Below are 461,373 nucleotides of genomic sequence, written 5' to 3'. Positions count from 1 at the left end.
GCAGCTCAGTCATCGTCCACTCCCCGGGCGACGAGGGCGTCGCCCATCGCATCCGCGGTGCGGAGCGCACGCACCAGAACGGGTGTGGCCAGTGCCGTCATCGACCACTGCAATCCCCGCGCCTTCCTGGCCTGCGCCACCTCCTGCACGATCCCGGTGAGCAGCGGGATACACCGGATCGCCAGCGCGAGGAGGAGCCCGATCCGGTCCGGGTCGACCCCGATCCTCCGCAGCGGCCCGAGCGCGCGCGACACCGTGTCGAGCATGTCGGTGACCCGGGTGGTGAGCGTGACCAACGCCGCCAGTGCCACCGAGATCAGCAGCACCCCGCACACGACGACCGCCCGCGCGGGCGACGTGATCCACACCTGGAACACCGTGATGATCAACAACATCCACACCACCGGGCGCAGTTGCGCCACGGCGACCCGCCACGGAATGGCGGCCACCACGAACAGCAGTCCCACGACCACGATGACGACGCCGACCTCGAGTGGGGTGCGCACGAACACGGTGGCCGCGACGATCGACAGAATCAGCAGCAGCAGTTTGAGGCCGGCGGGCATCCGGTGCAGTAGCGAGTCGCCCGGACGGTACAGCCCGATCATTCGACCAACTGCCGGTACGCGGGGACGGCGTCGTCCGGGCTGCCGTCGAACGCCACGAGACCGTCGTCGATGACGATGACCCGTTCGAAGCTCTCCAGCAACGCCAGTTGGTGGGTCACGACGATCACCTGCTGATCCATCGAATCGAGCGCCTCGGAGACGACGCGCGCGTTCCGCAGGTCCAGCAGCGTGGTCGGCTCGTCGGCGATGACCACCTCGGGCCTGCGGATGAGGACGGCGCCGATGGCCAGCAACTGCTTCTGGCCGCCGGACAGCAGGTGCGCAGGATGCTCGGCGTGCTTGTCGAGCCGGAACCGCACCAGGATCTCCTCGACGCGGGCCGCGATCTCCTCTTTGCTCAGACCGGACCGCCGCAGCGAGAACGCCAGATCCTCGGACACGGTGGGCATGACGATCTGGGTGTCGGGGTCGGTGAACACGAACCCCACCTTGCGCCGCACGTGCGCACCCTTTTTCGCGGCGTCGACGCCGTCGACCGTGACGGTGCCGGACGTGGGTTTCAGCAACCCGTTGATCATCCGCGCCAGCGTCGACTTGCCGGAACCGTTGGACCCGATGATCCCGACGCGACGCTCCGAGAAACGCAGGTCGACGCCGCGCAGCACCTGACGCTCACCGAACGCGTGACTCACCGAGTCGAAGACGATCTCACTCACGACACGCGCTCCACGAGCATCGCGATACCCTGGCCGCCGCCGATGGCGCACGCCGCGAGCCCGAGCGCGGGACCGTCCTCACGGAGCATCTGACTTGCCAAGCGCACCAGCAGGATCGCGCCCGACGCCCCCCACGGGTGCCCCATCGCGATGGCGCCGCCCTGCGGGCAGACCACGGATTCGTCCAGCCCGAGTTCATCCGACACCGCCAGCACCACCGACGCGAACGCCTCGGTGATCTCGACGACGCCCAGATCCGCCACGTCGTGTCCGGTTCGCTTCAGGAGTTTGCGGATCGCGGGCACCGGGCCGAGTCCGGGCAACGCGGGGTCCGATCCCGCGACCGCGGAGCCGAGCACCCGCAGCGCAGGCTGTCCGGCGGCCAGCGTCTCGGTGGTCACGGCCAGCACCGCGGCGCCGTCGGAGACGCCGCACGAGTTCCCGGCGGTGGCCGTTCCGCCGGCACCGAAACTGGGGCGCAACCGCGCGAGCCGGGCCTCCGTCAGGCCTGCGCGAATGCGCTGGTCCTTCGTGATGTCGCCGATCGGCACGATCTCCGACGAGAAATCGGCGGCCGCCGCGAGGGTGTGCGACCGCGCCGCGTACGCGTCCTGCCGTTCCCGGCTGATGCCGCGGGCCCGCGCGAGATCGTCGGCGGCCACGCCCATGTCGGGATCGGGAAAGCCGTGCGGCGCAAAGGGAGCACGGGTGTAGCGCACCGGGTCGGCGCCGGCGACCGGCGGCCAGAACCGCCACGGCGCGGTGCTCGCCGATTCGACGCCACCCGCCAGGATCAGCTCGTCGGCGCCGCTGCGGACGCGCAGCGCGGCCTGCATCACCGCGTCGAGACCCGAGCCGCACTGACGATCGACGGTCACCCCGGGCACCTCCACGCCCATCCCCGCCCGCAGTGCGGCGACCCGCGCCGGGTCACCGCCCGGTCCGAGGCAGTTGCCGAGCACGACGTCGTCGACCTCGGCGTCGAGGCCCGAGCCGCGCAGCGCGTCCAGGACCTCACGCAACACCGGGGCGGCCAGATCGGTGGTGGTCAAATCGGCGAACCCGTGCCCGGCATTGCCGATCGGCGTCCGACGCGGCGCCACCAGTACAGGGACAGAGCTCATGCCAGCCAGTCTCTCACTCGGCCTCGGGCGACCTTGCCACTGGCGGTCCGGGGCATCGCCTCGATCGGCACCCAGCGCCGGGGCATGGCTTCCTTCGTCAGCACCCGGCGGGCGCGCGAGCGGACGTCGCCGATCTCCGCGGTGCCGTCGAGCTGCACCACGGCGATGACGGTCTCGCCGAGCACCGAGTGCGGCGATCCGACGACGGCGGCCGCGTCGATGCCGTCGAGGGTCTCGAGGATGCGCTCGACGTCCTCGGCGACCACCGTGGTGCCGCCGACGTTGATCGCGGATTCGCCCCTGCCGCGCACGGTCAGCTCACCGTTGTGCCCGAGTTCCGCCAGGTCACCGACGCCGAACCAGTCCGGTGTCCCGATCACGCAGTACGGCGACCGGACGTACAGCAACCCGTCGCGGATGTCGGCGTCGACACCGTCCAGCAGCCGCAGCGGTTCGGGGACCCGGCGCGCCGCGACGAGGGAGAGTTCGGCGGCGCCGTAGTACTCGACGATCTCGATCCCGTCCGCCACCGCGCGGGCGCCGTCATCCAGGGCGGTGCCGGCGACGACCGCGGTCCGCAGCTTCGGGGCCTTCCCCACCACGTCACGCAGAACGGCGGGGACGGCGTGCACCACCGTCGCCTCCGACGGGTCGTCGGTGACGCACGCGCCGCGCCACAGCGCGTGCACTGCGCCGAACAGGTGCATCGTGGCGTGCAACGGCCCGGTGATCAGCACTCGGTCCGTGGCCTCGATCCCGGTGATCGCGGTGAACGCGGGGAAGCTGTCGAACCAGGACGCCGCGGTGCGCGCGAGCGGACGGGGCCTGCCGGTGGAACCCGACGTGGCCACCAGCAGGAACGCCGACGGCGGAATCGCCGGGCGGTCGGGACGGGCGTCGGGGTTCTCGACGATCACCGCGGTCCCCTGCCGCGCGGCGGCGCAGACGCAGATCAACGCGTCGGCAACCGGCAACTCCGACGCGTCGTAGGCGGACGCGGCGGAGCCGTGCTCGGCGATCCACCGGTCGATGGCACGGTCGAGCTGGGCGTAGGTGTACGTGCGGCCGTCGACGTCGAGTGCAGGCTGATCGCCGGCGCCGCCGAGTACGGCAATCACGTACGGATGAGGCCGGGGTACGCGCGGTGCACACTCTTGGCGACGACGGTGGCGACGACGACCTTCAGCGCGTCGCCGGGGATGAACGCGAAGTTGGTGGTGACGGCGGCGCCGACACCGAGGTCGGTGCGCAGCAGCAGGCCGATGGTGCCGAACAGGTAGATGATCACGATCCCGCCGAGGGCGTTGATCAGCAGGCCGAGAGCGATCGGGTACTTCGGCAGGATCCGGGCAGTGAGGAGGCCGATGACCAGCGTCGCGGGAAGCCACCCGATGAGGTATCCGGCGCTGGGACCGGCGAGCGCCGTCAGTCCGGTGCGGCCACCGGACAGCAGCGGGAGTCCGATCAGGGTCAGGGCGAGGAAGACCGCGACGGCGGCGGTGCCCTTGCGCGCCCCGAGCACGGCGCCCGCGAGGATCACCCCGAGGGTCTGCAGCGTGATCGGCACCCCGCTGAAGCCGACCGTGATGGCGCCGGGCAGACCCAGCGCGGCGATCAGTGCGGCGAACACCGCAATCTGCGCCATGTCCCGCGCTGAGATACCGAGCCTCGACACCCGAGCACTCCCGACTTCTGTCATGACGACTCCTCTTGCTTCAAACTTGAACGACGTTCAAGGTAGCAGGCCGGCGCCGCCGACGTTGCGGCAGACTCCGGCACCCCGTCCGCGGTGGGCGACGTGCGGGCCCCGGCCCGCGCTGCGCCGATCCCCGCCGCGACGACGAAACAGATCCCGGCGACCGCCGCGTGGTCCGGAACCTGATGCAACACGACGAGTCCGATGATCAACGCGAACGCCGGTTCGAGACTCATCAGCGTCCCGAACGCCGCCGTGTTCAACCGGCGCAGGGCGAGCATCTCCAGCGTGAACGGCACTACCGGCAGCAGTACGGGTGTAGCGCACCGGGTCGGCGCCGGCGACCGGCGGCCAGAACCGCCACGGCGCGGTGCTCGCCGATTCGACGCCACCCGCCAGGATCAGCTCGTCGGCGCCGCTGCGGACGCGCAGCGCGGCCTGCATCACCGCGTCGAGACCCGAGCCGCACTGACGATCGACGGTCACCCCGGGCACCTCCACGCCCATCCCCGCCCGCAGTGCGGCGACCCGCGCCGGGTCACCGCCCGGTCCGAGGCAGTTGCCGAGCACGACGTCGTCGACCTCGGCGTCGAGGCCCGAGCCGCGCAGCGCGTCCAGGACCTCACGCAACACCGGGGCGGCCAGATCGGTGGTGGTCAAATCGGCGAACCCGTGCCCGGCATTGCCGATCGGCGTCCGACGCGGCGCCACCAGTACAGGGACAGAGCTCATGCCAGCCAGTCTCTCACTCGGCCTCGGGCGACCTTGCCACTGGCGGTCCGGGGCATCGCCTCGATCGGCACCCAGCGCCGGGGCATGGCTTCCTTCGTCAGCACCCGGCGGGCGCGCGAGCGGACGTCGCCGATCTCCGCGGTGCCGTCGAGCTGCACCACGGCGATGACGGTCTCGCCGAGCACCGAGTGCGGCGATCCGACGACGGCGGCCGCGTCGATGCCGTCGAGGGTCTCGAGGATGCGCTCGACGTCCTCGGCGACCACCGTGGTGCCGCCGACGTTGATCGCGGATTCGCCCCTGCCGCGCACGGTCAGCTCACCGTTGTGCCCGAGTTCCGCCAGGTCACCGACGCCGAACCAGTCCGGTGTCCCGATCACGCAGTACGGCGACCGGACGTACAGCAACCCGTCGCGGATGTCGGCGTCGACACCGTCCAGCAGCCGCAGCGGTTCGGGGACCCGGCGCGCCGCGACGAGGGAGAGTTCGGCGGCGCCGTAGTACTCGACGATCTCGATCCCGTCCGCCACCGCGCGGGCGCCGTCATCCAGGGCGGTGCCGGCGACGACCGCGGTCCGCAGCTTCGGGGCCTTCCCCACCACGTCACGCAGAACGGCGGGGACGGCGTGCACCACCGTCGCCTCCGACGGGTCGTCGGTGACGCACGCGCCGCGCCACAGCGCGTGCACTGCGCCGAACAGGTGCATCGTGGCGTGCAACGGCCCGGTGATCAGCACTCGGTCCGTGGCCTCGATCCCGGTGATCGCGGTGAACGCGGGGAAGCTGTCGAACCAGGACGCCGCGGTGCGCGCGAGCGGACGGGGCCTGCCGGTGGAACCCGACGTGGCCACCAGCAGGAACGCCGACGGCGGAATCGCCGGGCGGTCGGGACGGGCGTCGGGGTTCTCGACGATCACCGCGGTCCCCTGCCGCGCGGCGGCGCAGACGCAGATCAACGCGTCGGCAACCGGCAACTCCGACGCGTCGTAGGCGGACGCGGCGGAGCCGTGCTCGGCGATCCACCGGTCGATGGCACGGTCGAGCTGGGCGTAGGTGTACGTGCGGCCGTCGACGTCGAGTGCAGGCTGATCGCCGGCGCCGCCGAGTACGGCAATCACGTACGGATGAGGCCGGGGTACGCGCGGTGCACACTCTTGGCGACGACGGTGGCGACGACGACCTTCAGCGCGTCGCCGGGGATGAACGCGAAGTTGGTGGTGACGGCGGCGCCGACACCGAGGTCGGTGCGCAGCAGCAGGCCGATGGTGCCGAACAGGTAGATGATCACGATCCCGCCGAGGGCGTTGATCAGCAGGCCGAGAGCGATCGGGTACTTCGGCAGGATCCGGGCAGTGAGGAGGCCGATGACCAGCGTCGCGGGAAGCCACCCGATGAGGTATCCGGCGCTGGGACCGGCGAGCGCCGTCAGTCCGGTGCGGCCACCGGACAGCAGCGGGAGTCCGATCAGGGTCAGGGCGAGGAAGACCGCGACGGCGGCGGTGCCCTTGCGCGCCCCGAGCACGGCGCCCGCGAGGATCACCCCGAGGGTCTGCAGCGTGATCGGCACCCCGCTGAAGCCGACCGTGATGGCGCCGGGCAGACCCAGCGCGGCGATCAGTGCGGCGAACACCGCAATCTGCGCCATGTCCCGCGCTGAGATACCGAGCCTCGACACCCGAGCACTCCCGACTTCTGTCATGACGACTCCTCTTGCTTCAAACTTGAACGACGTTCAAGGTAGCAGGCCGGCGCCGCCGACGTTGCGGCAGACTCCGGCACCCCGTCCGCGGTGGGCGACGTGCGGGCCCCGGCCCGCGCTGCGCCGATCCCCGCCGCGACGACGAAACAGATCCCGGCGACCGCCGCGTGGTCCGGAACCTGATGCAACACGACGAGTCCGATGATCAACGCGAACGCCGGTTCGAGACTCATCAGCGTCCCGAACGCCGCCGTGTTCAACCGGCGCAGGGCGAGCATCTCCAGCGTGAACGGCACTACCGGCAGCAGTATCGCCAATCCCAGCCCGATGATCAACAGGTCCGGCGTCATCTTCGCGAGCATCGACGGTCCGCCCACGACGGTCGCGACCAGTCCGGCGACCGGCATGGACACCGCGAGACCGTTGATGCCGGCCACCTCGTCCCCGACCCTCTGGGTGAGCACGATGTAGAGCGCCCAGCACGCGGCCGCGCCCAGGGCGAACAGGATGCCGACCGGATCGACGCCGCCGACCCAGGGTTGCGTCAGCAGCAGCACCCCCACGGCCGCCAGCGCCGGCCACTTCAGGCGGCCCCGCCCGTGCACCACCGCGACGCCGAGGGGTCCCAGAAACTCGAGCGCACTCGCGGTCCCCAGTGGGATCCGGTCCACCGCGGCCATGAACAGCAGGGTGACCGCCGCCGTGACCACGCCGAGCAGGATGCACGCGACGAGGGACGAACGAGTGAACGCCTTCGGGCGGGGACGCACGACCACGGCGAGCAGCACCCCGGCCCAGGCCAGGCGCAACCAGGCGGCACCCTCGGCACCGACGCGTTCGGAGACGCCGACGGAGATCGCGAGTCCGGTCTGTACGCACAGCATCGAGGTCAGCGCCATCGTCGCGCCGACGGAGGTCGGGTTCCTGGTCATGCCTGCAATTGAAGGACACCCCGACCGTTCACGTCCACGTGACTTTCATGGACAAACCGTTCGGATATCGCGAACAATGTGGGGGTGGATACCCGACGCCTGCACCTCCTGCTCGAACTCTCCCGCCTGGGCTCGATGCGCGCGGTCGCCGAGACCCACCGGCTGACCACCTCGACCGTCTCCCAGCAGATCGCCGCGCTGGCGAAGGAGACGGGTGCGCAGCTGATCGAACCGACCGGCCGACGGGTGCGGCTCACCCCGGCCGGCCGCCGGCTCGCCGATCACGCCGTCACGATTCTGGCGGCCGTCGACGCCGCCCGCCTCGACCTCGACCCCCACGCCGAACCGGTCGGCACCCTGCGCGTCGGCGGTTTCGCGACCGGCATCCGGGTGTCGCTGCTGCCCGTCGTCGCCGAACTGGCGCAGACCCACACGCAGGTGGACGTGGTGATCAGCGAATACGAGCCGGTCGAGGCGTTCGCGCTGCTCGCCGACGACGAACTCGATCTCGCCCTGACCTACGACTACAACCTGGCGCCGGCCTCACCCGGTGCTGCGCTCGAGGCGGTTCCGCTGTGGTCGACGCCGTGGGGTCTCGGCGTTCCCGCACCCGCCGCCGACGAGGACGCGGATGTCGCGGCGTATGCCGATTCGCCGTGGATCGTGAACTCCCGCAACACCGCCGACGAGGACGCCGTCCGCACGCTGGCCTCGCTCGCGGGTTTCACGCCGCGGATCGCCCATCAGATCGACAGCCTCGACCTCGTCGAGGACCTCATCACCGCGGGCTACGGCGTGGGCCTGCTTCCCGCCGACCGCCCCACCCGCAGCGAGGTCACGGTGCTCCCGCTCGCCGACCCGAAGGTCGTGCTGACGGCGTACGCCGTGACCCGCCGTGGCAGGTCCACCTGGCCGCCGCTACGGCTGGTCCTCGACCGCCTGGCCGCGCAGCGGACAGAACTCCCCACCCGCTCGGCGACGGGTGGGGAGTCGGGAGTCCTAGCGTGACGCGACGGCGGACGCGGCGTCCTTCAGCGTGCGGGCCGCGACCTGCAAGCCTTCGAGCTGTCCGAGTTCGACATCCTCGTGCTCGATGTTGACGGCCATGTCGGGGTCGACGCGCTGCAGCGCCGCGAGGAAGCGTGACCAGAAGTCGACGTCGTGTCCGCGGCCGACGGCGACGAAGTCCCACGCCGAGTCCTCGGGCCACTTGTTGACCACGTGCTTGCCGCCGAGCCCGGTGGGGTTCTGGTCGGCGGGGATCCGGGTGAACCGGTCGTCGAGGACGCCGTAGATCTTGCAGTTCTCGTTGATCCGGGTGTCCTTCGCGGCCGCGTGGAAGACGAGGTCACCGAGCCAGTCGACCGCGGCGACCGGGTCGATGCCCTGCCAGAACAGGTGCGACGGGTCCATCTCGGCACCGACGTTGGTCGCACCGGTCTTCTCGACCAGACGCTTCAGCGTCGGCGGGTTGAACACCAGGTTCTGCGGATGCATCTCGATCGCGACCTTGACCCCGTTCTCCCGGGCGAGCGCGTCGATCTCCTTCCAGAACGGCACCGCGACCTGATCCCACTGGTAGTCGAGGGAGTCGAGATAGCCGCTGTCCCAGGTGTTCACGTGCCATGCCGGCCACTGGCCGCCCGCGTGCGCGGCGGGCAGCCCCGACATGGTGACCACCCGGTCGACGCCGAGCAGGCCGGCAACCTTGATGGCGTTGCGCAGGTCCTCGGCGTCCTCGACGCCGACCTCGGGGTCGGCGTGCAGGGGGTTGCCGTTGCAGTTCAGGCCGGCGATGGCGACGCCGGTCTCGTCGAACACCTTCAGATAGTCCTGCGGCGACACCTCGCCGGAGAGGAGTTCCTTGACGGGCAGGTGCGGGGTGGGCAGGAATCCGCCCGCGTTGATCTCCGCGCCCTCGAGCCCGAGGGACGCGATGGTCTCCAGCGCCTCGCGCAGGCTGCGGTCGTGCAGGATGGCGGTGTAGACACCGAGCTTCATGAGTGGTCCTTAGTTGTGAGAAAAGGTCGAGTCGGGCGAGGTGGCCGGGTCAGCCGATCTTGACGGCTGCCCCGTTCGAGCGGGCGGACTCGGCGACGGCGGTGACGATCTGCATGCCGCGCAGCGCGTGGGCGAACGTCGGCAGCGGTCCCAGGTTGTCGATGCCGGCGATCTGGTCGAGGAAAGCCCGCGCCTGGTAGGCGAAGAACTCGGCCTTGCCGTGTCCCACGCCGCCCGCATCCATCGGCAGGCCGCCCTGGATGTACGGGTGCTGCGGTCCGACGATCACCCGTCGCTGACCGTTGACAGCGGCGTCGATGCCCTCGCTGGACACCGAGAATTCGGCGGCGCGCGCCAGGTCGAAGGCGGCGGAGCCGGACGTCCCGAACAGCTCGAATCCGAGCCCGTCCGGAAGCTGGTGCGCAACGCGGGAAGCGGAGAACGTGCCGACCGCGCCGTTCTGGAAGCGCGCGGTGAACGTCGCGAGGTCCTCGTTCTCCACGGGAGCCATCTCCCCGGTGGTCTCGGCCTTGGTGTGGCCGTAGGTGACTCCCGCAGGCACGGGACGTTCCGTGATCACCGTGGCGAAGGTGGCGCCGCTGATCTCGACGATGGGACCGCACACGAATTCGGCCATGTCGAGCAGGTGGCTGCCGACGTCCGCGAGCGCGCCGGTTCCGGGACCGCCGCGGTGCCGCCACGTGATCGGCGAGGCGGGGTCGAGGCCGTAGTCGCACCAGTAGTGCCCGTTGAAGTGGATGATCTCGCCGAGACGGCCGGTCGCGAGTTCGTCCCGGATCGCCTGGATCGCGGGCGAGCGGCGGTAGGTGTATCCGACGGTCGCGATGGTGTCGGCGTCCGCCGCCGCGGCGACCATCGACTCGGCGTCCGCGATCGACCCGGCCAGCGGCTTCTCGCACAGCACGTGCTTGCCGGCGGCGAGGAGCCCTTCGACGATCTCCCGGTGCAGCTGGTTGGCGACGACGACGCTCACCGCGTCGATGTCCGGGGATTCGGCGATCGCCTGCCAGCTGTACTCGGCCCGCTCGTAGCCGTACCGCTTGGCGGTGTCGTCGGCAACGGCCTCGTTGGTGTCGGCGACGGCGACCAGCCGCACGTCGGGACGGTCGGTGCCGAACAGCGTCGACGCGGTCCGGTACCCGGCGGCGTGCGCTCGTCCGGCCATGCCGCCGCCGATGACGGCGACACCGATCGAGTTGGAGGTCATGAGTGAAGCCTTTCGATGTGGGGATTCTGCGGGTCGGACGAGTCGGAGATGTGTGCGGTACGCCTCCGGCTAGTTCGGTCTATTTGACCGGTCTAGTACGACTACTATGAGCTGAGTCACGCAGTGGTGTCAAGCCCCCGGAAGCGGTCGTGCGCTCGATGCAGGACCGACACCGGGCACGACGAATCAACACCCTTGCGGGCGTTGCGAATTCAGGCTGGGCCGGCGATCAGGACACGCCGGATTGCGGCCCCTCCACCGACGCCGACACGGGACCGGTGGTCCGGCGCACGACCAGTTGGGGCCGCAGCACGATCGAGGCGGATTCGGTCCGCCCCCGGTCGAGGCGTTCGATGACCGCGTCGACCGCCTTCGCGGCCTGCTCCCGCGGTTGCTGATTGACCGAGGTGAGGTCGAGGTGCGCGAGTTGCGCCAGGGTGCTGTCGTCGTAACCCGACACCGAGACGTCCTCGGGAATCCGCAGGCCCACCCGGCGCAGTTCGGTGATGAGCCCGATGGCACTGCGATCGTTGACGGCGATCACCGCGGTCGGCAGGTGCGGCCGCGCCAGGAGGGTCCGCGCCGCCTCGGTGCCCGCGCCGTCGGTGAAGTCGCCGTCCACGACGTCGGCGTCGAGTCCGTGCCGCCGCATCGCGCGCGTGTAACCGGTGCGCCGATCGGACGCAATCGTGCCGTCACCGCCGCTGAGGTGCGCGATCCGGCGATGCCCTAGGCCCACCACGTGATCGACGACGGTCCCGATGCCCTTGCCGTCGGCCGTCCGCACCACGTCGACGTTGCCGCCGACACGGCGGCCCACCACGACCACCGGAACCCGCTCGGCGAGTGCGTCGAGCACACCGGTGCCGAGTTCGGTGCCGAGCAGGATCAGGGCCTCGCACCGGAAATCGAGCAGCGTCTCGACGACCTTCTGCTCTCCGTGGGTCGGGGTGACCGCACCGAGCACCACCTCGTACCCGTGTTCGTCCGCGGCGGCGACGAGGTATTCGACCATCTCGGCATGGAAGCTGTTGCGGATATCGGCCATCACGCCGACGAGATGCGTCCGCCGCAGAGACATCAACGCGGCCGTGCGATTGGGCCGGTAACCCAGCTCGTCCGCCACCTCGAGAACGCGTTTACGCGTCTCGGCACTCGGGCCGGCGACACGGCGGAAGACCATGGACACCAAAGCCTTCGACACCCCCACGCGGTCCGCGATGTCCTGCATCGTGACGGCGCGTTTCGCGGCCTGCGCGGGGCCGTCACTCCGGGCGTCGTCGTCGCGTTGCATGATCTGCCCCCTCACCCTCGCCGGACCACGAGACACCACAGCGTATCCGACCCGAAAGCGGAACCAGGGCGACGGTTCAGCTCGTGCCCGGAATGCGTGCGGCACCCCATGATAGCCCGAGCTAGACCGGTTCAATAGACCCGGTTAGACCGTGCCGGCTACGCCGTGACGAGGTCGATGGCGACGGCCGATCCGTGCGGGTCGACGACGGCGTCGAGGATGGTCTTCTGCGTCTGGGTCAGATGCTCGGCACAGGCCGCGGCGGCTGCGGCGCCGTCACCCGCGAGGATCGCCCGGCACATCGACAGGTGCTCCGCCAACGAGACGTCCAGGCGGTCGGGGCGGGAGTGGGCGATGTTGCGCAGCCGCTCGGTGTGCGGGCGGAGTTCGGCGATCGAGCGGGCGAGCTGCGAGTTCCGGGTGTGCGCGATGACCGCCTGGTCGTAGTTTTCGGTGAGCGCATAGAAGCGATCCCGCCGGGAGTCGGAAGGCTCCTCCTCGGCGATCGCCTCGAGTGCTTCCGCCACCTCTTCGAACTGCTGCCGTGCCGCGCCGTCGCGCGCGACGGCCTCGGCGACCATCCGCGCCGCGGCCGCCTCCAGCAGTATGCGCAGTTCGAAGAGGTCGCGGACACTCTTGATCGAGATCGGGGCAACCCGCGCGCCCTGCCGGTCGACGAGCGAGACCAGCCCTTCCGCCTCCAGTCGAAGGAAGGCCTGACGGACGGGGGTACGCGACGCTGAGTACCGCGAGCCGACGTCGATCGCGCTCAGCGACTGTCCCGGAGACAGAATCCCGTTCAGGATGTCCGTCTTGAGCTGCCCGTATACCTGTTCACTCTTGCTCTCGCCCGCCATGCATACATTCTAACGTTCGCAATGGCATCAGCTAAGGTATACATTAATGCACACCACCGAAGAACAACATCCTGGAACAGGCGTCCGATCGTGAACGACGTGCACACCCCGGAACGGTCCGTGCCGACGCGTACATCCGAACTGCGTCGTCACGCACTCCGATGGGCCGCACTGATCGCACTCTCGGCCGGCGGGTGGGCGCTCGGCGAGAGCATCGGACTGACGGCGGCGGGCCTGTTCGCCGCCCTGATCGTCGCGGCGGCCATGGCGGTCGCCGGACGGGGCCCGTCCCGGGTGCCCCGCCCGCTGGGCAAGCTTGCCCAGGGCGTGCTGGCCAGCGCGGTCGGGCTGATGGTGCACCGGGAGACGATCGCCGCCCTGGGCTCGCTGTGGGTGCCGGTGGTCTCGATCGCGGCCGCGACCCTGGTGATCAGCGTGGCGGCCGGCGCACTCCTCGCGCTGCATCGTGACGTGGACGCGGTGACGGGATCCCTCGCCATGACTGCGGGCGGCGCCACCGGACTCGTCGCAATGGCCCGCGAACTCGGCGGCGACGATCGCGTGGTCGCGGTGGTGCAATACCTGAGGGTGGCGCTCGTCGTGGTGTCGATGCCGATGATCGTCACGTTCGGCTTCCGCGCGGATACCGGCGCGGACACTGCGGCGGCCACCGACGGCAGCGGCGCCGAATGGTATGTGGCACTGCCGTTCCTGGCACTGTTCATCGTGGGCGGCACCGCCGTGGCGTCACTTCTCCGTCTGCCCGCACCCGCGACACTGGGACCACTGGCGGTGAGCGCCGGATTCGAACTCGGCGGCTGGAGCGACGCCGTCTCGGTGCCGCCGATGCTGATGACCGCCGCGTTGATCCTCATCGGCTGGCAGGCCGGGCTCGCATTCGACCGCGCGAGCCTGCGAGCAATCGGACGAATCCTGCCGTACGCCGCGCTGCTCACCCTTCTGGTCGGGGCGGCCTGCGCAGGTCTGGGCATCCTGCTATCCCACCTCACCGGCGCGAGCCTCCTCGAGGCCTATCTCGCCACCACCCCCGGCGGCCTGGCGGCGGTGCTCGCCGTGTCGGCGTCCACCTCGTCCAACGTCACGTTCGTCGCGGCCGCTCAGGTGCTGCGCCTGGTCATCATGCTCGTCACCACCCCGATCATGGCGAAGGCATTTGCCCACTTCAGTTCTCGGCGCCGGCGAGCCTAACTCTGGGTGCGATCAGCCGTAGACCCGGGAGATGAACGCGTCGAGATTGTCGCGGACCCGCGCGATCCTCTCCTCCGGCTCGAGATCCTCGCGGTACTGCCTGCCGAGCGCGGGCGACTTCTTCCGGCGCGCGTACAGCGAGCAGGCGAGATCGGCGCACATGTAGGTGCCGATCGAGTTGCCCCGGCGTCCGGACTCCCCCGACTTGCGCGCGGTCATCAGCGAGACCCCGCCACTCGCATGCGTGGTCATGCAGACCGTGCACATCTGCGCACGGCGGTAGCCGCCCGTTTCGTAGCGCAGGGCGACGCCGACCAGACGACCGTCCCGCGGTACCACGACATAGCAGCGGCCGGGAAACGACGGGTCACTCCAGCCGAGGAAGTCGAGATCCTCCCAGGGCCGCTCGTCCAGGTCACGAGGGACCGGAAGGCGCTTGGCGTCGCCCTTGGAGCAATTGATGAACGACGACCGGATGTCGTGTTCGGTGACGGGTTCCATGACGAAATGAACTCCTTCTGTCGACGGGTGGACGAAGCCACGTGACAGTACGGACCGCGGCGGCGGCGAGCAACGGATTTTTCGGCGATCCACGCGTCCGACCCTGCGTGTATCGTGCTGTTTCCGGCTTTCGAGGGGATGGGGAATGGCGGCAGGTACACGGGTCGGCTCGCAGTTCGGGCACTACCATCTCAGGGCTCTGCTCGGTCTCGGCGGAATGGGTGAGGTGTACGAGGCGTACGACACCACCAAGGACCGCACCGTCGCACTCAAGATCCTCGACGTCGACCTCGCGAAGGACCCCACGTACCAGCAGCGGTTCCGCCGCGAATCGCATGCCGCGGCCCGGTTGCAGGAGCCGCACGTCATCCCCATCCACGACTGGGGCGAGATCGACGGGGTGCTCTACATCGACATGCGCCTGGTCGTCGGGCAGGACCTGCGGGCGCTGCTCCGCGCGCGTGGCACGATGGGCCCCGCACACGCGGTGGCGGTAATCGACCAGATCGCGGCGGCGCTCGACGCCGCGCACGCCGACGGTCTCATCCACCGCGACGTGAAGCCGGAGAACATCCTCGTCACGGCCGGTGAATTCGCGTACCTCGTCGACTTCGGGATCGCGCACTCGAGTTCCGATCTCCGCCTGACCACCCTCGGCAGCGCCGTCGGTTCCTACGCGTACATGGCGCCCGAGCGGTTCGACAACGCACCGGTCGATGCCCGCGCGGACGTCTACTCGCTGGCGTGCGTCCTCTACGAATGCCTCACCGGGTCCATTCCGTTTCCGTCCAACAGCATCAGCAGCGCGATCCGGGCGCACCTCACGACGCCCGTGCCCAGCCCCAGCTCGATCCGACCCGACGTGCCCGCGACGTTCGACGACGTGATCGCCCGTGGCCTGGCCAAGGATCCCCGCGAGCGGTACGCGACGGCGGGCGCCTTCGCGGCGGCGGCCCGCTCCGCGTTGACCGCCCGCGAGCGGAAGACCGAAACCGACATCGCGACCCGCCCGGAGCCGTCGCCGGCTCTGCGGTCCGAGGCGACGCGGGTCGACGACCGCGGCCGTCCTCCCGTCTACCCGCCGACCGCGTTCCACAGTGGTCCGCCCGCCCCGCCGCCGCAGACTCCGTACTACCCGCCCACTCCCTACGCCGCCCCGCCGGCACGACGGTCGGTGGCCGTCCCGGTGACAGTGACCGTGCTGGTGATCGCGCTGCTCGCACTCGGCGGAGTGGTCGGATGGCTCGTGCTGGACCGGAACGACCAGGATGCCCCCGCGGTCGCCGCTGCCGGAAGCAGCCAGGTCCGCATTCCTGTCACGGAGGACGTCCCCGTCGCGACCACGAAGGCGGCTCCGGCGACGGTGCCGCCCGCCGCGACTCCGCCGAGAACCACGACCAGAATCACGACGGCTCCCCCGCCGCCGGTCGTCGGCGAGGTGACGGGCGCCGATCGGCAGGGGTTCCTGCCCCCGTCCGATGCACGATGCAACTACACCAACCCGGCCGTGTTCATCGGTCGCACCACGAAGTCCCTGGTCGTGGTGTGCGAGACGGGAGTGGGACGCTACTACTACCAGGGAGTGCGCATCAGCGACGGCGCCGCGATCTCCGTCGACGACCCGAGCCCCAGCGGTTCCGGCTTCGTCGCCACCGGCGACGGCGGCACCGAGTACCGGCTCTCCCCGTCCGCCCTGACCATCGTCGGCGGCGACGGCCGGGTCCTCGCGACAGAACCGATGATCGAGGCCGCATACCGATGAATCCCCGGCCGATGAATCGCCGTCTGCGGCGACAACGGGACGGGCGGTCGGAATCGGTGAGAGTATAGGGCTGTGAGCGCTGAGGCAGATCATGAGGAGAGACGTCGCCCGATCCCGGACACACCATTGGGCTACCTCGAGCAGCTACCGGCCCTCGTCCTGCTCGAACGCCTGCCGGTTCCCGTCCTGGCGGTCGAAGACGACGGCACGGTCGTCCACGTGAACAGTGCTTTCGAGGCGATGCTGGGGCACCCCGTCGCATCCCTGCGCGGACGCTCCGTGTCCGAACTCCTCGACCTGGACGGGGCGTCGACGGGCGCCGACGCGGTCGAACATCTCCGGGAGTCCGCGAGCACCCCCGTCGACCTCGCGCATCAGGACGGATCACGGGTGCGCGCACTCGTCAGCAGGCCCATCCTCCGCCGGCAGGACGATCCGGTGACGCTCGTCTGCTTCCACGACGTCACCGAACAGCTGTGGAACGGCGGCCGGGCCCCCGGCTTCTGACCCGCGCCACAAACGCACGGACATTGGTCGGATTCCCGCGCAATTGCGCCGGAATTCAGCAAATCCGTGTGCAAACAGCGCGACGGGGATGGTCACGAAACCGCGCGGGGCCGATCTGCCGCGGGTTAGGTTGGCTGCATGGCGACCGGTAAGGACAAGTCACCCGCTGTCGAGTTGGAGGTCGGCGACCGGACCGTGCGGATCTCGCACCCGGAGCGTGTCTACTTCCCCGCCACCGGCGCCACGAAACTCGACCTCGCGAACTACTACCTGAGCGTCGGCGACGGCATCGTGCGCGCACTGCGCGAACGCCCCTGCATGATGCACCGCTTCCCGGACGGCCTGAGCGGCGAGAAGGTGCACCAGAAGCGGTTGCCGCACGGCGCGCCGGACTGGGTGCAGACGGTCCGTGTGACGTTTCCGCGGTACAACCGCCACGCCGACGAACTGTGTGTCACGCACCCGGCGGACGTGATCTGGGCGGTGCAGATGTCCACGGTCGAGTTCCATCCGTGGAACTCGCGCCGCGCGGACGTCGAACGTCCCGACGAGTGGCGGATCGATCTCGATCCGATGCCCGAGTGCGGGTTCGACACGGTGCGGCGCGTCGCCGGGGTGGTGCACGAGGTGCTCGACGAACTGGGTGCGACGGGGTGGCCGAAGACGTCCGGTGGCAGCGGCATGCACGTGTACGTCCGGATCCGGCCCGACTGGGGTTTCGGCGACGTCCGGCGGGCCGCGCTGGCCTTCGCCCGCGAGGTGGAGCGCCGGGCACCGAAGGACGTGACCACCACCTGGTGGCGCAAGGACCGGGATCCGCGCAAGTTGTTCGTCGACTACAACCAGAACGCCCGCGATCACACCATCGCCAGCGCGTATTCGGTGCGGGGTGTGCCCGAAGCGACGGTGTCCACCCCGGTGACGTGGGACGAGATCGCCGACGTGGACCCGCACGAGTTCACGATCGCCACCGTTCCCGAGCGCTTCGCGACACTCGGTGATCTGCACGCGGGAATCGACGACGCCGTGTTCTCGCTCGAGCCGCTGCTGGAGTGGGCGGACCGCGACGAGGCCGAGGGCGAGCCGGATCCCGGTGGCGCGGAGGACTAGTCGGCGCTACAGGTCGAGCACCACGTCGTCGGCCGGGCTGGTGCAGCAGATGAGGGTGTTCCCGACCGCCGGTGGTTCGACGGGTTCCGGGTCGTAGTCGACGGCCCCGGACAGGAGCGCCGTTTCGCACGTGTGGCAGACGCCGGTGCGACAGGACCAGCGTGTCGGCACGTCACACGCCTCGGCGAATTCGAGGAGGGTTCCCCGCCCCGGATCCCACGGCACGGTGAGCCCGCTGCGCGCGAACGAGACCGCCGGGCCGGTGCCCGGCGGTCCGGGCGGCGGGTGGGCCGCAACCGAAGACGACGGAACCACACCGGGATTGAGGGCTCCCTCGGCACCGAACGTCTCGACGTGAATCCGCGCCGGGTCGAGTCCGTCGGCGGCGAGCGCGGATCCGAGATCGGCCATGAACGACGCGGGACCGCACAGATAGGCATCCGCGTCGGCGGGCAGGCCGAGACCCGCGATCAGCTCCCCCGTGAGCCGGCCCGCCGTGGTGTAGTCGGCTCCCCTGCTGTCGGTTTCGGCAGGGGAGCTGTAGGCGATGTGCGAGCGACTGCCCGGCAGTCGCCCCAGGAGGGCGCGGCTTTCCTCGGCGAAGGGATGCTCGGATCCGTCCCGGGCACCGTGGACCCACCACACCTGCCGCGACGACCCCGCGTCCGCGAGTGCGTACAACATCGACAGCAGGGGTGTGACACCCACGCCCGCGGACACGAGCACCACCGGCCTCGTCTCGCCGTCCAGGAAGAACGTCCCTCGCGGGGCCGCCACCTCGAGGGTGTCACCGAGGCGCACACGCGAATGGACGTATCGGCCGGCCACGCCGTGCGGTTCCCGTTTCACGCTGATCCGGTATTCGGCGGCGCCGGGGCGATTGGACAGCGAATAGCTGCGGATCACCGGGCCCGGCACGTCGCCGGGGTGCAGCCGCAGCGTGACCGACTGGCCCGCCTGCCAGGACGGCAACGCCGAACCGTCCGGTGCGGCCAGCGACAACGAGAGGACGCGGCGACTCTCGCCGCGGATCCGGGTCACCGTCAGCGGGCGGAACCCGGGCCACGCCGGCGGCGGACTGCCGGCGGACTTCGTCAGCCCGACGTTTCCGCCGGCACCCGAATCCGCCCGGTTCAGAATGCTCTGCAGCGAATCCTTCCACCCGGGGCTGAGCGCCGGGATCCGCAGCGACCGCGCGAGCGCGTCGCGGGGGTGGCCGGGCAGGTACAGGAGCGCGTCGATCTCCGAGACGGGCACCGCTTCCGGGCCTGCGGCGACCTTCACGATGTCCTGGCCGGCCTCGACCTCCCCTTCCTCGATCACCCGGAGGTAGAAGCCGGGCCTGCCGTGGGACACGAGCAACGCCGCCATCTGCGGTTCGTTCATGCGCATGCCCACCCGGTAGCACGTCACGCGGGGCTGGGTGACCTCGAAGACCGCGGTTCCGATCCGGTAGCGATCGCCGATGCAGACCTCGTCGTCGGGCAGGCCGTCGACGGTGAAGTTTTCGCCGAAATGTCCGGGTTCGAGATCGTTACGGTGAAGGTGCTCACTCCAATAACGGTAGGACTCGGTCTGATAGACGAGCACGGCGCGATTCTCCCCACCGTGTCCGCCGAGGTCGCCCTGACCGTCGCCGTCGATGTTGAGTCTCCGGACCATCAGTGGGCCGTCGACGGGGCGTTTCCAGACGCCGGTGTGCACGGTCCGCCCCCGCCAGGACACGTCCCGGGGCAACCCGACATTCAATGAACGAAGCGTGGCCACGGTATTCGCCTCTTCTGGTCGGTACGACGCTCGATCGGTCCCCGATCGATCATCTGTCATCCCGACCCGCGGATCAACGACGCACGCCCCGGCCGTGCGGCCGAGGCGCGTGTCTCGTGCGCCGAACTCTTCCCTACCGGGGCGGCGGGGGCGGCGGCGGAGGCGGTGGCGGGTTGGGATTACAGAGTTGGCAGCCGTCTACCGGCGGTTTGGGAACGGGTGCGTGACAATCGTTCTGACAGGGTCTGGCGCCGGCGATTTCGGCGGTCCCCACCAACGAGATCGAGAGGGCGGCGAGGATCGCCCCGATGGCCGCCACGATCCTGGCGGAAGTTCTGGTAGTCGACATTGTTCCTCCTGTGAGCTGAAGCGCGGTGTGCAGCACCGTCGTTCGAGCATCCGGGACGGACGTCACCACTGCCAGGAACCCTGGGGGTGGAGTCGGGCCACCCGCTCAGCCCAGCCGGCCGATCACGTCCAGCACGTCGCGCAGCGCGGACACCGAGTGCGCGGGGAGGAAGGCGTCGCAGAAGGGCAGCGCGGCAGCCATCGAACCGGCGAGCGGCCGGAAGCCGGGGTCGCCGGCGCGGGGGTTGAGCCAGACCAGGCGATGGGCGCGACGACGCACCCGGGTGAGGGCGTGCGCCAGGCGCTCCGGGTCGTCGCTGTCCCAGCCGTCGGACGCGATGACCACGAGTGCGCCGCGCAGCGCGTTGCCGTGCGGGGACGCGAGCAGTTCACTCACGCTGCCCGCGATGTGGGTGCCCCCGAATCGGTCGACCACCTTCTCGTTCGCCCTGCGGACCGCGGTCTCGGCGCTGCGGTGGGCGAGCACCGGGGTGAGCCTCGTCAGCGACGTGGAGAACGCGAACACCTCCGGCCTGCCCGCGGTCTGCCGTTGCACCGCCGCTCGCATCAGATGGAGGTAGATCGCGGCGTACGGCTGCATCGACCGGCTCACGTCGCACAGCATGACGATACGGCGCGGACGGTTCCGGGCGCGGCTCCGCGCGAGCACCACCGGCTCCCAGCCCGTGGCTCTCGACCGGTTCATGGTGGCCCGCAGGTCGATACGCCTGCCGCGGCGATGCACTTCGCGACGCCGGGTGCGGCGGGACGGCCAGGCCGCGGTGGCCTGTTCCAGCCAGGCTCCGAGGAGCCGGAGGTCGCCGGCGTCGAATCGGGCGAAGGGTTCGTCGGCGCGGGCCACGAGCCTGCTGGGCAGGGTGTCCGGCACCGCGGTGAGCATGTCGTGACGGCCGTCGGCGTCGCCGCCGGTCATCCGCGGTCTGGTCATCCACGGCACGCCCTCGACGTCCTGCGCGTCACCGGACCGGTCGCGGCCGTCGCGGACGGCGACGAGCGCCGACTCCCGTCCGGCAGCGGCGCGCCGCGCATGCGGGTCCACCGACAGCAGCGCGTCCTCGAAGACCGCGGAGAACACCGCGTCGAACGACGCGAGGTCGTCGACGCGGTTGACGAGCGTCAGCCGCGCCGACCAGTACAGCCGCGAACGTGAACCCGGCGGCGACAGATGCAGCGCCTGCACGAAGACTGCGGGACCGCTCGCCGAGACGACGACGCCGCGGGTGCGCAACCGGGCGACGAGTGCCACGGCGAACGCCGCGAGATCGACGCCGCGCAGGATCCCCGACGCGGTCATCGCCTGCGGCGGCCCACCACGAGGACGACCACGATTCCCGCGAGGACGGCGGCGAGGATCGGGGCGTACCGTTTCCAGGCCCCGGCGCCGGAGAGAGCCAGCAGGTCCAGCGCAGCCGGTTCGGCAGCGGGCGGGGCCACGGACAGCGTCGTGGGGGCGGCGGAGTCGGCCGCGGCAGGCACCGAGACCGGCTCGTCGACGGGTCCTCCGGCGAGTCTCGCCTCCAGCGATTCCGCGAACTGCCCCATGAGTTTCTCCGACACCTGCTGGATCATCCCGCTGCCGAACTGTGCGAGTTTGCCGACGATCTTCATGTCGGTGTCCACGGTGACGCGGGTGCCGTCGCCCGCCTCGTGCAACTGGGCGGTGATCGTCGCGGACGCGTTGCCGGAACCACGCGAGTCCCGGCCGCGGGCGTCGATCACGGCGCGGTGCTGCTGCGCGTCCCGTTCGACGAAGGTGGCCTTGCCCTTGAACTCACTCGTCACCGGGCCGACCTTGACCTTCACCTTCCCCAGGTAGTCGTCGCCCTCCCGCCCGGTCATCTGCGCACCGGGCAGCAGCGGGGCAACTTCCTCGAGGTCGCTGAGCACCTCCCACGCCTGCTCGATCGGGGCGCTGACGGTGAACTCGTTGGCGATCTTCATGACGGAACCCTCTCATCCGGTGGCCAGGCCGTGCGCGTACTCGACGAATGCGTCCTGAACCATTGTGCGGTCGTCCGGCGTCTTCGCGAGCGCACTCAGGCTCGAGATCGCGACTTCGCGAACCAGATCGGCCACACCCAGCGCCGCGAGCGCGGACACCCAGTCGATCGTCTCCGCGATTCCGGGGGGCTTGTCGAGATCGAGTTCACGGGCACGGCCGACGAACCGGGTGGCGTGCTCGATGAGGAGTTCGGACGCCACGGACACCGTGCGACGCACGATCGCGGCGGCCCGCGCCGGCTCCGGGTAGTCGATCCAGTGGTACAGGCACCGCCTGCGCAGCGCGTCGTGGAGGTCGCGGCTCCGGTTGGACGTCAGCACGACGACGGGATGATGTTCGGCCGTGAACGTTCCCAGTTCCGGAACGGTCACCGACGCCTCCCCGAGGAATTCGAGGAGCAGTGCCTCGAACTCGTCGTCGGCTCGGTCGATTTCGTCGATCAGCAGCACGGGCGGGGTCGGCCCCCGGTATCTGACACAGTGCAGGATCGGACGTTCCAGCAGGAACTCCTCGGTGAACAGGTCGTCCTCGGTGAGGCCGTTGCCGCGCGATTCGGCCAGCCGGATCGTGAGCAGCTGTCGCTGGTAGTTCCAGTCGTAGAGCGCCTCGTTCGCGGTGAGTCCCTCGTAGCACTGCAACCGGATCAGGGGTGCGCCGAGAACGGTCGCCAGGGCCTTCGCCGCGGTGGTCTTGCCGACTCCGGGTTCGCCTTCGAGCAGCAGTGGACGGCGCAGGACCGCCCCGAGGTACAGGGCCGACGCGGTTCCGAGGTCCAGGAGATAGTCCTCGGCGTCGAACCGCCGGACCACGTCCGCCACATCCTCGAACCCCTCCGTCATACCGCTCCCGTCTCCCGTGCGAACGACGCCCGGCAGCCCGGCCCGCAGAACCAGAAGTCGTGGCCGTCGCGCCGGAGGTGCGCGGTGTCCGGTCCCACGACGACGCGCATCCCGCACACCGGATCGACCGCCTCCGCCACCGCCGCCGGCGCCGAACCGTCCTCCGGCGCCCGAAGTCCCGCTCTCCGCAGCTGCTGCACCAACTCGGCCGCGATCGACACCGCGATCTCCGCCGACGTCCGCGCCCCGATGTCGAGGCCGACCGGGGTGTGCACCCGCGCCCGCTCGGACTCGGTGAGACCCAGGGTGTCGAGGATCGCTCCCCCGCGGGTTCGGCTGGCGACGAGCCCGACGTACCCGACACCGGCGTCGAGCGCCGCGCGGATGACCTCCGCTTCGGGGCCGCCGTGGCCGGCCAGCACCACGGCCGTGGTGCCGGAGAACGGCCCGGCGTCGTCGTGCTCGACGGCGTACCCCAGCAGTTCCGCGATTCCCGCCAGGCACTGCGCGATCGGTGTGGTGCCGCAGACCCTGACGAGCGGCGGCGGCAGCTGCGGCTCGAGGAAGATCTCCATGGCGCCGCCGGACAGGCACGGGTTCACCACGACGGACGCGCCCGGGGTCTCCGGGAACTGCACGGCCCCGTCGGGAAGGACCCGCAGCAGGACGCTCTCGTTGCTCGCCAGCACGCCCAGCGCGGCCGTGCGCACCGAATTCTGCGCGCACTGCCCGCCGACGAAACCCTCGATCGTCCCGTCCTGCAGGAGGATCGCCTCGTCGCCGGTGTGACTGGACGTCGGCGGCTGCGCCCGCACGACGGTCGCGTGGACGAACGGCCTGCGGTCGCGTACCAGTTGCGCCGCACGCTCTTTCAGATCCATCGGGCCTCCTCGCAGCCGACGGGGCGATCTTCAGATCGGGGGTGTCGCACGCCCCTGCATCGCCTCCCACACCCGGGACGGGGTGAGCGGCATGTCGGCGTGCCGCACACCGAACGGCGCGAGCGCGTCCACGACCGCGTTCACCACGGCCGCCGGCGATCCGACCGTCGCTGATTCGCCGATGCCCTTGGCGCCGATCGGGTGATGCGGCGACGGGGTGACGGTGAAGCCGGTTTCGAGTTTCGGGACCTCCAGCGCGGTGGGGATCAGGTAGTCCATCAGCGACCCGCCGAGGCAGTTGCCGTCCTCGTCGAATTCGATGATCTCCATCAGCGCCATGCCGATGCCGTCGACGATGCCGCCGTGCACCTGCCCCTCGATGATCATCGGGTTGATGCGGGTGCCGCAGTCGTCGACGGCGAGGAACCGCCGCACCTTCACCACTGCAGTACCGGGATCGACGTCGACGACGCAGAAGTACGCGCCGTACGGGTACGTCAGATTCTCGGGGTTGTAGCAGATCTGCGCCTCGAGCCCGCCTTCGATGCCCTCCGGCAGATCTCCTGCGCCGTGCGCCCGCATCGCGATGTCCTGGATGGTCACCTTCGCCGACGGGTCGCCCTTCACATGGAACTCACCCTTCTCCCACTCCAGGTCCGCGACCGAGGCCTCGAGCATCCCGGACGCGATGATCTTCGCCTTGTCCCGCACCTTGCGGGCGACCAGCGCGGCCGCCGCCCCGGACACCGGCGTCGACCTGCTGCCGTAGGTGCCGAGCCCGAACGGCGTGTTGTCGGTGTCGCCGTGGACCACGTCGATGTCGTCCGGCGGGATGCCGAGTTCCTCCGCCACGATCTGCGCGAACGTCGTCTCGTGGCCCTGCCCCTGGGTTTGCACCGACAACCGGACGACGGCCTTCCCCGTGGGATGGACCCGCAGTTCGCACCCGTCGGCCATGCCCAGTCCCAGAATGTCCATGTCTTTCCGGGGCCCGGCACCGACGGCTTCGGTGAAGAACGCCATGCCGATTCCCATCAGCTCACCGCGGTCGCGGCGTTCCTTCTGCTCCTCCCGCAGGTGGTCGTAGCCGATCATGTCCATGGCCTTGCGCATGGTGGTCTCGTAGTCGCCCGAGTCGTACACCCACCCGGTCTTGCTGGTGTACGGGAACTGTTCCGGCCTCAGCAGATTCTTCAGCCGCAGTTCCGCCGGATCCATCTTCAGGTCGAACGCCAGGCAGTCGACGAGCCGCTCGACCAGATACACGGCCTCGGTGATACGGAACGAACAGGCGTACGCCACCCCGCCGGGCGCCTTGTTCGTGTAGACCGCCGTCATCGCACAGTGCGCGGCCTCGATGTCATAGCTGCCGGTGAACACGCCGAAGAAGCCCGCGGGGTATTTCACCGGGGCCGCGGTGCCGTTGAACGCCCCGTGATCGGCCAGCACCTTCGTGCGGATCGCGAGCATCTTGCCCTCCGCGGTCGCCGCGATCTCGCCGACCATGATGTAGTCGCGGGCGAACCCGGTGCTCATCAGGTTCTCGCTGCGGTCCTCCATCCACTTCACCGGTTTGCCCGTCACGAGCGACGCGACGATCGCGCACACGTATCCCGGGTAGATCGGCACCTTGTTGCCGAAACCGCCGCCGATGTCCGGGGACACCACCCGGATCTTGTGCTCCGGGATCCCCGAGACGAGGGCGTACACGGTCCGGTGTGCGTGCGGGGCCTGCGACGTGGTGTACAGGGTGAGCTTGCCGGACACCCGGTCGATGTCGGCGATCGCACCGCACGTCTCCATCGGCGCCGGATGCACCCGGGGATAGACGATCTCCTGCTTCACCACCACGTCCGCCTTCGCGAACACGGCCTCGGTCGCGGCGGCATCGCCTGTCTCCCAGTCGAAGCAGTGATTGTCCGTCTTGCCGTCGAGGTCGTCGCGGATCACCGGCGCGTCGGGCGCGAGCGCCGCCCGCGCGTCGACGACAGGATCGAGCATGTCGTACTCGACGTCGATCAGTTCCAGCGCGTCCCGGGCCGAATAGCGGTCCTCGGCGATGACGAATGCGACCTCCTGGCCCTGGAACCGCACCTTGTCGGTGGCCAGCACGGCCTGCACGTCGTTGGACAGCGTCGGCATCCACGCGAGGTTCTTCGCGGCGAGGTCGGCTCCCGTCACCACCGCCGTCACCTTCGGAAGTTCCTGCGCCGCGGTGGTATCGATGCTCACGATCCGCGCGTGCGCGACCGGCGACCGCAGGATCGCCAGGTGCAGCATGCCGGGGAGGGTGATGTCGTCGACGTAATTGCCGAGTCCCCGGATGAAGCGGGGATCCTCCTTGCGGAGCATGCGGCCGTGGCCGCACGGTTTCTTGTCGTTGTCCACGACGGCGTCGCCCGAGGGCGGACGCGATTCGACGGTGGTCATGACGCACTTCCCACGTGCTCTTCGACTGTCTTCGGCGTGCCCTCGGCGCCCCGCGTCTCGTCCTCCTGGACATCCGCGTCGAAGTCGCCTGCCGGTTCGGGCTCGGCGGCTTCGCCGGCCCGGTGATCCGCCGCCCACTGGATCGAGCGCACGATCGTGGTGTACCCGGTGCAGCGGCAGATCTGCCCGGAGATCGCCTCCCGGATGGTGGCCTCGTCCGGGCTGTCGACGCGGTCGAGCAGGGCCCGGGCCGTCATCATCATGCCGGGCGTGCAGAACCCGCACTGCAGTCCGTGACACTGCATGAAGCCCTGCTGGACGGGATCGAGTTCGCCGTCGCGCTCGAGGCCCTCGACGGTGCGGACGTCGTGCCCGCCGGCCATCGCGGCGAGCATCGTGCACGACTTCACCGGGTCGCCGTCCACGGTGACGACGCACGTGCCGCAGTTGCTGGTGTCGCAGCCCCAGTGGGTCCCGGTCAGGCCCAGTTGGTCGCGCAGGAAGTGGACCAGCAGCATGCGCGGTTCCACCTCGGCGGTCACTGCTTCACCGTTGACGGTCATGTTCACCTGCATGGCTATGCCTCTTCTCCGGTCGGCTCGTGCTCCACGTCGCTGCGGAGCACCCGGTCGACCGCTGTACGGAGTGTGCGGGTCGTGAGTTCGGATGCGAGATGCCGTTTGTAGTCGACGGTGCCGCGGGCGTCGCCCACCGGCGAACAGGCCTGCGCGGCCATCCGCCCGGCCTGGGCGAACGCCTCCTCGGACGGGGGGCGTCCGGTCAGGTAGTCGGCGATGTCCGCGAGTCCGGACGGGTCCGGGTCGACCGCGGTCAGGCCGACGGCGGCCCGGGCGATCTCGCCGCCCTCCACCGTGACGGCCGCCCCGGCCGCGGTGACCGCCCAATCCCCGGTCCGCCGTTCGACCTTGGCGTAGGCGCTGGAGCTGTGGCCGTGGACGGGTATCACGATCTCGATGAGCATCTCGTTGTGTGCGAGCGCCGTCTCGTACGGTCCGACGAGGAACTCGGACATGGGGATCTCGCGGCGCCCCCCGGGACCCTGCACCACGCACATGGCGCCGAGGACACCGCACACCGTCGTGAGGTCCTCGGCCGGATCGGCCTGGCACAGCGATCCGCCGATGGTTCCGCGGTTCCGGACCACCGGGTCGGCGATCACCTTCTCAGCGTCGCGGAAGAGCGGGAACGCCGCCGCGAGTTCGTCCGATTCGAGGAGCCGGCGATGCCGGGTCATCGCACCGATCCGCACCCTCGACCGCTCGGTCGTGATGTATCCGAGTTCGCCCTCGAGGTCGTTGATGTCGATGAGGTACTCGGGATTGGCGAGACGAAGTTTCATCATGGGGAGCAGGCTGTGGCCGCCTGCCACGAGACGGGCTTCGTCGCCCAGCCGGTCGAGCAGGGCGATCGCGTCGTCGACGCCCGTTGCACGCTCGTATTCGAAGGATCCTGGTACTTGCATTGTGACCTACCTCACAAATGTGGATCCTTTCAGCCTGCGCAAGAAGCGGTGGTCCGTCAACCCCGGTGAACCGCCCTATTCGACGAGGGAATCCACCGGTTCCTCGTGGTGAATCCGGCCGCTCGATTCCGCCAGCGGGCGCCCCGTGCCGCCCCACCGGCAGGCGATGATCTCGGCGGCGATGGATACCGCCGTCTCCTCCGGGGTGCGGGCGCCGATGTCCAGGCCGATGGGGCTCGACAGCCGGTCGAGTTCGGCTTCGGTCAGACCCGCCTCGCGCAGGCGTTCGCGCCGGTCCAGGTCTGTTCTACGTGATCCCATGGCTCCGATGAACGCGACGTCCGGGAGGCGCAGCGCCGCCTCGAGGAGCGGGACGTCGAACTTGGGGTCGTGGGTGAGTACGCAGATCACGGTCCGGCCGTCGATGGCACCGTCCGCGGCCTGGGCGGCCAGGTACCGGTGCGGCCAGTCCACCACCACCTCGTCCGCGGTCGGGAACCGCGCGTGCGTCGCGAACACGGGCCGGGCGTCGCAGACCGTCACCCGGTATCCCATGAAGGCGCCCTGCCGGGCCACCGCGGCGGCGAAGTCGATGGCCCCGAACACGAGCATGCGCGGCCTCGGCGCATAGCTGGCGACGAACACCTCCATCCCCTCGCCACGTCGCTGACCGTCGGTGCCGTACGTGAGCACCGTGCTGCCGCCCGCCGCGAGGAGGCCCCGGGCGTCGTCGGTGACGGCGGAATCGGCGCGGTCCGAGCCGAGGGCACCGCTCACGTCCTCGGGCCGGACGATCAGCCGGCGCCCCACCCGGGCGGGGTCTGGATGCGCCACGACGGTGGCGACCGCGACCGGCCGGTGGTTCTCGATGTCCCGGACGATCTCACCGAGTTCCGGAAAATTGTCCCGCGAGACGGGCTCGACGAAGATGTCGATGATTCCGCCGCAGGTGAGACCCACCTCGAAAGCATTCTCGTCGCTGATCCCGTAACGCTGCAGCACCGGCGTCCCCGTCGCCGCGACCTCGGTGGCGAGTTCGTAGACCGCCCCCTCGACGCATCCGCCCGACACCGAACCGGACGCGCTGCCGTCGGGTGCCACGACCATGGACGCCCCCGGTGGCCGCGGTGCGGAGCGGAACGTGCGGACCACCGTTCCGACACCTGCCGTTCCACCCGCGGCCCACACCGCCATCAGGTCTGCCAGCACGTCGCGCATCAGCACCCTTCCCACTCGAGTCCGACTCGCCTCCAAGCTTATTCCGCCGATGCGAGTTCGGCCCCGGAGACGGGCACCTCGACTTCGACCGCCGCCAGCGGGAACGGGGGCGTCCCGGCTCCGGCGATCCGATAGTGGCCCCACGGGTCGCGCTCGGCGAGGGCGGCGGGCACCTCGGGACCGTCGCCGATCGTGAGGAACAGCGGGGTGCGGCTGCGCTGCTTGGCCGCGTCGACGCCGTCGCCGGCGACGCGGCCGTACCAGTGGTAGAGACCGTCGAGCGGTTCGAGATGACCGTTCAGGAAGACCTCGACTCCCACGGTCAGGTCGCCGGAGGTGAGCACCCCAGGCCCCCGGTACTCGGTGTCGTTCTCGCGTTCGGCGAGCGAACTCAACTCGAAGTGCCGGTCGTCGGGGGTACGCAGACGCCGCCAGTACGATGCGCTCGAACCCGGCCACGCCGCCCGGTTGCGGCCGGTTTCGTCGAGGTACCAGCTGTCGCAACCACCCGAATTCCACACCGTGCCCTCGAGTTTGCGATGGATCACCCGGTTGAATTCGCGCTGCGCGCCCGCCCGCACCTCGATCCGCGTCGCGCCGCGCTTCGTCATCAGCGCCAGGCACCGGGTGATGTAGTGCGCCTGCGCCTCGATGACGAAGACGATCGACTGATTTCCGCCTCCGGAGTTCGGCCCCATCATGAGGAAGAAGTTCGGGAACCCCGTCACCGCGACACCGAGGTACGCCTCCATGCCGTCGCGCCAGGCCCGCTGAATCGTCAAACCGCGACGACCGACGAGGTGCTCGTTCTCGAATCGGTCGCCGACCGCGAACCCCGTGCCGTAGACGAGGACGTCCGCCTCGTGCACTTGTCCGTCCTCGGTGCGGATCCCGCGCTCGGTGATCTCCGAGATACCCGACGTGACGAGGTCGACGTTCTCCCGCTGCAGGGCCGGGTAGAAGTTGCTGGACACCAGGATTCGCTTGCATCCGATCGTGTAGCCGGGCGTCAGGGCAGCCCGCAGTTCGGGGTCGTGCACCTGCCTCCGCAACAGTCCCCGCGCGGCCGATTCCAGCACCGTCATCAGCCGTGGGTGCAGGAAACCGGCGATCAGCGATTCGTGGCTCCAGTAGATCGCGTGGCGGTAGGCCTTCTGCAGGCCGGGCACAGCCTTGAACGCCGCCTTCTCGCCTGCGGTGATCGGGCGGTCGAGTTTCGGCAGGATCCAGTGCGGCGTCCGCTGGAAGACGTCGACGCGGGCGGCCGTCTTCGCGACCTCGGGCACGAACTGCACGGCACTGGCTCCCGTGCCGACGACCGCGACGCGCTTGCCCGTCAGGTCGACCGAGTAATCCCATTCGGCGGAATGGAATGCCGTTCCCCGAAAGGGCTCTCGTCCGGAGAACGCGGGGACGCTGGGTTTGTGCAGCGGCCCCGGTCCCGCGACGACGATCCGCGGGTGGAACACGGAACCTGCCCGGGTCTCGACCCGCCATCGGTCCGTGGTCTCGTCGAAGTCGTAGGAGATCACCTCGGCGCCGAACCGGATGTGCGGGGACAGGTCGTAGTCGCGGACCACCCTCTCGATGTAGTCGAGGATCTCGGGCTGCCGCGCGTACATCCGGGTCCATTTCCGGTTGGGCGCGAAGGAGAACGAGTACATCAGCGACATCACGTCACAGCCGCATCCCGGGTACGTGTTCTCCCGCCACGTTCCGCCCACACGGTCGGCCTTCTCGAGGACGACGAAGTTGTCCTGCCCCGCCTCCTTCAGCTTGATCGCCATGCACAATCCGGCGAATCCGGCACCGACGACGAGGACGTCCGGCTCGGCCGCCGCGAGGGTCACAGGAATCCCCCGCGCCGCCACAGCGCGCGGGAGGTCGCTCGCATCAGGCCGTTCTCCTCGAGGAACGCGGCCAGCGATGCGAACCCGCGGCGTTGATTCTCGCGAAAGTTCGGATTTGCCAGCGCCTGTCGACGTGCCTCCTTCGGATCCAGTCCGGCCCGCTCGTACATGGCCGGGTTGGTGAACAGCCGCTGGAACAGCGGGCCGCCGATCCCCTGCAGCGTGCCGACCCACAGTCGGTCGATCCGGTGGCCTTCCGCGACACGGCGACGCACCCCCTCACGCGCGAAGCGGATGTGCCGGGACTCCTCGGTGACGTGGATCCGCATCAGCCGGGAGATCATCGGCTGCAGCTGCGGATCTTCGAGGACGCGCCGTTGCGTCGCGTCGAAGATCTCCTCGCCGATCAGTGCGGCCACCCACAGCATGGTTCCGCGAAATGTCTTGGGCAGCAGATTGACAACGACCGCCTGGTACCACCGGAGCTGGAAGGGCTTGGCGCCCATCTGCTCGATGGCACGACCGAACATCGTCATGTGCCTGCACTCGTCGCCCATCTCGGTGAGTATGTACCGGGTGTGCAGCGAACTCGGATCGTTGTGCAGCAGCGCGCGCAGCAGCGCCTGGTTGAGGATGTTCTCGAACCAGATTCCGACGCTGAGGATGTTCGCGGATTCCTGCCGGGACAGGTCGATGCGCTGCGCCTCGCTCATCCCGTCCCACATCTCCGTCCCCCACAGGGACAGGACCTGCGGCGGCAGAAAGTACTTCCCGTCCTCGAGCGGCGCGTCCCAGTCGATGTCGACGACGGGAGCGTACGAACGCTTGACCGAACCCGCGAGGAGTCTGCCGGCGACTTCCTCCCGGGCGATCGTGTGTGGACGCTGAGACATCGGCTCATCCCTTCGTCGAGAGCGATTCCATCTCGTTGCCGTTTACAGATAAAACGTAAACCCGGGTGTGATCCAGGTCAATGGGTGTCTGTAACTCGAGTTCACATTTGCGTCTTCCGGTTTGCGCCCACCCCACCCGACCAGCACAATCAGGCCGTGAGGACGCGGCCGACGACACCGACCCCGAGTGAACTCCGGGAGAAGATCCTCGACGCGGCCGAGGAGTGCCTGATCGAACTCGGGTACAGCACCCGGCTGCACGCGGTCATCGCGGAGCGAGCGGGACTATCGCGGCCCACGCTCTACAAGCACGTCGGCGACCAGTCCGCCATCCTCGAGGCCCTCTTCCAGCGGGAGATCTCCCGCTTCTTCGTCGTACTCGACCCGGTACTGCGGGGACGGCAGAGCCAACTCCAGGTGCGGTTCGTCGACGCCGTCGTGTTCGCCGTCCAGTACGCCCGCGGACACCGGTTGCTGCAGAAGGGATTGCGCGACGACCCCGAGGTGGTGCTCCCCTGGTTCACGGTGAAGGCGAGGCCGATGATCGAACTCGGCGCGCAACTGCTGACGCCCCACTTCGAGCGCCTGTTCACCCGGGAGCAACTGTCGGGGGTGAGCCCCGCCGCCATCTCCGAGTGGGCGTTCCGGATCATCGGCTCCCTCGTCACCACGGAGGGGATCGTGGACACATCCGACGAGCAGGCACTGCGCGAGTTCGTCCGGTCCCTGCTGTCGATCGCGTTCATGCCGCAACCGGACATGCATATTCCTTGACGCGTATATACGCGTAGGGGCATACTCAGGGCCATGGCACCGGACGTGTTCACCGTGGTCGCCGAACCGCAGCGGCGCAGGATCCTCGAACGGCTGCGGGACGGCCACGCCAGCGTCGGCGAACTCGTCGACCAACTCGCGCTGCCCCAGCCGACCGTGTCCAAACACCTGCGGGTGCTGCGACAGGCCGGATTCGTCACCTGCCGGACCGCTGCCCAGCAGCGCATCTACAGCTTGCACCGCGAACCGTTCGACGAGTTCGAACAGTGGTTGCAGCCCTACCGCAGGCTGTGGACACACCACCTCGACGCCCTCGAGCGGCACCTCGAATCGAAGGAGACCTCGTCATGACCGAGTCGGACGCACGACGCGACTACCACCCCGGCCCACTCCGGCACGCCGAAGCACGACCCGAGGGTGCCCGATGGGCCTTGACCTTCGTCCGCGACTTCACACACTCGGCGTCGGCGCTGTGGACCGCGCTCACCGACCCCGGCGAACTACCGCAGTGGGCGCCGTACACCGCGGACCGGGACCTCGGAACGGTCGGTCCCGCCACGCTGACCATGGTCGACGGGCCGGACCGCACCGAACTCGACGGCACCGTCACCCGAGCCGAGGCACCGCACGTCCTCGAACACGCCTGGGGTGACGACGTTCTGCTGTGGACGATCGAGGAGACCGGCGCGGGCACGCGACTGACCCTGCGCCACACGCTCGACGACCAGCGAACCGCGGCGATGACGGCGGCCGGGTGGCACATGTGCCTGGATGTCGCCGAGGCCCTGCTCGACGGCAACCCGATCGGACCGATCGTCGGCGCCGACGCGATGAACTACGGCTGGCGCGAACTCAACGAGCAGTACTCCGAACGCCTCGGCGTCGAACCGATCGACCCGACGCTGCCGTGAATCGGCGACGGCCGTCCGCCGCTCCCCGGTACCGTTGACGCATGGGCCTGCAATGGGAAGCCGTGGTGGTCAACGCCGTCGATCCGACAGCCCTGGGACGCTGGTGGGCCGAAGCCCTGGGCTGGGGTGCCGTGACCGACTCCGACGGCGACGTCCACATCCGGCCGCAGGCCGACAGCCATCCGGAAATCCTGTTCGTGGCCGTTCCGGACCGGAAGCAGATCCCGAACCGGCTCCACCTCGACTTCCGGCCCGACAATCAGCAGGCCGAGGTCGAACGGCTACTCGCACTCGGCGCCCGGCACGCGGATGTCGGTCAGGGCGAGCAGAGTTGGGTGGTGCTCGCCGATCCCGAGGGCAACGAATTCTGCGTACTCTCCGGCCGGCGCTGACGCGATCAGGCCACCTTCGCCCGCAGGGAGCGCAGCGCTTCGTGCTGCACGACCAGAACCCGGCCCACCGGGAGGCCGAGGACGCCCGCGGTGTCGTGCGCGGACAATCCGTCGATGACCCGCAGCAGCACGATCTCCCGCGCGGTGGGGTCGAGTCCATGCAGCAGTCGGGCCACTTCCACCGGGACGCCGGGGCTTGCGGAACCGCCGTGCGCGTCCGCGACGGTCCGGCTCACGACGCGATACACCTCGCGGATCGGATGGTCGCTGCGGGCGACGGACGAAAACTCCCGCGCCACCGCGAGCAGCGCCTCCTGCGCCACCTCGTCCGCAGGCCGCCCGCCCGGCGGGAAATTCCCCACGCGGGTACGGCAATAACGCACTACGTGCGGCCACAGCGTCGCCGTCACCCGTTGCACGGCCTCGCGATCCCCCGCCGCGGCCGCCGTCGCCGCCGAATGTAATTCCTCGTCAAGCACACTCATGCTGCCCTCGATCCCCCGACCTCGCCGTCTCGGGTCATCCGGGACGACGCTTCCGTACTCATCTTCCGACACACGAGGGGGCAACACATCCGGGACATTCCCCATCTCCCCGTGCGTGAAACCCCCTACATGTCCGGCTTCTTCCGCAGGTTCTTGGTCTGGCCGCGTTGCTTCTTGGCGTCGAGTCTTCGCCGGTGCGAACCCTTGGTCGCCTTGGTCGGACGCCGGGTTCGCGTTTCGGCCAGAACGGCCGCGCGAAGCAGCGCCGCCATCCGGGCCCGTGCCGCGCGCCGATTACGCAGTTGCGAACGGGTTTCGGACGCCGTCACGCTGACCACACCGTCAACGATCCTGTGCCCCAGCTGAATCTGCATGCGCTCGAGCTGGGCGGGAGACAGGGTCGACAACGTCCACAGGTTCACCCGGAGTTCCACCCGCGAGTCCGTAGTGTTCACCCCCTGGCCACCGGGACCGCCGGCCCGGGAGAACCGCCACTGCAACTCGGCGGCCGGAACGACGAGCGACCGCGTGATCTCGAGATCGTCGGTGACCTCGCCGCCGGGCAACACGGGAGGAACTTCGCTCACACTCCCAGCGCTCGAGCCAGCGCCGGCCACGACTCGTGAAGGTCGTCCTGCCAGTACCCCCACGAGTGTGTCCCCGAGTTACGGAAACTCGTGGTTGCAGGTATCCCCAGCTCCCCCAGGCGATCCGTGAATCGATGCGTGCAGTAGTTGGTAACCGCTTCGATCGGGCCGCCCGCGTAGATCTGCCGCGCGAGCACCCCGACGTTCCCGTCGATCCCGGGGCCGTCCAGGGTCTCGTAGCGCCCCGGCAGGCCGTTGCCGTTGGACAGGAACAGTTCCGTGCCGCGCAGTTCCGCGGCATGCACGTAGGGGTCGTTCGCCGCCCACGCCGGATCGTCCGGCTCGCCGTACATGTTGGCCGGGTTGCCGTAACCGTAGTTGTCCATGGTGATCTTGATGAGGAGCTGACCGAGCGGATCACTGGTCAGGGCGCAACCGCTGTAGGCGGCGACACCACGGAACAGGCCGGGGGCGGCGATCGCCAACTGCAGCGCCGCGGTGCCGACCCGGGACATGCCGGCGAGTGCGTTGACTCCGTTGGTGCCGAGGGCGGCATCGACCACCGGCGGAAGTTCCTGAGTCATAAAGGTCTTCCACTTGTTCACCCCCATCACCGGGTCGGGGCTCTTCCAGTCGGTCCAATACGCGTTCTCGCCGCCGGACGGGCTCACGACATTCACGTTCTGACCTGCGAGGAACTCTTCGACATCGGTCTTCTCCCGGCGGATCTGACCGTCGAGGAAGTAGAGCGTCGGCCTCGGCACGCTGGTATCTGCGGGCCGCTGCACGTACACCGGCACGACGCGTTGCATCGACGCCGAGAAGACGTGCAGCGTCAGATGTCTCGGATCGATAACGGTGACGTGGTCGAGCTTCGAACCGTTCGGCGCCGCCGCGGAACCGAGCGCCCGACCGGTGTCGACGACCGGATCGGCAATGGCGGCAGGGGCGCCGAGGCAGAGGGACATCACGGTCACCGCCGTGACGGCCGCCGTGCGCAATTTCCCCCGAAACATGTGTCGTGTCACGACCGTCTACCCCCTCCACCCGCACGAACTCCGGTCCCGGGGCATGCTAACAGTTCCCGCGTTTTGCCGAGTAACGGAAGCGGCCTTCCGTGCGATGAACATCCGACCCCCCACGTTCATTGAAGGACCGGCATGACGTCTCCCCTGCCCTCATCATCTGCCGCGCGCAAGAAATGGCCCTGGATTGCCGGCGGGATCGTCGTCGCCGCTGCCGTGGTCTCGTGCACGAGCCCCGGACAGGACGACCAATCGGCCCAGGCCGCAGCGGTATCCGCGGCCGCGACCCCCATCGCCGATTCGACGGTAGCCGCTGACGCGTCGAGTTCTTCGACACCGGTGCCGGTTTCGTCTGCGCTGGTGCTGTCACCGGTCGATCCCGCCGTGGCCGACGGCGCCGACGCGACCGCCGCGCTGCAGCAGCTCGCCGGACTCGAGATCAAGGGCCGCGCACCGAAGACCGGGTACGACCGGGATCTGTTCGGCCAGGCGTGGACCGACGACGTCACGGTCGAGGGCGGCCACAACGGGTGCGACACCCGCAACGACATCCTGGGGCGCGACCTCGACGAGATCGTGTTCAAGCCGGGCACCCGCGACTGCGCGGTGCAGACCGGAACGCTGCACGACCCCTACACCGGCACCACCATCTCCTTCGTCCGCGGCGAGGGCACGTCGAGCGCCGTGCAGATCGATCACGTCGTCGCGCTGTCCGACGCCTGGCAGAAGGGGGCGCAGCAGCTCGACACCGCGACCCGGGTGAACTTCGCGAACGATCCGCGGAACCTGAAGGCCGTGGACGGCCCGGCCAACCAGCAGAAGTCGGACGGCGACGCCGCGACCTGGCTGCCCCCGAACACGAGCTACCGGTGCACCTACGTGGCGGATCAGGTGGCGGTGAAGGCCGCGTACCGGCTGTGGGTGACCCAGGCCGAGCACGATGCGATGGCCCGGGTCCTCCAGGACTGCGGGGCGGCGGCGCCTGCCGCGGCACCCGCCCCGACCACCGACCCGGTCCCGCAGGTGGTGCCTGCCCCGGCTCCCGTTCCCGCGCCGGCTCCCGCGCCGGCTCCCGCCCCTGCGCCCGTCCCGTTCGTGGACACGGCGCTGCCGGGCGACGTCTACTACAAGAACTGTTCGGCGGCCAAGGCGGCCGGTGCCGCACCGGTCCACGTCGGCGAACCGGGCTACGGCACACACCTCGACCGCGACGGCGACGGTGTCGGCTGTGAGAGCTGACCCGGGCCTGCCGAGACACGCACCGCCACCACCAGTTAACCTGAACTGCCTGCAGGGACGTCGGGTACCTGTAGTCATTTCTGTACATGTCAGAAAGATGAGACCGGCATGACCACTGCACCCGACGCACTCGGGCACCCCCCACATACGGACGAACCGCCAGTCGCCCGCGTCTTGACGAAGCCGGCGTTGTCGGCGCGCGAGATCGAGGTACTCCGTCACTGGCTGCGCGGCGACTCCAAGCTCGCCGTCGCCGCCGACCTCCACATCGCCCTCGGCACGGTCAACACCCACCTGACCCGCATCCGCGAGAAGTACGCCCTGGTGGGACGTGACGCGTCGACCAAGACGGCACTGCTGGTGCGGGCCCTGCAGGACGGCATCATCACCATCGCCGAACTCTGAGGGCCTATGCCCTGCGCAGGGCGTCCCGGCCGATCTCGGCCACCGACGTCAGACCGCTGAGACCCATCGTGAGGTCGAATTCGGCGATCACGTTGGCGGTGGCGTCCCGCGCACCGGCCCGACCCGCGAGGGCCAGACCGTACAGGTGGGGCCTGCCGAGTGTCACGGCGTCGGCACCGAGCGCGAGCGCCTTGAAGACGTCTGCTCCGGTGCGGATTCCGCTGTCGAGGAGCAGCGTCAGCCTGCCGTCGACGACGGGCGCGATGTCCACGAGAGCGTCCAGCGAAGACACACTGCCGTCCACCTGCCGCCCACCGTGATTCGACACGACGATGCCGTCCACCCCGGCATCGAGAGCACGCCGGGCGTCGTCCGGGTGGAGCACGCCCTTGAGGAGGATCGGCAGCGACGTCCGGCTGCGGAGGGTCTCTATATCGGCCCAGCTCAGCGACGGCCGGGAATAGATGTCGAGGAACGTTTCCACGGCGGCCCGCGGTTCCGGCGACCGCAGGTTGTCGAGGAAACGGCCCGGGAAGCGCCAGGTCATCGACACCAGCGACCGGATGGCGCCGAGCGTCACCTCGACGTCCGGCTTCTTCGCCGCCGCCTTGATCCGCTCGTGCACGATCCGGCGGAACACCGGATCGGACGTGTACTGCGCGATGCCCTGCCCCTGCGCGAACGGCAGCGAACCGAGGTTGAGGTCTTCCGGCCGCCAGCCGAGCATCGTCGTGTCGAGGGTGACGACGACGGCGTCCGCCCGGATGTTCGCCGCCCGCTGCAGCAGGCTGTCGACGAGGTCGTCGTCAGTGCTCCAGTACAGCTGGAACCATCGGGGCGCGTCGCCCATCGCTGCCGCGCTCTCCTCCATCGGGGCGCAGCCCTGGTTGGAGAAGATGTACGGCACACCCAGTTCGGCGGCGGCGGCGGCGATGGCCACGTCGGCCTCCGGCCTGGCCAGTTCGGCGGCGCCGACGGGCGCGAGCAGCACCGGCGCCGGAATGCGGCGCCCGAACAGTTCGACTCCGATGTCGCGCTTCGAGACGTCGCGCAGGACCCGGGGAACGATCTGCCACTTGTCGAACGCGTCGCGGTTGGCCTGCATAGTGCGCCCCAGCCCGGCGCCGCCGTGCACGTACGCCCAGCCCTTCGCGCTCATCTTCCGCCGCGCGCGCCGCTCGAGGGTGTCGAAGTCGGTGGGAACGGAGGGTGTGCGGCCGAGGACGCCGTCGCGGTAGATCAGATTCTGACGGGCCCGGCCCGGGCTGTCCTGGTTCTCGCTCGCAGACATGCGGCCGAGTCTTCCACAGCACATCACGAACCGGCGCCGGGTCGCCCGGACGCGTAGGTTTGTGACCGGCACCACACCGTGCGCCACCCCGACCCCCTGACGTCCCAGGAGACCGCGATGCCCGACCGTCCGTCCCTCACCGGCGCTCCCTGCTGGATCGATCTCACCAGTTCCGACCCGCAACAGGTCATTCCGTTCTACACCGGGCTGTTCGGGTGGAGGTCCGACACCAGCGAGGATCCGCAGTACGGCGGCTATTCGATCTTCAGCATGAACGGCAAACCCATTGCGGGCCTTGGCCCCCAACAGCAGGGGAACCCGTACGGCAACGTGTGGACCACCTACATCGCGTCGGACGACGCCGCGGCCACCGCGGCGAAGGCCGCCGAGGCGGGCGGCCAGGTGATGATGCCCGCAATGGCCGTGGGCGACCAGGGCACGATTGCCGTCCTCGGCGATCCCGCCGGCGCCGTCATCGGCGTGTGGCAGGCCGATCAGCACACCGGATTCGGCCTCGTCGACGAACCCGGCGCGCCGGTCTGGCACGAAACGCTGTCGCGCAACTACGCGGCCGCACTCCCCTTCTACGCGGACGTGTTCGGCTGGACGTATCAGTCCCTCGGCGACACAGACGAATTCCGGTACTCCCAGGCCAACGTCGGCGACCGGACCGTGGCCGGCGTCATGGACGCCGACTCGTTCCTGCCCGAGGGCGTTCCCTCGTTCTGGCAGTTCTACATCGGTGTCGGCGACACCGATGCGGCCGTCGCGAAGGTGACCGAACTCGGCGGCAGCGTCCGGCGCGAACCGGAGGACACCCCGTTCGGGCGGCTCGCCTCCGTCGCCGATCCCCTCGGCGCCACCTTCCAGATCACGACCCTGCAGTCCTGACCCGGTGACGGTGGCACAGACCGCGCCACCGTCACACCGGGCCGAACGGCGCCTGCGCCTCCTTCGCGTCCCAGATGTCGAGGAGCGAGCGCAGAATTTCCTCCGACATTCCCAGGCCGCCGAGATGGCTCTCCCCGTGCATCGTGTGGAACTCGGCGTCGGGCAGCAGCGCCACCATGTGCCGGCCGTGCCGGAGCGGGACGATGTGGTCGCAGTCGCCGTGCCACCACCGCACCGGGGTCTTCACCGCGTTCACCCGGAATCCCCAGTCCCGCGCGAACAGGACGAGGTCGGCGAACGGGGCACTGAGTTGCTTGCGGCCGCCGTTGAGCAGATCGTCGAGGAACATCGCCTTGAACTCCGGCCGCGCGAGGAGACGGCGGTCACCCTCCGGGGACATCCGCCCGTACAGGTCGATGATCGGCGACGCGAACGGCCTCGCGAGCCTGATCACGGAGCTCGCCGCCAGCCCGACCGGGACGCCGCCCGCCGACAGCACCGGAGCCGCCAGCACGGCCAGATCCATCAACCCGCTGCGGATCGCGTCGGGGCCCTTCGTCGGTGCGACACCCCCGAGGATCCCGGTCGCGACCACGCGGTCGGGCATCGCGTATGCCGCGGCGAGCGTGTAGGGACCGCCGCCGGACAGGCCGATCACGGCCATCTGGTCGATGCCGAGCGTGTCGGCGACCGTGCGCAGGTCCTCGGCGAAATCGATCACCGCGCCGTAGCGGTGCGGGGTCGACGACCCGACCCCCGGCCGGTCGATCCCGATCAGCCGGACGTGCTCGCGTTCGGCGAACGCCCGGGCCTCCATCGGCACCTGACGCCGCGCCCCGGGCGTGCCGTGCAGCCAGAACACCGCCCTGCCCTGTGCCGAACCGAACTCCGCGAAGCCGAGCCGACGCCCCTCGCCTACCGCGACCGTGCCCTCCAACTGTGGGCGTGCGATATCCACCATGCCCACAGCTTCGCACGTGACGGTCGTCACGTTTCCGGCCGGGACCCGCTCAGCGGTGTGCGGTCGACGTGAACTGGTAGGTCGCGGCGTCGACGATCTGCTCGGGTGACACCTCGATCTCACCGTTCAGCCACGCCGTCATGAGTTCGGCGAGCCCGCCCACGAACAGCAGTGCGGTGATTTCGTCCTGCGGCGACGACCACGCCCGGTCGCCGTAGAGTTCCCTCGCCTGCTCCGCCACCAGCAACGCGAACGCCCGCAGCAGTTCACGCCTTCGCGTCCGCAGCGGTTCGGCGCCCGCCGATTCGATGATCGACACCCGCCCCTTCCGCGGGTCGGCCGTCAGGATGTCGACGAACGCCGCGATCGCCGCCCGCACCCGCACCTCGGGATCACCCGTCACGGTCCGGACCGTGACCCGCGCAGCCTCGCCGATCTCGGCGGCGATCCCCTCGATCACCTGCACCAGCAGATCGTCGCGGCCGCGGAAGCTCTCGTAGAAATAGCGTTCCGTCAGTTTCGCCTCGGCGCAGATCGCGGTCATGGTCGCCTTGTCGCCGCCGACGGTCCCGAAGACCTGCAGTCCCGCTTCGAGCAGTCGCGCACGACGTTCGGCGGCCCGCTCCTCCGAACTTCTGCCGCGGTACTGCCGCGCCGGCTGACTCATGACTCGATGTTGACAGACCACCTGGTGTGACGCACACTACACACATCTGACATGGCGTCCTGTCACATACCCGACGAGGGAGTGCCCGTGCCCAAAGTTCTCGCTGCTCCGCCGCAGGAGAGCACGCTCAGCCCCATCTCCGGGAATGCCGGTTTCCCCGTCATCGGGCACTCCCTGGAGTACTTCCGCGACCCGATGGGACTGTTGCAGAGCCGCTGGGACCGCTACGGCCCCGTGTCCTGGCTGAGCATGGCCGGCAAGCGATGGGTCACCGTGCTCGGCCCCGACGGCTGCCAGGCCGTGCTGCAGAACAGGGACCGCGCCTTCGTCAACAGCGACGGGTGGAGCGTGCTGATCGGACCGTTCTTCCACCGGGGGCTCATGCTCCTCGACGGCGACGAACACCTCGCCCACCGGCGAATCATGCAGCAGGCCTTCACCCGGGACCGACTGTCGCGCTATACCGACGCACTGCATCCGGCTGTCGAGAGGGGGCTCGACGCCTGGCGGCCCACCCCGGGCTTCGCCGTGTACCCGGCGCTGAAGGAACTGACGCTCGATCTCGCCACGAGCATCTTCATGGGCGGCGCCGAGGGATCGACACATCGGGAGATGGCCGAGGTCAACAAGGCCTTCATCGACTGCGTGCAGGCCGCCACGTCGGTGGTGCGGTACCCGCTGCCGGGAACGCGATGGAAACGTGGCATCGACGGTCGCGGACGCCTCGAGGAGTTCTTCCGCCGGTACCTGCCGGCCCGTCGCGCGGGTGCGGGCGAAGATCTGTTCTCCGCGCTGTGCCACATCGAATCCGAAGACGGACAGCGGTTCAGCGACGACGACGTCATCAACCACATGATCTTCCTGCTGATGGCGGCGCACGACACGTCCACGATCACGCTGTCGACGATGATGCAGTACCTCGGCCAGCACCCGCAGTGGCAGGACCGCTGCAGGCGGCAGTCCGCGGCGCTCGGCACGTCCACCCCGGACTACGGCGAACTCGAAGAACTCACCGACCTCGACCTCGTCATGAAGGAATGCCTGCGCCTCGTTCCGCCGGTTCCGGTGGTCGCGCGCCGAGCGGTCCAGGACACCGAGGTGCTCGGCCACTACATCCCGAAGGGCACGTACATGTCGGTGGTCGTGCACTTCACCCACCACATGCCCGAGTACTGGCCCGACCCGGAGCGGTTCGACCCCGAGCGGTTCGCACCCGAACGCCGCGAGGACAAGGTCCACCGGTATGCGTGGGAGCCGTTCGGCGGCGGCGTGCACAAGTGCCTGGGGATGCACTTCGCGGGCGCCGAGATCAAGACGGTCATGCACCACCTGTTGCAGCGATTCGACTGGCGGGTGAGCCCCGGCTACGTCGCTCCGCTGAACTACACCTCGCTGCCGTTCCCCTCCGACGGCCAGCCGGTGGACCTGTATCACCGCATCCACTGACCTGTTCGACCATAGTGGGAGTCATGACCGTTACGGCGCCCCCGCTCGACGTGTACTCGCAGCCCACGCTGTCCAACCTCATGCCGTCCGTCCTCGCGTCTCTGGGTGTCGCCGGCGAGCCCAACCGGCTGCACCTGCCCGGCAGCAGGCACACCGTGGTGATGCTGATCGACGGCCTCGGCTGGAGCCATCTGCGCCGGCACCGCGAGCGCGCGCCGTTTCTCGACAGCCTGACCGGCCGGCCGATCCGTGCGGGGTTCCCCACCACGACCGCCACCAGCATCGCGTCGTTCGGCACGGGACTGCCGTCCGGCGGTCACGGCATCACGGGCTACCAGTCGTACGTTCGGGAGGTTCGGGGCACGATCAACTGGCTGTCGTGGCGGGCGGGCCACAAGGGCGACGAACTCACCCGGCTGGTCCCCGAGGTCCTGCAGCCCACACCGACCGTATTCGAACGTGCCGCGGCAGCCGGTATCGCATGCACGACGGTGGTTCCCGCGAAGTTCGACGGGTCCGGGCTCACCCGCGCCGTCCTCCGCGGCGGGGCGTTCGCGGGAATACACGCGTACGGCGACCTGATCGCACACGTCGTGACCGCGGTCCGATCCGGCGAGCGGACGCTCACCTACTGCTATCTCAGCGAGATCGACACCCTCGGGCACATCTACGGTCCGGGATCCGAACCGTGGCTGCACCAACTCGAGCTCGTCGACCGCCTCGTCGAGAGACTCGCCGCCGAACTCGCGACCGCGCAACCGGGCGCCGCGCTCCACGTCACCGCCGACCACGGCATGGTCACCGTCGACGACGCCGACAAGATCGACTTCGACGCCACCCCCGCCCTTTCCGACGGCGTGGTGGCACTCGCGGGCGAACCGCGGTGCCGGCACGTGCACACGAAAGCCGGAGCCGCGCACGACGTCACAGAACGGTGGAAGAGCGAACTGGGACACCGCATGTGGATCGGCACCCGGGACGAGGCCGTCACCGCGGGACTGTTCGGTCCCGCCGTGCGATCCGAGGTGCAGGGCCGCATCGGAGATGTCGTCGCCATCGCGCAGGGCGGCGTCGCGGTGGTCCGACGCAAGGCGGAGTCGCGGCTGTCCGCCCTCCCCGGGCAGCACGGTGCGCTGAGCGACGACGAGTTGCTGATTCCGCTGCTGCACGGCACCGCCACGTAAACCGGGTCGCTCACCGGTTTGCCGGGTCACTCCTGATAGAAATGACGAACAGCGTTGATTTCAGGAGAGATTCATGCCCCGCTCCGCGGTACCGAACACCGGCTCCATCATCACGACCATCAGAACCAAGTGGCCCTGGATCCTCGCCGGCCTGCTCGTCGTCGTGCTCGTCACGATGCTCTCGCCGGACCCCGACGGCACCCTCGCCTCCGGAACCGGACCGGCCGCGCCGTCGGAAGCCACTGACGCACAACAGATACAGACGGCGTACACCCAACTGGCCACCCTCGAGGTGAAGGGCAGGGCACCGAAGACGGGGTACGACCGGGAGCTGTTCGGCGCCAGCTGGACCGACAACGTCTCGGTCGCGCTCGGACGCAACGGCTGCGACACCCGCAACGACATCCTGCGCCGCGACCTCGTCGACATCACGTCGCGGGACCGCACCCGCGACTGCGTGGTGCAGTCGGGCACGTTGCGGGATCTCTACACGGGCACCATCATTGCGTTCACCCGCGGCACGAAGACGTCGGACGCCGTGCAGATCGATCACGTGGTGGCGCTGTCGGACGCGTGGCAGAAGGGCGCACAGCTCCTCGACGCGCAGACGCGGGCCGACCTCGCGAACGATCCACGCAATCTGCAGGCGGTGGACGGACCCACCAATCAGCGCAAGAGCGATGCCGACGCGTCGACGTGGCTGCCCCCGCTGGCGGCGTACCGCTGCACGTACGTGGCACGGCAGGTGGAAGTGAAAGTGGCATACCGGCTCTGGGTGACGCCGCCCGAACGCGATGCGATGGCCGCGGTGCTCACCGGCTGCGGCGCGCGGTGATCACGCTCCGGGTGGGGTGAGCCGGTTCTCGGAGCCGGTGTCGACCGCCGGGGCCGTCGCACCGGAGTCCCAGTCGACGGAGTTGTTGGAACCGGTCACCTCGAGGGAGTCCAGGGACACCGCGCGCACGAAGTTGTCGTTGCCGCTCACCGTCGTCGCACCGGAGTCGTCGACGTTCACGGAGTTCCCGCTTCCGGTGACCGAAATCCGCTCCGCCTGCTTGCCGAGAACGGTCACGGCGTTGCCCTGGAGTTCGATCGATTCGACGACGTCGATGGTGGAACTGTTGCTGCGCCCCGAGATGGTGAGCGTTCCGGTCTGCCCGCCGACGACGCTGGTGTCCTGACCGCGCACGACGACCGCGTTCGACGTGGCGACGGTCGCCGAGACGCCGTTGGCCTCGATGGTGACGGTGCCGCACTCGCCCTCGAGGACGACCCCGGCACCGTCCCGGTTGACGATCACGTCGCGGCCCGCGCAGTCACCGCCCGAGTTCAGTTCCACCGCAGAGCCGGGCACCGTCGAGGTGCCTGCGCCACCGGTGCTCCCGCCGCCACAGCCCGCGAAGACCACGGCGGAGGACATCAGCACCGCGACGGCGACCGACTTCCGGGTGACACCCATCGATCCCTGCTTTCCTGCCCCCGACGGGACCGGGTCAGTTCTTCGCGAGCACCGGCATCGTGACGACCTGGCCCGCGTAGGACAGCCCGGCACCGAACGCGAGGAGCAGCGCGGTGTCGCCGGGCTTGACGTCTCCGTTCACCAGCATCGCTTCCATCGCGAGCGGCACGGACGCGGCCGAGGTGTTTCCGGACTCGGCGATGTCGTCGGAGACCGGCACGTTCTCGGGAAGCTTCATGCTGCGGGCAATCACCTCGGTGATCCGGGAGTTCGCCTGGTGCGGAACGAATGCGTCCAGATCCTCGACGGTCAGTCCGGCCTTCTCGACGGCGGCGAGCGCGACCTTGCCCATCTCGAAGGCGGCCCAGCGGAACACCGCGGTGCCGGCCATCTTGATGTACGGACGCTTGGCGCCCGGCGTCGTGATGTACTCGTACCAGTCCAGGTCCTGCACGATGGCGTCGGCCTGCGAGCCGTCCGAACCCCACTCCACCGGTCCGATGCCCGCGACGTCGCTCTTGCCGACGACCACGGCGCCGGCGCCGTCACCGAAGATGAAGCGCGTGGAGCGGTCGGTCGGTTCGGTGGTGACGCTCATCTTCTCGACACCCACCACGAGGGCGTAGTCGACCGATCCGCCGCGCACCAGATCCGACGCCACGGTGAGCGCCGTGCAGAATCCGGCGCAACCGCCACCGAGGTCGAACGCACCGGGGCCACTGGTACCCAGCGCGTCGGCGACCAGAGCCGCCGCCGGCGGGGTCAGGAGTAGGTACGTCGACGTGGCGACGATGACGCAGCCGATCTGCTCGGGGTCGATCCCGCTCGCCTCGATCGCCTTGCGGCCCGCCTCGATGGACATCGTGACGACGTCCTCGTTCTCCGCCGCGAACCGCCGGTTCCGGATCCCCGAGCGAGACTGGATCCACTCGTCCGTCGAGTCGATCAGTTCACAGATCTCGTCGTTGGTGACGACCCGTTCGGGCCGGTACACGCCGAGCCCGAGAAGGGCGGACTGCCGACCTCCAGCCACGGTGGCAATCTGCTTTCCCATCGATCGATCTCCTCATCAGGTCCCGCGTGGTTACGCGCAGTGTGGACTTGTCGCCAGCACACGTTACGTCGGCAGCCGCCCCGCGGGTAGCACCGGTTCCTGTTACTCGCGGGTAATATCGGATTCGCACGGGCTCGGATGAAACGAACAGGGCGGTCGAATCGACACTTTGGGAAGAACAGACTTGTTAGACTTCTCGCGATTTCCAGCAGTTGATCACCGGTAGGGGGAGTGGTCTCTTCAGGCCACGCAGTGCCGCCTGCTGCTAGAGATGGAGTGACCTTCGTGAAGCGAACCAGAGCTCTTGCAGCAGCCTCGCTCGTCGGCGCGGCCGTGACGTTGATCGCATTCGCGGGCCCGGCCGCCGCGAATCCCAACGCCATCAATCCGATCCCCGGACTCAACGGCACCAACGGGATTCCGCACCTCACCGGGCGCACCCAAGCGGTCGCGCAGCAGACCGGCATGCTCAGTCCCAACCGCACGCAGGACGCCAACGTCCTCGGCACCGACCTCGGCATCATGTGGGACAACGGCCAGGGCCAGGTCCTCACGGCATTCGGCGACTCCGCCGGGCTCGGACTGCCCAACCTGCTGTCGGGCAGCCTGTGGGCCTGGCGCAGCAGCACACTCTTCCGCAGCTCGGACGGCATCCTGTCCGACGGGATGAACTTCGACAGCTCACCCCGCGACATCTTCGGCCAGTCCAAGGAGCTCGTCCCCAGCCCCAAGATCCCGTTCGTCGAGATCAGCCGCATCCCCACGGCAGGCGTCGCCGTCGGCAACACCCAGGTACTGAGCATGATGTCGGTGAAGAACTGGGGTCCAGCGGGCACCTGGGACACCAATTACTCCGGCCTCGTCTACTCGCAGGACAACGGCGAGAACTGGACCGTCGCCCCCGAGACGCAGCGCCCGAACGTCGGGGGCAACGCCAACTTCCAGATGAGCGCGTTCGTCAAGGCCGACGGCTTCGTCTACCAGTACGGCACGCCCGCCGGGCGCGGCGGGCTCGTCCACATCGCCCGTGTCCCCGAACCCCAGATCATGGACCTCGGCGCGTACGAGTACTTCGACGGCGCCAAGTGGATCAAGGGCAACCCCGACGTCGCCAAGCCGATCATGCCGGGCGGGGTCGGCGAATTGTCCGTCGCATACAACGAATACCTCGGGCAGTACCTCATGCTGACCACGGACCAGTACAACTCCGTGGTCATGCGCCGCTCCCCGTCGGTGACCGGACCGTGGGGCCCACCCGAGGTACTCGTCGACACCCGGGAACTGCCCACCGCGTACGGCGCGTACATCCACCCGTGGTCGTCGGGGCGCGACCTCTACTTCCTCACGACGGTGCACAACAACTACAACGTCCTCCTGATGCGCACCACCCTCACTCCGTAGTCCTCGTACTAGCGTCGGGGCATGGATGCAGCTGCCTGGGACGAACGGTATTCACAGAGCGAACTGGTATGGGGCGCGCCACCCAACGCCGTCGTGGTCGAGCAGGTCACCGCGCTCCCCCGCGGCCGCGCACTCGACCTCGCGTGCGGGGAGGGCCGCAACGCGCACTGGCTCGCCACCCGAGGCTGGGAGGTGACGGGCCTCGACTACTCGGCCGTCGCCCTCGACAAGGCCCGCCGGGTGGCCGCCGAAGCGCCCCGCTCGGTCCGGGAACGGCTCGACTACCGCGTCGCCGACGTCACCGAGTCGGACCTCGGCGGCGAGTACGACCTGGTGCTCATGATCTACCTCCACCTCGCCCCCGAGGAGCGCCTGATGGTTGTGAACCGTGCCATATCCGCACTGAAACCTGACGGAATCCTCATGATTTTGGGGCATGACGCCGTTAACTTGTCGCAAGGAGTCGGAGGGCCTCAGGACATCGAAATCCTCTACACACCAGACGATTTGGTGACCACGATCGACGGCCGCCTGAACGTGGACGTCGCCGAACGGCGATTCCGCGAGACGGACGCCGGAACGGCGATCGACGCGCTCGTCGTCGCACACCGGCCGAGTCTTGGCAGTCGGGTAAATGGCGCGTAATATCGCTGATGTTACCGACGAGTAATAACTTGGGCGGTACTAACGGATAGACCGCACCATCTCACTGGGAGAGACAGAAGACATGGGCCATTACAAGAGCAACGTCCGCGACCTGGAGTTCAACCTCTTCGAGGTACTCGGTCTCGAGCAGCCGCTGAGTGACGGCGTGTGGGGCGATCTCGACGCCGACACCGTCCGCAACATGCTCAGTGAAGTTGCCCGCCTCGCCGAGGGACCGCTGGGCGAGTCCTTCGCCGACGCCGACCGCAACCCTCCGGTCTTCGACCCCGAGAATCACACCGTCACCCTGCCGGAGTCCTTCAAGAAGTCGTTCCGCGCGCTGTGGGACGCCGAGTGGTACCGCATGGGAATCTCCGAGGAGATCGGCGGCGTCCCCGTGCCGCGGTCCGTCGTGTGGGCCATCGGTGAGCTGATCCTCGGCGCCCAGCCGGCCGCACACATGTACCAGGCCGGACCCGCCTTCGCGGACGTCCTGTTCAACAACGGCACCGAAGAGCAGAAGAAGTGGGCCGCCACCATCGTCGAACGCGGCTGGGGCGCCACCATGGTCCTCACCGAACCCGACGCCGGATCCGACGTCGGCGCGGGCCGTACCAAGGCCATCAAGCAGGACGACGGCTCCTGGCACATCGAGGGCGTCAAGCGGTTCATCACGTCCGCCGACTCCGACGACCTGTTCGAGAACATCTTCCACCTCGTCCTGGCCCGTCCCGAGGGCGCAGGCCCCGGCACCAAGGGACTGTCGCTGTTCTTCGTCCCGAAGACGCACTTCAACTTCGAGACCAACGAATTCGGCGAGCGCAACGGCGCTTTCGTCACCAACGTCGAGCACAAGATGGGCCTGAAGGTCTCCGCCACGTGTGAGGTCACGTTCGGCGGCCACGGCATTCCCGCCCAGGGCTGGCTCGTCGGCGAGGTCCACAACGGCATCGCGCAGATGTTCGACGTCATCGAGCACGCGCGCATGATGGTCGGCACCAAGGCCATCGCCACCCTCTCCACCGGCTACCTCAACGCCCTCGAATACGCGAAGGAACGCGTCCAGGGCGCCGACCTCACGCAGATGACGGACAAGGCCGCCCCGCGCGTCACCATCACCCACCACCCCGACGTCCGGCGCGCCCTCGCCATGCAGAAGGCATACGCCGAAGGTCTGCGCGCCGTGTACCTGTACACCGCGGCGCACCAGGACGAGGCCACCGCCAAGCTGGTGTCCGGCGCCGACAAGGACCTCGCGTTCCGCGTCAACGACCTGCTGCTCCCGATCGTCAAGGGTGTCGGCTCCGAGCGGGCGTACCAGTACCTGACCGACAGCCTTCAGACCTTCGGCGGTTCCGGCTTCCTGCAGGACTACCCGATCGAGCAGTACATCCGCGACGCCAAGATCGACTCGCTGTACGAGGGCACCACCGCCATCCAGGCGCAGGACTTCTTCTTCCGCAAGATCGCCCGCGACCGCGGCGTCGCACTCGCGCACGTCGCAGGCGAGGTCAAGAAATTCATTGACACCGAGGCGGGCAACGGTCGCCTCAAGGCCGAGCGCGCCCTGCTCGCCACCGCCCTCGAGGACGTCCAGACCATGGCCGCCACCCTCACCGGGTACCTCATGGGTGCGCAGGAGCAGCCGTCCGAGCTGTACAAGGTCGGCCTCGGTTCCGTCCGGTTCCTGATGTCCGTCGGCGACCTCCTCATCGGCTGGCAGTTGCTGCGCCAGTCCGAGATCGCGATCAAGGCTCTCGACGAGGGTGCCTCCGACAAGGACAAGGCATTCTACGAGGGCAAGGTCGCCATCGCGTCCTTCTTCGCGAAGAACGTGCTGCCGGAACTGACCGCCACCCGCGGCATCGTCGCCAACCTCGACAACGACATCATGGAGCTCGACGAAGCGGCGTTCTGACCGCTTCACACGGCCCGGTGGCCGGGGTTTCGTCCCCGGCCACCGGGCTTTTGTCGTGCCGCGCCCGGGACCCCGCACTCCTTCTCGGTTCACGAACCCTTTTTCGGACCCGACAGGTAGTGCGCGGACCGAGAAGGAGTGCGGGAGTTGTCCACAACCCTCGGTTCATCCACAGCCGGGTCCGTAGGGCCGGATTCTCGACGCCGGCCGGGCGAGAATCGTTCCCGTGGAACACGACCCGGGGGCGATGCTGCGACGTCAGGAGGCGTTGGGCCGCGGCTACAGCGACGACGAGATCCGACGACTCTACACACGCGGCGAGTGGCAACGCATCGGCCGCGGCGCGTACCTCTCCGCGTCGGTCTACTCGGCGCTCGGCGACGAGGAACGTCATCGCTTCCTGATCGACTCGACTCTTCACGCCCTCTCGGACGACGCGGTGCTCAGTCACCAGTCCGCAGCCGTCGTGTACGGGCTGCCGCTGTGGCGAACTGCCCTCGACCGCGTTCACGTCACCAGAAACCGGCGTGGAGGCGGCCGGATCAAGAGGCGGATCACCGAGCACTGCGCCCCGGTCGGAGAGCAGGTGGCGGTGGTGGACGAGCATTCGCTCACTCTTCCGGCGCGGACCGTCGTCGACCTGGCGAGGACACTTCCGTTCGAGCAGGCCGTCGTGACCGGTGAGTTCGACGGCCGCGTCAAGTACGGACGGCTGCTGAAACCCGGGCAATCACCCGGCGACGCGGTGTTCGCCGAGAAACAACGCGAGGACGCACTGCGCGACCTCGGATTCCAGGTGGTGCGGTGGACCTGGGACGACCTCGAGTCGCCTGCGCAGGTGGTGGACCGGATCCGCCGCGCGATCGCCCGTGCCGAGTCGCCGCGAGGCTGGGTTGCCCAGGCACCGCTGCCGTCCGTGCGACCGCTCACGGTGCGAGCGCTGTAGACGCACCACTTCTCTCTTCACGCAACACTTTTCGGACGCTAAAGCGGGTGCACGAACCAAGAAGTGGAGCGGCTACTCGCCTTCGTCCGGCTTCGGCTTCGGGGTGGCGGTCGGGCTCTCCGCCGGAGCGGACGGCGCCGGCGAGGCGGCGGGGGTGCGCTCGTCGGGCTTGGGTGCGCCGGGTTCCTCGCACTTGACGATCGGGACGGGGTCGTAGCGGACGGTCCTGGTGTCCCGGGAGATCTCCTGCCCGGTGGCGTGATCGGAGACCACCCGGGTGTCGCTGGCGGTGAATCCCGGTGCGCCGCTGGAGGCGATGCAGTGGTCACCGGCGGGCAGGGTGACCGTGTCGGGCTGCGTCGGTTTGGTGCGGTTGCCGGTGATCGACTCGACGTCGACCGACTTGGTACCCCAGAACCGGATGGTCAGGTCCGACGAGCCGCCGATGGCCTGGATCATCACACCCGTCTTTCCGGTGTTCCGGAACTGCAGGTCGATGGCACCCTCGAAGACGGTGGCCTCACGCGCCTCGGGATACCGCGAGATGTAGTACGAGTGCTCGGTGTGCGCGACGTCCTCCATGCCGGCGAAATATGCGGCGTTGTAGAGCGTCGTCGCCACCTGGCTCACACCGCCGCCGACGGCGGTGTCCGGGCGGCCGTTGTTGATGATGCCCGACTCCACGTACCCCTGAGCGGTGCCGCGAGGACCGGTGTACCCGTTGAGCGAGAACGTGTCGCCCGGTTTGATCAGTGCCCCGTTGATCTCGCTGGCAGCGAGCCGGATGTTCGTCCCGGACGCCGCCGAGAAACCGCCGGTCGTGAACTCGCCGATCACTTCCTTCACGCCGAGAGCCTGCGCGGCCTCCGTCGTGAGAGCGGGCGGGACGGGTCCGTACACCGCGGCGGTGGTGTGAGAGCCGTTGCCGCGCAACACCTCGGGCAGTGTCTCCAGTGTCTTGGGCCACTGCACGAGATCGCCCACGACCGCGGGGACGACGGTGGGCGCTCCCCCGTCGAGCGTGATCTTCGCGTCCTTCGGCACGATCTCCGTCGACACGAGTTGCGGGGCGAGGATGCCGGTCGCGGCCTCGATGTTGTATGTCGGTGTCAACCCGCCGGTGCCGTCCGGTTCGAAACCGACGATGGCGCCGATCTGCTGACGCGGCGCGGTCGCGACCTTGCCGTCGCGACCGGTGACCACCAGGTCGGCGGACGCTGCCGGCGTCGCCACGTCGGCGAGCGCCCGCTGGACGCCCTCCTGCGTCACCGTCACCGGCACGACGTCGACGGGCAGATCCACCGTCTGGCCGAACGCCCACTTCTCGATCAACGCCGACTCGGCACCCTCACCGTTCAGGTTCTGCCCCGTCGACGGATCCACCGGCACGGGGGTCGCACCCTCGAACACGACGGTCCCCTCGCGGGACGCGCGGTCGGTGTCACTGCGCAGACCGTCGACGGCGGATGCCAGCGCGGTCTCGTCGCGAGTCGACACGACCCCGATCTCGTCGGTGGTGAAGAACGACGCCAGCCTGGTGAACGGGTTGAGCGGCTGAGAATGAGCCCGGTCGAGGGTGGCCCCCCAGTCGACACCGAGCCCGGCGGCGGACGGGACGAGTTCCGTCGACACGTCGCCGGCCTGCACCGTCAGCGGCTGATCGACGCGTGGGCCGACCTGCGCCTGCAACGTGGCCTCCGCCTCTTCGCGGGTCGAGCCGCCCACGTCGACGCCCGCCACGGTCACCCCGCGCGGGACCTTTCCGGAGGACACCGCGAGATCCGCTGCGTAGGCAATGCCGATCACGGCGATCACACCGCCGGTGATCGCGGCAACCTTCACCCACGACGCACGGGCCGGAGTCTTCTCGGCGGGCTCCTCCGCGGGCTGCGGTTCCGGTTGCGGCGGGACCGGCGCCGCCGGGGCCACGACCGTCGGCTCCCCCACCGGCGTGATGTCCGGACCGGGAACGGGACCCGGCGGAATCGCGGGGATCACCTGCGTGACGTCCTCGTTCGCCGGCGGCTCCACCCACAACGGGGCCTGCTCCCCGGAACGGTCCCCCAGGTCACCGAGGTTCAACTGCGTGGTGGGCGCCTCGTCTGCGCCCGGGGCGTCGTCGGGAGGTGTGACCTCGTCCGCTTCCGAGGCGGGCTCGTTCGCCGCGTTCCCGGATTCGACGTTCTCGGGTTCGGCGTTCCCGGGTTCGGCGTTCGCGGACTCGACGCTGTCGGGCGTTGCGGAAGCGGAAGGGTCCGGCGTCGACCGTTCGGGTGCAGTGCTCCCCTTGTCGCCGTCTTCGTGGTTCACCGTGGCCCTCTCACCGAGTCGTCCTTCGTGCGGGCCTCAGCTTGCCGTCGGTGCTCGTTGCATTTCAAGCGCGATCCGATCCGAGCGAGGCCCGGTCGAGACCCCCACGTCAGCCTACCGGCCGCCGGAAATGCAAGAGCCCCGCGCTGCTGCCAGGTCGGGGGTCAGGCAGCAACACGGGGCTGACAGGGATATCGCCAGCTAATCTCCAGCGTTACACCTGTCGGAAAAGTTTTCGGGGATCCGGCCACCCCTCGTTGCCGGATCCCCGCTCGCATCGCTCACACGCTGGCCTTTCCGGTCTCCCAGCTACCGGAAAGGCCAGTCGGATCACGCCTCTATGATTGCCGTCACACCCTGGCCGCCGGCGGCGCAGATGGAGATCAGGCCGCGGCCCGAACCCTTCTCCGCGAGCATCTTGGCGAGCGAGGCGACGATGCGGCCGCCGGTCGCGGCGAACGGGTGGCCCGCCGCCAGCGACGAGCCGTTGACGTTGAGCTTGCTGCGGTCGATGGAGCCCAGTGCGCCGTCGAGGCCCAGGCGCTCCTTGCAGTACTCGTCGGATTCGAATGCCTGAAGCGTCGCGAGCACAACGGACGCGAACGCCTCGTGGATCTCGTAGAAGTCGAAGTCCTGCAGGGTGAGGCCGTTGCGGGCCAGCAGGCGCGGGATGGCATACGTCGGCGCCATAAGGAGCCCGTCCTTGCCGTGGATGTAGTCGACCGCCGCGGTCTCGGAGTCGATCAGGTGCGCGAGCACCGGAAGCTTGCGCTCGGCGGCCCACTCGTCGGTGGACAGCAGGACCGCGGACGCACCGTCGGTGAGCGGGGTCGAGTTGCCCGCCGTCATCGTGGCGTCGCCCGCCTTCACCCCGAAGACCGGCTTCAGCTTGGCCAGCTTCTCGGCGCTGGAGTCGGGACGCAGGTTGTCGTCGCGGGTGAGGCCCAGGAACGGGGTGACCAGGTCGTCGAAGAAGCCGCGGTCGTAGGCGGCGGCCATGTTCTGGTGGCTGGCGGCGGCCAGTTCGTCCTGGTCCTCGCGGCGGACACCGAATTCCTTCGCCGTGATCGCGGCGTGCTCGCCCATGGACAGCCCGGTGCGGGGCTCGCCGTTGCGGGGGATCTCGATGCCGAGCATGGACGGGCGGACGTTGCCGAGCAGCTTGATGCGGTCGCCGGTGCTCTTCGCGCGGTTCAGCGACAGCAGGAACTCGCGGAGTTCGTCGTTGACGCCGATCGGCGCGTCCGACGTGGTGTCGACGCCGCCGCCGACACCGGCGTCGATGCGGCCGGCCGCGATGGCGTCACCGACCGCGACGATCGACTGCAGTCCGGTGCCGCAGGCCTGCTGCAGGTCGAACGCCGGGGTGTAGGGGCTGAGGGCGCTGCCGAGGACGCATTCGCGCATCAGGTTGAAGTCGCGGCTGTGCTTGAGGACGGCACCGCCGGCGACGAGGCCCAGCTTCTCGCCCTGGAGGTTGAAGCGGCTCACCAGTCCGTCGAGGGTGGCGGTGAACATGTCCTGGTTGGACGCCTGCGCGTACTTCCGGTCGGAGCGGGCGAACGGGATACGGTTTCCGCCGACGATCGCGACGGGACGCTGCTGCTTTCCGCCCGGCTTCGGGGCCGCCGCGGAGTTCGAGTTGGTGCGAGCTTTGCTGGTCACTGACGTCTCCAAGGATCTGGTGCGATTACCTGTTGGCTACTATTCTTACTCAGGAGTAAGTTACTTGTCGACACCGCACTCCACTCGGTGCTCGGTGACTGACCGCCGAACGACGACAGAAGGTAGGACCGTGGCAGCCAGCAAGGGAGCTCCCGACCTCTATTCCCAGTTCCTCTCATCCGCGCCCGGCGCGTTCATCGCCGCGAAGGCGGGACTGCCGCGACCCGAGAACCTGCGGCGATACAAGCACGGCGAACCGGCGCTCGCCGGCCCGGTCCTGATCGGCGGCAAGGGCCGCCTCGTCGAACCGCTGCGCGAACTCCTGTCCGACTACCCCGCCGCGGGCGCGGGCGACGACCGGTACGGCGCCCTGGTGTTCGACGCCACAGGCATCGGTTCGGTCACCGAACTCGAGCAGCTGTTCGAGTTCTTCCAGCCGGTCATCCGCAACCTCGCGCCGTCCGCGCGCGTCGTCGTCATCGGAACCACCCCCGAGGAGACGTCCGGCGTCGACGAGCACATCGCCCAGCGCGCACTCGAGGGCTTCACCCGCAGCGTCGGCAAGGAGGTCAAGCGCGGCGCCACCGCTCAGCTCGTCTACGTCTCGCCGTCGGCCTCCACTGGACTGTCGGGTCTCGAATCCACGCTGCGCTTCCTGCTGTCGGCCAAGTCCGCGTTCGTCAGCGGCCAGGTCATCCGGGTCGGGTCCGAGGATTCCGTCGCACCCGCCGACTGGGACAAGCCGCTCGACGGGAAGGTCGCCATCGTCACCGGTGCGGCCCGCGGCATCGGCGCGACCATCGCCGAGGTCCTCTCCCGCGACGGCGCGCACGTCATCTGCGCCGACATCCCGGCCGCCGGTGAGGCGCTCTCGGAGACGGCCAACAAGGTCGGCGGCACGTCCCTCGCCCTCGACGTGACCGCGGACGATGCGGCCGACAAGCTCGCCGAGTTCGTCCTCGAACGGCACGGCGGCGCGGACATCATCGTCCACAACGCAGGCATCACCCGCGACAAGACCCTCGCCAACATGGACGAGGGCCGCTGGAACATGGTGATCGGCGTGAACCTTCTTGCACCGCAGCGCATCACCGACGTCCTCGTCGCCAAGGGTGCGTTGAAGGAAGGCGGCCGCGTGATCGACGTCTCGTCCATCGCCGGCATCGCGGGCAACCGCGGCCAGACCAACTACGGCACGTCCAAGGCCGGTGTCATCGGACTCGTGCAGGCGTCTGCGCCGGTGCTCGCGCAGAAGAAGATCACGATCAACGCCGTCGCCCCGGGCTTCATCGAGACCGCGATGACGGCGGCGATCCCCTTCGCCACACGGGAGGCCGGACGCCGCATGAGCTCGCTGCTGCAGGGCGGCGAGACCGTCGACGTCGCCGAGACCGTCGCGTACTTCGCCAGCCCGGCGTCCAACGCCGTCACCGGTCAGATCGTCCGCGTCTGCGGCCAGAGCCTGCTGGGCGCCTGATGTCGGGCAAGGTCGTCCAACTCACGGAGAGGCCGGGCACGCTCGGCATCTACACGCGCGCCGTGCGCAGCGCGCTGCCGGTCATCGGTGCGAGCGGGCACAGCGCCCCGGACACGACGCTCGTCCTGAACGGCGTGCACGTCGATCCCGACAACCTGGCGGCATACGACCGGGTGACCGGGCTGCGGTTCGGCGACACCCTGCCGCTCACGTACCCGTTCACGCTGGTGTTCCCGGTGGTGATGCAGCTGATGGTGTCCGAGGGTTTCCCCTTCCCCGCCATCGGTTCCGTCCACGCGGAGAACGTCATCGAACAGTTCCGCCCGATCTCGGTGGTCGAACCCCTCGACGTGTCGGTGCACGCGGAGAATCTGCGCGAACACCGCAAGGGACTCCTCATCGACGTGATCAGCGAGATCAAGGTGGGACGCGAACTGGTGTGGAAGCAGACGTCGACGTTCCTGCGTCAGCAGAAGACGTCGCTGTCCGGTCAGCCGGGGCCCGAGCCGAAGGCCGAGGAGGAGCCGCCGCGTCCACTGCGAACGTTGCGGGTCGATCAGAAGACGATCGGCAAGTACGCGGCGGTGTCCGGTGACCGCAACCCGATTCACGTGTCGACGCTGGGCGCCAAGGCCTTCGGGTTCCCGAGGACCATCGCACACGGCATGTGGAGTGCGGCCGCCGTACTCGGGACGGTGGAGGGCCGGATCCCGGACGCCGTTACATACAGCGTCCGGTTCGGGAAACCGATCCTGCTGCCGTCGACGCTGAACGTGTACGCCGATCAGACCGCCGACGGCTGGGATCTGTCGATCAAGCACCCGAAGAAGGGGTACCCGCACCTCACCGCGACGCTGCGCTGACGGGTACGATCGGGACGCTCGTTCGATCTGATCGAACGAGCGTCCCGTTCACTCCGGCTTCTTCTTGCCCGCGAGGCCGCGCCACGCCAGGGATTCGAGCAGGTCCGCGGCGGCGTCCACCTCGATCTCCCCGCCCGCGACACGGTCGGCGACGGCCTCCCCCGCCCCGACCAGGGCGATGGCGATCAGTTCGAAATCCTGACCAGGTTCCGGATCCTTGGTGCTGGACTCGAGCAGGTGCGCGGTCAGTTCGATCAGCCGGTCGCGGCTCGACTGCACCGACCCGACGAACGCCTGCTGCCCCATAGCCTGGCGATACAGCACCATCCACGACTTGCGATGCTTGCCGACGAACCCGAGAAACCCCTCGAGCGCCCGTCGCAATTGCTCACGGGGACTGAGCCCCGGATCTCCCGCCGGAGCGAGCGCCTCGACGAAGCGCAGGCCCTCCCGCTGAATGCAGGCCGCGAACAATTCGTCCTTGGAACCGTAATAGAGGTAGAGCATCGGCTTCGAGATTTCCGCCTTGGCCGCGATCGCGTCCATCGAGGTCTCGTGAAAACCCCTGTCGGAGAAGACGTCGACGGCAGCGTCGAGCATCTGCTGCTCGCGCACTGCGCGCGGCAGTCGCTTGGTGCCGCCGGCCATACGTCCTCCATCATCGTCGAACCCGCTATCTTACTCTACGGTAATAAAGCGGGCTCGACCGGCGGACCAGAAGATTACCAGCACCGATCCCCTAGCAGGCGAGGGCACCCTTGGCACGCGCGACCGTCAGCACCGCCTCGTCGACCCGCTGCTGCGGCAGCTTGCCCGAGGCCACAACGCTTTCGAGGTGATCGAGGACCCGCGGGACGTCGTCGGTGGTGAGCCACAGCGCGACGTCGACCCCGGACTCGAGTGCCGTCTCGACGGCCTCGGTGATGTCGTAGCGGTCGGTGATCGCCTGCATGCCGCTGAGGTCGTCGGTGAAGATGGGGCCGGTGAACGGCGGTGCGCCGTAGCCGGTGCCGCCGCGCAGCAGCGCCACCGCGTCGGGGCTGATGCTGGCTGGGATCCCGGGGGCCGTCAGGCCGGGCACCTCGAGGTGGCCGAGCATGACGCCGACACCGGTGGACACCAGGTTCCGGAACGGGACGAGGTCCTTGGTCTGCAACTGGTCGAGCGGCGGGGTGGTGACGGCGCCGGTGTGGGAGTCGCCGGACGCGGATCCGTGACCGGGGAAGTGCTTGATCACCGGCAGGATTCCCGCGTCCCGCATGCCGCGCGCGTAGGCGTCGGCGTAGCGGGTGACGACGGCGGGATCGTCGGAGTAGGAGCGGTCGCCGATGACGCTGTCGTCGGGCTGGCTGCTGACGTCGACGTCGGGCGCGAAGTTGACGGTGACCCCGAGGTCCTTCAGTCCGCGCCCGCGCTCGAGCGCCATCTGATACGTCTGCTCCTCCGTCATCGTGGCGGCGGTCTGCCGGGCGGACGGGTCGGCGCCGAGCAGGTTCTCGACGCGTGAGACCCGCCCGCCTTCCTCGTCGATGGTCACCATCAGCGGCAGCGACGACGCCGAGGCCACCTGGGGAACCTCGCGGTTCGCGAGCATCGTCTCGTCGGTCCAGCTTCCGATGAAGATGCCGCCGACCTGCTCGTTCCGGACCACCTGCGCGGCATCCGCGGTGCCGGTGACGCCCACGTTCAGTAGCTGAGCGAGCTTGCGCCGCAACGGCAACGACTGCAGGAACTCCGTCTCGCAGGACACCGGCGCGGCGGCGGGCGCGGCGGTGCCGGTGTGCGACGCGGGCTCGACGGACGAGGGAGACGGCGTCGCCGGGGACGACTCCGCGACCGTCTCGCCACCACCCGACGAACACCCGGCCACGAGGCCGGTACAGGCTGCGAGCGCGAGGGCATACTTGATCCGCATGGGTTCGACGGTAGCCCAGTTCGCCGGCGATGCTCCCCGGACAGCCCCCGAATCGACGACCGCTGCCCCCCGTCTTGGTAATCTGGACACAGAGGAAACCCGTACTCAGGAGGTCGTGGTGCCCGGTGGTTTGATGTTGATCGCCTACGACGGATCCGACAACGCGAAGCGTGCCGTGGAGTGCGCCGGACGCTTCCTTGCCTCCAATCGTGCTGTGCTGGTGACGGTGTGGGAGCCGATGGTCCGTCAGGCCGCGCGCATGTCGGGACTGTCCGGTGTGATGCAACCCGAGTGGGTTCCCGACGAGGAGACCGAAGACGTCGCGTTCTCCGACGCCAAGGTCACCAACGAGGAGGGCGTCCTGCTCGCCGAGGCGGCCGGGCTCACCACCGAGGGCCGGTGCATCGAATGCACCAGCACGATCTGGACGGCGATCGTCGAGACGTCGGACGAACTGGCGGTCGACATCATCGTCACCGGCACCCGGGGCACCACCGGTCTCCGGTCGTTGCTGCAGAGCAGTGTCGCCGACCACGTGTTGCGGCACAGCCACCGCCCGGTGCTGATCGTGCCTCCCGGGAAGTAGTCCGGACGCCCGACTACTGTCGGGTGCACCATGGACGGCTTCCTTCTCTCACGCGCCGATCGGACCCTGCGCACGTCCGGGATGCGGTACGGGTACGACACCGCTGCGGCTGCTGTCGCCGCGCTCGGGGCCGGTGACACCGGCCTGATCGTCGGGGCGCTGCCGTTCGATCCCGCACGGCCCACCGCGCTCACCGCCCCGCAATCGTGGGAGTTCACGGACGGGCCGTGGCGGCCCGGTACCGTTCCCGCACTCCCGTCCGTCCGCGTCGTCCGGCAGGTGCCCGAACCCGCCGAGCACGTGGCCCGCGTCCGGTCCCTCGTCGACCGACTGCGCGGCGGCACCCTCGGCAAGGTGGTGGCCGCACGCAGCGTCACCCTCCGCGCGGACGTCCCTATCTCCGCAGAAGCGTTGGCCGCACGGATGATTCACCAGAATCCGACCGCCAACGGGTTCGCCGTCGACCTGTCCGCGGCCGGCGACGGCTTCCGCGGGCACACTGTCGTCGGCGCCAGCCCCGAGGTCCTGCTCAGCCGGCGGGGCCGGCGCGTCACCTGCCGTCCCCTCGCGGGTACCGCCCCTCGTCGCACCGACCCGGAGGCCGACGAGAAGGAAGGCCGGGGCCTGCTGGAGTCCACGAAGAATCTGGCCGAGCACGCCTTCGTCACGGCGTGGATCCGCGACGTCCTGTCCCCGCTGTGCACCGAGCTGACCGTCCCGGATTCTCCGGTCCTGACGAGCACGCACGAGGTGTGGCATCTGGCGACTCCCATCGAAGGTGTGCTGCACGACCCGTCGACGAGCGCCCTGAGCCTGGCGGTACTGCTGCACCCGACGCCCGCGGTGTGCGGTACCCCCACCGACGCGGCCCTGGCGACCATCCGGGACGTCGAGGAGGATCGGCGGTTCTACGGTGGTGCGGTCGGGTGGTGCGACGGCGACGGTGACGGCGACTGGGTGGTCGCGATCCGCTGCGCCGAGATCGCCGCCGATGGACTCGAGGCCCTGGCGACGGCGGGCGGGGGCATCGTCGCCGAGTCCGACCCGCAGTCCGAACTCGACGAGACGACCACCAAACTGCGCACGCTGCTCCGTGCGCTGGGCGTGCAGCAGAGCCCGTGAACAGCGGAAACGGCGGCCCGCGAGCACCAATCAGCAGTTCGGCGGCCCGCGGGTGATACCTTGACCCGAGCAATTCGTACGCGGGAGTAGCCGTGTGCGTCGATGGCACGACGGTGGGAGATGTCTGATGGGGAAGTTCCTTGTGCCCGGTGTGGTCAGCGCCGTGGTCGGTGTCGCTCTCGGCACCGTGGCGACGCTCGGCATCACCGCAGCCGCACAGGACAACACGCGTCCCGAGATCGACCGAAGTGGCAACGCGGATTCCTCACTCCTGAACCAGGTTGAGTACGGCAGCCGCTGAGAGCGCCGGTTCGACTAGTTCCCGCACTCCCCCCGAGTCGGCGGCCGTGTCGCCCTCGGCAGAGCCTCTGTCACGGCGGTGGCTGTTCGGCGCCTCCGTCGTAGCGTTTCTTCTCGCATTTCTCCAGACCCCCGGCCGGCTCGCCGCCGACACCAAATACGACCTGTCCCAGAATCCGATCGGTTTCCTGGAGCGGGCATCCCATCAGTGGAGCAGCCAGGCCCCCATGGGCCAGGTGCAGAACCAGGCCTACGGATACTTCTTCCCGCACGGTGCGTTCTTCGCGTTCGGCGACATCCTGAGCGTCCCGGCGTGGATCACCCAACGGGTGTGGTGGGCACTGCTGCTCGTCGCCGGATTCTGGGGCATCGTCCGGCTCGCCGAGGCGCTCGGCGCCGGTAGCCGCTCGTCCCGGGTCATCGCCGGTGTCGCGTTCGCGTTCTCGCCCCGCGTCCTCACCACCCTAGGGTCGATCTCGTCGGAAACCCTCCCGATGATGCTGGCGCCGTGGGTCCTTCTGCCCGTCGTTCTCGCCCTCTCCCACGTGAGTGGCAAAGCGTCCCGGGACACACATTGGCACTCACCTGCACGGCTGGCGGCGCAATCGGCGCTGGCCGTCGCGCTGATGGGTGCCGTCAACGCCGTCGCGACCGCGGCGGCGTGCCTCGTCGCAGGCCTGTGGTGGATCTCCCACCGGCCCAACCGGCGGTGGTGGACGTTCACCGCGTGGTGGTTCCCGTTCCTGGCACTGGCGACGCTGTGGTGGATCGTGCCGCTGCTGCTGCTCGGCAAGGTGAGCCCGCCGTTCCTCGACTACATCGAGTCGTCCGGGGTGACCACGCAATGGACGTCGCTCGCCGAGATCCTCCGCGGCACCGACAGCTGGACGCCGTTCGTCTCCCCCGAGCGGATCGCAGGCGCCGTCCTCGTCACCCAGCCCGCCGCGGTCGCCGCGACCGGGCTCATCGCCGCCGCCGGTCTCGCGGGACTGTGCATGCGGTCGATGCCGGCCCGCGGTCGCCTCACGCTGATCCTGTTCGTCGGGGTCGCCGGACTCGCCGCGGGATACATCGGCGAACTCGGTTCCCCGTTCGCCGAGCAGGTGCGACTGTTCCTCGACTCCACCGGGGCGCCCCTGCGCAACGTGCACAAACTCGAGCCGCTCGTCCGGCTCCCGCTCGTGCTCGGGCTGGCGCATCTCCTGGCGCAGGTGCCGCTGCCCGGCTCCGTACCGTTCGCGCGGTGGCGCAGCGCGCTGGCGCATCCCGAGCGCGAACCGATGGTCGCGGTGACGAGTCTGGTGCTGGTCGCCCTCACGCTGGCGACGTCGCTGGCATGGACGGGCAAGCTCGCACCGCGAGGCACGTACACCGACGTCCCCGACTACTGGCAGCAGGCCGCGTCCTGGCTGGAGGACAACGCCGGGGGCACGAGCCCCGACGGTTCCGACGCGGAGCGGGCGCTCGTGGTGCCCGGAGCACCGTTCGGCAGCCAGCTCTGGGGCCTCACGCGCGACGAGCCGATGCAGGCGCTGGCCTCGACACCGTGGGCGTCCCGCGACGCCGTCCCCCTCACCCCGCCCGGCACCATCCGGGCCATGGACTCGATCCAGCGGTTGATCACCGACGGCCGGCCCTCGGACGGCATGGCGCAGACCCTGCTCGGCCAGGGCATCCACTACCTCGTCCTGCGCAACGATCTCGATCCAGAGACGTCGCGGTCGACGCGCCCGCTGCTCGCGCACCAGGCGGTCACCGGATCTCCCGGTTTCACGCGGGTCGCGGAGTTCGGCGAGGACATCGGACCCGGTGACGTCGAGGGCCTGGTGATCGACAGCGACCTGCGGCCCCGGTATCCGGCGATCGAGATCTTCGCGGTGTCGACGCCGGACGGATCCCCCGCGACGAGCGGGCCGTACACGGCGAACCTCGACGATATCCCCCGCGTGCAGGGCGGCCCGGAATCACTGCAACGCCTGCGGGAGAACGGCGCCCTGCCGGGAACCGGACCCGTCCTGCTGGCCGCGGACGCGACACGCGCCGGACTGCCGGTCGACGACGTCACAGTCACGGACACGCCCCGGGACCGCGAAACCGATTACGGCCAGGTAGACAATCACAGCTCGGCGCTGCGGACCCCCGACGACGCGCGCCGCACGTTCAATCTGGTCCCCGACTATCCGGTGGCGGACACCCCGCTGGTCGAGGGCCGGTGGGAGGGCGCGACGCTGAGCGTGTCGAGTGCGGCGGCCGACGCCACCCAACTCGGCGGCACCTCCCCTGCCAGCAGCGCCGCTGCGACCGTCGACGGCGACCCGGCGACGGGCTGGTTCAGCAACGGCATCGAGCGGGCGCTGGGCCAGTGGCTCGAGATCGACTTCGACACTCCGCTCACCAGTTCGCTGCTGCACATCACGACCAGCCCGGCCGCGATCGGCGCCCCCGTCCGCTGGATGGAGGTGTCGACTCCCAACGGCAGCACGGCCGTGAAGGTGGACGCCCCGGGCAAACCGATCGCCGTCTCCGTTCCGGGCGGCGTCACCCCGTGGGTGCGGATCACCGCGACCCGCACCGAGAACGGTTCCCCGGGAACGCAGTTCGGCATCAGCGAGGTGTCGGTCGAAGACTTCTCCCAGCGTGACGCCCCGGTCACCGTGCCGATCCGGTTCCGGACGGTGCTGCCTCCCACCCCGGAGGGCGCGTCCGTCTCGGGGTGGGATCTCAGTCAGGCACTCCCGGGCCGCAATGCGTGCGCGGAGGCCCCGGACCGGGTGCGGTGCAGCAACGCCTTCGTCCTGCCGCCCGAGGAGGTCGGCACGTTCGAGCGAACGCTGTCGGTGCCCGAACCGACCGCGGTGACACCACGGCTCACACTGCGAGCCCGGCAGGGCGCACCACTGGAGGACGTTCTCACGCAACGGGATCGGCCGTCCGCCCACGGAACCAGCAACATCACCGACCTTCGTGGCTCGGCGTTCGCCGCCACCGACAACGATCCCCGCACCAGCTGGTCGGCGAAACAGGACACCACCAGCGGCAAGGGCGCGAAACCGACCCTCACGATCGACCTTCCCGAACCGACGCTGGTCACCGGCCTGCAGCTCACGCCCAGCCTGGGTGCGCTGCCCGCCGCCCCCGACCGGGTCGCCGTCGACCTCGGGAACGGACCGCAGGTGCGCGATGTGGACGAGGACGACGGGACCGTCACGGTCGAACCCCGGGTGACCGACCGGATCGTGCTCAGCCTGGTGTCCTGGAAGAGCACCCTCGACCAGAACGCTCTCGGGTTCGCCCAGCTCCAGCCCGCCGGACTCGCCGAGGTCGGGGTGCTGGGCGAGGACGGCGCGCTGCTGCCCGGTTCCGGTCCGGTCGACAACGCCGGGGACCGCCCGGTCACCGTGCCCTGCGCGGAGGGGCCGGTCGTGACGATCGGCGGGCAGCCCGTACGCACGAGCGTCACCGCAACCGCCGGGCAATTGCTCTCCGGCGACCCGGTTCCCGCGACCCTCTGCGACAGCCCCGGACCCGTGCCGTTGGACGCGGGATCCCAGGACGTGACCGTCGACCCGGGGCCGGCGTTCTTCGTCGACAGTCTGCGCCTCGACGCCGGACCGCAGGCGCGGGCCGTTCCGACCGAACAGGTGTCGACCACCGCGTGGACGGAGAACCACCGGGAACTCACGGTTGCCCGCTCGGACGCCGAGCGCCTCGTCGTCGTCCCCGAAAGCACCAACGTCGGCTGGGTGGCCACCGCCCCGGACGGCAGCGAGCTGACGCCGGTCGTCGTCGACGGCTGGCAGCAGGGATGGATCCTGCCCGCGGGAACCGAAGGAACGGTGACGCTCGACTTCCCCACCGACCACTGGTACCGGCTGGGGATCTTCGGTGGCCTGCTGCTGTTGATCCCGCTGCTCGCCGCCGCCCTGTGGCCGCGACGCGCCCGCGAGCGCGATCCCGGCCCGGCACCCCGGACCTGGGGCAGCGCGACGGTGGGGTGGCTGGGAATCCTCGCTGCCGCCACCGTGATCGGTGGTCCCGTGGGCGCGGCGACGACGGTCGTGGCAACGCTGCTCGCGGTGGTCCTGATCCGTCTACGCGGTACCGCCACCACCGCGCGCGTGCTGGTCGGGGTCGCCGGAGCGTCGACGATGCTCGGCATGGCGATACTCTCGACCGGGCCGTGGCGCGCGCCCGGCGGATACGTCGGGCACTCGTTCCTCGTTCAGTTCCCGCTGCTGCTCGCGCTCGTCGCGACCGGGCTGGCCGTGCTGCCGCTCGGACGTTCGGCCTTGCTCACGCGCGCCTCCCAGCGCTTGACGGCTCGGCGCGCCGGTTCCTCCACCAACGCGTAACTGGCCGACGCGACCGCGACGCTCAGCACCGTCGTCAGGAACAGGATGTAGACGAAGTGGCCGGAGAACGGAACGAGTCCGAACACCGGAAAGACGACGGACAGCACCGCGAGGTGCCAGATGAAGATGCCGTACGACCAGCGGCCCACCGCAAGTGCGAGCGGGCTCGCGAGGAAGCGGTGGGTGGACCTGTCGGACAACACCAGCGGTGCCATCAACGCGAAACTGAGGACGGCGCCGAGCGCCATCTTGACGGCGTACTGCCACGGTTCCGGACGCACCAGCCCCTCCGGTCCGGCGAGGTCGGTCGCCGTGAGCGCGAATGCCACTGCGGCGACGAGGAACATCCGGACGCGGTGCTGCGCCCAGCGGTGCATCCGCCCGGGCGGGCTCACCGCCAGTTCGGCCAGCAACATCCCGGCTCCGAACCAGGGCAGGTACCCGGGCAGCCAGTTGTCGTGGTGGATACCGCCCGGTGTCGACACCGGCACGAATGCCCACGTCAGGCTCACCCCGATCAACGCGAGGATCGCCGGAACACGCAGCCGCGCAGCCGGACCCCGCAGCCGGACCAGTGCGAGGGCCAGCAGCGGAAGCACCAGATAGAAGGCCACCTCCACCGACAGACTCCACATCTGGGTCAGACCGTCGGTGAGAGTCAGCGGCACGAACACCTGCACGAGACCGAGATTCGCCCACCACGTGCGGTAACTCGCGTTGGCGGTGGGCAGGAACGTCAACACCACCGCCACGGCGACCCAGTACGCGGGCAGGATGCGCGTCGCCCTCGAAATCCAGTACCGGACCACGCCGGGTGCGGAACCCATCCCCCGCGCAGCCCCGGCATGACTGCGCCACAGCAGGAATCCCGACAGCGCGAAGAAGACCGCCACCGCCAGATCGAATCGTCCCCAGATGCGGCCGAGGACCGGCACGTGCGTCGCGCCCGTCTGGAACGCGACGTGCGTCACGAGCACCCCCAGCGCCGCGAGACCGCGCATCCCCTCCAGTGCGGGAATGAAACTGCGCGCAGTAGCGGTCGCCGCGGGCGCGGGCGAGATCGTGGCCTGGGTGCTCATCACCAACAGTGTGCCTGGTCCGGGCCCTGTGACGGAAAACTCCGCCCGAGTCACTTCGCTGCGGAACGGCCGGTGCGTTTACTATCCGATGGGGCAAATGCGCATTCGAGACTGTTAGTGTTTTGCCTCACGTGGTGTCGATGTGGGCTCCATGCGATCCGTGCAGCCGTGCTGCCGGTGGGGGAATCTCAATCGACAGAATTGGGTTAGGAGAGAAAGCATGGCGGAGCGCTCAGGGCCGAGCCGGATACTTGCTTGCATTCTGGTGGGCCTCGGTGCCTTCCTCTTGGCCGTCGCCATTCTCATTCCCACCTACACGGTGGGCAAATTGGAGAAGACGCCCTTGGACCTCGAAGTGACCACGATCGCCGAAGGTTCCGGCAGCGTGCTCAACTCGCAGGCACTTCTCGCAGGCAAGGCCGAAGTCAACACGAACGTTCCACTGGTGTCACAGCGTTACGTCACCACCGAGGACCCCGCGAACGCGGACGTCGTCACTCTCCAGGCGGGGCAGACGCTGCGGCGCACCGACAAGCAGGGCGACACCGGTCTGCTGTCCGCGATCGTCGACCGCAACACCGTCGACCGCAAGACGTCGATGCCGACCAACGACCCGGTGGGCACCATCCAGACGCAGCCCAACCAGCCGGCCGAGGAAGTTCCGCGCGACGGACTGCAGTACAAGTTCCCGTTCAACTCGGAGAAGCAGAGCTACCCCTACTTCGACCTGAACGCGCGCGCCACCCAGGACATCAACTTCGTCGAGGAGACGGAGATCAACGGCCTGAAGGTGTACCACTACAACCAGACGATCGATCCCGTCGACCTGTCGAAGGTCGTCAACTCGCCCACCAACAAGCTGACGCTGCCCGCCGAAGCCTGGGGCGTCCCCGGTGGCACCCTCCCCGTCACGATGACCCGCTGGTACACCAACGTGCGTGACCTGTGGGTGGAGCCCGAGACCGGTGTCGTCGTCAAGGGCCAGGAGCAGCTGCACCAGTACTACGCCCGCAACAAGGACAAGCCGGAGATCGACGTCCTGAAGGTGGAACTGCCGTTCAACGAGCAGACCATCGAGTACCAGGTCCAGCAGGCCAAGGACGGCATGGACAAGATCAGCACGTTCGGTCGCACGGTGCCGATCATCGCCGGCATCCTCGGTCTCATCGCCCTGATCGCCGGACTGTTCCTGGGTCTGCGCGGCGGCAAGGGCAACCAGCCCGCGCCGGCCGACGGTGGTGACTACCCGCAGAGCGGTGGGGGGCGGCACGTCGACCTGGGCAAGTCGGAGGCTCCCACGGAGCAGCACGACTGGACCACGGACAAGACGGAAGAGATTCCCGTCCAGGATCCGCGCCGGTACGACGAGCGGTAGAACACGACAGCCGGACGCCACGTAGTCCGGTGCGAAAGGGGACCTCGGTATTTCACCGAGGTCCCCTTCGTCGTTCCGCGAACTCGCCCGATGTCACAGGCGGCTCGTCGGAATGAACGAATGTCACATCGGGGGCGCGTCACGCCGCGCGCCGCGCACGGCGAGGACCCCCGCGATCAGGGCGGTGCTCGACGCGACCGTCACGGCGACGGCGATGAACTGCCCGATCGTGGACGCGAAGGTCAGCATGGCGGTCATCTCGACGGCGAGGCCGAGCCAGGCGATGACGGCGAGGTGCGTCCGCTCCCCCGCGATGGCGGACAGCAGGGCGCCCTGCAGGACTGCCAGGCAGGCGCCGTGGAGCGCGAACAGCCACAGCAGCGACTGCACGGGCCGGTACGCGTCGCCGACGAGGAGCGGGACGAGGGGCGCGGCGACCGCCACTCCCGCGACGAGCACCGCGCCGAGTCCGACGAGGACGGCGAGCGCCGAACGGATCGCCTGCGCGGAGTGCGCCGGATTCGCCATCCGCGGGTACAGCACCACCCCGACCGCCTGCGGGAGCCAGAACGCGGCCTTCGTGGCGACGGCACCGAGCGCGTACAGGCCGGCGTCGTCGTTGCTGAGCACGATGCGGGCGATCACGAGGTCCATCGACGACAGCGCGATCAGCGCCAACTGCACCTGCGACGCCCTCAGCACGGCCGCGACGCCGATCCGGGTGCCCGGTTCCCCGGCGCTCCCGGAATCGGCGAACAGTCGCGCGCACAGGGCCACCAGGCCGGTGCCGACCGCGCTGGCGGCGAGGGCCAGTCCCGGCCCGGCGCCGACGGCGAGCACCGCGACCGCGGGAACGACCTTCGCGATTCCGGCTCCGGCGAGGACGACGCTGAGCGGGCCGAACCGGGCCGCGCCCTGCAGCAGTCCCTGCTCGGTGGCGAGCAGGACGAGGACGGGCGCCGTGACGAGCGCCGAGCACGTGGCGAGCATCCCGGTGTCGAGGGCCCACGACGCGAGGGGTGCGATCAGCATCGCCGCGACGGCGACGATCAGCGCGCAGCGGTACCCCAGCAGCCGCACGGCGTGGGCCCCCTTGCCCCGGACCACCTCGCGGGCGACGACGGTCTGCAGTGCGAGCGCGGGGACGGCGAGGACGAGTTGGGCGGCCAGCAGGCTCGCGAACTCCCCGTAGCCCGCGGGGCCGAGCCAGCGGCTCGCGGCCCAGGCAAGCAGGTAGGACGCGATATTCGCGGTCATCGAGCCCGCCGTCACCATCGTCACCCCGGCGACCGCCGAGCTGGTGAGGGTCTGGCGTGGCATTCGCCCATGATGCACTACGTGCCGTGCGAGCCGGGTCGATGCACCACGTATCGTGACGGCCCATGACCGTCCGGCGCCGAGCACCGTTCGCGGCGGCGGTCTACAGCCTCGTCCTGGCGTCGGTCGTCCTCGGTCCGCTGCTCGGTCCCGGTTACCTGCTGTTGCGTGACGCGGTGAGCACTCCCCGCTCGTATCTCACGGACTCCGCGCTCGGTCTCACCGATGCCGCCGCGCGGGCGGTCCCGCAGGACGCCCTGCTGGCCGCGCTGAGCGTGTTCGTCGACGGCGGGCTGGTGGTGAAGGCGATCCTGCTGCTCGCGCTGTGGGCGGCGGGCTGGGGCGCGGCCCACATGGTCCGGACCGTCCTGCCGACGGCCGGGCTCGGACCGCAGCTCGTGGCGGCGACGGTGACGGTGTGGAACCCGTACGTCGCCGAGCGACTGCTGCAGGGTCACTGGAGTCTGCTGACGGGGTACGCGGCGCTGCCGTGGACGGTGTGCGCCGCCGTCGCGATCCGGCGGGGCCGGCTCCGGGGATGGTTCGCCCTCGCGGCCTGCCTCGCCGCGGCCGGCCTGACCCCGACCGGGGTGTTGCTGGCGGCGGTGACGGCGCTGTCCGTCCTCGCCTGCCCGGGGGGACGCTCCTCCCGGTGGCTCCGTCTGACGGGTGCGCTGGGCCTGATCTTCGCCGCGAGCGCGCCGTGGCTGGTGGCCACGGCCCTGTCCGGCGGCGGTGGGGACGGCTCCGATCCTGCCGGGGTCGCGGCGTTCGCTGCCCGCGCCGAGCCGGGTCTGGCGACCCTGGGCAGTCTCGCCGGGCTCGGCGGCGTGTGGAACGAGACCGCCGTCCCGCAGACCCGGACGTCGTTGTTCGCGCTCGTCGGCACTGCCCTGCTGCTGGGGGTCGTCGTCCTCGGTCTGCCCGCGCTGTGGCGGCGGCGCCGGCATCCAGTAGTCGCGGCGCTGACCGTGCTCGCGCTGGTCGCGGTGCTGCTGCCGACGCTCGGGGCGACGGCGTGGGGACTCGACGCCGGCCGCTGGCTGGTGCAAACCGTCCCGGGTGCGGGGCTGCTCCGGGACGCGCAGAAGTGGGTGGCGCTCGCGGCCCCGCTGTATGCGCTCGCCGCCGCGGCCGCCGTGCTGCGACGGCCGGCGACCTGGTCGGTCTCGGCCGTCCTGGTGGTGCTGCTCGCCCTCCCCGACCTCGCGTGGGGCGTCGGGGGCGCGCTGCGCCCGGTCCACTATCCGCCGTCGTGGCAGCGGGTGGCCGCCGCACTGGACAGCGACCCGGGCGGCGGGGATGTCGCGGTCCTGCCCACCGGCATGTTCCGCAAGTTCCCCTACAGCAGTTCCGCGCCTGTCCTGGACCCCGCCCCGAGAATGCTGCCGGCGGACGTCCTGCAGACCGGCGAGCTGGTGGTGGCAGGCGGCAGCGTCGGGGGCGAAGGGTCCCGGGCGCAGCAGGTCGAACGGGTGCTGCTCACCGGCGGTTCCCCCGCCGAACTCGCGCCCCTGGGCGTCCGATGGGTTCTCGTCGAGCGCGACACGCCCGGACCGCGCGGCGAATCCGCGGCCACCCTGGCCGGCCTCGAGCGACGGTTCTCGGACGAGCATCTGGAGCTGTACCGCGTCGACGGCGACGTCGCGCCGCACGAGGCGTCCGCACGGGCGCGCGCGACGGTGGTCGCGGCCCACGTGCTGTGGGCGATGCTGCTGGCCGGCGGGCTACTCGGCGCGGGCGTGCTCGAGGCCCGGACGCGCCAGCGCCGGCGACACCAGCCCTGACGTGCGCAGGCCCGCGGCCGTGCCCGCCAGCACCTCGTGCACGCCGTTCCCGGTGTGCGTCCAGGAGAATTCACCGGCCCGGACACGCGCCTTCTCACCGAGCACCGTGCGGGTGTCGGGCTCGAGCAGGAGCGTTTTGACCGCCGCGGTCAGGTCGGCGACGTCGGCCGTCGCCGCCTCCGCGCTGCCGACCAGGACCCCGGTCACTCCGTCGACGATCGAATCCGTCAGCCCCTTGGAGCTGCGGTAGCCGACGGTCGGGACGCCGTGCTGCGCGGCCTCGATGACCGCGAGACCCCAGCCCTCCTTGCGGGACGGCATCACGTGCACCCAGGACTGCGACAGCACTTGGTGTTTGCGGGTCTCGTCGACGTGCCCGTGGAACGTGACGGCGTCTCCGATGCCCAGCTCGTGTGCGCGGTCGCGGAGGTTCTGCTCCCACCACCCGCCACCGATGACGTCGAGGTGCACGTCGGGAATGGTCGGGCGCAGGGCGGCGACCGCCTCGAGCGCGTCCTCGATCTGCTTGTGCGGCACGAGCCGGGACAGCACGCACACGCTGGGGTGCGCGGTCCTCGTGCCGGCGCCGCCGATGTCCACGCCGAAGGGGATGTCGTCGGCGCCGTTGCGCACCACCGCGATCCGCTCGCGTTCCACGCCCAGCTCGACGAGTTCGTCGGCGGACGGCAGCGACACGGTGAGGTACTGGTCGTCCCGGTGGGTGCGCGGCGACAACCGGGATTCCACCCACCAGCCGATCTTGCCCATCAACCGGCCCGCCACCGGCCACTGCTCGCGGTGGCAGTGATGGACGAGCAGCGTCACGGGTGCGCCGGCGACGACGCGGGAGAAGAACGGGATGCCGTTCTGGGTGTCGATGACAGCGTCCGGCCGGATGCCGCGGAGCGGCCCGAACCCGAGCCGGCCGGCGGCGATCGCGGCGAGGGCGCGGGGATAGACGCTGTACCGTCCGCCTGCCCGGCTGATCTCGATGCCGTCGACGGTCTCCTTCTTGGCGGCGCCGCGGTAACCGGCAGTGCGGAGGGTGACCTTGATTCCCCGCGCCGCGAGCTGGGCGCCGACCTCCTCGAGGTACCGCTCACTGCCGCCACCCTGCGGGTGACCGGTGTCGCGCCAGCAGAGCAGCAGAACCTCTCGCACGTTCATATACTCCTGTGGTCGGTGCGGTACTCGTGGTCTCGGGGCGGGACGTTCCGCGCGGGAGTCCCCGAACACCCTATCGGTCGCTTTCCGCCGGATGTTGCAGCCACCGCGAACGGATTGCCGTCCCGGGGACTGCACTCGCTAAGGTTCAATCTCGTGACGACGCCTCCCGTGACCCGGCGATTCGGTCGACGGGCAACCCTGAAGAGGTCGTTCGGCCTGCTCAGCGACTTCCGGCACGAACAGACCGCGCCCGACCTGTTCTACGGCGCCCTCGCCCGCGACTCCGTCGAACTGATCGGCGACCTGTGGGGCGGTCTGACCGGCGCGGATCTCACCGGTACGACGGTCCTCGACGTCGGTGGCGGCCCCGGCTACTTCGCGGACGTGTTCCAGCAGGCAGGCGCCCGGTACGTCCCCGTGGAACCGGACCCGTCCGAGATGCACGCCGCGGGGCTCGCGGTGGGCGGCGCCGTCCGCGGGTCGGGGCTGGCACTGCCGTTCCGGACGTCGTCGGTGGACATCTGCTTCTCCTCCAACGTCGCGGAGCACGTCAGCGAACCGTGGGCAATGGCGGAGGAGATGGTCCGCGTGACGAAACCCGGTGGCCTGATGGTGCTGTCGTACACGTTGTGGTGGGGCCCGTTCGGCGGCCACGAGACCGGGCCGTGGCATGCACTGGGCGGCGAGTACGCCGCCCGGCGTTACCTGCGCAGGAACGGCCGCGAACCCAAGAACCGCTACGGCGTCTCCCTGTTCAAAGTGGGTGCGGCCGACGGGCTTCGGTGGGGCCGTCGCACCCGGGACGCAGACTTGCTGGCCGCCTTCCCCCGCTACCACCCGCGCTGGGCGTGGTGGATGGTGCGCGTGCCCGGACTGCGCGAGTTCCTGGTGAGCAACCTCGTTCTCGTGATGCGGAAGCGCTGACCGTGGTCGCGCTGGCACTCGACATCGGCGGCACCAAGATCGCCGCCGGGACCGTCGACGCGGACGGCACGGTGCCGCACCCGGCGACCACGCCGACGCCGGCGACCGCGGTCGCCGCCGCGTGCGCCGCCCTGCTGCGCGAGGTCGCGGGAAACGCGAAGGTCACGTCGGTCGGCATCGCGTGCGCGGGACCGGTCGACACGGTCGCCGGCACCGTGTCGCCCATCAACATCGAGGAGTGGGCGGGCGGGTTCGGCCTGGTCGGCCTCGTGCAGGAAGTCTTTCCCGGCGTGCGGACCCGACTCGCCATGGACGGCGCCGCGGCCGCGCTCGGCGAATATCACCACGGCGCCGGTCGCGGTGCCCCCGACCTGCTGAGTCTCGTCGTGTCCACCGGCATCGGCGGCGGGGTGGTCCTCGGCGGCCGCATCGCCACCGGCCGGACCGGCAACGCGGGCCACATCGGGCACCTGGTGGTCCCCGGCGGAACCGAGCCCTGCACGTGCGGCGGAGTCGGATGCCTGGAGACGGTCGCCAGCGGACCCTCGTCGGTGCGCTGGGCCCGGTCCCGGGGATGGCGCGGGTCGACCGGCGTCGAATTGGCGCGGGCCGCCGCGGACGGCGACGCGATCGCGGTGGCGTCCCTCGACCGCGCGGGGACCGCACTGGGGCAGGCGATCGCGTCCGCCGCGGCCCTGCTCGATGTCGATCTCGCGGTGATCGGTGGGGGATTCGCGCAGGCCGGGCCGCCGTTGTGGGAGCCGATGCACCGGGCCGCGGCCCGCCACGCCCGGCTGTCGTTCGTCGCCGATCTGCGAGTGGTGCCCGCGGAACTGGGCGCCTCCGGAACGCTCGTCGGGGCGGCCGTCCTGGCCGCCGGCGAGGGCTGACTCAGCGGAATCTCCTCACCTGTTCCGAAATTCTGTAACGTGTTCTAGTGTTCAGGGTCACACCACGTTCAGGAGAGGAGGTGACCGTGAGCACGAGCGCAACCCGATCTGCCGACGACTCCGATCACCAATCCGAGGTTGCCAGGCCCAGCGACTCCCGTCGCGATCCGGAGGTGCTGCGGGAGGCGCTGCAACGCTGGCTCGCTACGCAATTGCCCGCCGACGCCACACCCGAGGTCACGCACGTCCATCTCCCCGACGCCAACGGGATGTCGAGCGAGACCATCCTGTTCGACGCGACCTGGTCGGGCGAGGTGCACCCACTGGTCGCACGCGTCGCGCCCGCCGACACGACGATGCCCGTCTTCCCCGACTACGACCTCGACGGACAGTTCCAGACGATGGCACAGGTCCGGGAGCACTCCGCCGTCCCGGTCCCGGTCGTCTACTGGTCCGAGCCCGACCCGGGACCGCTGGGCGCCCCGTTCTTCGTCATGGCCCGAGTGTCCGGGCAGGTCCCGCCGGACGTGATGCCCTACAACTTCGGGTCGTGGGTGACGGAGGCGACCGAGGAGCAGCGCGCGCTGCTGCAGCACAGTGCGGTGAATGTGCTTGCGCAACTGCACGACATCGACCGGCCGTGGGAGCGGTTCGCGTTCCTGAGGCTGCCCGGTTCCGGCCCCACCGTCACCGAGGCGCTCGCCGCGCACATCCGGCAGCAACGCGACTACTACGAATGGACGACCCGGTCCGGTCCCCGGTCCCCGCTGATCGAACGCGGCTTCGCGTGGATGGAGGAGAACCTCCCGGACGACTCCTCCCCCGCCGTGTTCTGCTGGGGCGACGCCCGCATCGGCAACATGATGTTCGAGGACTTCCGGCCGGTGGCCGTACTCGACTGGGAGATGGCCACGCTCGGGCCCCGCGAACTCGACCTCGGCTGGATGACGTACCTGCACCGGTTCTTCGAGGACATCGCCGCGGCCGCCGGACTCGACGGGATGCCCGACTTCCTGCGCCTCGACGACCTCGCCGCCCTGTACGAGGAACTGACGGGCCACACGCCCCGCGATCTCGAGTACTACACCGCCTACGCGGCCCTGCGGCAGGCCACCATCATGCTGCGGATCCAGGAGCGCGCCATCCACTTCGGGCAGGCCGTCGCCCCCGAGGACCCGGACGACATGATCATGCACCGCGCCTCGCTCGAGGCGATGCTCGACGGCACGTACTGGGAGAAGCTCCGATGACCGCCGACTACGCCGGAAACCCGCTGTCCCCGATGGACGACTACCCCATCCATCAGGTGGCCGAACCGATCCGGCGCGTCGCGACGTCCGACCGCAACTTCTACGACCGCTACTACTTCAACTGCTATCCCTCCGACGAGTCCGACCTGTTCCTCATCGTCGGTCTCGGCCAGTACCCCAACCTCGGGGTCACCGACGCGTTCGCGGTGCTCCGCCGCGGCGACGACCACATCGTCGTCCGCGGGTCGGCGGCGCTGGGCCACGACCGCTCCGACACCACCGTCGGACCGTTCCGCGTGGAGGTCCTCGAGGGGCTCCGACGCCTGCGCGTGGTGCTCGCACCCGGCGACTACGACCTGTCCTTCGACCTCATCTTCGACGGCGCGATCCCCGCGACGCTCGAGCCGCGCCACTTCCGCAGGCAACTCGAGCGCGTCACGTTCGACACGAGCCGCTTCGTCCAGACCGGCACCTGGGCAGGCGAACTCACCATCGACGGGCAGAGCCGGGCGGTCACCCCCGACACCTGGCGCGGCAACCGCGACCGGTCGTGGGGGGTGCGCCCCGTCGGCGAGTCCGAGCCGCCCGGACGACGTGCGGTCGACGGCATCCAGAACTTCTTCTGGATCTACTCCGTGATGCAGTTCGAGGACTATGCCGTCTCCGTCGTCCTGCAAGAGGACGAACTCGGCAGGCGCATCGTCGAGGAAGCCGTCCGCATCTGGCCGGACGCCGACCGCGAACCCGAATGGCTGGGCCGACCCGAACACGAGCTGAAATTCGAGCCCGGAACGCGCGACGTCACGTCGGCGTCGCTGAGTTTCCACCGGCCCACCGGCGAGGTCGTCACCGTCACCTGCGACCTGCTGGTTCCCAACTACATCGGCATCGGCACCGGGTACGGACTCGAAGCCGACTGGCGCCACGGCATGTGGCAGGGCGAACTCGTGGTCCAGGGCCTGCGCAAGCGAGCGTCCGAGATCGAGCCGGGACTCCGGATGTTCTGCCCCGTCGACAATCTCACCCGATTCCGGCTCGAGGACGGCGGCGAGACCGTCGTCGGGACCGGGCTGTTCGAGGTCGCGGCGATCGGGCCACACGCACGATACGGATTCGACAGTTTCACCGACACCGCCTCCTGACCGGGGGAACGACACGAGGAATGGACTCATGACCGACTACGACAAGCTCTACATCGGCGGCAAATGGGTGGCCCCGGCCACCGACCAGGTGCTCGACGTGTTCTCCCCGGCCACCGAGGAACGCGTCGGCCGCTGTCCGGTCGCGTCGCCTGCCGACATCGACGACGCCGTCGCCGTCGCCCGGCGGGCGTTCGACGAGGGTCCGTGGCCGCAGACGACGCCCGCCGAGCGCGGGGAGATCCTCGCGAAGGCGGCGAAGCTCATCGAGGAGCGCGGCGAGACCCTCAACGCGCTGATCTCGTCGGAGATGGGTCAGCCGCCCGCGATGGTCGGGATGATGCAGCAGACGCCGTCGCTCGCGACCCTGAATTTCTATGCCGGCCTCGCGAACGACTTCGAGTGGGAGCAGACCCGCACCGGCGTGTTCGGTCAGACGAAGGTGCTGCGGGAGCCGGTCGGCGTGGTGGCCGCGGTCCTCGCCTGGAACGTGCCGCTGTTCCTCGCCGTCAACAAACTGTCCCCGGCGCTGCTCGCCGGGTGCACCGTGCTGCTGAAACCGGCACCCGAATCCCCGCTCTCCACCCACGTTCTCGCCGAGATCTTCGCCGAGGCCGGGGTCCCCGAGGGCGTCATCTCCGTTCTGCCCGGCGGCGCCGAGACCGGCGAATACCTGGTGTCGCATCCCGGGATCGACAAGATCACGTTCACCGGCAGCAGTCCCGTCGGCCGCAAGATCGGGGCCATCGCCGCGCAGAACCTCAAGCGCTGCTCCCTCGAACTCGGCGGCAAATCGGCGGCCATCATCCTCGAGGACGCCGACCTCGCGTCCACGATGCCGATGCTGGTGATGTCCGGGCTGATGAACACCGGTCAGGCGTGTGTCGCGCAGACCCGGATCCTCGCCCCGCGGTCCCGCTACGACGAGGTGCTGGACGCCCTCGTCGCGGGTGCCGGATTCATGGCCGTCGGCGACCCGTCCGACCCGGCCGCGCAACTCGGGCCGCTCATCTCCGAGAAGCAGCGCGACCGCGTCGAGGGTTACATCGCCAAGGGCAGGGAACAGGGCGCGCGCGTGGTGCTCGGCGGCGGCCGCCCGGCGGGCCTCGACAAGGGCTGGTACGTGGAGCCGACCATCTTTGCCGACGTCGACAACTCGATGACCATCGCCCGCGAGGAGATCTTCGGGCCCGTACTGTCCGTGATCCCCTACGATTCCGAGGACGAGGCGATCAAGATCGCCAACGACTCCGACTACGGCCTCGCCGGCTCGGTGTACACCACCGACATCGAGCACGGTCTCGCGGTCGCGAAGCAGATCCGCACCGGCACGTACGCCATCAACTGGTACGCATTCGATCCGGGATCACCGTTCGGCGGGTACAAGGCCTCCGGCATCGGCCGCGAGAACGGACCGGAGGGGCTCGAAGCGTTCTGCGAGACCAAGTCCGTCCTCATGCCGCCCGGCTACGCGGGGTAGGCGGCTTCGCCGCCCGTGCGCCTTTCTGGTTGCTGCAGCTACCAAAAAGGCGCACGGGCGCGGAGCGCCTAACTGCCGAACTGGACCCCACCGAGCGGACCGCCGACGAGGACGATCTGCGGCATCGTGGTCTGGGGGTTGGCGACGGTGGTCAGCGACAGGCATTCGCCGAGGACCGCGTAGGCGCCGTCCGGAAGTTCCGGTGTGGTGAAGGTCTTGACCGCGTCGCCAGTGGCGTTCGCGACGACCCGCTCGATCGGGTTGGTGGCCCACGCGACGAATCCCGGTTCGAGGACGACGGTGGGGTCGGCCAGTACGGCGGGCAGCTTGGTGGCGTCGAATGCCACGGCACCGCAGGACTGGGCGTCCAGCAGATTCAGGACGTTGGGGTTGGTGACGGTGATGTCGAGGGTACTTCCGTCGACCGCGGTCACCACGGTGGGAGGCTGCACTTCCGTCGCTGCGGAAGCGGTCGCCGGCATGGCCATGGCTACGGTGGCGGCGGCTGCGGCAGCGAGTGCGGCACCTCCGGCGAGTCGTTTCATGCCCCTGCTGGTCCCTGTCTGCATCTGCAATCCTTTCGTCGCGTGCGAGCTTCGAGAATCGAGGCTTTTACAAACCGAATGGTATGCGTTTACTGCAGAACGGTCCCCTCGAACGACGAATGTCACAGTGGTTCAGTCGAACTGAACCACTGTGACATTCGGTCGACAGCGGGGAAAACTAGCTCAGGCGCTGCTTCAGGGCTTCGAACTCGTCACGGATGCCGGAGGGCACCTTCTCGCCGAGGAACTCGAACCACTCCTCGATGAGCGGCAGCTCCTGCTTCCACTCGTCGACGTCGACCTTCAGGGCCTCGTCGACGTCGTCGGCGTTGACGTCCAGCCCGCCGAGCTCCAGATCGGCTGCGGTCGGAACGAATCCGATCGGGGTGGACTCGGCGCCGGCCTTGTGCTCGATGCGGTCGACGATCCACTTCAGCACGCGGGAGTTCTCGCCGAAACCGGGCCACAGGAAGCGGCCGTCCTCGCCGCGACGGAACCAGTTGACGTAGAAGATCTTCGGCAGCTTCTCGGAATCCGCGTGCTTGCCGAGGTTGATCCAGTGGTTCAGGTAGTCGCCGGCGTTGTAGCCGATGAACGGGATCATGGCCATCGGGTCGCGGCGGACGGTGCCCACGGCGCCTTCTGCGGCAGCGGTCTGCTCGGACGACAGCGTCGCACCGAGGAACGTGCCGTGCTGCCAGTCGAAGGACTCGCTGACCAGCGGAACCGTGGTCTTACGGCGTCCACCGAACAGGATCGCGGAGATCGGCACACCCTGCGGGTCGTCCCACTCGGGGGCGAGGATCGGGCACTGCGACATCGGGGTGCAGTAGCGCGAGTTCGGGTGCGCGGCCTTCTCGCCGGACTCGGGCGTCCACTCGTTGCCCTTCCAGTCGGTGAGGTGCTGCGGGTCTCCCTCGAGGCCCTCCCACCAGACGTCGCCGTCGTCGGTCTGCGCGACGTTCGTGTACAGCGAGTTGCCGGCCTCGAGCGTCTTCATCGCGTTCGGGTTCGACCCGTAGTTGGTGCCCGGCGCGACGCCGAAGAAGCCGTACTCCGGGTTGACGGCGTAGAGACGCCCGTCCTCACCGAAGCGCATCCACGCGATGTCGTCACCGAGGGTCTCGGCGCGCCATCCGGGGATGGTGGGCTGGATCATCGCGAGGTTCGTCTTGCCACAGGCGCTCGGGAACGCGGCCGCGATGTAGTACGGCTTGTCCTCCGGGGAGATCAGCTTGAGGATCAGCATGTGCTCGGCCAGCCAGCCCTCGTCGTGGGCCATCGCCGACGCGATGCGCAGCGAGTAGCACTTCTTGCCGAGCAGCGCGTTTCCGCCGTAGCCGGAACCGTAGCTCCAGATCTCACGATCCTCGGGGAAGTGGGTGATGTACTTGGTGTCGTTGCACGGCCACGGGACGTCGGCCTGGCCCTCCGCGAGCGGGGCGCCGACCGAGTGCAGCGCCTTCACGAACGGCTTGTCCTTGCCCAGCTTCTCCATCGCGGCCGTGCCCATGCGCGTCATGATGCGCATGGAGACGACGACGTACTCGGAGTCGGTGATCTCGACGCCCAGCTTCGGGTCGTCGGCCCCGAGCGGACCCATGCAGAACGGCACCACGTACATGGTGCGTCCGCGCATGCTGCCGCGGTAGAGGTCGGTCATGAGCGACCGCATCTCCGTCGGGTCCATCCAGTTGTTGGTGGGCCCGGCGTCGATCTCCTCCCGCGAGCAGATGTAGGTGCGGGACTCGACGCGTGCGACGTCCGACGGATCCGAGTTGCCGACGAACGAGTTCGGCTTCTTCTCGTCGTTGAGTCGCGTGAACGTGCCCGCCGCGACGAGCTGGTCGGTCAGTCGATCCCATTCTGCGTCCGAGCCGTCGGCGAAGACGACGCGGTCGGGCTGAGTGAGTTCGGCAACCTCTCGAACCCAGGCGAGCAGCTCACTGTGCTCCGTGGGGGGCGTGCCGTCAGTTCCGTTCAGACCGGGAATGGTCGCTGAGGTCATCAAACTCTCCTGGGGTGAGCCGGAACCGGACCATCTGCCGACCGCTGAGAGAACCTCGCAGCGTGTGCCAGACGGTCCGATTTCCCCTCTCGGCGGGGTCCAGCCAGGCCGTCCATGCCACATGGAAGACGCGGGCGCCGGGTGTCCTATCCCTAGAGGTTAACGCCGCGAGTCCCATCTCGGGGAATCGGGTGCGGTTGGAATGGTCACAGAAACGATTCAGTAGCCCTGCCAGGAGCCTTTCCCGCGTCTGGAGTGCGGTTTTCGGGGGGTTGGTCAGCCGTTACCGAGAGTTCCACCATCGGTCTGCTCCCAGTGCACGACGCCGTCGGCGTCGCGGTGGAACTCCCAGGACGCGTAGTCGCCGTCCTCGTGGATCAACGTCAGTCGGTCGGCGTCGCCGTCCGCGTCGACGTCGGAGGCAATGACGACGGCATCGCCCGCGTCGAAGGTCTGGGTGTCGAGGACGCCGTCGCCGTCGAGGTCGTGGGTGGGATCGGTGAGCGCGACCGCCCCGGAATCGTGGCCGAAGGTGTTCGGATCGAGGTCCGGCACGTCCGGGACCAGAAAACTCTCAGTCGTCGCCACCGCGGTCTCCCTTCACATTTCGGACCGGTTTCCCGACCGAAACAAGACACATCAAGATAATTCAACACGATCCCACATCAAAGCGGGCGAACTTCGGTCGGGCGCCTATGTATTCAGACGTTCTCCGCGACGATTCGGTTCCCCGGCCGGCCTGCGGACCTCCTGCAGTCCCCGGTCGACCGCCGCGAGGTCACGTTCGCACGAAGACAACTGCCCGCTGCGGCGCGCGGCCAGCCTGCGGAGTTCGCCGTCGATCTGCGCGACCCTCTCGTCCGCCTCCCGGGCTGCGACCCTGCTCTCGGCCAGGACCGCCTCACTCACCCGGGTCTCCGCCGCCAGCAACCGGGCGAGCACGAACTGCTCCCACTGGGAGCGCACGTGCACCAGCGCCTCGGTCGCCCACTGCCGCACGTGGGCACGCTCGGCGACGTGCGCGCGCGACCGCGTCAGCCACCACGCCGCGACGGCTCCCAGCGCGAGGGTGAGCGGGATGGTCGCGATGTCGAGGGCGGGCACCATCGACAGCGGCGAGACCACCAGCCTGCCCAGGCCGAGCCCGGCGGACGCACCGATCAGGATCGTCATCCGGTCCTCCAGTCCGCGGTGCCGCGGTTCGGGCCCCTCCGGCACCACCGGTTCCGGCAGCGGACCGGCGGCCTCGGGGTCGGAGGCGGGCACGCCTGCACGCGACCGCAGGTCGTCGAGGCGCGCGGTCACCGCGGCGTCGACCGCACCGCTTCTCTCGCGCACGATCGCGGCCAGCCGGTCGGGATAACCCGCGAGGGTCCCGCGGCCTGCGCGGTCGATCTCGGACCGCGCCGACGTTCCCGCTGCACGGACCTGGGAGGCCACCTCGTGCAGCAACTCGACCTTCGCGAGCTGGACCTGACCGCGGAGCTGGGCGATCCGTTCCGTGCGCCGGCCGTCACGCAGCGCCAGCGCGCGAACCCGTTCGGCGCGCAGTTCCGCGCCGGGCTCGGTCTCCCGCACCGACCGGGCGGTGGCCGCGATCATCCGCCGGGTCTGCTCGAGCACGGACTCGATGGCGGGACGCAGGTCGCGGGCCTCGTCCCGGGCGGCCCGCAGGAGTGCCGCGAGCAGCACCTCCACCCCGGATACGCCGACCGCGACCGGGTGGATCTCCGCGTCCGCGAAGCGGACCGCGTGGCGGGCGAGCAGGGTCCGGTCGCGTTCGCGCACGCCCGCCCAGTCCCGGTGGACATCGGTCTTGGTGAGCGCGAAGACCACGGGGCACGCCGGTCGCGCGACGACGTCGAGAACGGACAGCTCCTCCCGTCCGAGTGGCGCCGCCGCGTCGAGCACCATCAGGACCACCCCGGCATCGAGCGGATCCTCCACGAACGTGAGCGCGGACTGGTCGAGCGCGCGGAGCCCGCGCACGAGAGTGGTCTTTCCCGCGCGCCTCGGCCCCGCCACGAGGACACCTCGCTGCGCGGGCCCGCCGGACTTCAGACGGGCGACGGCGTCCGGGTTCCATCGCGTCACGACGTCGACGGTCTCGGCGGGCAGATCGGACAACTGTGGCGTCGTCACGTTCCGGGGCTGCCGCTCAGCTGCCGTCCGAGCCGAACGTAGTGCCGCCGGATGTCGACGACCGCCCGGCGCCGGCGCGCCGTCGGCTGCCGGACGAGTTGAGCCCGCCACCAGTCCGCGCACCGGCCGGCCTCCGCCGCGGTGCGCGGCGGTTCGGGCTCTTCGGCGATGCAGTCGGCAAGGTGGAGCCGGGCCGCGGCGGCGCCGAGGGCGACCGCGTGGTCGCCGGCGAGGTACCGCTCCAGCACGTCGCGGGACGCGAGGCTGCGCGCCGCCTGCGACCGCAGCAAGTTCAGCAGGATCTCGCCGCAGTGCGCCCGGGCTCGTGCCACCCGGTCGGCGACCGCGGCCGACACCGCGGAGATTCCCGATTCCGCGGACGTCCCCGCGGTCGCGAGCGTGGCGGCCAACGGCAGAGCCGGGAGGCCGCCCTCGTCCGAGCATTCGGCGGCCCGCGCGGTCGCGTTCGCCCAGCTGCCCAGCGTGTCCGCCTTGTTGAGGACGAACAGGGCCTGCGCCGGGTCCAGGGTCCGCACGGCGTGCCGGTCGGCGTCGCGCACGGCTTCGACGAGGACGTAGACGACGACGTCGCCGTCCAGCACCGGGTCGGGTGCGCCGGGCACGTCGACGGCGTCCGACTCCGCGACGACCGCGCCGTCGATGCCGCCGGCGGTCAGCGCGGCGGCCACGGTCGACCTGCCCACACCCTCCCGGCCGGCCGTGGAGACCCGGATCGGCGCCCGGAACGCCGCGACGGCGGCACGCACCCGGTCGCCGGCGACCTCGTCGAGTGCCGCCACTTCTGCGGCGAGATCCGTCAGTTCCCCGCTCCCGGCATCTGCAGTGCCCATGACGCAGTCACCCCCCTTCGTCCCGCGCCGATTCTGTCAGACTCGCCCCGAATCGGCGTGCGCAACCGTGCAGGCTGGGCACCGGATTCCCGAAAAAGTCTCAAGGTGAACTTCAGACCCGTATGCCAGAAACGCCCCTCATGCGTGACAATGGTCCGGTGAACCACGCTGATCAGGATGCACCCGCCGTCCCCGAGGAGGGGCAGACGAAGGACTCGAAGGGGTCCCGTCTCCACCCGAGGGTGACAAGTTTCCGCTCGCGCAGGGGCGCCCTGACCGCTGCCCAGCAGGAGTCGTGGGACCGGCAATGGCCCGTGATCGGCGCGGACGTCTCGGACAATCGCCTGGACGCGCCGTCGTGGTTCGGCCGGGACGCGCCCCTGATCCTCGAGATCGGCTCGGGCACGGGTACCGCCACCGCCGCGATGGCGAAGGCCGAACCCCACGTGAACCTCATGGCCGTCGAGGTCTACCGGCCCGGGCTCGCACAGTTGCTCCAACAGATCGAACGGGACGAGATCCCGAACATCCGGGTCCTGCGCGGCGACGCGATGGATGTCCTGGAAAACATGATCGAACCGGAATCGCTCACCGGTGTCCGTGTCTTCTTCCCGGACCCGTGGCCGAAGGCCCGCCATCACAAGCGCCGCCTGCTGCAGGCCCCCACTTTCGCCCTGATCGCGAGCAGGCTGAAGGCCGGCGGTGTGTTGCATGTCGCAACAGATCACGCCGAGTACGCCGAGGCCATCGCCGAGGCAGGCAACGCGGAACCCCTCCTGACCTCCCTCGACTGGGAATCACCCATGACGCACGAGCGTCCGGTGACGAAGTTCGAGGACAAGGCCCACCAGGTCGGCAGTGCGATCACCGAGTTGATTTGGGGGAAGATCAGGTCATGAGCGTCAGCGAGCAGTACACCGACACAGCCGGCACCGCCCCGGCAGGCACCGCGGTGTCGTCAGGATCTCCCGTGGTGGGTGCACGTGACGGGCGCCACCAGAAGCGGGTCCTTCTCGTCTGGGACGCACCCAACCTCGACATGGGCCTCGGCGCCATCCTCGGCGGCAGGCCCACGGCTGCCTACCGGCCACGATTCGACGCACTCGGCCGCTGGCTGCTCTCCCGGACCGCGGAACTGTCCGCGTCCGGCACCGACACACTCGAACCCGAGGCGACGGTCTTCACCAACATCGCGGCTGGCAGCGCCGATGTCGTGAGACCGTGGGTCGAAGCCTTGCGTAATGTGGGATTCGCGGTGTTCGCCAAGCCGAAGATCGATGAGGACAGCGACGTCGACTCCGACATGCTGGACCACATCGCGCTTCGTCACGGCGAGGGGCTGGCCGGTGTCATGGTCGCCTCCGCCGACGGTCAAGCGTTTCGCGAGCCGTTGGAGGACATCGCCGCGACCGGCATTCCGGTCCAGATACTCGGGTTCCGCGAGCACGCCAGCTGGGCGGTCGCGTCCGATCTTCTGGACTTCGTCGATCTCGAGGACATTCCCGGCGTGTTCCGGGAGCCACTGCCTCGGGTCAGCCTCGACACACTGCCCGACGAGGGTGCCTGGTTGCAGCCGTTCCGACCGCTTTCCGCCCTGCTCGTCGGGCGGAAGAGTGCTGCCGAGTAGGAGTTGATCTGTGTTCGCGAGCTGGGGAAGCGTCGTCTACCGGGCCCGATTCACCGTCATCGGCATCATGGTCGCCTTGTTGCTCGGTTCGGCCGCGTACGGCCTGGGCCTCGAGAAGCATCTCAGCCAGAGCGGCTGGGACGATCCGGGCTCGGAGTCGGTCGCCGCGGCCAAGCTGGCTGACGGCACCTTCGGTCGCGACACCAACAGCGACGTCGTCGCGCTCTACACGGCGCCCGAGGGCAAGACGATCGAGGACCCCGAGTTCCAGGCGAAGGTCGTCGAGAACCTCGAGCGTCTGGCCGCGGAACACCCGGACAAGATCCTCAAGATCAACGGCGGCTATTTCAAGGTCGGCACCGCACCGCAGCTGGCGTCCGCCGCGGACGCCGACAAGCAGCATGCGATCGAGAGCATCGCGATCGTCGGCGACAACGACACCGAGGTCACCGCGAATTTCCGGGACGTCAAGGACGAGTTCTACATCGACGGCGTCGACGTGCAACTCGCCGGTCTCCAGCCGGTGTCGGGTGCGCTCAACGACACGATGGCCACCGACATCCGGCGCATGGAACTCCTCGCGATCCCGGCCGTCGGCATCCTTCTCTTCTTCGTGTTCGGTGGTGTCGTCGCGGCGGCGCTGCCGCTGATCATCGGCGGCCTGACCGTGGTCGGCGCCAACGGCATCGTCCGCCTCATCACCAACTTCACCGAGGTCAACTCGTTCGTCGCGCCCGTGGTCTCCCTCGTGGGTCTCGGCCTGGCCATCGACTACGGGTTGTTCATCGTCAGCCGGTTCCGAGAAGAGATGGCGGAGGGGTACGACACCCGCTCCGCCGTCCGCCGAACGGTGATGACCTCGGGCCGCACCGTGGTCTTCTCGGCCACGATGATCGTCGCCAGCCTCGGCGGTCTGCTGCTGTTCCCGCAGGGCTTCCTGAAATCCGTCGCCTACGGCGCCATCGCGACCGTCGGCCTCGCCGCCCTGACGTCGATCACGATCCTGCCCGCGATCCTCGGCATCCTCGGCAAGCGCGTCGACGCCCTCAGCCTCGACCGTTTCCGTCAGACCAAGAACACCGAGGAGATCGAGGCGAGCATCTGGGGCCGGCTCACCCGCTGGGTGATGCGCAACCCGCTCAAGGTCACCATCCCCATCGTCGTCGGACTGCTCCTGCTGATCGTGCCGCTGACCGGCATCAAGTTCGGTGGCATCAACGAGACCTACCTGCCGCCGGACAGCTCGACCCGCGCCGCGCAGGAACAGTTCGACGAGATCTTCCCGAATCTGCGCACCGAACCGGTCAAGCTCGTGGTGTCCGACGCCGACAACAAGGCGCTCGGCCAGATCATCAAGGAAGCCAGTGGCGCGCCGGGCCTGATCGAACGGTTCACCCCGGAGGGCGCGGCCAAGGACGGCGTGGTCGTCCTCAAGGCGGGGCTCGTCGACCGCAACGAGTCCAAGCCGACCATCGACTATCTGCGTGCCATGGACAAACCGGACGGCGTCCAAGTGCTGGTGGGCGGCACCCCGGCGATCGAGCAGGACAGTATCGCCGCGCTGCTCGACCACCTGCCCACGATGGTGATCTCCGTCCTCTTCCTGACGACGCTGCTGATGTTCCTGACGTTCGGCTCGCTGGTGCTGCCGATCAAGGCGGCGTTGATGAGCGCACTGGGCCTCGGGTCGACGCTGGGCATCCTGACGTGGATCTTCATCGACGGTCACGGCTCGGAATGGCTGAATTTCACCCCCGGACCGATCATGTCGCCGGTGCTGGTGCTGATCATCGCGATCGTCTACGGCCTGTCCACCGACTACGAGGTGTTCCTGCTCTCCCGGATGGTCGAGGCGCGGGCGCAGGGGGCCAGTACGACGGAGTCGATCCGCATCGGCACCGCGCACACGGGCCGCATCATCACCGCGGCCGCGCTCATCCTCATCGTCGTCACCGGCGCGTTCGGGTTCTCCGAACTCGTGATGATGAAATACATCTCCTACGGCATGATCGCCGCGCTCGTCATCGACGCGACCCTCATCCGCATGTTCCTCGTCCCCGCCACGATGAAGCTGCTCGGCGACGACTGCTGGTGGGCGCCGGCCTGGATGAAGCGGATCCAGGAGAAGACGGGTCTCGCCGAACCCATCCTGGACAACGAGTTGATGCCCGCCGACGTCCCGGAGCTCACGCCGATCGGTGCCGTCCCGCCGCAGCGCAAGCTCGCGGCGCCGCCCGCACCCCGCAAACCGGAACCGCTCACCGAGCCGATCCCGCTGGTGACGGCGCGGGCGCTGGCCGCGAAGATGTCCGAGGACGACGCGCAGGCGCGCCGGGCGCAGGACGAGGCCCGGCGGTCGGCGACCGGCCGCCCCGCTCGGCCGCCGGTGGAGATCGAGGAGCCGGCGGCGGAACCGCAGACCACCGCGCTGCCGCAGCCCGTTCCCCCGCGTGCGGCCCCGACCCAGTCGCGTCCCGCACCGGCGTCGCGCCCTGCACCGCAGTCGCGTCCCGCTCCCCGGCCCCGCCCGGCGGCTCCGGCCCCGGGCCCGGCCACCGAGTCGCGTCCCATCGAGAGCTGGCTCGCCGACCTCCGGTCCACGTCGGCCGCCGAACCGCGGCCGATCTCCTCGCCCGCCGAACCGCGACCGAGCGCGTCGGCGCCGTCGCTGCCCACCCGCTCGCCGCGCTCGGTGCCCGCACCGTACGAGCAGGAGACCCCCCAGTCGTCTCCTGCCCGCCCGGTGCCGCCGATCCCGTCGCGGCGTCGCGCCGCGGAGCCTGCGGAACCGGTGAACGGCGGCAGGCGAACCAACGGCGCGCCGGCCAACGGGAGCCCGTCCAGCGCTGTCCCGACGAACGGCTCGCGCCGCCGCGCCGAGGAGCCGCCCGTCGATCCGGACGACGCCTCGAGCGGCAGGCACCGCGCCGACGACGGCAACGCCGTGAGCGTGAGCGAACTCATCGCTCGGCAGAACCGGCGCTGACGGAGCCGTTCGGCGTTTCCCGCCCGGCCTCCCGCTCCGCGAATTCACGTGCGTAGCGGGTGCCGGCGAGGAGCAGCAGCAGGCCCACCACCAGGAACGCGAGGACGCGGAACAGTCCGTCGAGGGTGGCCAGGTCGAACAGGAACAGTTTGGCCAGCGCCGCAGCGGTCAGTCCGAGTCCGACGCCGAGCGCGGTGTGGGCGTAGTCGCGCCGACCCAGTCCGAACACCAGAGCCGCCGTCGCCGCCGCCATCCACGCGATCGTCGCGGCGCAGTGCCCGGCGATGAAGCCCGCGGATGTCCCGGTCAGCGCCGTCCCGGCGGACACCGTCGCGGTGGTGACGGCGTACAGGATCACCAGCCCGGCGAGCACCCACCACGGCTGGGCGTCGGCGGCGCTCAGCAGCTTCAGTGTGTGCGCGTACCAGACGAACAGGAACACCGTTCCCGCCAGCACCAGCGACGACAGCACCGTCGTCACCCCGAGCGCGTCGAGCGCCCTGTTCTCGTCGACGAGGACGAACGGCGGTGCGGTGATCGCGAAGGCGAGCCCGCCCACGACCGTGAAGACGGCACCGACGGCATACGCGATCCGTGACTCCGCCTGCCCGCCGACGGTGAGGAACAGCGCCGCCACCCCGAGCAGGACGAGCGGTGCGAGGTCTTCGCTCGACCCGACGAGGCAGGCTTCGAGCAGCGCGAGGGTACCCACGCCGGCAAGCGCGATCCGGGCGTGGTTCGGCAACGAGCGGGCCACGGCGAACGCGGCGAACATCGCGGCGGCCAGCGCCAGCGCGATCAGCGTGGACCCGAGCCGGTCGAAGAGGTGGCCGATCACCAGCGTCGGGACGGCCGTCGTGACGATCATCGCGGTCGCGGTGACGTCGCGGGAGTTGCTGCGCAGCAGGATGATCGAAGACCCGAGACCGAACAGGGCGACCAGCGCGGCGGAGGCGAGCAGCCAGAACCGCTCCGGCCGGCCGTCGAGTCCGGCACTCGCGATCGCGACCACCAGTGCGATCACCACCGGGCACGTCCTCGCGATCGCCAGGTACAGCCAGTCGCGGCCGAGTTGCGCCGGGAAGCTCGCGACCTGGATGACGAACAGGAAGCCGATGAGGGTGAGCGTGATGCCGTCGGTGAGCACGGGTGCGAGCACGGCGGCGCCGATCACCACCAGCAGGGCGAGGGGTTGCGAACCCCACCGAACCGCCAGTGCGACACCGGCTCCCGCGATCCCGAGTGCCACGACCATCGCGAGCACCGGCAGCAGCCAGTGATAGACGACGGCCACGGCCACGACGTCCAGGTAGGCGCCGGCGATACCCGTTGCCGCGAGCGCGATCCCGCCGACCCGGCCGCCGGGACGTCCGAAGACGCGGGCACCGGTGACGACGAGACCGGCCGAGAACAGTCCGCCCGCCACCACCCGCAGTTCCGGGCCGAAGAACCCGGCCTGCGCTGCCAGCACGAGCAGCATCACCACACCGATCAGGGTGACGGCGACACCCGCGACGGCGAGCACGCGGCTGATCATCCCGTCGCGCTGCCACCAGGGCTCGCGCACCACCCGGGGCGGCGTAATCGGGGTGGGCCGGTAGGGAGCGGCCGGCGGGGTCACCGGGGGCGCTTGCGGCACCGGGGGTCGGTACATCGGTTGCGGCACAGGCTGGGGCTGGGGCGCCGGCTGTGGTGCAGGAGGTGCAGGACGTGCGCCGGCCGCGAGTTGCGCCTGCAGGACGGCGAGGTTCTCACCCACGTGACGCATCTGCTGACCGAGCGCCGAGAAGTCGCCGGAGAGTTGCGCGACGAGCCGGGGGTCGACTGAAGGAATACCAGGTGTGGACATGGATCAATCGTCCTGCGGCGAGGGCGCCCACACATGAGTAGGCCTACTCGAGGGACGTGCGTCGTGCTACCCGAACATGCGGCGGATCGACGTGCCGAAGGGGTGCTTGGCGGTCACGTTCCCGAACCGGACCTTGCCGCGGACGACGAGGTGCAGCGGGCCGATGGGTGGTCCGGTCCGCACCTTGTTGCTCGCGGATCCGCCGACCGTTTCGACGCCGTTGAGGTCGACGGTCGCCTCCTCCGGCACGACCAGCGAGATCGTGCTCGCGTAGTCGTCGATCGTCACGTGCACCACCTGCGTCGACATCACGGCCCTCGTGAAGTCGAGCGTCACCGTCGACAGCCGGGTGTTCACCTCGATCGCGGGGGGCACGTTCCACGAGCCGGTGCGGCTGACCGACGACATCCGCCCGCGGACGACGTCTCCCGGCGGCGGTGCCGGTGACCGGTGTAGGGGCGGCGGCACCGGCGGCGCCGGGCGGGACACGTACGGCTGGTCGGGGTACGGCGGCGGCGTGAACTCGGAGATCAACTGGATCCCCGGCAGATCCACCAGGACGACGTTCAGCTCGGCGCGCGTCTTCGCGGCGAGCGCCGTGTCCATCCGTTCGGTGAACTCCCCGAGCGAGAGCATCCCCTGGCCCACCGCCCGCTGCAGCAGTTCGCCGACGTGTTCCCGCTCCGCATCCGATACGCGTAGGTCCCGTGCCTCCATACCGACCAGGCTAGCGCCCGTGAGTACTTGTCAACCGCCGGACGTTAACAAGTACTCACGGCTACTCGAGGCCCTGCTCGATGGCGTACCTGGTCAGCTCGACGCGGTTGGCCAGCTGCAGCTTGCGGAGGGTGGCCTGGACGTGATTCTCGACGGTGCGGTGGCTCAGCGACAGCTTGGTCGCGATCTGCTTGGCGCTGAGCCCTTTCGCGACGAACCGCAGCACCTCGGTCTCCCGTTCCGTCAGTTTCGGGACCGCGGGGCCCTGCTCGTCGGCGGGCGCACTCGACATCCGGCGGTACTCCCCCAGCACGAGTCCCGCGAGCCCCGGCGTGAACACCGCCTGCCCGGCCGCGGTGGCTCGCACCGCGTCGAGGAGTTCCTCCACCGACGCGCTCTTCACGAGGTACCCGGACGCGCCGGCCTTGACGGCGTCGAGGACGTCGTCACGCTCGGACGAGGCCGACAGGACCAGCACCCGGCTGTCCGGCGACACGTCCAGGACGGCGGCGGTGGCCGCGGCCCCGTTGCCGTCCGGCAGTTGCATGTCCATCAGCACGACAGCGGGACGCGTCGCCGCCGCCCGCCGTCCCGCGGCCGCGACGCCGTCCGCCGTGGCGACCACGGCGAAACCGGCGCCGTCGAGATCGCGGGCCACGGCGTCCCGCCACATCGGATGGTCGTCGACGACCATCACGGTGATCGGTTCACCGGCCTCCGGGTCAGCCATGCGTTTCGTCTCCCTTCGGCACGCGGATCTCCCATTCGGTGCCCTGACCGGGTTCGGTGTCGAGTTCGGCGGTGCCGCCGAGCGCACCGACGCGGCCCAGAATGGATTTCGATACTCCCATGCGCCCCTCGGCCTCCGCTTCGGCCAGCCGCCCCGGGGCAATGCCGGTGCCGTCGTCGCGGACGCTGACGATCACCTCCTCGCCCAGATCCTCCAGCAATACGTACGCCTTGGCGCCGGTCCCCGCGTGCCGCGCGACGTTGGACAGTGCCGTGTCGACGATCGCGACGAGTTCGGTCGCCCGCCCGCGCTCGATCGTCACCGGATCCGCCGGACTCGACACGGACACCGTGGTGCTCGCCCGCGTGCCCAGCAGCAGTCGCACATCGATCGCGCTCCCACCCAGATCCGACGCGACTCCCGCGCCCTGCTCGGAGATCAGCATGCGCAGCGCCACCTCCTGTTCCCCGGCGAGCTCCGCGAGTTCGGCTGCGGGCCCGCCGATCTCGTTGCCCCTGCGACGGACGAGCGCGAGCACCTGGAGGACGCCGTCGTGCACCTCGCGGGCGAGTCGCTCCCGTTCCTCGGTGGCGGCGGCCAACCGCACCGCCTGCTCCAGCTGGGCCTGCGCGCGCCGCGCGGTGGTGGTGGCGAGCCCGAGCGCCAGCCCCACCGACACCAGGACGGGCGCCGTCGCGTCCTTCCACAGGTCGAGGTTGATCTGGTCGCGCACCACAGCGCTCACGGTCGCCATGAGCACGCCGGACGCCATGCCGAGCCACGGCCCGCCGAAGACGGCGGCGGAGATCACCGCGTTGGTGACCCACAGCGTCGTCGGCAGCGTCTGATGGTGGTTGTACCAGTCGGGATCGGAGACGAGGCGCGTCGACGCCATCAACGCGATGACGATCAGCTGGTCGGCGATCACGACCTGGTAGCGCGGGACCTTTCCGTGGGACAGCAGGACCGCCGACAGTCCGGACCACACCGCCATCAGGGCGACGAGGAACCAGCTCAGCCGCTGGTGGGTGTAGTACTGCACGGACACGACCTGGTAGCTGATCGCATACACCAGGGTGACGAGCCGGAACGCCTGCGCCGCACGCCAGAGCGGGCCGTCCGGCTGGGTGTCGAGTTCGGTCGCGGCTCGCGGCCGGTAGTGCAGGCGGGTGCGGTGTTCACTCTCGTCGGTCATGGGTCTGCGCCGGGTTCTCGTCGTGGTGAGGCGGTGTGTTCGCTTCGGCCGGATAGAGCGGCACGGACGGGTCGTCGACCTCGAGTGCGTCGTAGGTGGCCTCGGGATCCGCCGACAGCAGCGACCGCACCGCCGTGTTCAGCAGCGCGACGATCGGCACCGCCAGCAGGCCGCCGACGATCCCGGCGAGGACGATGCCGGTGGTGATGGCCAGCACCACCGCGAGCGGGTGCAACCGGACCGCGCGGCCGAGCAGCAGCGGTTGGAGCACGTGTGCCTCGAGTTGCATCACCCCGATGATGATGCCGAGCACGATCAGCGCGGTGAGGAATCCCTTGGTGACGAGGGCCACGAGCACCGCGAGGAACCCGGTGAGGAACGCACCGACGATCGGGATGAACGCGCCGATGAACACGAGCGACGCCAGCGGCAGCGCGAGTGGAACCCCGAGGATCGCGAGACCCGCGCCGATCCCGACGGCGTCCGCGGCGGCCACCGCGACCGTGGCGCGGACGTACCCGATCAGCGAGCCGAACCCCTCGCTGCCGGCCAGCCGGACCCGCCGCCGTGACGTCGAGGGGACGAGGCGGGTGACGAACTCCCAGATCTGGGTGCCGCCGTAGAGGAAGAAGATGAGGGTGAACAGCGTCAGCAGGGCGCCGGTGAAGATCTCGCCGACGACCGTGGCGGTGGTCAGGGCGCCGCTCGTCAGCTGTTGCCGGTTCTCCTGGATCGACTTGACCACCGAATCGCCGGCCTGCCGGATCTGGTCCTCGCTGAAGTGGAACGGGCCGTCGGTGAGCCACCCCTGGATCTGTGTGACGCTCGCCTCGAACTGTTCGGTGAGGCCGGGGAGACCTTCGATGAACTGCTCGACGACGAACGTCATGATCCCGGCGACGATGCCGATCGAACCGATGAGGACGACGAGGACGGCGGCCGACCGCGGCACCCCCTTGCCCTGCAGCCAGTCGACGAGGGGCACCAGCAGCGCGGACGCCAGGAGCGCGAGACCCACCGGGATGAGGACGGTGTCGAGCCTGGTCACGATGTATCCGAGGGTCAGCAGACCGGCGAAGATGACGAGTAGCCGCCACGTCCACTCGGCCGCCACCCGCACCACCGGGTGCACCGACGCCGAGGGGTGGCCCCCGCCCTGTGTTACCGCGGCAGTGTCCGAGCGTTGCTCGTTCGCGTTCACCTGCGGAGCGTATCGAGGTTCGGGCGGCGCCGGGCGCTTCGCGCGGGAAACACGCGCGCAGGGCACGCATCTGCGCCGTTTAGGGGACGTGTCCTACGGCACCCGGCGCACCCCCCGCTAAATTGAACGGCGTGCGGAAATCCTATAGAGCGATCGCGGCGACGGTCCGCAGCCGATGGCCGCTCTATATGGTTTCGATGCTCCTCGCCAATTTCATCGGCGCCATCCTGGTGTTCGCCTTCGTGCGGTACGGAGTCCCGATCCCCGAATCGCAGGCCATCATGGCCGACCGGGTGCGCAACGTCGCGATCTTCGGCGGCTATCTGGCGTTCGCGGCCGTGGTGAGTCTGACGGCCGCCGCGATGATGCTGCGATCGGTGGTCCGCTGGCAGTTGCGGGGCGGTCCGCCGACCCGCAGCGAACAGATGTCGGCGCTGCACGCGCCGCTGCGACAGGCGATCGTGCACCTGGTGCTGTGGATCCTCGGCGGCATCATCTTCGTGCTGCTCACCATCACCGAGATGCCGGAACTCGCGGTCGCGGTGATCGTCACCGTCTGTATGGCCGCGACCACCACGTTCGGCTTCACGTACATGCTCGGCGAACGCATCCTGCGCCCGGTGGCCGCCCGCGCACTCAGCGAGGGCGAGTTCGACCGGACCATGGCGCCCGGCGTCGGCACCCGGATGGCGATGACGTGGGGGCTCGGGACGCTGATGCCCGTCATCGGCATCATCCTGCTGTGCGTGACGCAGATCACCACCGACCTGGTGTTCTCCCCGGACGCACTCGCGTGGGCGATCATGCTGCTGTCGATCATCGCGATCGCGCAGGCGTTCGCGCTGTCGATGCTGACGGCCAGCCAGATCTCCGACCCGATCAAGCAGCTGAGACGGGCCATCGAACGCGTCCAGCGCGGTGCCACCGACGTCCGGGTCGAGGTGTTCGACGGCAGTGAGGTCGGGCGCCTGCAGGTCGGGTTCAACCGCATGATGCGCGAGTCCGACGAGCGGCGGCTGCTGCGTGAACTGTTCGGCCAGCACGTCGGTGAGGACGTGGCGCGGCGGGCACTGCAGTTCGGCACCGAACTCGGCGGCGAGACGAGGTTCGTCGCGGTGCTGTTCGTCGACATGGTCGGCTCCACCGGCGCCGCCGCGGAGCGTCCCCCCGGCGAGGTCGTGAACCTGCTCAACGAGTTCTTCCGCGTCGTCGTCGACGTGATCGACCGACACCACGGCTTCGTCAACAAGTTCATGGGTGACGCGGCGCTCGCGATCTTCGGCGCCCCACTCGACCGCCCCGACGCACCGACGGCGGCGCTGGCCGCAGCCCGGGAACTGCGGTTCGCGTTGAACGAGATCACCGGCCTCGACGTCGGCATCGGCGTCTCCGCGGGCCTCGCCGTCGCCGGCAACATCGGCGCCGCCGAACGCTTCGAGTACACGGTGATCGGAGACCCCGTCAACGAGGCGTCGCGGCTCACCGAACTCGCCAAGCTGCACCCCAGCCGGGTGCTGGCGTCGACGAGTGCCCTGTATTTCGCGGACGACGACGAACAGGCGCACTGGGAACTCGGCGAACAGGTGCAGTTGCGGGGCCGTCGCCGCAACACCCATCTGGCTTGGCCGGAGGACTATCCGGAGTAATCCGCTACCCGTTGGTTACGCTGGCCAGGTGGCACAGCCTCGATCCGACCCGCCCACTGCCGAGCATCCTCGGCAGCGAAGCCGATACTGGTGGATCAAATGGCTACTCGGCGCCGGCCTCCTGGCCCTGCTGACCGTCGAGGGAATCTATCTGTGGCCCACACTCAGCGACTCGTGGAAAGCGCTCACCGAGATCCACTGGGGGTGGGTCGCGGCCTGCGTCGCGGCCCAGGCCGTGTCCCTGAGCGGGTACGGAGCGGTCCAGCAACGACTGCTGCAGGCGGGCGGAGTCGTCGTCAGCCAGCTCAAGTCCGTGTCGGTGATCTACGCGAGCACCGCGATGGCCGTGAGCCTGCCCGCCGGTCAGGTGTTCTCCACCGCCTTCACCTACAAGCAGACCCGCAAGTGGGGTGCCACCCCGATCGTGGCGTCCTGGCAGCTGGCGATCTCGGGTGTGATCGCCGCGGGCAGCCTCGCACTTCTCGGCGCCGCGGGCGCATTCGCGGTGGGCACCAAGGTGAGTCCGGTCACGCTCGCGCTGTCGCTGGTGGCGGCGTTCGGCCTGTTCTACGCACTGCGATACATCTCACGTAACCCCGACTCCATCGAGTCGATCGGGCTGTGGGTGCTCGCCCGGTACAACAAGTTCCGCAAGAATCCCCCCGAATCCGGCGCCGAGCGATGGCGGGAGATCCTGAGCCAGCTCGATTCGGTCGAGCTGAGGCGCAAGGATTCGATCATCACGTTCGGATGGTCGGCGGTGCACCGGCTCGCCGACGTCGCGTGCCTCGGTTTCGCGTGCTGGGCGGTTGGCGCGGAACCGTCGTTCGCGGGTCTGCTGATCGCGTTCGCCGCGGCCAAGGCAGTGGGCAGCATTCCGCTGGCACCCGGGGGGCTGGGGTTCGTCGACGGCACACTGATCGCCACGTTGACGGCCGCAGGGGCCACGGCGTCGCAGGCGCTGGCGGCCGTGTTCGTCTACCGCGTCGTGAGCTACATCCTCGTCGCACTGGTCGGCTGGGTGGTGTTCCTCATCCTGTTCCGGCACAACCAGCACGAGGACCTGGAGATGGACCTCGAATTCGAGCGCCGGGAGCAGTCGGCCCCGACCACAAAGCACACAGAGCACACCACCGAGCCCGAGCCCGATGCCTAGGCCCGTGAGTACTTGTCAACCGCCGGACGTTGACAAGTACTCACGGGTGCCGAAGGCGCTTGTGCTGACCCGGGCAGCCTCCTCGGCGTCGCCGCCCGCGATTGCCTCCACCAGCAGTCGGTGGGCGTCGGCGGCGGGCTCGCTGCTCGCGGTCAGGTCCCGGATGTCCATCAGGTCGAGCATGGCGGCCCGCAGCCGCGGGACGAACGTCTCGAACAGTTCGGTCAGCACCGGGTTGTGCGCGGCGACCACGACCGCACGGTGCAGCGCGATGTCCGCGTCCACGAACGCGGCGGCCCCGGCCCGGGACGCCGCGGACCGCGCGTCCAATGCCCGGCGGAGCGCCTCCAGATCGTCGTCGTCGCGGCGGGTGGCCGCAAGCCTCGCGGCCTCGATCTCGACGGTGTTGCGCACCTCGACGACGTGCAGGATCTCCTCGGTCCGCAGCACCCGGTCCCAGTCCTGACGCGGCGACGACCTGCGGAGGAACACCCCGGCCCCCTGCCGCGACTCGAGCATGCCGAGCCCCGCGAGCATCCGGACGGCCTCGCGCACCGTCGACCGTCCGACACCCAACTCGGCAGCCAGCGTGGTCTCGCCGGGCAGCTTGGCGCCGACCTCCCATTCCCCGCTGTCGATCCGCGAACGCAGCAGGTCCGCCGCCTGGTCGGTCAGCAGGTGGCGTCGTATCGGCGAGGTCACGCCCAGCTCCTCAGGTTGTCTGATGAGTGATTTTCTCCTAGTCTAGCGCCGTGGCGTTCCGTGGACTTCTCCTCCACTGCCGCGGCGGGGCCTGAAGGCCGGCACCCTGCCGCGGGGTTTCGTCGCGTCGGTCGTCTCGTTCACCCGAATCCGAGGAGAAGACCGTCATGACCGCCCCCTGGAACACCCAGCAACCCTCACCGATGCCCTCCGATCGCTACCGCGCGATCTGGGACCGCGTTGCCGTCCCCGACCTCGACCGCACGTGGCCGGCGCGACGCACCACCACCGCACCGCTGTGGGTGCCCGTCGACCTGCGCGACGGCAATCAGGCCCTCGCCGAGCCGATGGATCCCGAGCGCAAGCGCAGGTTCTTCGAACTGCTGATCTCGATCGGCTACAAGGAGATCGAGGTCGGCTACCCGTCCGCGAGCCAGACCGATTTCGACTTCGTCCGTGATCTCGTGCGCCTGGATCTGGTGCCCGACGACGTGACGATCGTCGTCTTCACCGCGGCCCGCGACGATCTGATCGCCCGGACGTACGAGTCGGTCGAGGGACTGCCGAACGTCGTGGTGCACATGTACACCGCGACGGCGCCGACGTGGCGCTCCGTCGTTCTCGGCAAGGACCGGAAGGCGCTGCACCGGTTGATCTTCGATGCCGCACAGGAGGTGGCGCGCGGCGCCGGCGACCGTCCGGGCCTGCGCTTCGAGTTCTCACCCGAGGTGTTCAACCTGACGGAGCCGGACTTCGCGCTCGAGGTCTGCAACAGCCTGACCCGGCTGTGGGACGCGAGCCCCGACCGTCCCGTGATCCACAATCTGCCTGCCACGGTGGAGGTCTCGACCCCCAACGTATACGCCGACCAGATCGAGTACATGCACCGCCATCTGGAGGACAGGGAGTCGGTCATCCTGTCGGTGCACCCGCACAACGACCGCGGCACCGGGGTCGCGTGCGCCGAACTCGCGGTGCTGGCGGGTGCGCAACGCGTCGAGGGCTGCCTGTTCGGCAACGGTGAGCGGACCGGCAACGTCGATCTGGTGACCCTGGCCCTCAATCTGCATGCGCAGGGCGTCGACCCGATGATCGACCTCTCCGACATCGACGCGGTTCGGCGAACGGTGGAGTACTGCAACAGGATTCCTGTCCACGAGCGGCACCCCTACGGCGGCGACCTCGTGTACACCGCGTTTTCCGGCACCCATCAGGATGCGATCAAGAAGGGATTCGCGGAGCATCGGGCGTCCGCGGAGGCCGCTGGACTGGATCCGGGGAGTGCGCCGTGGGCGGTGCCGTACCTGCCGATCGACCCGGCCGACGTGGGACGCGACTACCAGGCCGTCATCCGCATCAACAGCCAATCGGGCAAGGGTGGCATCGCGCACCTGCTGCAGAGCGAGTACGGCATCACCCTGCCGCGGCGGCTCCAGATCGACTTCGCCGCGAAAGTGCAGGAAGCGGCGGACTCGTCGGGGCTCGAGATCACCGCCGAGGAATTGTGGACGCTGTTCTGCGCCGAATACGGCTACCGGGGCGGCCTCGGCCGGTGGTCCGTCGAGCACGGCCCGGACGGCGACCGCCTGTTCGTCGTGTTCGACGTCGACGGCGCGGAAGCGTCGGGCGAGGCGGTGGCCGCCGGCCCCGTCGAGGCGATGACCCGCGTCCTCACGTCGAAGGGTGTGGACGTGGACGTCCTCTCCCTCACTCAGCACTCGCAGAGGTCGGGCAGCGACAGCGCGGCGATCACGTTGGCGGAGTGCAGCGTCGGCGAGCGGACGGTGTGGGGCATGGGTTCACATCAGTCGGTGACGGCCTCCGCGATCCGGGCGGTGTACGCGGCGGCTGTGCGCTCCGCACCCGTGAGCACTTGTTAACGTCCGGCGGTTGATAAGTACTCACGGGCGCCGAAGGCGCATGATCGCCTCCGCCACCACGTCCGGGCGGTCCTCGGGCATCAACGTGTAACTGTCCTCGACCTCCCGCAGTCGGGCGTGCGGGTACAAGGCGGCCAGCCGCCGACCGTGGTCGCGGGGCATCACCTTGTCCTCGACCGCCCACAGCACGAGGACCGGCCGGTCGAAACTCCGGTTCGCTTCCGCCCATTCCCGCAGCGTCGACTTGGGCGGCAGCGACGTCGTGTACTTGCGGAGGTCCCGCCGCACCCGGCGATCGGTGGTCGCGGGCCGGAACCAGCCGTCCATCACCGGTTTCGGTACCGCCCGCTTGCTCATCCAACCCCACGCCCCGGGGGCCCGGCGCATCGCCCGGAATCGCAGCGCCTGCATGGTCAGGGCGAGCCCACCGGGGACCGCCACCGCGAGACCGATCGCACGACCGGGAATTCCCGGCGGATAGTTGTCGAACGCCTCGCACGGCGTGAGGACGAGGGCCCCGACGCGGCTGGTGTCACCGAGGGCGATCAGCACCTGGGCGCCGCCCCAGTCGTTCTGCACGAGCGTGACGTCGGCGAGGTCGAGTTTCTCCAGGAACTCGCCGATGAGCAGTCCGAGACCGCGCAACGAGAGGTCGGCGTCGGCGTGCATCGGGATGCGGTGCGCGCCGAGCGGGAGGGTGGGGAGTATGCAGCGGAAGTCCGGGGCGAGTCGCTCCACCACGTGCCGCCACACGGTGCCGTCGATCGTCAGACCGGAGATGAACACGAGGACGGGTCCGTCGCCTCCGGTGTCGTCGTACTCGACGGTGCCTGCGGAGAGTTCGATCTGCTTCATGGCACTCACTCCATTTGATAGATCGTTCTACTGTGAACGAGGTTACGATGGGGTGCGCACCGAGCGCAATGGTCGGAGGCAGGACAGTGAACGACACCAAGGCCCGGATCCTCGGCACCAGCAGCGGCCTCTTCCGCCGCAACGGCTACACCGGGACGGGACTCAAGCAGGTCGCGACGGAGGCCCGCGCCCCGTTCGGGTCGATCTATCACTTCTTCCCGGGCGGAAAGCAGCAGCTCGGCGAGGAGGTCATCCGCACGTCGGGCGAGGAGTACGCGCGGCTGGTGTTCTCCATCCTCGACGCGCATCCCGACATTCTCGAGGGGATCGAGGTCGGGTTCCGGCTGGCCGGCGAGACCTTGGTGGCCACCGATTACGCGGACGCCTGCCCCATCGCCACGATCGCGCTCGAGGTCGCGAGCACCAACGAGGTGCTCCGGGTCGCCACGGCGGACGTGTTCACGAGCTGGATCGACTCCGGCAGCGCGCTGTTGCGCGCCCGCGGGTTCGGCGAGACCGATGCGCGGCGCCTGATCCTCGGGTTCGTCACCAGCCTGGAGGGCGCGTTCGTCCTCGCCCGCGCACTCCGCAGCACCGAACCGCTCGACGCGGCCGGGGCCACCGTCCTCGCCGCCGCGCGCGCCTGCCTCCCCCCACGTGAGTGAGAAGGCGTCCCCGGACACGCTTTGCCGCTCACGTGCCGGGGCGCTGAACCGATCGGCCGGAACGCCGCGACGGCACCACCTCTAGGCTGGCCGTGTGAAGAAGTACCTCCCCGCGCTCGCCCTGGACGTCGTCCTCGTCATCGTGTTCTGCGCCATCGGCCGTCGCAGTCACGACGAAGCCAACGCCCTGACGGGCCTCGCGACCACGGCCTGGCCGTTCCTGTCCGGTCTGGCCGTCGGCTGGCTCGCGACCGTCGCGCTCTACCGCGACAAGTTCGACGCGTTCCTCATCGTCCCGACGGGCATCGTGGTGTGGTTGTCGACGCTCGTGGTGGGCATGGTGCTGCGCGTGGTGAGCGGCCAGGGCACGGCGTTCAGTTTCGTCATCGTGGCGGGCACCGTTCTCGCCGTGTTCCTCCTCGGCTGGCGTGCCGTCGCGAGGATCGTGACGAAGGCCCGCGCCACCACCTGATCACAGCGAATCGCCCCGACGGCACACGAACTTCCGCTCGAGGTGGGACAGTTTTCCCATGAGTGACACCATCGATCCGGCCCGGGACGAGAAGCGGTCCGACCGCGGTTTCTTCGGCCAGCCGTTCGCCCTGGCGAACCTGTTCGGCGTCGAGATGTGGGAGCGATTCTCCTTCTACGGGATGCAGGGCATCCTGATCTATTACCTCTACTATTCGGCCGCCGACGGCGGTCTGGGAATCGCCGAATCGTCCGCGACCAGCATCGTCGGCGCCTACGGCGGCACGGTGTATCTGTCCACCATCCTGGGAGCGTGGGTCGCGGACCGGCTCCTGGGCTCCGAACGCACGCTGTTCTACAGCGCCATCCTCGTCATGCTCGGCCACATCGCGCTGGCGGTGTTTCCGGGCCTGTGGGGAGTGGGCATCGGCCTGGTCTGTGTCGCGTTCGGCAGCGGTGGGCTCAAGGCCAACGCCACGTCCCTGGTCGGCGATCTCTACGACGAGCAGGACGAGCGCCGCGACGCCGGATTCTCCATCTTCTACATGGGTATCAACCTGGGCGCCCTGGTCGGCCCGCTGCTGACGGGCTGGGCGCAGGACGCCATCGGCTTCCATGCGGGCTTCGCGCTCGCCGCGATCGGGATGGCGCTCGGACTGATCCAGTACACGCTCGGCCGCAAGCACCTCCGGGGTGTCGGCGCCGAGCCGACCAACCCGCTCCCCCGCGACCAGCGCACCAAGTGGATCGCGATCGGCGCCGGCGCGGTGATCGTGATCGCCGCACTGTCGCTCACCGGGGTGATCACCGCCGCCAACATGTCGGACATCGTCGTCGGTCTCACCATCGTCGCGGCGATCGGCTACTTCGCGATCATGCTGACGAGTAGCCGCATCACGTCGGTCGAGCGCAGCCGCGTCTACGCGTTCATTCCGATGTTCATCGCCAGCGCGGTGTTCTGGTCACTGTTCCAGCAGCAGTTCACCACCGTGGCCGTGTACTCGGACAAGCGACTCGACCGCAACCTGTTCGGCTGGGACTTCCCGCCGTCGTGGGTGCAGTCCATCAACCCGGTCTTCATCATCATCTTCGCGGGTGTGTTCGCCGCCGCGTGGACGAAGCTCGGCTCCCGTCAGCCGTCGTCGCCGATCAAGTTCGCGGCCGGCACGATCATCATGGGTATCGCGTTCCTGGCGTTCATCCCGATGTCGGGTGGCGGCGCCAACAGCGCACCGCTGCTGGGTCTGGCCGGCATCCTCCTGCTGTTCACGTTCGCGGAACTGCTGCTGTCGCCGGTCGGCCTGTCGCTCTCGACCAAACTGGCGCCCGAGGCGTTCCACACCCAGATGGTGGCGTTGTTCTTCCTGTCCGTCGCGCTGGGCACCGCGATGGCGGGCACGCTGGCCGGCTACTACGACGAGAACAACGAGGTCCCGTACTTCACCGCGGTCGGGCTCGGCTCGATCGCCGTGGGCGTGCTCCTCGCCATCGGGGCACCGTGGATCAAGCGTCTGATGAAGGGCGTGCACTGACCGCTGCGCTGCGAAACGGTCTCAGCGCACCCACAACCACACGGCCAAGCCGAATCCCGCCATCGCGATGACGACGCGCAGGATGGACGGCGGTATCCGCCTGACGACGGGCGGGCCGCACCATCCACCGGCCAGGGCGCCGATCGCCATCGCGGCGGCGGCGCCCCAGTGGACGGGGCCGAAGGCCGCGAACCCGATCGCGGCGACCAGGTTCGCGACGCCGAGGAGGAAGCTCTTCAGGATCGTGGCGCGCCAGATCTTCTCCGACGTGAGGATCAGGGCGATCGCCAGGAAGATCACGCCGGCGCCGGCACCGAAATACCCGCCGTAGATGGCGACGACGAACAGCGACACCGAGTAGGTGCGGGGCATGTCCCGCCCGCCCGCCAGCGCACGCAGGCGTGGTTGCAGCAGCAGCGCCAGCGCGGCGAACGCAACCATGAACGGGACGATCGCCTCGAACGACCCCGCGGGCGCCAGCAGCAGGATTCCCGCGCCGACCAGGCCGCCCGCCGCGGAGTACAGCGCCCACCGCCACAGCTTGGCACCGGTGTCGGCGACCTCCCGCGTCGAGTTGGACAGCGCGCCGACGCCGACCGCCACCATCGCGACCGTATTGGTCACATTGGCGGTCACGGGCGGCAGACCGACCGCGAGGAGCGCGGGATACGACACGATGGACGCCAGGCCGGTGACGAATCCGACCAGTCCTGCGAAGAACCCCGCTACGACGAGAAGACCGATATCAAGCAGGGACACAAGGTAGAAACTTACCCTTGCTCACTTACTCCCTCAGAACGACGGGTCCGCGCCCTCAGTTCGCCGGCTTCGCCATCTCACGGAAGAGCATGTCGGTCATCTTGATCGCGCGGTCGCCACCGTCGGCGTCGGCGACGAAGACCGCGAAGGCCAGGTCGCCGCGTGAGCCGTAGAACCAGCGGTCGTCGCCGCTCGCGCCGTTCATGCCCATGAGGTCCGGGTAGCCGTTGAGGAACGACGCACCGCCCCGCACCACGTTGTCGCGCATCATGCCCCGCAACTGGTCGTTGACGTTCGCCGGAAGCGGCTGAGCGGCCACGTCGGTGGTGCCCGGCTGTCCCTGGACGATCATCGGTGCCGGCGCGCTGCCCCGTGCGATCGACGCGGCCAGCATGGCCATCCCGAACGGCGTGACGGCGGGCAGGTCGCTGTCCTTACGGTTCATCACCTGGTTCATGCCCGACTGGTCGGCGGTGAAGACGGCGGTCTGATGGTCGAGGCCCGGGATCTTGTAGTTCATGCCGAGCCCGAGCTGATTGCCCGCCTTCTCGATGTCCTCGATCGACAGCGAGGACGGGTCGACGCCCTTCTGCAGTCCGGCGGCCTTCTTCACCAGGTCGAGGTTCGATCCGGCGTTGTAGAGACCCTGGAACGCGATCGGCCCCTGCTCCATCGCCTGGTTGTTCTGCGCGGCGGCCAGGACGGCGCCGGAGGACGGCTGGATCGCGACGATCGCCGCGGGAGTTCCGACGCTGACCACGGCCTCCTCGGCCGCCAGCTGCAGGTGGGAGTCCATCGTCGCGACGATGTCCGGTCCGGGCGGGCCCTGGAAACCCGCCTGCGGGATGAGCGTGCCGTCGGGGTCGACGAGGTGGACGGCCCAGCCGGCCGTCGCGTCCCGGTTGGCCTGCCACACCTTGCGCAGCGGATCCAGCAGCGGCGTCGTGATGCGCCGATCCGACGTGATGAGTTTCGGCGTCTTGATGGTGATTACGCCGGGGATCGCGAGGTCCTCCTCGAGGAATTGCCAGTCCTGGTCGCGCAGCAGCACGGCGGTGACCTGCTGGCCGGGCTTCTCGGCCATCTCGGCCATCATCGAGTCGGCCGTCACGAGGGGAGCCACCGGCTCGAGGACCTCCGCGAGACGCCGGGTGGTCGCCACCGGATCGGGCATCGTCGCGGGATCGAGGGTGACCGAGTTGATGGTCTGCTCGTTCATGAGCAGCCCGCCGAGTGCGTCGAAGACTCGCGGCGGTGCGGCGTCCGTCCGGTCGTAGCGGACGACGCGGCCGTTGCCGAGGTCGGGCGCGAGGATTGACGGATCCCAGGAGATGCGCCAGCCGACGGACAGGTTCCGCACGCCGCCCTGAACCTGGTAGGTCCAATCCTTGCCCTCACCGAAGTGCCAAGCGGCACCGACGGTGAAGAAGCCGGAATCCGAGCCGAGATCCATGAACTGGGTGACGTCGAACTCGGCGTCCTCGGGGTGGAGGCCGTCGAACATCTGCTGTATCGCCGTCTCGGCGGCGTTGGGATAGGAGGTCTGCGCTGCAGCGGCAGCGGCGTCGCCCTCGTTGAGCGCGTTGACGAAATCGTCGACGACCGATTCCGCGGTCGCCTCCTCTTTCGACAGCACGCACGACGCCAGAATCACGGCCAGAACGACTGCCGACGTCAGGGCGATCACATATCGGTTACGGCGGCCAAGCGATCGTCCATTCCCCATGTCCACCATCTTGCTTTCAGTCACATGCGTAACAAGCACCATTTGCCTACGAAGGAGTTACGGTTGAGCCACAACTTATCCCCGAACAGCAACGCGTGAACGGGTTTAGCGAAGAAAACGCCCCGCAGCCTGCACCGCAGGGGCCGAACTGTCACCTGTTGCAACAAAGACCGCAAATGCTAGGTCGTCCTTGATTCCGACGAACCAGCCGTGAGCGGGACCACTTCCGGACTCGGCCGTGCCCGTTTTACCGAGCAGCCCCGGAATGTCCTGCAGCGCAGTCGCGGTACCTCCCGTCACAGTTTCACGCATCATCGTCCGGATGTCGGCGGTGACGTTCGCGGGGACGGCGGGCGCCGCCTTGTCGGCGGTCCCGCGTTGTCCCTGCACGATCATCGGCGCCGGCGTGGAACCGTCCGCGATCGATGCGGCCACCATAGCCATGCCGAACGGCGACGCGGTGACCTGCCCCTGCCCGATCGCGGACTCGACCCGGGCGGCGGGACTGTCGGCGATCGGCACGTTGCCGGTGACGGTGGTCAGTCCGGGCGTGACGTAGTCGACGCCGAGCCCGAACTGCAGCGCGGCCTTCTGCAGGGCGTCGGGCGGCAGCCCGACCGCGAGCCGTCCCATGGTGGTGTTGCAGGAACGGGCGAACGCGGTGTGCAGCGGGACCGCGCCGAGGTCGAAGTTGTCGTCGTTGGGGATCTGCCTGCCCTCGATGTTCTCGGTGCCGGGGCAGGGCAGGACGGTGTCCGGGGTGGCGGCACCGGCCTGCAGCGCGGCGGACGTCGTCACCGTCTTGAACGTCGACCCCGGCGGGTACAGGCCGGTGAGCGCGATCGGGCCGAGCGCGTCGGCCGGGGCGTTCTGCGCGACCGCGAGCACCTCACCCGTGGAGGGTCGCAGGGCGACGATCGCGGCCTGCTGCGGCACGTCGGCGAGCGCCCGCTCTGCGGCCATCTGCATCGGGAGGTCGAGGGTCGTCGCGATGTCGGGGGCATCGGGACCCTGTTCCCCGGCGACGCTCTTCGCCGAGCCGTCCTGCCCGACCAGTTGCACCGCCCAGCCCGCGGACGCGTCCTGCCCCTGCTGCCACAGGTCGCCGAGCCCCGCCAGGGTGGGCGAGGCCAGCGCCTTGTCCGTGCTGAGCAGCCTGGTCTGCGGGGCGAGCGTGACGCCGGCCAGTTGCCGCAACTGCGGTTCGATCGGTGCCAGGTCCTCGGCGCGCAACGAGATGGCCGTGACCGGCTTGCCCTGGGCGCCGGCCAGATCCTGCTGGAGCGAGGCCGCGGTGATGGTCGGCGCGACGGGCGACAGCAACGACGCGACCGCCGCGGTGTCGGCGCCCTGGTCGAGGTTGACGAGCGTGACGACCTGTTGCTCGAGGATCGGGGCGCCACCCGCGGCGAGGACCTTCGGCGGGGTGCCCGTCGTGGTGGTGTAGCGGACGGTGGTGTCGTCGGTGAGTCCGGGTGCGAGCACGGCCGGGTCCCAGACGATCTTCCAGTCGTCGCCTTCCTTGGTGGCGTTGCCGGTGGTGCTGTACTTCCATTCCTGCCCCGGGGCGAACGGCCACGACACGTCCATCGTGAACGTTCCGCCGTTTTCGCCCGACTCCTGCACGTCGGTGCGGGTGTACGTGCCGTCCTGGTTTCCGAGCCCGTCGTACATGGCGGTGATCGCGGCGGTGGCGGCGGCCGGGTCGGTGGTGAGTGCGGCGGCAGCCTGCACGTCGTCGCTGTTCAGGGCGTCGGCGAACTGTTGCGACACGGTGTCGGGTTGGTCCGGCCCGAAGAGTCCGCAGGCGGAGAGCACCGTCGCGAGGACAGCGATTCCGGCGGTGGCCTTCCGGGTGGGGGTGGGACGGATGGGGCTGTGACGAACGGTTGAGGTGCGCACGGACTCGATCATGCCTGACGTGGTGGCGCGCTTCGAATAATCGGTGTAATCATGTAATCAGTGCTGCATCACGGTGATGGCGGCACCCGGCTCCCAGGAGGACGCCATGAGAAACGCACAAGGTCCGGGCCCCCGTCGCTTCGGCCGCCCCGGTGGATGGCAGCAGGCGGATGTCCCCGACGCGAGCGACGCGGCCGAGTGGTTCGCCGGCCGACTTCCGGACGACTGGTTCACCGGCCCCGCGACCGTCGAGGTCGACCGGGAGGAGATCGTGGTGGTCGGCGAGTTGCCGCCCGTCGAGTCCGCCGAGTCCGGTTCCGAGGCCGCGATCGACGGGCGCATCTCGCGGTTCCGCGAAACGACCCGGGGCGATCGGATGCGGATCGCGGACGAGGCCGAGCGGCGCTACGGGCGCAAGGTCGCGTGGGGCGTCAGCCTCGACGACCACAAGACGCTGTTCACCCACCTCGCGGTTCCGGTCATGACCCGGCTCCGCCAACCCGAACGGAAGGTTCTCGACACGCTCGTCGACGCCGGCGTGGCGCGGTCGCGGTCGGACGCGCTGATGTGGACGGTGCGCCTGGCGGGCCAGCACAGCGAACAATGGCTGGCGGAACTGCGCGAGGCCATGGCGAAGGTGGACGAACTCAGGGCCGACGGTCCCCAGATCTAATTCGATTGCGCGGGCATCGGCGGCGTCCTATCGTGAACGTCACCGATGCGCACCGGGCGCGTGAGACAGAGGGGAACGGTCCATTGCTCCTGACGAGGTAGTTACGCGAGTCTTCATCCGCACACACCTCGGGAGTACCCCATGGCCCAGTCATATCTGTCCCTGTCCGACCTCACGTTCACCTGGCCCGACGGCGAACCCGTCTTCGACGGCCTCGACGCCGTCTTCGGCCCCGGACGCACCGGCCTGGTCGGTCTCAACGGTTCCGGAAAATCCACGCTGCTCCGGCTGATCGCCGGGCGCCTGCGCCCCGACCGCGGGTCGGTGACGGCGCAGGGCGAGGTCGCGTACCTGCCGCAGGACATCACGCTCGACCCCACGCTGACGATCGACCGGATCCTCGGCATCGACGATCTTCGGGCGGCGTTGCACCGCATCGAGTCCGGCGACGGCACGCCAGAGGATTTCGATGCCGCGACCGGCCGCTGGGACATCGAGGAGCGAGCGGTCTCGACGCTGCACCGGCTCGGTCTCGAGCGGGTGCTCGGCAGCACGTCCGACCTCGACCGCACCGTCGGCACCCTGTCGGGTGGTGAGACCGTACTGCTCGGCCTCACCGCTCAACTGTTGACGGAACCGGAAGTGTTACTCCTCGACGAGCCCACCAACAACCTCGACGGCGCGTCCCGCAGCAAGCTCTACGAGGTGGTGCAACAGTTTCCGGGCACGCTGCTGGTGGTCAGCCACGACCGCGCCCTGCTCGACCTCATGACGTCCATCGCGGAACTGCGCGGCGGCGAGATCCGCATGTTCGGCGGGAACTTCAGTGCGTACCAGGAGATCGTCGAGGCGGAGCAGGAGACCGCGCGAGCCGCGGTGCGCGACGCCCGCAGCGACGTGCAGAAGCAGAAGCGCGAACTCGTCGAGGCCCGGATCAAGATCGACCGTCGTAAGCGGTACGGGCAGAAGATGTTCGAGAACAAGCGCGAACCGAAGATCGTGATGGGACTGCGGAAGCGGCAGGCGCAGGAGTCCGCGGGAAAGCTGCGGAACAATCACATCGCGAAGGTCGACGAGGCACGGGAATCGTTGACGGAAGCCGAGAGTGCCCTGCGGGACGACCGTGAGGTGCGCATCGATCTGCCCGCCACGGAGGTGTACTCGGGTCAGGAGGTGGTCTCCGTCCGGGACCTGAGCCTGCGCAGCGGACAGCAGGTGTCGCTGGACGTGGTCGGTCCCGAGCGGATCGCCCTCGTCGGACGCAACGGCGTCGGGAAGACGACCCTGCTCGACGCCGTCGTGGCGGCGGGACCGCGGGTACCGTTCAAGGCCCTGCCGCAGCGACTCGACGTGTTCGACGAGTCACTGACGGTCGCCGAGAACGTGGCTGCGGCGGCGCCGCACGCGTCGCAGGAACAGATCCGCGCCCAGCTCGCCCGGTTCCTGTTCCGGGGCAACGATTCCGATGTTCTCGCGTCGGCACTGTCGGGCGGGGAACGGTTGCGGGCCGCCCTCGCGACCATCCTGCTGGCCGAGCCCGCCCCGCGACTGCTGCTGATGGACGAGCCGACGAACAACCTCGACCTGCCGAGCCTCGCGCACCTCACGCAGGCGCTCCGCAGCTACCGCGGCGCCTTGATCGTGGTCAGCCACGACCGGCAGTTCCTTCACGACATCGGCGTCACCCGGTGGCTGGAACTGACCGACGAGGGCCTCCGGCCTTGTGCGCCTTTCGGGTAGTCCCAGCTACCGGAAAGGCGCACGAGCGCCGGAGGCGCCTACTCGGCGACCCCGATGTCCTCGTTCCAGAGTTCGGGCCGGGCCTGGATGAATTCGGTCATCAGGTCGATGCAGTGCTGATCGCGCAGGACGGTCACGTCGACGCCGTTGTCGCGAAGCCAGTCGTGACCGCCGGTGAACGTGACGCTCTCCCCCACGACGATCGCGCCGATGTTGAACTGCCGGACCAGCCCGCTGCAGTACCAGCACGGCGACAGGGTGGTCACCATGATCGTCGAGCGGTAGTCACGCTGGCGCCCGGCGGCGCGGAACGCGTCCGTCTCACCGTGCACGGAGGGGTCGCCGTGCTGAACCCGCCGGTTGCGGCCGCGGCCCAGCAGGGTTCCGTCGCCGGCGAACAGCGCGGCCCCGATCGGGATTCCGCCCTCGCGTCTGCCGAGTTCCGCCTCGGCGATCGCCACGGCCAGCAGTTCCTGGGGGTCGAGCGCCGGCCGCGAGGAGTTCGGGGGAATCGACATGCCACCAGTATCGCTCCGCACCCGTGCGTCCGGGCGCACTCCGGGAGTCGGCCGCGAAGCGCGTGATGCAGACTGGGCGGGTGCAGCACGCTACCAATCCCGTCGACGGCGTCCGGATCGCGTACCGGACCGTCGGCGACGGGGAGCCTCTCGTCCTCGTTCACGGCACGGCCCTCTCCCACGCGATCTGGCGCGGGTTCGGTTACGTCGCCGCGCTGCGTGATCGGTACCGGCTGATCCTGGTCGATCTGCGGGGCCACGGGCGCAGCGACAAGCCGCACGACGAGGACGCGTACGCGATGGACCTGCTGAGCGGCGACGTCCTGGCGGTCCTCGACCACCTGGAGGTTCCCAGCGCACACGTGCTGGGGTATTCGCTCGGCGGCCGGGTCGCGCTGGCGTTGGCGGTCGGCGCGCCCGAACGCCTGGAAAGCCTGATCGTCGGCGGCGGCAGCAGCCTCCCGCAGGCCGGCGCGTTCGACCGGCTGTTCTTCCCCGGCTGCATCGACGTTCTCGAACGGGACGGCATGGACGCGTTCCTGGCGCAGTGGAATGCCCGGCGCGCGTGGCCGATCGACGCCGGGACGCGGGCGGCGTTCATGGCGAACGACGCGAAGGCGCTCGCCGCGTACATGCGTCGTTCCGGTGTGGAGCCGGGAGTCGACGACGACGTCCTGCGCCGGATCGCCGTCCCCACCCTGCTGTTCGTCGGCTCGGACGACGCCGAGAGGATCGGCGACACCCGGCGGGTGGCCGCGCTGATTCCCGGTGCGTCGCTGACGATCCTGCCCGGGTTCGACCATTCGACGGCCGTGGCCGCGAGCACCGAGGTGCTCGCGGCCGTCGAACCGTTTCTCGCGTCGGTGCGGGGCGCTACATCCACTCGACCAGCTGGATGATCACCCCGTTCGGGTCGCTCATCTGGAAGTAGCGTTCGCCCCACGGCTCGGTTTCGATGGGCGTGACGATCGGGACGCCCTCCGCCTGCAGTCGCTCGTATTCGCCGTCGATGCCGTCGACGACGAGGGCGATCAGCAACCCCTGGCCGGCGGCACCGGCGATCTGCGCGGGTTTGAACGTCTCCAATCCGGTCTTCAGGAAGACCAGGTTGAAGCCGACGTCCGCACGCTTCAGTGACACGAAGCCCTCGGCGGCCATTTCCTCGACGAAACCCAGGTGGGATTTGGCGAACTCGGCCGACGCGACGGGGTCTGCGACGTTCAGCGACAGTGCGCTCGCGGTGACCTTCACGGTGTGTCCTTTCGTTGACGACACCCCACTAACGTACGCCGTACGACATTTGTTCCCGGGCGGGCCTCACATCGCCAGTAGGCCCTTCGCGATGTGCGTCACCTGGATCTCGTTGCTGCCGGCATAGATCATGAGCGACTTCGCGTCGCGCGCGAGCTGCTCGACCCGGTACTCGGCCATGTAGCCGTTGCCGCCGAACAGTTGCACCGCCTCCATCGCCACCTCGGTGGCGGCCCGCGAGGAGTAGAGCTTCATCGCCGACGCCTCCGCGAGGCTCACCCGATCCCCCGCCGCGGTGCGCTCGATCGCGTTGAAGACCATGTTCTGCACGTTGATGCGCGCGATCTCCATCTCGGCGAGCTTGAGCTGGACGAGCTGGAACTGGGCGATCTCCTTGCCCCACAGCTTGCGGGACCTGGCGTAGTCGACGCAGAGCCGGTGACACTCGTTGATGATGCCGAGCGACAGCGACGCGATACCGATCCGTTCGGCCGCGAAGTTCTCCTTCGCGCTGGCCTTGCCGTCCGACTTGCCGCCGTCCTCCGTCTCACCGAGCAGACGGTCGCGGGTGACGCGCACGTTGTCGAAGAACAGCTCCCCGGTGGGCGAGGAGTTCATGCCCATCTTCTTGAACGGCGCACCCTGGGTGAGCCCCTCCATGCCTGCGTCGAGGACGAACGCGAGCACCTTCCGGTCGCGGCGATCGACGGACGAGTCTCCCTCGTCGAGTTTCGCGTAGACGACGAGGACGTCGGCGTAGGGACCGTTGGTGATGAACGTCTTCTGCCCGTTGAGGATGTAGTCGTCGCCGTCGCGGCGCACGTAGGACTTCATGCCGCCGAACGCGTCCGAGCCGGAGTCGGGTTCGGTGATCGCCCACGCTCCGACCTTCTCGAACGTGACCAGACCGGGCAGCCAGCGCTCCTTCTGCGCCAGCGTCCCGCGACTGCGGATGGTGCCCGCCGCAAGTCCGAGACTCACCCCGAGCGACGCGACGAGCCCGAGGCTGACGCCTGCCAGTTCGGCGTTCATGATGACGCCCATGCTGCCCGCGCCGCCGAGGCCGCCGGATTTCTCCTCCTTCGCGCCGGCCGCAGCGTCGCCGCTTCGCTCGCGGTCCAGGGACTTCTCCAGCGCGTCCCGGGCCATCTCGTCCAGGCCGAAGGTGGCGAAGAGCTTGCGGATGATGTCGAACGGAGGCAGTTCGCCGGTCTCCAGCTTGTCGACGTGCGGTCGAATCTCCTTGTCGATGAAGCCGCGGATCGCGTCGCGGAACATCAGGTCGGTGTCTGACCACTCATACATGCCGGGCACTCCAGTCGCCGAGAGACAAAGGGTTGCCGCAAATATAGAACACGTTCCTATTCTTGGACAGGTGTGCCGATCCACTTCGACCTCAGCCGGTCGAGGGTGCCGTCCGCGGCAAGGGTGCGCTGCGCCGACTCGATGCGGTCACGCAGCCCCTGATCACCGGTGCGGACGGCGACGGCGATCTCCTCACGGGAGATGCCCCGTTCGACCACCTCGACGTGCGGGCGGTCCCGGACCAGCCAGGTGAGGACCGGCGCGAGTTTCATGACGGCGTCGCACCCGCCCGACGACAGGTCGTCGAGGGCCTGCCCGATCCGGTCGTAGGCGTACACGCGGATCGCGCCCGCGCGGCCCTGCGCGACCAGTCGATCCACGATCGGCTGACTGGTGTTGCCGTGCTGGACACCGACGGTCAGGCCGCGCAGGTCGTCGACCCCGCGCACGCCCGGGTGCCGGGCCGTGTCGACGGCGAGGGACTGACCCGACACGAGGTACGGAGCACAGAAATCGGCGCGCGCCCGCCGCTCCGGCGTCACGGTGGTTCCCGAGGCGATGCAGTCGAATTCGCCGTCCGCCAGCGCATCGAAGATGCCGTTGAAATCGGTGCCCCGGTACGGCACGAGCGACCATGCGAGGCCGAGTTCCCGCGCGACGGCCCGCGTGAACTCGACGTCGAAACCCGCAGGCTCCCCACCGTCCCGGAACTCGAACGGCGGGTCGGGCAGAGCCGAACCCACCCGCAGTACGCGCGTTTCCGCCGTCATGCCGCCCCTCTCCGCCGCAGCGAGCGCCTACGAACCGATCAGCCCCAACCGCTGTGCCAGCCAGGGCAATTCCTTCTCCAGCCCGGCGGACCACACGGCGAAGCTGTGCCCGCCCGGCACTTCCACGTACTGCACGTCCATCCCGGCGTCCTTCGCGGCCTGATAGACCTTCTGCGCACCCGGCTTGTAGGCGTCGTCGTCACTGCCGATCACGAAGACCCCCGCCGTGTCCGGGTACTTCTTCGACGCCATCAGATCCAGCGGATTGACCCGCTTGAACGCCGCCTCGTCACCGCCGAAGCCGTCGTCGAGCGTGCGCTGGTGGTCGCCGAGGGTGGGTGCCTCCTGACCCGAGATGTCGAGGAACGTCGGGTACACGTCGGGATAGTTGGTGGCCATCTGCAGCGAGCAGGTGCCGCCGTACGACAGGCCGCCGATGGCCCACGCCTCGGGATCCGGGTTCACCTGCAGGTTCGACTTCACCCAGGACGGAACGTCCTTCGCCAGATACGTGGCCACGTTGCCCAGCTTCGAGTCGACGCACAGGGGGTTCGCGATCTGCGAACCGGTGCCGTCCGCCACCACCACGATCGGGGCGAGCCCGTTGTGTTTCGCGGCGAACTCGTTCATCGTGGTGGCCAGCTTCCCGCCGGCGAACCAGTCCTCCGGCGCGCCGGGCTGACCGGCCAGCATCACGAGGACGGGCAGCAGCGGGCGAGGGTTGGCGAAGTAGGCGGGCGGAAGGTAGATCTCGGCGTCGCGGGCGGCGAACCCCGACGCCGTCCCGGGGACGGGCGCCGTCAGAACCCGCCCCTCGGCGGGCATCCCGGGCGGGGCCGTCCACGACGCGTCGAGTGGCGTTCCCGTCACCACGTTCCCGGTGGCGCTGCCGAGGTCGTTCATCTGGACCCGGTCGAACGGTTCCGCGCCGAACGCCGTGCCCACCGTGGGGTAGGCGTCGAACACCAGGTTGATCTGGGTCGCCGACGCGAGCAGGACGGCGACGACCGCGAGCACCGACACGACGGCGGCCTTCACCGTCCGGCCGGCGCGGATCCGCGGCACGAGCAGGACGATCGCGAAGAGCCCCAGACCGATCCACACGTAGATGGAGATCTCGATGGGGTCGGGGAACGGCCGGAGGACCTTCTCGACCATCACATACAGGACGACGGTGACGACCACCGACACGGCCAGGCAGATCGGAATCGCCTTCCGGCGGTACCACGGTGCGCGGGCGGCGAGCAGCCACACGCCGCCGAGCGCGCCGATCACCGTGAGGATCCAGGGCAGGGGCCCGGTGATCACACTGAGGTCGCTGAGCCAGTCCACCTCACGAAGCCTAGAGCGCGAACCCGCGCCGCGTCGGCGAGTCGGAGCGACCGTTAAAATTGCCGGGTGACATTCATCAAGGTCTGCGGCCTGCGCGACGAGGCCTCCGTCGATCTGGCGGTGCGCCTCGGCGTCGACGCCGTGGGTTTCGTCTTCGCCGACAGCGTCCGCCGGATCTCCCCCGAGGACGCCGCAGCGCTGACCCGCCGCGTCACCGCTCCGACGGTCGCGGTGGGTGTGTTCAAGGGCAGTTCGGTGGCGGAGGTGATCGACGTCGCCGCCGCGGCCGGTCTCGGGACCGTCCAGGTGCACGACCTGACGTCCGCCGCCGACGTCACCCGGTTGCGGGAGGCGGGCCTACGGGTGATCCGTGCGATGGTCGCCGGTGACACGTCGGGTGATTTCGGCGCGGACCGGGTTCTCGTCGACGGAGCGACCGCCGGCGCAGGCGTGCCCTGGGACTGGGCGAACCAGAGCCCGCCCGACGGCGAATGGATCCTCGCCGGCGGACTTCACCCGGGCAACGTGCGGACGGCCGTCGACGCGACCGGCGCGTGGGGTGTCGACGTGTCCAGTGGGGTCGAATCCTCGCGGGGTGTGAAGGATGCGGCGCTGATCGAGCAGTTCGTCGCCGCGGTCCGCTCCGGAGCCTGAGTCAGCCCGGCATCCCCGCGACGGAGTCGTCGGAGTCCCACGACGCGAGAACGGTCCGGATGCCCACGACCAGCGCGAGCGGCTGATCGATCATCACGTGGTGTCCGGCGTCGGGGATCTCGACCACCAGGGCGGTGGGCCCGAACCGGCGGCGCATGTCGTCCATCATGGCGTCGGTGACGATGCCGTTCTCGGCGCGGAAGTAGGCGAGGCGGCAGCGCGGGTCGGACGAGCCCAGATGGCCGCTGCCCTCGCGGGAGAAGAACGAGGAATCGAACTTCCACGACCACCCGCCCGCCACCTCCTCCATCGAGGTCTCCGCGACGTGCCGCAGCACGGCGGGCACCGCGGTGTCCTGCGGCGGGACGAACCGGAACCGCTCCAGCGCCGCGTCCCGCGACGGGTAGACCTTCTTCGGCCCGAACGCCCGCTGCCTGCGTGCTTCTTCCTCCTCCGGGGTGCGGGCGAGGACCGGCGAATCGATCAGCTGGACACCGGCCAGGTCCTCGCCGAACAGTTGCGCGGCCACGTAGGACACCATGCCGCCCATGCTGTGCCCGACCAGCACCGGCGCGCCCGAGATGCCCGCCGGCTTGGCGACGGCGAGGGCTTCTTCCGCCCACTGCTCCAGTCCGTATTCGGCGCGACGGTCGCTGTCACCGTGCCCGGTGAGGTCGAGTGCGACGACGCGGCGGCCCGTGGCCAGCATGGGCGCCACGTGGTCCCACCACCGGCAGTGGGCGGCGCCGCCGTGCACGAGCACGAGTCCGGGCGTCCCCGTCGGACCCCACGCACGGTAGTGGACCTCAGCGCCGGCGACGTCCACGCGGCCGATGTCGACCGGGGACGCCATCGCCGCGGTGAACCAGTGGGGCGCGTCCGTCTGCACGTTGCTCATTCACCGAACATACCGACCACGCGCAGACGCTCCCGGCCGCCCTACCGAAGGTCCAGCATGGCCGCGACCGCGCGTTCGGCCACCGGGAATCTGTCCGGGGCCAGATCGTGCCGGGCGCCCTCGAGTTCGACGAGCGTCGTCGGTGCGGGGATCAGTTCGAGGGCCGACCGCATTTCCCCGGTGGTCGCGAACGGGTCCTTGGAACCGTGCACCACCACGGCCGGGGTGCGGAGTCCGGGCAGGTGCTCGGTGCGGAGCTTCTCCGGCTTGGCCGGCGGATGCAGCGGGTACGACAGCAGGAGCAGCGCGTCGACGAGACCCGGACGCTCCGAGGCGAGCATGGACGCCTGACGCCCGCCGTACGAGTGCCCGCCCGCCCATACCGGTGCCGGCACCACCTCCCGCATCACGGCCACCGCGGCCGCGATGCCCTCCCGGTCCTCCGCCGCCTTCGACGGGTGCGGCGGACCGGACGCGCGGCGCAGCCGGAACGGGAGGTCGAACCGCAGGACCACCACCCCGTGCTGCACGAACCCCTCCGTCACGGCGCGCAACAGCTTTGTGTCGCAGTCACTTCCCGCTCCGTGGGTCAGGACCAGCCCGGCCGACACGTCTCCTTCGGGGCGGTGGAGATGCCCTCGCATGCCGTCGCGTTCCAGCAACTCGCTCATGCGGTTCACGGTAGTGGAATGCCGGGCCGTTCCAGTACACCGGCTGCCGGCGCGAAAGGCCCGTTGATTGCGATTGGCTCACGGTCTGTTTGCCGGGTTTGCGGGCTGGGTACCTTACAAACACGACTGCTGGGAGTAGCCAATGGACACCATGACCATCATCTGGATCATCGTCGCGATCGTCGTCGTGCTCGCCGTGGCCGCGCTGCTCATCGCGGCATCGCGCAAGCGCAACGCGCGCCGCCACCAGGAGGCCGACAGCATCCGCGCGAGGGCGCAGGAGCAGACGTCCGTCGTCGAGAAGCGTGAAGCACTGGCGGAGGAGACTGCGGCCAATGCACGGAAGGCCCAGGCAGAGGCAGAGGCGAAGGCCGCCGAGGCCAAGCGACTGCAGGTCGATGCGCAGACCCACCAGAACACGGCGACCACGTCTCGCGACGACCTGAAGCAGGAATGGAAGAGGGCGGACGAGCTCGATCCCGAGGTCAAGACGACGGGTGCCGCCTCGAACGACGCCCGCACCACCGATGCCCGGGCCGCGGACGCCCGCACCACCGACGTCGGGCCCGCCAATGCCCGGCCCGACGGCACCAGCTCCACGAATACCCATGGAGCACACGCGAAGCCGACCGATACGTCGTCGACGTAGCGTTCGAGTACGACAGTTACACCGGCCCGGTGCCGGTGCCCACACGGGAGGTCGGAAATGCGGATCGGACGGCTCCTGTCGCTGATCGTGATCATCTGGCTGATCATCGGCGCCATCGCCGTGTGGCAGCGCGGCTATTTCAAGGACGCGCAGGCCGATTGCGCCAGCGCCGGAACGATCGCCGTCACGGTCATCGCCGGCCCACTCAACTACGCGGGCGTGAACCCCAAGATCGATTGCGAAGTGCCGCAACCGAGTCAGTAGTTCCAGACCGTCAACCGAAAGAGGGAAGACCGTGATCGTTCTCGGAATCATCCTGCTCGTCATCGGCCTCGTCGCGGGGATCTCGATCCTCACGACGATCGGAATCATCCTTCTCGTCATCGGCCTCGTGCTGCTGCTGCTGGGCACGACGGGCCGCGCGGTCGGCGGGCGGAAGTACTGGTATTGACGTCGCCGAACATCCTTAATCATTGACTTTATCAATGATTGATAGATAGCTTCCTTTCGGGTACGCAGGCGTGCGACGCACGCCTGCCGACGAAAGGAACCTTGCATGTCATCGGTCGCACTGGAACGGACCATCTTCGACGCCGATCACGACGCGTTCCGGGACACCGTGCGCCGCTTCGCCGAACGTGATGTCGCCCCGCACCTTCGCGAGTGGGCCGATGCGGGGCAGGTCGACCGGGACGTCTATCGCCAGGCCGGCAAACTCGGGCTCCTCGGGATCAACGTCGAGGAGCGATTCGCCGGCGGCGGAACCGACGACTTCCGATTCAACGCCATCGTGATCGAAGAACTCTGCCGCGTCGGCGCGCCCGCCGTGGTGATGGGGCTGGCCGGCATCAACGACCTCGTCACGCCCTACCTCGCCTCGCTGGCGAACGAGGAGCAGAAGCACCGATTCCTGACACCCCTGTGCACCGGCGAGAAGATCGGCGCGATCGCCATGACCGAGCCTGGCGCGGGAAGCGACCTGGGCGCGATTTCCACGACCGCCGTCGTCGACGGCGACGACCTGGTCCTGAACGGCACCAAGATCTTCATCAGCAACGGCATGCTCGCCGACTTCGTGATCGTCGCGGCCAAGACGGATCCGGCCGCGGGCAAGAAGGGCGTAAGCCTGCTGGTGGTCGAAGCCGGAATGGACGGATTCACGCGCAACGGTCCGCTGCCCAAGGTCGGACTGAGCGCACAGGACACCGCCGAGCTCGTGTTCGACGACGTTCGCGTCCCCCGCGGGAACGTCCTCGGCGAACCGAACGCCGGCTTCGGCTACCTGCGCCACAACCTGCCCCAGGAGCGACTCAGCGTGGCGGTGACGTCCATGGCGTCGATGCGACGCACGTTCGACCAGGCCCTGACGTACATCTGCGACCGCACGGCATTCGGCCGGCGGGTGGCCGACTTCCAGGCCAACCGTTTCTATCTCGCGGAACTCGCCACCGAGATCGAGATCGCGCAGTGCTTCACCGACCGCTGCATCCTCGACGCCGCGCACGGCACGCTCGACGAGGTCACCGCGGCGATGGCCAAATGGTGGATCACCGAGCTGCAGCAGCGGGTCGTGCAGCGGGCGGTCCAGCTGCACGGCGGCTACGGATACATGCGCGAGTACGACGTCGCGCAGGACTATCTCGACTGCCGCGGCGGGCCGATCTACGCCGGCACCACCGAGATCATGAAGGAGATCATCGGGCGCAGGCTCACGCGGTCCTGACGGGTCCGGTTGCCGACCATGGTGATTCACACGCATCGCGGTCCCGGCGGCCGTCCGCGACCACGACACCCGAAGCGTTGTCGATTTCTTCCATTGACATCTTCAATGATTAATGTTTAATTGTGATCCGCGCTACACACGCGCTCCGCTCTGTTGTCCCACGCTCGGCCAAGGAGTATCGATGACGGTCACCGCCACCGCCGGCACCATGTCGGCCGCCCGACGCAAGAAGGAAGTTCGCAGGGTGATCCTGTCGAGCTACCTGGGCAGCACCATCGAGTTCTACGACTTCCTGCTCTACGCCACCGCCGCGTCCCTCGTCTTCGGACCCGTGTTCTTCGCCGACCTGGACCCGCTCGCCGCGACCATCGCGTCGATGGGAACGTTCGCCGCCGGCTACGTCGCACGCCCGCTCGGCGGAATCGTGTTCGGCCACTTCGGCGACACCGTCGGCCGCAAGGCGATGCTGCTGATCTCCATGACCGTCATGGGCATCGCGTCGTTCGCGATCGGGCTCATCCCCCCGCCCGAGATGATCGGGTCCTGGGCGGCGGTGCTCCTCGTCCTCCTCCGCGTCTGCCAGGGTCTCGCAGTCGGCGGCGAATGGGGTGGCGCAGCGCTGATGTCGCTCGAACACGCCGAACCCGGCAAGCGCGGCTTCGCCGCGGCGTTCACCAACGCGGGTGCGCCGACGGGCGCCCTGCTCGGCACCCTCGCCCTGGCCGCCGTGTCACTGCTTCCCGACGAGCAGTTCCTGACGTGGGGCTGGCGCATCCCGTTCCTGATCTCGGCGATCATGCTGGCCCTCGGTCTGTTCGTCCGGTCCAAGGTGTCGGAGAGTCCGCTGTTCACGGCGGCGCTGAAGGAGTCCGCGAAGAAAGAGACCTCCCCGCCCATCGTCACCATCCTGAAACGGCCCCGCGCGGTCGTCGTGGCGTCGATGAGCTGCATCGCGAGCTTCGGCATGCAGACCGCGTTCACCACGTTCGCCATCACCTACGCCGTGTCGAGCGGCGCCCAGCGGTCCGACGCGCTGCTGGCGTTCTCCTTCTGCCAGTTCTGCGCGATCTTCCTGGTCCTCGGATCGGCGCGACTGTCCGACCGGATCGGCCGTCGGCCGGTCATGCTCGCGGGACTCGCGGCGATGATTCTCAGCGTCTACCCGCTGTTCCTGTTGCTGGGCACGGGACAGTTCCTGTTCATCGCGCTCGCTTTCGTCGGGTACACCATCTGCCACTCGGCCACCTACGGGCCGATGGCCGCCTTCATCTCCGAGCAGTTCGGCACCCGCGCGCGCTACACCGGGGCCTCGCTCGGATACCAGCTGGCCACCCTCGTCGGCGCAGGGTTCACCCCCGTCATCCTCGCGTCGCTGTTCGCGTCGTCCGGCAAGTCGATCGTCCCGGTGGGACTGTTCATCATCGCACTGTGCGTGGTCAGTGCCGTCTTCCTCGCCGCGACGAAGGAAACCAAGGACAACGACCTGAGCGCCGACGCCCCGCCGGCCTGACACGAGCCCCGAGAGTAGTTTCGAAGAGAACGAGGAGTCACCATGGACAACGAAGGCATCGGCTCGTGGCTCGAGCGCCGCATCACCATGACGCCGAAGAACGAGGCGCTCGTCTTCGACGGACAGGCCGTCACGTACGAGGAGATGGCCCTGAGGACCCGCCGGCTCGCCCACGGCCTGCGCGCCCTCGGCGTCGAGAAGGGTGACTGCGTAGGCTTCTTCGGATTCAACGATCCCGCGGCGCTCGAGGTGATGTTCGCAGCCGGGCTCCTCGGCGCCACCTATCTCCCGCTCAACGCCCGCCTCACCGCCGAGGAAGCGCGCTACGTGCTCGGCGATTCACGCTGCACCACAGTCGTCTTCGGCGACCAGCAGTCCGACGTCGCACAGGAACTCGCGCTGTCGGAGTCCCCGGTCACCACCTGGATCGGGCTGAGCGACTCCTGGTCGGCACACACCTACGAGGGTGTGCGCGCCGGCCAGCCCGACACCCGTATCGACGAGCGGGTGGGTCTCGACGACCTGTCGGTGCTCATGTACTCGTCGGGCACCACCGGCGCACCGAAGGGCGTCATGCTCAGCCACGGAAACATGCTGTGGAACGCGATGAATCAGCTTCTCGCCCAGGACATGACGTCCAAGGAACGCACGCTGTCGGTGGCGCCGCTGTTCCACATCGGCGGTATCGGCGGAGCCGTCACACCGACGCTGCTGTGCGGGGGCACCGTCGTGCTGCTGCGCAAGTTCGATGCCGGCGCCGTCCTCGACACGATCGAGAAGGAACGCATCACCACGTTCTTCGCGGTCCCCACGATGATCCAGGAACTCTGGCACCACCCCCGGTTCGCGGACACCGACCTGTCCAGCCTGCGGGCGATCTGCGTCGCCGGGGCTCCCCTCCCCGAAGCGCTGATCTCGCCGTGGCAGGAGCGCGGCGTCGCGATCGCGCAGGCCTACGGTCTGACGGAAACCGCGCCGTCGGTGACCATGCTGTCGGGGGACGACGTCCGCGCGAAGGTCGGATCGGCAGGCAAGCGGACGTTCTTCACCGACGTCGACGTCGTCCGCCCCGACGGGTCGAGCGCCGAACCGAACGAGATCGGAGAGATCGTCGCGCAGGGACCGAACGTGATGCTCGGCTACCTGAATCAGCCCGAGGCCACCGACCGCGCCATCGTGGACGGCTGGCTGCACACCGGCGACGCCGGCTACTTCGACGACGAGGGTTTCCTCTTCATCTGCGACCGCTACAAGGACATGTACATCTCGGGCGGCGAGAACGTCTACCCCGCCGAGGTGGAGGCAGCACTGCTGAAGCTGAACGGCATCCGGGAGGCTGCGGTGATCGGCGTCCCGCACGAGAAGTGGGGCGAGACCGGCATGGCGTTCGTCGTCGCCGCCGACGGCACGGACCTCGACGAGGACACGGTGCGCGCCCGGCTGCGAGAGAAGCTCGCGGGGTTCAAGATTCCGACGTTCATCCAGATCGCGGAGGGCCTCCCCCGCACCGCGACCGGCAAGATCCGCAAACCCGATCTGCGCTCCCGCGCCCGTGAGTACTTGTTAACGTCCGGCGGTTAACAAGTACTCACGAGCGGTAGCATTCTGGAATGAGGCACATCGGGATCGTGTTGTTCGACGGCGTCGAGGAATTGGACGCCGTCGGACCGTGGGAGGTGCTGTCCGCGTGGACACGCATGTACCCGGACGACGGATACGCCGTGTCCTGCCTGTCCGCGGCGGGCGGGAGTGTGCAGTGCGCCAAGGGACTCGTCCTGGGCGCTCATCATTCCTATGCCGATGCGCCGCCGATGGAGGTGCTGATCCATCCCGGCGGTCAGGGCACCCGGCCACAACTCCGCGACGACGCGCACCTCGACTGGGTGCGCCGGCAGCGCGCAGAGGTCCCGGTGATGACGAGCGTCTGCACGGGTGCCCTGGTCTACGCGAAAGCCGGCCTGCTGACGAGCAGGCCGGCTACGACGCATTGGGCGTCACTGGAGTTGCTGGCGGAGATCGATCCCAGCATCGACGTGCGTCCGGACGACCGGTTCGTCGACGACGGTGACGTGATCACGTCGGCCGGCGTGTCCGCGGGCATCGACATGGCACTACACCTCGTCGCCCGCTTCGCCGGAGCGGAGCGGGCGCGCGAGGTGCGTCGCTACATCCAGTACGACCCCCTGTGAGTACTTGTTAACGCCCCGCGGTTAACAAGTACTCACGGGTGCGGCAGCGCAAGCGACACCCGGCTGGGGTACCGCGCCCCGGTGTGCACGCGCTGGTGTGCTACCACGAATTCCGCGGAGTCGAAGGCGGATTCGCCGGTGTTGAGGTTGCGGTCCCAGCGGGGATGGCTGCTGGACGTCACGTGGACGCGGATGCGCTCCCCCGGCAGGAAGGTGACGGCGGTGGACCACAGGTCGATCGCGTACTCGTACACCTCGCCGGGCTCGAGCAGGCTCGGTTCGGCGGACGTGTACGTCCCGGGGGTCCGGTAGGAGTCGCGGTAGCGGGCCCGCACCATGCCGTCGGTGAGGGTGACCGACGTGCCGTCCGCCGTGACCCGGCACAGCCTGACGACGAAGTCGGTGTCGACGGCGCTCGACGACGCGAAGAGGGTCGCGGACACCCGGCCGATCACCGTCACCGGTTCGGTGAGAACCGCGCCGGTGAACACGAGGACGTCGTCGCGGGATTCGATCCTGCTCTGGTCCAGCGCGCCGGGCGCGAACGTTCCCGGCATCATCGTCGCCCCACCGACCGTCGGCACCGGATCCGCCGGGTCGTAGTCGTAGTCGACGCACCCCTCCGTCTGTTCTGCCTCCGCGACGAGGATGCCGCCGGGCGCCAGGAAGAGTTCGGCCGTCCGCACAGGTTCCGGGAATCGGTCGTACGTCCGCCACCGGTTCTCCCCCATCACGAAGATCCGGACCCGGGGCAGGTCGGGTTCCTCGTCGCCGAGCACCGATGCGTACCACTGCGCGTGAACGGAAGACAGGTCCTGACCGCAGTCCAGCACCGCCTGGTTGGCGGGACTGCCGAACACCACCGACCCGCCGAGCCCGGAGAAGTTGGTGTGGCTCCACGGGCCCACGATCAGGTACGGCGCGGGGGCGGCGCCGGAATCACTGTGCGCCAGTTGGCCGAAGTACTGGTCGAGGGTGCTGTTGACGAAGATGTCGTACCACCCGCCGATATGCAGGGAGGGGAGGTCGACGGCCCGGTCGCTCGCGCAGTCCCACAGGTCGCGGGTGGGGTGATCGATCGGGAAGCCGAGCGATTCGACGATCGGCGACGCGAAGAACGCGGGGGCGTCGGCCGCCAGGTCGCGCAGGGGCAGGGTGTCGAAGTAGGTGTTCTCGGACATCGCCCGGTCGATCCGTGCCCACGACTCCCAGTCGGCTTCTGCGCGTGCGGGGTCGGTGCGGGACAGTTTCGCGATCTCCGCCGGCCCGGCCGAGAAGTGTCCCCACCCGAGCCGCGCACCGAATTCCACCGCGCCGCCGCGCACCAGTCCACCGGAGCGAGCATTGCCGCCGGCCGAGATTCCCGGAGCGATGCCGCGGAGGGCCGGCGGCTTCTCCTGGGCTGCGCGCCACTGGGTTTCGGCGAAGTACGAGCGCCCCCACATGCCGACGGATCCGGTCGAGTACGGGAGTTCGGCGGCCCATTGCACGGTGTCGTAGCCGTCCGGACCTTCGTTCTCGGACGGCACGAACTCGCCCTCGGAGCCGAACCTGCCGCGGACGTCCTGCATGATCACCACGAATCCGCCGGCCGCGACCGTGGTGGGGTTGAGGTAGCCGGAGTTGACGGCCAGGTCGCGGCCGTACGGGGTGCGGGTGAGCAGCACCGGGAAGCGGCCGCCTGCATTGGGGCGGTAGATGGTCGAGCGGAGGACGACGCCGTCCCGCATCGTCGCCTCGACGTCGTTCTCGATCAGTACATCGTGTGTCACAGGATTATTCACTTTCGACGGGAGAGCGGTCATTTGCCGAGGTCGGTGGTGCTGGTCCGGTAGGTTTCGCGGACCGTGAGCGTGGTGAGGGCGCTGACCAGGCAACAGCCGGCGGTGAACGCGGCCACCGGTATCCAGCCGTTCGGTCCGGGCCGGACGAGGGTCGCGGCGATGGTGGGCGCGAATCCGGTGGCCACCAAGGCCAGCTGCCCGGAGATCGCCATGCCCGAGTACCGGATGCGGGTCTCGAACATCTCGGCGTACAGCGCGGGTCCGACGGCGTTGACGAGCGAGTAGCCGACCACCATCACGATGCACGCCGTGACGAGGATCAGGGCCGTCGACCGCTGGCTGATCGCCCAGAAGAAGCCGGAGATGGAGACGGCGCAGACGAGATTGCCGGTGATGAAGATCGGCTTGCGCCCGATCCGGTCGGCGAGGATGCCGGCGGCGGGCTGGGCGGCGAGTGCGAGCGCGGCGGTGAGCACGGTGGCGCCCACCATGACGGTCCGGGACACGCCGGCCTCGTGGGTGCCCCACGACAGGGCGAACGCGGTGACGATGGTGGACACCACCGCGAACAGTCCGCACCCCACGACCCGCAGCACGCTCGGCCAGTGGTCGCGGAAGATCACCTTCGCCGGCATCTCCTTCGGCCCGTCGGTGGACACGGCCTCCTCGAACACCTCGCTCTCGGGCAGCATCCGGCGGATCACGAGCCCGGCGAGGGCGACGAAGATGCTGAGCAGGAACGGGATTCGCCATCCCCAGGCGAGGAAGGCGTCCTCGGGCAGCCCGGAGAACACGAGGACCACCAGCGACGCCAGCAGCATGCCGGCGGCGGCACCGGTGTTGACCCAACTCGCCGCGAGCGCCCGGCGGTGGGCGGGCGCGTGTTCGAGCGCGAGGGACGCCGCTCCCGCCGACTCGCCCGCCGCGGACGCACCCTGGACGGCCCGGAGCAGTACCAGCAGGATCGGCGCCGCGACCCCGATCGCCCCGTAGGTGGGCAGGCAGCCGATGAGCGACGTCGCCACGCCCATCATCACGAGCGTCACCACCAGCATCCGCTTCCGTCCCAGCGTGTCCCCGAAGTGCCCGAAGACGAGGGCCGCGAGAGGCCGCACGACGTACCCGATCCCGATGGTCGCCATCGACACGACGGTCCCCCAGAACGACCCGAGATCCGGGAAGAACAGGGTGTTGAACGCGAGGGCGGAGAAGGACGCGTAGATGAAGAAGTCGTAGTACTCGAGTGTGCTGCCCACGAAGGAGGCCAGGGCGGCCCGCCGCGCGTGGGGCGACCGGACTGCGGCATCGGCGCGTACGGCGCGGCCGTCGAATGTGGAAGTCATGTGGTTCCTACCTGAAGGTGAAGGGCTTCCGGGAGTTCGGAGAGGCCTCGAGGTGGGTGCGACACCGGGGATCGAAAGTTGCCTCGGTCACATCCGTTGCCGCCGAGGGAGACTCTGCCAAAGAAACCGATCACCGTCCAAGAGCAGTATCGACGGTGATTGATAACCGATCTTTATTACTCCCCGGGGACGGTGCCCGGCGTCGGCAGCACCTCGGCGGCGAGGTCGAGAACCGTCTGCACGACGGGCGAGACGGGACGGTCCGACCAGGCCAGCGCCGCCCGGACTTCAAATTTTCCGACGCCGAGAGGGATGAGCACCACCCGATTGGGATACGTCTGCACGTCACCGGGCACGAGCGCCACGCCTACGCCCGCCGCGACGAGGGCGGTCAGGACGATGCCGTCGGTGGTCTCCTGCACGATGTTCGGCGTGAACCCGGCATCCCGGCACGCGGCGAGCAGATCCCGGCGGAGCGTGGATCCGGTGGCGGCGGGATTCGCGACGAACGCTTCTTCGCGCAGTTCCGCGAGGTCGATCGACTTCCGTTCGGCGAGTGGGTGATCGCTCGGAAGCAGCGCACTGAGGTACTCCACCGAGATCTGCCGCGTGAGCACGTGGGGGTGCGAAACCGCGTCGGAGACGATCCCGAGGTCCAGTTGGCCCTCCCAGATCTCGTCGAGGATCTGCCCACTCACCGTCGCCCCTTCGAGGACGAGGTCGATCAGGGGGTATCTGCGGCGCACTGACCTTGCGAGAGAGGACAATTCGGTCTGTCCGTACGCTCCGCTGAAGCCGACCCGGACGCGACCCTCGACTTTCGGATCGGCGATCACCGCGGCATCGACGGCGCGATCGATCCCGGCGAGGGCGTCCCTGCACGGCTGCAGGAATCGCTCCCCCGCCGCGGTGAGCCGGACCGATCGGGTGGTGCGGTCGAACAGTTTCACACCGAGACGCTTCTCGAGTTGCTGAACCTGCTGGCTGACCGCCGGTTGCGCGATGTGCAGCACCTCGGCGGCGCGGCCGTAGTTGAGTTCCTCGGCGACCGCGACGAACGACTTCATCCAGCGGATCTCCACGGCGTCAGTCCACCACGAACACCGTGAGACGGACCTCGCCGGGAAGGCGCTCACCGGTGCCGACGAGGATCCGCGAGCGCAGCCACGACCACCGGCCCTCGGCGGCGGTGAGCCGGGGTGTGCAGCGGAAGTAGATCCGCTCGGCCGGCACGGGTTCGCCCGCGACCAGCCGGGCAATGTCCTCCGCGGTGCCCGAGCGAAGCCCGAAGTTGGTGACGTAGATCCGGTCGCCGTCGTCGGTCTCGATGGCGTACTTGGCCTCGAGCTCGGTGAGCGTGGACGAGCTGAGCACCTGGAAGTCCGCTCCGACCGGCAGCACGGTGCCGCGGAGTTCGGGGCCCTCGACGCGTCCCCCGACGATGGGGATGATGCGGCGGGTCCCGTCCGGCGTGGATCCGATCTCCACCGGATCGGCGACCTGCACGAAGAACGTGGCGAGGTACGACAGGCCGGGCGGGGCCGGCGCGAGCAGGTCGGTCATCGCGCCCTACTCGGGAAGTGCGGGAAAGGCGATGCTCTGCAACGTGTCCCGCATCTGATTCACGATCGATTCGGGGATGCCCTCGAAATAGCGCCCGTGGGCGGCGTCGACGCGGGCCTTGGCGTCGTCGCGGAGCCGCCTGCCCTCGTCGGTCGCGGCGATCAGTTTGTTGCGGCGGTCGGAAGGGTCGAGGGTTCGGACGACGAGTCCGCGTTCCTCGAGTTCGTCGACGAGTCCCACGATCTGGCTGGGGTCGAGGCCCATGGTCGCGGCCACGCCGCGCTGGTTGACGCCCTCGGCCTGTTCGCACGCGAGGACGAGGACCGAGTAGGACCGCACCCGCAGACCGGTGGGAACGAGGGCCTTGTTCACCGAGCCCAGCACCATTCCGCCGACGCGTGAGAGCAGGAACCCGATGTCGTCCGATAACGCCTGCGTCTCTGCCATGCGACGACCCCCTTCCGATGAGTGTCGCTAGAGTAGCAGATCTTAATGATTGACTTTCTCAATCATCAATGATTACGTGTGATTCAGCGAACACGACCTCAGGAGAATCCGACATGAACCTCATCGACAGAGTCGCCGTCGTCACCGGCAGCGGACAGGGCCTCGGGCTCGCCTACGCCAAGGACCTGGCCCGCCACGGCGCCGCGGTCGTGATCAACGACGTCAACCAGGCCACCGCCGACGCCGCCGTCGCGGAGATCACCGCCGCGGGCGGCCGCGCCGTCGCCGTCGTCGCCCCGGTCGGCAACACCGAGACCGCCCGGAAGCTGGTCGCCGGGGCGGTCGACGCATTCGGTCGCCTCGACATCATGGTCACCAACGCCGGCATCCTCCGCGACAAGGTGCTGTGGAAGATGACCGACGACGACTTCGACGCCGTCGTCGGCGTGCATCTGCGCGGCACGTTCACGTGCGTGCGTGAAGCGGTGCTGCGCTTCCGCGAGCAGGGCGACGGTGGCCGCATCATCTGCATCGGCTCCCCCGCCGGCCAGCGCGGCAACTTCGGGCAGACCAACTACTCCGGCGCCAAGTCCGGCATCGTCGGCATGGTCCGCACCTGGGCGATGGAACTGCAGCGCGCCGGCATCACCGCCAACGCCGTCTGCCCCGTCGCCGCCACGGCGATGACCGAGACCGTCCCGTTCCTCGCCCCCTACATCGACGGCATGAAGAACGGCGAGCCGTTGCCCGCGATCATCCGACGCGAGGTCGGAATGGGCACGCCCGACGACGCCGCGGGCATCATCTCGTTCCTCGCGTCCGACGCCGCCGCCGAGATCACCGGGCAAGCCTTCGCGGTCGGCGGCGACCGCCTCGCACTGTGGTCGCACCCCGAACTCACCGCGGTCGAGTACTCCGACGGCGGCTGGTCAGCCGAGGACATCGCAGCGCGGTGGACGGACGCGTTCGGCGACTCGCTCGAGTCCGTTGGCGAGGAGTTCCCCGAGGAGTTGATGGCGAAATGAGCCGCTACGAGTACGGCATCGACTTCGACGAGATCGACGCCATCGACATCCACACCCACGTCGAGATCGACGGCTGCGGGCACCGGTCCCTCGACGACGAGCTGATGGCCGCCTCGGAGAAGTACTTCAAGTCCGGCGAGGAACGCACCCCGTCCATCGACGCGATCGCCGACCACTACCGCGCACGCAACATGGCCGCCGTCGTGTTCACCGTCGACGCGGCCTCCGCCAGCGGCCACGCCGCCAACTCGGTCGAGGAGATCGCCGAGGGCGCCGCCCGTCACAACGACGTCCTCATCCCCTTCGGGTCCGTCGACCCCTGGCAGGGCAAGGCCGCCGTCCGCCGTGTCCACCGCCTCGTCGACGAGTACGGCGTCAAGGGATTCAAGTTCCACCCCAGCATGCAGGGCTTCGAGCCGAACGACCGCCGCTTCTACCCGCTCTACGACGCCATCACCGAGGCCGGGGTCCCCGCCCTGTTCCACACCGGACAGACCGGGATCGGCGCCGGACTACCCGGCGGACACGGCATCAAACTGCGCTACTCCGACCCGATGCTCCTCGACGACATCGCCGCCGACTTCCCCGACCTCACCGTGATCATGGCCCACCCCGCCGTCCCGTGGGTCGACGCGCAGATCTCCATCGCCACCCACAAGGCCAACGTCTACATCGACCTGTCCGGATGGTCGCCGAAATACTTCCCCCCGCAGCTGGTCAAGGCCGCCAACAGCATGCTCCGCGGCAAGGTCCTGTTCGGCTCCGACTTCCCCGTCATCCAGGTCGACCGCTGGATCAAGGACTTCGAGAACCTCGACATCAAGCCGGAGGTCGCGCCGCTGATCTTCAAGCAGAACGCCCTCCGCGTTCTCGGCATCAAAGACTAGGAGTTTGCACATGAGCACCACCGCCACCACCACCCGGGTCGCCACCCTCGCCGACCTCGCCGCACTCGAGGGCCGGCCGCTGGGCACCAGTTCGTGGATCGACATCCCCCAGCAGCGGATCGACACGTTCGCCGACGCCACCGACGACCACCAGTGGATCCACGTCGACCCCGAGCGCGCCCGGGCGGAGAGCCCGTTCGGCGGACCCATCGCCCACGGCTACCTGACGTTGTCGCTGATCATCCCCATGTGGGACGAGATCCTGACCGTCGACAGCGTGACCATGGCCGTCAACTACGGGCTGAACAAGGTCCGGTTCACCAACCCCGTGCCCGCCGAGGGACGCGTCCGGCTGAACGCCACGCTGCAGTCCGTCGAGGAACTGCCCAAGGGCGGCGTCCAGGTGACGGTCGCGGGGCAGATCGAACTCGAGGGCAGCGAGCGACCCGCGGTAGTCGTCGAGGCCGTGTACCGCTTCTTCGAGTAACCCACCCGTGAGTACTTGTCAACGTCGGGCGGTTAACAAGTACTCACAGGCGCCGGAGGCGCACGCTACTCGGGCGCCTGGTCGTCGGGCTCGACCTGTTCCGCCTGCTTGCGCTCGGACGCGTTGCCCGCGATCCCCTTCGCTTCGCGTTCGGCCGCCAGGCGGTCTTCCATGTCGTCGACGAGGTCTGCGATCCGCTGGTGTTCGGGGAGCTGATCGTGTCGATCCGGATTCGCCTTCATCACGCTCCTTCCGCCGGGTGCGACGTGCCGGAATCCTGCGACTCCTGGACGCACAATTCGAACTGTACGCCGCAGGCCCGGCGGAAGCGGGCATTCGTGGCGGTACGAACTGGACGGCCGTCTTTCACGCGTTTGGGCCGTCGACGAAACCCGTTGCCGAACAGTGCCTTACGATGCGGAGGGCCTCCAATTGCCGCACTACGCAACACCATTTCAGGATCGAGCGGGCCCGTCCACCGCGACGAGCAGGCGATGAATTCGATGCACAATCGACACCGTCTAGCGAATACCCGCAGCCGGCACCTCGTACTCTGGACCGGGTACCACCCGAAGGAGGACCGATATGCCAGCAGTCACCACACCGCACGTCTACGTTCATCGCGCCGGTGATCGGCTGAAAACCAAGATTTCCTGGTTGGATTCGAAGCACTCGTTCTCCTTCGGCCAGCACTACGACCCCGACAACACGCACCACGGACTGCTCCTCGTGAACAACGACGACACGGTGCTCCCCGGTCAGGGATTCGACACCCATCCCCACAAGGACATGGAGATCGTCACCTGGGTGCTGCGCGGCTCGCTCGTCCACCAGGACTCGATCGGCCACTCCGGCATCATCTATCCCGGCCTTGCGCAACGCATGAGCGCAGGCAAGGGCATCATGCATTCCGAGAAGAACGACAGCTGGCGCGTGGCCGGTGAGCAGCACCACGAGCCGGTGCATTTCGTCCAGATGTGGGTGGTACCCGACGAACCCGGACTCGCCCCGAGTTACGAACAGCTCGAGATCGAGGACGAGATCCTCAAGGGCGGGCTGGTGCCCGTTGCATCCGGAATGCCGCAGTACAAGGACAATTCGGCGATCCGAATCAACAACAAGCACGCGGCGCTGCATGTCGCGCGACTCTTCCCCGGCGCGTCGGTGACCCTTCCCGAAGCGCCGTTCCTCCACGTCTTCGTCGCCCGCGGCACCGCGGAGATGGAGGGGGTCGGCACCGTGTACGAGGGCGACGCCGTTCGGCTGAGCGCCTCCGGTGGCCAGCAGATCTCCTCGCACTCCGGCGCCGAGGTGCTCGTCTGGGAGATGCACGCGCGCCTCGGCGGCTGAGTTCCCAGCAAGTTCACAGCCGGACGGAACGCCGCGCGCAGGTTCGTGCGCCACGATCGGGGGCACAGCCCGATCATGGAGAGGTACCTATTGTGAACAAGGACGTCGAGAAGAGCCGACTGCGCGTCAGCCGCCGCCGAGCGCTGGCGGTGGGTGGCACGATGAGTCTGGGTGGGCTCATCGCCGCCTGCAGCGGTAGCGGGAGCAGCACGTCGGCGTCGGCCACGTCGACCGCGTCCGCCGCAGGCACCACCAGCAGTGCGGACGCCGTGACGGCCCTGCTCGACCAGGCGCCGCAGTGCGTGATGGCCGTCGAGGAGACGCAGGGACCGTACTGGTTCGACGTCGACTCCATCCGCAGCGACATCCGCGAAGACCGGCCGGGGACGAACCTGCAGCTCGCACTGCGCGTGCAGGACCTGACGAACTGTTCCGCGGACGGTTCCGCCGCGGTGGTGAGCAATGCCGTCGTGGAGATCTGGCACTGCGACGCCGGCGGCGTGTATTCCGGCTTCGAGTCGGGTTCGAAGGCCGCGGACCTCGGCGGTGCGCCCGGTGGCGGCCAGCCGCCGGAAGGCGGACCCGGTGGCGGCCGGCCCCCGGCCGGTGGTCCCGGCGGCGCAGGTGGCCCCGGCGGTCCCGGTGGCGACATGTCAGGCGGTTCGGGTGAGACGTCCGACGGGTCGTACAGCGTCGGCGACAGCGAGGCCACCACCACAGACGACGGCACCTACCTGCGCGGCGCCCAGACCACCGACGCGAATGGCATCGCCCAGTTCACCACCGTCTTCCCCGGCTGGTACCAGGGCCGGACCACCCACATCCACCTCAAGGTGCACATCGACAAGAAGACGGTGCTCACCACCCAGCTGTTCTTCGACGAGGCCCTGCTGACCGAGGTGTACGCGGCGGCGCCGTACTCCGATCACACCGGGCGCGAGAACAACGTGACCAACGCCACCGACGGCATCTACGACGACGCCGGCATGCTGACCGTCGCCAAGCAGTCGGACGGCTACCTCGCGGCGATCAACCTCGGCATCGACGTCTGACCGGTCCCCGGTTCCCTGTTTCGCCCTGAGCGCAGTGGTGGACCTGTCGGCGCGGAACGGTGTAAGGATGGAACGCATGACCACGGCTCAGCGCTCCGGCATCGACCTCACCCACCTCGACAGCGACACCCGCGCCCAGGACGACCTGTTCGTCCACGTGAACGGCAAGTGGATCGACGAATACGAGATTCCCGCGGACCGGGCGATCGACGGCGCGTTCCGCACGCTCTACGACAAGGCCGAGGTCGACGTCCAGAACATCATCGAGGACGCGGCTGGCTCCGGCGCTGCCGCGGGGACCGACGCGCAGCGCATCGGCGATCTGTACGGCAGCTTCATGGACGCGGATGTGGTGGAGGCCGCCGGGCTCGCTCCGATCGCCGGGGAGCTCGCCGACGTGGCCTCGGCCGCCGACCACTCCGCCCTCGCCGCCGTCGTCGGCCGCCTGCAGCGCACAGGGGTCGGCGGCGCCGTCGGTCACTACGTCGACACGGACGCCAAGAACTCCGCACGCTACCTCGTCCACTTCAGTCAGGCCGGCATCGGCCTGCCCGACGAGTCCTATTACCGCCAGGACGAGCACGCGGAGATCCGCGCCGCATACGTGGAGCACATCGCGAAGATGTTCGCCCTCGCCGGTGTCGACTACGACGCCCAGCGCGTGTTCGACCTGGAAACGAAGATCGCGGCAGGCCACTGGGACGTCGTGAAACGACGCGACGCCGAGCTGAGCTACAACCTGCTCACCCTCGACCAGCTGCCGGCCGGGTTGGACTGGTCTTCGTGGATCGGCGCGCTCGGGGGTACACCGGAGCAGTTCGCCGAGATCGTGGTCCGCCAGCCCGACTACCTCACCACCCTGACCGGGCTGTGGACGTCCGAGGACCTCGACGACTGGAAGGCGTGGGCGACGTGGAACGTCATCCGCTCCCGCGCTCCGTATCTCACGCAGGCCCTGGTCGAGGAGAACTTCGCGTTCTACGGGAAAACGCTGACCGGCGCCGAGGAGATTCGTGACCGCTGGAAGCGCGGTGTGTCCCTGGTCCAGGATCTGCTGGGCGAGGCCGTCGGCAAGCTGTACGTCGAGCGGCACTTCCCGGCGGACGCGAAGGCCCGCATGCAGGAACTCGTCGCGAATCTGCAGGAGGCGTACCGGCGCAACATCTCCGATCTGGACTGGATGAGCCCGGAGACCCGGCAGGCCGCGCTGCGCAAGCTGGAGAAGTTCACGCCGAAGATCGGGTACCCCGACAAGTGGCGGGACTACTCGGCCGTCACCATCTCTCGCGACGATCTGGTCGGCAACTACCGCAGCGGCTACGCGGCGGAGTACGACCGCGATCTCGCGAAGCTCGGCGGCCCGGTCGACCGCGACGAGTGGTTCATGACACCGCAGACGGTCAACGCCTACTACAACCCGGGAATGAACGAAATCGTCTTTCCCGCAGCCATTCTGCAGCCGCCGTTCTTCGACGCCGCGGCCGACGACGCCGCCAACTACGGTGGCATCGGCGCCGTCATCGGTCACGAGATCGGCCACGGCTTCGACGATCAGGGCGCGAAGTACGACGGCGACGGCAACATGATCGACTGGTGGACCGACGACGACCGCACCGAGTTCGGCAAGCGGACGAAGGCGCTGATCGAGCAGTACAACGCGTTCGAGCCGAAGGCGCTGCCCGGGCACACGGTGAACGGCGAGTTCACGATCGGGGAGAACATCGGCGACCTCGGTGGCCTGTCCATCGCCATCGCGGCGTACCGGATCGCGACGAACGGGTCCGAACCGGAGGTCCTCGACGGCCTGAGCGGGATCCAGCGGGTGTTCTTCGGCTGGGCGCAGGTGTGGCGCACCAAGGCCCGGGACGCGGAGGCGCTCCGCAGGCTTGCCGTCGACCCGCACTCGCCGCCGGAGTTCCGCTGCAACGGCGTGATTCGCAACCTGGACACGTTCCACGACGCGTTCGACGTCCAGCCCGGCGACGCCCTGTATCTCGATCCGGAGGAGCGGGTCAAGATCTGGTAGTCGGCTACCGCAGACGGTCGCCCGTCGCCGCGGAGAAGAAGTACACCTCGCCGGGATTCGGCTGCAGGTGCACCCTCTGCCCCGCGGCGACGGTGCGGGTGCGGTCCACCCGCACCACCACCCTCCCGGACGTGCCGATCGCGTGCACGAACGACTCGGCGCCGAGTTCCTCGATCAGGTCGGTGTCGACGGTGTACGAGTCCCTGCGCCACGACCCGACGAGCGTCCACGACTCCGGGCGCACTCCGACGATCACGGAGCCGTCCCCGATCGCGGAGCGCGGCACGGGAATACGCAGGTCGCCCAGTTCGGCGACGCCGTCACGGATCGGGGTGTCCATGAGGTTCATGCCCGGGGAGCCGATGAACCCGGCGACGAATGCGTTGACCGGGTTGTCATACAGATCGCGTGGCCGGGCGACCTGCTGGAGGCGGCCGGCCTGCATGACCGCCACCCGGTCGCCCATCGTCATGGCCTCCACCTGGTCGTGGGTGACGTAGACGGTGGTCGTGCCGAGCCTGCGCTGCAGCCGCGCGATCTGCGCACGGGTGCTCACCCGCAGTGTGGCGTCGAGGTTGCTCAGCGGTTCGTCCATGCAGAACACCTTGGGGTGCCGCACGATGGCGCGGCCCATCGCGACCCGTTGACGTTGCCCGCCGGACAGTTTCGCCGGTTTACGAGCGAGCAGCGGTTCGAGTTCGAGCATCCGCGCCGCTTCCAGCACCCGCGCGGTGCGTTCCGCCTTCCCGACGCCGGCCTTGCGGAGCGCGAACCCCATGTTGGCCGCGACGGTCATGTGCGGGTACAGCGCGTAACTCTGGAACACCATGGCCACGTCCCGCGCCCGGGGCGGCAGCGCGGTGACGTCGGCGCCGCCGATCTCGATGCTGCCCGCCTCGACGGCTTCGAGGCCGGCCAGCATCCGCAGACTCGTCGACTTGCCGCACCCGGACGGACCCACGAGCACGAGGAACTCGCCGTCCGCGATGTCGAGGTCCAGCCGATCGACCGCGGGTCGGTCGGCTCCGGAAGAGCGGTGGGTGACACCCGCGAACCGCACGTTGGCCATGAATGTTCCTTCCCCCTCTACTGGGGCAACTCGGCGTGATCGCGGGCCGCGTCGAAGTCCTGGACGGACCCGGGCATCACCGTGATCGAGAGGAAGTAGGCCGCGGCGACTGGGATCGCTTCCGGACTCGATCTCATTTCGGCAGTCTGACCACCGATTACGAATAGCCGGTTAATTGCCGTAGCCCGCACATTGAACTGTGCGGGCTACGGGAAGGAGAGCGCTCGGATCAGGGTCAGCGGTTCCAGTCGCCGAGACCGTCGGAGCCGCTCAGCGTGCCGCCCGCGGTGTTCTGCACGACGACGGCGTCACCCTTCTTCGAGTTCTCGTAGAACCACTTGGCGTCCTCGGTGCTCACGTTGAGGCAGCCGTGGCTGACGTTGCTGTTGCCCTGCGCGTCCACCGACCACGGTGCGGCGTGGACGAAGATGCCGCTGTACGACATGCGGGTGGCGTACTCGACGTACGTGCGGTAGCCCTCGGCGGAGTCGACCGGGACACCGTACGTGGAGGAGTCCATGTACATGTCACGGAACTTGTCGCCGATGATGTACGTGCCGTTCGGCGTCTCGTGATCGACCTTGCCCATCGACGTCGGCATGGTCTTGACCACCTCGCCGTTCCGGGTGACGGTGATCTGCTTGGTGTTGTCATCGGCGGTCGCCACGAACGCGTCACCGATGGTGAACGTGGAGTGCGAGTCGCCGGCATCCACGGTGACCTCGGTGTTCGCGGGCCAGAACTCGGTCGGCTTCCAGCGCACCTGGCTGTCGTTGATCCAGTAGAAGCCGCCCTCGACCGGCTGGCTCGTGGTGACCTTGATGGCCTTCTCGGCGGCGGCGCGGTCGCCGATGGCCTCGTTGAAGCGGATGATCACCGGTTGTGCGACACCCACGACCTCGCCCGCACCCGGGTTGAGGGACGGGGCCGAGAAGTTCGCGGGAGCGGGCGCCGGTTCGGGCATCGGGAGCTGCGGCGCGCCGGGCAGGCCGGGCAGGGTGGGAAGACTCGGAATCTCCGGTCCACCGGGAAAGAGCGGCGCGGCCTGCGCGGCCCCGACCAGCGCAGTTCCGGAGACGACCGCCCCGGTCAGTGCGACAGCGACGCGTGACGACCAGATTCCTGACTTGCCCATATGACCACTCTCGTTCGACGACGTGTGCAACGCGCGTCCCCGACGGACCTATCAATCGCGCACTGCCATTAACACACATCATCCGGCCACGAGCAATTTGCCCGCAATCGTTGCCGCTCCGCGGCCTGCGGGCAGTCGGTGTCACCGAGTGGTCAAGAAGAGCTCACGATCAGGTCTCGGCGCGGGCGGCGGCGAGCATGCTCTCGATGGTGATCAGCTTCGTGCGGGTGCGACCGGCCGCCCTGCCGCCGGCCCGCTCCGTCTTGTCGATCCGCTGCCAGCCCTGGAAGTCGACGGCGTCCGGCGCGCGCTCGGCGATGAGCCGGTCGAGGCCCTCACGGTCGGCGGGTGCGTCGAGCCGACCGGCGGAGAAGTCGTCGATGAGCATCCTGACCGTCTCCGCGGAGCAGTACTTGTTGGTGCCGATCACGCCCGTCGGCCCCCGCTTGATCCATCCCGCCACGTACACACCGGGCACCGGCGCGCCGGTCTCCGGATCGATCACCCGCCCGTTCTCGTTGGGGATGACGCCACGGCGGTCGTCGAACGGGACACCGGCCACCGGTCGACCGCGATAACCGATCGAGCGCAGCACCAGGCGGGTGTCCAGCGTCGAGGTGTCGTCGGAGGGTTTGGCACCGAGCCTGCCGGACGCGTCCGCGACCAACTCGTTCTTCGCGATCCGCACCGCGTCGACGGTGTCGGTGCCCAGAATTTCCACGGGCGAGGTCAGGAAGCGCAGCACGATCCGTTTCTTCGCCGGATCGGCCGTACGTCGGGCGAACTCCTCGACCTGCTTCACCTTGAGGCGCTGCCACGGCTCCGCCTCGTCACCGTCGACGAACGCGCGGCTCGCCGGGTCGAGCACCGCTTCCTCCGGGTCGACGACGACGTCCACGTTCGGCATGCGCCCGAGCGCCAGCAGTTCGGGGTTGGTGTACGCGGCCTGGGCCGGGCCCCGGCGTCCGAGGATGACGACCTCACGGATGTTGCTCGCCCGCAACGCTTCGAGGGCGTGGTCGGCGAGATCCGTCTTGGCCAGGATCTCCGGGTCGGTGACCAGGATGCGGGCCACGTCGAGAGCCACGTTGCCGTTGCCGACGATGACGGCCCGCTCCCCCGACAGATCGAACGTGCGGTCGGCGTAGTCGGGGTGTCCGTTGTACCAGGCGACGAACTCGGTGGCGGCGTGGCTGCCGACGAGGTCCTCGCCGGGAATGCCCAATTCGCGGTCGCCTGCCGCGCCGACCGCGTAGATGACGGCGTGGTGGTGGGCGAGCAGTTCGTCGTGGGTCACGTCCGTGCCCACGTTCACGTTGAAGTGGCAGTGCACCGTCCGCTTGCCGACCACCGAGCGGAACTGGTCCGTGACGCCCTTGGTGCCCGGATGATCCGGGGCCACGCCGGCACGCACCAGCCCGTACGGGGTAGGCAGACGGTCGAAGATGTCGACCTCGACGCGGGGCTTCGCCGTCAGTTCCATCGCGGCGTAGCACGCGGCCGGACCCGACCCGACGACCGCGACGTGGAGCGTGCCGAGGGCTGCGTCGATCTGCGGCAGCTTGAGCGGCTCGGGCCAGTCGGGGCCGATGGGGTGTTTGGTGTAGTACTGCGCGTTGATGTCGAGGTACGGCTCGTCGACCTCGTCGAGGTCGTTCTCCGCGTAGATGGCCTCCACCGGGCACTCCTCGACGCAGGCCCCGCAGTCGATGCAGGTGTCCGGGTCGATGTACAGCATTTCCGTGGTGGCGAACGGCTTCTCGTCCGGTGTGGGATGGATGCAATTGACCGGACAGACGTCGACGCACGAAGCGTCGTTGCAGCACGGCTGCGTGATCACATATGCCACGGTTCTCCCCTACCTGAGTACGCGCAGTCCGACGTCGGAATATGACCCCAGACTATAACGTGTTCCACTTTTGTGCGAGAACCGTGCGCGGGGTCAGACCGCGTCGCCGGGCTCGACCCTGAATCCGACCTTCACGGTGACCTGGTAGTGCGCAATGGCACCGTTTTCGACGTGGCCCCTGGTCTCGACGACCTCGAACCACTCGACGTTCCGCACGGTGTCGTTGGTCCGTGCGATGGCGTTCTTGATCGCCGCGTCGGTGCTCTCGGGCGACGAACCGACAACCTCGACGACCCGGTACACGTGATTACTCATCTGGATTCCTTTCGTGGTTACTTGCCGTTCCGGACGATCGCCTGCGCCTCGGCACCGAGCCGGGCCAGACGAAGATCACCGAGCGCCGTGAGGGAACTGCCGAGCCGGTTGGTGACGAACCCCAGCGACAGTCCGCTGTCGAGGTCCGCGTACGCACCGGAGCCGCCGACCCCGTAGTGCCCGATCGCGTTGTGCGGCTGCTCCCGGGACGCGAAGATCGGCCGGTGGTAGCCGAGGGACCACAGCGGCCGGATACCGAGGACGTAGTCGCGGTCGCGGGTCTGCACCTCCGACATCTGGGCGATGGTGGACTTGCGCAGGAACCGGCGGCCGTCCAGCCTGCCCCCGTTGGCGATGGCGCCGCGCGAGTGCCCGCGCGCTGAACACGCCGTTCCAGCCGGGCATCACCGCGTCGTGCACCGCGGGGTTCCGGACCAGCGCGTCGAATCCCTGCGGCATCGCGGCCTCGGCGAGCCCACGGGTGGGGCCGACGAGCGAGAGCACGTTCGAGGTGAGCTCCCAGTTGAGTCCGGCCGGGTTGATGTGCGGGAACAGCTTCGCGATCCGTGGACGGTGCTGTCCGGGAACCTGATACCAGAAGTCGTCGACGCCGAGCGGTCCCGCGATTTCGTCCTGCACGACCTGGACGAACGGCTTCCCGGTGACGCGGGCGATCAGTTCGGCCACCAGCCACCCGTAGGTGACGGCGTGGTACCCGGGGCCGCGCAGCCTGCGCGGGTCCGCGGGGGCCGCCGCCAGGGCCTCCACGACAGCGTCGTATTCGAGGAGATCGAGCGGGCTCCGCATCAGCCCCCGGACCTTGTGCAGTCCCGCCCGGTGGGTGAGGAGTTCGCGGACGGTGACGGCATCCTTGCCTGCCGCGCCGAACTCGGGCCAGTAGCGCGCGACGGGGGCGTCGTAGTCGAGCAGCCGGCGTTCCGCGAGACGGTGGACAACGGTGCTGGCCACGCCTTTTCCGGTCGAGAACGACAGTGCGACGGTGTCGCGGTCCCATCGGCGGTCGCGGTCTGCCCAGCCCGCCCAGATGTCGAGGACCTTCTCGCCCCGGAAGTACGCGGTGAGCGCTCCACCGCCGTGCTGAGGCTGCCGGTACATCGCGAAGAACCGGTCGGCGAGCGGCAGGAATCGCGGATCGACGTGCAGTTCCGTCCGTGGCACGGACGCGGGCCGGGAAACTCGAACGCTGGTCGTCATCGACCACCTCCGATCTCGCTGCCGTATGTCCTACGGCAGGTGCGTCAGCCCATTGTGACTACCGTCACCATACGACGCGGACCGGGGTGCCGTTCAGGGAAGCCGCCACACTGTTATGCCGTCACTCAGACACGCTTGACCTGCAAGGAAATTGATCGCGAGCGACGGTCCGGCGGCGCACACCACGCCCTTGGCCGGATCCGCGACGAGCGCCTGCCCGCCGGGACCGCTCAGCACCAGCGCGGGACCGGCACTGTCGACCGTTCCGATGGCGACGCTCTCGGGCCCGACCGCGACCGCGGCGACGGCGCCGCGGCGCGCCTCGGCCGCGCCGACACCGCCGCCCAGTCCGGCACCGAGCGCCGCGCCCGCGTGGGCCGCGTCGGCGAAACCGACACCGTCGGTGCCGAAGGCCGCCGAGTTGCTGCTCGTGTCGGCGTTGGCCCCGCACGCCGTGCGGTCGACGATCGTCGTGTCACCCCGGCCCGGTGGTGACACACAGGACAGGGAGACGGCCGACGCGGTGGCAGGCGTGATCATCAGGGTCCCGAGTGCCGTCGCGACGACACCGAGGACGAATCCGAAAGTACCGACCGTCTTACGTTCCATGGCGACCTCACATTGTTCCCGACCCGACCGTCCCGAGCCTACGTGAGCGCCGGCTATTTGCGGTCTCGGTCCCGACTCGGTTGCACCCGCTTTGGTTCTCCCGGCATTTTGGGGTAATTGGGTGGGTACGGGAGATCGCCGAGGCCGTTCGCGGTGTCCCGTTCCGCCATCTCCAGCAGCACGTCGAGGGATTGCGCCACGTCACCCATGGTCGCCATGGGGTCGCCGCGTTTCTCGAGCAGAGCGGGCACCGTCGCGATGGTGAAGTCGTCGGGGTGGACGTCGACCAGTTCGTCCCACGTGACCGGCGTCGACACGGTCGCGATCGGCGTCTTGCGGGCCGAGTACGCGGACGCGATGGTCTTGTCCCGGGCGTTCTGGTTGAAGTCGAGGAAGATGCGTTCGCCGCGTTCCTCCTTCCACCAGGACGTGGTGGCCCGGTCGCCGCTGCGCCGCTCGATCTCCCGGGCCAGGGCGATGCCCGCGCGCCGCACCTCGATGAAATCCCAGCGCGGCTCGATGCGGAGATACACGTGCAGGCCGCGGCCGCCCGAGGTCTTGGGGTAGCCGATCAGACCGAGTTCGTCCAGCAGCGGCCGGAGCACGTCCAGCGCGACCGCCCGGGCGTCGTCGAATCCGGTGCCGGGCTGCGGATCCAGGTCGATGCGCAGTTCGTCGGGGTGATCGACGTCCGGGCACCGGACCGCCCACGGGTGGAACGTGATGTTGCCCAGGTTCGCCGCCCACACGATGTTCGCGGCGCTGCGCACCCGGAGCACGTCGGCCTTGCGGCCGGACGGGAACGTGACCTCGCACGAGTCGACGTGGTCGGGGCGCTTCGCGGGCACCCGCTTCTGGTAGATCTCCTCGCCCTCGACCCCGTCCGGGAACCGTTGCAGGTGCGTCGGCCGATCGAACAGGGCACCCAGCAGCGCACCGTTGAGAGCCACCGTCCGGTAGTACTCCACCAGGTGCCGTTTCGTGCCGCCGTCGGCACCGAGTTTCGGGTAGTAGATCTTGTCGGGACTCGACAGCCGCACGGCGACGCCGTCGACGTCGAGTTCTTCGGCAGGACTCGCCATCTAGGAACCTCCGGCCAGGACGTCGGCAAGGTCGTATCGCACCGGGACCTCCAATTGTTGGAACGTGCACTCGTCGGGCGTCCGGTCCGGGCGCCAGCGCAGGAACCGCGCGGCGTGCCGGAACCGGGCACCCTCCATCTGGTCGTACGCCACCTCGACGACGCGTTCGGGTCGCAGCGGCACCCAGGTGCGGTCGTTGCCCGACTGCCACCGCGTCGGCGCACCGTCCGCGACGACGTCGTCGCCGACGCGCAGTTCGTCGAGTTCGGCGAGCAGTTCGATACGTCGCGCCGCCGTGAACGCCGAGGCACCGCCGACCATCGCCATCTGGTCGCCGTCGTACAGTCCGAGCAGCATCGACCCGATCCCCGGCTGGCTCTTGTGCGGCCGGTATCCGATGACGACGCAGTCGGCGGTGCGGGCGTGCTTCACCTTCACCATTTCCCGCTTGTTCGGCAGGTACGGGCCGACCAGCTTCTTCGCCACCACCCCGTCGAGGCCGGCCCCCTCGAACGCCTCGAACCACTCGGTGGCCGTCGCACTGGATTCGGTGGCCGCGGTGACGTGGCAGGAGGGCCCGCCGCCGATGGTGTCGACGAGTTGCGCGCGGCGCACGGAGAAGTCCTCCCGGCTGAGGTCGCGGTCGCCCAGCGCCAGCAGATCGAACGCGACGAACTGGGCCGGGGTCTTCTCCGCCAGCATCGTCACCCGGCTCTCCGCGGGATGAATGCGCTCCGACAACGACTCCCAGTCGAGGCGGGTGCGGCCGTCGATGTTGCGCGGGACGACGAGTTCGCCGTCCACCACGCACCGCTCGGGCAGTTCGTCCTTCACGGCGCGGACGAGTTCGGGAAAGTACCGGGCCAAGTCTTTTCCGCCGCGGGAACCGAGCACCACCTCGTCGCCGTCACGGAAGACGAGGACGCGGAATCCGTCCCATTTGGGTTCGTACGACCAGGCGAGCCCGGACTCCGGTTGCGCCGGAACGGACGACGCAGCCTTCGCGAGCATCGGTTGTAACGGGGGCATCACGGGGAGGTCCACCCGTCCATACTGTCACCACGATTGGCAAATCGGACAGCGATGTAATCAAATAATGCGCGACACGGCAATCGCGGTGGACACGGTCGAGGTGGCAACGGTCATCTCAGAGGCACGGGTGACGGGACGTCACCCGACGGAGGGGTTCAGACATGACAGGGTTAGTTCGGCGGGTGTGTACCGCGGTCGTCGCGTTGTCGGCGACGGCAGTTCTGGTGGCAGGGTGCGGTTCGGACACGACGCCCACCGCGGTGCCGGAGTCGGGTGCCTCCGCGGCCACCTCGTCCGGCGAATCGACCACCGTGATCGACGGGCAGGAAGGCGAGGACGCGGGCGGCGATGTCGACTTCGAGGTCGCGATCGGTGAGTGCGTGAAGCTCGGCGGCACCGTCACCGACGCCGAGATCGACAAGGCGGTGTGCGGCAGCCCCGATTCCAACTACAAGGTGATCGCGAAGGCCGCGAAGAACAGCCAGTGCATCAGCGACGCCGACTCGTACTACTACGAAACCCTCGGCGGCATCGAGCAGGGTGCGATCTGCCTGGACGTGGACTGGGTGATCGGCGGCTGTATGGACGTCGGTGGCGAGGACCCGGCGCGCATCGAATGCAACGACACGACGGCGGTCGACGGTGTGAAGGTGACGGAGATCGTGCAGGGCGCCGCGTCCGTGGATTCGTGCAGCACGTCGTCGAACGGCTACGAGTACTCCGAACGCAAGTTCGTCGTCTGCGTCGACGAACTCTGACGGCGGGCGCAGGCCGGCTGCGGGTTCCGCCCGCAGCCGGCCTCGCTCACAACCAGCCCCGGCGTTTGAAGATCGTGTACAGCCCGGCGCAGGTGAGCATCATCAGCGACAGGGCGAACGGATACCCACCGGCCCAGTGCAGTTCCGGCATGTGGTCGAAGTTCATGCCGTACACGGTTCCGATCAGGGTGGGCGCGAAGAGGATCGCCGCCCACGCCGACACCTTCTTGATCTCCTCGTTCTGCGCGTAACTGGCCTGGGTCAGGTTACGCATCTCCTCGTTCTGTTCCTGCGACACCAGCGTGGCGTTGACGGTGAGGATGTTCCCGAGCAGCTGACGGAACCCGTCCGCCCGCTCCACGACGACCGTCGCGTGGTCGGTGACGTCCCGCAGGTAACGCTGCAGTTCCTCGTCGGTGTTGTACTTCTCGAAACCCTGCGACAACCCCCGCAGCATTCCGAGCAACGGCCTTGTGGCCCGCTGGAATTCGATGACCTCGCGGGTCAGCTCGTAAATGCGCCGCGAGACGCCCGGCGCTCCGCTGAACACCTCGGTCTCGATCTCGTCGATGTCGTTCTGCAGACCGGCGACCACCGGCGCGTACCCGTCGACCACCGCGTCGAGGATGGCGTAGAGAACGGCCTCGGGTCCGAGCCGGAGCAGGTCCGGGTTGCTCTCCATCCGCCTGCGGACCGCCGACAGGTCGGGAGATTCGCTGTGCCGGACCGTGAGCACGAACGTCGGGCCGCAGAAGACGTGCAGCTCACCGAATTCGACGCGCTCGGTCTCGTCGCAGTACCGCGCGGCGCGGAGCACAACGAACAGCGTCTTGCCGTACCGCTCGAGCTTGGGCCGCTGGTGGGCGACGATGGCGTCCTCGACGGCCAGCTCGTGCAGATCGAATTGCTTTGCCGCCGCGTACAACTGGGCGTCGTTGGGCCGGTACATCCCGATCCACGCCATCGACGACGAGTCCGGCAGGTTCTCGAGGGCCTCCGACAGGGTCGCCGGGGTGGCCGTCTTCCGGCCGTCGCGGTAGACGGCACTGTTGACGACGGTTTCCTCGGCCGGCGTCGGCTCGAGGGGTCGCCGGGGGGCCGCGTGACCGGCGGCGGCGTCGGACAGACCGGCGGAACGGCTGGGCAGGAGGGAACGGATCGGGCGCAGCTGAGGCATGGCACGGAGCTTTCGAGGAAAGGTGGGCAGCGCGGAACTGCGCTGAGGAACACGGACCGTGAAACCGTGCACCTACCGGTGGAACGGTTTCAGTTGGTACTCGGAGGTCGGCTTCTCATCGGATGCCACACCTCCTTGCTCTCTCGAAAAGGCAGCTCACGACGTGGGCGAACTGCAGACCGCACGACACGATACTCCTGGCGACCGGCGGCGACAACCTGGGATCCCCGCCGTGTCGGTCCCCGATCCGGCGCCCGCCGCGGCAGATACTGGGCGCGCACCGAATCATCACCGAGAGGCCCCCATGACCAGCTGGTCGGACAGACCGATCTGCGCGTTCGATCTGGAGACGACGGGGCCCGACCCCACCGACGCCCGCATCGTCTCCGCGTGCATCGCCGTCGTCGACGCTCACCACTTCGAGTCGCGCACCTGGCTGCTCGACCCGGAGGTCCCCATCCCGCAGGGCGCGTCGGACGTGCACGGAATCTCCACGGAGTACGCCCGGGCCCACGGGCAGGACTACGCCACCGGGTACCGCGAGATCCGCGACGCCCTGTACGACGCGTGGACCCGGGACCACGCCGTCGTCGCGTTCAACGCCTCCTACGACCTGACCGTCATGCACACCGAGGGTCTGCGGCTCGGACTGCCCGAACTCGTACACGGCATCGTGGTCGACCCCTACGTCATCGACCGCGAGATGGACCGGTACCGGAAGGGCAGGCGCACCCTCGGTGCGGTGTGCGAGCACTACGGCATCGCGCTGGAGGACGCCCACGAGGCGGAGGCCGACGCGCTCGCCGCCGCACACCTCGCCCGGACGCTGGCGCAGGAGTACCCCAATCTGCGGGCCCTCGACATCATGACCCATCAGGCCGACTGGCACGCGGAACGGCAGCGCGACTTCGTCGACTACCTCGTCCGGCAGGGGCGCGACGCGTCGGACGTCAACGGCGAGTGGCCGATTCGCGGACTCCCCCGTTCCGCATCGCCTGACCGGGTCACGGGCCGTCGGAGAGCGCGCGCGAGAGCACCGGCCCGATGACGGCGAGGGACTGCGGCTCGATCATGTCGTTGTGCCCGCAGTCCACGGGCCGCGCATCGATCCGGCCGGTGACGAGCGGCCGCCATTCGTCCGCCGAGCGGGCGCGGGTGGTCCCGTCGCCGTCGCCGGTCGCGGAGAAGATGAGCAGGTCCCCGTCGTAGGCGCGGGGCACGAAGTGGTGCGCGAGCCACCGGGAGTTCTCGTAGCCGGCGGAGATCCGCTCGAGGTCGCGTCCCCGCACACCGGTCTCGGTGCCGAACGACTCGTCGATCAACCGCGCAGCGTGCTCGTACGTCATCTCGGCGTCCGGGTCCGCCTGGAGCCCGAGCCCACGCAGGAGGTCCCGGATGTCCAGCCGGCCGGAGGGCGGTTCCTCACCGCCCACGGGGTAGCTGTCCATCACGGCCAGTGTGCCGACCTGTTCTCCCGACGCCTGTAGTTCGACCGCCATGGCGTGTGCGATGACCCCGCCGAGCGACCAGCCGAGCAGGTCGTACGGACCGGTGGGCTGGATGGCCCGCATCTCGTCGAGGTAGCGGTGCGCCAACTGCTCGATCGTCCGGTAGTCGCCGTCGCCGCTGATCGTGGGCAGTTGCAGCCCGTACGCGGGCCGGTCCGGCGGGAGGTACTGCACCAGACCGGCGTACCCCCAGGACAGCCCGATTCCCGGATGCACGCAGAACAGAGGCCGGCCGCTGCCGTGCGCGCGCAACGGAATCACCACGGCAAGTGCCTCTTCCAGCCCGGCGCTCCGGTGCGGAAGGTCGAGTCGGCCGGCGATCCCCGCCGGGGTCGGGTCGAGGAACATCCATTGCAGTGGAACCCGCCGGTCCAGTTCGGCCTGTAGTGCGCTGACGATCCGCGTGGCGAGGAGGGAGTTTCCGCCGAGGTCGAAGAAGCTGTCGGCGGTGCCCACCCGGTCCAGCCCGAGCACCGACGCGAAGACGTCCACGACGATGCGTTCCGTCTCCGTGGCCGGGGCCCGGAACGCGGCGCCGGTGGAGCCGAACTCCGGTGCCGGCAACGCCTTCCGGTCGAGTTTGCCCACCGGGGTCATCGGTATCCGATCGAGCACGACCACCGCAGACGGCACCATGTGGGCGGGCAGGCGTTCGGCCGCGTAGGTGCGCAGTCCCGCGGGCTGGACCTCCTGCCCGTCGTGACCGCGCACATACGAGGCGAGCACGGTGTCGCCGGACGGGCCGGTGTGACCGACGGTGGCGGCGAAGGCCACCGCAGGGTGCCTGCCGAGCACGGCGTCGATCTCCCCGAGTTCGATGCGGAAGCCACGGACCTTGACCTGGAAGTCGCTGCGGCCCAGATACTCCAGGGTGTGGTCGCGTCGCCAGCGCACCACGTCGCCGGTCCGGTACATCCGGCACCCCGGCTCCCCGAAGTTGCAGGCCACGAATCGTTCCGAGGTGAGGTCCGGCCGGTTGTGATACCCGCGTGCCGTACCCGGTCCGGCGATGTACAGCTCGCCGGGCACCCCGGCCGGCACCGGCTGCAGCCGCTCGTCGAGGACGAGGAACGCGAATCCCAGTGCGGGCGAGCCGATGTTCACACTCTCGCCGGGGCGCATCGGGGCGCTGACACTCGCCTGGATGGTGGTCTCCGTGGGCCCGTATCCGCTGTGCAGGCTCCGGCCCGGCGCCCACCGCGCGACCACCTCCGGCGGGCACGCCTCGCCCACCAGGTCGAGGACGCGGAGCGCATCGAGTCCGTCGTTGTCGAGCGCCGCCAGCGCGGTCGGGGTGATGGTCGCGTGCGTCACCTGCTCGCGGCGGAACAGGTCGGCCAGTTCGCTGCCCCCGAGGACCGCCGGCGGCACGATCACGACCTGCGCCGACGCGCTGAACGCCATCATCAGCTCGAACACGGACGCGTCGAAACTCGGGGACGCCAGTTGCGACACCCGGGACTCGTGGGAGACCTGGAACCGTTCGTGCGTCTCCGCGGTGAAATCGGCCATCCCCCGGTGGGTGACGGTGACGCCCTTCGGTCTGCCGGTCGACCCCGACGTGTAGATGAGATAAGCCGGGTGGGCGAGGTGCAACGGACCCGTCCGGTCCGCGTCGGTGACCGGCGCGGGCGACACCGCCGCCACCTGCGCGGTGACCTCCTCGTCGTCGAGCATCAGCCACGGGACGGTGTCCGGCAGGTCGCCGCGGCGACTTCGCACGGTGAGGCCGAGTGCGGCCCGGCAATCGGTGAGCATGTAGTCGATGCGCTCGCGCGGATACGTGGGGTCGACGGGCACGAACGCCGCACCGGCCTTGGTGATCGACCAGATCGCGACGACCGACTCGATCGAGCGGGGCATTCCGACGGCCACGAACGTCTCCGGTCCCACCCCACGGCCGCGCAGGATCCGCGCCCACCGGTTGGACCACTCGTCGAGTTCGCGGTAGCTGACCCGCCGGTCCTCGTAGGACAGGGCCACCGAGTCCGGGTCGAATGCGGCGGCAGCCGTGAGCAGGTCGGGCCACAACTGCGGTCGCACGTCCGGCCCGCCACGGGCCGGCGCCATCGCCCGCAGTTCTGTCTCGTCGAGCAGGGGAAGGTCCCCGACCGGGCGGTCGGGGTTCGCGGTGACGGCGTCGAGGATCCGCACGAACCGGTCGGCGAACCCGCGGACGGTGCCGGCGTCGAAGAGGTCGGTGGCGAAGTCGACGGCGCCGCTCATCCCCGCCGGTGCACCGTCCGCGCCGAACTCCTCCGCCAGCAGGAATTCGAGATCCACCTTGACGACGGCGAGCCCGGAGTCGATGCCGCGGACGTCCAGCCCCGGCAGCGTCAGGACCGGCCGCTCGGTGTTCTGAAATTCCAGCGAGACCTGGGCGAGCGGCGCGAACGCCGTCGATCGGGTCGGGCCGACCGCGTCCACCACCCGCTCGAAGGGGACGTCGGCGTGCGCGAAGGCCGCGAGGTCGACGTCCCGGCAGTGCCCGGCCAGGGCGGTGAACGACGCGGCCGGGTCCACCCGGGTGCGGAGCGCGAGCGTGCCCACGAACATGCCGACGAGACCGTCGAGTGCGGGGTCTCCCCGGCCGGCGACCGGGGTGCCGACCGCGACGTCCGGGGTGCCGCCGAGTCGGCTGAGCAGCACCGCCAACGCTGCGTGCACGGTCATGAACTCGGTGGAGCCGAGACGTCGCGACAGTTCCCGGATGCGCCGATGCAGGTCGCCGTCGACGGAGAAGTGGACGCGCGCACCGCGGAAGGACTGCTGGGACGGCCGGTCCCGATCGGTGGGCAGTTCCAGGAGGTCGGGCGTACCGGCCAGCGCGGTCGTCCAGTAGTCGAGCTGCCTCGACAGCAGCGACTCGGGGTCGTCGTCCGAACCGAGCAGTTCCCGCTGCCACAGGGCGTAATCGGCGTACTGCACCGGGAGCGGCGCCCAGTCGGGCGCGGCGCCGGACGCGCGGGCGCCGTATGCCGCCATCACGTCGCGCACCAGCGGGCCCATCGAGAACCCGTCCGCCGAGATGTGGTGCACCACCACGGCGAGGACGTACTCGGTGGCGCTCAGCGAATACAGCCCGGCCCGCAGCGGAAGCTCCACGGTGACATCGAAACCCGCCGAGACGAGCCGGGAAACCTCGTCGCGGACGTGCTCTTCCGTGACGGTGACGGGGATCAGCGCGGGCACCGCGCCCGCGGCGGGCAGGATCTGCTGCACCGGCCAGTCCCCGCGGACCGGGAACATCGTGCGCAACGACTCGTGCCGGGCGAGGACGTCGGTGAGTGCCGAGTTCAGCGCTCCCACATCGAGATCCCCGCTCAGTGTCACCACGATCGGGATGTTGTAGGCGGCCGAGGTGGTGTCGAGCTGGTTGACGAACCACATCCGCTGCTGCGCGAACGACAGCGGGATGTCGTCGGGCCGGATGCGGGCCGCCGTGAGCACTGGGCGGCCGGACGGCCCCGCCCCGGACTGCGCGATCCGCTCCGCCAGCGCCGCGACCGTGGGCGCCTCGAACAGGTCTCGCACCCCGCAGTCGACGCCGAGCGACGCGCGCAGCCGCGCCGTGACCCGGGTGGCGCTGAGGGAGTTGCCGCCGAGGTCGAAGAAGTCGGCGTCGGCGCCGACCCGCCCGAGTGCCAGTACGTCCGCGAAGACACCCGCGACCGCTTCCTCGAGCGGACCGGCCGGAACCCGGTAGTGCCCCGCCCCGGCCAGCAGGTCGGGCTCCGGCAGTGCCGCACGGTCCAGCTTGCCGACGGCCGTCAGCGGGATGCGCTCCAGCACCGTGATCGAGGTGGGCACCATGTGCGGCGGCAGGCGGTCCGCCAGGTGCCGCGTGAGTTCGGCGGTGTCGAGGGAGGAACCCGAGGACGGTACGACATAGGACACCAGCAGGGTGTCACCCGCGGGACCGCGGTGCGCGAGGGTGGCCGCGAATCCGACGTTCGGCTCCGACATCAGCGTGCCGTCGACCTCGCCGAGTTCGATGCGGAATCCGCGCACCTTGACCTGGAAGTCGGTGCGGCCCACGTACTCGATGCTGTGGTCCGGCGTCCACCGCACGATGTCCCCGGTCCGGTACATCCGCTCACCGGGCCGGAACGGGTCGGCGACGAACCGTTCGGCGGTCAGCGCCGGGCGGCGGTGGTAGCCGCGGGCCGGGCCCGCCCCGGCGAGATACAGCTCGCCCGCGACACCCACGGGGACCGGTTGCAGCCGGGTGTCGAGCACGAGTTCCGTCACGCCGCGGATCGGTCCGCCGATGGTGATGGGTTCTCCGGGGACCATCGGTGCGCTGATGTTGGACATGATCGTGGTCTCGGTCGGTCCGTACGCGTTGTACAGGCGGCGGCCGGGGGCCCAGCGGGCGACGACTTCGGGTGGGCACGCCTCCCCGCCGAACACCAGGTCCGTGAGATGCGTCAGACCGGCAGGGTCGAGCGACGCCAACGCGGCGGTGGTGATGAACGCGTGCGTCACGTTGCGGTCGGCCAGCAGCCGTGCGAGTTCGTCGCCGCCGAACACGGTGGGCGGCGCGATCACCATCGTCGCGCCGGCGCCGAACGCCTGGAGATACTCGAACACCGACCCGTCGAAGCTCGGCGTGGAGAAGTGCAGCGTGCGGGATCGCGGTGTCGCACCGAAACGTTCGAGTTGGTCGAGGGCGAAGTTGTCCAGACCGCGGTGGGTGACCACCACCCCCTTGGGCAGCCCGGTGGAGCCCGACGTGTAGACGGCGTACGCGGCGGTGTCCAGCGTGACCGGACCGCTCCGGTCGGCGTCGGTCACCGCCGCCCCCGGATACTCGGCGCACTCGATCGCGAAGCCGGGTTCGTCGAGGAGCAGCCAGTCGGCGTCGCCCGGGAGCCGGTTCCGGTGCTCGGTCGTGGTCAGGCCGAGCGTGACTCCCGAATCGACGAGCATGTGGGTGATGCGCTCGTCGGGGTAGTTCGGATCGACCGGCACGAACGCGGCACCGGACTTCGCCACCGCCCACACCGACAGCACCGAATCGAGGGACCGCGGAATCCCGATGGCCACGAACGTCTCCGGGCCCGCCCCGCGCGCGATGAGGGCGCGGGCCAGGCGATTCGAGTGCTCGTCCAGCTCTCCGTACGTCACGTCGACGTCCCCGTAGGACAGGGCGACCGCGTGCGGGTCGAGCGCGGCACCATCCTCGAGAATCTGCGGCAGCGTGCGGGTCGATCCGCCCGGACGGCCGCGGACCGGCACCAGTTCGGTGCGCTCCCGGTCCGTCAGCAGCGACAGCGCCGCCAGCGGCCGGTCCGGACGGGTACAGGCGTCGAGCACCCGGATCACCCGCCCGGCGAGGTCGGCGACGGTGTCCGCGTCGAAGACGTCCGGGAGGTACTCGAATTTCAGGTGCAGCCGGGCGTCGACCGACGCCACCAGGCTCAGTGGGTAATGGGCGGCGTCCCGCGCGTCCACGCCGGTGACGCGCATGCCTGCGATGTCGGTGTCGGTGGTGAGCCCGGCGCGATCCACGGGGTACGACTCGAACACCGTCAACGTGTCGAACCCGGCCTCCGGCCCCGCCGCGCCCTGAATCTCGGACAGGCCCAGGTAGTGATGATCGAGCAACGCCGCCTGCTCGGCCTGCACCCGTTCCAGCAGGGCGCCGACGGTCTCGCCGGGACGCAGCCCGATCCGGACGGGCAGCGTGTTGATGAACATCCCGACCATCGTCTCGATGCCCGCCAACTCGGGAGGCCGTCCCGACACGGTGGCACCGAACAGCACGTCGTCGCGGGCGGTCGACGCGCCCAGCACGATTCCCCACGAGACCTGGACGAGCGTGTTCACGGTCAGCCCCCGCGACCGCGCGACGTCCCGCAACCGGGCGGTGGATTGCTCGTCGAGGTCGAAGACGAACTCGTCGGACATCGTGGACAACCGGTGACCGCGGTCCGGCGGGGCCAGCAACGTCGGCCCCTCCACCCCGGCGAGGGCCCGGGCCCACACCTCACGGGAGGCGTCCTGATCGCGGCGGGCGGCCCACGCCAGGTAGTCGCGGTACCCGCGGATGCGGGGCAGCGGCGACGCGTCCCCGCCGGTGGCGTACAGCGTCAGCAACTCCCGGATCAGCAACGGCATCGACCAGCCGTCGAGCAGGATGTGATGGTTCGTCGACACCAGCCGGTACCGGTTCGGCCCGGTCGCGATCAGCTGAAACCGGATCAGCGGGGCGCGCGTCATGTCGAACGGGCGGACCCGGTCGTCGGCCAGCAGCCGCGCGATCTCGGACGCCGCGGCATCCTCGTCCAGAGCCGTCAGGTCGACGTCGAGCCAGGGTGCCTCCGCCCGTCGCCGGATCACCTGAACGGCGTTGCCGTCGGTGTCCCGGAGGAATCCGGCGCGCAGGTTGTCGTGCCGGGCCAGCAACGCATCGGCCGCGCGGCGCAGTCGAACCGGATCCACGGCGCCGTCGAGTTCGAGGCTCACCTGCACCAGGTAGGCGTCGAGGGAGTCGTCGGCGAGTTCGGCGTGGAAGAGCATGCCGGACTGCAGCGGCGACAGCGGCCACACGTCCGTCAGGTCCGGGCAACGGCGTTCGAGCGCCTCGATCGCGTCCTGCCGCAGTGCGACGAGATCGAGGTCCGACGGCGTGAACCCGGTGCCGCCCGACTCCGTGTGGGTTCCGAGGGCCGCGAGGGCCTGCAGCCACAGCTGAGCGAGTTCCTCGACCTCCGCGCGGGTGAGGACCTCCGGCGGGTACGTCCACGTCGAACGCAGCTCGGGGCCGTCACCCGCGTCGACGGTCATCGCGTTGACGTCGACGACGGCCGCGACCGGAACCGCCGGGTCCTCGCGCAGTCCGGGCTCGTCGACCGGCATCCACCCCTCCGCGGTCTCCGTGGCGGCCGCGCCCATCCTGCCGAGGTAGTTGAAGCTGACCTGAGGCATCGGCAGCGCCGAAAGAGACTGTGCTGTATCGTCGTTCAAGTACCGGAGCAGCCCGAACCCGATGCCGTGGTCCGGAACGGCGAGCAGTTGCTCCTTCACCGACTTGAGCGCGGTTCCCGCGGACGGGCCCCCGGCGAACGCGTCGTCGAGGTCCACCCCGCTCAGCTCGAGTCGCACGGGGAAGATCGTGGTGAACCAGCCGATGGTGCGCGCGAGATCGGCGCCGGGCACCACCTGCTCTTCACGACCGTGGCCTTCGAGCCCGACGAGCGCGCCGGGGACGTCGATGCCGCGGCGTCGACGCCACCGCGTCAGCGCCATCGCCAGTGCCGTCAGCAGGGCATCCGCCACACCGCCGTGGAACGCCCGCGGCACGGTCGTCGACAGCGTCTCGGTCAACGACGCCGGAACGCGCACCGCGACGTCCGCGGCGGTGGCGGCGGTGTCCGCGGCGGTCAGCGGGCGTGACCCCAGCAACGGGTCGGGTGCGTCCAGCATCGTGCGCCACAGGTCGAGTTCGGCGGCGCGCCGGGGCTCACGCGCGGCGTCGGCGAGCCCGTGCGCCCACCGGCGCATCGACGTCCCCGGCCGCTCCAGCACCGGTGCCCTGCCGGACTGCAGTTGCGCGCACGCCGCGGCGAGGTCGGGGATCAGGATCCGCCAGGACACCCCGTCCATCGCGAGGTGATGCACGACGATCAGCACGCGAGGAGGACGTACGCCCCCGCCGAACCAGACCGCCTGCACCATCACGCCCGACTCCGGGTCGAGTCGATCGAGGGCGCTGTCGAATTCGGCGCCGACGTCGTCCGCTCGCGCCCGTCGCAGGACGGTCGCCGCCCGCACCGCCCCCTCGGCCGCCGCCTCCATCGACCAGCCCGCCTCGGAGCGGGACGTGCGGGACAACCGCGCCCGCAACACGTCGTGCCGGTCCAGCACGGCCTGCACGGCCTGCGTCAGGGTGTCTTCGGTCATCCCCGCCGGAAGGGTGAACACCGCGGACTGCGCGTAACGGCGGAAATCCCCGCCCCTGGCGAGCATCCACCGCACGATCGGCGTCAGCGCGATCTCACCGATCCCACCCCCGGGCAACTCGTCGAGAACCACGGCCGCGTCGTCCGTGCCGGCTGTCGCGGCCAGCGCGGCAACGGTCTTGCGCTCGAACACGTCCCGCGGCGAGATCAGGACCCCGGCGGCCTTGGCGCGGGTGACCAACTGGATCGACATGATCGAGTCGCCGCCGAGCGCGAAGAACGAGTCGTCCACACCCACCGAGCCGAGGCCCAGGACCTCCGCGAACAGGTCGGCGAGGATGCGTTCCGTCTCGGTGACCGGTCCGCGACCCGCGGTAACCCGTTGACCGAAGTCCGGTTCGGGCAGCGCTTTCCGATCGAGTTTGCCGTTCACCGTCAGTGGCATGCCGCCCAGCACCACCACCGCCGCCGGCACCATGTGCGACGCCAGTCGCTCCGCGGCCGCGTCGAGGACCACGGCCGGGTCGATCGCGGCGCCGGCCTCCGGCACCACATATCCCACCAACCGGTCGCCGCGGGCCGTCACCGCCGCCTGCGCCACCCCCTCGCTCGCGAGCAGGGCCGACTCCACCTCCCCCAGTTCGATCCGGTATCCCTTCACCTGCACCTGGAGGTCGTTGCGGCCGAGGTACTCCAGCTGTCCGTGCGCGTTCCACCTGCCCAGATCGCCGGACCGGTACATCCGGGCGCCGGGCACGAACGGGTCGGCGACGAATCGGCCGGACGTGAGGGCGGGCCGGCCGAGGTAGCCGCGCGAGACCTGCGCCCCGCAGACGTACATCTCCCCGACCACTCCCGGCGGCACCGGGTGGAGTCGTCCGTCGAGCACGTACACGCGCAGTCCGGGCAGGCCCCGGCCGATCAGCGACCCGGACGCCTCCCGGGCGAGGTCCCGGTCGACCGGCAGGTGGGTGACGTGCACCGTCGTTTCCGTGATGCCGTACATGTTCGCCAGCACCGGCGCGGTGTCGCCCCGGCGGGCGTACCAGCGCCGCAGCTGCCCGAAGTCGAGGGCCTCCCCACCGAAGATCACGTACCGCAGCGACAGCGCGGGACCACCGGCGAGGCGATCGGCCTCCGCCAATTGGTAGAAGGCCGTGGGGGTTTGGTTAACAACGGTGACGTGTTCGGCGCGCAGGAGTTCGAGGAACTTCTCGGGTGAGCGCGCCGTGAAGTAGTCGACCGGCACCAGCCGGCCGCCGTGGGCGAGCGCTCCCCACATCTCCCACACCGAGAAGTCGAATGCGGCGGAATGGAACATGGTCCACACGTCGGCCGGTCCGAATCCGAACAGCGTCTGCGTGTTCGCCACCAGCGTGACGACGTTGCGGTGTGAGACCTGCACGCCCTTCGGCTGCCCGGTGGAACCGGACGTGTAGATCACGTATGCCACGGAGTCCAGATGCAGCGGAGTGCGGCGGTCGTCGTCCGTCACCGGAAGCGGCGACAGCGGCTGCAGCGCGGTCACCGTCGCGGGGTCGTCCACCACGACCACCGGCACCCCGGCGCCGCGGAAGGTCTCGGCGTCCGCGGTCGTGGTGAGCACACACCCCGGCCGGGCGTCGCCGAGCAGGAAGGCCAGCCGGTCGGCAGGCGAGTCCACATCCACCGGGAGGTAACCGGCGCCCGACTTCACCACCGCCACCAGCGCCACGACGAGGTCGACCGACCGCGTCATCCCCACCGCCACCAGCGTTTCCGCGCCCGCGCCCCGCGCCACCAGCAGTCGTGCGAGCCGGTTGGCCCGCTCGTCGAGTTCCCGGTACGTCACCGACGATCCTTCGCAGCGCACCGCGACGGCCTCGGCCTCGGCCGCCGCCGCACGATCGAACAGGTCCACCAGCGACAGCGGTGCGACGTCGGTCCCCGGCCGATGCGCGGAGGTGAGCACGAGCCCTCGTTCGGGCGCATCCAGGATGTCGATGTCCCCGACCGGCGCGGCCGGGTCGGTGGTCACGGCCTCGAGCACCCGCACGAAGCGCTCGGCGAACCCCTCCACCGACGCACGGTCGAGGACGTCCGTCGCGTAGCGGACACCGGCGCTGACCCCGGCGGGCACACCCTGCTCGTCGACCCGCTCCACCAGGCTCAGTTGCAGGTCGAATTTCGCGACGTCCAGATCGACATCGACCGATCGGGCGGTCAGCCCGGGCAGTTCCAGGTGTGTGCGGGTGGCGTTCTGGAATTCGAGCAACACCTGGAACAGCGGTGAGTGCGCGGTGGACCGCTCGGGTGCGAGTTCGTCGACGAGCCGCTCGAACGGCAGGTCGGCGTGCTCGAACGCACCGAGGTCCACCGACCGCACACCGGTGAGCAACTCGGTGAACGACGATCCCGCGGGCACCGGCGTGCGGAGCACCAGCGTGTTGACGAACATCCCCACCACGTCGTCGAGTGCGGCGTGGCCGCGGCCCGCGATCGGGGTTCCCAGCACGACGTCTTCCGATCCCGTCACTCTCGCCAGCAGCACGGCCAAGGCTGCGTGCACCACCATGAACAGCGTCGAATTGCTCTGGCGCGCAATGTCGGTCAAGGACTCGTGGACGTCGGGTGGGATGTCGAACGGCACGACGGCCCCCAGGTGGGACCGCTGCGCGGGCCGCGGCCGGTCCAGGGGCAGCGGCAGCACGTCCGGAATGCCCGACAACGTCCGGGTCCAGTAGCCGAGCAGGCCGGAGATCATCGAATCGGGTTGCTCGTCGGTGCCCAGTGCCTCGCGCTGCCACAGGCCGTAGTCGGCGTACTGCACGGGCAGCGGCGCCCAGCCGGGGGCATGACCCTGTGCCCGTGCGGTGTAGGCGAGCATCACGTCCCGCGCCAGGGGCGCCATCGAGAAGCCGTCGGCCGCGATGTGGTGCACGACGAGGGCGAGGACGTGCCGCTCGGGAGCGAGTCGCACCAGTCGCACCCGAATCGGAACATCCTCGGTGACGTCGAATCCGGCGCCGAAGAACGCGGTGAGGGACTCCCGGAGCGCTCCTTCGGCGACCGGGACCGGTTCGAGGCCGGGGGTGACGAGCGCGGAATCGGCGATCATCTGCCGGGGGCCGTCCGCGGAACCGGGAAACACGGTCCGAAGCGATTCGTGCCGCTCCAGGACGTCGCCGAGTGCCGCGCGCAGTGCGTCCAGATCGAGCGCCCCGTCCAGTTGCAGCGCGACCGGGATGTTGTAGGCCGGTGAGGCGGTGTCGAACTGGTTGACGAACCACATGCGCTGTTGCGCGAGGGACAGCGGAATCCGCTCGGGCCGCGGCCTCGCGGTGAGCGCCGGGGACGTCGAACTCGTCATCACGTCCGAGTCGATCCGGGCGGCGAGATCGGCCACGACGGGTGCGTCGAACAGCGCAGCGACACCCAGATCCGTGTCCAGCGCACTGTTGATGCGTCCCACCGCCCGGGTAGCGCTGAGAGAGTCGCCGCCGAGGTCGAGGAAGCTGTCGTCGGCGCCGACGCGGTCGATACCGAGGACGGCTGCGAAGGCCGACGCGACCGCTTCCTCCGCGGGGGTCGTCGGCACGCGGTACCCGCGGGTGGTCGTGCCGAAGTCGGGTGTCGGCAACGCCTTCCGATCGAGCTTCCCGTTCACCGTCACCGGCAACTCCGCCAACACCACCACCACCGACGGCACCATGAACCCCGGCACGACCGCCGCCACCGACTCCCGCACCGCCCGCTCGTCCACCACCGCACCCGCCACCGGCACCACATACCCCGCCAGATACTCCCCCGCCGCACCGTCACCACGCAGCACCACCACCGCCTGCGCCACCTCCACCCGACGCAACAACACCGCCTCGACCTCACCCAGCTCGACCCGCTGACCCCGCAACTTCACCTGAAAATCCGTCCGCCCCAAATACTCCAACTCCCCCGACCGCAACCACCGCACCCGATCCCCCGTCCGATACAACCGCGAACCCCGCCCATCCCCCGCCCCGAACGGATTCGCCACGAACCGCTCCGCCGTCAACTCCGCCCGCCCCACATACCCCCGCGCCAACTGCACACCCCCCAGATACAACTCCCCCGCCACCCCCACCGGCACCGGCCGCAACCGCCCATCCAACACGACCGTCTGCGTATTCCACACCGGCGCCCCGATCGGCACCACCACCCGATCCGCGTCGGTCACCTCGTGGAACGTCACATCCACCGACGCCTCCGTCGGACCGTACAAATTGTGCAGCTCCGTCCCGCTCACCCGGCGCAGCCGTGCCGCGCTCGCCGACGGCAACGCCTCACCGCTGGTGAACACCCGGCGCAACGCACCGCACCCCTCCACGTTCGCGCCCGCCAGGAACACCTCGAGCATCGACGGCACGAAATGCACCGTCGTGACCGATTCCTCGCGGATCACCCGCTCGAGGTACGCGGGGTCGCGGTGCCCACCCGGCTCCGCAATCACCAACCGCGCACCGACGACCAACGGCCAGAACAACTCCCACACCGACACATCGAACGTCACCGGCGTCTTCTGCAACACCACATCATCGGAACCCAGCCGATACCGATCCTGCATCCACAACAACCGATTCACAATCCCCGCATGCGGAACCGACACCCCCTTCGGCCGACCCGTCGACCCCGACGTGAACATCACATACCCCGGACAACCCGGCCGCAGCCGAGCCAACCGCTCCCCATCCCCCACCGGACCCGCCCCCAACCCCGACACATCCAATTCGTCCACCGCCACCACCCGAACCGACCCCGCGAACACCCCCACATCCGCCGACGTCGTCAACACCAGCACCGGAGCAGCCGTACCCACCACATACCCCACCCGCTCCACCGGCTGATCCGGATCGATCGGCACAAACGCCCCACCCGCCACCACCACCGCATACACCCCCACCACCATGTCCACCGACCGCCGCACCGCCACACCCACCGACGACTCCGGACCCACCCCCTCCCCGATCAACCACCGCGCCAACCGATACACCCGCGCAGCAAACTCCCCATACGACAACACCACCTCCCCACACACCACCGCAGGCGCACCCGGACTCCGCCCCACCTGCGCCACAAACAAATCCGCAACACTCACCCCCGGCACCACATGCGACGTCGCATTCCACGACCCGACCACCAACCCCCGCTCACCCGGACCCAAAACCTCCACATCCCCCACCACGGTGTCCGGATCCCCGGCGATCGTCCCGAGAATCCGAACCAGGCGGTCGGCGAGGGCGGCGACGGTGGCCCGGTCGAGGATTCCCGGTTGGTACCGCAGACTCAGCCGCAGTCGTGGTTCGACGATCGTCAGCAGCGTGACCGGGTAGTGCGTGGCGTCGCGGGCGTCGAGACCGGTCACCCGCACACCGCCGACGTCGGTGTTCTCGTCCAGTCCGGACGTGTCGATCGGGTACGACTCGAACACCGACAGCGTGTCGAACAGGTTGCCCAGGCCGATTCGCGACTGGATCTCGCCGAGACCGAGGTGATGGTGGTCGAGCAGGGACGTCTGCTCGTCCTGCAGGCGGGTGAGCAGTCCCGCGACGGTCTCGTCCGGGTCCACCCGCACGCGCACCGGCACCGTGTTGATGAACAGGCCCAGCATGGTCTCGACACCGGGCAGTTGCGGCGGACGACCGGACACGGTGGCCCCGAAGATCACGTCTTCGCGGGAGACGGACCGCGACAACAGGATCCCCCACGCTGCCTGGGTCACCGTGTTCATGGTGACGCCGGCGCGGTTCGCCGTGGCGGCGAGTCCGTCGAGAATCCCGGCAGGCAGGTCGACGTCGAGTTCGTGGGGCACACCGTGCAGCGCCGCGGACGCGTGCGGCGCGAGCAGCGTCGGCTCCTCGACGCCGTCGAGTGCGCGTTCCCAGGCTCGGGCCGACAGTTCCGTGTCGCGGCTCGCCACCCATTCCAGATACGTGCGGTACGAGGGCGGTTCGGGCAGTCCGGCCGGGTCGCCGCCTGAGGCATAGCGGACGAGTAGTTCGCGCACCAGGAGCGGTATCGACCACCCGTCGAGGACGATGTGGTGGTTCGTGATCGACAGGACGAAGCACTTCGGTGCGGTGTGGAACAGCGTCAGCCGGAGCAGGGGCGGCCGGGCGAGGTCGAATCGGGCGCTGCGGTCCTCGTCGAGAAGTCGCACGAGTGCCGTGTCGGTGTCGGTGTCGGTGTCGGTGTCGGTGAGATCGACCTCTCGCCACGGCACCTCCACCGCGTCGAGGACGATCTGCGCGGGTACCCCGTCGTCGTACACGAACGCGGTGCGCAGATTCGCGTGGCGAGCAAGCAGTCCGGCGGCGGCCGCGCGCAGGCGCTGCGCGTCGACCTCGCCCTCGAAGTCGATCCGCAGTTGGGCGGTGTAGACGTCCATCGACTCCGCTGCAAGGGATGCGTGGAACAACAACCCGGACTGCAGCGGAGACAGCGGCCACACGTCCTGCAGCGCCGGGAACCGCTCCTCCCAGCGTTCGATCTGCCGTTGGTTCGCCGATACCAGCGGAAGGTCGGACGGTGTCCGCCCACCCGCGTCCGGCCGTGCCGTGTGCACGGCGAGCCCGCCGAGGGCGCGGCGCCACAGATCCGCGAACGCTGCGACCTCCTCCTCGGAGAGGACACCGGTCGGGAACGCGAACGACGCCCGCAGCCGGGCTCCCTCGGGGGTGTCGGAGACGACCGCGTTGATATCGATCACGGATGCGACAGGCATGTCGGGGTTCGTGGTACCGCCGAGTGTGCTCTCCACCGGGAGCCAGTTCTCGCCTCCACCGGTGACGACCACCCGGCCGAGGTAGTTGAAACCGACTTGCGGAGTGCGGAATCGGTGGAGGGCCTCCGACCCCTCGTCGTCCAGGTAGCGCAGCAGTCCGAAGCCGATCCCGTGATCCGGGATCGCGAGCAACTGCTCCTTGACGGCCTTGACCGCCTGCCCGGCAGCGGCGCCGCCTGCCAGGGCGTCGTCGACTTCGATTCCGGTGAGGTCCAACCGCGCCGGATACACGGTGGTGAACCACCCGACCGTCCGGGACAGGTCGGCGCCCGGGACGACCTGCTCTTCCCGGCCGTGGCCCTCGAGGGTGAGCAGCGTGTCCGGCACGGCGCCCCCGCGCTCCCGTCGCCAGGCGATCAGTGCCAGGGCGATCGCGGTGAGCAACCCGTCGCCGACACTGCCGTGGACGGCGTCCGGGAGTGCCGTGAGCAGGGCGTCGGTCACCTCGGGCGGCACGTCGACCGTGACGGTGCCGACGGTCGCGGCGACGTCGATCGCGGGATCCAGCGGGCGCGAGCCGATCAGCGGATCCGGGCCGTCGAGGATCTTCTCCCACGACGCGAGTTCGCCCGTCCGGGTCCGCACGGCCTCGGTCAGGCCGTGCGACCACCGCCGCATCGACGTTCCCACCGCCGGCAGCGCAGGTGTGAGACCGGCCCCGAGCCGCTCGGCCGCCGACGCGAGGTCCGCGACGAGAATCCGCCAGGAGACCCCGTCGACCACGAGGTGGTGCACGACGACGAGCAGTCGCCCGGCGTCGTCCGGGACGTCGAACCAGACCACCCGCAGCGTCCGGGCCGCGGCCGGGTCCAGGTGGTCGGCCGCGGCCTCGAGCTCGGCGGCGGCGAGTGCGGTGAACTCCTCTCCCCGCACCGCGTCGACGGGCACCCGGTGGACTTCGGCCGGCACCGACCCCGTCGGCAGCACGTTCGTGCCGTCCGCGGACACCAGCGCCCGGAGCATGTCGTGCCGGTCCAGTACCGCCTCGACCGCGCCGACGAGCACCTCGTGAGTGAGGTCGGCGGGTGCCGTCAGCAGCAGCGCCTGCGAGAACCGGTCGAGCCGGCCGCCGCTGCGCTCGAACATCCAGCGCGCGACGGGTGTCAGCGGCAGGGAGCCGACGCCGCCGCCCGGCAGCTCGTCGAGAGCGACGGTGCCGTCGTGGTCGAATCGCGCGGCCGCGGCGAGGCCGGAGACGGTGCGATGGTCGAATACGTCCCGGGGAGAGAGAATCACACCGGCCGCTCGGGCGTGGGCCACCAGCTGGATGGACTGGATGCTGTCGCCGCCGAGGGAGAAGAACGAATCGTCCGCGCCGACCGAGTCCACTCCGAGCACGTCCTCGAACAGTCCCGCGAGGAGTGCCTCGGTCTCGGTCTGCGGCGGCCGGCTTCCGGAGCCGGCGAAGTCGGGTGCGGGAAGCGCTGTGCGGTCGAGTTTTCCGTGGACCGTCAGGGGTAGCGAGTCGAGTATCACGAGCGCGGCCGGAACCATGTACGACGCCAGCCGGCAGGCGACGAAGTCGAGGACTGCCCGCGAATCGATCGACGCACCGGATTCGGGGACCACATACCCGATCAGCCGATCGCCGCCGCCGTCGTTCCACACACTCGCCGCCGCGTGGGCCACGGAATCGCAGGCGAGCAGCGCCGATTCGACCTCGCCGAGTTCGATCCGGAAGCCTCGGATCTTCACCTGGGAATCGGTGCGCCCGAGGTACTCCAGCTGGCCATCCGGAAGCCAGCGCGCCCGGTCTCCGGTGCGGTACATCCGGCTTCCCGGCGGCCCGAACGGGTCGGCGACGAAATTCGCGGCGGTCAGCGGGTGCCGCCGGCGGTACCCGCGCGCGAGGGCGGGACCCGCGAGGTACAACTCCCCCACGACCCCGGCAGGTACCGGGTGCAGCCGGGAATCCAGCACGGTCTCGGTGAAACCGAGGGTGGGTGTGCCGATGGTGACCGGCGCCCCGGGCACCAGTTCCTCGCTGATGCTCGACACGACCGTCGCCTCGGTCGGCCCGTACGCGTTGAACATGTGCCGGCCCGGCGCCCACCGTGCGACCAGTTCGGGCGGACACGCTTCCCCGCCCGTCACGACGCACCCGAGGTCGGGGAGACCGGCGGGATCGATCGACGCGAGTGCCGCCGGAGTGACGAAGCAGTGCGTGACCCGCTCGGATTCGAGCAGCTGCGCCAGTTCGGCACCGCCGTAGACGGACGGGGGTGCGATCACCATCGTCGCTGCCGCGCCGATCGCCAGCAGCAGTTCGAGAACGGACGCGTCGAAACTCGGGGATGCGAAGTGCAGGGTCCGGGATTCGGGCGTCGTCCCGAACGTCTCCCTCTCCTGCGTCGCGAAGGCGGCGAGACCGCGGTGGGTGGTGACCACGCCCTTGGGTGTGCCGGTCGATCCCGACGTGTAGATGAGGTACGCCGGATTGTCGGCGCGGATCGTCGAGAGTCGTTCGTCGTCGGTGATCTCCGACGACGGATAACGCGACAGGGCGTCGCCGGCACCGGGGTCGTCGAGCACCAGCCACGGCACGATGCCGGGCAGCGTGCCGCGGTGCGCGGATCCGGTCAGCCCGTACACGGCGCCGGAGTCGGTGAGCATGTATTCGATCCGCTTCGGCGGGTGATTCGGGTCCACGGGGAGGAATGCGGCCCCCGACTTCGCGATTGCCCAGACGGCCAGGACGGATTCGACGGACCGCGGCACACACAGCACGACCACCGACTCGGGTCCGGCACCGCGCTCGATCAGCATGCGGGCCAGCCGATTCGAACGCCTGTCGAGCTCTCCGTAGCGGATGGCACTTCCGGCGAACACCAGCGCCGTGGCCTCCGGATCGTGCGCGACCGCCTCGGCCATCAGGTCCGGCAGCATCCGCGGCGCGACCGCCGCACCACCCGGCACCGGGGCGAGCAGGGCACGCTCCAGGGATCCGAGAATGTCGATGTCACCGACCCGTGCGCCCGGGTCGGCGGTGACCGCCTCGAGGATCCGCACGAATCGTTCTGCGAAACCGATCGCCGTCTCCTCGTCGAAGAGGTCGGTCGCGTAGCCGAGACCCGCGGTGATGCCTGCCGGGTAGCCGTTCTCGTCGAACGTCTCGGTCAGGGTCCACTGCAGATCGAAGTTGGCGGTGTCGATCTCGAAGTCGAGGTTCCGGATCTGCAGATCCGGCAATTCCAGTGTGGGTCGTTCGATGTCCTGGAACTCGAGCATCACCTGGAACAGCGGCGCGTACGCCGTGGCCCGGGACGGGCTCAGGACCTCCACCACCCGCTCGAACGGGACCTCCGCATGGGTGAAGGCACCCAGGTCGGTTTCCCGGACACGGTCCAGGAACTCGGCGAACGTGGCGGCGCCGTCGACGTGGGTGCGCAGGACGAGCGTGTTGACGAACATGCCGACCACGTCGTCGAGTTCGCGTTCGCCGCGACCGGCGGTCGGTGTGCCGACGGCGATGTCGTTCGCGCCGCTCACGCGGGCCAGTACGACCGCCAGTGCGGCGTGCAGCGTCATGAACACCGTCGTGGCGTGTTCCCGCGCGAGCCTCACGACGCCGGCATGGATGTCCGGGTCGATCACGAATTCGACGCGGCCGCCGCGAAGTGACCGGACGGAGGGCCTGGGCCGGTCGGTGGGCAACTCCAGCAGTTCGGGCAGGTCCGACAGCGTGGCCGTCCAGTACGCGAGCTGCCGCGAAACAGGCGACCTGTCATCGGATTCCGATCCCAGCCACTCCCGCTGCCACAGCGCGTAGTCGGCGTACTGCACGTCGAGGGGCAGCCAGTCCGGGGCGGACCCGTTCGACCGGGACACGTACGCGGCCATGACGTCCCGGGCGAGCGGTGCCATCGAGAAGCCGTCCGCCGCGATGTGATGCACCACCACCGCGAGCACGTGCAGGTTCTCGTCGAGCCGGAACAGTTTCGCGCGCAGCGGCACCTGCGTGGTCACGTCGAATCCCGCGGACAGCAGTATCAGCGAGTGTTCGCGGAGTTCGGCTTCACCGGGCACGACGACCGGAGCGAGGTCGGGTACCGCATTCGCCGCAGGGAGGACCACCTGGCGGGGGCCGTCGTCGGCGAGGGGGAAGAGGGTGCGCACGGCCTCGTGCCGTTCGACGACGTCGGCGACCGCCGCCTGAAGCGCGTGGACGTCGAGTCTGCCCTCGAGTCTCAGCGCGAAGGCGACGTTGTAGGCGGAGGAGGAGGTGTCGAACTGGTTGATGAACCACATCCGCTGCTGGGCCGGCGACACGGGGACTTCCGCCGTGCCTTCCCTCGGTTTCAGCGGGGGGCGGGCCTCGAGCCCGTCCTGCGATTCGGCAAGCTGTGCCAGACCCGCGACGGTGGGGGCGTCGAACACATCGCGGAGTCCGATCCGGTCGCCGACGACGGCGTTGATCCGGGCCACCAGCCGGGTGGCGATCAGTGAGTTTCCGCCGAGGTCGAAGAAGTTGTCGTGCGCGCCCACCCTGTCGAGTCCGAGCAGGTCGGCGCAGACGGCGGCGACGATCTCCTCGATGGGGGTCCGGGGGGCAACGAAACCGGAATCCGGGCTGCCGAAGTCGGGTGTCGGCAACGCCTTCCGATCGAGCTTCCCATTCACCGTCACCGGCAACTCCGCCAACACCACCACCACCGACGGCACCATGAACCCCGGCACGACCGCCGCCACCGACTCCCGCACCGCCCGCTCGTCCACCACCGCACCCGCCACCGGCACCACATACCCCGCCAGATACTCCCCCGCCGCACCGTCACCACGCAGCACCACCACCGCCTGCGCCACCTCCACCCGACGCAACAACACCGCCTCGACCTCACCCAGCTCGACCCGCTGACCCCGCAACTTCACCTGAAAATCCGTCCGCCCCAAATACTCCAACTCCCCCGACCGCAACCACCGCACCCGATCCCCCGTCCGATACAACCGCGAACCCCGCCCATCCCCCGCCCCGAACGGATTCGCCACGAACCGCTCCGCCGTCAACTCCGCCCGCCCCACATACCCCCGCGCCAACTGCACACCCCCCAGATACAACTCCCCCGCCACCCCCACCGGCACCGGCCGCAACCGCCCATCCAACACGACCGTCTGCGTATTCCACACCGGCGCCCCGATCGGCACCACCACCCGATCCGCGTCGGTCACCTCGTGGAACGTCACATCCACCGACGCCTCCGTCGGACCGTACAAATTGTGGATGCCGCCCTCGGGCACCAGTTCCCGCATCCTCGCCGCCGTCGCCGCGGGGAGCGCCTCACCCGAGGCGAACACCCGCCGCAGACCGGTGCATCGCGCCGCCGTCGGCTCAGCGGTGAACACCGCCAGCATCGACGGAACGAAATGCACCGTAGTCACACGGTGTTCGACAATGAGATCGGCAAGATACCCGGGATCACGGTGCCCGTCGGGACGCGCAATCACCAACCGCGCACCGACGACCAACGGCCAGAACAACTCCCACACCGACACATCGAACGTCACCGGCGTCTTCTGCAACACCACATCATCGGAACCCAGCCGATACCGATCCTGCATCCACAACAACCGATTCACAATCCCCGCATGCGGAACCGACACCCCCTTCGGCCGACCCGTCGACCCCGACGTGAACATCACATACCCCGGACAACCCGGCCGCAGCCGAGCCAACCGCTCCCCATCCCCCACCGGACCCGCCCCCAACCCCGACACATCCAATTCGTCCACCGCCACCACCCGAACCGACCCCGCGAACACCCCCACATCCGCCGACGTCGTCAACACCAGCACCGGAGCAGCCGTACCCACCACATACCCCACCCGCTCCACCGGCTGATCCGGATCGATCGGCACAAACGCCCCACCCGCCACCACCACCGCATACACCCCCACCACCATGTCCACCGACCGCCGCACCGCCACACCCACCGACGACTCCGGACCCACCCCCTCCCCGATCAACCACCGCGCCAACCGATACACCCGCGCAGCAAACTCCCCATACGACAACACCACCTCCCCACACACCACCGCAGGCGCACCCGGACTCCGCCCCACCTGCGCCACAAACAAATCCGCAACACTCACCCCCGGCACCGCACGCGACGTCGCATTCCACGACCCGACCACCAACCCCCGCTCACCCGGACCCAAAACCTCCACATCCCCCACCACGGTGGCCGGATCCCCGGCGATCGTCCCGAGAATCCGCACGAATCGCTCCCCGAATCCCGCCGCCGTCGCCCGGTCGAACACGTCGGACGCGTACGTGAACGATGCGGCGATACCCGCTGCAGTGTCCGATTTTTCGTACTGCTCGGCGAGCGTCAACTGCAGGTCGAACTTGGCGACGCCGGGTTCGACGTCGACGGTCTCCACCGTCAGTCCCGGCAGGTCCACGTGGACCGGGGCGGTGTTCTGGAATTCCAGCAAGATCTGGAACAACGGGGAGTACGCGGTCGAGCGGGTCGGCGCGACCGCGTCCACGACGCTCTCGAACGGCACGTCCGCGTGCCCGAACGCCGCCAGATCCGCTTCCCGCACAAGGGCCAGCACGTCGGCGAACGTGGCGGCGGGTTCGACGGCCGTCCGCAGGACCAGTGTGTTGACGAGCATCCCCACGACGTCGTCGAGTGCTTCCTCTCCGCGCCCGGCGATCGGCGTCCCGATCGCGACGTCCCCGGATCCGCTCAGCCGCGCGATCAGGACAGCCAGCACCGCGTGCATCACCATGAACATCGTGCAATCGTGTTGCCGCGCAAGGAGGAGAAGAGACCGATGGTCTTCCGCGGACACGGTGAACCGGACGGTCTCGCCGCGGAGCGTCCTGTCGGTGGGCCGCGGCCGGTCCAGGGGAAGGTCGATCACGTCGGGGAGGCCGGACAGCGTCCGCTTCCAGTACTCCACTTGCGCCGACATCACGCTGCCGGGATGGTCTTCACTGCCGAGGGCGGCCCGCTGCCAGAGGCTGTAGTCGGCGTACTGCACCGGCAGCGGCCGCCAGTCCGGTGGCTGTTGCCGCACCCGCGCCGAGTACGCGACCATCAGGTCGCGGGCGAGCGGTGCCAGCGACGCACCGTCCGCGGAGATGTGATGCACCACGAGCACGAGAACGTGGGCCTGCCCGGTCCGGAAGAGGGCGCCGCGTACGGGCGCCTCGGTGCTCACGTCGAAACCTCGCGCGGCCAGCTCGACCGTTTGCGCGCGCAGCGCTGCCTCGTCGTCGACGATTGTCGGCTCCAGGGCGGGCATCACGTCGCCCAGCGGCAGGATCACCTGATGCGGTCCGTCGACCGATGCCGGATACACGGTGCGCAGCGATTCGTGCCTGCCGAGGATGTCCCCGACCGCAGTCCGGAGCGCCGCCTCGTCGAGGGTTCCGGTCAGGCGCAGCGCCATCGGGATGTTGTAGGCGGGTGAGGAGGTGTCGTACTGATTGACGAACCAGAGGCGTTGCTGGGCAAGCGAGAGAGGGATCCGGTCGGGGCGCCGCTGCGCGACGAGGTCCGGTCGGTCGGCGGGCCGGGTGTGCGCACTCCCGATGCGTTCCGCCAATGCCTCCACCGTCGGTGCCTCGAACAGGGTCCGCACCACGAGATCGACACCGAGCGCGGCATTGAGCCGGGCGACCACCCTCGTCGCGGCGAGCGAATTCCCGCCGAGGTCGAAGAAGCTGTCGTCGAGCCCGATTCGCTCCACACCCAGGACGTCCGCGAACACCCGCGCGACGGTCTGCTCCTCCGCGGTGACAGGAACCCGGAACTCGGTTTTCGCGGAGAGGAATTCGGGCGCGGGCAACGCGGCACGATCGAGTTTCCCCGCCGGGGTCAGAGGCAACTCGTCCAGGACGACGATCGCCGCCGGCACCATGTACGTCGGCAGTTGCTTTGCGGCGAGATCCGTCAATTCGGTGGCTGTGAGCCGCTGCCCGGCGGCGGGCAGCACGTACGACACGAGCACCGTGTCTCCGGACGGTGCCGTGCGCGATGTCGTCACCGCGGTCCGCACGTGTGGATGGGCGTGAAGGACCGTGTCGATCTCGCCGAGTTCGATGCGGAAGCCACGCATCTTCACCTGGAAATCACTGCGGCCCACATACTCCAGGGTGCGGTCGGTTCGCCACCGCACCACGTCCCCGGTGCGGTACATCCGGTCGCCGGGCCCGCCGAACGGGTCGGCCACGAACCGTTCCGCCGTGAGCGCCGACCTGCCGCGGTACCCGCGTGCGAGGCCGTCGCCGGAAATGTACAACTCTCCCGCCACCCCGGCAGGCACCGGTGACAGCCGCTCGTCGAGGACGACCTCGCGGAATCCGCGGAGCGGACCGCCCAGCGTGACGGCACCGTCCGGCTGCATCGGTGCGCTGATGTTCGACATGACGGTGGCCTCGGTGGGCCCGTACGCATTGGACAGCCGGCGGCCGGGCGCCCACCTCTGCACCAGTTCCGGCGGGCACGCCTCGCCGCCGAGCACCACGTCGCCGAAGCCGGAGAGTCCGTCCGGGTCGATCGTGCCGAGCGCCGCGGTGGTGACGAATCCGTGAGTAACCCTCTCCGACCGCAGGAACCGGGACAGTTCCTCCCCGCCGTAGATCGTCGGCGGAACGATCACCATGGTCGCCGCGGCGGCGAACACGTGCAGGTACTCGGAGACGGACGCGTCGAAACTCGGGGTCGAGAAGTGCAGAACCCGGGAGGTCCGCGACGCACCGGATCGGGCGAGTTGCTCGGCCGCGAAGTTGTCCAGGCCGCGGTGGGTGACCACGACGCCTTTGGGCCTGCCCGTCGAACCGGACGTGTAGATCACGTACGCCGGGTTCTCCGGGCGGAGAGGCCGAACCCGATCGGAGTCCGTGACGGCGGAGTTCGGCCGACTCGCGCAGTGCAAACGGAACTCGTCCTCGTCGAGTACCAGCCACGGCACCGATCCGGGGAGCCGGGACCGCACGGTCGACACCGTCACGCCCAGCGCCGCACCCGAGTCGTCGAGCATGTGCTCGATCCGCTCGGCCGGGTAGTTCGGGTCGGCGGGCAGGAACGCGGCCCCGGCCTTGCCGACCGCCAGCATCGACAGCACCGACTCGATCGAGCGCGTCATGCCCAGTGCCACGACGTTCTCCGGCCCGATGCCGTGCTCTGCCAGGACGCGGGCCAATTGGCTGGAGCGCTCGTCCAGTTCCCGGTACGTCACGTCGTGTCCGAGATACGAGAGTGCGGTGCCGGTGGGGTTGGCACGGGTTGCCGCCGAGAACAATTCGGGCAGTGCGCGGCCAGGCCGTCCTGCGGGGCCGGGTACCGGGACGAGGGTGGCCCGTTCGGCGTCGGACAGGATGTCGATGTCGCCGACGACCACACCGGGGTCGCCGGTGGCCGCCTCCAGGATGCGGCGGAATCGCTCACCCAGTCGACGAACGGTGCCGGGGTCGAACAGATCGACGGCGAACCCGAGGGTCACCGTGATGCCGGCCGGGAGGCCGTCGGCGTCGAACGTCTCCGCCGCCGTGACCCGGAGGTCGAATCGGCCGATCCCGGGAGGCCCGGCCGCGTCGCCGTCGACCAGCACCTGGACGATCGGCGAGAAGGCGGGCGAATCGCGGAGCGCGACCGCCCGGACCACGTGCTCGAACGGGACGTCGCGGTGCTCGAACGCCTCCCGGTCGACGGCGTCAACGTAGCGGAGGTGCTCGGTGAAGGTCGCGTCCAATGGGGCGCGGGTCCGGAGGACGACGAGGTTCTGTCCCCGGTCCACCGGGACCATCGTTCCGACCGCGACATCCGCGGCGCCGGAGAGCCGGCTCAACAGCACGGCCGCGGCCGCGTGCAGAACGCCGAACAGGGTGGTGTCGTGGTCTTCGGCCAGGGCCCGCACTCCGCGGTGGGTGCCGGCGCCGATCGGAACGTCGACGCGGTCGCCCCGCCCGGACCGCAAGATCGGCCGGACCCGATCGGACGGCAGATTCAGCACTTCGGGCATCCCCGACAGCCGATCGGTCCAGTACGCGAGGTGGAGCGCCTCCCGGCGTCGTCGAGCGCCGTCGCGGGCGGTCGCGTCGTGAACGGTCCCGAGCCGGGCCTGCGGATCTGCCGAAACGAATTCCTCCAGCAGTTCGACGAAGTGCCGGTGGTGCCGGCGCAGCGCCGAATCCTCGTACCGGTTCGGATTGGCCCGGAAGTCGACGAAAATCTCCGCCGGCGTCCCACTCGGGTACACGTTGACCAGGAGATCTTCCACCGGGCCCGACGTGACGATGTGGTATTCGCCGACCAGGGGGCCGAGCGTGACCTCCTGGTGGAACAGCATGACGTTGACCATGGGCCCGTGGAGTTCGGCACCACCGCCCGCGCCGGCGTCGCGGCGGATGTCCTCGACGCTGCACCGCTGGTGCCGTAGCGCGCCCATCAGTTCTCGCCTGACCCGCGCAACGAGGTCTGCGACGGTGCCGTCCTCGTCGACGGTGACCGGCAGCGGTGCGACGGTGACCGTCATGCCGCCGGAATTGCGGAGCAGCGAGGTGGTGCGGCCGGACATCGGAACATTGACGAGGACTTCGGTTTTCGCGGTCGCCCGTGACAGGTAGCAGGCGAAGGCGGCGATGATCGTGACGGCGGCGGTGGCAGTCGCCTGGCTGTCCGAGTTCTGGATACCGGACGCGGCCGCCTCGGAGAGCAGGGCACTTTCGACCTTGCTCCTGGCGAGTGCGGGCGCGTCCGCGTCGGCCAGAGTCGAGCCGCCGATTCCCTCGACCCGTCCGGCCCAGTACTCCCGGTCGGCCACGAAACGATCCGAGGCCCGGTAGCCGGCGTCGACGTCGTACAGTGCGCGCAGCGTCGCGGCCCGGCTCGGATCCGGTTCGCGGCCGGCGACCGCGGCCGAATACCGGTGCGCGATGCGGTTGATCAGCGTCATGGCGCCGTAGCCGTCGAGCGCGACGTGGTGAATGCGGCTGTACCACAGGTAATGTGCTTCGCCCACGCACAGGATCGACGTCTCGAACAGCCGATCGGCGGCGAGATCGAGTGGGGCCTGGTAGTCCCGGTCCATCCAGGCGTGCGCGGCGGCAACCGGGTTTTGGTCGCCGCGGAAGTCGACGAACTCGATGGACGTGTCGGTGCTGTGGTCGACGTACTGCATCGGCGTGCCGTCGACCTCGACGACCTTGAGGAACGGCGACTCGAACTCGCGGGCCACCGCGATGGTCTCGCGCCGCAGCAGGCCGATGTCGAGGTCGCCGTGCAGTTCCACGTAGTGCGCGACCGAAATCGGCACCGCGGGGTCGAGTTGCTGCGCGAACCAGGTGGCACGCTGCGCCGCGGACAGCGGGAACGAGGCCGCCTCCGAGTGTTCTGTCGCCGGCTTCGTCGTGTCTGGGGGCTTCACGGTGGTTCCTCCCCGTAAGGTATCCCCGACCGTTGACGTCGTGACCGCGTCCGGATCCTGACTCGCGAATGCGGGAGGCGGAGGCTTTTCCCCGTCCCCCAGATCAGTCGTTCGCCGTCCACAGGGCGCACAGACCCCATCGTCGCACAGCGGCGTGGCCGCATTCAGCCGATTCGGTCGTCGCGACGCGGGGTGCGACCGGTGTCGAGGTACCTCGACAGCACCGGACCGATGACGGCGAGGGACTGCGGCTCGATCATGTCGTTGTGCCCGCAGTCCACCGGATACTCCGCGATCCGGCCGGTCACCAGCGGTCGCCACTCGTCCGCGGACCGGGCGCGGGTGGTGCCGTCGTCGTCGCCGGTCGCGGGGAAGATCAGCAGGTCGCCGTCGTAGACCTGCGGCTCGAACCGGTGGACGAGTTCTCGTGAATTCTCGTATCCGGCGTTGATCCGCTCGAGATGTTCTCCGCGAAGCCCGGAATCGCCACCCCACGATTCGTTGAGCAGTTGCGCTGCGCGTTCGTACGTGAGGTCGCTGTCGGTGGCGACGACGAGGCCCAGGCCGCGGAGCAGATCCCGCAGGTCGAGTTTCCCGAACAGCGGGTCCTCGCCGTTGTCGGGGTAGCTGTCCATGACGGCGAGGGTCGCGACGTCGTCGCCGGCCCGCTGGAGTTCGACGGCCATCGCGTGGGCGATGACGCCGCCCAGCGACCAGCCGAGCAGGTCGTACGGTCCCTGCGGCTGGATGGCCTTGAGCTCCTCGACGTACCGGTGCGCGAGTTGCTCGATCGACCGGTACTCGCCGTCCCCGCTGATCGTGGGTAATTGCAGGCCGAACGCGCGGCGGTCGGCGGGCAGATAGCGGACGAGGCCCGCGTACCCCCAGGACAGCCCGATTCCCGGGTGAACACAGAACAGCGGGCGGCCGGTGCCCTCGGTGCGCAGCGGAATCACGACCGCCAGCACCTCCGCCACCCCGCCCTCCGCCGACGGCAGTGCGATCCTGCGGGCGAGGCCGGACGGTGTGGGGTCGAGGAACATCCACTGCAGCGGGATCTTCCGGTCGAGTCGGTCCTGCAGCGCGGCGACCGCCTTCGTGGCGAGCAGGGAGTTGCCGCTTCTTTCGAAGAAGTTGTCATCGGCCCCCACCCGGTCGAGACCGAGCACCTCGGCGAACACGTCCACGACCGCCGCCTCGAGGTCGGTGGCGGGCGCACGGAAGCGGGTGCCCGACAGGAACTCGGGAGCGGGCAGCGCGGCGCGATCCAGCTTGCCGACCGGCGTCAGCGGGATCTGGTCGAGCACGACGACGGCGGCGGGCACCATGTGGGACGGCAGCCGCTCGGCGACGAGGCGGGTGAGTTCTCCGGTGTCGACGTACGCGCCGCCGACCGGCCGGACGTAGGAGACGAGGAGCGGTTCCCCGGCAGGCCCGGCCCGGCCGATCGTGACGGCGAACCCGACGCCGGGGTGGGCGGTGAGTGCGGCGTCGATCTCACCGGGCTCGATGCGGAACCCGCGGATCTTCATCTGGAAGTCGCTGCGCCCGACGTACTCGAGGGTGCCGTCCCGGCGCCACCGCACCACGTCGCCCGTGCGGTACATCCGGTCGCCGGGGGCACCCCAGGGGGCGGCCACGAAACGGGACGCCGTCAGACCGCACCGGCGGTGATACCCGGACGCCAGAGCGCGTCCCGAGACGTACAGCTCGCCGGCCACACCGACCGGCACCGGGCGCAGCCGGGAATCGAGCACCACTTCCGCGACGCCGCGGGTGGGTGCGCCGAGGCTGATCGGGTCGCCCGGCACCAGCGCGTCGCTGATGTTCGACATGATCGTCGTCTCGGTCGGTCCGTAGGCGTTGAACATGCGGCGGCCGGGGGCCCACCGGGCGACGAGTTCGGGTGGGCAGGCCTCCCCGGCCACCACCAGCGTCCGCAGCGACTCGAAGCCGAGCGGGTCCATCGACGCCATTGCGGTCGGGGTGACGAATCCGTGGGACACCCGCTCTTCGCTCAGCAGCGCGGCCAGTTCGGTGCCGCCGTAGATCGTGCGGGGCGCGATCACCAGCGCCGCACCAGCGCAGAACGCCATGACGAGCTCGAAGACCGACGCGTCGAAACTCGGCGACGCGAAGTGCAGCACCCGCGAGTCACGTGTGACGGCGAGACGCTCCCGCTCCTCCGCCGCGAGGTTCGCCAGGCCGCGGTGCGTGACTGCCACTCCCTTGGGGACGCCCGTGGATCCGGAGGTGTAGATGAGATACGCAGGATGGAATTCGTGCAGCGGCGCGGTCCGGTCCGCGTCGGTGACGGGGCCCGGCGACCGTGTCCGGATCCGGTCGGCGTCCCGGGCGTCGTCGAGCACGATCCAGGTCACGGCGGCGGGCAGCCGATCCCGGTGTTCCCGGACGGTCACGCCCGACACCGCACCCGAGTCGGTGAGCATGTGCTCGATCCGGTCGAGCGGATACCCGGGATCGACCGGCAGGAACGCGGCGCCCGTGCGGGCGACGGCCCACACCGACAGCACCGATTCGATCGACCTCGACAGGCTCAGCGCGACGGTGGTTCCCGGTCCCGCGCCGGCCTCGATCAGCCGGCGCGCCAACCGGTTCGAGGTCTCGTCGAGTTCGCGGTACGTGATCGCCCGGCCCCGGTACGACAGCGCGTCGGCGTCGGGGTCGAGCCGGACCGCGGCGGTCAGCAGGTCCGGCAGCAGGAGGGTCGGCGCGTCGGGTGCTCCGCGCGCCGGGGTGAGGGCCGCGACCTCGTCGGTGCCGAGGATCTCGATGTCGCCGACCGGGATGCCGGGTTCGGCGGTGACCGAATCGAGGATACGCACGAACCGTTCCGCGAAGCCCAGTACCGTGTCCGCGTCGAACAGGTCGGTCGCGTAGTCGATCGCGCCCGTCATGCCCGCCGGGGTGCCGTCGGTGTCGAACCGCTCGTCGAGGATCACCTCGAGGTCCACCTTCACGACGGCGAGGTCGGGATCGAGTCCCTCGACGCTCAGTCCGGGCAACCGCAGCGCGGGATTCTCGGTGTTCTGGAATTCGAGGGACACCTGGAAGAGCGGCGAGTGGGCGGTCGAGCGCACCGGGCCGACGGCGTCCACCACCCGTTCGAAGGGCAGGTCGGCGTGTGCGAAGGCACCGAGGTCGGCGTCGCGGACCTGCGCGAGCAGGTCGCGGAACGGCTGCCCCGCCTCGATCGTGGTGCGCAGGGCCAGCGTGCCGACGAACATGCCGACGAGGTCGTCGAGCGCCGCCTCGCCGCGGCCGGCGATCGGGGTGCCGATCGCCACGTCGCCCGTGCCGCCGAGCCGCCCGAGCAGGACGGCGAGTGCGGCGTGCACGATCATGAACTCGGTGGACCGGTGCTCCCGCGCCGCCGCCCGGATCCGCTCGTGCAGCCCCGCATCGATCGTGAAACGCACCCGGTCGCCGTGGAACGACTGCTGCGCGGGACGCCGGCGGTCGGTGGGCAGTTCGAGGAGTTCGGGCAGCCCGGCCAGCGCCGCCTCCCAGTAGGCCAGCTGCCCCGAGATCAGCGACCCGGGGTCGTCCTCGGAACCGAGCAGCCTGCGCTGCCACAGTGTGTAGTCGGCGTACTGGACGGGAAGCGGCGTCCACGCGGGGGCGCGTCCGTGGACTCGGGACTCGTACGCGACCATCACATCCCGCACCAGCGGTGCCATCGAGAAGCCGTCGGCCGAGATGTGGTGCACCACGACGGCGAGCACATGGGTCCCGGTGTCGAGAGAGACGGTGTCGAGGGTGAACAGGGCAATGCGCAGCGGGACGGCGGCGGCGACGTCGAAGCCGGCCGACACGAGCCGGGTGAGCTCGTCCCGGAGCCGGCTGTCGTCCGCGACCGCGGTCGGCGGGGGCATCGGCGCCCCCGGCGGGAGGATCTCCTGCACCGGTTCGCCGTCGCGGAGCGGGAAGCGGGTGCGCAGCGACTCGTGCCTGGTCACGACGTCCGTGACCGCCAGCCTCAGCGCGTCCACGTCGAGGTCGCCGGTGAGCCGCACCACCATCGGGATGTTGTAGGCGGGCGAACTCGTGTCGAACTGGTTGATGAACCACATGCGCTGCTGGGCGTAGGACAGCGGGATGCGGTCGGGGCGGGCCCCCGCGGTCAGGGCGGGACGGCCGGACGGGCCCGCTCCCGCGTGCTCGAGGCGCGCGGCGAGCGTCTCCACCGTGGGCGCCTCGAACAACGTCCGCACGCCGATGTCGGTGCCGAGCGCGGCGCGCAGACGCGCCACTGCGCGGGTGGCGCTCAGCGAGTTGCCGCCGAGGTCGAAGAATCCGGCATCCGCGCTGACCCGGTCCAGTCCGAGAACCTCCGCGAAGACGTCGGCCACCGTCTCCTGCACCGGGTCGGCCGGTGCCCGGTATTCTCCTGCGCCGACGTCGAATTCGGGCGTCAGCAGGGCCTTGCGGTCGAACTTGCCGACGGCGTTCAGCGGGATCTCGTCGAGCACGGTGATCGACGACGGCACCATGTGGGCGGGCAGTCTGCTTGCGAGACCGCGGGTGAGGTCGCCGGTGTCGAGCGTGTGCCCCGGGGCGGGCACGACGTAGGACGCGAGGAGCGTGTCGCCTGCGGGGCCGCGGTAGGCGACCGTGGCCGCGAACCGGACGCCGGGGTCCGCCGCCAGCGTGGCGTCGATCTCGCCGAGTTCGATGCGGAATCCGCGGACCTTCACCTGGAAGTCGCTGCGGCCCAGGTATTCGATGGTGTGCCCGGCGGTCCAGCGCACCACGTCGCCGGTGCGGTACATCCGCTCGCCGGGCCGGCACGGGTCGGCGACGAACCGGGTGGCGGTGAGCCCGGGGCGGCGGTGGTAGCCGCGCGCCAGACCCGCACCCGCGAGGTACAACTCCCCCGGAACCCCGGCGGGGACCGGCTGCAACCGGGAATTCAGCACCAGTTCCGTGACGCCGCGAATCGGCCCGCCGATGGTGATGCGCTCACCCGGCGTCAGGGGATCGCTGATGTTGGACATGACCGTCGTCTCGGTCGGCCCGTACCCGTTGTACAACCGGCGTCCCGGCGCCCACCGGGACACGAGTCCGGGTGGGCAGGCCTCGCCGCCGACCACGACGTCGGCGAACGCATCCAGCCCCGCGGGGTCGAGGGATGCGAGCGCCGCGGTGGTGACGAACGCGTGTGTGACCCGCCGGTCGCGGATCAGCTGGGCGAGGTCGTCGCCGCCGAACACGGTGGGCGGCGCGATCACCATCGTCGCCGCGGCGCCGAACGCCTGCAGGTACTCGAAGACGGATCCGTCGAAGCTGGGGGTCGAGAAGTGCAGCGTCCGGGATTCCGGGTCCGCCCCGAACCGGGCGAGTTGGTCTGCGGCGAAGTTGTCCAGGCCGCGGTGCGTCACGGTCACCCCCTTCGGCATGCCGGTGGAGCCCGACGTGTAGACGACGTAGACCGCCGAGTCGAGCGTGACCGGTGCCGTGCGGTCGGCGTCGTCGACCGGCGCCGCGGAACCGGCGGCGCACTCGGCGGCGAACACCGGATCGTCGAGGACGAGCCAGCGCGTGTTCCCGGCCAGCCGGGCGAGATGGTCGGATGTCGTCAGTCCGAGTGCGCATTCCGAGTCGGTGAGCATGTGCGCGATCCGCTCGTCGGGATAGTTCGGGTCGACGGGCACGAACACGGCTCCGGCCTTGGCCACCGCCCACACGCACAGCACCGACTCGATCGAACGGGGAATGCCCACGGCCACCGATATTTCCGGACCGAGGCCGCGGCCGATCAGGGCGCGTGCGAGCCGGGTGGACCGCTCGTCCAGCTCCCGGTACGACACCTCGACGTCGCCGGACGACAGGGCGACCGCGTCCGGGTCGACCGTGGCGGCGTCGGTGAAGATCTGCGCGAGGGTGCGGACGGAAGCGGCCGGGCCACCGCGGACGGGTACCAGTTCCCCGCGTTCGCGATCGGTGAGCAGCGACAGCCGGGCCAGCGGCACATCGGGGCCGGCGCAGGCGTCGAGCACCCGCACCACCCGGTCGGCGATGTCCCCGACCGTTCCTTGTGCGAGCAGGTCGGGGACGTACTCGAATTTCAGGTGCAGGCTCTCCGCCGCCGACGCGACGAGGCTCAGCGGGTAGTGGGCGGCGTCGCGGGCATCGACGCCGGTCACGCGGAGCCCGGCGATGTCGGTGTCTTCCGACAGCCCGGCCCGGTCCACCGGGTACGACTCGAACACGGTCAGGGTGTCGAACCCGGCGCCGGGGCCCGCGGCGTCCCGGATCTCGGCGAGACCCGTGTAGTGGTGGTCGAGCATCGCCGCCTGCTCGGCCTGCACCCGCTCCAGCAACGCGCCGAGCGTCTCGTCCGGGCGCAGCGTGACGCGCACCGGCACGGTGTTGATGAACAGCCCGACCATCGTCTCGATGCCGGCGAGTTCTGGCGGTCTGCCGGACACGGTGGCACCGAACACGACGTCGTCGCGTCCGGTGAGCAGTCCCAGCACGATGCCCCACACGGTCTGCAGAATGCTGTTGAGCGTGAGCCCGCGGGTGCGCGCGGCTTCGCGCAGCCGGTCGGTCCGGTCCCGGTCGAGGTCGAACACCCACTCCCGGGACACGGTCGACAGTTGCCGCGCCCGGTCCGCGGGGATCAGCAGCGTCGGTTCCTCGACCCCGTCGAGGGCGTCCGCCCAGGCCCGCGCGGACAGGCCCGTGTCGCGCCCGCGCATCCACGCCAGGTAGTCGCGGTAGTCCCGCACGCGGGGCAGCGGCGAGGGGTCGGCGTCCGTGGCGTACAGCGTGAGCAGTTCCCGGATCATCAGCGGCATCGACCAGCCGTCGAGCAGGATGTGGTGGTTCGTCGACACCAGTCGGCAGCGGCCGCCCGACGTCCACACCAGCAGGAACCGGATCAGCGGTGCGGTGGCCATGTCGAAGGGGGTGGTCCGGTCGGCGGCCAGCAGTCGCTCGATCTCGGCCTCCGCCGCGCTCCCGTCCAGTGCGCTCAGGTCGATTTCCCGCCAGGGCACGGTGACCCGGCCCGAGACGACCTGCACGGCCCCGCCGTCGGCGTCGTGGCAGAACGCGCTGCGCAGGTTCGGATGACGGTCGAGAAGCGCTCCTGCCGCCCGGCGCACCCGCGCCGCGTCGACGTCACCGCCGAGGTCGAGGATCAGCTGGACGAGGTAGGCGTCCACCGACTCGTCGGCCAGTTCCGCGTGGAACAGCATGCCGGCCTGCAACGGCGACAACGGCCAGACGTCGGTCATCGCCGGGTACCGGTGTTCGAGGTCGTCGATCGCGCCCTGGCCGAGACTGACGAGGCCCAGGTCGGACGGGGTGAAACCGCCGCCACCGGACCGGGCGTGCTCGGACAGGGCCTCCAGCGCCCGCACCCACAGTCGCGCGAGTTCGCCGACGTCCTCCGCCGCGATCACCCCGACGGGGAACGACCACGTCGCGGTGAGTACCGGACCGGCGGCGGTGTCGGTGGTTCTCGCGTTCACGTCGACGACGGCCGCCGCGGGCAACCCGGAATGCGCGGCGGCCGCGAGTCCCGCGTCGGAGACGGGCATCCAGTCACCGCCGGGGGCGGCGCCCGCGCCGAGCCTGCCGAGGTAGTTGAAACTCACCTGCGGACCCGCCGGCACCGACAGTTCCCGGGCCGTGTCGTCGTCGAGGTACCGGAGGAGACCGAAACCGATGCCGTGGTCGGGGATCGAGCGCAGCCGCTCCTTCACCGCCTTGACCGCGTCGCCCGCGGCGGGGCCCGCGCCGAACGCGTCCTCCACGTCCACACCGTCCAGGTCGAGGCCGACCGGGAAGATCGTGGTGAACCAGCCGACCGTGCGGGCCAGATCGGCGCCGGGGACCACGTGTTCCTCACGACCGTGCCCTTCGAGATTCACGAGCGCCGCGGAGGACTCGATCCCGCGGTCCCGGCGCCAGCGGACGAGCGCCAGCGCCAGCGCCGTCAGCAACCCGTCTGCCACGTTCCCGTGGAACGCCTGCGGGAGCGACGTCAGCAGGGTCTCGGTGACGGCGACGGGAAGCCGGACCTCGACGTCGGACGTCTGGATGTCGGCGGGAGTGAGCGGCCGCGACCCGAGCGGCGGGTCGGGGGTGCCGAGCATCCGCCGCCACAGGCCGAGTTCGGCTGTGCGGGAGGGTTCCTGCGCCACGTCCGTCAGCGCGTGCGCCCACGTGCGCATCGACGTTCCGGTGGCGGGCAGGGCGGGCGCGTCCCCGGACAGCACCCGGGCGCACGCGAGGGCGAGATCGGGGACGAGGATGCGCCACGACACCCCGTCGACCACCACGTGGTGGGCGACGATCAGCAACCGTCCCGCCGCGGCGGGTGCGGCGTTGCTCGCGAACCACACCGCCTGCACCATCACGCCCGACTCCGGGTCGAGGCGGCCCGCGGCGGCGTCCAGTTCGCGGGACGCGGCGCCGGTGAACGAGTCCGCGGCGGCGAGCGGCACCGTGCGCACCACCTCGGTGGCACGCACCCACCCCGGCGGCGCGGCCGCCATCGTCCAGCCGTGCCCTGCGCGGTCGCTGCGGTACAGGCGGGCGCGCAGCACGTCGTGCCGGTCCAGGACCGCCTGCATCGCCGCCGTCAGCGTGTCCTCGTCCAGTTCGGCGGGGGTGGTGAACAGCGCGGCCTGGGAGTACCGCCGGAAGTCGCCTTCCCGGCCCAGCATCCAGCGCACGATCGGGGTCAGGGGGAACTCGCCGACGCCGCCGCCGGGCAACTCCTCCAGCGTGACCGTCTCCTCCCCCGACGTGGCGACCTCCGCGAGTGCGGCAACGGTCTTGCGTTCGAACACGTCCCGTGGGGTGATCACCACCCCGGACGCCTTCGCCCGGGTGACCAGCTGGATCGACATGATCGAGTCGCCGCCCACCGCGAAGAACGAATCGTCGACACCCACCGTGTCGAGACCGAGCACCTCGGCGAACAGGCCGGCGAGGATCCGTTCCGTCTCGGTCGCCGGTGCGCGGCCGGGCGAGACCAGCCGCCCGTAGTCCGGTTCCGGCAGCGCCCGGCGGTCGAGTTTGCCGTTCACGGTGAGGGGCAGGGTCTCGAGCACCACCACGGCTGCGGGCACCATGTGCGCCGCCAGCCGGCCCCCGACCGTGTCGAGGATCCCGGCGGGGTCCAGCACCCGGTCCGCCTCGGGAACGACGTAGCCCACCAGGCGCTCGTTCCGCGCCAGCACCACCGACTGCGCCACACCGTCGCAGGCCAGGAGCGCCGACTCCACCTCGCCGAGCTCGATACGGAAGCCCTTGACCTGAACCTGGAAGTCGTTGCGGCCCAAATAGTCCAGCTGCCCGACCGCGTTCCACCGGCCGAGGTCGCCGGATCGGTACATCCGGGCTCCCGGTGTGTACGGGTCGGCCACGAACCGCGTCGACGTGAGCGTGAACCGGCCCAGGTAGCCGCGGGACACCTGCGCGCCGGACACGTAGAGTTCCCCGACCACTCCCGGCGGCACCGGGTGCAGGCGCGAGTCGAGCACGTATACGCGGAGCCCGGGCAGGGCCCGGCCGATCACGGACGCCGACGCGGACGCGGCGAGTTCCCCGTCCAGCGGCAGGTGACTGACGTGCACGGTGGTTTCGGTGATGCCGTACATGTTCACCAGCGCCGGGACGGTGTCTCCGTGCCGGGTGTACCAGCGGGTGAGCTGCCCCAGGTCGAGGGCCTCGCCGCCGAACACCACGACGCGGAGGGCGAGTTCGGCACCGTCGGCCACCCGGTCCGCTTCGGCGAGTTGATAGAAGGCGGAGGGGGTCTGATTCAGGACGGTGACGTTCTCGCCCCGCAGCAGTCGCAGGAACGCGTCGGGTGAACGGGTGGTGAAGTAGTCGACCACCACCAGCCTGCCACCGTGGAGCAGCGCACCCCACAGTTCCCAGACGGAGAAGTCGAACGCCGCCGAGTGGAACATGGTCCACACGTCGGCGGCGCCGAACCGGAAGAGCGGCTGCGTGTGCGCGAACAGGGTGGCGACGTTGCGGTGCGACACCTGAACGCCTTTCGGCTGTCCCGTCGAGCCGGAGGTGTAGATGACGTACGCGACCGAGTCCGGGTGCAGGGGTCCGTTCCGGTCACGGTCGGTCACCGGCAGCGGCGACACGCGCCCCAGTTCTTCCGCCGTCTCCGGGCCGTCCACGAGGACGGCCGGAACCCCGCTCGCCCGGACCGCGCCGGATTCGGCCACGGTGGTCAGCACGCACACCGGCCGGGCGTCGGCGAACACGTACGCGAGCCGCTCCGCCGGATACGTGACGTCGACGGGCACATATCCGGCCCCCGACTTCACCACGGCGAGCAGCGCCACCACCAGGTCGACCGACCGTGCGGCGGCGACCGCCACCAGGGTCTCGGGGCCCGCGCCGCGCGCGATCAGCAACCGCGCCAGACGATTCGCCCGGGTGTCCAGCTCCTCGTACGTGAGCGACACGCCCTCGCAGACGACCGCCGTCGCGCCTCGGGACCGCTCCGCCGCCCGCGCGAAGAGTTCCACCAGCGTCGCGTGCGCCCCGACCGGTTCGGCGAGCGCGGGCAGCACCGACTCCCGCTCCGCCCGGTCCAGGATGTCGATGTCCCCCACCGGGAGTGCCTCGGCAGCGGCGATCGATTCGAGCACCCGCAGGAACCGCTCCGCGAACCGGGTCACCGTGTCGCGGTCGAGCACGTCCGTCGCGAACCGCAGCCCGGCCGCGAGACCGGCGGGTGCGCCGTCGTCGTCGACCCGTTCGGCGAGACTCAGTTCCAGGTCGAACTTCGCGACGCCGACGTCCACGTCGAGCGAGTCGACGGTGAGTCCGGGCAGTTCGAGGTGGGTGCCCTCCGCGTTCCGGAATTCGATGAGCACCTGGAACAGCGGGGCGTGCGACGTGGACCGCTCGGGGGCGAGGTGGTCGACGAGCCGCTCGAACGGGATGTCCGCGTGCTCGAACGCGCCGAGGTCCGCGGCGCGGACCGCGGACAGGACCGCACCGAACGACGCCCGCGGGTCCACCACCGTCCGCAGGACGAGGGTGTTGACGAACATGCCGACCACGTCGTCGAGAACGGCGTGGCCGCGACCGGCGACCGGCGTTCCCAACGTGATGTCGCCGGTGCCCGACAACCGCGACAGCAGCACGGCGAACGCCGCGTGCACGGCCATGAACAGCGTCGAATTGTGCTCGGCCGCGATCCTGTTCAGGGACCGGTGCAGTCGTGCGGGCACGTCGAACTCGACGACGTCCCCACGGTACGACCGCTGGGCGGGGCGCGGCCGGTCGACCGGGATCTGCAGCACCTCGGGCGCACCGGACAGCGTGTCCGTCCAGTAGCCCAGTTGCGTCGACATCACCGAGTCCGGTTCGTCCACCGCGCCGAGGACGTCCCGCTGCCAGATGCTGTAGTCGGCGTACTGCACCGGCAGCGGGGTCCACCCGGGCGTCTCCCCCACGGTCCGGGCGGTGTACGCCAGCATGACGTCGCGGGCCAGCGGCATCATCGAGAACCCGTCGGCGGCGATGTGGTGCACGACGATGGCCAGGACGTGCTGCTCGGGTTCGAGTTCGAACAGCCTTGCGCGGAAGGGAATCTCGTCGCTCACGTCGAAACCCGTGCCGACCAGGGTGGCGACGGCGTCCCGCAGTGCACGATCACCGGACACGGGCACCGGGTCGAGACCGGGGGTGGCTCGTCCGGCGTCGACGATCACCTGGTGTGGTCCGTCGACCGAACCGGGGAACACGGTGCGCAGCGATTCCTGCCGCTCCACGACGTCGCCGACCGCCGCGCGCAGGGCGGCGCGGTCGAGGGCGCCGATCAGCCGCAGGGCGATCGGGATGTTGTAGGCGGGCGAGGACGTGTCGAACTGGTTGACGAACCACATCCGTTGCTGCGCCATCGACAGCGGTATCCGGTCGGGGCGCGGCCGGGCGGCCGGCGCCGGCGACGGGGTGGTCGTCGACGCGGCCGAATCGATCCGGACCGCCAGATCGGCCACCACGGGCGCGTCGAACAGTGCCGCCACCCCGATCCCGGCGTCGAGGGCGGAGTTGATGCGCGCGACGGCCCGGGTGGCGCTGAGCGAGTCGCCGCCGAGGTCGAAGAAGCTGTCGTCCGCACCGACGCGCGGCGCGCCGAGCACGTCGGCGAACACCTGCGCGACGGCCTCCTCCACCGGGGTGGTGGGCGCCCGGTAACCCAGGGTGGCGGAGATGAATTCCGGTGCGGGCAGCGCCTTCCGGTCGAGTTTGCCGACGGGGGTCAGCGGAATCTCGTCGAGGACCACGACGGCCGCGGGCACCATGTACTTCGGCAGGATGCGGCCCGCGAACGCGAGCACGTCCGGCGCCGCCACCTCCTCGCCGTCGTGCGGCAGGACGTACGACACGAGCGCCGTGTCCCCCAGCGGGCCCGGCCTGCCGAGGGTCGCGGCGAAGTCGAGGTGCGGGTGGGTGGTGAGAACGGAATCGATCTCGCCCAGTTCGACGCGCTGGCCGCGGATCTTCACCTGGAAGTCGCTGCGCCCGAGATATTCGAGGGTGTGGTCGCGACGCCACCGCACGACGTCGCCCGTGCGGTACATCCGGCCGCGTCCGTAGGGGTTCGCGACGAACCGCTCCGCGGTGAGCGCCGGGCGCCGATGGTATCCGCGGGCCAGAGCCGTTCCCGCGATGTACAACTCGCCGGGCACCCCCGCCGGGACGGGCTGCAGCCGGGCGTCGAGGACCGACAGCGCGATGCCGCGGACGGGACTCCCGATCGTGACCGGTTCACCCGGTTCCATCGGCGTGCTGAAGGTGGTGAGGACGGTGGCCTCGGTGGGGCCGTAGCCGTTGAACATCGGCCGGTCCGCGCCCCAGGTGGCCACCAGTTCGTCACCGACGGCATCGCCGGCCACGACGAGCGCTTCGAGGTGCTCGACGCCGTCGCGCTCCACGGTGGCCAGCACGGCCGGGGTGATGCAGGCGTGCGTGACCCGTTCGCGGCGCAGCAGGGCGGAGAGTTCGGCACCGCCGTAGACGTCGGGGGGCGCGATCACCAGCGTCGCCCCCGCCGCGCACGATTGGACGAGTTCGAGGACGGCCACGTCGAAACTGGGTGAACAGATGTGCAGGCACCGGGAGTCGGGCGACACGACGTAGTGCTCGGTCTGCTCGGTGAGCAGGTTCGCCAGACCGCGGTGGGTGACGACGACGCCCTTCGGCCGGCCGGTCGACCCGGACGTGTAGATCGCGTACGCGGCGTGGTCGACGTCGAGGACCGACCGGCGGTCCAGGTCGGTGACGCGGGCAGACGAGGCGGCGGACCAGGTGCGCTCGAAGTCCGGATCGTCCAGCACCAGCCACGGCACGGACCCCGGCAGCCGGTGCCGGTGCGCCGACGTCGTCACTCCCAGTGCCGCACCGGAATCGGCCAGCATGTTCTCGATGCGGTCGGCGGGATACGTCGGGTCGACGGGCACGAACGCGGCTCCGGTCTTGGCGACCGCCCACACCGCAGGCACCGATTCCGGTGACCGGGGCAGCCCGAGCGCCACGAACGTCTCCGGCCCGGCACCCCGTTCGATGAGCACGCGGGCCAGCGCGCTCGACCGCGCGTCGAGTTCGCGGTAGCTCGTCTCGTGCCCGTCGAAGACGAACGCGGACGCGTCCGGCCGGTGTCCTGCCGACACCGTGAGGATCTCGGGCAGTGTTCTCGGCGGCCCGGCGGGGGCGCCGCACACCGCGGTGAACTCCCGGAGTTCGGCGTCCGACAGCAGGGTGAGGTGCGCGAGGGGGGTGTCGATGTCGGACAGCAGGATCTGCACGACACGGGCGACGCGGGCGGCCACCGACTCCGCGAACTCGCTCCCGAAGACGTTCGGCTGGTACCGCAGTCGCAGGTGCAGTGCCGTGTCCACGTGCGCCATCAGGGTGAACGGGTAGTGGGTCGAATCGATCCCCTCGATCCCGGCGACGTGCATGCCGCCGATGTCGGTGTCTTCCGAGAGGCCCATGCGGTCCACCGGATACGACTCGAACACGGTGAGCGTGTCGAACGCGGCCGCCTCCCCCACGGCCCGCTGGATTTCGGTGAGTCCCAGGTAGTGGTGATCGAGCAGGGCGGATTGTTCACGCTGGAAGCGCTGCAGTAGTTCGGCGAGCGTCTCCTCCCGGCGCAGGCGCAGCCGGACGGGCACCGTGTTGATGAACAGCCCGACCATCGACTCGACGCCGGCGACCGCGGGTGGGCGGCCGGACACCGTGGCGCCGAACGTCACGTCTTCCCGGCTGCCGAGCGTGGTCAGCACCAGCCCCCACGCCACCTGGACGAGGGTGTTCATCGTCAGCCCACGCTCACGGGCGAGGGCCTCGAGCGCGCGGGTCTTCTCCTCGCCCACCTCGAGGCGCACGTCCTCGGGTTCGGCGAAGGACTGTTCGCCGTGCGCCGCGGGCGCCACGAACGTCGGCTCGTCCGCGCCGGCGAGGGCGGACACCCAGGCGGCCGTGGATCGTTCGTGGTCCTGCCTGCCGATCCACTGCAGATAGTCGCGGTAGGGCGTGACGCGGGGCAGGGCGGTCGGGTCGCCGTCCGTGGCGTAGAGGACGAGCAGGTCCTTGATCACCAGCGGCGTCGACCAGCCGTCGAGGAGGATGTGGTGGTGGGTGAGGACCAGCCGGAACCGGTCGGGTGCGGTGCGCAGCAACGTGAATCGGAGCAGCGGCGCCTCGGACATCTCGAACGGGACGGCACGGTCGGCGGCCAGGAACGCGGTGTCGCCGAGCGGCGGGACATCGACTTCGGCCCACGGCGCGATCACCGAATCGCGCACCACCTGCACCGGTCCGTTGCCGGTGTCCGCGAACGCCACGCGGAGATTCGCGTGCCGGTCGAGCAGGCCCTGCGCGGCGTGGCGCAGTCTCGCCGGGTCGACGGTGCCGCGCAGGTCGAGGACCAGCTGCACCTGATAGGCGTCGAGGCGATGCGCGGACAGTTGCGCGTGGAACAGCAGTCCCGCCTGCAGCGGGGACAGCGGCCAGATGTCGGCGAGGTCCGGGTAGGTGCGCCCCAGTCGGTCGATGTCGGCCTGCCCCACCGACACCAGGTCGAGATCGGACGGGGTCAGCCCGCCCGCGCCCGGCAGGCCCGCGTGCTCGGCGAGCGCCGTGAGCGCCCGCACCCACAGCGCGGACAGCTCGTCCACGTCCTCGGCGGCGAGCACACCGGTGGGGTACGACCACGTCGCCGTCAGCACCGGCTCCCCGTCGCGGACCGTGGTCGCGGCGTTGACGTCCACGACCCAGGCGGCGGGCATGTCGTGGTTCTGGGTTCCGCCGAGGTCCCCGCTGTCCGCGACCGGCAGCCAGGGCACGTCGCCTGCGCTCGTCGCCACCCGGCCGAGGTAGTTGAAACTGACTTGCGGCGGCCGGAATCGGCGCAGGGCCGCGGAGTCGCCGGGGTCCAGGTACCGCAGCATGCCGTATCCGATGCCGTGGTCGGGGACGGCGAGCAGTTGTTCCTTGACCGCCTTGATCGCGGCCCCGGCGGCGTCGGTTCCGGCGAGTGCGGCATCGACGTCGATGCCGGTGAGGTCGAGACGCACCGGGAACAGCGTGGTGAACCATCCGACGGTGCGGGACAGGTCGGCGCCGGGCACGACGTGGTCTTCGCGGCCGTGGCCCTCGAGGTTGACCAGCACGTCGGCCGTGCCGGCCCCGCGCTGCCGCCGCCAGCGGATCATCGCCAATGCGAGGGCGGTGAGCAGGCCGTCCCCGACGGCACCGTGGAACGCGGCGGGAAGCGTGGTGAGGAGCGCGTCGGTGACACCGGTGGGCACTTCCACCACGACGCGGCCCGTCGCGGCCTCGACGTCGACGGCGGGGTCCAGCGGCCGGGAGCCGAGGAGCGGATCGGGTCCGTCCAGGATCGACTGCCAGAGTGCACCTTCGGCGTGCCGGGACCGGGCGGCGTCGGTGAGCCCGTGCGACCATCGACGCATCGACGTCCCGACCGCCGGCAGTGCGGCGGACAGACCCTCGGCGACGCGGGTGTGGGCGGCGGCGAGATCCGCGATCAGGATCCGCCACGACACCCCGTCGACGACGAGATGATGCGCGACCGGCAGCAGGCGGCCCTGCCCGTCCGGTCCGTCGAACCAGAGCACCTGCAGCATGCTGGCCGACGCCGGGTCCAGTCGGTCCGCCGCCGCGTTCAGTTCCGCCCTCGCCACCGCCGCGAAGTCGCCGGCTTCGAACGACGTCACGGGCACGTGGCGGATCAGCGCGTCGGCCCACACCGACCCGGGCGGCAGCACCGTCATCGCCCACCGCCCCGTCTCGTCGGCGGCGAGACGCGCACGGAGCATGTCGTGACGGTCCAGCACGGCGTCGACGGCGGCGGCGAGATCCTCACGGGTGAGGCCTCGTGGCGCGGTGACCGGCACCGACTGGGAGAACCGCTCCAGCCTGCCGCCGCTGCGGTCGAGCATCCACGCGACGACCGGGGTCAGCGGCACCGGTCCGACCCCGCCGCCGGGCAGTTCCTCCAGCACCACGGCATCGGCGCGTTCGTGGTGGGCCACCTCCGCGAGACCGGCGACGGACCGGCGCTCGAAGACGTCCCGCGGGGAGAGGATCAGTCCTGCGGCCTTCGCCCGGGCCACCAGCTGAATCGACATGATGCTGTCGCCGCCCAGCGCGAAGAACGAATCGTCGACACCCACCGAGGCGAGTCCCAGCACATCCCGGAACAGGCCGGCGAGCAGCGCCTCCGTCTCGGTGCTCGGCGACCGGCTGTCGGTGACGCCGACACCGAAGTCCGGTTCCGGCAATGCCTTCCGGTCGATCTTGCCGTGGACGGTCACCGGGAGCGCCGCGATCACCAGTACGGCGGCGGGCACCATGTACGACGCGAGCCGGGTGCCCGCGAACTGCAGGACCTCGCCCGGATCGACGGATGCCCCGGTTTCGGGGACGACGTACCCGATCAGTCGCCGGCCGGAGTGACCGTCCCGGCGCACGTCCGCGACCGCCGCCGCCACGTTCTCGTGGGCGAGCAGCGCCGACTCCACCTCGCCGAGTTCGATGCGGAAGCCGCGGATCTTCACCTGGAAGTCGGTGCGCCCGAGGTAGTCGAGTTGCCCGTCCGCCGTCCAGCGCACGAGGTCGCCGGTCCGGTACATCCGGCCGCCCGGCGGTCCGAACGGGTTGGCCACGAACCGTTCCGCGGTGAGGGCGTGCCGGCCGGAATAGCCGCGAGCGAGCGCCGGGCCCGCGAGATACAGCTCCCCCGCCACCCCCGCCGGCACCGGGTGCAGCCGCCCGTCGAGGACCGTTTCGGTGAACCCGAGCGCCGGCGCGCCGATCGTGACCGGTTCGCCCGGCGCCAGCGGCGCGCTGATGCTCGACACGACCGTCGACTCGGTCGGACCGTACGCGTCGAACATGTTCCGGCCCGGCGCCCAGCGCGCCACCAGTTCCGGCGGGCAGGCCTCGCCGCCGGTCACCACGCACCGCACTCTCTCGAGGCCGGCGGGATCGACCGAGGCGAGCGCCGCAGGCGTGACGAAGCAGTGCGTGACCCGCTCGCGCCGCAGCAGATCCGCCAGGTCGTCGCCGCCGTACACGGACGGGGACGCGATCACCATCGTCGCGCCCGGCCCGACCGCCAGCATCAACTCGAGCACCGAGGCGTCGAAGCTCGGCGACGCGAAGTGCAGGGTCCGGGACGCCGCGGTCGTGCCGAACGTGTCCTGCTCCGTCGCAGCGAAATTCGCCAGCCCACGGTGCGTGGTCACCACACCCTTCGGCCTGCCGGTCGATCCCGACGTGTAGATCACATACGCGGGGTGGTCGACGTGCAACGTGGACGAGCGGTCCGCGTCGGTCACCGCCGTCGCCGGGAACAGCGACAGCTCGGCGTCGGTGCGGGCATCGCCGAGCACCAGCCACGGGATCGGCGCGGGCAGGGCGGACCGCACCGCGGCCGTGGTGAGACCGACGACGGCTCCCGAATCGCCGAGCATGTACTCGATGCGCTCGGCGGGATGGTTCGGGTCCACCGGCAGGAACGCGGCCCCGGCCTTGGCCACCGACCACACGGCCAGCACGGATTCGATCGAGCGCGGCATTGCCAGCGCCACCACCTGTTCCGGGCCGATGCCACGCCCGATCAGGAGCCGGGCGAGCCGGTCCGAGCGCTCGTCGAGGTCCCGGTAGGAGATCCGGCGTCCGTCGGAGACGAGGGCCGCCGCGTCCGAGTCGACGGCGGCGGCAGCCGAAAGCAACTGCGGCAGCGTCCGCGCCGGCACGCCGGGCCCCCCGCTCACCGGCGTCAGTGCGGCCCGCTCGGCGGTGCCGAGTACGTCGATGTCGCCGACCGGGGCGTCCGGCGAGTCGGTGACGGCGCCCAGGATCCGGACCAGGCGCTCGGCGAACGCGGCCACCGTGTGCTCGTCGAAGATGTCGGTGGCGTACCCCAGCGCCGCGCTGATCCCCGCGGGACGACCGTCGGCGTCGACGTTCTCCCGCAGGGACAGCTGCAGGTCGAAATTGATCGTGTCGAACGCCAGGTCGAGGGGTTCGACGTGGAGGCCGGGCAGCTCCAGCTCGGGACGCTCGGTGTTCTGGAATTCGAGCATCACCTGGAACAGCGGTGAGTACTCCGTCGAACGGGAGGGACGCAGCCTCTCCACGACGCGCTCGAACGGCACGTCCGCGTGCGTGAACGCCCCGAGGTCGGCGCCGCGGACCTGCGCGAGCAGTTCGGCGAACGTGCGGGCGCCGTCGACGTGGGTGCGGAGCACGAGGGTGTTCACGAACATCCCGACCAGGTCGTCGAGTTCGGCCTCGCCGCGCCCCGCGATCGGGGTGCCCACGGCGATGTCGTCGGACGCGCTCAGCCGCGACAGCAGGACCGCCAGCGCGGCGTGCAGCGCCATGAACACGGTCGACCCGTGCCTGCGCGCGACCTGCACGACACCCTGGTGGAGGTCCGCGCCGATTCCGAACTCGACGCGGCCCGCGCCGAGGGTGCGAGTGGCCGGGCGTGGCCGGTCCGTCGGCAGTTCCAGCACGTCGGGAAGGTCGGCGAGCGTCGCGGTCCAGTAGCCGAGTTGGCGGGCGAGCGGCGAATTCTCGTCGTCCTCGTCGCCGAGCCGGTCCCGTTGCCAGAGTGTGTAGTCGGCGTACTGTACGGGCAGCGGGGTCCAGTCGGGTGCGGCGCCGTGGAGCCGGGCCGTGTACGCCGACAGGACGTCGCGGGCGAGCGGAACCATCGAGAAGCCGTCCGCCGCGATGTGATGCACCACGACGGCCAGCACGTGCTCCTGCTCGCCGGCCGCGAACAGCCGGGCCCGCAGCGGCGCCTCCGCCGTCACGTCGAATCCCGCGGAGAGCAGGCGGTCGAGTTCCGCGTCGACCGCCGCCTGCGGAACGGGGTGCGGGGTGAGATCGGGCGCCACGGTCTCCGGCGGGAGGATCACCTGCCGCGGGCCGCTGTCGGTGAGGGGAAAGACGGTGCGCAGGGATTCGTGCCGCTCGACGACGTCGGTGACGGCCGCCTGCAGTGCAGCCACGTCGAGCGTTCCGGTGAGGCGGAGTGCGATCGCCACGTTGTATGCCGCACTGACCGTGTCGAACTGGTTGATGAACCACATCCGCTGCTGCGCGAGCGAGACGGGAACTTCCCGGGACGGATCACGCGGAGCGGGCGCAGGCCGGGATTGCGCCCGGGACTCCCCGGCCTCGGCGCGGGCGGCGAGTCCGGCGACGGTCGGGGCGTCGAACACGTCCCGCACGCCCAGGCAGTCGCCGACCGCCGCGTTGACGCGCGCGACGAGCCGGGTCGCGGTCAGCGAGTTCCCGCCGAGCGCGAAGAAGCTGTCGTTCGCCCCCACCCGGACGATGCCGAGGAGGTCCGCGAACACGGCGGCGACGATCTCCTCCACCGGGTTGCGCGGGGCCACGAACCCCACCGTCGCCGTGCCGAAGTCGGCTTCCGGCAGCGATTTCCGGTCGAGCTTGCCGTTGACGGTGAGGGGCAGCGCGTCGATCACCACCACCGCGGCGGGCACCATGTACGACGGCACGCTCGCCCCGACGGCGTCGAGCACCGCCGCCGCGTCGACATCGGCGCCTGCCTCCGGGACCACGTAGCCCACCAGCCGGTCGCCGTCCCGGTCGTCGCCGCGCACCACCACCACCGACTGCGCGACCCCGGCGCACGCGGCGAGAGCGGCCTCCACCTCGCCCAGTTCCACCCGGAATCCGCGCAACTGCACCTGGAAATCGCTGCGCCCCACGTACTCGAGCCGGCCGTCCGCACCCCACTTCACGACGTCGCCCGACCGGTACATGCGCGCCCCGGCCCGGCGGTGGTCGAACGGGTCGGCGACGAACCGCGTCGCGGTCAGACCCTGCCGTCCGATGTAGCCGCGGGACACCTGGTCGCCGGACACGTACAGCTCGCCCACCACCCCGGGCGGCACCGGATGCAGCCGGCCGTCGAGGACGTAGACGCGCAGTCCGGGGAGTCCGCCGCCGATGACCGAGCCGGGCACGGACGCCGCCAGCGCCCGGTCGAGGGCGAGGAAGCTGACGTGCACCGTGGTCTCGGTGATGCCGTACATGTTCACCAGCACGGGGTCGCGGTCGTCGTGCCGGGTGTACCACCGTTCCAATTGCCCGACGTCGAGGGCTTCACCACCGAAGATCACGTGCCGCAACGACAGTGGCGTTGCGTCGTCGTCCTCGACGGTGCTCGCCGCGCGATCCGCCTCCGTCAGCTGATAGAACGCCGTCGGGGTCTGGTTCAGCACCGTCACCCGTTCCCGGCGGAGCAGTTCGAGGAACGTGTCCGGCGACCGTGCGGTGAAATAGTCGACCAGCACCAGCCGGCCGCCGGAGACGAGCGCACCCCACAGTTCCCAGACGGAGAAGTCGAAGGCGTACGAGTGGAACAGCGTCCACACGTCGGACGAGTCGAACCCGAACAGGTCCCGGGTGTTGGCCAGCAGCGTGACGACGCACCGATGCGACACCTGGACGCCCTTCGGCCGCCCGGTCGATCCCGACGTGAAGATGACGTACGCGACGGCATCGGCGCGCAGCGGCCGCAGCCGGTCCGCGTCGGTGACCGGCAGCCCGGACAGTCCCGCCACCGCGCGGTCCGTCGCCGGGTCGTCGATCACCACCACCGGAAGCCCGGCCGGTGCGGACGCGGCGAAGTCCGCGCTCACCACGGCGCAGACGGGGCGGGCGTCGTCGAACATCGCCGCCACCCGCTCGGCGGGATAACTGGTGTCGACCGGCACGTAGCCGCCGCCGGCCGCGAGCACCGCCAGCAGCGTCACCACCAGGTCGGGGGTGCGATCCACCAGCACCGCGACCAGCGATTCGGTGCCCACCCCCTCGCCGATCAGCAACCGCGCCAACCGGTTCGCCTGCTCGTCCAGTTGCCCGTAGGTCAGCGTCTCCTCGCCGCACACCACCGCGACGGCGTCGGGGGTGCCCGCGGCCACCCGCGCGAACAACTCGACCACCGTCCGCGCCCCGGTGGTGACGCCCTCCCGGTTCCACCGGTCGAGCACCAGGTCGCGCTCCGCAGCACCGAGAACCGGGATGTCCCCCACCACCGCGACCGGGTCGTCCACCACCGCCCGCAGCACCCGCACGAAGCGTTCCCCGAAACCGTCCACCGACGTCCGGTCGAACACGTCCGTCGCGTACAGGAAGGCCGCGGACATTCCCGCGGCGGCGCCGTTCTCGTCGTGGTGCTCGGCGAGCGACAACTGCAGGTCGAATTTGGCCACACCCGGGTCGACGTCGACCGCTTCGACGGTCAGGCCCGGCAGCTCGAGGTGCGCGCGCACCGTGTTCTGGAATTCGAGCAGCACCTGGAACAGCGGCGAGTGGGACGTCGACCGGCCCGGGGCCAGCTCGTCGACGACGCTCTCGAAGGGGACGTCGGTATGCCCGAACGCGCCCAGATCCGTGTCGCGGGCGCGGGCCAGCACGTCGGTGAACACGTCGCCCGATCCCACCGGAGTCCGCAGTACCAGCGTGTTGACGAACATCCCCACCAGGTCGTCGAGCGCCGCCTCGCCGCGACCCGCGATCGGGGTGCCGACGGCGACGTCCCCCGATCCGGTCATCCTCGACAGCAGCACGGCGAGCGCCGCGTGCATCACCATGAACAGCGTCGCGTTGTGCTCGCGCGCGAGGAGGAGCAGTTGCCGGTGCAGGCCCGCATCGATCGGGAACGCCGCGGTCGCACCCGCGAGCGAGCGGGTGACCGGCCGGTTCCGGTCGAGCGGGAGGGCACTGACCTCCGGGAGTTCGGCGAGCGCACCCCGCCAGTACTGCAGTTGCCGGGACATGAGACTGTCCGGGTCGTCGGCGCTGCCCAGCAGGCGGCGCTGCCACACGCTGAAGTCGGCGTACTGCACGGGCAGCGGCTCCCAGCTCGGCAGGCTCCCGGACCGGCGCGCCGAGTAGGCGACGATCAGGTCGCGGGCCAGCGGTGCGAGCGACGCCCCGTCGGCGGCGATGTGGTGCACCACGATCACGAGCACGTGTTCGTCCGGGCCGGTCCACAACAGGGCCGCGCGCAGCGGGACCTTCGCGCTGACGTCGAACCCGCCGGCGAGGAGGGTCGCGATCCGGTCGTGCAGCGACTCGTCGCCGTCGACCTGCGGGGTGAGGTCGGGAACGACGTCGGCGGCGTCGACGACCACCTGGTACGGCCCGTCCACCGACGCCGGGTAGCGGGTGCGCAGCGACTCGTGCCGCTCGATCACGTCCGCCACCGCGGCCCGCAGCGTGTCCGCGTCCAGGGGACCGATGAGCCGCACGGCCATCGGGATGTTGTACGCCACCGACGACGTGTCGAACTGGTTGATGAACCACATCCGCTGCTGCGCCAGCGACAGCGGGACCCGCTGGGGCCGCTGCCCGGCGGTCAGGGGCGGCCGGTCCACGAGTTCCGTGCCCGCCCGGCGAACGTGCGCGGCCAGCAGTTCGACGGTGGGCGCCTCGAACAGCGCCCGCACGCCCACGTCCGAACCGAGGGCCGCGTTGACCCGGGCGATCACCCGCGTCGCGACGAGCGAGTTGCCGCCGAGGTCGAAGAAACTGTCGTCGACACTGATCCGCTCGACGCCGAGGACCTCGGTGAACACCTCGGCGATCGACTCCTCGACCGGGTCGGCGGGAGCCTTGAATTCGGCCGCCGCGGACAGGAACCGCGGTTCGGGCAGCGCCGCGCGGTCGAGCTTCCCCACCGGGTTCAGCGGAATCTCGTCCAGCACCACGACCACCGAGGGAACCATGTACGCCGGCAACCGGTTCCGCACCTGCCGCAACAGTTCCGACGTCTCGATCGGCCTGCCCGCGGCGGGGACGACGTACGAGACCAGAACCGTGTCCCCGGACGGGCCGGGCCTGCCGATGGTGACGGCCAGTCGCACGTCCGGGTGGGTCTGCAGCACCGCGTCGATCTCGCCCAGCTCGATGCGGAATCCGCGCACCTTCACCTGGAAATCACTGCGCCGCAGATACTCCAGCGTGTGGTCGGGCCGCCACCGCACCACGTCGCCGGTGCGGTACAGCCGGCCGCGGCCGTACGGGTCGGCGACGAACCGCGCCGCGGTGAGACCGGGACGCCGGTGGTAGCCGCGGGCCACACCGCACCCGGCGATGTACAGCTCCCCCGGTACCCCGACGGGCACCGGGTGCAGCCGGGCGTCCAGCACCACTTCCTCCGCGCCTCGGATCGGCCCGCCCAGCGTGATGGGATCACCCGCGGTCATCGGCGCACTGATGTTCGCCATGATCGTGGTTTCGGTGGGGCCGTACGCGTCGTACAGCCGGCGGTCCGGCGCCCACCGGGCGACGAGGTCGGGCGGGCAGGCCTCGCCGCCCACGGCCACGTCGAGGAAGTCGCCCAGCGAATCGGGGGGAATCGTGCCCAGCGCCGCGGTGGTGACGAACCCGTGCGTGACGCGTTCCGACCGCAGCAGGTCGGCGAGTTCGGAACCGCCGTACGCGGTCGGCGGGACCACCACCATGGTGGCGCCCACCCCGAAGGCCTGCAGGTACTCGAACACGGACGCGTCGAAGCTGGGCGTCGAGAAGTGCAGCGTCCGTGAAGATCTGGTGGCGCCGAACCGCTCCTGCTGGTCGGCGGCGAAGTTGTCCAGCCCGCGGTGGGTGACGGTGACACCCTTCGGCTGCCCCGTCGACCCGGACGTGTAGATCAGGTAGGCGGCGTTGTCGAGGTGCAGCGGCCGGGTGCGGTCGGCGTCGGTCGGCGGATCGTCCGGGCGGGCGGCGCACTCGGCTCGGAAGTCCGGATCGTCCAGCACGCACCACGGAATCGAATCGTGCAGGCGGCCGCGCACCGACTGCTCCGTCAGACCGAGCACCACGCCCGAATCGGCCAGCATGTAGTCGACCCGGTCGGCGGGGTAGTTCGGATCCACCGGAACGAATGCCGCCCCCGTCTTCGCGACCGCCCAGACGGAGGCCACCGACCGGAACGACCGCGGCAACGCCAGCGCGACGAACGATTCCGGCCCCACGCCCTTCTCGATCAGAATCCGCGCGACCTGCGTCGACCATCGGTCCAGCTCACGGTACGACAACTGCTCACCCTGCCGGGTCAGCGCGGTGGCCGCCGGATCCAGTGCCGCGGCATCGGCGAACAGGTCGGGCAGGGTGCGCTCCGACCGGGCAGGCAGACCGCGGACCGGTGTCAGCGCGGAACGTTCGTCCGCGGACAGGATCTCGATGTCACCGACCGGAACGTCCGGACCGGCCGTCATCGCATCGAGGATGCGCAGGTACCGTTCGGCCGCCACCCGGACGGTGCGGGCGTCGAACAGGTCTGCCGCGAAGCCGAATTCGACGGTGGCCCCGGCCGGTTGTCCCGACTCGCCCGACGCTTCCGTCACGGACACGCACAGGTCGAGCCCGGGGAACTCGGCACCCGGGGAGCCGGGCGGCCGGGTGTCGAGCAGCACCTGGACGATCGGCGCGTACGCCTCCGACACCGACACGCCGAGTTCCTGCACCAGGCGGTCGAACGGAACCCCGGTGTGCGACACCGCCTCCGCGGCGACGTCCCGGACATGCGCCAGGTAGTCGCGGCACGACGTGTCGCCCGCGTACCGCGAGCGCACCACCACGGTGTCCGTGCGGTCGCCCACCTCGACTGCCGTTCCGACGGCGATGTCGCCGCTTCCGGTGACCCGGCCGAGCAGGATCGACAGGGCGGTGAGGAATACGGTTCGGCCTGCGGTGCCTGTGTCTCCGGCCAGCGCGGCCACCCGGCGGTGCAACCGCGTGGGCACCACCACGGTGACCCGGTCGCTCTCCGGCGACAGTGTCGCCGGCCGCCGCCGGTCGGTGGGCAACGGCAGGAGTTCGGGCAACCCCTCCAGCCGCCGGCGCCAGTACCCGACTTCCCGGGCCTCGCTCACCAGCCGTTCCCCGATGCGGGCACTGACCTCGTGGATGTCGCCCACCCGGGTCGCCGGGTCCGCGGTCGCCAGTTCCTCCAGCAAAGCGACGAACTGCTGGTGGTGGTCCCGCAGTTCGCCACGCTCGTAGCGGCTGGGATTCGCGCGGAAGTCGACGAAGATCCTGGTGGGTGTGCCGCTCTGATACACGTTGATCAGCAGGTCCTCCACCGGACCCGAGGTGACGATGTGGAAGTCGCCGACGAGCGAACCCAGCGCCACCTCCTGGCGGAACAACATGACGTTCACCATCGGCCCGTACAGCGCCGTCGACGCGGTGTCGCCGGCGTCGCGGCGGATGTCGTCGAGGCTGCACCGCTGGTGCCGCAGTGCCGCGACGAGTTCACGCTGGACCTGCTCGATCAGGTCCGCGACGGTGTCCTCGGCCCGGACGCGGACGGGCATCGGGGCGACGTTGACGAGCATGCCGCCGGAATTGCGCAGCACCGCCGTGGTGCGCGCCGATACCGGAATGGTCACCAGCACTTCGGTTCTGCCGGTGCGCCGCGCCAGATAGCACGCGGCGGCGGCGATGATGGTCGCCGCCGACGGGCGGTCGCGGGAATCGAGAACGGCCACGACGTCGTCGGAGAGGACGGCGCTTTCGACCGTGCTGGCAGCGGACACGTGTCCCGCCGTCCGTGCCAGGGTGGTGCCCTCGACCCCGGCGACCCGCCCCGCCCAGTACTCCCGGTCGGTCAGGAAACGGTCCGAGGCGCGGTACCGCCTGTCGATGTCGTACAGCTGCCGCAGGCTGACAGCCCGGTTCGGATCCGGTTCGCGGCCCGCGACTTTCGCGGAGTACCGATGCGCGATGCGGCGCAGCATCGTCATCGCGCCGTAGCCGTCGAGGGCGACGTGGTGAATCCTGCTGTACCACAGGAAGTGCGTGTCACCGGTCTGCAGGATCGACGTCTCCACCAGCCGGTCGACGCTCAGGTCGATCGGCGTGACGTAGTCACGCTCCATCCATTCGTGCGCCGCCGCCGCCGGATCCGCGTCGGTGCGGAAGTCGACGTACGCGATCGACGTGTCCGTCCGATGGTCCACGTACTGCAGCGGGCGTCCGTCGACGTCGTAGACCTTGAGGAACGGCGATTCGAATTCGCGGGCCGCCTCCACCGTCTCCTGCCGCAACAGGTCCATGTCCAGCGCACCGGAGAACTCGACGTACTGGGCGATGAAGATCGGGACCCGCGGTTCCAGTTGCTGCGCGAACCACGTGGCCCGCTGCGCTGCCGACAGCGGAATCGGTTCGCCGCCGCCCGGGGCGGAACCGGTCGAGTGCTGCCCCGGGACGCGCAGGTCCCCGGGGCGGCGCGTATCCCCCGCCCCCGGAACGGGTCCTTCATCTTGCCCAGGGCACACTCGAACTCGACCTCACCCCGCCCTACCAGGACGGACGCACTCTTTCGAGTATCCGCCCGCGCGACGTTCCGGGTCCAGGGCACTGCGGGTCCAATGCCGCCGATGGATACTGGGCCCCATGACCGAGCGCGTCGACACCCCCGGCATCGATCCCGCGGACTTCCGCGTCCACGTGGTGGCGCAGGCCATCCGGCTGTTCTCCGAGAACGGCTACGAGGCGACGACCGTCGAGCAGATCGCGTCGGCCGCCGGGGTGTCCCGGCGGACGTTCTTCCGCCAGTTCCGCTCCAAGGAGGACGTGATCTTCGCCGATCACGAATCACTGTTGCAGCAGGCAGAGGACTGTCTGACCACCGAAACCGACGACCCGTGGGCGACGGTCTGCAAGACGGCGGGCCTGGTCTTCGACAGGTTCCGGGAGAACCGGGAGCTGTCGATGCGCCGGTACCAGGTGGTGCAGCGGGTTCCCGCCCTCCGCGACCGGGAGATCGTCACCGGCGTCCGCTACGAGCGGTTGTTCGTCGACTACCTGCGCGGCGTCGTGCCCACGCAACCGGTGCTGAAGGTGATCGGATTCGCGGCCGCTGTCACCGCGTGCCACAACTTTCTGCTCCGGAACATGATCAAGGGCGACCCGGACGCCACCGCCGAGGAACTGGGGCGGGCCCTGCTCGACGTGCGCCGGACGTTCGGCGTCGCGCCGGGGACGTCCACGCAGGAAGAGGACGCCGTGCTCGTGGTCTCGTACCCGCCGGGAACTCCCGTGGAGGAGATCACCGGGCGCATCCGGACGCAGTTGTCCCGGCGCCGGAGCTGAGCGGCCGAGGGTGACGACACCCACCCTTGACTGGCACTCAGTGCCGTGGTTGACTGCTCTCTAGTGGCAGTAGTTTGCCGACCACGAACGTTGCGGCCCACCTGAACGGAAAAGAACCTGGCACGGAGTGCCGCTCAGACTCGGTGCCGTCGAGACTCAGCAAGGAGCGCCCCATGGCCGGAAATCCGGACTTCGATCTGTTCAAGCTCGGTGACGAGCACGACGAACTGCGGTCCGCGATCCGCGCGCTCTCCGAGAAGGAGATCGCACCCTACGCGAAGGAAGTCGACGAGGATTCGCGCTTCCCCGAAGAGGCGCTGCAGGCCCTCGTGAACTCCGGCTTCAACGCCATCCACGTCCCCGAGCAGTACGACGGCCAGGGCGCCGACTCCGTCGCCACCTGCATCGTCATCGAAGAGGTCGCCCGCGTCTGCGGCTCCTCCTCGCTGATCCCCGCCGTCAACAAGCTCGGCACCATGGGCCTCATCCTCAACGGCTCCGAGGAACTCAAGCAGCAGGTCCTGCCGCAGCTCGCGTCCGGCGAGGCGATGGCGTCGTACGCGCTGTCCGAGCGCGAAGCCGGTTCGGACGCCGCGAGCATGCGCACCCGCGCCAAGGCCGACGGCGACGACTGGATCCTCAACGGGTCCAAGTGCTGGATCACCAACGGTGGCAAGTCCAGCTGGTACACCGTCATGGCCGTCACCGACGCCGACAAGGGCGCCAACGGCATCTCCGCGTTCATGGTCCACAAGGACGACGAAGGATTCGTCGTCGGACCGAAGGAGAAGAAGCTCGGCATCAAGGGTTCGCCCACCGCCGAGCTGTACTTCGAGAACTGCAAGATCCCCGGCGACCGCATCATCGGCGAGCCCGGTACCGGTTTCAAGACGGCGCTGCAGACCCTCGATCACACCCGTCCCACCATCGGCGCGCAGGCGGTCGGCCTCGCGCAGGGCGCGCTCGACGCCGCCCTCGCGTACACCAAGGACCGCAAGCAGTTCGGCAAGTCGATCAGCGACTTCCAGGCCGTGCAGTTCATGCTCGCCGACATGGCGATGAAGGTCGAGGCCGCGCGCCTCATGGTGTACACGTCCGCGGCCCGCGCCGAGCGCGGCGAGAAGAACCTCGGTTTCATCTCCGCGGCCGCCAAGTGCTTCGCCTCCGACGTCGCGATGGAGGTCACCACCGACGCCGTCCAGCTGTTCGGCGGCGCCGGCTACACGACGGACTTCCCTGTCGAGCGGATGATGCGTGATGCGAAGATCACACAGATCTACGAAGGCACGAACCAGATCCAGCGCGTCGTGATGTCGCGTGCACTGTTGAAGTAGGCGGCTTCGCCGCCCGTGCGCCTTTCTGGTAGCTGCCGCTACCAAAAAGGCGCACGGCTACGTGAGGAGAATTTGTGGAACTAGTAGGCGTGATCGGCGGCGGCACCATGGGTGCCGGCATCGCCGAGGTATGCATCAAGGCCGGCAGCTCGGTTCTCATCCTCGAGACGAAGCCGGAGTTCGCCGAGGCCGCGCAGGCCCGGATCGAGAAGTCCCTCGCCCGCGGGGTCAAGGCGGGCAAGCTCGACCAGGAGGCCGCGGACGCCGCGCTCGCCCGGGTGCGGGTCACCCTCGACATCGACGACTTCGCCGACCGCGACCTCGTCATCGAGGCGGCGCCGGAGATCGAGTCCCTCAAGGTCGACATCTTCGGCAAGCTCGACAAGGTCGTGAAGCCGTCCGGCATCCTCGCGTCCAACACGTCGTCCATTCCGCTGATCAAGATGGCCAACGCCACGCAGCGTCCCGGGCAGGTCGTGGGTGTTCACTTCTTCAACCCGGTGCCGGTGATGCCGCTGGTGGAGATCGTGGTCAGCCTCGTCACGTCGGAGGAGACCGTCACCGCGGTCACCGACTACGCGAAGAACACGCTGCGCAAGAAGACGGTGCGGGCCGGTGACCGCGCGGGATTCATCGTGAACGCGCTGCTCATCCCGTACCTCACGTCGGCGGTCCGGATGCTCGAGTCGGGGTACGCCACCGCCGAGGACATCGACGAGGCCATGAAGGGCGGCTGCGGTTACCCGATGGGTCCGCTGACGCTGATCGACACCGTCGGTCTCGACATCACGCTCGCCGCCGCGGAGTCGCTGTACGCGGAGTTCGCCGAGCCGCACTACGCTCCCCCGACGCTGCTCAAGCGCAAGGTGGATGCCGGGCACCTCGGCAAGAAGAGCGGCAAGGGCTTCTACGACTACAGCTGATCGCGCCCGTCCGGGAGCCCGTCGCGTAGTCGCGGCGGGCTTTCGCCGTTCTTGACGGCGTATCCCATGTAGGAGATGGCGGTGCTTCGAATCTGCCCGAAGTCGAGGCGGCGGCTCAACTCGCCGTAACTGAGCCGGGTTCCGCCCGCCCGGGCGAGATCGAGCAGCCGCAGCGGGTTCCTCGACCGCGGCCCGAGCCCGACGATCTCGCCGAGCCGCAGGTCGCGGTGCTCCATGAGCGCCGTCAGCTCCGCGGGACGGATACACATGGACCAGTCGTGAATGGGGGTGTCGAACATCCGGGTCATCCGCCACTCCTGCATGATCTTGATGGCGACGAGCTTGCTGGCGAACGTGCGGTTGATGGTGTCGAACAGATACAGTCCCCCGGGTTTCAGCACGCGGGACGTCTCGGCGATCACCGCGCTCAGATCCGACACGTGCTCGAGGACGTCGCAGCAGTAGACGACGTCGAACGTGGAGTCCGGCACCGGAAGTCGCTCGCCCGACCCGATGCGGTACTCGATGTCGAGTTCCGCGCGGGCGGCGTGACGGCGCGCGGTGTCGATCGACACCCGGGACGGATCGATGCCCGTCACCCGGAACCCGATGCGGGTGAACTCCTCCGCGAGGAACCCGCCACCGGAACCGACGTCGAGGGCGCGCAGGCCGCGATAGTTCCGACCGATCGTCTGGCCGAGCACCGTGCGGAAGTAGGCGAATCGTCCCGGCGTCAGGCTTCCGTGCAGCAGGTTGAGCGGGTTGTCCTCCTCCCACCACGACTCCCCCACCCGGTCGTAGACGTCGTTGTCGATGACCACACGGACCACCCCTTCTCTGCCGAGAACCACCGCGACGACATCCAGCCTTCTCCTGCGCGTCGGTCACTTCAAGGCCGGCGCCCGTGCGCGATGCTCGGGGGATGACTTTCCGGATCTCGCACGTGTGCCTGCTGCTAAGCGGGTTCGTCACGGGAATTGCGTTGACGTCCAGCGTCTCCGGCGAGCTCGTGTTCGTGACGTACAACAACCTGGACATGTTCTCTTCGGGGCCCGCTGCACGCGGGACCGTTGCGGCGATCGTCGCGGTCTTCGTCGCCGCCCGCGTCCGGTCCCGGCGAAACCTGTCCGTGGCGTCGTTCGCCGGCCTCGCGCTGCTGGGCTTCACACTGTCGGGTGGGTCGTGGCCGTTCGAGACGTACGTCGGCGGACTCGGCGCGGGTCTTCTCCTCGGCGGTCTCGTCGGCCTGTGCGCCACCGCCGACCGGACGTGGTTGCAGACCGCGCTCGCGGCGGGCGTGGTTGCCGGACTCCTGCTCGCCGAACCCGTCGGCCACGTCCGGACGTGGTCCTCGACGCCGCGGCGTTATGCGGACTATGTGCCCGGATCTGCGTACGAACCCGACCTGGCCGCTCTGACCGTCCTCGCGCTCACCGCGGTGGTCCTGGCCGCCGCGCTGGCGTCCGGCGACTTCGGCGACCCGACGGACCTCGCCGTGAGCGGACGGGCCCTCGTCGCCGGGATCGGTCTACCTCTGGTCGGGCTGGCGCTGTACTGGTGGTTCGTCCGTCGGGTGTGGAACCTGGGCGTCGGCGGTGCGATGCAGGGCCGGTGGCTGTTCGGAATCGTCCTGGTCGTGGTGGTGATCGCCGCCGCGCTGTGGCTCGAGGGCCGCACCGGGGTCCTGTTGCTCGCCGCGATGGCGTTCGTCGCCGTCGGGGGCGGCAGTCTGTCGTCGTACCCGGACCCCTGGCCGTGGCTGCTCGTTCCCGCGGCGCTCGTGCTCGCGGGCGCCGCGCTCGGACGCCGATTCCCGCAGCCGTTGTTCGGGATCGGGGCACTCGTACTCGTCGCCGCCTCCGCGGTGTTCGAGCACCCCCCGTGGGACGACGTGCATCTCGGTGCAACGTGGTTCCTCCTCCCCTTCGCGGCCACGTACACCTTCGCGTCGAGCGTCCCGGCGAGCGAACCCGTGACCGCGGCGTCGCTGGCCGCGCCGGCCGCGCTGTCCGTTCCGCTGGTCGTGGATTTCGGGTGGACGGCGTACGCGCCGCTCACCCAATCGCGGGTCCCGTCGTGGCCGGACTCGTGGGTATCGACGGGGGTGTCGGTGAGCGCCGTGCTCGCGTGCGGGGTTGCCGTCGCCTATCTCCGCACCCGCTCCCCGTGAGCGAATATGCAGAGTACATACGTTGTGCACCATACATAGCATGTGTATGGTGCACAACGTTGTCTTTCGCGTAGTTGAGGAGATTCGTGTGGACACTCCGACGCCCGCCGTCCGCCCGGGCGGCCTCGTCGCCGTGCTGGCATTCACCGGCATCGTCGCCGCACTCATGCAGACCCTCGTGGTCCCGCTGATCGGCGACCTGCCCCGACTGCTGAACACGACCGCCTCCAACGCGTCCTGGGTGATCACCGCGACGCTGCTCGCCGGCGCGGTGGCCACCCCGGTCACCGGACGCCTCGGCGACCTCTACGGCAAGCGTCGGATGATGCTGATCTGCACGGTGCCGCTCGTCCTGGGCTCGGTGGTCTGCGCACTCGCGACAACCCTGGCCCCGATGGTGATCGGCCGGGGACTGCAGGGCATCGGGGTGGGCATGATCCCGCTGGGCATCAGCGCACTGCGGGACCTGCTGCCGCCCGAGCGCCTGCACTCCTCCATCGCCCTGATGAGCTCGTCGATGGGCATCGGCGGCGCCCTCGGCCTGCCGCTCGCCGCGACGGTCGCCGAGAACGCCAGCTGGCGGGTGCTCTTCTGGGGAGCCGCCGGACTCAGCGCGCTGATCGCCGTGCTGCTCTGGTTCTTCGTGCCCGCCACCCCGGTCCACGGCACCCGGGGACGCTTCGATCCCGTCGGGGCGGTCGGACTCGGCACCGGACTGGTCTGCCTGCTGCTCGCCGTGTCCAAGGGCGCCGACTGGGGCTGGACGAGCGGCACCACCCTCGGCCTGTTCGCGGCCACGCTCATCGCGTTGACGGCGTGGGGCTGGTGGGAACTCCGCACCCCCGAACCCCTCGTCGACCTGCGGGTCATCGCCGGACGTCAGGTGCTGCTGACCAACGCGGCGTCCGTCGTCGTCGGCTTCGCCATGTACGCGCAGTCGCTGATCGTTCCGCAACTGCTGCAGCTGCCCGCGTCGACGGGATACGGCCTGGGACAGTCGATGCTGGCGATGGGTCTGTGGATGGCACCCTCGGGCCTGATGATGATGGCGGTCTCCCCGTTCGGCGCCAAGCTGTCGTCCACCCGCGGACCGAAGGTCACGCTGCTCGTCGGCAGCCTCGTCGTCGCTCTCGGCTACGGATCGTCGATGCTCCTGATGGGGTCGACGTGGGGTCTGGTGGTGGTGACCTGCATCTGCGGCGCAGGCGTCGGCCTCGCCTACGGGGCGATGCCCGCCCTCGTGATGAGCGCCGTGCCGCAGTCCGCGACGGCGTCCGCGAACAGCGTCAACTCGCTGATGCGTTCGGTGGGCACCTCGGTGTCCGCGGCCGTCGTCGGCGTGGTCCTGGCGCAGATGAGCGTGCAGGTCGCGGGCCACACCCTGCCCACCGAGGGCGGATTCCGGACCGGTCTGCTGATCGGTTGCGGTGTCGCGCTCGTCGCCGCAGCCATCACCCTGGCGATCCCGACCCGCCGTGCCGTGCCCGCGGCGCCGAACGCGATTCCCACCGAGCCGCTCACGTCGTCGAAGGCGTAGCCGCCCGAGTGCCCTACTTGTGGAGGGCGTACCCGGCCACGGGGTTGCCGTTGACGTAGACGGTGCCCTCGTAGGTCCCGTCGGGCCTCGGCGTGATCCGGTCGGTCAGGAAGGGCAGCCCGGACGGGCTGTAATCGGTGACGAGGGAACCGCCCGGTTCCGGGGTCGTCATGCCGAAGACGTAGGGGAAGAACACCCCGAAGTTGTCCATGACCCATCCGTGCCCGAACGTCTTTCCCTTCCAGATCAGGTCGCCGCCGAGGACGTTGGTCGTGCCGACATACGTGCCCGCGGGCATCGGGACCGGCAGGGGCACCGGAAGCGGCGGCGGCATGGGTGCCGGCACCGGGTCTGCAGCGGCCGTTCCCGCCGCGAAGAAAGACAGGCCGGCCACCGCGACGGCCCCTACTGCGACCTTGCGCATGATGTCCATGAGTACTCCGTATATCGAGGTGCGTGGGCGAAAGTGTCGCACGTGCAGGGCCGCCGCAGTGCCACTGTGAAGAAGATGCTGTTCGGATCGTTGCCGTAGTCCCGAGTATGCCGAAGGTGACGCGAGAAATCGCAACGAGCGCCGCACCGCGCGGAGGGCGGCGCACCATGGGGACATGACCGACACGGTTCTGCGCCTGAGCACCCGCCGGGGACGGTGGGTCGTCGTCGCCACCGTGCTCGGCTCGAGCCTCGCGCTGCTGGACGGCACGGTGGTGAACATCGCCCTGCCGCACATCGGCGAGGACCTCGGATCGGGTGTCGCGGGACTGCAGTGGATCCTCAGCGGCTACACCCTGGCGCTGGCGTCGCTGATCCTGCTGGGCGGGGCGCTCGGGGATCGCTGGGGCAGGCGCCGCGTCTTCGTCTGGGGGACCGTGTGGTTCGCGGCGGCATCACTGCTGTGTGGCATCGCACCCGACATCACCCTGCTCGTGATCGCACGGATCCTGCAGGGCGTCGGGGCCGCGATGCTGACCCCCGGCAGTCTCGCGCTGATCTCGGCGTCCATCCACGAGGACGACCGGGGCGCCGCGATCGGACTGTGGTCCGGGCTCGGCGGGGTGGCGGGAGCGATCGGACCCCTGCTGGGCGGCTGGCTCGTGGAGGTGGCCGGCTGGCGGTCGGTGTTCCTGCTCAACCTGCCGCTCGCCGCGCTCGTCGTGTGGGCGTCGATGCGGCACGTCCCGGAGAGCCGGGACCCACATCCACCCGATCACCTCGACGTCCTCGGTTCGGCGTGTGCGGTGATCGGCCTGGGCGCGCTCACCTACGGCCTGATCGAGATGAACCTGATCGCCGGGGTGGTGGGCGCCGTCGTGCTGATCGCGTTCGTCGTCGTGGAAGTGCGTTCACCGAACGCGCTGGTGCCGCCGAGCCTGTTCGCGTCGCGCATGTTCGTGGCGGCGAACCTGGTGACGCTCGCCGTGTACGCCGCGCTCGGCGGCGTCTTCTTCCTGCTGGTTCTGCAGTTGCAGTTGGTGGCCGGGTACTCGCCGCTCGAAGCCGGGCTCGCCACCATCCCGATCACGCTGGCGATGCTGGCGTTCTCCTCCCGCGCCGGCAGCTACGCCCAGACCCACGGCCCGCGACTGCCGATGACCGCCGGGCCCGCCCTCGCAGCGGCCGGGCTGCTGTTGATGACGCGGATCGGGCCGGACGCGAGCTATTGGACGGTCGTGCTTCCCGGTGTCGTCGTGTTCGGACTCGGACTGTCCGCCATGGTCGCGCCGCTCACCGCGGCCGTGCTCGGATCGGTCCCGGTGGAACAGTCGGGCATCGCGTCCGGGGTGAACAACGCGGTCGCACGCACCAGCCAGCTGCTGGCGGTGGCGGCGCTCCCCGGGATCGCCGGCATCGACGCCGAGAGCATGCTCGACCCCGCCGGCTTCTCGGACGGCTTCCGCATCGCGATGTTCGTCTGCATCGCACTGCTCCTCGTCGGGGCGGCCATCGCCGCAGCCCTGATCCGGGCTCCCGCCCCCGCTCCCGCCCCGCACGGTCCCGCCCCGCACGGTCCCATCCCGCTCGGTCCCATCCCGGAGTCGGTCGCCTGCAAGCCACATTGCGACGTCACCGGACCGGCCGTGCAGCCCATGCCCGCCCGGTCGAGTACTCCGCCACCGCAGGGATGACGCGCGGCCCGGTGTCGCGAGTTTCGTATCCTGGTCGGGTGGCGATTTCCGGTACCGACCCGTCGAGCGTCCGGGTCGACAGCTGGACGTGGGCGATCCGGTTGTTCAAGACGCGTTCCGCGGCGGCGGCCGCCTGCAGGTCGGGGCACGTGCGGGTCAACGGCAGCACCGCCAAACCCGCGCAGCCGGTGAAGGCCGGCGACGAGGTCCGCATCCGTGCGGCGGGTGTCGAACGGATCGTCGAGGTGATCCGGCCGATCACCAAGCGGGTGGGCGCCGTGGTGGCCGTCGAGTGCTACACCGACAACACACCACCACCCCCACCGCGCGAGGTCCTCGCGTCGATCCCGCAGCGCGACCGGGGCGCAGGCCGGCCCACCAAGCGCGAACGCCGCGAGATGGACCGGCTGCGCGGGCTGTGACCGCTCAGGCCGGGGTGTGGCTGAGGATCCGCAATGCGGCAGGCACGGCCTCGATGGTGACCGGCAGCGGGCCGACGCGGTCGCCGTCCGCGTAGGCCGTGATGCCCTCACAGTGCAATCGCACCGTCCGCGACCGGTAGGTCTGGACGTCGGGCAGGTCCACATGGGTGCCCTTGTAGACCCGGGGGAACAGCCGGACCAGCCTCGACCGGCGTCCGTAGTCGACGACGGTGACATCGAGCAGGCCGTCCGTCTTGTCCGCGTTCGGGCAGATCTGCATCCCGCCGCCGTAGGAGCGGCCGTTGCCCACCGCGACGAGCGTCGCGTCGACCTCGAAGGCCTGATCGTCGAGTTCGATGCGGTAGTGCAGCGGCTTCAACTGCGTCAGTTCGGCGAGCATCGCGAGGTTGTACCGCATCGGGCCCTTCGGCCAGGACATCCGGTTGGCGCGGTCCGTCACGAGCGAGTCGAAACCGCTCGCGACGATCGTCCCCGCCCACACGACCGCGGGGTCGCCGAGGGTGATCCTGGCGAGGTCGGACTCCTGCACCTCGCCGTCGGCGATGACGTCGGCTGCCGCGACGGGGTCGCCGACGGGGATGCCGAACTCGCGCGCATGGTCGTTGCCGGTGCCGGCGGGGATCAGGCCGACGGGGGTCCCGGACAGTGCCGCCGCCTGCAGCCCGATGCTGATGGCGCCGTCTCCGCCGACGACGACGAGCGCGTCGGTGCCGTCGTCGATGGCCCGGCGGGCCAGGCTGCGCGCGTGATCGGCGTCGGTGCCGATGATCTCGGTGACGGCGACCCCGCGCTCACGCAGACGCGCCACCCCCTTCCGTCCCGCGACGGGTGCGTGCCCGTGCCCGGCGAGCGGGTTGACGAGGACGGTGACCTTCTCGATCACCTGCTGCGTGCTCACGGAATCAGCTTGCCGGGGTTGAGGATTCCCGCCGGATCGACCGTATTCTTGACCGCCCGCAGAATCGCGACGCCCAGGTCGCCGATCTCGTCCCGCATCCACGGCCGGTGGTCGACTCCGACCGCATGGTGGTGCGTGATTGTTCCGCCGGCGGCGACGATCGCATCACCGGCGGCGGTCTTGGCCTTCTGCCACTGTTCGATCGGGTCTTCCGCTTGCGCGGACACGACCGTGAAGTACAGCGAGGCGCCGGTCGGATACGTGTGCGAGATGTGGCAGAGGACGAGCGGCGGGGTGCCCTGCGCCGACAGCGATTCCGTGAGTGCGGTGGTCACCGCCGCGCGGAGTGCGGCGAGGTTGCCCCACGTGGTCGCGGTTTCCAGTGTCTCGCACAGCGCGCCCGCGTCGAGCAGTGAGTCGCGCAGGTACGGTGCGTCGAAACGGCCGTGCTCCCAGCCGTTTCCGGGCTCCTCCCCCAGGGACGTGCCGCCGTGCGCCTGCAGCACCGCGCGGGCCTCCGCCGTCCGTTCCGCCGTGTGCTCGGCGGTGCCCTCGAACGTGGTGATCGCCAGGCAGCCGCCGGTGACGGTCTCCTCGCCGATCTTGTCGGTAGTCGCCAGGTTCACCGCGGTCTCCGCCTCGTCGGACAGTCGCAGCACGGTCGGGACCGCACCCTCCTGCCTCAGCGCGCGCAGCGCGGCCGCGCCCGTCTCGAAGTCGGGGAACCGCCACCCCTCCCGGACGGTGGTGGCCGGGACCGCGTGCACCCGCACCCGCACCCGGGTGATGACACCGAGCGTGCCCTCCGACCCGACGAACAGCTCGCCCAGGTCCGGGCCGGCCGCGGACGCCGGGGCCCTCCCCGTGTCGAGAGTCCCCGTGGGGGTGACCACCCGCAGTCCCTGCACCATGTCCTCGAACCGCCCGTATCCCGCGGACGCCTGCCCCGACGACCGGGTGGCCGCGAAGCCGCCGATCGTCGCGAACATGAAGCTCTGCGGGAAGTGCCCGAGCGAGAAGCCGTGCTCGCCGAGCAGTTCCTCCGCACGGGGGCCGGTGACGCCCGCGCCGAGGGTCGCGATGCCGGAGTCGGTGTCGAGGTCGAGCAGTGCGTCGAACCGGCGCAGGTCCAGCGAGACGACGGCGGCGAATCGGTCGCGCACGGGGTCGAGCCCGCCGACGACGCTGGTCCCGCCGCCGAACGGAACCACGGCGATGCCGTTGGCGGCGCAGTACCGGAGGACGTCGGCGACCTCGGCGTCGGTGCCGGGGGTGACGACGGCGTCGGGCGCGTTCTGCGGTGCGGTGCTGCGGCGCCGCAACAGGTCGAGCGTGCTCTTGCCGCCGGAACGCAGCAACCGGTCGGCGTGCGCGGTGCCGGCGAACGGCTCTCCGACGATGCCCGCGAGCGCGTCGACGTGCTGGTCGGACAGTGCGCTCGGAGCGAGGACGACGTCGTCGGCCGACCGGTCGGAGGGTTCCCTGACGGTGACGCCGAGCGCCTGTTGCAGCAGTCCCTTGATGCCGTCCGAGAGGACCTTGTGCTTCTCGGGCGCACCCCAGGCGTCCCACTGCATCGGGGGTGCGGTCAGGACGGCGTGATCTTCCGAACGCTCATTGCTCATGCGTTATAGTGTTACACATCATGTAAGAGTGTAACTAGCCCTTCGGTCGATCGCCCCGCTCCCGCCACACCTGCCGGATCGGCCGCAGCACCAATCCCATCTGCTTTCGCGTCTTCCCCCGCGTCACCAGAACCCCCGTGATCGCCACGATCCAGACGGGATACTGCACGAGCCAGGCCACTCGGAAGCTGTCGAACGAGTACCCGCCCATCGCGTCGAGGATGAGCCCCATCACCTGGATGACCAGCAACGACGCCAGGAATCCGCCGATGTTGACCATTCCCTGCGCGGTTCCCATGCTGGTGCTCGGGTTGAACATGCGGGCGTAGTCGAAGCCGATCATCGACCCGGGGCCGCCCACCGAGATCACCATCACCAGGAGCGCCAGCAACCAGATCGGCGCCGGACCCGGCAGCGCCAGCACGACCGTCCACATCGCCGCGTTGCTGATCATGATCGCCAGCACCAGATACGAGCGGCGCATCGGGAACCGGCCGCTGAGGATGCCGATGATCGGCCCGGCCACGATCGCCGAGATCACCGACAGGGTGAGCAGTGAACCGGCCTCGGCCGCCGACAACCCCTGCGCCGACCTCAGGTACGGCACACCCCACAGCAGGGCGAACGTCGTCATCGAGAACTGCGTGCCCATGTGGGTGAAGAAGCCCAGCCGGGTGCCGTGTCGCCGCCACACCGCGCGGATCTGCGTTCCCACCTCCCGCAGTCCGGCAGGTGCGGCCACCACCTCGAGACCGGGCGGGGCGTTGCGGATGACGGACACGGCCAGCACGAAGGACAGCAACCCGAGCGACGCCGCACTGCCGTACGCGAAACTCCAGCCCGGCCCGTTCAGCAGGAGCATCAGCGGCAGCGCCGACAGGATCTGACCGATCTGACCGAAGATGCCGGTCAGCTGGGACACGAGCGGGACCCGCCGCGGCGCGAACCACTGGGGCACCAGGCGCAGCACGGAGATGAACGTCATCGCGTCGCCGACGCCGACCAGCACCCGCGCGGCGACGGCCAGCGGCAGCGATTCGGTGAGCGCGAGGATCATCTGCGCCGACGCCATGATGAGGGCGCCGGCCGAGATCATGACCCGCGATCCGTACCGGTCGAGGAGCACGCCGGCCGGGATCTGCATTCCCGCGTACACCACGATCTGGAGTACGACGAAGCTCGACAGCACACTCGGACTGATCGAAAAACGTTCCGACGCCGCGAGGCCCGACACACCGAACGAGGTTCGATGCAGGACGGCGACGATATATGCGACAACCCCGACGCCCCACACCAACCACACTCTGCTCATCGCAGATCAAACTACCCGCCAGCAGGTATTACCCGCTGACTGAAGTCACTCGCGGCCCAGCGACACCCAGGTCGGATCGGCCGTGCGCTCGCCGACGGTGAGGTCCGCCAGCAGGTCCAGGCGCGCGATCTGCCCCTCGGTCAGCGTGAGCGCGAGGGCGCCTGCGTTCTCCGTCACACGCGCGGCGAACCGGGTGCCGGGAATCGACACGGACGGCAACCCGAACTCCCGGCCCTTCGCGTCCAGCCAGGCCAGCGACACCTGGGCGGGCGTCGCGTCGAGTTCGGCAGCCACCTCGCGGACGACGTCGAGCACCTTCAGGTTCGACGGCAGCGCGTCGTCCCCGAAACGCGGGAACCGGCGGCGCAGGTCCTTGTCGCCCAGCACGGCCGGGTCGTACGTTCCGGTGAGGAAGCCGCGGCCGACCGGCGAGTACGGCACGAAGCCGATGCCCAGTTCCGCCGCCGCCGGAACCACGTGCTTCTCGACGTCGCGGCTCCAGATGCTCCACTCGCTCTGAATCGCGGCGATCGGATGCACCCGCGACGCGCGACGCAACTCGTCGCCGGTCGCCTCCGACAGTCCGATGTGGCGGACCTTTCCGGCCTTCACCTGCTCCGCGATCGCGCCGACGGTGTCCTCGATGGGCACCTCGGGGTCCACGCGGTGCAGGTAGTAGAGATCGACGGTGTCGACTCCGAGCCGGCTCAGCGACTCGTCGAGCGCCTGCCCCACGTATTCGGGTTTGCCGTTGATGCTGCGCCTGCCGTTCGCAATGTTGCCGACGAGACCGAACTTGGTGGCCAGCTGCACCTCGTCGCGGCGTTCCTTCAGCACCGTGCCCACCGCGATCTCGCTCGCGCCGTCGCCGTACACGTTGGCCGTGTCGATGAACGTCACTCCGATGTCGATGGCGTGGTGGAGGGTCGCGAGCGCCTCCGCGGGGTCGACGGGGCCGTACACGGGGGCGACGGACATGGCGCCGTAGCCCTGCGCGCTGACGGTGAGGCCTTCGGACAACTGCACGGTGGGGATGTTGGTCATGCGCCCCATCCTTCCCGAGCACCCCGACCGGTGCATCGTTTGGAATCGCGCTGATCGTGACCCGGCTGCCTCTACCCTGAAGGCATGGCATTCGACTGGTTCGAACTCGCCCGCATCGCCCACCGCGAGTTCGGTGCGCGGGTCGCCGCGATCACCGACTGGTCCGCGCCGACACCGGACCGCGAGTGGGACGTCACCCAACTCGTGCGGCACGTCATCGAGGAACAGCAGTGGGTTCCCCCGTTGCTCGCCGGGAAGACGGTCGGCGAGGCGACCCCGGACATCGAGCCCCTGCACGGCGACATGCGGGCCGAATGGCAGCGGTACTCGGACGCGGCCATCCGCGCGTGGTCGTCGACCGATCGGCAGACGCACGTGCACCTGTCCTACGGCACGGTGCCGCTCGAGCCGTACCTGCGGCAGCAGACCGCCGACGTCACCATCCACGCCTGGGACCTCGCCGTGGCCACCGGATCCGACGACGCACTCGACCCGCAACTCGTCGCCGGCGTCTGGTCGGATCTCGACGACCAACGCGAGATGCTCTCCGAGAGCGGGCTGTTCGCCGACCCCGTCGACGTTCCCGGGGACGCGCCGCTGCAGGATCGCCTGATCGCCCTGACCGGTCGCGATCCCCGGCAACGCATTTAGCCAACCGCCGCCGAGGGTCCCGCCTACGCATTTAGCCAACCGCCGCCGAGGGTCCCGCCTACGCTGGGATCCATGAATACCCCGGATCCGAAACCCCGCAGCCGCGACGTCACCGACGGACTGGAGAAGACCGCGGCACGCGGCATGCTCCGTGCGGTGGGGATGGGCGACGACGACTGGGGCAAATCCCAGATCGGCGTGGCCTCCTCCTGGAACGAGATCACCCCCTGCAACCTCTCGCTCGACCGGCTCGCGAAGGCCGTCAAGGACGGCGTCCACGCGGCGGGCGGGTATCCCCTCGAGTTCGGCACCATCTCCGTGTCCGACGGCATCTCGATGGGACACGAGGGCATGCACTTCTCCCTCGTGTCGCGCGAAGTGATCGCCGACAGTGTGGAAACGGTGATGCAGGCCGAACGCCTCGACGGGTCGGTGCTGCTCGCCGGTTGCGACAAGTCGCTGCCCGGCATGCTGATGGCCGCGGCCCGCCTCGACCTGTCGAGCGTGTTCCTCTACGCGGGGTCGATCCTGCCGGGCATCGCCAAACTGTCCGACGGCACCGAACTCGACGTCACCATCATCGACGCGTTCGAGGCGGTCGGCGCGTGTTCGCGCGGACTGATGAGCCGCGAGGACGTCGACGCCATCGAGCGCGCCATCTGCCCCGGCGAGGGTGCCTGCGGCGGCATGTACACCGCCAACACGATGGCCAGTGCCGCCGAGGCGCTGGGCATGTCGCTGCCCGGCAGCGCGTCCCCGCCGGCCACCGACCGCCGTCGCGACGGGTTCGCGAGGCGCAGCGGCGAGGCCGTCGTCGAACTCCTCCGCCGCGGCATCACCGCCCGGGACATCCTCACCAAGGAGGCGTTCGAGAACGCCATCGCCGTGGTCATGGCGTTCGGCGGTTCCACCAACGCCGTCCTGCACCTGCTGGCCATCGCCAGCGAAGCCGGAGTGGAACTGAACCTCGGCGACTTCTCCCGCGTCGGCGCCCGCGTCCCGCACCTCGCCGACGTCAAGCCGTTCGGCAAGCACGTGATGAAGGACGTCGACCACATCGGCGGCGTCCCCGTCATCATGAAGGCCCTCCTCGACGCCGGGATGCTGCACGGCGACTGCCTGACCGTCACCGGCCGGACGATGGCCGAGAACCTCGCCGACATCGCGCCGCCCGACCCGGACGGCAAGGTGCTGCGCGCGATGAGTTCGCCGATCCACCCGACCGGCGGCATCACGATCCTCGAGGGTTCCCTCGCCCCGGGCGGCGCGGTGGTGAAGTCCGCCGGGTTCGACTCCGACGTCTTCACCGGCACGGCCCGCGTCTTCGAACGCGAGCGCGCCGCGATGGACGCCCTCGAGGACGGCACCATCACGAACGGCGACGTCGTCGTCATCCGTTACGAGGGCCCCAAGGGCGGTCCCGGGATGCGCGAGATGCTCGCGATCACCGGCGCCATCAAGGGGGCCGGCCTCGGCAAGGACGTCCTGCTCCTCACCGACGGGCGATTCTCCGGTGGCACCACCGGCCTGTGCGTCGGGCACGTGGCGCCGGAGGCCGTCGACGGCGGTCCCATCGCGTTCGTCCGCGACGGCGATCAGATCCGCCTGGACGTCGGAACGGGCACGCTGGAACTGCTCGTCGACGAGAAGGAACTGGCCGGCCGCAAGGACGGGTGGGAGCCGCTGCCCCCGCGCTACACCCGCGGGGTCCTGGCCAAGTACACGAAGCTCGTCGGTTCGGCCTCGGGCGGCGCGGTCTGCGGGTAGGCGCTTCGCGCCCGTGTGCCTTTCTGGTAGCCAGGACAACCAGAAAGGCGCACGAGCGCCGGAGGCGCCTAGATGGGCCGGAACCCGGCACCGGGACCGGCGTTCGCGTTCATGTCGTTGACGATCGAGTTGAGGTTGGTGCCGATCTCCGGGCCGATGCACGGGGCCGCGAGGTAGGCGTTGACCATGGCGACGAGGGTGGTGCCGACGACCATCGGTGCGCCCGAGTCACCCTCGATCACACAGGCCTGGGTCCACGTCTCCCCCGTCTGCATGAGGTCGCCGTAGACGATGCCGCAGGTGTTGCCCGTGGTCCGGCCTTCCTTGCACGCCACCTGCGGGAAGGCTGCCGGTGCGCCGATCCGGGTGATGGTGACGCCGCCGACCCGGTTGACCGGGACGACCTTCGCCGGATCGAACTGGATCACCGCGTAGTCGAGCGCGGGGTTGGAGATGACGAACTCGCCGACGATGCCGCTGTCCTGACTGGCCTCGGGCACCACGTACGAGCCGACCTCACCGCAGTGTCCCGCCGTCAGACCGACGAGCCGGCCCGCGTTGTCGTGTCCGATGGTGGTGAGTGAACAGACGAGTTCGTCGTTCACCACGATCCCCGAACCGCCCCCCAGCACGGCGGCCGGAGCTGCTGTCGCGGTCCCTGCCGCAACGAATCCCAGAATTCCCGCTGTCGCCGCAACAACCGCCGCGAATCGTTTCAACATTTTTCGAACCTTCCCGGATGAGCCCCGACGGCCGCGTGTCTCTCCATAAGAATCCCACCCGCACAAGCCCTGCGTGGGGGAATGCCGATGTAGGGACCGCGACCGTTGCTCGTCCGGGCGCTAGTCGCTCGCGCCGAGGGCCTCCAGCGCTTTGCGGGCGTCCTCGAGTTGCCGGCTCAGCTCGTCGACCCTGGCCGCGGCGAGGTTGCGGGCCGCGACGATGATCGACTCGACGGCCTCGATCGCAGTCTCCTCGCCGAGTTCCCGAACCGCTCGCTCGACGGCGTCCGGAGACACGGGGACGGCCTTGCCGGGGCGCTTGGCTCCGTGCGCGACGGTGACGCTCCAGTCGTTGTCGGCGCCGGCGTGGATGGTGACACTCACTCCCGCGGGCACCTTCCTGCCGGTGCGTTTGGCCGGTGCCGCGGCGGGTTTCGGGACCGCGGCGGCGGCCGGCTGCGGCACCGCGACGGTCTTCTTCGCGGGCGCCCTGGGGGCGGGCGGCGGACCGGGTTCGATCTCCTGGTGCACGACCGGCGCCGCGGGGGCGGACGCGGCGGCGGTCGCCGGCTTGGGCGCCGGAATTCGTCTCATCAGAAGCTCCTCGGCTTCGAAGGGGAGCTCGTCGTCGACGCCCTTGGGGCGAATCTGGACCGTATTGCCTTGCACGGAGATGACTTTCGCCGAGGCTCCGGCCTCGAGCCCGAGGCTGGGCATGGCCTCGCGCAGATACACGGTGGCCCGCTTGCCTTCCGCGATCGCGGCAGCGAGGGTCTCGAGATTCTCCGCGGTCAGGTGATCCGGTGCGGCGGCGCCGGAACGTCTACGGGGCGGCATGCGCTGTCCTTTCTGGTCTGTCTCCTGGTTACGCTCGTGCGCACCGCAACTCTCGCACACGCCACCGACGTTTCCCCATCGGACGGGCTCGCGCAGTGGAAGATCGAGGGCGTGCGAATCGAACGTAGCGAGAGGAACAACGTGACCTCGGAAGCACCGGAGAACGACGAGGCGGCAACGCCGGCGGAGATCTCACCGACCCTGCTCCGCGACGTCCAGGCCGATCTCGAGGAGTCGCTTCTGGGCGGGCCCCGCCGTTACACGCGGGCGGAGATCGCCGACGTCGCGGGTGTGTCCCTCGAGCGGGCGGACCGCCTGTGGGTGTCGATGGGTTTCGCGGTCGACATCGACCCGGACAGCGTCATGTTCACCGAGGGGGACGCCGCCGCGCTGCGGACCATGGCGTCGCTCGTCGACCGCGGGATCATCTCACCGGAGCGGGAGGTGGCGGCGGCCCGCGCGCTGGGTCAGTCGTTGTCGCGGCTCGCCGAGTGGCAGGTGTCGCTGATCAGTACGCACATCGTCGATCAGCTCGCGGGTTCGGCGGACAGCGACGAGCAGGAGATCCGGGAGCAGGTGCGGGGGCTCACCGCCGAGATCCTTCCGGCGGTCGAGTCGCTGCAGGCGTACGTGTGGCGCAGGCACGTCGCCTCGACCACCGGCCGCAACGTGGGCAATCCCGGCGAGGAGGTCGCGAGCCGCAACCTGGTGGTCGGGTTCGCGGACATCGTCGGGTACACGTCCCTGACGCGTCAACTCGGAGCGCGGGACCTCGCCGACCTGCTGGAACGCTTCGAGTCGGCGTCGACGACGGTGATCGGCGGGCATCAGGGGTGGGTGGTGAAGACGGTCGGCGACGAGGTGATGTTCGCCGTCGAATCGCCGGCCGATGCGGCGGAGATCGCCTTGCAACTCCAGGAGCGGGTCCTGCCGGACGAGACGGACCCCGAACTGCGGGTCGGTCTCGCGATGGGTCCGGTGCTCGTCCGGTTCGGCGACCTCTACGGTTCCGTCGTCAACACCGCGGCGCGACTCACCGGTTCGGCGCGTCCCGGCACGGTGCTGATCGACGAGGAACTCGCCGACGAACTCGCCGAGGCGCCCGATTACTACCTCAAACAGCTACGCCCACGACGCGTTCGAGGGATACGCAGGCTCGAACAGTTCGTGCTGCGCCGTAACCGGGACGCCTGACGACCGTCAGCTTCCGAAGGGAAGGGTTCCGGGCGGGATGGAGTATCCGCTGCTTCCCGCGGCGACGCCGCCCCACGCGCCGAGGAGCCAGTTGAGTGCATCAGTGATCATCGAGAAACCTTCCCACACCATTCATTCGACAGGCGCGGCATCGGGTGCCGCGCGCACTGCCACGGTAATGACGACAGCCGAAGCTGTCGACGTCATAACGCCTGAGCAGGCGGTATCTCGCGTAGCGCGGGTGGGCCGGCACCGGCTTCGACCTGCGCGTCGCGGGCGGCGAGGAAGTCGTCGACGATCTGCTCACACGCGGCGCGTCCGAGCGGGGTGAGGGTGGCGAGCCGGGTGAAGACGAGCGGTCCGATGAGCTGGGCGAGGGCGAGGTCGTAGTCGAATTCGCCGAGGCGTTCCGCCGCCTCGGGTGTGCCGAAGACCTGGTCGAACGCCGCCCGGTACTGCGCGACGATCGTCTGCCGCAGCGTCCGCAGTTCCGGTTTGTCCGCGTCGACGGCGTCCGCGCTCGAATAGTCGTCCAGCGCGGGGCCCATGCCGAGCCAGCACATCGCGGTCACGTTCATCGGGGCGCTCTCGATGAGCGACGCCTGACTGACCATCAGTTCGACCAGCCGGTCCCGGAGGTCGCCGTCCGCGAGCACCGTGGGGGCGGGCGGAATCAGCCGCCCGAACGCCGCGGCCACCAGTTCGGTGCCGTTGTCGAAGTGTCGGTAGAGCGTGGCACGAGCCACCTTCGCCAGCTTGGTGACGGCGTCGATGGTGACGGCGTCCGTGCCGCCCTTCGCGAGGAGAGTTGTCGCGGCGTCGAGAAGCCGCGCCCGGGAGCGCTGCCTGCGGGGATCCTGCTCACTCATCTGCACCGCCCGTTCCTGCCGCTGCCCGACCACTTGTGAACTACCAGTCTACCAACGATACTGACAGTCTCGTTACTTCCACGGAGGGGACACATCGTGCGCTCGCGGGACCCGCAGGACATCGCCACCGGCTGGACGTTCCGGCAGATCTGGATGCTCACGGTCTCGTGCTGCGCCGTCGCCCTCGTGGTCGCGGCGATGGCGGCCCTCAACACCGCGCTCCCCGACCTCGCCCGCGACACAGGTGCGACACAGCGCCAGCTGACGTGGATCGTCGACGGCTACACCCTCACCCTGGCCGCCCTGCTGCTTCCGGCAGGCGCGCTCGGCGACCGGTACGGCAGGCGCGGGCTGCTCATGATCGGACTGCTGATCTTCGGCGCCTCCACTGCGATCCCCCTGGTCAACGACGCCCCCGAGTGGATCATCGGTTCCCGGGCAATGGCCGGCGTCGGCGCCGCCCTCGTCATGCCTGCCACGTTGTCGCTGCTCACCGCCGGTTTTCCGGCCGCGCACCGGGGCCGGGCCGTGGGCATCTGGTCGGGCGTCGCCGGTTCCGGTGCGATCGCCGGCCTGCTGGTCTCCGGATTCCTGCTCGAGAAGTGGTCGTGGCACGCCATCTTCATCGGCCTCACCGTGGTGTCCGCGCTGATCTTCGTCACCGGCTTCACCATCTCCTCGTCCCGGGAGTCGGAGCGCCCACCGCTGGACCTGCCCGGCACCGGGCTGATTGCCGCAGCGGTCGGCCTGTTCGTCCTGGGAACCATCGAGGCACCGCAGCGCGGCTGGCTGGATCCCGCCGTGCTCGGATTGCTCGTCGGCGGCCTCGCCGCCGCGGCCGCGTTCGCCCTCGTGGAACTCCGCAGAAAACACCCCCTGCTCGACGTCCGGCTGTTCGCCAACCGCGCCTTCGGCTCGGGGTCGATGTCGCTGCTCCTCCAATTCCTGGCCTCGCTCGGCCTGTTCTTCCTGCTCGTTCAGTACCTCCAACTGGTACTGAACTACTCCCCCCTGCAATCGGCGCTCGCGCTCGCCCCGCTCGCCGTGCCTGTGGTGGCGATGTCCGCGGTCATGCCGATGCTCGTCCCGCACGTCGGGCTCCGGCCGCTGCTCGCGTCCGGCTCCGCGCTGCTCGGCCTGGGCATTCTCCTGCTCGTGCGGCTCGACGCGCACTCGAGTTACGCGGAGGTGTGCGGTCCGCTGATCGTGGCCGCGTTCGGTATCGGACTGTGCACGGCGCCCGCGACGGCGGCCATCGTGCAGAACACTCCCGACGAGAAGCAGGGTGTCGCGTCGGCCGTCAACGACACCGCGCGTGAGATCGGTTCGGCCATCGGGGTCGCACTCGCGGGCAGCGTCCTGGCCGCGGGTTACGGCCGACACGTGCAGCCCGCGGTCGACGCCGTTCCGGAGGTCGCGAAGGAGCCGGTATCGAGTTCGCTGGCGGCGGCACTGCAGGTCGCCGACGTGGCGGGCCCGCAGGGTGAGCAGTTGGCGACGTTCGCCCGGGATTCGTTCCTGAAGGGCTTCGACGAGGCGTCCGTCGTGCTGGCCTGCGTGCTGTTCGCGGCGTCTCTGCTGCTCGCGGTGTGGGCGCCCGGGCGGAAGGGTTCCACCCCGAAGGCGGAATCGCCGAAGGAACTGGCCGACGTCGACTGAGCGGGCGTTGCCCTTGTGACTGCCGTCGCTGTATCGTTCAGTATCAGTAACTGAATGTCACAGTTAGTTGACCGCCCAATCACAGATCAACCAGTCACAGATCAAGGGGTAGTGATGACCGCATCGATCGTCGTCTCCGACCGCGAAGAGACCGCCCAGCGCCTGCTGGCGTCGTCGGCACGCAAGTCCTACGACCCGATGGTCGAGGTCGACTGGGAAGCACCGATTCCCGACGACAAGTTCGGTCTCACCCCCGAATGGAGCACGCTCTACGGCACGGCCCTGTGGGACGAGATGACCGAAGAGCAGAAGATCGAACTCACCAAGCACGAGGCCGCCAGCGTCTCCAGCGTCGGGCTGTGGTTCGAGATCCTCCTCATGCAGATGCTCCTGCGCGACGTGTACGGCCGCGACAAGCACTCCCGCCACGTCCAGTTCGCCCTCACGGAGGTCGCGGACGAATGCCGCCACTCGGTGATGTTCGCCCGCGCGGGCGAACGCCTGAACATGCCGAGCTACGGCCCGCACCCGGTGATCCACAAGCTCGGCCGCATCTGGGGCGGCTTCTTCCGGGGAGCCAACGCGTACGCCAGCGTCATGGCCGCCGAGGAGATCCTCGACATGATGCAGCGCGACTTCATGAAGGACGAGCGCGTCCAGCCCATCACCCGCACGGTGAGCAAGATCCACGTCCTCGAAGAGGCCCGCCACATCCGCTTCGCCCGCGAAGAGGTCGGCCGGCGCATCCAGGGCGCCAGCTGGGCCCGCCTCCAGATCGAGCGCCTCAACACCGCCGCGGTCGTGTACTTCGTGATGAAGAGCATGATCCGCAAGGAGGTCTACGAGAACGCCGGCCTCGACCCGAAGCGGGCCGCCGCCGAGGCCAAGAGCAACCAGCACTACAAGGACACCGTCCGGACGTCCGGTTCCAAGTTGATGCAGTTCCTCGATGGCGTCGGCCTCGTCGGCGGCCCGTCGAAGCGCCTCTACAAGAGGGTCCATCTCCTCTGAATCACGTGGCGACGTGGTCCAGGTAGGACACCCCGGTCGAGGTGATCTCGAGTACGCGCGCGGACGGAATGTCGAAGAACATTCCCGCGACGCGGACTCGGCCCTCGGCCGCCGCCGCGCCGACGAGGGGATGGCGCCCGAGGGTTTGCACCTGGACCGCCACATTCACCATGCCCAGCTGGTCGACCTCGTCGAACCCCAATTCTGCCGCCGCACGCGCAACCGGGTGACCGCTGAGGAACGCCTTCCGGCTCGGCTGCGCGAACGTCAGCCACTGTCCGACGGCGTTCTCGGCTCCGTCGGTGCCCTCCGGCGCCTCTGCCAGGACGGCCTTCATCGCGCCGCAGCCGGAGTGGCCGCACACGATCACCGAGCTGACCTCGAGTTCGTCGAGGGCGAAGGCCAGGCCCGCTTCGACGGACACGTCCTGCTTCCCGGTCGGGACCAGGTTGCCCACGTTGCGCACCGTGAAGAGGTCGCCGGGACCGCTGCTCGTGATCACGTTCGGCACGATGCGTGAATCGGAGCAGGTGAGGAACAGCGAGTCGGGGCGCTGCCCGTGGTGCAGATCGTCGAGGTGCGGCTGCAGGTGAGCCGCATTGCGCCGGTGGTACTCCGACACTCCCGCGAGGACGGGTCGCAGCGCCGCCGGGGTGGTGTTCTCCCCGGTGTCGTGGTGCCGCGGCTGCCAGCTCTTCCACGGGGCGAACCCGCGGGGGCTCGCCACTCCGACGCCGCGCCGGGGCGGCGACGCACCGACGGCGTCCATGTCGACGGGGCCGAGCGCGTCGATCACGACGGTTCCGCCGTTGTTCTCGTAGTGCCGCTTCCAGTCGTCGATCGCTTCGAACATGGCGTGGTCGAGGAAGTCGACCGCCAGTTCCACGGTGACGTGTGCACCCTCGGGAATCTTCGCGAGCAGTCCGGTCAGTGCGGGCATGGACAGGAAGCTGCACGACCCCTCGACGATCACGCGCCACCGCCCGGAGTCCTCGGAGCCGACCGGTTCGGCCCGCATCCTGGGGTGGATGACCCGCCACAGCAGCAGGATCACCGCGAGTGCGAGACCGATGATCACGCCCTCGAGCAGGTTCAGGAAGACCACACCGGCCACCGTGACGCCGTACACCCACAGGTCGCCGGTGCGGCGGGCCGTGCGCAGGTGCGCCAGTTTGACGAGCTGGATGCCGATCACGATGAGCAGTCCGGCGAGCGCGGCCATCGGGATCTGCTCGACCAGCGTGGTGAGCAGTGCGGCGAAGACGAGAATCCACACGCCGTGCAGCACGGCGGACGCCCGGGTCTTCGCCCCGGCGGCGACGTTGGTGGTGCTGCGCACGATCACGCCCGTGACCGGCAGGCCACCGATGAGACCCGAGATCATGTTGGCCGAGCCCTGCCCGACGAGTTCCCGATTGAACTCCGACCGGGCCCCGCCGTGCATCTTGTCGACGGCGACCGCAGACAGCAGGCTCTCGACGCTGGCGATCAGCGCGACCGTGAGGACACCGGTGGCCACGGCGAGCCACGGTCCCTCCGGCATCGAGGGCAGCGCCACGGCGTCGAACAGCGAGCCGTCCAACGTGATTCGATCGAGGTCGAACGGGAGGACGAGAGACAGAACGGTGGCGGCGACGACGGCGACCAGCGGCCCCGGGAGCACCCGGAGCTTGCCGGGAATCTTCTTCCAGAACAGCAGGACGGCGATGACCACCGCGCCCACGAGGACGTCGCCGTACCGGGCGGACGTCAGCTGCCCGGGCAGCTGGGTGATGTTCTCGACGGTCGAGCTGTGCGAGCTGCCGCCGAGGAGGACGTGAATCTGCTGGAGGGCGATCGTGATTCCGATGCCGGCGAGCATGGCGTGGACGACGACCGGTGCGATGGCCAGGGCGGCACGGGCAATTCTACTGAGCCCGAAGATGATTTGAAGGAATCCGGCGGCGACGGTGATCGCGCAGGTGGCCTTCCAGCCGAAGGTGGCGACCAATTCTGCTACCACCACGGTCAATCCGGCGGCGGGCCCGCTCACCTGGAGCGGTGAGCCACCGATCGATCCGGCCACCACACCGCCGACGATCGCCGCGATGAGCCCCGCCATGATCGGGGCGTCGGACGCGATGGCGATACCGAGCGACAGTGGCAGGGCGACGAGGAAGACGACGAGCGATGCGGGTAGGTCGTATCGCGCGTTGTCTCGCCACCTTTCGCCGCGGGTCGGTCCGGGGGCGGGGGCACCGGATGGGGGTGCTTTCTCGTTCTCGAGGATCGACGACATGCCGACACCTTACGGGCGGAGAACGACGAAACGCCCGAAACGGACGTGATCTTGTGGCATGTGTCACTGTGCCAGCAGTTTTCGTTCAGGCACGTCGAAAGCTATTGGACAACAGTCCATTCGATGAAGATTAAAGTACACAAAGTTCACCGCCGCCGCTCCCGTGCCGTGAGAAGTGCCGGTCACCGCCACGAAAGACGGTGACCGGCACGGCCCGGAAGACCTACACGGACGTCGGCACGACGACCAGTGCCCAGACGAACATGGGGGCCGACAGCACGATCAGGCCGCAGTAGGCGAGCATCTTGCGCTGGAACCGCGCCTTGTCCTCGACCTGTGCGTTGGCGAGGACCATCACGCCGTTCGTCGAGAACGGGCTGACGTCGACCACCGTCGCGGAGAACGCCAGGGCGGCGACGAATCCCACGGCGCCCACCTCCCCCATCGCGAGCATCGGCGCGGCGAGAGGCAACGCGATGCCGAGGGTGCCGATCGACGACCCGAACGCGGAGATGATCGCGACCGCATAGCAGAGAATCAACGCGGTCAGCAACGGCGATCCGAGAGCCGACGCCGCGTCGCCGAGGAAGTCGAGCGTGCCGTTCTGCGTCATCACCGCCATGTAGGTGAGCATCCCGCACACGAGCACCACGGCCGGCCATGCCACGTTGTCGATGACCTTGGGGTGGGATTTCGGCGCCATCAGCAGCAGGACCGCGCTGATGCAGATCGAGCTGACGCCGACGTCGATGCCGAACGCGACCGACCCGACGACGAGGAACCCGATGCCCGCGAGTGTCGCGAACCGGTACTTGTTCATCGACACCGGCTTCAGGCCCTCGTGACTCAATGCCTCCTCGATGACCTCGCGGTCGGTGAGCGTCGCGGTGTTCCCGCCCGGACCACTGCCCGGAGCGACGCCACCCGACGGCCGGCGCGAGGAACCGCCGAAGCCGCCGCCATCGGATGTCTCCCCGGCGTGGCGAGGTGTGCGGCGCCCGATCAGGTCGAGGCCGTAGATCAGGAACAGCACGATCGCGATGGCCAGGTTCAGAACGAACGGGAGAGCGAACAGGATCAGCGGGTTCGCGCCCACGCCGGTGGAGTCCATCAGTCCGTTGATGAACGCGCCGTAGAGGTTGATGGGCGAGAACGCGCAGGCCAGTGCGCCGTGGCTGATGACCATGCCCATCAGGAACGGGTTGATCTTGTTCTTGGCCGCGAGGGGCATCGCGATGGGGGCGAGCATGCCCACCGCGAGCACGGACCCGAGCGCCATCAGCAGCCCGGACAGCAGGAACATCATCCACAGGATCGCCCACCGCCTGCCGCGCACGAGTCGGAGCGAGGCCTCGATGACGAGGTCGATGGTCCCGTTCGCCTTCGCGATGGCGAACAGCAGCGTGATGCCGCCGACGATGATGAACGTGCTGCCGGGGAACGCGTCGATGATGTCCTCGACCGGGATCCCGGACACCCAGCCGCCGATGACGAATGCACCGGCGAACGCGAGAATGCCCATGTTGATCGGGGTGAGGGTCGCCACTGTGAAGATCGCGATCAGAGCGACGATGGAGATTGCGTAGACCATGATCGGCCTTTCGGGGTGAGTTCGCAGATCACACTGCGGAGAGGGGCCGAGCCTGAGCCAGAGCATGTTTTACGGTGTCGACGGCGAGGCCGAGGGCCCGCTGGTCGATTCCGGTGTCGATGTCGTGCGCGTGCAGGTGCGCTACCAGTTCCTCGGTCGCGAGATTGCCGTGGGCGCCCGGGGCGAACGGGCAGCCGCCGTACCCTCCGATGGCGCTGTCGAAGTGCGTGATGCCGAGGTGCCGGTGCGCGGCGATCACGGTGCCGAGGGCCTGACCGTGCGCGTTGTGGAGGTGCAGGCTCAGTTCGACGTCGGGGAGGGCGTCGCGTACCGCCCCGACCGACGCGAGTACCTGCTCGGTGGTGGCCGTTCCCAGGGTGTCGGCCAGCCCGAGTTGGCGCACACCCATCGCGGCCATCGCCCGCGCCACCCGCACCAGCGCCGCGGGGGCGATGATGCCCTCGAACGGGCAGACGAACGCGGTCGACACACCTCCGAGGAAACTCCGGTCCGGGTACTTCTGCAACGCCTCGGCGAGTCCGATCAGCGCCTCGTCCGGATTCCGGCCCGTGTTCGCCGTGCTGTGCCCGGCGCTGGCGGACGTCACGACCTGGATCTCGTCGATGCCGGTCGCGGCCGCGCGGCACACCCCCCGCGGGTTGAGCGCGAGGGCGCTGTAGGTGACCGGCGGACCGGTGCGGGGCAGCCGGGCGATCACGTCGTCGGCGTCCGCCATCTGCGGGACCCGCGTGGGCGAGACGAACGACGCCGCCTCGATGTGCGTCACACCGGCGGCGACGAGGGCGGCCGCGACGGCGATCTTGTGGTCGGTGGAGACGACCGCGTCCTCGTCCTGCAGCCCGTCGCGCAGCACGACATCCGTTATGGTGACTGTCATTTCACTCCTCCGATTCAGATGATGCCGCGGGCGCGGTAGTCGTCGAGCCGGTCGCCCGACAGCTGGAGCAGTCCGCCGAGGATCTCGTCGGTGTGCTCACCCAGCTCGGGGCCGGCCCAGCGGATCTGGGTGGGTTCGCCGTCGAGCTGCGGGACGACTCCGGGGAACCGGACCTCTTCGGGCTCGCCGTCGATGGACACCTTCAGGCTCTGCAGCATGCCGCGGGCGCTGTAGTGCTCGTCGTCCGCGATCTGCACCGCGTCGTAGACCTCGCCGACGGGCACGCCGGCGGCGCCGAGTTCGGCGACCACGTCTCGGGGGCGCCGCTGCGACGTCCACGAGGAGATCGCGTCGTCGAGTTCGGCTTCACGGCGGAATCGATGATCCCCGTCGGCCAGTTCGGGGTCGTCGGCGAGATCGCCCCGCCCCACGGCCTGCATCAGCCGCCCGAACACGCCGCTCGAGTTGCCGGCGATCATCACGGAGCCGCCGTCGCACGGATAGACCCCGCTCGGCACCACGCCGGGCAGATTTCCGGCGGTCCGCTCGCGGACCATGCCGTACGCGTCGTAGTCGGGAACGAGCGATTCCATCGCCATGAACACCGATTCGTACAGTGCCACGTCCGCCACCCGCGGCGTCGAGTGATCGCCCTTCCTTGCCTTGGCCAGCAACATCATCAGGGCGCTGATCGCCCCGTGCAGCCCCGCGAGGGTATCGGCGATGGGGGCTGCCGCCCGGACCGATTGGCGGTCCGGGTAGCCGGTGACGTGCCGCAGTCCGCCGAAGGCCTCGGCGACGCCGCCGAATCCGGTGCGTTCCCGGTACGGGCCGGTCTGCCCGTAGCCGGAGATCCGGACGAGGACGATGTCCGGGTTGGCGGCCGTGAGCTGGTCGGGGCCGATTCCCCACCGCTCGAGGGTTCCCGGCCGGAAGTTCTCGATGACGACGTCCGACTCGGCGGCGAGGTCGAGGATGATCGCGCGCCCCTCGTCCGTCCGGAGGTCGAGCGTCACGGAACGCTTGTTGCGGGCGATGGTGCGGAACATCATCGACGTCGCGCCACGACGGCGGCGCCAGCCCCGCAGTTCGTCGCCGACGCCCGGGCGCTCGATCTTGACGACCTCGGCGCCGAAGTCGGCGAAGATGCGGCTCGCCATGGGGGCGGCGATGAAGTTGCCGAGTTCCAGTACACGGATGCCGTGCAGTGGGCCGTTCTCTGGGACCTGCATGTGAGAGTTCTCCCTCGTCGATCTGTACCGGATGTCGACGGGAGCCCTGCCTGCGCATTCTCATTATTTGGAAGTTTACTTCCCGCCTGCTAAGAATGACGGTAGTGGTAGCAGTCACAATTGGCAATGCCAGGAGTCCGCGCCACCCGACAATGGACGACGGAACGCTGCGAGATGCAGCGCGAATCCGCTGCTCGACAGGAGGAGAACACGGTGAGAGAACCACACGTCGTTGCGATCAACGGGAGTACGCCACGCGCGGAGAAGACCGCCTGGGTCGCGCCCACCGCGGCGGTGATCGGCGCGGCGACACTCGGCGGCGAGACCAGCGTCTGGTACGGCGCGGTGCTGCGCGCCGATTGCGATTCCATCACCCTCGGCGAGGGCAGCAACATCCAAGACGGAGTGGCCGTCCACGTCGACCCGGGTTTCCCCGTCGTCGTCGGCCGGGACGTCAGCGTGGGGCACAACGCGGTCCTGCACGGCTGCACCGTGGAGGACGGCGCCCTCGTGGGCATGGGGGCCACCGTTCTCAACGGTGCGGTGGTCGGCACGCAGTCGCTGATCGCGGCCGGCGCGCTGGTTCTCGAAGGCACCCGGATTCCGCCGCGCTCACTCGTCGCGGGTGTGCCCGCGAAGGTCCGCCGGGAACTGACCGACGACGAGGTGGCCCACAATGCCGCCAATGCGGCCGTCTACCGTCAACTGGCGCAGCAGCATCGGTCGGCCGACGTCACCTCGTTCGACACCGCCTGAGCGGTCAGTCGCCGGGAACGGACTTCTCGATCTGCCGCGCGGCAGCGACGACCGCGCGGCCCATCCGGGTACCCAGATCCTCCCCCATGCGCCCCTCGGGACCCGACACGCACACGGCTGCCACGATCTCGCCGTGCCTGCGAACCGGTGCGCTGATGGAGGCGGAACCCGGCGTTCGTTCCGAAATCGACACCCACCAACCCGATTTCACCGATTCGGGGTCGGCTTCCCAGTCTCCGGACAGCACGTGCCCGCTGGACCCCTGCGGAAGCGGCACCATCGTTCCGACGGGCAGCGCGACCCGCAGTTCGTGCTGCGAGTCGACGCTGGCCGCGCACAGCCGCGATTCGCCCCGTCGCACCCATAGCTGGGCGGATTCTCCTGTCTTCTCGGCCAGTTCGCGCAGAGCCGGGACCGCGAGATCGCTCAGAGCCGTCGTGACGAAACGCTGGCCGAGGTAGAAACGGCCTTCCCGGTCCTTGCGGAGGAGGCCGTGCTTGACCATGTCCGTTGCCAGCCGGTACGTGGTCGACAGCGACAGGTCCAGTTCGCGGGCCAGGTCGCTCGCGGCCATCGGGCTCGCCTCCACGACATCGAGGATCGCCACCGCGCGGGCGAGCACCCCGACGCCGATCTCACTCCGCGCAACCATCGCAGTCCATTTCTATTGCCCCATTGAAGTATTCAGATTGTATAGGAAAGCGGGGGCGGCGCCGCTCTCATCCGTCGATGCGGCTAGTTGTCGGGGTGCCGGTTGACGACGGGATCGGGGGCCGGTTACCTCTGTGTCAGGCATTCGCCACTTCCCCGGTGCGCAGTCGCACTCCCCTTCTCCGTATCCGAAAACCCTTGCAAGGAAAGGCACCAGCATGACGATCGAGCAGACCCTCACCGACAAGGAACGCCTGGCAGGTCTCGACCTCGGCCAGCTCGAGCAACTGGTCGGGCTCGTCGAATACGACGGCACCCGCGACCCGTTCCCGGTCAGCGGCTGGGACGCCGTCGTCTGGGTGGTCGGCAACGCCACCCAGACCGCCCACTACTTCCAGTCCGCGTTCGGGATGACCCTCGTCGCCTACTCCGGGCCCACCACCGGCAACCGCGACCACCACAGCTTCGTCCTCGAATCCGGCGCCGTCCGCTTCGTCATCCAGGGCGCCGTCGACCCCCAGAGCCCGCTGATCGAACACCACCGCGCCCACGGCGACGGCGTCGTCGACATCGCGTTGTCGGTGCCCGACGTCGACAAGTGCATCGCCCACGCCCGCGCCCAGGGCGCCGTCGTCCTCGACGAACCCCACGACATGACCGACGAGCACGGCACCGTCCGGCTCGCCGCGATCGCCACCTACGGCGACACCCGGCACACCCTCGTCGACCGCACCCACTACACCGGCCCCTACCTGCCCGGCTACATCGCACGCACCTCCTCGCACACCAAGCGCGACGGCGCCCCCAAACGCCTGTTCCAGGCCCTCGACCACGTCGTCGGCAACGTCGAACTCGGCCGGATGGACCACTGGGTCGACTTCTACAACCGGGTCATGGGCTTTACGAACATGGCCGAGTTCGTCGGCGAGGACATCGCCACCGACTACTCCGCACTGATGTCCAAGGTCGTCTCCAACGGCAACCACCGGGTGAAGTTCCCGCTCAACGAACCCGCGATCGCGAAGAAACGCTCGCAGATCGACGAATACCTCGACTTCTACGGCGGCCCCGGCGCCCAGCACCTGGCGCTGGCCACCAACGACATCCTCACCGCCGTGGACCGCCTCACCGCCGAGGGCGTCGAATTCCTGGCCACCCCCGACTCCTACTACCAGGACCCGGAACTGCGGGCGCGGATCGGTAACGTCCGCGCCCCGATCGAGGAGTTGCAGAAACGCGGCATCCTCGTCGACCGCGACGAGGACGGCTACCTGCTGCAGATCTTCACCAAACCCCTCGTCGACCGGCCCACCGTGTTCTTCGAACTCATCGAACGCCACGGCTCCCTCGGCTTCGGCATCGGCAACTTCAAAGCCCTCTTCGAAGCCATCGAACGCGAACAGGCCGCCCGCGGAAACTTCTGAGCGGACGCCGCTGCCGCACTCAGCGCACCCGCGGGGTCTTCCTCGTGCTCACGGCGATGCGATTCCACGCGTTGATCGTGAGCACGAGGGAGATGAGCTGCGCCAGTTCCGTCTCGTCGAAGTATTCCTCCGCCTCCTCGTACACCGAATCGGGAACGAAGCCGTCGGTCAGCACCGTGATCGCCTCGGCGAGCGCGAACGCCGCGCGCTCCTTGTCGGAGTACAGCCCGTGCGCTTCTTCCCACGCATTGAGCAGGTACAGCTTCTGTTCGCTGATGCCGATCGTCCGGGCATCGGCGGTGTGCATGTCGATGCACCACGCGCAGTGGTTGATCTGGGAGCACCGGGTGAGCACCAGCTCGACCAGCTCCGGGTCGAGGCCCTGCCGTGCGGCGGCGTCGAGGGCGATCATCGCCTTGTAGACGGCGGGGGCCTTGCGTGCGAGGTCGACTCGGGTCTTGCGCTCTGTTGTGGTCATAGGAGAACGGTAGGCGCAGAATAGCCCATCGCCGTGGTTCAATTCAGGCATGAAAACTTGGGCCAATTCGGGCCTGGGACGCGACCTCCATCTCGACCTCACCGCGGCCGCCGAGGGACGCTCGTCCGGGGTGCGCGCCACACTGGTGTCCGCGCTGCGCGAATCGATTCGCTCGGGACGGCTCGTCGCGGGCACCACCCTTCCGCCGTCCCGCACGCTGGCCCTCGACCTCGGCGTCGCCCGCAACACCGTGGCCGAGGCGTACTCCGAACTCGTCGCGGAGGGCTGGCTCACCGCCCGGCAGGGATCGGGGACCCGGGTCGCCGATCGGGCACGCGAGCCCGCCCACGGCCCGCAGACCCGCCCGGCGGCCGCACCCCGGCCCGAGTGGAGCCTGCTGCCCGGTTCGCCCGACGTCGCGGAATTTCCGCGGGCCGCCTGGATGGCGTCGGCCCGCCGGGCGCTCACCGCGGCGCCCAACGACGCGTTCGGTCCCGGCGACCCTCGCGGCCGCCCCGAACTCCGTCGCGCCCTCGCCGAATACCTCTCCCGCGCACGAGGAGTGCGCACCGACCCGGACCGCATCGTGGTGAGCGCGAGCTCGGGGCACGGGCTGTGGTTGCTCGCCCGCGCCGTGCAGGGACCGATGGCCGTCGAAGGATACGGGCTGCACTTCCATCGCGACCTCCTCGGCGACGCCGGAGTCGTCACCCTCCCCCTGCACCTCGATCACCGCGGCGCCCTACCCCCGGATCCGACGGGGCAACGACTCTCGGCGTGCCTGCTGACCCCGGCGCATCAGTTCCCCACAGGCGGACCGCTCCATCCCGGCAGGAGAACGGCTTTCGTGGACTGGGCGCGTACCACGGGTGGGATCGTGATCGAGGACGACTACGACGGTGAGTTCCGGTACGACCGGCAGCCCGTCGGCGCCCTGCAGGGTCTCGCCCCGGACCAGGTGGCGTATCTGGGCACGGTGAGCAAGTCCCTGTCTCCCGCGATCCGGGTGGGATGGATGGTGCTGCCGGAACACCTCGTCGACGACGTCCTGGCAGTCAAGGGCATGTACGAGCGATGGGTCAGTGCGACGGACCAGCTCACCCTCGCCGATTTCATCGAGCGGGGCGCATTCGACCGGCACGTCCGCCGGATGCGCACCCTGTACCGCCGCCGGCGCGACACCCTCGTCGAGATCCTCGCCGCCCGCGCACCCCACGTGCGCGTCACCGGCATCGCGGCCGGGTTGCATGCCGTCCTCGAACTTCCCGCCGGGACGGAGGCGGCCACCCTCGAGCGGGCCGCGGCCCTCGGTCTCGCGGTGGAGGGTCTGCGCACGTTCCGTCATCCGGACGGTCCCGCGAACCGGCCCGACGGCCTCGTCGTCGGCTACAGCACGCCGTCGTCGGCGCGCTTCTCGGCCACGCTCGACACCCTGTGCCGCGCGCTGCCCACTGGGTGAGCGGAATTTCCTATGGGACTGGTCGGAATGCGTGTCGTGCGGTTACAGTCTCATCCGTGACCGAATCCGGTGTGATCGACTCAGGTGAGCTGCTGACGCGGCGCCGCCATGTCGATTTCGCTCTGGTGTGTACCTCGCGGTGTCCGATCTCCTGATCGGACCCGTCCCGGCGTGACTTCTCTCCACGCCGGGTTCTTCCTGCACACCCACGATTTCGGAGGATTCGTCTGTCATGACCACCGCATCCGTTTCACATCTCACGTCCGTCATCGCCGCCACCCGTGACGCCGTCTCGCAAGATGCCGCGAACGCGCACGTCGTCTTCGCCGCCTCCGCGCAGGCACACGACGCCGTCGCGAGCACCGTCTCGCTCGGCAGGTACAGCATCGAGGTGGACGAGCCGCCCGCGGAGGGCGACCTCGACGTGCGCGGGTTCTTCGGCTTCGACGACGCCGTCCGCGCCGGGTTCGGCGAAGTGCGGGTCGTCGTCCCGCTCACCGGACCGGAATCCCGGGAGCGCTACCTCGAATTGCAGGAAGCGGTCGACGCGCACTGCCCCGTCCTCGACCTGACCCGCAATCCGACCCCGGTCTCCACCGTGGTCGAAACACTCACCGGCGACAACTGATTCACCACATCCACTGCACCGAACCCGGAGGACACCACTCGTGACCGAGAGCATCGATCCCACCGCCAACTGGTCGTTCGAGACCAAGCAGATCCACGCCGGGCAGACGTCCGACGCGACCACCAAGGCGCGGGCGCTGCCGATCTACCAGACCACCTCGTACACGTTCGACAGCACCGATCACGCTGCCGCGCTGTTCGGTCTGGCCGAGCCCGGCAACATCTACACCCGCATCATGAACCCCACCCAGGACGCGGTCGAACAGCGCATCGCCGCCCTCGAGGGCGGCGTCGCCGCCCTGCTCCTGTCCTCGGGGCAGGCCGCGGAAACCTTTGCGGTACTGAATCTCGCGGAGGCAGGCGATCACATCGTCTCCAGCCCGTACCTCTACGGCGGCACGTACAACCTCTTCCACTACACGCTGCCCAAGCTCGGCATCGAGGTGTCGTTCGTCGAAGACCCCGACGATCTCGAGCAGTGGCGCAGCGCCGTCCGCCCGAACACGAAGGCGTTCTACGGCGAGACGATCGCCAACCCGAAGAACCACGTCCTGGACATCCCGGGCATCTCGAAGGTGGGCCACGACAACGGGATCCCGCTGATCGTCGACAACACGGTGGCCACCCCGTACCTGCTGCAGCCGTTGAAGCACGGCGCCGACATCGTGGTGCATTCGGCCACCAAATACCTCGGCGGCCACGGCACCGCGATCGCCGGCGTCATCGTCGACGGCGGCACGTTCGACTGGACCCAGGGCCGGCACGGCAATTTCACCACCCCGGACCCGAGCTACCACGGTGTCGTCTTCGCGGACCTCGGCGCCCCGGCCTACGCGCTGAAGGCTCGCGTGCAGTTGCTGCGCGACCTCGGTTCCGCGGTCGCCCCGTTCAACGCGTTCCTCATCGCGCAGGGCATCGAGACCCTCAGCCTGCGCGTGGAGCGGCACGTCGCCAACGCGCAGAAGGTCGCGGAGTTCCTCGAGGCACGCGCGGAGGTGACGTCCGTGGCGTACGCGGGCCTGCCGTCCTCGCAGTGGCACGAGCGCGCACGGCAACTCACCCCGAAGGGTCCGGGCGCGATCGTGACGTTCGAACTGGCGGGCGGTGTGGATGCCGGCAAGAAGTTCGTCAACGCACTCACCCTGCACAGCCACGTCGCGAACATCGGCGACGTACGCTCGCTGGTGATCCACCCCGCGTCGACGACGCACTCGCAGCTCACCCCGGAGGAGCAGCTCGCTGCCGGTGTGACGCCGGGACTGGTCCGGCTCGCCGTCGGCATCGAGGGGATCGACGACATCCTCGCCGACCTCGAGACCGGATTCGCCGCGGCCGCAGTCTGATCCGATGCCGGGAGGCCGAGACTCGGCCTCCCGGCGTCTAGATCATGGCGCGCATCATCCCCTGCGGTTCGCCGCCGAGCTGGGTGAGCGCGCTCGCGTGGTTGGTCGGTCCGGGCACGTGGACCGCGTGGGCCAGACCTGCGTGCGCGTCCCGCCAGAAACGCTGCATCGGAGTCTTGTAGTGCAACGCGCCGCCGCCGGCCCGCGCGAAGATCTCGTCCACCGCACGCACCGCGCGCCAGGCCGCTGCGATCTGGGTGCGGCGTCCGATCGCACGCTCCTCGAACGTGACCTCCTTGCCCGCGTCGACCTTGTCGTAGAACCGGTCTGCGGTCTCGATGAGGGAGACCCGCGACGCATTGATCTCGGCGGCGGACTCCCCGATCGCGCTGAGCACGTAGGGATCCTCCTTGATCTTCTGCCCCGTGATGGCGACGCGGTCCTTCTGCACCGCGATGTGACAGGCCAGCGCGCCCTCGGTGATGCCGATGACGGCGGCGGTGATGCCGAGCGGGAACATGCACGAATACGGCATGTTGTACAGCGGTTCCGGCCTGCCCGCCTCCTTCTGCGCCCGCCCGTCCATCACCTTCGACGCGCTCAGCGTCCGGTAACCCGGGACGAACGCACCGTCGACGATCAGGTCCTTGCTTCCCGTTCCGCGCAGTCCGATGACGTCCCACGTGTCCTCGACGATCTGATAGTCGGTGCGCGGCAGGATCACGTGCAGCGACGACGGCGGCATCGCGATGCCACCCTCGCCGTCGCCGACCATCGCCCCGAGGAAGGCCCACTGACAGTGGTCGGTTCCGGACGAGAACGACCACCGCCCGTTCAGGACGTATCCGCCGTCGACCGGTGTCGCGACACCCATGGGCGCATACGGGGACGCCATCCACGTGTCGTTGTCCTCGCCCCAGATCTCCTCCTGCACCTGTGGGTCGGCGAACGCCAGTTCCCACGGGTGCACGCCGACGATCCCGGTGACCCATCCGCTCGCACCGTCGAGTGCGGCGACTCCCATGACGGTCTCGGCGAACTCGCGGGGGTGGACCTCGTAGCCGCCGTAGAGCTTGGGCTGCAGCAATCGGATCGCCCCGGAGTCGCGCAGGAGGCCTGCGGCGGTCTCGGTGAGCCGGCAGTCCGCCTCCGACCGGACGGCCTGCCCGCGAATCTCGTCGGCGACGGCTTCGATTCTGTCGAGAACCTGACCCATCGGGGCTCCCCTTCCACCGTGATTAGAACACGTTCTAGTCAATATAGCCCCGGCATGCCGATCCACACTCCGCACTTGAAAGTTCGTGGTACCTAAATCTATAGTGCGGAGATACGAATCAGCAGGTAGACCCGTGCGACCACGATCAGGAGCTCCGTGAGCATCGAGGCCCCCAGCCCTCTCCTCCCGCGCCGCAGGCCCCGCAAGGGCAGTCTCCGGACGGTCGCGCTCCTCGGACCCGCCTTCGTGGCCGCCATCGCGTACGTCGACCCCGGAAACGTGGCCGCCAACCTCACCGCGGGCGCGAAGTACGGGTACCTGCTCGTCTGGGTCCTGGTGCTCGCCAACGCCATGGCCGTGCTGGTGCAGTACCTGTCCGCCAAGCTCGGGCTGGTCACCGGCAAATCGCTGCCGGAGATGCTGGGCACACGCCTGCGGACCGGCAACCGCCGTGCGTTCTGGTTACAGGCGGAGGCGATGGCGGTCGCCACCGACCTCGCCGAGGTGATCGGCGGTGCGATCGCACTCAACCTCCTGTTCGGCGTTCCCCTCTTCGTCGGGGGCCTCATCACGGGCGTCGTGTCGATGGGCATCCTGTCGATCCAGAGCCGCCGCGGCCAGCGGACGTTCGAGTTCGTCGTGATGGGACTCCTCACGATCATCACCGTCGGGTTCCTCACCGGACTGGCGTTCACCGACGTGTCGGGCACGGAGGCACTCGCCGGTCTCGTGCCGCGGTTCGAGGGCACCGAGACGGTGCTGCTGGCCGCGAGCATGCTCGGCGCCACGGTGATGCCGCACGCCATCTACCTCCACAGCGCCCTCGCGCGCGACCGGCACGGCAACGACCTCGAAGGCCCGCGCCTCGCACGACTGCTGCGGGTCACGAAGTGGGACGTGGTCGGTGCGCTGATCGTGGCGGGTGCGGTGAACATCGGCATGCTGCTGCTCGCCGCCTCGGCCCTGCGCGGCATTCCCGGCACCGATTCGATCGACGGCGCCCACGCCGCCATCCAGAACTCACTCGGCCCCACCGTCGCGGTCATTTTCGCCGTGGGACTGCTGGCGTCCGGCCTGGCCTCCACGTCGATCGGCTGCGCGGCCGGATCCGAGATCATGTACGGCCTGCTGTCGATGCGGATCCCGCTGCTGCTGCGCCGGGTGGTCACGCTGATCCCAGCGCTCGTCGTGCTCGCGGTCGGCGTCGATCCGACGTTCGCGCTCGTCCTCAGCCAGGTGGTCCTGAGCCTGTGCATCCCGTTCGCCGTGATCCCGCTCGTGCGGATGACGTCGGCCCGCGACCTGATGGGAGTCCACCGCAACGCGGCGGCCACCACGGTCGCCGCCTGGGTGGCGGCGTCGCTGATCGTCGTGCTCAACGTGTCGCTGCTGTGGCTGACGTTCACGGGGTCGAACTGATCACTCGTGTCGCGGCGCCCCGGACACGACGCGTTCCAGGGCCTGCAGGTCCTCCGACAGCATCCGGAACATCCAGTAGGCCCCGAGGAACGCGAACACGCTGCCGACGCACAGCACGCGGAGCGCGACGATGACGCGGGGCAGATCCTCCGGGGGAATGAACGTGGCCCCCGCGATCCCGAGCAGCGGCACGGCGGCGGCCGCGGCGAGGAAGAACGTGCTGCGCCGCCCCAGCCGCTTCAGCATCCGGGCGTCCGACGCACTGATCTCGCCGTGCCGCAGAAACACCGGGTAGAGGCAGCGGACGGCGTAGAAGTTCACGAAGAAGAACGGGTAGACCACGGCGATCGCCCCGCAGACCAGCTGGGACGCGGTGAAGTGGACGACGGTGTTCCACGGGACCTCGCTGCCGCTCACCTCCAGCGTGATCGGCACGACGAGGCCGCTGACGATCCACAGCCCGAGGCAGAGCAGGGCGCACCGCTGACCGAGCAGCAGGGTGTCCTTGCGGGCGCGGGCGAGTTGAGCACCGGAGTACACCCGCCCCCGGCGCAGACCGGCCGCCACCACCGTCAGGTAGATCACCATCGACAGCGTGCCCGCGATCCCGATCAGGAACGCGATCGTGTAGTCGATCCGGGTGATGCGCTCGAAGTTCTCCTGCGCGCCGGGCGGCAGCTTGCTGATGATCAGGGTGCTGTTGTGGTGGTAGCTGTAGAGGATGGCCAGGAAGTTGGGAACGGCGATGGCCAGGAACATGATCGGGTGCGTCCACCGGCGCATCCGCAGGCGCCAGCTCCCCGGCGGAGGGTCGACCAGATCGCGGGCGTGCGCGTCGAGGCAGACGTCGAGTTGCTGGGCGAGTTCGGCGCCGGAGGAGTACCGATCCTTCGGTTCCGGGGCCAGCGAGGTGAGCAGCACCCGCCGCAGCGCGTTCGGGCAGTCGGCGGGCAGTTCGCCTGCGGCCGGTTCGTCGTGTCCCCGGCGCCGCGCGAGCATCGCGTCGAGGGTGGTGCGGTCGCCGGGCGGGTGGGAATGCAACTCGGCGTCGCTGTCGTCGAAAGGCCGTGCGCCGGTCAGCAACTCCCACAGGACGACGGCGAGCGAGTACAGGTCGCTGCGGGTGTCGAGGTCGGCGGGGGTGCCCGGCCGGTCCGGGTGGATCGCCTCGAGCTGTTCCGGTGACATGTACGCCAGCGAGCCGCCGAAGTAGGCGACCGGACTCGCCCCGGCGATGTTGCCGCTGAAACTGATGTTGAAGTCGGCCAGCTTCGGGACGCCCTCCGCCGTCAGCAGCACGTTGGCCGGCTTGACGTCGCGGTGCAGGACGCCGTGTTCGCCCGCGTAGTCGAGCGCCTGCGCCAGCCTCCGGCCGAGCCAGGCCACCGTCTCGGGCCACGTCAGCGTCGCGATCTCCTTGCGCACGCCGGATTCGCTGGGCCGAATCTCGCCCCGGCCCACCAGCGCACGGTCGATCGCGTCCAGCAGCACGGCGCCGCTGCGCGCCTCCGGCGGCGTTTCCCGCACCCGCCCGACCACGTCGAGCAGCGTGCCTCCCGGTACGTACTGCATGTACAGCAGTCGCAGATCGCGGCCTGCGAGAAGTCGCTGATCGAAGACCCGGACGATGTAGTCGTGGTCGAACTGGGCCAGGGTCTGCGGTTCGGTGCCGTGATCCTGAGAGATCTTCACGGCAACCATCCGTTGCAGCGACCGTTGCCGGGCCAGGAACACCCGCGCGAACGCGCCCCGGCCGAGACCGTTCACGAGATCGAAATCGTCGATCCGCTGGCCCACCTCCAGATCGTCGAGGGCGCCGGCATCCCCCGCCGACATCGTCGACGCCTGCTCCCCGCGGTGGAGCAGGGTGCTCTGGTACTCGCCGGTGCCGAGCAGTTCTTCGAGTTCGCCCGCCTGCGCCGGAAAGCTCAGCGTGTACTCGCTCGCCTCCACCGACTCGCCGCTGCGCCTCCGGATGTGGAACTCCTCGTACAGCAGGTCCGGCGGCAGCGGCCACCGCCGCAGTTCGGGCAGCTCCTCGCAGTATTGCGCCAGTAGTTTCGGGTGATCGCCGCGGAGCCAGCGGTTCTCCAGATCGACCTTGAGCAGTTCGATGAGCGTGACCCGGCGAAGTGCCGGAGAGGCGGGCAGATAGGCGACCAGATCGGGCGCGGACGACGAGGACTCCCAGGCACTGGCGAAGCGCGCGACGGCGTCGCCGACCGCCGTGTCCGACACCCAGGCCTGCTCGGAAGCGGCCGGTGAACCTCGCCGGGAGGGCATGAAAGCCATGGTAGCTGGCCATGCCCGTCCGACTACTGTAGTTCCGACACCGGGGTCGACGGGTCGATGGTGACGCCGATCCGCGTCAGATTGCCGTGCAGCACTTGCCAGATCGACACCTCGAGGAACTCCGCCAGTTCGTCGCTGCCGAGCGCCGACTGCGGGTTGCTCAGCCAGCGGTTGACGCTTGCATCGACGAGTCCGACCAATCCGAACGCCAGCGACTCGGCCAGATCGGAATTGCCGGCGACCGCGTCGAGCACCGTCGCGAGCAGGCCCGACAACTGGAGTGCGATCGCGGTCTTCGTGCCCGTCACGACGCGCGAGCCGGTGGTGCGCCTGCTCGGGGATCCGGTGCCGAGGAATTGGTGGAGGCGCGGGTATTCGACGATCCACCGCAGGTACGTCTCGACGGCCCGCGCGATCGCCTCACCCACGGTGCCCTCCGGCGTCAGCGTGGGTGCGAGGTCGGCCATCAGCCGCTCGATGATGCGTCCGCGCAACTGCTCGTCGAGGTCACCGCGATCGGTGAAGATCCGGTAGACCACCGACCGCGGCACGTCGGCGCGGTTCGCGATCTGCTGGACACCGACGTCGGGGCCGTTCTCGTTGATGGCATCCATCGCGGCTTCGAGAATCCGGCTGCGGCGTTCCGCCTTGTGGTCCTCCCAGCGCGTGGCGCGGCCGTCACCCTGGGGCGACGCGGCGGTTTCCACATTGTCCGGCATCGCTCATACGTTACCCATCCGACTGTTGACTTGGACAGGATGTCTCACATACTTTGGTGAGACAGGGTGTCACACACACATTTCTCCGGACTCAGGGAGCCGCAATGGGTAACAGGGTGTTCGTCGTCGGCGTCGGGATGACGAAGTTCGAGAAACCGGGTGCACGCGAGTGGGACTACCCCGACATGGCGCGGGAGGCAGGCGGACGGGCACTCGAGGACGCGGGCGTCGAGTACCGGCTCGTGGAGCAGGCGTACGTCGGATACGTGTACGGCGAGTCGACGTCGGGGCAGCGGGCCGTCTACGAACTCGGCCTCACCGGCCTTCCGATCGTCAACGTCAACAACAACTGTTCGACGGGATCGACCGCGCTCTTCCTCGCCACCCAGGCGGTCCGCAGCGGTCAGGTCGACTGCGCGCTCGCGCTGGGCTTCGAGAAGATGCAGGCCGGTTCGCTCGGGTCCACGTACGACGACCGGGAACAGCCGATGATGCGTCATCTCCTCGCGCTCGCCGAACTCCAGGAGTTCGCGATGCCGCCCGCCCCGTACATGTTCGGCGCCGCGGGCAAGGAACACATGGAACGGTTCGGGACCACGGCGGAACAGTTCGCGAAGATCGGCGTGAAGAATCACCGCCACTCACAGAACAACCCGTACGCCCAGTTCCAGGACGAGTACACGCTCGACGAGATCCTCGGCTCGAAGCCGATCTACGGGCCACTCACCAAACTGCAGTGCTCCCCCACCTCGGACGGCTCCGGTGCCGTCGTCGTGGTGAGCGAGAAGTTCGTCGACGAGCACGACCTCGCCGGGCAGGCCGTGGAGATCGTCGGCCAGTCCATGGTCACCGACCTCCCGAGCACTTTCGAGGACCGCAGCGCGATCAGCCTGGTCGGCGCGGACATGACCCGCACGGCCGCGGCCCGGGTGTACGACCAGGCCGGCATCGGACCGGACGACATCGACGTCATCGAACTCCACGACTGCTTCTCCACCAACGAACTGCTGACCTACGAGGCACTCGGCCTGTGCGGCGAGGGCGAGGGCGGCAAACTCGTCGACAACGACGACACCACGTACGGCGGGCGCTGGGTGGTCAACCCGTCCGGGGGCCTCATCTCCAAGGGGCACCCGCTCGGCGCCACCGGACTCGCGCAGTGCAGCGAACTCACCTGGCAACTCCGCGGGACGGCCGGCAAGCGTCAGGTCGAGGGCGCCGCGGTCGCCCTGCAGCACAACATCGGCCTCGGCGGCGCCGTCGTCGTCACCGCCTACCGCGCACTCTGAACCTTCTCTTCCACAAGTTCTTTCACCTCGAGCACCAGGAGTACACCATGGCTTCCGTTTCCGTCGCAGCGTCCCTTCCCGCCTCCCCCGACAAGGCGTGGGACGCACTGTCCAACCTGTCCCGCTGGGAGGAGTGGCTGACCATCCACCAATCCTGGAAGAGCGAGATCCCCACCGAGGTGGCACTCGGATCGAAGTTCACCGAGGTGGTCTCCGTGATGGGCATGGCCAACAAGATCGAGTGGACCGTCACCGAGGTGCAGGTGCCCGAGATGGTGAAGATCTCCGGCACCGGCATGGCCGGGGTGACCGTCGAATTCACCCTGAAGGTCGAACCCGACGGCGCCGGGTCCAAGGCGATCATCGACGCGAGCTTCACCGGCACGATGATCGTCGGCCCCATCGGCAAGGCCGTCGCCAAGAACGCCAAGGCGGATCTGGAGGCGTCCCTGGCCGGGTTCGCCGACATGGTCGGCTGACTCGCGTGACCACCCCCACAGTCGAATTCGACACGACCGGGCTCGGCGAGTGGACCGATCCGCAACGGTTCGAGGTCACCGCAGAGCGCATCGCCGAGTACGCCGCGGCCACCAATGATCCCATCGAACGCCACCTCGCCGGCGAGGTGGCGCCCCCGGTGTTCGCCGTGGTTCCCGCGTTCACGTCGATGGCACCGGCGGCACTGTCCGTCGCCCCCGTCGAACTGCTGATGAAACTCGTGCACGGCGAACAGGATTTCCACTTCCACCGCCCGATCCGGCCCGGCGACAACCTCGTGGTCCGCGCGAAGCCGATCGGATTCGAGGGCCGCGCGAACGGATCCACCGTCGTCGTCTACGTCGAAACCGCCACGGAAGAAGGCGAACTCGTCAACGAGCAGTGGATGACCGCGTTCTTCCGGAAGGTCGACGCGGGAGCCGGTCTCGGCGAACCGGCTCCCGCACACCGATTCGACGAGACCCTGCGCGTGCAGGCTCCCGTCGCGACGATCACCCAGCACATCGACGAAGACCAGACGTTCCGGTACTCGCCCGCCTCCGGTGATCCGATGCCGATCCACCTCGACGACGAGATCGCCCGGATGTCGGGTCTTCCCGGAATCATCAACCACGGCCTGTGCACCATGGCATTCACGTCGTGGGCGGCGCTCACCGAACTCGCCGACGGCCGGGTCGAACGCCTCCGCCGCCTCGCGGTGCGGTTCGCGAAACCCGTCCTGCCCGGACAGGACGTCGCCACGCAGTTCCATCAGATCGCCGAATCCACCGGCGGGGCGAAGTCGTACGCCTTCGAGACCAGCGTCGGCGACGAACTCGTCATCAAGGACGGCCTCGCCGTCATCGCGGACACCGAAAACTAGGAGCACGCACATGGGAACACTCGACGGACGGGTGGCGATCGTCACCGGCGCCGGCCGCGGAATCGGCCGGGAGCACGCACTGCTCTTCGCCCGCGAGGGGGCCGCCGTGGTCGTCAACGACCTCGGCGGTGCGAACGACGGCACCGGCGCGGATTCCGGCCCGGCGCAGCAGGTGGTCGACGAGATCGTCGCCGCGGGCGGCAGGGCGGTCGCGAACACCGACAACGTCGCGTCCTGGGACGGCGCCGAAGCCCTCGTCGGCCAGGCGGTGCGCGAGTTCGGACGGCTCGACGTCCTCGTCAACAACGCCGGCATCCTGCGGGACGCCTTCATCGCGGGCATGACCGAAAGCCAGTGGGACGCCGTCATCGCCGTGCACCTCAAGGGCCACGCCGCCACGCTGCACCACGCGGCCGCGTACTGGAAGGCACGGACCAAGGCGGGTGAGACGGTCACCGCGTCCGTGATCAACACCGCGTCGGCGTCGGGGACGTTCATGCCCAACGCCGGCCAGGGCAACTACGGCGCCGCGAAGGCCGGTATCGCCGCACTCACCCTGGTCGCCGCGGACGAACTCGAGCGCTACGGCGTCCGGGTCAACGCGATCGCCCCGATCGCCCGCACCCGGCTCACGCTGGCCACCCCCGGCATGGGCGCGCTGTTCGCCGAGGAGGTGCCGGAGGGCGAGTTCGACGCGTTCAGCCCGGCCAACATCTCCCCGCTCGTCGCGCGGCTGGCCGACGCGAACTGCAAGATCACCGGCAAGGTGTTCGCCGTGCAGGGCGGGGCCATCTCCGAACTCGCCGGCTGGCACGACGTCACGACCATCGAGAGCGACGGCCCGTGGACCGTCGCCGACCTCGCCGACCGGCTCGGCTGAAGGGGCCCGACATGGCCAAGAACACCTATGAACTCGGGCTCGGGCTGACCGAGGAGCACCGGGCGCTCGCCGAGTCGGTCCGCGCCTTCGCCGAACGCACCATCACGTCCGATCACGTCCGCGCCGCGGTCGAGTCCAAGGGCGAGGACAAGTTCCCGCCGTTCTGGGAGGCGCTCGCCGGCCAGGACCTGCTGGGGCTGCACGTCCCCGAGGACAAGGGCGGCCACGGCGCCGGTCTCCTCACGCTGGCGGTGGCGCTCGAGGCGCTCGGACGCACCGCCGCCCCGGGCCCGTTCGTCCCGACCGCGTTGTCCGCCGCCCTCGTGGCCGCCGCGGATTCCAAGGTCGGCATCGAACTGATGCCGGGTCTTCTCGATGGAACCCGCACCGCCGCAGTCGCACTCGGCCGCCCACTCTCGGCATCGGCACACGAAAGCGGATACCGTGTCACCGGTGTCGCGGACGCCGTCCTCGGCGGCGAACACGCCGACACCGTGCTTCTCCCGATCACCGTGGGCGACGACGTCCGCTGGGCGGTCGTCGACTCCGCCGACGTCACGATCACGGTGCAGGACAGCATCGACGTGCTCCGCGGTTCGGCACGGATCACAGCCGACGACGTCCGGGTGGGTTCCGACCGGATCCTCGACGGGCTCACCGAGCAGCGCGTCCGGTCCCTCGCCACCGTCGTCCTCGGTGCGGAGGCGATCGGCGTGATGTCCTGGTGCGTGTCCACCGCGTCCGAGTACGCGAAGACCCGAGTGCAGTTCGGGCGTCCGATCGGCCAGTTCCAGGGTGTCAAGCACAAGTGCGCGCACATGGGGATCGCCCTGGAGAAGGCGCGCGCGGTGCTGTGGGACGCCGCGTGCGCCCTCGACAGCGGTGACGACACCGCCGATTTCGCCGCGGACATCGCCGCCGTCGTCGTCCCGGATGCCGCGGTGCAGTGCGCGCAGGACTGCATCCAGGTCCACGGCGGCATCGGATTCACCTGGGAGCACGACGCGCACCTGTACTACCGGCGCGCACTGGCGATCCGAGGGCTCCTCGGCACCCGGGAGGAACGGGCGGGCCGCGTGGCCGACCAGTGCCTCGCCGGCACCGCCCGCACGTCCGAACTGGAACTGCCGGACGAGGCCGAGACGATCCGCACCGAGGTGCGGGCGGCACTCGCCCCACTGGCCGGCCTCGACGAGGACGAGCAGTTGATCGCACTCGGCGACGGCGGCTGGGTGCAGCCGCACCTGCCGAAGCCGTACGGGCGCAGCGGGTCCCCGCTCGAGCAGATCGTCATCGCCCAGGAGATCAAGACGGCGGGCATCCCGATGCCGCAGTTGCTGATGGGCGGCTGGGCGGTGCAGGCCGTCGTGGCCCACGGCACCGACGCGCAGAAGCGGGACCTCGCCATTCCCACGCTGCGCGGAGACCTGGTGTGGTGCCAGCTGTTCAGCGAGCCGGGGGCCGGCTCCGACCTCGCGTCGCTGACCACGAAGGCCGAGAAGGTCGACGGCGGCTGGAAGGTGACCGGGCAGAAGATCTGGACCACGGTCGCGCAGTTCTCCGACTGGGCGATGCTGATCGCCCGCACCGACCCGGCCAAGCCGAAACACGAAGGCATCACGTACTTCGTGCTGGACATGTCGACGCCGGGGGTGACCGTCCGGCCGCTGCGCGAGATGACCGGGTCCGCCCTGTTCAACGAGGTCTTCCTCGACGACGTGTTCATTCCGGACGAGAACGTGGTCGGGGACGTGAACGACGGCTGGAACGTGGCACGCACGACCCTCGCCGGCGAGCGGGTGGCGCTGAGCCAGAAGATGGAGGCCTACGCCACCGACAAGGATCTGCTGCAGTTCGCCCGCGGCCGGGACCTCGGCCCGCTGGGCCGCTTCCGCGTCGGCGAACTGGTCGCCGAGAGCCAGGCCGTCGACCTCATCGGCTCCCGCATCGTGCTGAAGCAGCTGTCGGGGACCGACGTGAGCACCACGTCGAGCGTCGGGAAGCTGCTGGGGATGGGGCTCGGACAGGCGATCGCGGAGTTCGTCGTCGCCGAACTCGGGGCGGCGGGCGCCGTCAGCATTCCGGGTGAGCCGAGTGGCAAGGCGATGGAGCAGTTGATCGCGGGCCGCGCCACCACCATCTACGGCGGCACGACCGAGGTGCAGCTCAACGTGATCGGCGAACGCATGCTCGGACTGCCCCGCGATGCGCAGGGGGTGTCGTGACCCGCGGGCCGCTGAGCGGGCTGACCGTCGTCGAGATGGCGAGCCTCGCGCCCGCTCCGTTCGGGTGCATGATCCTCGCCGATCTCGGCGCGGACGTGATCCGCGTGGAGCGGGCAGGCGACGGCGGCAGCGGGCTGATGGCGCCGTCGGGTGTGCTCGACCGCGGGCGACGGTCGATCGCCGTGGACCTGCGGACCCCGGAGGGACTGGATGCGGTGCTGCGACTCGTCGACGGAGCCGACATCCTCGTCGAGGGTTTCCGTCCCGGCGTCGCGGAACGCCTGGGCATCGGTCCCGACGACTGCCTGTCCCGCAACCCCGGCGTGATCTACGGGCGGATGACGGGCTGGGGTCAGGACGGGCCCCTCGCACCGCGGGCCGGGCACGACATCAACTACATCGCGCTCGCGGGCGCGCTCGACCCCATCGGGCGGGCCGGCGAGCGGCCGGTACCGCCGCTGAATCTGTTGGGCGACTTCGGCGGCGGCGGACTGATGCTGACGATGGGGATCCTGGCCGCGCTGCACGAGCGCACGCGGTCGGGCCGTGGTCAGGTGGTGGACGCGTCCATGGTCGACGGCGCGGCGCTGCTGACGGCGTTCGTCCACGGGATGAACGCCGCCGGGCTGTGGCAGGAGGGTCGCGGGCAGAACGTCCTGGACGGGGCCGCCGCGTTCTACGACACGTACGAGTGCGCCGACGGCCTGCACGTGGCGGTCGGGTGCGTCGAACCGCACTTCTACGGGGAACTCCTCGACGTGCTCGGGCTGTCGGGCGAGGATCTGCCGTTGCAGTACGACCTCGATGCGGCGCCGGAGCTGAAGGCGCAGCTCGCGGACGTGTTCGCGACCCGTCCGCGGGACGAATGGGCGGCGCTGTTCGCCGATTCCGACGCGTGCGTGTCGCCCGTCCTCTCGCCGTGGGAGGCGCACGAGCATCCCCACAACAAGGAGCGGGAGACGTTCGTCGAGGTGGGCGGCATCCGCCAGCCCGCACCGGCGCCGCGCTTCAGCCGCACCCCGGCGCCGGTGCCCCGGCCGGCGCCGCGGCCGGGGCAGGACACCGACGCGATCCTCGCGCGGGCGGGCTACGACGCGGCGGCCATCGAGAGACTGCGCTCGGCGGGCGCCGTCGAATAGGCGACGGGACCTATCCGCGATCGGTGCCCGGTGGGAAGCCACCGGTCGCGATGGGTCCCCATTCGTCGATGGTGATCCGGATCAGGCTCTTGTTCTGCTTGCGCATGGCGTCGCGGTACTCGTCCCAGTCGGGATGCTCGCCGGAGATGCCGCGGAAGTACTGCACCAGCGGCTCGAGTGCGTCGGGCAGGTCCAGCACCTCGGCCGTCCCGTCGACCTGCACGTAGGCGCCGTTGAACTCGTCGGACAGCACGCACACGCTCACGGCGGGGTCGTGGCGCACGTTCGCGGCCTTGGCTCGCTGCGGGTAGGTGGAGACGACGATCCGCCCCTCCTCGTCGAGTCCGGCCGTGACCGGGGAGATCTGCAGGCCTCCGGAACGCTTCCGGGTGATCAGGACGACGCGATGCCGGGGCCGGATGAAGTCGAGCAACTCTTCCCGCGTGACACGATCTGCGGTGGCGACTGCCATGGTGCACCTCTCCTCTGCTGCGGTGGTCCTTGCTGAAGTCACCCTATGCCCGGGGCAGTCCTCAGACGTCTGAGGACTGTGCTAGCGTCGCCCCCATGCCCGGACGTCCCACCCTCCGTAGCGGACCGCTGGTCCCCCAGCTCGAGGAACTCCTCACTGCCCGGATCCGGGACGGCGAGTGGACGCTCGGCAGCCGCATCCCCAGCGAGGCCGAACTGGCCACCGAACTGGGCGTCGGCCGGTCCTCCGTCCGCGAGGCCGTTCGGCTGCTCGCCCGCGACGGCCTGCTCGACGTGCGGCACGGCGTCGGCACGTTCGTCGCCGAGCCCCCCACGAGCGGTGCGGGCCTCGGGAAGCTGCTGCGCCGTGCCCGTCTGCTCGAGGTCTACGAGGTGCGGCGCGCCCTCGAGATCGAGGCCGCGCGGCTCGCCGCGGAACGCGCGCGCCCCGAGGACCTCCGGCGGCTGCGAGAGCAGTTGTCCACCCGGCACGACAGCACCACCGCGTCGACCGCCGTGTTCGTCGCCGCCGACCTCGACTTCCACGCCGCGATCCTCGAGATCGCCGGCAACTCCATCCTGTCCGCCCTGTTCGATTCGATCCGGCCGCTCCTCGTCGACGCGCTGGCCGAACTCGTCGACCACGAACCGGGACGGCCCGACACGAGCTGCGCCCACGACGATCTGGTGCGCGCACTGGAGACCGGCGACGCCGAGGCGGCCGTCGCCGCCACCGCCGCCAACCTCGACCCGACCATGTCGATTCTGCGGAAAGGCGGAACTCAGTGACCATCCCGGATTCGGTCGTCAGCATCGAACACGTCGACCTCGTGCGGAGCGGACGGTATCTGCTCAGCGACATCAGCCTCCGCATCGAACGCGGACAGCACTGGGTGCTGCTCGGCGCGAACGGTGCAGGCAAGAGCACGATGCTGAGCATGCTCGGCGCGATCGCGCACCCGACGCGCGGCACGGTCCGCGTCCTCGGCCATCAGCTGGGCCGGGTCGACATGCGCGAGTTGCGCGCCCACATCGGGCACGTGAACCCGCGATACCGGATCGACGCGCCGCTGACGGTGCGCGAAGTCGTGCTCACGGGTCTGACCAATACACCCGATTTCGTGCCGCGGTGGTCGCCGTCCGCGGAGCAGATCGCCCGCGCCGACGAACTGATCGCCTCGCTCGGCATGCAGAAGCACGCGGACGCCCGGTGGCCCAACCTGTCCCAGGGTGAGCGCGGCCGCGCCCTGATCGCCCGCGCCCTGATGGCGGAGCCGCAGCTCCTCCTGCTCGACGAGCCCGCCACCGGACTGGATCTCGCTGCGCGAGAACAACTCCTCACCGCGCTCGACGAACTGCGCGAGACATACCCGAGCCTCGCCAGCATCCTCGTCACCCACCATCTCGAGGAAATCCCCACCACCACGACCCACGCCGTCCTCATCCGCGACGGCCGGGTGATCGCGCAGGGCGACGTCGTGGACGTTCTCACCACCGGCAACATCAGCGAATGCTTCGACCACCCCATCGAGATCACCCGCAGTCGTGGCCGGTGGGTCGCACAGACGCGGATCCCCGAGCCGGTCGGCTAGCCGCTGACGCGCCACATTCGCACGGACATTGGTCGAATTCCCGTGCAATTGCGCGTGATTCCGGCAAATCCGTCGGCAAACACCGCGAGGGGTCTCGGCTAGGACCCCGACCGATCGCACGAGCCGACGGGATGCGCGGCCAGCAGCTCCTTCGCGTGGCTGTGGGCGGCGTTGTACTCGTACCACTCCGACTCGCCCCGGACCTGCCGGTCGAGTCGATAGAGGGCGCAGGACCGTTCGGGTTCGGGCAACCGGTCGAGGGCGGGGACGGCGTCGACGGACAGCGAGCCGAGGTAGCTCACGTCGATTCGCCCGGTCTCGCCGAACCGCTCCACGCTCTTGCGGGCCACGTACGCGTCCGGGTCGATCGCGGCGACCAGCAACACCCCGCCCACCGCGGAGGCGAGGACGGCGCGGGGCAGCCACCGCCCCGACAACCGCACGCCCGCCGCGATCAGCAGCACGAACACCAACCCCAGCCACAGTTCGGTCGCGAGCACCGTCACCCGCAGCCGCGTGTACCCGTACTGGCTCTCGTACAACGACATCCGGTGGATCGCCGACGCGACGACGACCAGCGACAACACGCAGAGCAGTCCGAGCAGCACCCGCACCAGCACCCGGTCCGCGACTTCCACCCGCGACGCCTTGCGGACCGCGACCGCGATCACCAGCAGTGTCAGCGCGGTCACCGCCAGCAACTGCCAGAACCCCTGTCGCGCATACTCGGCGTACGTCAGGTCCGCCGTGGTCAGCACGTGCGTGTTCCCGCCGAACAGCACCGTCAGCTGCACCACGACGAATCCGAGGAACAGCAGATCGAGCAGTGCCAGCGGAATCGCCCACTCCCACCGGGCAACCGGGCGTCCCGGTCCGGGGGCGAGTGCGTCGACTCGGGGTGTGCGCCGCAGCAGGTACGCGGCCCCCAGGGTCCCGCCGCACACCAGGACGCCGAGCACGAACCGCCCGAATGGATTCGACACGTGGACGGTCGGTGCGGCCCGGCCGAGCAATGCGGCGAAACCGGCGTCCGCGCCGGCGAACAGCGAACCGAACACCAGCAGCAGAGCCACGGTCACGGCGGCGACCCCGACCACCCGGCCCACCGGCACCGTCCCGGTCGCGTGCCACCGTCGCGCGCCACGGCGCGTCCAGCGCACCACCCGCAGCGGGGTGAACCACAACGCGAACGACCCGGCCACCAGCCCCGTCCACGTGCGTCCGCCGACGATGGCGAATGATCCGACGACCCAGCTCAACGCCGCACAGACGGCGGCGAGCCACCCGGCACCGCGCACACCGAGCACGGCCAGCAGGGCGAGAGCGCCGAGGATCGCGGCGGCCTGCGTGGCCGTCGGCATCGTCCTGCGCGTCGCGAAGACCGCGGCGGCCACCGCGGCACCGGTCACGACGTAGCCGAGACCGACCACCGTGACCTGCAGGGTCAGGGCCGCGACGAAACCCGCCGCCACCGCCGCGAGAACGATCGGGCGCGGCGCCATCGACGTCCGATCGCGGCGCCAGGCCCGTCTCGGCCAGAAGTCGCGTCGTGTGGGCGGTGCGGGTTGCGGGGGTGCGATGGTCATGGTTTCCTCCCTGGTCGTCGCTGCCGGATGAAGGCAGGCGTCATCGCGGGACGTCGTGTCCCGGTTGTGAAGCTGTGGTCAGGCGGCGGGCAGAGTCACCCGGATGCGGCAGCCCTCGGCCGTGTCGAGCACCTCGATGTGGCCGTCGTGGAGATCCACCGCCCAGCGAGCGATGGCGAGGCCGAGGCCCGTCCCGCCGTCGGTGGAGCCGCCGCGGGTGAACCGCTCGAACACCCGGGACCGCTCACCGGGCGCGATACCGGGCCCGTCGTCCTCCACCTCGAGGACAACGCCGCCGGCGGCCGGCCGGGCACGGACCACCACCTCCGTGTGGGCGGGTCCGTGCCGGAACGCGTTGTCCACGAGATTCGCCACCACCTGGTGCAGTCGTGCGGTGTCCGCGTCGGCGCGCAGGTGCGGCGGCTGCACGTCGACGGTAACCCGCCGGGGGTCCTCCGACTGCCGCACCACGTCGTCGAGGAATTCGCGGACCGGAAAGATCTCCCGCTCGAGTTGCACCGCACCGCCTTCCACCCGCGACAGGTCCAGCAGCTCGGCGACGAGGCGGCCGAGTCGCTCGGTCTGATCGAGCGCCACCCGCATCCGGGCCGGGTCGGGTTCCTCCACCCCGTCGACGACGTTCTCGAGCAGTGCCTGCAAAGCGGAAATCGGGGTGCGCAGTTCGTGCGAGACGTTGCCGATCAGTTCGCGGCGATACCGATCGGCGGCCTCGAGATCCTCCGCCATCTGGTTGAATGCGCGGGCCAGTTCACCGATCTCGTCACGCGACGTCGACCGCACCCGGCGCGAATAGTCGCCGGTCGCCATCGCACGGGCGGCGTCCGTCATCGACCGCAGCGGAGACGTCATCCCGTGCGCGAGGATCTGCGTCACGGCCAGCGACACCAGCAACGCCAGGACGAGCGCATAGCGGAACGGCCAGCGGGCCGTCACCCAGAACATCAGCGAGGCGAAGAACAGCGCGGCCACGACGAGAAGACCGGTCTTCACCTTGAACGAGCGCAGCGGATCGAGAGGTCGGGGCATCCTGTCGAAGATCCGGCCCGCGGTCACCGCTGCACGTCCAATGCGTAGCCGACTCCGTGCACGGTGCGGATCAGGTCGCCGCCGAGTTTCCGGCGCAGCGCCTTCACGTGACTGTCGACGGTCCGGCTACCGGCCCCGTCACCCCACCCCCACACCTCGGCGAGCAGCGATTCCCGCGCTATCGCCGCCCGCGGCCGGGACGCGAAGTATGCGAGCAGGTCGAATTCGGTTCGTGTCAGATGAATCTCGTCGGCTCCGCGCCGGACCCGGCGCTCGACGAGGTCCACCTCGAGGTCGCCGACCGCCAGGCCGCCCCGTTCTGCAGGCACGGCCTCGTGCGCGCGATCGGCCCGCCGCAGCAGCGCGTGCACCCGCGCCACCAGTACCCGCATGCTGAACGGCTTGCTCAGGTAGTCGTCGGCACCCACGCCGAGGCCGATCAGCATGTCCGTTTCGTCGGCGCGCGCGGTGAGCATCAGCACCGGTACGGGCCGCGACGCCTGGACGCGTCGGCAGACCTCGAGACCGTCGAATCCGGGCAGCATCACGTCCAGCACCAGCACGTCGGGTGACGAGGCCGCGCACACCGTGACGGCGGCGGGACCGTCCGACGCCGTCACGACGTCGAAACCCTCTGCACGCAACCGCGCCGCGACCGCCTCGCGGATCGTCGCCTCGTCGTCGACCACGAGCACTCTTCGCTGGTCCATTCCCCGACTGTATTGCGCACACGTGCGTATCCCGGGCAGAGCCTGTGAAGATTCTGTGCAGGTTTGCCCGCGAATCCACCGCGGGGTGGTGGATACACACCCTGGGGTGCCTGCCGAAAGCCCCGGATCCGGCGCAAGGTTGGTCTATCAGCCCAGCTGGGAACCACAAACGCACCGGAGGCACCCCATCGTCCACACCGCAACCCGCATCGCGATCGGCGCAACCGCCGCCCTCACGTTCTCCCTCGCAGGAGCCGCAGTGATCGTTCTTGCCGGTGGACACACCGAGGGGGCTCCCACCCCGAGCCAGGAAAGGAGCATCTCGCAGCAACCGGCGCCGGCACCGGCGACGCCCCCGAGCCGGATCGTCGTCGCGGACCCCGGTTATTCGGTGGAACACGTGAACCCTGTCGAACCCGTCATTCCTGTCGAACCGGGGAGCCCTGAGTACCCGGGGACCCCGGTGTACCCCGGCTACACGGCCGAGACCGAAGCGGCCGCGCCGGGACCGGAGGTCGTGCCGCCGGCACCGCCCGTCGAACAGCAGCCGGTCGCCGAGCAGCCGGTCGTCGTCCACCCGCCCGTCGTCGCAGACCCGCCCGTCGTCGCAGACCCGCCCGTCGTCGCAGATCCGCCCGTCGTCGACCCCGTCGTTCCGCCGAAGGGTCCGTTCGACGGACCGGGCCAGGTCGAGCCGGGCGTGCTCGACCCCGAAACAAATCCATTACCCGTCGGCGGCGGCCCGAAGCCCGCCCCGCCCGTGGTCCCGCAGGCACCCGGCGGAGTCGGTCCCGTCGACGGCGGAACCGTCGTCGGTCCCTGATCACTTTAGGAAAGTTCCCGCCATGTCCTACACCAAGTCCCGCATCGCGATCGGCGCCGGCGCGGCGTTCGTCCTCTCCGTCGTCGGCGCGGCCGGAATCGCCGTGGCCGGCGGAACCGCATCGCCGGCCGCCGACGTGAGTGTCTCCGAACAGCACCGCGACGCGGATCCGGGGTCCACCCCGCTACCGGTCTTCACTCCCCCGGCACTGCACACCCCGGCGCAGCAACAGCCCGGGTCATTCGACACCGCGGCGGTGGACCCGTTCGAGCCGGCCCCCTGGCGGTCATGAGGACTCCACCTCGACATCTTCAGGCGCCTTGTCGTTTCGGAGCCCACGCCAGCTGGGGTGCCGCAGTCTTCGCGAGCCGGTCCAGTCCATGAACCGCACCTCCGCGACCAGGGTGGGGGTCACCCACACGGCCCCCTTGCGGTCGGCGGTGGGCAGGTCTTCGACGAACGGGGAGGTGTCGGTTTCGAGCGGTCCCAGGGTGGCTGCGAGTTCCTGCAGATCCCGTTCGGTGAAGCCGGTTCCGACGCGTCCGATATAGCGCAGCCCCTCGTCCTCGGGGACGCCGAGCAGCACCGAACCGATTCCGCTGGACCGCCCGCCCTGGCCGCGGCGCCACCCGCCGATCACGGCTTCCTGTGTGCGCCAGTTCTTCACCTTGATCCAGCTCGACCCCCGCTTGCCCGGCAGGTACACGGATTCGCGGCGTTTGGCCACCACACCCTCCCACCCCTTGCGACGGCTCTCGTCCAGGGCTTCCTGCGCGGACCCGTGCAGTTGCGGGGGAACGACGAGGTCGTCCACCTTGGCTGCCAGCGCCTCGAGGACGCGGCGCCGATCGGTGTACTTCTTGCGCAGCAACGACACTCCGTCGAGGTACAGCACGTCGAACGCGAGGAAGTGCGGCTCGTTGCCCTGCTGCAACAGGCCGAAGTTCGCGACACCCCGCTCGTCGAACGCGACCACTTCACCGTCGAGGACCACCTCGTGATCTTCGAGAGAATCTGCCAGCCAACCCAATTGCGCGTAGTCCCGGGTCTTGTCGTTACCCGCGCGGCTCGTCATCTTCAGTTCGCCGCCACTGATCTCGGCGATCACCCTGATGCCGTCCCACTTCCCTTCGAAAGCCCACTCGTCGGCGCCGAGGCCGTCGAGGGTGCCGGGGCTCGCGAGCATCGGCGACAACCCGCGCGGCAGCTCCGACGACCGCGACCCGCCCGGGGACTGGTCCTTCATCAGGTGCATCAGCCACTGGTCGCCCTTCGTGCGGATCAGCGCGAACCGGCCCTCCACCTGCTCACCGTGCAGCTGGACGATCACCTCGTCGTCCCGCCACTTCTCCGTGTCGTAGGTTCCCGTGTCCCAGATCGTCATCTGGCCGCCGCCGTACTCACCCTTGGGGATGCTCCCGGAGAACGTGAGGTATTCGAGCGGATGATCCTCGGTGTGCACGGCCAGGCGATTCTCCCCCGTCGTCGTCGGCACGTTCTTCGGCACCGCCCACGACACGAGGACGCCGTCCCGTTCGAGCCGCAGGTCGTAGTGGAGGCGCCGGGCGTGATGTTCCTGGATGACGAAGCTGTTGCCCGCCCCCGGCTGCACCGTGTGCGGCATCGGCTCGGGTGTCCGTCCGGGATCACGCTTGCGGCGGTACTCGGCGAGGGCGGTGTCGTCCTCGATCGGCGGATCGAGTCCGGCGAGCAGGTCGCCGTCCGACTCCCACCGTTCGAGCACTTCCTCGAACCTCAGCTGTCGTAGGCCGGGGTCGTCGAGTTCGTCCCAGCTCCGCGGCGCCGCGACGTACGGCTCGGAGCGCCCGCGCAGCGAGTACGGGGCGATGGTGGTCTTGGACGGATTGTTCTGACTCCAGTCGACGAATACCTTGCCCGCGCGCACCGACTTGGCCATGGTCGCGGTGACGAGTTCGGGACGCAGCTTCTCCAGCCCCGTCGCCACCTGTTTCGCGACGGTCGACGCGCCCGAACCGTCCAGTTTCCGGTCGAGCGGCACGTACAGGTGAATACCCTTGCTGCCGCTGGTGACCGGGTACGCGGTCCAGCCGAGGTTCGCGACCAGGTCGCGCACGGCCCGCGCCACCTCCGCGCATTCGACGAGGCCCACACCGGGGCCGGGGTCGAGGTCGAAGACGATGCGGGTCGCCGGACCCCGGTGCGACCCGTCGAACCGCCACTGCGGCACGTGCAGTTCGAGTGCGGCCTGCTGTCCCGCCCACACGAGGGCCGCGACCGAGTTCAGAAGCGGGTAGTGCACCGAACGGTCCGAGTGCTCGAGTGCGCGACGCTCCAGCCACCCCGGCGCGGAGGCCGCGAGGTTCTTCTCGAAGAACGGCTCGCTGTCCACCCCGTTGGGCCAGCGTTTGCGGGTGGCGGGACGGTCCACGACGTGCGGCAGCATGGCCGGGGCGATCCGCGAGTAGTAGTCGATCACCTCGCCCTTCACGGTGCCCGACTCCGGGTAGAGCACCTTGCCGAGGTTGGTCAGAGACAGGCGATGCCCGTCGACGGTCAGTTGCCGAGTTCCCGCAGTGGCCACGCGCACCTCCCTCCGCCCATACATACATATTGTGCGCCGCGCGGCCGCTTCGCTGGCCGGATCGCCACCCGCCAGGCAAGATGACGGGGTGCACCGAGGTCCTAAGACAGCCGTCGCCGCGATGTCCGCTGCACTGACATTGCTCGCCGGATCCTGCTCCACCGACACCACGTCGCAGGTCGACGCGCAGGCCGAGGCGTCGACGATTCCCGAAGCGTTCACCAAACTTCCGTCCACCCGTGCGGTCGGCGACTGCGCCCCGGGCAGCGGCGCCACCGCGCACGACGGTGTGGTCACCGTCGCCACCGACAGTCCGTCGTACCGGCCGTGGTTCGTCGACGGCGACCCGTCCAACGGCAAGGGCTACGAGGGCGCCGTGGCGCGGGAGGTGACCGCGAAACTGGGATACGGTCCGGACCAGGTGCAATTCGAGACCGTCGACTTCAACGCCGCGCTGGCGGCCGGCGAGAAGGATTTCGACTTCGCCATCGACCAGTTCACGATCGTCGACACCCGCCGTGAGACGGTCGATTTCAGTTCCCCGTATTACGCCGTCACGCAGTCGGTGCTGGCGCTGAAGAACTCGCCTGCGGCGCGCGCCAGGTCGCTGGCGGACCTCGCGCCGTTCCGCCTCGGTGCGCAGGTGGGATCCACGAGTTTCGACGCCATCGCGCAGACGGTGCAACCGCGCCAGGCACCGGTCAGTTTCGCCACCACCGACGACGCCAAGGCCGCCCTCGCCGCGGGCGACATCGACGCGCTGGTGGTGGACATCCCGACCGGGTTTCAGATCACCTCCAACGAGGTGAAGGACAGCGTCCTCGTCGGACAGTTCCCGCGCCCGAACGCCGTCACCGAATTCTTCGGCCTCGTGCTGGAGAAGAACAGCCCGCTCACCGCGTGCGTCTCCGCGGCCGTCGATTCGCTCTACGCCGACGGGACGCTGGACGCGCTTGCCGCCGAGTGGATCACCGACACCGGCGGCGCGCACGTCCTCGATTGATCAGCCGTAGAGCTCGACGAAGGTCTGCAGGGACTTCTCGATGTCGCCCTTCAGTGCCTTCGCCACTCCCGAGCCGATGGGCCCGAAGAGGGGTGCGCCACCCAGTTCGATGGTGAACGCCACCTCGGAGGCGTCGCCCTTCGCCGTCACGTCGAGCACCAGTCCGAGCTTCACGCCTCCCTTGCCGTCACCCTTCAGGACGATGCGGTTCGGGGCGTCGTACTCCTTGATCGTCCACTTCACGCGGTTGCGGAGCCCTTTGACCGTGACCACGGAACTGATCTCGGTTCCGGCAGTGAGAGTCTCGGGCAGTTCGCCGCGCCAGCCGTCGTGGACCACGAACCACTTGTCGAAGTCCCGCAGATTCGAGGCCTTGTCCCAGGTGTCCTGAGGGGTGAGTGGAACATCGGTCTTGACCGTCAGTTTCGCCATGTGGGGCAGCCTAACGGCCCGTGAGTACTTGTTGACCGCGGGCGGTTGACAAGTACTCACAGGCCGAAGGCATTAGTGCGACACGGCCTTCTCCACACCGACACCGGTGAGCGAGCGGACCTCCATCTCGGCCTGCTTCGCCGGATCCTCCGCCTTGCCGCGACCGAGGTAGGTGCCGGCGATGCCGAGCACGAACGCCAGCGGGATGGAGACGATGCCCGGGTTGGCGAGTGGGAAGAAGTCGAAGTCGGCGTTCGGGAACATCGACGACGGCTTACCGGACACGGCCGGGGAGAACACGATCAGCAGGAGGCAGCTGATCAGGCCGCCGTAGATGCTGAACAGGGCGCCGGTCGTGTTGAACTTCTTCCAGAACAGCGAGTACAGCAGCGTCGGCAGGTTCGCCGACGCGGCCACCGCGAAGGCGAGCGCCACCAGGAAGGCGATGTTCTGGCCCATGGCGAGGATGCCGAGGACGATCGACACGAGGCCGATCACCACGACCGTGATCCGGGAGACCCGCACCTGGGACTCCTCCGACGCATGTCCGCGCTTGATGACGCTGGCGTAGATGTCGTGGGCGAACGACGCCGACGCCGTGATCGCCAGCCCCGCCACCACTGCGAGGATGGTCGCGAACGCCACCGCGGAGATGATCGCCAGGAAGATGGTGCCGCCCAGTTCGAACGCGAGCAGCGGTGCCGCCGCGTTCTCCTTGCCGGGTGCGGCGAGGATGACGTCGGGGCCGACCATCTTGGCGGCGCCGTAGCCGAGGACGAGCGTGAACAGGTAGAACGCGCCGATCAGTCCGATCGCCCAGGTCACCGAGCGGCGGGCTTCCTTGGCGGTGGGGACGGTGTAGAACCGCATCAGCACGTGCGGCAGGCCCGCGGTGCCGAGGACCAGTGCGATGCCGAGCGAGATGAAGTCGAGCTTGCTCATCGCGCTGATGCCGTACTTGGCGCCGGGAGCCAGGATGTCGCGGCCGGCGATCGCCTCGTTCGTCGAGCCGGCGACCGTCGCCTGCGCGCCGGCGAGCAGCTGGGAGAAGTTGCCGCGCACCGCGAACAGGACGAGGAAGAACATGACGCCTGCGCCCGCGACCAGCAGCACCGCCTTGACCATCTGCACGTACGTCGTGCCCTTCATGCCGCCCACGAGGACGTAGACGATCATCAGCACCCCGACGACGGCGACCACGACGCCCTGACCGACCTTGCCGTCGATGTTCAGCAGCAGCGCGACGAGCCCGCCCGCGCCGGCCATCTGTGCGAGCAGATAGAACAGCGAGACCACCAGCGTGGACAGCGCCGCCGCCATCCGCACGGGACGCTGCTTCAGCCGGAAGCTCAGCACGTCCGCCATCGTGAACCGGCCGGTGTTGCGCAGCAGTTCCGCGACCAGCAGCAGCGCCACCAGCCAGGCGACGAGGAAGCCGACGGAGTACAGGAAGCCGTCGTAGCCGTACACCGCGATGGCGCCGGCGATGCCGAGGAACGACGCCGCCGACAGGTAGTCGCCCGCGATGGCGAAACCGTTCTGCGGTCCGGAGAACTGGCCGCCGCCGGTGTAGAAGTCGGAGGCCTTCTTGGTGGTACGGCTCGCACGGATCACGATGGTCATGGTGATCACGACGAACGCCACGAAGATGGCGATGTTGAGGAGCGGGTTGCCGACGTCGGTGGCTGCGGCGAGTGTGGTGGTCACTGGAGCGGTCCTTCCAGCTCTTCGCGGATCGCGGCGGAGCGGGGATCGAGTTCCCGGTTGGCGAACTTGACGTACAGCGCAGTGATCACGAACGTGGTCACGAACTGGCCGAGACCGAGGATGATGCCCAGGTTGACGTTGCCGATCACCTTGGTGGCCATGAACTCGGGGGCGTATGTGGCGAGCAGGACGTAGGCCGCGTACCAGGCGAGGAAGAATGCCGTCATCGGGAAGACGAAACTGCGCAGGCGGTGTCGCAACTCCTGGAACTCCGGGCTCGCCTGCATGTCTACGAAGGCTTGCGCATCAGGGGCGCGCCGCTTCTGCGGTGCGCCCTCACTGAGGTCGGCTGTGGTCACTGCAGACTCCTTGGTCGTGTGAAGTGAACTGATTGCCGACGTTAGTGAGAGGTGAGTCACAGAAACAGGCTGTGGCGGCTGTCACACGGCGAGCTGCCGGACTGTGCGGCGAACGGTCACCCGACCGCGACAAGCGGCTCCGCCCTGTGCGCCTTTCTGGTTGCCACAGCTACCAAAAAGGCTCACGGGGAGCGGAGCTCCCCCTCGCGGTCGGAGCCCACATCGAGCCGCTCGGGGGCGTGCATGCGGGTGAAGATCCGGCTGAGGTCGGCGGGGATCTGACGCTTCGTCGCCTTGCTGACCAGCACCATCGTGACGAAGGCCAGGGGGACGCTGACCGCCGCCGGGTACGCGACCATCGCGGCGGGCCAGCCGTTCCAGGCGTCGACGGTGAGGCCCCCGAACACCGACACCCCGGCCGCGCATCCGGCGACGAGTCCGCCCGCCACCATGCCGGCGCCGGCGCCGGCCGCGGTGAGTCCGCGCCACCAGATGCCGAGCACGAGCAGCGGGCAGAGGGTCGACGCCGCGACCGCGAACACCAGCCCCACCGTGCGCGACAGGTCCAGCGACGTCACCGCCAGCGACAGCGCCAGCGGCACCGCACCGGCGAGGACGGCGGCGATCCGGAAGTCCCGGATCCGGCCGCGCAGGACGTCGGTGCTCAGTACCCCGGCGATGCTGACGAGCAGGCCGGACGACGTGGACAGGAACGCGGCGATCGCCCCGGACGCGACCAGCGCGGCGAGGAGTTGCCCGGCCCACCCGGAGAAGACGGAGCCGGGCAGCAGCAGGACCGCGGCGTCGGACGTGCCCGTGATGAGCAGTTGCGGCACGTACAGCCGCGCGAACACCCCGAGCAGCGTCGGGAACAGGTAGAACACGCCGAGCAGCCCGACCACCGCGAGCGACGTCAGCCGGGCGGCCCGGCCGTCGGGGTTGGTGTAGAACCGGACCAGCACGTGCGGCAGCCCGAGGGTGCCGAGGAAGGTGGCGAGGATCAGCGAGTACACCTGGTACATGGGGTGTTCGCCGCCGAATCCCCAGCCGGGGGCGATCCAGTCGGAGTTGTCGGCGGGTGCGCCCGCGACCACGGGAACGGGTGCCCCGGCTTCCAGGGTCATCGTGGTGCCCGCGCCGAGGTGGTGTTCGCCCGGTTCGAGCCGAATGTCACCGGTCGCGGGGGCGCCGTCGATGGTCCCCGACCCGCCGACGGTCACCGGTTCGGACACCTGCACGACGACGTCGGTGGTGATGTCGACGGTGGTCTGCTCGCCGACGGTGGGTGGCGCGGCGGCGCCCAGTTCGTGGTGATCGCCGAAGAAGTACACCGACAGCGCCAGAGCCGGGATCGCGACCGCGGTGAGTTTCAGCCAGTACTGGAAGGCCTGGACGAACGTGATCGACCGCATGCCGCCGCCGACGACGTTGGCGATGACGATGAGCCCGACGACGACGGCCCCGACCCAGCTGGGCACGCCGAGCAGGATGTTCAGGGTCAGTCCTGCGCCCTGGAGTTGCGGGACGAGGTACAGGGCGCAGACGGCGGCGACGACGAGCATGGCAAGGGTGCGGAGCCGGCGGGACCCGAGCCGGAACTCGGCGAAGTCGGGCACCGTGTAGGCGCCGGACCGGCGCAGCGGTGCGGCGACGAACAGCAGCAGCCCGAGGTAGCCGGCGGTGAACCCGATCGGGTACCAGAGGGCGTCCGCACCGTATTTCGCGATGAGGCCCGCGACACCGAGAAAGGATGCGGCGGAAAGGTACTCGCCGGAGATGGCGGCGGCGTTCCACCGCGGCCCGACGCTGCGGGACGCGACGAGGAAGTCGGAGGTGGTGCGCGCCAACCGCACTCCGTAGATGCCGATGGCCACCGTCGCGACCGCGGCGGCGGCGAGCCCGGCCAGGGTCAGCCAGGGAACGGGTTGGTCGGTGGGCACGGGACGCTCAGTCGTCCACCAGGTCGGTGAATTCCTGCTCGTTGCGCTCGGCCTGCCGCACGTAGATCCAGCCGGTGGTCAGCAGCACCGGGTACACGAGTGCCCCGAGGACCACCCACGGCAGCCGGATTCCGAGCACCGACACGTTCGACAACGCCGGGAACAGGAACATCACGAGCGGCACCGCGCACAGCAGGCACGCCGCGAGGAGCGCCAGCCGGATCGCGAGCACGAGTTGGGTGCGGACGAGTCCGCGGATCATCGCGTCCCCGACCGCGGTCTGTTCCTGCACTTCGACGCGGGTGCGGACGATGCGCGCGCCGCGCCGCCGAGCGAGGACGACCCGCACCCGCTCGGGCGAGCTCATCGCGCCGTCCACGTCTGTTTCGGCGCCCGGACCAGCCGGTCCTTGAGCATCCGGGTGTGCCTGCGGCTGACCGGCAGTTCGACGGGCGGATGGTCGCCGTGGGCGCGGAGGCACACGACCAGTCCGGTCCCGACGGTCCGGATCCCGGTGACCCGCGGCAGCGCGACGAGGTACGAGCGGTGCACCCGCAGGAACCCGGCGTCCGCCCACCGCGTCTCCAGCGCCGAGATGGGGATGCGGACGAGGTGGGAGCCGTCCGCGGTGTGCAGGCGCGCGTAGTCGCCGTCCGCTTCGACCCATTCGACGGAGGATCGGTGCACGAGGGTGGTGATGCCGCCGAGTTCGACGGGGATGACCTCGTCGGTGGAGGCGGGCGGCCCGGCGTCGAGGCGCCTGCGCCGCCCCTCGACGATGCGGCGCACCGACTCCGCGAGCCGCTCCTCGCGCAGCGGTTTGAGGAGATAGTCCACGGCGCCGAGGTCGAATGCGGCGACGGCCCGGTCGTCGTGGGCGGTCACGAACACCACCTGCGGCGGGGACGCGAAGTTCGCGAGGATCCCGGCCAGCTCGAGGCCGTCGAGTCCGGGCATGTTGATGTCGAGGAAGACGGCGTCGACGTCGCCGTCCCGGAGGATGCGCAGCGCCGTGGTGGCGTCGCCGGCGGTTCGGATCTCCCCGACCGCGTCCTGGGCGCGCAGCAGGAACGCCAGCTCGTCGAGGGCGGGTTTCTCGTCGTCGACGGCCAGCACGGTGAGGGGTGCGTCCGGAGACCTGTCGTCAGTGTGGTTCACAACGACAGCAATTTTCGCACGGACGCTTCGCGTTCACGTCGTGATCCCCCGCCGGAACTTCGGGACGCGCATGCTCACCTTGGTGCCCGCGCCGGGCGCGGTCTCCACCACCAGTCCGTAGTCGTTGCCGAACGCGGCGCGCAGGCGGTCGTCGACGTTGGCGAGCCCGACGTGCGCCGCCTCCTTGACGCCGGACGACTCGGCCACCGAGTCCAGCGACCCCGACCGCAACAGTTCCGGGTCCATGCCGACCCCGTCGTCCTCGACGCTGATCACGCAGTCGGTGCCCTCGTCGGCGGCGACGATGCTGACGGTGCCGCCGTCCGGTTTGGCGGCGATGCCGTGCCGCACGGCGTTCTCGACCAGCGGTTGCAGGGCGAGGAACGGCAGCACCACGTTCAGCACCTCCGGGGCCACCTGCAATTTCACGGCGAGGGCGTCGCCGAACCGGGCGCGTTCGAGCGTGAGGTACCGGTCGATGTTGCGCAGTTCGTCGGCCAGCAGGGTGAACTCCCCCGCCGACCGGAACGAGTACCGGGTGAAGTCGGCGAATTCGAGGATCAGTTCCCGGGCGCGGCCGGGGTCGGTGCGGACGAACGACGCCACCGTGTTCAGCGCGTTGTAGATGAAGTGGGGGCTGATCTGCGCGCGCAGCGCCCGCACCTCGGCACGGTCGAGGCGGGCGCGGGACGCGTCGAGGTCGGCGAGTTCGATCTGGCTGCACGCGTACCGGGCGACCTCGGTGACTGCGCCGAGCATGCCCGGTCCGGGGTCTTCGGTGGTGACGATGCCGAGCACGCCGACCACCCCGGTGGCCTCGATGAGCAGCGGCTGCGCGATCAGCGCCCGGACCGCGTTGTCGCCCGCGCCCCGGACGAGGCCGCCGTAGGCGACGAGCACCCGGCGTTCCCCGTCGACCGCGCGGGCGGCCGCGTCACGCAGTTGTTCGGTCATGGCCTCGTGCGGTCCGCTCCACGCGAGCAGGTCGCCGGCGGCGTCGAAGACGCCCAGCGCCTGCGCGCCGGTCAACTGACGCAGATGCGGCGCGGCCTCGTCCGCGGACGTCTCGTCGAGCCCCCGCCGCAACGGGCGCGCCGCCAGTGACGCGGTGTGGAGGGTCGTGTGGACGGCCCGCTCGGTGGGTGTCGTCAACTCCCGCCGGGCGCGCAGCCACACGGCGGTGAACGTGACGAGAGGAACGAGGACGAGCAACGCCACCACGGCGACAACGGATCCCGTCATTCGCCGGCGTCCAGTCGGGCGATCAGGGTCTTCGGGGCGACCGTGCGGTACGCGTCCTCGACGATGTCGGCGACGTCGTCCCAGTCCTGCGGCACGTCGAGGTACACCCCGATCCACCCGCGGCCCCCGACGTACGGCGGGACGAAGAACCTGCCGGGGTCGCGGTACACCCAATCCTGTTGCGCTCCCGGCGGGGCCGCGGCCCAGAACGACACCCGGTCGTCGTGGTGACGGTCGGCGAGGGTCGCGAACTGCGGCGCCTTGCGGACGAACCACGCGGGTTCGCCGTGACTGACCCGCTCGGTCGCCTCGGGCAGTACGAGGCACAGCGCCCGCAGCCGTTCGAGATCCGCCTTCTTCACGGGGTTCCCCCCTCGGCGCAGGTGTCCGGTGCGGGCACGCCGGCGAAGCGGTCGGCGATCCACTGCACCGCCCCGGGGACGGACCGCCCGTCCGCGTGGCCCTCTCCGGGCCTCGTGTCGAACTCGACGACGTCGCCGAGCGCGCACGCGCTGGCGACGGCCTGCGAAGTCCATTGCGGCAGAATGAGGTTGTCCCGATCCCCCACCACGACGAGCATCGGTCCGCCCGCACCGGACTGCGGCAGCGCGATGTCCTGCAGCCACCCTCGCATGCGGTCGGCGTCGGCCGCCGTCCGCGGTCCCGTGTCGGCCGGGGTGAGCTGGGTTGCCACCGTCCACTTCTCCTGGAGTTTCGCGGCGACGCACGACAGCGTGACGTCGGGGGTGGCGGCGAGGGCGCCGCGCATGTAGTCGTCCGGGTTCAGCTCGGGGTGGATCACCTTCAATCCCTCGAGGAGGTACGGCAGGAACATCTTCTGCGGCAACGACAGTGGTGCGACGGTCCCGTCGGCGACGATCCCCGACAGGTCGGCCGCGGGTGACAGGTTCGCCGCGCCGGCGAACTCCAGGCCGTCGCCGTAGTCGTCGGCGTGCTCGGCCGCGGACCACGACGCCTGCCCGCCCTGCGACACTCCGATCGCCGCCCAGCGTGTCGACGCGTCCGGCACCACGTGGCGCGCCGCCCGGACCGCGTCGATGAGGTCGTAGGCGGCGGTGTCCGGTTCGAGGTAGGGGTGCGGGCCGTCGGTGCCGAGCCCCTGATAGTCGGTGACGGTCACGACGTACCCCCGCTGCAGCAGCGGCCGGACGAGGTTCGTGGTGCCCAGCAGCGTCGGCGAGGACGAGGGGGCGCATTCGTCGGTGACGCCCGTGGTGCCGTGCCCGACCGTCACGACAGGCCTGCCGCCGTCCGGCGCGGGGCCGCCGGGAGTGAAGACCGTGCCCACCACCTCCGAACCGCCGCCGTCGACGCCGGACGTCGACCGGTAGACGACGCGGGTCGCCGTGGCGCCGAGGGCGGTGATCGCCGGGTCGGTGCCGGGGACGGGTGCCTGGCTGATCAGCGCGCCCCGCTGATCCCCCGTCGGCGCCGGGGAAACGGGCGGGACGGAGGGCGCCGCCACCGACGTGGTGGGCGGCGGACTCGGGGACGCCGCATCGGTGGCGCAGGCGGTCAGCGCCAGGGCACCGGCCAGCGCGACCACGGCGGTTCGCACCGGACGCACAGCCACCTCGCACCTCATTCGCGACGTCTCCGCACCCGCTCCTCGGCTGCGGCCTCCTCCACATCGAGGCCTTCCAACACGCTACGCATCACTTCGTCGTCGAGTGTGCCCGCATCGCGGGCGGCGATGAGCGCCTCCCGCTGCGCGCGCAGGGCGGCGCGGCGGTAGTGGTCGAACAGTGCGCCTGCCCGTTGCTTCTCGGCGGCGTCCTCCGCCTCCTCGGCCTGCAGTCTGGCCCGCATCGACCGCCGCACCCGGTCGAGGATGTCGGCGACCTCCGCGCGGTCGACTTCCGCGGGCGGGTTCGCGGCGAATTCGACGAGCGCCCGTTCGCCCGCGTCGCGGGAGATCGCGCGGGCCAGCGTCACCTGTTCCTCCTCGCGCCTGCGTTCGTCGGGATCCGCCAGATCGAGGGTCCGGATCAGCAGCGGCATGGTGGCGCCCTGGATCAGCAGGGTGCCGACGGCCACGACGAACGCGATCGCCTGGATCACCTCGCGCCCCGGGAACGGCTGTCCGCTCGCGATCACCACGGGCACACCGGACGCGGCGGCGAGCGTGACCACCCCGCGCATTCCCGCCCAGGACACGACGACGCTCTCCCGCCACCCGAGTTCCACCGACCCGCCCGGCGCCCTGATCGCCAGCCCGACGCGGCGGCGGAGCCAGTGCAGCAGGATCCACGCCGGGCGGATCGCCATGACCACGGCGAGGACCGCGAAGCCGTAGAAGAAGATGTGATGCACCGGCAGGCCCTGGTCGCGGACGTCGTCGATGACGAACCTCAGTTGCAGTCCCATGTAGGCGAACACGAACATCTCGAGCAGGAGGTCGACGCTCTCCCACAGCGACCGCTCCTGGATTCGGGTGGCCACGGAGGCGTCGGTGGCCTTGTGCCCCATCAGGAACCCCGCGGCGACGACGGACAGCACCCCGGACGCGTGCACCTCCTCGGCCGCGAGGTACGCGGCGAACGGGAGCATCAGCCCCAGCACCGTTTCCAGCGGCGAGTCGTACATGCGGTGACGCACCCACTCGACGATCTTCGCGAGGATCAGCCCGATCAGCACCCCGGCGACGACCTCGTAGGCGAAGAACACCACGGGATGGACGGGGACCTTCGTTCCGACGACGGCGGAGACGGCGACCGCGAACAGGGTCAGTGCGGTGGCGTCGTTGACGAGCCCCTCACCGGTGAGGATGGCGATCACCCGGTTCGGCAGCCCGAGCCTGCGGCCGACGGCGACGGCGCTGACCGCGTCCGTCGGCGCGACCACGGAGCCGAGGACCAGCGCGGCGCCGAGCGTGAGTTCGGGGACCAGCCAGTTGGCGAAGAAGGCCACCCCGACCGCGGTCGCCAGGACGGTGAAGATCCCCAGCCGCAGAATCGGTGCGAGGTGGCGCCGGAACGTGGCCACCGAGAACTTGAGTGCCGCGGAGTACAGCAGCGGCGGCAGCACCACCCCGAGGATGGCCTCCGGGTCCAGTTCGAGCCGCGGCATCCCGGGAATGAACGACGCCACCGACCCGATGGTCACGAGGACGAGTGGCGCCTGCAGGTCGCGGCGCTTCGCGAAACTCGTCACGGCGATGGCCGCGATGATGACGAGGAGCACGAGGACGGCGTTCACGACACCGATTCTGCCGCGCCCGCCCGCGACGCGCGGGTCATCCCCGAAGACCCGTGCGGGCCCCGGTCCGAGAACCGGGGCCCGCACGGGTGTGTCCGGGAAGGGTTCACTCCTTCGGGGGAACGGCCTTCTTCGCCGCGTCGGCGGCCTTGTCGATCTTGTCGCTGTACTTGCCCCCGGTCTTGCTGTCCGCGACGTCGGCAGCCTTGTCGATGGCGCCGTGAACCTTGTCCGCGTTCTGCGAAGCGGCTTCCTTTCCCTTGCCCAGCAGGCCCTTCAGTGTATCGACGAAACTCATCGTTCTTCCTCCTCCGGTGCATGCGCACGCACTGTCCGCGCGAGTTCGATCACCCGCCGTGCACCCAGTCTCACAGCATTGACTCGGCGACGCCAACCGTTCGGATCGTCGCGAGCGGTACTCCGGTCAGTGCACGCCCGGAAGGTCTTCCGGCGCCGCGAAGAGCCGGCGGTGCTCACCGTGCAACCGGCCCGTGACCCACCATCCGATTTCGACGAGAACCACGCCCACGAGCCCGCACACGAGAGCGGAGGTGGTGGCGCCGATGTTGGTCGGATCGAGTTTGAAGAACTCCCGCGTGAACGGCAACGCGAACAGGATGAGGTATCCCGCTACGGATCCGAAGATCAGCACCAGCTTCCACCACACGTACGGCCGCGCGACCACGGCCAGCACCCACAGGGCGATCATGATGAGGGTGATGAGCGCCGACGTCCCGGCCTGAATCTTCTGCGTCTCCGTCTGATCCGGGCCCGCGTACACGAGAAGGTACGAAATGAACGTCGTGACACCGATGATCACACCCGACGGCACGGCGAGACGCATCACCCGCGGCACGAACCCGGAGCGCGCCCGTTCGTTGTTCGGGGCCAGCGACAGGATGAACGCGGGAATGCCGATGGTGAACCAGGCGGCGATCGTCACGTGCCGCGGCAGGAACGGATACGGCACCGGCTCGAAATGGAAGATCTGCGACAGCACACCGGTGAGTCCGATCAGGAACGCCAGCAACACCGAGTACACGGTCTTGGTGAGGAACAGGTTCGAGACGCGTTCGATGTTGCCGATCACCCGGCGACCCTCGCCCACCACGTACGGCAGGGTCGCGAACTTGTTGTCCAGCAACACGATCTGCGCGACCGCGCGGGTAGCGGGGCTGCCGGAGCCCATCGACACGCCGATGTCGGCGTCCTTGAGGGCCAGCACGTCGTTGACGCCGTCGCCCGTCATCGCGACGGTGTGACCGCGAGATTGCAGCGCCCCCACCATCTCCCGCTTCTGGTCGGGGCGCACCCGGCCGAACGTGGTGGACGTCTCCAGGGTCTCGGCGAGGGCGTCGCGGTCGGCGGGCAGTTCGCGGGCGTCGACGGGACGGTCGCCGCCGGGCAGCCCGAGGGATCCGGCCACCGCGCCGACCGACACGGCGTTGTCACCGGAGATGACCTTCACGGTGACGTTCTGGCTCGCGAAGTATTCGAGGGTGTCGCGGGCGTCGGGGCGCACGCGCTGTTCCAGGATCACCAGCGCGCGCGGTGTGATCACGCCCGGCGCCGCGGGGTGGCCGACCGGGACGTCGCAGCTGCCGAGCAGGAGCACCCGCAGTCCCGAGGAGCCGGCGTCCTCGGCCTGCCGGGCCATGTCGCTGCCGGGGTCGAGCAGGACGTCCGGTGCGCCGAGGACCCAGTTGCCGTGGGTGCCGTACGACTGGCCGCTCCACTTCTTCGCCGAGGAGAACGGGGCCTCCGCGGTCGCGTCGCCCCAGTCGGGGGCGTCGGGAAACGCCTCCTTGATCGCGAGGACGCTGGCGTTCGGCCGCGGATCGGACGCCGCCATCGCGGCGAGTGCCGCCCGGGACGGTTCGGCGTCGGACGGGTCGGCGCAGCGCAGTTCGGACAGCCGCATGCCGTTCTCGGTGAGGGTTCCGGTCTTGTCGGCGCACACCACGTCGACGCGGGCCAGACCCTCGATGGCGGGCAGTTCCTGCACGAGACATTGCCGCTGACCGAGCCGGACCACCCCGACCGCGAACGCGATCGACGTCATCAGCACCAGACCCTCGGGCACCATCGGGACCAGCGCGGCCACCATCCCGCTCAGCGCCGGCCGGATCGATTCGCCGCTGGAGAACAGCTGGTTGTAGATGATCAGCAGTCCCGCCGGAATCATCAGGTACGTGATGAATTTCAGGATCTTGTCGATGCCGCTGCGCAACTCCGAGTGCACGAGCGTGAACTTGCTGGCCTCGTCCGCGAGTTTCGCGGCGTACGCGTCGCTGCCGACCTTCGTGGCCCGGTAACAGCCGCTGCCCGACGCGACGAAACTTCCCGACAGCACCTGCTGACCGACGTCCTTGTGCACGGGGTCGGCCTCACCGGTGAGGAGGGACTCGTCGACGTCGAGGGACGCCGCCTCCACCACGACCCCGTCGACGACGATCTGATCGCCGGCGCCGAGTTCGATGATGTCGTCGAGCACGACCTCCCGGGGTGCCATCGCGACCGCGACGCCGTCGCGGCGCACCACCGGTTTGGTCTGGCTGACGATCGCCAGCTTGTCGAGGGTCCGCTTGGCCCGCACTTCCTGGATGATGCCGATGCCGCTGTTGGCGATGATCAGCAGACCGAACATCCCGTCGATGATCGAACCGGTGGCCAGCACGATGAGCAGCAGTACCCCGAGGATCGCGTTGATCCGGGTGAACACGTTGGCGCGCACGATGTCGCGCACCGACCGGCTGGCCCGATCCGGGACGTCGTTGGTCTTACCCGCCGCCACCCGCTCCGCCACCTGGGCGGCCGTCAGTCCCTCCACCGCGACGACTGCCACGCTGTCGGTGCCCGTTTCGTCGTATGCCATGGTCAAAGGCTACGCAACGGGGCTCGGCTCCGAGGGGATGCGCGCCGGGTTCAGCCGAGTGCGGTCCACCACGGGGTTTGCGCGGCCGGCTTCAGTGCGTCGACCCGCTGTCCGGGCATCGGCACGGCCACCGGGGTGCCCGCCTCCTGCGCGGCCGCGAGCAGCCGGACGATCGGCTCGGACCACGTGTGGAACGCGAGGTTGAACGTGGCCCAGTGCACCGGCACCAGCAGTCCGCGGCCGGCGTCGCCGGCGTTGAGGTCGGCGTGCGTCTGCACCGCCTCCTCGGGGTTCATGTGGATGTCCGCCCACCGGGTGTCGTAGGCGCCGACGGGCAGCAGCGTGAGATCGAACGGACCGTAGCGGCGGCCCAATTCGGCGAACCGCGGCGTGTACCCGCTGTCGCCGCCGAAGAACACCTTCCGGCTCGGACCGGCGAGCACCCACGACGCCCACTGGGTGGTGTTGCGCACCAGGCCCCGGCCGGAGAAGTGCCGGGCCTCGGTGCACGTGAGCGTGAGTTCGCCGAGGGTCGTCGACTCGTCCCAGTCGAGTTCCACGATCCGCTCCTCCGGCACCCGCCAGTGACGCAGGTGCGCGCCGAGGCCGACCGGAACCACGAACGGCGCCTTCTGGGTGGCGGCGAGTTGCTGCACGGTGGCCATGTCGAGGTGGTCGTAGTGGTCGTGCGAGATGACGATGGCGTCCAGGACGGGCAGGTCGGCCAGCGGCACGGGGGTCGGGTGCATGCGGGACGGACCGAGAAGCGCGGACGGCGACACCCGGCGGCTCCACACCGGGTCGGCCAGCACCCGGTAGCCGTCGACCTCGACGAGCACACTCGAATGGCCGTACCAGGTGACGGCGACGTCGGCGGCCTCGACGGGCGCGAGGGGCGTCGCGAGCGGGATCGGCCTGCGCGGGCGTCCCGCCTTGCCCCGCGTGATCAGCGCCTTGAGGATCCCGGTCTCCGAACCGGGCAGCATCATGCTGCTCGGATCGGTGTTGTGGAACTGACGGTTGCGGTACCGCGGCGACGTCGCGGCGTACGGACGCACCTTGGCGCGCGACGCGCCGATCTGGGACGGGAGCCCCCACGCGGCGCGCGTCAGCCACCCGAGGGCGGCGGTGGCCAGAACAGTCGTCACGGCGTTCTTCGCTTTCACCCCGACAACTGTAACCACGAGTGCGGGAAAGGTGCGGCCGACGGCTACTGACCGCGGAACACCGGGGGACGCTTCTCGGCGCGGGCGGCCCGCGCTTCCTGCGCGTCGTAGCTCTTCCACGCCGCGTGCAGCGCCGCGAGCTGCTCGGGCGGCGGCGGGCTCTGGGTGCCGTCGTCGTTGAGCACCATCTTGAGGTGTTGCAGCGACAGTGGCGCGAGGCGCGCGATCGAGTGCGCCCACTGCTGCGCGACGGCGAGGTCGCCGCGCTTGTTGGCGAGGCCGTGCGCGAGCGCCTCGTCGGCCCCGACCTCTTCCGCGCCGAGCAGGATCGTTCGTGCCGGTCCGCCGCCGATCAGGGCGGCCAGCCGGTGCACGGTCCACCGGTCCACGGAGATCCCGAGCTTGGCGGCGGGGATGGCGAAGCGGGCCTCGGGCGCGACCACCCGCAGGTCCGCGGCGAGCGCCAGCTGACTGCCCGCACCGATCGCGGGGCCGTTGATCGCGGCGATGACCGGGACGGGGACCGAGTCGATGGTGTGCAGCATCTCGAGCAGGGTGTCGGTGAACCCGTCGGCGTACACGTCGCCCGAGAGGTCGGCGCCCGCGCAGAATGCACTGCCCTGTCCTGTGAGGACGATCACCCGCGCGCCGTCGGTGACGGACTTCTCCGTCTCCTCGCGCAGCAGGTCGCAGATCTCGGTGTTCAACGCATTGCGACGGTCGGGTCGTTGCAGTTCGAGGGTGAAGACGTCGCCGTCACGACTCGTCCCGATCATGTCCACTCGCTTTCTTCGTGATTGCTGTCCACTGACCAATTCTCCGCTGCCCACCCGACTGGGCGTCCGTCAGCCAACCACAGCGAAATCGGACGGAACACACGAGGCTCTCCGGGAGTTGTGAAGGTGGAGGTGAGGACCGACATGAACAGTGCTGTGGACATGGATGTGGACGTCGCCGTGATCGGCGCGGGGCAGGCGGGGCTGTCCGCCGCCTACTATCTGCGCAGGTTCGGGGTGGAGCCGGAATCCGGTTTCGTGGTGCTCGATCATGCGCCGGGGCCCGGCGGCGCGTGGCAGTTCCGGTGGCCGTCCCTGACGCTGAGCACCGTCAACGGGGTCCACGACCTGCCCGGGCTGGGCTTCGCCGAGACGGTCGGGGTGGACCCGAACGATCCCGAGGCCGCACTGGTGCACGCGTCGAGCGCGGTTCCGCAGTACTTCGCGACGTACGAGAAACAGTTCGAGTTGCCGGTGCACCGCCCCGTGCACACCCGGGTGGTGTGCGCACGGGGCGAGCGTCTGCGGATCGAGACCGACTGCGGCGTGGTGTCGGCCCGCGGCCTGATCAACGCGACGGGGACGTGGGAACGCCCCTTCATTCCCCGCTACCCCGGCGCGGAGTCGTTCACCGGCCGCCAGGTGCACACCAAGGACTACTCCTCGGCGCAGGACTTCACGGGCAAGCACGTGCTCGTCGTGGGCGGTGGCATCTCGGCGGTGCAGTTGCTGGACGAGATCTCCCGGGTCACCACCACCACGTGGGTGACACGCCGCCCGCCGGAGTTCCGGGACGAGCCGTTCACACCCGAGATCGGCCGGGCCGCCGTCGCACTGGTCGAGGACCGGGTTCGCCGCGGACTGCCGCCGGGCTCGGTGGTGTCGGTGACGGGGCTGCCCGTGACGCCCGCGATCCGCGCCGCCCGCGAACGTGGGGTGCTGGCGCGGCAACCGATGTTCAGCGAGATCACCGCGGACGGTGTCCGCTGGGCCGACGGGCACGAAGTGAAGGTCGATGTGATCCTGTGGTGCACGGGTTTCCGGAGTTCGCTCGATCACCTCGCGCCGCTGCGGCTGCGCGGACCGGGCGGCGGGATCACGATGACGGGGCGCCTGGCCACCCAGGTGGCATCGGATCCGAGGATCCACCTCGTGGGGTACGGACCGTCGTCGTCGACGATCGGCGCGAACCGGGCCGGGCAGGCCGCGGTCCGCGAACTCACCCGCCACCTCGGGCTGACCGCCGGAGCCGAGCGGCCTACCTGATCAGCGAGGCGACGAACGCGGCCTGGTCGGGTCCGGCCTGATACATGCTGCCGAAGTGACCACCCGAGTACACCCGGTAGTCGAGATCCGTACCCGCCGTGCGCATCTCGGACACGAGCTTCTCCGTCAGCGGCAGCGGCACCGACGCGTCGGTGATCCCCTGCACCAGCAGCAGCGGGCGGTCGTATCCCGCGACCGGGACCTCGAGGTATTCGCGCAACGCGTCCTGCAGCGCGGGCACGTCGAGTGCCCGCGACAGCATCTGCGCCACCGACACATTCGCGGTCATGGCCGCGAACTGCCGGAACGGCACCTCGGGGGCGGCGTCGACGAACTGCTTCCCGACCGGGGTCAGATAGCTGTCGACGTCCAGTTCCGGGTAGGCGTCGCGGACCCCGGCGATCAGGTACGACATGTACACGGTGAGACCGGCCAGGCCCTGCGGCGGAAACGAGGGACCGCTCCAGTTCGACACCAACTCGATGTTCGACGGCACCCCGTTGGCGACGGCCCCGCGGTAGTCGAGTTCCGGCGCGTACGACGTGGCGACGTGTGCGGCGAACACCGCGGCCTGACCGCCCTGGGACAGTCCGACGGCCATCCACGTGGAGGAGAGGTCGGCGTCGATCTCCCGGGCGGCGCGGACGGAGTCGACGACGCTGCGGCCGGCGACCTTCCCGTCGAGGTAGGGCGGCACCCCCGGGGCGCCGAGGCCCACGTAGTCGGTGGCGGCCACCGCGTAGCCGAGTTGCAGCCAGCTGCTCACGTAGTCCGAGGATTGCGGGTCGACCCCCGTCACAGAGGGTGCGTCGGCGTCGGAGTCCCCCACCGTCCCGTGCGCCCACGCAATGACGGGCCATCCGCCGGCGGGCGGCGCCCCGGCCGGCACGAACACCATCCCAGTGCACGGGGTGATGCCGTGCCGGTCGGTGGTCAGGTACGTCATCCGGTACGCGCTTCCGGTTCCGCGAAGCCGGAGTTCGGCGGGCAACTCGGACGAGGCGACGACGGTGCCGGGACGCGATCCGGCCCGCAGAGGATCCGCACCGACAGTTGGTGCCCACAGCACGCTGACCAGTGCGAGCAACGCCACGATGCGCCACCACCTCCGCACCACTCAACGGTAGCTGCGCGGAGGTGGCGCAGTACTGTGAATCGTCCACTCGCGGGGAAGTGGGACGCACGAGACCGGGAGAGCAGAAGAGACATGAGCGACGACAGCCGGATCCTGACTCCCGGCGACACTTGCTGGCAGGTTGCCCGCGCCGATCGACTCGCGTGCATCGTCGATGCGGCGGACTACTTCCGGCACGCCAAGTCCGCGATGCTCCAGGCGCGCAGGCGCATCATCCTCATCGGCTGGGACTTCGACACGAGGATCGAGTTCGAACCGGACGAGAAGACGCTCGACGGGCCCAATCAGCTCGGCCGGTTCCTGGCCTGGCTGACGCGCGAACGCCCGGACCTGGAGATCTACCTGCTCAAGTGGAACATCGGGGCGTTCACCGCGATCGGACGCGGGATGACGCCGATCTTCGTGGTCAACTGGGTGACGGACCGCCGCCTGCACTTCGAACTCGACGCCGCCCACCCGATCGGCTCGGCACACCACCAGAAGATCGTCGTCATCGACGACGCACTCGCGTTCTGCGGCGGCATCGACATGACCGTGGACCGGTGGGACACCCCCGAACATCGGGATCGCAACCACTACCGGACGCAGCCGAACGGCAAGCGGTACGGGCCGTGGCACGACGCGACGACCGCCGTCGACGGGGACGCGGCGAAGGCCATCGGAGAACTCGCCCGCACCCGGTGGAAGGCGGCCACGGGGCGGGAACTCGGTCCGGTCGACGAGCTCGCGGGCAGGACTCCGTGGCCGGAGGGGCTGGAGCCGGCGATGCGTTCCGTCGACGTGGGCGTCGCCCGCACCCTGCCGGAGCTGCCCGACCGGGGCGAGGTCCGGGAGATCGAGGCCCTCTATCTCGCGGCGATCGCCGGCGCCGAGCGGTCGCTGTACATCGAGAGCCAGTACCTGGCGTCCCGCACCCTCGCCGAGGCGATCGCCGCGCGACTACGCGAACCGGACGGGCCGGAGATCGTGCTGGTGCTGCCGCGCAACGCGGACGGCTGGCTCGAACAGAAGGCGATGGACGGTGCCCGCCGCCGGTTGCTGCACCTGCTCTGGCGGGCCGACACCGGGAACCGGCTGGGCGTCTACTACCCCGTCACGGCGGGCGGCGAGCCGATCTACGTCCACGCCAAGGTGCTGGTGATGGACGACCGCCTCCTGCGAGTGGGCTCGTCGAACCTCAACAACCGGTCGATGGGCTTCGACTCCGAATGCGATCTCGCGGTCGAGGTCACCGCGGACACGGCGAACGGTGACGAACTGCGGGAGACCATCCTGGGCATCCGCCGTCAGCTCGTGTGCGAGCACCTCGGCGTCCCGGCCACGCAGTTCGACGACACGCTGACCGCGACGTCGTCGCTCCTGCGCACCGTCGAGACCCTGCGGGGCGGTGGCCGGACCCTGGAGAAGTTCGAGCCGGACACGGTCGAGGACGAGGACAGCCCGCTGGCCGAGAACGAACTGATGGATCCCGAACGCACACCGGCGAGCTTCTGGGAGCGGACCAGTCGGGGCCGGTTGCGGCGCAGGGTGATCCGTCGTCAGAAGGCGGCCGGTTCGGTGCGGTAGATGCGCCGGTAGTCCTTGCGGAACGCCCGCCGCCCCAGGATCGACCACGCCATCCTGGCAGCGAAGGGCATCTCCGACAGGAACATTCGGCGCTCCTCCGGGGTCGCCCCCTGCAGGATGAAGCCGAGGAACACCAGCAGCCGGTCCTTGGGGATCGACGCGCGGCCGCGGTCCCCCATCTCCTGCCACTCGGCGAGCGTCATGAACTGCTCGGCCATCGGGAGGATGTGCCGCTCCTCCTCGGCGAGGTGCTCGCACAGCGCGTCGGACAGTGCGGTCAGCGTCTTCGCCAGCGGTTCGCCGTCCACCGCGTCCGCCGTGAACGCGGCACCCTGCGTCCGCGCCAGCGAGAGCAGTTCGGAGATGCGTTCATGCTGCTCCTCCATCCGCAGCACCAGCGCCGCGTCGGTGGGCGCGCGGTCGAGCAGTTTCGGCCACAGGAGGTCGTCCTCACTCGAATGATGGTGGTGGAGGGCGGTGGCGAGTTCCTCGAAGAACGTCACCACCTCCCCGGCCCGGGCGGTGTCGCCGGCGGGAACCCGGCGGACGAGCGCGGGCAGCGCGGCGAACTGGCGGCGGAAGCAGTTGTGGACCACCACCATCTCGCGGGTGTCGGGGCGGGTCGTGTGAGCAGTCGGAGTCGTCATGCGATCAAGGATCGGTTCGGCGTCTTGGAGAGCACTTGGAGGCCACTAGTGCCTACGCTTGGCACGATGGTGCGGATTCGAGTACTCGGGACGCTCGAGGCGGAGGACGAATCGGGGGCGGTGGACCTCGGCGGCCCCCGCCAGCGGGCCGTGCTCGCCCTGCTGCTCGTCGCGCGCGGCGAGGTGGTTCCGGTGGATCGGCTCGTCGACGACCTCTGGCACGGCGCTCCCCCTGCGCGGGCCGTCGGCGCACTCCAGGCATACATTTCGAATCTGCGACGGGCACTGGAGCCGCACCGCGCGCCGCGGGCGGACTCCACCGTCCTGGTGAGCCGCGCCCCGGGGTACGCGCTCACCCTGCCCCCGTCCGCGGTCGACGCGTGGGAGTTCGAGAACCTGGTCCGCTCCGCCGCGGGCACCGGGCCAGCCGACCTGGAGCGGGCGCTGAGCCTGTGGCGGGGGCCGGCGTTCGCCGAGGTGGCCGGTGAGCACTGGGCACTCGCCGAGATCGCCCGGCTCGAGGAACTGCGGGTGGTGGCGCGCGAACGGGTGGTGGCCGCCGACGTCGCGTCCGGCGACGCCGCGGGCGCGGTACTCGACGCGCAGTCCCTCACCCGGGACCATCCGCTCCGGGAAGAGGGGTGGCGGTTGCTCGCCCTGGCGTTGCACCGCAGCGGGCGGCAGGCCGACGCCCTGGCCGCACTGCGCGAGGCCCGCGACCGACTGGTGAGCGAACTCGGCCTCGACCCCGGTCCCGGCCTGACCGAACTGGAACGCCGGATCCTCACGGGCACCGTTCCGTCCGCACCCGCTCCCGCCGCGGTGCCCGTCGACACCGCCCCGGACCCCTGGTTCCTCGGCCGCACCGCGGAATTGGCGACCCTCACCGGCCTGATGAGCGATTCCGGCACCCCCGTGGTCCTCCTCGGCGGCGACGCCGGATCGGGGAAGTCGTCCCTCCTGCGCCGGTTCCGCCGAACCCTCCGCGGCGCGAAGTGGCAGGTGGCGGTGGGTCGCTGCCCCGAAGTGGACGGCGCCCCGCCCGCCTGGGCGTGGGTGGAGATCCTGCGGGCGCTGCGCGAGACCGTCGACCCCGGCACCGAGGCGGACGCGCTGGCACCCCTGCTCGCCGACGACCGTTCGCACGCGACCCGTCCGGACGACCCGAGCGGACGGTTCCTGCTGCACCGTGCGGTCGCCGACTACCTCGGGGCCGTCCGCGATCACGGCCCGCTCGCCGTCGTCCTCGACGACGTCCACCGCGCCGACGAGGACACCCTGTCGATCCTCGTGCGGCTCGCCCAGCAGCGGTCGCCGATCCTGCTGATCCTCGCGTTCCGCCCGGACGAAATCGACGCGAATCTGGAGAACTGTTTCGCCGACCTCGCGTCGCTGCAACCGACGCGCATCCGCCTCGGCGGACTCGGACCCGAGGAGTCGGCGGAGCTGATTCGGCACGTGTCGGGCCGCGACCCCGACCCCGGCACCCTCCGCGCGCTCGCCGACCGGACCGGCGGAAATCCGTTCTACCTGCAGGAGAGCGCCCGGCTCCTGGACAGTGAGGGCGAACTGGTGGCCACGTCGGAGGTGCCCGAGGGGGTCCGGGACGTTCTGCGCCGGCGGATCGCCCGCCTCCCCGAACTCACCGTGTCCGTCCTGCGACTGGCCGCGGTCGTTGGCCGCGAATCCGACATCGACGTCCTCACCCGGGCCGCCGAGGTCGACGAGGACGCCGTGTTCGACGCACTCGAATCGGGGGTGATCGCCGGACTGCTCGGCGAGCCGCGCGCCGGGACCGTCCGCTTCACGCACGCCCTCGTCCGCGACACCCTCTACTCCGACCTCACCCGGCTGCGCAGGAGCCGCTGGCACGCCCGGGTCGGGTCGGCGCTCGAGGAGTTGCGGCCCCACGACGTCGCGGCGCTCGCCCACCACTTCACCGAGGCCCTGTCCGCCGCGACCGCACGGCAGGCCCTCGACCACAACGTCGCGGCCGCGGCGCAGGCCGCCGACCGCTACGCCCACGACGCGGAGATCGGCTTCCTGAACGACGCCCTCCGCGCGGCCGACCGGTTGCCGCCGGACGCCGCGGCGTCCGTGGACGAGCGCGTCGACCTCCTCACCGAGCTGAGCCGCACCCAACTCGCCGCCGGTATCGGACTGGACGGGGCCCGGTCACGGAAGCGGGCCCTCGAGCTCGCCCGGGACGCAGACCGCACCGATCTGGCGATCCGGGTGCTCGCGTTCGTCGACACCCCGACGCCGTGGATCAACCGGCGCTACGGCGAAGTGGACACGGCCGTCGTGGACCTGATCGAGGCCCTGCTGCGGGACGAGATATTGGAGCCGGCGGTGCGATGCCGGCTGCTGGTCACGCTCGTCCACGAGATCGGGGCGGAGGATCACGAACGCACCGGGACCGCGGTCCGGGAGGCCGAGGTCCTCGCCCGCGACCTGGACGATCCGGTGCTTCTGGGGCTGGTGCTCTGCGCCGTCCACGCCGGCACCGGCTCCCCGACCAGCACACTCGGCGATCACGTCATCGGCGAAGAACTGCTCCGGATCGGCGACCGGACGCAGCTACCGGTGTTCACGATGCTCGGCCACCACCTGCTGGCCGAGATCGCGTCCGGCAACGGCGACATCCCGGCGATCGAACATCACATGTGTCTCCAGTCGGAACTGGCGGACCGGTACCGGTTCCAGCAGGCGCAGGCGACCCGGCAGATGAACCGCGGGATGGTCGCGCACCTCACCGGCGACCTGGACGCCGCGGAACGCCACTACGAGCGCGGCCACGAGTTGATGACCCGGGCCGGCCTCGACGCGGACAGTGTCTTCGCCCTCGCGGTGTTCACGCTGCGGCTCACCGAGGGCCGGGCCGGCGAATTCGAGGCCGTCATCGCGTCTGTCGACAGTGCCGCGACGGACGTGCTCGCCGATCTGCACGCCCTCGCCCTTCTCGGCAACGGCAAACCGGAGCAGGCGCGTCAGGTGCGGAGCCACCTCCGCCCCGTCCGCCGCGACTTCTTCCATTCCCTCATGATGTCGCTGCGCGGCATCGTCGTCGCCGGGCTGGGTGAGCGGGACGAGGCCGCGTCCGTGCACGCGGAACTGAGCCCGTACAGCGGCCAGATCGGGGGCGGCGACACGGCGGCGTTCGCGGTCGGGCCCGTCGACACGATCCTCGGCGACCTCGAGGTGCTACTCGGCAGGCCCGAGGCGGCGCGCACGCACTACGCCGCGGCACTCGCGCTGGCCGAACGCTGCGGCTGTCCGGCCTGGATCGACGCGGCCCGCACCCGGGTGACCACCCACCCAAGCGAGTTCCAAGTCGGTCACTAGCGGCCGGGCGCACAGTCGGAGGCGACAGAACACCCCTGCTTCCGGAGGCACCCCATGAGTTCCCTGCTCGCGCGCCTCGGCGCGGCCGCCGCGACCCGTCCCTGGCGGGTGATCGCCACGTGGCTGACGCTGCTCGTCCTGGTGTTCGCCACCGCATCCGCGTTCGGCGGCACCAACCACGACGACTACAACGTGCCCGGTCTGCCCTCGCAGGAGGGGACGAATCTGCTGAGCGAACGGTTCCCGGAGATGTCGGGGGCGGACGCCCGGGTAGTCGTGCACTCCGACTCCGGCCCGCTCGCCCCCGCGGTGCTCACCGACCTCGGCAGCAGGCTGGCGGAGGTGAACGGGGTGAGTGCCGTGTCGCCGCCCCGCCTGTCCCAGGATTCCGACACGGCCGTGATCAGCCTCAACTACCGCATCCCGGTCACGGACTTCCACGGCAGCGAGGGCGTCGACGCCCTCGACGCCGCGGTCGCCGACACCCGCGCGCAGGGGATGCAGGTGGAACTGGGCGGGCAGGTGCCCGAGAACATCTCCAAGCCGTCGGGGACCGCCGAGGCGGTGGGAATGATCCTGGCGCTGATCATCCTGGTGTTCGCGTTCGGTTCCGTGGTGGCCGCCGGACTGCCCCTGGCCGTGGCGCTCGTCGGCGTCGGGATCGGGTCGGGCCTCATCACGATCATGGCCGGGTTCACCAGCATCAGCACCATCGCCCCGACCATCGCGACGATGGTCGGCATCGGCGTCGGAATCGACTACGCGCTGCTGCTCGTCACCCGCTACACCGAGGGCCTACGGTCCGGGACGCCGGTCCGGGACGCCGTCGCGGCTGCCAACTCCACCGCCGGCGCGTCCGTCGTCTTCGCCGGCACCACCGTCCTCGTCTCCCTGTTCGGACTGCGACTGTCCGGGCTGCCGATGTACGCGTCGTTCGGCTACGCCACGTTCGCGATGGTCGGCATCGTCATGCTCACCTCCGTCACCCTGGTGCCCGCTCTGTGCGGGCTGGCGGGCACGCGGCTGCTCGGCAAGCGGTCCCGCGCCCGGGCCGAACGTCGCACCACGTCGCCGCTGACCGAGCGGTGGGCGATCCGGGTGAGCCGCCGCCCGTGGCTGTGGGCTCTGACGGCGCTCGGGGTTCTGCTGCTGCTGGCCGCGCCGGTTCTGGGCATGCGGACGTGGCCGCAGGACGCGGGCAGCGCACCGGCCGCCAACACGATCCGTCAGGCCTACGACCTGATCGACTCCGAGTTCGGGCCCGGCGCCAACGGACCGCTGATGGTGGCGGTCGACCTGAACAGGGTTCCGGCAGCCGAGCTTCCGTCGATCGCGCAGAACCTCGCGGCCGAACCCGGGGTGGCGTCCGTGACGCCCGTCCTGACGAACGCCGATTCGACGGCCGCGCTGATCTCGGTGCAGCCGACCACCGGGCCCAGCGATCCCCGCAGCACCGAACTGCTCGAACGGATCCGGTCCGACGCCGCCGACGGCATCCACGTCACCGGACTCACCGCGACGTTCGCCGACATCTCGGCCCGTCTCGCCGAACGGCTGTGGCTGGTGATCGCGTTCGTCGTCGCGCTGTCGGTCGTGCTGCTCACGTTCGTGTTCCGCGCGCCGGTGGTCGCGGTGAAGGCGGCCGTCATGAACCTGCTGTCGGTGGCCGCGGCCTACGGCGTCATGGTGATGGTGTTCCAATGGGGCTGGGGCGCACAGCTGCTCGGCCTCCCCCATGCGCTCCCGGTGTCGAGTTGGGTGCCGATCCTGATGTTCACCATCCTGTTCGGACTGTCGATGGACTACGAGGTGTTCCTGCTCTCGCGGGTCCGGGAACGCTGGCTCGACACGGGCGACTCGCACCGGAGCGTCGTCGAGGGACTGGCGTCGACCGGACGGGTGATCACCAGCGCGGCGGCGATCATGGTCGCGGTGTTCGCCGGGTTCGCGCTCGACGGGGACGTCACGGTGAAAATGATGGGCGTCGGCCTCGCGACCGCGGTCCTCATCGACGCGACGATCGTGCGGATGGTGCTGGTTCCGTCGACGATGTACCTGCTGGGCGACGCCAACTGGTGGCGGCCGGGACGTCGGGGTGCGGCACCGGACACTACGGCCGCAGGCGAGCGACTTCCTCTTCGAGCGCGATGACCCGCCGGTAGAGGGCCTGGATGCTCACCATGCACACCCCGTTCGCATCCACCATCGCGATGCGACGGTCGTTGGAACCGAGACCGAATGCGGTGGCGAAATCCTGCGCCATCGGCCCCAGGTGCCGCACCGACTCGTGATCGAAACCGTAGGTCCAGACGCTGACCGGCATCTCGGCGAGGCGGTCGAGCACCTCGCTCGCACTGGCAGGCGGCGCCTGCACGGCGACCCCGCGTTTGCGAGTCAGAACGGAGTGAAACCACGCCAACGGGTGGCGGGTACGGGCCGCTGTTCGCGCCCGCACCCGCCCCCGAGAGGTGTCGACCCACACGGAGTCAGTCCGGGAGTTCGCCGACATCGTGCTTGATCGTCGCGTCACTGAGGAGAAGGCCGACCCCGAGGGCCATGACGCCGATTCCGAGTCCGATTGCGGCTCCGCCCAATCCGAGCATGATTCCGAGCATGTTGTCTCCTGTCGTCGCTGGTGTGCGGGATGTCGTGCCCCCGCTTTCTGAACACCTACGACTCTCGCTGCTCCGAGCCTCCGAGATAAGACCCCTTAGGGGTGGTGCAACCCCACCCCCGGACGCGGCGCCGGGCGGCAGAATGACGGCCATGACGGAATTACCGGAGTGGGCCCGCACCCTCGACCTCGCGCCGCATCCCGAAGGCGGCTGGTACCGCGAGACGTGGCGCAGTGACGTCACCATCCCGGAAGGGAGCCTGCCGGACGACTATCCGGGACCGCGGTCGGCAGGCACCGCGATCCTGTTCCTGCTGATGCCCGGGCAGCAGTCGGCATGGCACAGCGTGCGCGGCGCCGAGATCTGGTTGTACCACCGGGGCAGCCCCCTTCGGCTCGAACTCGGCGGGGACGGAAGCGAACCCGCGGAACCGAAAGCGTCGGTCCTCGGCGCAGACGTCGCGGCGGGCCAGCAACCGCAACTGCTCGTCCCGCCGCGGCACTGGCAGCGCGCGAAACCCGAGGGCGACGAACCGACCCTCGTCAGTTGCGTCGTCACCCCGGGCTTCGATTTCGCGGACTTCCAGCTGTAGGCGCTTCGCGCCCGTGCGCCTTTCCGGTAGCTGCAGCAACCAGAAAGGCGCACGAGCGGCGGAGCCGCCTACGCGCCCAGAGTGTCCGGGTCGGGTCCGATCCGGCCGTCGGCGCGGGTCAGCGAACCGACCGTGTTGATCTCGTCGGGGGTCAGTTCGAAGTCGAAGACGTCGAAGTTGGCGGCGATGCGCTCCGGCGTCACCGACTTGGGGATGACGACGTTGCCGATCTGCAGGTGCCAGCGGATGATCACCTGCGCGGTCGTCTTACCGTGCGCAGCAGCGATCTTCGCGATCGACTCGTCCTCGAGGACGGTGCCCTGCCCCAGCGGGCTCCACGCCTCGGTCGCGATGCCCTTGCCGGTGTGGAAGGCACGCAGGTCGGCCTGGTTGAACCGCGGATGCAGCTCCACCTGGTTGAGCGCGGGCACCTCACCGGTCTCGGCGATCAGACGGTCGAGGGTCTCCGGGGTGAAGTTGGAGACACCGATCGACCGCGCCCGCCCGTCGGCCTTGATCTTCTGGAACGCCTTGAACGTGTCCACGTAACGGTCCGCGGACGGCACCGGCCAGTGGATGAGGTACAGGTCGACGTAGTCGAGGCCGAGCCGGCTCAGGCTGTCGTCGAACGCGCGGAGCGTGGAGTCGTAGCCCTGGTCGTCGTTCCACAGCTTGGTGGTGACGAACAACTCGTCGCGGGCGATGCCGGAGTCCGCGAGCGCGCGGCCCACTCCGGTCTCGTTCTCGTAGACCTTGGCGGTGTCGATGCTGCGGTACCCGGCCTTCAGTGCCTCGGTGACCGCGGCGTGGCTCTCGTCGTCCGGCACCTGCCACACGCCGAAGCCGAGGGCAGGAATGCTGTTCCCGTCGTTGAGCGTGACCGTAGGTACAGGACTCTGTGCATTGTTGAAACCCATGAGACTGTCCAACCGGGCATCCGGACCGGATGTTCCCCACCGTCTCAGAATGTGGACTTTCGCGTGTCGTTTCGGTATCACCGGGTAATCCGACGGCATCGGCGTTCAGGTGGTGACGCGCCCGGTGAAAGGGACGGACATGGGCCTCGGATACACATTGGCCTATCGGTTCAAGATCACGCCCTGGGTGAAGGCGGGCCGGGTCTTCGGGAACCAGATCGAGACGTTGATCGACCCCTTCGACGCACCGCCGGGAGAGGTCCTCGACATCGGATGCGGCACCGGTGACCACGCCATCGAGATGGCGCGGCGGGGGTGGCAGGTGACGGGCATCGACACCGTCCAGCTGGCCCTCGACAAGGCGCGGTCCAAGGCACGGAAGGCGGGTGTCGACGTGCGTTTCATGCACGCGGACGCCACCGACCTCGAGCACGCCGTCGGTCGCGGGTACCACCTGATCCTGGACGTGGGGTGCTACCACGGGCTCAGCGATCACGCGCGGGTCGCGTACGCCGAGAACGTCACGACCGTGACCGAACCGCACGCCACGCTGCTGATGTTCGCGTTCGGGCCGGGACATCGCGGCCCGCTGCCGCGGGGGGTGTCCCGCTCCGACGTGGAGCGGGTGTTCGAGAAGTGGAAGCTCGTGTCGGACGTCGACGCCGACACGACCGGCATGCCGGGACCGCTCAAGAAGGCCGACCCCCGCTGGTTCCGGCTCGTCAAGCGCTGATGCACCCGTGAGTACTTGTCAACCGCCCGCGGTTAACAAGTACTCACGGGTGCTGGGACAATCCTCAGGTGACTGCAACACTGCGCATCAGCGGACTGTCGGCTTCGCGCGGTGAGCGCACCCTGTTCTCCGGCCTCGACCTGACGGTCGCACCGGGCGACGTGACCGGCCTCGTGGGGGCGAACGGCGCCGGTAAGTCGACGCTGCTGACCACGCTCGCGGGGGTCGGGTCGGCGGACGTCGAGGGCAGTGTGGTGCTGAGCCCGCCCGACGCCGCCGTCGGCTACCTCGCCCAGGAACCCGACCGGATCGCCGGCGAGACCGTGCTCGATTTCCTGGGCCGCAGGACCGGCGTCACCGAGGCCGAGCACGCCATGAACGCGGCCGCCGAAACGCTCGGCGAGTCGGACGAGGACCTGTACTCCCCCGCCCTGGAACGCTGGCTGGCGCTGGGCGGCGCCGACCTCGCCGAGCGCGCGGAGAAGGTCGTGAGCGAACTCGGGCTCGGGGTGCCGCTCGACGCGCATATGACGTCGCTGTCCGGTGGGCAGGCGGCGCGCGCCGGACTGGCGTCGCTGCTGCTGTCCCGCTACGACGTGCTGCTGCTCGACGAGCCGACCAACGACCTCGACCTGGTGGGTCTCGAACAGCTCGAGCGCTTCGTCGCCGAGAGCCGGACCGCCATGGTGGTGGTGAGTCACGATCGAGAGTTCCTGGCGCGCACCGTGACCGGCATCGTGGAACTCGACCTCGCGCAACAGCAGATCGCGGTCTACGACGGCAGCTACGACTCGTACCTCGCCGAACGGGAGATCGCGCGCAGGCATGCCCGGGAGGCGTACGAGGAGTACGCCGGAACCCGCTCCGACCTCGAGGACCGTGCGCAGATGCAACGGAACTGGATGGAGCACGGCGTCCGCAACGCCCGCCGCAAGGCGAAGGACAACGACAAGATCGGCAAGGGGCTGCGCACCGAGTCGACGGAGAAGCAGGCCGCGAAGGCCCGGCAGACGCAACGCCGGATCGAACGCCTCGAGGTGGTCGAGGAGCCGCGCAAGGAGTGGGAACTGCGGATGGAGATCGCCGCCGCCCCGCGCAGCGGATCGGTCGTGGCGATTGCGAACGGTGCCACGGTGGCGTGGGGCGGCGACCGCGAATTCACGTTCGGCCCGGTCACCACTCAGGTGGATTGGGGTGACCGGATCATCGTCACCGGCGCCAACGGCTCGGGGAAGACGACCCTGCTGAACGTTCTGCTCGGCAAGATCGCCCTCGACGCGGGCACCGCCTCACTCGGTTCGGGTGTGGCGATCGGCGAGATCGATCAGGCCCGCGGCCTGTTCGAGGGCGCCGAGAAGGTGGCGGACGCGTTCGCGGCGCAGGTCCCGGACTGGCCGGATGCCGACGTGCGGACGCTGCTCGCGAAGTTCGGGCTCAAGGGACACCACGTGCTGCGGCCCGCGGCGTCGCTGTCGCCCGGCGAACGCACCCGCGCCGCCCTGGCCCTGCTCCAGGCGCGGGGCGTGAACCTGCTGGTCCTCGACGAGCCGACCAACCACCTGGACCTTCCCGCGATCGAACAGCTCGAGCAGGCGATGGAGAACTTCGACGGCACGCTGCTCCTCGTCACCCACGACCGGCGGATGCTGGACTCGACGCGCAGCACACGCCGCTGGCGGATGGACGGCGGCCGGCTGTCCGAGGAGTAGCCGGTTCCGGAAGTGGGTCAGTCGCCCTCGGCCATGGGCGGCAGCGCCTTGACGAACGGCGGGTCGTAGTCGACCTTCCCGAGCTTCGCGGCGCCACCGGGCGACCCCAGGTCGTCGAAGAAGTCGGCGTTCGCCTTGGTGTACTCGACCCACTGGTCCGGGACGTCGTCCTCGTAGAAGATGGCCTCGACGGGGCAGACGGGCTCACAGGCACCGCAGTCGACGCATTCGTCGGGGTGGATGTAGAGCATCCGACCGCCTTCGTAGATGCAGTCGACAGGACATTCTTCGATGCAAGCCTTGTCCAGAACGTCGACACAGGGCTCCGCGATGGTGTACGTCACGTCAGTAATCCTGTCCTTTCCTGCCGTCCTGCGCGAATCGCCTCCACTCTGCCACTCTATTTCCCGAGGTCAACCTGTCTGCGGTCAATCGGCTCAGGGTGCGGCGTCGACGGCGAGGAGATGGAAGGTGGTCTTCCCGGCGCGGCCGAAGTTGTTGTCCGTCGCCACCACGAGGGATCGCGATCCGTCCGGCAGTGCCGGACCCCAGGTGATCCCTTCGACACAGTCCGAGTCCTGCATCACGTCGGCGAAGTCGAACACGAGTTGTTTGCTCATCCGGCCGTCGCCGCCGCCGTCGATGCCCGCCAGGTAGAGCTTTCCGGTGAAGCCGCTGCCGGGGATCATCGTCCGTTCCAGCACGAGGTAGGAACGGTCGTCGACCGCGAGGATCTCGGAGACGCCCGTCGCCTCCGGAATCGCTCCCGTCGGCACCGCGTCGGCCGGATACTGCCATTCGCCGACTGCGGCGCCGCCGGCCCGATCGAGTCTCAGCAGCCTGGCGGGTGTGGGCCCCTGCGAATTCGCCGCCGGGCCGTCCTGGGCCAGCGCGTTCTCGGTCATCGCGGACACGACCGCGCCGTTCGGCGACACCGTCATCGATTCGAACCCGAGGTTGTCGCGGATTCCGGAGACGATCACGCCGTCCGCGCCGAGCACGGGACGGTACGCCTCGGGAAGGGGCAGGTCCCGCAGGAAGGCGCCATCCGCGCTCGCCTCCCGGATGAAGCCGCCGACGCCGGCCCTGGCCGCGCCCTCGCTGGCGTAGAGGTAGCCGCCCGTTCCGGGATTCCACCGCACCGATTCGGTGTCCGACGCCCCGGGCGCGTACGGGTTTCCGTCGGCGTCGCGGAGCACCGTCATGCCGTCGAACACCGGCCCGGACGCGGCGCCGCCCTCGATCGGCAGGGCGAGGGTGTACAGCCGCACCGGCCCCTGCTCACCACGGTTGTCGCTGATCACCACGTACCGATCCCGGGCCGGGTCGTAGTCGATCCCGGACAGGCCGCCGATCACCTCGCCGGCGTATCGCTCGGTGTCGGGCATCCCCACCGAATTGACGTAGGTGATGTGCGGGACCGGTGACGGCGGTGCGGTGGAACCGAAATCGACCGAACCGAAACCGGGACCGACGAACGCCAGCGGAAGTGCCGCGCCGACGAGAACCCTTGCGATGACCATGACTGCCGAACGTAGGGCCGCGATGCCGGGGACGACAGGCGCATCTCCCGCCCTCCGGGAGACGACACCCCCGTTGCACACGGTTGACAAACTGTTGGGTTTTCACAACACTTTGTTGCATGAGCCCAGTACGGCGCGGGGACTCCCTCCCCATCTACAACCGCATCGGCGTCCTGCGCGCCGAGCGCGGGATGAGCCGGGCTCAGCTGGCGGGACTCATCGACGTCAATCCCCAGACCGTCGGCGCACTCGAACGGGGCGACCACTACCCCAGCCTCGACCTGGCGTTCCGCATCTCCTGGGTGTTCGAACTTCCGGTGGAAGCCATATTCTCGCGCACCGAGTTCGGCCCGTTGTCGACCGAGCTGTACCGCACCCACCGACCGCCGTCCACGGCAGGAAGCGGGGAGAGTTCCCATGACTGAACCCACTCTGATCGAGCGGTATCAGGGGTTCCGAACACGCAGATTCCTCCAGAACGAAAGCCGTTACCGCACCTGGCTACCGGGCTGGCGGACACGCAGCCGCCGGCGAATCCTGGTGGTCGCCCTCGCGATCACGTTCGTGTTCATGACCGCCGTCGGCGTCGTGTGCCACTTCGACATGGTCGTCGGGCCGCTGCTGTGGCTGCCCGCCTGCCTGTTGTTCTTCCCGCTGTGGACGATGCTCCAGATCGTGTCCGGACGGCAGGGGGACGCACCGCGCGACGCTCTCGACGAGTGGGAGATCCAGCAGCGCAACAGTGCCCGCTCGATCGGACTCACCGTCACCCAGCTGCTGACGCTCCTTCCGGCGCTGTACCTGATCTTCGTCGGCGCACTGGACGTCGATCACGGCAACGTGCCGTACGCCGCCGGTCTGCTCGTCGTCACCGCGCTGATGGTCGGGGGTTGCACGCCCGCCATGATCCTCGGCTGGACCCAACCCGACCCCGATCCCGACGACCTGACCCCGTAGGAACATCCGCCTCCAGATGGGAAGGACCCATGTCTCACACCCTCACGATCGACGGCATCTCCAAACGGTACGGCGACGTCGTCGCACTCGACGACCTGTCCTTCGAGGTCCGCCCCGGCGAGATCTTCGGTTTCGTCGGCAGCAACGGCGCAGGCAAGACCACCACCATGCGCATCGCGCTGGGCGTCCTGTCCGCCGATTCCGGTGAGGTCCGGCTCGGCGGCAAACCGGTCGACCTGGACGTGCGCCGCACCATCGGGTACATGCCGGAGGAACGCGGGCTGTACCCGAAGATGAAGGTGGGCAAGCAACTCGCCTACCTCGCCGAGCTGCACGGCATCTCCCGCACCGCGGCGCGGGACGCCGTCGAACGCTGGACCGAACGTCTCGGCATCGCGGAGCGTGTCGGCGACACCGTCGACGCGCTGTCCCTCGGCAACCAGCAGCGGGTCCAGTTGGCCGCCGCGCTCGTCCACGATCCCGCGGTGCTCGTTCTCGACGAACCCTTCTCCGGGCTCGATCCCGTCGCCGTCGACGTCATGAGCGACGTACTGGTCGAGAAGGCGAACACCGGAGTGCCGGTCATCTTCTCGAGCCATCAACTCGAACTCGTGCAGCGCCTGTGCCACCGCGTCGGGATCATCAGCCACGGCCGGATGCGTGCGATCGGCACCGTCGACGAACTGCGCGGCGGCGGCAACGCCCAACTGGAAGTCCACGCACCGGAGGCGCCGGTCGGCTGGGCCCATCACCTCGACGGGGTCACCACGATCAGTCATCTCGACGGCCGCACGCTGCTGTCACTGGACGCCCACGTGGACGACCAGCTGGTCCTGCACACCGCCCTGAAAACCGGTCCGGTGCACGAGTTCTCGCTGCACAGGCCCACCCTGACCGATCTGTTCCGAGAGGTGGTCACGGCATGAGTGCCCCACTGAGCCCCGCCCGCGCGATCGGCCTCGTGGCCCGACGCGAATTCCTGACCCAGGTGGCGAAGAAGAGTTTCGTCATCAGCAACGTGATCATCCTGCTGGCCATCGTGGGTGGCATCGTCGCGTACTCGCTGTTCTCGGGCGGCGACGAAGACCGGGCCACCATCGGACTCGTCGGCGACCAGTCGCTCGCGCCGGTTCTCGTCGCCACCGGCGAACAGACCGGGACACCGGTCGACGTCGTCCCGGCCGCCGGCGAACAGGCCGCTCGGGACGAGGTGAGCAGCGGCGACCTCGACGTCGCGCTGATTCCCGGCACCGACGGATCGGTCACGGCCGTCACCGAATCCGAGTTGAGCTCCGGGCTTCGCACCGTGATCGACGCGGCCGTCATCCAGCAGGCCCAGGCCGGCGCCCTCGCCGCGCAGGGTGTCGATCCCGCGGAACTCGCCGCAGCGACCGGCCGGGCCGTCGTCACCGTCGACGCACTCGACCCGCCCGACCCCGAAAAGGGCCAGCGCGTTGCCCTTTCCGTCGCCGTCGTCGTGCTGCTGTACATGCAGATCATGATGTTCGGCATGTACGTGGCGATGGGTGTGGTCGAGGAGAAGTCGAGCCGCGTCGTCGAACTGCTCCTGTCGACGCTGCGACCGCTGCAACTGCTCTGGGGCAAGGTGATCGGCATCGGTGCGGTCGGCCTCGTCCAGCTGACCGCCTACGGGGTCGCCGGTGTCGCCGCCGGACTCGCGACGGGCGTGCTCACCGTGACCGGCACGGCGCTCGGTGTGCTGGCCGGAACGCTCGGCTGGTTCGTGCTCGGATTCGCGTTCTTCGCCGTCCTCTACGCCGCGGCCGGATCGATGGTGTCGCGGCAGGAGGATGTCAACGCCACCGCGTCGCCGCTGATGGTCCTGATCGTCATCATGTTCTTCAGCGCCTTCTCCTCGGTGAGCAACCCGGACGGCACCCTGAGCAACGTCCTCAGCTGGATTCCGCCGTTCTCGGCGATCCTGATGCCGCTACGCATCGCCGCCGGCGTGGCGTCCCCGGTGCAGGTCGTCGTCACCATCGCGCTGATGCTCGCGGTGACCGCCGCACTCAGTGTGCTGGCCGCGAAGATCTACCAGCGCTCGATCCTGCGGATCGGCAAGGTCGTGTCCTGGAAGGAGGCGCTCGGAAGTTGACGTCCTCCTCGGCTTAAAGGCCAGGGATTCCTACCAGCGCCGATTGGCGCTCTCGGTGGGTTCCTGCTTCGCCGCGCTGCGCCGGAACACGTTCCGGTCTTACCTGCGCTCCACAGGCGTTTAGCCTCTCCGCCCGTCCGGCGGCGAGAATGTTTCGTGCTGCATTGAGATCCCGATCGTGCTCGGCTCCGCACGGGCAAGTCCACCAACGCACCGACAGCGGCTTGAGGCCGTCGATCCGCCCGCACACCGAGCACAGTTGCGACGACGGGAACCACCGATCGACCCTCGAGAAGTGCCGCCCGTACCGGGTAGCCTTCTCCTCGAGCAATCGGGTGAACATGGACCATCCGGCATCGTGCACCGACTTCGCCAACCTGGTCCGTGCCAGCCCTTTCACGCACAGGTCCTCGACGTACACCGCTTGGTTCTCGCGGATGATCGCCATGGAACGCTTGTGCGCAAAGTCGAGTCTGGCATCGCGGATCTTGGCGTGTGCCCGGGCCACCGTGATTCGGGCCTTGGCCCTGTTCTTCGACCCTTTCTGCTTGCGGGACAGATTCTGTTGCGCCTTACGGAGCCGACGTTCGGCGCGGCGGAAGAACTTCGGCGAGTCGACAACCTTCCCGTTCGAGAGAACCACGAACGTCGCCAATCCGAGATCGAGACCGACGTCGGTGTCCAGCTCCGGCATCGGTTCGTCGTCGAGCACCACCACGAACGACGCGAAGTACCGACCCGACGCATCCTTGATCACGGTCACACTCGACGGCTCGGACGGCAACTCCCGAGACCAGCGCACGTCCACGTCCCCGATCTTCGGCAACCGCAGCTTGCGGCCGTCCGTGATCTGAAATCGCGCACATCAAGCAGCAGAACCGGCCCGTCCAGCCAGGACACGCTCGGACCTGAAGGGGTCCTCCCGCGTACGCCTTCACCCCCACCGTGACCGGCGCACAATCTGGTAGCGAATCCCGGTGGCCGCCCAAGTTCCCCGGGTAGTCTTCGAATCGTCGATCGATGCTGCTCAGCTGCCGTTTCGGAACGGGGAACACCATGGTCGTCCGTCGCAGGAAGCCGATCGTCGCCATCGCCGTCGCCGTGGTCGTGTCCATGACGTCGGCGCTGACGGCGTGCACGTCCGACGAGCCGAGCAGCGCGGGCGGTGGCAACGCCGGCCCCGGCGGCTCCCCGGTCGCCTACGAGGAGCCGGTCAAGCTGTCGAGCGAGAACGGGGTGCTCGAGGTCCGGCTGTCCGCCCATCAGGGCACCGTCCACCTCGACACCGTCTCGGAACCGGTCTCCAATTTCCTGGTCTTCGGATACGAGGTTCTGCAGGGCAGGAGTTCGAACGGCTCGACCACGGGTGACGACCTCTATCCGGCGCCGACGTTGCGCGTCGATCCGGGCGAGCGCCTGATCATCCACTACGACAACGATCTGCGGGGCCTGACGATCGAGGACTTCTACGACCCCGCGTTCACGCCGGCGGGTGGTGACGTCCCGGTCTATCCGCCTGCCCTCGAGTCCGCGCCGCTGAACCTGCACACCCACGGTCTGCACGTGAGTCCGGACGGCAACGCCGACAACGTGCTGCTCGACATCCCCGCCGGGATGGGCAACGTGTACGACTACGCGGTGCCGAAGGACATGCCGAACGGCATGTACTGGTACCACAGTCACCGTCACACGCTGACCGCGCAGCAGACGTACGCGGGGCTCGCGGGACTGCTGGAGATCGGGCGTCCCGACGGCAACCTTCCCCTGGTGACACAGAACGACGTTCCCATCCGCGACATGGCGCTGCAGTACAACTTCGTCTTCGACCGCAAAGGCAAGGGACACCAGCTGAACGACCCGAACTGGCCGCAGTTCGTGAGCACGCTGACACCCCCGCAGGGATCACAGCTGGCCGACGGCACGTACTCGCCGAGCCTCGCCCCGGTGAACTTCGCCGAGACGACGGACGGCGCCCAGTACGTCACCAACTGGTATGCCGGTCCGCTGTCCCCGGCCAATCATCGCGGGCAGAACCAGTTCGTGCCGGGCAATCTGCAGAGTTTCCGCGGTGATTCGACCACCGTCCCCGCTGATCCGTCGCTGCCGGACAACGAACGCGACGTGCAGTACACGATCAACGGGCAGTTCCAGCCGGAGCTGAAACTGAAGCCGGGCCAGACGGAGATCTGGGTGCTGGCGAACATCAGCGACTTCGCGTACATGCCGCTGCGGCTCACCGAGACCGCGACGGGCAAGCATCCCCAGTTCTCGATCGTCGGCCAGGACGGCAACCCGTTCACCCAGGTGCAGCGGCCGGTCGGCGGTGACGGCACCCGGCTGGTCATTCCGCCGGGGTCGCGGTACGCGATCGCCGTGACGATGCCGGACACCGGCGATCTGGTGCTCGACATGCCGCCGCTGGAGGGGGCGAAGCCCGTCACCAATCCCGGCGTGCTCTACACGAACAACGGCACCGGCAATCCGCCGGCCGAACTGGGCACGGTGACCGTCGACCCGTCGGTCATCAGCTACGCCGACGGCTTCTTCACCTTCCCCACCCAAACTCTCGTCCGCGTCACACCCGACAGCGGCGAAGGCCGGACCACGCCGTTCGAGCCCGGCCAGAATCTGGACGCCTACACGTCCTTCGTGGACACGTCGGTGATGACGCCCGACGTCATGCGCACCCTCACGGTGTCGGGCGGGTTCGGCAACGAGAAGGCCAGCAACAGCGACCCGAAGGCGTTCACGTACGAGTTCGACGACAACACGTTCCCGAACATCCCGCTGATCCAGCCGCGCCTCAATTCGGTCGAGGAATGGACGATCACGAACCTCAACAACGACGAGCACCCGATGCACATCCACGTCAACGACTTCCAAGTGATGGAGATCGTCGATCCGATCGCGGGCACCAGGACCGGGGTGCAGCCGTGGGGCGAGGACAACGTCAACGTGCCCGCACCCGTCACCGACGCGAACGAGAACGCGCTGGAGCCCGCATCGGTGACGCTGCGCACCAAATTCACCGAGTACACCGGCACTTTCGTGATCCACTGCCACCGCCTCAACCACGAGGACAACGGACTGATGGCCACCGTCAACGTGATTCCGGAGGTGTCGACGTATGCCGTGGCGGTGCCGGGAACCCCGGGCACGCCCGCCACCGTGCAGGTCCACGACGGCAACGGCGACAAGGTGATCGCCGCCGTCACCCCGTTCCCCTCCTTCGAGGGCGCCCCGACGGTGGCGACGGCCGACGTCAACGGCGACATGATTCTCGATCTCGTCGCCGGTACGGGTGCCGGCGCGGCGCCGGAAGTCGTCGCGTACGACGGCAACGACGTCGGCTCGGGCCCGTTCACCGCCGAGTTGGCCCGGTTCGCCCCGTTCGACGCCGGCTTCCGCGGGGGCGTGACCGTCGCGGGCGCGGACATCGACGGAAACGCGCTGGCCGACAACATCATCGTCGGCACCGGACCGGGCACCGAAACTCAGGTGAAGGTGTTCTCGTCCACCCTGCCCGCGGACCGGGGCGAGGCACCCGAGACCTTCTCGACGTTCACCCCCTACCCCGGTTCGGAGTCCGGGGTCACCGTCGCCACCGGCCTGGTCGACACCGCGTCGGGCCGGGCGAGCATCGTCACCGCCCCGGGACCGGGAGAAGCACCTCGGGTGAAGACGTTCCGGTACGACCTGTTCGAGCCGACCGCCGCGGCGGAGGCCGACGGGACCGCGGACGAGCACGCCGGCCACACCGGTGGCCCGAGGACGACGTCGGAGTTCCTGGCGTTCGACGAGAACTACGTCGGCGGTGTCTCCCTCGCGACGGGCTGGGTGGCCGGCGCCGAGGGCGGCGCGAAGAGCATCGTCACCGGCATGCTCGGAGGCGACGGCACGGTCCGCGTGTGGTCGAGCGGGTCACGCCTCGACGGCGAACCGCGCATGTACTTGGAGAGCCCGAACCATCACTCCGACGGCGCCGTCGCCTTCACCCAGATCGCGTCGTTCGCGCCGTTCGCCGGCGGCCCACCCGGCACCGGTGTGCAGGTGGCCACGACCAGCACCACCACGGGCGCAGACCTGCTCGTCAGCGGCGGCGGGCCGGGCGGCACCGAGGTCCGCAAGTTCGGGCTGGGCCGCCCGGACCCGCAGTCCACGACGGTGGTGCCGTTGCCGCTGGGCACACTTCCCACGCTTCCCGCGTCGATGGGTCCCGTGCCGCTCGGCGGCCGGTAAGCGCGGTCAGCCGGTCCGCTTCTCGGCGGCGGCCGCGATGTCGTCGAGATCCTGCCGGATCATCTTGGTGGTGGCCTTCAGCGCGAACGAGCCGAACACCTTCATCAGGACCCGCGAAATCGCACCCATGCCGGATGCTTCCGCCGAGAAGTGAAACGTCAGGGTGGTGCCGTCGCCGGCGGGCGTCAGGGTGAACACCGTCGTGTAGTCGGCGCCGCGGGACGAGGCCTTCACCACCGTGCGCTTCTCCGGATCGATCTCCGCGACCCACATCTCCTCGGACGACGACTTGCCGAACAGCACCCGGGTCTCACGCCACCGCGTGCCGACCTCGTATTTCGTCGAGTCCAGTCGCTCGAGCTTCTCCACGCCGCTCAGAACCGACTCGGCGTTGTCCAGGTCGGTGAGGACATTCCACACCGCGCTCGCGGGCGCGTCGATCTTTCGGCTCACTCGGATTTCCGAGGCTGACATATGGCACCCGTTTCTCTCGGTGTCAGGGCAGGGTCCAGAACTGGGTGGTCACCAAATAGAAGACGACGACCCAGAACACCATAGCCCCGGAGACGACCGCGAGCCCTCGAAGGTTCGTCTTCGATTCGGGAACGCCCGGGGCCGGCCGTAGCCAGTGCCCCAGCAGCCTGTTCACGTAGTAGGGCATCGTCACGAAGCTCATGATGAAGCTGGACAGCAGGTTTCCGACGAGCAGACCGAGCCACAGCGGCATCTTCAGCGGCGACAGCGCGAGGGTGAGGATCACGACCGTCGGATAGAGGCCGACCCACACCGCGATCGACGTCTTGGTCTCGGACGGCGGCGGCGCCTCGCGGCCGTTCTCGTCGAACGCGAACCAGCTGCCGAAGGAGTTGTCGATGGTGCGCAATTCGAAGTCGTGGAACTTCTCCCCCTCCGCGAGCAACTCCTGACGTTTCGCGGAGGTGAGCCACGCGTCGAGGTCGGCGGCGTTGTCGTAGCGGTACAGCGCGGTCCACTCGTCCTGGACACCTTCGACGGGGCGGAACAGTTCGCTCCCGCGGAAGCCGTCGAACCTGCTCTCCTCCAGTCGCAGTCGGTCCTGCCACGCGAGGAAGTCGTCGACGTGTTCCGGGCGGACACGGTGCGTCACGACGACCGTCACGAGCGGATCCGCCTCCCGCACGCCGCCACCGGTGATGACCTGCTGGGTGGCGGGGCCGTCGAAGTACGGCTGTCCGGCGTCGAGGCGGTCCTGCCGGGTGGCGCTGTTGATCCACGCCTGCACGTGGGCGACGGAGTCGAAGCGGTAGACCACCACCCAGTCGGGTTGCACGGCTGTGGGTGCGGAGATCTCGGCGCCCAGAAATCCGGGGTAACGGGACGCGGCCGCGTTCATGTCCCGCTGCCAGGCCTCGAAGGCCTCCTCGGACCCGGCACGCACCTTCTGGCCGATGATGACCGTCGCGGCGTTGCCGGTGAACTTCTCGGTGGGTTTCTCGGTGTCCATCGCCCTCTCCTCCCGGCTCAGGTCGTCGGAACCGATCGGCTCTCGCCGATGCGGCTGTAGATGCGCTCGGGGGTGAGCGGCAACTCGCGGAAACGCACGCCCGTCGCGTCTTCCAGCGCGTTGGCCAGCGCAGGCGCCACCGGGTTGATGCAGCACTCCGCCATACCCTTCGCGCGCATCGGCCCGACGGAGTCGGACGAATCGACCAGCAGCACTTCGGTTCGGGGAATGTCGGCGAAGGTGGGGATGCGGTAGTTGCGCAGGGTGGGGTTGGTCATCACGCCCTTGTCGTCGACGTGGAAGTTCTCGGTCAACACGAATCCGATGCCCTGGGCGACGCCGCCCTCGATCTGGCCGCGCACCTGCACCGGGTTGATGATCACCCCGGCGTCCGTGGCCTGGACGCTGTAGAGGATGCGGATCTCGCCCGTCACCCGGTGGACGGCGATGCGGAAGCCGTGGGCGTTGGAGACGACGCTGCGCGGCGACCCGTACGCCTTGCGCGCCTCGGTGAACCGGATGCCTCGGGGGCGGGCGGCGTCGAGGAGTTCGGTCAACGGCACGCGTGTGCCGTCGCAGAGCACCCCGTCGTCGTCCATCGAGCAGGACGCGACGTCGACCCCGGTGTGCGCGGCGGCGAACGCCAGGATGCGGGTGCGCAGCGCTTCCGACGCCTGCGACACGGCGTTGCCCGCGACGAAGAGGCCCGCACTGGCGAACGCCCCCGTGTCGAAACCCGTGCGGTCGGTGTCGGACTGCACGAGACGCACCCGCGACGGCGTCGTGCCGAGCTGGGTCGCCGCGATCTGCACGTGCGCCGTCGACGTCCCCTCACCGAATTCGACGGTGCCGACGGCGAGTTCGTACACGCCGTCGGCGCCGAGCGTCGCCCACGCCTCCGAGATGTGTTCGGTCGGCGGCGCCGTCTCGTGCAGCCCGCACGCGGTGCCCACGCCGACGAGCCAATCCTCGCCCAGCACCTGCCCGTTCGCAGTTCGTGCCAAGGCGGCGTCCACGAGGTCGAGGCACTGCCCGAGCCCGTCCTCCCCGAACACGACGTCGTCGGGCCCGTCCTCGATCGCCACCAGTGAGTCGCCGGGGCGGACGATGTTGCGGCGCCGCAACTCGACGGGGTCGATGCCGAGCGCGACCGCCAGTTCGTGGATGGCGGACTCCACCGCGAACGCGGGCTGCGTCATGCCGTACCCGCGCAGCGCCCCGCTGGGCACGGTGTTCGTGTAGACGGAGTACGCGTCGAACTTCTTGTTGAGGCACCGGTACGTCGAAATCGCGGCCCCCGCGGCGAACAACGTCTCGCCCCCGTGGTTGCCGTACGCGCCCGTGTTCGACACGTTGCGCACCTGGAACGCCGTGAGCGTCCCGTCGGCCCGGGCACCGAGCTTGACCGTCAGCTTCATCGGGTGCCGCGGCGACGCCGTCGTGAACTCTTCTTCCCGGGTGAACTCGAGGCAGACCGGCCTGCCCGTGTCGAGGGTGGCCAGCGCGACCAGATCTTCCGAGATCACCTCCTGCTTGCCGCCGAACGCGCCCCCGACCCGCTCGCAGAACACCCGCAGCTGGTCGGGACGCAGATCGAACAGGTGCGCCAGCTTGACCTTCGCGATCGACGGCGACTGCGAACTGGTGCGCACGTGCAGGCGGCCGTCCTCCATCCAGGCGATCGACCCGTGCGTCTCGAGATGCGCATGCTGCACGCGCGGCGTGAAGTACGTGCCCTCGTGGATCACGTCCGCCTCGGCGAACCCGGCCTCGACGTCCCCGACCTCACCGTGCAGTTCGAGCAGGATGTTGCGCACGGGATCCTGGACGAACGGGTCGTCCGAACCGTGCAGTTGCGGTGCGCCGTCGGCCATCGCCTCTTCCGGGTCGAACACCGCGGGCAGCACGTCGTACTCGACGACCACCCTGCGGCAGCCCTCCTCCGCGGCACCGATCGTGTCCGCCACCACTGCGACCACCCGCTGTCCGGCGAAGCGCACCGTGTCGTCGAGGATGTACGTGTCGTCGGGGTCGACCAGGTGATCGGTGTGGATCGCGGTCGTGTACAGCTTCCGGGGCACGTCCTCCCACGTGTACACGCGGTGCACTCCGGGGACGGCGAGCGCCGCCGACTTGTCGATCGAGACGATGCGGGCATGGGCGTGCGGCGAATGCAGCACCTTCATGTGCAGCAGGCCGTCGATCTCCGTGTCCATCGTGAATCGGGCGCGGCCCGTGACGACGTCGGTGGCCGCGGGCGCCCCGACGCTGGTGCCGACGGCCCGGCCCGGCTCGGCGACCTCGATCGCGGCGACTCCGTTCACCGCGTCCTCGATCGCCCGGTACCCGGTGCAGCGGCACAGATTGCCCTTCAACGCACGGGGCAGGTCCTGCTTCTGGGCGTCGGTGAACGTCGCCGAGGTCATGATCATCCCCGCGGTGCAGAAGCCGCACTGGAACCCGGGGGCATCCCGGAACTGCCGCTGCACCGGGTGCAGATCGTCCGGCGAACCGAGGCCCTCGATGGTGGTCACCTCACGTCCCTCGGCCCGGAACGCGGGCGTGATGCAACTGTGCACCGGATCGCCGTCGAGCCACACCGTACAGGCACCGCAATCACCTGCGTCGCAACCCTTCTTGACGCCGTGATGACCGAGCGAACGCACGAACGTGCGCAGGCACTGACCCGGATTCGGCTCCTCGTCGAACGTCCTGCCGTTGACGGTGTACGTCATCGCCGCCCTCCTGCCGCGAGTTCGGTCCGGATCTCCTCGGCGAAATGCTTCGCGAGGTGACGACGGTGGCCGGGGGTGCCGTTGGGGTCGTCGAACCACATGTCCTCGGGTAACGCGTCGATGCGCTCCTGCAGCGTCCCGGCGTCGGGCGCGGCATCGAACGCGAATCGGATCGGACGCGTGGTGCCCGCCGTGATCGTGAGCAGCAGGTCGCCGGTGCCGGGAGTCTGGGTGCCGATCATGAACAGCGTGGACCGGCCCAGGTGTGTCAGCGTGAATCGGCGGTGCGCGTGCCGCTTGCGTAGGGCGCCGACCGGGATGTCGATGCGCCGCAGGATCTCACCCGGCGCGAGGATGTTCTCGTGGTTGCCCGTGACGAACTCGGCGGCGTCCACGGTGCGCTCGGAACCGTCGGCCGCCCACAGTGTGTACGTCGCCTCGAGTGCGACGGCCAACGTGATCATCGGGCCCGCGGGCAGCGCCATGCAGATGTTGCCGCCCACCGTCGCCGAATTCCAGACCTTGAACGACGCCAGAAACGCCTCACAACTCGTGGCGAACAGCCGTCCCGCGAGCCAGTCGGCAGGCGGCGCAAAGGCATACAGGTCACGGACCGTGCACGTAGCGCCGATCTCGAGACCCGCATCGCTCGGCACCAGGGAATCCCAGCCGAGCGTCGTCAGATCGACGAGCCGGCGCAGGTGCGGTTGCTGCTCGGAGAACAACCACGTGCCGCCGGCAAGCCAGGCGTCGCCGTCGCGCCACTCCGAACCCGGCCGGTCGGGAGGTCGCCGAACGACGTCGGTGATGGTGTTGAGGTCCATAGAACTGCTCCACTCGGGAATCTGTCGTCGTTCTCGTACCCGGCCTGCGTCAACCGCATCTGACTCTAGACACCACGGCACGGGTCTCGGCGCTGTTTGCCGGGTTCCGAACGTCACCCGCCGTAGCAGACATCTGCCGGCCCGGCCCGACCGCTACTCTCAGGGCCATGGCCGCCAAGATCACCGCCCACGACGTGCTCGAGTTGGTACTGGACGCCGGCAGCTTCGTCTCCTGGGACACCACGCCCGTCGACGCTCGGCCGAACGAGAAGTACCGCGCCGACCTGCAGAAGGCCGCCGAGAAGTCGGGCGTCGACGAATCGGTGATCACCGGGGTCGGCACCGTCCGCGGCCGCCCGGTTGCGGTGATCGCCTGCGAGTTCGCGTTCCTCGCCGGTTCGATCGGCGTGGCCGCCGCCGAGCGGATCGTCACCGCCATCGAACGCGCCACCCGCGAGGGTCTCCCCCTGCTGGCCTCGCCCACGTCGGGGGGCACCCGCATGCAGGAGGGCACCGTCGCCTTCGTGCAGATGGTGAAGATCGCGGCCGCCGTCGCCACCCACAAGGCCGCCCACCTCCCCTACCTGGTGTACCTGCGGAACCCGACCACCGGCGGCGTCTTCGCATCCTGGGGTTCCCTCGGGCACATCACGGTGGCCGAACCCGGTGCGCTCGTCGGGTTCCTCGGGCCCCGCGTCTACGAGGCGCTGTACGGCGAGAAGTTCCCCGAGGGCGTGCAGACGTCCGAGAACCTGTACCGCAACGGCGTCATCGACGGCGTCGTCCCCGCCTCCCGCCTGCGCAGGCTCGTGCACCGAGCGTTGAAGGTGTTGATCGATCCGCCGACACCACCCGCCGCCACCGAACCGGTGCCGGACGTCGACATCCCCGACGTTCCCGCATGGCAGTCGGTGATGCTGTCGCGGCGCGCCGACCGGCCCGGCATCCGCCACCTGCTGCGGCACGCGGCCACCGAGCAGGTGCCCCTCAGCGGCACCGGCCAGGGCGAGACCGAGGGGACGGTGCTGCTGTCGCTGGCCCGTTTCCGCGGCGCGCCGTGCGTGCTGCTGGGCCAGGACCGCGCCGGACAGTCCGCGCTGAACACGATGGGTCCCGCCGCCCTCCGCGAGGCACGCCGCGGCATGCGGTTGGCCGAGGAGTTGCAGATCCCCCTGGTCCTGGTGATCGACACGCTCGGTGCCGCGCTGTCGCAGGAGGCCGAGGAGCGCGGTCTCGCCCCCGAGATCGCCCGCTGCATCTCCGACCTCGTGACGTTGAAGACGCCGACCGTGTCCGTTCTGCTCGGTCAGGGCACGGGCGGCGGGGCGCTGGCGTTCCTCCCCGCCGACCGCGTGCTCGCGGCACAGAACGGGTGGCTGGCCCCGCTGCCTCCCGAAGGTGCCAGCGCGATCGTCCACCGCGACACCACCCACGCCCCCGAGATGGCGGCCGCACAGGGCATCCGTTCCCTCGACCTCCTGCGGGACGGCGTCATCGACGCCATCATCCCCGAGCACCCCGACGCCGCCGACGAGGCCGTCGACTTCTCCAAGCGGGTCGGCGAGGCCATCTCCCGGGAACTCCGCTCGCTCTCCGGGGCCCCGGAGAGCGAGCGCTTTGCGGCCCGACTCGCTCGCTACCGGAACCTCGGCCTCGATTAGCAGAGTTTGATCGTCGGGTTGTACATGTCCATCCATAACGCGAGGTCGAGGGTGCGCTCGAGTCCGCGACGCGACACCTGACTGATCTGCGGGGTGTCGACGGACACCGCTCGCGACAGCCAGTCCGCGCTGACCAGGCCGAACACCGGGTGCGCGGGGTCGCTCAGCAACTCCTTGCCGTGCTGCTGCAACGCCACCGCGTACTTGGGGTCCTGCGTGGACGGGTACGGCGACTTCACCCGGTCGATCACCGACTGGGGCAGCACATCGCTGGTCGCGGCCCGCAGCAGCGACTTCTCCTTGCCGTCGAACGTCTTCAGCGACCACGGCGTGTTGAACACGTACTCGACCAACCGGTGATCGCAGAACGGCACCCGCACCTCGAGCCCGACGGCCATGCTCGCGCGGTCCTTACGGTCGAGAAGGACCCGGACGAACCGCGTCAGATGCAGGTAGCAGATCTTGCGCATCCGCCACTCGAAGTCGGATTCACCGTCCAGCCGGTCGATTCCGGAGATCGCTGCGTCGTACGAATCCTGCACGTAGTCGTCCATGCGCAGCCCCGCCGTGACGTCCGGGGTGAAGATGTTGCTCTCGTCGCCGAAGTGCTCGGCGAACTGCACGAGCCACGGGAAGGTGTTCGCCTGCTGAGCCTTCGGGTCGAAGAACTGCTTGTAGCCGCCGAACACCTCGTCCGCCGACTCACCGGACAGTGCCACGGTGGAGTGCTGCCGGATCGCCTTGAACAGCAGGTACAGCGACGCGTCCATGTCGCCGAGACCCATGGGGATGTCACGAGCGCGGATGACCTTCGCACGCACGGCGGGATCGGCGAGGTCGTCGGAGTCGAGGACGATGTCCTGATGCGCGGTCCCGGACCTGCGGGCCACGTCGTGCACGTACGGGGTGTCCGGGGTGCCCCGCAGTTCGTCGGCGACGAAATGTTCGGTCTGCCCGACGAAGTCGACGGCGAAGGTGCGGACCGTCTCCCCCGCGTGGGCGAGCTGCCCGGCGGCGATGCCCGTCATCGCCGAGGAGTCGAGACCACCGGACAGCAGGGTGCAGCGCGGCACGTCGGCGACCAGTTGCCTGCGCACGATGTCGTCGAGGAGTTCGCGGACGTGCGCGACGGACGTGTCCCGGTCGTCGGTGTGCGGGCGGGTCTGCAGCGTCCAGTACCGGTGCGTCCGGAGTCCGGTGCGCGAGACGGTGACCACCGTGCCCGGTTCCACCTCACGCATGCCCTCCCACACGGCGTGGCCCGGCGTCTTCACGAACGCGAACAGCTCCCGGATCCCGTCCATCGTGACGGTCGGCTCGGCGATCGGATTGGCAAGAATCGCTTTGGGTTCCGAACCGAACAGCACACCGTCGGGAGTCTCGTAGTAGTAGAACGGCTTGATGCCCATGCGGTCACGGATCATCACCAGGGTGTCGGTGCGCGAATCCCAGATGGCGAACGCGTACATGCCGTTGAGTCGCTCGGCGACGGCCTCGCCCCATTCCAGGTACCCGTGGAGCACCACCTCGGTGTCGGAGTTCGTGGCAAACCGGTGCCCGCGCCCGTACAGTTCCTCGCGCAATTCACCGAAGTTGTACACCTCCCCCGAGTAGACCATCGCCACGGTCCCGCCGGGACTGTCCACGCTCATCGGCTGATGCCCGCCGGGCAGATCGATGATCGCGAGCCTTCGGTGCCCGAGAGCTGCATGTTCGACGACCCACGTACCGCGATCGTCCGGCCCCCGGCAGTTCATCGTCTCCGCCATGGCATCCACGGTGGACTGTTCGACGCGTAGATCGCGGTCGAACGAGATCCATCCGGCGATTCCGCACATTTGTTCCTCCGGCTGTCGCTGGCGCTCTTCCTTCGGCGCATGGTCAGTTGCGAGGCGGCGAACCGAGCCCGAACCGTAGCAATCACATTGACAGTTCTTTACTCTTGCTAACCACCTATATTCCACGGTAACTCTTTTCGGCGCACAGGCGGTGAGCCCGGAGTCGCCGCCGGTCAGAACGGCGCGGGTTCGCCGGTAGCGCAGGCGTCGGTAGCGCAGGCGTCAGGTGCTCGCGCGCCGGGCGACCGGCGCCGCGCCGCATCCAGGCGGGCCTGCCGGCGACGGCGCTCGGCCCGGATCCGGGCAGCCTTGTGCTGCTCGTGGGTGCGGCGGGCTCCTCCGTCGGCGAGGTGGCCACCTCCAGCGACACCGTCTCGTCCGCCACCGAGAAGGCCCGACGACCGCGGTCGGTATCGGTGCCCGGTGGGTGCTGTCAACTCGATTCCGCCCTCGGCGTCCACCTGCCAGTGTCCGGAACGTTTGAGCCGGTGATGATTTCGGCAGCAGGCGGTCAGGTTTCCGGCCACCGTCGGACCTCCGGCGGTGGGATCGGAGTGATCGAACGGCCGATGATGATCGAGGTCCGTGTTCCAGGCCGCGACATCGCAGTGCAACCTCGCACCCGCCGGCCAGCACCCGCAGCCAGGTGTCGAGAACTGTACCGGGACGGTACGTGGTCGCCCCGGCGACGCTCGGCGGCCGCACCGGTTCGACGTCGGCGTCGGCTTCGATCTCGCGCGCGTGCGCGGCGTCGACGATTCCGTAGCCGTCGAGGTAGGCCGGTTCATCGCTGCCTGCGAGTGTGGAGCCGAGCCTGATCAGGTGCACGAGCGGCTTGCACGCTGTGGATACGATGCGCGAGTCCTGACCGCAATCGGATTGCCCGCATTCGCATTTCACGTACCCGGCACCGTCGACGAGGGCGGACAATCCGTCGGCCCGTCGCTGTTCGTAGGTTCGAAGATCTTTCGGGCACACGGTGTTCGCCAGTTCCCGCAATCGGGCGTCGAATGCCCTGCCCTGCACCTGCCCTGCGCGGCGGGGACGGATCCGAGGATGCGGCACATGCCGTCCTCGGCAGCACTGACTCCGACGAATCTGTCCGCCTGCGCCTTCTCCCGCTTGGCGCGCACCCCGGCCGGGTCGAGCCTCGCGATGATGCGGTTGGCGGCGTTCGTCAGCCTGCGGCCGGTCAATCCGTTCCACCGGCCCGCGGTGGGGCCAGAACCTGTTCGAGGAGTTGACGTTCGACCTCGCCGATGCAGTCGTCGGTGACGTTTGCCGTCGCGTCCTCGATCAGGCGAACCCGGTACATGTCGAGGTCGCCGCGTGCCATGGCCTCGCGGGTCGCAGGCAACCGGGTACGCAGCGACATTCCCAGGCCGATCAGTCGGCCCGCAGCCGCTCGCCCCATGGTGAGTGCGGCACCGATCTCGGCCTCGACCACTTCGTGCGCGGTCGACGTCCAAGCTCCGTCGGACTCGATCTCGGCAGTGCGGCGCACGAACAGCTCCGCGATCACCGCCAGCTTCCGTTCGGCCACTACCGATTCACTGCGATGCAGGTCGGTCATCAACTCGACCAGACCCACGTCGGATTCCGTGTCGACGAGACAGCAGGCCGTCTCGTGAATCCCCCGATCGACTACCCCCGTATCGAACATGCGTCCTATCGGCACGCGCCCAACCACACAAGACCCGGATTTCGACCTCACCGCACCGATCCACGCGAACGGCGCTGTGTTCCACGGTGTCCAGATTGCGCCGACTCGTGGTTCGACCAACCGACGACCCACAGTTGCCGGTGCGGCGGCGAGCAGAGCCGCCAGGATTGCAGCGTCACCGCTGTCCGCGGCGGTTGAGTTGAGCCCTCGGAATCACAGCCCCGTCCACAGGCGCGAGATCGAGGTCTGCACTGTGACACTCGAATGAACCGGCGGATCCATTGAGTTGGGGAGAGTCACCGCTACCCACTCCCCGCGACGATGGCGGGAACGGTGGCGGCGACGATGATGGCGGCGTTGACGGCCTCGACGGATTTGCGCACGGCCTTGCCTGCCCAGTCGCCTTCGGCGATCTCCTTCGCCCGGTTCTTCACGGCGCGACGATCGGCGTCCGGGAACAGCTTCGGGGCCGCGTCGACCGCGGACAGGAGCGAGATGAGCGCGGCGGTACGCGGAGTGGGGCCGACCCCGTCGAGGAGTGCGGCGCTCAGTTGAGACCGCAGCGCGCGTTCGTGGCTGCCGTCGACCTCGGGCCACCGCGTGGTGGGGAAGAGGCCGAGGACCTTGCCCTTCTCCTCGCGAACCCACCCCGCGTCGACGATGCGCTTCGAGACGTCTTCGCGCAGGTTCTTCGCGAGTTTCTCGATCGCTGTCTCCGGTTTCATCGGCTTGGCCGTACCGATGAGGTCGACGGCCCGCGTGAGCAGTGAATCCTGCGGCCGCTCGCCGTCGCGGACGACGAGACGCCCCTTCTTCACGTTTTCGCCGGGTTCGGCCGGGGTGACGACGTCACCGAGGGCCAGTTCGAGAAGGACGGCGCCGGCGAGGACGCGCGACATCCGGGTCCCGTCGACGACGGGTTTCCCGGAGGCGTCATCGAGAAGCAGCAACAGCAGGTCTTCGGCGAGCAGCGTCATGCCTCCACGATAGGGCGGAGTCGCGGCGAAGTCCGGTGTCCGTTCAGCCGCCCCGGGCAATGTTTGCCGGTTACCGTGATGGGGGAATGTTTCCGAGTATCACCGGACGGTTGTCGGGCACCGCAGTCAAGCACGAGGAGCGGCTATGAGCGCGATCGGACGCCGTCGGGGGCACCCGACAACCGGATTCTGTCGGGCACTCCTGGCGGTCGCCGTCGTTGCGTCGTCGGCCATGTTCGGTCAGGTGGCGACGGCGTCGGCGGACGAGTGGCGGGCCCTTCCCGCCGACAAGCCGGCCTCGGCAGACGGATCAGTCCTCGACCACGTCGAGGAGATCAACGACCGTCAACTGAACATGTTCGTCTACTCGGCGGCGATGGAGAAGGTGATCCTTCTCGAGGTGATCCGTCCCGCCGATACGAGCGTCCCCCGGCCGACCTTGTACCTGCTCAACGGTGCCGGTGGCGGCGAGGATTCGGCGACGTGGCAGGCGCGGACGGACGTGGTCCCCTTCTTCGCCGACAAGAACGTCAACGTCGTCACCCCCGTCGGCGGCGCATACAGCTACTACACCGACTGGCAGAAGCCCGATCCCGTCCTCGGCGTGAACAAGTGGACCACGTTCCTCACCGAGGAACTTCCCCCGATCGTCGACGCCACACTCGGAACGAACGGCGCGAACGCCATCGCGGGACTGTCGATGTCGGGCACGTCCGTCCTGAGCCTGGCCGAGGCGGCGCCCTCGCTGTATCGGGCGGTCGGCGCGTTCAGCGGGTGCGCCCAGACGAGCACCCAGCCGGGCCGCGACTACGTCACGTTCGTCGTCAGCTTCCGCGGCGGGGACGTCGAGAACATGTGGGGACCGCCCGACGACCCCGCCTGGGTGGCCAACGACCCCGTCGTCAACGCCGAGAAGCTGCGCGGCATCGACCTGTACATCAGCAATGCCACCGGACTGCCCGGCGTCCACGAGAACCTCAACGGCCCGGATATCAACGGGGATGTGGGGACCCTGGCCAACCAGGTGATCATCGGCGGCATCATCGAGGCCGGAACCAATCAGTGCACCCATGCGCTGGCCGACAGGCTCAATGCCCTGGGAATCCCCGCGACGTACGACTTCCGGCCCACCGGCACTCACTCGTGGGGCTATTGGCAGGACGACCTGCACAACTCGTGGCCGATGATCGCCGGTTCCCTGGGTCTCTGACCGGCACACCGCACGACTCCGCCGGGCGACGAGAGACCCGGCCGTCCGGACGGTGTCCCGGACACCTGACGTCGCATAAGGTGTCTCGGATCAGAGGACGACGAGAGGACGTGCATCGATGAGTTCCCCGGGAACCGCGCCTTCGAGCGACAACCATGGCCAGAGCTACGCCGAGGTCTACCGCCGGAGCTCCGACAGTCCCGAGGAGTTCTGGCTCGCCGCCGCCGGCGCCGTCGAATGGGAGACGCCACCGACGCGGGCGCTCGACGACTCCGCCGCCCCGATGTACCGGTGGTTTCCGGACGCGTCGCTGAACACCTGCTTCAACGCCCTGGACCGGCACGTGCGCGACGGCAACGGAGACCGGGCGGCGCTGATCTACGACTCCGCGATGGTCCCCGACGCGTCCCGCACCTACACCTACGCAGAACTTCTCGACGAGGTGTCCCGGTTCGCCGGCGTCCTGAAGGACCAGGGCGTGGTGGCCGGGGACCGGGTGATCGTCTACATGCCGATGATCCCCGAAGCGGCGATCGCGATGCTGGCCTGCGCCCGCATCGGTGCCGTGCACTCCGTGGTGTTCGGGGGCTTCGCCGCGAAGGAACTCGCGACGCGCATCGACGATGCCGGACCGGTGGTGCTGGTGACGGCGTCGGGCGGCCTCGAACCGGGGCGCGCCGTCGAATACCTCCCGATGGTGGCAAAGGCCCTCGAATTGTCCGCCACCCCTCCGCACACGGTGATCGTCAAGGACCGGGAGCAGGTCGCCGGTTCGGCGGCCGACTACCAGGGCGGCGAGGCTGCGTGGTTCGACTGGGACGCGCTGGTGGCGGATGCCGTACCCGCGGAGCCGGTTCCGGTGGCCGCGACGGACCCGCTGTACATCCTGTACACGTCCGGCACCACAGGGAAGCCGAAAGGCGTGATCCGCGACAACGGCGGACACGCCGTCGCGCTCACGTGGTCGATGCGCAACATCTACGACATCGGGCCGGGCGACGTGTGGTGGACCGCGTCCGACGTCGGCTGGGTGGTCGGCCACTCCTACATCGTCTACGGACCGCTTTTCGCCGGTGCCACGTCGGTGCTCTACGAGGGCAAACCGGTCGGCACCCCGGATGCGGGGGCGTTCTGGCGGGTGATCTCCGATCACGGGGTGTCGGCCCTGTTCACCGCACCGACCGCGATCCGCGCCGTGCGCAAGGCCGATCCCGACGCGAAGGAGATCGAAAAGTACGACATCTCCTCCCTGCAGACGCTGTTCGCCGCGGGCGAGCGCCTCGACCCCGACACGTACGCGTGGGCGACCCGGGTCCTGGGCCGTCCCGTCGTCGACCACTGGTGGCAGACCGAGACCGGCTGGGCGATCTGCGCCAACCTGCGCGGTCTCGAACCCATGCCACTGAAGGCCGGCTCCCCCACCGTCCCCGTCCCCGGGTACCGGGTGCAGGTCGTCGACGGCGAGGGAAACGCGGTTCCCGCAGGGGCCGAGGGCAACATCGTGATCGGCCTGCCCCTGCCTCCGGGGACCCTGGCCGGGTTGTGGCGCGACCCGGAGCGCTACGTGAAGTCCTACCTCGCCACGTTCGAGGGCTACTACCTCACCGGCGACTCCGGGTACATCGACGAGGACGGGTACGTGTTCGTCCTCGGGCGCAGCGACGACGTCATCAACGTTGCCGGACACCGGCTTTCGACCGGCAGCATGGAGGCCGTGGTCGCGGGGCACCCCGCGGTGGCCGAGTGCGCGGTGGTCGGGATCAAGGACGAACTCAAGGGCCAGCGGCCCAGCGGCTACGTGGTACTCAAGGCCGGCGTCGACATCGACCCCGAGACGCTCCGCACCGAACTCGTCGCGATGGTGCGTGATCAGATCGGCGCCGTCGCCACGTTCCGCGACGTGACGGTCGTGCAGGCGCTGCCCAAGACCCGCTCCGGCAAGATCCTGCGCAAGACGATGCGGCAGATCGCCGACCACGAGGAGTACACGGTGCCCTCCACCATCGAGGACGTCGCCGTCCTCGACGCGCTGAAGAAACAGTTGGGCGGCTGACCGCTCAGACCCGGACGGCCGCGTCGAGCGCCTGATCCACCAGCACCTCGACGCGGTCCGGTTCGAGTGGATCGAGGTCGAACAGGATGCGGTAGACGATCGGCGCCACCACGTGGTCGATCACGTGCTCGATCGCGCACTGAACACCCGAGCCGACCGGTTCGCCGCGTCCGAGAATCGTCTCGATCTGGGTGCGGCAGAACGTCGCGCACTTGAGCGGATTGGTGTCGCCGCTCATCACGACGTCGCGCAGTGCCGCCCGCCCCACGGGCGAGGACATCTCCTCGAGGTACTCCTGCGCCCAGGTGACGAGGTCGCCTCGCACACTGCCGGTTTCGCGCGGGGGCGCGTCGGGACGCAGTCGCTCGATCGCGACGTCCGCGAACACCTCGGTGATATCGCCCCAGCGCCGGTAGATGGTCGACGGGGTGACCCCGGCGTCGGCGGCGATCATCGGGACGGTGATGTCCGCTCGGTCGCGCTCGTCGAGAAGTTTGCGCGTGGACGCGTGCACCGCCTGCTGGATGCGGGCGCTGCGACCACCGGGGCGTGGGCCTGGAGCCGGACTCATGCCTCCATGCTAACGCAAAGACATTGCATTAAGAATGGTGGCGGCGTACCGTCCATTAACGCAAACCTTTTGCTTTAACGTTCTCCGGGAGTACGCCCATGCCGATCCTTGCACCCGAAGCACCACCGACGCCTCGACCTGCACTGCGCCGCGGAGCCGCCTTCACGCTCGTCGCGGTCGTGATCGCCACCCTGCTCGGCGCGTCCGCCGCCCCTACACCCCTGTACGAGGTGTACCAGTCGAACTGGGGTTTCTCTTCGCTGCAATCGACGCTGATCTTCGGCATCTACGCCGTGAGCCTGCTGCTGGCGCTGCTCACCGTGGGGTCGCTGTCCGACTACGTCGGCCGACGCCCCGTGCTGATCACCGCGCTCGTGTTCGAGGCGGTCTCGATGATCCTGTTCGCGACCGCCGAAGGCATCGGACTCCTGCTGCTCGCCAGGGTGGTGCAGGGTTTCGCGACCGGCGCCGCGATCAGCGCCCTCGGTTCCACCCTCCTCGACCTCGAACGCACACCGGGACGCGGCGCCACCGTCAACAGCATCGCGCCCACCGCCGGACTCGCACTGGGCGCCATCGGATCGAGCCTGATCAGCGAACACCTTCCCCGGCCCACCAGCACCGTGTTCCTGGTGCTCCTCGCGCTGTTCGTCGTCGAGATCCTCGGCATCTGGACCGCACCCGAGACGGCGGTCCGGCAGAAGGGCGCGCTGGCGTCGATGCGGCCTGCGCTCACGGTCCCGTCCACCGCCAGGAGAATGCTCGTGGTCACGGGCCCGTGCCTGATCGCCGTGTGGGCGCTGGGCGGCTTCTACCTGTCGCTCGGACCGTCACTCGCCCGCAACGCCCTCGACGTGCACACGTCGCTGATCGGCGCCATCATGGTCGCGACGCTCACCGGGACCGGTGCACTCGCGGTGTTCCTGCTGCGCAACCTCGCGGCACGTCGGATCCTGGTCGTCGGAGCGTCGGCCCTCGTAGCCGGCGTCGCCGTCACCCTGCTCGGCGCCGAAACATCCTCGGCGCCGTGGATTCTCGCGGGAACCGCGGTGGCGGGCATCGGGTTCGGCGCCGGCTTCCAGGGCACCATCCGCACCGTCATGCCGCTCGCCGAACCACACGAGCGCGCGGGACTGCTGTCGAGCATCTACGTGATCGCCTACCTCGCCAACAGCATTCCCGCGCTGGTCGCCGGATACCTCGTCGGGCAGGTCGGGCTCGTCGACACCACCCGCATCTACGGCGGACTCGTCATCGTCCTCGCCGCGGCGGCCCTCGTGCGCCGTGCCCCCGTGAGTACTTGTTAACCGCCCGCGGTTAAGTCGCCCGCAATCCGGGCTGCCGGGCCACTCACAAGTACTCACGGGGCCTTGATCTCACCGTACCGGGCCAGGGCCTCCTGCCGTTCGTGGGCGTGGTCGACGATCGGCGGCGGATAGTCTTCGGGGCGGCCGTCTTTCAGAGCATGGACGGCCTTCCCGGAGATCCCGCGCAATTCGGGCACCCACCGGCGCACGTACTCGCCGTCGGGGTCGAACTTCTCGCCCTGCGTCGTGGGGTTGAACACCCGGAAGTACGGCGACGCGTCCGTTCCCGATCCCGCGGTCCACTGCCACCCGTGCTGGTTGTTCGCCAGATCGCCGTCGACGAGCTGGTTCATGAAGTAGCGGGCGCCCCGCCACCACGGCAGGTGCAGATCCTTGACGAAGAACGACGCGACGATCATCCGCACCCGGTTGTGCATCCAGTTCTCGGCTTTCAGCTGCCGCATCCCGGCGTCGACGATCGGGAACCCCGTCCGGCCCTCGCACCACGCCGTGTACGCGTCCTCGGCGTCGGGCCCGCTGTCGTAGCGGATGTGGTCGAAGCGGCGGTCGTAATTGCCGCGTGCACTGTCGGGACGCTGGAAGAGGATGTCGGCGTAGAAGTCCCGCCACGCCAGCTGCCGCCGGTACTGCTCGGCACTCTTGCTGCGGCGGCGGGCGAGATCGCGGAGCATCGTCCGCGGATGAATGTTGCCGTATTTCAGGTACACCGACATCCGGCTGGTCGCGTCGAGCCCGGGACGATCCCGCGCGTCCTCGTACCCGGCCAGGTCGTCCTCGCAGAACTCCGCCCACCGCTCCAGCGCCGCCGCCTCACCCGCGGCGTACCCGTCGGATTCGGGTTCCGGGATCGTCACCCGCCGCGTCTTCACGTCGTCCGGGTCCATCCACTCCACCGTGTCGGGCCCGGTGTCGATCGGCGCACGCCACCCGTGCTCGAGCCACTGCCGGAAGTACGGGGTGAACACGCGGTACGGCTCCCCGTCCGTCTTGGTCACCCGGCCGGGCGCCACGGCGTACGGCGAACCGGTGGCCACCAGGTCGACGTGCTCGGCGACGGCGGCGTCCCGCTCGCGACCGTAGGGTCCGTAGTCGGCGCTGACGTGCACCTCTTCGGCCGAGACCTTCTTCGCCACCCGCGGAACCACGTCGACGGGATCGCCCTTCACCACCAGCAACCGGCCGTCGAGACTGTCGTCCAGTGCGGCGAGGCTGCGGAACAGGAAGTCCCGGCGGGCACCCCCCGACGTCTTCAGCAACCGGTCGTCGAGGACGAACAGGCCGAGCGCGCGTGCCCCCGACTCGGCGACCGTGTGAAGCGTCGGCAGATCACCGAGCCGGAGGTCGCGGCGGAACCAGACGAGTGCGGTGTCCATGCCTGCCACGGTATCGAAGCGCGGGCCGATCAGTTACTGGAGCGAGCAGACGACAGCACCGACAGGTACGGGGCGTCGATGTCGTAGTGCTCGAACGCGGACAGCGCCGCACGGGCGAACGTGCGCTGCACCGCCCATTGCCTGCCGGGCTTGGTCCGCGCGGTGATCCGCAGCGTGACCGATTCCGCGGTCACGGAGTTCACACCCAGCAGTTCCGGGGGTTCGAGCACGTCCGCCGCGATCGCGTCGCCCTTGGCCGCCTCGGTGACGGCCTCCAGCGCCACCTCGCACGCCCGTTGCACGTTGGCGGCGTGCGCGATCGGCAGATCGACCACCGCGACCGCGTACCCCTGGCTCATGTTGCCGACCCGCACGATCTCGCCGTTGCGGCAGTACCAGAGAGTGCCGTTGACGTCGCGGATCGTCGTGACCCGCAGACCCACCGTCTCGACCGTTCCCACGGCCTCGCCGAGGTCCACGACGTCGCCGACCCCGTACTGGTCCTCGAGCAGCATGAAGATGCCCGACAGGAAGTCCCGGACGAGATTCTGGGCGCCGAAACCGAGCGCGACACCGATCACACCGGCGGACGCGATGAACGGCGCGACGTTGACGCCGAGAACCGCGAGGACCTGCAGCACCACCCAGATGAGCACCACGATCGACACCGTCGACTTGAGCACCGACCCGATCGTCCGGGCGCGTTGCGCGCGACGCTCGTTGACCATCGCCTCCTTGACGCCGCGCGGGGCGCGTTCCCGCAGGGGGCGGAGCATGGCCGGTTTGTCCGAAGGCTCCCGGGGCCGCGTCATCCGGTCGATCATCCGGTGCAACGCGAAACGCAGCACGAGCGCCAGAACGACGTAGGTCGCGATCTCGGCCGGCCGGTGAATCAGCCAGTCACGGTTGGTTTCGGTCAGTTCGAATGCCTGCAGTGAAGAAAACATCGACCCCGAGTGTACGGACGAGACACGCTCCGACAACTGCCATCCGCACGTCCGGCGGTCGCTCCCACGGCACAATGCAGGGGTGACCGTCACAGACTCAGCCAGTGTCCTCGTGGTCGACGACGACGAGGACGTGCGGACGTCCCTCGAACGCGGCCTGCGCCTGTCCGGATTCACCGTCCTCACCGCCGTCGACGGCGCCGACGCACTCCGGGTGGTCAGCGAGCAACGCCCGGACGCGATGGTGCTCGACATGAACATGCCGGTCATCGACGGCACCGGCGTGGTGACGGCGCTTCGCGCCATGAGCAACGACATCCCGATCTGTGTGCTCAGCGCCCGCGACACCGTCGACGACCGCATCTCGGGCCTGGAATCGGGCGCCGACGACTACCTGGTCAAGCCGTTCGTCCTCGCCGAACTCATCGCCCGGATCCGGGCGATGCTGCGGCGGCACGGAACGACCACCGCCGCGCCCGCCGACTCACAAGCCACCCCGCCGATCCGCGTCGGTGCGCTCGAGATCCGGACGTCCGCACGCCGGGTCTTCATGGCGGGCGAGGAGGTCACGCTGACCAAACGGGAATTCGAACTGCTCGAGGTCCTCGCCCGCAACGTCGGCATCGTGCTGAGCCGTGAGCGGCTCCTCGAACTGGTGTGGGGGTACGACTTCGTCGCCGACACCAACGTGGTCGACGTCTTCGTCGGCTACCTGCGGCGCAAGTTCGAGGTCGGTGGTCAGCCGCGTATCCTGCACACGGTCCGCGGAGTGGGGTTCGTACTGCGGGAACCGTCGTGAAACGGTCGTTCTCCCTCCGGACGCGTGTGGCGGCGGCGACGGCACTGGGTGCGACGATCATCGTCGTCGCGCTCGGCATCCTGGTGTCGCTGGCGATCAACCGCAACAACCTGTCGCAACTCGACCGGCGGCTGGAGACGGCGTCCGACGTCCTCGTTCCCAACGCGGCCACCGCCGGGCTGTTCCTCGGCGCACTCGGCGACAAGGGCGCGTTCGCCATCACCATCCGGTCCGCTGACGGCGACACGGTCCTCGTCAGCACGCCCACCCAACTGCCCGAACTGGACCCGGGCACCCAGACCGTCGAGGTCGGGGACACGCGGTATCGGGCGTACACCGCGACCGTTCCGCTCCTCGGCACCCGGATCTCCCTGGCCGTGCCGTACGCCGAAGCTCAGGACGTGACGTCGGAGCAGCAACGGCAGGTGGCCCTCGTCGGTGTTCTCGCGGTGGCCGCCGCCAGCGGCCTCGGGTGGCTGTTCGGTGGTCGTGCGGTGCGCCCCCTGGTCGACCTGACCGGCCGCATCGTGCGCCGCGAACCGAAGCTGACGCCCACGACCTCCGGTGTGCGGGAGGCCGATGAACTGGCCTCCGCCGCGGAGTCGATGCTGCGCGACGTCGCGGAGGCGCAGGACGCGACCACGGCCGCGCTCGCCACCGCACGCGACTTCGCCGCCGTCTCCGCGCACGAACTTCGCACGCCCCTCACCGCGATGCGCACCGACCTCGAGGTCCTCGCCACTCTCGACCTGACGCCGGAACAGCAGCATGAGATCTTCCGCGACCTCGCCCGCTCACAGGACCGGGTGGAATCGACGCTGTCCGACCTCGAGCGCCTCGCCCGCGGTGAACTGTCGACCGACAAGGACTTCGTCGACTGCGACCTCGTCGACATCAGCGACCTCGCCGCGGAGGAGGCGATGCGTCACAATCCCGGCCTGCAGGTGACCGTCGACGCGGCCCCGGTGACGGTCCGCGGCATGCCCGGCGGGCTGCGTCTCACGCTGGACAACGCCATCAAGAACGCGGTCCGGCACGGCGGCGCCACCGCCGTGACGATCACGCTGAGAGCGGCCGACGGCATCACGACCGTCGTCGTCGACGACAACGGTTCCGGGGTGCCCGAGGCCGAGCGGTCCGTGGTGTTCGAACGGTTCCACCGCGGGTCCAACGCGACGAAGAGCGGGTCGGGCCTGGGCCTGGCGCTCGTCGCCCAGCAGGCCGCCCTGCACAACGGCAGCGCGCGATTCGAGGTCAGCCCGCTCGGCGGCGCACGCCTCGTCGTCGAGCTGCACACCGACACGACCCGGAAAGCGGAAAGCCCCGCCTCACCCTGAGGTGATGCGGGGCCTTCGGACCGTGGAGACTATTCCTTCACGTCCAGCAGGTCGATCATGAACACCAGCGTCTTGCCGGACAGCTGGTGCCCGGCGCCGGCCGGACCGTAGGCGAGCTCCGGCGGGATGGTGAGCTGACGACGCCCGCCCACCTTCATGCCGGGGATGCCGTCCTGCCAGCCCTTGATGAGGCCGCGCAGCGGGAACTGGATGGACTCGCCGCGGCTCCAGGAGGAGTCGAACTCCTCGCCGGACTCGAACTCGACGCCGACGTAGTGCACCTCGACGGTGCCACCGGGGACGGCCTCGGCGCCGTCGCCGACCACCACGTCCTTGACGACCAGGTCGGTCGGGGCGGGGCCCTCTTGGAACTCGATCTCGGGCTTGGTCATGTGTCCTCCTCGATGAGGGCTCTATGGTTCGGCACGGGTATTCGCGATCAGCGACCCGTGACGTCCTTGTAGTCACGCTCGGTGTAGCCGGTGTAGATCTGGCGCGGACGGCCGATCTTCGTAGCGGGATCTTCGTGCATCTCGCGCCAGTGTGCAATCCACCCGGGCAGCCGGCCCATGGCGAACAGAACGGTGAACATGCGTGTGGGGAAGCCCATCGCGCGGTAGATCAGACCCGTGTAGAAGTCGACGTTCGGGTACAGCTTGCGCTCGACGAAGTAGTCGTCGGTCAGCGCCGCCTCTTCGAGGGCCATCGCGATGTCGAGCAGTTCGTCGTCGCCGCCGAGCTTGTCGAGGATGGTGTGCGCCGTCTGCTTGACGATCGCCGCGCGCGGGTCGTAGTTGCGGTAGACGCGGTGCCCGAAGCCCATGAGCTTCACGCCGTCTTCCTTGTTCTTGACCTTGCGGACGAAATCGCCTGCGTTGCTGCCGCTGGCCTTGATCTCGTCGAGCATCTCCAGCACCGCCTGGTTGGCGCCGCCGTGCAGCGGACCCCAGAGTGCGTTGATGCCACCGGAAATCGAGGTGAACAGGTTGGCGTCGGAGGAGCCGACCAGGCGGACCGTCGACGTCGAGCAGTTCTGCTCGTGGTCGGCGTGCAGGATCAGCAGCATGTCGAGTGCCTTGGCGATCTCGGGATCGATCTCGTAGGGCTCCGCGGGGAAGCCGAACGTCATCCGGAGGAAGTTCTCGACGAGGTTCAGGGAGTTGTCCGGGTACAGGAACGGCTGTCCGACGGACTTCTTGTACGCGTAGGCCGCGATGGTCGGCAGCTTCGCGAGAAGGCGGATCGTCGACAGTTCGACCTGTTCCGGGTCTGCCGGGTCCAGGGAGTCCTGGTAGTACGCGGACAGTGCGTTGACGGCGCTGGACAGGACCGGCATCGGGTGTGCGTTCCGGGGGAACCCGTCGAAGAACCTCTTGAGGTCTTCGTGCAGCAGGGTGTGGCGCCGGATCCGGTCGGTGAACGACTCCAACTGCGCCGCGGTCGGCAGCTCACCGTAGATCAGCAGGTAGCTGACCTCGATGAAGGTCGACTGCTCGGCCAGCTGCTCGATCGGGTATCCGCGGTAGCGGAGAATCCCCTTCTCACCGTCGATATAGGTGATCGCGGAGCTGGTGGAGGCGGTATTGACGAAACCCGGGTCCAGGGTGGTGTACCCGGTGCTGGCGAGCAGCTTGCCCAGTTCGATACCGTCATTGCCCTCGGTTGCCCTGGCAATGGACATCGTGTGCTCACCACCAGGGTAGGTAAGCGTGGGCTTTGTGTCATTGTCAGGCACGAAGCATCCCTCTCAAGCTCAAACCAATGAGTAACAACTTCATTCAGGTAGAAACTAGTCCCACTCTGGCCTGCGTGCCGAAGGCGGGTCCGCTCAGAGCCCGTGATGCGGCTTTCGCGCGGGATGTGCGGCGACCTCGGGGAAGGGTCGTCGAACGTGTTGGGCGAGTGTCCGATTTGCCCGCACGGCGCGGGAGCCGAATCGGTGAGGGCCAGTTGCCCGGGACTGGACTGGCCGCGTCACCTGCACCGATGCCGGAGACGGCGGAGAACGCACGCCGAGTTGCCCGATGCGGTGAGGGAAGTACAGAGGCTGACACAAAGGCTGTCGGCCGCGACGGAAGAACCCCCGCCGGACGTATCGACCGGACCGCGACCGGTGTTACACCGTCTCACCAAGTGGGCACCCGGCGGTCGAAAATCGAACCGCTACGACCCCAGCGCCGACATGCCCCACACACCGGTCCACTGCTGTCCCGGAGCGAGCACCAACTGATCGATTCCGGAGTTGAACGCATCCGGCGGGCACGTCATCGGTTCGAGGGCCAGCGCCCGGCCGCGGCCCGGGTACGACTTGCCCGCGTCGGGATCCGCGACGAACGCCTGCAGCCAGCCGAATTCCCGGGCCGCCCACAGGACCGTTCCCGTGCCGTCCGGCGCGCGTAATTCGTGCCGCGACCTGCCGTCCACGTCGACGTCGAGCGCGCTGAACGGGGTGTCGAGCGCCACACCAGCCAACGTGCGGGGGCTGGTGAAGTCGTATTCTGTGCCCGCGACGGCCTGCGAACCCCCGCTGGGCAGCATGCGCTCGTCGAGCGGCAGCCGGGTGCCGGCGGACAGGCGCAGCGTGCACTCGTCGAGGGGAACGTCGCCGGCGCGGACGTAGGAATGGAAACCCATCCCGAACGGCGCCGGGATGGCTCCCGTGTTGGTGGCGGTGTGCGTCACGGTGAGGCCGTCGTCGCTCAGGGCGTAGTCGACGGTGAGCCGCAGCGGGTACGGCCACCCCTTGTGGAGGCCGACGTCGATCGACAGCTCGATGCGGTCATCGGTGTGATTCACGACACGCCAGTCCCGGCGACGGACGAATCCGTGGCTCGCGTTGGCGAATCCCGGCTCGGTGATCTCGAGCTGGTGGTCGATGCCGTCGAAGACGAACCGGCCGTCGCGGATCCGGTTGGGCCACGGCGCGAGGATCAACCCGGCGGACAGCGGTGGCCGGGTGCCGAGATCCCACGTCTCGGTGAGCGCCGTCGGCCCGTCCCGGCCGTCCCGTTCGAGTAGCCGGAGTCCGGCGCCCGTGGCCGCGATACCGGCCCGGTAGCCGCCGCCCCGGATCTCGAATCCAGCCGTGGCAGGCCTGTCCGTCTTCGACGACTGCGCTTCACCCATGCATTTCAGTGTGCACGAGATCTGCGCGAGATTCGTGATGGCGCACAGGAACCTAGCGCGTGACCTTGTATCGCATCAGCGCCGGGAACGCGAGCGCGGCGATCACCACACCGACGACGACGAGGACGCCGCCACCCGCCGCGGCGACGCTCGTTCCGACTGCCGCGGCCGCTGCGCCGTGCAGGACGTCGCCGATCCGCGGGCCCCCGGCAACGACGACGATGAAGACGCCCTGGAGTCGTCCGCGCATCTCGTCCGTGGCGACCTGCTGGAGCATGGTGCTGCGGAACGCGGCGGAGACCATGTCGACGGCGCCGCCGAACGCGAGGAATGCCAGGGCGATCCACAACAGGGCGGGACTGTCGCCGGGCGAGGCGAGCCCCACGACGACGCCGAAGCCCACCATCGCCAGACCCCACAGGGCGATGCACACGATCACGGCGCGGCCCTGACGCCGGACCCTCGGCAGCCAGCCGGAGAACACCCCGCCGGCCACCGCGCCGACGGACATCGCCGCGAACAGCAGGCCGAGCGCCACACCGCCGGAGGCTGGGTCGCCGAACGTGTCGTGCGCGATCTGAGGGAACAATGCCCGCGGCATGCCGAACACCATCGCGATGATGTCGACGACGAACGACGCGAGCAGCACCTTCTGGGTGGCGAGGTAGGCGAACCCGTCGAACACCTCGCGCAGCCCGGCGCGCCGGGATTCCCCGGTCGGCGGGATGGCGGGCAGCCGGAGCACCGCCCACAGGGTGGCGAGGAGGGCGATCGAATCGACGAGATACAGCGTGGACAGCCCGACCACCGGGATCATGACCCCGGCGAGCAGCGGTCCGGCGATGGCGCCGAACTGCATGACCGTCATGTTGAGCGAATTGGCTGCGGGCAGCTGTTCCGCCGGGATGAGCCGCGGAATGATCGCGCTGCGGGTCGGCTGGTTGACGGCGAAGAACGCCTGCTGCAGGCCCAGCAGCACGAGGACCAGCCACACGTTGTTCAGGCCGAGCGCCGCCTGCGCCCAGAACAGCACCGCCGTGACACCGAGTCCGACGGTGGTGATGGTCAGCAGCTTCCGCCGGTCCATGACGTCGGCGAGCGCGCCGCCCCACAGACCGAACACGATCAGCGGTACCAGCGCGAAGACACCGGTCAGACCCACGTACGCCGAGCTGCGGGTGATCTCGTACACCTGCTGCGGCACGGCGACGACGCTGAGCTGCCCGCCGATCACCGTCACGATCCCGGCCGCCCACAGGCGCCGGTAGTCCCGGTTCTGCAGCGGCGCCGTGTCGGCGAGCAGCCGCCGCGTCCTCTTCTCGGTGACGGTGTCGGTCATTCTTCCCTTAGCTCGTTTCCCATGCTCACTATTCCCGGGCGGTCACGGCTGCAGCCGCTCCACCGTCCACGCGCCGTCGGCCAGCGACGTCCGGATGCGGTTGTGCATCCGATTGGCGCGGCCCTGCCAGAACTCCACCACCGCGGGCCGGATCAGGATTCCGCCCCAGTCCGGCCGCACCGGGATGTCGACGTCGACGGGGAAACGCTCGCCCGCGTGCAGCAGCGCCGCGTCCAGTTCGGCCCGCGACGCGATCGGCCGCGACTGTTCGGACGCCCACGCGCCCAGCCGGGATCCACGCGGCCTGCTGTGCCAGTACTCGTCCGTGACCTCGGCACTCACCCGCTCGACGGGGCCGCGCACGGTGATCTGCCGGGCGACGGGCACCCATGTGAACGTCACCGACGCGTAGGGCACGGCGTCCAGCTGGCGGCCCTTGTCCGATTCGTAGTTGGTGAAGAACAGCACGCCGTCGGCACTCAGTCCCTTGCAGAGGACGGTGCGGGTGCACGGGTGACCGTGCTCGTCGACGGTCCCGAGCGTCATCGCGTTGGGCTCGGGAACCCCCGACTCCACGGCGTCCTCGAGCCACCGGCGCATCAGGGGAAGCCAGCCGTCGCTCAGCTGGTCGGCGTCCAGATCGGAGTCGTTGTACCGTCCGTCGGGGCCCTGATGTGCGTAGCCGACGCGCATCGCCGCGAGGTCCTTGTTCACCGGTTTCGGCTGTTCTGCATCTGGAGACACAGCCGAGAACGCTACTCCCGGGTATGCACTGATCAACTCTCCGGTGACACCGGCTAAAGTTTTGGAGACCGAGCCCGTCCCCTCGGATTGCAGCAGCGTTCGTGCGATGCCCGGAGACGGGAAGTCGATTGCGCGGACAAGGGTGCCTGCCCATCCCGCATGCACGCCCAGCGCAATTGTCGAACGCCGAGACAGTGCCGCTCTGACCGGGGGCACTCGAACGAGGAGAGTCCACGAGCTATGTCAGCTAGCGCGGCAATACCGGACGATTTCGTCAGCGGACTGGAAGGCGTCGTCGCGTTCACCAGCGACATCGCCGAGCCCGACAAGGACGGCGGCGCCCTGCGCTACCGCGGCGTCGACATCGAGGAACTCGTCTCCAAGCACGTCACGTTCGGCAACGTGTGGGCCCTGCTCGTCGACGGCCGCTTCGGCCCCGGACTGCCCCCGGCCGAACCGTTCCCCCTCCCCGTGCACACCGGCGACGTCCGCGTCGACGTCCAGGCCGGCCTCGCCATGCTCGCCCCCATCTGGGGATACCAGCCCCTCCTCGACATCGACGACGACACCGCCCGCGAACAACTCGCCCGCGCCTCCGTCATGGCCCTGTCCTACGTCGCCCAGTCCGCCCGCGGCATCTACCAGCCCGCCGTCCCCCAGAAACGGATCGACGAAGCCAAGACCGTCACCGAACGGTTCATGGTCCGCTGGAAAGGCGACCCCGACCCCGCCCACGTCGAAGCCATCGACGCCTACTGGGTCTCCGCCGCCGAACACGGCATGAACGCCTCCACCTTCACCGCCCGTGTCATCGCCTCCACCGGCGCCGACGTCGCCGCCTCCCTCTCCGGCGCCATCGGCGCCATGTCCGGCCCCCTGCACGGCGGCGCCCCCGCCCGCGTGCTGCCGATGATCGAGGACACCGAGAAGTCCGGCGACGCCCGCGCCCTGGTCAAGGGCATCCTCGACCGCAAGGACAAGCTGATGGGCTTCGGGCACCGCGTCTACCGCGCCGAAGACCCCCGCGCCCGGGTGCTCCGCGCCACCGCCAAACGCCTGAACGCCCCCCGCTTCGAGGCGGCCGCCGCCCTCGAACAGGCCGCCCTCGCCGAACTGCGCGAACGCCGCCCCGACCGGGCCATCGAAACGAACGTCGAATTCTGGGCCGCCGTCATCCTCGACTTCGCCGAGGTCCCCGCGCACATGATGCCCGCCATGTTCACCTGCGGCCGCACCGCCGGCTGGTGCGCCCACATCCTCGAGCAGAAACGCCTCGGCAAACTCGTCCGCCCCGCCGCCATCTACACCGGACCCGCACCCCGCACCCCCGAGTCCGTCGAGGGCTGGGACCAGATCGCCCACACCAGCTGACCGTCTCCCCCGCCTGAATCAGTAAGGAACAGAAAGTAGCGATGACCTCCACACCGATCATCCCCGCAGACCTCCTGCCCGCCGACGGACGGTTCGGCTGCGGACCCTCCAAGGTTCGCCCCGAACAGCTGCAGTCGCTGGTCGAGGTGGGCTCCTCGGTGTTCGGCACCAGCCACCGCCAGAAACCCGTCAAGGACGTCGTCGCCAGCGTGCGGTCCGGCCTCGCCGATCTGTTCTCCCTGCCCGAAGGGTACGAGGTGGTGCTCGGCAACGGTGGCACCACCGCGTTCTGGGATGCGGCCGCATTCGGCCTGATCCGGGAGAAGTCGCTGCACCTGACGAACGGCGAGTTCAGCTCCAAGTTCGCGTCGGTCGCGAAGAACAACCCGTTCATCGGCGACCCGATCGTCGTCTCCGCCGACCCGGGCAGCGCTCCCGAGCCCGTCTCCGATCCGTCCGTCGACCTCATCGGCTGGGCGCACAACGAGACGTCCACCGGTGTCGCGATCCCCGTCTCGCGTCCCGCGGGCTCGGAGAACGCGCTCATCGCCATCGACGCCACCTCCGGCGCCGGCGGCCTGCCGGTGAACGTCGCCGACGCCGACGTGTACTACTTCGCGCCGCAGAAGTGCTTCGCCGCCGATGGTGGCCTGTGGATCGCGCTGATGAGCCCGAAGGCGCTCGAGCGGGTCGCGGAGATCAAGGATTCGGGTCGCTGGACCCCCGACTTCCTGTCGCTGCCCATCGCGGTGGACAACAGCTCCAAGGACCAGACGTACAACACGCCCGCGGTCGCGACGCTGCTGCTGCTCGCCAACCAGATCGACTGGCTGAACGGCAAGGGCGGACTGGACTGGGCCACGTCGCGTACCGCCGATTCGTCCTCGCGCCTGTACCAGTGGGCCGAGGCCAGCGAGTACGCCACGCCGTTCGTCACCGATCCCGCGCACCGCTCGCAGGTCGTCGGCACCATCGACTTCGACGACAAGATCGACGCCGCCCAGGTGGCGAAGATCCTGCGGGCCAACGGCGTCGTCGACACGGAGCCGTACCGCAAGCTGGGCCGCAACCAGCTGCGCGTCGGCATGTTCCCGGCCATCGACCCCGAGGACGTCTCGCAGCTCACGAAGAGCATCGACTGGGTCGTCTCGCAGCTCGGCTGAGTCCCGGCACCGACACCCGTCAGCCCCCGGCACAGAAGTGCCGGGGGCTGACGGCCTTTCCGGGTCAGTCCGTGTCGAGGAAGCGGTGGAACGGCGCGAGCGCCTCGTCGCCGAGATGCGGCCCGCTCACCTGGATCTCGACGCTCGCCGCATCGAGCACGTCGGCGCAGCCGAGCGTGAACCGTGGCCCGTCGGGGAGGATCCGGGAGAAGTCGGCGGACGAGGCCGCGTAGACCACCCGCGTGATCCCGGCCCACACCATCGCCGCACTGCACATCGGGCACGGCTCGCCGCTCGCGTACATGGTGGCGCCGACCAGGTCGCCCGTCCGGCCTTCACCGCAGGCGGTGGTGATCGCGTCGAGTTCCGCGTGCTCGGTGACGTCCGCGGACGTCGCCACGGAGTTGGCGCCCTCACTGATCACGTGACCGTCGGCGCCGACCGCGACCGCACCGAACGGCCTGTTGCCCGCGTCCCCCGTCTCGTCGGCGAGTTCGATGGCCCGCCGCAGGTGCGCAAGGTCCACGTCGTCGACATCGCTCTGGCTCATCGACTCAGATCCACTTCTGTTCCGACGCCCCGTTCCCGGGCTGTGTCGATCAGTATGCGCGCCACGGCGAGGTCCTGGAGGCCGATCCCGGCGGACCATTCGGGAAACGACGAAGCGTAGCGCGGGCGTAACGCCGGGACGGGATTTGCCCGCGCGTGTCCTGCCGCACGGGCTGTCACGAATGAATTACAGTTGCCCGGGTGCAGAGTCGCGAGCCGGCGCGATAAGGAGGTCAACGTGCGAGAGCTTCGAGTGATCGGTCTCGAGCCCGATGGATCGCACGTCGTGTGCGCAGATGCCAGTACCGGCGAAAAATTCCGGCTTCCCGCCGATGACAAACTCCGCGCCGCATCCCGCGGGGACATCGCTCGACTCGGCCAGATTGAGATCGAAATGGACAGTCAGCTCAGGCCCCGCGAAATCCAGGCCCGCATCCGTGCCGGCGCCTCCGTCGAACAGGTTGCCGACGAGGCCGGCATCCCCCTGGCGAAGGTCGAGCGTTTCGCATATCCGGTTCTGCTCGAACGTTCCCGTGCCGCCGAGATGGCGCAGGGCGGACACCCGGTGCGCGACAACGGCCCCGCCGTTCCCACGCTCGCCGAGATCGTCACGCAGGCGTTCCGCGCGCGGGGACACAACATCGACGACGCCACGTGGGACGCGTGGCGCGACGAGGACAATCACTGGGTCGCCCAGCTGCAGTGGCAGGCCGGGCGTACCACCAACGCGGCGCACTGGCGGTACCAGCCGGACGCGCACGGCGGCACCATCGTCGCCCTCGACGACACCGCGTTCGACCTGATCGACCCCGACTTCGGCCGTCCGCTCCGCGGATTGGCGCCGGTGGCGTCCGAGGAGCCGGAACAGCTCGAACTCGCCGAGTTCCCCACCGAGGTGGAGGTGCCGACGATCGAGCCCGAGGAGATCATCGAGGCCGACGTCACCGAGGAGCCCGAGGACGAGCCCGCCCCGTCCGAGGAGCCGTCCTCCCCCAAGATCGCTCCGCACCAGACGAACAACAAGGACAAGCGCGGCAAACCCGCCCTCCCCTCCTGGGACGACGTCCTGCTCGGTGTCCGCAGCAGCGGTCGCTGACCGTCGGCGCGGTAAGCAGGCGGGGAACACGGCCGGGGTCGTACTCTTTCAGGAAGACGCCGGAAGAGGGGGATGACCGTGGGGGCCAAGGTATCAACGATCTGGTACGTCGACGTCCCCGACCCTGCGGCTGTTCTCCGTGGCCACCCGAAGCCGGACCTCGACGCGGCGCAGCAGCTCGCCGCCCGCCTCTATCCCGATCTGGCGGCCACCCCCACCGGCCCGGTTCCGCTGGCCGAGGCCGCGCGACTCGACACCACCGGGACCGTCCACATCGGTTCCTACCCCGGCATCACCGTCGTGTGCGGGCCCGATCTGGCCGTTCCCCGGCCGTCGACCCTGCCCGGAACACGCATCCGGCCCACCGAGTCGGCGAAGACGTATTACATGGCGTCCAAGCCCGACATCGCGTGGGGCTCGTTCGCGATGTGGGAGGACGGGCACCTGACCCGCGCGTTCAGCGCGACACCGGTCCACATCCACGAGGACCTCGGCATCCCCCTGGTGTGGGAGCGGCCGTTCTGGGCGGGCGACTTCCCGCTGAAACACCCCGCGGGCGTGCTGCCCGACCCGCAGTCGCTGCCGTTCCACCCGCAGCAGTTCGCCGAGGGCGCCAACCGGGAATGGCTGGGCTTCCGGTACACGGGCGCCCCGGAGGGCACCGAGATCGACCCGAAGACGCTCGTCGTGCTGGGGTTCGCCGTCCACCCGCCGGGCGAGGGTCCGGCGGTCGAATCTCCGGCCGAGGCAGAACAACCCGCCGAGGTGGAACGACCCGCCCCCGAGCCGGTTCCCGCGCACACGCCCGCTCCGCCCCCGCCCGCGCGCAAGGGCGGACTGCTCCGCCGCTACTTCGGCTTCTGACGCTTGCCGGAGTCAGGCGGCGCCGACGAGCAGAGCACACCAGCCGGCGAGGACTCCGACCGCGGCGCCGTACACCAGCCACCGCCACACCGGTGTCCGGCGTAGCCGCCACACCGACGGCGCGACCCCGGCGACCACGACGAGTTCGAGGAACACCGCCAGCGCCGGGTTGATCCGGGCGAGTTGCGAGCCGAACGCGATGATCGCGACGGCCACCACCGCCGCGGCGAATGCCGCCACGAGAAGTCCGGTGAACCACGGTGTTTCCGTCGGCGGTCGCGGGTACGGGGAATGAGGGGGCAGCATTGTCACCGGCCGGTTCGGACGCGCTCGTAGAACGCCATCGCCGCCGCCGTCGCGACGTTGAGCGAATCCGTTCCGGGCGCCATCGGGATGCGGGCACGAATGTCGGTGGCCCGCATGGCGTGTTCGGTGAGTCCGGGCCCTTCCGCGCCGAGCAGCAACGCCACCTTCTCCCCCGTCATCGCCTCGGCCAGTGTCACCGCCCCGGGATTCGGGGTGAGCGAGATGAGCTGGAACCCCCGCTCCCGCAACGCGTCCAGATCGTGCGGCCACTTCGTCACGTGCGCGAACGGCACCCGCAGGACGTGCCCCATCGACACCCGGACCGCCCGGCGGTACAGCGGGTCGGCGCATCCCTTGCCGAACACGACGGCGTCGACGCCGAGCCCGGCGGCGTTGCGGAACATCGAGCCCAGGTTCTCGTGATCGTTGACGCCCTCGAGCACCGCGACCGTGCGGGAGTGCTCGAGCACGTCCGGCAGTTCGAGGGGCGCGGGGCGACGCGCCGCCGCGAGCACTCCCCGGTTGAGGTGGAACCCGACGACCTCGGCCATGACGTCCGCCGTCGTCCGGTAGTACGGCACGTCCACGCCGTCGAGGTCGCCGGCCAGTTCCTCGAGCCGCCGATCGACGCCGAGCAGCGCGATCGGGTCGAACCGGGACGCCAGCAGTCGCTGCGCCACCAGCACACCCTCCGCGATCACCAGGCCCTTGCCCTCGGGGAGGTCGGGACGCCGGTCCGAGGAGTTGAGATCGCGGAAGTCGTCCAGCCTGGTGTCGGCCGGATCCGTTATGTCGATGACGTGAACCACCGGTCCATCGTGCCGTATGCGCGGCGTCACAGCGTTGACTCCCCTCCGCGGGGCGCGAAAGCTCGAAGGAATGAAGCACCTGCACGGGCGCACGGCTCTGGTGACCGGCGCCTCCGGCGGTCTCGGCCGCGTCGTCGCCCGGGCCCTCGCGCGCGAGGGGGTCGCCGTCGCGCTGTCCGGCCGGCGTGAGGACCTGCTTGCGGAACTCGTGGTGGAACTGCGGGCGCTCGGTGTTCACGCCGAGGCCGTGCCCGGCGACCTGAATCGACTGGACCTGCTCGATACGCTGATCGAGCGCGCCGAGGCGGCGGTCGGCCCCCTCGACCTTCTGGTGAACAACGCCGGCGTGGAGAACGTCTCGGCCTTCACCCGGCTCGACCCCGCCGAGCTCACCGCCATGGTTGACGTAAATCTCACCGCACCACTGCTTCTCACCCGCCGGGCGCTGCCCGGGATGCTCGACCGCGGTCGGGGGCATGTGGTGTTCGTGTCCTCGCTGGCCGCGAAGATCGGTCCGGCGTACTGCGCGCCGTACGCCGCGACGAAGGCCGGCCTGATCGGTCTCACCCAGTCGCTGCGCGCGGAGTACGCGGGCGCACCGGTCGGCTTCTCCGTCGTGTGCCCCGGCTTCATCGCGGGCGACGGCATGTACCAGCGGATGACCGAACGCGGAATTCGAGCCGGCCGGTTGGCGGGCGAGACCAGCACCGACAAGGTCGCCGCCACCGTGATCCGCGCGATTCGACGGGACCTGCCGGAGGTCGTCGAGAGCGGCGCACCGATCCGCCCCCTGCTCGCCCTGGCCCAGATCGCGCCGGGACTCGCCGAGCGGGTGGCCGCGAGGTTCGGCGCCACCGCGATGTTCCGGCGGTTGAGCGAGGATCGCGGCCGGGTGGAGCCGGATGGTTGACGGCGCGCACCGTTGCCCGAGTCGGGTACCGGGGCGCGGGCGCTGATCTAGGCTCGCGGACGTGAGTGATTCCACGCCGACGGTCGGTTCGCCTGCGGACCTGGCGCGGGCGCTGGACGCCACCGGCTATCTCGCCGACGACGGCGTCGCGATGGCCGCGTTCCTCGCCATACGTATGGGACGGCCCCTGTTCTGCGAGGGCGAACCCGGCACCGGCAAGACGTCGCTCGCGGCCGCGTTGTCGGAGGCGTTCGGTCTGCCGCTGATCCGGTTGCAGTGCCACGAGGGCATCGACGCCGCGCAGGCGCTCTACGACTGGGACTTCCCCAGGCAGCTGCTGCACCTGCGGACGCTGGAGGCGGCGAGCGACGGATCGCTCGAGGCCGACACCGTCGAACGCTCCCTGTACACGGAGCGGTTCCTGCTGGCGCGTCCCCTGCTGCGGGCCCTCACCGACGCCCCCTGCGTGCTGCTGGTCGACGAGATCGACCGCGCCGACGACGAGTTCGAGGCGTTCCTGCTGCAGGTCCTGGACGAGAACGCCGTCACGATCCCCGAACTCGGCGAGGTGCGGGCGGCAACACCACCGCTGGTGGTGCTCACGTCCAACCGCACCCGCGAGGTGCACGACGCCCTCAAGCGCCGCTGCCTGTATCACTGGCTCGAACACCCCGACCTGGCGCGTGAGGTCGCGATCCTGCGCCGACGCATCCCCGGCATCGGGGCCGAACTCGCCCGCCAGGTCGCCCACGCCGTCCAGTCCCTGCGCGAGATGGAACTGCTCAAGCCGCCGGGGGTGGCCGAGTCGCTGGACTGGGCGCGCGCACTGCAGGAACTCGACCGGGACGTGCTGGACGCGGAGACCGCAGCCGCGACGCTCGGCGCCGTCCTCAAGTACCGCGAGGACCTCGAACGCGTGGCCCGGGCGGGACTGGACCGGCTCCTGGCGGGGTGAGCACCGTGCCCGCGGCTCCGGACGCCGGCGACCCGCTGGTGGGGTTCGCCGGGTTCGCGCACGCCCTCGCGGCGGCGGGACTGCCGGTCGCGTCGGATGCCGTCGCCGCGTTCACCCGGGCCCTGCGCCAGGTGGAGGTGGGCGATCCGTGTCAGGTGTACTGGGCGGGTCGCGCGACCCTGTGCCGCGGTCCCGACGACATCCCGCGGTACGACTCCGCGTTCGAGGGCTGGTTCGGCGGTACCGTCCCGGCGCGCACGCCGCGGTCCGGGGAGCAGCCGCGCCGGGCCCGGACCGCCGCGCTGACCACGACGGACGGCGGCGACACCGGTGGGGACGCGCCGCGGCTGCGGGTCGCGGCCGACGACACCGAGGTGTTGCGCCACCGGGACATCGCCGGCCTCACCGCGGCCGAGCGCGCGCACCTCGCCGAGTTGATCGCCACCCTTCGCCCGCGGCCCCCGACCCGCCCGGCGATCCGGATGCGTCCCGCCCGCCGCGGCGCCGTCGATCCGCGGCGCACGGTGCGGGGCATGCTCGCCGCGGGCGGCGAACCGGTGCGACCGAGCCACCACCGCAAGGCCACCCGGCCACGCCGGATGGTGCTGCTGATCGACGTGTCCGGATCGATGAGCCCCTACGCCGACGCACTCCTGCGGTTCGGTCACGTCGTCGCGCGGAGCAACCCGGCGGGCACCGAGGTGTTCTCGCTGGGCACCCGGATGACCCGGCTGTCCCGGGCGTTGCGGGTCCGCGACCCGGAAGTGGCGTTGGCCGCCGCGAGCCGGGCCGTGCCCGACTGGGCGGGTGGGACCCGGCTCGGCGAGACGCTGCGCGCCTTCCTGGACCGCTGGGGGCGCCGCGGGGTGGCCCGCGGCGCCGTCGTGGTGATCTTCTCCGACGGCTGGGAGCGCGGTGACCCCACCCTGCTCGCGGAGCAGTTGGCTCAGCTGCGCCGCCTCGCCCACGCCGTGCTGTGGGTGAATCCGCACGCCGGCGCGGACGGGTACGAACCGGTGCAGTCCGGGATCGTCGCCGCACTGCCCTATGTCGATCGGCTCCTCGCCGGCCACAGTCTCGCGACGCTGCAGGAACTGCTCGAGGTGGCGCGCCGGACGTGACCGATCCGGACACGGGTTCCCCGATTCCGGGTGTTGTCGGGGCCCGGTCGGCGCAGAGTAGGACGTATCACCTGAGGCTCTCTGCTTTGGAGGCGCGATGCGCATCACTGTCACCGTCGACGGAACGGCATACACGGACGAGGTGGAACCGCGACTGCTGCTCGTCCACTATCTTCGGGACCGGCTCGGCAAGGTCGGCACGGTCATCGGCTGCGACACCGGAAACTGCGGGGCGTGCACCGTTCACCTGAACGGTCACAGCGTCAAGTCCTGCTCGGTGCTCGCGGTGCAGGCCGACGGCGGCGACGTCCTCACCGTCGAGGGCCTGTCCCGCGACGGAAAATTGCATCCCGTGCAGCAGGCGTTCCGCGACAACCACGCCTTGCAGTGCGGCTACTGCACACCCGGCATGATCATGCAGACCCTCGATCTGCTCGCCGAGGAACCCGACCCGGACGAGCGGACGGTGCGGCTGGGGTTGGAAGGCAACCTGTGCCGCTGCACCGGGTACCAGAACATCGTCAGCGCGGTCCAGGACGCGGCGCAGCGGTTGCGCGGCGGCGGCACCGCGGAAACACCCGCGGGTGCCCCGAAGACGGACACCGCGCAGGGGGGTGTGCGATGACCGCCACCGCCGAACCCGAAATCGGCAAGGCCCGCACGCGCAAGGAGGACGAACATCTGGTCACGGGCCGCACCCGCTGGACCGACAACCTCGTCCTGCCCGGCATGCAGCACCTGGCGATCCTGCGCAGCCCGTTCGCGCACGCCGGCATCACCGGAATCGACACCGCCGCCGCCCGCGAGATGCCCGGTGTCGTCGCCGTCCTCACCGGCGCCGATCTCGCCGACGAACAGGGCAGCCTTCCGTGCGCCTGGCCGATCACCCCGGACATGAAGTCGCCGCCCGCCCCGTCCCTCGCGGTCGACCGGGTGAACTTCGCCGGCGAGGCCGTCGCGGTCGTCGTGGCACGCAGCGCCTACGAGGCGCACGACGCACTCGAGGCGATCGACGTCGACTACGACGACCTTCCCGTCGTGCTGGACCTCGCAGCCGCGGCCGCCGACGGCGCCGACCTCGTGCACCCCGATCTCGAAACGAACGTCAGCGCCACCTGGACCTTCGATTCCGCGGAGGCCGGTACCGGCGGCGACGTCGAGCAGGCCATCCGCGACGCCGAGGTGCTCGTCGAACGCACGTTCCGGCAGCAGCGGCTCATCCCGGCGTTCATGGAACCCCGCTCGGTGGTGGTCGACCCGACCGGCGCCCAGATCACCATGTGGTCGGCCACGCAGATCCCCCACATCCTGCGGCTCATGCTCGCGATGACGCTCGGCATCCCGGAGCACAAACTGCGCGTCGTCGCCCCGGATGTCGGCGGCGGTTTCGGCGGCAAACTGCAGGTGACGCCGGAGGAGGTGATCGCGTTGCTCGTCGCGCGGCGACTGGGCAAACCGGTCAAGTACACCGAGTCCCGCAGCGAATCGATGCTCGCGGCCCACCACGGTCGCGACCAGATCCAGAAGCTGACGCTGGCCGCCCGCCGCGACGGCACCGTCACCGGAATGAAGGTGGAACTGCTCGCCGACATGGGCGCGTACCTGCGGCTGGTCACCTCGGGCGTGCCGATCCTGGGTGCGTTCATGTTCAACGGCATCTACAAGTTCCCGGCGTATCACTTCACGTGCACCAACGTGTTCACGAACAAGGTGCCCACCGACGCGTACCGCGGGGCGGGGCGCCCGGAGGCGACGTTCGCGATCGAGCGGATGATGGACGAACTCGCCACCGAGTTGTCGCTGGACCCACTGGAATTGCGGGCGAAGAACTGGATCACCCACGAGGAGTTCCCGTTCGACACCGTCGCGGGCCTGACATACGACTCCGGCAACTACGAGGCCGCCACCGCGCACGCGCAGGAATTGTTCGACTACGACGGGCTGCGCCGCGAACAGGCCGAGCGCCGCGAGCGGAAAGACCCGGTGCAATTGGGCATCGGGGTGTCCACGTTCACCGAGATGTGCGGGCTGGCGCCGTCGCGCACCCTCGGCGCGCTGGCCTACGGCGCCGGCGGGTGGGAACACGCGGCGATCCGGATGCTGCCCACCGGCAAGGTCGAGGTGATCACCGGCTCCTCCGCCCACGGCCAGGGCCACGAGACCGCGTGGAGCCAGGTGGTCGCGGACCAGCTCGGGGTTCCGTTCGAGGACGTCGAGGTGCTGCACGGCGACACCCAGACCTCGCCGCGGGGAATGGACACGTACGGTTCCCGGTCGCTGGCGGTCGGTGCGATCGCGGTGGTGAAGGCCGCCGAGAAGGTGATCGCCAAGGCCAGACCCATCGCGGCGCACCTGATGGAGTGCGCCGAGGACGATCTCGAGTTCACCGAAGGCCGGTTCCGGGTGAAGGGCACCGAGAAGGCGGTCGGCATCGCCGACGTCGCGCTCGCGGTGTTCGCCGCGCACGATCTGCCCGACGGCGTGGAGCCGAACCTTGACTCCGAGGCGGCGTACGACCCGGAGAACTTCTCGTTCCCGCACGGCACGCACCTGTGTGCGGTGGAGGTCGACACCGAGACCGGGAAGGTCGGCATCCGCTCGTACGTGTGCGTCGACGACATCGGGCACGTGGTCAACCCGCTGATCGTGGAGGGTCAGGTGCACGGCGGACTCGCCCAGGGCATCGCGCAGGCCCTGTACGAGGAGGCCGTGTACGACGAGGCCGGCACCCTGCTGTCGGGTTCCTTCGCCGAATATCACGTGCCGTCGGCGGCGGATCTGCCGACGTTCACCACCGGCCGCACCGAGACCCCCGCCACCGGTAACCCGCTGGGCGTCAAGGGGGTCGGCGAGGCGGGGACGATCGCGTCCACCCCGGCCGTCGTCAATGCCGTTCTCGACGCGGTCCGGCAGTTCGGGGTGCGCGACATCGAGATGCCGTGTACACCGATGCGGGTCTGGAACGCGATCCAGGGAGGTGCCCGATGATTCCGTCGACCTTCGACTACGTGGCCCCGACCTCCGTCGAGCAGGCGGTCGCCGCGCTCGCCGAGGCCGGCGAGGACGCCAAGATCCTCGCGGGCGGCCAGAGCCTGCTGCCGGTCCTGCGGCTGCGGCTGTCCTCGCCGAGCACCCTCGTCGACCTGGGCCGGATCGCCGAGTTGCGCGGCGTGCGCGAAGACGGGGACGCCGTCGTGATCGGCGCGATGACCACGTACTACGACGTGATCCGCAATCCGCTCGTCCACGAGCACGCGCTGCTGCTGGTGGAGGCGAGCCGCACCGTGGCCGATCCGCAGATCCGGCACCGCGGCACGCTGGGCGGCGCTCTCGCGCACGCCGATCCGGCGGGTGACCTGTGCGGACCCGCGCTGGCCCTCGACGCCACGCTCACCGTGGTGGGCACCGGCGGCAGACGGACCATTCCGGCCGCCGACTTCTTCGAGGGTTACTACACCACCACGATGCGACCGGACGAGATCCTCGTGGACGTACGGATCCCGAAGCACACCGGCTGGGAGGCGCGGTACGAGAAATTCAACACGGTCGCGGAGGCCTGGTCGATCGTGGGTGTGGCCGCGACGATCCAGGTGGACGGCGGCACGATCCGGCAGGCGCGGGTGGCACTGACCAACATGGGGTCGGTGCCGGTGCGCGCCCGCGGCGTCGAGGACGCGCTCGTCGGGAAGGCCGCGGACCCGGAGTCGATCCGGGCGGCGGCCGAGCACGCCGCCGAGGGCACCGACCCCGTCACCGACGGCAACGCCGACGCCGAGTACCGCACCCACCTCGCGAGGGTGCTGACCCGGCGGGCCGTGGCGACGGCGGTCGGCGTCTGAACGGCTCGGTTCGGCGTCAGGACCGCGGGTCGCGGCCGGCCTCCACAGCCTGCTCCGTGGCGTCGCAGACCACCACGGGGCGCGGTTCGAGGACGTTGCGCAGTTCGATCACCGGGAGGTAGCGGCCGGCGTCCGGTCTGCGCACCTTCAGCCGCACCCGCTGGTGCCGCATCAGGTACAGCGCCGCGCCGATGCCGCTGACCAGGGAGATCGCGCCGCCGATCACGAGCGGTGCGCGGGGGTCGAGGACGTCGGCCAGCCAGCCCAGAACGGGACTGCCCAGCGGGGTGCCGCCGAGGAAACAGAGCATGTAGATGCCCATCACCCGGCCGCGCATCTCGGACGGCACGGACATCTGCAGGATGTTCATCGCCGCCGTCGTGAACGTCAGGGTGAGCGCACCGGTCGGGACGAGCATGATCGCCACCAGCGCGTAGGTGGGCATCACTCCGACCAGGATCTCGAACGCCCCGAACGTGGCCGCGGCCCCGAGGAACGTGCGCAGCCGGGGCGGGGTCCTGCGTTTCGCGGCGATCGTGGCGCCGGCCAGGGTGCCGACGGCGAGGGTCGTCGACAGGAGTCCGTAGGCGTCCGCGCCGCGATCGAACGTGTTGCGGGCGAGAACGGCGAGACTGATCGGGAAGTTCAGACCGAACGTCGACACCATGAAGACCGCCACCATCAGCACCCGCAGGTCGGTGCGCCCCCAAACATAGCGGAAACCCTCCCGGACCTGCCCCTTCCCACGTTCGGCCTGCGGGGCCGTGAACAGTTCGCGGGCGTTCATCATCAGCAGGGCGATCAGCACACCGGTGAACGTGCCCACGTTGAGCAGGAACACCCAGCCCGTGCCGATGAGGGTGATCAGCACACCGGAGATCGCCGGGCCGATGATCCGGGCCGTGTTGAACGTCATCGAGTTCAGGGCGATCGCATTGGGCAGCGCGTCCTTACCGACCATCTCGATCGTGAACGACTGCCGCGTCGGCGCGTCGATCGCGGACGCGCAGCCCATCACGAACGCGATGAGATAGACGTGCCACAGGGCCACCAGTCCGCCGACGTCGAGCAAGCCGAGTACCAGCGCGCACAACGCCATCGACACCTGGGTCGCGATGAGGATCCGCCGCTTGTCGTACCGGTCGGCGAGGACGCCGCCCCACACGGACAGGAACAGGGTCGGGCCGAACTGCAGTGCCATCACGATCCCGACCGCGAGAGCGTTGCCGTTCGACAACGTCAGGACCAGCCAGTCCTGTGCGACCCGCTGCATCCACGTGCCGACGAGGGAGACGATCTGCCCCGACGCCCACAACCGGTAGTTCCGGGTGCGGAGAGCGACGAACATGCCGGTCTTCGGCTGGTCTGGGGCGGTGGTCTCGGGTTCGGGCGGCACCCTTCCATCTTGCTCCCGTCACCGGAACGCCCTCGACCTGCCCCTGTGCGCCTCGGCGGCCGTACCGCCGGGAACTCCGATTGTGTTCTCCGGCAGATGGTTTGCTCCGCAACTTCGCGGCAACGGAGACCGGACCCGGGCTACGGGGAGCCGAATGCCGTTGTACTACTGGGCAGCTGCCACTGCGCCGCGGCGGTTCACTCCGACTCGGCGACGATGGAGGTGATGATGCCGACCGCGTCGCGGAGGGTCTTCAGCTGAGACTCGTCGAGCCCGGACAGCCGTTCGTTCATCCACGCCTCGCGGGCGTGGGTCTCGTCGGCGATCAGCGCGTGACCGGCGTCCGACAGCGTGACGATGATCTGGCGTCCGTCGGTGGGATGCGGTGCCCGCTCGACCAGTCCCAGTTCGACCAGCGACGCGATGACCCTGGTCATCGACGGCGGCTGCACCTTCTCGCGAGCCGCGAGATTGCCCGGCGTCATGGCGCCGTCGCGGGCGAGAGTGGCCAGAGCCGACAGCTGGGTCAGCGATACCTGGGCGTCGACGCGGCGCCCACGCAGGTGACGCGTGAGGCGCACGACAGCCAGGGAAAGGTCGCTGGCGAGTGCTCGCGTATCCGTGGTCACGGGAATGACAATACGGGACCGATCGGCCGCCGTTTACGTTACTGCGTCGGTGATCGGTTCGACCGCGAAGTAGGCCACGAACAGAATCGCCACCACCCACATCAACGGGTGAATCTTCTTGATACCACCGCTCGCAGCATTGAGCACGACCCACGAGACGAAACCGACGCCGATGCCGTTGGCGATCGAATACGTGAACGGCATGACGGCGATCGTGAGGAACGCCGGCAACGCGATCGAGAACTTCGTGAAGTCGATGTCGCGGACCTGGCCGATCATCATCGCGCCCACCACGACCAGCGCGGGCGCGGCCGCCTCGATCGGCACCACCGAATACAGCGGGGTCAGGAACATCGCGGCCAGGAACAGCAGTCCCGTCACCACATTCGCGAGTCCGGTGCGGGCGCCCTCGGCGATACCCGAAGCGGACTCCACGAAGACCGTGTTCGACGACGCGGAGGCCCCGCCGCCGACGATCGCGCCGGTGCCCTCGACGACGAGGGCCCGTCCGACGTTGGGCAGGTTGCCGTCCTCGTCGGTGAGGCCGGCCTCCTTGCCGAGCCCGGTCATCGTGCCCATGGCGTCGAAGAAGTTGGCGAGCACGAGCGTGAACACCAGCAGGCTGGCCGCCAGTACGCCGATGCGAGTGAACGCGCCGAAGATGCTGACGTCGCCGACGAGGCTGAGGTCCGGAAGTTCCACCAGCACATCGGGAGCTGCGGGGACGCTGAGGTTCCAGCCGTGGGGGTTGACGCCCAGCGACGGTCCGACGCCGGCGACGGCCTCGATGATCGCGGCCAGCACGGTGGTGACGACGATGCCGATCAGCAGACCGCCGCGCACCTTACGCACCACCAGGACACCCATCAGCAGCACACCGAACACGAACGTCACGGTCGGCCAGGACGAGATCGATCCGTTGATGCCCAGGCCGACGGGAACGGTGGTGCCCGCGACGTCGGGGATGCGCCGCACGAACCCGGCGTCGACGAGACCGATGAACGCGATGAACATGCCGATACCGGCGGCGATGGCGGATTTCAGCTCGGCGGGAATGGCATTGAAGACGGCTGTCCGGAAACCGGTGAGCGCCAACACGACGATGATGACCCCGTCGATCACGACGAGACCCATCGCCTCGGGCCAGGTGACCTGCGGCGCGATGGTGACGGCGAGGAGGCTGTTGATGCCGAGGCCCGCCGCGATCGCGAAGGGGTAGTTCGCGACGACCCCGAAGACAATGCTCATCAGCCCCGCCACCAGGGCTGTGACCGCGGCCACCTGGTTCACGGGGAGGATGTTGCCGAGGACGTCCGTCTTGGCGACGGCGTCGTCCGGGGAGAAACTGCCGAGGATGAGCGGGTTCAGCACCACGATGTACGCCATCGCGACGAACGTCACCACGCCGCCGCGAATCTCCGCGCCTACCGTCGAACCACGCTCGGTGATCTTGAAGTAGTTGTCGAGCAGTTTCGGAGCAGCACCCATTGTTCAGTCCCCATCGCCAGAAGTCGCGCGTCGCCCTTGGAGATTAGGGCACCACGGCGAGGGTAGCGTTCATTCGGTGAACGAAACCGCAGATCGCCGACCCCTCACTCAGCGCCTCGCCGATCCGCGACCTGCGCTGATCCTGGGAACCACCGCGTGGGCGGTCGCGACGGTCGTGGTGATCGTCACGGGCGACCGGTGGTCGGATGCGCTTCCGACGTGTATAGCCGGGGTCGTCGTCGGATTCCTCGGGTACGGATTGTTCGCGTTGCAGCGGCGGGCGGCGCGGCGCGGCAGCCGAGGGGCACAGCAGGGACTGCTCGAGTGATACAGCAGGGACTGCTCGAGTGATACAGCAGGGACTCGATCTTCGTTAGGTCCGGGCGCTGCGGGGCCGGTTGCGGGTCAGCAGGATCCAGAACGCCGCCCACAGCGCGCCGAACGCCCACCCGGCGAGGACATCGGTCATCCAGTGCGCGCCGAGGTAGACGCGCGACAGGCCCACCGCCAGCGTGTACAGCAGTAAGAGGGCGACGAGCGCGATCCGGACGTGCCGCACCAGCACCACCCGGAGCATGACGGCGACGACCACGCTCGCGAGGATCGCGGTCATCATCGCGTGACCGGACGGGAACGAGAACGACGAGATCTCCACCAGCCGATCCGGCAGTGGGGGGCGCTGCCGCTCGAACAGATTCTTGAGCGCGGTCATCACGGCCAGACCGGACAGCATCGCGCCGGCGACGAGGACGGCTTCCCGCCGGCGGTCCTGCAGCAGGAGGACCGCGGTCAGGACGGTGGACACGATCCAGGCCGCGACGGTTCCGCCGCTGTGCGTGACGACGGTGACGACGTCGATCAGCCAGGGTGCGCGGTCTTCGACCGCACTGTCGAGCACGCTCTGGTCAAACAACACCGGCGGCGCCCCACGTGCCTTCGGCCCACGACTCGGAGCAATGGGTGGTTCGCTGCTCGTCCACCCACCACGGGACCGCGATCTCGGTGTCGACCGCGCCTGTGAGCTTCACCGTGAGCCGGGGATGGACGACGACGGTACCGTGCGGCAGGTCGCGGCCGAGTGCGGCGAAGGCGAGCACGGCGGCGGGTTCGCGGTCCCATGAGGATTCACGGCCGGAACCGGTGACGGTGCCGCGGATCGCCGCGGACGCGAGGGGGAGGTCCAGCAGATCGGCGAGAGCCTCGGCGGTGTCCAGGCTTCCCACCACCAGGCGCTCGCGCGGCACCGCGGCGGCCAGCCACGGTGCGTCCAGCACCAGGGCGTCGCCGGGGTCGACGAGTGCGCCCGTCAGGCCGCGCACGTGTTCGGGCAGGTGAAGTTCCTCGAGGTCGAGAAGATGGGCGGCCGCGGCGGCCGCGAGCAGACTGTGCGCCCGCGCGATCACCGCCGGGCTCGGTTCGCGGTCCGGATCGGCCAGTCGATCCAGGAGGAGCTGCGCGAGTTCGGGAGAGTCGACCGTCGCGGGGGCCAGCGCTGCGGCGAACACGGCGGATTCCGGGTGCTCGACGGGGTCGAGCAGTCCGGCGAACGTCTCGTCGGCGGCGTCGCGGAGCAGACCGAGCACCTGACCGTCCAACTCCGCGTTGTGACGCAGCCACCAGGCCGTGTACCCGGCGCGGTCGGCGAGCAGCGGACGCGTCGCCGGGTCCCGGGCGAGCATCGTCAGCGCCTGCGGCCAGCGGTCCTCGTCCACCAGGTCCAGGTCGCGTACCGCGCCGATCACGTCGGGGTCGTCGTCGAGCGTGTCCCACCAGCGGTCCTCGTCGTCGAGGTCGTGGTCGGGGCCGGTGGGGAGTTCGGCACGCAGCACGGTGAAGCCCCAGCCGACGCCCACGGCGCGGAGGGCGTCCTCCCCGACCCGCTCGGCGAAAGCGGAGTCCACGCCCGCGAACGGCGAGTCGTCCACCAGGACCTCGGCGAGTGGCGCACCGGGCAACAGCAGTTCGTCCGCGCCGCGCAACTCCCCGTCGACATCCGGCAGGGGCAGCAGACCGAGCCACGACGGCAGAACGCCGGGGTCGACGCGGCCGGCGAGTGCGAGGACCGCGCTCGACAGTTCCTCGGCCGCCGCCGCGTCGTCGGGGTCGAGGTCCTCGATCTCGGCGCGCAACGCCGGATCCGAGAGCAGGTCGACGGCCGTGGCGGTCTTCGCGCCGAGCCTCGACAGCAGCGGGTGCGCGGCGTCGGGGTGGACGAGCCTCGTCCAGTCGACACCCAGCACACCGTCGATGTCGTGACCCAGCAACACCGTTCGCGGTCCGGTCACGGTGCGGCCGTCGGACAGCGGGACCGGGATCGACGCCAGTTCCTCCGCAGCGAGGGCGTCGACGGCCAGCGGTTCGAGCGCGGCGTACAGGCGCTGCCACCAGGACGGTGCGCGCTCGGCGCCGCTGAGGAGTTCGGTGAGGCGGGCCAGGCCGAGGCGATGGGCGTCGACCGCGGCCAGCGCAGGCGCCCAGCGGGGGCCGGACAGATCCGGGACGACCAGTCCGTCGACGATCTCGGCGAGCAGTTCGGCGAGTTCGTCGGTGAGCCCGGGGACCACCGACGCCCGGCCCGGGGCCTTGTCCGTGCCGTCGACGGTCGGCAGCCAGGGCTGTTCCCGGAGTTCGGCGACGAGGTGGTCCCGCAACGCGGAGTCCACCTCGCTGCGTGCGAACGCGGGGACGGGAACCAGCGACAGTCGCTGTTCGGGCGGCATCGCGGCCACGAACTCGGCGTATCCGGTGGCCAATTCGGCGATCGCGGCGCCGGGCAGAATCCGCCTGCGGTCGGGTTGCATGGCGATGTCCGCGACGAGGATCGCCGGTACCGACAGTTCCTCGTCCGACCGGGTGGGGGCGCGCAGGACGTCCTCGGTCACGGGTGCGACGACGCCGTCCCGGACCGGGACGAGCCAACGTGCCCGCCCGGACTCGTACTGCCACCAGCGGTCGTCGCCGATCGCGACCTCGGTCAGCCCGGAATCGAGTGGCCGTTCGCGCCGGCGGAACTGCTTGTCGCCCACGGTGATCGACACGAGCGCCGGGAGTTCGAGCAGAAGGTCGGGTGCCTCGCGTGCCATGTACGCGAGCAGCGACTCGGCGTCCACGTCCTCGCGCAGCGTCAGCACGACTTCCGACTCCGCGCCGGCGGCGGGGCGGTTCCCGGTGGGCCACGCCAGCCGGAGGGCAGGCACACCCGCGCCCGGGTCGGCGCCGTCGAGGTCCCGCAGTTCCGCCCGGGTGCGGTCCGCGGAGAACAGCACCGAACCGGACGTCGACCGCAGTTCGACCTCGTCGCTCACCGACAGCACCGCCGTGAAGCCGACGCCGTACCGGCCGACGGTCGTCCCGGACTTGTTCGACGCCCGCAGCGCGACCAGCGCCTGCACTCCCGGCTCGTCCAGCGGTGTGCCGGTGTTGGACACGCTCAGGACTCGTCCGTCGAGTTGCACGGACAGCTCACCGGGCACTTCGGCGCGGGCCGCGGCGTCGGCCGCGTTCTGCGCCAGCTCGGTGAGGAGCCGGTCGCGGTAGCCGGCCCGGGCCAGGTCGGATTCGGCCGCGGCGTCCTCCCGCAGGCGGGTCGGGGACGTGCGCCACGCGAGGAGCGTCGAATCCCTCAGTGCGGCGGTGCCGAAAGGATCGGCTAGCTGGTCGATGCGGATTCCTCGGCCTCGGTGACCTCGGCAGCGGCCCCCGTCTCGGTGTCGGCCTGCTCGACGACCTCGACGGCGCCGTCGTCGTACGCGTCGTACTGCGGCGAACCGGCGCCCGAGGGCAGCGAGGTGTCGGAGTGGGCGCCGCACCCGTACATGACGTCGACGACGTGCCCGTCGGCGGCCATCTCGTTGCCGCACACGCCGAACGCCCCGTGCAGGGCGCCGGCGAGCGGGAGGTAGAAACCGCACAGCCCGCACGTCGACGGCGCGGCCTTGGCCATCTCGGAATCGGGGCCGTAGTCGCCGTCGTGCCAGCGCTGGGCGGCGTCGAGGCGACCCTCGAGGCTCAGCGCCTGCTTACGGCCCAGGCCCAGTTCGAGGGCGGCGTCGTCGATCTCGGGGTCACCCGTCGCGACATAGCCGGGGACGAGGCGGGGGTCACCGGCCGGCGGTGCCAGCAGATCGCCCGCGGACAGGTCTCCGGGGCGGATCCGCTGGTCCCACGGAATCCAGTCGGGCGCCACCAGGGCGTCGGGTCCGGGGAGGAGGGCGAGCTCGCTGACGGTGGCACGGTCCGACTCCGGATCGGCGGCCACCACCACCGCCCACTGCCAGCCCCGGTAGCCGGGAAGGTCCGCAACGAAACGGTGAGTCGCGGCGCACTCGTCCTCGGACGTGACGCCCAGGTAGTCGCCGACTCCCCCTTCCTGCAGTTCGACCACTGCGGTTCGGGCGAGCTCGACGGCGTCGGTCAGTACGGGACGCGCAACTGCGCGCTCGTCGGAAGAAGCAACACTCACACCACCAGTTTGCCGCACCACCGCAAGTGCGTGCCCACCTGGGCTGTCATGCTGGTCCGATGACCGGCCGGAGGCACCTCGTCCCAGCCCTGCTCGCGGTGGCCCTGCTCTCGGTGGCATGGATGGTCACCGCATGCTCGCCGCAGAGCCCGGTGGCGGCGGGCGCGCCCCGCGCGGACCTTCACACCGAGATCGTCCGCACCGTCGGCCACGACCCGAACGCGTTCACCCAGGGACTCGAGATCGACGGCACCGAACTGCTCGAGGGCACCGGCCGCCCCGGCGAATCCTGGGTGCAGGCCACCGACCTCGACAGCGGCGCCGTTCGGGTGCGCGCCGAACTGCCGTCTCCCCTGTTCGGCGAGGGCATCACGGTGAGCGGCGACACGATCTGGCAGCTGACGTGGCGCGACGGGGTCGCCGTCGTCCGGGATCGCGCGACACTCGCCGAACAGCGGCGGGTCCCGTTCGACGGCGAGGGGTGGGGCATCTGCGCGCTGCCCGGCGCGCTGGTCACGAGCGACGGCTCCCCCACCCTCACGTTCCGCGACCCGGTCACATTCGAGCCCCGGCGCAGCGTGCAGGTGGTGCAGGACGGAAACCCCGTCTCCCGGCTCAACGAACTCGAATGCGCGGACGACGGCGCGATCTACGCGAACGTCTGGACCACCGACACCCTCGTCCGCATCGATCCGTCGGACGGGCGGGTCACCGCGGACATCGACGCCTCCGCCGTCCGCGATGCGCTTCCGCCCGGCCCGCGGGACGTCGACGTCCTCAACGGCATCGCCCAGATCCCGGGAACCGACCGGTTCCTCGTCACCGGAAAGTACTGGCCGGCCATGTTCGAGGTGCGGTTCGTTCCCTGACAGGCCGATCTGACCAGCATTGGCCGGGGTTGCTGTGGTCGCATGTCTCCCGACTAGGACAGAATTAGGGAGTGACCGGACCGCGCGAACCCCACGAGCCTGACGGCGGTCGGGCTCCCGACGAGAATTCCGGGCCCCCCGTTCATCCCGGCTACGACAAATACCCGCCGGCGGCCCGCCCGGGAGGCCGGCGGACGCCGCTGCCGCCCCTGCACCCGGTCGGCGGCGGGCAACGTCCCCGGTCCGACGAGGAGCGGGCGGACGCCCCCAAGGCGCCGCCGATGCCGCGCAAGCTCACCGTCACCCGGGTGGCGGCGATGCGCAGCCGGGAACTCACCAACAAGGGCATCGCGACGTTCCACCGCGCCGCGAAGGCGGACGGTGCGGACAAGTCGGGACTCACTGCGCTCACCTACGCGGTGATGGCCAACAACGCGACCGACGCGGCCATCGCCGTCGCCCTGGCGAACACGCTGTTCTTCTCGGCCGCGACGGGCGAGGACAAGACGAAGGTCGCGCTGTACCTGCTGATCACGATCGCCCCGTTCGCCGTCATCGCTCCCCTGATCGGTCCGATGCTCGACCGTCTCCAGCACGGCCGCCGCGTCGCGCTGGCCACGTCGTTCGGTCTCCGGACGATCCTGGCGATCGTTCTCGTCTTCAACTTCGACAGCTGGGTGCTGTATCCGGCGGCGCTCGGAATGATGGTGCTCAGCAAATCGTTCTCGGTGCTCAAGAGTGCGGTCACGCCACGGGTGCTGCCACCGGAGATCGACCTCGTGCGCGTCAACTCCCGGCTCACCGTGTTCGGGCTGCTCGGCGGAACCATCGGCGCGGGCGCCCTCGCGGGTGGTCTGGCCATGGCCACCGGTTCCGTGGGCGCGCTGTGGCTGGCGGCCGTCATCACCGCGCTCGGCGCGTACCTCTCCATGCGGATCCCGTCGTGGGTCGAGGTCACCGAAGGCGAGGTCCCCGCCACCCTCACGTACCACGGCGACGAACACCCGACCGAGGTGATCGGACGCACCCGCGTGCTGCAGCCCGAGGCCCCGGCCACCGCCAAGACCGGCAAACGCAGGCAACCGCTGGGCCGCGCGGTCATCACCGGGTTGTGGGGAAACAGCACCATCCGCGTGCTCACCGGGTTCCTCACGCTGTACATCGCGTTCGTCGCGAAGTCGAAGACCGACCACGAGCCGCTGGTCCAGGCCGCGATGCTCGGCCTGGTCGGCGCGGCCGCCGGCATCGGCAACTTCGCCGGAAACGCGGCGGGCGCCCGGATCAAGCTGGGCCGCCCGGCCCTCATCGTGCTGCGCTGCACGGGTGCCGTGTGGATCATCGCCGTCCTCGCCGCGATCACCGACAATCTCCTGACCGCCGCCCTCGCCACGCTCGTCGCGTCGGCCGCCAGCGCCCTGGCCAAGGTGTCGCTGGACGCGTCGCTGCAGCACGACCTGCCCGAGGAGTCGATCGCGTCCGGATTCGGAAGGTCGGAGACCGTTCTACAGCTGAGCTGGGTGGTGGGCGGCGCGCTGGGCGTCCTGCTGCCCACCGAATACTGGATCGGGTTCTCGGTGGTCTCCGCCGTCATGACCGTCGGGCTCGTCCAGACCATCCTCACGTACCGCGGCAGCACCCTCCTGCCGGGGCTCGGAGGAAAACGCCCCGACCTGGCCGAACAAGAAGTGACCGAGCACCTCTCGACCCACCGGGCCGACCGATCGACAGGAAATGTGAAGTAAGTGAGAATGCAGGCGCGAACCAAGAAGATCCTGGCACTGATCACGGTGGGCCTGGTGGTGGTCCTGGTGGCCTTCGTCGGAGTCCTCTACACACTGGTCCGCAACTCCTCGCCCCGCCTGCCCGAGATCACGGCCTTCGCGCACGACCGGGCCGAGCAGGTCGCCCCGCTCGGCTACTGCAACCTGTACCTCGAGGACTGCGAGACCGGCGACATCGCCGAACTCGACGTGCCCCCCGGCTCGTCGCTGCAGCTGTCGTTGCCGCCGGAGATCGTCGACGCGCCGTGGCGGATGCTGGTCGTCTACCAGGATTCTTCGGGCCAGGTCCTCGTCCAGGAACAGGCGCACCGCGCCGGCGAGACCCGCGCCGTGACCGTGCCCTCGTCGGACGACCTGCAACTGGCCGGCGTCGAGATCCAGCTGCCGTCCGCCGTCATCGACGAGCAGGGGCTCACGCAGGCCCGGGCCGCCTGGTCGATCAAGACCGCGTAGAACGGCACGCTCACGAAGAAGGGCCCCGCGCTGTCGCAGCGCGGGGCCCTTCTTCTCGGAAAATCAGCTGTCGAGCTCGCGTGCGACGGCGCGGACCACCTCGGAGATGCGCTGGGCGGTCTTGCGGTCGGGGTACTTGCCCTTGCGCAGGTCCGGCTGGACCTTCGCCTCGAGCAGCGTGATCATGTCCTCGACCATGCCGTGCAGTTCGTCCGGCGTGTGCTTCTTGGCGGACGGCTCCTTGCGCGCGGCGTTCTGACGCAGCGACGGCGCCGGGTCGAGCACCTTCAGGCTCAGCGCCTGGGGTCCGCGCCGACCGGCGGCCATACCGAACTCGACACGCTGACCGGCCTTGAGGCCCTCGACGCCCTCGGGAAGAGCGGACGAACGCACATAGACGTCCTCCCCCTCCTCCTGCGACAGAAAGCCGAAGCCCTTTTCGACGTCGTACCACTTCACCTTGCCGGTCGGCACCGCGTTCACCCGCTCATCACTTGGAGTGCAGTTGGTTGCACTTGGTATTGGTTGCACTTGGTATGCAAAACAGCGCGCCCCACCTCTGGTGCGGGACGCGCAGTGCCCACAGTCTACCTTGGACCCACCCCCTCCGGCATTCGGGTTTCCAGGCACTATCGTTGCTGGTGTGGCCCACGAATCGACTCCTTCGAGCACTCCTCAGACACCCCGGAGGGGCGACGGACTCCTGCGGGTCGCGCTCGCCCTCTTCGCGATCGGCTTCGTCGCGATCGTGGCGATCTTCCTGACCCCGGTGCTCTCCGATTCCGAACCGGGTCTCGTTCTCTACCTCATCGCCCTCGCCTGCCCGATCGGATTCCTCCTCGGAATCGTCGCGGCGCTGAGTCAGGGCAGACGCTCGCGCTGACACACCCGACCACCGATGCATTCCCGACCACCGAGGGGACGATCATGAGAATTCTGCTCAACATCATCTGGCTGATCTTCGGCGGTCTGTGGCTGGCGCTGGGGTACTTCGTCGCCGGGATCCTGTGCTGCATCCTGATCATCACGATCCCGTTCGGCATCGCGTCGTTCCGGGTCGGGGTCTACGCGCTGTGGCCGTTCGGGAAGACCGTGATCGACAAGCCGACGGCCGGGGTCGCCTCGCTGATCGGCAACGTCATCTGGTTCATCATCGCAGGTCTGTGGCTCGCGATCGGGCACATCGTCACGGCCGTCGCGATGGCGATCACGATCATCGGGATCCCGCTCGCCGTCGCGAATATCAAGATGATTCCCATCTCGCTCATGCCCCTCGGCAAGGACATCGTCGACGCTCCGTAACGCTGTGAGCTTCCTCACATAACGACCGGGTAACGGAAGGGCAACAGCTCGGGGATACGCGCGTCTCGCCCCCACTAGCTGGGAAGAGTTCCCGCGCGCCGAATGCGGCCCCGCAACAGGCGAAGACACTCCGCGTTATCAAATGGTGACACTGCGGCCTCGGCCCGTTACCGTCGTCACCGGCCGAGGAAACATCGGCCACGTCCGGCCCGCCGCGCCAAACCTCGTCCCGCGGGTACCGGAGTCCCGACGAAGCATTTCAGGGACGAGGACGGGGGACCCAAAGTCCTCCAGGGAACGCAAGTTTCCAGACGGACACCGGTCCGAATGTGCCTCGCACAGTCGGATCTTGGGGTGAAGCCAGACCCTCTCCAGCCAGGAGAGGCGAGGCCGGGCGACCTCTCAGCCCGAACCCGACAGCTGACCTCGCAGGCGCGTGTGGAGAGGATCTCGACCACTATGAGCGGACGCCATCGCAAGCCCACCACCACCGGCCGCACCGTCGCCAAGGTCGCCGTTACCGGCGCCATCATGGGCGTCGCCGGAGCAGCCTTCTCGGGCACCGCGAACGCGGCACCCGACTCCGACTGGGACCGCCTCGCGCAGTGCGAGTCCGGCGGCAACTGGGGCATCAACACCGGAAACGGCTTCCAGGGCGGACTCCAGTTCTCCCCGAGCACCTGGAACGCACACGGTGGAACCCAGTACGCAGCCACCGCCAACCAGGCCTCGCGTGAAGAGCAGATCGTCGTCGCCGAGAAGGTTCTCGACTCCCAGGGCTGGGGCGCATGGCCGTCCTGCTCCTCGAGCCTCGGCCTGAGCAGCGCACCCACCCAGCGCACCGCCCCCGCCACCGTGCCCGAGGCCCCCGCGGCGCCGGCACTCCCCGACATCACCGGCGGCGTCCCCAGCACCAACGGCACCTCGCAGTACGCGGGCGTCGTCGACAGCGCGATCGAGGCCGTCAAGGCCCAGGGCATCGCGATCGATCCCCAGATCCTGCAGCTCATCGACGCGAACAAGGGACTGCTCCCGCAGTAATCCCCGCACCTCACAGAAGAGGGGCCTTGCACCGATCCGGTGCAGGGCCCCTCTTCTGTCGCGTGGTCAGCGGTTGATCACCGTGTGCGGGTGCGCGTACGGCAACGACTCCGCCGGCAACGGGAACTCGGTGTCCTCGCCGAACGGGGACAATCCGCCCGCACGGGTCGACGACAGTTCGGTCACGGCGTGATCTCCATCGGCGGTTTCGGGCCACCCTGGATCCACGTACTGCTTCTTCGAATTGTTAGCCACGGTGCCATTTTGACAGGAGCATTCGGCGACGTACAGCCCAGGTCTCTAATCTGATAGTCGATGACCGACACCGACGACACCACCGCGAGCACCAACGGCACCGCAGTCTCCCCCCGCGGCGCCGCGACGCTCGCGGACTGGCTGGCCGCTCGAAGCGACGCCGAACTGACGGATCTGCTCCGGAGGCGCCCGGATCTCGCGGTCCCGCCGCCGGCCACGATCGCCGTCCTCGCCGGCCGCGCCGAGCAACGGGCCTCGGTCGCCCGTGCGGCCGACAACCTGACGTCCCTGGACTTCGGTGTCCTCGAACTCCTGGCACTGGGGCGTGCCGACGAGGTGCCCGTGCCCCGGGCCACCCTGCAGGAGGCGGTGGGGTCGCGGGCGACGAAGAAGACCGTCGACGCCACCCTCGACGGCCTGCGGTCCGTCGGGATCGTCTGGGGCGACAAGACGTCGCTGCGGATCGTTCCCGCCGTGGTGGCCGCCATCCCGTGGCGCGTCGGGCGCAGCGCCGAACCCGTCGAGACGCTCGACGAAGCCGGGATCACGGCAGCGCTGGCCGGACTGCAGACCGCCGAACGGGACATCCTCGAGACCCTGGCGAAGTCGAGTTCGATCGGGCGCACCCGGGACGCGGCTCCCGGGACACCTCCCGACCGTCCCGTTCAGCGGCTCCTCGCCGCCGGGCTGCTGCGGTGGATCGACGACGAGACCGTCGAACTGCCGTTCCAGGTGCGGCAGGTCCTGCGCGGGGAAGCTGTCTTCGACCCCACCTCGCTGGCCGCGCCCGGAGTGGCGGGCCGCAAACACAAGCCGGCCGACATCAACGCCGCCGCCGCCGGTGAGGCTCTCGAACTGGTTCGCCACTGCGAGGACGTCGTCAAGGCGCTCGGCGAGATCCCGGCACCGGCTCTGCGGGCGGGAGGTCTCGGGGTCCGGGAACTGCGGCGGATCGCCAAGACGTCCGGCATCGACGAGAACCGGCTGAGCCTGCTCGTCGAACTGCTGTCGGCGGCGGGACTGATCGCGAGCGGCACCCCGGACCCGGCCCCCACGACCGACACCGGGGAGAACTACTGGGCCCCGACCACCGCCGTCGACAACTGGCTGACCGCCCCGGTCGCCCGGCGGTGGCATGCCCTGGCCGCGGCGTGGCTGGAACTGCCGCGCATGGCGTGGTTCATCGGCATGCGCGACGCCAACGACAAACCGGTGGCCGCGCTGTCCGAGGAGGTGCGCGCGCCGTCCGCGCCGCGGGATCGGCAGGCGATCCTGGGGCTGCTGGCCGAACTGGGCAGCGGGCACTCGGCCGACCCCGCCGAGGTCAGTCGCCTGCTGGCCTGGCGCCGGCCCCGCTGGGGTGCCCGGCTGCGGGTCCACGCGGTGGAACGCACCCTCGAGGAGGCCGCGACCCTCGGGCTCGTCGCCCGCGGCGCGCTCAGCTCCCCGGGACGAGCGCTGCTCCACGGCGGCGACGCCGAGTCCGAGATGCACGCGTCGCTGCCCGAACCCGTCGACCACGTCCTCGTGCAGGCCGACCTCACCGTCGTCGCCCCGGGACCGCTGACCCCGGACCTGCTGGAGCAGATCACCCTCGTCGCGGACATCGAGTCCGCCGGTGCGGCGTCGATGTACCGGATCAGCGAGGACAGCGTGCGGCGCGCCCTCGACGTCGGGATGACGGCGGCCGAACTGCACAGCCTCTTCGCGACCCGGTCGCGCACCCCCGTCCCGCAGTCGCTGTCGTATCTGATCGACGACGTCGCGCGGCGCCACGGCCGGCTCCGGGCCGGTGTCGCGGCGTCGTTCGTCCGCTGCGAGGACCCGACGCTGCTCGCGGAGGTCCTGGCGTCACCGGTCGCTGCATCTTTGGCCCTGCGCGCGCTGGCTCCGACGGTGGCGGTGTCGCAGGCACCGCTGCGGGAAGTGCTGGGCGAATTGCGGGCGGCCGGGTTCGCGCCGGCGGGCGAGGACTCGTCCGGCGCCCTCGTCGACCTGCGCCCGCGCGGCGCCCGGGTCGTGACCCGGCGCAAGGCCCCGGCCCGCACCCCCGCCGTGGCCACGGATGCCCAGCTCGACGCCGTCGTCCGAACCCTGCGCGCCGGTGATCTGGCGGCGTCGGCCCGCGGTTCCGGCGGCATCCGGTCCGACGGGTCGCGGGCCAGCAGCGCCGCGACCATCGCCCTGCTCAACGCTGCGGCGCGGGAACGCTCCAGCGTGACCATCGGTTACGTCGACGCGCAGGGTGTGGCGACGCACCGCATCGTCGACCCGGTCAGCGTCGGCGGCGGCCAGCTCGACGCGTTCGACCCGGCGAGCGGCGCGGTCCGCCGGTTCACCCTCCACCGCATCACATCGGTCGCCCGCGTCGACCCGTGAGTACTCGTCAACCGCGGGACGTTAACAAGTACTCACAGCTCGGATAACGATTCCGCGCAAACGCCGAGGAATTCCGGGCCGCGCAATACCGTGTTGCTGGTATGTACCTGGCCGGGGACGACTTCCAGGAGGCAGAACCATGAGTGTCACAGCAACGAAGCCGTTACACGGTTGGTTACGGGGCGTCGTCCGGCTGATGATTGCGGTGGTGGTGCTGCCTCTCGCGTTCGTCCTCGTCGGCGGCGGGACGGCGTCCGCCGACCCGTACAGCCGTCTGCGCGAGCACTGGGTCGACGCACCCGGCGGGGTCGGGCAGATCAAGATCCGCATGTGGCTCGCGAACAACGGCAGCAACAAGGCCGTGTACCTCCTCGACGGACTCCGCGCCACCAACGACGTCAGCGGGTGGGAGCACGAGACCAACGCCGCGTGGTTGTCCGATCACGGGATCACCGTGGTCGAACCGGTCGGCGGACAGTCCAGCTTCTACACGGACTGGTACGCGCCCAGCAACACCAACGGGCAGCCGTACACGTACAAATGGGAGTCATTCCTCACCCAGAACCTGCCCGACTTCCTGGCGAACAATTACGGCATCAGCCGCACCAGCAACGCCATCGCCGGATTGTCGATGGGCGGCAACGCGGCGTTGATCCTCGCCGCCTACCATCGCGACCAGTTTACGTTCGCCGGGTCGATGTCGGGATATCTGAACCTGTCGGCGCCGGGCATGCGTGAGGCGATCCGCATCGCGATGCTCGACTCCGGTGGTTACAACGCCGACTGCATGTGGGGCCCGCCGTGGGATCCCGCCTGGCTGCGGAACGACCCGTTCGTCGCGGCGCCGCTGATGCGCGGGCTGCCGATGTGGATCTCGGCGGGTGCCGGCCTCCCCGGCCCGCACGATCAGCCGCAGTCCGCGATCGACGTCTTCAACGTCGGCACCGGCATGGGACTCGAGGCCATCGCGCTGGCCCAGAACCGTGCCTTCCAGGTGCGGCTCGACACCCTCGGCATCCCGGCGCACTACGACTTCCCGGCGACGGGAACCCACAGCTGGGGCTACTGGCAGGACCAGCTGTGGGCGATGCTCCCGATGATGAAGGCGTCGATCGGCGCGTAGGCCTGCGGCCCGTGAGTACTTGTCAACCGCGGGACGTTGATAAGTACTCACGGGGCCGGAGGCCATCCTTCTCGACCGCAAACTGATTTGCGGGCCGCGGCAGGCCGTAGTGCCCGCGCAACGTGGTCTCGGTGTAGTCGGTGCGGAACAGTCCGCGTTCCTGCAGGATCGGGACCACGGAGTCGACGAACTTCTCCAGCCCGGACGGCAGGACGGCGGGCATGATGTTGAACCCGTCGGCGGCGCCGTTGCGGAACCAGTGCTCGATCGTGTCGGCCACCTGGAGCGGGGTGCCCGCGAACGTGCGGTGACCTCGACCGCCACCGAGTCGCCCGATCAGTTGCCTGACGGTGAGCTTCTCCCGGCGGGCGAGGTCCACGATCAGCGTGTACCGGCTCTTCGCGCCCTCGATCTCGTCCTCGGACGGCAGGTCGTCGGGCAGTTCCTCGTCGAGCGGGAGTTGCTCGGGTTCGAGATTGAACCGCTGCGCCAACTGCTTCCGGGCGTATTCCGGCGAGATCAGCCGCTCCAGTTCGGCCTCGAGTTCACGGGCCTCCTCCTCGGTGTCCGCGATGACCGGCACGATGCCGGGCAGGATCAGCACCTGCTCCGGGTCCCTTCCCACTGCCGCGACGCGGTCCTTGACGTCGGCGTAGAACGCCTTCCCTTCGTCCAGGGTGGGCTGGGCGGTGAAGATGGCCTCCGAGTAGCGGGCGGCGAAATCCTTTCCGTCCTCGGACGATCCCGCCTGCACGAGCAGCGGGTATCCCTGCGGCGACCGCGGCACGTTGAGCGGTCCCCGCACCTTGAAGAACCGGCCCTCGTGCTCGATGACGTGGACCTTGGCGGAGTCGGCGTGGATCGCGACGTCCTTGTCCGCGACGATGGCGTCGTCCTCCCAGCTGTCCCACAACTTGGTGGACACCTCGACGAATTCCGCGGCCCGCTCGTAGCGGCTGCGGTGTGCGGGGGTGTCGTCGAGCCCGAAGTTCTGCGCGGCGTCGGCGCCGGCGGTGGTGACGATGTTCCAGCCGGCGCGGCCGCTGCTGACGAAGTCGAGGGACGCGAACCGCCGCGCCAGGTTGTACGGCTCGTTGTAACTGGTCGACGCGGTCGCGATCAGGCCGATCTTCTCGGTGGCCGCGGAGATCGCAGTGAGGATGATGGTCGGCTCCAGCTTGCCGCTCGGCCTGCGTTCCGGATTGCTGAACAGCACCGGGCTGTCGGCGAGGAACACCGAGTCGAACTTTCCGCGTTCGGCGGTCTGCGCCAGCGAGATGTAGTGCTTGATGTCGAGGTTGGCGTTCGGGTCGCTCTCGGGCAGGCGCCAGGCCGCCTCGTGGTGTCCGATCGCCATCAGGAATGCGTTGAGATGCAGCCGGCGCTGTGGTGACGAACTCATGGTGTAACTCCTCACTGTGCCGCTACCTCGACGCCGAGGGCGCCGAGCAGCGTATTGCGAAACTCGTGGAACTTGCTGTCGCCGAGCGCTCTCGGCCTCGGAATGTCGACGATCTCGTCGACGACGATCTGCCCGCGGTCGAGGACGAGCACCCGGTCGGCGAGCGCGATCGCCTCGTCGACGTCGTGGGTGACGAGCAGGACGGTCGGGCGGTGGCGGCGGATCAACTCCTGCAGCAGCGCGTGCATCTTGATCCGGGTCAGCGCGTCGAGGGCGCCGAACGGCTCGTCCGCGAGGAACAGCTGAGGCTCGCGGACCAGCGCCCGCGCCAGCGCCACCCGCTGCTGTTCACCGCCGGATAATTCACTGGGCCATGCCTTCTCGCGGCCGGCGAGCCCCACCTCCGCGAGGGCGGAGGCGCCCCTGCTCGTGCCGGTGCGGCCCAGCCCGAGCGTCACGTTGTCGAGCACCCGCAGCCACGGCAGCAGCCGTGAGTCCTGGAAAGCCACCGACACTTCCGCGGGCACGGTGAGCGTTCCGCCGCGGCCCTCGACGTCGTAGTCGAGGCCCGCGAGCGCGCGCAGCAGTGTGCTCTTGCCGGACCCGCTCTTGCCGAGCAGGGCCACGAACTGGCCTTCGGGAATGTCGAGGTCCAGGTGGTCGAGGACGGTCTTGTCGCCGAATCCGCGAACGAGGGACCGCACCTGCACGGCGGCGAGTTCTAGCCTGCGAGCGTCTTGCGCCATGACAGCGACCGCCTTTCGATGTAGCGGAGGACGGCGTCGGACAGCAGACCGAAGATGCCGTAGACGGCGAGCCCCACCAGAATCACGTCGGACTGGCCGTAGTTCTGCGCGTTGTACATCATCTTCCCCAGACCGGTCACCGCGTTGATTCCCTCGACGACGATGAGGGTGAGCCAGGCACCGGTCACCGAGAGACGCAGTCCGAGAAAGAATCCCGGCATCGCACCCGGCAGCACCACCTTGCGGATGAACGTGGCCCGGGACAGCCCGAGGATCTCGGCGAGTTCGACGTACCGGTTGTCGATCGACGTCAGCGAGTTGTGGGTCTGGATGTACATGTGGACGACGACACCGAGCGCGATGATCACGATCTTGAACGTTTCGCCGATGCCGAGCCAGAGGATCAGCAGCGGGATCAGGCCGAGCGTCGGGATGGCCCGTTTGAGCTGGATCGGCCCGTCGATGAGGGCGTCACCGGAACGTGTCAGACCGGCGACGACGGCCAGGGCCGTCCCGATCACCACACCGAACACGAACCCGACGGCGGCGCGGCTCAACGACGCGGCGATGTGCTCCTGCAGGATGCCGGTGGAGATCAGGTCGACGGCCGTGGTGACCACCGTCCACGGCGCGGACAGCTTTCGCGCGTCGATCATGCCCGCCAGGCTGCCCACCGCCCACACCGCGAGGAGAAGCAGCACCCCGGCCAGCCGGGAGAAGGGGAGACCCTTGCGCAGGCCGAGGCGGCGGATCTGCCGGTCGGCGGCGCCGGGCCTGTCGAGACCGGGGGCGACCGTACGGGCCGGTGCGGGCGCGGAGAGAATGCTGGTCATCGCTGCACACCGCCTCGGTATTCGGTCGGGACGGCGTCGGCGGCGACGGTTTCGAATCGGCGGTCGAACAGCTCGTTCGCATCGAATTCACTGAAGTAGCCGGCGTCGGAGAGCAATTGGACGGTGTCCTGCGTCCACTCGACGGCCGCGTCCCAGTTTGCCGGGTACGACGGCCGCTGCCCGACGGCGGCGACGATGCGCTTGCCGTCCTCGGCCGACACCTGCTCGCTCTCCACGTAGTACTTCTGGATCCACGCGTCCTGGTTCTCCCACGCCCAGATCTCCCCGCGGCTCCAGAACGGAATGAACGCCTTGATCGCCGCGGCCTTGGCCGGATCCTGCAGGACCTCCACCGGCGCCCAGAGCACGGTGAGCGCGTCCACCGCGTCGGTCTGCAACGCCTTCGCTCCGTCCGGACCGTACTGGTTCAGGTACTTCGTCACCGTCGGCTCCGACAGCGGCGCGACATCCACCTGCTTCGACTGCAGCGCGGTGAGGAACTGCGGGCTGGGCAGCTCGACGAGCTGGACGTCTTTCGTGGTCAGGCCCTGCGCCTTCAGCGTCCGCAGGATCACCACACCCTGCGCCTGCCCGGGCGAGAACGCGATCTTCTTGCCCCGCAGGTCCGGCAGTTCCGCGATGTCCGAGCCGGGGGCGGTGGCCAGCACGTACTGCGGCTGTTCCTTCTCCCGGACCGCGACGATCTTCGCGTCGAGCCCCGTGGCGTGCGCCTGGATCGGCGGGATCGCGGCATTGGTGGCCAGATCGACCGCGTTGCCGCGGAAGGCCTGGATCACGTCGGGTCCGGCGCTGACGTCCGGCCAGTCCGACACGGTGAACGGGAGATCGGCGGTCTGGTCGGTCGCCTCGAGCTGCAGCCGGGTGGTCTTGATCGACACGCTGAGCGAGGTTCCGTCCGGAACCTGATCGGGGACAGCATCATCGAGCGCGAGCTCGCCGGAGGAACCGGTGGAGCAGGACGCGAGCCCGAGCGCCACGACGCCGGCGAAGGCGGCGCGCGTGAGTCGCCGGTACCCGGCGGAAGACACGTGTGAACTGGACATGATTGATCCTTCGAAGGATGTGATCTCCGGTCGGGCACCCCGGGACTCAGTAGGTCGGGTGCCGCGCAGGAGCGAGAAAGGAAGAACGGAAGAATGTTTCGGCCGGCGTCAGGCCGGAGACGTCAGACGCGAGCCGGTCGCGAGCGGCGACAACAGGCACCGGAGCGACACGAGGTGGTACTCACGCTGTCGGACATCGAGGTGTTCACACCAATATCCTTGCGATCCAGCACAATCCCCGTCAACATTGCTTCCCACCGAATTAACTCCGGACCTGTGATGCGCGTCACGAGATTCCGGCCAGCGGCCGCACGAAGCTGGTGAGCGGCGCCCGGTAGAGCTCCGCGAGGATCACGGAACCGGCGGACACCGGCAGTGCCCGTCCCGGAAAGCTGGTGGGCAGCACGGACCACGAGGGATCGTCGCAGGTCGCCGACGACTCCGCGACCGCCCACCGTACTGTGTCCAGGCAACCGGGAATCCCGCTCACACTCTGGTCGCAGACGATGAGGACCTCCGGATTGAACAGATCCAGCAGGCGCGCCGCCACCACCCCGACACCGTGCGCGCGTTCGGTGAACAGGGCCAGCGCCTCCGGGTGCCTGCGACGGCCCGCGTCGAGAAGGTCACGGAAGATCGGCCGCTCGATGATGCCCAGCTCCATCGCCCTGCGCACCAGCACCCGATCCGACAGGGTGGCCTGCACACACCCGGTGCGCCCGCAGGCGCACTCCTCGGCACTGTTCTCGACGGGCACGTGCGCCACCGCGCCGGCCGCCGCGCGAGGACCGTGGTGGACTACGCCGCCGGTCGCGAACGCGGCGTCCACCATGTTCCCGACGAAGAGTTGCACCACGCTCTCCCGCGCCCTCGGTTCCCCGAACAGCACCTCGGCGTCGATGAGAGCGCGTGCGTGCGAATCCATCCGGACGTCCAGGCCAGTGCGGCGCTCGAGATCCGCGCGCACCGGGTACCCGTTCCATCCCGGGATCGGATGATCGCGCACCACACCCGATTCGGAGTCGATCCAGCCGCCCGCCGCGAAACCGACACCGATCGGAACCGCTGGCCCACCGTGCCGGACGGCCAGCGCCTCCAGGGTCGTCACGGCGTTCCGCAGAACCTCTTCCGGTCCCCGCCCGTAGTGCGGATCGCGGGACCGCGTCAGCACCTGCCCGCGCAGGTCGAGCAATGCGGTGGTCACGTGCGTGATCGCCAGATGGATGCCGTAGACGACGTAACGGCTGTCGTCGACGTCCACCGGCACGTGTGGCCGTCCGAGCCCTGTGGGACCCGCGATCTCCGGTAGTTCGCGCAGCAGGCCGTGGTCGACGAGCTGCGCGCTGGCCGTGGTCACCGTCGCGGGTGAGAGTCCGGTGACGCGGGCGATCGTGCTGCGTGCGATCGGCCCGCTGTCGAGGACCGTACGCAGCACCGTGCCCGCGCCGGCGCCGGAACGTCCGGCGCCGCGCCGGGTGACGGGCTGGGTTCGCGCCATCGTTCCCCCTCGCCGCGCGCAGTGATGTGGCCTGATCTCGAACGCTAGCGAAGGGGAACGTGCAGTTCAACGGACTCGATTCCGGAGATTTTAACTCCCTGTGAGTACTTGTTAACCGCGGGACGTTGATAAGTACTCACGGGGCGGCTAGCCACCGAGGTTGACCTCGATGCAATACGTGCGCTGGGGTTCGGAGAAGGCGATGGGGAATGCGGAGTCGAACTCGTTGCACAGGGTTTCGTCGTCCTGGCCGTCGGCGCGCCGGACGACCTTGACGGTCTGCATGTCGGAGCAGTCGGACGGCACGATCCGGCCGTCGTCCTCGAGCAGGTAGCAGGAGTCCTCGATCATGTTCGGGACGAGGCACAGCGTGGTCTGCACGTCCTTGTCCTCGCCGACGAGGGTGTAGGAGAAGTAGTCCTCCCCGCACTGGACGTCGCCGTCGTTCTTCTGCGCCACCTCGTACGTGGCCTCGCTGTCGGAGCAGTCCCGCTTCTCGTGTGAGGTGTCGGCCGCGGTGGTCGACGCGGACTCGAAGAACAGGCAGTCGCCGACGTCGAGGGCGTTCTCGTCGGCACTCTTGACCGCGTACACGCCGAACGCGGCGACGGCGGCGAGGATCACGACGGCGACAATCCCGAGAGTGATGAACAACCCTTTCCGCGACTTCTTCGGCTGCGGTGGGTACTGGCCGGGCGGGTACTGCCCGGGCCCGCCCGGCGGATACTGGCCGGGCTGCTGCGCGTACTGCCCCTGCTGGTAGGGCTGGTGCGGGTGCTGACTCTGCTGGTACGGCTGCTGCGGCCCACCCTGCGGGTACGGTTGCTGCGGGTTGTTCGGCGGTTCGCCGGGGACGCTCGGATCGGGTCGGTTCGGGTCGTCGGGGGGCTGGGTCATCGCGAGCCTCGTCTCTGGGTCGATCCATCCGGCTGCCCCTCAATTTAGGCCCCGACCGCCGCGGATGTGCAGGTATCGGCCCTGCCGGGGGCAGCGACGTGGCGCGCCGCCGCCCGGATCAGGACAATGGACAGGCTGGCTACATCCGGCACCGCATTTTCGAGGAGGCTTCCGTGACCGACGGACCGTTGATCGTCCAATCCGACAAGACCCTGCTGTTGGAGGTCGATCACGAACGAGCGAACGACGCCCGCCAGGCGATCGCCCCGTTCGCGGAACTCGAGCGCGCGCCCGAACACGTCCACACCTACCGCATCACGCCGCTGGCGCTGTGGAACGCGCGCGCCGCCGGGCACGACGCCGAGCAGGTGGTCGACGCGCTGGTCAACTTCTCCCGGTACGCCGTGCCGCAGCCGCTGCTGGTCGACATCGTCGACACGATGGCCCGGTACGGGCGCCTGCAGCTGGTGAAGAATCCCGCCCACGGCCTGACGCTGGTCAGCCTCGACCGCGCGGTCCTCACCGAGGTGACCCGGCACAAGAAGATCGCCCCGATGCTCGGGGCCCGCGTCGACGACGACACGGTGGTCGTCCACCCGAGTGAGCGCGGCCGGCTCAAGCAGCTGCTGCTCAAGGTCGGCTGGCCGGCGGAGGACCTCGCCGGGTACGTCGACGGCGAGGCCCACCCCATCGATCTGGACTTCGACGGCACCTCCCCCGGGTCCGCGGACGGCCACTGGCACCTGCGCGACTACCAGGAGATGGCGGCCGATTCGTTCTGGGCCGGCGGGTCCGGCGTCGTCGTCCTGCCGTGCGGTGCGGGCAAGACGATGGTCGGTGCGGCGGCGATGGCCAAGGCGAAGGCCACCACGTTGATCCTGGTGACGAACACGGTCGCGGGACGGCAGTGGAAGCGTGAGCTGATCGCGCGCACGTCGCTCACCGAGGAGGAGATCGGCGAGTACTCCGGCGAACGCAAGGAGATCCGCCCGGTCACGATCGCCACGTACCAGGTGATCACCCGGCGAACGAAGGGCGAGTACAAGCATCTCGAACTGTTCGATTCCCGCGACTGGGGTCTGGTGATCTACGACGAGGTGCACCTGCTGCCCGCGCCCGTGTTCCGGATGACCGCCGACCTGCAGTCCCGCCGGCGCCTCGGGCTCACCGCCACCCTGGTGCGCGAGGACGGCCGCGAGGGCGACGTGTTCTCACTGATCGGGCCGAAGCGGTACGACGCGCCGTGGAAGGACATCGAGGCGCAGGGGTGGATCGCCCCCGCCGACTGCGTCGAGGTGCGGGTGACGCTGACGGACGCCGAACGCATGGCGTACGCCGTCGCCGAACCCGACGAGCGATACAAGCTGTGTTCCACCGCACACACCAAGATCGCGGTGGTGAAGTCGATCCTGGAACGGCACACCGACGCACCGACGTTGATCATCGGCGCGTACCTCGATCAGCTCGACGAACTGGGTGAGGCGTTGAACGCCCCGGTCATCAAGGGGTCGACCAAGAACAAGGAGCGGGAGGAGCTGTTCGACCGTTTCCGGGCGGGCGAAATCCAGACGCTGGTGGTCAGCAAGGTCGCGAACTTCTCGATCGACCTTCCGGAAGCGTCTGTCGCCGTGCAGGTTTCGGGTACGTTCGGGTCCCGACAGGAGGAGGCTCAGCGGCTGGGGCGCCTCCTGCGGCCCAAGCACGACGGCGGTCAGGCCCACTTCTACTCGGTGGTGGCGCGGGACACGCTCGACGCGGAGTACGCCGCCCACCGGCAGCGCTTCCTCGCCGAGCAGGGTTACGCCTATCGGATCACCGACGCCGACGACCTGCTGGGCCCGGCCATCGGGTGACCGCCCGGACCTCCGGCCCCACGCTCTAAGCTGGGCCCGTGCGACATTTCGAGTTCACCGTCGACCGGCCCTACGCGAAGTCCGTCAACCAGACGTTCGCCGACATGCGACGCCTGCAGGTGTCGGCGATCGTCGTGGCGTTGCTGTTCGCGGCCGCGGCTGTCGGTCTGATCCTGCTCGCCCACCCCTGGTCGATCATTCTGGGTGCCGTCGTGGCGATCGCCGCGCTGACGTCCGTGTGGGTGGCGTTCTGGGTGCCGAAGAAGGTCGGCAGCATCGAGGAGTTGTACGCGAAGAGCCCGCTGGTGCCTGCCGTCGTCTCTGAGGTTCATCCCCGCGCGGTGACGCTGCTGTCGCTGATCGACGTCGCGAAGCCGTCCGCGGGCCGCCCCTCGTACGCGCTCGTCACCCGCAACGTTCCGATCCGCACCGGGCAGATGCAGCGGGTGGGTGACCGGGTGCCGTCCGTCGCACTGCTGAACGACCGCAGCACCCACAGCGGGGCCGGCACCTGGGAGATGGTCAGCCCGATGCCGATCGCGTGGGGCACCCGCGACGCGGCCGTGCGGTCCCGTGCGGAGGACGCGATCGATCAGGTGGAGTGGGATTTCCTGCAGAGCCGGATCGCCGAGTCGGAGCAGATCCGGACCAGCCCCGACCAGCGAGTCGCGGTGTCCGAGCACGACCTTCCGGAGGGCCTGCGCTGACCGGCCGCTAGCCGGGCCAGCCCTCGGCCGGTTGCCGCGGGTCGCCGGCGAGCAGGGCGGCGGCCCACGAATCGCGCCGGACGCCGCGCTGCACGAGTCCGGCGCGCTGGACTCCCTCGAACCGGAAGCCCACCCGGCGGGCGACTGCCGCCGAGTCCGCGTTGCCGACGAACGCGCGCCATTCGATGCGTTCGAGTCCCATCCCGTCCGGCCGAAACGCGTAATCGCACACCAGGTTCACCGCGCTCGTCATCAGTCCCCGCGAGCGTGCGGACGGTGCCAGCCAGTACCCGATCTCCGCTGCGGTCAGGTCCCGCGCCATCAGGCCGATCATCCCCAGCACCGGGCCGTTCTCGCGTTCGCGCACCGCCCAGGTGGGGCTGCGGTCGGCCCAGCCGGTCGGCACCGTCTGCCGGACGAACTGCTCGGCGTCCGAACGTGCATACGGGGCGGGCATCGTCGTCCACTCGGCGATCGAGGCCTCGCTGCACGCGGCGCAGATCGCGTCGATGTCGGTGACGACCGGCGGGCTCAGCCACACATTGCCGGCGGCGAGGGTGACGACGAACATGCCCGCCACTCTATGCCGACCGACCACTACCGCAGCGCCGGCAGGACCTCTTTCTCGAAGAGTTCGATGCCCGAGGTGTCGTAGGCGGCTTCGGGGAAGTAGAAGATGCCGTAGGACATGCCGAGTTCCTTCAGCGCCGACAGTTTCTCGACGATCTGTTCCGGCGTTCCCACACCGGGCATGCCCCGGAAGGCTCCGAGCGCACCCTCGGCGGCGTCGGCGCCGACGTGCGGGGTGAGACGGTCCTTCAGGGTGAGCAACCGCTGCTCGACCTCCGCCTCGGTGGTGCCGATCGCGACGTTGTAGTTGGCCGATCGGACGATGGCATCGAAGTCGGTGCCGACGGTGTCGCAGTGCTTCCGCAGGATCTCGGACTTCTGCGCGAATCCGTCGGGTGTGCCGTCGAAGTTGGTGTACTGCGCGTACTTTGCCGCGATCTTCAATGTCACCTTCTCGCCGCCGCCGGCGATCCACAGCGGAATTCCGCCGTCCTGCAGCGGAAGTGGGCGGACGATGGCGCCGTCGACCTGGTAGTGCTTGCCTTCGAGGGTCGCGGTGCCGTTGGCCCAGGCCTGCCGCATGATCTGCACGCCCTCGTCGAGTCGGCCGAGACGCGTACCGGCGGAGGGGAATCCGTATCCGTAGGCCCGCCATTCGTGTTCGTACCAGCCGCCGCCGATGCCCATCTCGACGCGTCCGCCGGAGATGAGGTCGGTGGTGGCGGCGACCTTGGCGAGGTAGGCGGGGTTGCGGTAGCTCATCGCCGTACACATCTGGCCGAGACGCACCCGCGACGTGACGGCCGCGAACGCGGACATGAGGGTCCACGCCTCGTGCGTGGCCTCCTCGGTGGGTGCCGGGACGGTGTGGAAGTGGTCGTAGACCCACAGTGAATCCCAGGACGACCCCTGGTCGGCGCGCAACGCGAAGTCGCGCATCACCGACCATTGATCCGCGGGATCGATTCCGACGAGATCCAGACGCCAACCTTGAGGAACGAACAATCCGAAGCGCATGAAACGAATGTACCTATGCTTCCTGTTTTTCGAGCGGTGAGGAACCCGGCTCCGCCGCGGGCGGCGGTGGCCAGGGCGAATAGACCGGGATGAACCGGAACAGCAGTCCGGCGCCGACCAGCGCCGCTCCCCCGATCGCGGCGACAGCGGCGCCGAGCGGGACCACCGCGGCGAGCGCGCCGACCCCGAACGGTCCGGCGAACATGCCGGTGTCGTGGGTGAGCCGCCACGCCGCGAGGAATTCGGCGCGCGTGGCCGGTGGCGCGATGTCGGCACCGAGCGTCATGATGACGCCGTTGCCGAGGCCGTTGCCGATTCCCATCACGACGGCGACGATCCCGATCGTCCACAGGTCGTGCGAGAACGGCAACGCCAGGTACGACGTGCCGATCACCAGCAGCGACGGCACCGCGATGAACCTGCGGCCGTACCGGTCCATGAAATGCCCGGCCGGATACGAGCACAGCAGGTCGACGGCCGCACCGACACCGAAGACGAGGCTGACCTGGGCCGCGTCGAGTCCGAGGTGGGCGGCCCACAGCGGGAGCACCGCCTCCCGGGAGGCGCGGGCCGCGCCCATCAGAAGCGACCCGGCGCCGAGTGTGGCCAGCAATTTCCGGTGGCGACGCAGGATCGACGGCAACGTGGCGTGTCCGCCCACGGCGGCTGCACTGCGGCGCGGCGGATCCGGGACCCTCGACATCAGCCACCCGGACAGCACGACGCCTACGAATTGCACCAGGAACCCGCCCCGCGCCCCGACCACCAGGATCACGGCGGCACCGAGCAGCGGGCCCACGAAGAAGCCGAGCCGCCACATCGCCGCGAACGACGACATCGCCCGGGCCCGCAGCCCGATCGGCACGGCGTCGGCGAGGTAGCTCTGGCGGGCCAGCCCCCACACGGCGTTGGCGAGCCCGGTCAGCAGTGCGCCGACACCGAGCATCCAGGGTGTCTGCGCGAGCAGGCAGACCAGCACCCCGGTGGCGCCGACGGCACTGCCGCCGATGATGGACCGACGCTCCCCGAACCTCGCGACGATCCGGCCCGCGGGCAGGTCGCCGAGGACGGCGCCGAGCCCGACGACCGCGACGATCAGCCCGGACACGGCCACCGACGCACCCAGTTCGCGGGCGGTCAGCGCCATGACCGGGGCGGCCGCTCCCTGGCCGATACCGAAGATCGCGGCAGGAACGAAGACGGTGGTGACGAGAGGTTTCAGGCCGGTCTCGCCGCTCATGCGCTCGCTTCGTCGACCGCGTCCGCGAACCGGTTGTCGACGTCCGCGAGTCCGTAGTGACCGCGCAGGGTGGTCGCCGTGTACTCCGTGCGGAACAGTCCGCGCTGCTGCAGGATCGGGACGACCCGGTCGACGAAATCGTCCAGCCCGCCGGGCAGGTACGGCGGCATGATGTTGAAACCGTCGGCCGCGCCCTGCTCGAACCACGTCTGCAGTTCGTCGGCCACCTGTTTCGGGGTGCCGGCGAACGTGCGGTGCCCGCGGCCGCCGCCGAGCAGTCCGATCAGCTGCCGGACGGTGAGCGATCCGTCCGCCGCGAGATCCTTCACCAGCTGGTAGCGGCTCTTGTTGCCCTGGATCTCGTCCAGCGGGGGAAGCGGCGGCAGCGGCGCGTCGAGGGAGTGCCTCGTGAGGTCGACCCCGAGCATCGTGGACAGCTGCCGCAGCGAGTACTCGGGCGAGATCAGGTCGGTGAACGACTGCTCGAGCGCCTCCGCCTCCTCCTTCGTGTCCGCGATGAACGGCACGATGCCGGGCAGCACCTTGAGGTCGCCGGCATTGCGGCCGTGCTTCACGACCCGTGCCTTCAGGTCACGGTAGAATTCCTGGCCCTGGTCGAGGGTGCGCTGCGCGGTGAACACGGCCTCGGCGTACCGGGCCGCGAACTCCTTGCCGCTCTCGGACGATCCGGCCTGCACCAGCAGCGGCCGTCCCTGGGCGGATCTCGGCGAGTTCAGCGGACCCTTGACCCGGAACCGCGGTCCGTCGTGGTCGATGGTGTGGACCTTGCCGGGGTCGGCGAACGTGCCGGTCTCCGGGTCCAGCACCACCGCGCCGTCCTCCCAGCTGTCCCACAGCGCGAGGGTGACGTCGACGAATTCCTCTGCGCGCTCGTACCGTCCGCTGTGCGCGGGGATGCCGTCGACGCCGAAGTTGGCCGCCTCGTCCGCGCCGGCCGAGGTCACGATGTTCCACCCCGCCCGGCCGCCGCTGATGTGGTCGAGCGAGGTGAACTTGCGGGCCAGGGTGTACGGGTCGGAGTAGCTCGTCGACGCCGTGGCGATCAGCCCGACGCGTTCGGTGGCGACGGCGATCGCCGAGAGCAGCGTGACGGGTTCGAAGATCGCCTGCGTGTTGTGCTTGATCCGCGGTCCGACGGCGAGACCGTCGGCGAAGAACACCGAGTCGAGCTTGCCGCGCTCCGCGATCCGGCCGAGTTCCTGGAAGTGCGCGACGTCCAGTACGCGGTGCGCCTCGGTGCGGGGGTGGCGCCACGCGGCCTCGTGATGTCCCACGCCCATGAGGAAGGCGTTGAGGTGGAACTGGGAATCCTGTGACATGTGGAGTTTCTTTTCGGTAGGGAGCTAGACCCGCCAGCGGGACAGCCTGCGTTCGATCAGGACGAGGACGGCGTTGAGCGACAGCCCGAGAACCGAGATCGCGACGATGCCCGCGTACATGTTGGGGATCTGGAAGTTGAACTGGGAGGCCGTGATCAGGTAACCGAGTCCGGCCTTGGCCCCGACCATCTCGGCGGCGATCAGCACGAGGATCGACGACGCAGCCGCCATGCGGATGCCGGTGAAGATGGTGGGGACGGCGGCGGGCAGCACCACCTTCTGGAACAGGCGTACCGGCGACAGTCCCAGCGAGGACGCCGATTTGATCAGCAGCGGGTCGACGGTGCGGACACCGGAGATCGTGTTCAGCAGGATCGGGAAGGTGCACGCGTAGATCACCAGGGCGATCTTGGACTCCTCACCGATGCCGAGGATCAGGATGAAGACGGGGAGCAACGCCAGCGCCGCCGTGTTGCGGAACAACTCCAGGATCGGGTTCAGGAAATCCGACACGGGCCGGTACCAGGCGATGGCGATGCCCAGCGGAATCGCGATCACGACGGCCACGAAGAAGCCGATCAGTGCGCGGGAGAGGCTGGCGGATACGTGCTGCCACAGCTCCCCGCTCTGGACCAGGTCGAAGAACGCCTCGATCACCGTGCTGAACGGGGGCAGGAACACCTCGTCGACGAGACCGACGCGGGGGGCGATCTCCCACAGCGCCAGGAACGCGACGATCGCGATGGACGGCTTCAGGATCCGCCACGCGAGCGGCCCCAGTGCCGCACCGGCACGCCGGCCGACGCCCGGCTCGGGCGGGGTGGAAGCGGGCGTCGGAACCGCGGTCCGGGCCGCGGTCCGGGCCGGATCGGCGGTGACGGGACTTTCCGGTGTCGCGAGTGCGCTAGACATGTGCTTCCTCCTTCTCGATTACCTGTGCACGCTCCACTTCGCCGTGCAGCAGCGTCCAGATGCGGTGCCGGTAGTGCCGGAACTGCTCGTTGGACCGGACGTCCTCGCCGCTGCGGTCGATGTCGATGTCCACGAACGTCTTCACTCGGCCGGGCCGGGACGTCAGGACGGCGACGCGCTGGCCGAGGTAGATGGCCTCGTCGATGCCGTGGGTGATGAACAGGATGGTCTTGCCGGTGGCCTTCCAGATCCGCAGCAGTTCGTCCTGCAGCGACTCGCGGGTCTGCGCGTCGAGCGCCGCGAACGGCTCGTCCATCAGCAGCACCTCGGGGTCGAACGCGAGGCTGCGGGCGATCGCGACGCGCTGCTTCATGCCACCCGACAACTCGTGCGGGTAGCGGTCGCCGAAGCCCTTCAGCCCGACGAGTTCGAGGTAGTGCTCGGCGAGTTCACGCCGTTCCTTCTTGGGCAGTCCCTTGGCCTCGAGCCCGAACTCGATGTTGTGCCGGGCCGTCCGCCACGGCAGGAGCGCGTACTGCTGGAAGACGATGCCGCGGTCGAGACCGGGGCCGGTGACCGGCTGCCCGTCGAGCAGGATCCGCCCCGACGTGGGGGTGCTGAGCCCGCCGAGCAGGTCGAGCAGCGTGGACTTTCCGCACCCGCTCGGTCCGACGAGGACGAGGAATTCGCCGTCCGCGAGATCGATGTCGATGTCCTCGATCGCGGTGAACTTGTCCTTCGACCCGCGCACGTCGAACTGTTTGGTGACGTGCTCGAGGCGGAGCTTGGGCGTGGTGCTCATTTCTGTCCTTCCAGTACTTCTCCGTCGGGCCCGCTCTCGGGCTGGAACGTGCCGTTGGCGTACGGGTTGTATTCGTTGGTGTAGAGGTCGGTTGCGGTCAACTTGCCCTCGTCGAGCTCACCGTTGCGGACGAGCCAGTCGATCCAGGTCTGCAGCTCCTTCTCCTGGATCACGGCCCCGGCAATGGGAATTCCGGAGCTGCGCCAGTAGTCGATGGCCTCGTCGCTCTCGTTGCGGCCACGCCTGTCGATGATGCTCTTCAGCCGTGCGACGACCTCGTCGCGCGGGGTCACCTGGGTCCACCGGATGGCCCGGGCCGTACCCTGCACGAAGTCGGCGACGGCGTCCTTGTTCTTCGCCAGGAAGTCGTCGCGCACCACGTAGGTGCCGTAGCTGAACGCGCCGAACAGATCCCGGTCCGTGAACAGCGGCCGGATACCCCCACGCTCCTGGGCTGTTTCGCGGTAGATGCCGTTGATGGCGGCCACGTCGATCTGGCCTTCCCGGAGGGCCGTTTCGTTGTTCACCGGCGGAACGACGGTCAGCTCCACCTGCTTGATCTCGTCCTGGGTCAGGCCCTGCGTGGCCAGCCACTCCCGGACCAGGAACTCGTGGTGCGCACCGAGCGTGTTCATCCCGACCTTCTTGCCGATCAGGTCCCGCGCCGAGCGGATGGGGCTGCCGTCGAGCACGAAGTATCCGGTGTATTCGCCGGCGTCCGCACCGTAGGAACTCAGCACCGACGTGATCGGCGCTCCCGCCGCGTTGAGTTTGACGACGGCTCCGTTGAAGGCCGAGCCGAACTCGATGTCCCCGGTCGCCGCCGATTGGATGTCCTGCGGACCGCTGGTGGTGTCGCCGACCCATTCGAGCTTGATCTTGTCGTAATACCCCAGATCCTCGGCGAGTTCGTGGAATCCCACGTCCCCGGCCCACCCCTGGTACCGCAGAACCGTCTTCCCGTCCCCTGTGGTGGCGGTATCCGACGAGCCGGCACACCCCGCCACCCCCGAGGCCAACGTGAACAGTGCTGCGGTCGCCGCGAGTGCGCGCACGGCGCCGCGCCGGAACCGGGAGTGGGACATCGACTTCACTTTCTTCTCGTGGGGATCCGGGGTGGAGTTCACTTGGCGGCCAGCGCTTGTCCGTCGGGGCCGCTGTCGGCGGGGTAGGTGCCGTTGGCGTACGGGTTGTACTCGTTGGTGTAGACATCGGCCGGCGTGAGCTTGCCGTCCTCGAGTTCCCCGTTGCGGACGAGCCAGTCGATCCAGGTCTGAATTTCCTTGTCGGTGATCACGCCACCGGGGCCGGCGACGCCGGGAGACTTCCAGTAGTCGACAAGGTCGGTGGTCTCGTTGCGACCGCGCCCGGTGATGATCTCCTTGTACTTCGCGATCACCTCGTCCCGCGGCGTCACCTGCGTCCAGCGGATCGCCCGGGCCGTGCCCTGCACGAAGTCGGCGACCGCATCCTTGTTCTTGGAAATGAAGTCGTTGCGGAACAGCAGCGATCCGTACGTGAAGGAACCGAAGATGGACTCGTCGGTGAACAGCGGGCGAATGCCACCGCGTTCGACGGCCTTGTCGCGGAACACGCTTCCGAGCGTGCCGACGTCGATCTGCCCCTGCCGCAGCGCCTGCTCGGTGTTCACCGGCGGCACGACGGTCAGCTCGACCTGCTTGATCTCGTCCGGCGTCAGGCCCTCCCGAGCCAGCCACTCACGCACGAGGAACTCGTGGTGCGCGCCGAGCGTGTTCATGCCGACCTTCTTGCCGATCAGGTCACGCGCCGACGTGATCGGGCTTCCGTCGAGCACGTAGTACCCGTTGAACGTCTCCTTGTCGGAGCCGTAGTAGCCGATGACCGACGTGATCGGGGAATCGGCGGCCGCGAGCTTCAGCACCGCGCCGTTGAACGCCCCACCGAAATCGGTCTGCCCGGTGGCGGCGTTCTGAATGCTCTGCGGCCCACTGGTAGTGTCGCCGATCCAGTTCAGTTCGACCTTCTGGTAGTAACCCAGGTCGGCCGCGAGTTCCGGGAACGAGACCTGGCCCGTGGTCCCTTCGTAACGCAGCACGGTCTTTCCGTCGGCGGTCGTGGTGGTTTCGGAACTGGAGCAGGCGACCGCGAGACTGGTCAGGGAGAGCAGGGCGGCCGCGGCCGCCAGAGTCCGCGCGAAACGGGGACGAATCATCGAAGGTCTTCCTAGTGTGTGATGCCCGCGAACGACGAGGCAGCGGGTCGTGCGAGCGCACTCCGGCCGGCCCGGCGGTCGCCGGAGGGAGTCGACAGGACGTGCAGAAGAAAAAGGGGTGCGGAAAAGCCAGGTCAGCTACGACAGCTGGAACACTGGAACATGGCAGACTCCCTGGACGTGGTGTGGTCGCCACACCATACGTCCGGACCCACCACCAGGGTCAACGGTTACGCACACGACGGATTTTATGTCTGGACCGCACGTAGGATATCGGCATGCCCACTGCGACGCTGGTAGACGAATTCGAGTCCCACCGGCGGCATCTGCTCTCGGTAGCGTACCGGCTGACGGGAAGTGTCAGCGACGCCGAGGACGCCGTGCAGGAGTCGTGGCTGCGACTCGACGACGCGAACGCCGCGACCATCCGCGACCTCGGGGCCTGGCTGACCACGGTGGTCGGGCGGATCTGCCTCGACCGGTTGCGTTCTGCCGCGGTGCGTAGGGAACAGTATGTCGGCCAATGGCTTCCGGAACCGGTCGTCACCGGGCTGTCACCGTCTGCGGAGCCGGACCCCCTGGAAGCGGTCGTGCAGGACGAGGACAACCGGCTCGCGGCGCTGATCGTGCTCGACACCCTCACCCCGGCACAACGAGTCGCGTTCGTGCTGCACGACGGATTCGGGGTGCCGTTCGACGAGGTGGCGGGGATTCTCGGCATCGAGACCCCCGCGGCGCGTCAGCTCGCGTCGAGAGCCCGCAAGGCGGCTGCCGCAACGACACCCGCCGTTCCCGACGAGGAGCATGCGCTCGCCGTGCAGCGGCTGCTCGAGGCACTCGCCGGCGGCGACGTCGACGCGGTGGTCGCGGCCCTGCACCCGGATGCCCTCGTCATCGGCGACGCCAACGGCACCACGAGCACCGCCGTCAACGTCATCCGCGGCGCGGACAGGTTCGCCCGCTTCTTCCTCGGCCTCGTCCAGCGGTACGGGCCGGAGGTGTTCACCGCCATGCAGCTGGTTCTGGTCAACGGTCAGCTCGGCTACTTCACCGCCGGATTCACCGGAGACGATGCCCACCGCAGCTCGCCGGCGCGAGTGGGTGGGTTCACCGTCCGCGACGGTCTCGTCTACGCGGCGTACGACATCGCCAACCCGGAGAAGTTCGCCGGGATCATGCTCCCGGACCGTCCTTCGTGACCGCGGCGTTCTCGGCCCACGGCACCCGGCACGAATCGGTGCCGAAACCCTGCTCCGTGATGCCCAGCGCCGAGTACATCCGGGCTCGCATGTTCTCGATACCGATCTGATAGGACAGTTCGACGACCCCGGCGCGGCCGAACCGGCGCTCGAGGTCCGCCACCTGCTCGTCGGTGACGGTGGTGGGCGTCGCCGTCATCGCGTCGGCGTACGCGATGGCCGCGCGCTCGTCTTCGCTGTACGCGGGCGAGTCGGCGTACTCGGCGATGTGCCGGAGCCGCTCCACGTCCAGGCCGTCGAGGCGTTGCAGCATCGTGCCGAAGTCCACGCACCACGAGCAGCCGATCGTCCACGCCACGCGGAAGACCGCGATCTCCCGCACACTCGCCGGCAGGACGGTCGACGCCTTCTGCACCGCCAACTCGTGCCGGGCGGAGGCGACGAACAGTTTGCGGTGATGGGCGAGCACGGCGAACGGCTCGGGCACCTCGTCGAACTTGTGGGCAGCATATTTGTAGGCGACCTTCACCAGCGGGCTCGCGTTCGCGGGGGCCACTGCGGGTATGCGGGGCATTGCGTCCTCCATCGTCACCGGGCGCCCTTCGCGCGCCGTCTACAGAAGATGACGAGACAACCCCGCAGAACGTGACGCGGCCGTGTGCAACCGTCGCCGTCACACCGACTACGCTGCAGTAATGCCCGCAACGCCGCGCAACCGCACCGTCCAGCGCTTGCAGCCGTTCGCGTCCACCATCTTTGCCGAGATGACCGCGCTCGCCGTGCGTCACGACGCGATCAACCTCGGTCAGGGTTTCCCCGACACCGACGGTCCCGCGTCGATGCTCGACACCGCGCGGCAGGCGATCGCGGACGGGCTCAACCAGTACCCACCCGGTCCCGGCATGCCCGTGCTCCGGCAGGCGGTCGCGGCCGACCGCCTGGCCCGGTACGGGCTCGACCACGACCCCGACTCGGAGGTGCTGATCACCGTCGGCGCCACCGAGGCCATCAGCGCCGCCATCCTGGGTCTGGTCGAACCGGGTGAGGAGGTGGTGCTGATCGAGCCGTACTACGACTCCTACGCCGCCTCGGTCGCACTGGCGGGGGCCGTGCGACGCAGTGTGCCGCTCGCCCGCTCCGGCACGAAGTTCGTCGTCGACCTCGACGCCCTGCGCGCCGCGATCACGCCGAAGACCCGCATGCTGGTGATCAACACCCCGCACAACCCGACGGGCACCGTGTTCACGCCGGACGAGGTCGCCGCCGTCGCAGAACTGGCCTGCGAGCACGACCTGCTGGTGCTGAGCGACGAGGTGTACGAGCATCTGGTGTTCGACGGCCGGACGCACACCGCCCTGGCCACCCTGCCGGGAATGTACGAACGGACCATCTCGGTGTCGAGTGCCGCGAAGACGTTCAACGTCACCGGGTGGAAGATCGGCTGGGCGTGTGGGCCGGCCGAACTGATCGACGCGGTCCGCACCGCGAAGCAGTACATGTCGTTCGTCGGCGGCGGCCCGTTCCAGCCCGCGGTGGCGCACGCGCTGAGCCACGAGCAGCAGTGGGTGGAGGAACTCCGCGGCAGTCTCCAGGCCAAGCGCGACGTGTTGTACGACGCCCTCGTCGCATCCGGTCTGGAGGTCCATTCGGGCGGCGGCACGTACTACCTGTGCGCCGACATCACCGCGATCGGCGAACACGACGGCATCGACTTCTGCCGCACACTGCCGGAGCGCATCGGTGTGGCCGCCGTGCCGGTCAGTGTCTTCACCGACCATCCGCAGCCGTGGAACCCGCTGGTGCGGTTTGCCTTCTGCAAACAGGATTCCGTGCTCGAGGAGGCCGCACGACGGCTCCGGACACTCGGGAAACCCGGATCGTGACTGTCCGCACCATTCCCGCCGACTTCGTCCGGCGGTCGCTCGAACTGTCGGTGCGCAGCGGGGCGGACCTCTCCCCCGCACTGTCGGCCGCGGGGATCACGACGGCGTCGCTCGAGGACCCGCTCGCCCGGCTGACGCCGACCCAGGTCACCGCGTTCACCCAGGCCGTCTGGCAGATCACGGGTGACGAATTGTTCGGGCTCGGACCGGCCCCGGTCCCGCGCGGCACGTTCCGGCTCGTGTGCCTCGCCCTGATCCACACCCCGGACCTGTCCACCGCCCTCGAGCGGATGGCCGACATCCTCCGTGCCCTGCCGTCCCTGCCCGCGCTGCACATCGGTCCCGGCGCCCACGGCGGTACCCGCATGACCATCGACATCCGTCCGGCGGCCGAACTGTCCACCGAGGACGTGCAGTCGTCGCTCGAGGCGACGCGGGTCACCACCGATTTCCTGCTGATCCTGCTCCACCGGTTCGCGGCATGGCTCGTGGGCAAAAGGGTCCGGTTGCTGGCGGTGGAACTGCCGTATCCGGCGCCGCTCCCGCAGCTCGCCGAGAACTACGATCACATCTTCGGTGTGCCCGTGACGTTCGATTCCGCCATTCCCGCAGTCGAATTCGACAACGCGGTGATGCGGGCGCCCATCATCCAGACCGAGGAGACGCTCGAGGAGTACCTACGGGAGTCGCCGACGCTGCTGATGTCCGAGCGCGACTACGACAGCACCGCATCCGCGCAGGTACGCCGGGTGCTCGAACACGGCATGAAGGGCCGCACGTCGACGGCCGAGGACATCGCGGAGATGCTGTCGATCAGCGTCCCCCACCTGCGCCGGCTGCTCCGGCAGGAGGGGACGTCGCTGAACCAGCTGCGGGAGGAAGTGCTCCGCGACGCCGCCGTCGCCGGGCTCCGGCGTGGCGAGTCCGTGGACGACCTGTCGGCGCGGCTCGGCTTCTCCGAGCCCAGCGCGTTCCGCCGCGCCTTCAAGCGCTGGACCGGCAGCACCCCGAGTTCCTACCGCTGACCGGTCGGCGCGTTCAGCTGACGCAGAACTCGTTGCCCTCCGGGTCGGTCATCGTGACCCACTCGCTCGGCCCCTGGCGGCCTCGGTGGAGCACGGTGGCGCCGGCCTGCTCGAGCTTCTCGGCGACCTCGTCGCGGGCGTCCCCGACCCTGATGTCGAGGTGAAGCCGGTTCTTCACCGTCTTCCGTTCGGGAACCAGCTGGAACAGCACGCGCGGACGCTCGGGGTGCTCCGGATCGCGGATCGCCTGGCCCTCGCGCCAAACCAGGACACCCTCGAACTCGATGGTGTCGGACTCCTGCGCGTGGCCGGCCTGCACCAGCCCGCGGATGAACTCCTCGTCGCTCGGCTCCACCTCCCAGCCGAGCGCCTGGGCCCACCACTTGGCCAGGGTATGCGGGTTCTCCGAGTCCACTGTGACTTGAAATTCATATCCCATGGCCCGACGGTACAGCGGGGCACCGACAGGTCCCGCTGAGCCGCGTCGAGCCCGGCCCGGGTCAGGGTCTGACGAGGATCCGGATCGGATCGCCCTCGTGGTTCGCGAGCTTCTCGATGCCCTTCGCGACGTCCTCGAGCGGGACGATCTCGCTGATCGACCGAGACAGGTCGAGGCGGCCACGCGACACCAGTTCGGCGAGGGTTTCGATGTCGACGTTCTTGTACCCCAGATGGCCGAGGACCTGCTTCTGCGACAACCCGAACTGCGCCGTGGTGCCCACCGACGCCTCCTGCGCACTCAGCCCGACCGCGACGAGACGGCCGCCCACCGTCAGGCAGTCGAGTGCCTGCTCGAACGTCACCTTCAGCCCGGCCGCGTCGAACGCGACGTCCAGCATCCGGCCGCCCGTCGCCTCCGCGACCTTCGCCTTCAGATCCTCGTCCCGGGAGTCGAACGCGTAATCGGCCCCGAGTTCCAGAGCGCGTTCCCGCACAGCGGGATTGATGTCGAACGCGATCACCGGAACGGCCCCCACCAGGCGTGCCAGCTGCACGATGTGGGTGCCGACGCCGCCCACGCCCCACACCCCGACGGTCTCGCCGACAACGACCTTGCCGGTGCGCACGACGGCACCGAACGGCGTCGACACCGCGTCGGCGAGGATGGCCGCCTGCTCGAACGGAACGTTGTCGGGGATGCGGGTCAGTCCCCCGGCCTGCGCCACGGTGTACTCGGCCCACGCGCCGTCGTAGGCGAACGCCATGAGCTGGATGTTCAGGCAGTTCGTGAGGTCGCCGCGGCGGCAGTTGCGGCACGTGAGGCAGGGCCTGCCCGCGGACGGCACGACGCGGTCGCCCTCGGCCCAGCCGGTCACTCCGGCACCGACTTTCGCGATGGTGCCCGACGCCTCGTGGCCCTGGGTGACCTCGGGCAGCAGCGCGGGGAACGTGCCGTCGATCAGACTCAGGTCGGAATGGCAGATGCCGCAGAACTCCACCTTGACGAGCACTTCGCCAGGGCCGGGCTCCGGGATCGGAACATCCTCCACAGCAATCGTTTTCGTGTCGGCGTGGAATCGTTCCGCCCGCATGGTCCCGGCCATCGCTCGCCCCTTCGTCGTCGTTGCCTCGACGGTACCCGCGAAGAATGCCCGGGTGTGCATGATTCAGGCCACTGCCGGTTCAGACCACCGCCGGACGTGTCCGGTCGAGTGCGAGGTGGACGGCGAGGCCGCCGAGGACGCTTCCCATCACGAACTTCTGCGCACGCAGCCACGCCGGGCGGCCCGACAGGAATTTCGCGACAGTTCCTGCGACGCAGACGATCAGCGCGTTCACGGCGAGCGCGACCACGATCTGCACACTGCCCAGCAGCAGGCTCTGAAACCAGACCGGTCCGGCGCCGGCGTGCACGAACTGCGGGATCAGCGCCAGATACATCACCGCGATCTTGGGGTTGAGCAGGTTTGTCGTGAGGCCCGTCAGGAACAGCCGGAGGGACGAATCCCGGGGCAGTGCCCGGGCAGGCACGAACGGCGAATGTCCGCCCGGCCGCAACGCCTGCCACGCCAGCCATCCCAGATAGCACGCGCCCGCCACCTTCAGCGCGGCATATGCCTGCGGGACGGCGGAGAACACCGCCGAAATACCCAGTGCCGCAGCGGCCAGATAGCACAGGAACCCGAGAGCGACACCGGCCAGCGAGACCAGGCCCGCCGCCCTGCCCTGAGTGATGCTGCGCGAGACCAGATACAGCATGTTGGGTCCCGGTGTGAGAACCATGCCGAGCGCGATCGCCGCCACCCCGAGTACCGCCACCGAATCGATCATGCCCGTCACGATCCCACCGCGGCGACGCGCCGTCGCGGTCCAGTCCGGCCTCGGTGGACCCGTGTCCGGGTTGCATTCGTCGACGACCAGTGAGAACGTCGGAAGAGTAAAGCGTTGTCCAATCCGAAAGGGTGAAACACGAGTTATGCGTACGGCCGTAGCCGACAACTACCCCACGAGGGACCGCGACGAGTGCACGATGACCGTCCGTCAGGACCCGGTCACCTGGTTCGATCCGAAACGGGGTGATGCCCGGCCCGGTCCACTCAGCGCCACTCAGATTGCCGACTACGACAGGCGCGGATATCACTCCGCCGACGCCATCATCCCGCCACGCGACGTGTTCAACCTGGTCGACGAGATGACGCGCCTCTCCGAGACCGACACGTTGCGCGGCGACGACCGCATCGTGCGGGAGAACGGTGACGGCGCCGTCCGCTCCGTGTTCGACGTCCACCGTCTCAGCGACGTCGTCGACGAGATCGTCCGCCGCCCAGAAGTGGTGGGTATCGCCCGGCAGATACTCGGTTCGGACGTCTACGTCCACCAGTCGCGGCTCAACTTCAAACCGGGTTTCACCGGTGGCCCGTTCTACTGGCACTCCGATTTCGAGACCTGGCACGCGGAGGACGGGATGCCCGCTCCCCGCGCCGCGAGCATCTCGATCGCGCTGACCGAGAACTACGGGCACAACGGCGGGCTGATGATCATGCCCGGATCGCACCGCGCGTTCGTGTCCTGCGCCGGCGAGACACCCGAGGACTACTTCAAGGAATCGCTGGTCAGCTACGTTCCGCCCACCGGGTCGCCGGATCAGCCGACACTCACCCGGATGGCCAACGAGTACGGCATCGACATGATGACCGGGCCTGCGGGTTCCGCCACCGTCTTCGATTCGAACTGCATGCACGGTTCGAACGGCAACATCACGCCGTTCGCGCGTTCCAACCTCTTCATCGTCTTCAACAGTGTCGAAAACACTCTGACGGATCCGTTCTCGGCGCCTGCACCGCGCCCCGGCTACCTCGGTAGCCGGGATTTCACGCCCCTGCGGTAACGAGCACCACGACGTACCGTGTCCCCGCTCCGGGACGTCGGAGCGGGGATACGGTGCTCTCGATGCCGCGAAACCCGTAGCCTTCGCGGCGCCCTGCATGCGACGATGACTTGGCACGGTTCGACCGCCCGGCTCCGGGCGCCGGCCGAACCTTCATCTCCCGGAACGGGGAATGATGTTTGCCTACATCGCGCGCACCGTCGTCGCCCACCCGTGGCGAGTCATTGCTGCCTGGGTGGTGGCCGCAATAGCGGTCATTCTGTTCGCACCCAGCCTCGACGACTACACCACCGGTAACCAGCAGACGTTCCTGCCCAGTTCATTCGAGTCCTCCGAGGCGCAGGCCGTCGGCAACCAGTACTTCCCCAGCCTGTCCGGCGCCACCGGCAGCCTGGTGGTGGTCCGTGCCGACGACGCTCCGCTGTCCCCCACCGACCAGCAGACGGCCCTGAATCTCGCTACCGCACTGCAGAATTCGGCGATCCCGGGAGTGCTGAGCGTCCAGGGGTCGCCCACCTCGCTGTCCGCCGACGGGAAGGCCGCCGCACTGCAGGTGGTGTTCGACGGACAACCCGGCGACGACCAGGTCAACGCCGCCGTGCCGGTCGTCCGGAACGACGCCGAACAACAACTCGACGGCACCGGACTGGTGAGCGGGCTGACCGGCAACGCGGCCATCCAGGTCGACACCACCGCCGCCTACGACAACGCCGACAAGGTCATCACGATCGCCACGGTGATCGTCATCCTCACCCTGCTCGGCCTTATCTTCCGCAGCCCCGTCATCGCGGTCCTGCCGGTCCTCGTGATCGGCGTCGTGCTGTCGGTGGTCACCGGGCTCACCGCCGTGCTCGCCGATCTGTTCGACTTCCAGGTCAGCACGTCGCTGCAATCGATCCTCGTGGTCGTCCTGTTCGGTGTCGGCACCGACTACATCGTCTTCCTGCTGTTCCGGTATCGCGAGCGTCTCCGGCAGCAGGCCGCGGCAGGCTCCACCGCCGACACGCACCGGGAAGCGCTCGTGTTCTCCACCGACGTCGTCGGGCGGGTCGTCGCGTCGTCCGCGCTCACGGTCATCGTCGCGTTCGCCGCGCTCCTGCTGGCGAAACTCGGTTCGCTCACCACGCTCGCCCCGGGGCTCATCGTCGCGGTGGCCGCCATGTTGGTGACGGCGCTGACGCTCATCCCCGCAGTGTTCACCGTGCTGGGCCGCCACCTGTTCTGGCCGCTCGGCCCGGGACACGACAGCCCCCACACACCGTTCGCCTCGATCGGCGCCGCGATCGGGCGCCGCCCCGCGGTGTTCGCCGTCGTGATCGGCGTCGTGCTGATCGCGCTCGCCTCGTTCGCCTCCGGCTACAAGTCGACGTACAACACGCTGGGCGAACTGCCCGCCAACACACCGTCGCAGCAGGCGTTCGACACCCTCGGCAAGTCTTTTCCCGCGGGCGCGCTCAGCCCCACCCAGGTGTACGTCGTGGCTCCCGGACCGCTCGACCCCGCGTCGCTGACCCCCCTCGTCACCACCCTGACGCAGGTGCCGGGGGTGTCGTCGGTGGCCCCGCCGCGGCCGAGTCAGGACGGCCGCGCCGCGCTCGTCAACGTCATCCTCGCCGACGACCCCTACTCGAACGAGTCGCTCGACCTCGTCGAAGGACCGATCCGCGACGCCGCCCACGGAGCGGTCCCCGGCTCGGAAGTCGTTGTGGGAGGACAGACGTCCACGTTCGTCGACGTCCGCGCTCAACTCGCGGCGGACACGCGCCGCGTCTTCCCCGTCGCCGCGGTCGCGATCGCACTGATCCTCGCGCTGCTCCTGCTGGCGGTGCTCGCGCCGCTCAACCTGCTGGTGTGCGTGGCACTCACGTTCGTCGCCACCCTCGGCGCCGTCGTGCTCCTGTTCCTGCACGGCCTCGGCTACGACGGCATCGACTTCTCGATTCCCATCGTGCTCTACCTGTTCGTCGTCGCGATCGGCACCGACTACAACATCCTGCTCGCCTCCCGGTTGCGTGAGGAATTCCGCAACGGGTACGCCCCTCGTGACGCGGCACGGATCGCCGTCGCCAACGACGCCCCCACCGTGGCCGCCGCCGGCCTGATTCTCGCGCTGACGTTCGCGTCCCTGACCCTCACCGGTCTGGCCAACCTCGCCGAACTCGGCTTCGGGGTCGCGATCGGCGTCGCGCTCGCCGCGTTCGCGATGGCGCCGATGCTGGTGCCCAGCCTGTCTGCACTCGAACGTCGCGCGTTCTGGTGGCCGAGCAGGCAGAAGTCGTCCGTCGACACCGGCGACGACCGCGAGCCCGCGGTGCCGCGGTAGCCGTCGCCGTCAACCCACCCTCCCCACCGTGGCCCCAAATGGGAACATACGTTCGACAACGGGGGTAGTATGGCCGCATGACTTCCGCGGATGCGCGGTATGCGCTGCAGGCTTCGCTGTTCGACGACTCGTCGTTCGGTGTCGAACTGGGCGAACTCGGGCCGACGGTGCAGCGTCGGACGCTGACCGCGGGGGCGTGGGTCGACGTCCGACCGGGGTGGATGACCGGCTCCGACGAGCTGTTCACGACGCTTGCGGAGACGGTGCCGTGGAATGCGGAGCGGCGCCAGATGTACGACCGGGTGGTGGACGTGCCGCGGCTCGTCCGGTTCTACCCGGAGGGCGAACCGCTCCCCGACCCACTGCTGGCCTCCGCACGAGACGCCCTGAGCAGGCACTACCTGCCCGAACTCCGCGAGGAGTTCGCCACGTCCGGACTGTGCTTCTACCGCGACGGGTCCGACAGCGTCGCCTGGCACGGCGACGACACCGGCCGCAGCCGGACCGAGGACACGATGGTCGCCATCCTCTCGCTCGGCGCCTCACGTCCGCTGCTGCTGCGTCCGCGCGGCGGCGGACACTCGATCCGGTACTCGCTCGGCCACGGTGACCTGCTGGTGATGGGTGGTTCCTGCCAGCGCACCTGGGAGCATTGCGTACCGAAGAGTGCCCGCCCGCTCGGACCGCGGATCAGCGTCCAGTTCCGGACGCGGGGCGTGCGGTGACTATCCGCGCCGGGCCGCGACGGCCTGCGCCAGCCGGTCGAGTTGCGCGGCCGTGGTGTTCCAGTCGATGCAGGCATCGGTGATCGACTGGCCGTAGGTGAGCTCCTCGGACTTTCCGAGGGTGAGGTCCTGGCGTCCGGCCTCGATGAAGCTCTCCACCATCACACCGACGATTCCCTTCTCCCCTGCCTCGAGGCGGGCCGCGATGTCGTCCAGCACGTCGACCTGCTTCTCGTGGTTCTTGCTGCTGTTGCCGTGGCTGGCGTCGATGACGACGCGCTCCGGCAGACCGGACTTGTTCAGCCGGGCGAGGGTGTCCGCCACCGTCTCGGCGTCGTAGTTCGGTCCGTCGCTGCCGCCGCGGAGGATGACGTGGCAGTCGGGATTGCCCATGGTGCGGATCAACGCGGCCTGGCCGTCGAGGTCGGTGCCGGGGAACACGTGGCTCGCCGCGGCGGCGCGCGTGCCGTCGACCGCCACCTGCACGTCGCCCTCCGTCGAGTTCTTGATTCCGACGGGCATCGACAGCGCGCTGCACAGCTGCCGGTGCACCTGACTGGCGGCGGTGCGGGCACCGATCGCGCCGTAGGTGACGAGGTCGGCGATGTACTGCGGCATGATCGGGTCGAGGAACTCGCAGCCGACCGGCAGGCCGAGCGAGGACACGTCGAGCAGCAGCTTGCGGCCCATGCGGATCCCGGTGTCGATGTCGAACGTGCCGTCCAGGTGCGGGTCGTTGAGCAGGCCCTTCCAGCCCAGCGTGGTGCGCGGCTTCTCGAAGTAGACCCGCATCACGATGTGCAGGTCGTCGCGCAGTTCCTCGGCCTTGGCGGCGAGCCGGCGGGCGTAGTCCATGGCGGCGACGGGATCGTGCACGGAGCACGGGCCGACCACGACGAGCAGGCGGTCGTCGTCGCCGTTCAGCACGTTCACCGTGTCGGCGCGGCCCGAGCGGACGGTCGCGGACGCGACGTCGTCGGGGGCGTGTTCGCGGCGCACGACGGACGGCGCCACCAGCGGGCTGATGCTCACGGTGCGCTGGGCGTCCAGGCGATCACTGCTGGTAGTGGTGTCGAGAGTGGCAGTCATGGGTTCGGGTTCCTGTTCTCAGGCCGGCCCTCGAAGACTGTGGAGATTCCCGCGAGCCGGTCTGTAATCCGGCTCTGGGGTGGGGGAGGTCAGCGCGTGGTTACGCCGACCGGCCCACCCGGGGCCGGCCTGCTAAACCAGAAATATGCGCGCTGCATGACGGCCACAGTAACGGCTGGCCCGCATCGGCGCCACACCTACCCCTCCCCCTGACATCTGTCGCGGTGAGGGTAGGCGCTTCGCGCCTGTGCGCCTTTTTGGTCGTCGCAGCTACCAGAAAGGCGCACAGGGCCGTAGGCCCATTGCTTATATCGTGAGTGTGTGCTCATAATATGGGTGTACCTGTGACACCAGTCACTGCCCCGCCTCCTCGATAAGGACGCGCACATGTCAGATGTAGGAATCCTGATCAACACCGCGATCGCCGTAGCGGCGGTGGTGCTGTTGATCGTGCGTTTCAAGTTCAACCCGGTGGTGTCGCTGGTCGTCGGCTCCGCCTATCTCGGACTCACGACGGGTCTCGGCACGGCCGAGACGGTGAAGGTCATCAGCACCGGTTTCGGCGACATCATGGCCGAAGTGGGACTGCTGATCGCCTTCGGCGTCCTGATGGGCGCCATGTTGAAGGAAATGGGCGCCATCCAGCGCCTGGTAGGGACGCTGCTACGCGTATTCGGTCCGAAACGGATGCCCTATGCGCTGTCGCTGACGATCGCGACGCTGCTGCAATCGATCTTCCTCGACGTCCTGCTGGTGATTTCGGCACCGCTCGCCCGCAACCTCGCACCGAAGGTCGGACGGGTCGGCACCGCGCGCATGGCCACCGCGCTGGCCATCGGCCTGGAGTGCGGCATCGTGCTCATGGTTCCCGGCGTCGGGGCGCTCGCCCTCGCCGGACTTCTCGGTGTGCCTCTCGGCAAGATGCTGATCTGCGGATTGATCCTGGTGATACCGACCGTCGCGATCTCGGTGGCGATCATGTCGTTCCTGTTCACCCGCGGGTGGTGGAATCCGGAGAAGGACGAGGAGCACTTCCACCAGACGGTCGTCGACGACGAGGAAGAGACCTGGACCGACGGCGGCAGCGGCGGGACCACCCCGCGGCCCGACACCGGCGGCGGCGTCGCCCAGGCACAACGCGCCACGGCCGTCACCGCCGAGCGGACGCAGCACGACCGCCCCCTGATCCTGCTCCTCGCCCCGCTGCTCCTCTCGCTCCTGCTCATCGCGACCGGCGCGATCCTGGACATCGCCGAGATCAGCAACCCGGTCGTCTCGTTCGTGTCGGAACCGCTGATCGCGCTGCTGATCGGCCTGATCGGCACCAGCTTCGTCGGACGGCTCACCGTCGGGCAGCATCGCGTGCAGAAGGCGATCGCCAGCGGCTTCAGCGAGAGCGGCCAGATCCTCATCCTCACCGGCGTGGGCGGGTCGCTGGCCGCGACGATCGCCGCCGCCGGACTCGGCGACATCCTCGGTCAGTACTTCACCGCCAATCACGCGGCTCCGCTGCTGATGGTGTGGGTGATCGCCGCAGTCCTGCACGTCGCCGTCGGTTCCGTGACCATCTCCGCCATCACCGCGGCCGGTGTCCTCGCTCCCATCGCCCCGACCCTCGGACTCGACCCCGTCCTCATCGCCCTCGCGGCCGGCGCCGGTTCCCTGTTCGCGGTGCACGTCACCAGCAACACGTTCTGGTTGCTGCAGTCCTTGATGGGTCAGACCACACGGGGCACGCTGAAGACGTGTTCGGTGGGAGTATCGGTGGCATCGGTCGTCGCAATACTGCTCGTCCTGCCCATGAGCCTCGTTCTCTGAGCGTCACTATCAGTTAAGGATCACCATGTTCTCCGACAACACCATTCGGCCGCTCGACGGCGTTCGGGTACTCGAGCTGGGCAATTACATCGCCGCACCGACCGCGGGCCGGATGCTCGCCGACTTCGGCGCCGAGGTCATCAAGGTGGAGCGCCCGAAGACCGGCGACGAACTCCGCAACTGGCGGCTGTACTCCGGCGACACGTCGATGCTGTACCGCACGATCAACCGCAACAAGAAGTCGATCGTGCTGGACCTGCGCACCGAGGAGGGCCGGCAACTGGTCCTGGACCTCGCCGCCGAGTGCGACATCCTGCTGGAGAATTTCCGGCCCGGCACCCTGGAGAAGTGGGGCATCGGACCGGACGCGCTGAACGCGGCCAACCCGGAACTCGTGATCACCCGCATCTCGGCGTTCGGGCAGACCGGGCCGATGTCACAGCGACCGGGGTTCGCCGCCGTCGCGGAAGCCGCGGGCGGATTCCGCGAACTCGTCGGCGATCCCGACCGGCCCCCGGTGCGGGTGGGGGTGTCGATCGGCGATTCGATCGCCGGCCTCTACGCGGCGTTCGGGGCGGTGATGGCGCTGTTTCAGCGGGAAGCCGCGAAGGTCGCCGGAACGCCGGGCCCGTCCCTGCCGCATCGGATCATCGATGTCGCGCTGAACGAATCGATCCTGTCGATGATGGAGTCGCTGATCCCCGACTACCTTGCGTACGGCATCAAGCGCGAACGCGTCGGCGGCCGGATGGAGGGCATCGCCCCGTCGAACGCGTACATCTGCAGTGACGGCAACAGCATCATCATCGCCGGCAACGGTGACGCCATCTTCCAGCGCTACATGGAGACCATCGGCCGCCCCGACCTCGGTGCCGACCCGGACCTGTCCACCAACGCCGGACGGTGGGCGCGCCGCGACGAACTCGACACGGCGATCGGTGAGTGGACGATCCAGTACTCGCGTGACGAGGCCCTGAAGATCCTCGACACGGCCGGCGTGCCGTCGGGTCCGATCAACACGGCCGCCGACATCTGCAGCGACGAACAGTACGCGGCCCGCAACATGATTCAGCAGTTCACCGTCGACACCGGTGAGGCCGAGCCGAAGCAGGTCGGTTTCCCCGGCATCGTACCGGTGATCGGCGGGCAGTCGCTGCCCATCCGCAACGTCGGACCGGACCTCGGTGAGCACACCCGGGAGGTCCTCGAGACACTGCTCGGCAAGACCCCGGAACAGATCGACTCCATCGTCGACAACACAGTAGGTGGCACCTCATGACGCAGACCTTCGAATCACGCACCCTGCTCCGCGACGTCACGTTGCGCGACGGACTGCAGCTGACGGGCAAGATGCTGCCCACCGCGAGGAAGCTCGAGATCGCCCGCAGACTCCTCGAACTCGGTGTGCCCGCGCTCGAGATCGGGTCGATGGCCCGCCCAGACCTGGTGCCGCCGATGGCGAATACCGTCGAGGTGATCTCCGAGCTGACCGAGGAGGAACTCGACCGCTGCTGGGTGTGGGTGGCGACACCCCGGCACGTGGAGAAGGCCGCCGCCGCCGGCGCCCGCCATTTCCAGTACTGCTTCTCCGCCTCCGATTCCCACAACCAGGCGAACATCGGCCGTTCCACCGAGGACAGCCTCGCCGCGATGCCCGCGGCGATCGAACTCGCGCGGGAGGTCGGCGGCAGCATCCAGCTGTGTATCGCGACGTCGTTCACGTGCCCGTTCGAGGGCCGGGTCCCGGAACAGCGGGTCATCGACATCGCCAACGACCCGCGCGCCCACGGCGCCGTCGACGTCGTCGTCTGCGACACCCTCGGCCAAGCCGTCCCCGCCGAGGTGTACTCGCTCGTCTCCCGGGTCCGGCTGGAAACCCCGCAGCGCGGCATCGTCTATCACGGCCACGACACCTGGGGTCTGGGCGTCGCGAACAGCCTCGCCGCGGTCGCGGCAGGCGCGATGACCGTCGACGGCGCCCTCGGCGGACTCGGCGGCTGCCCCTTCGCTCCCGGTGCCAGCGGCAACACCGCCAGCGAGGATCTGCTGTTCGCCACCCGCCCCGACTGGCTCACCCCCTCCGTCTTCGGGTCGCTCGTCGAACTGTCCGAGAAGACGCTCGCGGAACTCGGTGAGGCCAACCGGTCCAAGGCCGCCCAGGGCGCACGCTCCAACGCCGCCGCGTTCGAGTGGGTCATCGGCGGCGGCCGATGAGCGACGCCCGGTTCTACGTCACCACCCCGATCCCCGAACCCGCCCTCACGCTGCTGCGCGCCGCGGGCAGCGTCCATGTCCCCGACGAGTTGCCCGACGCCGCCCAACTCCGGGACGCGTGTCTGTCCGGGGACTACGACGTGGTCGTCTCCCAGCTGCGCGACACGTTCGACGCAGACCTTCTGGCCGCCGCGAAGATCCGCGGCATCTCCAACTACGCGGTCGGATTCAACAACGTCGACGTCGGCGCGGCCACCGCCAACTCGATACTCGTCGGCAACACCCCCGGCGTGCTCACCGACGCCACCGCCGACGTCGCGATGCTGCTGATCCTCGCCACCGGCCGTCGGGCGGTGGAGGCCGACACCTTCGTCCGCGCTGGAAAATTCACCGGCTGGGAGCCGAACCTGCTACTCGGCCAGGACATCTCGGGACGAAACCTCGGGCTCGCGGGCTTCGGGCGGATCGCCCGTGCCACCGCGCGACGGGCACTCGCGTTCGGCATGCAGGTGCAGTTCTGCCCGCGGCCACCCGGTGACCGGCCGGTGCCGGACGCCGAACTCGGCGAATTCGCCGGACGCGTCACCCACACCGACTGGGACACCCTCGTCACCACCAGCGACTATCTGTCCCTGCACGTTCCGCTGAACGAGCAGACCCGGCACCTGGTGGACGCGGACGTGCTGCGTGCGATGAAGCCGACCGCGATTCTCGTCAACACGGCGCGCGGTCCCGTCGTCGACGAGGCCGCCCTCGTCGATGCCCTGAAGTCCGGGGAGATCGCCGGGGCCGGACTGGACGTGTACGAGGACGAGCCCGCGCTCGCACCGGGGCTCGCGGAACTGCCGAACACCGTGCTGCTCCCCCACGTCGGCAGCGCCACCGTCGCCGTACGGTCCGAGATGGCGCGGCTGTGCGCCGAGAACGCGGTGGCCATGGCGCGGAACCGGATCCCACCGCACCCGGTCAACCCGGAGGCGTGGAGATCATGACGGGTAGCGGCCGCCCAGCGTCCGGGTAACCTGCTCGGCGCTGCCGACGAGCAGATCCACCCATTTCTCGCACTGTTCGCGGGGCATGCGGAGGGTCGGCCCGCTGATCGCCAGCGCGCCGAGCACGTCGCCGGACGAATCGAACACGGGTGCAGCCAATCCCGAAGCGCTGTCCTCCCGCTCTCCTGCCGTGATCGCATATCCGTCGGCCCGCGCCTGGTGGATCAATTCGCGCAGCACCTCGGTGTCGGTGACGGTGCCCTCCGTCATCGGCTCGATGGGTCCGGCCAGCACCTGTTCGGTGAGGTCCGGGTTCCAGGCGAGCAGCACCCGGCCCGCCGAGCCCGCGGGGAGCGGGACGATCTTCCCGACGTACATGTTCCGTCGCAGCGCGTGCTCGGTCTCCGCGATGGCCACACACACGCGGTACCCCTGCTCCACCCGGAAGAAGCTGGCGGTCTCGCCGGTGGCGTCGCGGATCTCCTTGAGCACCGGGGTGACGACGGCGAGGACGTCCAGCCCTTTGGTGGCCGTCGCCGCCCAGAACGCCATCTTGACGCCGATCCGGATCTGGTCGCCGGAGCGGTCGAGGAACTCCTGTGCCACCAGGTTGCTGACCAGCCGTTGCACCGTCGACGTCGGCAGCCCCGTGGCCTGGTGGATCTCACCGAGGGTCATCGACGGCCGCGCCAGGCTGAAGGCATCGAGAATCTCCGTGATCTTGCTCAGCACCAGCAACGGTTGGTGCTTGGAGGTCAATTCGCCGTCGTCCGCTCGCATACCCCCGACGATAGTCGCCCCCACCAGCACGTGAGCGCCAACGGGCGGCGGAACACACTTCGGCACTCACCTGGGCAACATTGGCTGTCGCCACACGAGCCGGGATGTGGTACCAATTGAAGATGCTCGATTCCCAGTCGACGAAAGGCGCATGAGCGCCCACCGAGATATCTCTCCGGCACCACGGTTCGGAGAATTCGCCCGCGCGTTCGAAGCGCTGAGATCGCCACCCTCACGGTGCCGCGACCCCTCCACAGCATTGCCGGCAGTTCCCCCATTTGTGATGCCACGCAACGATTTCGAGAAAGGAGGTACACATGAAGTTGGCTGAGGCACTGGCCGAGCGCGGCGATCTGACACGCCGGGTGGAGCAGCTGAAGTCGCGCATCCTCACGAATGCGCGGCATCAGGAGGGCGAGGCGCCGGCGGAGGACGCGGCGGTACTGCTCCTCGAGCTCGAGGAGGTCCTGGACCGCATGGAGGTCCTCGTCCGGCGCATCAATCGGACGAATACTGCGGCGCCGCTCGGCGACGCGACCATCACGGACGCACTGGCGCGCCGGGACATGCTCCGAGTGCGGCACCGGGTGGTGTCCGCTGCCGCGGATGCCGCGTCGGGGCGTGAACAGGACCGCTACGGCAGGCAGCTCCGCTCCGAACTCGTCTTCGTCGCCGCGTTGCCTGTGCGGGATCTGCGGCGTCGGGCCGACGAGCTCGCCCGGAAGATACGCGAGATCGATCTGCAAGTGCAGAAAGAGAATTGGGAAGTCGAGTTGCTCGACTGACTTCCGCCGGGTAGCAGGTAACCGTTTCCGGAGGCGAGCACACACCGCGGTCGGCGGCAATCCGGCCACTTCTCCTGCGCGGAGGGCGGCGCACCCCGGGCAAAACCCGGATCACAGTGCAGCCCTGCACAATGCACAGGTGACGGTGCACGACGCACACCTCAACACCGGGTGCTGATTCGGAAACGGCGAGGGCGGGCAAGGGGCCTACCCGGACAGGTGAGCGGCAAAGCGTGCCCGAGCACACTTTGCCACTCACCTGGGGGATCAGCCGACCACGAGGTCCAGCTCGTCGTCGGACACTCCGACCGCGACGCTGCCACCCTCGACGAGCACGTCGTCGAGCAGCAGATCGGCGATCCGGTCGTCGACGGCCCGCTGGATCGACCGGCGCAGCGGACGCGCCCCGAACTCGGGCTGGTGCCCGTGCTCGGCGATCCAGTCGACCGCGGCGTCGCTGAACGAGATCTCGATGCCCTTGGACTGCAGCCGCTTCCGGCTGTCGTCCAGCAGCAGGTCGGTGATCCGGTGCAGCTGATCGGTGTCGAGCTTGCGGAAGATCACGATCTCGTCGATCCGGTTCAGGAACTCCGGACGCATCGACTCGCGCAGCCGGCCCATCACCCGATCCCGCAGCGGCTTCTCCGCAGCCTCGGCGTCACCGGTGGCGAAGCCCAGCGCACCCGACTTGCTGGAGATGATGTCGGATCCCAGGTTGCTGGTCATGATCAGGACGGTGTTCTTGAAGTCCACCGTCCGGCCCTGACCGTCCGTGAGCCGGCCGTCGTCGAGCACCTGCAGGAGCGTGTTGAACACGTCGGGGTGCGCCTTCTCGATCTCGTCGAGCAGGATCACCGAGTACGGGTTGCGGCGGACCTGCTCGGTGAGCTGTCCCGCCTCCCCGTATCCGACGTAGCCGGGAGGGGCACCGACGAGCCGGCTGACCGTGTGCCGTTCGCCGAACTCGCTCATGTCGAGCCGCAGCATCTTGTTCTCGTCACCGAACAGGGTGGCGGCCAGCGCCTTTGCCAGCTCGGTCTTCCCGACGCCGGTCGGTCCGAGGAACAGGAAGCTGCCCACGGGACGGTCCGGATCGTTCATGCCGGTGCGGCTGCGGCGCACCGCCCGGGCGATGGCCCGCACGGCGTCGTCCTGGCCGACGACCCGACGGTGCAGTTCGTCCTCGAGCCGGCGGAGTCGTTCCTTCTCCTCCTCCGTCATCTGGCTGGCCGGGATGCCGGTGGCCCGCGACACGACCTCGGCGATCTGTTCGGCGGTTACCTCGGGTGCGACGTCGGACGCGTCGGCCTTGCCGTCGATCCGGGCCTGGACACCCACGATCTGGTCGCGCAGCGCCGATGCCTTCTCGTACTCCTCGTCTGCGACGGCCTGCTCCTTCGACTTTTCGAGTTCCGCGAGCGTCGCCCGCAGTGCCTCGACGTCGACGCTCGGCATCCGCAGCCGCAACCGGGCGCCGGCCTGATCGATCAGGTCGATCGCCTTGTCCGGCAGGAAGCGGTCGCCGATGTAGCGGGCCGACAGCTCGACGGCGGCCGTGATCGCCTCGTCGGCGTACCGGACACCGTGATGCTCCTCGTACCGGTCGCGCAGACCGGACAGGATCGCCACCGCGTCTTCGATGCTGGGCTCCGCGACGGTCACCGGCTGGAAGCGCCGTTCGAGCGCCGGATCCTTCTCGATGTGCTTGCGGTACTCGTCGAGCGTCGTCGCACCGACGATGTGCAGCTCACCTCGGGCGAGCTTCGGCTTGAGGATGTTGCCCGCGTCCATCGCACCGTCGGCGCCACCACCGGCACCGGCGATGGAGTGCACCTCGTCGATGAAGACGATCAGCTCGTCCGAGTGAGCCGAGATCTCATCGATCACGTTGTTCAGGCGTTCCTCGAAGTCACCGCGGTACCGGGTGCCCGACACCATGCTCGACAGGTCGAGTTGGACGATGCGCTTGCCGATCAGGCGATCGGGGACGTCGCCGTCGACGATGCGCTGGGCCAGGCCCTCGACGACCGCCGTCTTGCCGACGCCGGCCTCACCGACCAGCACGGGGTTGTTCTTGGTGCGGCGCGAGAGGATCTCGATGGTCTGCTCGATCTCGTCGGCGCGCCCGATCACCGGGTCGACTCCGCCGCCGCGCGCACGTTCGGTGAGGTCGAAGCCGTACTTGTCGAGCGTGGGTGTCGCGGAGTCCGGGGACTCCTCCACCGACCCGCCTTGCACCGCCGTCTGCAGGCGCTCGGGGGTGATGCCCTCGGAGGCGAGCAGGCGTCCGGCGGCGTGGTCCTGATCCGCGGCGAGTGCCAGGAAGAGGTGCTCGGGATCGATGTAGGTGGACCCGAGAGCGCGCGCGAGCTGGTGCGCCTCGAGCAGCGCCGTCTTGAGCGCACCGCTCAGGGCGGGTGTTGCGAAGCCTGACGTGTCGCGGCCCTGGGGCAGTCGCAGTTCGACGGCATCGGCGACGGCCGACGTGTCGGCGCCTGCGCGTTGCATCAGGGATTTGACGGGGTCGTGTTCTGCCATGACACGCAGAACGTGGAGTGCATCGAGGTCCGAATCGCCGCGACCTGCGGCGAACCGTGCAGCAGCTGCCATGAGCTCCTGGGTGGAGCGACTCATGAGCCGACTGATGTCGATGCGACCTGGGCCCTCCGGCCCGAAGAATGCTGGCATTCCTCAGCCTCCTACTAGTTGAGCGTTACTGACTCAACTAACGTGCCAACCCTCCGATCAATTCCCGACGGCAGCGGATGTGGTCGCGGTCACAGAGGCGCTTCGCGCTCGTGCGCCTTTCTGGTTGTTCCAGCTACCAGAAAGGCGCACGGGCGCGGAGCGCCTACCACGGCACGATTTGCATCGGCAGTTCGTCCTCGTCGAACACCCGGCCCATGCGTTTGCGGACGCCGAGGACCAGGCATCGGTCGAGGATGCTGACCGCGGGCAGTTTCTGTTCGACGACGGCCTCGAGCCCCTCGACGTCGGACAGTTCCCGCAACCACACGGACACGAGCAGGTTGGCGGGTCCGGCGACCGACAGCACCGTCCGCACCGCGGGCAGCCCGCTCAGGTTGGCGCCGACCCGCACCATCTGGACGGCGGGGACGCGGAGGAAATACCACGCGCAGACCGGATAGCCCGAGGCCCAGCGCGGCATGTCGGTGCGGAGTTCCATCGCCCCGGACGCGAGCGTCGCACCGAGACGTTCGCGCGCACGCCGGGTGGACGTTCCCAGCGCCTCCGCGACCGTCCGTGTGGTCGCGCGACCGTCCCGGGACAGGATGGAGACGATGTCGCGCTCGGCGACGGGCGGACGAGCGAACATCGCGGAGAGCCGGGCGGCGTCGCGGTGCCGGGCGGCGTCGATCGCGCTCGACTCGTCGGCGTCGAGTGCACGCAGACGCCACTGCGAAGCGCCGGAGATCGCGGTGACGACCGGGTGCGTCCGGACGGTGCGGACGTCGGGGATGCCCGGAATTCGGGCCACGACATACCGGTTGAACGCGGTCGGGTTCTGACAGCCGACGGTGAGGATCAGATCGCGGCCGCCCGAGGTGATGTCGATGGACATGCACTCGCTGTCCTGGGACAACTCGGTGATCACGGTGTCGATCGACCCGGCGACGCACTCGACCTCCACGATCGCGCCGCGAGCCGTCTCGGACATCGGCGGCTGGGCGGTCACCCAGGCCATCCCCCGTTCGGTGAGTCCGGACCACCGCCGCGCGAGGGTGACCGGGTCGGCGTCGAGGATCGGACCCAGTTGCGACCACGGGGCCCGCGGCCACACCTGCAGGGCGTGAATAAGCCGAAGTTCGTCCTCCGTGGGCTTCTTCTCCTGCATAACTGCGGCTCCTCAGGTACAAAATCTGCGCATTTACATCGCAGAAACTCACTCACCCAACACTCGGACGCATCGATTCGGTCGTTTCGCTCATATTGTCATGTCGCCGCTTCCGGCGACCCGCCACCTTGGAGGTCACACATGGGAGCACTCCGATCCCCCATTCCCACCGGGTCCGGTCCCGATCGGCGCCTCGGCGCCGCGGCCGGTTTCGTCGGTTTCCTCTTCGCCATGGAACTGTCCAGCGGATTCCTCCAGGCCTGGTTCAGCCCGGTCCTCTCGGCAATCGGTGAGAAGTACTCGATCGGTCCCGCCGACCTGAACTGGGTGCAGACGAGTTACCTGCTCGCGACCGCGGTTCTCGTGCCGGTGCTCGCCAAGATGGGCGACCGGTACGGGCACAAGAGGATGCTCGTCGTCGCGACGGCGATGGTCACCGTCGGCAGCGTCGTGTCGGCGCTGGCCCCGACGTACGGCATCTTCATCCTGGGCCGGGCGATCACCGGCGCGCTCGCCGCGTTCCTGCCGCTCGAATTCGCGATCGTGCGTGAGCGCGCCGGGGAGCAGTCGGGGAAGGCGATCGGTTTGCTGGTCGGTGGGCTCACACTCGGCGCCAGCGTCGGCGTCGTCCTGTCCGGGATCCTCGCGTCGTTCCTGAGTCTCACTGTGCTGCTTCTCGTTCCGGCGGCGCTCATGGCGCTCGCGCTCGTGGTGGTGATCTTCTTCGTACCGGAGACGACGGCCCGGACCACCGGCCGCCTCGACTGGGCCGGCGCGATCCTGCTGGGCTCGGGACTGGCGTCCGCGCTGTTCGCGATCAGCACCGGCAACAGGTTCGGGTGGTCGTCGGGGCCGGTGCTCGGCGGACTCCTGCTCGGCGGTGTACTGCTCGCCCTGTGGGTAGTGGTCGAGCGGCGCGTGGCCTCGCCGCTGGTCGATTTCGGGATGCTGTCCGGCCGCGCCGGCGTCGGACTACCGATCCTGCTCGCGGCCCTGTTCGGTGCCCAGTTGTTCGGCAGCCAGACCCCGATCGCCCTCTTCGTGGGCACCGACCCGGCGGCGGCCGGATTCGGGCTCGGCCTGACGTCGTCGATGATCGGGCTGGTCCTCGTGTTCGCGTCGATCGCGGCGTTCGCCGGCACCTTCGTCGGACCCCGGCTCGGTGCGCGGGCCGGCGACGTCACGGCCGTCATCGTCGGCGCCGTCACCGCCACAGTGGGCTACGCCCTGCTCACCGTGCTGCACTCGGACACCGTCAGTGTGCTCGCGTGGCTCGTGGTGTCGGGTCTCGGCAACGGCATCATCATCGCCGCCCTCCCCAACCTGGTGGTGGCGCGGGCGCCGCGGGACTCGGTCGGCATCGCGTCGGGCCTGTACAACAGTGCCCGAACGGTGGCCGGCGCCGTCGCCGGAGCCAGCTTCACCGCAGTGATGTCCGGATTCACGGCGACGCTCGACAGCGGGGCCGTGATCACGAGTGAAGCGGGATACCAAGCCGTGTGGGTGATCTGCGGCCTCCTCTCGCTCGCCGTCGCCGGCCTCGCGGTGGTGACGCGCGGCCCGGCCGCCGACCGCGGCGCATCCACCGCCCCTGCCGCCGTTCCCACCGAAGCGTAGTTCCCAACCCCTGAAGAGAAGGAAACTTCATGACCGACAATGCAATTGCCGCCAACATCGATACCCCCGCCGGTCCGCACGGGACAGCGGAGAAGCTGAAGCGACGCGTCGAGGACACCGTCCTCGAATGGCGCGACCGGCTCGTCGCCGCGAGTCACGATCTGCACGCCCACCCGGAACTCGCGTTCGAGGAACATCGTTCGGCGGCGCTCGTCGCCGACCTGCTCCGCGACGCCGGGTTCGCGGTGGAAGTGGGTGTGTGGGGGCAGGCCACCGCACTGGAAGCCGTGTACGGCAGCGGTGAGCTGACGGTCGTGGTGTGCGCCGAGTACGACGCCCTGCCCGGGATCGGACACGCGTGCGGCCACAACATCATCGCGACCGCAGGTGCCGGGGCGGCGATCGCACTGTCCCGGGTGGCGGACGAACTCGGGATCCGGGTGAAGCTGCTCGGCACTCCCGCCGAGGAGAAGGGTGCCGGAAAGGCCCACATGCTCGAGGCCGGCGCCTGGGAGGACGCGACGGTGTCGCTGATGGTCCATCCCGGCCCCGGTGTGGTCGTGCCCACCGCCGGCAGCACGTCGCAGTCCCGCGACCGGTTCCGGGTCGAGTTCACCGGCCGGGCATCGCATGCGGCGGCCGCACCGACCGTGGGAATCAATGCCGGCGACGCGGCGACGGTGATGCAGGTGTCGGTGGGTCTGCTGCGGCAGCATCTGCCCGACACGGTGCGCGTCAGCGCCGTCACCCTGTCCGGCGGCGACGTCTCGAACATCATCCCGGCCTCGGCGGTCGTGGAAGCGGAGGTGCGGTCGTTCGACCTCGCGGAAACCGCCGACCTGAAGAAGAAGGTGCTCGCCTGCGTCGACGGCGCCGCGACGGCCACCGGCTGCACGTACGCGGTCACCCCGGTCGACCCGATCTACGAGCCCCTCGTCCAGCACCCGTTCCTCGCGGACCGTTTCGACGCCGCACTCGAACACCGGGGCCGGGTGATGCCGCCCCGGGAAGGCAGCGCACTCGGCGGCGGATCCACCGACATGGGCAACGTCTCCCAGGCGGTGCCGTCGATCCACCCGTTGATCGGGGTGATGGGGTCGACGGCCGCGCCGCACACGGCCGCCTTCGCGGCCGATGCGGTCACACCGGGCGCCGACGACGCCGTCGTCGACGGGGCCTACGCCCTCGCTGCCGCGATCGTCGACCTCGCCACCGACAGCGAGGCGCGAGCCGCCGTCCTCGAGCAGCAGCACAACCGGGCACCCGGCGCCACGCGGCGACCGGCGTACGTGTAGACGGGGACGGATCAGACTCGACCTGCCGATCGCAATGCCCGCCGTCTTCTCCGCTCGGACAGCTGGGCGCACAGCCGGTCTCGGATATCGGGGGGCACCTCTCGTCCCGCAGCGGTATCCAAGATCTTGGCCAGTCGCTGTTCGTATCTGGGCGCCGTCATGCCGAACCCGATCCAGATCTCGTCGGCCGGTGGACCACCGTACGGTAGCCACCGGCACGCGAATTCGAGTATCGCCGCAGTGACGTTGTCCACGATCCCGGCACCTTTCCTAGACGGCGAGGTTCTCGAAGACGGTGGCGTTGGCCATCCCGCCGCCTTCGCACATCGTCTGCAGTCCGTAGCGGACGCCGTCGGCGCGCATGCGGTGCACGAGGGTGGTCGCGAGCGAGGACTGCATCACGCATGGTGTGTTCCTGTTCTCTCGTTCTCGGTGATCACGTCGCGGTCCAGACCGGGGCGCGACGTTCGGTGAAGGTGGCCGCGCCTTCGCGGGCATCGCTCGAGTCGAACACCGGACGCTCGTCGTCGACGGAGGGTCGATCCGCCGCTAGACCGCGGTTCGTGGAGATTGTCTCGGTCCGCGGACCCGGTGCGGCGATCCCGGCGATAGTCTGGGAAGGCGTCGTCGAGAGGTAGGCGGATGACACCACGGTTTCCGGGGCGGCACAGGGGCGGATAGCGCGTTGGCAACCGACGGCGATCCGCTCCGCACACAGCGCGATACCGACACCGCGACGACGGATGAACTGCGCGCGGCCGGGTTCGACGATGCCCGGGAGATCGGGCGTGGGGGCTTCGGCGTGGTGTATCGGTGCACCCAGTCCGCCCTGGACCGCGCGGTGGCCGTGAAGGTTCTCAGCGGCGACCTCGACGACGAGAGCCGGGCCAGGTTCCTCCGGGAGCAGCGGGCGATGGGCAGGCTGACCGGGCACCCGAACGTCGTGAGCGTGCTCGAGGTCGGCGTCACGCCGAGCGGGCGTCCGTTCCTGGTGATGCCCTACCATCCGCAGGACTCCCTCGACGCACGGATTCGCCGGCACGGTCCGCTTACCGTCACCGAGGCGTTGCGGTTGGGCGTGAAGATCGCCGGCGCCCTCGAGACGGCGCACCGGTACGGCATCGTGCACCGCGACGTCAAACCCAGCAACATCCTGCTCACCGACTACGACGAACCGGCGCTGACGGACTTCGGCATCGCGCACATCACCGGCGGTTTCCAGACCGCCACGGGAACCATCACCGGATCACCCGCGTACACCGCCCCGGAGGTCCTGGAGGGCGACACCCCGAGTCCGTCCTCGGACGTCTACGGACTCGGGGCGACCCTGTTCGCCGCGCTGACCGGGCACGCGGCATTCGAGCGCCGCAGCGGCGAACAGGTGGTGGCGCAGTTCCTGCGGATCGCCACGCAACCGGCGCCGGACCTCCGTGAGTCCGGTATCGACGCCGACGTCGCCGCCCTGCTCGAGCACGCCATGTCGCGAGACTCGCACGAGCGCCCGTCCGCGGCGGCGCTGGGTGAAACGCTGCAGGGCATCCAATTTCGCCGCGGCTTTCCCGTCGACACGATGGCGTTGGGCCCGGACCCCGCCACGGACGAACCGCCGCAACGCCCCGCACGGCCGCCGGCCGGACGATCATCGACCGGCTCCGCGGGATCGCCGACCGACGGGAGCCTTCCCCTGGACTTGACGAGCTTCGTCGGCCGACGGAAAGAGCTCGCCGAGGCCAGGAAACTGCTCTCGGCGTCACGGCTGGTCACATTGACCGGTATCGGCGGTGTGGGCAAGACCCGACTGGCACTACGGGTCGCGAGCGACATTCGGCGAGCATTCGACGACGGGGTCCGGCTGGTCGAATTGGGTGAACTGCGCGACGGATCACTGCTGGGGGAAGTCGTGGCGGCGGGGCTGGGGTTGCGGCAGCGGTCGCCGAGACCGCTGCAGACCCTCGTGGAGTTCCTGGAGCCGCGAGACATGCTCCTGGTCCTCGACAACTGCGAGCAGGTGGTGGATGCGGCAGCAGGCCTGACGGAGACAGTGCTGCGCGCCTGTCCCGGCCTGCGGATTCTGGCGACGAGTCGCGAGACCCTGGATGTCGCGGGGGAAGCCGCCCTGCGCGTTCGTCCACTGGCACTTCCGGATTCGGACAGGGAGCCGTCTCTGAAGAGTCTGCCCGGGTACGACGCCGTGACGTTGTTCGCCGAACGGGCCGCCACGGCGGTGCCCGGCTTCGAGCTCACCGAGGACAATGCGGAGACCGTCGCCCGGATCTGCATCCGGCTGGACGGCCTGCCCCTGGCCATCGAGTTGGCGGCGGCGAGGCTGCGGTCGATGTCGCCGGAACAGATCCTGCAGCGGTTGACCAACCGGTACGAGCTGTTGACCCGCGGAAGCCGGAATGCGCCGACCAGGCAGCAGACGTTGCGGTGGAGCATCGACTGGAGCTACGACCTGTGTCTCCCGGCCGAGCAGCTGCTGTGGTCGCGGCTGTCGGTGTTCGCAGGCAGCTTCGAGCTGGACGCCGCGGAGGAGGTGTCCATGTACGACGCCGAACCGGCCGGTCTCATCGATCTCGTCGCGTCGCTCGTGGACAAGTCGATCCTCATCCGCGAGGGATCGGGGGCGGTGGTGCGATTCCGGATGCTCGAAACGCTGCGCGAGTACGGCCGGGAGAAGCTCGAACAGGCAGGAACCCTCCCGGAACTCCGGCTACGGCATCACAACTGGTACCGGCAACTCGCCCTCCAAGCCGAATCCGAATGGATCGGCCCCCGGCAGGTCGCCTGGCTCGCGCGGCTCGAGCGTGAACAACCCAACCTGCGCGAAGCGATGGAGTACGGCCTGACTGCCTCGGCCGACCCGGCCGACTCGGCCGAGGCAGGGCTGGAGATCGCGACCGCTCTGTATCCGTTCTGGGTTTCTCGTGGGCTGCTGCGCGAGGGTCGCCGCTGGCTCGACCGCGCCCTGGCACGGGAGGGAGAACACGACACCGCACTCCGGGTCAAGGCGTTGCACGCGGCCAGTGTCCTCGCCAGCCGGCACGAGGACCTGGAGCGGGCGGCCGAACTGATCGACGAGGGGCGTGTACTTGCCGAGACCAGGGGAAGTGCAGTCGATCGCGCACTGATGCTTCAGGCCGACGGAGCGCACGCCGTGCACGGCGGCAACCCGGAGCGCGCCGTGAGCTCGTTCACCGAGTCGCTCGAGGTGTTACGTGGCGAGCGCAACCTCCTTGCACACGTCACTGTCCTGCATGCGCTCGGATTGGCTCACGAGATCCTCGGGCACACCGAGGCCGCCACCGGCTGTCTCGACGAGGCGATCCGGATCACCGAATCACACGGTGAATCGGTGTACCTGGGCCGCGCGTCCCTCACCCTCGGGCTGGTGGTGTGGTGGGAGGGCGACCGTGATCGCGCGGTGCTGCTGCTGCGACGGGGACTCGAGCTGGCCCGCTTGGTCGACGATCCGTTCGGAGCCACCTGGTGCCTCGAAATCCTCGCCTGGATCTCGTCCCGCGAGAACGATTTCCATCGCGCCGCCGTCCTGCTGGCAGCGGCCGAGGTGCTTCGACGGAGGGTGGGTACCTCCATTGTCCAGATCCCCGACCTGACCGAATCCCACAAGGAATGCGAGCTCGTCACGCGGCACTCGCTCGGTGCCCGGGCGTTCGAGACTGCGTCCCGCGAGGGCGAGGCGCTGGGCTTCGCCGCCGCCGCCTCGTATGCCCTGGGCGAATCACTCCCGGCAGCGCCACGGCGCGGCGATCCTGCGGCGGCACTGACGAAGCGTGAACGCCAGGTCGCCGGCCTGGTTGCACAGGGCCTGACCAACAAGGCGATCGCCGCCCGCCTCGTGATCTCTCAACGCACCGCGCAGGGTCACGTCGAACACGTACTCGCCAAACTCGGATTCTCGTCCCGGGCGCAGATCGCGGCCTGGGTCGCACGGCAGTCCGACGACGAAACCACCTGAAACCCTGACATCGCCGATCCGGGGCGGATAACGAAATGCGGCCGGACATCGAAAGCCGCGCCCCCGCCCCGCCGCGGTTCTACGCTGAACGTGTGGTGGCTCTGGTGCGGGCGGTCCGGCGGCTGGCTCTGGGACGCCCGCTGCGCAGTGACGATCTCGGGGAGCAGTTGCTGACCAAGCGTCTGGCGCTGCCGATTTTCGCGTCCGACCCGCTGTCGTCGGTGGCGTATGCGACGCAGGAGATCCTGCTGATCCTGTCGCTGGGCGGTCTCGCGTACTTCTATCTGACACCGTATCTGGCGGTCGGCGTGGTGGTACTTCTCGCCGTCGTCGCCCTGTCGTACCGCCAGGTGGTGTACGCCTATCCGAGCGGGGGCGGCTCGTACGAGGTGGCCACGAAGAACCTCGGCCCGTCCGCGGGGTTGACGGTGGCGTCCGCGCTGCTCATCGATTACGTGATGACGGTGGCGGTGTCGGTCTCGGCCGGCGTCGACAATCTGATCTCGGCGGTGCCTGCGCTGAACACGCACCGGGTGGCGTTGGCCGTGGCGTTCGTGGTGCTGCTGACGGTGATGAACCTGCGCGGGATCCGCGAATCGGGGACCATGTTCGCGTTCCCGACGTACGGGTTCATCGCCGGTGTGATGATCCTGATCGTGACGGGGTTCATCCGCGTCGCGGCCGGTTCGACGCCCGTCGCCGAAAGCGCCGGCTACACCATCGAACCGGAACTGTCCGGGCTGACCGGCCTGGCTCTGGTGTTCTTCGCGCTGCGCGCGTTCTCGTCAGGATGTACGGCACTGACGGGGGTCGAGGCGATCTCCAACGGGGTACCCGCGTTCCGTAAACCGAAGAGCGCCAACGCCGCGAAAACCCTCATGGCGATGGCGGCGACGGCCATCGTGATGTTCGCCGGAATCACCGCGCTGGCGATCGTCACGAAGGTGCACGTCGCGGTGAACCCGTGCGATCTGATCGGGTTCGCCGGAAACTGCGAGACCGACCCGCAGCGCACCGTCATCGCCCAGATCGCGGCCGCGGTGTTCGGCGGCACCACCAACTTCGGCTTCTTCTACGTGCAGGCCGCGACCGTGCTGATCCTCGTGCTCGCCGCGAACACGGCCTACAACGGCTTCCCGCTGCTCGCCTCGGTACTCGGCCGCGACCGTTACCTTCCCGTCCAGCTCAACACTCGCGGCGACCGGTTGGCGTTCAGCAACGGCATCGTGCTTCTCGCGGTGACGGCGGGCGGACTGATCGTCCTGTTCGAGGCGTCCGTCACCCACCTCATCCAGCTGTACATCCTCGGCGTGTTCACGTCCTTCACACTCAGCCAGGCGGGCATGGTCCGGCACTGGAACGGTGTGCTGGCAACCGAATCCGACTCCCGCGAACGCCACAAGATACGGGCACGGCGGGCACTCAACGGTACCGGCGCCCTCCTCACCGGCACCGTCCTGATCATCGTCACGGTCACGAAGTTCACCCAGGGCGCCTACCTGGTGGTCATCGCGATGCCGATCCTGTTCTTCCTGATGCGCGGGGTCCGGCGGCACTACGACCGGATCGCGGCGCTTCTCGTCGTCGACGAGGACAGCTTCACCCTCCCCTCCCAGGTGCACACCATCGTGCTGGTGTCCGTGCTCAACAAACCCACCGCCCGCGCCCTCGCCTACGCCCGCGCCACCCACCCGACGACGCTCGAGGCCGTCACCGTGCTGGGCGCCGACACCGCGAAGCTGCAACGGGAGTGGGAGAAGTACGAGATTCCGGTGCCACTGAAGGTTCTCGAATCGCCCTACCGCGAAGTCACCGGCCCCATCGTGGGATACGTGAAATCCGTCCGGAAACGGGTCCCCGGCGGAGTCGTCACCATCTTCATCCCCGAATACGTGGTCGGTCGCTGGTGGGAACACCTGCTGCACAACCAGAATGCGCTGCGCCTCAAGGGCCGGTTGCTGTTCACGTCCGGGGTGATGGTCACGAGCGTGCCGTGGCTGCTCGATTCGGCCACCCGGGCCGGCGCCCCGCTCGGCAAGCCCGCGCCGGGCGACATCCGGCGCGGCCTGCCCACCACCGTCGAACTCAGCGGAAAGTCGGCTTCAGGTACTCCGTGAGGCCGTCGACGGCGACCGGACTCTGCCGGAACCCCAGATAGCCGTCCGGCCGGACGACGAACGCAGCGGAACCCTCGGCACCGTAGGCGCGCGCGAACCCGCCGTCGCGGTCCCGGATCAGCGGCAGCACCGTCTCCCCGACCTCGGCGCCCGGCGAGGCGACGAGGTACGTGTCGACGAGTCCGCCGGTCGCCGCGTCCACCGACGTCGCGGCGGCCTCGAGCAGTTCCAGCCCGCGCGCGTCGACCGACTCGTCGGCGTACAGCAGCAGCGTGTGGTTCGGTCCCGCGAGCAGTGTGAACAGCCGGAGGGGGAACGCGACCGTGCTGCGGGTCAGCCCGCGGGCGTCCGGTGCCCGGCTGCCGGGCGCGAGGGCCGCATCGGGCGCCGGTCGGCCGACGATCGGACTGTCGGCGTAGCTGATGAGAAGTTGTGCCTCGCGGCGGATCACGTAATCGGGATCCGAAGACCCCGCCCCGATCCCCTCCCGGGCGCTGCGCACGGTGCGTCCCACCACCTCCTCCCCGACGGGCCGCCGCTCGGCGTCGTAGCTGTCCAGCAGATCGGAGGCTGCGGCGCCGGACACCGCCAGCGCGACCTTCCACGCCAGATTGTGAGCGTCCTGGATGCCGGTGTTCATGCCCTGCGCGCCGGTCGGCGGATGGATGTGTGCGGCGTCGCCCGCGACGAACACCCGTCCGCGCCCGTACGAGTCGACGATGCGGTGGCTGATCCGGAAGACGGACGACCATCGGAGATTCGAGGCCCGCGTCGGCTGGGGCGAGAGACGGTCGAGCACGGCCTGAATGTGGCCGAGCTCCGGTTTCGGTCCCGCCTCGAAACCGTGCGCGATCTTGTCGGCCGCCGGAGTTCCGGTGCCGGCGAGGTCGTCGGGCACCAGCATCGACATCCGGTAGCGGTGGCGTCCGGGCAGCGGAATGCACACGAGCAGGTCGTCGGTCTCGCCGTCCGTCTGATGCATCGACCGGATTCCGTAGCCATGCGGCATCGCCCAGTCGACCTCGACATCGCCGAGCATGTACTGCTCGACGAACGCGCCACCCTCGAAGGTGAGACCGAGGCCCTTGCGGACCACGCTGTGGGCGCCGTCGCAGCCGAAAAGGTATTGCGTTCGGACGGTTTCGTCGCCGTCCGCTCCGGTGACCGTCGCGACGACGCCGTCGTCGTCCTGTTCGAACGCCGTCAGCCGGGTTCCGCGTTCGACCGTGGTGCCGAACGTGGCCAGGTACTCGGTGAGGATGCGTTCGGTCTCGTACTGGGGCAGCCCGAGAAATTCGAACGGGATGTCCGCCGGGAGCGACAATTCCAGCCGGGCCACCTCGTCGCCGTTGACGTACACGATCTGCCCGCGCATCTCGATCGACGCGTCCAGGATGTTCCGCAGCACACCCATGCTCTCGAACACCTCGAGAGTGCGCGGCTGGATTCCCACCGCCTTCGCATACTGCGGGGGCTCGAGCAGCGGATCGATGATGCGGCAGGCGACGCCTCGCCTGCGCAGTTCGATCGCCGCCGTCAGACCGACGGGACCCGCTCCGACCACCAATACCTCGGGATGCACCACAGACACCGCCTCGTCAGCAGGGACCGACCACCGCCCAGTATGCGGGACCGACCACGGGTTCGACCGGGGTTCGGGCCAGACGGGGCCACAGCCGGATCGGCCATCCGCGGCTTTCAGGTGGACATCGCATGCTCTCGCGGCCGGCGGACGGCCTCCCTGGCGACCAGTTCGATCGTCACGGCCACCGAGCAGGTCTGCGCGAGCAGCAGACCCACGAGCACGAGGATCTGGACGGCGCCGGCCTGAACGGCGGAACCGCTCGCGAGCAGCACCCCGACGAACGCCCCGGGCAGGGTGACGAGCCCGACGGTCCGGGTCTGGTCGAGCCCCGGAAGCAGTGCATCTGCGGCGGCGGACCGGACCACCTCCAAGCGGGCGTCGCGGGCGCTGAGTCCGAGACTGAGTGCCGCCTCCACCTCGCCCCACCGCTGTTCGACGGCGTCGAGCCCGCGACGCGACGCGAGCGAGGTGGCCGTCATCGCGCCACCGAGCACGATCCCGCCGACCGGAACGAGAGCCACACCTTCGAGCGGGACCACGCCGCTCACCAGCATCAACGGCAGAACGATGCCCACTCCCGCCGCGAGCGACAGCGCCAGCCACACCGCGGACCTCCCGGCCTTCGCGCGCCGGGCGGACGTTCCCACCGCCGCCGCGAACATGACGACCAGCACGAGGATCGAGGACCACAGCTGCGCGAGAGCGGCGGCCAGGATCAGGGACACCGCGGCGAGCTGGGCGGCGCCCCGGATCGCCGCGGCGGGCACGATCAGTGGGTTACCGAGACGGGTGAAGCGGTAGACCCCGACCGCGCACAGAACCATCACGGTGCACAGCACGGCCAGTCCGACACCGGGATTCGCCAGGGACGTACTCACCCGGCCCAGTGTTCCTCACGTGCGGCCCCGGGGTTCGGAGTACCGGTTCTGCCCACGCGGCCCGGGGAGTGCGTGCGACCATGGAGGAGTCGACGCTCTACGCCCGATGACGCTGACCGGAGGCCGTGGCGATGGACGACCGGGGGAACACAGCGCACCCGCGAGTCGTGGTCGAGACCGACCACGGCCGCACGAGCCACAGTGCGGGCAGAGCCGTACGCATCGGCCGGGACCCGCAGTTGGAGGTCACGATCGTCGACCCCGTGGTCTCGCGCGAACATGCACGGCTCACCTGGGACGACGGCTGGCAGCTCGTCGACTCCGGCAGCAAGAACGGGCTCTACGTCGACGGTGAGCGCCGCGAGAAGGTCCCCGTCACGAGCCCCGTCCGCGTCCGGCTGGGGGACGCGACCGAGGGCCCGGTCGTGCGGATCTCGGTCGAGGACCCGGACGCGACGCGACAGGACGTGGGCGCGCGATGGGACGAGTCGACGGTCAGTGTCGGGACGGCCGGCGCCCCGGCCGAGCCGCGGCACGAGGCGACTCCGGCGGGATCCCTCACGGTGGGACGGTCGCCCGACAACGACCTCGTCGTGCGGGACGTGCTGGCCTCACGCCACCACGCGATCGTCCACCGCGTGCCGTCCGGCCTCGAGATCGACGACCTGGGGAGCGTCAACGGAACGTTCGTCGGCGGCGCGCGGGTGTCGCGCGCGCAGCTGACCGACGGCGACGTCGTCACCATCGGCAATACCGATTTCGGCGTGCGGGAAGGCCGGCTCGTTCCCCGCCGGGTAGTGGCTCCGACCGCGGGCGGCCTGCGCGTGGACGGCGTCGGACTCACCATCGAAGGCGGGCGGCGCCTGCTCGAGGACGTCACCTTCACTGCCCAGCCGGGCAGCCTCACCGCCGTGATCGGCCCCTCCGGCGCGGGTAAGACCACGGTGGCCACCATCATCTCCGGTTCGGAGCGCCCGACGGAGGGCGTGGTCGAGTTCGAGGGACGCAGCGTGCACGCCGAATACCAGGTGCTGCGCTCCCGCATCGGGATGGTCCCCCAGGACGACGTCGTGCACCGCCAGTTGACCATCCGGCAGGCACTCGGCTACGCGGCGGAGCTGCGGCTGCCGCCGGACACCAGCCGCGCCGACCGGGAGGAGGTGATCGCGACGGTCCTCGACGAACTGCAGCTGTCCGAGCACGCCGACACCAGGGTCGACCGACTGTCCGGCGGGCAGCGCAAACGCGCGTCCGTCGCCATGGAGTTGCTCACCGGTCCGTCCCTGCTGATCCTCGACGAACCGACTTCGGGCCTCGACCCCGCGCTCGACCGGCAGATCATGGCGACGTTGCGCCGGCTCGCCGACTCGGGCCGCGTCGTCGTCATCGTCACCCATTCGCTGTCGTACCTCGAGATGTGCGATCAGGTGCTGCTCCTCGCACCGGGTGGCAAGACCGCCTATGTGGGCCCGCCGGACCGGGTCGGGGCCGCGCTGGGCAGCACCGATTGGGCCGACATCTTCGCCCGGGTCGCGGCCGACCCCGACGGGGTGTTCGCCGAGTACCGCGCCACCCGCCCCGCCGTGGAGGTGCCACCACCGAGCCCGCCCGGACCTCTCGGCAGTCCCGCGCACACGTCGCGGCGCAAGCAGCTGAGCACCGTCGTCCGCCGCCAGGCGCGGCTGATCCGCGCGGACCGCGGGTACCTGATCTTCCTGTCCCTGCTGCCGTTCGTGCTCGGCGGCCTGGCCGTGCTCGTGCCGGGCGACACCGGGTTCGGCCCGTCCGGCCTCGACGAATCCGGCGAGCTCACCCAGATTCTGGTCGTGCTGATCCTCGGCGCCGCCTTCATGGGGTGCTCCCTGACCATCCGCGACCTGGTCGGCGAGCGCATGATCTATCACCGCGAACGCGCCGCCGGGCTGCTCCCGTCCGCCTACCTGACGGCGAAGATCGTCGTGTTCTGCGCCGCCGCGATCGTGCAGTCGGTGATCATGGTGCTGATCGTGTTCGCAGGCAAGGGTTTTCCGGGCCGGGGCAGCCTGATTCCCTCCGGCTCCGTCGAACTGATCGTGGACATCGCCGTCACCACCTGTTCCTGCGTCCTCGTCGGTCTGGCGCTGTCTTCGGTGGCGCGCTCCAACGAGCAGGTGATGCCGATGCTGGTGGTCACGATCATGGTGCAGCTGGTGATGTGCGGAGGATTGATCACCATCACCGGACGCGCCGTGCTCGAACAGGTGTCGTGGCTCTTCCCGTCCCGCTGGGGGTTCGCGGCCGCCGCCTCGACGGTCGACCTGCGCACCAACGCCACCGGCACCGAGCCCGACACGCTGTGGCAGCACGCCGCGTCGTGGTGGCTGCTCAGCATCGGCATGCTGGTGCTCATCAGCTGCGTGCTCGCGGTCGCCACCTACGCCCGGCTCCGACTGCGCCGTTCCCGCCGGGGCTGACTTCGGACGCTAGCTCAGCTCGACGACTGTCCCCAGGTCGTGCACGTGCTCCTGGTCGGACGACGTGGGGTCCGGCGTGATGTCGCCTCGTGCCGTGTGTGCCATCGTTCTCGCCTCGCCCGCGACGAAGGCGACCGGTACGGCCACGGCAACGGACAGAAGGGCGGCTGCTGCGTCGAACGCCAGGCGGGCGACTCCGAATGCACAGTTCGCCGTCTCTCGGATCCTCATCGTCCGCCTTCCTTCATCCCAGCCCACAGGACGCAGCGGACCACTCCTCTTTGCAGAATCATTACCTGTCCTACGCTATTAGGGGACAGGTACTACTCGCGAGTACCAAACCGACCAGATCGAATGGTCTTCTGGCGGCCGGCGCAGACGCAGGGAAGACAGGCACATATCCAGGTAATTCGGCCGGTGCGCCCGGCCCGTGCCTAGACCACCCTGTAATTCAGAGCGCGCCCTCGCAGACGCGACACCACACCGAACGCACTGGAGTACCGACGGCATGAACCCCCACACCGGAAACCACGGTCTTCACTTGGTTCAGACGTTTCGCGCCGACCCGGTCCGGCCGGGACGCCACGCCCTGCGCGCCGCCGCCAGCAGAATAGGCATCGCCTGCACGCGCGGCGCCGGCGACCACCGCGCCTTCGACAGCTCCGGCCTCGTCCAGTGGGCGTACAAACAGGCGGGCGTATCGGTTCCGCGCACCACCCACGAGCAACTCCTGCACGGAACCGCCGTCGACCGGGACGACCTGCAGCCCGGTGACGTCGTCCTCTTCTACGGGGGCGGCCACGCCGGGATCTATGCGGGCAACGACACCGTCGTCCACGCCCCCGCCCCCGGCCGGCCGGTCACGCGAGTGGCCTTGAACTCCATGTCGTTTCACGCAGCGCGACGATACTGACCGCGCGCCGAAGCGGTCTCAGTGCGCCGCGTTGTACGCTTCCTCGATCTGCGCGGGAATACGTCCACGCGCAGACAACTCGTAGCCCTGCGCCGTCGCCCATTCGCGGATTTCCTTTGCCTGCCCGCGCCCCTGCGACGGATCCACCGCAGTGGTCGACCGGCGCTTCCGTCCCCCGACCCGAGTTGCATGCTCGATGTAGAAATCGAGAGTCTTGTGGAATTCCCTGGCGTTCTTGAGCTTCAGATCGATCTCGTAGTCGACGCCGTCGACCGAGAACGGAATGGTCTCCCCCTTACCGCTCTTGATCGGAGTTCCGTCGATGTCGTCGATGCGTTCGACAACAACTTTGCGCGCCACAGTTCCACTCCTCATCGTCGATAACCCGGGGAACACTACGTCGAAGTATCGTTCACCTGCCAATCCCTGACCGGGTTTCGGATTGGAATGCCCCACATTCCGGGTACTCGCGGGAGATGACACCGAAGGACGATTCCGGACCGAAGACCACGCCCACCGACAGCGGCGCCCCCGGCGCGGACAAGGACGTGATGTCCGATCCCGCCGAGGACGACAAGGGTTCCGGCGCCGACTGGAGCGGCGAAGGTGGCGCAACCCCCGAGGGGCCCGCCACCGACTCCGATTCCGACTCCGCCGACTAGGTCACCAGGGGATCTGCCCCAGGACCACGCCGACCACCAGCATCGACAGCGACACCAGCGCCGCGCGCCACAGCACCTTCTTGTGGTGGTCCGCCAGCGGGACACCCGCGAGGGTGACGAGCAGCAGGATGGCCGGGACGAGGGGGCTCTGCATGTGGAACGTCTGGCCGGTGATGGACGCGCGGGCCATCTCGACCGGCTCGATGCCGTACGTGGACGCCGTCTCGGCGAGCACCGGCATGACGCCGAAGTAGAAGGCGTCGTTGCTCATGAAGAACGTGAACGGCAGGCTCAGAATGCCGGTGATGACGGCCAAGTGCGGTCCGAGCGCGGACGGGATGACCTCGAGCAGCCACTGCGCCATCGCCTCGACCATTCCGGTGCCCTGGAACACGCCGGTGAGCACGGCCGCGGCGAACACCATCGCGACGACGGAGACGATGCTCGACGAGTGCCGGGTGATCGCTTCCTGCTGTTCCTTGACCCGCGGGAAGTTCACGGTCAGCGCGATGGATGCGGCCACCATGAACAGCACCGGAATCGGCAGCACGTCCATCACGAGCACGACGAGCAGTGCCACGGTCACGAGCATGTTGAACCACAACAGCTTCGGTCGCAGCGTGGGCCGCTCGGGGTCGAGGCCGTCGACGAAGCCCCGCTCGTCGTCGGAACCGCCGTCGTCCGAACCGGCGTCGCCGGAACCGCCACCCGTGCGGGGTGCGTCACCGTTGCCGCCGGATCCGGTCCCGGCCCGGCGAAGGCTCGCGCCGGCGGAGACGAGGAGGCGCTCGTCGGTGAGTTCGAGTGTGCCGATGCGGCGGCGTTCGCTGTAACCGAGCTGCACGGCGAACAGCAGCACGACGACGAGTCCGACCACCAGCGACGGGATCATCGGGACGAAGACGTCCGACGGCGAGATGCCGAGCGCCGAGGCGGCCCGGACCGTCGGCCCGCCCCACGGGACGATGTTCATCGCGCCGTTCGCCAGGCCTGCGACCACCGTGAGAACGACCGGGCTGACTTTCAGCTTCATGTACAGCGGCAGCAGCGCGGACGTGACGATGATGAACGTCGTGGATCCGTCACCGTCCAGCGACACCACCATCGCGAGCACCGCGGTGCCCACGACGAGCCGCATGGGGTCGTTGCGGACGAGCCGGAGGATCAGTTTCACCAGCGGATCGAACAGGCCGACGTCGATCATGATCCCGAAGAAGATGATCGCGAAGAACAGCAGCGCGGCCGTCGGGGCCAGCGATTTGATCCCGTCGGTGATCATGTCGCCGATGCCGAGGCCTGCCCCGGCCGCGATGCCGAATGCGACCGGGACGGCGATCAGCCCGACCACGGGAGTGGCCCGTTTGGACATGATCAAGAACATGAACACGGCCACCATCAGAAAGCCGAGCGCTACCAGCATTGCCACTCCTCGTCCGAGCTTTGCGTCGCGATGTGATCGCGATAACAGCCAGTGTCGGGGGGAGGGACGCTCACAGTCACTGTTGCGTACTTAGAGAAGGTTGTGTTCTTTGTGGTGGCAACTATCGGCGACCCCGGAGATGGTCGCGCAGGGTCGCCGTCTCATACTCCGCGCGGAACAGCCCCCGCTTCTGCAGGACGGGAATGACCTCGTCGACGAAGTCGGCGAGCCCATTCGGGTAGAGCGGGGGCATCAGGTTGAAGCCGTCGGCGCCGCCGCTGCGGAACCACACCTCGATCTCGTCGGCGATCGATTCCGGTGTGCCGATCATGGTGCAGTGCCCGCCGCCTGCCGCCAGCGTGCCCAGCAGCGACCGCACGGTGGGACGGTCCTTCTCGATGATCCGCAGAATCGTGTCGTACCGCCCCTGCGGTCCGGTGAACTCCGACAGCGGCGGCAGCGCGGGGACGGGTGCGTCCAGTTCCCATGCGCTGCAGTCCTGCTGGACGAACATCGACAATTGCGCCAGCGACTGTTCGACCGGAAGGAGCGCGTCGAGTTCCGCCTTCTTCCGGTGCGCCTCCTCGGTGGTCGAGCCCACGTAGGTGACGAGACCGGGCATCACGGTCACCGCGTCGGCGTCGCGGCCCGCAGCGCGGATGCGCCGCTTCACGTCGCCGTAGTAGCTCTGCGCGGCCGTGAGGTCGTAGGCGACGGCATAGATGCCCTCGGCGCACCGGGCGGCCAGGTCGCGGCCCTGATCGGACGCGCCCGCCTGGAACAGCACCGGACGCCCCTGCGGCGAGTGCGGCACGGTCAGCGGACCGTCGACGAGGAAGTGCTTGCCCCGGTGCGCGATCGGATGCACCTTGGCCGGATCCGCGAAGATGCCGTCCCGGTCGAGCACGAGCGCGTCGGGCTCCCACGAATCCCACAGCGCGAGCGCCACGTCGACGAACTCGGCGGCGCGCGAGTAGCGGTCGTCGTGCGGCGGCATCTCCTCGAGACCGTGATTGCGCGCCTCGGCGTCGAACATCGACGTCACCACGTTCCAGCCGACGCGGCCGCCGCTGATGTGGTCGAGCGACGCCAGCATCCGCGCGGCGTGGAACGGGGTGTAGAACGTGGTGGACACGGTCGTCACGAGTCCGACCCGCTCGGTCGCCCGCGCCATCGCCGACAGCGCGGTGAGCGGTTCGAGGAACCACATGCCCCCGGACGCGGGGTCGCGCACCGAGTGCCCGTCGGCGAAGAACACCGCGTCGAGACAACCCCGCTCCGCGGTCTGCGCGAGTTCCTCGTAGTAGGCGATGTCGCCGAGCCGCTCCACCTGTGAGGCGGGGTGCCGCCACGCGGCGCCGTGGTGCCCGCAGCCGTACAGGAATGCGTTGAAATGCAGTTGCCTGCCGTCGCTCATGTCAGTCCTTGACCAGTCCGCCGTCGACGACGAGGTTCTGGCCGGTCACCGAACGCGACCACGGCGACGCGAAGAACAGCACTGCGTCCGCGAACTCGTCCGGGGTGGTGACCCGCTGCAGTGGAGTGCTCGCGGCGATGAGGTCGAACACCTCGTCGGGGGTGGCGGCGCTCGCGTCGGTGGTGCGGAGCAGTCCGCCCGAGACCATGTTGACGGTGATGCCGTCGGGCCCGAGGTCGGCGGCGAGGGTACGGGTCAGCGACAACGCGGCGGCCTTGGCGGCGGTGTAGTCGTGGTACGGGACGACGGGGTTCTGGAACAGGTTGGTGCCGATGTTCACGATGCGGCCGAACCCGAGCGCGCGCATGCCCGGCAACGCGGCCTGCGTGGTGTTCAGGGTCGCCTGCACGCTGCCGCGCAGTTGCGAGTCGAATGCCTCCCACGTGATGACGTCCGCCTTGTCGCGTGCGTCGCCGTTGAAGGAGAAGTCGGCGAGGGCGTTGTTGATCACGGTGGTCACCGGCGATCCGAAGTGCTCTTCCGCGGCGGCGAACAGCGCTGCCACCTGCGCGGCGTCGGTGACGTCGGCTTGTAGCGCGACCGCGCGGTCCGCGCCCAGGGATGCCGCGAGTTCCTCCGCCGCATCCCGGCTGTTGCGGTAGTTCACGACCACCCGCGCGTGCTGCGCCGCGAACGAACGCACGATGGCGGAACCGAGACCCCGGCCACCGCCGGTCACCAGGACGATCTGCTTGTCGAGCTGCATTGCTGTCACCTTCCGTTCGGTCGGCGACGAGACATCGGATGAGCGCATACGGCCGTCTCCGCGACATCCCTTCGCCGGCATTACCCAGTTCAGGTTCGACGGGTGTCTTCTCAGCCGCCCGGATCTTCGCCGGGCAGCACCCCGTGTCACTGGCCAACAGTGTAAGGCCAATCACCGCCAACGCCTTCTAGGTTGTGCACAATCTAGTTGTGTGCAACCATTCAAGGGTGACCGACAACCTCGCCCTCGACCGCCAGGTGTGCTTCGCGCTGTACTCGGCGTCCCGGGCGATGACGGCGAGATACCGGTCGATGCTCGACTCGCTGGGAGTGACCTACCCGCAGTACCTCGTGCTGCTGGTGCTCTGGGAACAGGACGGTCGCGGGGTGCGTGAGATCTGCGAAGCCCTCGATCTCGACACCGGCACCCTGTCCCCACTGCTCAAGCGGCTCGACGCGCTGGGCCTGGTCGAACGCCGGCGCGACTCGGCGGACGAACGCCGGGTCGGAATCCACCTCACCGAGAAGGGCGCGAGCCTCCGCGCCGCCGCGGAGGGCATCCCCACCGAACTCGCCCGCTCGACGGGAATGGCCGTCGACGAACTCGTCGCCCTGCGCGACACCCTGTCGCGACTCACCGAATCGCTCCACAGTTTCGACACCCCTACAGGAGAGAAGTAACCATGAAGATCATTTACACCGCAGAAGCCCTCGCGACCGGGGAAGGCCGCAACGGCCACGCCCGCACGTCGGACGGCCGGCTCGACCTGAACCTCGCCATCCCCACCGAGATGGGCGGGTCCGGCGACGGCACCAACCCCGAGCAGCTGTTCGCCGCCGGATACGCGGCCTGCTTCCACTCCGCACTCCAGCTTGTTGCCCGTCAGGCCGGGGCGAACGTCGCCGACTCGGCCGTCGGCGCCCGCGTCGGGATCGGTTCCACGGACGGCGGCGGATTCGGTCTCGCGGTCACCCTCGAGGTCTCGCTCCCCCACCTGCCGCGCGCGGAGGCGCTCGAACTGACGGAGAAGGCGCACCAGGTGTGCCCGTATTCCAACGCCACCCGCGGCAACATCGACGTCACCCTCGAGGTCACCGAAGACTGAGACACCGGCACGGGCGTCGGGTCACCCGAATTTGTACTCGACGCCCGTCAGGTTCTCCGACAGCGACCACAGCGCCTTCGCGGTCTGCTCGTCCCGCGACTTCTTGTTGGAGCCCACCACCTTCGGGTGGCCACGCTGCTCGAACAGGCCGTCCGGCCCGATGTAACTTCCGCCGATCACGTCGGGGGCGGTGGCCGCGAACAACATCGGCAGCGCCCCCATCTCCGCCGACTGCGCGAAGATCCGGTTGCCGACGGCCATCAGAGTGTCCTGCACCGATTCGGTGTGCGCCTGCAGATTGGTCGACGCGTAGCCGGGGTGCGCGGCCACCGCTTTGACGGAAGACCCGGCTGCGGCCAGCCTGCGCTGCAATTCGTACGTGAACAACAGATTCGCGAGTTTCGACTGGCCGTACGCGCTCCAGCGGTTGTACTTGCGGTGTTCCCAGTTGAGATCGTCGAGATGGATCGTTCCCGCCTGGTGTGCCGCGCTCGACATCGTGGCGACCCGATCGGTGATCTTGCCGAGCAGCAGTCCGGTCAACGCGAAGTGCCCGAGATGATTTGTGCCGATCTGCATTTCGAACCCGTCCGCGGTCTTGCGCTGCGGAACCGCCATCACCCCGGCATTATTCACGAGCACGTCGACGGAATCGACACCGGCGGCGAACTCGCGCACCGACGCGAGGTCGGACAGGTCGAGTCGGCGCACCTCGGCATTGTCACCGATCGACTTTGCGACCACCTCACCCTTGTGGGTGTTGCGGCAGGCCAGCACGACGTGGGCTCCTGCCTTGCCGAGGGCCCGCGCAGCCACCTCCCCCAGACCACTGTTGGCGCCCGTGACGACGAATGTGCGGCCGCGCTGATCGACGATGTCCGAAGCTGTCCACTTGGTCATGCCGTCAACCCTACGGATCCCGGGACGCGGCGTGAACCCGTCACCACGCCTGCGCCCCGACCAGCGGCAGATTGAGGAAACTCGGCCGGTCCGGCGACAGCGCCACGTGCTGCGGCTTCAGCTGACTGTCGGCCAGAATCGGTCCGAGCGGCAGATACCGGGGAATGCTGCCCGCATACACGTCGACGCGCAACCGATGCCCCGGCGCGAGGACCGCGTCGGTGGGCACGAAGTTGATGTCGACCGGCGTCACCTCACCCGGAACCAGCGGCTGACGCGCGGCCACCGTCAGGTAGTGGTGCGGTTGGGTGTAGTCGCCGTTCGACGACCTGGTGCTCTTCGAATCGTCCACCGCCCGCATCGAAGCGGTGAGCGCGCCGTTGGTGAGCGGGGTCGACGTGCCGTCCGGTGCGACGTCGTTCAGCGTCACCGCCCAGAATCCGTCCGGCGCGTCGAGCACGGTTTCGAGGTGCAGGTTGACCGGACCCGACAGTTCCGTCGGCCGCGCGACGGGAGCACTGGTGAATGTCAGGCCCTCCGCCTCGTTGAAGCGGGAGTCCTTGCTGCACACCGATCCGAAGACGACGGCCGCGCCCGCGGTGCCCTGCGTTCCGTCGCGGGAGCAGAGCCCGCGGAGACCGGGCGCGACCGAGAGCCGCGCGCTGTCGCCGGGTTTCGCCGGCACCAGGCTGCCGTCGTGGGCGGCGTGCCCGGCGGTGCCGCTGGAGGCACCCGACAGGTACATCCGCTGATAGTCGACGCCGGCCCGCGGGAACTGGTCGGTGGTGGTCCAGCCGTTGCCCTGCTGGTACAGCGTGACCGGGCCGTACTCGTCGATGCCGTTGTCGATGCCCCTCAGCCACTTGTCGAACCATGCGCGTTCGAGGACGTCGAGTCGCGGCGGCGCGCCCGGCTCGCCGAAGCCCCCACCGAACGAGACGTGGTAGGCGTCGCTCATGATCAGCTGCTTCTCACCGGCGGGCAGCGGAATGTCGTTGTAGACCCGCGGCTCGCTGTTCGCGAAAATGTCGTGCCAGGCGCCGTACAGCATGGTCGGCACGTCGATGTTCCCCGCCTGCGCCTTCCGTTCCTCGTAGAACTGGCCGTCCTGCGCCACCCGAAGGGTGCCCGGGTCGAGGTCGCCGATCTTCGACGCCGTCATCGCCTCGATCAGTGCGGGGAACAGCGTCAGCGGATCCCGCAACCGATCCTGCAGCCACCGCTCGTCGAAATTTCCCTGGGCGAGGGCCTGGACGTCGGGTACGAATTTGAGCCCGTTGACCAGCGACAGCCACAGCGGCATGAAGCCCACCCCCAGACCGCCGCCGGTTCCGACGATGTCGCGGAGCAGGTCGTTGCCCGGCTCGGTCGGGAAGATCGCCTTCAGCGCCGGCGGCCGATGCCCCGCGGCCTGCAGCGAGTTGATGCCCGAATAGGACACCCCCGCCATCCCGACCGTGCCGTCGGACCATCCCTGCCTGCTCATCCAGTCGATGATCTCGACGGAGTCCTGCTGCTCGAGCGGGCCGAGCGCCTGCCATTCCCCCTGCGAGAAGCCGGTGCCGCGCGCATCGACCACCACCTGGGTGTATCCGTTCCGGACGAGGTCGCGGTTGACGCCGAAGACGCGCATGCCGCCGCCGGTGAGTACCTTCGCCACTTCCCCGACGCCGTCGAACGGTGTTCCGGCGAGATCGAAGGAGTTCACCAGGTCGACGACCGTGTGCTCGAGCCCCGGTACCGCGAGCACGGAATCGACGAGGTTGCCGACCAATTTCGTGTACGGCGTGACGTTGAGAACGGACGGCATCCGGGTGTCGATCGGCGTGCCCGACACGTCCGCGGGCCGATAGACGTTGGCCTTCAACACCGTTCCGTCGCTCATGGTGATGGGAACGTCCCAGTCGATCGCGATCACCGGGTACTCGGGCGGGGCATCGACCGCGGCGTTCCACTGCGCGCCCGCCGCTCCTCCCGTCGGATCAGCCGACGCCGTCAGCGCCGGAGCGACAGCGAGACCCACCGCCATCGCAAGAACAACTGCCACCGCACCCGGACGAAACGCCCATCGACGCACGATCACCACGACCCCCGTGAAAATCCTCCGGTGACGCGCCTCAGCGGCCATCAGGGTGGCCCGCGTCACAAACTTACCGGATAGTAACCATGAGTCCTCCCGCGGTCAACGACGGGTTTCGGCGCCCTTTCGACTACCGTGGCGAACGTGCCCGACGCCCCACTTCCCGTCCGCGACGGCCTCAACCCGACGCGGCTGAGGATGCCGGACACCGGCCCGTGGCCCACCGTGCTCGGGTACCTCGTCGCACGTTTTCCGCACGACGAGACCCGCCTCCGCGAGAAGGTCGCCACGGCCGAAGTCGTCGACGAGCGCGGGCAGCCGATCACCGAGTCGACGCCGTTCGCACCCCGCAGATTCGTGTACCTGTACCGGGATCCGCCGGTCGAGAAGCGGGTGCCGTTCGAGATCGAGATCCTCCACCGCGACGAGAACCTCCTCGTCGTGGACAAACCCCATTTCCTGGCCAGCACGCCGCGCGGCGCGTACGTCGCCGAGTCGGCGCTGGTGCGGTTGCGCCGAGACCTCGACCTCCCGGAGCTGACACCCGCGCACCGGCTCGACCGGTTGACCGCCGGGGTGCTCATCTTCACGGTTCGGCGTGAGGTCCGCCGCGACTACCAGTCGCTGTTCGATCAGCGCCGGGTGACCAAGGAGTACGAGGCCGTCGCCCGCTACGACCCCGATCTCCTGCTGCCCGCCACGGTCCGCAGTCGGATCGTCAAGGAACGCGGGGTCCTGAAGGCGTACGAGGTGGACGGGCCCGCCAACAGCGAGAGCCGGATCGAACTGCTCGAGGTCCACGGCGCCGCGGCCCGGTACCGGCTGCTGCCGCACACCGGCAAGACACACCAGTTGCGGGTGCACATGAGTTCTCTCGGCATCCCGATCCACGGCGACAACTTCTATCCCGATTTCTACGACGTTGCCGCCGACGACTATTCGACGCCGCTGCGGCTGCTGGCGCGGTCCGTCGAGTTCGCCGATCCCTGCTCGGGCGTCACCCGACGCTTCGCGAGCGTCCGGAGCCTCGACTGGCCGCTGTGACCTCGGCTTCTTTCGCCCGGCCCGCTCAGCCGGAAAGATGGTGTCATGAGTACCGCGACGTCCGTCTCCGAAGTGGAACGCAAGTACGAAGCGACATCCGAGCAGCAACTCCCGGCGCTGTCGGGGCTCCCCGGAGTAGACGGTGAGCCGCGACGCGACACCGTCCAGCTGTCCGCCCTGTATTACGACACCGGCGAACTGCTGCTGCTCCGCGCCGGAATCACGCTCCGCCGCCGAGAGGGCGGCGACGACGCCGGCTGGCATCTGAAGATCCCGGCGGGCGCGGACGAGCGGACCGAGCTGCAGCTGGCGCCCGACGCCGAGCTTCCCGAGACGGAGGTGCCGCGCGAGTTCGCGGAACTGCTCACGGCCTTCACCCGCGGAGCCGCCCTCAACCCGGTGGCGCTCATCAGCACCGACCGCGAGCGGCAGCGGCTCGTGGACGCGGCGGGAACGACGCTCGCCGAGGTCGTGTCGGATGTCGTGATCGCCGCCGTCCCCGAGACGGGCACCGGAACCGACGAGCGGGTGTGGCGGGAGATCGAAGTCGAACTCGCGGCCGGCGACCGAAAACTGTTCGACGCCATAGACTCCCGGCTGACCGACGCCGGAATAACCCGCTCCGACGCGCCGTCGAAGCTGCGGCGTGCACTCGGCGACGCGGCGGGTGACGCCGCGACCCCCGAGCGCGGGAAGAAGCGGTCGGCGCCGCGGACGCTGCTACTGGAGTATCTGGCCGAACAGAAAGACAATCTCGTGACGGCCGACCTCGGCGTGCGGCGTGACCTCGAGGAGTCCGTCCACGATCTCAGAGTCTCGGCCCGGCGGATCCGGAGTATCCTGCAGGTGTACGGGCCGAGCCTGCGCGACCAGGAGACGGTCGACGAGTTGATCGTCGAACTGCGCTGGGTCGGTCAGGCCCTCGGCCCGGCCCGGGACACCGAGGTGCAGTGGAGCCGGCTCGTGGACCGGCTGGACGACGCCGAGGAGATACCCGACCGCGAGGTCGTGCGGGCGCGCCTCGACGAATACTTCTCGGGACTCGCCGCGGCGGCAAGGCCCGGGGCCCTGGCCGCCCTGAACTCCCGGCGCTACCTCGACCTGCTCGCCGGACTCGACACGTTCCTCGCCGCCGTCGAGGCGTCCGAGGGCTCGGGCCCGTCGAAGAAGGACGTCCGGAAGTCCCTGCGCTCGATGTCGAAGTCCGTCCACGGGCGGGTCCGGAAGGCGGCGGCCGCGACCACCCGGGCCGAGCGCGACGAACTGACGCACCGAGCACGCAAGCGCGCCAAGCGAATGCGCTACGCGATCGAGGCCACGCGGCCACTGGCACCGAAGGCGTCCGCCCGCGCGCAGAAGAAGTTCAAGGGCTTCCAGGACGTACTCGGCGACTACCAGGACGCCGTCGTCGCCCGGGAGCACATCCTCGCGGCGGTAGCGGAAGATCAGCATTCCGCCGAGTCGAGCCTCGGCCTCGGAATGCTGCTGCAGCGTGAACTCGACCGCGGGGACGCCACGGCAGCCGATCTCGAACCGGAATGGAAGAGGGCGAAGAAGGTGGCCCGAAAAGTCTGGAAGTAGGGCACAGTCGGGGAGTACCCACCAGCGTGAGCGAAGGGAACCGGACGTGAGCACACCCGCCAGTCATTCCGTCGTCGTCGGCCTGGACGGATCCGACGCGTCCACCGCAGCCGCCCTGTGGGGAGCGTCAGTCGCGTCGAAGTGGGGTGCCACGCTGTCGCTGGTACACGCGCTGCCGCAGGACGGCCCGCTGTACAGCCCGGCGGCGATCATGCTGGAATCGCAGTTCCTCAGTCAGTTGCGCGAGGACGGCGAGGCCATCATCGGGACGGCGAGGCGGCTGCTGGGACCGAAGTTCCCCGGCCTCGAGATCGAGACGACCATCAGTCCCGGTCCGGCGGGCACGGCGCTGCTCGAGGCCGCCGACTGGGCGCGGTTGATCGTCCTCGGATCCACGGGAGCGGGCGCGTTCCGTTCGGTGCTGGTCGGTTCGACGGCACTGCACGTGGCCAACCGCGCACCCTGTCCGGTGACCGTTCTGCGCGGCGAGGTCACCACCCCGGATCAGCGTCCGGTGGTGGTCGGGGTCGACGGCAGCGACCTCAGCAGCGAAGCGGTGGGTCACGCGTTCGAGTTCGCGTCGTTCTTCGAAGCGCCGCTGAGCGCCGTCCACACCTGGCAGGGCTCCCCGACGCTCGGCGCCGGCGGCACCGGCATGCTCGTCGACTGGGACGCCGTGAAACAGGAAGAGGAGGCGCTGCTGTCCGAGGGCCTCGCGGGTGAGGCGGAACGGTACCCGGACGTGTCCGTGACCCGGGTGGCCGAGCAGGGCGCCGCCGCGGACGTCATCCTTCGGCATTCGGCCGAGGCCCAGCTGATCGTCGTCGGCAGCCACGGCCGGGGACCGCTGCTCGGCGCGCTGATGGGCTCGACGAGCCAGAATCTGCTCCACCACGCCACCTGCCCGGTCATGATCTGCCGGAACGAGTGACGGGCGGGGCGTGTTTCCCAAGGCTGACGGTCGGATAGCCAGGAAAGGCTGTGCTCGGCCACCGGAGACGGTTCAGCCCACACCGAAACCAAGCAGTTGCTAGGTTAGGGGTCGCCGTCCCCACACGCTTGGAGTTCCTCATGGCGACACCCGCCACCAGCACCCCCCGACGTCGCTGCGCCGCACTGGTCACCGGCGGCACCGGCGGCATCGGCTCCGCCATCGCACGGCAGCTCGCGGCCCTCGGCCACGACGTCGCCATCACCTACCGGTCCAACGCCGAAGTCGCCGCGGACCTCGTCGGCGAACTGGAAGGCAGCGGCGTCGCCGCGCAGGCGTTCTCCGCCGACCTCACCGACCGGCCCCGGGTCGCGAGCGTCGTCGAGCAGACGCTCGAACACTTCGGCGGCCTCGGCATCCTGGTCCACGCCGCCGGACCGCACGTCCCGATGATCCACCTGTCCGAGGTCGCTCCCGAGGACTACGCCGAGCACCTCCAGCAGGAGGCGGTCGCATTCTTCACCGTCGTCAAGGCCGCCCTGCCCGCGCTACGGGACGCGTCCGGATCCGTCGTCGCCGTCACGACCGCGGCCACCAGCCGGTTCCCGGTGCGCGACGGCCTCTCCCCGGGAACCAAAGGCGCGATCGAACAACTGGTCAAGGGGTTCGCCGCCGAGGAGGGCCGTTTCGGCGTCCGCTTCAACGCGGTCGGCCCGGGGATGCTCACCGACGGCATGGCCGAGCGGCTGATCGCCTCCGAAGAACTCGACCGGCGCGCACTCGACGCCGCGATGAGCCGGATACCGTTACGCCGGTTCGGCACCGCCGCCGACGTCGCCGAGGCCGTCTGCTTCCTCGCGAGCGACCGGGCCGGGTTCGTCACCGGGCAGAAGCTCGACGTCGACGGCGGATACACGGTCTGATCACCCGCCATGTGTAATGGACGCGTATGACTGACGCCGAAGACACCCGCCCGACGCCCCGCAGGCGTCGTGTCGAATGGGTGATCGGCGGCCTGCTCGTCGTGGTGCTCACGGTGGAGATCGTCCTCATCTGGCCGGATCTCTCGGAGAGCGTCCAGAACCTCGGCGACCTGAAATGGGGATGGGTGGCCGCGGCCGTCGCCGCGTCGCTGGCGTCGATGTCGAGCTTCGCCCGGGTCCAGCGCTGCCTGCTGGGTGTCGCGGGTGTGCACATCAGGCAGCGGCAGTCCCTCGCCGTGACGTTCGCCTCCAACTCGATGAGCGTGACGCTGCCGGGCGGCCCGGTTCTCGCGACGACGTTCACGTACCGGCAGACGCGGCTCTGGGGTGCGTCGCCGGTGATCGCGACGTGGCAACTGGTGATGGCCGGCGTCCTCCAGGCGATCGGCCTGGCGCTCGTCGGCCTGGGAGGCGCACTGCTCGTCGGCGCCAAGACCAACCCTTTCTCGCTGATCTTCACGTTCGGCGGCCTGTGCGCCTTCCTCGTCCTGGCCCAGTACGCCGCTTCGCGACCCGACGCACTCGAGGGTGTGGGCATCACCGCGCTGCGCGGCGTCAACGCGCTGCGAAAGAAGCCGCCGCTGAACGGGGTTCGTCAGTGGAAGCACATCGTCGACCAGATGAGCGCCGTCCGGATGGATCGCCGCGACACGGCCCGCGCGTTCGGGTGGTCGCTGTTCAACTGGATCGCCGACGCCTCGTGCCTCGCGTTCGCGTGCTACGCGGTCGGCGCCCATCCCGGGTTCGCCGGCCTCGCCGTCGCGTACGCGGCGGGCAACGCCGCCGGTTCGGCCATCCCGCTCCTACCCGCAGGACTCGGCGTCATGGACGCCGTGCTGGTGCCCGCCCTGACCGCCAGCGGAATGGCCGGCTCCGAAGCGGTCTCCGCGATCGTCGTGTACCGACTGGTCAGCTTCCTCCTGATGGCCGCCATCGGCTGGATCGTCTTCGCGGCGCGCTTCCGGGGTGCGCAGCAGGGCGAGGAGGGCCCCGACCTCGAACCGCTGTGGGGTCGCGGCACCTGAATCCCTCCCGCTGAGAGAGGGCCGGGCCGAGGCCACCGTCGACGGACCTACCGTCGAGCCGTGACGAAACCGGAATCGGATGAGAAGCAGGTTGTCGTCGTCACCGGCGCGGCCTCGGGTATCGGCGCGGGGATTGCCCGGCACGCGCACTCCCGCGGCATGGCGGTGGTGCTCGCCGACATCGACGCGGACGCGCTGGACCGTGCGGCCGCGGACCTCGGCGGCGCCCTCACCCGCGTCACCGACGTGTCCGACTCCCGATCCGTCCACGCCCTCGCCGAACTCGCGTTCGACTCGTTCGGCCGGGTGGACCTGCTCTTCAACAACGCAGGCATCATGCGAGCCGGATTCCTCTGGCAACTCGGCGAATCCGACTGGGACGCCGCACTCGGCGTCAACATCACGGGCGTCGTCAACGGGATCCGCGCGTTCGTTCCGCGGATGCTCGACCAGGGCGGCGCCGGCCGCGTCGTCAACACGGCATCGGTCGGCGGCTTCGCACCCGGTCCGATGATGTCGCCGTACAGCGCATCGAAATTCGCGGTCGTCGCGATCACCGAATGCCTGCAGATGGAGTTGAGCATGATCGAGGCCCCGGTGTCCGCGAGTGTGCTCGCGCCGGGGCCCGTCGTCACATCCGTGTTCGACAACCCGTTCGGGGCCGTCTCCCACCCGGCCGTCGATCGGATGGTCACCCAGATGCGCGAATTGCTCGACACCGACGGACTCGACGCAGACACGTTCGCCGAGTTGGTCTTCGCGGGCATCGACCGGGGCGACTTCTGGCTCGCACCGCAGGGTGAGCACCTCGACACCATGGTCCGGCAGCACACCGCCACCATCCTTGAACGGCGAGAACCGGTGATCCGGCAGTCGTTTCGCTGAGATCGACGCGGTCCGGTCGAGATCCTCCCGCCGAGTGAGACATTCCGCGAACACTGACCGTTAGTTCTGCTACCTTTTGCCGAACCAAGCACTTGCTTGCTGACGTCAAAGGGGCGCCCATGCGAATTCGATCCTCAGCACTCACTGCGGCGCTCGCCGTGACCGCACTCGCTCTCACCGGGTGTTCCGGGGCGGGCGCAGACGACGCCGACGCCGACGGCGGCCCCTACCGGGTTCTCGTCACCGGCGGAATCAGCGGCCAGGGCGCGCTCGCCGCGAACGCACAGACGTCCGTGCTCGCAGCGAAAGCGAGCGCCGAGGCCGTCAACAGGGCAGGCGGCGTGGGCGGACGCCAAGTGGAGATCACCGTCGTCGACGATGCAGGCGACGCGACGACGGCCGTGTCCAAGCTGCGGGAGGCCATCGCGTCGGGGAAGAAGCCCGACCTCTTCCTCAACTCCGGCCCGTCGACCATCACCACCGCGACACTGCCGATCCTCGCGCAGAACAAGATCCTCTCGTTCAACATCGGGCCCACCGAGGATTCGGCGAACCCGGAGAAGTACCCGCTCAACTTCGACCTCGCCTCGGGACCGTCCGAAAACGCCGAGACCATCGCCCGATACATCAAGGGCAAGGGATACCAGTCGGTCGGCGTCGTCCACGGGAGCAGCGCCTACGGTGAAGTGTTCGGACAGGCGATGGAAGACGCGCTGGGCGGTGAAGGTGTGAGCAGCACCGGATCCGAGGAGTACGACACCGCAGCACTCGACATGACCGCACAGCTGCAGTCGCTGAAGAACCGGGGCACGCAGGCGCTCGTCGTGGACGCCTACGGGGCGCCGCTCGGATATCTGCTCACGAGCCTCCAGCGGCTCGACTGGAACATCCCGCTCATCGGAAACACCTCGGTCGCAGGAACTTCGCTCGTCTCCAAGCCGGCGCCGGACGGTGTGCTCGGCACTCCGGCCACGGCGAACCTGGTCATGCACGCGCTCTCGAGCACGGTCTACGACGCGAACGACACCGCCGTGAACACCATGGTCGACAACATGACGGCGATGGGCGACATCCCGTCGACGCTGATCCTCGCCGACAACTACGACGCACTCCCCCTCGTCGTGGCCGCCGCGAACAAGACCGGATCCTCGTCCGATCCCGAAGCCCTCGCCGAGGCCCTCGAGAACCAAGAGGTCCTCGACGGCGCCGAGACCGCGTTCTCCCCGTCCTATCACTTCTCCGCCGACTCGCACGCGTCGAAGCCCGGAGACGAGGCGTACAAGTTCGTGCCCCCGAGCCCACTCCTGAACGGCCAGTACGGAAACCCGAGCGCGTGACACCCGACCACAGGAGATACCGGTGACCATAGTCTGGTCGGGCCTCGCGCTGGGGGCGGTCTACACGCTCGTGGCGATCGGCTACAACATCGTCTTCATCTCGTCCCACACATTCAATTTCGCTCAGGCGCAGCTGATGATGGTCGGAACCTTCGTCGCCTACACCGGCCTGGTCACCCTGAAGCTGCCGATCCTCGTCGTCGCGGTCACGGCGACGGTCGCCGTGATGATCCTGGCCGGGATCGAGGAGATCGTCGCGGTCCGGCCGGTCCGTGATCACCAGAATCAGCTCGTCACCACGCTCGGCGCCGCCACCCTGATCAACGGTGCGACGCAGCTGATCTGGGGAAGCGAACCGCTCACCGTCCCGTTCTTCGGTTCGAACGATCCGATCACGGTCCTCGGCGGCCGCACGTATCCCGTCGAGATCGTGCTGCTGATCCTGGCGGTCGTGCTGGTGGTCGCCCTCGGCCGGGTCGGCACGAAGACCATGACCGGTCTCGCGCTCCTGGGCATCTCCGAGGACCGCGAAGCCGCCCTGTTGCGCGGCGTCAACGTCCGGGCGCTGGCCCTCGGCGCGTTCGCCTTCTCCGGTGCGCTCGCCGGATTCCTCGGGCTCTTCGTGGGTCCCAAGACGTTCGCGGTGGCCACCCTGGGTTCGGCGCTGGCGATCAAGGGCTTCGTCGCCCTGGCAATCGGCGGTTTCGGCTCGCTCCCCGGCGCACTCGTCGGTGGCCTGACCGTCGGTCTCGTCGAGTCGTTCGCCGCTCTCGAACTGGGTAGCCAGTACAGCAACATCGCGGTCTTCGTGGTCCTCATCACGATCCTCATGGTGCGTCCGGCCGGACTGTTCGGCCGGACGCGGGAACGGGTGGTGTAAGCAATGGCTCTGTGGCGCCTGATTCGATCGGCTCCGGGTTGGCTCTTCCCGCTCGCCGTCGGCCTCGTCGTGCTGTTCCTGCCGGAATTCGGTCTGGGCTTCGCGTTGTCCCGGCAGGTACAACTCGCCTGCATCCTCGCACTGGTCGTCAGTGGCCTCAATCTCAGTCTCGGCTATGCGGGTGAACTCGCGCTCGGCCAGGCCGCGATGTACGCCGCCGGAGCGTACACCGCAGGGCTCCTGTCGATCGCCGGACACACGGACATCGTGCTGCAGTTGGCCGCCTCGGGGCTGGTCGCGCTCGCGGTGGGCATCGTCACCGGTATTCCGGGATTGCGGCTCGGCAGTTGGTCATTGGCGATGACGTCGTTCTTCCTCGTTCTCCTCGTACCGGACATCATCGCCGTCTTCGGGGACACCACCGGCGGTCGCAACGGACTCAGCGGGATCGAACCGGCCACCCTGTTCGGTGAGGCGATCGACGCCGACCGGTTCTACACGGTGGTCGTCATCGTCGCGATCCTCTGGTTCGCGGTCCTGCGCAACCTGGTGGTCTCCCGGCACGGCATCGCTTTCCGCACACTGAAGCAGAGCCCGGTACTCGCGTCCTCGGTGGGTATCTCGGTGTTCAGGATGAAGCTTCTCGGCTACGCGATCGGCGCCTTCCCCGCCGGCCTCGCGGGCGCCCTGTTCGCGAACATCGACATGTACGTCTCACCCGAGGCATTCGGATTCACCTTCGCGACAGCAGTTCTGGCGGCGTGCATCCTCGGGGGCGCGACCAGCGTGTACGGCGCGGCGGTCGGGGCGGCGATCATGCAACTCGGCCCGAACCAATCGTCCGAGTTCCAGCAGTACGCACTCGTCTTCTACGGCGGGTTCCTGATCCTCGGCGGCGTCCTCCTCAGTGGCGGCCTCGCGAAGGTCGCCAAGCAGGCCGCGGCGCGGTTGGATCGCGCGGCAGGCGTGACCCGCCGTGGAACACGCACTCGCCCCGGGGACACGGATCGGCCGGCGATGCAACCGATGTCGGGCCAGGTGCTCGTGGTGGACGGCATCTCGAAGGCATTCGGCGGCAACCAGGCACTCGACGACGCGTCGCTGCGAGCGGAACCGGGCAGCATCACCGCACTCATCGGACCGAACGGCTCGGGCAAGACGACGATGCTGAACATGATCTGCGGGTTCTACCGCCCCGACAGCGGCCGAATCCTGATCGGTGACACCGAGGTCCAGGGCAAGGCTCCCGAACGGGTCGCCGGATGCGGTGTGGCCCGGACGTTCCAGACACCCGACATCCCCGACGGCGTCACCGTCCTCGAGGCCGTGGCCTCGGGTCGATACAGCTCCGATCGCGTGTCGATGCTCACGACCGTGCTGCGACTTCCCCGTCACCACAGGGTCCGCGCCGCCGACATCGTCGAGGCCGAACGCGCGCTGGACGTCGTGGGACTGTCGCACCTACGCGACGAGACGGCGACGGCACTCCCCCTGGGAATGCGGCGGCTGCTCGAGGTCGCCCGCTCGGTGGTGGCCGAACCGCGGGTCCTGCTGCTCGACGAGGTCGCGTCCGGCCTCGACGAGGACGAGGTGGAACGACTGGCCGGCGTGATCCGGCAACTCAGCGCGGCCGGCTGCACGATCGTCCTGGTCGAGCACAACTTCCGCCTGGTACTGGCACTCGCCGACACCATCGTCGTGCTCGCCCAGGGTCGCGTGATCGCCGAAGGTCCACCGTCCGAGATCGAACACAACCCCCGGGTACTCAGCGAATACCTCGGCGTAGTCGCCGAAGACACGGAACTGGCCGGAGAGGCGACCTCATGAGCGAGCAGACGACGCCACCGCTGCTGAGTCTGCGGAACGTGCAATCCGGTTACGGCGACCTCCGGGTGGTTTGGGACGTCTCTCTCGACGTGTGGCCCGGCAAGGTCACCGCGCTGCTCGGACGGAACGGTGCCGGGAAGACCAGCACCCTGCGTGCCATTTCGGGACTGAACAGGGTTTCCGGCGGGACGATCGAGTTCGACGGCCGCGACATCGCGAAGGTGGCGCCGCACCGGCGGGTCCGCCAGGGGATGGCCTACGTGCAGGAGGGGAAGCGGGTCTTCCACCGGCAGACCGTGGAACAGAACCTGATTCTCGGCGGGTACGTCCGCAGGATGAGCCGGTCGGCCGTCCGCGTGGAGGTCGAGCGCATCTACGAGCTGTTCCCCGCCCTCGGCCGGAAACGCGGCCTGCTCGCGGGTGCGATGTCCGGCGGGCAGCAGCAGATGCTGGCGATCGGGCAGGCGCTGATGGCGAAACCTACCCTGCTACTGCTCGACGAGCCTTCCGGCGGACTGGCGCCCGTGATCGTAGGCGAAGTCATGGAACGCGTGAGCATCCTGAAGGACGCCGGGCTGGCGGTGCTCCTCGTCGAGCAGGCCGTCGACGCCGCGATGAGCGTGGCCGATCACGTCACCGTCCTCGACGTCGGACGCGTCGTCATGGCTGCCGATGCGGGCGACATCGACGACAGGGCGGTGATCCGGGACGCCTACTTCGGACGCGTCGGCTGAAAAACTAGCCGCCGAGGCGGCGGAACACGAGACGGACGGCGAGCCCCAGGTGGGCCATCACCTCGTCGACCGAGATGCGGCCGGCCACCCAGGACACCAGGCTCGACATCCAGACGTCGCCGATCACGCGGATGGCGTTCAACTGGTCGTCGGAGATCTGCTCGACACCGATGGTCTTGGCGAACATCTCCGTCATCAGGGCGCCGAACGCATCCAGCTCGGCCGACGCCGACGCGTCCGCGAACATGAATGCACGCACGAGGGCCTCGTACCGCGGCCGGTCCTTCTCGAGGACTTCGGTGTTCTTCCGGAGGACGAACAGGATCCGCTCCGACGGTGTGTCGCCGGGGATCGTGACGTCCTCGAACCGGGACCGCATGCCCTCGAACACCATCAGCAGGCCCATCACCAGCATGTGGTTCTTCGACGGGAAGTACCGGTACACGGTGCCCAGCGCGACGCCCGCCCGATCCGCGATGGCCCGCATCTGCACGGCGTCGTACCCGCCTTCGGAGGCGAGTTCCATCGCCGCTGCGACGATCCGCTGGTAACGCTCCCGCTGCGGGGCTTTGGCCCCGCGCGAGGGCAGCTGCCCGTTGCGGAGCAACGACAACAGCCCGTCGCGGCCCGCCGTCAGCGGCTCTTCAGCAGTGCTCATGGTCGTCAGCCTAGCGACAGTCACTTCGCCGCCGTCGGGCGACGGTATCCCCATGTGAGTGCCAAAGTGTGTTCCTGCACACTTTGGCACTCACCTGGGGTGGGAACGAAAAAACTCCGCTGTCGACGTTCTCGACAACGGAGTCTCTGTAATCGTGGTGGCCAGGGCCGGGATCGAACCGGCGACCTTCCGCTTTTCAGGCGGACGCTCGTACCAACTGAGCTACCTGGCCGGACGGCACCCGAACCGAATGCCTATCGCATTATGTTGCCGATACCGAGTATCGGCAACATACTTGCGACCCTGACGGGACTCGAACCCGCGACCTCCGCCGTGACAGGGCGGCGCGCTAACCAACTGCGCCACAGGGCCTTGCTTTCCTGCTGTGCTTCACAAGTGTAAAGCGTTACTGCGTGTCACTTTTACTGCTGTCGAACCATACCGCATGCTCGACACCGGTCAAACGTACCCCCTACGGGATTCGAACCCGCGCTACCGCCTTGAAAGGGCGGCGTCCTAGGCCGCTAGACGAAGGGGGCCCGTCGGATTTCTCCGAACCAGTACCTCAACGGCGTTCCGTTGGGAGCTTGGATAGCTTAGGACACGGATCGAGAATTTCCCAAATCGCCAGGTCAGACTACGAATCGGGCAGTTCTGACGCGGAATCCGGCCATCCGTCCCTCGCAAACTTCTCCAGCCATTCGGGTGAAGCCATCGCTTCGAGGATCACTTCGAGCGATTCCGCGAATCGGGCACCGAGGTCGCCTTCCAGCGCGGTCATGTCGGACATGTACCGCTGGCCGGCGAGAGACGCCGCCAGGACCCGGGTGAACTTCTCCGGGTCGGCGTCGGCGCGCAGCGACCCGTCCCGCTGGGCGCGGATCGCGAACTCGTGCGCGGCCCGGCCCCACACCTGCGAGCCACCGGACTGCACGTCCGGATAGAACTCGGGTTCGACGATCAGCCGGAATTCGGCTCGCACGATGACACTCGAATGGAACAGCTTCGCCAGGTCGATCACGAATCCGTGCAGGGCCTCGAACGGCCCGATGTCCGTGCGGCTCGTCCACCGGTCGGTCAGGGCGGTGAATTGCTCCACCCCGGACTGGAGGACGGCGCGGGCGAGTTCCTCCTTCGACTGGAAGTGGAAGTACATCGCCCCCTTGGTGGCGTTCGAGCCCTCCAGGATCGTGTTGACCGACGCCGCCGCATAGCCGCGCTTCGCGAACTCGATCGCGGCCGACTCCACCAGTGCAGCGCGAGTGCGTCGCGCACGCTCCTGCTGACGTGCCATGACGGTGAATCCCTCTCCCAGATGTAGTAACCCCCGCTTTCGCCCCGCAGAGGCGAGCTTGGAGCCATACATAACAGTATCCCTGTTTTGAAAAAACCGACACAACAGTCCACAAATCATTAAAACTTCTTCAAACAGACCTCAAGCCCGTTATGGGCTCGAAATGTGGTCGCTGCCGAAAACACACCAGGTGGTATAATTTGGGTCGGCTCGGGTGCGCTGCAGGGGGTGCGCACCCGAGCCGACCACTTCGATCCCCTGGGCGGCGCGCCGTGCCGGGGGTCCTGTTTTCCCGGTCACTGTCTGCGCACTAGACTCTGGCCCCGCGCCCCTATAGCTCAGTTGGTAGAGCTACGGACTTTTAATCCGCAGGTCGTAGGTTCGAGCCCTACTGGGGGCACCGTCTCGACCAGTTCATCCTGGTCGGGTGGTGCGATAAACGCGTTCGGAGCGGCGGGCGGTCACGTGACCGCCCGCCGGCCCGGCATCGTGCTCACCTGTGGTCGCGGAGATGTCGAGAATCCGCGGCCCGCTCCGTCCCCGCAGTGAACACGGCCACAACGGGCCGTACCTCGCCAAGGAGTGTCGCGATGGCCACGTACCTGCTGCTCGAGCACGACCTCACTGCACCCCCGACCGTCTCGGAGAGCCACGGTGGATGAGTCGGTGCTGCGCACCCTCACCCCCACCGTGATCGGGATCCTCGTCCACCGCGGAGCCGACTTCTCGGCGGCCGAGGATGCCGTGCAGGACGCCCTGGTGGAAGCCGTGCGCGTGTGGCCGGACGACCCGCCGCGGGACCCCAAGGGCTGGCTTGTCACCGTGGCCTGGCGGAAGTTCCTCGACACCGCCCGCGCACACTCCTCCCGCCGGCAGCGTGAGGAACGCATCGAGGCCGAGCCCGAGCCCGGACCGGTCGAGGCGGTGGACGACACGCTCCAGCTGTACTTCCTGTGCGCGCACCCCTCCCTGACACCGGCGTCGTCCGTCGCACTCACGCTGCGCGCGGTCGGCGGCCTGACGACGCGTCAGATCGCGCAGGCCTACCTGGTGCCGGAGGCGACGATGGCCCAGCGCATCAGCCGGGCCAAGAAGACCGTCTCGGGCGTCCGCTTCACCCAGCCCGGCGACGTCGCCACGGTGCTGCGGGTGCTCTACCTGGTGTTCAACGAGGGCTATTCCGGCGAGGTCGACCTCGCCGCCGAGGCGATCCGCCTCAACCGCCAGCTCGCGGCCGCGATCGACCATCCGGAGGTCGCGGGGCTGCTCGCGCTCATGCTGCTCCACCATGCGCGGCGCCCGGCCCGGACCGGCCCCGACGGCAGCCTGGTACCCCTCGCCGAGCAGGACCGCGGCCTCTGGGACACCCGCCTGATCGCCGAGGGCGTCGACATCCTCCAGGCGGCCCTGGCCCGCGACCGCCTGGGCGAGTTCCAGGCCCAGGCCGCCATCGCCGCGCTCCACGCCGACGCCCGGACCGCCGAGGAGACCGACTGGGTGCAGATCGTCGAGTGGTACGACGAACTGGTGCACCTCACCGACAGCCCGGTGGCCCGCCTGAACCGGGCTGTCGCGGTCGGCGAGGCCGACGGCCCGCGCGCCGGGCTGGCCGCGCTCGCGGCGCTGGACGACGCACTGCCCCGTCACACCGCCGTGGCGGCGTACCTCCACGAGCAGGACGGCGACCTGGCAACGGCGGCGCGGCTCTACACCGAGGCGGCCGCGAAGGCGTCGAATCTCCCCGAACGCGACCATCTCACGCGACAGGCCGCTCGGCTCAACACGCTGCTGCGCGGCTGAGCGGCACTCACCCGCGGTCCTGCGCGTCCTCCACCGAGGGCACCCGGATCAACCGCCGAACCGCCTCGACAGCGGTCTGCCGTCGCTGCGCCACCGTACGCTCCCCCGACTTCGTGCCGCCGGGTGCGGTGGCCAGCGATCGGGCGATGTCGGTGATCACGAGCAGTAGTTCGCCGGCGTTCCACGACGGGTCGACGAACCCCTCCTGCTGCCCTCGGCGAATCTCGGCGGCCTTGGGCCGCAGGGTGGCGATCCGAGCGTCGCTGTCCGCGATCTGGTCCCGCATCTCGAGGTCGGCCCACTCCTGCAGCCGCGCGTTCTCGGGGTGCGCCACGTAGTCGTCGAACAAGCGGCCCGCATACCCCGGCAGATCGTCGCCCCTCAGCGCCGTCTGTTCCGTCGTCTCCGCGATCCATCGCTGGATGACGGCGTCGAACAGTGCTTCCTTGCTGTCGAAGTAGGCGTACAGGCGATCCTTGCTCGCCCGGGCCGCCTCCGCGATGCGGTTGATCCGGGCCCCCGCGACGCCGTAGCGGGCGAACTCGTCCTTGGCCGCGGCGAGGATCCGGTCGCGCGTGGCTTCTCCCGCTGATCGCATGCCGTCATCCTAAATTGCCCGTTGCCGAACCGTTTGGTTCGGCGTAGCGTGCGCATTTGACGAACAATTTGGTTCGGAAACTCTCCGACCTGCCCGTCCGCGACGAGACCCGAGGTACGACCATGGACATCGATCAGGCCCGCAGCACGTTCCACGCGCTCCGACAGCACGACACCGGCGTCTCCCCCGACGAACTCGACGTCGTGTGGGCGGCACTCGACACCGTCAGGGCCGAGGACATCCTCGGCAACTGGAAGGGCGACGACTTCGCCACCGGACACCGGCTGCACGACAAGCTGGTCGCGAGCCGCTGGCACGGAAAGACGTTCGTCTCCCTCGAGGATGCGAAGCCGTTGATCTGCCGGGACGCGGACGGAAACCTCTATTCCGACGTCGAGGGCGGCAACGGTGAGGCAAGCCTGTGGAACATCGAGTTCCGGGGCGAGGTCACCGCGACCATGGTGTACGACGGCGCCCCCATCTTCGATCACTTCAAGAAGGTCGACGACTCGACGCTCATGGGGATCATGAACGGCAAGTCGGCTCTGGTCCTCGACGGCGGCCGGCACTACTACTTCCTGCTCGAACGGGACTGAGATCCCGAAGGCGTCCCAGCCCCCACTGCGCGGAATCCGAGGAACAGCAATGCAGATCACGGCAGCCGTCTCCCGCGGCCCCGATTCTCCGTTCACGCTGGAGACGGTCCAGCTCGACGAGCCCCGCGCGGACGAAGTTCTGGTGCGGATCGCCGCCACCGGCCTGTGCCACACGGATCTCTTCACCAAGGCGGCGCTCCCCCACACCGCCGGTCCGGCCGTCCTCGGGCACGAGGGTGCCGGGATCGTCGTGGAGGTGGGGTCACGCGTGAGCGGGATAGCGCCCGGCGATCACGTGATTCTCAGCTACCGCCACTGCGGTGACTGCGACCAATGCCGAAGTGCGGGTCCGGCTTACTGCGTCGACGCGCACCGGTTGAACAGTTCGGGCAGGCGCGCGGACGGTTCGGCCACCGTCACCCAGAACGGCGAACCGGTGCGCGCCGCCTTCTTCGGCCAGTCCAGTTTCGCCGACCACGTTCTCGCGACGGCCGACAACATCGTCGTCGTCGACGAGTCCGTCGACCTGGCCGCCGCCGCGCCGCTCGGCTGCGGGTTCCAGACGGGTGCCGGTGCGGTACTGAACGTGCTCCGCCCCGGCAGTGATTCGAGTGTGGTCGTCTTCGGCGCGGGCAGCGTCGGGTTCGCCGCACTGCTCGCCGCCCGATCGGTGGGCGTCGCAGCGCTTTTCGCGGTCGATCCGGTACCGGCGCGACGCGCGCTCGCGACGGAGTTCGGTGCGGTCGCGATCGATCCCGGGACGCAGGACGTCGCCGCGGCGATCCGCGCGGCGACCGGCGGCGGCGCGACCCACACCCTGGACACGACGGGGATCCCCACGGTCATCGGTCAGGCGCTGTCGTCGCTGCGGGCGCGAGGCACCGCGGTGGTCGTCGGACTGGGCGCACCCGAAATGGCGGTGAACATTCAGGACCTGATGTTGAACGGCAAGACTCTCCGCGGCTGCGTCGAGGGCGATTCGTCCGTGCAGCAGTTCATTCCGCGATTGCTGGCGTTGCACGCCGAGGGGAGGTTCCCGTTCGACCGTCTCGTCACCGAGTACCGGTTCGAGGACATCAACCACGCCGTCGCCGATCAGGCTGCAGGCTCGGTGATCAAGCCGGTGCTCGTGTGGTGAATCAGGGCGCAGCAGGTGACGGCCCGTCGCCCGCGGCCTGCCCGTCCTTCGCTTTCGTGTCCCTGCGCATCTCGGCGAGATCCTCACCGCGCTTGCGGTACGTGAAGCTGACCCCGGCGACGCCGAGGAACAGCACCACTCCGACGATGGCGCCCGCGAGCGACGCACCGCGGAATCCGGGCGCGTCGACGTCCATGATCCGTTCGCCGGCGTGCGCCGCGCTGTTGCCACCGAGCACGACGCTGAGCGTCAGCAGATTGGGCAGCACCACAAGGACTCCGAGGATCAGTAACACGATCTGCACGGGCTTGAACCGGCGCCGGCGGAACAGCCGCCACGCCCAGCGGAACAGCAGCAGGGGCAGCAGCGTGCACAGGGTGCCGAACAACAGTCCCCACAGGATGCCGCCGCCGAAGCTGCCGTCGGCCAGTCCGCCTACGTTCTGCGCCCACGCCCGCGGGAGGTACGCCGCGAGGATGAAGTAGGCGATGACCAGAACCACCAGGAGGACGGCGATGCCGATGGCCCTTCTCGCCCACGACGGCAGTCCCGACCTCGCGGGTGTCGTGGTGGATGCGCTGTCGTCGGTCGTCATGACTGGTCTCCCTGCGTCGGCAACGGTTCTTCGTCCAGCACCTGCTTCGCCAGTCGCTTCGGCGCGACGAGCGTGTACGACGTCCTGATCCACTCACGCAGCTGTTCCCACCGGGCACCGTCCGCGTCCGCGACGTCCACTGCGATCCAGCCGTGTCTACCGAGACCGTATCCCGCGGGCTCCGCCCCCGGTTCCGTCGCAACCACCGCTTCTGCTTCGTCGACGGTGAGCTTGACCGTCAACCGGGTGGCCTCCACGTCACTGAACACGAAGTTCTTGCCCCGCACCCGGAACGTCGGGTGCCCGTCCCACTGGGCGATGTCCACCCGCACGGCTTCGGGCAACTCGGCGACGATCTCTTCCAGGCGGCTCATGTTGTTGCCCATGTGACGATTGTCGGCAGCACTCCGACCGACCGCAACAGGCATAACGGACATACGGGATTCACTATCGTCGGACGTCCGGGGGTTTCGACGAAGAGCCCCATGACGAGGCAGGCATCCATGGCATCGATCGACGACCTTCTGTCCCAGATTCCGATCAACCAGATCGCCCGGCAACTCGGCGTCGACGAGGCCACCGCGGAGACCGCGGTGAAGTCGGCGCTGCCGACGCTCGTCGGCGGGCTCGGCGCCAACGCCGAAGATCCGGGCGGCGCCGCGTCCCTGCAGAGCGCGCTGCACGATCACAGTGACACGACGCTCCTCGACGGCGGAATCGACATCGACCAGGTCGACACCGACGACGGCGACAAGATCGTGTCCAACATCTTCGGCGGCGAACGCGACCGGGTGGCGAACACTCTGGGCGGGGTGGGCAGCGGCACTGGAGCGGGAAGCGGTACGGGGGTGGGTAGCGACCTCATGAAGCAATTGCTGCCGATCCTCGCGCCGATCGTGCTGGCCTACATCGCCAAGCAGGTGACGGGCGGCAGCGGTTCCGCTCCGCAGACCCAAGGCGCCGGCCAGGCAGGCGGAGGTCTCGGGGACGTACTGGGCGGACTGCTCGGCGGCGGCGGTTCCGGCGGACTCGGCGGAGTTCTCGGTGGCCTCCTCGGGAAGGGTGCGGGCGGCGGACTGGGCGACGTGCTGGGCGGACTGCTCGGCGGCGGAAAGAAGTAGCGACAGGGGCGGCGGGCTACCGTCGCCCCCGCGGGGTGTCGATGTTCACATCTGGGACGGATCGAATTCCCAGGAGACTCGGAGCCCGGACGAACCGCCTCCTACGCAACCGTCGACACGGCTCGAGTTGAGGTGGGGAATCTGTGGAGACCCACAAATCTGTGATCGTCCACAACTGCCCGCGCGTCGCTGTGATGATCTCTCCCTGCGATGATTACGCTGGTCACCGCATACGCAACCTCATCAGTACACTGTCATGTAACGGTTCGCCGCGTGGCGGCGACACATCCCGGACGGTCCATTACGGATCGGTAACTTCGACGGTTCCCGGGCCGCCGACGGCGTTTACCAACCTACTTACGGTGCCGTAGGCTGAACAAAGTCAAATTTGAGCTACTGGAGGCATTACACATGGCGAGGGACCTGACCCAACTCGAACTGCTGCAGGAGTTGTCGCCGGTTGCAGAAGAGAACGTCAACCGCCACCTCTCCATGGCCAAGGAATGGCATCCCCACGACTATGTTCCGTGGGACGAGGGACGCAACTTCGCCGCGATGGGCGGCACCGATTGGGACCCCGAGCAGTCGCAGCTCGACGAGGTCGCCAAGGCCGCGATGATCACGAACCTCCTCACCGAGGACAACCTGCCGTCGTACCACCGCGAGATCGCGGAGAACTTTTCCCAGGACGGCGCATGGGGAACGTGGGTCGGCCGCTGGACCGCCGAGGAGAACCGTCACGGAATCGTGATGCGCGATTACCTCGTCGTGACCCGGGCCGTCGATCCCGTCCAGCTCGAGCGCTTCCGCATGGAGCACATGACGAACGGCTTCGCGTCCCCCGCCGACGTCGACGCCGGCTTCCTCCACTCCGTCGCGTACGTCACGTTCCAGGAACTCGCCACCCGCGTGAGCCACCGCAACACCGGTAAGGCGTGCAAGGACCCGATCGCCGACAAGATGCTGCAGCGCATCGCGGCCGACGAGAACCTGCACATGATCTTCTACCGCAACATGTGCGGTGCGGCCCTCGACCTCGCGCCCGACCAGGCGCTCGAGGCCGTCAACATGATCGTCCAGAACTTCCAGATGCCGGGCGCCGGCATGCCGAACTTCCGGCGCAACGGTGTCCTCATGGCCAAGCACGGCATCTACGACCTGCGTCAGCACCTCGAAGAGGTCGTGATGCCCGTTCTGCGTAAGTGGAACATCTTCGAGCGGAACGATTTCACCGCCCGCGGCGAAGAGATCCGCGAGAGCCTCGGCAATTTCCTCGAGAACCTCGAGGGCCAGGCCTCCAAGTTCGAGGAGCAGCGCGACCGCATGCTGGCCCGCGAGGCGAAGAAGCGCGAGCAGAAGGCTTCGTGACGTAAACAGTTATCCTGTGCCCGGTACCGGATTCGGTGCCGGGCACAGTTTTTTCCAGCACTTTCCCAGAGGTCGTCAATGTCATCCCTTCGTATCGGATCGCTCGAGCTGCGCAGTCCGGTGGTTCTGGCCCCCATGGCCGGGATCACCAACGTCGCCTTCCGCACCCTGTGCCGTGAGCTCGAGACTGAACGCGCGGGCAGCACGTCCGGCCTGTACGTCTGCGAGATGGTGACCGCGCGGGCGCTCGTCGAGCGGCAGCCCGCGACCCTGCACATGACGACGTTCGGCCCCACCGAGACGCCGCGGTCGCTGCAGCTGTACACCGTCGACCCGGACACCACGTACGCAGCGGCCAAGATGATCGTGGACGAGAACATGGCCGACCACATCGACATGAACTTCGGCTGCCCCGTCCCCAAGGTGACCCGTAAGGGCGGCGGTGCGGCGCTGCCGTACAAGCGCACCCTGTTCGGCCGCATCGTCGCGGCGGCGGTGAAGGCCACCGAGGGCACCGACGTTCCGGTGACCGTCAAGTTCCGCGTCGGCATCGACGCCGACCATCACACACATCTCGACGCCGGCCGGATCGCCGCCGGCGAGGGTGCCGCCGCCGTCGCACTGCACGCACGCACCGCCTCGCAGCGGTACTCCGGCACGGCCGACTGGAACGAGATCGCCCGGCTCAAGGAGCACGTCACGGACGTGCCCGTCCTCGGGAACGGCGACATCTTCGCGGCCGAGGACGCCGCCCGCATGATGGAGCAGACCGGGTGCGACGGCGTCGTCGTCGGGCGTGGGTGCCTCGGCAGGCCGTGGCTGTTCGCGGAGCTGAGCGCGGCACTGAACGGAAAGCCGCAGCCCACTCCGCCCAACCTCGGCGAGGTGGCCACGATCATCCGCAGGCACGCCGAACTCCTCGCCGATCACCACGGCGAGGACAAGGGCCTGCGTGAACTGCGCAAGCACGTCTCCTGGTACCTGCGGGGCTTCCCCGCCGGGTCCGAACTGCGGGTCGCGATGGCCCTCGTGAGCACGCTCACCGAACTCGACGATCTCCTCGTCCAGCTCGATCCGACCATCCCGTTCCCCAAGGACGCCGAAGGGCCGCGTGGGCGGCAGGGTTCGCCCGGCACGGTCGCGCTCCCCGAGGGGTGGCTCGACGACCCCGAAGACTGCCTGGTGCCCGCCGGCGCCGACCTCATGCATTCCGGTGGTTAGCGGCACGAACGCGCGTCACCTGGCTACATGTGGGGAGCTTCGACGTTCGATAAGTACTATGGCTGGAATCCGTCGGGGCCGACGGAGGTCCGAGTCGGCGGAGAGGTCAGGTTGCATCGGTGGGTGATGATCACAGTTCGGACTCACCGACTCCCGAATCCCGCGCCCCGTGGGAGCGTCCTCTAGCGGATCCCAGCTACCGGGAAGCCCAATCGGGCCGGCCGCGACGACTCCCGCCGCGACAGCCACCTCCCGAACGGCGGCCTCCCGAACAGCCCGCGGCCCCCGAGCGCCGTGCACCGGTCGAACGCACCGAACCGTCCCGCCACGACAGCGGCCGGATCGGCCGCCGGGCTGCGGGCGGCCCCACCGAGGGGCTTTCCGTCGCCGACCTGGTGAAGAAGGTCTCCGAGGACGAGGCGAACGATCCGGAGAAGACGGAGACGATCCCCCCGATCGACGAGCGGCAGCCGCCGCCTCCCGGGGTTCCGCCGCGCAGCACCCCTCCGGCGGCACCGCCGCCGGAGCCGCCCGAGAGCCCACCCGAACCCGAATGGGTCACAGATTCCGCCGAGACCACCGCGGTACCGCAGGTGGTCGGCAACCCGGGCACCACGCGCCTGGCCCTCAACAAGTCCCGCAAACGCAAGCGTCTGCGCGCAGCGGGACGCGCCGTCGTCGCGCTCGTGGCGGTGGTCGCACTCGCCGGAACCGGCATCGTCTGGGGGTACCTCCGCTCCACCGAGGGCAAGTTCGACCAGATCGCGGCACTCGACACGGAGTCGACCGACATCGTCGACGCCGTCGGGCAGACCGGTGACGAGACCTATCTCATCGTCGGCACCGACACCCGCGCCGGCGCGAGCGGCGAGGTCGGCGCCGGAACCATCGACGACGCCGAGGGCTCCCGCGCCGACACGGTGATGCTCGTCAACATTCCCGCCGACCGTAGCCGGGTGGTCGCGGTGTCGTTCCCCCGCGACCTCGACGTCGAGCGGCCCGTCTGCCAGGGCTGGGACAACGACAGCGGAACCTACACCGAGGAGACCTTCCCCGCAGCGGACGGCGACAAACTCAACGCCACCTACGCGCTCGGCGGGCCGAAGTGCCTGGTGAAGGTGATCCAGAAGATGTCGGGTCTGAAGATCGGCCACTTCGTGGGCATGGACTTCGCCGGTTTCGAGTCGATGGTCAACGAGATCGGCGGGGTGAAGGTCTGTACCACCCAGCCGCTCGAGGACGACGTGCTCGGCACCGTCCTGCCACACCCGGGCACCCAGATGCTCGACGGCAAGACGGCCCTGAATTTCGTCCGCGCCAGACACGTCGAGGCGGAGGGCAACGGCGACTACGGCCGCATCAACCGGCAGCAGAGATTCCTGTCCGCTCTGCTGCGGGGCGCCCTGTCCAGCCAGGTGCTACTCAATCCCGGGAAACTGAACGGCTTCATCAACGCGTTCACCCGAGACACGTTCGTGGAGAACATCGACACGAAGTCGCTGGTCACGCTCGGGCGCTCGCTGCAGAACGTCGACGCGGGCGCCGTCACCTTCCTGACCGTGCCCACCGCGGGCACCACCGAGTGGGGCAACGAGATTCCCCGCACCGACGACATCAAGGCCATCTTCCGCGCCATCATCGACGACGAGGCGCTCCCCGGCGAGAAGCGGGCGGAACCGCTGCCCTCGACCGCCCCCGAACCGCAGGCCGCGCCGCCCACACCGCAGACGGTCCAGGCCGTCGACCCGTCCAGCGTGACGGTGCAGGTGTCGAACGCATCGGGTGAGTCGGGACTGGCCGCGACCGTCGCCGACACCCTGGCCGCCGAGGGCTTCCAGATCTACAACGTCGGCAACTACACGGGCACCAGCAGCGAGACCGTCATCCGGTTCTCGCCGGGCCACGAGGCCGAGGCGGCGACCCTGGCATCGTCCTTCCCGGGTGCGGTGCTCGAAGCGACCACCGGACTCGGAACGGTCGTCGAGGTCGCGATCGGTTCGAGCTTCACCGGGACGGTGCAGACACCCAGCCCGATCGACACTCCGCTGAGCGTGTCGGACGTGCGAATCGGTCAGCCGGAGGATGCGGAAATCCCCGCGGACCTGGCGGTTGTGAACGCGGGCGACACGTCCTGCGATTGAGCGCCCGTTCAGCAGCGTCGTTCACCCTGCGTTCACCGTGCGATCGTGACTTGGTTTCCCGTGCACCGTAGGCTGTGACCTCATGCGCGTGGCTTACAACGAACAGATGACCGAGCTTGCCGACCTGCTCGGTGAGATGGCGGGGCTTGCGGGGGTCGCCATGGAGCGAGCCACCCAGTCGCTGCTCCAGGCAGACCTCTCGCTCGCCGAGCAGGTCATCGGCGAGCACGACAAGATCACCGAGCTCAGCACCATCTGCGAGGAGCGGGCCTTCGCCCTCCTCGCCCTGCAGGCACCGGTCGCCGGCGACCTCCGATCCGTCGTCAGCGGAATCCAGATCGTCGCCGACATCGACCGGATGGGTGCGCTGGCGCTCCACGTCGCCAAGATCGCGCGCCGCCGACATCCCAACCACGTGCTCCCCGAGGAAGTCAACGGCTACTTCGCCGAGATGGGACGCATCGCCGTCTCCATCGGTGCCGCCGCCCGCGAGGTTCTCGAGACCCGCGATCCCGAGCGCGCCGCGCGCCTGCGCGAAGAGGACGAGGCGATGGACGACCTCCACCGGCACCTGTTCACCGTGCTCATGGACCGCGAGTGGAAGCACGGCGTGGCCGCCGCCGTCGACGTCACCCTGCTCGGCCGCTTCTACGAGCGTTTCGCCGACCACGCCGTCGAGGTCGGCCGCCGGGTGATCTTCCTGGTCACCGGCAAGCTGCCCGACGACACCGAGACCGCCGTGAAAGACGCCGACAACCTCACCTCCTACCCGGAACTGTAGAACTCCCCCAACACTTTTCGCGCGAACGGGACGCTCGTACGGCCTGACCGTACGAGCGTCCCGTTCGTTCGTCCCGTTCGTTCACCCGACGTCGTCGGGCCCGCACACGAGAACGCCCCGGCCGATTTCCCGGCCGGGGCGTTCTGGTGTGGTGTGGCTATCCGAAGCGGCCCGAGATGTAGTCCTCGGTGGCCTTCTGCGTCGGGTTGGAGAAGATCTTCTCGGTGTCGTCGATCTCGACGAGACGTCCCGGCTTGCCGGTGGCCTCGAGGTTGAAGAACGCGGTCTGGTCACTCACACGCGCCGCCTGCTGCATGTTGTGGGTGACGATCACGATGGTGAAGTCCTTCTTCAACTCCGTGATCAGGTCCTCGATCGCGAGGGTCGAGATGGGGTCGAGCGCCGAGCAGGGCTCGTCCATCAGCAGGACGTCCGGCGAGACGGCGATGGCCCGGGCGATGCACAGACGCTGCTGCTGACCGCCGGACAATCCGCCACCCGGCTTGTCGAGACGGTCCTTGACCTCGTTCCACAGGTTGGCGCCGCGCAGCGACCGCTCGGCCACCTCGTCGAGACGCTTCTTGCTGCGCTCGCCCTGCAACTTCAGTCCGGCCACCACGTTGTCCTTGATGGACATCGTCGGGAACGGGTTGGGACGCTGGAACACCATGCCGATCGTCTTGCGGACGCCGACCGGGTCGATGCCGGAACCGTAGATGTCCTCACCGTCGAGCAGGATCGAACCCTCCACGCGCGCACCGGGAGTCACCTCGTGCATGCGGTTCAGCGAACGCAGCACCGTCGACTTGCCGCAACCGGACGGGCCGATGAAAGCGGTCACGTTCCGCGGGGGGACGGACAGCCCGACATCGGCGACGGCGTGGAACTTGCCGTAGTAGATGTTGACGTCCTTGAGATCCAGACGCTTGGCCATTACCGGCTCCCTACTGATTGGTGTTCGAAATCGAGTGGATGAATCACTTGCTGCGGACCTGTGAGAAGTGGCCGACGATCTTGGCCAGGATGTTGAGGATGGCGATGAGGAGGATCAACGTCAGCGCCGCGCCCCAGATGCGGTTGGTACCGGCATCGGTCGGGTTGTTCATCTCGGCGACCATGACGCCGGGCAGCGTGCCCATCTCGCCACCGAACAGATTGAAGTTGATGAAGGGCGCGTACCCCACGAGGATCAGCAGCGGCGCGGTCTCGCCCATCACCCGGGCCAGCGCCAGCATGACGCCCGTGATGATGCCGGGCAGTGCCGTGGGCAGCACGATCTTGGCGATCGTCTTCCACTTCGGAACACCCAGCGCGTACGACGCCTCCCGCAGGTCCTGCGGAACGATGCGGAGCATCTCCTCCGTGCTGCGGACGACGACGGGGACCATCAGCAGCACCAGGGCGAGCGCCACCGCGAAGCCGGACTTGGGGAAACCGAACGTCGCGATCCACAGGGCGTAGATGAACAGGGCGGCCACGATGGACGGGACACCGCTGAGGATGTCGACCATGAACGTGGTCAGCTTCGCGAGTCGCGACTTCCGGTCGGCGTACTCGACGAGATAGATCGCGACGAACAGTCCGAGCGGAATGGACAGCACCGCGCAGACGAGTCCCTGCAGAATCGTGCCGACCAGCGCGTGATAGATGCCGCCGCCCGCCGCGGAGGACGTCAGTCCGCTGAGCGAGTGGGTGAACCACGTGGCCGACGTCAGGGCAGGGATTCCCTTGATGACGGCGGTGACCAGGACCCACACCAGTGGGACCAGCGCCACGAGCACTGCCAGCGTCACCAGGACGGTGGCGGTGAGGTCGGTGATGCGCCGGCGGACACCGACCCCCTGGAAGGTGGGGGCCTTGACCGGCTTGTCGAGTGTCGCGGTCATGGGTCAGTCCTTCTTTCCTGCGATCACGGCGCGGGCCGCGGCGTTCACGACGAAGGTGAGCACGAAGAGCACCAGGCCTGCGGCGATGTAGGCGCCGGCCTGAATGTTGTTGTTGAACTCCGCGTAGCCGAGAGCGATCTTGGAGGCGATGGTGGCGCCGCCGTCGAACAGCGACCATCCGAAGGGCTGCGACGTGGTGCGCAGGATCAGGTAGAGCGCCATGGTCTCACCGAGGGCGCGACCCAGACCGAGCATCGATCCGCTGATGTAGCCGGACTTGCCGAACGGAATGATCGTGGTCCGCACCACTTCCCACCGGGTGGCGCCCAGCGCGAGCGCAGCCTCGATCTGGGGCGTCGGCGTCTGCACGAACACCTCGCGAGTGACCGCGGTGATGACGGGAAGGATCATGACGGCGAGGACGATGCCCGCGGTGAAGATGGTGCCACCGCCGGTGATGGAACCGCTTCCTGTCGCGAACAGCGGGAACCAGCCGAGCTTTTCGTTGAGCCACACGGCAAGCGGCTTGATCGCGGGAGCGAACACCAGCAGGCCCCAGAGGCCGTAGACGATCGACGGCACGGCGGCCAGCAGGTCGATGACGTACGCCAGCGGACGTTTGAGCCAGTTCGGCGAGTACTCGGTGAGGAAGATGGCGATGCCGAGGGCGACGGGCATCGCGAGGATCAGCGCGAACAGCGAGACGAGCACCGTCACCTGGAACAGGTCGAGCACACCGAACGCCATGGCGTTGATGTTCTGAGTGACCCACTCACGGCTGGTGAGGAAGTTGACCTGGTTCCTGCTCAGTGCGGGGACTGCGCGCCAGATCAGGAAGATGCCGATCGCGGCGATGAGGACGGAGATGAAGATGGCCGAGGTGGTTGCGAGGGACTTGAAGATCCGGTCCCCCGGCCTGGCGACGGCCTTGCCGCGGGGTGCACCTGTCGGAGTCGGGGTTTCGGCCTTGGTGGTACTCAACTCGGCCTCCGGGGTGCCGTTCGGACCGCCCACCCCGACTCCGCCAGAAGCGGAGCCGGAGGCGCGAGGTGCTGATTCGATGTGCGCTTCACTCATCTGCGCTCGCAATCTTTCCTGGTCAGAATATCGAGTCATGGGCGGGTCCGAACGACTAACGGTGCGATCAGCCGATGGCGGCGACCGACGCGTTCAGCTTCTCCTTCATGGAGTCGGGCAGCGGCACGTAGCCCTGCTCGGCCAGGTTGTCCTGACCCTCGTTGGCTGCGCTGGTCAGGAACGACTTGACCGCCGCGGAGGTGTCGGCGTCGTAGCCCTTCGAGCACACGATCTCGTAGGTGGCGAGCACCAACGGGTACGCACCCGCTTCCTTGGTACCGAAGATCGAGCCGAGGTCGAGCGTCAGGTCGCCCACGCCCGAACCCTTGAACTGCGCACCCTCGATCGCCTTCGCCGCAGACTCGTCGGACAGAGCGACGGGGCCGGAGCCGGTGTCGATCTGCGCGGCCGACAGCTTGTTCTGGTCGGCGTAGGACTTCTCGACGTAGGTGATCGAGCCCGGGGCGGAGGCCACTGCCTGCGCGACACCGGCCGAACCCTTGGCTCCCTCACCGATTCCGCCGGTGAAGTCGGAGCCCGCACCGGTGGTCCACGCGCCGTTGGAGGCGGCCGTGAGGTACTGCTGGAAGTTGTCGGTGGTTCCCGACGAATCCGAGCGGATGATCGCGGTGATGTCCTGGTCCGGCAGGGTGGCGCCCGGGTTGAGCGCGGCGATGGCCGGGTCGTTCCACTTCTTGATGGTGCCGTTGAAGATCTTGGCGGTCACTTCGCCGTTCAGGACCAGGTCCTCGACGCCGTCGAGGTTGTAGGCGACAGCGACGGGTCCGAAGACGAGCGGAAGGTTCCAGGCCTCGCCGCCGACGCAACGGGCCTTGGCCTGCTCGGCCTGCTCGGCCTTGATCGCCGAGTCGGAGCCGGCGAAGTCGATCTGGCTCGCGATGAACTGCGTACGTCCGTCGCCGGAACCGCTGGGGTTGTACGCCAGGTTGACGGTCTTGCCCTTTTCCTGGCAGACGGAGATGTAGGTGGAGACGAACTGGTCCATGGCATTCTTCTGGGCCGAGGAACCGGCCGAGGAGAGGTTGGCCTTGCCCTCGCACGTCGCGTTGGACGACGCTGCGTCGACGCCGCTCGACGCCGCGTTGTTGTCGCTGCCACACGCGGCCAAGGTCATGGCACCCAGGGCCACTGCACCGAGCAGGGCGCCACTGCGCTTGAGATTCACCTAGTCCTCCGGAAATACCGTCTCGCCCGCGATCGGGCGGCGACATGAGGTGCGCTTCGTTGAAATCTGCACCAGGCAACACGGCGCTGCCCACGGAGAAACCTAGAGGTAGCTAATGTCCAGTTGGACCACGATCGGTGAACGGAAGGTGAACAGACCGAGCATTTGTCCACATTTCCGAGACGAACAACAGGTGCGGAAGTAAAGAAGCCCCTCAGGCGCGCGCGTAGGCGACGTCGGTGTGGAACCGCTCGAACCCGAGCCGGTCGTAGGTGTGCAGCGCCGAGGCGTTGTCGCCCTCGACGTAGAGCAGCACCGCACCGAGCCCGCGGTCACGCAGGTAGTGCAGTCCGGCGAGCGTCAGCAACCGGCCGAGACCACGCCCCTGGGCGTCGGGACCGATCGCCACCACGTAGACCTCACCGATGGCCGGCTCGTCGCCCTGCTTCGGATGCACCTTGGTCCAGTGGAATCCGAGCAGCCGCTTCTCGTCCGACGTGGCGAACGCCATGAACAGTCCGGCCGGATCGAACCAGGCCTCCGCGCGGCGTTCGGCCATCTCACGTTCGGTCCACGACCCCTGCTCGGGATGCCAGGCGAACGCGGCGGCGTTGACCCGCAGCACCTCTGGATCATCCTCGACACCGCGGTACACGCGGAGTGAAATACCCTCCAGCACAACGAGTTCCGGGAGTTCCGCACCGGCGAGCGGACGCCGGAGCTGCAGGAGTTCACGCGCACCGGTCAGCCCCAGACGCTGCGCCACCGCCTGCGCCGCAGGCAGGTTGCCGTGCGCCCACACCCTCGTGTCCGGACCACCCGCGGACAGGACCTCTGCGACCAGCCGGCCACCGATCCCCCGGCCACGCGCCTCGGGATCGACCGCGAGTTCGGCCATCGCGGGGTGCTCGCCGTGCCCCGGCTGCAGCTGCGCGTATCCGACGATGCGATCGGCGTCGGTCTCCACGAGATGACGCACGCCGTCGCCCCCGGCGCCGGACACGGCGTGCACACCCTGCTCCGACACGGGCGCGGTTCCGTCGGCTGCCGTCGCGCGGCCGAGCAGTGCGGACACGTCCGCGGCCTGCGCGCCGTCGAGTCGATCGGTCCAGGACTGCACCGAAGCGCTCACTGGATCACAGGTCCTTCCGCGGATTCGAAATCTGCATCTTCGGCGTCGAGATCGTCGACCGGCGGCACCGGCGCACCCGACTTGCTGCGGGTGGGACGCACGGCCTTGTATCCGACGTTGCGGACTGTACCGATCAAGGATTCGTACTCACTGCCCAGCTTGGCGCGCAGACGACGCACGTGGACGTCGACCGTGCGGGTGCCACCGAAGAAGTCGTATCCCCACACCTCCTGCAGCAACTGTGCGCGGGTGAAGACGCGACCCGCGTGCTGCGCCAGGTACTTGAGGAGTTCGAACTCCTTGTAGGTGAGGTCGAGGGGACGGCCACGCAGCCGGGCCGTGTACGTGCCCTCGTCGATGACCAGTTCGCCGAGCGTGATCTTGCCCGACGCCTCCGGGCTGGCGACGCCGCCGGTGCGTCCGACCAGCAGCCGGAGGCGGGCATCCACCTCGGCCGGCCCGGTGCCCGGAAGCAGGATGTCGTCGAGACCCCAGTCGGAATTGACCGCCACCAGGCCACCCTCGGTGAGCACCGCCACCACGGGGACCGCGGAACCCGTGCTGCCCAGCAGCCGGCAGAGGCCGCGAGCCGCCGCGAGATCGGTGCGCGCATCCACCAGGGCGATGTCGGCGGAGCTCGCTTCCAGGAGTGAGGACACCTCCGTCGGGGCAGGCCGCACCGAATGCGCCAGCAGGGCGAGGGCAGGCAGCACTGCCTCGGGGTTCGGGTCGGAGGTAAGAAGCAGTAGCTCCACACAGCCTCCCATCTCGTCGCCGTCGTACCCGGCCGGCCGACGGGTCGTTCGTCCGCCGGTCCAGGTAGATCGACACTGAAGGTATCGACACTTTTGTCGGTGACAGAGTAGCGCGCCGCCGTCAAGGTCCGTCGCACCGAACCCCGGCAACCGGCGCGGAGGTTGCACCGGCACCGCCCGGAACCGTGTCCGTCACAATGGGGCCGTGCGGAAACTCATCATCGGAATCGTCTTCCTCGTGGCACTCGGTCTCGTCGTCGACTTCGGTTCGGCGGCCTATGCGGAGTACCGGGTGTCGCGGGAACTGCGGGCGGGCGCGTCCCTCACCGCGGATCCCGAGGTGACGGTGCACGGCTTCCCCTTCCTCACCCAGGCGTGGAACGGAAAGTACGAGAACATCGAGATCCGTGCCCAGGGAGTACAGAGCGACGTGGTCGGTGAGGTGACGATCGAGTCCACCCTTCTGGGCGTGTCCGCGCCGCTGTCCGACCTCGTCGACGGGTCCGTCACGAGCCTTCCCGTCGACCACCTCTCCGGCCGCATGCTCATCGACGCCACCGACCTGGGACGGTTCCTCGACATCCCCGACCTGCAGGTTTCGGCCCCACCGGCCAGCAAGTCGGACGGGACCGGCGGATCCGGCGGCTCCGGAATGCCGACCGCGGGCGGCGTCGTCCTCACCGGCACCGTCCCCGTCGGCCCCCTCGAGACCACCGTCAGCGTGCAAGCCGACCTGGTCCTCGACGGTGGTCAGGTGAAGATCGTCGCCAGCGACTTCTACTTCGGGCCCGAGGGCCACGCCGACTTCACCATCCCCGAGCCCCTCGCTCCCGCGATCCTCGGCCTGTTCACCCGGACGATCGACCCCAAGGAGCTGCCGTTCGGCGTCCAGCCGACGGAGGTGTACGCGGAGGGCTCGCAGATCGTCATCGAGGGCGTCGGCGACAACGTCACGATCGACCTGAACGAACTGCAGAACCGATGACCGGAATCACACTGTTACTGATCGCACTGTTCGCGGCTCTCGCGTTCGGGCTCGTCTGGCAGCGGCGCCAGGGGAAGGTCCGGACCACCGGCGAGACGACCGCGGTCGTGACCGACCAGCGACGGCTGCTCCTCGAGGCGGCGGGCATCGGGCCGCAGTCGCCCGAACACCCTCGGCGGGCCACCGTTCTCCACTTCTCCGCCGACTGGTGCGGACCCTGCGCAGCGGTGCGCAGGGTCGTCGGACAGGTCGTCGCGGACCTCGCCGGCGAGCCGGAACCTCCCGTCGAGGTGGAAGTCGACATCGACGAGTATCCCGCTCTCGCCAAGGAACTCGGCGTTCTGTCGTTGCCGACGACGTTCATTCTCGACGCCGACCTGCAGCAACGCTTCCGGGTGTCCGGGGTGCCCACCGCGGCCGACCTCAGGGCGGCGCTCGGACCCCTCACCCGGCCCCCGGCTTCAAATTCCTGAAGAACCGGGTAAACTCGTCGCCGTGCAATCCAGCCACGAGCTCATGCTCACCCGACGCCGCACGGTAGACCTGTGCCGCCTCGGGGCTTGTTGCTGTACCTGTTGCTGATCACCAGGGCTGTCGCTTTCTGCTGACACCGCGGACTCCGCGCACGTGATCGAAATCCCGATGACGACGTCGACCGTCGCTCTTCGGCGCCAGGCAAGCATTCAGGACTCAACGCAGGAGCACTTCTCATGTCCACAACACTCGAGGTCGAGCAGGTCGACGTTCGTGGCCCCCGGTTCGCCGCCTGGGTCACCACCGCGGTCCTCGTCGCCGTCCTCGTCGTGTCGACGTTCTCGCTGGTCGCCGCAGGAATCCTGCTGGCCCTGCAGGCCGTCGTCTTCGCGGCGGGCGCAGCCACCGGTCCGCGGCGCAGCCCATACGGCCGGATCTTCGGCTCCCTCGTCGCGCCGCGACTCGCTCCGGTGAGCGAACGCGAACCCGTCGCACCGCTGCGGTTCGCGCAGCTCGTCGGATTCGTCTTCGCCGCCGCCGGCACCCTCGGCTTCCTCGCCGGCTCCGGCGTCATCGGCGCCGTTGCCACCGCATTCGCCCTGTTCGCGGCGTTTCTCAACGCCGCATTCGGGTTCTGCCTCGGCTGCCAGATCTACCCGCTCGTGACGCGGCTACGCCCCGCCTGAACGCTTCGACCACCGCACGATCCACCCGACAGAAGTAAGAACACATCGAAAGGAACACCATGGCTCGCTCCGATGTCCTAGTCTCCGCCGACTGGGCTGAGCAGAACCTCAACGCCCCCAAGACCGTTTTCGTCGAGGTGGATGAGGACACCAGCGCATACGACGGCGGCCACATCGAAGGCGCCATCCGCCTCGACTGGCGGAAGGACCTGCAGGACGGAGTCCGTCGTGACTTCCTGAACCAGCAGCAGTTCTCCGACCTCCTGTCCGCCAAGGGCGTCGCCAACGACGACACCATCGTTCTCTACGGCGGCAACAACAACTGGTTCGCGGCATACGCGTACTGGTACTTCAAGCTGTACGGCCACCAGGACGTCAAGCTGATCGACGGCGGCCGCAAGAAGTGGGAGCTCGACGGGCGCCCCCTCTCCAAGGAGACCGTCTCCCGCGAGGCCACCCAGTACAAGGCCGACGCACCCGACCTGACGATCCGCGCGTTCCGCGACGAGGTCATCGACGCCATCGGCAACAAGAACCTCGTCGACGTGCGTTCGCCCGACGAGTTCTCCGGCAAGATCCTCGCCCCCGCGCACCTGCCGCAGGAGCAGGCGCAGCAGCGTGGACACGTCCCCACGGCCATCAACATCCCGTGGAGCACCACCGCAAACGAGGACGGCACGTTCAAGTCGGACGACGACCTGGAGAAGCTGTACTCGGAGAAGGGCTACGACGAGTCCAAGCCCACCATCGCGTACTGCCGTATCGGCGAGCGCTCCAGCCACACCTGGTTCGTGCTCAAGGAGATCCTCGGCAAGTCCGATGTCAAGAACTACGACGGCAGCTGGGTCGAATACGGCTCACTCGTCGGCGCACCCATCGAGTTGGAGGTTCACTGAGCCATGTGTGGAGCACCTGTACAGACCCAGACCCTGCCCGCGGGCGTCGACGTCGAGAAGGAAACGGTCATCACCGGCCGCGTTCTCGCCACTGACGGCCAGCCGATCGGTGGAGCGTTCGTGCGTCTCCTCGACGGCGGCGGAGAGTTCACCGCCGAGGTCGTCGCCTCGGGCACCGGAGACTTCCGCTTCTTCGCCGCTCCCGGCGACTGGACCGTGCGTGCACTCTCCAGCTCCGGCAACGGCACCGCCACGGTGAGCCCGACGAGCGCAGGCGTGCACAACGTCGACGTCACGGTCGGCGAGTAGGACCCAGCACCACAGAAAGGCCCCGCTCCGGCATTCGGAGCGGGGCCTTTCTCGTGCGGCTCCGCCACCTGTGCGCCCTTCTGGTTGCGCCGACAACCAGAAAGGCGCACGAGCGCGAAGCGCCTACTGCTCCTGCGCGAGCGCGGTGATCCAGTCGACGACCTTCTCGCTCTCCCAGTACCAGGGGTCGTTCGGGTTGTTGTTCCAGTAGAACAGGTGCTGGATGAAGCCCAGGAAGATGTACGGCTTGGTCACGAGTTCGAAGACGTCCCGGTTGTCCTCGACGAACCCGGGCCCCTCTGCCGCGAGCTTCGCCTTCACGACCTCGGAACCGGGGCCCATGGCCCAGTTCAGCGCCTCGACCATCTGCTCCCGGGACACCTGCGTGTTCCGGTCCGGCCCGTCGGGGTCGTAGGTCCGGTCGGCCACCTTGCGCAGTACGTCGAGGAAGGACTCGTCGGAGGCGAACCAGTCGTCGTGGGTGACGATGTGGACGATCGTCCGCGCCGCCATGTTCGTCACTGCATTCGCGAAGTCGGAGACGGTTTGGCCCGGGTTCAGCAGGGTGAAGTGCAGCTGTCCCAGCACCCCGAGCGCCAGCTCGAGGACGGCGATCTCCTGCGGCGCGTCGCACGCGATGTCGTAGGGGCGGCACGCGTAGGTGATCTTGCCGTCGAGAGCGCCGTAGTCGGCAGGCCCGGAAGACATGAATCCGCCTCCGGGAGGGCCCGGCTCGCCCATCGACGGTGTCCCCGCGGGGCGGTACGGGTCGCCGATCAACGCGACACCGGCGATGTCGTCGGCGGTAACCAGAGCATTGCTGTCGCGGTGGCCGAGTTCGCGCGCCACCCGTTCGACCACCTCGCCGCCGACGCTGTACCCGAGGAGGACGTACTTGGTGTCGTCGCCGCACTTCGCCTTGTTCTCGTCGAGGATCCTGTTCGTCGACGCGACACCGGCCGCCATCGAATCCTGGTATGTCGGAACAGGTTGCAGCAAACCGAGACCGTATGTGGACGGATAGGGCACGTACATCCACCCCACCGTCCCGGGCTCGTCCGCGTTGGCCTGCCCGGTCGGCACCGTCACGTTGCCCAGCCAGTTGGACCACGCCTCACCGCTCTCCTCGAGCGGGTTACGGTCTGCTTCAGAATCCGTCGCACCCGACACCGCGACGATGAGGACATCGGGGCAGTCGGTGGCGTAGTTGTTCGGATCGACGCTGTCGGTCTCGTCACTTCCCGAACCGGCGCTACCGGGGTCCGCGCTGCCGGAGTTCGGGGCCGCGACGGCCGGACCGGGAGCGCCGAACGCGGACACCGTGAGCAGCAGCACCGTCGCCGTCACCGCGGCTCGGGCCAGGCCGGGAAGCACAGGACTGGATCGAAGCATGGGACCTCCGGGAGGAGTGGGAGACGAGACGACGGCATGAGGATATCCGGAACCGACCGGGTGGTCGCCTTCGAGAAACCGTAGCCGCAGTGACGGTAAGCCGCCTCCCGTTTCGACCGCTCGACGGGTTCGGTTTAGGATGTCACCGTGGTTATCTTCTTCGAGGTACTTCTTGTCCTTGCCGCCGTGTTGATCACGTGGTTCTCCCTCTACACGATCTACCGCCTGGTCACCGACGAGTCGTGAGTCAAACCCCGGACGCAGGCGCAGATTCGCCTTCCGAGCACCCGACTACGAGCGACCCCGCTGGGGGCACCCCCACCGTGCGTCGTGGTAGCGGTGACGCAGCTGTCGCTGACGCCGTCGAGCGTGCCAAGACGACGGCGTCGCGGAACATCCCGCAGCTTCCGGACCTTCCGCTGCCCGAGGACACCGCAAATCTTCGCCTCGGCCCGGATCTGAACAACGAACTCCTCGCGGTACTGCCGCTCGTGGGTGTCTGGCGCGGCGAAGGGGAAGGCCACGACCCCGACACCGGCGACTACCACTTCGGGCAGCAGATCATCGTCTCCCACAACGGTGGCAACTACCTCGAGTGGAAATCCCAGACCTGGGTTCTGGGCACCGACGGCGAATACGTGCGCCCCGACCTCCACGAGACCGGCTTCTGGCGGATCAGCGGAGACGGCATTCCCGGCAGCACCAACGAGGAAGTCGTCGAACTTCTCCTCGCCCACAGCTCCGGCATCGTCGAACTGTTCTACGGCCGCGCCCTCACCCAGTCGTCGTGGGAGCTCGCGACCGATGTCGTGATCCGCAGCACCTCCGGTGTTCTGGTCGGGGGCGCCAAGCGTCTCTACGGCATCGTCGAGGGCGGCGACCTCGCGTACGTCGAGGAACGCATCATCGCCGACGGGGAACTGCGCCCCCACCTCTCCGCGCGGCTGTCCCGCTACGTTGGCTAGCGCCCGTGAGTACTTATTAACCGCGGGCGGTTGACAAGTACTCACGGCTCGGGTTATCCACAACCTGACGTTCATCCGCAGGCCAGTTGAAATCGGCCTTCTTCGGGCGTTTCCTGTCGGCCTGCGTGCGCACCGTCGCGTCCATGACACCTGCGACGATCGACTTCAAGCCCGAGTTCCAGCGCGTCCTCGACCACCAGCACGGCCTGGTCACGGCCCGGCAATTGCGCGGGCTGGGCATCTCGACCCGGCAGATTCAGCACATGGTGGAATCCGGCCAGTGGTCGGCGGTCCTGCACGGCGTGTACGCCGTCACCAACGGCCCCCTCGACCGGCCGATGATGCTGTGGGCGGCGCTGCTGTTCGGCGGTCCCCGCGCGATTCTCAGCCACCGGACCCCGGCCGAGGAGTGGGCGCTGGTGCCCGTCGATCCCGAGGGGCCGATCCACGTCACCGTGCCCTACGGGTTGTCGGCCGAGCCCCAGGGACCGACGTATCGCAAGGTCGGACGGCGATCCGACCGTCTGGTCCCCCGTGAGGGCGATCTCCTCCACCCGGGGGTCGTGGTGCACCGGTCCCGGGCGCACGCTCACATCCTCGTCCCGACGCTCCTGCCGCGGACGTCCCTGGCCGACACCGTCGTCGATCTGGCCGTCGAGGAGCCGTCGGCGCCGGAAGCCGCGCGTGTCGTCGTCGCGGCGGTCACCGGCAGCAACGTGTCGGTGACCGCGTTGCTTCGACGCATCGAGCAGCGTCCGCCGCGCCGATACCGCAAGGCGCTGACCGACGCGCTGACGTTCGTCTCGAGCGGTGTCCAGTCGATTCTGGAGCACCGGTACGCCGTCGACGTCGAACTCGCCCATGGACAGCCGGCCGCTCGGCGACAGTCGCCGATGCTCGTCGACGGGAAGACGCTGTACGAGGACGTGGACTACTCGGACAGCGGCGTTCCGCTCCTCGTGCGGCTGGACGGGCTGCGATACCACTCGTCGCGGTCGGTGACTCTGCGCGACCGGCGTCGCGGCAACGCGGCGGAACTCGCGGGGAAGGCGACACTGGTGTACGGCTGGGAGGAGGTGACGAGGCGCTCGTGCGACGTCGCGGCCGAGGTGCGGGCGGTTCTCGAGCGGGGCGGTTGGAGTGGGCCGAACCCGTGCCCGCGCGGCCGTGAGTACTTATTAACGTCGGGCGGTTAAGAAGTACTCACGGGCGCGAAGCGCACAACGGCCCCCGAGCCTTCCGGTGCTGGTGCACCGGTCCCGATCTGGACCAGACCGGGGGCTCGGGGGCCGGGTAGCTGCCTGGGATTCGCTCGCCGCTCGCGCGGTCAGTGAATTCCGTCAGCGGTAGCGGCTAGCTGGCAGCCACCTCACGTGTCCGTCTGTCATTCAATTTCAGACCACCTCCTTCCTCGTGTACTCAAGAACGTACGCCGCCCTCACGGACTCGGCAACGCATTTTCGCTCTCAGCTTTCTCCACGCGTATCACCAGGTCAGCGCTGGTATCCTCCGGAAGCTGGTGAGTGACCACCACGATGGTGCGCTGCGGCGACACCAGTCCGCCGTCGCGTGCGAGCAGTCTCCGCAGCAGGTCGGCGCCCGCGTCGGCGTCGAGATGCTCGGTCGGCTCGTCCAGCAACAGCACCCGGTCGGGCGACAGCAGCGCGCGGGCGAGAAGCAGTCGGCGACGCTGCCCGCCCGACACCGCCCGGGCTCCGCCGGCGAGGGTGGTGCGCACGCCCTCCGGCAGCCCGGACACCCAGCCCCCGAGCCCGACGGACTCCAGGACGGCGAGGGCCTCCGCCTCGTCGATGTCGCCCCGCGCCACCCGCAGATTCTCGATCACGGACGTGTCGAAGAGGTGCGCGTCCTCCGCGAAGAACCCGACGTTCCGGCGCAGGGCCCCGGACCTGATGCGGTGGAGGTCGACGCCGTCGACCCGGACCGTCCCCGACACGGGTGGGAGCAACCCGGCGAGGGTCATCAGGGTGGTCGTCTTCCCGGACCCGCTGCCCCCGACGATCGCGACCCGGGCGCCCGGCGGCAGGTCGAGATCGAGCGGCGCGGTGACCTGACCTCCGGGCCACCCGCATCGCAGATCCTTCGCGACCACCTCTGCCGGTCCGTCGAGGTCCCGGTCTCCGGGGTGTGGGTCCGCGACCGCGGAGTCCAGCACGGCGAGGATGCGACGGGACGCGATCCGGGCCCGGGTCAGCGCGACCGCCGCCGCGGGCAGTGCCGCCGTCGCCTCGAACGCGGACAGCGGCAGCAGCACGAGGATGCCCATCGCCATCGGGCTCATGGTCCCCGACGAGTACAGGTCCATGCCGATGAGCAGCGACGCGATCACGCTCACCCCGACCGCCAGCGGAGTGGCGGCGTCCGCGAACGCGCTGGGTGCGGCGGCGCGGTCGGTGGCCGAGACCGCGGCGCGCTCGGCGTCGACGGCCCGCGACTCCGCGCGGTCGAGGCGACCTGCGACGCGGAGTTCCGCGGCGTGATCGAGGGCGGTGACGGCGTCCCCGCTGAACCGGGCGCGCGCCTGCGCCCCGGACGTCTCGGCGAGGCGGGCGGCCCGTGCAGACAACCAGGGTGCCGCGACCCCCGACACCGCGAGCGCCACCGCGAGTACGAGCGCCGCGGCAGGCGAGATCACCGCGAGGATGCCGACGGCGGCGACGGCCAGGACCACGGACACCGCGATCGGGACGAGCGCGCGGACCACGACGTCACCGAGGGTGTCGACGTCGGCCCCGGTGCGCGCGAGCAGTTCGCCGCGGCGGAGTCCGGCAGCGGCGGCGGGGTCCCCGTCCGCGAGCCGCTGGTACAGCCGGGTGCGGGCGGAGGTGGTTCCGCGGAGGGCGGTGTCGTGGGTGGCGAGCCGCTCGAGGTAGCGGAAGACGCCGCGGGAGATGCCGAGGGCCCGTACCGCCACCACGGCCACGCTGAGGTCCAGGACGGGCGGCATCTGCCATGCCCTCGTGATCAGCCACGCCGACAGCGCCGCCAGCGCGAGAGCGCTCCCCAGGGTGGCGACACCCGCGGCGACGGCACGCAGCACCCGCCCGGGTTGCAGGTCGAGGAGCGGCAGCGCCCGGAGCAGCGGGTCACGCGACATCGGCGCTCACCCCGATCACCCGGTCGGCGGCCGCGAGCACGGCCGGCCGGTGCCCGACGACCACGACCGTCCGGCCTGCGGCGGCGAGGTGCCGCAGGGAATCCAGCACGGTGCGCTCCGACGCGTCGTCGAGGTGTGCGGTCGGTTCGTCGAGCACCAGCACCGGACGCCGGGTGGCGAGCACCCGGGTCAGCGCGAGACGCTGCCGCTGACCGAGCGACAGTCCCGTTCCGCCGGATCCGACCCGCGTGTTCCACCCGTCGGGAAGTTCGGCGAGCACCTCGTCGAAACCCGTGGCGGCGCACGCCTGTTCGAGGTCGACGACGTCTCCGGTCAGCCGCAGGTTCTCGTCCAGGGTGCCGGGAACGAGAACGGGATGCTGGGGCAGCCACGCCACCTGCGCCCACCACGCGGACCGGTCGAGCGAGCCCACGGGTGCGCCGGCCACGCGCACGTCGCCCCGCGCCGGTTCTACGAGACCGAGAAGTGCGTGTACCGCAGTCGTTTTCCCGGATCCGTTCGGTCCGGTCAGCACGGTCACCACGCCGGGTTCGACGACCCCCGTCAGTCGGTGCGGCGCCGGTCCGCGCCGGGACCGGACGTCCAGGCCGTCGAATTCGAGACGCGCCCCGTTCGCGTCCACCACGACCGCGCCGTCGGAGTCGACTGAAAGGTCGGTATCGATCACGGCGAAGGCCCTGCTCGCGGCGGCCATTCCGTCCTCGGCGGCGTGGAACTGGGTTCCGACCCTCCGCAGCGGGAGGTACACCTCGGGCGCGAGGATCAGTGCCACGATTCCCGCTTCGAGTTCCATCCCCCCGTACACCAGCCGGAGTCCGATGCTCACGGCGACGAGCGCGACGCACAGCGTGGCCAGCAGTTCGAGCACCATCGACGACAGGAACGCCACCCGCAGCGCCGACATCGTGGTGCGGCGGTGGGCGTCGCCGAGTTCACGTACCCGCGTCACCGGGCCCTGCTCGCGGCCGAGCGCCCGCAGCGTGGGCAGACCTGCCAGCAGGTCGAGGAGTTGTGAGGACAACGTGGTCATCGCGGTCAGGGTCTTGGCGGCCTTGCCCTTGGTGAGCAGGCCGATGAGGATCATGAAGACCGGGATCAGCGGCAGCGTGACGAAGATGATGGCCGCGGACGTCAGATCCTGAAACGCGATGACCACCAACGTCGCCGGAGTGAGCGTGCCCGCGAGCACCAGGGCTGGAAGATACCCGGTGAGGTACGGCACGAGCCCGTCGATGCCGCGGGTGAGCACGGTCGCGATCTCGTCCCGGCGCGGATCGAGTTCACGCGGCCGCATCCGCGTGGCGACACCGAGCACCTCCCCCTTCAGTTCCGCCACGACCCGGGTCGCGGACCGGTGCGCGAAGCGGGACTGCAGCCAGGTGCCGAGAACCCGGATCCCCACCGCGACGGCGAGCACCACCAGTTCGGTGGACCACCGGCCGAGGTCGGTGGCGTCGTCGACGATCACCCCGCCGAGCACGCGGCCGATCATGAGCGCCGACACGATGACCATCGCGACATCGACCATCGACAGCCCGACCGTGAGGACGAGATATCCGCGGGCGGCCGCCGAGTACCGCCACAACCGGGGGTCGACGGGACGCCGGGACGCACCCTCCCGTGCCGGGCGGGGTGCGTCGCCTACCGCTGTGCTCATCTGCGCTCGAGTGGGAGACCGATCGACGGCGGGATGTGCTTGGTCGAGATCCGTTGCCGGAACACCCAGTACGTCCAGCCCTGGTAGATCAGCACCACCGGGGTGAGGAAGGCTGCGGCCCACGTCATCACCTTCAGGGTGTACGGACTCGACGACGCGTTCTCGATGGTCAGGCTGTAGGCGGCGTCCAGGGTGGACGGCATGACGTCGGGGAACAGCGAACCGAACAGCAGTGCCACCGTGGCGATGACGGCGATCGACGTGAGCAGGAACGCCCAGCCTTCCCGCTCGGCGCGGGTGAACGCGACCACCCCGAGGAGGGCGCCGGCGGCGATCACGACGAGGAACCACGTCCAGCCCGTGCCGTGCGCCAGCTGCGTCCACAGCACGAACGCGCCCGCCACCGGAACGGCCGGGAGGGCCAGTCGGGACGCCAGTTCGACGGCGTCCGTGCGTACTTCGTCGGCCGTCTTGAGCGCGAGGAACACCGCGCCGTGCAGGGCGAACACGAGTGCGGTCGTCAGACCACCCAGCAGGGCATAGGGGTTGAGCAGATCGAACAGGTTCGACGTGACCTGCTTGTCGGCGTCGATGTCGACGCCCCGCACGATGTTCGCGAACGCGACACCCCACAGCACGGCGGGCACCCAGGACCCGAAGACGATGCCCCAGTCACACCGTCGGCGCCAGGTGTCGTCGTCGATCTTGCCGCGGTACTCGATGGCGCAGATCCGGACGATCAGCGCGACGAGAATGATCAGCAGCGGCAGGTAGAAGCCGGAGAACAGGGTGGCGTACCACTCCGGGAACGCCGCGAACAACGCACCGCCGCCGGTGATCAACCACACCTCGTTGCCGTCCCATACCGGGCCGATCGTGTTGAGCACCACCCGTCGACGGGTGTCGCCTTCGGGGTCCTTGCGCCTGCCCAGCACCGGCATCAGCATGCCGACACCGAAATCGAATCCCTCGAGGACGAAATACCCGATGAAGAGCACCGCGATCAGGATGAACCACACCTCTTGAAGTCCCATGACCGTCTCCCCTAGTACGCGAACGAGAGTTGTTCGGGTTTGCCCGGTTCTTCGGGCTCGTCGTGGTCGTCACCCGGTGGATGCGCGTCGTGTTCGAGTGGCCCCTCCACCGTGTAGCGGCGGATCAGCGTGAACCACACGACGGCCAGTGCTCCGTAGACCACGGTGAACGTGATGAGCGAGACCCAGACGGTCCACGGCGAGTGATTCGAGACACCTTGGTCGACAGTCAGTCTGATCATGTCCACACCTGTCGGGTTGGGTGCCACGACCCACGGCTGGCGGCCCATCTCGGTGAACACCCAGCCCGCGCTGTTCCCGAGGAACGGCGTCGGGATGACGGCGATCGACAGCCAGCCGAACCACTTCTTGTCCGGGACCCGGCCGCCGCGGGTCATCCACAGGCCGACCACGGCGAGCAGCGCCGACCCCGCGGCCCAGCCGATCATCGCGCGGAACGTCCAGTAGGTGACGAACAGGTTGGGCTTGTAGTTGCCGGGCCCGTACATCTCCTCGTAGCGGGCCTGGATCTCGGTGACGCCCTCGACGGTGGAGTCGAAGGTGCCGTCCGCCAGGAACGAGGTGAGCCCGGGAATCTTGATGAGCTGGGTGATGCTCTCGCAGTTGTTCTGGGTTCCGACGGTGAGGATCGAGAAGTCGGCACCGGTTTCGGTGTGGCACAGCGATTCGGCCGACGCCATCTTCATGGGTTGCTGTTCGAACATCAGCTTGCCCTGGATGTCGCCGGTGATCGCGAGTCCGATTCCGGAGGCCACCATGACCCACAGCGCGAGGATCGTGACCGGGCGGAACATCGTCCGGGCGGTCTCCTCGTGCTTCTTCGCGACCTCCGGTTCGGTGGCTTCCTTCGCCTTGCGCATGCTGCGGACCATCCACCAGCCGCCGACGCCGGCCACGAACGTGCCTGCGGTGAGGAAGGCTCCGGCGACGACGTGGGGGAACGCCGCGAGGGCGGTGTTGTTGGTGAGCAGCGTCCAGATGCTGGTGAGTTCCGCGCGCCCGGTCTCGGGGTTGTACACGGCCCCGACCGGGTGCTGCATGAACGAGTTGGCGGTGATGATGAAGTACGCGGACGCGTTCACGCCGATCGCCACGAGCCAGATGGTGGCCAGGTGGACGAGCTTGGGCAGCCTGCCCCAACCGAAGATCCAGAGTCCGAGGAACGTCGACTCGAGGAAGAACGCCACCAGTCCCTCGAGTGCGAGGGGCGCGCCGAACACGTCGCCGACGAAGCGCGAGTACTCGCTCCAGTTCATCCCGAACTGGAATTCCTGCACGATGCCGGTGGCGACGCCGAGCGCGAAGTTGATCAGGAAGAGTTTCCCGAAGAACTTGGTGAGCCGGTACCAGTGGTCCTTTCCGGTGACCACCCACATCGTCTGCATGACGGCGATCAGCGGGGCGAGGCCGATCGTCAGCGGAACGAGGATGAAGTGATACACGGTGGTTATGCCGAACTGCCACCGGGAGACATCCAAGGCATCCATGGCTACTCCGAAACTGGGCCCGTAGGACAGGCTTCAGGGCCGGAGCGTGGGCTTCCGCCCGACCCTTGAAAACAACGTACTGCGGGGGCGTTTCCCCCGCAGGACTTTGTTACTACGAAATGTAGTAGACCTGTCAAGCCTCCGCGGACTCGGCACCCGACGTCTCGACCGCGAGGCCGACCAGCTCCACGATCTCGTCGGCGAGGGGCGCGTCCGGCAGGGCGAGGCCGTCGATCTTACGCACCCGCGCGGCCATGGTGATGCTGGAGATGAGCCAAACACCTTCCGCCGTAATGAGATCCGCCGGACGCAGCGCCGCGTACTCGCAGCGGAAGCCCTTACCGGACGCCACCTCGTAGAGGGCCTGCTGCGTGGTGCCCGGCAGAATTCCGTGCTCCGGCGGCGGCGTGAGGAGCGTCTTCTCGCGGGCGATGACCACCGTCGAACGTGGCCCTTCCAACACATTGCCCTCACTGCTGACGAAGATCACATCGTCGGCTCCGAACGTCGCCGCGTACCGCAGGGCGGCCATGTTCGTGGCATACGACAAGGTCTTCGCCCCGAGCAACTGCCACGGCGCGCTCGCCGACAGATCCACCGAATAGCCCCGGGCCAGTGTGAGTACCGACACCCCGTCGCGGCGCGCCTGCAGGATCCGGTCCGAGACCGGCCCGACGGTGACGAAGGCGGTCGGGTCGCCGCCGGACTCCCGGCCGCGGCTGAGCACGAGGCGCATCGCGCCCTCCCGCTCGGACCCCCACTCCTCGACCGCCAACTCCAGTGCCAGCCGCCAGTCGTCCAGGTCCTGCACGGGCAGACCGAGGGCCCGCGCCGACGCGACCAGCCGAGTGAGGTGCGGCTCCACCTTCAGTGCGCGACCGCCGCGCACCAACAGCGTCTCGAAGACACCGTCGCCGCGCACCACCGCCAGATCGTCCGCGTGCAGCAGCGGGGCATCCGCGTCGCGCACCTCGTGGTCCAGCGTCACCAGCACTCGATCAGACATGGGACCCAGCCTATCGACCCTGCTGACCGCCACCCGGGGTCCATGGTCCCTAGACTGGGTTCGTGGTCGACAAACTGCCCGTCTCACCCAGTCCACTCGTCACGGCCCCGGACGCGGTCCCGGCGCCCGCAGGCTCCCCCGACGCCGGCGTCGCCTGGCACCACGGCGATCCGCTCGGCGAACAGCGCAGCGCCGAGCGTTCCGCGGTGGTCGTCGACCGCTCCCACCGGTTCGTCATCGCGATCAGCGGACCCGAACGACTCACCTGGCTGCACACCATCTCCAGCCAGCACGTCGCCGCACTCCCCGACGGCGCGAGTGCCGAGAACCTCAGCCTCGACGTCAACGGCCGCGTCGAACACCACTTCGTCCAGACCGATCTCGACGGCGTCACCTGGATCGACACCGAAGCCGACCGCGGACCCGACCTTCTCTCGTTCCTCACCAAGATGGTGTTCTGGTCCAAGGCCGAGCCGCGCGACGGCAACGAACTCGCCGTCCTCAATGTGATCGGCCCCGACGCCCCGTCGGTTCTCGGTGCCGCCGGGGTCGCGGTGCCCGCCGCGCCGTACGCCGCGGTCGCGGTGGCGGGGGGCGGTTTCGTCCGCCGCATGCCGTGGCCGACCGCCGACTCCTTCGACCTGCTGGTCCCGCGGGAAGGACTCGCGACCTGGTGGGGCCGGCTCACCGCCGCCGGCGCCGCCCCCGCCGGAACGTGGGCGTTCGAGGCGCTCCGGGTGGCCGCCGTGCGTCCCCGGATCGGGCTCGACACCGACGACCGCACCATCCCGCACGAGGTCCGCTGGATCGGCGGTCCCGCCGAGCACGGCGCCGTCCACCTCGAGAAGGGCTGCTACCGCGGTCAGGAGACGGTGGCCCGCGTCCACAACCTCGGCAAGCCGCCGCGGCACCTGGTTCTGCTGCACCTCGACGGCAGCGCCGAGGGCCGGCCGGAACCGGGCGACCCGGTGACGGCGGGAGGCCGCGCGGTCGGGCGGATCGGCACGGTGATCGACCATCACGAACTCGGTCCCATCGCGCTGGCCCTCGTCAAACGGTCCGTCCCCACCGACACCGAACTGGTGACCGGCCCGTGCGCGGCGTCCATCGACCCCGACTCCGTGCCCGTCGACGACGCGGTCCAGGCGGGCCGCGCCGCCGTCGACCGGCTCCGCGGCCGGTGAGCGGGACGACCGCGGCGGCCGGCAAGGTGCTGGCCGTCTGCGTCCTGCACGCCGAACGCGACAGCGGCACCCGGCGGGTGACCCGCACGGCCATCGACAAGCGGCCCGTCGACGGCCCGGTGTCGGTCACGACCACCGGGCTGGCCGGCGACCGCGTCTGCGACACCGAATACCACGGCGGACCGTTCAAGGCCGTCTACGCGTACCAGGAGGACGAGGCGCAGCGCTGGGCGACGGAACTCGGCCGCGAACTGCCGCCGGGATGGTTCGGCGAGAACCTCCGGCTGAGCGGCATCGCCGCGAGCGACGCCGTGATCGGTGAACGCTGGCGGATCGGGACCACCGAACTGGAGGTGGCCGGCCCGCGGACGCCGTGCGGCACGTTCGGCGTCTGGGCCGCCGAGCCGAGGTGGGTCAAGCGGTTCTCCGAACGCGGCGACACGGGCGCGTACCTGCGGGTGGTGACCGAGGGGTCGATCACCGCAGGCGACGCCGTCCACCGCCTCCACGTGCCCGGCCACGGCGTCACCGTCCGTGACCTGTTCACCGGCCGCGACCCGGAACGGTTCGTGGCACTGCTCGAACAGCAGGAGAACCTCGCTCCGACCGTCGCGGACAAGGCCCGCCGACGGATCGCCGGATTGGAAGTGCAGGTCACGTATTGAGCATCGAACTGGTCGAGGTCGTGCGTTCCGGATTCCGTGAGTGCGTGCACCGCGGCTCCGCGGTGATCCTGAGCGCGGACGGCGAGATCGCGCTCGCCCTCGGCGAGGTGCACACGCCGATCTATCCGCGGTCGTCGAACAAGCCGTGGCAGGC

General features: G+C 69.2%; 375 protein-coding genes, 4 tRNA genes, 6 pseudogenes and 2 riboswitches (2 of these 387 cut by a window edge). Of the genes and pseudogenes, 177 read left to right on the top strand and 208 right to left on the bottom strand.

Translation table 11 applies throughout. The annotated features are described in order from the left end of the window. The 11 genes and pseudogenes from ROP_RS26325 to ROP_RS26280 form a co-directional block, all read right to left on the bottom strand. Positions 1-13, bottom strand: the 5' portion of a protein-coding gene (locus ROP_RS26325; protein ID WP_015889053.1) for an AMP-binding protein. Its footprint begins 1,376 nt before the window's first position; the window shows 13 of its 1,389 coding nt (coding positions 1-13); the start codon lies at positions 11-13; its stop codon lies beyond the left edge, outside the window. Beyond that, positions 6-608, bottom strand: coding sequence for an energy-coupling factor transporter transmembrane component T family protein (locus ROP_RS26320; RefSeq protein ID WP_015889052.1), 603 nt, complete (start codon positions 606-608; stop codon positions 6-8). Before ROP_RS26320 ends, ROP_RS26325 begins: the two co-directional genes overlap by 8 nt. Then, positions 605-1,285 (bottom strand): energy-coupling factor ABC transporter ATP-binding protein, encoded by a 681-nt coding sequence (locus ROP_RS26315; RefSeq protein ID WP_015889051.1) that lies wholly within the window; start codon positions 1,283-1,285, stop codon positions 605-607. The genes ROP_RS26320 and ROP_RS26315 overlap by 4 nt, the downstream gene beginning before the upstream one ends. After that, positions 1,282-2,409 (bottom strand): thiolase family protein, encoded by a 1,128-nt coding sequence (locus ROP_RS26310; protein WP_015889050.1) that lies wholly within the window; start codon positions 2,407-2,409, stop codon positions 1,282-1,284. Before ROP_RS26310 ends, ROP_RS26315 begins: the two co-directional genes overlap by 4 nt. Further along, positions 2,406-3,527 (bottom strand): AMP-binding enzyme, encoded by a 1,122-nt coding sequence (locus ROP_RS26305; protein ID WP_015889047.1) that lies wholly within the window; start codon positions 3,525-3,527, stop codon positions 2,406-2,408. Before ROP_RS26305 ends, ROP_RS26310 begins: the two co-directional genes overlap by 4 nt. Next, entirely contained in the window at positions 3,524-4,108 is a 585-nt protein-coding gene (locus tag ROP_RS26300; protein ID WP_015889046.1) for a biotin transporter BioY, read from the bottom strand. Before ROP_RS26300 ends, ROP_RS26305 begins: the two co-directional genes overlap by 4 nt. After that, positions 4,105-4,419, bottom strand: a pseudogene (locus ROP_RS26295) (EamA family transporter); the annotation flags it as partial. The pseudogene ROP_RS26295 and the gene ROP_RS26300, both read right to left, overlap by 4 nt. Then, positions 4,418-4,837 (bottom strand): annotated as a pseudogene (locus ROP_RS41460) (beta-ketoacyl synthase N-terminal-like domain-containing protein); the annotation flags it as partial. The pseudogenes ROP_RS26295 and ROP_RS41460, both read right to left, overlap by 2 nt. Then, a complete protein-coding gene (locus ROP_RS26290) occupies positions 4,834-5,955 on the bottom strand; it encodes an AMP-binding enzyme (protein ID WP_015889047.1) in 1,122 nt (373 codons plus the stop codon). The pseudogene ROP_RS41460 and the gene ROP_RS26290, both read right to left, overlap by 4 nt. Next, positions 5,952-6,536, bottom strand: a complete 585-nt coding sequence (locus ROP_RS26285; protein ID WP_015889046.1) for a biotin transporter BioY — start codon at positions 6,534-6,536, stop codon at positions 5,952-5,954. Before ROP_RS26285 ends, ROP_RS26290 begins: the two co-directional genes overlap by 4 nt. After that, positions 6,533-7,468, bottom strand: a complete 936-nt coding sequence (locus ROP_RS26280; protein ID WP_015889045.1) for an EamA family transporter — start codon at positions 7,466-7,468, stop codon at positions 6,533-6,535. The genes ROP_RS26285 and ROP_RS26280 overlap by 4 nt, the downstream gene beginning before the upstream one ends. A gap of 84 nt (positions 7,469-7,552) precedes the next feature. Here ROP_RS26280 and ROP_RS26275 point away from each other — a divergent pair, with 84 nt between their 5' ends. Further along, complete coding sequence (locus ROP_RS26275; protein WP_050785128.1) at positions 7,553-8,476, top strand: LysR family transcriptional regulator; 924 nt, start codon at positions 7,553-7,555, stop codon at positions 8,474-8,476. Here ROP_RS26275 and ROP_RS26270 read toward each other — a convergent pair. The 4 genes from ROP_RS26270 to ROP_RS26255 all read right to left on the bottom strand — a co-directional run bounded on the left by ROP_RS26270 (position 8,468) and on the right by ROP_RS26255 (position 12,848). Further along, positions 8,468-9,469 carry a sugar phosphate isomerase/epimerase family protein gene (locus tag ROP_RS26270; protein WP_015889043.1) on the bottom strand — a complete coding sequence of 334 codons (1,002 nt, stop codon included), beginning with the start codon at positions 9,467-9,469 and terminating at the stop codon, positions 8,468-8,470. The two genes, ROP_RS26275 and ROP_RS26270, sit on opposite strands and share 9 nt — an antisense overlap. 49 nt (positions 9,470-9,518) lie before the next feature. After that, entirely contained in the window at positions 9,519-10,697 is a 1,179-nt protein-coding gene (locus ROP_RS26265) for a Gfo/Idh/MocA family protein (RefSeq protein WP_015889042.1), read from the bottom strand. 229 nt (positions 10,698-10,926) lie between these two features. Then, positions 10,927-11,991 (bottom strand): LacI family DNA-binding transcriptional regulator, encoded by a 1,065-nt coding sequence (locus tag ROP_RS26260; RefSeq protein WP_015889041.1) that lies wholly within the window; start codon positions 11,989-11,991, stop codon positions 10,927-10,929. A gap of 158 nt (positions 11,992-12,149) precedes the next feature. Further along, positions 12,150-12,848 carry a GntR family transcriptional regulator gene (locus ROP_RS26255; protein ID WP_015889040.1) on the bottom strand — a complete coding sequence of 233 codons (699 nt, stop codon included), beginning with the start codon at positions 12,846-12,848 and terminating at the stop codon, positions 12,150-12,152. A 90-nt stretch (positions 12,849-12,938) separates the two neighbouring features. Between ROP_RS26255 and ROP_RS26250 the strand changes: the two genes are divergently transcribed. Then, a complete protein-coding gene (locus ROP_RS26250; protein ID WP_015889039.1) occupies positions 12,939-14,057 on the top strand; it encodes an AbrB family transcriptional regulator in 1,119 nt (372 codons plus the stop codon). Positions 14,058-14,069: 12 nt separating this feature from the next. Here the strand turns inward: ROP_RS26250 and ROP_RS26245 are convergent, their stop codons facing one another. Then, positions 14,070-14,558: an FBP domain-containing protein gene (locus tag ROP_RS26245; protein ID WP_015889038.1), complete on the bottom strand. Its 489-nt coding sequence runs from the start codon at positions 14,556-14,558 to the stop codon at positions 14,070-14,072. Between the two features lie 145 nt (positions 14,559-14,703). Between ROP_RS26245 and ROP_RS26240 the strand changes: the two genes are divergently transcribed. The 3 genes from ROP_RS26240 (at position 14,704) to ligD (ending at position 17,937) form a co-directional block, all read left to right on the top strand. Beyond that, entirely contained in the window at positions 14,704-16,320 is a 1,617-nt protein-coding gene (locus tag ROP_RS26240; RefSeq protein WP_015889037.1) for a serine/threonine-protein kinase, read from the top strand. A 72-nt stretch (positions 16,321-16,392) separates the two neighbouring features. After that, complete coding sequence (locus ROP_RS26235; RefSeq protein WP_015889036.1) at positions 16,393-16,827, top strand: PAS domain-containing protein; 435 nt, start codon at positions 16,393-16,395, stop codon at positions 16,825-16,827. Between the two features lie 138 nt (positions 16,828-16,965). After that, complete coding sequence (gene ligD, locus ROP_RS26230) at positions 16,966-17,937, top strand: non-homologous end-joining DNA ligase (RefSeq protein ID WP_015889035.1); 972 nt, start codon at positions 16,966-16,968, stop codon at positions 17,935-17,937. 6 nt (positions 17,938-17,943) lie between these two features. Here the strand turns inward: ligD and ROP_RS26225 are convergent, their stop codons facing one another. From ROP_RS26225 to ROP_RS26175, 11 genes are all read right to left on the bottom strand, one after another. Further along, positions 17,944-19,704 (bottom strand): MOSC domain-containing protein, encoded by a 1,761-nt coding sequence (locus ROP_RS26225; RefSeq protein ID WP_015889034.1) that lies wholly within the window; start codon positions 19,702-19,704, stop codon positions 17,944-17,946. A 454-nt stretch (positions 19,705-20,158) separates the two neighbouring features. After that, the gene (locus ROP_RS26220; protein WP_015889033.1) at positions 20,159-21,367 is read right to left on the bottom strand and encodes a vWA domain-containing protein; all 1,209 of its coding nucleotides are present in this window, start codon (positions 21,365-21,367) and stop codon (positions 20,159-20,161) included. Beyond that, positions 21,364-22,014, bottom strand: coding sequence for an SRPBCC family protein (locus tag ROP_RS26215; protein WP_015889032.1), 651 nt, complete (start codon positions 22,012-22,014; stop codon positions 21,364-21,366). Before ROP_RS26215 ends, ROP_RS26220 begins: the two co-directional genes overlap by 4 nt. 12 nt (positions 22,015-22,026) lie before the next feature. After that, a complete protein-coding gene (locus tag ROP_RS26210; protein ID WP_015889031.1) occupies positions 22,027-22,914 on the bottom strand; it encodes an AAA family ATPase in 888 nt (295 codons plus the stop codon). Continuing rightward, positions 22,911-23,795: an XdhC family protein gene (locus ROP_RS26205; RefSeq protein ID WP_015889030.1), complete on the bottom strand. Its 885-nt coding sequence runs from the start codon at positions 23,793-23,795 to the stop codon at positions 22,911-22,913. Before ROP_RS26205 ends, ROP_RS26210 begins: the two co-directional genes overlap by 4 nt. A gap of 30 nt (positions 23,796-23,825) precedes the next feature. Further along, a complete protein-coding gene (locus ROP_RS26200) occupies positions 23,826-26,225 on the bottom strand; it encodes an aerobic carbon-monoxide dehydrogenase large subunit (protein WP_015889029.1) in 2,400 nt (799 codons plus the stop codon). Continuing rightward, the gene (locus ROP_RS26195; protein WP_015889028.1) at positions 26,222-26,800 is read right to left on the bottom strand and encodes a (2Fe-2S)-binding protein; all 579 of its coding nucleotides are present in this window, start codon (positions 26,798-26,800) and stop codon (positions 26,222-26,224) included. The genes ROP_RS26200 and ROP_RS26195 overlap by 4 nt, the downstream gene beginning before the upstream one ends. Positions 26,801-26,802: 2 nt before the next feature. Next, positions 26,803-27,708: an FAD binding domain-containing protein gene (locus ROP_RS26190; RefSeq protein WP_015889027.1), complete on the bottom strand. Its 906-nt coding sequence runs from the start codon at positions 27,706-27,708 to the stop codon at positions 26,803-26,805. 75 nt (positions 27,709-27,783) lie between these two features. Then, the gene (locus ROP_RS26185) at positions 27,784-28,926 is read right to left on the bottom strand and encodes an XdhC family protein (protein WP_015889026.1); all 1,143 of its coding nucleotides are present in this window, start codon (positions 28,924-28,926) and stop codon (positions 27,784-27,786) included. Between the two features lie 38 nt (positions 28,927-28,964). Further along, entirely contained in the window at positions 28,965-30,776 is a 1,812-nt protein-coding gene (locus ROP_RS26180) for a DUF4873 domain-containing protein (RefSeq protein ID WP_015889025.1), read from the bottom strand. Next, on the bottom strand, positions 30,773-31,669 hold the full coding sequence (locus ROP_RS26175; RefSeq protein ID WP_015889024.1) for an AurF N-oxygenase family protein: 897 nt from the start codon (positions 31,667-31,669) through the stop codon (positions 30,773-30,775). Before ROP_RS26175 ends, ROP_RS26180 begins: the two co-directional genes overlap by 4 nt. Before the next feature lie 156 nt (positions 31,670-31,825). Here ROP_RS26175 and ROP_RS26170 point away from each other — a divergent pair, with 156 nt between their 5' ends. Genes ROP_RS26170 through ROP_RS26155 form a run of 4 tightly spaced genes read left to right on the top strand, consistent with a single transcriptional unit; the run spans position 31,826 to position 33,746 of the window. Continuing rightward, entirely contained in the window at positions 31,826-32,443 is a 618-nt protein-coding gene (locus tag ROP_RS26170; protein WP_015889023.1) for a TetR/AcrR family transcriptional regulator, read from the top strand. A gap of 33 nt (positions 32,444-32,476) precedes the next feature. Beyond that, positions 32,477-32,794, top strand: coding sequence for an ArsR/SmtB family transcription factor (locus ROP_RS26165; RefSeq protein WP_015889022.1), 318 nt, complete (start codon positions 32,477-32,479; stop codon positions 32,792-32,794). Continuing rightward, positions 32,791-33,354 carry an SRPBCC family protein gene (locus ROP_RS26160; protein WP_015889021.1) on the top strand — a complete coding sequence of 188 codons (564 nt, stop codon included), beginning with the start codon at positions 32,791-32,793 and terminating at the stop codon, positions 33,352-33,354. Before ROP_RS26165 ends, ROP_RS26160 begins: the two co-directional genes overlap by 4 nt. Positions 33,355-33,395: 41 nt before the next feature. Beyond that, positions 33,396-33,746, top strand: coding sequence for a VOC family protein (locus ROP_RS26155; RefSeq protein ID WP_015889020.1), 351 nt, complete (start codon positions 33,396-33,398; stop codon positions 33,744-33,746). Positions 33,747-33,751: 5 nt separating this feature from the next. Here ROP_RS26155 and ROP_RS26150 read toward each other — a convergent pair whose 3' ends face one another. From ROP_RS26150 to ROP_RS26140, 3 genes are all read right to left on the bottom strand, one after another. Then, positions 33,752-34,231 (bottom strand): sigma factor-like helix-turn-helix DNA-binding protein, encoded by a 480-nt coding sequence (locus ROP_RS26150; protein WP_015889019.1) that lies wholly within the window; start codon positions 34,229-34,231, stop codon positions 33,752-33,754. A gap of 125 nt (positions 34,232-34,356) precedes the next feature. Continuing rightward, positions 34,357-34,818 carry an alternative ribosome rescue aminoacyl-tRNA hydrolase ArfB gene (arfB, locus tag ROP_RS26145; RefSeq protein ID WP_043825346.1) on the bottom strand — a complete coding sequence of 154 codons (462 nt, stop codon included), beginning with the start codon at positions 34,816-34,818 and terminating at the stop codon, positions 34,357-34,359. Continuing rightward, entirely contained in the window at positions 34,815-35,834 is a 1,020-nt protein-coding gene (locus tag ROP_RS26140; protein ID WP_043825343.1) for an alpha/beta hydrolase, read from the bottom strand. The genes arfB and ROP_RS26140 overlap by 4 nt, the downstream gene beginning before the upstream one ends. Positions 35,835-35,978: 144 nt before the next feature. Here ROP_RS26140 and ROP_RS26135 point away from each other — a divergent pair, with 144 nt between their 5' ends. Both ROP_RS26135 and ROP_RS26130 read left to right on the top strand, forming a co-directional pair. Further along, positions 35,979-37,082, top strand: coding sequence for a GmrSD restriction endonuclease domain-containing protein (locus ROP_RS26135; RefSeq protein ID WP_015889016.1), 1,104 nt, complete (start codon positions 35,979-35,981; stop codon positions 37,080-37,082). Positions 37,083-37,190: 108 nt separating this feature from the next. Continuing rightward, complete coding sequence (locus ROP_RS26130; RefSeq protein ID WP_043825340.1) at positions 37,191-37,487, top strand: response regulator transcription factor; 297 nt, start codon at positions 37,191-37,193, stop codon at positions 37,485-37,487. A gap of 4 nt (positions 37,488-37,491) precedes the next feature. On the opposite strand, the gene ROP_RS26125 is transcribed toward ROP_RS26130, so the two are convergent. Then, positions 37,492-38,778, bottom strand: coding sequence for an alpha-hydroxy-acid oxidizing protein (locus ROP_RS26125; RefSeq protein WP_015889014.1), 1,287 nt, complete (start codon positions 38,776-38,778; stop codon positions 37,492-37,494). A 117-nt stretch (positions 38,779-38,895) separates the two neighbouring features. Here ROP_RS26125 and ROP_RS26120 point away from each other — a divergent pair, with 117 nt between their 5' ends. Beyond that, on the top strand, positions 38,896-39,669 hold the full coding sequence (locus tag ROP_RS26120; RefSeq protein WP_015889013.1) for a VOC family protein: 774 nt from the start codon (positions 38,896-38,898) through the stop codon (positions 39,667-39,669). Between the two features lie 31 nt (positions 39,670-39,700). Here the strand turns inward: ROP_RS26120 and ROP_RS26115 are convergent, their stop codons facing one another. Both ROP_RS26115 and ROP_RS26110 read right to left on the bottom strand, forming a co-directional pair. Next, positions 39,701-40,630 (bottom strand): alpha/beta fold hydrolase, encoded by a 930-nt coding sequence (locus ROP_RS26115; RefSeq protein WP_043825338.1) that lies wholly within the window; start codon positions 40,628-40,630, stop codon positions 39,701-39,703. 49 nt (positions 40,631-40,679) lie between these two features. After that, complete coding sequence (locus ROP_RS26110; RefSeq protein ID WP_015889011.1) at positions 40,680-41,297, bottom strand: TetR/AcrR family transcriptional regulator; 618 nt, start codon at positions 41,295-41,297, stop codon at positions 40,680-40,682. Positions 41,298-41,384: 87 nt separating this feature from the next. Between ROP_RS26110 and ROP_RS26105 the strand changes: the two genes are divergently transcribed. From ROP_RS26105 to ROP_RS26095, 3 genes are all read left to right on the top strand, one after another. Next, positions 41,385-42,743: a cytochrome P450 gene (locus ROP_RS26105; protein ID WP_043826806.1), complete on the top strand. Its 1,359-nt coding sequence runs from the start codon at positions 41,385-41,387 to the stop codon at positions 42,741-42,743. Between the two features lie 23 nt (positions 42,744-42,766). Continuing rightward, positions 42,767-43,927 (top strand): alkaline phosphatase family protein, encoded by a 1,161-nt coding sequence (locus ROP_RS26100; RefSeq protein WP_015889009.1) that lies wholly within the window; start codon positions 42,767-42,769, stop codon positions 43,925-43,927. 73 nt (positions 43,928-44,000) lie between these two features. Then, positions 44,001-44,762: an HNH endonuclease family protein gene (locus ROP_RS26095; protein ID WP_015889008.1), complete on the top strand. Its 762-nt coding sequence runs from the start codon at positions 44,001-44,003 to the stop codon at positions 44,760-44,762. On the opposite strand, the gene ROP_RS26090 is transcribed toward ROP_RS26095, so the two are convergent. Continuing rightward, positions 44,763-45,386, bottom strand: a complete 624-nt coding sequence (locus tag ROP_RS26090; RefSeq protein WP_015889007.1) for a DUF3060 domain-containing protein — start codon at positions 45,384-45,386, stop codon at positions 44,763-44,765. It abuts the gene before it with no gap. Between the two features lie 34 nt (positions 45,387-45,420). Further along, complete coding sequence (locus ROP_RS26085) at positions 45,421-46,440, bottom strand: beta-ketoacyl-ACP synthase III (protein WP_015889006.1); 1,020 nt, start codon at positions 46,438-46,440, stop codon at positions 45,421-45,423. Positions 46,441-46,725: 285 nt separating this feature from the next. Between ROP_RS26085 and ROP_RS26080 the strand changes: the two genes are divergently transcribed. The 4 genes from ROP_RS26080 (at position 46,726) to ROP_RS26065 (ending at position 51,350) form a co-directional block, all read left to right on the top strand. Continuing rightward, on the top strand, positions 46,726-47,841 hold the full coding sequence (locus ROP_RS26080) for a DUF4185 domain-containing protein (RefSeq protein ID WP_025431974.1): 1,116 nt from the start codon (positions 46,726-46,728) through the stop codon (positions 47,839-47,841). 21 nt (positions 47,842-47,862) lie between these two features. Continuing rightward, a complete protein-coding gene (locus ROP_RS26075; RefSeq protein WP_015889004.1) occupies positions 47,863-48,486 on the top strand; it encodes a class I SAM-dependent methyltransferase in 624 nt (207 codons plus the stop codon). Between the two features lie 82 nt (positions 48,487-48,568). Next, the gene (locus tag ROP_RS26070) at positions 48,569-50,404 is read left to right on the top strand and encodes an acyl-CoA dehydrogenase (protein WP_015889003.1); all 1,836 of its coding nucleotides are present in this window, start codon (positions 48,569-48,571) and stop codon (positions 50,402-50,404) included. A 226-nt stretch (positions 50,405-50,630) separates the two neighbouring features. Continuing rightward, entirely contained in the window at positions 50,631-51,350 is a 720-nt protein-coding gene (locus ROP_RS26065) for a hypothetical protein (RefSeq protein WP_015889002.1), read from the top strand. 72 nt (positions 51,351-51,422) lie between these two features. Here ROP_RS26065 and ROP_RS26060 read toward each other — a convergent pair whose 3' ends face one another. Then, on the bottom strand, positions 51,423-53,660 hold the full coding sequence (locus ROP_RS26060; RefSeq protein ID WP_015889001.1) for a VanW family protein: 2,238 nt from the start codon (positions 53,658-53,660) through the stop codon (positions 51,423-51,425). A 330-nt stretch (positions 53,661-53,990) separates the two neighbouring features. Next, a complete protein-coding gene (locus ROP_RS26055) occupies positions 53,991-55,325 on the bottom strand; it encodes an acetyl-CoA C-acetyltransferase (protein WP_015889000.1) in 1,335 nt (444 codons plus the stop codon). A gap of 130 nt (positions 55,326-55,455) precedes the next feature. Between ROP_RS26055 and ROP_RS26050 the strand changes: the two genes are divergently transcribed. Then, positions 55,456-56,802 carry a 3-oxoacyl-ACP reductase gene (locus tag ROP_RS26050; protein WP_015888999.1) on the top strand — a complete coding sequence of 449 codons (1,347 nt, stop codon included), beginning with the start codon at positions 55,456-55,458 and terminating at the stop codon, positions 56,800-56,802. Next, positions 56,802-57,665 carry a MaoC/PaaZ C-terminal domain-containing protein gene (locus ROP_RS26045; RefSeq protein WP_015888998.1) on the top strand — a complete coding sequence of 288 codons (864 nt, stop codon included), beginning with the start codon at positions 56,802-56,804 and terminating at the stop codon, positions 57,663-57,665. The genes ROP_RS26050 and ROP_RS26045 overlap by 1 nt, the downstream gene beginning before the upstream one ends. Before the next feature lie 48 nt (positions 57,666-57,713). On the opposite strand, the gene ROP_RS26040 is transcribed toward ROP_RS26045, so the two are convergent. Together ROP_RS26040 and ROP_RS26035 are read right to left on the bottom strand one after the other, a co-directional pair. Next, positions 57,714-58,313 (bottom strand): TetR/AcrR family transcriptional regulator, encoded by a 600-nt coding sequence (locus tag ROP_RS26040; RefSeq protein WP_005243713.1) that lies wholly within the window; start codon positions 58,311-58,313, stop codon positions 57,714-57,716. A gap of 91 nt (positions 58,314-58,404) precedes the next feature. Next, on the bottom strand, positions 58,405-59,580 hold the full coding sequence (locus ROP_RS26035) for a glycoside hydrolase family 3 N-terminal domain-containing protein (RefSeq protein WP_015888997.1): 1,176 nt from the start codon (positions 59,578-59,580) through the stop codon (positions 58,405-58,407). Positions 59,581-59,698: 118 nt separating this feature from the next. On the opposite strand from ROP_RS26035, the gene ROP_RS26030 reads away from it, so the two are divergent. The 4 genes from ROP_RS26030 to ROP_RS45115 all read left to right on the top strand — a co-directional run bounded on the left by ROP_RS26030 (position 59,699) and on the right by ROP_RS45115 (position 65,940). Further along, positions 59,699-60,166 carry a universal stress protein gene (locus ROP_RS26030; RefSeq protein WP_015888996.1) on the top strand — a complete coding sequence of 156 codons (468 nt, stop codon included), beginning with the start codon at positions 59,699-59,701 and terminating at the stop codon, positions 60,164-60,166. Positions 60,167-60,196: 30 nt separating this feature from the next. Next, positions 60,197-61,288, top strand: a complete 1,092-nt coding sequence (locus tag ROP_RS26025) for an isochorismate synthase (protein ID WP_015888995.1) — start codon at positions 60,197-60,199, stop codon at positions 61,286-61,288. A 127-nt stretch (positions 61,289-61,415) separates the two neighbouring features. Next, complete coding sequence (locus ROP_RS41455; RefSeq protein ID WP_005258546.1) at positions 61,416-61,589, top strand: DUF2613 domain-containing protein; 174 nt, start codon at positions 61,416-61,418, stop codon at positions 61,587-61,589. Positions 61,590-61,635: 46 nt separating this feature from the next. Continuing rightward, positions 61,636-65,940, top strand: a complete 4,305-nt coding sequence (locus ROP_RS45115; protein WP_015888994.1) for an alpha-(1->3)-arabinofuranosyltransferase — start codon at positions 61,636-61,638, stop codon at positions 65,938-65,940. A 23-nt stretch (positions 65,941-65,963) separates the two neighbouring features. Here the strand turns inward: ROP_RS45115 and ROP_RS41450 are convergent. Continuing rightward, positions 65,964-67,019 (bottom strand): annotated as a pseudogene (locus tag ROP_RS41450) (acyltransferase family protein); the annotation flags it as partial. Positions 67,020-67,239: 220 nt separating this feature from the next. Here ROP_RS41450 and ROP_RS26010 point away from each other — a divergent pair. After that, positions 67,240-68,394, top strand: coding sequence for a DUF3068 domain-containing protein (locus ROP_RS26010; RefSeq protein WP_015888992.1), 1,155 nt, complete (start codon positions 67,240-67,242; stop codon positions 68,392-68,394). A 123-nt stretch (positions 68,395-68,517) separates the two neighbouring features. Here ROP_RS26010 and ROP_RS26005 read toward each other — a convergent pair whose 3' ends face one another. Further along, positions 68,518-69,714, bottom strand: a complete 1,197-nt coding sequence (locus tag ROP_RS26005) for a hypothetical protein (protein ID WP_015888991.1) — start codon at positions 69,712-69,714, stop codon at positions 68,518-68,520. A gap of 62 nt (positions 69,715-69,776) precedes the next feature. Between ROP_RS26005 and ROP_RS26000 the strand changes: the two genes are divergently transcribed. Then, positions 69,777-71,498 carry a hypothetical protein gene (locus ROP_RS26000; RefSeq protein ID WP_015888990.1) on the top strand — a complete coding sequence of 574 codons (1,722 nt, stop codon included), beginning with the start codon at positions 69,777-69,779 and terminating at the stop codon, positions 71,496-71,498. Here ROP_RS26000 and ROP_RS25995 read toward each other — a convergent pair. Continuing rightward, the gene (locus tag ROP_RS25995) at positions 71,439-72,659 is read right to left on the bottom strand and encodes a glycosyltransferase family 4 protein (protein WP_043826804.1); all 1,221 of its coding nucleotides are present in this window, start codon (positions 72,657-72,659) and stop codon (positions 71,439-71,441) included. The genes ROP_RS26000 and ROP_RS25995 overlap by 60 nt on opposite strands. 174 nt (positions 72,660-72,833) lie before the next feature. Here ROP_RS25995 and ROP_RS25990 point away from each other — a divergent pair, with 174 nt between their 5' ends. The 5 genes from ROP_RS25990 to ROP_RS25970 all read left to right on the top strand — a co-directional run bounded on the left by ROP_RS25990 (position 72,834) and on the right by ROP_RS25970 (position 78,348). Continuing rightward, a complete protein-coding gene (locus ROP_RS25990) occupies positions 72,834-73,589 on the top strand; it encodes a class I SAM-dependent methyltransferase (protein WP_043825335.1) in 756 nt (251 codons plus the stop codon). Between the two features lie 2 nt (positions 73,590-73,591). Continuing rightward, positions 73,592-74,479: an ROK family protein gene (locus ROP_RS25985; RefSeq protein ID WP_015888987.1), complete on the top strand. Its 888-nt coding sequence runs from the start codon at positions 73,592-73,594 to the stop codon at positions 74,477-74,479. Positions 74,480-74,559: 80 nt separating this feature from the next. After that, entirely contained in the window at positions 74,560-75,729 is a 1,170-nt protein-coding gene (locus ROP_RS25980) for a phosphotransferase family protein (RefSeq protein ID WP_043825333.1), read from the top strand. Continuing rightward, positions 75,726-76,871, top strand: a complete 1,146-nt coding sequence (locus ROP_RS25975; RefSeq protein WP_015888985.1) for a hypothetical protein — start codon at positions 75,726-75,728, stop codon at positions 76,869-76,871. The genes ROP_RS25980 and ROP_RS25975 overlap by 4 nt, the downstream gene beginning before the upstream one ends. 28 nt (positions 76,872-76,899) lie before the next feature. Further along, complete coding sequence (locus ROP_RS25970; protein WP_015888984.1) at positions 76,900-78,348, top strand: aldehyde dehydrogenase; 1,449 nt, start codon at positions 76,900-76,902, stop codon at positions 78,346-78,348. Positions 78,349-78,416: 68 nt separating this feature from the next. On the opposite strand, the gene ROP_RS25965 is transcribed toward ROP_RS25970, so the two are convergent. From ROP_RS25965 to ROP_RS25945, 5 genes are all read right to left on the bottom strand, one after another. Continuing rightward, entirely contained in the window at positions 78,417-78,917 is a 501-nt protein-coding gene (locus ROP_RS25965; RefSeq protein WP_231868982.1) for a hypothetical protein, read from the bottom strand. A gap of 154 nt (positions 78,918-79,071) precedes the next feature. Then, the gene (locus ROP_RS25960; RefSeq protein WP_015888982.1) at positions 79,072-80,901 is read right to left on the bottom strand and encodes a phosphoenolpyruvate carboxykinase (GTP); all 1,830 of its coding nucleotides are present in this window, start codon (positions 80,899-80,901) and stop codon (positions 79,072-79,074) included. 276 nt (positions 80,902-81,177) lie between these two features. Next, the gene (locus tag ROP_RS25955) at positions 81,178-81,489 is read right to left on the bottom strand and encodes a DUF6802 family protein (protein ID WP_015888981.1); all 312 of its coding nucleotides are present in this window, start codon (positions 81,487-81,489) and stop codon (positions 81,178-81,180) included. Between the two features lie 105 nt (positions 81,490-81,594). After that, complete coding sequence (locus tag ROP_RS25950) at positions 81,595-83,043, bottom strand: hypothetical protein (RefSeq protein WP_015888980.1); 1,449 nt, start codon at positions 83,041-83,043, stop codon at positions 81,595-81,597. Further along, entirely contained in the window at positions 83,040-83,894 is an 855-nt protein-coding gene (locus ROP_RS25945; protein WP_015888979.1) for a hypothetical protein, read from the bottom strand. Before ROP_RS25945 ends, ROP_RS25950 begins: the two co-directional genes overlap by 4 nt. Positions 83,895-84,016: 122 nt before the next feature. Between ROP_RS25945 and trmB the strand changes: the two genes are divergently transcribed. From trmB to ROP_RS25930, 3 genes are read left to right on the top strand one after another with little or no spacing between them, the layout of a single operon-like run. Next, on the top strand, positions 84,017-84,793 hold the full coding sequence (gene trmB / locus ROP_RS25940) for a tRNA (guanosine(46)-N7)-methyltransferase TrmB (protein ID WP_193384867.1): 777 nt from the start codon (positions 84,017-84,019) through the stop codon (positions 84,791-84,793). Continuing rightward, positions 84,790-85,521: an NYN domain-containing protein gene (locus tag ROP_RS25935; protein ID WP_015888977.1), complete on the top strand. Its 732-nt coding sequence runs from the start codon at positions 84,790-84,792 to the stop codon at positions 85,519-85,521. Before trmB ends, ROP_RS25935 begins: the two co-directional genes overlap by 4 nt. Before the next feature lie 10 nt (positions 85,522-85,531). After that, a complete protein-coding gene (locus ROP_RS25930; RefSeq protein WP_015888976.1) occupies positions 85,532-88,507 on the top strand; it encodes an MMPL family transporter in 2,976 nt (991 codons plus the stop codon). Here the strand turns inward: ROP_RS25930 and ROP_RS25925 are convergent. The 5 genes from ROP_RS25925 to ROP_RS25905 form a co-directional block, all read right to left on the bottom strand. Beyond that, complete coding sequence (locus ROP_RS25925; RefSeq protein WP_043825328.1) at positions 88,482-90,356, bottom strand: DUF2339 domain-containing protein; 1,875 nt, start codon at positions 90,354-90,356, stop codon at positions 88,482-88,484. The two genes, ROP_RS25930 and ROP_RS25925, sit on opposite strands and share 26 nt — an antisense overlap. Positions 90,357-90,422: 66 nt before the next feature. Beyond that, positions 90,423-91,073, bottom strand: a complete 651-nt coding sequence (locus ROP_RS25920; protein ID WP_015888974.1) for a DUF1707 SHOCT-like domain-containing protein — start codon at positions 91,071-91,073, stop codon at positions 90,423-90,425. 61 nt (positions 91,074-91,134) lie between these two features. Beyond that, on the bottom strand, positions 91,135-91,803 hold the full coding sequence (locus tag ROP_RS25915; protein ID WP_015888973.1) for a response regulator: 669 nt from the start codon (positions 91,801-91,803) through the stop codon (positions 91,135-91,137). Next, complete coding sequence (gene macS / locus ROP_RS25910; protein ID WP_015888972.1) at positions 91,796-92,998, bottom strand: MacS family sensor histidine kinase; 1,203 nt, start codon at positions 92,996-92,998, stop codon at positions 91,796-91,798. Before macS ends, ROP_RS25915 begins: the two co-directional genes overlap by 8 nt. Next, entirely contained in the window at positions 92,982-94,199 is a 1,218-nt protein-coding gene (locus tag ROP_RS25905; RefSeq protein WP_043825326.1) for an AI-2E family transporter, read from the bottom strand. Before ROP_RS25905 ends, macS begins: the two co-directional genes overlap by 17 nt. 188 nt (positions 94,200-94,387) lie before the next feature. On the opposite strand from ROP_RS25905, the gene ROP_RS25900 reads away from it, so the two are divergent. Together ROP_RS25900 and ROP_RS25895 are read left to right on the top strand one after the other, a co-directional pair. Continuing rightward, on the top strand, positions 94,388-95,845 hold the full coding sequence (locus ROP_RS25900; protein ID WP_043825324.1) for an adenylate/guanylate cyclase domain-containing protein: 1,458 nt from the start codon (positions 94,388-94,390) through the stop codon (positions 95,843-95,845). 28 nt (positions 95,846-95,873) lie between these two features. Beyond that, a complete protein-coding gene (locus ROP_RS25895) occupies positions 95,874-97,001 on the top strand; it encodes a lysylphosphatidylglycerol synthase transmembrane domain-containing protein (RefSeq protein WP_015888969.1) in 1,128 nt (375 codons plus the stop codon). A gap of 15 nt (positions 97,002-97,016) precedes the next feature. Here ROP_RS25895 and ROP_RS25890 read toward each other — a convergent pair whose 3' ends face one another. Continuing rightward, positions 97,017-97,703: a FadR/GntR family transcriptional regulator gene (locus ROP_RS25890; protein ID WP_015888968.1), complete on the bottom strand. Its 687-nt coding sequence runs from the start codon at positions 97,701-97,703 to the stop codon at positions 97,017-97,019. A 167-nt stretch (positions 97,704-97,870) separates the two neighbouring features. Here ROP_RS25890 and ROP_RS25885 point away from each other — a divergent pair, with 167 nt between their 5' ends. Continuing rightward, on the top strand, positions 97,871-99,583 hold the full coding sequence (locus ROP_RS25885) for a 2-isopropylmalate synthase (RefSeq protein ID WP_015888967.1): 1,713 nt from the start codon (positions 97,871-97,873) through the stop codon (positions 99,581-99,583). A gap of 21 nt (positions 99,584-99,604) precedes the next feature. On the opposite strand, the gene ROP_RS25880 is transcribed toward ROP_RS25885, so the two are convergent. Continuing rightward, positions 99,605-100,438, bottom strand: a complete 834-nt coding sequence (locus ROP_RS25880) for an alpha/beta fold hydrolase (protein WP_015888966.1) — start codon at positions 100,436-100,438, stop codon at positions 99,605-99,607. An 86-nt stretch (positions 100,439-100,524) separates the two neighbouring features. Here ROP_RS25880 and ROP_RS25875 point away from each other — a divergent pair, with 86 nt between their 5' ends. From ROP_RS25875 to ROP_RS25865, 3 genes are all read left to right on the top strand, one after another. Continuing rightward, the gene (locus ROP_RS25875) at positions 100,525-101,103 is read left to right on the top strand and encodes a TetR/AcrR family transcriptional regulator (protein ID WP_015888965.1); all 579 of its coding nucleotides are present in this window, start codon (positions 100,525-100,527) and stop codon (positions 101,101-101,103) included. A gap of 94 nt (positions 101,104-101,197) precedes the next feature. Continuing rightward, complete coding sequence (locus tag ROP_RS25870) at positions 101,198-101,575, top strand: DUF3054 domain-containing protein (protein ID WP_015888964.1); 378 nt, start codon at positions 101,198-101,200, stop codon at positions 101,573-101,575. A 58-nt stretch (positions 101,576-101,633) separates the two neighbouring features. Then, positions 101,634-103,106 carry a peptide MFS transporter gene (locus tag ROP_RS25865; RefSeq protein WP_015888963.1) on the top strand — a complete coding sequence of 491 codons (1,473 nt, stop codon included), beginning with the start codon at positions 101,634-101,636 and terminating at the stop codon, positions 103,104-103,106. Between the two features lie 21 nt (positions 103,107-103,127). Here ROP_RS25865 and ROP_RS25860 read toward each other — a convergent pair whose 3' ends face one another. The 3 genes from ROP_RS25860 to ROP_RS25850 form a co-directional block, all read right to left on the bottom strand. Continuing rightward, positions 103,128-103,865, bottom strand: coding sequence for a sulfite exporter TauE/SafE family protein (locus ROP_RS25860; RefSeq protein WP_015888962.1), 738 nt, complete (start codon positions 103,863-103,865; stop codon positions 103,128-103,130). Positions 103,866-103,920: 55 nt separating this feature from the next. After that, entirely contained in the window at positions 103,921-105,600 is a 1,680-nt protein-coding gene (locus ROP_RS25855; protein ID WP_080512523.1) for an NTF2-like N-terminal transpeptidase domain-containing protein, read from the bottom strand. A 96-nt stretch (positions 105,601-105,696) separates the two neighbouring features. Then, a complete protein-coding gene (locus ROP_RS25850) occupies positions 105,697-107,505 on the bottom strand; it encodes a penicillin-binding transpeptidase domain-containing protein (protein ID WP_015888960.1) in 1,809 nt (602 codons plus the stop codon). Between the two features lie 94 nt (positions 107,506-107,599). On the opposite strand from ROP_RS25850, the gene ROP_RS25845 reads away from it, so the two are divergent. Next, positions 107,600-108,166 carry a hypothetical protein gene (locus ROP_RS25845; RefSeq protein ID WP_015888959.1) on the top strand — a complete coding sequence of 189 codons (567 nt, stop codon included), beginning with the start codon at positions 107,600-107,602 and terminating at the stop codon, positions 108,164-108,166. Between the two features lie 141 nt (positions 108,167-108,307). Beyond that, positions 108,308-109,906 (top strand): ABC-F family ATP-binding cassette domain-containing protein, encoded by a 1,599-nt coding sequence (locus ROP_RS25840; RefSeq protein WP_015888958.1) that lies wholly within the window; start codon positions 108,308-108,310, stop codon positions 109,904-109,906. A gap of 38 nt (positions 109,907-109,944) precedes the next feature. Here the strand turns inward: ROP_RS25840 and ROP_RS25835 are convergent, their stop codons facing one another. Then, entirely contained in the window at positions 109,945-110,424 is a 480-nt protein-coding gene (locus tag ROP_RS25835; protein ID WP_015888957.1) for a nucleoside deaminase, read from the bottom strand. Positions 110,425-110,489: 65 nt separating this feature from the next. On the opposite strand from ROP_RS25835, the gene ROP_RS25830 reads away from it, so the two are divergent. Then, positions 110,490-111,323 carry an alpha/beta fold hydrolase gene (locus ROP_RS25830; protein WP_015888956.1) on the top strand — a complete coding sequence of 278 codons (834 nt, stop codon included), beginning with the start codon at positions 110,490-110,492 and terminating at the stop codon, positions 111,321-111,323. Here ROP_RS25830 and ROP_RS25825 read toward each other — a convergent pair. From ROP_RS25825 to ROP_RS25810, 4 genes are all read right to left on the bottom strand, one after another. Continuing rightward, positions 111,298-111,675 carry a VOC family protein gene (locus ROP_RS25825; protein ID WP_015888955.1) on the bottom strand — a complete coding sequence of 126 codons (378 nt, stop codon included), beginning with the start codon at positions 111,673-111,675 and terminating at the stop codon, positions 111,298-111,300. The genes ROP_RS25830 and ROP_RS25825 overlap by 26 nt on opposite strands. Before the next feature lie 66 nt (positions 111,676-111,741). Next, entirely contained in the window at positions 111,742-112,980 is a 1,239-nt protein-coding gene (locus ROP_RS25820; RefSeq protein ID WP_015888954.1) for an acyl-CoA dehydrogenase family protein, read from the bottom strand. Between the two features lie 56 nt (positions 112,981-113,036). Next, positions 113,037-113,750, bottom strand: a complete 714-nt coding sequence (locus ROP_RS25815) for an ABC transporter substrate-binding protein (RefSeq protein WP_015888953.1) — start codon at positions 113,748-113,750, stop codon at positions 113,037-113,039. Between the two features lie 27 nt (positions 113,751-113,777). Beyond that, on the bottom strand, positions 113,778-115,082 hold the full coding sequence (locus tag ROP_RS25810) for an alpha/beta hydrolase (protein ID WP_015888952.1): 1,305 nt from the start codon (positions 115,080-115,082) through the stop codon (positions 113,778-113,780). A gap of 66 nt (positions 115,083-115,148) precedes the next feature. Here ROP_RS25810 and ROP_RS25805 point away from each other — a divergent pair, with 66 nt between their 5' ends. After that, positions 115,149-115,736, top strand: a complete 588-nt coding sequence (locus ROP_RS25805) for a phosphoribosylanthranilate isomerase (protein ID WP_015888951.1) — start codon at positions 115,149-115,151, stop codon at positions 115,734-115,736. 1 nt (position 115,737) lies between these two features. Here the strand turns inward: ROP_RS25805 and ROP_RS25800 are convergent, their stop codons facing one another. Together ROP_RS25800 and ROP_RS25795 are read right to left on the bottom strand one after the other, a co-directional pair. Continuing rightward, positions 115,738-116,634, bottom strand: coding sequence for an alpha/beta fold hydrolase (locus ROP_RS25800; protein ID WP_015888950.1), 897 nt, complete (start codon positions 116,632-116,634; stop codon positions 115,738-115,740). 41 nt (positions 116,635-116,675) lie between these two features. Further along, complete coding sequence (locus ROP_RS25795; protein ID WP_015888949.1) at positions 116,676-117,305, bottom strand: alpha/beta hydrolase family protein; 630 nt, start codon at positions 117,303-117,305, stop codon at positions 116,676-116,678. Positions 117,306-117,447: 142 nt separating this feature from the next. Here ROP_RS25795 and ROP_RS25790 point away from each other — a divergent pair, with 142 nt between their 5' ends. The 7 genes from ROP_RS25790 to ROP_RS25765 all read left to right on the top strand — a co-directional run bounded on the left by ROP_RS25790 (position 117,448) and on the right by ROP_RS25765 (position 123,376). After that, positions 117,448-117,954: a hypothetical protein gene (locus ROP_RS25790; RefSeq protein ID WP_015888948.1), complete on the top strand. Its 507-nt coding sequence runs from the start codon at positions 117,448-117,450 to the stop codon at positions 117,952-117,954. A 57-nt stretch (positions 117,955-118,011) separates the two neighbouring features. Continuing rightward, complete coding sequence (locus ROP_RS25785; protein ID WP_015888947.1) at positions 118,012-118,218, top strand: hypothetical protein; 207 nt, start codon at positions 118,012-118,014, stop codon at positions 118,216-118,218. Between the two features lie 31 nt (positions 118,219-118,249). Beyond that, positions 118,250-118,405, top strand: coding sequence for a DUF6131 family protein (locus ROP_RS43565; protein ID WP_005263616.1), 156 nt, complete (start codon positions 118,250-118,252; stop codon positions 118,403-118,405). A 105-nt stretch (positions 118,406-118,510) separates the two neighbouring features. Continuing rightward, positions 118,511-119,677, top strand: a complete 1,167-nt coding sequence (couH, locus tag ROP_RS25780; RefSeq protein ID WP_015888946.1) for a dihydro-p-hydroxycinnamoy-CoA dehydrogenase — start codon at positions 118,511-118,513, stop codon at positions 119,675-119,677. A 181-nt stretch (positions 119,678-119,858) separates the two neighbouring features. Continuing rightward, entirely contained in the window at positions 119,859-121,187 is a 1,329-nt protein-coding gene (couT, locus tag ROP_RS25775; protein ID WP_015888945.1) for a p-hydroxycinnamate MFS transporter, read from the top strand. A gap of 42 nt (positions 121,188-121,229) precedes the next feature. After that, entirely contained in the window at positions 121,230-122,768 is a 1,539-nt protein-coding gene (gene couL, locus ROP_RS25770) for a p-hydroxycinnamoyl-CoA synthetase (RefSeq protein ID WP_015888944.1), read from the top strand. Between the two features lie 29 nt (positions 122,769-122,797). After that, on the top strand, positions 122,798-123,376 hold the full coding sequence (locus ROP_RS25765; protein WP_015888943.1) for a DJ-1/PfpI family protein: 579 nt from the start codon (positions 122,798-122,800) through the stop codon (positions 123,374-123,376). 32 nt (positions 123,377-123,408) lie between these two features. Here ROP_RS25765 and ROP_RS25760 read toward each other — a convergent pair whose 3' ends face one another. The 5 genes from ROP_RS25760 to couR form a co-directional block, all read right to left on the bottom strand. Continuing rightward, positions 123,409-125,181: a CocE/NonD family hydrolase gene (locus ROP_RS25760; RefSeq protein ID WP_043825319.1), complete on the bottom strand. Its 1,773-nt coding sequence runs from the start codon at positions 125,179-125,181 to the stop codon at positions 123,409-123,411. Continuing rightward, entirely contained in the window at positions 125,178-126,503 is a 1,326-nt protein-coding gene (locus ROP_RS25755; RefSeq protein WP_015888941.1) for an MFS transporter, read from the bottom strand. Before ROP_RS25755 ends, ROP_RS25760 begins: the two co-directional genes overlap by 4 nt. A gap of 176 nt (positions 126,504-126,679) precedes the next feature. Further along, on the bottom strand, positions 126,680-127,585 hold the full coding sequence (locus ROP_RS25750; protein WP_015888940.1) for a LysR family transcriptional regulator: 906 nt from the start codon (positions 127,583-127,585) through the stop codon (positions 126,680-126,682). A gap of 4 nt (positions 127,586-127,589) precedes the next feature. Further along, positions 127,590-128,066, bottom strand: a complete 477-nt coding sequence (locus tag ROP_RS25745) for a DUF3237 domain-containing protein (protein WP_015888939.1) — start codon at positions 128,064-128,066, stop codon at positions 127,590-127,592. 6 nt (positions 128,067-128,072) lie between these two features. Then, entirely contained in the window at positions 128,073-128,513 is a 441-nt protein-coding gene (gene couR, locus ROP_RS25740; protein ID WP_015888938.1) for a MarR family transcriptional repressor CouR, read from the bottom strand. 113 nt (positions 128,514-128,626) lie between these two features. Between couR and couN the strand changes: the two genes are divergently transcribed. The 3 genes from couN to couM are packed head-to-tail and all read left to right on the top strand — an operon-like array spanning position 128,627 to position 130,912. After that, positions 128,627-129,538 (top strand): 4-hydroxyphenyl-beta-hydroxyacyl-CoA dehydrogenase, encoded by a 912-nt coding sequence (couN, locus tag ROP_RS25735; RefSeq protein ID WP_015888937.1) that lies wholly within the window; start codon positions 128,627-128,629, stop codon positions 129,536-129,538. Further along, on the top strand, positions 129,535-130,425 hold the full coding sequence (gene couO / locus ROP_RS25730; protein WP_015888936.1) for a 4-hydroxyphenyl-beta-ketoacyl-CoA hydrolase: 891 nt from the start codon (positions 129,535-129,537) through the stop codon (positions 130,423-130,425). The genes couN and couO overlap by 4 nt, the downstream gene beginning before the upstream one ends. Before the next feature lie 10 nt (positions 130,426-130,435). Continuing rightward, positions 130,436-130,912, top strand: coding sequence for a p-hydroxycinnamoyl-CoA hydratase (gene couM, locus ROP_RS25725; protein ID WP_015888935.1), 477 nt, complete (start codon positions 130,436-130,438; stop codon positions 130,910-130,912). A gap of 65 nt (positions 130,913-130,977) precedes the next feature. Here couM and ROP_RS43560 read toward each other — a convergent pair whose 3' ends face one another. Continuing rightward, complete coding sequence (locus tag ROP_RS43560; RefSeq protein ID WP_167315963.1) at positions 130,978-131,154, bottom strand: hypothetical protein; 177 nt, start codon at positions 131,152-131,154, stop codon at positions 130,978-130,980. 343 nt (positions 131,155-131,497) lie between these two features. Between ROP_RS43560 and ROP_RS25720 the strand changes: the two genes are divergently transcribed. From ROP_RS25720 to ROP_RS25710, 3 genes are all read left to right on the top strand, one after another. Further along, positions 131,498-132,262, top strand: a complete 765-nt coding sequence (locus ROP_RS25720) for a pirin family protein (RefSeq protein ID WP_015888933.1) — start codon at positions 131,498-131,500, stop codon at positions 132,260-132,262. A 92-nt stretch (positions 132,263-132,354) separates the two neighbouring features. After that, on the top strand, positions 132,355-133,314 hold the full coding sequence (locus ROP_RS25715) for an intradiol ring-cleavage dioxygenase (protein ID WP_015888932.1): 960 nt from the start codon (positions 132,355-132,357) through the stop codon (positions 133,312-133,314). Positions 133,315-133,390: 76 nt separating this feature from the next. Further along, positions 133,391-135,340: a M13 family metallopeptidase gene (locus ROP_RS25710; RefSeq protein WP_015888931.1), complete on the top strand. Its 1,950-nt coding sequence runs from the start codon at positions 133,391-133,393 to the stop codon at positions 135,338-135,340. Positions 135,341-135,344: 4 nt separating this feature from the next. On the opposite strand, the gene ROP_RS25705 is transcribed toward ROP_RS25710, so the two are convergent. From ROP_RS25705 to ROP_RS25670, 8 genes and pseudogenes are all read right to left on the bottom strand, one after another. Then, entirely contained in the window at positions 135,345-136,409 is a 1,065-nt protein-coding gene (locus tag ROP_RS25705) for an ABC transporter ATP-binding protein (protein ID WP_015888930.1), read from the bottom strand. A gap of 235 nt (positions 136,410-136,644) precedes the next feature. After that, positions 136,645-137,544: a L,D-transpeptidase gene (locus ROP_RS25700; protein WP_015888928.1), complete on the bottom strand. Its 900-nt coding sequence runs from the start codon at positions 137,542-137,544 to the stop codon at positions 136,645-136,647. Between the two features lie 169 nt (positions 137,545-137,713). Further along, a complete protein-coding gene (locus tag ROP_RS25695) occupies positions 137,714-139,393 on the bottom strand; it encodes an FAD-dependent oxidoreductase (protein WP_015888927.1) in 1,680 nt (559 codons plus the stop codon). 93 nt (positions 139,394-139,486) lie between these two features. Next, entirely contained in the window at positions 139,487-139,708 is a 222-nt protein-coding gene (locus tag ROP_RS25690) for a dodecin (protein WP_015888926.1), read from the bottom strand. Between the two features lie 17 nt (positions 139,709-139,725). Further along, a pseudogene (locus ROP_RS25685) lies at positions 139,726-140,923 on the bottom strand (serine hydrolase domain-containing protein). 93 nt (positions 140,924-141,016) lie between these two features. Further along, positions 141,017-141,532, bottom strand: coding sequence for a DUF6764 family protein (locus ROP_RS25680; protein ID WP_015888923.1), 516 nt, complete (start codon positions 141,530-141,532; stop codon positions 141,017-141,019). Between the two features lie 53 nt (positions 141,533-141,585). Further along, on the bottom strand, positions 141,586-142,614 hold the full coding sequence (locus ROP_RS25675) for a DNA polymerase domain-containing protein (protein ID WP_015888922.1): 1,029 nt from the start codon (positions 142,612-142,614) through the stop codon (positions 141,586-141,588). Further along, complete coding sequence (locus ROP_RS25670) at positions 142,615-143,658, bottom strand: ATP-dependent DNA ligase (RefSeq protein ID WP_015888921.1); 1,044 nt, start codon at positions 143,656-143,658, stop codon at positions 142,615-142,617. Between the two features lie 149 nt (positions 143,659-143,807). Here ROP_RS25670 and lppU point away from each other — a divergent pair, with 149 nt between their 5' ends. Continuing rightward, a complete protein-coding gene (lppU, locus tag ROP_RS25665) occupies positions 143,808-144,404 on the top strand; it encodes an LppU family putative lipoprotein (protein WP_015888920.1) in 597 nt (198 codons plus the stop codon). 46 nt (positions 144,405-144,450) lie between these two features. Here the strand turns inward: lppU and ROP_RS25660 are convergent, their stop codons facing one another. Then, positions 144,451-145,581: a magnesium and cobalt transport protein CorA gene (locus ROP_RS25660; RefSeq protein ID WP_015888919.1), complete on the bottom strand. Its 1,131-nt coding sequence runs from the start codon at positions 145,579-145,581 to the stop codon at positions 144,451-144,453. Between the two features lie 304 nt (positions 145,582-145,885). On the opposite strand from ROP_RS25660, the gene ROP_RS25655 reads away from it, so the two are divergent. Then, positions 145,886-146,629: a 3'-5' exonuclease gene (locus ROP_RS25655; protein WP_015888918.1), complete on the top strand. Its 744-nt coding sequence runs from the start codon at positions 145,886-145,888 to the stop codon at positions 146,627-146,629. On the opposite strand, the gene ROP_RS25650 is transcribed toward ROP_RS25655, so the two are convergent. Then, positions 146,586-173,168: a non-ribosomal peptide synthase/polyketide synthase gene (locus tag ROP_RS25650; RefSeq protein WP_015888917.1), complete on the bottom strand. Its 26,583-nt coding sequence runs from the start codon at positions 173,166-173,168 to the stop codon at positions 146,586-146,588. The genes ROP_RS25655 and ROP_RS25650 overlap by 44 nt on opposite strands. A gap of 164 nt (positions 173,169-173,332) precedes the next feature. Then, the gene (locus tag ROP_RS25645; RefSeq protein WP_015888916.1) at positions 173,333-200,053 is read right to left on the bottom strand and encodes a non-ribosomal peptide synthase/polyketide synthase; all 26,721 of its coding nucleotides are present in this window, start codon (positions 200,051-200,053) and stop codon (positions 173,333-173,335) included. Positions 200,054-200,171: 118 nt separating this feature from the next. Between ROP_RS25645 and ROP_RS25640 the strand changes: the two genes are divergently transcribed. The 3 genes from ROP_RS25640 to ROP_RS25630 all read left to right on the top strand — a co-directional run bounded on the left by ROP_RS25640 (position 200,172) and on the right by ROP_RS25630 (position 203,127). After that, the gene (locus ROP_RS25640; RefSeq protein WP_015888915.1) at positions 200,172-200,870 is read left to right on the top strand and encodes a TetR family transcriptional regulator; all 699 of its coding nucleotides are present in this window, start codon (positions 200,172-200,174) and stop codon (positions 200,868-200,870) included. 173 nt (positions 200,871-201,043) lie between these two features. Beyond that, on the top strand, positions 201,044-202,204 hold the full coding sequence (locus tag ROP_RS25635) for an acyl-CoA dehydrogenase (protein ID WP_015888914.1): 1,161 nt from the start codon (positions 201,044-201,046) through the stop codon (positions 202,202-202,204). A gap of 74 nt (positions 202,205-202,278) precedes the next feature. Next, positions 202,279-203,127, top strand: coding sequence for a 3-hydroxybutyryl-CoA dehydrogenase (locus ROP_RS25630; protein ID WP_015888913.1), 849 nt, complete (start codon positions 202,279-202,281; stop codon positions 203,125-203,127). Here ROP_RS25630 and ubiG read toward each other — a convergent pair. Continuing rightward, complete coding sequence (gene ubiG, locus ROP_RS25625; RefSeq protein WP_043825315.1) at positions 203,118-203,957, bottom strand: bifunctional 2-polyprenyl-6-hydroxyphenol methylase/3-demethylubiquinol 3-O-methyltransferase UbiG; 840 nt, start codon at positions 203,955-203,957, stop codon at positions 203,118-203,120. The genes ROP_RS25630 and ubiG overlap by 10 nt on opposite strands. A gap of 92 nt (positions 203,958-204,049) precedes the next feature. On the opposite strand from ubiG, the gene ROP_RS25620 reads away from it, so the two are divergent. Next, positions 204,050-205,297, top strand: a complete 1,248-nt coding sequence (locus tag ROP_RS25620) for a hypothetical protein (protein ID WP_043825313.1) — start codon at positions 204,050-204,052, stop codon at positions 205,295-205,297. An 88-nt stretch (positions 205,298-205,385) separates the two neighbouring features. Beyond that, the gene (locus ROP_RS25615; protein WP_015888910.1) at positions 205,386-206,834 is read left to right on the top strand and encodes an MFS transporter; all 1,449 of its coding nucleotides are present in this window, start codon (positions 205,386-205,388) and stop codon (positions 206,832-206,834) included. 13 nt (positions 206,835-206,847) lie between these two features. Here the strand turns inward: ROP_RS25615 and ROP_RS25610 are convergent, their stop codons facing one another. Continuing rightward, entirely contained in the window at positions 206,848-207,267 is a 420-nt protein-coding gene (locus ROP_RS25610) for a hypothetical protein (RefSeq protein WP_015888909.1), read from the bottom strand. 175 nt (positions 207,268-207,442) lie between these two features. On the opposite strand from ROP_RS25610, the gene ROP_RS25605 reads away from it, so the two are divergent. Then, positions 207,443-208,960 (top strand): MFS transporter, encoded by a 1,518-nt coding sequence (locus ROP_RS25605; RefSeq protein ID WP_015888908.1) that lies wholly within the window; start codon positions 207,443-207,445, stop codon positions 208,958-208,960. 38 nt (positions 208,961-208,998) lie between these two features. After that, positions 208,999-209,382 (top strand): RNA-binding S4 domain-containing protein, encoded by a 384-nt coding sequence (locus tag ROP_RS25600; RefSeq protein WP_015888907.1) that lies wholly within the window; start codon positions 208,999-209,001, stop codon positions 209,380-209,382. 4 nt (positions 209,383-209,386) lie between these two features. On the opposite strand, the gene ROP_RS25595 is transcribed toward ROP_RS25600, so the two are convergent. The 4 genes from ROP_RS25595 to ROP_RS25580 all read right to left on the bottom strand — a co-directional run bounded on the left by ROP_RS25595 (position 209,387) and on the right by ROP_RS25580 (position 214,282). Continuing rightward, the gene (locus ROP_RS25595; RefSeq protein WP_015888906.1) at positions 209,387-210,301 is read right to left on the bottom strand and encodes a diacylglycerol kinase; all 915 of its coding nucleotides are present in this window, start codon (positions 210,299-210,301) and stop codon (positions 209,387-209,389) included. Next, on the bottom strand, positions 210,298-211,878 hold the full coding sequence (locus tag ROP_RS25590; RefSeq protein WP_015888905.1) for an FAD-binding oxidoreductase: 1,581 nt from the start codon (positions 211,876-211,878) through the stop codon (positions 210,298-210,300). Before ROP_RS25590 ends, ROP_RS25595 begins: the two co-directional genes overlap by 4 nt. 82 nt (positions 211,879-211,960) lie before the next feature. Continuing rightward, a complete protein-coding gene (locus ROP_RS25585; RefSeq protein ID WP_015888904.1) occupies positions 211,961-213,238 on the bottom strand; it encodes an MFS transporter in 1,278 nt (425 codons plus the stop codon). 45 nt (positions 213,239-213,283) lie between these two features. Beyond that, positions 213,284-214,282, bottom strand: a complete 999-nt coding sequence (locus tag ROP_RS25580; protein WP_043825312.1) for an aldo/keto reductase — start codon at positions 214,280-214,282, stop codon at positions 213,284-213,286. An 84-nt stretch (positions 214,283-214,366) separates the two neighbouring features. Between ROP_RS25580 and ROP_RS25575 the strand changes: the two genes are divergently transcribed. Together ROP_RS25575 and ilvD are read left to right on the top strand one after the other, a co-directional pair. Next, complete coding sequence (locus tag ROP_RS25575; protein WP_015888902.1) at positions 214,367-214,933, top strand: TIGR03086 family metal-binding protein; 567 nt, start codon at positions 214,367-214,369, stop codon at positions 214,931-214,933. Between the two features lie 72 nt (positions 214,934-215,005). Beyond that, positions 215,006-216,700, top strand: a complete 1,695-nt coding sequence (ilvD, locus tag ROP_RS25570) for a dihydroxy-acid dehydratase (protein ID WP_015888901.1) — start codon at positions 215,006-215,008, stop codon at positions 216,698-216,700. Positions 216,701-216,768: 68 nt separating this feature from the next. Here ilvD and ROP_RS25565 read toward each other — a convergent pair whose 3' ends face one another. Both ROP_RS25565 and ROP_RS25560 read right to left on the bottom strand, forming a co-directional pair. Further along, on the bottom strand, positions 216,769-217,422 hold the full coding sequence (locus ROP_RS25565; protein ID WP_015888900.1) for a S1 family peptidase: 654 nt from the start codon (positions 217,420-217,422) through the stop codon (positions 216,769-216,771). A 120-nt stretch (positions 217,423-217,542) separates the two neighbouring features. Next, a complete protein-coding gene (locus ROP_RS25560) occupies positions 217,543-218,259 on the bottom strand; it encodes a DUF6319 family protein (RefSeq protein WP_015888899.1) in 717 nt (238 codons plus the stop codon). 141 nt (positions 218,260-218,400) lie between these two features. On the opposite strand from ROP_RS25560, the gene ROP_RS25555 reads away from it, so the two are divergent. After that, positions 218,401-219,453 (top strand): adenylate/guanylate cyclase domain-containing protein, encoded by a 1,053-nt coding sequence (locus ROP_RS25555; protein WP_043826802.1) that lies wholly within the window; start codon positions 218,401-218,403, stop codon positions 219,451-219,453. A 203-nt stretch (positions 219,454-219,656) separates the two neighbouring features. On the opposite strand, the gene ROP_RS25550 is transcribed toward ROP_RS25555, so the two are convergent. Beyond that, positions 219,657-220,328 (bottom strand): TetR/AcrR family transcriptional regulator, encoded by a 672-nt coding sequence (locus ROP_RS25550; RefSeq protein WP_043826801.1) that lies wholly within the window; start codon positions 220,326-220,328, stop codon positions 219,657-219,659. 90 nt (positions 220,329-220,418) lie between these two features. Here ROP_RS25550 and ROP_RS25545 point away from each other — a divergent pair, with 90 nt between their 5' ends. Both ROP_RS25545 and ROP_RS25540 read left to right on the top strand, forming a co-directional pair. After that, the gene (locus tag ROP_RS25545) at positions 220,419-221,981 is read left to right on the top strand and encodes an MFS transporter (RefSeq protein ID WP_015888896.1); all 1,563 of its coding nucleotides are present in this window, start codon (positions 220,419-220,421) and stop codon (positions 221,979-221,981) included. A gap of 114 nt (positions 221,982-222,095) precedes the next feature. Continuing rightward, the gene (locus tag ROP_RS25540; protein ID WP_015888895.1) at positions 222,096-222,992 is read left to right on the top strand and encodes an AurF N-oxygenase family protein; all 897 of its coding nucleotides are present in this window, start codon (positions 222,096-222,098) and stop codon (positions 222,990-222,992) included. 1 nt (position 222,993) lies between these two features. Here the strand turns inward: ROP_RS25540 and ROP_RS25535 are convergent, their stop codons facing one another. From ROP_RS25535 to ROP_RS25520, 4 genes are all read right to left on the bottom strand, one after another. Then, on the bottom strand, positions 222,994-225,270 hold the full coding sequence (locus tag ROP_RS25535; protein WP_015888894.1) for a SulP family inorganic anion transporter: 2,277 nt from the start codon (positions 225,268-225,270) through the stop codon (positions 222,994-222,996). Between the two features lie 223 nt (positions 225,271-225,493). Then, complete coding sequence (locus ROP_RS25530) at positions 225,494-226,861, bottom strand: SLC13 family permease (RefSeq protein WP_015888893.1); 1,368 nt, start codon at positions 226,859-226,861, stop codon at positions 225,494-225,496. 28 nt (positions 226,862-226,889) lie between these two features. After that, positions 226,890-227,759, bottom strand: a complete 870-nt coding sequence (locus tag ROP_RS25525; RefSeq protein WP_015888892.1) for a hydroxymethylglutaryl-CoA lyase — start codon at positions 227,757-227,759, stop codon at positions 226,890-226,892. 14 nt (positions 227,760-227,773) lie between these two features. Continuing rightward, complete coding sequence (locus ROP_RS25520; RefSeq protein WP_015888891.1) at positions 227,774-228,991, bottom strand: CaiB/BaiF CoA transferase family protein; 1,218 nt, start codon at positions 228,989-228,991, stop codon at positions 227,774-227,776. Positions 228,992-229,204: 213 nt separating this feature from the next. Here ROP_RS25520 and ROP_RS25515 point away from each other — a divergent pair, with 213 nt between their 5' ends. After that, a complete protein-coding gene (locus ROP_RS25515) occupies positions 229,205-229,747 on the top strand; it encodes a gamma carbonic anhydrase family protein (protein ID WP_015888890.1) in 543 nt (180 codons plus the stop codon). A 4-nt stretch (positions 229,748-229,751) separates the two neighbouring features. On the opposite strand, the gene ROP_RS25510 is transcribed toward ROP_RS25515, so the two are convergent. Next, the gene (locus tag ROP_RS25510) at positions 229,752-230,399 is read right to left on the bottom strand and encodes an IclR family transcriptional regulator (protein WP_015888889.1); all 648 of its coding nucleotides are present in this window, start codon (positions 230,397-230,399) and stop codon (positions 229,752-229,754) included. Positions 230,400-230,616: 217 nt separating this feature from the next. Between ROP_RS25510 and hppD the strand changes: the two genes are divergently transcribed. Then, the gene (hppD, locus tag ROP_RS25505) at positions 230,617-231,822 is read left to right on the top strand and encodes a 4-hydroxyphenylpyruvate dioxygenase (protein WP_015888888.1); all 1,206 of its coding nucleotides are present in this window, start codon (positions 230,617-230,619) and stop codon (positions 231,820-231,822) included. A gap of 19 nt (positions 231,823-231,841) precedes the next feature. Here hppD and ROP_RS25500 read toward each other — a convergent pair whose 3' ends face one another. Beyond that, entirely contained in the window at positions 231,842-232,300 is a 459-nt protein-coding gene (locus tag ROP_RS25500; protein WP_015888887.1) for a carboxymuconolactone decarboxylase family protein, read from the bottom strand. 49 nt (positions 232,301-232,349) lie between these two features. On the opposite strand from ROP_RS25500, the gene ROP_RS25495 reads away from it, so the two are divergent. The 3 genes from ROP_RS25495 (at position 232,350) to ROP_RS25485 (ending at position 235,729) form a co-directional block, all read left to right on the top strand. Then, complete coding sequence (locus ROP_RS25495) at positions 232,350-233,759, top strand: PLP-dependent aminotransferase family protein (protein WP_015888886.1); 1,410 nt, start codon at positions 232,350-232,352, stop codon at positions 233,757-233,759. Between the two features lie 232 nt (positions 233,760-233,991). After that, positions 233,992-234,387, top strand: coding sequence for an OsmC family protein (locus ROP_RS25490; protein WP_015888885.1), 396 nt, complete (start codon positions 233,992-233,994; stop codon positions 234,385-234,387). A gap of 40 nt (positions 234,388-234,427) precedes the next feature. Continuing rightward, complete coding sequence (locus tag ROP_RS25485) at positions 234,428-235,729, top strand: bifunctional o-acetylhomoserine/o-acetylserine sulfhydrylase (RefSeq protein WP_015888884.1); 1,302 nt, start codon at positions 234,428-234,430, stop codon at positions 235,727-235,729. A 37-nt stretch (positions 235,730-235,766) separates the two neighbouring features. Here ROP_RS25485 and ROP_RS25480 read toward each other — a convergent pair whose 3' ends face one another. Further along, the gene (locus ROP_RS25480; protein WP_015888883.1) at positions 235,767-236,945 is read right to left on the bottom strand and encodes a hydroxylase; all 1,179 of its coding nucleotides are present in this window, start codon (positions 236,943-236,945) and stop codon (positions 235,767-235,769) included. A gap of 156 nt (positions 236,946-237,101) precedes the next feature. On the opposite strand from ROP_RS25480, the gene ROP_RS25475 reads away from it, so the two are divergent. After that, on the top strand, positions 237,102-238,364 hold the full coding sequence (locus tag ROP_RS25475) for an Nramp family divalent metal transporter (protein ID WP_015888882.1): 1,263 nt from the start codon (positions 237,102-237,104) through the stop codon (positions 238,362-238,364). Here ROP_RS25475 and ROP_RS25470 read toward each other — a convergent pair whose 3' ends face one another. Next, positions 238,365-240,656 (bottom strand): serine/threonine-protein kinase, encoded by a 2,292-nt coding sequence (locus ROP_RS25470; RefSeq protein ID WP_015888881.1) that lies wholly within the window; start codon positions 240,654-240,656, stop codon positions 238,365-238,367. Between the two features lie 23 nt (positions 240,657-240,679). Continuing rightward, a complete protein-coding gene (locus tag ROP_RS25465) occupies positions 240,680-241,375 on the bottom strand; it encodes a TetR/AcrR family transcriptional regulator (RefSeq protein WP_015888880.1) in 696 nt (231 codons plus the stop codon). A 104-nt stretch (positions 241,376-241,479) separates the two neighbouring features. On the opposite strand from ROP_RS25465, the gene ROP_RS25460 reads away from it, so the two are divergent. Genes ROP_RS25460 through ROP_RS25435 form a run of 6 tightly spaced genes read left to right on the top strand, consistent with a single transcriptional unit; the run spans position 241,480 to position 248,268 of the window. After that, on the top strand, positions 241,480-242,664 hold the full coding sequence (locus tag ROP_RS25460; RefSeq protein ID WP_015888879.1) for a lipid-transfer protein: 1,185 nt from the start codon (positions 241,480-241,482) through the stop codon (positions 242,662-242,664). Positions 242,665-242,711: 47 nt separating this feature from the next. Then, complete coding sequence (locus tag ROP_RS25455; RefSeq protein ID WP_015888878.1) at positions 242,712-243,143, top strand: type II toxin-antitoxin system Rv0910 family toxin; 432 nt, start codon at positions 242,712-242,714, stop codon at positions 243,141-243,143. A gap of 5 nt (positions 243,144-243,148) precedes the next feature. After that, positions 243,149-244,024 (top strand): MaoC/PaaZ C-terminal domain-containing protein, encoded by an 876-nt coding sequence (locus tag ROP_RS25450; protein WP_015888877.1) that lies wholly within the window; start codon positions 243,149-243,151, stop codon positions 244,022-244,024. A gap of 10 nt (positions 244,025-244,034) precedes the next feature. Then, a complete protein-coding gene (locus ROP_RS25445) occupies positions 244,035-244,904 on the top strand; it encodes an SDR family oxidoreductase (RefSeq protein WP_015888876.1) in 870 nt (289 codons plus the stop codon). An 11-nt stretch (positions 244,905-244,915) separates the two neighbouring features. Beyond that, positions 244,916-247,129: an acyl-CoA dehydrogenase gene (locus ROP_RS25440; protein ID WP_015888875.1), complete on the top strand. Its 2,214-nt coding sequence runs from the start codon at positions 244,916-244,918 to the stop codon at positions 247,127-247,129. Beyond that, positions 247,126-248,268 carry a CaiB/BaiF CoA transferase family protein gene (locus tag ROP_RS25435; RefSeq protein WP_015888874.1) on the top strand — a complete coding sequence of 381 codons (1,143 nt, stop codon included), beginning with the start codon at positions 247,126-247,128 and terminating at the stop codon, positions 248,266-248,268. The genes ROP_RS25440 and ROP_RS25435 overlap by 4 nt, the downstream gene beginning before the upstream one ends. Positions 248,269-248,278: 10 nt before the next feature. On the opposite strand, the gene ROP_RS25430 is transcribed toward ROP_RS25435, so the two are convergent. Further along, entirely contained in the window at positions 248,279-248,740 is a 462-nt protein-coding gene (locus ROP_RS25430) for a PPOX class F420-dependent oxidoreductase (RefSeq protein WP_015888873.1), read from the bottom strand. A 95-nt stretch (positions 248,741-248,835) separates the two neighbouring features. On the opposite strand from ROP_RS25430, the gene ROP_RS25425 reads away from it, so the two are divergent. Together ROP_RS25425 and ROP_RS25420 are read left to right on the top strand one after the other, a co-directional pair. Next, positions 248,836-249,528, top strand: a complete 693-nt coding sequence (locus tag ROP_RS25425) for a FadR/GntR family transcriptional regulator (RefSeq protein WP_015888872.1) — start codon at positions 248,836-248,838, stop codon at positions 249,526-249,528. Then, on the top strand, positions 249,525-250,331 hold the full coding sequence (locus ROP_RS25420; protein WP_015888871.1) for an ABC transporter ATP-binding protein: 807 nt from the start codon (positions 249,525-249,527) through the stop codon (positions 250,329-250,331). Before ROP_RS25425 ends, ROP_RS25420 begins: the two co-directional genes overlap by 4 nt. A gap of 98 nt (positions 250,332-250,429) precedes the next feature. On the opposite strand, the gene ROP_RS25415 is transcribed toward ROP_RS25420, so the two are convergent. The 3 genes from ROP_RS25415 to ROP_RS25405 form a co-directional block, all read right to left on the bottom strand. Continuing rightward, complete coding sequence (locus tag ROP_RS25415) at positions 250,430-251,917, bottom strand: DUF4153 domain-containing protein (RefSeq protein WP_015888870.1); 1,488 nt, start codon at positions 251,915-251,917, stop codon at positions 250,430-250,432. 78 nt (positions 251,918-251,995) lie between these two features. Further along, complete coding sequence (locus ROP_RS25410) at positions 251,996-252,964, bottom strand: HAMP domain-containing sensor histidine kinase (protein ID WP_043826799.1); 969 nt, start codon at positions 252,962-252,964, stop codon at positions 251,996-251,998. 23 nt (positions 252,965-252,987) lie between these two features. Then, on the bottom strand, positions 252,988-253,674 hold the full coding sequence (locus tag ROP_RS25405; protein WP_015888868.1) for a response regulator transcription factor: 687 nt from the start codon (positions 253,672-253,674) through the stop codon (positions 252,988-252,990). Positions 253,675-253,780: 106 nt separating this feature from the next. On the opposite strand from ROP_RS25405, the gene ROP_RS25400 reads away from it, so the two are divergent. Both ROP_RS25400 and ROP_RS25395 read left to right on the top strand, forming a co-directional pair. Next, complete coding sequence (locus tag ROP_RS25400; RefSeq protein WP_231868981.1) at positions 253,781-254,497, top strand: hypothetical protein; 717 nt, start codon at positions 253,781-253,783, stop codon at positions 254,495-254,497. A 22-nt stretch (positions 254,498-254,519) separates the two neighbouring features. Next, on the top strand, positions 254,520-254,789 hold the full coding sequence (locus ROP_RS25395; RefSeq protein WP_015888866.1) for a hypothetical protein: 270 nt from the start codon (positions 254,520-254,522) through the stop codon (positions 254,787-254,789). On the opposite strand, the gene ROP_RS25390 is transcribed toward ROP_RS25395, so the two are convergent. Then, positions 254,784-257,084, bottom strand: coding sequence for an ATP-dependent DNA ligase (locus tag ROP_RS25390; RefSeq protein ID WP_043825303.1), 2,301 nt, complete (start codon positions 257,082-257,084; stop codon positions 254,784-254,786). The two genes, ROP_RS25395 and ROP_RS25390, sit on opposite strands and share 6 nt — an antisense overlap. Before the next feature lie 97 nt (positions 257,085-257,181). Between ROP_RS25390 and ROP_RS25385 the strand changes: the two genes are divergently transcribed. After that, positions 257,182-258,063, top strand: coding sequence for a transporter substrate-binding domain-containing protein (locus ROP_RS25385; RefSeq protein ID WP_015888864.1), 882 nt, complete (start codon positions 257,182-257,184; stop codon positions 258,061-258,063). Here ROP_RS25385 and ROP_RS25380 read toward each other — a convergent pair whose 3' ends face one another. The 14 genes from ROP_RS25380 to ROP_RS25315 all read right to left on the bottom strand — a co-directional run bounded on the left by ROP_RS25380 (position 258,064) and on the right by ROP_RS25315 (position 272,937). Beyond that, positions 258,064-258,495, bottom strand: coding sequence for a type II toxin-antitoxin system Rv0910 family toxin (locus ROP_RS25380; protein ID WP_015888863.1), 432 nt, complete (start codon positions 258,493-258,495; stop codon positions 258,064-258,066). Positions 258,496-258,567: 72 nt separating this feature from the next. Further along, positions 258,568-260,202: a solute symporter family protein gene (locus ROP_RS25375; RefSeq protein WP_015888862.1), complete on the bottom strand. Its 1,635-nt coding sequence runs from the start codon at positions 260,200-260,202 to the stop codon at positions 258,568-258,570. Beyond that, on the bottom strand, positions 260,199-260,561 hold the full coding sequence (locus ROP_RS25370) for a DUF485 domain-containing protein (protein ID WP_015888861.1): 363 nt from the start codon (positions 260,559-260,561) through the stop codon (positions 260,199-260,201). Before ROP_RS25370 ends, ROP_RS25375 begins: the two co-directional genes overlap by 4 nt. A 182-nt stretch (positions 260,562-260,743) precedes the next feature. Then, positions 260,744-262,501, bottom strand: a complete 1,758-nt coding sequence (locus ROP_RS25365) for a cation acetate symporter (protein WP_015888860.1) — start codon at positions 262,499-262,501, stop codon at positions 260,744-260,746. Between the two features lie 7 nt (positions 262,502-262,508). Beyond that, positions 262,509-262,868, bottom strand: coding sequence for a cofactor assembly of complex C subunit B (locus ROP_RS25360; protein WP_015888859.1), 360 nt, complete (start codon positions 262,866-262,868; stop codon positions 262,509-262,511). Beyond that, positions 262,865-263,659 carry a LytR/AlgR family response regulator transcription factor gene (locus ROP_RS25355; RefSeq protein ID WP_015888858.1) on the bottom strand — a complete coding sequence of 265 codons (795 nt, stop codon included), beginning with the start codon at positions 263,657-263,659 and terminating at the stop codon, positions 262,865-262,867. The genes ROP_RS25360 and ROP_RS25355 overlap by 4 nt, the downstream gene beginning before the upstream one ends. A gap of 33 nt (positions 263,660-263,692) precedes the next feature. Beyond that, positions 263,693-264,901 carry a histidine kinase gene (locus tag ROP_RS25350; RefSeq protein ID WP_015888857.1) on the bottom strand — a complete coding sequence of 403 codons (1,209 nt, stop codon included), beginning with the start codon at positions 264,899-264,901 and terminating at the stop codon, positions 263,693-263,695. Continuing rightward, positions 264,898-265,263: an MmcQ/YjbR family DNA-binding protein gene (locus tag ROP_RS25345; RefSeq protein ID WP_015888856.1), complete on the bottom strand. Its 366-nt coding sequence runs from the start codon at positions 265,261-265,263 to the stop codon at positions 264,898-264,900. The genes ROP_RS25350 and ROP_RS25345 overlap by 4 nt, the downstream gene beginning before the upstream one ends. Continuing rightward, positions 265,260-266,507 (bottom strand): lipase family protein, encoded by a 1,248-nt coding sequence (locus ROP_RS25340; protein ID WP_043825301.1) that lies wholly within the window; start codon positions 266,505-266,507, stop codon positions 265,260-265,262. The genes ROP_RS25345 and ROP_RS25340 overlap by 4 nt, the downstream gene beginning before the upstream one ends. Next, positions 266,504-268,120 (bottom strand): Na+/H+ antiporter, encoded by a 1,617-nt coding sequence (locus tag ROP_RS25335; RefSeq protein WP_015888854.1) that lies wholly within the window; start codon positions 268,118-268,120, stop codon positions 266,504-266,506. Before ROP_RS25335 ends, ROP_RS25340 begins: the two co-directional genes overlap by 4 nt. A gap of 106 nt (positions 268,121-268,226) precedes the next feature. Continuing rightward, a complete protein-coding gene (locus ROP_RS25330; RefSeq protein ID WP_015888853.1) occupies positions 268,227-268,418 on the bottom strand; it encodes an antitoxin in 192 nt (63 codons plus the stop codon). Between the two features lie 126 nt (positions 268,419-268,544). Further along, complete coding sequence (locus ROP_RS25325; protein ID WP_015888852.1) at positions 268,545-270,995, bottom strand: HAD-IC family P-type ATPase; 2,451 nt, start codon at positions 270,993-270,995, stop codon at positions 268,545-268,547. A gap of 50 nt (positions 270,996-271,045) precedes the next feature. Beyond that, the gene (locus ROP_RS25320; protein WP_015888851.1) at positions 271,046-272,161 is read right to left on the bottom strand and encodes an MBL fold metallo-hydrolase; all 1,116 of its coding nucleotides are present in this window, start codon (positions 272,159-272,161) and stop codon (positions 271,046-271,048) included. A gap of 44 nt (positions 272,162-272,205) precedes the next feature. Continuing rightward, entirely contained in the window at positions 272,206-272,937 is a 732-nt protein-coding gene (locus tag ROP_RS25315; protein WP_043826795.1) for an enoyl-CoA hydratase, read from the bottom strand. A 144-nt stretch (positions 272,938-273,081) separates the two neighbouring features. On the opposite strand from ROP_RS25315, the gene ROP_RS25310 reads away from it, so the two are divergent. Beyond that, positions 273,082-274,203, top strand: a complete 1,122-nt coding sequence (locus ROP_RS25310) for an NAD(P)-binding domain-containing protein (protein WP_193384866.1) — start codon at positions 273,082-273,084, stop codon at positions 274,201-274,203. Here the strand turns inward: ROP_RS25310 and ROP_RS25305 are convergent. Further along, positions 274,196-275,296 (bottom strand): lipase family protein, encoded by a 1,101-nt coding sequence (locus ROP_RS25305; RefSeq protein WP_050785127.1) that lies wholly within the window; start codon positions 275,294-275,296, stop codon positions 274,196-274,198. The genes ROP_RS25310 and ROP_RS25305 overlap by 8 nt on opposite strands. 114 nt (positions 275,297-275,410) lie before the next feature. On the opposite strand from ROP_RS25305, the gene ROP_RS25300 reads away from it, so the two are divergent. Beyond that, the gene (locus ROP_RS25300; RefSeq protein WP_015888847.1) at positions 275,411-276,904 is read left to right on the top strand and encodes a phospholipase D-like domain-containing protein; all 1,494 of its coding nucleotides are present in this window, start codon (positions 275,411-275,413) and stop codon (positions 276,902-276,904) included. On the opposite strand, the gene ROP_RS25295 is transcribed toward ROP_RS25300, so the two are convergent. Then, positions 276,877-277,551: a hemerythrin domain-containing protein gene (locus tag ROP_RS25295; protein WP_015888846.1), complete on the bottom strand. Its 675-nt coding sequence runs from the start codon at positions 277,549-277,551 to the stop codon at positions 276,877-276,879. The two genes, ROP_RS25300 and ROP_RS25295, sit on opposite strands and share 28 nt — an antisense overlap. A 66-nt stretch (positions 277,552-277,617) precedes the next feature. Here ROP_RS25295 and ROP_RS25290 point away from each other — a divergent pair, with 66 nt between their 5' ends. Both ROP_RS25290 and ROP_RS25285 read left to right on the top strand, forming a co-directional pair. Continuing rightward, on the top strand, positions 277,618-280,896 hold the full coding sequence (locus tag ROP_RS25290) for a BTAD domain-containing putative transcriptional regulator (protein WP_043825298.1): 3,279 nt from the start codon (positions 277,618-277,620) through the stop codon (positions 280,894-280,896). Between the two features lie 54 nt (positions 280,897-280,950). Next, positions 280,951-283,047 carry an MMPL family transporter gene (locus ROP_RS25285; RefSeq protein WP_015888844.1) on the top strand — a complete coding sequence of 699 codons (2,097 nt, stop codon included), beginning with the start codon at positions 280,951-280,953 and terminating at the stop codon, positions 283,045-283,047. On the opposite strand, the gene ROP_RS25280 is transcribed toward ROP_RS25285, so the two are convergent. Then, positions 283,007-283,378, bottom strand: coding sequence for a hypothetical protein (locus ROP_RS25280; protein ID WP_043826793.1), 372 nt, complete (start codon positions 283,376-283,378; stop codon positions 283,007-283,009). The two genes, ROP_RS25285 and ROP_RS25280, sit on opposite strands and share 41 nt — an antisense overlap. Before the next feature lie 4 nt (positions 283,379-283,382). Continuing rightward, positions 283,383-283,511, bottom strand: a complete 129-nt coding sequence (locus ROP_RS44880; RefSeq protein WP_009478066.1) for a hypothetical protein — start codon at positions 283,509-283,511, stop codon at positions 283,383-283,385. Positions 283,512-283,662: 151 nt separating this feature from the next. Here ROP_RS44880 and ROP_RS25270 point away from each other — a divergent pair, with 151 nt between their 5' ends. Then, on the top strand, positions 283,663-284,103 hold the full coding sequence (locus tag ROP_RS25270; RefSeq protein ID WP_043826792.1) for a cupin domain-containing protein: 441 nt from the start codon (positions 283,663-283,665) through the stop codon (positions 284,101-284,103). Positions 284,104-284,171: 68 nt separating this feature from the next. On the opposite strand, the gene ROP_RS25265 is transcribed toward ROP_RS25270, so the two are convergent. Further along, a complete protein-coding gene (locus ROP_RS25265; RefSeq protein WP_015888841.1) occupies positions 284,172-285,020 on the bottom strand; it encodes an aldo/keto reductase in 849 nt (282 codons plus the stop codon). A 139-nt stretch (positions 285,021-285,159) separates the two neighbouring features. On the opposite strand from ROP_RS25265, the gene ROP_RS25260 reads away from it, so the two are divergent. Both ROP_RS25260 and ROP_RS25255 read left to right on the top strand, forming a co-directional pair. Beyond that, positions 285,160-285,753 (top strand): class I SAM-dependent methyltransferase, encoded by a 594-nt coding sequence (locus tag ROP_RS25260; RefSeq protein ID WP_043825297.1) that lies wholly within the window; start codon positions 285,160-285,162, stop codon positions 285,751-285,753. Positions 285,754-285,821: 68 nt separating this feature from the next. Next, positions 285,822-287,462, top strand: a complete 1,641-nt coding sequence (locus ROP_RS25255; RefSeq protein ID WP_015888839.1) for an ABC-F family ATP-binding cassette domain-containing protein — start codon at positions 285,822-285,824, stop codon at positions 287,460-287,462. A gap of 17 nt (positions 287,463-287,479) precedes the next feature. On the opposite strand, the gene fdxA is transcribed toward ROP_RS25255, so the two are convergent. Then, the gene (fdxA, locus tag ROP_RS25250; RefSeq protein WP_005244047.1) at positions 287,480-287,806 is read right to left on the bottom strand and encodes a ferredoxin; all 327 of its coding nucleotides are present in this window, start codon (positions 287,804-287,806) and stop codon (positions 287,480-287,482) included. A 93-nt stretch (positions 287,807-287,899) separates the two neighbouring features. Then, a complete protein-coding gene (locus ROP_RS25245) occupies positions 287,900-288,985 on the bottom strand; it encodes an esterase-like activity of phytase family protein (protein WP_015888838.1) in 1,086 nt (361 codons plus the stop codon). 119 nt (positions 288,986-289,104) lie between these two features. Here ROP_RS25245 and ROP_RS25240 point away from each other — a divergent pair, with 119 nt between their 5' ends. Genes ROP_RS25240 through ROP_RS25225 form a run of 4 tightly spaced genes read left to right on the top strand, consistent with a single transcriptional unit; the run spans position 289,105 to position 292,058 of the window. Continuing rightward, positions 289,105-289,410, top strand: a complete 306-nt coding sequence (locus ROP_RS25240; RefSeq protein ID WP_015888837.1) for a helix-turn-helix transcriptional regulator — start codon at positions 289,105-289,107, stop codon at positions 289,408-289,410. Then, positions 289,403-289,942, top strand: coding sequence for a hypothetical protein (locus ROP_RS25235; protein ID WP_015888836.1), 540 nt, complete (start codon positions 289,403-289,405; stop codon positions 289,940-289,942). The genes ROP_RS25240 and ROP_RS25235 overlap by 8 nt, the downstream gene beginning before the upstream one ends. A 29-nt stretch (positions 289,943-289,971) precedes the next feature. Further along, on the top strand, positions 289,972-290,868 hold the full coding sequence (locus ROP_RS25230) for an ABC transporter ATP-binding protein (RefSeq protein ID WP_015888835.1): 897 nt from the start codon (positions 289,972-289,974) through the stop codon (positions 290,866-290,868). After that, positions 290,865-292,058 carry an ABC transporter permease gene (locus tag ROP_RS25225; protein WP_015888834.1) on the top strand — a complete coding sequence of 398 codons (1,194 nt, stop codon included), beginning with the start codon at positions 290,865-290,867 and terminating at the stop codon, positions 292,056-292,058. The genes ROP_RS25230 and ROP_RS25225 overlap by 4 nt, the downstream gene beginning before the upstream one ends. Before the next feature lie 13 nt (positions 292,059-292,071). Here the strand turns inward: ROP_RS25225 and ROP_RS25220 are convergent, their stop codons facing one another. After that, positions 292,072-292,890, bottom strand: a complete 819-nt coding sequence (locus tag ROP_RS25220) for an RNA-guided endonuclease InsQ/TnpB family protein (protein ID WP_269454479.1) — start codon at positions 292,888-292,890, stop codon at positions 292,072-292,074. A gap of 224 nt (positions 292,891-293,114) precedes the next feature. Here ROP_RS25220 and ROP_RS25215 point away from each other — a divergent pair, with 224 nt between their 5' ends. Further along, positions 293,115-296,297, top strand: coding sequence for a multicopper oxidase family protein (locus ROP_RS25215; protein WP_043826789.1), 3,183 nt, complete (start codon positions 293,115-293,117; stop codon positions 296,295-296,297). A gap of 6 nt (positions 296,298-296,303) precedes the next feature. Here ROP_RS25215 and ROP_RS25210 read toward each other — a convergent pair whose 3' ends face one another. The 4 genes from ROP_RS25210 to ROP_RS25195 are packed head-to-tail and all read right to left on the bottom strand — an operon-like array spanning position 296,304 to position 301,339. Then, entirely contained in the window at positions 296,304-296,771 is a 468-nt protein-coding gene (locus ROP_RS25210) for an SRPBCC family protein (protein ID WP_015888831.1), read from the bottom strand. 22 nt (positions 296,772-296,793) lie between these two features. After that, a complete protein-coding gene (locus ROP_RS25205; protein WP_015888830.1) occupies positions 296,794-297,780 on the bottom strand; it encodes an antibiotic biosynthesis monooxygenase in 987 nt (328 codons plus the stop codon). A 17-nt stretch (positions 297,781-297,797) separates the two neighbouring features. Further along, positions 297,798-300,515 (bottom strand): molybdopterin-dependent oxidoreductase, encoded by a 2,718-nt coding sequence (locus ROP_RS25200; protein WP_015888829.1) that lies wholly within the window; start codon positions 300,513-300,515, stop codon positions 297,798-297,800. Continuing rightward, positions 300,512-301,339 (bottom strand): FAD binding domain-containing protein, encoded by an 828-nt coding sequence (locus tag ROP_RS25195; protein ID WP_015888828.1) that lies wholly within the window; start codon positions 301,337-301,339, stop codon positions 300,512-300,514. The genes ROP_RS25200 and ROP_RS25195 overlap by 4 nt, the downstream gene beginning before the upstream one ends. A 167-nt stretch (positions 301,340-301,506) precedes the next feature. Here ROP_RS25195 and ROP_RS25190 point away from each other — a divergent pair, with 167 nt between their 5' ends. Further along, positions 301,507-303,000, top strand: a complete 1,494-nt coding sequence (locus ROP_RS25190) for an acetyl-coenzyme A carboxylase carboxyl transferase subunits beta/alpha (protein WP_015888827.1) — start codon at positions 301,507-301,509, stop codon at positions 302,998-303,000. Here the strand turns inward: ROP_RS25190 and asnB are convergent. From asnB to ROP_RS25175, 6 genes and pseudogenes are all read right to left on the bottom strand, one after another. Continuing rightward, positions 302,997-304,838 carry an asparagine synthase (glutamine-hydrolyzing) gene (asnB, locus tag ROP_RS25185; RefSeq protein ID WP_015888826.1) on the bottom strand — a complete coding sequence of 614 codons (1,842 nt, stop codon included), beginning with the start codon at positions 304,836-304,838 and terminating at the stop codon, positions 302,997-302,999. The genes ROP_RS25190 and asnB overlap by 4 nt on opposite strands. Positions 304,839-305,011: 173 nt before the next feature. Then, positions 305,012-305,365 carry a hypothetical protein gene (locus ROP_RS44310; protein ID WP_231868977.1) on the bottom strand — a complete coding sequence of 118 codons (354 nt, stop codon included), beginning with the start codon at positions 305,363-305,365 and terminating at the stop codon, positions 305,012-305,014. Positions 305,366-305,537: 172 nt separating this feature from the next. Further along, positions 305,538-305,816 (bottom strand): annotated as a pseudogene (locus ROP_RS44875) (DUF222 domain-containing protein); the annotation flags it as partial. After that, positions 305,735-306,034, bottom strand: coding sequence for a DUF222 domain-containing protein (locus ROP_RS44870; protein WP_269454458.1), 300 nt, complete (start codon positions 306,032-306,034; stop codon positions 305,735-305,737). The pseudogene ROP_RS44875 and the gene ROP_RS44870, both read right to left, overlap by 82 nt. Then, on the bottom strand, positions 306,031-306,501 hold the full coding sequence (locus ROP_RS44305) for a DUF222 domain-containing protein (RefSeq protein ID WP_015888823.1): 471 nt from the start codon (positions 306,499-306,501) through the stop codon (positions 306,031-306,033). The genes ROP_RS44870 and ROP_RS44305 overlap by 4 nt, the downstream gene beginning before the upstream one ends. A 302-nt stretch (positions 306,502-306,803) precedes the next feature. Then, complete coding sequence (locus tag ROP_RS25175) at positions 306,804-307,478, bottom strand: GOLPH3/VPS74 family protein (RefSeq protein ID WP_015888822.1); 675 nt, start codon at positions 307,476-307,478, stop codon at positions 306,804-306,806. A gap of 145 nt (positions 307,479-307,623) precedes the next feature. On the opposite strand from ROP_RS25175, the gene ROP_RS25170 reads away from it, so the two are divergent. Both ROP_RS25170 and ROP_RS25165 read left to right on the top strand, forming a co-directional pair. Beyond that, positions 307,624-308,688, top strand: coding sequence for an alpha/beta hydrolase (locus ROP_RS25170; RefSeq protein ID WP_015888821.1), 1,065 nt, complete (start codon positions 307,624-307,626; stop codon positions 308,686-308,688). Positions 308,689-308,806: 118 nt separating this feature from the next. Beyond that, positions 308,807-310,741: a propionyl-CoA synthetase gene (locus ROP_RS25165; protein ID WP_015888820.1), complete on the top strand. Its 1,935-nt coding sequence runs from the start codon at positions 308,807-308,809 to the stop codon at positions 310,739-310,741. A 4-nt stretch (positions 310,742-310,745) separates the two neighbouring features. Here the strand turns inward: ROP_RS25165 and ROP_RS25160 are convergent, their stop codons facing one another. After that, positions 310,746-311,312: a TetR/AcrR family transcriptional regulator gene (locus ROP_RS25160; RefSeq protein ID WP_015888819.1), complete on the bottom strand. Its 567-nt coding sequence runs from the start codon at positions 311,310-311,312 to the stop codon at positions 310,746-310,748. A 98-nt stretch (positions 311,313-311,410) separates the two neighbouring features. On the opposite strand from ROP_RS25160, the gene ROP_RS25155 reads away from it, so the two are divergent. Continuing rightward, complete coding sequence (locus tag ROP_RS25155) at positions 311,411-312,619, top strand: MFS transporter (RefSeq protein WP_015888818.1); 1,209 nt, start codon at positions 311,411-311,413, stop codon at positions 312,617-312,619. Between the two features lie 53 nt (positions 312,620-312,672). Here the strand turns inward: ROP_RS25155 and ROP_RS25150 are convergent, their stop codons facing one another. Together ROP_RS25150 and ROP_RS25145 are read right to left on the bottom strand one after the other, a co-directional pair. Then, positions 312,673-314,013: a cryptochrome/photolyase family protein gene (locus ROP_RS25150; RefSeq protein WP_015888817.1), complete on the bottom strand. Its 1,341-nt coding sequence runs from the start codon at positions 314,011-314,013 to the stop codon at positions 312,673-312,675. 29 nt (positions 314,014-314,042) lie between these two features. Next, entirely contained in the window at positions 314,043-314,960 is a 918-nt protein-coding gene (locus tag ROP_RS25145; protein WP_043825291.1) for a mechanosensitive ion channel family protein, read from the bottom strand. Between the two features lie 82 nt (positions 314,961-315,042). Here ROP_RS25145 and ROP_RS25140 point away from each other — a divergent pair, with 82 nt between their 5' ends. Beyond that, a complete protein-coding gene (locus tag ROP_RS25140) occupies positions 315,043-315,759 on the top strand; it encodes a response regulator transcription factor (RefSeq protein ID WP_015888815.1) in 717 nt (238 codons plus the stop codon). After that, positions 315,756-317,096 carry a sensor histidine kinase gene (locus tag ROP_RS25135; protein WP_015888814.1) on the top strand — a complete coding sequence of 447 codons (1,341 nt, stop codon included), beginning with the start codon at positions 315,756-315,758 and terminating at the stop codon, positions 317,094-317,096. The genes ROP_RS25140 and ROP_RS25135 overlap by 4 nt, the downstream gene beginning before the upstream one ends. 29 nt (positions 317,097-317,125) lie before the next feature. Here the strand turns inward: ROP_RS25135 and ROP_RS25130 are convergent, their stop codons facing one another. The 5 genes from ROP_RS25130 to pdxH form a co-directional block, all read right to left on the bottom strand. Beyond that, positions 317,126-317,488, bottom strand: coding sequence for an FKBP-type peptidyl-prolyl cis-trans isomerase (locus ROP_RS25130; RefSeq protein ID WP_015888813.1), 363 nt, complete (start codon positions 317,486-317,488; stop codon positions 317,126-317,128). A 47-nt stretch (positions 317,489-317,535) separates the two neighbouring features. Then, on the bottom strand, positions 317,536-318,831 hold the full coding sequence (locus ROP_RS25125; protein ID WP_015888812.1) for a citrate synthase: 1,296 nt from the start codon (positions 318,829-318,831) through the stop codon (positions 317,536-317,538). A 428-nt stretch (positions 318,832-319,259) separates the two neighbouring features. After that, a complete protein-coding gene (locus ROP_RS25120; protein WP_015888811.1) occupies positions 319,260-320,222 on the bottom strand; it encodes an aldose 1-epimerase family protein in 963 nt (320 codons plus the stop codon). Between the two features lie 52 nt (positions 320,223-320,274). Continuing rightward, complete coding sequence (locus ROP_RS25115; RefSeq protein ID WP_015888810.1) at positions 320,275-321,561, bottom strand: MFS transporter; 1,287 nt, start codon at positions 321,559-321,561, stop codon at positions 320,275-320,277. A gap of 42 nt (positions 321,562-321,603) precedes the next feature. Then, on the bottom strand, positions 321,604-322,275 hold the full coding sequence (gene pdxH, locus ROP_RS25110; RefSeq protein WP_080512520.1) for a pyridoxamine 5'-phosphate oxidase: 672 nt from the start codon (positions 322,273-322,275) through the stop codon (positions 321,604-321,606). Positions 322,276-322,545: 270 nt separating this feature from the next. On the opposite strand from pdxH, the gene ROP_RS25105 reads away from it, so the two are divergent. Together ROP_RS25105 and serC are read left to right on the top strand one after the other, a co-directional pair. After that, complete coding sequence (locus ROP_RS25105) at positions 322,546-323,676, top strand: citrate synthase 2 (protein ID WP_015888808.1); 1,131 nt, start codon at positions 322,546-322,548, stop codon at positions 323,674-323,676. Positions 323,677-323,717: 41 nt separating this feature from the next. After that, the gene (gene serC / locus ROP_RS25100; protein WP_005244098.1) at positions 323,718-324,839 is read left to right on the top strand and encodes a phosphoserine transaminase; all 1,122 of its coding nucleotides are present in this window, start codon (positions 323,718-323,720) and stop codon (positions 324,837-324,839) included. A 64-nt stretch (positions 324,840-324,903) separates the two neighbouring features. Here serC and ROP_RS25095 read toward each other — a convergent pair whose 3' ends face one another. After that, positions 324,904-325,389 carry a nucleoside deaminase gene (locus ROP_RS25095; protein WP_015888807.1) on the bottom strand — a complete coding sequence of 162 codons (486 nt, stop codon included), beginning with the start codon at positions 325,387-325,389 and terminating at the stop codon, positions 324,904-324,906. Positions 325,390-325,626: 237 nt separating this feature from the next. Between ROP_RS25095 and sepH the strand changes: the two genes are divergently transcribed. Both sepH and ROP_RS25085 read left to right on the top strand, forming a co-directional pair. Next, positions 325,627-326,484, top strand: a complete 858-nt coding sequence (gene sepH, locus ROP_RS25090) for a septation protein SepH (RefSeq protein WP_015888806.1) — start codon at positions 325,627-325,629, stop codon at positions 326,482-326,484. A gap of 72 nt (positions 326,485-326,556) precedes the next feature. Then, on the top strand, positions 326,557-327,348 hold the full coding sequence (locus ROP_RS25085; RefSeq protein ID WP_015888805.1) for a DUF6928 family protein: 792 nt from the start codon (positions 326,557-326,559) through the stop codon (positions 327,346-327,348). Positions 327,349-327,360: 12 nt separating this feature from the next. Here the strand turns inward: ROP_RS25085 and ROP_RS25080 are convergent, their stop codons facing one another. Then, a complete protein-coding gene (locus tag ROP_RS25080) occupies positions 327,361-327,654 on the bottom strand; it encodes a DUF2537 domain-containing protein (RefSeq protein ID WP_043825286.1) in 294 nt (97 codons plus the stop codon). Between the two features lie 2 nt (positions 327,655-327,656). Then, on the bottom strand, positions 327,657-328,463 hold the full coding sequence (locus ROP_RS25075; protein ID WP_043825284.1) for a TrmH family RNA methyltransferase: 807 nt from the start codon (positions 328,461-328,463) through the stop codon (positions 327,657-327,659). A gap of 70 nt (positions 328,464-328,533) precedes the next feature. On the opposite strand from ROP_RS25075, the gene ROP_RS25070 reads away from it, so the two are divergent. From ROP_RS25070 to ROP_RS25045, 6 genes are all read left to right on the top strand, one after another. Continuing rightward, positions 328,534-329,373 (top strand): SDR family NAD(P)-dependent oxidoreductase, encoded by an 840-nt coding sequence (locus ROP_RS25070; RefSeq protein ID WP_015888802.1) that lies wholly within the window; start codon positions 328,534-328,536, stop codon positions 329,371-329,373. Between the two features lie 61 nt (positions 329,374-329,434). Then, positions 329,435-330,328: an AAA family ATPase gene (locus ROP_RS25065; protein ID WP_015888801.1), complete on the top strand. Its 894-nt coding sequence runs from the start codon at positions 329,435-329,437 to the stop codon at positions 330,326-330,328. Next, positions 330,325-331,449: a vWA domain-containing protein gene (locus ROP_RS25060; protein WP_015888800.1), complete on the top strand. Its 1,125-nt coding sequence runs from the start codon at positions 330,325-330,327 to the stop codon at positions 331,447-331,449. The genes ROP_RS25065 and ROP_RS25060 overlap by 4 nt, the downstream gene beginning before the upstream one ends. A gap of 97 nt (positions 331,450-331,546) precedes the next feature. Continuing rightward, positions 331,547-332,074: a (2Fe-2S)-binding protein gene (locus tag ROP_RS25055; RefSeq protein WP_015888799.1), complete on the top strand. Its 528-nt coding sequence runs from the start codon at positions 331,547-331,549 to the stop codon at positions 332,072-332,074. Further along, entirely contained in the window at positions 332,071-334,437 is a 2,367-nt protein-coding gene (locus ROP_RS25050; protein WP_015888798.1) for a xanthine dehydrogenase family protein molybdopterin-binding subunit, read from the top strand. The genes ROP_RS25055 and ROP_RS25050 overlap by 4 nt, the downstream gene beginning before the upstream one ends. Next, positions 334,434-335,288 (top strand): FAD binding domain-containing protein, encoded by an 855-nt coding sequence (locus ROP_RS25045; RefSeq protein WP_015888797.1) that lies wholly within the window; start codon positions 334,434-334,436, stop codon positions 335,286-335,288. The genes ROP_RS25050 and ROP_RS25045 overlap by 4 nt, the downstream gene beginning before the upstream one ends. A 16-nt stretch (positions 335,289-335,304) precedes the next feature. Here ROP_RS25045 and ROP_RS25040 read toward each other — a convergent pair whose 3' ends face one another. From ROP_RS25040 to ROP_RS25030, 3 genes are all read right to left on the bottom strand, one after another. After that, positions 335,305-336,636: an MFS transporter gene (locus ROP_RS25040; RefSeq protein WP_043826786.1), complete on the bottom strand. Its 1,332-nt coding sequence runs from the start codon at positions 336,634-336,636 to the stop codon at positions 335,305-335,307. Between the two features lie 245 nt (positions 336,637-336,881). Beyond that, positions 336,882-337,313: a MarR family winged helix-turn-helix transcriptional regulator gene (locus tag ROP_RS25035; RefSeq protein WP_015888795.1), complete on the bottom strand. Its 432-nt coding sequence runs from the start codon at positions 337,311-337,313 to the stop codon at positions 336,882-336,884. A gap of 33 nt (positions 337,314-337,346) precedes the next feature. Further along, entirely contained in the window at positions 337,347-338,801 is a 1,455-nt protein-coding gene (locus ROP_RS25030) for an NCS2 family permease (protein ID WP_015888794.1), read from the bottom strand. A 76-nt stretch (positions 338,802-338,877) separates the two neighbouring features. Here ROP_RS25030 and ROP_RS25025 point away from each other — a divergent pair, with 76 nt between their 5' ends. Further along, positions 338,878-339,129, top strand: coding sequence for a DUF2530 domain-containing protein (locus ROP_RS25025; RefSeq protein WP_015888793.1), 252 nt, complete (start codon positions 338,878-338,880; stop codon positions 339,127-339,129). Between the two features lie 45 nt (positions 339,130-339,174). On the opposite strand, the gene ROP_RS25020 is transcribed toward ROP_RS25025, so the two are convergent. The 3 genes from ROP_RS25020 to ROP_RS25010 form a co-directional block, all read right to left on the bottom strand. Then, positions 339,175-339,717: a phosphatase PAP2 family protein gene (locus ROP_RS25020; protein WP_015888792.1), complete on the bottom strand. Its 543-nt coding sequence runs from the start codon at positions 339,715-339,717 to the stop codon at positions 339,175-339,177. Continuing rightward, positions 339,707-342,274 (bottom strand): hypothetical protein, encoded by a 2,568-nt coding sequence (locus ROP_RS25015; protein ID WP_015888791.1) that lies wholly within the window; start codon positions 342,272-342,274, stop codon positions 339,707-339,709. The genes ROP_RS25020 and ROP_RS25015 overlap by 11 nt, the downstream gene beginning before the upstream one ends. A 176-nt stretch (positions 342,275-342,450) precedes the next feature. Then, positions 342,451-343,284 (bottom strand): DUF3027 domain-containing protein, encoded by an 834-nt coding sequence (locus tag ROP_RS25010; RefSeq protein ID WP_015888790.1) that lies wholly within the window; start codon positions 343,282-343,284, stop codon positions 342,451-342,453. Between the two features lie 38 nt (positions 343,285-343,322). Between ROP_RS25010 and ROP_RS25005 the strand changes: the two genes are divergently transcribed. From ROP_RS25005 to ROP_RS24995, 3 genes are all read left to right on the top strand, one after another. Next, complete coding sequence (locus tag ROP_RS25005) at positions 343,323-344,132, top strand: glutaminyl-peptide cyclotransferase (RefSeq protein ID WP_015888789.1); 810 nt, start codon at positions 343,323-343,325, stop codon at positions 344,130-344,132. Between the two features lie 71 nt (positions 344,133-344,203). After that, a complete protein-coding gene (locus ROP_RS25000) occupies positions 344,204-345,874 on the top strand; it encodes an MFS transporter (RefSeq protein WP_015888788.1) in 1,671 nt (556 codons plus the stop codon). 6 nt (positions 345,875-345,880) lie between these two features. Beyond that, positions 345,881-346,366 carry a DUF2771 domain-containing protein gene (locus tag ROP_RS24995; protein WP_043825281.1) on the top strand — a complete coding sequence of 162 codons (486 nt, stop codon included), beginning with the start codon at positions 345,881-345,883 and terminating at the stop codon, positions 346,364-346,366. A gap of 63 nt (positions 346,367-346,429) precedes the next feature. Here the strand turns inward: ROP_RS24995 and ROP_RS24990 are convergent, their stop codons facing one another. After that, positions 346,430-346,840 (bottom strand): cold-shock protein, encoded by a 411-nt coding sequence (locus ROP_RS24990; protein ID WP_005255275.1) that lies wholly within the window; start codon positions 346,838-346,840, stop codon positions 346,430-346,432. A gap of 169 nt (positions 346,841-347,009) precedes the next feature. Between ROP_RS24990 and ROP_RS24985 the strand changes: the two genes are divergently transcribed. The 3 genes from ROP_RS24985 to ROP_RS24975 all read left to right on the top strand — a co-directional run bounded on the left by ROP_RS24985 (position 347,010) and on the right by ROP_RS24975 (position 348,709). Beyond that, positions 347,010-347,249 carry a hypothetical protein gene (locus tag ROP_RS24985; protein WP_015888786.1) on the top strand — a complete coding sequence of 80 codons (240 nt, stop codon included), beginning with the start codon at positions 347,010-347,012 and terminating at the stop codon, positions 347,247-347,249. A gap of 44 nt (positions 347,250-347,293) precedes the next feature. Further along, positions 347,294-347,668, top strand: coding sequence for a YccF domain-containing protein (locus tag ROP_RS24980; RefSeq protein ID WP_015888785.1), 375 nt, complete (start codon positions 347,294-347,296; stop codon positions 347,666-347,668). Positions 347,669-347,905: 237 nt separating this feature from the next. Beyond that, a riboswitch (cyclic di-AMP (ydaO/yuaA leader) is annotated at positions 347,906-348,119 on the top strand. An 8-nt stretch (positions 348,120-348,127) separates the two neighbouring features. Continuing rightward, entirely contained in the window at positions 348,128-348,709 is a 582-nt protein-coding gene (locus ROP_RS24975; protein ID WP_015888784.1) for a transglycosylase family protein, read from the top strand. A gap of 66 nt (positions 348,710-348,775) precedes the next feature. On the opposite strand, the gene ROP_RS24970 is transcribed toward ROP_RS24975, so the two are convergent. Then, the gene (locus ROP_RS24970; RefSeq protein ID WP_015888783.1) at positions 348,776-348,964 is read right to left on the bottom strand and encodes a hypothetical protein; all 189 of its coding nucleotides are present in this window, start codon (positions 348,962-348,964) and stop codon (positions 348,776-348,778) included. 60 nt (positions 348,965-349,024) lie between these two features. Between ROP_RS24970 and ROP_RS24965 the strand changes: the two genes are divergently transcribed. Beyond that, positions 349,025-351,343 carry a helicase-associated domain-containing protein gene (locus tag ROP_RS24965; protein ID WP_015888782.1) on the top strand — a complete coding sequence of 773 codons (2,319 nt, stop codon included), beginning with the start codon at positions 349,025-349,027 and terminating at the stop codon, positions 351,341-351,343. A gap of 139 nt (positions 351,344-351,482) precedes the next feature. Continuing rightward, positions 351,483-352,466: an alpha/beta hydrolase gene (locus ROP_RS24960; RefSeq protein WP_015888781.1), complete on the top strand. Its 984-nt coding sequence runs from the start codon at positions 351,483-351,485 to the stop codon at positions 352,464-352,466. Between the two features lie 22 nt (positions 352,467-352,488). Here the strand turns inward: ROP_RS24960 and ROP_RS24955 are convergent, their stop codons facing one another. The 6 genes from ROP_RS24955 to ROP_RS24930 all read right to left on the bottom strand — a co-directional run bounded on the left by ROP_RS24955 (position 352,489) and on the right by ROP_RS24930 (position 358,906). Next, entirely contained in the window at positions 352,489-353,868 is a 1,380-nt protein-coding gene (locus tag ROP_RS24955; RefSeq protein WP_015888780.1) for an LLM class flavin-dependent oxidoreductase, read from the bottom strand. A gap of 11 nt (positions 353,869-353,879) precedes the next feature. Then, positions 353,880-354,614: an ABC transporter ATP-binding protein gene (locus ROP_RS24950; protein ID WP_015888779.1), complete on the bottom strand. Its 735-nt coding sequence runs from the start codon at positions 354,612-354,614 to the stop codon at positions 353,880-353,882. Then, the gene (locus tag ROP_RS24945; RefSeq protein ID WP_015888778.1) at positions 354,590-355,447 is read right to left on the bottom strand and encodes an ABC transporter permease; all 858 of its coding nucleotides are present in this window, start codon (positions 355,445-355,447) and stop codon (positions 354,590-354,592) included. The genes ROP_RS24950 and ROP_RS24945 overlap by 25 nt, the downstream gene beginning before the upstream one ends. Further along, positions 355,444-356,511 carry a PhnD/SsuA/transferrin family substrate-binding protein gene (locus ROP_RS24940; RefSeq protein ID WP_015888777.1) on the bottom strand — a complete coding sequence of 356 codons (1,068 nt, stop codon included), beginning with the start codon at positions 356,509-356,511 and terminating at the stop codon, positions 355,444-355,446. Before ROP_RS24940 ends, ROP_RS24945 begins: the two co-directional genes overlap by 4 nt. Before the next feature lie 286 nt (positions 356,512-356,797). Beyond that, positions 356,798-358,009 carry an ROK family transcriptional regulator gene (locus ROP_RS24935; protein WP_015888776.1) on the bottom strand — a complete coding sequence of 404 codons (1,212 nt, stop codon included), beginning with the start codon at positions 358,007-358,009 and terminating at the stop codon, positions 356,798-356,800. A 147-nt stretch (positions 358,010-358,156) separates the two neighbouring features. Beyond that, positions 358,157-358,906 carry an LppU/SCO3897 family protein gene (locus tag ROP_RS24930; RefSeq protein WP_015888775.1) on the bottom strand — a complete coding sequence of 250 codons (750 nt, stop codon included), beginning with the start codon at positions 358,904-358,906 and terminating at the stop codon, positions 358,157-358,159. Positions 358,907-359,079: 173 nt separating this feature from the next. Here ROP_RS24930 and ROP_RS24925 point away from each other — a divergent pair, with 173 nt between their 5' ends. Beyond that, a complete protein-coding gene (locus ROP_RS24925; RefSeq protein WP_015888774.1) occupies positions 359,080-360,759 on the top strand; it encodes a DNA repair helicase XPB in 1,680 nt (559 codons plus the stop codon). Between the two features lie 38 nt (positions 360,760-360,797). Further along, positions 360,798-361,466, top strand: a complete 669-nt coding sequence (locus ROP_RS24920) for a DUF3239 domain-containing protein (protein ID WP_015888773.1) — start codon at positions 360,798-360,800, stop codon at positions 361,464-361,466. A gap of 7 nt (positions 361,467-361,473) precedes the next feature. Here ROP_RS24920 and ROP_RS24915 read toward each other — a convergent pair whose 3' ends face one another. The 8 genes from ROP_RS24915 to ROP_RS24880 are packed head-to-tail and all read right to left on the bottom strand — an operon-like array spanning position 361,474 to position 369,541. After that, entirely contained in the window at positions 361,474-362,037 is a 564-nt protein-coding gene (locus tag ROP_RS24915; RefSeq protein ID WP_015888772.1) for a GNAT family N-acetyltransferase, read from the bottom strand. Between the two features lie 26 nt (positions 362,038-362,063). Further along, positions 362,064-363,053 carry an LLM class F420-dependent oxidoreductase gene (locus tag ROP_RS24910; protein ID WP_015888771.1) on the bottom strand — a complete coding sequence of 330 codons (990 nt, stop codon included), beginning with the start codon at positions 363,051-363,053 and terminating at the stop codon, positions 362,064-362,066. A 13-nt stretch (positions 363,054-363,066) separates the two neighbouring features. Then, positions 363,067-364,293, bottom strand: a complete 1,227-nt coding sequence (locus tag ROP_RS24905; RefSeq protein WP_015888770.1) for an MFS transporter — start codon at positions 364,291-364,293, stop codon at positions 363,067-363,069. Beyond that, entirely contained in the window at positions 364,290-365,633 is a 1,344-nt protein-coding gene (locus ROP_RS24900) for an LLM class flavin-dependent oxidoreductase (protein WP_015888769.1), read from the bottom strand. The genes ROP_RS24905 and ROP_RS24900 overlap by 4 nt, the downstream gene beginning before the upstream one ends. Positions 365,634-365,657: 24 nt before the next feature. Then, a complete protein-coding gene (locus tag ROP_RS24895; RefSeq protein ID WP_015888768.1) occupies positions 365,658-366,545 on the bottom strand; it encodes an ABC transporter permease in 888 nt (295 codons plus the stop codon). Beyond that, positions 366,538-367,347 (bottom strand): ABC transporter ATP-binding protein, encoded by an 810-nt coding sequence (locus tag ROP_RS24890; protein ID WP_015888767.1) that lies wholly within the window; start codon positions 367,345-367,347, stop codon positions 366,538-366,540. The genes ROP_RS24895 and ROP_RS24890 overlap by 8 nt, the downstream gene beginning before the upstream one ends. Next, positions 367,344-368,432 carry an ABC transporter substrate-binding protein gene (locus ROP_RS24885; RefSeq protein ID WP_080512585.1) on the bottom strand — a complete coding sequence of 363 codons (1,089 nt, stop codon included), beginning with the start codon at positions 368,430-368,432 and terminating at the stop codon, positions 367,344-367,346. The genes ROP_RS24890 and ROP_RS24885 overlap by 4 nt, the downstream gene beginning before the upstream one ends. A gap of 38 nt (positions 368,433-368,470) precedes the next feature. Then, positions 368,471-369,541 carry an ABC transporter substrate-binding protein gene (locus ROP_RS24880; protein ID WP_015888765.1) on the bottom strand — a complete coding sequence of 357 codons (1,071 nt, stop codon included), beginning with the start codon at positions 369,539-369,541 and terminating at the stop codon, positions 368,471-368,473. Positions 369,542-369,819: 278 nt separating this feature from the next. On the opposite strand from ROP_RS24880, the gene ROP_RS24875 reads away from it, so the two are divergent. Then, positions 369,820-370,740, top strand: coding sequence for a sigma-70 family RNA polymerase sigma factor (locus tag ROP_RS24875; RefSeq protein ID WP_015888764.1), 921 nt, complete (start codon positions 369,820-369,822; stop codon positions 370,738-370,740). On the opposite strand, the gene ROP_RS24870 is transcribed toward ROP_RS24875, so the two are convergent. After that, entirely contained in the window at positions 370,715-371,314 is a 600-nt protein-coding gene (locus ROP_RS24870; protein WP_043825275.1) for a carboxymuconolactone decarboxylase family protein, read from the bottom strand. The two genes, ROP_RS24875 and ROP_RS24870, sit on opposite strands and share 26 nt — an antisense overlap. A 121-nt stretch (positions 371,315-371,435) precedes the next feature. On the opposite strand from ROP_RS24870, the gene ROP_RS24865 reads away from it, so the two are divergent. Both ROP_RS24865 and ROP_RS24860 read left to right on the top strand, forming a co-directional pair. Then, positions 371,436-372,623, top strand: a complete 1,188-nt coding sequence (locus ROP_RS24865) for a pyridoxal phosphate-dependent aminotransferase (RefSeq protein WP_015888762.1) — start codon at positions 371,436-371,438, stop codon at positions 372,621-372,623. Further along, positions 372,620-373,648 carry an AraC family transcriptional regulator gene (locus ROP_RS24860; protein ID WP_015888761.1) on the top strand — a complete coding sequence of 343 codons (1,029 nt, stop codon included), beginning with the start codon at positions 372,620-372,622 and terminating at the stop codon, positions 373,646-373,648. The genes ROP_RS24865 and ROP_RS24860 overlap by 4 nt, the downstream gene beginning before the upstream one ends. Positions 373,649-373,661: 13 nt before the next feature. Here the strand turns inward: ROP_RS24860 and ROP_RS24855 are convergent, their stop codons facing one another. From ROP_RS24855 to ROP_RS24845, 3 genes are all read right to left on the bottom strand, one after another. Then, entirely contained in the window at positions 373,662-374,087 is a 426-nt protein-coding gene (locus tag ROP_RS24855; protein ID WP_015888760.1) for a VOC family protein, read from the bottom strand. 61 nt (positions 374,088-374,148) lie between these two features. After that, positions 374,149-375,192, bottom strand: a complete 1,044-nt coding sequence (locus tag ROP_RS24850; protein WP_015888759.1) for a zinc-binding dehydrogenase — start codon at positions 375,190-375,192, stop codon at positions 374,149-374,151. Positions 375,193-375,271: 79 nt separating this feature from the next. Then, positions 375,272-375,919, bottom strand: a complete 648-nt coding sequence (locus tag ROP_RS24845; RefSeq protein WP_043826785.1) for a LysE family translocator — start codon at positions 375,917-375,919, stop codon at positions 375,272-375,274. A 145-nt stretch (positions 375,920-376,064) separates the two neighbouring features. Here ROP_RS24845 and thpD point away from each other — a divergent pair, with 145 nt between their 5' ends. The 3 genes from thpD (at position 376,065) to ROP_RS24830 (ending at position 380,024) form a co-directional block, all read left to right on the top strand. After that, positions 376,065-376,976, top strand: coding sequence for an ectoine hydroxylase (thpD, locus tag ROP_RS24840; RefSeq protein ID WP_015888757.1), 912 nt, complete (start codon positions 376,065-376,067; stop codon positions 376,974-376,976). A gap of 172 nt (positions 376,977-377,148) precedes the next feature. After that, on the top strand, positions 377,149-379,299 hold the full coding sequence (locus ROP_RS24835) for an MMPL family transporter (RefSeq protein WP_015888756.1): 2,151 nt from the start codon (positions 377,149-377,151) through the stop codon (positions 379,297-379,299). Positions 379,300-379,376: 77 nt separating this feature from the next. Beyond that, positions 379,377-380,024 carry an alpha-ketoglutarate-dependent dioxygenase AlkB gene (locus tag ROP_RS24830; protein WP_015888755.1) on the top strand — a complete coding sequence of 216 codons (648 nt, stop codon included), beginning with the start codon at positions 379,377-379,379 and terminating at the stop codon, positions 380,022-380,024. Here ROP_RS24830 and ROP_RS24825 read toward each other — a convergent pair whose 3' ends face one another. After that, positions 380,025-381,113: a 3-deoxy-7-phosphoheptulonate synthase gene (locus ROP_RS24825; RefSeq protein ID WP_015888754.1), complete on the bottom strand. Its 1,089-nt coding sequence runs from the start codon at positions 381,111-381,113 to the stop codon at positions 380,025-380,027. A 387-nt stretch (positions 381,114-381,500) separates the two neighbouring features. Here ROP_RS24825 and ROP_RS24820 point away from each other — a divergent pair, with 387 nt between their 5' ends. Genes ROP_RS24820 through ROP_RS24805 form a run of 4 tightly spaced genes read left to right on the top strand, consistent with a single transcriptional unit; the run spans position 381,501 to position 386,137 of the window. After that, positions 381,501-382,931, top strand: coding sequence for a GntP family permease (locus ROP_RS24820; protein ID WP_015888753.1), 1,431 nt, complete (start codon positions 381,501-381,503; stop codon positions 382,929-382,931). A 25-nt stretch (positions 382,932-382,956) separates the two neighbouring features. Next, complete coding sequence (locus ROP_RS24815) at positions 382,957-384,210, top strand: CaiB/BaiF CoA transferase family protein (protein WP_015888752.1); 1,254 nt, start codon at positions 382,957-382,959, stop codon at positions 384,208-384,210. Next, positions 384,207-385,145, top strand: coding sequence for a hydroxymethylglutaryl-CoA lyase (locus ROP_RS24810; RefSeq protein WP_015888751.1), 939 nt, complete (start codon positions 384,207-384,209; stop codon positions 385,143-385,145). The genes ROP_RS24815 and ROP_RS24810 overlap by 4 nt, the downstream gene beginning before the upstream one ends. After that, positions 385,142-386,137, top strand: coding sequence for a 2-hydroxyacid dehydrogenase (locus ROP_RS24805; RefSeq protein ID WP_015888750.1), 996 nt, complete (start codon positions 385,142-385,144; stop codon positions 386,135-386,137). The genes ROP_RS24810 and ROP_RS24805 overlap by 4 nt, the downstream gene beginning before the upstream one ends. Here ROP_RS24805 and ROP_RS24800 read toward each other — a convergent pair. Next, on the bottom strand, positions 386,132-386,917 hold the full coding sequence (locus ROP_RS24800; protein WP_015888749.1) for an IclR family transcriptional regulator: 786 nt from the start codon (positions 386,915-386,917) through the stop codon (positions 386,132-386,134). The two genes, ROP_RS24805 and ROP_RS24800, sit on opposite strands and share 6 nt — an antisense overlap. 317 nt (positions 386,918-387,234) lie before the next feature. Here ROP_RS24800 and ROP_RS24795 point away from each other — a divergent pair, with 317 nt between their 5' ends. After that, positions 387,235-387,702 carry a DIP1984 family protein gene (locus ROP_RS24795; RefSeq protein WP_015888748.1) on the top strand — a complete coding sequence of 156 codons (468 nt, stop codon included), beginning with the start codon at positions 387,235-387,237 and terminating at the stop codon, positions 387,700-387,702. A gap of 267 nt (positions 387,703-387,969) precedes the next feature. On the opposite strand, the gene ROP_RS24790 is transcribed toward ROP_RS24795, so the two are convergent. Beyond that, the gene (locus tag ROP_RS24790) at positions 387,970-390,390 is read right to left on the bottom strand and encodes an ATP-dependent Clp protease ATP-binding subunit (RefSeq protein WP_015888747.1); all 2,421 of its coding nucleotides are present in this window, start codon (positions 390,388-390,390) and stop codon (positions 387,970-387,972) included. A gap of 163 nt (positions 390,391-390,553) precedes the next feature. Then, positions 390,554-391,558 carry an Lrp/AsnC family transcriptional regulator gene (locus ROP_RS24785; protein ID WP_015888746.1) on the bottom strand — a complete coding sequence of 335 codons (1,005 nt, stop codon included), beginning with the start codon at positions 391,556-391,558 and terminating at the stop codon, positions 390,554-390,556. A gap of 141 nt (positions 391,559-391,699) precedes the next feature. Here ROP_RS24785 and ROP_RS24780 point away from each other — a divergent pair, with 141 nt between their 5' ends. Together ROP_RS24780 and ROP_RS24775 are read left to right on the top strand one after the other, a co-directional pair. Next, complete coding sequence (locus tag ROP_RS24780) at positions 391,700-393,175, top strand: MFS transporter (protein WP_015888745.1); 1,476 nt, start codon at positions 391,700-391,702, stop codon at positions 393,173-393,175. Positions 393,176-393,204: 29 nt separating this feature from the next. After that, on the top strand, positions 393,205-394,470 hold the full coding sequence (locus ROP_RS24775) for an amidohydrolase (protein WP_015888744.1): 1,266 nt from the start codon (positions 393,205-393,207) through the stop codon (positions 394,468-394,470). An 11-nt stretch (positions 394,471-394,481) separates the two neighbouring features. On the opposite strand, the gene ROP_RS45305 is transcribed toward ROP_RS24775, so the two are convergent. After that, complete coding sequence (locus ROP_RS45305) at positions 394,482-394,724, bottom strand: DUF3263 domain-containing protein (RefSeq protein ID WP_158306516.1); 243 nt, start codon at positions 394,722-394,724, stop codon at positions 394,482-394,484. Positions 394,725-394,740: 16 nt separating this feature from the next. Beyond that, positions 394,741-394,857: pseudogene (locus ROP_RS41425) on the bottom strand (hypothetical protein); the annotation flags it as partial. A 298-nt stretch (positions 394,858-395,155) separates the two neighbouring features. Here ROP_RS41425 and ROP_RS24765 point away from each other — a divergent pair. Beyond that, complete coding sequence (locus ROP_RS24765; RefSeq protein WP_015888742.1) at positions 395,156-398,449, top strand: protein kinase domain-containing protein; 3,294 nt, start codon at positions 395,156-395,158, stop codon at positions 398,447-398,449. Between the two features lie 92 nt (positions 398,450-398,541). Beyond that, positions 398,542-400,566 carry an APC family permease gene (locus tag ROP_RS24760; RefSeq protein WP_043826782.1) on the top strand — a complete coding sequence of 675 codons (2,025 nt, stop codon included), beginning with the start codon at positions 398,542-398,544 and terminating at the stop codon, positions 400,564-400,566. On the opposite strand, the gene ROP_RS24755 is transcribed toward ROP_RS24760, so the two are convergent. Continuing rightward, a complete protein-coding gene (locus tag ROP_RS24755; protein WP_015888740.1) occupies positions 400,535-402,151 on the bottom strand; it encodes an FAD-dependent monooxygenase in 1,617 nt (538 codons plus the stop codon). The genes ROP_RS24760 and ROP_RS24755 overlap by 32 nt on opposite strands. A 113-nt stretch (positions 402,152-402,264) precedes the next feature. Continuing rightward, positions 402,265-403,029, bottom strand: a complete 765-nt coding sequence (locus ROP_RS24750) for an ABC transporter permease (protein ID WP_015888739.1) — start codon at positions 403,027-403,029, stop codon at positions 402,265-402,267. Between the two features lie 131 nt (positions 403,030-403,160). On the opposite strand from ROP_RS24750, the gene ROP_RS24745 reads away from it, so the two are divergent. Further along, positions 403,161-405,482, top strand: a complete 2,322-nt coding sequence (locus ROP_RS24745; RefSeq protein WP_043826781.1) for an ATP-binding cassette domain-containing protein — start codon at positions 403,161-403,163, stop codon at positions 405,480-405,482. A 9-nt stretch (positions 405,483-405,491) separates the two neighbouring features. Here ROP_RS24745 and ROP_RS24740 read toward each other — a convergent pair whose 3' ends face one another. Further along, on the bottom strand, positions 405,492-405,713 hold the full coding sequence (locus ROP_RS24740; protein ID WP_015888737.1) for a hypothetical protein: 222 nt from the start codon (positions 405,711-405,713) through the stop codon (positions 405,492-405,494). 310 nt (positions 405,714-406,023) lie between these two features. On the opposite strand from ROP_RS24740, the gene ROP_RS24735 reads away from it, so the two are divergent. Continuing rightward, on the top strand, positions 406,024-406,395 hold the full coding sequence (locus ROP_RS24735) for a C40 family peptidase (RefSeq protein WP_231868976.1): 372 nt from the start codon (positions 406,024-406,026) through the stop codon (positions 406,393-406,395). 18 nt (positions 406,396-406,413) lie between these two features. Here ROP_RS24735 and ROP_RS24730 read toward each other — a convergent pair whose 3' ends face one another. Continuing rightward, entirely contained in the window at positions 406,414-406,755 is a 342-nt protein-coding gene (locus tag ROP_RS24730) for a histone-like nucleoid-structuring protein Lsr2 (protein WP_015888735.1), read from the bottom strand. A gap of 116 nt (positions 406,756-406,871) precedes the next feature. Here ROP_RS24730 and ROP_RS24725 point away from each other — a divergent pair, with 116 nt between their 5' ends. After that, positions 406,872-407,057 (top strand): hypothetical protein, encoded by a 186-nt coding sequence (locus ROP_RS24725; protein WP_015888734.1) that lies wholly within the window; start codon positions 406,872-406,874, stop codon positions 407,055-407,057. Between the two features lies 1 nt (position 407,058). On the opposite strand, the gene ROP_RS24720 is transcribed toward ROP_RS24725, so the two are convergent. The 3 genes from ROP_RS24720 to ROP_RS24710 all read right to left on the bottom strand — a co-directional run bounded on the left by ROP_RS24720 (position 407,059) and on the right by ROP_RS24710 (position 410,660). Beyond that, the gene (locus ROP_RS24720; protein ID WP_015888733.1) at positions 407,059-408,477 is read right to left on the bottom strand and encodes a CitMHS family transporter; all 1,419 of its coding nucleotides are present in this window, start codon (positions 408,475-408,477) and stop codon (positions 407,059-407,061) included. Between the two features lie 121 nt (positions 408,478-408,598). Further along, on the bottom strand, positions 408,599-409,894 hold the full coding sequence (locus tag ROP_RS24715; RefSeq protein WP_015888732.1) for an LLM class flavin-dependent oxidoreductase: 1,296 nt from the start codon (positions 409,892-409,894) through the stop codon (positions 408,599-408,601). A gap of 1 nt (position 409,895) precedes the next feature. Beyond that, positions 409,896-410,660: a 3-oxoacyl-ACP reductase gene (locus ROP_RS24710; protein WP_043825270.1), complete on the bottom strand. Its 765-nt coding sequence runs from the start codon at positions 410,658-410,660 to the stop codon at positions 409,896-409,898. Between the two features lie 49 nt (positions 410,661-410,709). After that, positions 410,710-410,814, bottom strand: a riboswitch (TPP riboswitch). A 73-nt stretch (positions 410,815-410,887) separates the two neighbouring features. Here ROP_RS24710 and ROP_RS24705 point away from each other — a divergent pair. Together ROP_RS24705 and ROP_RS24700 are read left to right on the top strand one after the other, a co-directional pair. Then, positions 410,888-411,340, top strand: coding sequence for a MarR family winged helix-turn-helix transcriptional regulator (locus ROP_RS24705; protein WP_015888730.1), 453 nt, complete (start codon positions 410,888-410,890; stop codon positions 411,338-411,340). A 2-nt stretch (positions 411,341-411,342) separates the two neighbouring features. Then, the gene (locus tag ROP_RS24700; RefSeq protein ID WP_015888729.1) at positions 411,343-411,765 is read left to right on the top strand and encodes an organic hydroperoxide resistance protein; all 423 of its coding nucleotides are present in this window, start codon (positions 411,343-411,345) and stop codon (positions 411,763-411,765) included. A 21-nt stretch (positions 411,766-411,786) separates the two neighbouring features. On the opposite strand, the gene ROP_RS24695 is transcribed toward ROP_RS24700, so the two are convergent. Both ROP_RS24695 and ROP_RS24690 read right to left on the bottom strand, forming a co-directional pair. Further along, positions 411,787-412,665 carry an oxidoreductase gene (locus ROP_RS24695; protein ID WP_015888728.1) on the bottom strand — a complete coding sequence of 293 codons (879 nt, stop codon included), beginning with the start codon at positions 412,663-412,665 and terminating at the stop codon, positions 411,787-411,789. A gap of 40 nt (positions 412,666-412,705) precedes the next feature. Beyond that, positions 412,706-414,694: a CocE/NonD family hydrolase gene (locus ROP_RS24690; protein ID WP_050785125.1), complete on the bottom strand. Its 1,989-nt coding sequence runs from the start codon at positions 414,692-414,694 to the stop codon at positions 412,706-412,708. 195 nt (positions 414,695-414,889) lie between these two features. Here ROP_RS24690 and ROP_RS24685 point away from each other — a divergent pair, with 195 nt between their 5' ends. The 10 genes from ROP_RS24685 to ROP_RS24640 all read left to right on the top strand — a co-directional run bounded on the left by ROP_RS24685 (position 414,890) and on the right by ROP_RS24640 (position 425,972). Beyond that, complete coding sequence (locus tag ROP_RS24685; protein ID WP_043826780.1) at positions 414,890-415,789, top strand: pseudouridine synthase; 900 nt, start codon at positions 414,890-414,892, stop codon at positions 415,787-415,789. Between the two features lie 45 nt (positions 415,790-415,834). Beyond that, a complete protein-coding gene (locus ROP_RS24680) occupies positions 415,835-417,370 on the top strand; it encodes a CYTH and CHAD domain-containing protein (protein ID WP_015888725.1) in 1,536 nt (511 codons plus the stop codon). A gap of 46 nt (positions 417,371-417,416) precedes the next feature. Beyond that, positions 417,417-418,301, top strand: coding sequence for a universal stress protein (locus ROP_RS24675; protein ID WP_015888724.1), 885 nt, complete (start codon positions 417,417-417,419; stop codon positions 418,299-418,301). A 140-nt stretch (positions 418,302-418,441) separates the two neighbouring features. Further along, positions 418,442-419,224, top strand: a complete 783-nt coding sequence (locus tag ROP_RS24670; protein WP_015888723.1) for an SDR family NAD(P)-dependent oxidoreductase — start codon at positions 418,442-418,444, stop codon at positions 419,222-419,224. A gap of 26 nt (positions 419,225-419,250) precedes the next feature. Then, positions 419,251-420,309: a lysylphosphatidylglycerol synthase transmembrane domain-containing protein gene (locus tag ROP_RS24665; RefSeq protein WP_015888722.1), complete on the top strand. Its 1,059-nt coding sequence runs from the start codon at positions 419,251-419,253 to the stop codon at positions 420,307-420,309. A 60-nt stretch (positions 420,310-420,369) separates the two neighbouring features. Further along, a complete protein-coding gene (locus ROP_RS24660; RefSeq protein ID WP_015888721.1) occupies positions 420,370-421,194 on the top strand; it encodes an SDR family NAD(P)-dependent oxidoreductase in 825 nt (274 codons plus the stop codon). A 119-nt stretch (positions 421,195-421,313) separates the two neighbouring features. Next, positions 421,314-422,531, top strand: a complete 1,218-nt coding sequence (locus ROP_RS24655) for an ABC transporter substrate-binding protein (protein WP_015888720.1) — start codon at positions 421,314-421,316, stop codon at positions 422,529-422,531. A 22-nt stretch (positions 422,532-422,553) separates the two neighbouring features. Beyond that, positions 422,554-423,411, top strand: a complete 858-nt coding sequence (locus ROP_RS24650; protein ID WP_015888719.1) for a branched-chain amino acid ABC transporter permease — start codon at positions 422,554-422,556, stop codon at positions 423,409-423,411. Positions 423,412-423,414: 3 nt separating this feature from the next. Next, entirely contained in the window at positions 423,415-425,238 is a 1,824-nt protein-coding gene (locus ROP_RS24645; protein ID WP_015888718.1) for a branched-chain amino acid ABC transporter ATP-binding protein/permease, read from the top strand. Further along, entirely contained in the window at positions 425,235-425,972 is a 738-nt protein-coding gene (locus tag ROP_RS24640) for an ABC transporter ATP-binding protein (RefSeq protein WP_015888717.1), read from the top strand. The genes ROP_RS24645 and ROP_RS24640 overlap by 4 nt, the downstream gene beginning before the upstream one ends. Positions 425,973-425,976: 4 nt before the next feature. Here the strand turns inward: ROP_RS24640 and ROP_RS24635 are convergent, their stop codons facing one another. The 5 genes from ROP_RS24635 to ROP_RS24615 form a co-directional block, all read right to left on the bottom strand. Next, the gene (locus tag ROP_RS24635; protein WP_015888716.1) at positions 425,977-426,630 is read right to left on the bottom strand and encodes a TetR family transcriptional regulator; all 654 of its coding nucleotides are present in this window, start codon (positions 426,628-426,630) and stop codon (positions 425,977-425,979) included. A gap of 155 nt (positions 426,631-426,785) precedes the next feature. Then, positions 426,786-426,862, bottom strand: a tRNA-Phe gene (locus ROP_RS24630). A 66-nt stretch (positions 426,863-426,928) separates the two neighbouring features. Further along, a tRNA-Asp gene (locus tag ROP_RS24625) sits at positions 426,929-427,002 on the bottom strand. 94 nt (positions 427,003-427,096) lie between these two features. Next, positions 427,097-427,169, bottom strand: a tRNA-Glu gene (locus tag ROP_RS24620). 98 nt (positions 427,170-427,267) lie between these two features. Further along, positions 427,268-427,924 carry a TetR/AcrR family transcriptional regulator gene (locus ROP_RS24615; RefSeq protein WP_015888715.1) on the bottom strand — a complete coding sequence of 219 codons (657 nt, stop codon included), beginning with the start codon at positions 427,922-427,924 and terminating at the stop codon, positions 427,268-427,270. Between the two features lie 327 nt (positions 427,925-428,251). On the opposite strand from ROP_RS24615, the gene ROP_RS24610 reads away from it, so the two are divergent. Both ROP_RS24610 and ROP_RS24605 read left to right on the top strand, forming a co-directional pair. Further along, a tRNA-Lys gene (locus ROP_RS24610) sits at positions 428,252-428,324 on the top strand. Positions 428,325-428,578: 254 nt separating this feature from the next. Continuing rightward, on the top strand, positions 428,579-429,724 hold the full coding sequence (locus tag ROP_RS24605; RefSeq protein WP_015888714.1) for an RNA polymerase sigma factor: 1,146 nt from the start codon (positions 428,579-428,581) through the stop codon (positions 429,722-429,724). 7 nt (positions 429,725-429,731) lie between these two features. Here ROP_RS24605 and ROP_RS24600 read toward each other — a convergent pair whose 3' ends face one another. Beyond that, positions 429,732-430,322, bottom strand: a complete 591-nt coding sequence (locus ROP_RS24600) for a TetR/AcrR family transcriptional regulator (protein WP_015888713.1) — start codon at positions 430,320-430,322, stop codon at positions 429,732-429,734. 122 nt (positions 430,323-430,444) lie between these two features. Here ROP_RS24600 and ROP_RS24595 point away from each other — a divergent pair, with 122 nt between their 5' ends. Then, positions 430,445-430,918 (top strand): DUF4334 domain-containing protein, encoded by a 474-nt coding sequence (locus tag ROP_RS24595; RefSeq protein ID WP_043826778.1) that lies wholly within the window; start codon positions 430,445-430,447, stop codon positions 430,916-430,918. A gap of 49 nt (positions 430,919-430,967) precedes the next feature. Beyond that, positions 430,968-432,056, top strand: coding sequence for an NAD(P)-dependent alcohol dehydrogenase (locus tag ROP_RS24590; protein WP_015888711.1), 1,089 nt, complete (start codon positions 430,968-430,970; stop codon positions 432,054-432,056). A 1-nt stretch (position 432,057) separates the two neighbouring features. Here ROP_RS24590 and ROP_RS24585 read toward each other — a convergent pair whose 3' ends face one another. Together ROP_RS24585 and ROP_RS24580 are read right to left on the bottom strand one after the other, a co-directional pair. Further along, positions 432,058-432,651 carry a hypothetical protein gene (locus ROP_RS24585; protein WP_015888710.1) on the bottom strand — a complete coding sequence of 198 codons (594 nt, stop codon included), beginning with the start codon at positions 432,649-432,651 and terminating at the stop codon, positions 432,058-432,060. Further along, positions 432,648-433,088, bottom strand: coding sequence for an MmcQ/YjbR family DNA-binding protein (locus ROP_RS24580; RefSeq protein ID WP_015888709.1), 441 nt, complete (start codon positions 433,086-433,088; stop codon positions 432,648-432,650). Before ROP_RS24580 ends, ROP_RS24585 begins: the two co-directional genes overlap by 4 nt. A 66-nt stretch (positions 433,089-433,154) precedes the next feature. On the opposite strand from ROP_RS24580, the gene ROP_RS24575 reads away from it, so the two are divergent. From ROP_RS24575 to phoU, 5 genes are all read left to right on the top strand, one after another. After that, positions 433,155-433,772 carry a DUF937 domain-containing protein gene (locus ROP_RS24575; protein WP_015888708.1) on the top strand — a complete coding sequence of 206 codons (618 nt, stop codon included), beginning with the start codon at positions 433,155-433,157 and terminating at the stop codon, positions 433,770-433,772. Positions 433,773-434,183: 411 nt separating this feature from the next. Next, a complete protein-coding gene (locus ROP_RS24570; RefSeq protein WP_015888707.1) occupies positions 434,184-435,140 on the top strand; it encodes an acyl-ACP desaturase in 957 nt (318 codons plus the stop codon). Positions 435,141-435,218: 78 nt separating this feature from the next. Then, positions 435,219-436,361, top strand: a complete 1,143-nt coding sequence (gene dusB, locus ROP_RS24565; protein ID WP_015888706.1) for a tRNA dihydrouridine synthase DusB — start codon at positions 435,219-435,221, stop codon at positions 436,359-436,361. A 119-nt stretch (positions 436,362-436,480) separates the two neighbouring features. Then, positions 436,481-438,502: an LCP family protein gene (locus tag ROP_RS24560; RefSeq protein WP_043825263.1), complete on the top strand. Its 2,022-nt coding sequence runs from the start codon at positions 436,481-436,483 to the stop codon at positions 438,500-438,502. An 82-nt stretch (positions 438,503-438,584) separates the two neighbouring features. Then, on the top strand, positions 438,585-439,283 hold the full coding sequence (gene phoU / locus ROP_RS24555; protein ID WP_015888704.1) for a phosphate signaling complex protein PhoU: 699 nt from the start codon (positions 438,585-438,587) through the stop codon (positions 439,281-439,283). 157 nt (positions 439,284-439,440) lie between these two features. Here the strand turns inward: phoU and pstB are convergent, their stop codons facing one another. The 6 genes from pstB to ROP_RS24525 all read right to left on the bottom strand — a co-directional run bounded on the left by pstB (position 439,441) and on the right by ROP_RS24525 (position 445,319). Beyond that, complete coding sequence (gene pstB, locus ROP_RS24550; RefSeq protein WP_015888703.1) at positions 439,441-440,217, bottom strand: phosphate ABC transporter ATP-binding protein PstB; 777 nt, start codon at positions 440,215-440,217, stop codon at positions 439,441-439,443. A gap of 43 nt (positions 440,218-440,260) precedes the next feature. Next, the gene (pstA, locus tag ROP_RS24545; RefSeq protein ID WP_015888702.1) at positions 440,261-441,169 is read right to left on the bottom strand and encodes a phosphate ABC transporter permease PstA; all 909 of its coding nucleotides are present in this window, start codon (positions 441,167-441,169) and stop codon (positions 440,261-440,263) included. A gap of 3 nt (positions 441,170-441,172) precedes the next feature. Beyond that, on the bottom strand, positions 441,173-442,246 hold the full coding sequence (gene pstC / locus ROP_RS24540) for a phosphate ABC transporter permease subunit PstC (RefSeq protein WP_015888701.1): 1,074 nt from the start codon (positions 442,244-442,246) through the stop codon (positions 441,173-441,175). A 67-nt stretch (positions 442,247-442,313) separates the two neighbouring features. Beyond that, positions 442,314-443,432 (bottom strand): phosphate ABC transporter substrate-binding protein PstS, encoded by a 1,119-nt coding sequence (gene pstS, locus ROP_RS24535; protein WP_015888700.1) that lies wholly within the window; start codon positions 443,430-443,432, stop codon positions 442,314-442,316. Positions 443,433-443,646: 214 nt separating this feature from the next. Continuing rightward, positions 443,647-444,564 carry a mycothiol synthase gene (gene mshD, locus ROP_RS24530; RefSeq protein ID WP_015888699.1) on the bottom strand — a complete coding sequence of 306 codons (918 nt, stop codon included), beginning with the start codon at positions 444,562-444,564 and terminating at the stop codon, positions 443,647-443,649. Continuing rightward, a complete protein-coding gene (locus tag ROP_RS24525; protein ID WP_043825261.1) occupies positions 444,561-445,319 on the bottom strand; it encodes a winged helix-turn-helix transcriptional regulator in 759 nt (252 codons plus the stop codon). The genes mshD and ROP_RS24525 overlap by 4 nt, the downstream gene beginning before the upstream one ends. Positions 445,320-445,524: 205 nt before the next feature. Between ROP_RS24525 and ROP_RS24520 the strand changes: the two genes are divergently transcribed. The 5 genes from ROP_RS24520 to ROP_RS24500 all read left to right on the top strand — a co-directional run bounded on the left by ROP_RS24520 (position 445,525) and on the right by ROP_RS24500 (position 448,669). Beyond that, a complete protein-coding gene (locus ROP_RS24520; protein ID WP_015888697.1) occupies positions 445,525-446,304 on the top strand; it encodes an LmeA family phospholipid-binding protein in 780 nt (259 codons plus the stop codon). After that, positions 446,301-446,777 carry a thioredoxin family protein gene (locus ROP_RS24515; protein ID WP_015888696.1) on the top strand — a complete coding sequence of 159 codons (477 nt, stop codon included), beginning with the start codon at positions 446,301-446,303 and terminating at the stop codon, positions 446,775-446,777. Before ROP_RS24520 ends, ROP_RS24515 begins: the two co-directional genes overlap by 4 nt. A 237-nt stretch (positions 446,778-447,014) precedes the next feature. Then, complete coding sequence (locus ROP_RS24510; RefSeq protein WP_015888695.1) at positions 447,015-447,464, top strand: DUF4395 domain-containing protein; 450 nt, start codon at positions 447,015-447,017, stop codon at positions 447,462-447,464. A 59-nt stretch (positions 447,465-447,523) separates the two neighbouring features. Further along, entirely contained in the window at positions 447,524-448,360 is an 837-nt protein-coding gene (locus ROP_RS24505; RefSeq protein WP_015888694.1) for a sulfurtransferase, read from the top strand. A gap of 3 nt (positions 448,361-448,363) precedes the next feature. Continuing rightward, positions 448,364-448,669, top strand: coding sequence for a DUF1416 domain-containing protein (locus ROP_RS24500; RefSeq protein WP_015888693.1), 306 nt, complete (start codon positions 448,364-448,366; stop codon positions 448,667-448,669). A gap of 123 nt (positions 448,670-448,792) precedes the next feature. Here the strand turns inward: ROP_RS24500 and ROP_RS24495 are convergent, their stop codons facing one another. Then, on the bottom strand, positions 448,793-450,061 hold the full coding sequence (locus tag ROP_RS24495; protein WP_043825259.1) for a cutinase family protein: 1,269 nt from the start codon (positions 450,059-450,061) through the stop codon (positions 448,793-448,795). Positions 450,062-450,384: 323 nt separating this feature from the next. Between ROP_RS24495 and ROP_RS24485 the strand changes: the two genes are divergently transcribed. Then, positions 450,385-451,026, top strand: coding sequence for an FABP family protein (locus ROP_RS24485; protein ID WP_043825257.1), 642 nt, complete (start codon positions 450,385-450,387; stop codon positions 451,024-451,026). Between the two features lie 86 nt (positions 451,027-451,112). Next, the gene (locus ROP_RS24480) at positions 451,113-452,222 is read left to right on the top strand and encodes a type IV toxin-antitoxin system AbiEi family antitoxin domain-containing protein (RefSeq protein WP_043825255.1); all 1,110 of its coding nucleotides are present in this window, start codon (positions 451,113-451,115) and stop codon (positions 452,220-452,222) included. Between the two features lie 242 nt (positions 452,223-452,464). On the opposite strand, the gene cydC is transcribed toward ROP_RS24480, so the two are convergent. From cydC to ROP_RS24455, 5 genes are all read right to left on the bottom strand, one after another. Further along, positions 452,465-454,144: a thiol reductant ABC exporter subunit CydC gene (cydC, locus tag ROP_RS24475; protein WP_015888689.1), complete on the bottom strand. Its 1,680-nt coding sequence runs from the start codon at positions 454,142-454,144 to the stop codon at positions 452,465-452,467. Then, a complete protein-coding gene (gene cydD, locus ROP_RS24470; RefSeq protein WP_015888688.1) occupies positions 454,134-455,822 on the bottom strand; it encodes a thiol reductant ABC exporter subunit CydD in 1,689 nt (562 codons plus the stop codon). The genes cydC and cydD overlap by 11 nt, the downstream gene beginning before the upstream one ends. Next, positions 455,819-456,856 (bottom strand): cytochrome d ubiquinol oxidase subunit II, encoded by a 1,038-nt coding sequence (cydB, locus tag ROP_RS24465; RefSeq protein ID WP_015888687.1) that lies wholly within the window; start codon positions 456,854-456,856, stop codon positions 455,819-455,821. The genes cydD and cydB overlap by 4 nt, the downstream gene beginning before the upstream one ends. A gap of 11 nt (positions 456,857-456,867) precedes the next feature. Then, positions 456,868-458,364, bottom strand: coding sequence for a cytochrome ubiquinol oxidase subunit I (locus tag ROP_RS24460; RefSeq protein WP_015888686.1), 1,497 nt, complete (start codon positions 458,362-458,364; stop codon positions 456,868-456,870). Positions 458,365-458,497: 133 nt separating this feature from the next. Continuing rightward, a complete protein-coding gene (locus ROP_RS24455; protein WP_015888685.1) occupies positions 458,498-459,370 on the bottom strand; it encodes an aminodeoxychorismate lyase in 873 nt (290 codons plus the stop codon). A 62-nt stretch (positions 459,371-459,432) separates the two neighbouring features. Between ROP_RS24455 and ROP_RS24450 the strand changes: the two genes are divergently transcribed. The 3 genes in view from ROP_RS24450 to ROP_RS24440 are tightly spaced (each overlapping or abutting the next) and all read left to right on the top strand, a layout consistent with a single transcriptional unit that may run on beyond the window. Further along, complete coding sequence (locus ROP_RS24450; protein WP_015888684.1) at positions 459,433-460,554, top strand: YgfZ/GcvT domain-containing protein; 1,122 nt, start codon at positions 459,433-459,435, stop codon at positions 460,552-460,554. Beyond that, entirely contained in the window at positions 460,551-461,219 is a 669-nt protein-coding gene (locus ROP_RS24445) for an MOSC domain-containing protein (protein WP_015888683.1), read from the top strand. The genes ROP_RS24450 and ROP_RS24445 overlap by 4 nt, the downstream gene beginning before the upstream one ends. After that, a protein-coding gene (locus ROP_RS24440) for an asparaginase (RefSeq protein ID WP_015888682.1) crosses the window boundary here: on the top strand, positions 461,216-461,373 show its start. The gene runs 796 nt beyond the window's last position; 158 of the gene's 954 nt are visible here — the first part of the coding sequence; the start codon lies at positions 461,216-461,218; the stop codon falls past the right edge of the window. The genes ROP_RS24445 and ROP_RS24440 overlap by 4 nt, the downstream gene beginning before the upstream one ends.

Source organism: Rhodococcus opacus B4 (genome assembly GCF_000010805.1).
GTDB lineage: Bacteria > Actinomycetota > Actinomycetes > Mycobacteriales > Mycobacteriaceae > Rhodococcus_F > Rhodococcus_F opacus_C.
The sequence above is the reverse complement of the archived record's forward strand: the minus strand, read 5'-3'. Positions and strand labels throughout refer to the sequence as shown.

What these genes read in the sequence shown, in the direction of transcription:
- ROP_RS25455 (WP_015888878.1), top strand. Translation starts at nt 242,712, where the DNA reads ATGGCTTCCGTTTCCGTCGCAGCGTCCCTTCCCGCCTCCCCCGACAAG.
- ROP_RS24580 (WP_015888709.1), bottom strand. Translation starts at nt 433,088, where the DNA reads ATGTCCGTTATGCCTGTTGCGGTCGGTCGGAGTGCTGCCGACAATCGT.
- ROP_RS26150 (WP_015889019.1), bottom strand. Translation starts at nt 34,231, where the DNA reads ATGAGTGTGCTTGACGAGGAATTACATTCGGCGGCGACGGCGGCCGCG.
- ROP_RS26095 (WP_015889008.1), top strand. Translation starts at nt 44,001, where the DNA reads ATGCCCCGCTCCGCGGTACCGAACACCGGCTCCATCATCACGACCATC.
- ROP_RS24455 (WP_015888685.1), bottom strand. Translation starts at nt 459,370, where the DNA reads ATGTCTGATCGAGTGCTGGTGACGCTGGACCACGAGGTGCGCGACGCG.
- ROP_RS25520 (WP_015888891.1), bottom strand. Translation starts at nt 228,991, where the DNA reads ATGCAGGTCCCAGAGAACGGCCCACTGCACGGCATCCGTGTACTGGAA.
- ROP_RS26285 (WP_015889046.1), bottom strand. Translation starts at nt 6,536, where the DNA reads ATGACAGAAGTCGGGAGTGCTCGGGTGTCGAGGCTCGGTATCTCAGCG.
- ROP_RS25440 (WP_015888875.1), top strand. Translation starts at nt 244,916, where the DNA reads ATGGCCAAGAACACCTATGAACTCGGGCTCGGGCTGACCGAGGAGCAC.
- ROP_RS25380 (WP_015888863.1), bottom strand. Translation starts at nt 258,495, where the DNA reads ATGGCGAAACTGACGGTCAAGACCGATGTTCCACTCACCCCTCAGGAC.
- ROP_RS26255 (WP_015889040.1), bottom strand. Translation starts at nt 12,848, where the DNA reads ATGGCGGGCGAGAGCAAGAGTGAACAGGTATACGGGCAGCTCAAGACG.
- ROP_RS25165 (WP_015888820.1), top strand. Translation starts at nt 308,807, where the DNA reads ATGAGTTCCCCGGGAACCGCGCCTTCGAGCGACAACCATGGCCAGAGC.
- ROP_RS24670 (WP_015888723.1), top strand. Translation starts at nt 418,442, where the DNA reads ATGGCGACACCCGCCACCAGCACCCCCCGACGTCGCTGCGCCGCACTG.
- ROP_RS24715 (WP_015888732.1), bottom strand. Translation starts at nt 409,894, where the DNA reads ATGAGCGACGGCAGGCAACTGCATTTCAACGCATTCCTGTACGGCTGC.
- ROP_RS26075 (WP_015889004.1), top strand. Translation starts at nt 47,863, where the DNA reads ATGGATGCAGCTGCCTGGGACGAACGGTATTCACAGAGCGAACTGGTA.
- ROP_RS26025 (WP_015888995.1), top strand. Translation starts at nt 60,197, where the DNA reads ATGGACGGCTTCCTTCTCTCACGCGCCGATCGGACCCTGCGCACGTCC.
- ROP_RS44880 (WP_009478066.1), bottom strand. Translation starts at nt 283,511, where the DNA reads ATGCTCGGAATCATGCTCGGATTGGGCGGAGCCGCAATCGGACTCGGA.
- ROP_RS26270 (WP_015889043.1), bottom strand. Translation starts at nt 9,469, where the DNA reads ATGAAGCTCGGTGTCTACACCGCCATCCTGCACGACCGCAGCCTGCGC.
- ROP_RS24980 (WP_015888785.1), top strand. Translation starts at nt 347,294, where the DNA reads ATGAGAATTCTGCTCAACATCATCTGGCTGATCTTCGGCGGTCTGTGG.
- ROP_RS24810 (WP_015888751.1), top strand. Translation starts at nt 384,207, where the DNA reads ATGACGCAGACCTTCGAATCACGCACCCTGCTCCGCGACGTCACGTTG.
- ROP_RS24850 (WP_015888759.1), bottom strand. Translation starts at nt 375,192, where the DNA reads ATGGCCGGGACCATGCGGGCGGAACGATTCCACGCCGACACGAAAACG.
- ROP_RS26035 (WP_015888997.1), bottom strand. Translation starts at nt 59,580, where the DNA reads ATGCGGATCAAGTATGCCCTCGCGCTCGCAGCCTGTACCGGCCTCGTG.
- ROP_RS25190 (WP_015888827.1), top strand. Translation starts at nt 301,507, where the DNA reads ATGGCCGCCAAGATCACCGCCCACGACGTGCTCGAGTTGGTACTGGAC.
- ROP_RS24855 (WP_015888760.1), bottom strand. Translation starts at nt 374,087, where the DNA reads ATGGGATATGAATTTCAAGTCACAGTGGACTCGGAGAACCCGCATACC.
- ROP_RS24900 (WP_015888769.1), bottom strand. Translation starts at nt 365,633, where the DNA reads ATGTCACAGGATTCCCAGTTCCACCTCAACGCCTTCCTCATGGGCGTG.
- ROP_RS25175 (WP_015888822.1), bottom strand. Translation starts at nt 307,478, where the DNA reads ATGACGCTGCTCGCCGAAGACCTGCTGTTGCTGCTTCTCGATGACGCC.
- ROP_RS25800 (WP_015888950.1), bottom strand. Translation starts at nt 116,634, where the DNA reads ATGAGCAACGTGCAGACGGACGCGCCCCACTGGTTCACCGCGGCGATG.
- ROP_RS24510 (WP_015888695.1), top strand. Translation starts at nt 447,015, where the DNA reads ATGTCCACAACACTCGAGGTCGAGCAGGTCGACGTTCGTGGCCCCCGG.
- ROP_RS25845 (WP_015888959.1), top strand. Translation starts at nt 107,600, where the DNA reads ATGAGAAACGCACAAGGTCCGGGCCCCCGTCGCTTCGGCCGCCCCGGT.
- ROP_RS25975 (WP_015888985.1), top strand. Translation starts at nt 75,726, where the DNA reads ATGACCGCCGACTACGCCGGAAACCCGCTGTCCCCGATGGACGACTAC.
- ROP_RS25050 (WP_015888798.1), top strand. Translation starts at nt 332,071, where the DNA reads ATGACCGCCACCGCCGAACCCGAAATCGGCAAGGCCCGCACGCGCAAG.
- asnB (WP_015888826.1), bottom strand. Translation starts at nt 304,838, where the DNA reads ATGTGCGGAATCGCCGGATGGATCTCGTTCGACCGCGATCTACGCGTC.
- ROP_RS25360 (WP_015888859.1), bottom strand. Translation starts at nt 262,868, where the DNA reads ATGAGCTCGCCCGAGCGGGTGCGGGTCGTCCTCGCTCGGCGGCGCGGC.
- ROP_RS25500 (WP_015888887.1), bottom strand. Translation starts at nt 232,300, where the DNA reads ATGACCACAACAGAGCGCAAGACCCGAGTCGACCTCGCACGCAAGGCC.
- ROP_RS24820 (WP_015888753.1), top strand. Translation starts at nt 381,501, where the DNA reads ATGTCAGATGTAGGAATCCTGATCAACACCGCGATCGCCGTAGCGGCG.
- ROP_RS24780 (WP_015888745.1), top strand. Translation starts at nt 391,700, where the DNA reads ATGGGAGCACTCCGATCCCCCATTCCCACCGGGTCCGGTCCCGATCGG.
- ROP_RS25265 (WP_015888841.1), bottom strand. Translation starts at nt 285,020, where the DNA reads ATGGGTTTCAACAATGCACAGAGTCCTGTACCTACGGTCACGCTCAAC.
- ROP_RS25635 (WP_015888914.1), top strand. Translation starts at nt 201,044, where the DNA reads ATGGCCGGAAATCCGGACTTCGATCTGTTCAAGCTCGGTGACGAGCAC.
- couT (WP_015888945.1), top strand. Translation starts at nt 119,859, where the DNA reads ATGACGGTCACCGCCACCGCCGGCACCATGTCGGCCGCCCGACGCAAG.
- ROP_RS25970 (WP_015888984.1), top strand. Translation starts at nt 76,900, where the DNA reads ATGACCGACTACGACAAGCTCTACATCGGCGGCAAATGGGTGGCCCCG.
- ROP_RS25390 (WP_043825303.1), bottom strand. Translation starts at nt 257,084, where the DNA reads ATGTATGGGCGGAGGGAGGTGCGCGTGGCCACTGCGGGAACTCGGCAA.
- ROP_RS25820 (WP_015888954.1), bottom strand. Translation starts at nt 112,980, where the DNA reads ATGTATGAGTGGTCAGACACCGACCTGATGTTCCGCGACGCGATCCGC.
- ROP_RS25465 (WP_015888880.1), bottom strand. Translation starts at nt 241,375, where the DNA reads ATGCCGGACAATGTGGAAACCGCCGCGTCGCCCCAGGGTGACGGCCGC.
- ROP_RS24915 (WP_015888772.1), bottom strand. Translation starts at nt 362,037, where the DNA reads ATGTTCGTCGTCACCCTCGCCGCCGGCAATGTGTGGCTGAGCCCGCCG.
- ROP_RS25705 (WP_015888930.1), bottom strand. Translation starts at nt 136,409, where the DNA reads ATGGCCAACGTGCGGTTCGCGGGTGTCACCCACCGCTCTTCCGGAGCC.
- ROP_RS26110 (WP_015889011.1), bottom strand. Translation starts at nt 41,297, where the DNA reads ATGAGTCAGCCGGCGCGGCAGTACCGCGGCAGAAGTTCGGAGGAGCGG.
- ROP_RS25575 (WP_015888902.1), top strand. Translation starts at nt 214,367, where the DNA reads ATGGCATTCGACTGGTTCGAACTCGCCCGCATCGCCCACCGCGAGTTC.
- ROP_RS24640 (WP_015888717.1), top strand. Translation starts at nt 425,235, where the DNA reads ATGAGCGAGCAGACGACGCCACCGCTGCTGAGTCTGCGGAACGTGCAA.
- ROP_RS24725 (WP_015888734.1), top strand. Translation starts at nt 406,872, where the DNA reads ATGACACCGAAGGACGATTCCGGACCGAAGACCACGCCCACCGACAGC.
- ROP_RS24590 (WP_015888711.1), top strand. Translation starts at nt 430,968, where the DNA reads ATGCAGATCACGGCAGCCGTCTCCCGCGGCCCCGATTCTCCGTTCACG.
- ROP_RS25790 (WP_015888948.1), top strand. Translation starts at nt 117,448, where the DNA reads ATGGACACCATGACCATCATCTGGATCATCGTCGCGATCGTCGTCGTG.
- ROP_RS24665 (WP_015888722.1), top strand. Translation starts at nt 419,251, where the DNA reads ATGACTGACGCCGAAGACACCCGCCCGACGCCCCGCAGGCGTCGTGTC.
- ROP_RS24895 (WP_015888768.1), bottom strand. Translation starts at nt 366,545, where the DNA reads ATGTCTAGCGCACTCGCGACACCGGAAAGTCCCGTCACCGCCGATCCG.
- ROP_RS24585 (WP_015888710.1), bottom strand. Translation starts at nt 432,651, where the DNA reads ATGACGACCGACGACAGCGCATCCACCACGACACCCGCGAGGTCGGGA.
- ROP_RS25170 (WP_015888821.1), top strand. Translation starts at nt 307,624, where the DNA reads ATGAGCGCGATCGGACGCCGTCGGGGGCACCCGACAACCGGATTCTGT.
- ROP_RS25840 (WP_015888958.1), top strand. Translation starts at nt 108,308, where the DNA reads ATGGCCCAGTCATATCTGTCCCTGTCCGACCTCACGTTCACCTGGCCC.
- ROP_RS24885 (WP_080512585.1), bottom strand. Translation starts at nt 368,432, where the DNA reads ATGTCCCACTCCCGGTTCCGGCGCGGCGCCGTGCGCGCACTCGCGGCG.
- ROP_RS26010 (WP_015888992.1), top strand. Translation starts at nt 67,240, where the DNA reads ATGGCGGAGCGCTCAGGGCCGAGCCGGATACTTGCTTGCATTCTGGTG.
- ROP_RS24835 (WP_015888756.1), top strand. Translation starts at nt 377,149, where the DNA reads ATGATGTTTGCCTACATCGCGCGCACCGTCGTCGCCCACCCGTGGCGA.
- ROP_RS25530 (WP_015888893.1), bottom strand. Translation starts at nt 226,861, where the DNA reads ATGGTCTACGCAATCTCCATCGTCGCTCTGATCGCGATCTTCACAGTG.
- couM (WP_015888935.1), top strand. Translation starts at nt 130,436, where the DNA reads ATGAGCACCACCGCCACCACCACCCGGGTCGCCACCCTCGCCGACCTC.
- ROP_RS26205 (WP_015889030.1), bottom strand. Translation starts at nt 23,795, where the DNA reads ATGGATCTGAAAGAGCGTGCGGCGCAACTGGTACGCGACCGCAGGCCG.
- ROP_RS25480 (WP_015888883.1), bottom strand. Translation starts at nt 236,945, where the DNA reads ATGGGTCAGGTTCTCGACAGAATCGAAGCCGTCGCCGACGAGATTCGC.
- ROP_RS25945 (WP_015888979.1), bottom strand. Translation starts at nt 83,894, where the DNA reads ATGGGCACTGCAGATGCCGGGAGCGGGGAACTGACGGATCTCGCCGCA.
- ROP_RS25085 (WP_015888805.1), top strand. Translation starts at nt 326,557, where the DNA reads ATGACCGTGGGGGCCAAGGTATCAACGATCTGGTACGTCGACGTCCCC.
- ROP_RS24575 (WP_015888708.1), top strand. Translation starts at nt 433,155, where the DNA reads ATGGCATCGATCGACGACCTTCTGTCCCAGATTCCGATCAACCAGATC.
- ROP_RS25700 (WP_015888928.1), bottom strand. Translation starts at nt 137,544, where the DNA reads ATGGGCAAGTCAGGAATCTGGTCGTCACGCGTCGCTGTCGCACTGACC.
- ROP_RS25195 (WP_015888828.1), bottom strand. Translation starts at nt 301,339, where the DNA reads ATGGACCTCAACACCATCACCGACGTCGTTCGGCGACCTCCCGACCGG.
- ROP_RS25290 (WP_043825298.1), top strand. Translation starts at nt 277,618, where the DNA reads ATGGTGCGGATTCGAGTACTCGGGACGCTCGAGGCGGAGGACGAATCG.
- ROP_RS25340 (WP_043825301.1), bottom strand. Translation starts at nt 266,507, where the DNA reads ATGAGGTGCGAGGTGGCTGTGCGTCCGGTGCGAACCGCCGTGGTCGCG.
- ROP_RS26200 (WP_015889029.1), bottom strand. Translation starts at nt 26,225, where the DNA reads ATGACCACCGTCGAATCGCGTCCGCCCTCGGGCGACGCCGTCGTGGAC.
- ROP_RS25620 (WP_043825313.1), top strand. Translation starts at nt 204,050, where the DNA reads ATGACTTTCCGGATCTCGCACGTGTGCCTGCTGCTAAGCGGGTTCGTC.
- ROP_RS24645 (WP_015888718.1), top strand. Translation starts at nt 423,415, where the DNA reads ATGGCTCTGTGGCGCCTGATTCGATCGGCTCCGGGTTGGCTCTTCCCG.
- ROP_RS25565 (WP_015888900.1), bottom strand. Translation starts at nt 217,422, where the DNA reads ATGTTGAAACGATTCGCGGCGGTTGTTGCGGCGACAGCGGGAATTCTG.
- ROP_RS25675 (WP_015888922.1), bottom strand. Translation starts at nt 142,614, where the DNA reads ATGGCGAGTCCTGCCGAAGAACTCGACGTCGACGGCGTCGCCGTGCGG.
- ROP_RS25490 (WP_015888885.1), top strand. Translation starts at nt 233,992, where the DNA reads ATGACCACCGCATCCGTTTCACATCTCACGTCCGTCATCGCCGCCACC.
- ROP_RS24825 (WP_015888754.1), bottom strand. Translation starts at nt 381,113, where the DNA reads ATGACTGCCACTCTCGACACCACTACCAGCAGTGATCGCCTGGACGCC.
- ROP_RS24460 (WP_015888686.1), bottom strand. Translation starts at nt 458,364, where the DNA reads ATGGATGCCTTGGATGTCTCCCGGTGGCAGTTCGGCATAACCACCGTG.
- ROP_RS25260 (WP_043825297.1), top strand. Translation starts at nt 285,160, where the DNA reads ATGGGCCTCGGATACACATTGGCCTATCGGTTCAAGATCACGCCCTGG.
- ROP_RS25960 (WP_015888982.1), bottom strand. Translation starts at nt 80,901, where the DNA reads ATGACCTCAGCGACCATTCCCGGTCTGAACGGAACTGACGGCACGCCC.
- ROP_RS26240 (WP_015889037.1), top strand. Translation starts at nt 14,704, where the DNA reads ATGGCGGCAGGTACACGGGTCGGCTCGCAGTTCGGGCACTACCATCTC.
- ROP_RS25240 (WP_015888837.1), top strand. Translation starts at nt 289,105, where the DNA reads ATGAGCCCAGTACGGCGCGGGGACTCCCTCCCCATCTACAACCGCATC.
- ilvD (WP_015888901.1), top strand. Translation starts at nt 215,006, where the DNA reads ATGAATACCCCGGATCCGAAACCCCGCAGCCGCGACGTCACCGACGGA.
- ROP_RS26260 (WP_015889041.1), bottom strand. Translation starts at nt 11,991, where the DNA reads ATGCAACGCGACGACGACGCCCGGAGTGACGGCCCCGCGCAGGCCGCG.
- ROP_RS25590 (WP_015888905.1), bottom strand. Translation starts at nt 211,878, where the DNA reads ATGCAGTGGGACGCCTGGGGTGCGCCCGAGAAGCACAAGGTCCTCTCG.
- ROP_RS25445 (WP_015888876.1), top strand. Translation starts at nt 244,035, where the DNA reads ATGGGAACACTCGACGGACGGGTGGCGATCGTCACCGGCGCCGGCCGC.
- ROP_RS26090 (WP_015889007.1), bottom strand. Translation starts at nt 45,386, where the DNA reads ATGGGTGTCACCCGGAAGTCGGTCGCCGTCGCGGTGCTGATGTCCTCC.
- ROP_RS26190 (WP_015889027.1), bottom strand. Translation starts at nt 27,708, where the DNA reads ATGCAAGTACCAGGATCCTTCGAATACGAGCGTGCAACGGGCGTCGAC.
- ROP_RS24870 (WP_043825275.1), bottom strand. Translation starts at nt 371,314, where the DNA reads ATGCCCCGCATACCCGCAGTGGCCCCCGCGAACGCGAGCCCGCTGGTG.
- ROP_RS26120 (WP_015889013.1), top strand. Translation starts at nt 38,896, where the DNA reads ATGCCCGACCGTCCGTCCCTCACCGGCGCTCCCTGCTGGATCGATCTC.
- cydC (WP_015888689.1), bottom strand. Translation starts at nt 454,144, where the DNA reads ATGTCGCGTGACCCGCTGCTCCGGGCGCTGCCGCTCCTCGACCTGCAA.
- ROP_RS25080 (WP_043825286.1), bottom strand. Translation starts at nt 327,654, where the DNA reads ATGCTGCCCCCTCATTCCCCGTACCCGCGACCGCCGACGGAAACACCG.
- ROP_RS24500 (WP_015888693.1), top strand. Translation starts at nt 448,364, where the DNA reads ATGTGTGGAGCACCTGTACAGACCCAGACCCTGCCCGCGGGCGTCGAC.
- ROP_RS25330 (WP_015888853.1), bottom strand. Translation starts at nt 268,418, where the DNA reads ATGAGTTTCGTCGATACACTGAAGGGCCTGCTGGGCAAGGGAAAGGAA.
- ROP_RS25105 (WP_015888808.1), top strand. Translation starts at nt 322,546, where the DNA reads ATGTCAGCTAGCGCGGCAATACCGGACGATTTCGTCAGCGGACTGGAA.
- ROP_RS25425 (WP_015888872.1), top strand. Translation starts at nt 248,836, where the DNA reads ATGCCCGGACGTCCCACCCTCCGTAGCGGACCGCTGGTCCCCCAGCTC.
- ROP_RS24975 (WP_015888784.1), top strand. Translation starts at nt 348,128, where the DNA reads ATGAGCGGACGCCATCGCAAGCCCACCACCACCGGCCGCACCGTCGCC.
- cydD (WP_015888688.1), bottom strand. Translation starts at nt 455,822, where the DNA reads ATGAGCACAGCGGTAGGCGACGCACCCCGCCCGGCACGGGAGGGTGCG.
- couN (WP_015888937.1), top strand. Translation starts at nt 128,627, where the DNA reads ATGAACCTCATCGACAGAGTCGCCGTCGTCACCGGCAGCGGACAGGGC.
- ROP_RS25460 (WP_015888879.1), top strand. Translation starts at nt 241,480, where the DNA reads ATGGGTAACAGGGTGTTCGTCGTCGGCGTCGGGATGACGAAGTTCGAG.
- ROP_RS24740 (WP_015888737.1), bottom strand. Translation starts at nt 405,713, where the DNA reads ATGAGGATCCGAGAGACGGCGAACTGTGCATTCGGAGTCGCCCGCCTG.
- ROP_RS25030 (WP_015888794.1), bottom strand. Translation starts at nt 338,801, where the DNA reads ATGGGTGCTGCTCCGAAACTGCTCGACAACTACTTCAAGATCACCGAG.
- trmB (WP_193384867.1), top strand. Translation starts at nt 84,017, where the DNA reads ATGCCAGAAACGCCCCTCATGCGTGACAATGGTCCGGTGAACCACGCT.
- ROP_RS25655 (WP_015888918.1), top strand. Translation starts at nt 145,886, where the DNA reads ATGACCAGCTGGTCGGACAGACCGATCTGCGCGTTCGATCTGGAGACG.
- ROP_RS26135 (WP_015889016.1), top strand. Translation starts at nt 35,979, where the DNA reads ATGACGTCTCCCCTGCCCTCATCATCTGCCGCGCGCAAGAAATGGCCC.
- ROP_RS25690 (WP_015888926.1), bottom strand. Translation starts at nt 139,708, where the DNA reads ATGAGTAATCACGTGTACCGGGTCGTCGAGGTTGTCGGTTCGTCGCCC.
- ROP_RS24875 (WP_015888764.1), top strand. Translation starts at nt 369,820, where the DNA reads ATGCCCACTGCGACGCTGGTAGACGAATTCGAGTCCCACCGGCGGCAT.
- ROP_RS25300 (WP_015888847.1), top strand. Translation starts at nt 275,411, where the DNA reads ATGAGCGACGACAGCCGGATCCTGACTCCCGGCGACACTTGCTGGCAG.
- couL (WP_015888944.1), top strand. Translation starts at nt 121,230, where the DNA reads ATGGACAACGAAGGCATCGGCTCGTGGCTCGAGCGCCGCATCACCATG.
- ROP_RS25385 (WP_015888864.1), top strand. Translation starts at nt 257,182, where the DNA reads ATGTCCGCTGCACTGACATTGCTCGCCGGATCCTGCTCCACCGACACC.
- ROP_RS25040 (WP_043826786.1), bottom strand. Translation starts at nt 336,636, where the DNA reads ATGTTCGTCGCTCTCCGCACCCGGAACTACCGGTTGTGGGCGTCGGGG.
- ROP_RS26005 (WP_015888991.1), bottom strand. Translation starts at nt 69,714, where the DNA reads ATGCCACGCCAGACCCTCACCAGCTCGGCGGTCGCCGGGGTGACGATG.
- ROP_RS25150 (WP_015888817.1), bottom strand. Translation starts at nt 314,013, where the DNA reads ATGGACACCGCACTCGTCTGGTTCCGCCGCGACCTCCGGCTCGGTGAT.
- ROP_RS25115 (WP_015888810.1), bottom strand. Translation starts at nt 321,561, where the DNA reads ATGACCGACACCGTCACCGAGAAGAGGACGCGGCGGCTGCTCGCCGAC.
- ROP_RS26115 (WP_043825338.1), bottom strand. Translation starts at nt 40,630, where the DNA reads ATGGTGGATATCGCACGCCCACAGTTGGAGGGCACGGTCGCGGTAGGC.
- ROP_RS25200 (WP_015888829.1), bottom strand. Translation starts at nt 300,515, where the DNA reads ATGACGTACACCGTCAACGGCAGGACGTTCGACGAGGAGCCGAATCCG.
- ROP_RS25310 (WP_193384866.1), top strand. Translation starts at nt 273,082, where the DNA reads ATGAACAGTGCTGTGGACATGGATGTGGACGTCGCCGTGATCGGCGCG.
- ROP_RS25325 (WP_015888852.1), bottom strand. Translation starts at nt 270,995, where the DNA reads ATGGCATACGACGAAACGGGCACCGACAGCGTGGCAGTCGTCGCGGTG.
- ROP_RS25560 (WP_015888899.1), bottom strand. Translation starts at nt 218,259, where the DNA reads ATGCCGCCCCGTAGACGTTCCGGCGCCGCCGCACCGGATCACCTGACC.
- ROP_RS24655 (WP_015888720.1), top strand. Translation starts at nt 421,314, where the DNA reads ATGCGAATTCGATCCTCAGCACTCACTGCGGCGCTCGCCGTGACCGCA.
- ROP_RS25915 (WP_015888973.1), bottom strand. Translation starts at nt 91,803, where the DNA reads ATGGCTGACCCGGAGGCCGGTGAACCGATCACCGTGATGGTCGTCGAC.
- thpD (WP_015888757.1), top strand. Translation starts at nt 376,065, where the DNA reads ATGCGTACGGCCGTAGCCGACAACTACCCCACGAGGGACCGCGACGAG.
- ROP_RS25815 (WP_015888953.1), bottom strand. Translation starts at nt 113,750, where the DNA reads ATGACGGCGGAAACGCGCGTACTGCGGGTGGGTTCGGCTCTGCCCGAC.
- ROP_RS26165 (WP_015889022.1), top strand. Translation starts at nt 32,477, where the DNA reads ATGGCACCGGACGTGTTCACCGTGGTCGCCGAACCGCAGCGGCGCAGG.
- ROP_RS25245 (WP_015888838.1), bottom strand. Translation starts at nt 288,985, where the DNA reads ATGGTCATCGCAAGGGTTCTCGTCGGCGCGGCACTTCCGCTGGCGTTC.
- ROP_RS25045 (WP_015888797.1), top strand. Translation starts at nt 334,434, where the DNA reads ATGATTCCGTCGACCTTCGACTACGTGGCCCCGACCTCCGTCGAGCAG.
- ROP_RS24495 (WP_043825259.1), bottom strand. Translation starts at nt 450,061, where the DNA reads ATGCTTCGATCCAGTCCTGTGCTTCCCGGCCTGGCCCGAGCCGCGGTG.
- ligD (WP_015889035.1), top strand. Translation starts at nt 16,966, where the DNA reads ATGGCGACCGGTAAGGACAAGTCACCCGCTGTCGAGTTGGAGGTCGGC.
- pstB (WP_015888703.1), bottom strand. Translation starts at nt 440,217, where the DNA reads ATGGCCAAGCGTCTGGATCTCAAGGACGTCAACATCTACTACGGCAAG.
- couH (WP_015888946.1), top strand. Translation starts at nt 118,511, where the DNA reads ATGTCATCGGTCGCACTGGAACGGACCATCTTCGACGCCGATCACGAC.
- ROP_RS25055 (WP_015888799.1), top strand. Translation starts at nt 331,547, where the DNA reads ATGCGCATCACTGTCACCGTCGACGGAACGGCATACACGGACGAGGTG.
- ROP_RS26160 (WP_015889021.1), top strand. Translation starts at nt 32,791, where the DNA reads ATGACCGAGTCGGACGCACGACGCGACTACCACCCCGGCCCACTCCGG.
- ROP_RS24950 (WP_015888779.1), bottom strand. Translation starts at nt 354,614, where the DNA reads ATGGCGCAAGACGCTCGCAGGCTAGAACTCGCCGCCGTGCAGGTGCGG.
- ROP_RS25160 (WP_015888819.1), bottom strand. Translation starts at nt 311,312, where the DNA reads ATGAGTCCGGCTCCAGGCCCACGCCCCGGTGGTCGCAGCGCCCGCATC.
- ROP_RS25755 (WP_015888941.1), bottom strand. Translation starts at nt 126,503, where the DNA reads ATGACTTCCACATTCGACGGCCGCGCCGTACGCGCCGATGCCGCAGTC.
- ROP_RS24600 (WP_015888713.1), bottom strand. Translation starts at nt 430,322, where the DNA reads ATGCGATCAGCGGGAGAAGCCACGCGCGACCGGATCCTCGCCGCGGCC.
- ROP_RS24905 (WP_015888770.1), bottom strand. Translation starts at nt 364,293, where the DNA reads ATGAGCGGCGAGACCGGCCTGAAACCTCTCGTCACCACCGTCTTCGTT.
- ROP_RS24790 (WP_015888747.1), bottom strand. Translation starts at nt 390,390, where the DNA reads ATGCCAGCATTCTTCGGGCCGGAGGGCCCAGGTCGCATCGACATCAGT.
- ROP_RS26155 (WP_015889020.1), top strand. Translation starts at nt 33,396, where the DNA reads ATGGGCCTGCAATGGGAAGCCGTGGTGGTCAACGCCGTCGATCCGACA.
- ROP_RS24745 (WP_043826781.1), top strand. Translation starts at nt 403,161, where the DNA reads ATGGACGACCGGGGGAACACAGCGCACCCGCGAGTCGTGGTCGAGACC.
- ROP_RS24515 (WP_015888696.1), top strand. Translation starts at nt 446,301, where the DNA reads ATGACCGGAATCACACTGTTACTGATCGCACTGTTCGCGGCTCTCGCG.
- ROP_RS24800 (WP_015888749.1), bottom strand. Translation starts at nt 386,917, where the DNA reads ATGCGAGCGGACGACGGCGAATTGACCTCCAAGCACCAACCGTTGCTG.
- ROP_RS25855 (WP_080512523.1), bottom strand. Translation starts at nt 105,600, where the DNA reads ATGGTGGACATGGGGAATGGACGATCGCTTGGCCGCCGTAACCGATAT.
- ROP_RS25095 (WP_015888807.1), bottom strand. Translation starts at nt 325,389, where the DNA reads ATGAGCCAGAGCGATGTCGACGACGTGGACCTTGCGCACCTGCGGCGG.
- ROP_RS25145 (WP_043825291.1), bottom strand. Translation starts at nt 314,960, where the DNA reads ATGTTTTCTTCACTGCAGGCATTCGAACTGACCGAAACCAACCGTGAC.
- ROP_RS24680 (WP_015888725.1), top strand. Translation starts at nt 415,835, where the DNA reads ATGAGTACCGCGACGTCCGTCTCCGAAGTGGAACGCAAGTACGAAGCG.
- ROP_RS24845 (WP_043826785.1), bottom strand. Translation starts at nt 375,919, where the DNA reads ATGATCGATTCGGTGGCGGTACTCGGGGTGGCGGCGATCGCGCTCGGC.
- ROP_RS25640 (WP_015888915.1), top strand. Translation starts at nt 200,172, where the DNA reads ATGACCGAGCGCGTCGACACCCCCGGCATCGATCCCGCGGACTTCCGC.
- ROP_RS25660 (WP_015888919.1), bottom strand. Translation starts at nt 145,581, where the DNA reads ATGCCTCAGCTGCGCCCGATCCGTTCCCTCCTGCCCAGCCGTTCCGCC.
- ROP_RS25270 (WP_043826792.1), top strand. Translation starts at nt 283,663, where the DNA reads ATGACGGAATTACCGGAGTGGGCCCGCACCCTCGACCTCGCGCCGCAT.
- ROP_RS25795 (WP_015888949.1), bottom strand. Translation starts at nt 117,305, where the DNA reads ATGAGCGAGTTGCTGGAACGCGACGGCATGCGAGGGCATCTCCACCGC.
- ROP_RS25495 (WP_015888886.1), top strand. Translation starts at nt 232,350, where the DNA reads ATGAAAACTTGGGCCAATTCGGGCCTGGGACGCGACCTCCATCTCGAC.
- phoU (WP_015888704.1), top strand. Translation starts at nt 438,585, where the DNA reads ATGCGCGTGGCTTACAACGAACAGATGACCGAGCTTGCCGACCTGCTC.
- ROP_RS26125 (WP_015889014.1), bottom strand. Translation starts at nt 38,778, where the DNA reads ATGTCTGCGAGCGAGAACCAGGACAGCCCGGGCCGGGCCCGTCAGAAT.
- ROP_RS26040 (WP_005243713.1), bottom strand. Translation starts at nt 58,313, where the DNA reads ATGGCCGGCGGCACCAAGCGACTGCCGCGCGCAGTGCGCGAGCAGCAG.
- ROP_RS25680 (WP_015888923.1), bottom strand. Translation starts at nt 141,532, where the DNA reads ATGGAACGTAAGACGGTCGGTACTTTCGGATTCGTCCTCGGTGTCGTC.
- ROP_RS26280 (WP_015889045.1), bottom strand. Translation starts at nt 7,468, where the DNA reads ATGACCAGGAACCCGACCTCCGTCGGCGCGACGATGGCGCTGACCTCG.
- ROP_RS24995 (WP_043825281.1), top strand. Translation starts at nt 345,881, where the DNA reads ATGCAGGCGCGAACCAAGAAGATCCTGGCACTGATCACGGTGGGCCTG.
- ROP_RS26300 (WP_015889046.1), bottom strand. Translation starts at nt 4,108, where the DNA reads ATGACAGAAGTCGGGAGTGCTCGGGTGTCGAGGCTCGGTATCTCAGCG.
- hppD (WP_015888888.1), top strand. Translation starts at nt 230,617, where the DNA reads ATGACGATCGAGCAGACCCTCACCGACAAGGAACGCCTGGCAGGTCTC.
- ROP_RS25210 (WP_015888831.1), bottom strand. Translation starts at nt 296,771, where the DNA reads ATGTCAGCCTCGGAAATCCGAGTGAGCCGAAAGATCGACGCGCCCGCG.
- couO (WP_015888936.1), top strand. Translation starts at nt 129,535, where the DNA reads ATGAGCCGCTACGAGTACGGCATCGACTTCGACGAGATCGACGCCATC.
- ROP_RS25535 (WP_015888894.1), bottom strand. Translation starts at nt 225,270, where the DNA reads ATGTCGTCGATCCTCGAGAACGAGAAAGCACCCCCATCCGGTGCCCCC.
- ROP_RS24505 (WP_015888694.1), top strand. Translation starts at nt 447,524, where the DNA reads ATGGCTCGCTCCGATGTCCTAGTCTCCGCCGACTGGGCTGAGCAGAAC.
- ROP_RS24720 (WP_015888733.1), bottom strand. Translation starts at nt 408,477, where the DNA reads ATGCTGGTAGCGCTCGGCTTTCTGATGGTGGCCGTGTTCATGTTCTTG.
- ROP_RS25510 (WP_015888889.1), bottom strand. Translation starts at nt 230,399, where the DNA reads ATGGTTGCGCGGAGTGAGATCGGCGTCGGGGTGCTCGCCCGCGCGGTG.
- ROP_RS24965 (WP_015888782.1), top strand. Translation starts at nt 349,025, where the DNA reads ATGACCGACACCGACGACACCACCGCGAGCACCAACGGCACCGCAGTC.
- ROP_RS24595 (WP_043826778.1), top strand. Translation starts at nt 430,445, where the DNA reads ATGGACATCGATCAGGCCCGCAGCACGTTCCACGCGCTCCGACAGCAC.
- ROP_RS44305 (WP_015888823.1), bottom strand. Translation starts at nt 306,501, where the DNA reads ATGTTCGATACGGGGGTAGTCGATCGGGGGATTCACGAGACGGCCTGC.
- ROP_RS25205 (WP_015888830.1), bottom strand. Translation starts at nt 297,780, where the DNA reads ATGGACACCGAGAAACCCACCGAGAAGTTCACCGGCAACGCCGCGACG.
- ROP_RS24935 (WP_015888776.1), bottom strand. Translation starts at nt 358,009, where the DNA reads ATGGCGCGAACCCAGCCCGTCACCCGGCGCGGCGCCGGACGTTCCGGC.
- ROP_RS25005 (WP_015888789.1), top strand. Translation starts at nt 343,323, where the DNA reads ATGACCGGCCGGAGGCACCTCGTCCCAGCCCTGCTCGCGGTGGCCCTG.
- ROP_RS25430 (WP_015888873.1), bottom strand. Translation starts at nt 248,740, where the DNA reads ATGGCAGTCGCCACCGCAGATCGTGTCACGCGGGAAGAGTTGCTCGAC.
- ROP_RS24910 (WP_015888771.1), bottom strand. Translation starts at nt 363,053, where the DNA reads ATGCGCTTCGGATTGTTCGTTCCTCAAGGTTGGCGTCTGGATCTCGTC.
- ROP_RS25235 (WP_015888836.1), top strand. Translation starts at nt 289,403, where the DNA reads ATGACTGAACCCACTCTGATCGAGCGGTATCAGGGGTTCCGAACACGC.
- ROP_RS25900 (WP_043825324.1), top strand. Translation starts at nt 94,388, where the DNA reads ATGGTTTCGATGCTCCTCGCCAATTTCATCGGCGCCATCCTGGTGTTC.
- ROP_RS25225 (WP_015888834.1), top strand. Translation starts at nt 290,865, where the DNA reads ATGAGTGCCCCACTGAGCCCCGCCCGCGCGATCGGCCTCGTGGCCCGA.
- ROP_RS24830 (WP_015888755.1), top strand. Translation starts at nt 379,377, where the DNA reads ATGACTTCCGCGGATGCGCGGTATGCGCTGCAGGCTTCGCTGTTCGAC.
- ROP_RS25885 (WP_015888967.1), top strand. Translation starts at nt 97,871, where the DNA reads ATGACCGCCCCCTGGAACACCCAGCAACCCTCACCGATGCCCTCCGAT.
- ROP_RS24940 (WP_015888777.1), bottom strand. Translation starts at nt 356,511, where the DNA reads ATGTCCAGTTCACACGTGTCTTCCGCCGGGTACCGGCGACTCACGCGC.
- ROP_RS24615 (WP_015888715.1), bottom strand. Translation starts at nt 427,924, where the DNA reads ATGGCACGTCAGCAGGAGCGTGCGCGACGCACTCGCGCTGCACTGGTG.
- ROP_RS26215 (WP_015889032.1), bottom strand. Translation starts at nt 22,014, where the DNA reads ATGAAGATCGCCAACGAGTTCACCGTCAGCGCCCCGATCGAGCAGGCG.
- macS (WP_015888972.1), bottom strand. Translation starts at nt 92,998, where the DNA reads ATGACCGACGAGAGTGAACACCGCACCCGCCTGCACTACCGGCCGCGA.
- ROP_RS24635 (WP_015888716.1), bottom strand. Translation starts at nt 426,630, where the DNA reads ATGAGCACTGCTGAAGAGCCGCTGACGGCGGGCCGCGACGGGCTGTTG.
- ROP_RS41455 (WP_005258546.1), top strand. Translation starts at nt 61,416, where the DNA reads ATGGGGAAGTTCCTTGTGCCCGGTGTGGTCAGCGCCGTGGTCGGTGTC.
- ROP_RS26085 (WP_015889006.1), bottom strand. Translation starts at nt 46,440, where the DNA reads ATGGGAAAGCAGATTGCCACCGTGGCTGGAGGTCGGCAGTCCGCCCTT.
- ROP_RS25350 (WP_015888857.1), bottom strand. Translation starts at nt 264,901, where the DNA reads ATGACGGGATCCGTTGTCGCCGTGGTGGCGTTGCTCGTCCTCGTTCCT.
- ROP_RS24865 (WP_015888762.1), top strand. Translation starts at nt 371,436, where the DNA reads ATGCCCGCAACGCCGCGCAACCGCACCGTCCAGCGCTTGCAGCCGTTC.
- ROP_RS25415 (WP_015888870.1), bottom strand. Translation starts at nt 251,917, where the DNA reads ATGACCATCGCACCCCCGCAACCCGCACCGCCCACACGACGCGACTTC.
- serC (WP_005244098.1), top strand. Translation starts at nt 323,718, where the DNA reads ATGACCTCCACACCGATCATCCCCGCAGACCTCCTGCCCGCCGACGGA.
- ROP_RS25525 (WP_015888892.1), bottom strand. Translation starts at nt 227,759, where the DNA reads ATGACAGTCACCATAACGGATGTCGTGCTGCGCGACGGGCTGCAGGAC.
- ROP_RS26140 (WP_043825343.1), bottom strand. Translation starts at nt 35,834, where the DNA reads ATGTTTCGGGGGAAATTGCGCACGGCGGCCGTCACGGCGGTGACCGTG.
- ROP_RS25925 (WP_043825328.1), bottom strand. Translation starts at nt 90,356, where the DNA reads ATGTCCACACCTGGTATTCCTTCAGTCGACCCCCGGCTCGTCGCGCAA.
- ROP_RS26245 (WP_015889038.1), bottom strand. Translation starts at nt 14,558, where the DNA reads ATGGAACCCGTCACCGAACACGACATCCGGTCGTCGTTCATCAATTGC.
- ROP_RS24695 (WP_015888728.1), bottom strand. Translation starts at nt 412,665, where the DNA reads ATGACCAAGTGGACAGCTTCGGACATCGTCGATCAGCGCGGCCGCACA.
- ROP_RS25610 (WP_015888909.1), bottom strand. Translation starts at nt 207,267, where the DNA reads ATGGACATCATGCGCAAGGTCGCAGTAGGGGCCGTCGCGGTGGCCGGC.
- ROP_RS24930 (WP_015888775.1), bottom strand. Translation starts at nt 358,906, where the DNA reads ATGACCCAGCCCCCCGACGACCCGAACCGACCCGATCCGAGCGTCCCC.
- ROP_RS26185 (WP_015889026.1), bottom strand. Translation starts at nt 28,926, where the DNA reads ATGCGCGACGTGCTGGCAGACCTGATGGCGGTGTGGGCCGCGGGTGGA.
- lppU (WP_015888920.1), top strand. Translation starts at nt 143,808, where the DNA reads ATGACAGGGTTAGTTCGGCGGGTGTGTACCGCGGTCGTCGCGTTGTCG.
- ROP_RS25785 (WP_015888947.1), top strand. Translation starts at nt 118,012, where the DNA reads ATGCGGATCGGACGGCTCCTGTCGCTGATCGTGATCATCTGGCTGATC.
- ROP_RS24690 (WP_050785125.1), bottom strand. Translation starts at nt 414,694, where the DNA reads ATGGCGGTGGGTCTCGCTGTCGCTCCGGCGCTGACGGCGTCGGCTGAT.
- ROP_RS25605 (WP_015888908.1), top strand. Translation starts at nt 207,443, where the DNA reads ATGACCGACACGGTTCTGCGCCTGAGCACCCGCCGGGGACGGTGGGTC.
- pstA (WP_015888702.1), bottom strand. Translation starts at nt 441,169, where the DNA reads ATGACCGCGACACTCGACAAGCCGGTCAAGGCCCCCACCTTCCAGGGG.
- ROP_RS25215 (WP_043826789.1), top strand. Translation starts at nt 293,115, where the DNA reads ATGGTCGTCCGTCGCAGGAAGCCGATCGTCGCCATCGCCGTCGCCGTG.
- ROP_RS25130 (WP_015888813.1), bottom strand. Translation starts at nt 317,488, where the DNA reads ATGACCAAGCCCGAGATCGAGTTCCAAGAGGGCCCCGCCCCGACCGAC.
- ROP_RS25070 (WP_015888802.1), top strand. Translation starts at nt 328,534, where the DNA reads ATGAAGCACCTGCACGGGCGCACGGCTCTGGTGACCGGCGCCTCCGGC.
- ROP_RS26100 (WP_015889009.1), top strand. Translation starts at nt 42,767, where the DNA reads ATGACCGTTACGGCGCCCCCGCTCGACGTGTACTCGCAGCCCACGCTG.
- ROP_RS24785 (WP_015888746.1), bottom strand. Translation starts at nt 391,558, where the DNA reads ATGCAGGAGAAGAAGCCCACGGAGGACGAACTTCGGCTTATTCACGCC.
- ROP_RS26310 (WP_015889050.1), bottom strand. Translation starts at nt 2,409, where the DNA reads ATGAGCTCTGTCCCTGTACTGGTGGCGCCGCGTCGGACGCCGATCGGC.
- ROP_RS25720 (WP_015888933.1), top strand. Translation starts at nt 131,498, where the DNA reads ATGCCAGCAGTCACCACACCGCACGTCTACGTTCATCGCGCCGGTGAT.
- ROP_RS26320 (WP_015889052.1), bottom strand. Translation starts at nt 608, where the DNA reads ATGATCGGGCTGTACCGTCCGGGCGACTCGCTACTGCACCGGATGCCC.
- ROP_RS24805 (WP_015888750.1), top strand. Translation starts at nt 385,142, where the DNA reads ATGAGCGACGCCCGGTTCTACGTCACCACCCCGATCCCCGAACCCGCC.
- couR (WP_015888938.1), bottom strand. Translation starts at nt 128,513, where the DNA reads ATGGCAGAGACGCAGGCGTTATCGGACGACATCGGGTTCCTGCTCTCA.
- ROP_RS25395 (WP_015888866.1), top strand. Translation starts at nt 254,520, where the DNA reads ATGTCCTACACCAAGTCCCGCATCGCGATCGGCGCCGGCGCGGCGTTC.
- ROP_RS24880 (WP_015888765.1), bottom strand. Translation starts at nt 369,541, where the DNA reads ATGATTCGTCCCCGTTTCGCGCGGACTCTGGCGGCCGCGGCCGCCCTG.
- ROP_RS25580 (WP_043825312.1), bottom strand. Translation starts at nt 214,282, where the DNA reads ATGACCAACATCCCCACCGTGCAGTTGTCCGAAGGCCTCACCGTCAGC.
- ROP_RS24890 (WP_015888767.1), bottom strand. Translation starts at nt 367,347, where the DNA reads ATGAGCACCACGCCCAAGCTCCGCCTCGAGCACGTCACCAAACAGTTC.
- ROP_RS26070 (WP_015889003.1), top strand. Translation starts at nt 48,569, where the DNA reads ATGGGCCATTACAAGAGCAACGTCCGCGACCTGGAGTTCAACCTCTTC.
- dusB (WP_015888706.1), top strand. Translation starts at nt 435,219, where the DNA reads ATGTCATCCCTTCGTATCGGATCGCTCGAGCTGCGCAGTCCGGTGGTT.
- ROP_RS25710 (WP_015888931.1), top strand. Translation starts at nt 133,391, where the DNA reads ATGACCACGGCTCAGCGCTCCGGCATCGACCTCACCCACCTCGACAGC.
- ROP_RS25295 (WP_015888846.1), bottom strand. Translation starts at nt 277,551, where the DNA reads ATGACGACTCCGACTGCTCACACGACCCGCCCCGACACCCGCGAGATG.
- ROP_RS26045 (WP_015888998.1), top strand. Translation starts at nt 56,802, where the DNA reads ATGTCGGGCAAGGTCGTCCAACTCACGGAGAGGCCGGGCACGCTCGGC.
- ROP_RS25760 (WP_043825319.1), bottom strand. Translation starts at nt 125,181, where the DNA reads ATGACCGCTCTCCCGTCGAAAGTGAATAATCCTGTGACACACGATGTA.
- ROP_RS25765 (WP_015888943.1), top strand. Translation starts at nt 122,798, where the DNA reads ATGAGGCACATCGGGATCGTGTTGTTCGACGGCGTCGAGGAATTGGAC.
- ROP_RS24795 (WP_015888748.1), top strand. Translation starts at nt 387,235, where the DNA reads ATGAAGTTGGCTGAGGCACTGGCCGAGCGCGGCGATCTGACACGCCGG.
- ROP_RS25920 (WP_015888974.1), bottom strand. Translation starts at nt 91,073, where the DNA reads ATGGAGGCACGGGACCTACGCGTATCGGATGCGGAGCGGGAACACGTC.
- ROP_RS25410 (WP_043826799.1), bottom strand. Translation starts at nt 252,964, where the DNA reads ATGCCCCGACCTCTCGATCCGCTGCGCTCGTTCAAGGTGAAGACCGGT.
- ROP_RS26220 (WP_015889033.1), bottom strand. Translation starts at nt 21,367, where the DNA reads ATGACCGCGTCGGGGATCCTGCGCGGCGTCGATCTCGCGGCGTTCGCC.
- ROP_RS24945 (WP_015888778.1), bottom strand. Translation starts at nt 355,447, where the DNA reads ATGACCAGCATTCTCTCCGCGCCCGCACCGGCCCGTACGGTCGCCCCC.
- ROP_RS43560 (WP_167315963.1), bottom strand. Translation starts at nt 131,154, where the DNA reads ATGAAGGCGAATCCGGATCGACACGATCAGCTCCCCGAACACCAGCGG.
- ROP_RS25405 (WP_015888868.1), bottom strand. Translation starts at nt 253,674, where the DNA reads ATGGACCAGCGAAGAGTGCTCGTGGTCGACGACGAGGCGACGATCCGC.
- ROP_RS25315 (WP_043826795.1), bottom strand. Translation starts at nt 272,937, where the DNA reads ATGATCGGGACGAGTCGTGACGGCGACGTCTTCACCCTCGAACTGCAA.
- ROP_RS25935 (WP_015888977.1), top strand. Translation starts at nt 84,790, where the DNA reads ATGAGCGTCAGCGAGCAGTACACCGACACAGCCGGCACCGCCCCGGCA.
- ROP_RS26000 (WP_015888990.1), top strand. Translation starts at nt 69,777, where the DNA reads ATGACCGTCCGGCGCCGAGCACCGTTCGCGGCGGCGGTCTACAGCCTC.
- ROP_RS26130 (WP_043825340.1), top strand. Translation starts at nt 37,191, where the DNA reads ATGACCACTGCACCCGACGCACTCGGGCACCCCCCACATACGGACGAA.
- ROP_RS26210 (WP_015889031.1), bottom strand. Translation starts at nt 22,914, where the DNA reads ATGACGGAGGGGTTCGAGGATGTGGCGGACGTGGTCCGGCGGTTCGAC.
- ROP_RS24700 (WP_015888729.1), top strand. Translation starts at nt 411,343, where the DNA reads ATGAAGATCATTTACACCGCAGAAGCCCTCGCGACCGGGGAAGGCCGC.
- pstC (WP_015888701.1), bottom strand. Translation starts at nt 442,246, where the DNA reads ATGAGTGAAGCGCACATCGAATCAGCACCTCGCGCCTCCGGCTCCGCT.
- ROP_RS26195 (WP_015889028.1), bottom strand. Translation starts at nt 26,800, where the DNA reads ATGCAGGTGAACATGACCGTCAACGGTGAAGCAGTGACCGCCGAGGTG.
- ROP_RS25850 (WP_015888960.1), bottom strand. Translation starts at nt 107,505, where the DNA reads ATGATCGAGTCCGTGCGCACCTCAACCGTTCGTCACAGCCCCATCCGT.
- ROP_RS25745 (WP_015888939.1), bottom strand. Translation starts at nt 128,066, where the DNA reads ATGACCGACCTGCTCGCGCCGGCCCCGCCCGGCCTGTCGTACCTCGCC.
- ROP_RS25285 (WP_015888844.1), top strand. Translation starts at nt 280,951, where the DNA reads ATGAGTTCCCTGCTCGCGCGCCTCGGCGCGGCCGCCGCGACCCGTCCC.
- ROP_RS24960 (WP_015888781.1), top strand. Translation starts at nt 351,483, where the DNA reads ATGAGTGTCACAGCAACGAAGCCGTTACACGGTTGGTTACGGGGCGTC.
- ROP_RS25155 (WP_015888818.1), top strand. Translation starts at nt 311,411, where the DNA reads ATGCCGATCCTTGCACCCGAAGCACCACCGACGCCTCGACCTGCACTG.
- ROP_RS25540 (WP_015888895.1), top strand. Translation starts at nt 222,096, where the DNA reads ATGACCGCATCGATCGTCGTCTCCGACCGCGAAGAGACCGCCCAGCGC.
- ROP_RS26175 (WP_015889024.1), bottom strand. Translation starts at nt 31,669, where the DNA reads ATGTCTCAGCGTCCACACACGATCGCCCGGGAGGAAGTCGCCGGCAGA.
- ROP_RS24775 (WP_015888744.1), top strand. Translation starts at nt 393,205, where the DNA reads ATGACCGACAATGCAATTGCCGCCAACATCGATACCCCCGCCGGTCCG.
- ROP_RS25830 (WP_015888956.1), top strand. Translation starts at nt 110,490, where the DNA reads ATGCAGACTGGGCGGGTGCAGCACGCTACCAATCCCGTCGACGGCGTC.
- ROP_RS25835 (WP_015888957.1), bottom strand. Translation starts at nt 110,424, where the DNA reads ATGTCGATTCCCCCGAACTCCTCGCGGCCGGCGCTCGACCCCCAGGAA.
- cydB (WP_015888687.1), bottom strand. Translation starts at nt 456,856, where the DNA reads ATGGGACTTCAAGAGGTGTGGTTCATCCTGATCGCGGTGCTCTTCATC.
- ROP_RS25585 (WP_015888904.1), bottom strand. Translation starts at nt 213,238, where the DNA reads ATGAGCAGAGTGTGGTTGGTGTGGGGCGTCGGGGTTGTCGCATATATC.
- ROP_RS25880 (WP_015888966.1), bottom strand. Translation starts at nt 100,438, where the DNA reads ATGAAGCAGATCGAACTCTCCGCAGGCACCGTCGAGTACGACGACACC.
- ROP_RS24710 (WP_043825270.1), bottom strand. Translation starts at nt 410,660, where the DNA reads ATGCAGCTCGACAAGCAGATCGTCCTGGTGACCGGCGGTGGCCGGGGT.
- ROP_RS25470 (WP_015888881.1), bottom strand. Translation starts at nt 240,656, where the DNA reads ATGGCTTTCATGCCCTCCCGGCGAGGTTCACCGGCCGCTTCCGAGCAG.
- ROP_RS25965 (WP_231868982.1), bottom strand. Translation starts at nt 78,917, where the DNA reads ATGCAGACAGGGACCAGCAGGGGCATGAAACGACTCGCCGGAGGTGCC.
- ROP_RS24815 (WP_015888752.1), top strand. Translation starts at nt 382,957, where the DNA reads ATGTTCTCCGACAACACCATTCGGCCGCTCGACGGCGTTCGGGTACTC.
- ROP_RS25230 (WP_015888835.1), top strand. Translation starts at nt 289,972, where the DNA reads ATGTCTCACACCCTCACGATCGACGGCATCTCCAAACGGTACGGCGAC.
- ROP_RS24570 (WP_015888707.1), top strand. Translation starts at nt 434,184, where the DNA reads ATGGCGAGGGACCTGACCCAACTCGAACTGCTGCAGGAGTTGTCGCCG.
- ROP_RS26265 (WP_015889042.1), bottom strand. Translation starts at nt 10,697, where the DNA reads ATGACCTCCAACTCGATCGGTGTCGCCGTCATCGGCGGCGGCATGGCC.
- ROP_RS25865 (WP_015888963.1), top strand. Translation starts at nt 101,634, where the DNA reads ATGAGTGACACCATCGATCCGGCCCGGGACGAGAAGCGGTCCGACCGC.
- ROP_RS25120 (WP_015888811.1), bottom strand. Translation starts at nt 320,222, where the DNA reads ATGGGTGAAGCGCAGTCGTCGAAGACGGACAGGCCTGCCACGGCTGGA.
- ROP_RS24955 (WP_015888780.1), bottom strand. Translation starts at nt 353,868, where the DNA reads ATGAGTTCGTCACCACAGCGCCGGCTGCATCTCAACGCATTCCTGATG.